This is a genomic window from Polynucleobacter sp. VK25 (genome assembly GCF_018687355.1).
In the GTDB taxonomy this organism is placed as follows: domain Bacteria; phylum Pseudomonadota; class Gammaproteobacteria; order Burkholderiales; family Burkholderiaceae; genus Polynucleobacter.
The window spans coordinates 913,532-1,374,904 of the sequence record NZ_CP061288.1 but is presented as its reverse complement, the minus strand read 5'-3'; the positions used below and the strand labels follow the sequence as shown (position 1 = coordinate 1,374,904).

Sequence of the window (461,373 nt, the reverse complement as noted above, 5' to 3'; positions counted from 1 at the left end):
CCGTCGGGGGCTTCGCAGCTTTTATCACCGCCATGATGCTGGTGATTTCACCTCTGAAGCACTTGGCAGATATCAACCAGCCACTGCAACGTGGACTGACTGCTGCAGAAATGATTTTTGGCATGATGGATCAACCTTTTGAAGAGGATGAAGATCGAAAGCTGAATATGCGATCTTTAGAAAAAGCCAAGGGGGCTATTCGTTTTGATAATGTCGGATTTTCTTATCAGCAAGAGACAGGACGCAAAGATGCATTGGTCAATATTAATCTCACAATCAATCCAGGTGAGGTAGTGGCTTTTGTGGGTCCTTCAGGTGGTGGTAAATCCACTCTCGTGAATTTATTGCCGCGCTTCTTTAAGCCTACCAGTGGCCATATCTACTTGGATGACATTGCTTTAGAGGGAATCGTTTTAGCGGATGTTCGCAAACAGATCGCTTTTGTAAGCCAGGATGTGGTTCTCTTTAACGATACGATTGCCGCTAACGTTGCCTATGGCAGCAACTCTAAGGTAGGCATCGATCGTGGGCGCGTCATTGAGGCGCTAGAGGCCGCCAATCTAAGCGCTCTCATTAAGGAGTTGCCTGAAGGTATTGATTCAATGGTGGGGGATAACGGCAATCGCTTATCTGGCGGGCAACGCCAGCGCCTCGCCATTGCCCGGGCAATCTATAAAGATGCGCCAATTTTGATTTTGGATGAGGCTACTTCTGCCCTGGACTCGGAGTCGGAGCGTCAGGTGCAAGATGCACTCGAGCGCCTGATGGCTGGAAGAACTACTTTAGTGATTGCCCATCGCTTATCCACTATTGAGCATGCAGACCGTATTGTCGTTTTGGAGCACGGTCAAATCGTTGAAAACGGTTCGCATGAAGATTTAATTAAGCAAGATGGACTGTATGCGAATTTGCATCGCATTCAGTTCTCAAACGCTTAATAAAATTACTGAAATTAAGGGCGATTAACTAAGAACAATATCGTATTGCTCTTGGCGGAAACTGCCTTCTGCTTGTAGAGTGATAGGCTTTCCAATAAAGTCGCCTAACTGGGCGAGGAATTGATTCTCTTCCTCTAAGAAGAGGTCAATTACATCGGGTGCAGCCACAATCCTAAATTCTTTTGGATTGAATTGGCGGTGCTCCCGCACAATCTCTCGCAAAATTTCATAACAAATCGTTTGAGCAGTTTTAATCTCACCCTTGCCAAGGCATATAGCACAGGGCTCGCAGGTGATATGGGCCAGTGACTCACGCGTCCGTTTGCGAGTCATTTCTACCAAGCCTAATGCAGAAAAGTCGCTTACTGAGGTGCGGGCATGATCACGCTCTAGATTGCGCTTGAGTTCATGTAATACAGACTCTTGATGGTCTTTGCCAGCCATATCAATGAAGTCAATAATGATGATTCCACCAAGATTGCGTAAGCGCAGTTGGCGAGCAATGGCTTGAGCTGCTTCTAAGTTAGTTTTGAAAACAGTGTCATCGAGATTGCGTGCACCGACATAACTACCGGTGTTCACATCAATTGTTGTCATCGACTCTGTTTGGTCGATCATCAGATAGCCGCCAGACTTTAGATCTACACGGCGACCAAGTGCTTTATTGATCTCAGCATCGACGTCAAACAAATCAAAGAGTGCTCGCTCACCACGATGGAGTGTGAGCTTGCCCAAAAGATTGGGCATGTAAGCAGTGGTAAATGCTTTGAGCTTCTCGAAATTCTCAGCAGAATCCACGCGGATCTGGGTAGTTTCTTCACCGGCAACATCACGCAATACCCGTTCAGCTAAGCTGAGATCTTGATAGAGGAGGGTAGGGGCTGGCTTATGTTTCATGGCCGCATGAATGTTGTCCCAGGTCGTACGCAGGTAAAGCATGTCATGCTGCAGTTCGGTATCTGAGGCGTCTTGGGCGCTAGTGCGGACAATAATGCCGCCTTTTTCATCATCAGCCATGAGGCTAGCAAGACGAGACTTAATCGCTTCGCGCTCTTCAGGTTGATCGATGCGCTGAGATACGCCAATGTATTTTTCGGTGGCAGCATCACTGCCCGCAGGAGGCAGATACACTAAATTACGGCCAGCAATACTCAGTTGAGTTGTTAAGCGTGCTCCTTTGGTACCTAAAGGGTCTTTAAGTACTTGCACTAGCAGGGTTTGACCTTCAAACAATAATTTTTCAATTTGTGCTTGAGGATTGTTTTGAGTGATATCGGCAACGTGCATAAAAGCAGTGCGCTCTAGACCAATCTCGATGAACGCGGACTGCATACCTGGCAATACGCGCGCTACTTTAGCTAAATAGATATTACCCACAATACCGCGTTGGCGTGTACGTTCAATTTGCAATTCCTGAACCGCCCCTTGCTGAATTAAAGCAACGCGTGTTTCTTGCGGAGTGATATTGATCAGTATTTCTTCGTTCATATGCTGCTGACTTGGGCGCGATTTAGTAAAAGCTGTGTTTCGTAAATAGGTAGCCCCATGATACCGCTATAGCTGCCTGCAATAGAGGGTATAAAGGCTCCGCCCAAGCCCTGTATGCCGTAGGCCCCAGCTTTACCAAAGGGTTCACCGCTGGCTATATACGCAGCAATTTGTTCTGGAGATAAAGAAGCAAACTCAACTTTAGATACCTGAACAAGTTGTATGGGTTTTTCGTTCGGGCTAACGGTAATCGCAACTGAACTAAGTACTTCATGAATTTGGCCACTCAGCATACTCAGAATGCGTGCCGCATCTGCTGCATCGACAGGTTTACCCAAAATTTCACCATCAGGACTATTGGGTAAGCTAACGGTAGTATCAGCACAGAGAATCGGGGCCCAAGGTAAACCACTTTTTTGCCAACGAGCAAGTGCCGCTGCACTTTTCGCCAAGGTAACGCGCTCTACATAGACGCGCGCTTTTTCTTGGGGGAGCGGTATTTCAATACTCTCGCTATCCTCACCTGGAGCAGGCAACAGCATTTCGAAGCGAACGCCAATTTGCTTTAAGAGCTCTTGGCGACGGGGGCTTTGCGAAGCCAGGTAGATAAAAGAATGCACGGCATTACTCACGATGGTAAGGGTGGCCTTGGAGTATGGTCCAGGCTCGATAGAGTTGTTCTACCAGCATCACTCTTGCCATCGCGTGGGGAAGGGTAAGGCTGGAAAGCCGCCACATTGCTTGTGCGCTAGTTTTCAGGCTAGCATCCAAGCCATCTGCGCCACCGATCAGGAAGGTAATATCAAAGCCCTCCTGACGCCAGCTAGCCAACTGTGTGGCTAGATTCTGAGTAGTTTGGTCTTTGCCGCGTTCATCCAAAGCAATGACTCTGGAACCCTTTGGAATGGCCGCTGCAATTTTGAGAGCTTCCTTGGCTGGCGTGAGATCTGGTTTGATCTCTTTGATTTCGATGCTGCAATCTGCAGGCATTCTTTTGATGTAGTCATGGGTTGCGGTTGCAACCCAATCGGGCATCTTGTGACCAACTGAAACAATAGTAAGGCGCATCGATGCAGGTAACGACGAAGTTATTCGTCGTCGTCTTCAGATTCGCTGGCTTTAACAAGACCTTTACTACCAGCCAATTTCACGCGCACAGGTTTAGCACCCCACATGCCTTCAAGCTGGTAATAGGAGCGAAGCATGGGTTGCAAAATATGCACGACGATATCACCGCAGTCCACCAATACCCATTCACCAGTTTCTAAGCCTTCGATGGAAATGACTTCGCCGCCTTTGGCATTGACCTCTTCTTTGACCGACATCGCTAAAGAGCGGGTTTGACGATTGCTTGAGCCGGTAGCAATGATCACGCGATCAAATAACTCACTCAATTTGCTTGTGTCATACACGCGGATATCTTGTGCTTTGACGTCTTCTAGGGCATCAATCACGACGCGTTGTAATTTACGTAAGTCCATATTTTCTCGACAATAATTTTTTCTAATTAGGGTGATCTTAGCTTGATTACTGATACAAGCCCAGATTTGTAATGATTTCTAGGGTGTGGGTTGGAATATGCTCAGAAGCGATAGCGCCCCGAGAACTCGATTTGAGGCGATCTCTTAGTTCGGTAGAGGATAGGTCAACATTCAAGCCTTCATCGATGTATATGAGGCCAGAAGGTTGATTTTCAAGGGCGGCAGGATCACTTGTTTGGTGGCCTTTCAAAAATTGACCCACTTCAGAACTGATTTCCATCTTTAAACCATGATGCGGTCTAGTGGCCACAGCAAAATTGACGTAATGACTGAGTTTTTCCCAGGAGTTCCAGCTGGGTAGCGCAACTAAGGAATCAGCCCCCATTAACCAGGTCAGGCTAGCGTCTGCACCATAGCGTTCACGCAATACCCTAACAGTGTCAATGGCGTAACTTGGACCGGCGCGATCAATCTCTATGCGATCAATGCCTACTTGAGTAGCAATCTTAAGATATAAAAATGCGCGTGCTAAATCGATACCAGCAGCCTCAGTTAGTTGCAGGCGTGTTTCCGCTGGAGTGATGCCAGTACCCTTTTGCCATGGCTCACCGCTAGGGATAAGTAGTAGGGCATCTAAGTGCAACACTTTGGCAAAGTGGGTTGCCAATCTTAGGTGACCGACATGGGGAGGATCAAACGTGCCTCCGAGGATGCCAATTTTTTTAATGGTGCTCAATGGTCAGTGCTCACGCTAGCCAATCGCGTGGCTTAAGGTAGTAGTCATAAAGCTTGGCTTCAGGTGTGCCAGGCTTCGGTTGCCAGTTGTACCACCACTGAACCACTGGTGGCATCGACATTAGGATGGATTCGGTGCGACCACCTGAGTGCAAACCAAAGATGGTCCCTCTATCAAAGATGAGGTTGTATTCCACATAACGACCACGACGATATTCTTGGAAGGACTTCTCTTCTGGCGTAAAGCTGTCTTGATAGCGACGTTTCACGATTGGGAGGTAAGCGTTAATAAATGCATCGCCAACTGCACGAGTCATCGCAAAACTCTTTTCAAAGCCAAGCTCATTAAAGTCATCAAAGAAAACGCCACCAATGCCGCGTGGTTCTTCGCGGTGCTTTAGGTAGAAGTATTCATCACACCACTTTTTAAAGCGAGGATAGAGCTCTTCCCCAAACGGGTCTAGCGCATCTTTAGCTGTTTGATGAAAGTGTTTGCAGTCTTCATCAACGCCATAGTAGGGAGTGAGGTCAAAGCCACCACCAAACCACCATACCGGCTCTTTACCTGGGGATTGGGCAATGAAGCAGCGCACATTCATATGCGTAGTTGGTACTTTGGGATTATTTGGATGGAATACCAAAGAGACGCCCATTGCCTCAAAGCTACGACCTGCAATTTCTGGGCGATGATGCGACGCTGAGGGTGGCATTTGATCGCCTCGCACGTGCGAGAACCCCACGCCACCTTTCTCAAGAATATTGCCGCCGTCCAAAATACAGGTACGACCATAGCCCTTGAGTTTGCTGTCTTCAGGTTTATGCCACTCGTCAGCAACAAAGACCTTGCCATCCAATGTACTCATGGCGCTGGTAATGCGATCTTGCAGGCCTAAAAAATATTCCTTTAAGGCGTCGATATCGATTTGGGTATGTTGATCTGACAAGATTGATCTAACTTAAATAAATTTATTTAATGGCGCGGTAGCCAATATCTTTGCGATATTGCATTCCGTCAAATTTGATGTGATTGATTGCTTCATATGCTTTTTGCTGGGCCCCACGAACGGTGTCCGCAAGTCCAACAACACACATAACGCGACCACCAGAAGTGACTACCTTGCCATCTTGCAATTTAGTGCCCGCATGGAAGGTGATTTGATCTTCAGTGTCAGCAGGGATGCCGGTAATGACATCACCAGCACGAGGAGTATCAGGATAGTTGTGGGCAGCAAGCACAACGCCGAGCGCGGTGCGGCGATCCCATTCCAATTCCACTTCATTGAGAGTGCCATCCACCGCGTGATCGAGTGCATTGACAAGATCGCTGCGCAAGCGGGCCATGATCGGTTGGGTTTCTGGGTCACCCATGCGGCAGTTGAATTCCAAAGTCTTGATCTTGCCATCTGGGGCAATCATCAAGCCTGCATATAAGAAACCAGTGTAAGGAATGCCATCGGCTTGCATGCCCTTGACGGTTGGCATGATGACTTCGCGTAATGCACGTGCATGAATTTCTGGGGTAACCACGGGAGCAGGGGAGTAAGCACCCATACCGCCGGTATTTGGTCCTTGGTCAGCATCGAGCAAACGTTTGTGATCTTGGCTAGTTGCTAAAGCCAAAACATTTTTACCATCGACCAAAACAATAAAACTTGCTTCTTCACCAGTCAGAAATTCTTCTATGACTACTCGGGCGCCTACATTACCAAGTTTGTTGTCTGCCAACATCATGTCAACAGCAGCATGCGCCTCTTCCAGGCTCATAGCTACTACGACACCCTTGCCGGCGGCTAGACCATCAGCCTTAATCACAATTGGCGCGCCTTTTGCATCGATATAAGCGTGCGCCTCTAATGCGTTAGAGAAGGTTTGGTAATCCGCCGTTGGAATGCCGTGGCGTTTCATAAAGGCTTTAGAAAAGTCTTTAGAAGATTCTAGTTGCGCAGCCAATTGCGTTGGGCCAAAAATACGTAAGCCATTATTGCGGAACACATCGACGATGCCAGCAGCAAGGGGAGCCTCTGGTCCCACAACCGTTAAATGAATCTTCTCGCGCTTGGCGAAGTCAGCAAGCTCTTGCAGTCCCGTGATCGGTAAATTCTCGATGCCTGCATCAGTTTGCTTGGCGGTAGCTGTACCACCGTTACCTGGCGCAACATATACCTTTTGTACCTGGGGGGATTGGGCTAACTTCCAGGCCAACGCATGTTCACGTCCGCCAGATCCGATTAGTAGAATTTTCATAACAAGCTATCTAATATTTAAATGAGGTAATTAAAGTGCGGCGTTCGTAAATACTTCTTGAACGTCATCTAAGTTCTCGAGTGCATCTAATAACTTCTGCATGCTTTCGGCTTGATCACCCTCTAAGGCAATTTCTGTCTCAGGACGCATAGCAACGGTTGCCAGTTCAGGCTTAAGACCAGCCTTGCCAATGGCGTCTTGCACTTTAGAAAAATCAGGAACAGGAGAGAGCACTTCTAAAGATCCATCATCATGCGTAATAACATCTTCAGCACCAGCATCTAAAGCAACTTCCATCAACTGGTCTTCGCTGGTGCCTGGGGCAAACAACATCTGTCCACAATGCTTGAACAAGAAAGCAACAGAACCTTCTGTACCCATATTGCCGCCATTTTTATTAAAAGCATGGCGAACTTCTGCGACAGTACGAGTGCGGTTATCGGTTAAGCAATCCACAATGATGGCCGCGCCATTAATGCCATAACCTTCGTAACGAATCTCTTCGTAGTTCACGCCTTCAAGCGAGCCAGTGCCGCGTTGAATCGCTCTTTGTACGTTGTCGTTTGGCATGTTGGAATCTTTGGCTTTATCAATAGCCAGGCGTAAACGTGGGTTTGTAGCGATATCGCCACCACCTAATTTGGCGGCTACGGTAATTTCTTTAATGAGTTTGGTCCAAATCTTGCCGCGTTTTTCGTCCTGACGACCTTTGCGGTGTTGAATATTGGCCCATTTCGAATGGCCGGCCATACGGGTAAGTCCTTTTAATAATTTGGCTAGAAGACCTCATTTTAAGGGGTTCTAGACCCGAGGTAGGGGGTATCTGACCATTTTTTGTTACACTCTCATGTCTTAGCAGTAACAAAGTAGCAAAGTAAGCAGAATTTCCACTGCAAACACCTGCCTCGGTGATGGAATTGGTAGACGTGCCGGACTCAAAATCCGGTGCCGCAAGGCGTGGCGGTTCGAGTCCGCCCCGAGGCACCACTCAAAGACTGTTCTGTCTTTGAGTATTCCCAGAGTAATTCTTGATCGGACTAGATTTCGTAAGTCTCTGACTCGTTATTCATGGCTTGCTCAACAATCTTCTTCGTGAGTGTGGGTGAGAAGAGCTCAATGAAGGTGTAAACAAAGGATCTGAGGTAAGCGCCTTGCTTAACGCCGAGATGGGTCACGTTGTTGCCAAACAGATGTCCCGCAGGGATCACTTTGAGATTGCGATCTCTGTCCGGATCGTAAGCATGACCAGCAACAATACCAATGCCCATACCTGTTTCTACATAGGTCTTAATGACGTCGGCATCAATCGCTTCCAAAATAATATCGGGTGTGATGTTTCTTTGTGCAAAGGCAGCATCAATCTTGCTTCGACCTGCGAAGGCTTTGTCATAGGTAATGATGGGGTACTTGGCAATCTCTTCAAGCGTAAGCGTTGCTTGGTTGAGGAGCGGGTGACTCAACGGCACCATGAGCACGTGTTGCCATTGATAGCCAGGTAGCGCCAGGACGCCAGGGGTATTAGCAATACCCTCAGTTGCAATCGCAATATCAGCGCGATCGTGTGTGAGTAACTCAGCAATTTGGCCTGGACTTCCTTGCTGAATGCTGACCTTCACTTTTGGAAAGCGTTTTGTAAATTCAGTAAGCACTTTCGGAAGTGCATAGCGCGCTTGTGTATGCGTAGTCGCAATCACAAAGCTACCTTGGTCTTGGCTGGCAAAATCTTTGCCTACTCTTTTGAGTGTTTCTACTTCATCAAGAATGCGCTCAATCGAACTCAAAATGCGTTTGCCAGGCTCGGTCAGAGAGCGAATGCGTTTGCCATGACGACGAAAGATCTCTACGCCCAGCTCATCTTCCAACTCAATGATCGCCTTAGATACACCAGGCTGGGAGGTAAAGAGCGCCTTTGCAGCGGTCGTTAAGTTGAAGTTCTGTCTAACAGCTTCCCGTACAAAACGGAATTGATGAAGATTCATGAGGATTCCTATCTATATATCTACAAAGATATAGGAATCAAATTCTAAATGATTTTTGGGTATTAAGCCTTGGAAACCCAACGCAGTCCAAGGATCGCCAATAGGAAGTACAGCAGTGGCGGGGTGAGGGCTGTGAGGAGTGCTGGCCAAGAACCCAGGAGCCCCACATTCGAGAACAGAGAGTTAAAGAGCTGGAAGCTCATCCCCAGCATGATGCCGCCGAATACCTTAATGCCAACACTACCGGCTCGAACCTTCAAATAGGCGAAAGGTAGGGCTAGTGTGAGCATCACAAAAATAGTGAATGGGTAAACCACTTTTTTCCAGAAAGCGATTGAGTGGCGCTGAGCATCCTGTTTGTTATCACGTAGATGTGAAATAAAGCGACCTAAACTCACGATCGACATTTTTTCAGGACTAATTAACAGTACGCTCAAAATTTGTGGGGTGACCTCAGACTCCAAGGACACAATAGGATGCGTAAAAGTTTGCGCAGAAAAAACAGGATTCAATGGATCGGACTGCTTGGTTTCTTTAAAGCGAGTTTCTGTCACATCATTTAAAACCCAGACACCTGTTTCATCAAAGTGCCCAGAGGCTGCGCTCCGAATCGAGAGGAGGTGGTATGTGTCGTCAAACTCATACATACGGATATTGCGAATTTCATTATCTTTGTCGACCTTGCCAACGTTGACATAGCGTACGCCGGGGCGAACTGGACCACTGCCATCTTCATCACGCAAACGATCTTTTACCCAAACACCCGTTCTAAACTGAGAAGAGTAGGCAGAACCCATGGCTTTCATGCGGATCTGATCGGACTTGGCCTCGGTGTAAGGGCCAACCCATTCGCTCATGATGAGGGTTAGTGCAATCAAAGGCAAAGAGATTTTGGTTAGGGTAATTAGGCCGCGCTTAACGTCCAGTCCGGCGATACGCAAAATCGTGAATTCAGACTGGCTAGCTAGCATGGCAAATACATAGATGCTGCCAATTAAGCCTGCAATTGGAATAATCTCGGAGATGCGGCTAGGTGCTTTTAAAAGAACGTGCAGTAGCGCCAAGGGAAGTGTGTAGGCACCTTGGACAGAGCCAAGTTCACTCAAGATATCAAAGAATAAGAAGAGTGCAACTAAAGCAAATAAGATAAAACCAAAAGCAGCATAGATCTGCTTGGCTAGATAGCGCTCATAAATGAAAGGAAAGAGTAATTTCATTTCTTAACCATTGAAGCGGGTAATTGACGAAGCCACCACTTCAGCGAAGGATTAATACGATTGCGAATTAAGGCTGTAGCAATCAAGAGAGCAAGCAAATGAATCGGCCAGATGGCAACAAACACGCTGACCTTGCCTTGTGATACAAAATTCTGCGTGAGATTTAGTAAGTTGCTGTAAATCAAATAAATCAAGACCGCATAGAACATCGCTGTGTAATTACCTAGGCGCGGATTTACGTAAGCAAGGGGAATGGCAATCAGTACCAGACCAAGCGCCATCAGCGGTAGACCAATACGCCACAGCAATTCTGCGCGATTGGGATTGGTGAATGCCGGATTAGGCTCGTTTATAAGCTCGGTGATTGTCTTCTCGCGATCGCGTGGCGCTGGCGCTAAGGTCTCTTTACTGCGGATCTTGGTGCTGTATTCATCGAATTCGAGAATCCTAAAATCGGGCTGAGTAGGTTGCCCCTCATAGCGTCTGCCGTTATGCAGCACGATCGATTTCTCGCCACCTGCAGAGTTTTGGATATAGCCACTTGATGAAACGGCAATGCTTAAGCGACCATTCTTGGAGTCGGCAACAAAGATATTTTTAACTTCACTTTTATCAACATCGAGCTCTTCAATAAAAAAGACGCGTTCTGCTTTTGCGGATTCTTTAAATTGTCCAGAGCTCACCATCGATACGTCATCGCGTTGTTGAAAGCGCTGACTAATTAAAGTGGACTCACGATTTGCCCATGGCCAAACAAAAAGGGCAAGCAAGGCAATCACAATAATGAGAGGCGTAGCAAATTGCAGAATAGGGCGAATGAGATTTGTCACGCTTAAGCCGCTAGCAAACCAAACGATCATCTCTGAATCTTTGTACCAGCGAACTAAAACTATCAGCGTTGCAACAAATAAAGAGACCGTTAAAAGAACGGCGAGATATCCCAAGGTAGCCAGGGCAATTAATACGAGCGCATCTTCTGGATTGACTGCGCCATTAGCGGCAAAGCCCAAAATCCGGATCACCAAGGTAGTCACCATAATGGTGACTAAGACCAAAAAGACCCCGCCAGTTGTAAAACTGAGTTCACGGCGAAGGGCCTGTTTAAAAATCATGAGAAATAGGGGTCTGGATTTACGAGGTTAGTTGATAGTGGATGGAGGCTATAAATGGCTTATATTGCTAGTGATAAGGGAAGTTCATCTCATGTCGGAGGATAATGGATAAACGTCCCAAATTAGCAATTACCTCCCTTTTGAATCGACCAAAACACCGTAATAGATTATGACAATTCAATTTAGCACCAAGATTTTCCCTCAAGCCGACCTGCAGAGTCCAAAACTCCAGAAATCTAGCCTCAAAACCTTGCTTAGTCAGGCCACTGACTGTTTGGTGCTGGCCTATTCAAAGGCAGATATAGATAGCTTTACCGGTGCAAAAGGTGCAAAAGCAAAAGTGGGGTTCTTGCCAGAGCTGGATCTGATGCTTGGAGGCTCAGTTACTCATGCCGATACGGTTGGAGATTTAGACGCTAATCAAGCGGCTGTTTGCATGTTGCGAGCTGAAAAATCTTGGTCTACCAATGGCGTCAAAGCAAAAAGAATATTGCTGGTGAGTTTGGGTGATGTTCACCTCGCCAGTGAGCGTAGTTTGACAACCTATTCCAAAGTAGCTCGTGCAGCATTAAAAGCACTCAGTGGTGGGTCAGTTGAAAGCGCCCTTTGGTTCACGCCAAGTTTTGCGCTAGCTCACAAGGCTGACTTCATAGCAGAAGAAGTGCGTTTAACGGTTCAATATGCTGGCGATCAAGCTTACCGCTTTGGTGTGCGTCAGCCGGCTATGAAATTTAAAGCCAAAGATAAAGCAGACGCTTTTAAGAATTTAGTTTTCGCTGGCAATGATGCTTGCGCCAAAGAATTGAAAGCAGCCGTAGAGCAGGGCGTATCTATGGTTGAAGGTATGAATTTAGCAAAAGACCTGGGTAATTTGCCACCAAACATCTGCACCCCAACCTATTTAGGTAAGGCCGCTCAGGGCTTAAGCAAAAAGACTAGCCTCAAGGTTGAGGTACTCGGTCTGAAGCAGATCGAGGCTTTGGGTATGGGTTCATTCTTATCCGTTGCCAAGGGAGCTGTGACGCCACCGCAATTTATTGTGATGAAGCATCAGGGCGGCAAAGCAGGGGAGGCTCCAATTGTCTTGGTTGGTAAGGGCATTACTTTTGACACTGGCGGCATCTCATTGAAACCAGGCGAAGCTATGGATGAAATGAAGTACGACATGTGTGGTGCTGCATCCGTCATCGGCACAATGTATTCGGTTGCTTTGATGAAGCTAAAGAAGAATGTGATTGGTGTTATACCAACCTGTGAAAATATGCCATCAGGTCAAGCGACTCGTCCCGGCGATATTGTCAAGAGTATGTCTGGACAAACAATTGAGGTTCTCAATACGGATGCAGAAGGTCGATTAATTCTGTGCGATGCGCTTACTTACGTAGAACGCTTTAAGCCAGCAGCAGTGATCGATATCGCCACCTTGACTGGCGCCTGTGTGATTGCTTTAGGTCACGTGCATAGCGGTCTGTTTTCTGAGGATGAGAACTTGGTAAGCGAACTCACTAAAGCAGGCCACGCTTCTTTAGATACTGTCTGGCGTTTGCCTTTGGATGCCGCCTATCATGAGCAGCTCAAATCCAACTTTGCAGATGTCGCCAATATCGGTGGACGCCCAGCAGGTAGTGTTACTGCGGCCTGCTTCCTGTCACGCTTTACTGAGAAATATAAATGGGCTCACTTAGATATCGCTGGAACTGCCTGGAAGAGTGGGGCTGCGAAAGGCTCTACCGGTCGTCCAGTACCGCTTTTGGTGAACTTCTTGCTTGAGCGCAAGTAAAACCCTCGGATAAATACTGAATGGCACGAATTGATTTTCACAGCAATGTAAGTGACAAGCTGGAATACGCTTGCCGTCTCACGCGCAAGATTTGGAGTGCTACACCTGAGGGTGAGTCAGTGCGCAATATCGTGATGGTTGGAGAGAAGGCGGATCTGCAAAAGTTAAATGAACTACTTTGGTCGTTTAGCAACACCGATTTCTTGCCGCATTGCTTTATCGATAATGAAGCAGCAGCAGAAACACCAATCGTATTGACGGATGATTTTGCCTCCTCATCCCTCAGCAACATTCCTCATGCTGATGTGATGATTCATTTAGGGATGCGTATGCCTGCGGATGTACCAGCTTTAGTCGCGCGCTTCCCACGCATTGTCGAGGTTGTTACAGTCAATGAGGCTGAGCGTTTGGCAGGGCGCGAGCGCTATAAAGCCTATCGAGATTTAGGTCATGAGTTGCATAACTTTGACCAATCCAAAAGCTAATACCCATGTTGATTCATCCTCAGTTTGATCCTGCAGCAATTCGCATAGGATCTTTTGCTATACATTGGTACGGCTTGATGTATCTCATGGCCTTTGCTCAATTCTTGCTTTTGGGTCGTTTGCGCATTCGCGCTCCTCGCTACCAAGCTCTGGGTTGGACTTATAAAGATCTTGAAGATCTCCTATTTGCTGGCGTTCTTGGTGTGGTGTTGGGTGGTCGCTTGGGCTATACCTTGTTTTATATGCCAGGCTTCTATCTAACTCACCCTTTAAGTATTTTTAAGATTTGGGAAGGTGGCATGTCTTTCCATGGCGGCTTGCTAGGTGTTCTGCTTGCACTTTATTGGTTTGCAAAAAAACGTAAGACTACTTTTTTTGTAGTGAGTGATTTAGTCGCGCCGTTAGTTCCGTTTGGCTTGGCTTTTGGTCGATTGGGGAACTTTATTAATGGAGAGTTGTGGGGCAGGCCTACTGACTTGCCTTGGGCGATGATTTTTCCATTCGTGGATTCCGTCCCGCGCCATCCATCGCAGATTTACCAATTCCTAGGTGAGGGCGTGCTGCTCGGTATTGCACTTTGGATTTATGCAGGCAAGCCAAGACGTGTTGGTCAGGTATCTGGATTCTTCTTATTGGGATATGGCGTTTGTCGCTTCTTGGCTGAATATGCCCGGGAGCCAGATTCATTCTTGGGTCTTCTGGGCTTGGGCTTATCTATGGGCCAATGGTTATGCGTGCCAATGATGGTGTTTGGCCTCTACCTGATGACGGCATTTAAATCCAAGAGCAATTAAGCCCCGTCAGCATTCCTAAAGTAGATCTCTGTATTAAGTGGGAAATAAACTGGCCCATCCATGAAGGGCTGTATCCTGCGAGTATTGGGTGATGACACATATATGTTGCGCTGCAATAATATTGAGTCCGCCCTTAAAATCAGACCTTCAATCAAATTCACCTTGTTATTTTGACTCTATTTTTGAAAAGATTACATGCTCGAAAAGTTAGCAAAAGCTCGCAACCTATCAAAAGCAAATAACGCTGTTAAGCGTTTGATTTCTGAGCGCGGCGAATCGAATGCCGTCAGCATGGCAGATGACGTGGTGAACAACTATCGCAAGTTGACGAAAGATCAGCACACTGCATTCTTTACATACTTATTTGAGAAATTAAATCCTCAGGTAGATGCGGTGCTAAAAGCCGCACAAAATTTTGCAGCCGAAGCTACTGCACGCAACTATATAAATTTACAAAAGGTTTCTGAATCACCTAGGCAAGAATTATTCCGCCGCTTGAACCGCGCTGGTCATGGTACTGCGGCGGTAGTACAAATGCGTCGCGATCTCTTGCAGCTGTTAGACAAAAAGCCAGAGCTTGCTGCAGTTGATTTTGATATGCGTCATCTGCTTTCATCTTGGTTTAATCCAGGATTTTTAAAGATGCATCGCGTTGACTGGAAATCACCTGCTGAAGTTTTAGAAAAGTTGATTCAACATGAGGCGGTTCATGCCATTGATGGTTGGGATGATTTACGTCGACGTCTCCAGCCTGATCGCCGTTGCTTTGCGTTTTTTCACCCACAACTGCCCAGTGAGCCTTTAATTTTCGTTGAGGTAGCCTTATTGCCGGAGATTCCGACAGTCATCACCCCTTTAGTGGATAAAAAGGCTGAGACGGTTGATCAACCATCGCAATACAAAGTCGCAGTTTTCTACTCTATTAGTAACTGTGAGTCAGGTTTGCGCGGCGTATCCATGGGCAACTTTTTAATCAAGCGCGTTGCTGAACAATTACACGCCGAATTCCCTAGTCTAAAAACTTTTGTTACCTTGTCTCCTATCCCTGGATTTATGGATTGGGTTTCTGCTGGAGCTAATTTGGGTGAGGATATTCCGGCGGAGAAATTAAAGCCAAATCTAAGGACTGCACGAGATCAAGCTTTGGCGGCCCTCAAGTTAGACAGTCAATCCTGGACTGAAAGGTTGAGCGCTGGATGGCATCCTGATTTGGCGACACCTAAAGAGCAAGAGGCTTTACTGTGCTTGGCATCAATTTATCTGGGCTTGGGTTCTACAGGCCGTAATGGCAATCCAGTAGCTAAGTTCCATTTGGGTAATGGTGCAAAACTGCATTTGGTGAACTGGGCTGGAGATTTATCTCGCAAGGGCTTGCGTCAATCCGCTGGTTTAATGGTGAATTATCTTTATGACTTGGGTAATGTAGAGGAAAACCATGAGAAATTTGCCAACGGGGAAATTGTGTATTCAAGGGCGGTAGGGAAGTTAATGGCACCCTAGTCAAGAATTATGAGGGAGATACCCTAAGGCAGAATCTCAGGAGATTCACTTTAGGGTCTAATGTAGGGCTGGACGTTAAGGTCCAGGTAGTAATGTGATGGATAAGCGGTATTAATAATGAATTTAAAGCCATGAATAGTGGCTAGTGGAGGAGACAAAGATGTTTAACCAATTAAACCTATCTGCAATGATCAAGAAAATAGCTTTTCTGATTTTTGCTGCACCTTTGGTGGTGATGGCGCAAGAGTGGCCAAATAAACCCATCACCTTTGTTGTGCCTTTTCCGGCCGGTGGCGGCACAGATGCTTTCGCTAGACCTCTAGCTGCCCAACTGACTAAGCAACTGGGCAAGCAAATCATTGTTGATAATCGTGGCGGTGCTGGCGGTACTTTAGGCGCCTCTATTGCAGCCAAGGCAGCGCCAGACGGATATACCTTCTTTATGGGCGCTGCGCATCATGCAATCGCTCCAGCGATGTATCCAAACTTGGATTACGACATCGAGAAAAGCTTTGTACCCGTTGCGATGGTTGCAAATCCACCTCAAGTAATTGTGGTTAACCCAAAGAATGTTCAAGTTAAAGACTTAAAAGAATTTATTGCGCTCTTGAAGAAAAACCCAGGCAAGTTTAATTACGCCAGTGCTGGTAATGGCTCTTCACACCATTTAGCTGGTGAACAGTTCAAGATGCTGACAAAAACCTTCATCACCCACATTCCATACCGTGGCGCTGGTCCTGCAATGCAGGATCTCATTGCAGGGCAGGTCGATGTGGAGTTTGATGGTCTGGGTTCTTCGGCCGCTCAAATCAAGAATGGCTCAATTGTGGCCTTGGCAGTTGCTTCCCAGAAGCGTGCCCCAGGATTCCCAAATGTACCTACTGCTGCTGAAGCAGGTTTAGTTGGTTATGAAGTTTCTACTTGGTATGGCTTGTTTGCTCCTAAAGGAACGCCACAACCCATCGTCGATAAGATGATTGCGGAAGTGCAGAAGGCGATCAACACTCCCGAGTTAAAAACTATTTGGACAAACAATGGCTCTGATACTCCAAATTTGACAGGCGATGCATTTGGAAAATTTGTCAGTGCTGATATCAAGCGTTGGGCTGCAGTAGCTAAAGCTTCTGGCGCCAAACTAGATTAAGAATTTTTATTAAACATTACCCCTGGGGTTTGAGGTTCGAATGAATTTATATTCACTATTGGAAAAAGGTTTTCCAAAAGATAAAAAAGCTTGTGCTATCGAGACGCATGATGGTCTTTACTACTCCTGGGATGACCTAGAAGGAGCAACTGCAAAGCTGGCAAATTTATTGGCGGGTTTGAAGTTGCCAAAGGGTGCGAGGGTTGCTGTGCAGGTTGAAAAATCACCTGAAGCACTTTTTCTGTATCTAGCCACTATTCGTGCAGGCTATGTATATTTGCCGCTCAATACAGCCTACCAATCTGCAGAGATCCAGTACTTCTTGGAAAATGCAGAGCCAGCACTCGTGGTATGCAGCAGCAAGAACCTTTCATGGGTTTCGAAGGTGGCCTCTAAGGCTGGCACTAAGCATGTCCTTACCTTGGATGAGAATCGTACGGGTACTTTATTAGAGCGTGCTGCAAACCTGAGTGATAAATTCAAGACTGTTCCAGCAAAAGATGATGATCTTGCCGCGATTTTGTATACCTCTGGCACTACTGGTCGCAGCAAAGGTGCAATGCTGACTCATAAAAACTTGGGCAGCAATGCTCAGGTATTGCAAAAGTTCTGGGGTTGGAAAAAAGGCGATGTATTGCTACACGCTTTGCCTATCTTCCACGTTCATGGTTTATTTGTAGCAGCGCATGGCGCATTGATTAATGGTAGCAAGATGATTTGGTTGCCGCGTTTAGATACTGCGCAACTCATTAAGCATATGCCGCAATCGACAGTGATGATGGGTGTGCCAACATTCTATGTGCGTCTATTGGCTGATAAAGGTTTCAATAAGAAAGTGGCGCGCAATATGCGCTTGTTCATTTCTGGTTCAGCACCTTTACTTACAGAAACATTTAATAGTTTTAAAGAAGTGATTGGACAGCCTATTCTTGAGCGTTATGGCATGAGTGAGACAGTAATGTTGGTTTCCAATCCTTATAAAGGCAAACGTGTTGGCGGTTCTGTTGGTTTGCCATTGCCTGGTGTTCAGGTGCGTGTTGTGAATGAAGACAACAAGCCTTGCAAGGTTGATGAAATTGGCGGTATTCAGGTAAAGGGCCCAAATATATTTAAGGGTTACTGGCGCATGCCTGAGAAGACTGCCGAAGAATTCACCAAAGACGGTTGGTTCAAGACAGGTGACGTTGGTCGTTGGGGTGGTGATGCCAATGGCGGTAAAGCGCCTAAGGAATACTTGTGTATCGTTGGCCGTAGCAAGGATTTAATTATTTCTGGCGGCTATAACGTTTATCCAAAAGAAATCGAGAGCTTTATCGATGACATGCCTGGTGTAGATGAGAGTGCTGTGATCGGTATTCCGCACCCTGATTTTGGTGAGGCTGTAATGGCTGTGGTGGTGCCTAAGGCAGGAGCCAAGTTAAATGCAGAAGCCATGATCGCTACTTTGAAGACGCAAATTGCGAACTTTAAGATTCCAAAGCGTCTTGAGATTGTTGCTGATTTACCTCGTAATGCTATGGGTAAGGTGCAAAAGAATATTTTGCGTCAGCAGTACACGGCTTAATTAAAAACCGAATGCCTTGCGGCTTTCATTAAACATGAAGGCTGCAAGGAAAAAAAGCAGGATGCCAAATACCCGTTTGAGTTGAGCAATGTCGAGTTTTCTGGCCATCTTGGCGCCTAAGGGTGCGGTAAAGATGCTCACCACCACAATGCATGCCACGGCTGGTAAATAAACAAACCCCAAAGAACCCGCTGGTAGGTTAGGGTTGCCCCAACTTCCATACATATAGCCTATTGTTGCTGCAGCGGCAATCGGAAAGCCTAGTCCAGATGAAGTAGCCATTGCCGTATGGGGTTTAACATTGCACCAGAGCATAAATGGAACGGTGATAAAAGCACCACCAGCCCCTACTAAGCTTGCAAGCGCCCCTGCAAATGTCCCAAAAGAAAATAATCCCACTGCGCTTGGCAATTCTCTGCCTGCCTTAGGCTTCTTATTGAGCAGCATCTGAATTGAGGTGTAGACCACAAAAAGCGCAAAGAAGAACGACAGCCAGGAAGTTTTGAGTGCTTCAAATAATTCACTGCCGCCAACAAGTCCGCCAAAAACCATTCCTGGACTTAAGGATGCAACTAGTTTCCAATCAATCGAGCCGTGTTTGTGATGCGCCCAAATTGCAGAGGTTGTAGTAAATAAAATAGTGGCCATTCCTGTGGCGATCGCCATGTGGACAATAACTTCCTGGCTAAAGCCAAGATGGTTAAATACCAGAATCATGAAGGGAACCAAAATCATCCCGCCGCCGATTCCCAATAGGCCGGCTAAGTATCCTGAGATACCGCCACACAACATCAGCATCAAGATATCGCTTAGTAACATGAATTCCCCGCCTTAGCCGCTAGGCCGTCATCCTGAACCCTAAGGTTCAAGGTGGAACGGCTACTCTGCTTCGGGTGCATTAAGAGGTTCAGGGAGTAACCAAGTCTAAGTTGGCACTGTGAACTTGCAAAACGCTCACGCCCACAAGGTAAAGATCGTTCCGGATGCTTGCGCATCGGTTCAAGGAACTATTGGCCTTGGCGAACCAGGCAGGGAAAGGGTTTGCATCAAAGCATCTACTTGATCCTCTAGCGCACGAATTTCACCTTTAAGGCGAGTGACTTCATCGGAGCTCATATTAGAAGGACTGCTTTGCTGCGCTTGATTTTTTTGTAAGGTGATGAGATCACCAGCAATCTTCAGGGCTGCCATCATGCTGGCACGTTCAATGCTGCGGTTACCGCCACTGATAGCAAGTTGAATTTGTTCATCTACTAAGACGCATGCTGCGCGGAGTAATGGTTCATGCTCAGCACTAGTTGCTAGGGTGATCTTCTGGCCAGCGAGACTGACTTCAATGCGTTGTTGGCTCATTATCATCCTCTGAAGTGTTTGGTGGAACCGCTTCGCCAAGTAGATTTAATTGGCGACCATCATTTTGATCTGGCAGGCGACTCAAAATACGTTGTACACGTTTATGGGCATCGTCGATCTTACCCTCAAGCTGTGCGCGATTCTGATTTAGGTTGCCCACTGCATCTTGAATTAAAGCAATTTTTTCAGATAAACGCTTGACGGAGGCACTAAGGGTGCCTAGGTCTGTGACCTCTAAATTTGACGAAGTGGAGAATGGCTCGCTCATACGGACATTGTATCCTTGAGACGAGCCATCGTTCCAGGCGGCTAAAACGTATATTTGGTGGTGATGAAGTAGGACCTTTTATCGCTAGGGTAGTAGTAATAGCTTTTAGCACCTACGCCATCAGCTGTACTGATCGTGCCGTAGCCGCCATAAGTGGCGTAGGATGCGTTCCCAACGTTTTTAATGGTGAATTTAGCGTCAAAACCACCTAATTTATAGGCAAGATATACGTCGCCGACGGTGTAGGAGGGCATCACCGCTAAGGCGTTGTAGTAGTTTGGGCTTGCATCGTAATGTTGATTGCTAACGTAATTGACAACGCCACCAAATGACCAATTCATATCAATCAAATAGCTGGCACGAGCATTTAAGAGAAGATTTGGTGTTAACGGTATTTCATTGCCTAAAAATGGACCATCGTTATAAGCAGATTTTTGATACTTGCCTCCACCCGCAATACTCAGCTTATTGGTAATGCTGGCTGATGAATCTAGCACGACACCCTTACGATTGATGTTGTATGGAGAGTTGTAGTTGTAGCCGGTAGACGGGTTATAAGTGATCTCGTTTTGCGATACGGAAGTAAAGATCGAGCCATTAATCCGAATGCTATTGAGCATCCAATTGCCGCCAAGCTCGTAAGTTTGGGCAGTTTGTGGTCTTAAGATGCCATTGAAAACACGATTGCCTTCAGCATTAAATCCCCAGAATTCATCAATATTTGGGAAGCGGTAGGACTGATTCCATTTGACATAGATCTTTTGGTTCTTCGCATAATTCATATTAAATGCGACATCACCTGCATTTGCTGAATAGGTTTGGCTATTGTTGACTGTGCCGTTAGGCGAAAAGATATTGGAGTCAGTCGTGTTTGCTTGTTGGTTTTGATGTCTTGCCCCGCCATCTAAGCTAAGTCCACCAGCAATGGGTAGTTTCAAAATTCCATAAATGGATTGATTCACAATGGATGCGTTTTGAATGTCATGGTTTAAACCATTGGGATTCGCAATATAGAAATTGGTATTGAGGAAGTCTTGTTGTGTGGCGCCGTATGTGTCAGTTGATCCTTGCGCCGCTTTATTAAACTCATAACCAATGATGCTACTACCTAAAGATCCAAGTCCGGCCTTCACTCTGGGTGATAGATTGAGCTGCCAACCGGACAGCTTGCTGCTACTAGGCACCTGCCAAGAGTTACCAACGTCATAGGCTGTTTGGGTATCCCAGTAGGGGTTTGCGAAGAAGGCAGTTTTAGTTGTGTAAAAGCCATCTAGCTCAGCAATGGAAGTGTCATTTAAGCCCTTGGTCCCACCAAAGCGCACACCTGAATTATTGGTAGTGGTGTTAGAGCCAATATTATTAAATTTGGCAGACTGCGGATCGCCTTGACCTACTTGACCAACTACGCCACCAGGATTTTGTGCATTTGTATATGCATAAAAAAGATCTACATAAATTCGATCAATTGCTCCAAATTTTTGTGTCACCTTTGCATCAAAAGAATAAGCATTGGCGGCGGAGTTCTGGCGCCATCCCTGGGTATTGGCGCTATTAGCGCTCAGTTGATAAGTGGTGTCTTGGTAGCTGTCACGCAAAATCGCGTTGTTGATCAGCGTGCCATAGCTACCGAAGTTAACGCTTGCTTGATTGAGTTTAGTGGTATTGCCGTTAGTGATAATGTTGATCACGCCGCCCACAGCCCCATTGCCGTATTGAACGCTGGCGCCGCCTTGCAGTACCTCTATGCGCTCGATCGAGTCCATTGGAATGGATTCCCAATTGACTCCACTAGAGTCAATTGGATTAAGTCTTTGCCCATCAATCAAGATCAGTGTCGTACTGTTTGCGGTAGCGCCATAACCGCCCATGTCCACGGTTGCATCAAGATTGAGTTGTCCTGGACTCGTGCTGCGAACATTTAAGCCGCCGATTTGCGACAGAACATCGGGAATATTGGTTGATGTTGAATTGGCAATCTCATCACGTGTAATCACTTTGACGTTTGCTGGAACCTCATTAAGGTTTTCCTCAAATCGCGAGCCAGTCACAACGACTGTTGATTGAGAATTTTGTGCAAATACAAAAGATGGATTGTTGATGACGAATAACGCGCCACAAAGTAGGGCGACTTTTGACTTTCTGAACTGCTGCTTCATGATTCACTTCCTGTTATCGATTGCCTAGCTAACTTCCCCGTTAGCTGGGTCGAACAGAATTTCCCGTGCAGGAGTTCAGGCGTCAATGTGGCATCAGATCGCGGGACCGGACGCATTCATCGGCGCGCGAAGGTCCCCGTCCGCAAAATTCCACCTGTCTTGGCCGGTATCCGGGCTAGTAAATATCAAAATCTGGCCTTCCCATGCGATTGACGCGCACAGTGGCTTTGTCAGATTCCTGACGCCCTCGTTAAATCAAAAAGGGCGCATTTACCTACCGTTGCGGGGGCAGCACACGTTTAGTGTTTCCCGTTTAACTTTATTGCACTGCAATAAAGCACCACGACACCGCCATTCTAGCGGAATTGCAGTGCCTAAAGTGGGGGTTAAGGGCTTTTGAGGGCAAAAAAGCCTACAATAGACGGTCTAGGAGCAAGGATTCATGACCGCATTAGATAAGCACCCCGAAAAAAACCTGATTCGTCTGCAGCTAAGTCAAAACTCGGTCTTAAAAAGCTTGGATCCAGCAGCAATGGCAGATTTAGAGCGCCACTTGGAGATCTCCGACCTCAAAAAATCTGAAATATTGCTCCATCAGGGCGACCATCAGATGGAACAATATTTTGTTTTGGATGGAATCCTCAAGCGCATCGTTTCTAGTGCAGATGCAAAAGAGATGATTCTGCGTTTCGCCATCGAAAAAGATATCGAAACTAGCTATGCCGCTTGGCGCTTGAAAACGGCAGCTCCCTACAGCATTGCCTGTGTCACCAAGGCCCGTGTAGCCCGGATGCCTATGAAGAAGTGGGCGGAGTTCCTTGAACAGCACAAGCCCCTAAAAGAGAGCTTTGAATTCGAGGTAATGCGCCTGATGAGTGAAATCATGGCACATACCATTACCTTGCATATGCTCGATGCCCCAGGTCGGGTAGAGCGTTTCTTGCGTAAATATGAGGATTTGTTCGAGCTTCTCCCAAAGAAAGAGCTGGCTGCCTACCTAAATCTTTCTCCTGAGACTCTAAGTCGCCTCAAAACAAAGCATAAAGAGCTCTTTGTCTAAGGGTCAAAACCGCCCGTAATTACGGGATTTAGGGGGAAATTGACCGAAGTCAATGATCAACCCCCTCCCCAAGCCTAATATTCAGATCAGCCTAAGCGGGATGCAAAACCCGTTATGCGATTTATAACTACATTGGAGACGTTAGCGAAAGCTAAATTGCATTAGCTCTACAAGAGCAGATCCGCAATTTTTATACAAATTTCTATGACAACAGATAATCAAAACACACAATTAACCGATGGCTTTCATCTCGTCATTGACGCTTTGAAAGCAAACGATCTCGATACGATTTTCGGTCTCGTTGGTATTCCAATTACTGACTTATGTCGTTTGGCGCAAGCAGAAGGTTTGCGTTTTATCGGCTTCCGTCACGAACAACACGCAGGTAATGCTGCTGCTATTGCTGGTTACATGACGCAAAAGCCAGGTATCTGCATGACAGTTTCTGCTCCAGGCTTCTTGAACGGCTTAACAGCATTAGCAAACGCTACTGTGAACTGCTTCCCAATGATCTTGATCTCTGGTTCAAGTGAGCGTGAAATCGTTGACTTGCAGCAGGGTGACTACGAAGAGATGGATCAGCTCAATGCTGCTAAGCCATATTGCAAAGCAGCTTATCGCATTAATCACATTGAAGATATCGGTATCGGTTTTGCTCGTGCAATCCGTGCTGCAGTTTCTGGTCGTCCAGGCGGCGTGTATTTAGATTTGCCAGCTCAGTTGCTTGCGCAAACTATGCCAGCTGACGAAGCCAAGAAATCCATCTTCAAGGTAATCGATCCAGTTCCACGTCAAATCCCAGCGGCTGATGCAGTTGCTCGTGCATTAGATGTGTTGAAAGGCGCTAAGCGTCCATTGATTCTCTTGGGCAAGGGCGCTGCTTATGCTCAAGCTGATAAAGAGATTCGTGATTTGGTGGAAAAATCAGGTATCCCTTACTTGCCTATGTCTATGGCTAAAGGTTTGTTGCCAGACAATCACCCACAATCTGCTTCTGCAGCGCGTTCATTTGTATTGGCTGAAGCTGATGCAGTGTTGTTGGTTGGTGCACGTTTGAACTGGTTGCTAGCCCACGGTAAAGGTAAGACATGGGGCAAAGAGCCTAAGAAATTTATCCAAATCGATATTCAAGCAAACGAAGTTGATAGCAACGTACAAATCGCTGCGCCATTGATTGGTGATATCGGTTCATGCGTAGGTGAGCTCTTGAAGGGCATTTCTGCTGTTCCTAAGCCAAGCGCTGAGTGGATTGCAGCAATCACTGAGAAGAAAGATAAGAACTTAGCTAAGATGGCTGAGACATTGGCTAAAGAAGCAAACCCAATGAACTTCCATGGCGCGTTGCGTGTGATTCGTGATGTGATCAAGAAGAACCCAGATGTGAACTTGGTTAACGAAGGCGCAAACACACTCGACTATTGCCGTGCAATCGTTGATATGTATAAGCCACGTAAGCGTTTTGACTCTGGTACATGGGGCATTATGGGTATCGGTATGGGTTACTCCATTGGTGCGGCTGTTATTAGCGGTCTGCCAACAGTTGCAGTTGAGGGCGATAGCGCGTTCGGTTTCAGCGGTATGGAATTGGAAACAGTTTGCCGTTACAACTTGCCGATCACGACTGTTGTATTCAACAACAACGGCGTATACCGCGGTACTGATGTAAATCCAACTGGTGGCGCTGATGTTGCACCGACTGTGTTCGTGAAAGATGCTCGTTACGACAAGATGATTGAGGCGTTTGGTGGTGTTGGTTACTACGTAACTACTCCAGCAGAATTGGAAGCGGCTTTAACAGAAGCGATTGCTGCCGGTAAGCCAGCCCTCATCAATGCTGTTATTGATGAAACTGCAGGTACTGAGAGTGGACGTTTAACAAACTTAAACCCATCCACAGCAGCTGGTAAGAAGTAAACCAAGACTAATTTAGAAGCAAACAAGAAAGACTTAAGGAGAAACACACATGACTAAACCATTAGACGGTATTCGCATTATTGACTTCACACACGTACAAGCAGGTCCTGCATGTACTCAGTTGTTGGCTTGGTATGGCGCTGACGTAATCAAAGTAGAGCGTCCAGGTTCTGGTGACGTAACTCGTAGCCAATTGCGCGATATTCCAGGTGCAGATGCTCTGTACTTCACTATGTTGAACGGCAATAAGCGTTCATTGACTCTCGATACTAAGACTCAAGAAGGTAAAGAAGTTTTAGAGAAGATGATCAAAACTTCTGACGTGATGGTTGAGAACTTTGGTCCAGGCGCTTTGGATCGTATGGGATTCTCTTGGAAGCGTATCCAAGAATTGAACCCAAAAATGATCATGGCTTCTGTAAAAGGTTTTAGCGATGGCCACTCATACGAAGACTTAAAGGTATACGAGAACGTTGCTCAGTGTGCTGGTGGTGCTGCTTCAACAACTGGTTTCTGGGATGGTCCTCCTACTGTTTCTGCTGCTGCTTTGGGCGACTCTAATACTGGTATGCACTTGGCAATCGGTATCTTGACAGCGTTGATGCAGCGTCAAAAAACTGGCAAAGGTCAAAAAGTATCTTGCTCAATGCAAGACGCAGTATTGAACTTGTGCCGTGTAAAGTTGCGCGACCAACAGCGTTTGGACAAGATTGGTTACTTGGAAGAGTACCCACAGTACCCACACGGTTCATTCACTGACGTAGTTCCACGTGGCGGTAACGCTGGTGGTGGCGGTCAGCCAGGTTGGGTGTTGAAGTGTAAGGGTTGGGAAACAGATCCAAACGCATACATCTACTTCACTATTCAAGGTCACGCTTGGGAGCCAATTACTAAAGCTTTGGGTAAACCAGAGTGGGCAACTGATCCAGCGTACATGACTGCTGAAGCTCGTCAAGACAAGATTTTTGACATCTTCGCAACCATCGAAGACTGGCTCAAAGACAAGACTAAGTACGAAGCTGTGGACATCCTCCGCAAGTTCGATATTCCATGTGCTCCAGTTCTCTCCATGAAAGAATTGGCTGCTTCACCTGACTTGCGTAAGAGCGGTTCTATCGTTGAAGTGGACCATAAAGTACGTGGCAAGTATTTGACTATCGGTAGCCCAATCAAGTTCTCTGATTTGGAAATCGAAGTTGGTCCATCACCAGTATTGGGTGAGCACACTGACGAAGTATTGGCTGATCTTGGCTATAGCGCTGATGACATCGCTAAGTTACACACAGCTAAAGCAGTTTAATAACAAGTAACACTGGCATTAATTCGAAGGCGCTCCTAGTGAGCGCCTTTTTTATTCATCCAAAACTCTATAGACTGATCATATGAACACCAATATTGATTTACACCAGTTAGTAGAGTGCGTAGGCGATGCGATTGTGGTCGCTGATGCCAACGAAAAGATCGTGCTGTGGAACCCTGCAGCCACTCGCATCTTTGGATATTCCGAAGAAGAGGCCTTAGGAAATACTTTGGACCTTATTGTTCCTGAACGTCAACGCCAGAGACACAACGAGGGCTATAGCCATTCCATGGAGACTGGCACAACTCGTTATGGTGCTTCATTGTTAAAGGTGCCGGCTAAGCACAAGGATGGCAGGACTATATCGATTGCCTTTACTGTCGGAATGCTCTTTGATGCTTCCGGGAAGGCTAATGGGGTAGTGGCCACCATTCGTGATGAAAGCGAGCGTTTTGCGCTAGAAAGAGCCCTTAACAAGCGCCTGTCCGATCTTGAAAACTCCCAGAAATAGCCGCATATAGACCTTAACAAGAGTAAATGCAGGTTTCAGCGGAATTCATGCCCAAAAAACGGGCAGGGCTCAATTTTCCCTATTTCCCACTGGTAAAATTGCCTTAATTCAAAATTTCATTCTTATTAGGACTTAAATCATGGCAAAAGCACTAGAAGGGGTCAAAATCCTCGACTTTACGCACGTTCAATCTGGGCCGACTTGTACGCAGTTGTTGGCTTGGTTTGGTGCAGATGTGATCAAAGTAGAAAAATCGGGCGAGGGTGATGCCACTCGTAGTCAATTGCGTGATATCCCTGACGCAGATAGCTTGTATTTCACGATGTTGAACCATAACAAGCGCTCCATTACCGTGAATACCAAAACCCCAAAGGGTAAGGAAATTCTTGAGCGTCTCATTAAAGAGTGTGATGTCTTGGTCGAAAACTTTGCACCAGGGGCACTCGATCGTATGGGTTTTTCTTGGGAACGTATCCAAGAGTTAAATCCAATGATGATCATGGCTTCGGTTAAGGGATTTGGTCCTGGACCATATGAAGATTGCAAAGTGTATGAGAACGTAGCGCAATGTGCTGGCGGTTCTGCATCTACTACTGGTTTTGATGATGGCCCTCCGATGGTGACTGGCGCACAAATCGGCGACAGTGGAACAGGTTTGCACTTAGCATTAGGTATCGTCACAGCACTCTACCAACGTACTCACTCTGGTCGCGGTCAGAAAGTATTGGCAGCAATGCAAGATGCAGTATTGAACTTGTGCCGCGTGAAGTTGCGCGATCAACAGCGTTTAGAGCGTGTTGGTTTGATGCAAGAGTACCCACAGTTCCCGAACGGCGAGTTCGGTGACGCTGTACCCCGCGCCGGCAATGCTTCTGGCGGTGGTCAGCCTGGCTGGATTGTGAAGTGCAAGGGTTGGGAAACGGACCCGAACTCATATATATATGTGGTGGTACAGGCACCAGTGTGGGAAGCGATTTGTAAAGTCATTGGCCATGAAGATTGGATTACGGATGTGCGTTTTGCATCACCAATGGCGCGCTTGCCGCACCTCATGGAAATTTTCGGCGAGATCGAAAAGTGGACTATGACCAAGACAAAGTTTGAAGTGATGGATATATTGAATAAATATGACGTTCCATGCGGTCCAATCTTGTCCATGAAAGAAATTGCTGAAGAGCCTGCATTGCGCGCTACAGGCACAGTGGTTGAGGTGGATCACCCAATTCGTGGCAAGTATTTGACTGTTGGTAATCCAATTAAATTGTCAGATAGCCCAACTGATGTTGAGCGTTCACCGTTACTCGGCGAGCACACTGATGAGATCCTTAGTGAATTAGGTTACTCAACTGATGAGTTGATTTCTCTCCGTCACGATAAGGTGATCTAAGATGCGGGTTGCTTTGATTGGGAGTGCGGATTTTGGTAAAGCGGCTTTAGAAGCTTTTTTAGATCGTGGTGACGAACTCGTTGCCATTTTCTGCCCACCCGATAATCCTAAATCAAGCAAACCTGAAGTCTTAAAAGAAGCTGCGCTTGCAAGGGGCTTAACCCCCTTGCAGTTCCCATCCCTAAAGGGACCAGAGGCTGCTCAGGCGATGATTGATGCCAATGCGGATATCTGCGTAATGGCTTATGTAATCCAGTTTGTGCCGCAAGAACTCTGCAAAATTCCTAAGCACGGCACCATTCAGTATCACCCATCATTGCTACCTAAATATCGTGGTCCCAGCGCTATCAATTGGGCAATCGCATTGGGTGAAGAGAAAACGGGTTTAACCATCTTCCGTCCATCCGATGGCTTAGATGAAGGCGAAGTGATTTTGCAAAAAGAAGTAGCTATTGGACCTAATGACACCTTAGGCAAGATCTACTTTGATCATTTATTTCCAGTAGGCGTAAAGGCTTTGCTAGAAGCTGCTGACTTAGTAGTCGCAGGCAAGCACCAGGAAATTGTTCAAGATGAATCCCAGGCAAACTATGAAGGTTGGTTTGATGCCAACGCTGCGCAGATTCATTGGGCGACACACATCAGTCAAATCTACAATCTCATTCGTGCATGTAATCCAGCGCCTGGTGCATGGACTAAGTTTGGCGAGCAAAAGGTTCAGATCTACGATTGCCACAAACATGTAGCTGCTACCTTTGGCGCTGTTAAAGGCAAGCCTGGTGAAGTGACTCAGATCACACTCGATTCTTTCTTCATTACTTGTCACGGTGGGCAAATTGAAGTGTTGAAAGCTAAAGGTGCTGGGGCTAAGGTTACTGGCGCTGAATTGGCTAAAGAACTCAATCTAGAAGTAGGGCAGTTCTTCACTTTGTAGTTATTTCTGGGGCCAATTGATATTTTCTTATAACAATTGGAATTTATTTGGGCTTAGCTTAGTATTGCTGCTATGAGTCAAAATAATAAAGTATTCATCCTGGATCGAAGGGCTGCATTAAAGACCTATGGCGCTCTAATTGCCGGGCTTTTTCTTAATCCAAAATCAGTATTTGCTAGTGACGTCGTTATCAACGGACCGCGCTCGGGATTAATTATCGGAAATAGCAAATACCCTGATAGCCCCCTCACTAATCCTGCTAATGATGCGGCTGCAATTAGCAAGGAATTAAATTTACTTGGTTTCAACACATCCCTTCTGATGGATGCAAGTTTAAAAAACTTAAAAAGTGCCATTCAAAAATATACTGATCAATTAAATAAAGAAAAATCGGTTGGCCTGTTTTATTACGCTGGACATGGAGTGCAGTTGGGCTGGAGAAACTACTTGGTGCCGGTAGATGCAGAAATTGACCGGGTAGACGACATCCCAAAGCAAGCCTATGAATTGAATGTCATGCTTGCGGCGCTCACTAAGGCCCAGAATCCAATGAATATTATTATTTTGGATGCGTGCCGCGACAACCCATTTGGGAAAAAGATGCCCATTGAGCAAAAGGGCTTAAGTCAGTTTGATGCACCACCCAATTCAGTGCTTTGCTATGCCACCGCTCCGGGTAACGTGGCAAGTGATGGATCAGGAACCAATGGGCTTTTTACTGAAAATCTCTTGCGTGAAATGCGCAACCCCACGGCAAAGATTGAAGATGTAATGAAGCGGGTGCGTTTGAATGTACGTCTGGCCTCAAAGGGGCAGCAAATTCCTTGGGAAAGTACATCGCTGGAGAATGACTTTTACTTCAACTCAAAGGGTGTGGACCCTCAATATATAGAGGCTCAGGTTAAAGAAACGCTAGCTAGTCTTAAGCCGCCTCCAATTCAAGCTCCTAAGGTTGCAGTTACTGCGCCTATAACTCCAGTTGCTGCGCCTACGATAGCGGCTGCTGCGCCTACAGCCCCGGTTGCCGCACCTACGATACCCGTGGTGAGTCAAGTCGCAATAGAGGCTCAACCCATCTTATCTGCCCCTACTATCCCTGTGGCTGATGTCACTAAAAAAGCAAGCGATGAGGAAAAGGAACGCCGCTTTAAAGAAGAGCTAGCATTGTGGGAAAAGGCTGCGGCCGATCCATCTCCTAAGTTGGTAGAGGACTACCTTCAAAAATATCCTGATGGGTCCTTTTCACAGTTGGCTCAAGTGCGGCTGGATCAATTGCTCGCGAAGAAGGGTGAGAAAAAAGTACAAGTGGTCAGCTCTGCTGCAAATCCATTTTCAAAAGGAAGCGCTTCTATAGTGGGTACGTTCTCGGTGGGGGATAGCTATTCCTTTGAAGTTAAGGATCTGCTCACTGAATTAGTAAAAGGCTCGCATACCGATGTTGTAACTGAGGTGAGTGAGCAGAAGATTACTTTTAATCAAGGTGAGCGCATTATTGACTCGCTTGGTAATGACTTAAAGTCTAAGAGCTCACGTTTTTTATCGCCCGCACAATTCTATCCAGCGGAATTTGAGGTAGGCAATAAGTGGAATACACGCTATGGATGGGTGTTGGGTAACGGCGTGCAATCAGAGATTCAGTTAGATTTCGTTATTAAAAATAGATCCGAATTTAAGTCCAAGCTTGGCCTATTTAATGCGTATGAAGTAGTTGGTATGGGTTATGCAGAAGGCGGATCTAGATTTGATATGAAGTATCTCATCGATCCTGACAAGTGTTCGCAGCCCCTGGTATTTGAAATGATCTCTACAAACCGAAGGAATAATCGCAGAGGCCTTTTGAATAGGGTTGAGTTAATAGCCTATTCTCAGAAAAAAGTGAAATTTGCTTAGCTAAAAGGTTGTGATTGATCAGCTTACTTCGCAAGCATTCTTTTTTGAGATTGCGAAGCAGTGGGCTCCAAAAGCCGTCAATATTTAAGATAAACAAGACATACGAAAACCACCCTCGGATGGTTTTTGCCAATAGCCCAAACCCAGTTTTTATGTGCTATTGTATTTTCTGAGCTGCCGCCCTCTGATCTTTCACTACAAGGATTTTGTCTATGAAACACCGATTTTTGCTATTACTGATATGTGCCCTAAGTCTGGGAATAGTTGCCTGCTCTAAGGGAACTAATTCAAGCGAAATTAAGGTAGCTGTATCACCTGCATCACCACCAATGCTATTTGATCAAAATGGTCAGATTGTTGGTGTCGATATGGATATTTTCCAGGGCTATTGCAAATCTCGTGCCTGCACTTTAAAAGTAACTCCTTATGATTGGCAGGGAATGCTTGGTGCTGTTTCAAGCGGTCAAGCCGATGTTGCCTTTTCTGGTATCTCAATCACGGATAAGCGCAAAGAGGCGATGGATTTTTCTCAGCCTTATTACGATAACTCCTGGCATTTGGTAAGTCTTAAAAGTAAAAATATCAAGATTACAGATTTAAATCAGCTCAAGAAATATTCGATTGGCTACCCGCGCGGTATGGCTTACGATGACTTGATCAGAAATGAGCTCGAGCCTAAGGGCTACTACTCTCTAAGCAAGGTAAAGCTTTATCCCTCCTATGCTGAGGTAGTGACAGATCTACAGAATGGAAATATTGATTTGGCATTTATTGAAGAGCCTGTGCTCTTGAATTATGAAAACAAGCTGAAGCTTCCTTTGGAAAGTGCTTATGTATTTAAGGGTTACGACAAATTAGGATTTGCCTTTGCCAAAGGCTCCAAGTTGCGTGATGACTTTGATAAATACTTAACAGAGCTAGGGCCAGAAAAAATTCAAGCGATCTTAGATAAGTGGATGAAGTAATCCGCTAGCAAAAGGTTGTCATGAGTCTTTTAGATATTCTGCTGGAGCTATGTAAGGGTGTTGTTTACACCGTTATCGTGACACTGGTTTGCAGTATGACCGGCCTTGTTGTCGGTCTACTGCTTTCTAGTTTGCATAGACTCTCTATCAGAAGCGTTTCATTTCTGATTGATATCTACACTTATATCTTTAGAGGTGTTCCAGTACTCGTTCTGTTATTCATGGTGTACTTTGGTCTTCCCGGAATAGGCATTAAGCCACCACCCTTAATGGCGATGGCGCTTAGTTTGGGTTTGGTGGCTGGCGCCTATTTAACAGAAGTCTTTCGTGGAGCATTTAATTCAGTCGACCCAACCGAGATAGTTGCTGCACAAGCAATGGGTATGAGTCGTATCCAGGTGCTTCGTTATATTGAGATTCCGCAGATGCTCCGCTTTGCCATTCCCGGCATGGTCAATGAATTTACCTCTGTCCTGAAATATTCCCCTTTTGCCTATACCGTTGGTATTCCAGAAATCACCAAGGAAGCCATGACATTGACAGCCAATACCCTCAAGGGAATTGATGTTTATCTGATGGTTGGAGTACTTTACTTTGTGATTTATCGGATTTTGTTATTAGGGGTTCAACTCATTCAAAAGCATTATGAGATTCCAGAAATGAAAGAAGCTGCGGTATGACGGTCATCACCATCCGAGACCTCACTAAGAAATTTGAGGGTCAAGCAGTGCTTTCAGGGATTAATCTGGATTTACAGCAGGGCGAAGTGAAAGTCCTGATGGGTTCATCTGGTAGCGGTAAATCAACCCTCTTGAGGTGCTTAAATCGCTTGGTAGAGCCTACCTCCGGATCAATTCAATTCAAAGGTAATGAGATCCTCGGCCCCAATGTAGATGTGCGGCAATTGCGCAAGCAGATTGGCTTTGTATTTCAGCAATTTGCTTTGTATAGCCATCTCACCGTATTGGACAATGTTACATTAGCATTGCGTAAGTTAGAGGGCATGGGGCTCAAAGAGGCGAATGAAAAGGCCTTGCATGAGTTATCTCGATTTGAGATGGCTCCCCATCAAAATAAATATCCTTCTCAGTTATCGGGCGGACAGAAGCAGCGTGTTGCTATTGCAAGAGCTTTAGCAATGGACCCGGCCGTATTGCTACTGGACGAGCCAACCTCAGCACTGGATCCCATCATGTCTCGTGATGTGGGTGATCTCATTAACAGCCTTCATCACAATGGGATCACCATGATTTGTGTAACCCATGATCTAGGTCTAGCAAGCGCTATTTCAGATCGGGTGCTATTTTTGGACAGGGGTGTGATTCGCGCAGATGAACGCATTGAAGTTCTTGCCAACAATCATTCCGATCCAGAGCTACAAGCTTTTTTTGGTAAGAGAGAGTAGGCATGACGGGGTCTTGGAGCGGTTTTGAACGCGATCTTCTTGAGCAGATGCCCCTCATACTGGCGGGACTTGTAAATACACTTCAATTAGCGGCTGTCATTAGCGTTACGGGATTTTTGTTGGGCGTTGTTGTCTTTTATCTGACGCTCAGTAAGAATGCCTTCATCCGTAATGCCATTAATGGGTACATTTCCTTTTTTATTGGCATGCCTTTGATCGTGCTCTTGTTCTTGATGTACTACGGACTCCCTCAATGGGGGGTTCGACTTAATCCATTTACGGTAGCGGTGATCGGATTTACCCTTAATGTAGCTGCATACAACGCTGCATATCTAAAGACGGCATTTAATGGGCTGGATAAGACCCAGTTAGAGGCTGCTAGAGCACAAGGCTTTAAGTCCTCGCAGGTATTTCGCTTGATTACTCTGCCGCAAGTATTGCGTACCTCTGTACCAGCATTAACCAATCAAGTAATAGGTAATCTCAAAGACAGCTCGATTACGTTCTTGATTCAGTACACCGAGTTCTTTGCCCGCATGCAGGAGCTGGCTTCCACTAATTTTCAGTTCTTCAAAGCCTACTTACTCACCGCTTTAGTATATTTACTCTTAGTTTCCGTCATAGTCTTGGTTGCTAGAAGGATTGAGCGACGGGTGCTAATACCGATTAATTGAACTTAGCTAAATATAGCTAAAGACAGCTAAATTCATTTTCACCAGAACTTGGACTTGTATGGAAAGTAATCATAAATTAGAGCGTGGTTTAGGTCAGCGACAAATTGAAATGATCGCTATCGGCGGCTGCATTGGTACGGGCTTATTTATGGGGTCTGGCAAGACCATATCCATTGCTGGCCCAAGCATCATTTTGATTTATGCCGTCATTGGCTGTATCTTATATTTTGTGATGCGAGCGATGGGGGAGTTACTCCTATCGAACCTCAATTACAAATCCTTTGTTGATTTTTGTGAGGACTTGTTGGGGCCGTCAGCAGGATTCTTTATGGGCTGGACGTATTGGTTTGCCTGGATCGTCGCTGCGATTGCTGAGATTATTGCGATTACTGGCTATATCGCGTTCTGGTGGCCTAACTTACCCCCTTGGATCTCTGCTCTTTCTGTTGTGCTTTTATTGCTCACTCTGAATATTCTTAGTGTTAAAGCATTTGGGGAGCTAGAGTTTTGGTTGGCCATTATCAAAGTGGTCGCCATTATTAGTCTGATTGCTCTCGGGATTTACTTATGTATTACCGGCTTTGTTTCTCCGAGTGGAGTTACCGCTCATATCAGCAATCTATGGTCTTACGGAGGACTATTTCCTAATGGAGTATCGGGCTTACTGGGAGGCCTACAGACCGCCATATTCGCATTTGCTGGCATGGAAATCATTGGCACCATGATGGCAGAAACAAAGGATCCAGAGCGGATGCTGCCCGATGCGATTCATAAAATTCCTTTCCGCATCATGATTTTCTATATTGGCACTGTCATGGTTTTAATGATGGTGACCCCCTGGGTGGATATCTCTCCTGATGAAAGTCCTTTTGTTGGCATGTTTTCGCTTGTCGGCATGGTGAGTGCGGCAGCCTTGATTAACGGGGTGGTCATTAGTTCGGCTACCTCATCAAGCAACAGCGGTATCTATGCCACATCGCGCATGGTGTATGGCTTAGCAAAGAATCATCATGCGCCAGCAATTTTCGGAAAGTTATCCTCCCATAAAATTCCAACTGGAGGTATCTTTTTTGGAACAGGGCTTGTATTGTCAGCATCCCTGATACTGACAACCACACAGTCCATGATGAGCGCCTTTGAATTAGTCGGCAGCGTAACAGCCATCCTCTTTATTTACATTTGGTCGATGATTTTGCTTTCCTATCTTGCATATCGCAAGCGTCTACCCCAAGCGCATGACGAATCAAAGTTTAAGACCCCTCTGGGTAAAACAATGACTTATGTTGCATTCATATTTTTTGGTATCGTGGTTTATGCCCTAGGACTTAATGAGAACACGCGCATTGCGCTGTACTTCTTGCCATTATGGTTTGTAGTGCTTGGATTCTTCTACTGGTTTAAGACTCGTAGAAGTCTGAATCAGAAGGCATTGATCGCAGCCTTCAAGCAAAAAGTCATCGAGCAAAATGCTGCTGCAAAAATATATAGAGCTCGATAGGAACATATGCAAACAGTGAATTCCTTGGTTGATGATCTCAGGCTTCTGCCGCATCCTGAGGGTGGCTTTTATCGAGAAATGTATCGATCACCAACCATTGTTAGTGCAGATGGCTCAGGACAAAAGAGCGCCTACACCAGTATTTACTACCTTCTTCCAAGTGAAGATTTTTCATCATGGCATCGCATTAAATCCGATGAGACCTGGTACTTTCATAGCGGCTGCGATGTCAGTATCTATTTCTTTGATAAGAATAAAGAACTGCAAACTATTCAATTGGGGCTGGATTCAAAATGCTTACAGGCTACTATTCCTGCCAATACTTGGTTTGCTGCCAAACCCATGCTACAAGACTCGTTTTGCTTGGTGAGCTGTGCTGTAGCACCCGGATTTGAATTTGCGGATTTCGAAATCGGTCAGCGCGATAGCTTGTTAAAAGAGTTTGACCACTCTTTAGATAACATCAAAGCTATTGAAGCCCTAACTAGGGCTTAATCAATCCCTCGATTTAAATCTCAAGGTTATCTATCAAGCGTGTCTTACCAAGCTTAGCTGCCGTCAAAATAACTAGAGGCTCACCAGCTTGTAATTGCTCATTGCTTGCAGGGGCTAAATCGCTTTGCTGACGAATGGCGATGTAATCCGGATGCCAACCACGGTTTGCTAAAGAGGCAACTGCTAATTTCTCAATTTCAGAGATGGTCTTTGCATCGCGTACATTTAAGTCAAGTACGCGCTGGCGCACCTCTTTTAAAGCCTTCATGAGCTCAGGTGCTTCAGCCCGCTCTTCAACTGAAAGGTAGCCATTGCGAGAGGAGAGGGCAAGGCCATCTTCCGCACGAATGGTTTCACCAGGAATGATGTCGACTGGTAGGGCAAATTGCTTAGCCATCTGACGAATAATCATTAGCTGTTGGTAATCTTTTTTGCCAAACACGGCAACCTTAGGCTGCACGCAAGAAAAGAGCTTGAGTACAACGGTGCAAACACCCTTAAAGAAACCGGGGCGGAACTCACCCTCCAGGATGTCGCCTAGCTGTTGCGGTGGATCGACTCGATACTCTTGTGGCTGTGGGTATAGATCTCGCTCAGTCGGTGCAAAGAGGATGTAGACACCTTCTTTTTCCAGTTTATCGATATCTGCCTGCATGGTGCGTGGGTAGCTATCAAAATCTTCGTTAGGACCAAACTGCAAACGGTTTACAAAGATGCTCGCTACTACAGGGTCACCATGCTGTCTTGCTAGACGCATCAATGAAAGATGGCCTTCATGGAGGTTACCCATGGTCGGTACAAATGAAGCGCGGTTTTGACCTCTTAGGTGGTCACGTAATTCTTGTATGTCGCTAATGATTTTCATGCAACAGGCGTGTAGGCAAGGCGCACGTAAATTGGGGCATAAGGCTCAGCTTGAGTAATTTCGACTAAGGCTTCACGTGAGAGCTCAAGCATCGCAATGAAGTTCACGATCACCACCGGTATGCCTTTACCAGAGTTAATGGCTTCTTCAAATAACTCGCTGAACTCTACAAACTTAGTGCTCTGTAAGCGGCGCAAGATGCGGGTCATAAAGTCACGCACCGATAATTCTTCGCGAGTAATGGTGTGATGCTGGGTGAGTTTGGCACGGTGTAAAACATCACGCCAAGCCATTTGCAAGTCTTCTACATTGACGTCTGGCCACGCAATGGCTACGGTAGTATCGACATAGCCATGCGCTACTTGGAAGTCGCGACCTTGTTGTGGGATCTGATCGAGCTCCTGTGCAGCAAGCTTCATGCGCTCGTACTCTAAGAGACGACGCACTAATTCTGCGCGCGGATCTTCTACTTCTTCTTCGCTGTCTGCCTTCTTCATCGGCAAGAGCATGCGAGATTTAATTTCAATCAACATCGCAGCCATGAGCAGATACTCGGCAGCTAGCTCAAGATTGTGATGGCGGATTTGATCAACATAACTCAGGTACTGCTGAGTAACCTGTGCCATTGGAATATCTAGAACGTTGAAGTTCTGCTTACGAATGAGGTACAGCAATAGATCTAATGGACCTTCAAACGCTTCTAGAAAAACTTCTAGTGCATCTGGTGGAATGTAAAGATCAGTAGGAAGCTTAAAAAGTGGTTCGCCATACAGTTTGGCGAAAGCAGCCGACATGCCATCGGTAACCGATGGGGTACTGTCTAGCAAATCCGACATCGGCTGAGCCATAGGCTCATTGCCCGCTGCATTTTCTGAATTAGTCATTCGAGTAAACGTAAGCGCGTTGCTTGAGTTTTGCAGCTTTGGCACGACGCTGGTCTTCAACGCTCAATGGCTCTTTATCCCAAAGCAGGGCACGACCAGCTTGCTGTTCAGCCTCGAGGTTTGGATGCTCGGTTTTGAGTTCAGTTAAGAACTGGGTGATTTCAGATTGATATCTTGCCATGGCGTTTCCTAAAATACTCAATAAATTCAATAACTTATGAAATTAATTCGAAAAGTTACTTAGTGACTACAACCGCCATTATAGGTGCTTTTTAGGGGTATTTTTACAAGTTTGCAGCCAGCAAAGCCTCAATTTGAGGGGCTTCAACCCGGGTCATGAGGTGCTTATAGGGCTTGATAGGGTTCTTGCTGGAGAGCGGGGTATTGATGTCCGACCAAGAAAGAGGCGATAAAGAGAAGAACTCCTCCACTCCAGCGGTGACTTGAGGAATCACTGGCTTGAGATAAAGGCTCAGCATCCGGAACGCCTCAAGGGTAATGCTGCAGACTCTTTGCAAATCGGCTTCACGTTCTGGATCTTTGGCAATTTCCCATGGCTTGTTCTCATCGACAAAGCTATTCACTTTATCTGCAAGTTCCATCACGGTACGCAGTGCTTTAGCGTACTCACGTCCCTCATAGAGTTCAGCAATTTTTTCGCTGAACGATGCGATCTCTTTCAGTAGCGGGTTACTCATGGCTTCATCAGAAACCACGCCACCAAAACGTTTCACTAAGAAGCCAGCGCTACGACTTGCAATATTGATGTACTTACCCAATAAGTCACTATTCACACGCGCAACAAAGTCTTGAAGATTTAAATCTAAATCTTCCATACTGTCATTCAGCTTAGTTGCGAAGTAATAACGGAACCACTCAGGATTGAAGCCACACTCAATCACGCTGTTAGCAGATATAAGTGTGCCACGTGACTTGCTCATCTTCTCACCGTCAACAGTTAAGAAGCCATGTGCAAATACATTGGTTGGCGTGCGGTATCCAGAAAATTTCAGTGTGGCAGGCCAGAACAAGGTATGGAAATACAAAATATCTTTACCGATGAAATGGTATTGCTCAGTAGTGGTATCGGGCTTGACCCACTCATCAAAATTAAGGCCTTTAGACTGGCAATAATTGAGGAAACTAGCGTAATAACCAATCGGGGCATCAAGCCAAACATAGAAGTACTTGCCTGGTGCATCAGGGATCTCAAAGCCGAAATACGGGGCGTCGCGGGAGATATCCCAGTCGCCCAACTTACTTTCGCCTGGCTGACCAACCCATTCTTTCATCTTATTGCGGGCTTCTGGCTGCAAAGGTGTTTTTACCTGCGTCCAGTCGCGTAAGAATTCTTCGCAACGTGGGTCGGATAACTTAAAGAAGTAGTGATCTGAAATCTTTTTGATCGGTGTTGCACCGCTCACTACTGAGAAAGGATTCTTTAAATCAGTAGGTGAATACGTTGCACCACATTTTTCACAGTTATCACCGTATTGATCTTTGGCGCCGCACTTAGGGCACTCGCCCTTAATAAAGCGATCGGGTAAAAACATTTCTTTAACGGGATCGTAAGCTTGCTCAATTGCGCGCTTCTCAATCAGGCCTGCATCGCGTAACTTGATGTAGATATCTTGAGATAACTTTTCATTCTCAGGGCTATCGGTCGTGTAGTAGTTATCAAATGAGATGAGGAAGTTATCAAAGTCACGCTTATGCTCTTTCCAAACATTAGCGATAAGTTCTTTTGGTGTCAGGCCTTCTTTTTCAGCGCGGAGCATGATGGGCGTGCCGTGTGTGTCATCGGCGCCAACGTAATGCACTTCATGGCCACGCATTCTCTGAAAGCGCACCCAAATATCGGTCTGTACGTATTCAACTAGATGGCCGATATGGATCTGACCATTGGCATACGGTAAGGCGGAGGTAACAAGAAGGCGGCGTTGGGAACTGCTCATGTAATGCGGACTTAAATAAGAAGGTCAATAAAAAGGGTAAACAGGTAAATCAGGCACAGCACTCCATTATGCTGGCTTAAGCAATGATTTTAGTCTGCGGTTAAAGTAAAACCCCGTGAAGTCTTCATAAACCCCGATAAACTTCAGTTCAGCCTCACCTTAGAGAGTATTTATGGCAGCAAAACCGACCATTCAGATGTCCCATGCCTCCGTGCCCGTGGTGCATGAGGTCGAGGTCATGGATGAGATGGGGCGTCTTAAAAAGACCTATATTCCCGGTGAGCGCCCTTTAACGATTTACCTAGATAAGCGTGAAGTCGTCACACTCATGACGCTGGGCAGTGCCCCAGAGGCTCTGGTCTTGGGTTATTTGCGTAATCAGCGCCTTGTGGAGTCTCCGGACGATATTGAGAGCATTCAGGTGGACTGGGAGACGGACTCGGCTGCAGTGAAAACCCGTCGGAGTACGGTAGATATTGATGCCCTGACCAGTAAGCGGGTAGTCACGACGGGTTGCGGTCAAGGAACCATGTTTGGCGGCTTGATTGAGGAGATGGATGCGATCCAGCTTCCCGAAGGTCCGGCGCTATCCCAAGAGGCAATAGTTGCCTTGATTGATTCCATTCGGATTCATGACTCGATTTACAAGAAGTCCGGCTCGGTCCATGCCTGTGCAGTTTTTGAGCGAGACGGCAATGAGGGTGTACGCCTTCTGCATTTCATCGAGGATGTGGGTCGGCACAATGCGGTCGACTCGATTTCTGGCTTGATGTGGTTGGCCAATAGGCCTGGCAAGGATTTAGTTTTCTTTACTACTGGACGCCTGACCTCCGAGATGGTCATCAAGGGCGCCCAGATGGGTATCCCTTTCCTCCTGACCCGCTCGGGCGTGACCTTGATGGGTCTTGAGCTGGCGCGCAAGACCAATCTGACCATCCTCTCTCGCTGCTCCGGCAAACACTTTGAGATCTATAACGCCCCGGAGAGGGTCGTTTTTACCCAAAAACCCCAATAAATTCATGGGCAGGTGAGGGCGATGGTTTTACAATTCGCCCATGACTATTAAATCTGACCACTGGATCCGCCGCATGGGCGAGCAAGGCATGATCAGCCCATTTGAACCTGGGCAAGTTCGCCAAGACGCCGCCGGTAACAAAATCGTAAGTTATGGCACTTCAAGCTATGGCTATGACATTCGTTGCGCAGACGAATTCAAAATCTTCACCAATATCAACAGCACCATCGTTGACCCAAAGAATTTCGATGAACAATCCTTCGTTGATTTCAAGGGTGACGTTTGCATCATTCCTCCGAATTCATTTGCACTTGCAAGAACGGTTGAGTACTTCAAGATTCCACGTAGCGTTTTAACCGTTTGCGTTGGTAAGAGTACTTATGCGCGTTGCGGCATTATTGTGAACGTGACTCCATTCGAACCAGAGTGGGAAGGTTATGTCACTTTAGAGTTCTCAAACACAACGCCACTGCCAGCCAAGATTTATGCTGGTGAAGGTTGCGCTCAAGTACTGTTCTTTGAAAGCGATGAAGTGTGTGGCACATCTTACAAAGATCGTGGTGGTAAGTATCAAGGTCAGCGGGGCGTTACCCTGCCTAAGACCTAAGTCATTACGGCAGTGCGCAAATTTCTATTTAATCGCCGTCCAACGCGGATTAATCTAGAGGAATATCGCGCCACACTTTCGCGCTCCGAAATAGCGCGCCCTGAGAATAATTTTTACCATTGGTTGTTAGGTACTGGCTGGGGCAGCTTCTTGCTGCTAGTGGTCTTGGTTTATTTGGGCACAAACCTCCTATTTGCTTTTGCTTATTTAGCATGTGGTGATAGTGCCATTACCCATGCTCAACCAGGTTCTTTGCTTGATGTCTTTTTCTTCAGCGTTCAAACAATGGCAACTATTGGCTATGGTCGTATGACGCCAGTAGGAAATTGGCCAAATGCAATCGTGACGTTTGAAGCATTCTTTGGAATTGTTTATTCAGCTTTAACTACTGGCTTAGCCTTTGCACGCTTTACTAGGCCGACTGCAGGTGTACGTTTTTCTAAGGTGGCAGTAGTTGGCAATCACGATGGCGTTAAAACCTTTAAGTTTCGTGTTGCTAACGATCGTAGCTCGCACATTGTGGAAGCGCAATTACGTTTGTGGTTGATTGCCGAGAGTATGACTAGTGAAGGTGAGCGCTATCGCCGCTCAGTTGAGCTGCAGCTCCATCGTTCTGAAAGCCCAGTTTTCTCGTTAACCTGGACAGCAATGCATAGTGTGGACGAGAATAGCGCCCTTAAGGAGTATTTGGGTAATGCTTCAGTAGATCAACAGTGGCATTTGCTGATTACCTTTACGGGCTACCATGAGAGCTTAGCCAATCAGGTTTATGCGCGCCATGTTTACTTGCCTAGAAATGTGCAGCAAAATGCGACCTTCGTCGATATAGTCTCAGTTTTGCCAGATGGTGGTCGGGTAATCGATCTCACCAATTTTGATAAGTGGATTCCGAGTACTTCGGATCAGTTAGTAGGGGAGTTTTTATGAAATTTCGTTTCCCAATCATCATTATTGATGAGGACTTTCGTTCTGAAAATATTTCAGGCTCGGGAATTCGTGACCTCGCCGAGGCGATCGAGAATGAGGGTATGGAAGTTATTGGCTTAACCAGCTACGGCGACCTAACTTCATTTGCGCAGCAAGCTTCTCGTGCATCCTCATTCATTGTCTCAATTGATGATGAGGAGTTTGATTCTGACTCTGAAGATAATGATCTTCCAGCCCTCAATAACTTGCGCGCCTTTATTACTGAAGTACGTAAGCGTAACGAAGATATTCCGATCTTCTTATATGGTGAGACTCGCACTTCACGTCATATGCCAAATGACATCTTGCGTGAGTTGCATGGCTTCATTCATATGAATGAAGACACTCCAGAGTTCGTGGCACGTCATATTATTCGTGAAGCTAAGGTGTATTTAGATTCATTGGCGCCGCCATTCTTCCGCGCATTAACCAATTACGCTTCTGAAGGTTCGTATTCTTGGCATTGCCCGGGCCACTCTGGTGGCGTTGCTTTCTTAAAGAGTCCGGTGGGCCGTATGTTTCATCAGTTCTTTGGTGAGAACATGCTGCGTGCTGACGTTTGCAATGCAGTAGAAGAGTTGGGTCAGCTGCTAGACCATACTGGCCCAGTGCTGCAGAGTGAGCGCAATGCAGCGCGCATCTTTAATGCAGACCATTTGTTCTTTGTTACTAATGGCACATCGACTTCAAACAAAATTGTGTGGCACTCCACTGTTGCCCCTGGCGACGTGGTGTTGGTAGACCGCAACTGTCATAAGTCGGTCATTCATTCCATCACCATGATGGGCGCGATTCCTATTTTCTTGATGCCTACTCGTAATCATTTGGGCATTATTGGCCCAATCCCCAAAGAAGAGTTTGAGTGGAAAAACATCCAGAAGAAAATCGATGCCAATCCATTCATCAAAGATAAAAACGTAGTGCCTCGCGTCATGACATTGACGCAAAGTACTTATGACGGTATCGTTTACAACGTCGAGATGATTAAAGAGATGTTGGACGGCAAAGTAGATTCATTACATTTCGACGAAGCATGGTTGCCACATGCCGCTTTCCATCCCTTCTACAAAGATATGCATGCAATCGGTTCAGATCGCAAGCGCACCAAGAAGAGTTTGATGTTTGCTACCCAGTCAACTCACAAGTTACTCGCTGGCCTATCTCAAGCTTCACAGGTATTGGTGCAGGACGCAGAAGATACCAAGCTGGATCGTGATTGCTTCAATGAAGCCTATTTGATGCATACCTCCACTAGCCCTCAGTACGCCATTATTGCTTCATGTGACGTTTCTGCAGCCATGATGGAGTCACCTGGTGGCACAACCCTAGTTGAAGAATCCATTGCCGAAGCCATGGACTTCCGTCGCGCGATGCGTGAAGTGGATGATAAGTTTGGCGCTGATTGGTGGTTTAAGGTTTGGGGCCCAGATCATTTAGCGGAAGAGGGTATTGGCGAGCGTTCCGATTGGATTCTGGAGCCATCAGCCGCATGGCATGACTTTGGCAAATTGGCTAAAGACTTCAATATGCTTGACCCAATCAAAGCTACAGTTGTTACGCCTGGTCTAGACATCGAAGGCAATTTCGGTTCCATGGGCATTCCGGCTAGCATCGTAACGAAGTATCTTGCTGAGCATGGCGTTATCGTGGAGAAGTGCGGTCTGTACTCCTTCTTCATCATGTTCACGATCGGTATTACAAAAGGTCGCTGGAATACGCTCGTAACTGAGTTGCAGCAATTCAAAGATCACTTTGATAAAAATGCGCCTTTGTGGAAAGTATTACCTGAGTTTGTTGCCAAGCACCCACGCTATGAGCGTGTTGGCTTGAAAGATATTTGCCAGCAAATTCATGAGTTCTATAAGAGCCGTGATGTAGCGCGTATGACTACTGAGATGTACACCTCGGACATGGTTCCAGCCATGATGCCTTCAGAAGCTTGGGCTAAGATGGCGCACAAACAGGTAGATCGCGTACCTCTCGATCAACTAGAAGGCCGCGTGACTGCAATGCTAGTAACGCCATACCCTCCAGGTATTCCATTGCTGATTCCTGGCGAGCGCTTTAATAAACGCATCATTGACTATCTCTATTTTGCTAGAGACTTTAATGAGAAGTTCCCTGGATTTGAGACGGATATTCATGGATTGGTTAAAACCAATGTCGATGGCAAGAGCGAGTACTACGTTGACTGTGTCAGGCAGGAGCGAGATATCACTCTCTAATAAATAAGGCCCCTAGGGGCCTTATTTATTGCTATCGCAGGTGTTTCTTACTTCAGCAATACCGATGGTGATGCTGGGATGCTTCCCGGAATCTTTTGCAATGACATAAATTGCGAGAGCAACTTAATGGTGAGCGGTGAGTAACCATTGTTTTCACTAGGGATACTGTAGGTATTGCCATCTAAGCTTTCAATGCTTGAAAAAGGACGAGTCGAAGATTGATTTTTATACACCACAAAAATAGCGTATTCATTTGAGTTATTCGTTTTGCTGCTAAAGGTTGTTGCTGTCGGCGGCAAGGTAACCATATAAGAATTTTCAGCTAGCTGAGCTTTTGTAACTTGACCCAAATACTCAAAAATATTATTAGTCGAGCGGATACGAATGTTGAGTTTGGGCTGTATTTTTTTCTGGGCATTAGGCTTATTTATATCTTGCGCAAGGGTCTCCTGGCAAAATATTTCGTCGCCGTATTCCTGGCGAACAAAGTTCTCATACTTATTGGCATTAATGCAAAGCTTATATTTTTTGGAAACTTGTATTGGTTGAAATTTAATTTCAGAGCTGCCGCCAACTTTTTGCAATACGATTCCAGAGTCTTTCATCGCCTCAAAAGCATTTTCGCCAAAAGTAGATTTTAGATTAGCAACAGTTAAAGGAGGGCCAATTTTTTGTGAGGTATCGACGAGATATGCTCCGAGCCCATATGAAATCAACTTATATAGATGTTTCTGAAATTCTGGATGGTCTGGTCTTAATGGATTATTGATAAGAGTGAGTGATTCTCCATCTGGTTTGGTGAAGATGATCTCATCAACTACTAGACTCAAGAGAACTTCTTTGGGAATGTGATTGTGTTCGAAATACTTGACCATCTCTATTGGAAGCTCGTTAAGATATCCCTTCCAAAATACTGCGTTATCTAAAGAGGATTGGGTAAAGTTAAAGCTGTTTCCAATTGAGAGCGATACTCCGGGAGTAATGTTAGTTAAGCCTCCATTAATTGGGAGGTAGCTAGAATTGTAGGGAATGATGCCGCCTGTAAAGAATGCACTCGCATATGGTGTGGTCGTAATAGAACCCGAGCCATTGATGGTTGGCATATCTAAAAAGCTGACGGGACGATTTTCAGAAGAGCGCAAGATGTTCTGAAAAATCATATTGATCTGATATTGCTCCAAGATATTGGCGTATTTGGCTGACATCTGACTAAAGTCTGGAGCGCCGGCTGAGCCGCAACCGCTAAGGGTGGCCGATAGTACAATATTTGGCAGTGCCTTACGTACTAAAGAGAGAAAGTTTATTTTTTTTAACCATATTAAATTTCCCATAGCGTAATGGATTTTTAAGACAAAGACCCACTCTTGGCACGAATTTGGGGAAAACCCTTTAATGCATTCAAAGGATGGTTGATGCATGGTTGGCAATTTAAGTGCTAATCTCCCCATTTTCTGTATGGGACAGCTAGATTATTGGAGAGGGTTTATGATTAAAACTCTTAATTTTTAGAAATAATCTAGGGTCCTTAAAGACTGTTTGATTTCAGTAAATCAATGAATACAGGAAGCTTCATCTTTTCTCTGTTTGTCTTCTTCGCAATGTTTTCTTATGCGGGGGCTGCTTTATTAGCGGTTCAGTTTAAGAAAAACAGGCCTGCTTATGTAAGTTATTGGATTGTTGGCTGTGTATCGACTGGCACTGGAGTCATTTTATTGACCCTAAGAGAATATATCCCAGAGTTAATATCTTATAAGGTAGGCAATGCTTTGGCTCTAGTTGGTGGGTTGCTATCAAACTATGCCATCTCGAATCTCTCTGGAAAGGTTGGGAATTTCAAAAGAGTAGCGCTCGAGAACACTGGCGCAGGACTACTTGCAGTGGCGGCGTTAATGTTGGTGGACATCATTTATGGTTATCAATATCAGCCAACCCTTATTTCTTTGCTAAATGCCAGTGTTTTTCTGTACGGATTTTTTCTTTCTTACCAATACTACCGAAAGTCTTTAAACCCGTTTGGCGGTGTTTTAGCGCTAATTTATTTACTGGGTGGGTTGATATGGTTAATTAGGCTTTCAACCATTATATTTTTAGGTGTTGGATTTGCGTATCAGGGCGGTCCGATCAATGCGGTTACCTACATAGTATTGCTGTTGATGGGCCTCTCGCGCTATGTAATATTTACTGGCTTAGTGCTCGGGATTGAGGAAAAAGAAAGACGTGATTTATTCGTCCAATTCAATGAACTCAAAGTCAATTTCGCCAATCAAAAAGCAAACCAAACTGAACAACGTTTGCAACATGTACTAAATGTAACGGGCGATGGTATCTGGGACTGGAATATTCAAACGGGTGAAGTAAAACATAACGATCGCTGGATTGATATGCTTGGTGAGAATCCAAATCAAACTTATTTTTCGGTGGAGGATTATAAAAATCGCATCCACCCCGAAGACTTACCTAAGGTAATGGAAAGTCTACAGGATGCTTTAGTAGGCAAAAAAGAGTACCGCATGCAGTATCGAATGCTTCGATGTGATCAACGGCAAATTTGGGTGGAGGATAGAGGTGATGTTGTTGAAAAATCACCCGATGGCACCCCAATTCGAATGGTCGGAGCAATTCATGATGTGAGTAATCAGATCGCATCAAAAGAAAAAATCGAAGAACTCATCTTCTTTGATGCGCTTACTAAGTTGCCTAATCGCCAATATATTAAGGACCGAATTCACAGGGCTATCGGCGAAGCTAGCCGCGAAGGAGTTTATTCTGGCTTGACATATCTTGACTTGGATGACTTCAAGTCAGTGAACGATACCTATGGTCACCATATTGGCGACAAACTATTAAAAGAGTTTGGCAACCGCATTCAACGCGCAATCCGCCCGACAGATATGATTGCTCGTATTGGCGGTGATGAGTATTTGATCTTATTTGAACGGCTTGGACCTACTCCTGAGGTGGCTCGTGCAGCGCTTGAAGAGGGAATTAAGCGAATTATAGTCAGCCTGTCTGATGAATTCGATTTAGGTAACAAAATTACTGTGAGGGCATCTGCCAGTATGGGGGCGGTAGTTTTTGGTAGGGAGACTTCACAATTTGATGAGGTCTTAAAGCATGCTGATATTGCTATGTATGCGGCCAAAGAAGACCCACACATTGTTTACCGATTTTTTGATGAAAACTTAAAGTCTAGCTTTGATCGTAAAAACGAACTCCAGTTGGGGTTGAAAGAAGCGGCAGAGCAAGATCAATTTTTTGTTGAATTTCAACCAGTAGTGGACCGCCAGCAAGATTGCATTGGCTACGAAGCATTGGCTCGTTGGAAGCATCCTTTGCTTGGAATGGTTATGCCGGATGACTTTATTCCATTTGCCGAGAAGAGTGGGCAAATGAATGATGTAGGTGAATCGATCCTAAGAAATATTTTTAGCAATCAGTCACTCTGGACCTTGTCTGCCACTCATCCCAACTATGTTTTGATGATTAATATCAGCGCCCATCAGCTAATGAGTTTGCGGTTTGCTGACCAATTTATTTTGCTGGCTGAGCAATATCAGATTCCATTAGAGCGCATACATTTAGAAGTTACCGAAGGAACTTTTCTAGAGGATGTTGAATTAGCTATTGGCGTGATGGAGCGTTTATGCAGTAAAGGGGTGAAATTTGTGTTGGATGATTTTGGTACAGGTTATTCTTCGCTGGCGTATTTGCAAAAACTCCCTATCAAATACCTTAAATTAGATAAATCATTTGTTGCCGGGATGGTATCTAACAAAGATGATGAAGCTATCGTAGATAATATTTTGAGTCTAGCAAAAACACTAGGTATCCAAGTTGTTGCGGAAGGCGTTGAGACCAAAGCGCAATTTGAACTATTGCAACTAAAGGGCTGTGACTTTTTCCAGGGCTGGTACTTTGGTAGGCCCGGGAAAATTGCCGGCTAACTGATTTTTACTTAATCGGCTTATCTAGCTGAAAGTTTACCGGAGCATCTTCATCCACTTTATTTGCTGGCGTGTCTGATTTATTTTCCTCGCCTGTGAAGTTAAAGTCCTGACTCTGAGCGACTGCAGCGGGTTTATCCAGGAAAGTGGTCACCAGTGCTGGAAAAGTCATCACAAGCACGACCATAATGAGCTGCAGCCCTACCCACGGCAAAGCACCCCAATAGATATCGCTGCTCTTCACCTCTTTAGGTGCAACTCCTCTGAGGTAAAAGAGAGCAAAGCCAAAAGGCGGATGCATAAAAGAGGTTTGCATGTTCACGCAGAGCATGACGCCGAACCACACTAGCGCTGCACTAGCCGCTGCTTGAGGATTGCCATTCATGGAATCGAGTAATACGGGTGAAAGTAATTTCACTGCTACTGGTGCAAGCATGGGTACAACAATGAATGCAATCTCAAAGAAGTCTAGGAAGAAGGCTAAGAAGAAAACAAATAAATTTACAACGACTAGGAATCCAATCCAACCACCGGGAAGATTGGAAAAGAGTTCCTCAACCCAGAAGCCGCCATCCACGCCTTGAAAGACGACGGAGAAGCAGGTTGATCCAATGAGAATGAAAACCACCATTGCTGTAATGCGCATGGTGTTTTGATAGGCCTCTTGTACTAAGCCTTTCAGATTCGGAATCTTTGAGCGTCGGAGCCAAGCAAGCAAGAGTGCGCCCATTGCACCCATGGCACCAGATTCTGTAGGGGTGGCAATGCCAGTCATGATGGTGCCCAGAACTAGGAAGATCAAGACAGCAGATGGGATGATCCCCATGAGACATTTTTTCCAAAGCGCCCAGCCTTTAAGTGTGAGGGCGCTCACTGGCACCGGCGGCAAATAATCGGGGCGAACACGGCTTAAGAAAAAAGTGTATAGGGCAAATAGAGCGATCTGTATAAGCGATGGACCCCATGCACCCAAGTACATGCTGCCTACATCAGCACTGCCACTTTGGGTCTTTAGTTGATCTGCTAAAACAATGAGCACCAAGGAAGGTGGCACTAGCTGCGTAATCGTTCCAGAGGCTGCTAAAACGCCTGTAGCGTAGCGCATGTTGTAGCCGTAACGCATCATTACTGGTAAGGAGATCATCGCCATAGCGATCACCTGAGCGGCTACTGTGCCAGTAATGGCGCCCAATATAAAACCAACGATGATCACTGAATAACCAAGGCCGCCACGAACGCGCCCAAAGAGTTGTCCCATAGAGTCGAGCATTTCTTCTGCAAGACCACAGCGCTCCAAGATGGCACCCATAAAGGTAAAGAACGGAATTGCTAGCAGTAGATCATTGGCGAGTACGCTACCGAAGATCCGCTGCGGAATGGCTTGTAAGAATGGGATACCAAAGAATCCCTCGCTAATTGCAATAGCTGAGAAAAATAAACCTGCAGCCATGAGCGAGAAGGCAACCGGAAAGCCGATCAACATAAAGACGATTAGCCCACCAAACATTAAGGGTGGCATCCACTCCAATGGAATCATTGCATGGGCTTTTCGTAATGAAGGTCTTCGGCAGGTAAAGTGATCTCACCTTTGAGGGCGCCGATACGCTTAATGATTTCTGAAACACCTTGCAGGCTGAGCATGAAGAAGCCAAATGGCACGACAAACTTAATGGGGTAACGCGCTAAACCACCAGAGTTCATTGAGTGTTCCATGACTAGCCATGATGGGTAAAAGAGCGTGGCCCAAGAAAGCCATGTAAACAGAAGACAGGCTGGCATTAAAAAGAAGGTTAGACCAATGAGATCAACCCACAAGCGTCCACGGTCTGAGAGTTGTGAGTAAATCAAATCGACTCGCACATGCTCATTGCGTTTGAGGGTGTAAGAAGCCCCGAGCATGACTGCAGCAGCAAAGAGATACCACTGAAGTTCCAGTGGCCAGTTATTGCTGATATCCAGCCCGTAGCGCAGCAGGGCATTTAGTGCGGAGACGACACAAGACAGCAAAATCATGATGCTGGCTGCCTTGCCTAAAAACTGATTTACGTAATCAATGCCTGCAGAGAGTTTGGACCAAAACCCCATGCGCTTTAGAGATCTGTGCGACCCCGTTTGATAGCGGCAAGGACCTGGGTTGGTGCAGTACCGCCGGCATGTTGACGGGACTGTACGGAACCATCAACTGTGAGTAATGCAAACACATCATCACTAATCAGTTCGGGACGATTATCCAATCCGCAAGCAAAGCGCAGTTCAGAGAGGCTTAAGTCAGTCAGCATGCAGTTTCTACCAACGCAAGCTTTAACAGCGTGCGCCACTGCTTCATGCGCGTCGCGGAATGCCAGGCCCTTTTTAACTAGGTAGTCAGCCAAGTCAGTTGCTGTCGCAAAACCTTCTTCAGCAGCCTTCTTCATGACTTCAGCTTTGACTTCAATGTGCGGAACCATGTCAGCAAAAATACGTAAGGTATCTTGCACGGTATCTACAGCATCAAACAAAGGTTCTTTATCTTCTTGATTATCTTTGTTGTACGCAAGGGGCTGGCCCTTCATCAGTGTCAATAAAGAAATCAAATCACCATAAACACGACCAGTCTTGCCACGGGCTAACTCTGGAACGTCAGGATTTTTCTTCTGCGGCATGATGGAGCTACCGGTGCAGAAACGATCAGGCAAATCAATAAAGCCAAAACGCGGACTTAGCCACAGGATAAGCTCTTCGGATAAGCGTGAAACGTGCATCATCAGGATTGATGAGAAGGCGCAAAACTCAATAGCAAAGTCGCGATCAGATACAGCGTCTAATGAGTTATTGCAGATTCCATCAAAGCCTAATGTCTTGGCCACTTGTTCACGATCGATCGGATAAGTAGTGCCAGCTAATGCAGCAGCGCCTAAAGGCAAGCGATTAAAGCGAGTACGCAAATCAATCAAACGACTTGCATCGCGGCTAAACATTTCGTAATACGCCATCAAATGATGACCAAAAGTAATCGGCTGTGCTACTTGCAAATGGGTATGACCAGGCATGATCGTAGAGGCATGCTTCTCTGCTAAATCTAAAAGCGCCAAGCGTAACGATTTGAGGGTGACTGCGATGTCATCCACGCTGCCACGTAACCACAAACGTAAATCAGTTGCTACTTGGTCGTTACGTGAACGACCAGTGTGTAATCGTTTACCTGCATCGCCTACTAATTCAGTGAGGCGGGCTTCGATATTGAGGTGGACATCTTCAAGAGCCAGTTGCCAATTAAATTGACCAGACTCGATTTCGCTCTTAATTTGAGCCATACCCTTTTGAATATCAGCCAAATCTTGGGCGCTAATGATTTTTTGGGTGGCCAGCATTTCTGCATGAGCTAGGGAGCCAGCGATATCAACCATTGCAAATCGTTGATCAAAGCCAATAGAGGCGGTATAACGCTGGACTAGTTCGTCGACGGGTTCTGCAAAACGGGCCGACCAAGCTTGGGCTTTGTTGGCTAAGGAATTATTTGATGAGCTCATAAACACAGTATATTGGTGTAGGTCTTTGATTATTTTAAATGTTATGTCCCAAACCCCCAATTCCGCCCCTTCATCAGCTTCCCCAGCCGCTCCAAAGCGCCTCGTAATCGCCTCCCGCGAAAGTCGCCTAGCCATGTGGCAGGCTGAGCACGTCCGGGATTGCCTCAAAAAGCTCTATCCAGGCTGCGATGTCCAGATTTTGGGGATGACCACCCGTGGAGACCAGATTTTGGACAGAGCCCTCTCTAAAGTGGGTGGCAAAGGCCTTTTTGTAAAAGAGCTTGAAACTGCTCTCGAGGATGGCCGTGCAGACCTAGCAGTTCACTCCCTGAAGGATGTCCCCATGGTGATGCCTGAGGGATTTGATCTTTCTTGTGTCATGGCCAGGGAGGATGCTCGTGACGCCTTTGTATCGAATGACTACGCTAGCCTCGAAGATCTTCCGGTCGGAGCAATTGTGGGTACATCGAGTTTGCGCCGAGAGTCCGTGCTGCGTGCTAAGTTTCCTCATCTCGTGATTCAACCATTACGCGGTAATTTAGATACGCGAATGGGTAAGCTAGATCGTGGCGAATATCAGGCCATCATCTTGGCTGCTGCTGGATTAAAGCGTTTAGGTTTGGAGTCACGCATTCGGGCCTTCTTGCCTTACGATCCCTATACGCCAGCTGCAGGTCAGGGCGCTCTTGGTATTGAAACCTTGAGCAAACATCCCAACATTAAGCAGTGGCTTGATCCATTAAATGACTTGCCCACTTTGTTTGCAGTTTCTGCTGAGCGTATGGTGTCGCGTCAGCTGGGTGGATCTTGTGAAGTGCCCCTCGCTGCGCATGCTGTATGGGATCAAAATCAAATGAACATACGCTCCTTTGTGGCGAGTGTGGATGGCAAAGCCATTTGCTTAGCGCATGGAAGTGGGGTGGTGCAATCTGTTGAAGATGCTGAGGCATTGGGTCTTGTAGTGGCAAAAGACTTGCTATCTCAGGGTGCAGCAGACTTAATTCCCAAGATTTCTAAATAACAGTATTAGCAGCGATGAGTACTAAAACAATCGTCGTTACCAGACCTAGCGGTCAGGCGCGCCAGCTGATTGAAGTACTCACTCGTGCGATTGAGGCAAGCGGCGTCGGTAAGCGTACCCTCCCAGAGATTCTGTCACTCCCCTTGCTAACCATTGTTCCAAAGTCGGACGAACATTTAGCTGACCATATCGCAACTTCTCTGAGCAACGCAGATCTTGCAATCTTTGTAAGCCCTAATGCCATTGAGTGTGTCATGCGTTTGTTGGAGCGAGATTGGCAAGACTTTTCAAAAAAGATTATTCCGATTGGCGTAATGGGTGGCAGTAGTCATCTTGCTTTGAAAAATCACGGCATCGGATCAGAAGACAATCCAACCCCCATCATCATTCCTAAAAATAACGAACAGTGGGACTCTGAGGGTTTGTGGCAAGAACTTCAATCCCTTCAGTCGAATTGGCAGAATAAAAAAGTGGTGATCTTTAAAGGTGAAGGTGGCCGCGATTGGCTCGCCGACACCCTAAGCAAGGCCGGTGCTGTTGTAGAGGCAATCTCTACATATAGTCGAGTGCCCTTGGATATTGATAATCCTGCTTGGCAGCTGGTGCGCGAGATGGATTTGAGTAAATCACTTTGGTTGCTGACTTCATCCGAAGCGGTTCGCTATCTTGGCGAAGTAATAAAAGATCAATTTACGTACAACCTTAATAGCGCTAGCGCACTATGTCCACATCACAATATTGCTGATGCAGCGGAGCTGATTGGGTTTGGTGAGGTTTTTACTAGTGAGCCAGGCGATGAAGCCTTGGTGAAGTCAACCTTAGCTTGGCTGACAATCTAAAACTCAAAGCAAATATCTAGAGCTTTGCAGTCTCTAGGAGGGTAGGCAAGAAGATTTCATTTACCAAGATTGGATGACCCTTTAAACGATAGAGGGTGCGTCGTGCCCACAGGGGTGAGCTCAATCCAGTTAAGTGCTTGGAGCACCTTTTCCATAACTCACTACTTTTATCAAGGCGTGCAATATCACGCGGCGGCTTTGCTTTCGAGTGTTTGCGAGTGTTGCTAAATAAGACAGCGCCCAAGGGCTTGGTACCTAAGCGCAAAGTTTTGTGATTGCTACCACTTGAACTAAAGGTTGGAATGACGCTGTGTGCCATTACCAAGGGAATGCCATTTGAGCAGAGTAGTACTTCACGCACCCTGCAGCGCCTGAGCTGGAAATGAAAATAGCGACTTTCGTCGCTATTGAGTGATTGAGGGCAGTCGCGCAAAACCTGAACTTCCAGTTTTTGCCCAATTGCTTTCTCAATTTTTTGGGTGAGAGACCCGGTATCGCTTAGCCATGGTTGCCACTCGCGTGGCGCCCGATGGATTTCACCGGAACCGACTCGATTCCATGCAGAACGGAGACGATTACGGCGAATCATTTTTAGCTACCGCTAAAGCTACGACGCTGACCGCCGGTCTTAGGCTTCGCAAAACGTGGGCCACCCGCTGGACGTGAATCACCAGAACGTGCTGGACGTGAGTCGGCAGAACGCGCAGGACGTGAATCAGCAGAGCGTGCTGGACGTGAATCGTCTGAACGACCACCAGCATTGCCGCCGCCTGAACCGCCGCCGCCAAAGCGAGACTCTGAACGAGCGCCTGAGCCATAACGACCACCGCCACCAGAGCGATTGCCACCAAAGCCACCACCAGAACGACCGCCACCGCCACCAGAGCGACCACCGCCAGAGCGATTACCGCCACCGCCACCACCAAAGCTTGGCTTGGCTTGTGGCTCAAGACCAGCGATGACTGAAGCAACGATATCTTGCTGTGTGAAGCGTTCGATATTGCGGATCTTTGCGCGATCACGATGTTCAACCAAAGTGATAGCTACACCATTGCGACCTGCACGACCGGTACGACCAATGCGGTGCGTATAGTCTTCTGGTTTCATTGGCAAGCCAAAGTTAATCACGTGACTAATGCGTGGCACATCAATACCGCGAGCAGCTACGTCAGTCGCCACCAAAATCTTGGTGTGACCTTTACGTAAGGACTCAAGACGGCGCATACGTACAGCTTGAGGCATTGCACCGTGAAGGGCAGTAGCTTCGTAGCCATTAGCACGCAATGTGTCAGCAATTTTTTCACTCTCAACTTGAGTGCTCGCAAACACAACCGCTTGATCCAAATCAGCATCGGCCAAAATGTGTTCAAGCAATTTATGTTTGTGTGACATGCTGTCAGCCCAATGCAACTTCTGTTCAATGTTGGCGTGCTTTTCACCTGCGTGAGCAAGTTCAATACGCTTAGCATCTGTAGTCAACTCATTTGCTAAAGACATAATCTTTGGCGCGAAAGTTGCAGAGAACATCAAAGTTTGGTTGCGGCCTGCGCAACGCTTATCAATTGCCTCGAGGTCATCAGCAAATCCCATGTCGAGCATGCGATCGGCTTCGTCGATAACGAGTTGTTTTACATCGTCTAAGCGAATTGCTTTGCTATCGCACAAGTCGAGTAAACGACCTGGAGTTGCAACAACTAACAATGCACCTTTTAACGCTTGGATCTGCTTGCCGTAAGGCATGCCACCCATAACAGTAGCAATACGAATGCCTTTCATACCGCGAACTAAGTTCACTGCATCAGCGGCAACCTGCTGAGCCAATTCACGAGTAGGGCAGAGCACTAACACTTTAGGTTGCGCGCGACCTGGTACAGGTGAGTTGTTCGGGTTGTCTTCGATGAGTTGATTAATCAAAGGCAATAAAAAGGCTGCGGTTTTACCGCTACCGGTTTGGCTGCTGACCAATAAGTCACCACCAGCTAAGGCTGCAGGAATAACCTGAGCTTGCACGGAAGTGGCTTGGGTATAACCCAGTTCAGCAACGTTTTTAAGGAGTGATGCCGCTAGGGCGAAATTCTGGAATTCGGTCCCAGTGCTCTTTGAGTCGTGGGACTCGATTTTAGTTTCTTTAGAAAAAGTCATGCTATTACACATCCCCTTTAAGGGATATCTCCGTATGTTGCACCCATTGTTTTTATAGGGTGCGATGGTCAAAGGCATCGACCATCAGACAAGCGGCAGCGCGTTTTATGGACTTCGGTGTTTATGACTTCTAAACGATACGCTGAAATAGAGCTGGGGGGCGATGAATCAAATTGCTTAAAAAAGCCTCTCATTATGACATTTTGAGCAAGCAATTACAAGGGTTTTCCCGAATTAATTATATGATTGGCCAATGGAATGGCTTGCCTTAGACCACTTATTGCCTAGTAATGCGGGAATAGTTGATTTCCCAACTTATCTTTTGGGAACAATTTTTACTATTTTGTTGCCTGGCCCAAACTCACTTTATGTCTTAACCATTGCCATTCAAAAAGGTTGGCGCTCTGGCACGTGGGGTGCAATTGGAATTTTTATCGGTGACTCGATCTTGATGATCGCCGTTGCTTTAGGTGCGGCCTCACTCTTGCTTTCATCGCCGATGGTATTTAATGTATTAAGAACCTCAGGCGCAATCTACTTGCTGTGGATGGGTTTCGGTTTATTGCGAAGTGGCCTTAAGCGTTGGAATCAAGTGTTGTCGGTAGAAGTGGTTGGAGATCTACAGGCGCGCATTATGCGATTGCATCCATTGGCTGCTGCACTGACTCTTTCGCTAACAAATCCCAAGGCAATCTTTTTCTTTATTGCTTTCTTTTCGCAATTTATTCGACCAGATTTTGAGCGACCCTTGCATACCTTCTTTTATCTTGCCATTGTGCTGCAGATCATGAGCATGACCTACTTGGCATGCCTGATAGCTGTGGGTCAAGTCTCTCTGAAATTCTTTCAGGCTCGCCCACGATGTGCTGCCGCGTTGTGGATGCTGGCAGGTATCTTATTTATTGGCTTTGCAATCCGATTGCTGTTGATCTGAGGTCTTACTTCAGGTAACGCAATAACCACTCTGTCATTTTTCCATAGGGAGGCCGCGCCGTTGTAGTCCCCTTGAAGAAATTTAAACCAAAGAAGCCACGCACTTCCAGAATCGACTTTTGATGGCTGAAGGTATCAAAGCCTGCTTTGCCGTGATAGCTACCCATACCGCTTGCACCGACACCGCCAAAAGGTAGATCTTCAATAGTGATATGCAGCAGGGTGTCATTAACAGTAACCCCGCCTGAGCGAGTTTCGCTTAAAACGCGCTTTAGATTCTTTTTGTCTTTGCCGAACCAGTACAGGGCAAGGGGATTGGGTTTGTTGTTCACATAGCTAATCGCTGCGGAAGTATCCACAACCGTCACAATCGGCAGAATAGGCCCAAAGATTTCCTCATGAAGTACTCGTGCTTCTGGCGGAACGTTTATCAACACAATCGGTTCGAAAGGTCTTGCTCCAGCACCTGGATTATTCAGAAGCGGAATTACTTTTGCGCCGCGGTCTAATGCATCGCTTACTAAGTGTTGCCAATATTCCAGCTGTCGCTCATCAATTGGACCGGTTAATTCTTCAGGGTGACTAAATTGAGTTTGCGCTGCACTTTGCAGCTCTTGAATAAATGCCTCTTGAAGACTTGGTTCAAGCAATACATAGTCTGGTGCAATGCAGGTTTGCCCACCATTGAGCAACTTGCCATAAGTAATGGAGGAGGCAGCATCTTTCAGTTTGGCACTCTGATCAATAATGACGGGGGTTGTGCCACCGAGCTCGAGAGTTACCGGTGTTAGGTTTTCTGCGGCAGCGCGCATCACTTTTTTGCCGATGTTGCCTGAGCCAGTGAAGAAGAGGTGGTCAAAAGGTAATGCCGCAAATTGTTCAGCTACATCAGGACCGCCGGTAGTGACACAGAACTCGCTAGGGTGGAAATACTCTTGAATCAGGCTGGCAACAAATCCTGATGTGCGTGAGCTACGTTCAGAAGGCTTTAGCCAAACACGATTGCCTGCAGCAAAAGCAGCGATTGCTGGAATGAGCGCTAGTTGCACGGGATAATTCCATGGACTCAAAATACCAACCACACCAAGTGGCTGACTTTCAACATAGGCTTGTGAGGCGCCCATATGAAATGGCACCTCTTTTTGCTGGGGTTTCATCCACTCTTTAAGATGCTTACGCACATATTTACACGCCTGATAAATCATCTGACATTCAGCAAGTCGTGTCTCAACAGGATGGCGCACGCCAAAGTCTGCCTCGAGTGCTTTGCAGATTTTGTCTTCATTTGCCTCAATCATTTTTTCAATACGGGCAATACGATCTAATCTCACTTCAATCGTGGGATTTGGTTCGGCAGCAAAGGCTGCTTTAATTTCGTCAAGTTGGATAGTGAAGCGATTCATAGTGGATTATTAGTTGGCAGGCTTTTGAATAAGGCATTAGGATAAAGCCATGGATACAAATTTAGATAAAAATGAACCCCTTTTGGAGCGGGCCACCCTGGGCGGAGGCTGTTTTTGGTGTCTTGAGGCTGTTTATCAGCAAATTACCGGGGTTAAGTCAGTGGTTTCTGGATATGCGGGAGGGGCAAGACCTAACCCAACCTATGAGGCTGTCTGTACTGGGGTATCTGGTCACGCAGAGATTGTCGATGTCATGTTCGATCCGCAAGTGGTTTCATTTAGAGATTTATTGGAAATCTTTTTTGTCATCCATGACCCAACGACTCTGAATTACCAAGGCAATGATCACGGCACGCAATACCGCTCAGTGATTTTTACGCACAGCGAAGAGCAAGCCAAGATTGCGCATGAAGTGGTGACGGAATTGGAGGATTCTAAAATCTACTCTAATCCAGTAGTGACGCAGATTGATGCTGCACCAACGATTTATCCTGCGGAAGACTATCACCAGAATTATTTTCAGCAACACCCCAATCAAGGCTATTGCATGGCAGTGGTCGCGCCTAAGTTAGCCAAGTTCAGAGCGAAATTTAAATCGCTCATCGCACCCCAGTACTCCTAATAAAAGCTCTAAGGGGCCAGGCGATTCACGCGCCACTGACTTCCTTCTAGTTTGTAATGCATGCGGTCATGCAATCTAGAAGGGCGGCCCTGCCAAAATTCAATTTCAGTAGGGCGCAGTCGGTAGCCACCCCAATGCTCTGGGCGAGGAGGTTTTTCACCAAATTCTGCTTTGAAGCGTTTTTCTGCTTCCTCTAGGAATTCACGGTTCGGAATGGCGGTGCTCTGAGGCGAAGCCCAGGCGCCGATTCTGGAAGCGGCTGGACGGGAGTGGAAGTACTCATCACTCTCAGCAGCGCTAACTCTCTCTACAACGCCCTGGATGCGAACCTGGCGCTCTAATTCATGCCAATGAAAGAGTAGGGCAGCCTCTGGTCGTATCGCTAAATCTCGACCTTTTTGACTTTCGTAGTTGGTAAAAAAGGTAAAGCCGTTTTGATCGGCGCCTTTTAGTAAGACAATACGAGCTGATGGATTTCCGGCTTGGTCCGCTGTTGCTAGGGTCATGGAGTTGGGTTCCGGACACTCTGCCTTCATAGCCTGTTCAAACCAGAGCTGAAAAAGCTGCAGCGGGTCCTGAGGAACCTCAGTCTCTGAGAGCTGACCAAAGGTATAGTTTTTGCGGAGTTGAGCAATGGAGTCCATTTATTCAGTATAAAGAGAAGCTATGGCAGAAGACAAGGTGGAAGACAAGCTAGAGGGCAGCTTAGAAAATCGTCGTTTTGGCGGAGTCTCAAGACTCTATGGTCCAGAGCTGCGTGAGCGCTTTCTGAATGCAACAGTGGTGGTGGCTGGTCTAGGGGGAGTTGGATCCTGGGCAGCGGAAGCATTGGCTCGTACTGGCATTGGGCATCTTGTCTTGATTGATTTTGATCATATCGCCGAGAGCAATACCAATCGACAGTTGCATGCGCTAGAGGGGCAATACGGCAAAGCAAAAGTAGAGGCGATGACCCAACGCATTTTGCAAATCAATCCAGAGATCAAGCTGACTTCTTGTGATGCATTCTTAGAACCAGAAAATTTAGATCAACTTATTCCAGAAAATGCTTTGGTATTGGATGCTACAGATTCAGTACAAACCAAAATTGCTTTGTCCGTTTGGGCTGTGAAAAATAATCGCTTATTAGTGATGTGTGGCGCAGCTGGTGGAAAATCTGATCCAACATCCGTTCGCTGTGATGATCTCTCACGGACCGAGCAAGATGCATTGCTAGCTAAGGTTCGCCAAGGACTTAGACAAGATCATGGCTTTTCCCGAAACCTTAAAAAGAAAATCGGTATTCGTGCGATCTACTCGCATGAACCACGTGCTGGCGCTTCTAGCGGAGGTCTGGCCTGCTCGGGCTATGGCTCTACTGTAATGGTGACGGCCGCTTGTGGCTTGGCTGCTGCAGCAGAAATACTGAACCTCATCTCAGCACAATAAGTTTTTTCACAAAAAGCACTGCAAATCCTTAAGGGGATTCCCTGTAGGAAATTACTGATTCTTTTGCCGTCAGAAAAAATTTATTTCAGACCTCGCATTGATTTCAAAGACATTTATATTTTTACTTGTATATATTTGTTCATTTAGTCACTTTAGTAATTTCTCTCCTCTAGTGCTCATCCCCAGTCCTCCCTAGACTTTGCTCCGTTGGTAAGTCGCCAACAGCAAATCGAAAGGAGGTCTCTCTTGCAGACTGAACACACTGGCTTAAAACGCCATCTCAAAGTACGCCACATTCGTTTGATGGCTTTAGGTTCAACGATAGGCGTAGGATTATTTCTTGGTTCGGCAAGCGCCATCCAAATTGCTGGCCCATCCATTCTTTTGGGCTACTTACTCGCTGGCTTAGTCGCCTTCATTGTTTTGCGCACATTAGGGGAGATGGCAGTACATGAACCTGTAGCGGGCTCTTTTGCAGCTTATGCCAATACCTATATCGGTCCACTAGCTGGTTATATGGTGGGTTGGGGTTATTGGACCTATTGGATCGTCGTGGGAATCGCAGAAGTTACAGCTGTTGGCATCTATATGGGAATCTGGTTCCCGGAGGCGCCGCAGTGGGTGTGGGCGCTTTCATCGATTGTGATGATGGGTCTCATAAATCTCATTGCGGTCAAGGTATTTGGTGAGTTTGAATTTTGGTTTGCTCTCATCAAAGTAGTGGCCATTGTTGCCATGATTGCGCTTGGTGGTTCAGTGATCTTGTTTGGCTTTACTAATGATTGGCAGCCCATTGGCCTGAGCAATTTATGGCAACACGGAGGCTTCTTCCCGAATGGCATTAGCGGCATGCTGTTGTCATTACAGATGGTGCTATTTGCCTATGTTGGCATCGAAATGATTGGTCTTTCTGCAGGCGAGGCTGAGAACCCACAAAAAACGATTCCCATGGCAATCGATTCTTTGGCATGGCGCATTCTCATTTTTTACATGGGTGCCATCCTAGTTATCTTGGCAATCTTCCCGTGGAATCAAGTCGGGCAGCAAGGCAGTCCATTCGTAGTGATGTTTGAGCGATTGGGTCTACGAGAAGCAGCTGGCTTGATTAACTTCGTTGTTATTACTGCCGCGCTATCTTCCTGCAATGCAGGCATCTTTAGCGGTGGACGACTGTTGTTTTCTTTGTCATCTAACGGTTACGCACCGAGATCTTTTTCAAAACTGTCTAAATACGGCGTTCCTCATCGAGCAGTGATGGCTACGGTTGGAGTTTGTATGTCAGGTGTAGTGTTGAATTACTTTGTCCCTGACAAAGCCTTTCAATACATTATGGCTGCTGTGACTTTTATTGGGTTGATGGTCTGGATCGCAATCTTAATTACGCAAATCAAATTCCGCCGCTCTCTATCCAAAACCCAAGTAGCTGAGCTCGCGTATCGCGCTCCGTGGTCACCTTATTCCTCATGGTTTGCATTGGCATTTATTGGTTTAGTAGTGGTGCTGATGGGATTTCATGAGGATGCACGGATCGCTTTAATAGTCGGCCCGTGTTTATTGGGTGTGTATCTCGTGATGTTTTATATCGTGGGCTTACATCGCAAAACCGCAATCGTGCGTGACTTTAAATAATAGGAGATAGCAATGATTATTGGTGTGCCTCAAGAAGTTAAAAACAATGAGTTCCGGGTAGGTCTAACACCAGGCAATGTCAGCGGACTTTGTAAGCAGGGTCATTCTGTTCTCATTCAGCGTGGCGCTGGAGAGCAGATTGGACTGAGTGATGAGTCCTATCGACTGTCTGGCGCTAGCTTAATCAATAGCGCAGCTGAAGTGTTCCAAAAGGCTGAGATGATTGTGAAGGTCAAAGAGCCTCAGGCTCAGGAATGCGCTATGTTGCGTGAGGATCAAATTCTGTTTACGTATTTGCATTTAGCCCCAGACCCCAAGCAAACCAAAGCATTACTACAGTCAGGCGCTACCTGTATTGCTTACGAAACCGTCACTGCCATGAATGGTGCTTTACCCCTGTTGGCGCCCATGAGTGAAGTAGCCGGCCGGATGTCGATACAGGCGGCTGCATCGCATTTAGAAAAAACTAATGGCGGCTTAGGTGTGCTGATGGCAGGTGTTCCTGGAGTATCGGCGGCAAAGATTGTTATTTTGGGAGGCGGTGTAGTGGGGCGCAATGCTTTGCAAATGGCCGTTGGTATGGGTGCAGATGTATGCATCTTTGATCGTGATATTGAACGATTACGTCAGATCGACATGTTCTACGGCAACCGGGTGAGAACGTTTTATTCAGACAGCTTATTGATTGAGCAAGAGGTGTGTGAGGCGGATGTCGTGATTGGTGCGGTATTGCTACCAGGGGCCGCGGCGCCGAAGTTGGTTACACGTGACATGATTAAAAAAATGAAACCCGGTTCGGTCGTGGTGGATGTAGCTATTGATCAGGGCGGTTGTTTTGAAACCTCTAAACCAACTACCCATGCAGATCCCACATTTGTAGTGGATGGCGTCATTCATTATTGCGTAGCCAATATGCCAGGAGCAGTAGCGCGAACATCTACCTTTGCCTTAACCAATGCTACTTATCCATTTGTCGAGGCTTTAGCAAATCGCGGGGTGTTGAATGCACTTTCGATTGATGAGCATTTGCGCAACGGTTTGAGCGTTCATAAAGGGGTGCTGACATCAATGCCGGTTGCAGTAGCGCAAGGCCTGGAATTTGCGTCTGCAGAAGAGTTATTGGTGGCATAAAGCAAGATTTTCATAAATAGTAGGTCTAGCCAGGGTTCGGATTTAAACTGATCCTCATACGAAAACTGACTGGACCTATTTCATTTATGGATTTTTCAGCATTAACACTGTCTGCCGGAGTGGTTGCTTTGGCGGAGATGGGGGATAAAACCCAGCTACTTTCTTTGATGCTTGCAGCTCGTTATCCTAAGCAAGCAATGGCAATCATCGCCGGCATCTTTATTGCTACGATTGCAAACCATGCTTGCGCTGCTTTGCTAGGTCATTGGTTAACTACCCTGGTGTCGCCAGATGTGATGCGCTGGATTTTGGGGTTGAGTTTCTTGGGCATTGGTTTGTGGCTCTTGGTGCCAGACCATATTGATGATGCCGCTGGATCTAAGGTCGCTGATAAAGCCCTACAAGTTTTTCTCTTAACAACAGGTTTATTCTTCCTGGCTGAGATGGGCGATAAGACACAAATTGCGACTATTGCCTTAGGGGCTCGCTATGAGGATGTGATCTCAGTCACTATAGGCACCACATTGGGGATGATGCTGGCAAATGCCCCTGCTGTCTGGATTGGTCAGAAATTCACCAAGCGGATGCCTATTAAGTGGGTTCACGCGGTTGCGGCTGTTACTTTTATCGCCATTGGTATCGCCACCCTGATCTGGGCGTGACTCAGGGTTGATGTAGACGACTCACCAGTCTGCCAGCCTAGACTTAAAATAGGCTCATGAAAACTGATCTTCCCCAGAGCTTTCGTCGGCTCGAATACCTTCCGCCTGTTTACACCTTTGATCAAGTCGAGCTCGATATTGCTTTAGATCCAGCGCGAACCATTGTGAAGAGTCGCATTGAAGTATTGCCTGGCAAAAGCTTTGCCCCAGGAGCACCCTTAGTTTTGGTGGGTCACGAACTCGAGTTTGTGAGCTTGCGCATCAATGGTGAGGCGCATCGCCATTTTGAATTAACACCAGAAACACTGACGATTCATTCTTTACCTAATGAAGGCAAAGAAAAGTTTGTTGTGGAAATGATTTGCGTTTGTGTGCCTGAGAAAAATACGACCTTGATGGGTCTGTATGTTTCCAATGGCAACTTCTTCACTCAGTGTGAGGCAGAAGGTTTCCGAAAGATCACCTACTTCTTAGATCGCCCAGATGTGATGGCGCGCTATCGCGTGACCTTGCGCGCTCGTGAGGCAGAATGCCCAGTCTTGTTGTCTAACGGCAATTTACTGAATACAGAAAAACTTCCTAATGGTTGGCATAGCGCAACCTGGGAAGATCCGTTTCCGAAGCCGTCTTATTTGTTTGCCTTGGTGGCTGGTAAGTTGGAGTGCATTGAAGAGACCATCACCACCAGCAGCGGCGCCAAGAAGCTTTTGCAGATCTGGGTTGAGCCGCATGACCTAAAAAAGACTCGTCATGCTATGGATTCTCTGATTGCTTCTATTCATTGGGATGAGAAGCGTTTTGGGCTCGAATTGGATTTAGAGCGCTTCATGATTGTGGCAGTAAGTGATTTCAATATGGGTGCGATGGAGAATAAGGGATTGAATATTTTCAATACCAAGTTTGTTCTTGCGCAACCCGAGACCGCTACCGATGCTGACTTTGCGAACATCGAAAGCGTTGTTGCCCATGAATACTTTCATAACTGGACTGGTAATCGTGTGACTTGCCAGGATTGGTTTCAGCTATCACTGAAAGAGGGTTTAACCGTATTTAGAGACCAAGAGTTTTCTGCTGACCAAATGGGTAGCGAGTCGGGCAGGGCAGTAAAACGTATTGAAGATGTCCGCTTGCTACGTCAGCTGCAGTTCCCGGAAGATGCGGGTCCAATGGCCCATCCAATCCGTCCAGATGAGTATCAGGAGATTAATAACTTCTATACCGTCACGGTCTACGAGAAGGGCTCTGAGGTAGTCAGGATGTACCAAACCCTCTTGGGTAAAGAAGGTTTCCGCAAGGGCATGGATCTGTATTTCAAGCGCCATGATGGACAAGCAGTGACTTGCGATGATTTCTTAATGGCGATGGCCGATGCCAATAATAAGGATCTCACTCAGTTTAAGAATTGGTATAGCCAGGCAGGCACCCCAAGAGTGAAGGTGCAAGAACAATACGATGCCGCGAAAAAACAGTATCAGCTGACGCTAACGCAAAGTTACAAACCTAGCCCAGGTCAGCCAGAGAAGAAGCCTTTTCATATTCCGCTGAAGATACGCTTGCTTACTAAGGCGAATGATCAAAAAGAGCAATTACTGGAACTCACACAAACAACACAAAGCTGGACTTTTGACAATGTCGAAGAGCGCCCAGTACTATCGATTAATCGCAATTTCTCAGCACCAATCAATTTAGATTTTGAGCAGAGTGAAGCGGATCTTCTGACTTTGTTCTCAGGTGATGACGATGCCTTTAATCGCTGGGAGGCTGGTCAAAAGCTAGCGATGCAAATGATTCTGAATAATCGTTTGCCAGATGCGCAGCTGATTGAGGCATATCGCCATATTTTGCTAGATACCGATCTAGATCCAGCCTTTAAGGATCTGGCTCTTACCCTGCCTGCAGAGTCATACTTGTATGAACAATGCACAAGCGTTGATCCCCAAAAGATATTTGCCGCACGCCGCGCTTTCCGTAGAGAGATTGCTAAACAACTCCAGTTGGAATGGGCAGCCTTGTATCAGCAAATGCAAACACCTGGGCCGTTTAAGTCCGATGGGGTGGATGCAGGTAAGCGTGCGCTAAAAAACCTGGCATTGAGTATGTTGCTCGAGGCTGCTCCTGCAGTATGGGCTCCTATGGCTGCCAACCAATATCAGATCGCTGACAATATGACCGATCGTTATGCTGCTTTATCAGCATTGGTGGTGCACGGCGCAAAGCAGGCAAAAGATTGTTTGATTGATTTCTACAGTCGTTTCGCTAATGATGCTTTGGTTATTGATAAGTGGTTTGGTCTGCAATCGAGCCGTCCTCCTGTTGAGGGGCTGAACTCTACGCTCACTGAAGTGATGAAGCTGCGTGAGCATCCTGCATTCAAGTTAAATAACCCAAACCGAGTGCGTAGCGTCATCCATGCTTTCTGCGCTAATAATCCAGCCAGCTTTCATCAGGCAGATGGCAGTGGTTATGAGTTTTGGGCGGATAGTGTGCTGGCACTAGACCCGATTAATCCTCAAGTGGCTGCCCGTCTTGCCAGAGCTTTGGATCGCTGGCGTTTATTTGCCCAGCCTTACCAAGATCGCATGAAAGCAGCCCTAGAGCGGGTTTCAGCATGCCAAACACTCTCTCCAGATGTGAGGGAAGTGATTGGAAAGGCGCTAGGTAACTAGCCCGCTTAAATATCAAGGCAAAATAGAGCCAGTAGATCGTTTTGGTAAAAATCGGAGAAATACCTTTGTCCTCAAGTACCCATATTAATTTCAAGCAATATTTGGCATCAGCAAAGCCTGCGGGGGCTGCTATTCCTCCTGGACTGCAAGATTTGCTGACCGCAGTGGTTAATACCTGTTCAACTCTGAGTCATGAAGTGGCCCAGGGTGCTTTGATTGGTTTGTTGGGTTCCGCAGGCACCGGTAACGTACAAGGTGAGGTTCAGCAAAAACTCGACATCATTGCAAACGATTTATTGATCGATGGCGTTAAGGGCTGCAAATCACTTGCTGGCCTAGCTTCCGAAGAGATGGAGTTGCCAGTCCCCGTTCAAGGCACGGGCGATTACTTGCTCTTATTTGATCCGCTCGATGGCTCATCCAATATTGATGTGAATGTTTCGATTGGAACCATTTTTTCAATTTTGAAAAAGCAAGATCCCAATGCGCCCTTGCAGACCTCTGACTTTTTGTTGTCAGGCCGTCATCAAGCTGCTGCCGGTTATGTGGTGTATGGTCCGCAAACCACTATGGCCTTGACCTTGGGCGATGGCGTAGTAATGTTTACTTTGAATAAAGATACTGGCGAATTTTTACTCATCAAGGATGCGGTAAAAATCTCTCAGTCGACTAAAGAGTTTGCGATCAATATGTCCAATATGCGCCACTGGGCCGAACCTGTACGTCGCTATGTGGAGGAGTGCCTAGCTGGCACAAGTGGTACGCGCGATAAAGATTTCAATATGCGCTGGATCGCCTCTATGGTGGCCGATGTGCATCGAGTTTTATCTCGAGGCGGAGTGTTTATGTACCCATGGGATCAGCGCGAGCCAAATAAGCCGGGTAAGTTGCGTTTAATGTATGAAGCCAATCCGATGAGTTTCTTGGTGGAGCAGGCCGGAGGGGTCTCTATTAACGGTACAGATCTCATTATGGATTTACAGCCAACTGATTTGCATGAGCGCGTCTCAGTAATGTTAGGATCCAAAGAAGAGATTGAGCGTATTCAGCAATATCACGCCTAAACAAGATCTCCCGCACAAATAAAAAACCCAATCATGCGATTGGGTTTTTTGTTGTTCCAAGAGTGACTATTAAGGCTTCACCTGTTCCTTCAGATAAGCAAGTGATTCTTCCACTTGATCGATCAGAATCAGGCAGATATCACCAGCAGCAAGATCATTGAGGGCTGTATCAATTGCCTTGAATTCGCCATGAATTTCTTTCACTTGCTTTGCCTTAGTGGCGCCAACTAAACCTTCTTGTAAGAGTTTTAATACTTCGCCGTCTTCCCGACCACGTTGGCAGGCATCCTGATAGAGGATGACGTTATCAAAAGAATTTCCGAGGATGCGGGTCAGGTCGCGAATATCTTCATCACGACGATCACCTGCGCCACTAACGACTACATGGCTCTTGTTAGGTTTCATCGCCTCAATAGCGCTTGTCAGAGCGCGCATCGCATCAGGATTGTGTCCATAGTCGGCGATCACAGTGGCGCCCTTGTGTTGAAACTGATTAAAGCGCCCCGGTACTGAATTAGCATCACTCTCAAAGCCATGTAGACCGCGAGCAATCTTTTCTGCATCAAGACCTAGGGCCCAAGCAGCGCCAATAGCAGCCATCGCATTTTCTATTTGAAAACCGAGGACGCCATTTTGTGTCAATGGAATCTCGCTCACGGGGAAGCGATACATAACGCGCGCACCCTTAGATGCAACGATATAAGTGCCATCAAAATAAATCACTTTTTTATTCTTAGCGCGATGTGCCGCAATCACTGGGTGATGTTGGTTCTGAGCAAAGAAGATTACTCGGCCAGAGCATTTATCGCCCATCTTCACCACCATCGGATCTGCCGCATTTAATACTGCAGCGCCAGTAGGGGCGACGTTTTGCACAATGACGCGTTTCAGGATGGCTAAATCTTCAACGCTAGTGATGTAATTGAGACCCAGGTGATCACCCTCACCAATATTGGTGACTACAGCAACTTCACAGCGATCAAAACCCAGGCCTTCGCGCAACATACCGCCACGCGCCGTTTCCAGAACAGCAGCATCGACATCGGGATGCATCAACACATTGCGGGCACTCTTCGGCCCACTGCAATCGCCGGTATCAATGAGGCGATGATTGATGTAAACGCCATCGGTGCCTGTCATACCTACGCGCAGACCAGTTGCATTTAATAAATGAGAGATCAAGCGTACGGTAGTGGTTTTGCCATTAGTGCCTGTGACTGCAACTACAGGAATTCGGCCGTCGTCTCCGGGTGGAAACATCATATTGATGATGTCTTCGCCTACAGGACGCCCTTTTCCGTAAGAAGGCTTTAAATGCATGCGCAATCCAGGTGCAGCATTCACCTCAACAATGCCGCCGCCTTGTTGCTCTAAGGGCTTGTAGATGGATTCGCAGAGGATGTCGACACCAGCAATATCAAGACCAATCATCTGCGCGGCAGCAATTGCGCTCGCCGCTACATCAGGGTGAACATCGTCAGTCACATCGGTTGCAGTACCGCCAGTACTTAGGTTGGCGTTATTACGCAATAAAACACGCTCGCCAGTTTTGGGTACATGCTGCGGTGATAGGCCGTTGCTAGCTAAATGCGCTAGGGCAATATCATCAAAACGAATTTTGGTTAGTGCGGTCGCATGCCCATCGCCACGCAATGGATTTTTATTCTCCATCTCTACAAGTTCGGCGACCGTGTGAGTGCCGTCCCCAACTACTTGTGCGGGTTCTCGGCGTGCAGCAGCTGATAAGCGATTGCCAACTACTAGCAAGCGATAGTCTGCACCAGGAAGATAGCGCTCAACAATCGTTTCACGACCAAAGGCTTGGGTTACAACAAATCCAGCACGAACTTCTTCTTCGGTTTGAATGTTGGCTACAACCCCTTTACCTTGATTACCATCTTTTGGCTTAAGCACAATGGGGCCGCCAATTTTTTGGGCGGCGCGCCAAGCATCATCAGCAGTGGTAACTACTTCACCGATAGGTACAGATACTCCGGCAGCAGCGAGTAGGTTTTTAGTAAGTTCTTTATCTTGTGCGATGGCTTCAGCAATCGCGCTGGTATCGCTAGTTTCTGCAGCCTGAATTCGTTTTTGCTTGCTACCCCAACCAAACTGAACCATGCTGCCTTCGGTCATGCGGCGGTAGGGGATATTGCGCTGAACTGCAGCATCGACAATGGATCCTGTGCTAGGGCCAAGACGAACATCTTCGTAAAGCGCTTCTAATTCAGAGAGGGCGGCAGCCAGATCAAACGGTGCATCGTTGAGGGTTGCTTGAATTAATGCAAAGCCGAAGTCAAATGCCATCCGGCCAACGACTTCTTCGGTGTATTCAACTACAACCTGATAAACCCCAGTATCTACAGTCTGTACAGTGCGACTAAAAGTAACGGGACAGCCTGCTTGCGCTTGAAGACCTAAAGCTGCATGCTCTAAGGCGTGGGCCAGTGAAAGCACCTCATTGTGACCGCCGCGACGCATACTGCCTAACTGAGGAAAGCGTTCACGAATCTTAATTTCAAATTGAGGAATAGAGTCGATGGAGCGTTCTGACTCATCACAAGAAACAATGGCTTCTAAAGCGGTATGGCGGCTCCATAAATTTGGGCCGCGCAACATGCGAATGCGGGTGATTTCCAATTAAGCCCCTGTAGAGATAGTGGCATCAGGTACGAATGTTTCTGCGCCTGCTTCAATAACGTTAAATGGAATATCTAGAGCCCAGGCCGCGGCAATCGCCGCACCTAAATTCATAGTCTTCCATGGAGTGGTGTTGTTTGCTTCAGAGTGGCGCGGTACGGGAATAGATTTCTGATCCAGCTTGCCAGACTTCAGGGTAATTTGTTGTTTGCCGATGACAACTGCACGTCCGCCTTCAAGCAAGTGATTTTTGATAATCTCCGAGTCGGGATTTTCGCTAAAGAAAATCACCTGACCGTCGCAAAGCTCAGCCATCTGAACGCACATTGGATCATCCGCGTTGAGCACGGCAACGCCGGTTGGAAGTACAACATCTACTTGAGTACGAACAACGCTAAAGACTTGATCTTCATCGTAAATGGCGTACTGCGGGAAGTTTGCCTTTGGATCAACATTGAGCACTACGCCAACCTGGCAACGATCATAGGCTAAGCCTTCAATCAACATCGACAAATGATTGTTCTCAATCACGACAGCTTCAACTGCGCGGTTCAGTAATGTACGACGCGCATTTTCCCAATTGGAGGAATTAGAGTTGGGGATAGCGCGATTACCAAAAAAGAGCCCCTTACTACAAGAGAGTCCAACATAGACATTGGTTAAACGTAAGAAATGAGCAATCATTTCAGCAACCGGTGTTTTGCCACGCTCGCCACAGACTCCAACTACGGGAATGCGGAAATCCGTACCAGGGGGGAAGAGGTGATTAGCAATTTCAACACCAACAGGTTGCGGTTTGCCACTAGCAGGCTTTAAGTGCATCAATAGGCCTGGACCAGCATTAACTTCAACAATGGCCGCATTTTGATCTGCAAGTGGCTTGCTTATATCTTGTGCCACTAAATCAACACCCGCAATTTCAAGACCAACCACGCGGGCAGCTAAGGCTACTTGGCTAGCAACATCAGGATGAATTAAATCAGTGACATCGAAAGCTACGTTGCCATTACTTTGGATTAAGACCTTATGGTCAGCAGCAGGAATGCTGTCACCAGTTAATTGTTGGCGTGCTAATTCTAGTTCGACTGCAGAATCAATCCGCACTGGATTTAAAGGATGTTCTTCAGCAGTACCACGACGCGGATCAGAATTAATCTGAATCTGTATAAGCTCATGAACGGTGTGTTTGCCATCACCAGTTACCCAAACAGTTTCACCTTTAGCTGCGGCAACAACTTTATTGCCAACAACAAGTAAGCGATGCTCATCGCCAACAATATGACGCTCAACCAATACTTCGCTACCTTCGTCGATAGCAACTGCATAAGCAGCTTCAATTTCTTGTTGGGTGTAGAGGTTAATAAAGACGCCGCGGCCATGGTTGCCGTCGATTGGTTTGACTACAACCGGCAGACCAATGTCTTGTGCAGCTTCCCAAGCATCATCAGGGCTAGTAACTGTTCTACCTTCAGGAGTAGGAACTCCAGCGCTACGTAGCAAACTTTTGGTTAAGTCTTTATCGCGAGAAATGGTTTCCGCAATCGCGCTTGTTTGATCAGTCTCTGCAGTCCAAATGCGGCGTTGCTTAGCACCATAACCTAATTGAACTAAGTTACCTTCAGACAAACGAATCGATGGAATACCGCGCTCTTCAGCTGCGTTCACAATACAAGCGGTACTTGGGCCGAGCAAGAGATCGTCACCGAGTTCACGCAAGTTCTCAATAATGGTTTGTGTGAGAGCAACACAATCAGCATTGTCTTGCGCTAAAGCTAGATACAGGTCGCGTGCGTATTTGAGGGCAGTGAGAGTGACTTCTTCATTGATGGCGCTAACCATGACTTTATAAACGCCACGGCGATCACCATCGCGTGCTTTGCCAAAGCCACCAGGAATGCCAGCTAAGTTTTGCAGCTCTAAAGTCAGGTGTTCAAGGATATGAGCGGGCCAAGTACCTTCTTCAACGCGCTTTAAAAATCCGCCAGTTTTGCCATAGCTGCAGCGATGCTCAACAAGACTTGGGAGTGCCTTGACCAGACGGTCATAAAAGCCGGGGATGAGGTTAGAGGGATAGTCCTCTAAATCACCAATATCAAGCCATACCTCGATAACGGGATGGTAAGTCCACATATTGGGGCCACGGAGATGCTTAACGCTCAGAATCTCGATGGATTTATCTAGTAATTGGGGCATATGCAGTGTTGCGATGGCCGGCACCAAGGGTTTTGGCGTTGACGCGTCAGACAGTCTCTCTGTTTCTAGTAGTTATTGAAAAACTCACAAAATTAGCAAAAATACATAAAAAGGCCTAGTTAAGTAATTTAACGGCTTTTGGGCCTCTAAAGTTGACAGGAGCAATAAATCTAAATAATTCAGCTCCACTATACTTTTAAGGTCAATGAAGCCACTAATCCTACCTTTTGCTCCCGTGCTACCAAGCTATTGGGAGGCTGTTTTAGCCAATCAGGCATCTCCAGTAAAGAGCCCTGACGCCTTGCTAGCATGGGTTGAGCTCGATCTGGACGATGAGTTGCGCTTTGAAAAAAGCCTGCTTTTGCTTGGTGACGAAGGTCTGGTTTGGACGGATGGTAAGGTATTTGAATCCTGGAAGTTGGGTCAGAGCACCCATTTAGTCCATGGCGATCATGCGGGAGTGGGGCATTTACGCCTAGAAACTCCCGATAAATTATTGAGGGCTTGGAATTTCACTCTGGCTGTGAATCCCCAAGTTCTGCGCCTGCAATCAAGCTTTAAGCAGTTGACTCGTGGTGAGGAAATCAGCAGCGGTGAGGTTAGTGAGTATGACAAGCAGGTTTGCCCGGCTTGCTTGAGTCCAAAACCAGCAAATTCTGATTCTTGTCCCACGTGCGATCCGGAGGATGACGCACCCCCATCTACTTGGACACTCTTCAAACTTTGGCGTTTTGCACGTCCTTACAAAAAGCAATTACTACTTGGTTTTGTATTAACTCTGTTGTCTACGGGCGCAACTTTAATTCCGCCGTATCTGACGATGCCATTAATGGATCATGTTTTGATTCCATACGAGCGCGGTAACCCGATTGATTTTCATTTAGCCAGCATGTATCTCTTGGCTTTATTTGGTGCTGCGATCGTTGCATGGGGACTGGGCTGGTGGAAAACGTATCTTCTTGCCTTGGTGAGTGAGCGTATTGGCGCCGATTTACGAAATACCACTTTTGAGCATTTACTTAAGCTTTCATTGGAATATTTTGGTGGCAAGAGAACGGGTGATTTAATTGCTCGTATTGGTGCAGAGACCGATCGCATCTGCGTCTTCCTCTCCCTTTATGCACTTGACTTTGCGACCGATGTCTTGATGATCACCATGACAGCGGCAATCCTGGTATCGATCGATCCTTTGCTGGCCCTGGTCACCCTGGCACCATTGCCATTCATCGTGTGGATGATTCATGTAGTGCGTGATCGTTTGCGTTTTGGTTTTGAAAAGATTGATCGCATCTGGTCTGAAGTGACAAATATTTTGGCCGATACCATTCCAGGTATTCGAGTGGTCAAAGCATTTGCCCAAGAAGATCGCGAGCTCAAGCGCTTTGTAGACTCCAATAAACACAATCTACAAATCAATGATCGCGTCAATCGCGTATGGGGCTTATTCTCACCTACGGTAACTTTGCTTACTGAAACGGGTTTACTGGTGGTGTGGGGTTTTGGTATCTGGCAAGTTGCACATCAGAAAGTCACCGTTGGTGTCTTGATTGCATTCTTAGCGTATATCGGACGTTTTTATATCCGTTTAGATTCCATGAGTCGGATTGTTTCTCATACACAGAAAGCGGCAGCTGGCGCCAAGCGTATTTTCGATATTTTGGATCACGTCTCCAGCGTTCCGGAGCCTATTAATCCAGCGCCATTAGGCGAGGTTAAAGGCCGTATTTCCTTGCGTGGCGTGGGTTTCCGTTATGGCAATCGTGCGGTTACTAAGGGGATTGATTTAGATATTGCTCCAGGCGAAATGATTGGTCTGGTAGGTCACAGCGGATCCGGCAAAAGTACTTTAGTGAACTTAATTTGTCGCTTCTATGATGTCAGCTCTGGATCTGTTTCATTGGATGGGCGCGATATTCGTAGTATTGCCATTTCCGACTACCGCAAGCGCATTGGCTTGGTATTACAAGAGCCGTTTTTATTCTTTGGCACCATCGCAGAAAATATTGCCTACGGCAAACCAGATGCCACTCGTGAAGAAATCATTGAGGCTGCTCGTGCAGCTCATGCTCACGAATTTATTCTCCGTCTGCCTTTAGGTTACGACTCCTTAGTTGGGGAGCGTGGTCAGTCTCTCTCCGGTGGTGAGCGTCAACGCATTTCAATTGCACGTGCATTGCTGATCAATCCAAGCATTCTGATTTTGGATGAAGCGACCTCATCAGTCGACACAACCACGGAAAAAGAAATTCAGCGCGCTTTAGATAATCTGGTTAAAGGTCGCACCACGATTGCCATCGCACACCGCCTCTCCACTTTAAGGAAAGCAGATCGCTTAGTTGTCTTGGATAAAGGTGAGATTGTAGAAATAGGTTCTCACGATCAATTGATGGAAGCTCAGGGTGCTTATTACACCTTGTATCAAGCTCAACTGCGTCATGCTGCAGAGCTCGTTGAGGGTGGCGCTATTGGCGAAAGTTTAGAAGAAGAAAAAGCAGAGCAGCAAGAAGAAAAACTAGAGGAAGCGGCTAAGAAAATTGGGGGTGGGGTATGAACAAGACTCATCAACTAGAGCGTGATGCACTAGGTCGCCTGGTCTTCATTGATAACAAAGGTGAGCGACATGTGGGCGTTCATCCAGTAAGAGCATTTCCAATTACTGCACCTGATGCGGGTGTTGGCATCATGAATCAATCTGGGAAAGAGCTTTGCTGGTTCCCAAATATGAGTGCGATCTCTGAAGCTGAATTAGGATTGATTGAGGAAGAGTTGGCTGAGCGTGAGTTCATGCCAGTGATTGAAAAAATTACTAAGGTCTCCACTTTTGCTACACCAAGCATTTGGGATATTGAAACGGACCGTGGTCCTACCCGAATTCGCCTGAAGGCTGAAGAAGACATTCGCAGAATTGCTGGCAATACATTGCTGATTGCAGATTCAAATGGCCTGCAGTTCCTCATTAAGGACTCCACGCAACTGGATAAAGTCAGCAAAAAACTATTAGATCGATTCCGTTAAGCAGCATCATTTTTCGATCATAATCAGGGAAAACCCTAGTCCTAATTTGCGGTTAATCGCCATCCAGAAATGCGCATTTTTCGTGCATAAAATGCAGTTTTTGTGCCCATATGTAAGTACACTAGCTGTAGTCTTTGGCTTGATATATCAGGGTTTCTACTAGATTTCAGAAGCCCATGTGTAACGATTTTGAAATTATTGATGGCAGTCAAGTTCTGCTTGCTCATCTTGTTTAAAAATCACACACACATTAGATAAGCCAAATTAAATTGGTAAACCATTTTGGAGACATACTTTATGAAGATGAAGTTAAAAGGGGCGTTGTTATCTACCGCTTTAGCCCTCGGTGTAGTTGGCGTTTCACCTGCTTTTGCAGCATGGGAGCCAAACAAGCCAGTTGAGTTCATTATTCCTGCCGGTCCCGGCGGTGGTGCTGACCAAATGGCTCGTATGATTCAAGGGATCATCACCAAAAATAATTTGATGAAGCAGGCAATTATTCCTGTGAATAAAGGTGCTGGTGCGGGTGCTGAAGGCTTCTTGGCAATGAAAGAAGCCAAGGGCGATCCAAATAAGATTGTGATCACACTCTCCAATTTGTTTACTACTCCATTAGCAACCGGTGTTCCTTTTAACTGGCAAGACATCACTCCAGTGGCGATGTTGGCGCTTGACCAATTCGTTTTGTGGGACAACGCTGAAAAGCCTTACAAGACAGCAAAGGAATACATCGATGCCGCTAAAGCAGCGGGTCCTGGCAAATTCAAAATGGGTGGTACTGGCTCCAAGTCTGAAGACCAGATCATCACTGTAGCAATTGAAAAGGCAACTGGCGCTAAGTTCACATACATCCCGTTTAAAGGGGGTGGCGACGTTGCAGTTCAGTTGGTTGGTAATCACGTAGATTCTTCTGTGAACAACCCAATTGAAGCAGTTGCTCAATGGCGTGCAAATAAATTACGTGCACTGTGCGTATTTGATGACACACGTATGCCATACAAAGAGAAGGTTACGGATACTCAGTCATGGTACGACATCCCAACCTGTAAAGAAGCTGGCGTAACAACTGACTACACTATGTTGCGTGGTATTTTCATGGCTCCTGGTGTAACTCAAGAGCAAGTTGACTTCTATGTTGAGTTGTTTAAGAAAGTTCGCGCTACTCCAGAGTGGAAGAAGTTCATGATTGATGGGGCGTTTAACCAAACATTTATGAGTGGTAAAGAGTTTAGAAACTGGCTTACATTGAATGAAGCTTTACACAAGCAGTTAATGTCTGAAGCTGGCTTCTTGGCCAAGTAATTGAAGAGAAAGTAAATAGGACCTCCAATTGGGGGTCCTATTTTTTAAGTAAGAGCATTAATCAACTTTATTAAAAATCAAAAAATGTCTGAACATACAAATAATTTAAAAGAAGACTCAGTAATTAGCGTGAGAGCAATGGATATCATCACTGCGATCGTATTTCTTGCGATTGGTCTGACGGTGATGGTAGGCAGCATTAAATTAGGTGCCAGCTGGGGTAGCGATGGTCCAGAGGCCGGCTATTTCCCTTTCTACATTAGCTTGATCATGATGCTTTCGAGCGCGGTAACTCTTTATCAGGCAGCGATCGTTAATAAGAACAAGAAAACTGAAACATTTGTTGAGAGAGAGCCTTTCAAGCAAGTGATGGCGGTTTTATTGCCAGCGATTGTGTTTGTTCTGGGTGTGCAACTCATTGGTATTTATGTTTCCTCAGTGTTTTACATTGCCATCTTCATGGTTTGGTTGGGTAAATATCCATTGTGGAAAGCGATTGCAGTTTCAATTGGTGTGAGCGTAGCTCTGTACCTCATGTTCGAGTTCTGGTTCCAGGTTCCATTGCCACATGGCTCATGGTTTAACCCGCTCGAATTCTTGGGTGTGCAATAAAAAAGAATAACTATTAAAAAAGATTAAATAAGGAGTTCAAGTTGGAAGAAATTAGCGCTCTATTCAACGGCTTTGCCGTTGCAATGACACCCTTTAACTTATTGTTGATGTTGGTTGGTGTAACCCTCGGTGTGATCATCGGCGTGTTGCCTGGCCTTGGCGGTGCAAACGGTATTGCAATTCTGTTGCCGTTGACATTCACAATGCCACCTACATCCGCAATCATCATGTTGTCCTGTATTTACTGGGGCGCATTGTTTGGCGGGGCGATTACATCCGTTCTATTTAATATTCCTGGTGAACCTTGGTCAGTGGCGACAACCTTTGATGGTTATCCAATGGCCCGTAATGGTAAAGCTGGCGAAGCGTTGACAGCTGCTTTCACATCATCATTTGTGGGTGCATTCTTCGCAATTGTGATGATTACCTTCTTGGCGCCTTTGGTTGCTAAGTTTGCATTGCAGTTTGGCCCACCAGAGTTCTTCTCGGTATACCTGCTGACCTTCTGTAGCTTCGTAGGCATGAATAAGGGCTCACCATTCAAAACAATTTCCGCCATGATGCTTGGCTTTGCCCTAGCAACTGTTGGTATGGATACCGTTACAGGTCAATTGCGTTTGACATTCGGCCATCCAGAATTGATGCGTGGCTTTGACTTCTTGATCGCGGTGATCGGCTTGTTCGGTATTGGCGAGATTCTCCTGTCAATGGAAGAGGGCTTGGCATTCCAAGGCGCAGCTGCAAAGATTCGCGGCAAGGTTGTTTTGGAAACTTGGAAAGAGTTACCAAAATACTGGGCTACTTCATTGCGCAGCTGCTTGATTGGTTGCTGGATGGGTATCACTCCAGGCGGCGCCACACCTGCATCCTTTATGGCTTATGGTGTAGCTAAGCGCGTATCTAAAGAAGGCGACAAGTTTGGTACCGGCAAAATGGAAGGCATCGTTGCTCCAGAAACAGCGGCTCACGCAGCTGGTACATCTGCACTTCTTCCAATGTTGTCCTTGGGTATTCCAGGCTCACCAACTGCAGCGGTATTGCTCGGTGGCTTGTTGATCTGGGGTTTACAACCTGGCCCATTGCTCTTCGTTGAGAAGCCAGACTTTGTTTGGGGCTTGATCGCTAGTATGTACTTGGGTAACTTGGCTGGCTTGTTTGTTGTATTAACTTGCGTGCCATTGTTTGCCTCCATCTTGAGAATTCCATTCTCAATCATTGCTCCAGTCATTATTGTGATTTGTGCGGTGGGCGCATATACCGTTCACAACGCGACTTTTGACGTTTGGTTGATGTTGGGCTTCGGTGTATTGGGTTATGTCTTCAAGAAACTCGATTACCCAATGGCACCAATGGTCTTGGCCTTGGTATTGGGCGACCGTGCGGAAGACTCCTTCCGTCAGTCAATGCTGATCTCACAAGGCAGCTTGGATGTATTCTTCTCCAACTACCTGGTAGCAGGCATTTCTTCAGTAGCTCTGCTCCTCCTCTTCTGGCCATTGATCGGCAAGGTGATTGGTAAGAAGAAGGTTTCTGCTGCATAAGGAAAGACGCTAGACATAGTGATTTCAAAGGGAAAAGGGGCGTCAGCCCCTTTTTTCATGCGAAAGACGAAAGAAACACAAAATTCCGATAAAATTCACCCATCATGAAATTCCATAAAAACCGCCTCATTCACTGGGTTGCCGCATTTGCAATCGCAATGAGTGCGCTAGCGCCAGCTGCATCTCAAGCGGTATCGCTTGCAAAGCATGGCCAAGGTTTTGCAATGGAGATTTGTTCTACATCTGGCGCCAAGATGCAAATCGATGTTCAGACAGATGATCAAGATGTTGCAGATCAAATGCAGCCTTGTCCCTATTGCGTTGCTCAAAACAGCATCACCCCAGCATTCAATAACAATCTCACATTTCAGGCTCCGCAAGCTTTAGCTTTGCTGCCACAGCTTTTCTACCAATCGCCTAAGCCTCTCGCCGTTTGGGTAACCCCACCTTCAGCAGCTCCACCAGTACAAGCCTAATTAAATATTAGGGCATAGCCTAGCTATGTAGTTGGCAACGAATCTTTAAAAGCGTTGTCGTAATAAAAAGTGGAGCAGTAGATGTTGTTTAAGCAAAAGAAAATTAGCGCATGCCTAGGCATGATTTTTGGCTCAGCCTTCGTGGCAATAGGTGTGCAAGCGCAGATTGCACCGCCACCGGATTACAACCAAAGGTTAAGCGAAGTAGTGGTGAATGCCAGTCGTTCTGATACCCCCTTGGATCGCATGACGATGAATACAACCGTTATGACACAAGATGTATTGGAGTTGGCTCCAGATCAAACGCCTGACCAGATCCTGAAAAATACCCCTAGCGTATTTTTGAATGACACCCCGTATTATGAGAAAGACCCAACTGGTCAAAGTATTAATATGCGCGGCCTTGGTAATGCTAGATCTTTGGTATTGATAGACGGTGTTCCTGCTTTAGACCCTTTCTACAACACGGTTCAGTGGAATCAGGTACCCATGTCGTCAATCGAAAGCATCGAGATTGTTCGAGGCGGCGTCTCGAGTTTGTGGGGCAACTATGGCATGGGTGGCGTCATCAATATCAACACTAAAAATATCAGCAATAGTAAAAATGAGGCTTCGGTTAGTTACGGCTCATTCGGTACAGGTAATGTGGCTGTATCGAAGGATTTGGCCGTTAGTGATGCAGTGAAACTGCGTTTTTCAGCAGACTACTTTAGTACTGAAGGTTACGTAGGTCCTGCCACAATATCGCCAGCTACTCTTTGGGGGGTTACAAAAACACTTCCAAACGTTGCAACTCCCCAGCAGGCACCCCTTGCACCGGGCATGTCTAATGGCAGCGCATCAAATTCAAATATGCGCATGCAGGGCAATATGAAATTTAGCCAGGATACCGATGGATTTTTTCGCATGGGTTATAGCACCATGGCAGATCTATCTTCAAACTATAGCTTTGCAACAAATTTGGTACAAACAACAAATATTGCGGGTGGCACAACCACAAAATTAGACGTTGATAAAAAGGTGACTGTAAGTGGCTTCTATCAAAATGAGATTTTTAATAAGCAAAATGGAGCAACTACAAATCCTCCACCTGCAGTTAAGTTGACGCCAGCAAATACCCCTTATATTTCATCTACATATCAAGACCCATCGACCACTGGTGGTGGCTCTGTTTCATTGACGCATGACCTAAAAAATTCTTTAATTGAGCAATATATTTTAGGGGTGGATTTAAGGCAGGTTAACGCCTCAAATTTCGCCAATAGTTTGGCTACTACCAATTGTTCTGGTACGGGCACTAATAAATGTACAGCAGGCACGCCGAGCACCCAAGCTTTAGGTCAGACAAATGTTGGTGTAGCCTATGCAAAAGCTACCCAGAATTTTTCGGGGATAATGGGGCAGATTAAAACTAGTGCCCAAGTTCCTTTACAGGCTACTCTGTCTGCGCGTGTGGATCAATACACAAGTAATGTCCCTGAATATTATGTGGCTGGTGCGAATGGAGCAAACCCAACATATACAAACGCTCAAGTTGTTAAGCAAACTAAACTCAGCCCCAATCTTGGGCTTTTGTATCAGTTGACGGACAAATGGAACCTGCGTGGAGCTGCGTACCAGGCATTTCATGCTCCTGGAATGAATAATATGCTGAGAAGTTACGGGTCACCCGGAAAAACTTATAGTTTTGCAAATCCAAACCTAACACCAGAGAATATGACTGGATATGAGGTGGGTACTGATTACCGCTGGGGGGCTGGTTTTGTACAGTTAACTGGTTTTAACAATAACATTACAAACGCTATTTATGCGGCAACACTAAGTCAAGGTTCGGCTGCATATTTAGCATTTTGCCCACTCGGCTCAGTGTGCTATGGTAGCAACGCAAACTCTTACTCCAATAATCAAAATATTCAAAGTCAGGGTCTTGAATTTCAGGCGCATCATGACATTAATTCGAAATGGGCTACGGATGCAACTTACACCTACACAAGAGCGTTTGTTACATGGAATGCTTCAAGTGTCGATGCTGCACTTAACCCGCTAAGAACGCAGCTTGGCGGAACACCCCAAAACATGGGCTATGCTGCATTAACTTACTATCCATTGCCAAAGGCTAGCTTAACCGCAAACGTTCGTTATATCGGTAATTCTTGGATGGATCCAGCACACTCTCTGCCAGTGCCGGCGTACGCCGTTGTTGGGATGCGCGCTAATTACGAAATAAATCAGCAGGTTTCTATGTATGCCTCTGTAGTGAACTTATTTAATCGTCAGTACATTACTTACGGCTCTGGTACGGGCCAGACTAGTTATATGATGGGCATGCCGCAGGCGATTACCATTGGAGCTCGAGCTATTTTCTAATGTATCAGCAAGTTAAAAAACAAACAATCCAGGCACTCTTTGGGGGTGTCTTGGGATTGTTTGCGCTAAATTTCTCCTATGCTCAGATGGACCATTCATCTCATATGATGAATCCTGCACATGTAAAGCCCAATAGTACTTGTCAGGATTCTGGTTTGGAGTGTGCAAATGCAGCCACTCCTTTTTTTGATGCAAATGGAAAATTATTGCTGTCATGGACTGCCAATGGAGTGGTTTCAGTTGCACAATCTAATGACTTAGGAAAATCATTCACGTCCCCAATCAAAATTGCTGAGCATGGTAAATCGCTTGATACCGGAAGTGATGCTAGGCCACAAATTGTGGCTGATAAACAGGGGAATATATTTTTAGCATATGCCTTTTTCAAAGATGCGAATTGGAATGCTCAAATCAATACTGTTCGATCTACGGATGGCGGTAATTCATTTACCAGTCCAGAAACTTTAGTTAAGGATGGCTCTAGTCAGCGCTTTCCTTCGGTAATTATTAGGTCGGATAACTCTATCTTTATTTCTTGGATAGATAAGCGCCTAGTTGCTAAGGCAAAGCAGGGTGGTGAGAGGCGTTTGGGTGGCTCTATTGCGTATTCAACTTCGCAGGATGGCGGGAAGACATTTCAGACGGAGCGTTTTGCTAACGAGAGCAGTTGTGAGTGCTGCCGTATCGGCGCAGCTTTGGATCCACAAAACCAGCCAGTCATTGCCTATCGTGCCATCTATCCTGGAGGTATACGAGACCAAGCCTCTCAGGTGATCTCTAGTAAGGGTGCCGAGCCTGTTCGCAGGGTGGCGGATGATGATTGGAAAACGGATGCATGCCCACATCACGGTCCATCTATTGCAGTATCAGGGACAGGAAAATTCCATGTTGCTTGGTATACGCAAGGCAGTAAGCGTTCTGGCGTGTTTTATGCCAACTCTAGCAATCAAGGGTTTACTTATTCAAAGCCAAGCCAAATTGGTGCAGAAGGATCTAATGTTGCAAGACCTTATCTTTTTGCCTCAGATCAGAAAGTATGGCTAGTATGGAAAGAATTTGATGGGAAGCAGTCATCGGTTTATCTGAAAGAGTCTGCTGATGATGGCAACACCTGGAGTTCACCTAAAATATTGGCAAGTACAGTAGGGTATAGCGATCACCCTCTGTTGTTAGCTCGAGGGAATGAAGTATTTCTATCTTGGCTAACACGTGATGATGGTTATCAATTAATGAATATTGGGCGCAAGCAATGAAGCGGTTTTGGTCAGCACTCCTCGTTACCTTATCTTTATCTATTGCCGGCCTGGTGCTGGCGGATGTAGCCTCTTTGAAGCCTTATCAAGCGGGGGATTGGAAGTCGATAAGCAAGGCTGGCAATGGCTCGCCATTGGCGGTCCATTTTTGGGGTGTGACCTGTCCGGCTTGTGTAAAAGAGATGCCGCAGTGGGGCCAGTTTCTAAAAAACAACCCAAATGCAAAAGTGATCTTTATTCAGGTTGATGATGTTTCACAAGATGCTATTAAAAAAATGCTGAGCAAGGCAGGATTAGATAAGGCAAATAATTACTATGTGGCTGCCCTATTTGATGAGCGCTTACGTTATGAGATTGATCCGCAGTGGCATGGAGAAACCCCTACAACGATCATGATTGATAAGAGCGGCAAAGTCGCTCGTAAGACTGGCGGGGTGGATTTTCTGAGGCTACAAAGCTTCTTTGCCGGCAAGTCATAGTCAACCCATATGAATATTTACTAGGAGAGTGTACAAATGAAAAGTAATACTTTATTGAAAGCATTGTTGATCACAGCAATTGGCTTTGGTTTTGGTGGTTTAGCAAGCGCACAGAACGCTAAAGTCGGTAGCGTACAAATTGAGAACGCCTACACCCGCGCTACCGTTCCAGGGCAGCAAGTGGCTGGCGGCTTTATGAAGATTGAGAACAAAGGTGCTGCCGATCAGTTGATTTCTGCTAGCTCGCCAGTTGCTGGTGAAGTGCAGTTGCACGAAATGGCAATGGATGGAAATGTCATGAAAATGCGCCAAGTTAAAGACATCCCTTTGCCAGCAGGTGGGGCGGTTGAACTCAAGCCAGGCGGTTTGCACCTCATGTTGATGAACATTAAAGCACCTCTAACTGCTGGTGAAACTGTGCCAGTGAAGTTGAAGTTTGCAAAAGCGGGTGAGGTGGAAGTAAAAATGCCTGTAAACGCGATGGGTAACGCGGCTGCCGGTCATGGAGCAATGAAGCACTAAGTAAAGCGATTTAACAGAAGCAATAAAAAAAGCCCCTAGATTTACTTAGGGGCTTTTTTATAATCAAAATTAATTAAATATTTAAATCTTGATCAGTTACAGCACCTTTACTGGCGCTACTTGCCAGACTTGCATATTTAGCTAGCAAGCCGCGGGTATAGCGTGGTTTCGGTTGTACCCAGGCCGCACGGCGCTTGGCAATTTCTGCTTCGTCCACGTTCAGCTGAATCAGCAACTTGTGCGCATCAATCGTTACTGAGTCACCTTCATTAATGAGAGCGATTGTGCCGCCTACATAAGCCTCAGGAGCGACGTGACCAACTACCATGCCCCATGTGCCACCAGAGAAGCGACCATCGGTAATCAGGCCCACTGATTCGCCTAGGCCTTGGCCAACGAGGGCCGAGGTAGGGGCAAGCATTTCACGCATGCCGGGACCGCCTTTAGGGCCTTCATAACGAATCACAACGATGTCACCATCCTTGATCTTCTGGGCCATGATGGCTGCCATTGCATCGTCTTCAGAATCAAATACCCGTGCTGGACCAGTGATAGAAGGGTTCTTCAAGCCAGTAATCTTCGCAACGCAACCCTCAGGGGAGATGTTGCCTTTGAGAATAGCCAAGTGACCTTGCTTGTACAAAGGGTTGTCTAAAGTACGAATCACTTTTTGATCAGCGCGTGGCACTGACGGCACATCCTTCAATACTTCGGCAATTGTCTTGCCAGTAATCGTCATGCAATCACCGTGTAGCAAACCACCATCGAGCAAAATTTTCATGACTTGTGGAATGCCGCCAGCTTGATGTAAATCAGTTGCTAAATATGTTCCAGATGGTTTCATATCCACGATCACAGGAACGCGTTTGCGAATACGCTCAAAGTCATCAATGGTCCAATCAATTTCAGCAGCGCTTGTAATCGCCAAGAAATGCAATACGGCATTGGTAGATCCGCCAACCGCCATGATGACGCTGACTGCGTTCTCAATGGATTTCTTGGTAATGATGTCGCGTGGACGAAGATTGTTCTTAACTGCTTCAACTAGGACGCGTGCGGATTCAGCAGCGCTAGCTACCTTTTCAGCATCAACGTTGGCCATCGTAGAAGAGTAGGGCAAGCTCATGCCCAAAGCCTCAAATGAAGAGCTCATGGTGTTTGCTGTGTACATACCGCCACAAGAGCCGCTACCTGGACAGGCATGCTGTTCAACACCCTTTAAATCTTCTTCACTCAATCGGCCAGATGTAAATTCACCAACCGCTTCAAATGCAGAAACGATATTGAGTTCCTTGCCTTTGTAATGACCTGGCTTAATTGTGCCGCCATAAACATAGATGCCAGGAACGTTAGTGCGCGCTAAAGCCATCATGCCGCCCGGCATGTTTTTATCGCAACCACCAATGACCACTACACCATCTTGCCAAAGACCGTTGACACAAACTTCAATACTGTCGGCAATGACTTCACGTGATACGAGTGAATACTTCATTCCCTCAGTGCCCATGCCGATACCATCAGAAACGGTTGGCGTACCAAATACTTGAGCTTTTGCACCAGCCGCTTCTAATGCTTCAACAGCAGCGTCAGCTAATTTTTGTAAACCACTATTACAAGGAGTGATAGTGGAGTGACCGTTTGCAACGCCAACCATTGGCTTTGCAAAATCCTTTTCTTCGTAACCCATTGCGTAATACATCGAACGATTAGGTGCGCGAGCGACCCCTTCGGTGACCATGCGCGAGCGTTCATTAAGGCGTTTCATGCTTATTTACTCCAGAAAAGGTTTGTGTCGAAAGGCTCTATTGTGCCGTGAGATGGCATCAAAGGTTCTGTAGATTGAGGCAATTGACTAAGTTGGGATAAATGTTGCACCGCAATACAAAAAATACCAATGAAATCATTGATTTAGGTCTAAGTATTAGCTTGATAGCTAATAGCTTCTCAAAAGACGCTGCAGTACATTAATCCATCGATCACTTTTTCCTTTGAATTCAATGACTAAAGTCGGCCACATATACCTTATTGATGATGACGAGTCTATGCGCATCTCTCTTTCAAGAATGCTACGGGAGTTGGGCTATCTCGTTGAGGACTACGCATCTGCCAGCGTTTTTCTGGAGAAATCTGTTCCAGTGTCTCCGGCCGTTATCTTGCTAGATATGCAAATGCCCGATATGACTGGGCTAGATTTGCAAGAAAAGCTCCAAAAGTTTGGTCGCAAGACGCCGATTGTCTTTGTCAGTGGGCAAAGCCATCCTCACCAAATTGTTCAGGGCCTGAAGAAGGGGGCATTGGATTTTCTATTCAAGCCATTTAATCTCGAAGAACTTTTAAAGGCAGTAGCTGATGCAATTGAATTTGACAGTCGTCAGCTCAAACGCGTTTCTTTGGATGTAGAGGCTAAGAGGGATTACGAAAGTCTTACCCCAAGAGAGCGAGAAGTATGCGGATGGCTCGTTAAAGGTCTATTAAACAAGGATATTGCGGTAAAGCTCGGCACTACTGACGCAACTATTAAGGTGCATAAAGCCAGGGTGATGGACAAAATGCATGCCGATTCAGTGCAAAACTTAGTAAAAAAATACTTGGAGTCTGATTTAGAGAATCACCCCTTGACTGACTAGCTTGAGAGCTAATTTATCAATTGGTATAAAAGTACTAATATCAAATAAAGCGTTAAAGTAATCAATGAATTAGAGTTATATCAATAACAAATAGCGAGACAAGCCTGCAGTGGTTATAAAAGCAAAACTTCCCGAGATTCGAAAAGAGGCATTTACTAAGGCCAGAGAAAGTCTTGGTTTAAGTGCAAAGGATTTGTCTGGAATGGCATGTCTCTCTGTTCGTCAAATCGAACAGCTTGAGAATGGCGAAATGAGCAGCTTCTATGGTGCTCAAGTTAAATTCACAGCGGCAAAAAAAGTCGCCACTCTATTAAAGCTCACCCCAGAAGATGCATTTGATTTTTCTGGTGTTGCGCAGCCCGTTAAAGCGGATGAAGTACAGGAAAGATTTCGGGAGGAGACAGAAGCCTCTGCAGTAGATAAAAAATTAAAGCCTGAAAAAGAAGAGGCTGCAGAGTCAAAGCCTGAAAAAACAATCGCCAAAAAAACTACTGAAAGCGTAGTCGACTATCGAGTGCAATCAAAAGCTAAGGGAAGTCCTAAAAAGAAATTCTTCCTGCTCTTGGTAATTGCTGCAGTAGTGATTTTTGCTGTTATTAATCTACGCCCCTTATTTTTTCCTGAGCCGGTAAAAGAGGAATTGGTCATTATTGAAGAGGTGGCACCAGAGCCTGCGCCAGCCACTACTCCAGAGCCTGTAGCGGACGCCAAACCAGCACCAGTACCAGCGCCGGCAGCTGTTTCTGCTGAATGCCCAGCTGCTGATGCTTCGGCAATGAACTACAAGCCAGATGCGCCAAAAAAAGCCGGCGACATGGTTTATCTGCAGTCCAAGACTGCTCAAACCGTTTGCGTTGTAGATGCTACTGGCAAAACTCAAAATAAAACTTTAGAGCCTGGCGTTGGAGCCAGCATTTTTGGCAAGCCGCCATTCAAAGTGCTCACCGGTGGTTTAAATCAAGTGGACTTGTACTATCAAGGTGCTAAGGTTCGCACGGGTAACACAGCTAGTAAGACAATTATTTTGGAACCAGCTGAAATGATTCAGCCTGCAGCTCCAGTCACTTCTTCCGACTCTCAACTACGTTAATCCAAATAAAAACAGCGGCTAATTAAGCCGCTGCGTTTGTATGTTACGTTAAACCTATTTTTAAACTGCTGCGTTATCTGTTTCACCAGTACGAATACGAATCACTTGTTCAACTGCAGTAACAAAAATCTTGCCATCACCAATCTTGCCAGTGCGAGCAGCTTTCGTGATGGCTTCGATAGCAACTTCAACACGGTCATCAGAAACAACTGCCTCCACTTTTACTTTAGGTAAAAAGTCGACTACGTATTCAGCGCCGCGATAGAGCTCGGTATGGCCTTTTTGACGGCCAAAGCCTTTAACTTCAGTAACGGTCAGGCCGGTAACGCCTACTTCAGCCAATGATTCACGTACTTCATCGAGTTTGAACGGCTTAATGATGGATGTAATTAATTTCATTTCTTCCCCCTAATGCAGTAATCATACCTAGAACTTGAACGACTTGCCAAAAACCAAGCTATTTTGAACTCTCTAGGCTCTAAATTGTGAAGTGATTGGGTAGCGCCAATCCCGGCCAAAAGCGCGGGTGGTCACGCGAACCCCTGGGGGTGCTTGACGACGTTTGTATTCGTTTAACTTAATTAAGCGAGTCACTTTTTCTACGCTCTCCGCATCAAAACCGGCGGCAATGATCTGGGTGATAGATTGGTTTTGCTCCATGTAGCGCTCCACGATCCCATCTAGAACTTCATATGATGGCAGGCTATCTTGATCTTTTTGATCGGGACGTAATTCTGCTGAAGGGGCACGAGTTAGGATCCGTTCCGGAATAATTGGCGCAATGCTATTGCGATAAGCACACAAGCGATACACCAGGGTCTTTGCAATATCTTTGATCACTGCAAAACCGCCAGCCATATCGCCATAGAGAGTGCAGTAGCCAACAGCCATTTCACTCTTGTTGCCGGTGGTTAAAACCAGCCGACCTGTTTTGTTCGAGAGGGCCATTAATAAAGTACCGCGCACACGTGCCTGAATATTTTCTTCAGTAGCGTCTACTTTCAAACCTTTGAATTGCTCTGCCAGAGAAGTCTCTAAAGCATCTACTGGTCCGCTAATGGGGATTTCATCGTATTGCACGCCCAAGTTCTCAGCCATCTCACGTGCATCAATCCAGGAGATGTCTGCGGTATAGCGTGAAGCCATCATGACGGCACGTACTTTATCGGCACCTAGGGCATCTACCGCAATTGCCAGCACCAGAGCGGAATCTACACCTCCAGATAGGCCAATAATGACCCCTGGGAAGCGATTTTTAGTGATGTAATCACGTACACCTAAGACCAGGGCTTGATAAGCCTGTGCCTCAACGGATTGGGGTGAGGTGATTACACCTTTTTCCAGTTGACCGGAGGATGAGACTGCAACAAGACCTAAGCCAGTTTCAAACTGAGGCATTGCCATGACAACTTCACCTTTGCCATTTAAAGCAAATGAGCCGCCATCAAAAACCAATTCATCTTGACCGCCAACGGCATTCACATAAACCAGTGGCATATTGGTTTGAGCAATATGTCCACGCAACACATCAATGCGTAGCGCTTCTTTTTTCAGGTGATAGGGAGATGCATTCGGAACGAGCAGTACTTGTGCGCCAGCAGCATGTGCTTGCTTAGCAGGCCCAGCATGCCAGGCATCTTCACACAGAATTAATCCGTAGCGAATACCTTCACACTCAAAGACACATGCTTGGTTACCAGGAACGAAGTAACGCACTTCGTCGAACACTTCATGATTAGGTAATTCTTGTTTGGCATAGCCTGCAATCACTTTGCCGTTTTGTAAAACGGATGCGTAGTTTTGCAAGCCCTGCGATGTTTGTTTGGGATGACCCACGATGACTGTCAGCTCAGGATACTGAGCTAACTCTTTCATAAGGAGCTCAAGCTGTAACTGTGCCGCTTCAATGAAAGCGGGGCGGAGCAGTAAGTCTTCTGGAGGATAGCCTGTGAGCGAGAGCTCTGGGGTTATTACGAGTTTGGCACCCTGAGAATGGGCTTCTAGAGCGGCTTTGTAAATGAGCTGCGCGTTGCCAGCCAAATCACCCAGTAATGGGTTGATTTGGGCTAAAGCAATTTTCTGTGCGCTCACTCCGATTCACAAAGCCTTTGCTGGTAATGAATTAAATGAATAAAAGTAATCAATAAATTAAGCGTGCTCTTTGTTGTAACGCTCGATACCCTCAAGAATCTCTTTATGAGCATCGGCAACGCCGCCCCAGCCTCGCACTTTTACCCATTTGCCTTTTTCGAGATCTTTATAGTGCTCGAAGAAGTGTTGAATCTGATTCAAACGTAATGGGTTCATGTCTTCTGGTTTTTGCCAGTGTGTATAGATAGGCAAAATTTTGTCTTCTGGAACGGCCAATAATTTGGCATCTTCACCGCCTTCATCTTCCATTTGCAGTACGCCAATTGCGCGGCATGAAACAACTACACCTGGAATGAGTGGGAAGGGAGTAATTACGAGAACGTCAACAGGGTCGCCATCACCAGCGATCGTTTTGTTGATATAGCCGTAGTTACATGGATAGTGCATTGCAGTACCCATAAATCGGTCAACAAAAATTGCGCCAGACTCTTTATCCACTTCATACTTCACTGGATCAGCGTTCATTGGGATTTCAATAATGACGTTGAAGCTTTCAGGGATCTTTTTACCTGGCTTGACCTTTTCGAGACTCATAAATACTCCGAATAATGATTAGTAAATACCCTGATCCTATCAAGGGGGAGCAGGGGTAATTCTGTTACATACTGATACGGCTTAAAGACCATAGTTTAAAGCTTTCGAAAACCGGTCTACCTAAGTGCAGGATATGCAAACAGTAAAGACTAACAAATGATTAATAAATCATTAACTTTAGGGAGTTCAAGCATGAGTAATGTCACTTTAGGCTTGTATTTTGCCTTAGCGTGCGGTGTCATAGCCGTGATTTACGGTTTTGTGATGCGCGGCTGGATTTTGAAGCAAAGTACGGGTAATGCCAAGATGCAAGAAATTGCTGAGGCGATTCAGCAGGGTGCGGCAGCGTATTTGTCGCGCCAATATAAAACGATCGCTGTTGTAGGGGTCGTTTTAACCATTCTCATGGCGCTCTTCCTCGATTTTGCGACTGCGATTGGCTTTGTCATTGGCGCCGTTCTCTCTGGTGCTTGCGGCTTTATTGGTATGAATGTTTCTGTTCGAGCAAACGTTCGAACTGCAGAAGCAGCTACTAAAGGCATGAACGAAGCCCTGAACGTAGCCTTCAAAGGCGGCGCAATTACTGGCATGTTGGTAGTTGGCCTTGGTCTCTTGGGCGTTGGCTTGTTCTTCATGTTCCTCGTATCGATTGGCGCAGGACAAGACCTCTCTTCTGTATTGCATCCATTGATTGGTTTGGCATTTGGCTCATCACTGATTTCGATTTTCGCTCGTTTAGGCGGCGGTATCTTTACTAAAGGTGCTGACGTAGGTGCAGACTTGGTTGGTAAGGTTGAAGCAGGGATCCCGGAAGATGACCCACGCAACCCTGCGGTAATTGCTGACAACGTTGGCGATAACGTCGGTGACTGCGCAGGTATGGCAGCAGACTTATTTGAAACTTATGCGGTAACTTTAATTGCAACCATGGTCTTGGGCTCATTGATGGTTACTGGTGCTCCAGTTGCTGCAATTATTTATCCATTAGTACTCGGTGGCGTTTCTATCATTGCTTCGATTATTGGCTGTTCATTTGTAAAGGCAACGCCAGGCATGAGAAACGTGATGCCTGCTTTGTATAAAGGCTTGATCATTGCTGGCGGCTTATCGCTGATTGCCTTCTATTTCGTAACAAACTTCATCATGCCGGATGATGCCTTGGGCATTCCGGGTAGCCAATGGCGCTTGTTTGGTTCAACCGTAGTGGGCCTGCTACTGACGGCTGGTTTGGTGTGGATTACCGAGTACTACACCGGTACTCAGTTCAAGCCAGTGCAACATATTGCTGAGGCATCTACTAAGGGACATGGCACCAACATCATCGCTGGTTTAGGTATCTCGATGAAGTCAACTGCTTACCCAGTGTTGTTTGTTTGTGCAGCAATTTTTGCAGCGTATTGGTTAGCGGGTTTGTACGGCATTGCAATTGCAGCTACCGCCATGTTGTCTATGGCAGGTATTGTGGTTGCGCTTGATGCATACGGTCCAATTACAGATAACGCTGGTGGAATTGCAGAGATGGCAGGCTTGCCACAATCAGTACGCGACATTACTGATCCATTGGATGCGGTTGGTAACACTACTAAGGCGGTTACCAAGGGCTATGCGATTGGTTCAGCAGGCCTGGCATCACTCGTACTCTTTGCCGACTATACGCACGCTTTAGAGGGCATTGGTCAGCAAGTATCTTTTGACTTGTCTAACCATATGGTGATCATTGGCCTATTTATTGGCGGCATGATTCCTTATTTGTTCGGTGCGATGGCAATGGAAGCGGTAGGTCGTTGTGCTGGTGCAGTGGTGGAAGAAGTGCGTCGTCAGTTCCGTGATATCCCTGGAATCATGGAAGGCACTGCCAAGCCTGAGTACGGCAAAGCAGTAGACATGCTCACCTCAGCAGCGATTAAAGAGATGATTATTCCTTCACTCTTGCCAGTGGTAGCTCCAATCGTCGTCGGTCTCTTGTTAGGACCTGCTGCATTGGGTGGCTTACTCATGGGCACAATTGTGACCGGCTTGTTTGTGGCGATCTCGATGTGTACTGGTGGTGGCGCTTGGGATAACGCTAAGAAATATATCGAAGAAGGTAACTTTGGTGGCAAAGGTTCTGAAGCTCATAAAGCTGCAGTTACTGGCGACACCGTAGGCGACCCTTACAAAGATACTGCGGGCCCAGCTGTTAACCCACTGATCAAGATCATCAACATCGTGGCATTGCTCATCGTGCCACTCTTGCCAGTGATCTCACGTTAAGAGATAAGATGCAGTAGCAATAAAACTGCAACAAACAAAAACGCCTAGCATTGCTAGGCGTTTTTTATTGCTCAGTTACCTGCTTATTTGCTAAAACTCTTATTCCAAGGTTTCCAAGTAACGTTGCGCATCTAATGCAGCCATACAACCTGTGCCAGCACTGGTAATTGCTTGACGATAGATGTGATCTTGCACATCACCGGCAGCAAAGACGCCAGGGATGTTGGTAGCTGTGGCGTTACCTTCAAGCCCCGAGTGGGTCTTGAGGTAGCCGTTGTTCATATCGAGCTGACCAACAAAAAGGTCGGTGTTAGGTTTGTGTCCAATGGCAATAAAAGCGCCAGTTACAGCGAGATCTTCTGTGCTGCCATCTTGTTTTTTAATACGCACACCAGTCACACCTTTTTCATCGCCTAGAACTTCATCGAGAGTAGCGTTCAATTTGAGCTCCACTTTACCTTCAGCAACTTTCGCCATTAAGCGATCGTTCAAGATTGGTTCAGCACGGAATTTATCGCGACGATGAATCACGGTTACTTTTTTAGCAATACCAGTGAGGTAGAGTGCTTCTTCAACTGCAGTGTTACCACCACCCACTACGCAAACATCTTGATTGCGATAGAAGAAGCCATCGCAAGTTGCGCAACCAGAAACACCGCGACCCATAAATGCCTCTTCGCTTGGTAAGCCTATGTATTGAGCAGAGGCGCCAGTAGAAATAATCAAAGCATCGCAGGTATACGTTCCAGAATCGCCAACTAAGCGAATCGGCTTTTCCTTGAGAGCGGCAGTATGAATGTGGTCAAAAATGATTTCGGTATTAAAGCGTTCTGCATGCTTTAAAAAGCGATCCATGAGCTCTGGGCCTTGGACGCCATCAGCATCAGCCGGCCAGTTTTCCACGTCCGTGGTGGTCATTAATTGACCGCCTTGAGCCAGTCCAGTAATGAGGGTGGGGTTTAAATTGGCGCGGGCGGCGTAAACGGCGGCTGTATAGCCAGCAGGGCCAGATCCGAGGATTAGAACTTTGGAGTGTTTTGGGGTATTTGTAGTCATATTCAAATTATAGTTTTGCTTGATTACAATCGGTAGAACATGGCAAGAACCACATACCCGAAGTCCAAGACTCCATTGAGCCCCGAGCCCCCAGAGAATGGCGGGCAGGGCAGGATGCCCCGCCTCTTATTAGAGGCCCGCTGGTTCATCTCCTTAGGCCTTTGCTTGGGTTTATTTGCGATTTTGCTGACCTATTCCAAGGCTGATCCAGCCTGGTCCCATGCCAGTTTTGAGGCTCCTAAGAACTTAGGGGGCCGATTTGGGGCTTATTTAGCCGATTTAATGCTCTATATCTTCGGTATTTCTGCTTTTTGGTGGGTTGCCCTGTTTGGGCGCCGCGTTCTCAATGGCTGGCGTGAGCTGTGGAGTATTCCGTTGCCGCCTGACCCAGAGGCTAAGCCAGACTCCTTGTTAATGCGTTGGTTGGGCTTTGGCCTGACTTTAGTCTGCAGTATGGGTTTGGAGTCCATCCGCATGCATTCCCTGTCCTGGCAGCTTCCTAGGCCGCCTGGCGGTATTTTGGGGGAGCTAATTGGTGACCCATTACAAATGTCCCTCGGATTTACCGGCTCAACCTTGGTTTTGCTATTTGGTCTGTGTGCTGGCCTCTCTTTGTTTCTGCATTTCTCCTGGTTGGATGTTGCCGAGAAAGTCGGGCGTTTCCTAGAAGTGACTTATCACCGCATTCGTGAGCGTCGCGACAGCGAAGAAGATCGCAAGTTAGGTGAAGCAGCAGCTGAGGAGCGTGAAGAGTTTGTCGAAGAATTCCGCGGTCGTGTTGAAGTTGCTGCGCCCGTGCAAATTGTGCGCGCACCTATAGAGATTCCAAAGAGTGCTCGTGTAGAGCGTGAGAAACAACAACCTTTGTTTGTGGATATTCCAGACTCTGAGTTACCACCGCTCGCACTGCTTGATCCAGTGCCTGAAGCAAAAGAAACGATCTCTGCAGAAGTATTGGAATTTACTTCCCGTTTGATCGAACGCAAGTTGGCTGAATTTAATGTTCAGGTAACAGTGATTGCTGCTTACCCTGGTCCAGTAGTGACTCGCTATGAGATTGACCCCGCTATTGGTGTGAAGGGTAGTCAGATTGTGAATCTCTCGCGCGACTTAGCCCGCTCATTGGGTGTTGTCAGCATGCGTGTAGTAGAAACGATTCCGGGCAAGACTTGTATGGCCTTGGAATTGCCTAATCCAACGCGTCAGTCTGTGTATCTATCAGAGATTCTGACCTCACAGGTATATAACGACAACCACTCATTGCTGACACTCGCTTTAGGTAAGGACATCTCTGGCAGTCCAATGGTGGCTGACTTGGCTAAGATGCCTCACTGCTTAGTTGCTGGTACTACCGGTGCTGGTAAGTCTGTTGGTATTAATGCCATGATTCTGTCGCTGCTCTTTAAGGCTAAGCCTGACGAGGTACGCTTGATCATGATTGATCCGAAGATGCTGGAGATGGCAATCTACGACAAGATCCCGCATTTGTTGTGCCCAGTAGTTACGGATATGAAGCAAGCTTATAACGCGCTTAATTGGGCGGTGAATGAGATGGAGCGCCGCTACAAGCTCATGAGTAAGTTTGGTGTGCGTAACTTAGCTGGCTTTAATAAAAAGATTCTGGAAGCGGAAGAAAAGGGTGAGAAGCTCACCAACCCATTTAGCTTGACGCCGGATGATCCAGAACCGATCTACAAAGCACCAGTGATCGTCATCGTGATTGATGAGTTGGCTGACTTGATGATGGTCTCTGGCAAGAAGATCGAAGAGTTGATTGCGCGTATCGCACAAAAGGCGCGTGCTGCTGGTATCCACTTGGTTTTGGCAACACAACGTCCTAGCGTGGATGTCATTACTGGTTTAATCAAAGCCAACGTCCCAACTCGCATCTCTTTCCAAGTAAGCTCCAAAATTGACAGCCGCACGATCTTGGATCAGCAGGGCGCGGAAGCACTGCTTGGTATGGGTGACATGCTTTACATGGCACCAGGTACTGGCTTGCCAGTGCGTGTACACGGCGCATTTGTATCTGATGATGAAGTGCATCGTGTTGTCGAGTGGCTTAAAGAGAAGGGCGAAGCCAACTACATTGACGGCGTGCTCGAGGGCGCAGATGAATCCAATGTGGATGCATTGACTGGCGAAGGCGGTGGCGAAGCCGACCCACTCTATGATCAAGCCGTTGCTATTGTTCTAGAAAACAAACGCCCATCGATTTCATTGGTGCAGCGTCATTTGCGTATTGGTTACAACCGCGCAGCACGTCTGCTTGAGGATATGGAAAAAGCAGGTCTCGTATCCAAAATGGGTAACGGCGGCAATCGCGAGATTTTGCATCGCCCCTCCGAATAAGAATCCATGCCAAGATTTCTCACTACAGCAATTCTGACAATTGCAAGCATCTTATTTTCAGGAGCGGCACTCTCTCAATCTGAAAGTGGTTCAGAGCAGTTACGCCAGTTTGTGCGCAACTCTAAAACTGCTGAAGGTGATTTTGTGCAGCAGCAGTTGCGCGCTCCTAAGGCTAACGAGCCACAAGACAAAGGCTTAAAGGTGGTTCGTCAAACACAAGGCCATTTTGTATTTCAGCGGCCAGGCCGTTTTATCTGGGATACCCAAAAGCCGTATGAACAAAAGTTGATTGCTGATGGCAAGCAGTTGATCCTGTGGGATAAGGATTTAAACCAAGCAACTTTTCGGCCAGCAGGGCAGGCTCTTGCTTCTACACCGGCAGCGATTCTATTTGGTGAGAACTCATTAGATCAGCACTTTGACTTAATTGAAGGTGAAGAGCGCCTAGGTATGAAGTGGGTTTCCTTAACCCCTAAGAAAGATCCTAATGCTAAGAATAAAAATGATCTCCCTTATACAAAGATCTCTATTGGTATGGCTAATGGCTTGCCAAAGGCGCTTGAGCTAACCGATGGTTTAGGAAGCGTAGTTCTGGTGACTCTGGATAAGATCCAGCTCAATGTGAACTTGCCTGCCAATCGCTTTACCTTTACCCCGCCAGCAGGGGCAGAAGTCTTACGCTTAAACTAGAGCCACAATATTCATCAGAACGAACCAGAGCAACATATGATTGATCCGCAATTACTCCGTAAAGATATCGCCGCAGTTGCTGCGCGCTTAGCTACTCGTAAATTCCAATTGGATGTTGAGAAATTCAACGCCCTGGAATCCGAGCGTAAATCGTTGCAGACCCGCACTGAGGAGTTGCAAGCAAAGCGCAACCAATTGTCTAAAGCCATTGGTATGAAAAAAGGTAAGGGCGAAGATGCATCCGCCGAAATGGCTGAAGTTGCCCAGGTCAATACCGATATGGAATCTGGTGCGGCTAGATTGAGCACGCTGCAAGCGGAGATTTCTGATTTCTTGATGGGTATTCCCAATCTTCCAGATGAGTCAGTGCCCACCGGTAAAGATGAAACAGAGAACAAAGAAGTAAAGCGCTGGGGTGAAGAGCCCATTTTTGATTTTGAGATTAAAGACCACGTAGATCTCGGTGGTCCATTGGGCTTAGATTTTGAAGTTGCAGCCAAAATTAGTGGCTCGCGCTTTGTGGTTCTTAAAGGGCCGATTGCTAGATTGCATCGTGCCTTGGCGCAGTTCATGATTGATACCCATGCCACAAAGCATGACTATCAAGAGGTTTATGCACCTTACATGGTGAACGCTGCATCCATGCGCGGTACAGGTCAGCTTCCTAAGTTTGAAGAAGACTTATTCAAGGTTCCGCGTCAAATGGGTGGGGAAGACGAGGGTGGTGAGGCAAAAACAGAAAACTTCTATCTCATCCCAACGGCTGAAGTGCCAGTAACGAATTTAGTACGCGATGAGATTGTTAATGCTGACAATTTGCCAATGAAGTTTGTAGCTCATACACCATGTTTCCGCTCAGAGGCCGGTAGTTACGGTCGCGATGTACGTGGCATGATTCGGCAGCATCAGTTTGACAAAGTAGAGCTGGTGCAAATCACTAAACCAGAAGACTCTATGCAAGCATTAGAGGAGCTCACTGGACATGCAGAAAGAATTCTAGAGCTTCTAGAGCTCCCTTACAGAAAGGTATTGCTCTGCACTGGCGATATGGGCTTTGGTAGCACTAAGACGTATGACTTAGAAGTGTGGGTGCCGTCACAAAACGCTTATAGAGAAATTAGCTCATGCTCTAGCATGGGTGATTTCCAGGCAAGACGCATGCAAGCCAGATTTAAAGCAGGACAAGGCAAGCCAGAATTGGTGCATACCTTAAATGGCTCTGGTCTTGCTGTCGGTAGAGCATTGGTTGCTTTGCTAGAGAACAAACAGCAGATAGATGGCAGCATTGCTATTCCGAAGTCTTTGCAACCTTACTTGGGCGGGCTAGAAGTACTGCAGCCTCTTTAAGGTGAATGTATTCCTGTATTTCCCCGGGCTATTTTTTGTGTTGAGATAAATCCTTAAAGCTGACTACCAAAAAATCCACTAAGGTACGTACCGCTGCAGACATATTATTTTTTGCTGGAATCACTAAGGATATGTTTGCTGATGGTAATTCCCAGTCATTCAGAATTTGCTGAAGTCGTCCAGACTGAAGGTGTGGTTCAACCTCCCAAATAGACCGCATTAAAATACCATGACCCTCCAGCGCCCATGCGGTAGCTGATTCTCCGTCATTGGTGGTGAGTTGCCCGCGAACTTTGATCGTTTCATTCCTAGCGCCAGAATGCAAATGCCAGGTGCCGAAGGTTTCATTACTCTCTCTAAGAAAGATGCATTGATGTTGACCAAGATCTTTTGGCGTTTGCGGTGCAGGATGTCGTTGTAGATATTTTGGCGATGCGCAAAGAATGCGCTTATTCGGGATCAAAATTCTGGAGGTGAGTCTTGTATCAGGTAAGTTACCAAAATGAATATACAAGTCGATATCCTGTTTAAGGGCATGAATCGGTTTATCTGTTAAGTGCAGCTGGATTTCAATGTCTTGATAGGTGCGTGCAAATTTTGACAAGGCTGGGGCAATGTACTTGCGTCCAAATCCCAATGTGGCACCTATTCGAATAGTTCCTTTGGGTGTGACTTTACTTCCTGCAATGGTTCGCTCTAGAGCCTCAAGATCATTCAATACTTTGCTACCTTCTATGAGGTAAATGTCACCTTCTGGCGTGAGGCTAATACGCCGAGTGGTTCGATTGAGTAGCCTAACGCCTAAACGTGCTTCCAAATTTGCTAAGCGTTTGCTCACGGCTGGTGGGGTTACCCCCATTTCTTGGGCTGCGCTGTTGAGCCCCCCTTTTTTGATTAGGAGTGAGAAAAAAGCAATATCTGAGAATTGATTCATAGTGAACTTAAAGTAACTAAAGTCATAAATAAATGTTAACTATAAACTCAATTTCATCAGTTAATATGGCTGAAACGTATTAAATTGCTGCTACTTTTGCTATAAAGATATTTGCATAACTATTTGACCGAGGGATATTTAATGATTCAAAAACCAATTGTTGGCCTAATGCTGGGTGATGTCACGGGCATAGGACCAGAGGTCGCTGTCAAACTTCTTGCGGATCCAGCAACCCATGAAAAGGCCAATGTTTTGGTGGTGGGTGACCGCAGGGTCCTTGAACTCGGTATGCATGATGCGCAGATGAAGTTATCCGTCAATGTTGTAAAAGACGTGGACTCTGTCGATTGGTCTAAGCCTGGAATTCAGATGATTGATTTAGGCAATATTGACCCCACTGTTATTGAGCGTGGTTTGACTTCAATTGAGTCAGGGCGACTTACCGGTGAGACGCTAAAAGTGATGACAGACATGGTGCTCGCTGGAAAAATTGATGCAGTTTGCTTTGCGCCACTCAATAAAGGCGCTTTAAATAAGGGTGGCTGGAAGTATCGAGATGAGCATGAGATGTTTGCAAAGTGGAATGATCATGAAGGTTATTACGGCGAAGTAAATCTCATTAAGTTATTTTGTACTTTCCGCGTCACCTCCCACGTCAGCCTTCGTCAAGCGGTTGATTTGGTTATTCCAGAAAGAATCGAAGGCGCATTGCGTCTAGCCCATGAGACCATGCGTGGTCTTGGAAAGCCGCAACCCCGCATTGGCGTTGCTGCTTTAAATCCGCACAATGGAGAGGGCGGTCTATTTGGTAGTGAAGAAATTGAAATTATTCGGCCGACGTTAGAAAAACTGCGCGCAGAAAATCTGCCGTGCGAAGGGCCATTTCCATCGGATACCGTCTTCTTAAAAGCGCGTGCGGGAGATTTTGATGCCGTGGTAATTATGTATCACGACCAAGGACAAATTGCTACCAAGTTGCTCGGCTTTAGTGAGGGAGTTACCTTAACTGGTGGCCTTAAAACTCTCTACACCACGCCTTCCCATGGCACGGCATATGACATTGTTGGCAAAGGCATTGCCGATGTTGGCGCAATGAAAAGGGCTTTTGATGTGATTGCGAATCTTGCTACTGCAAGAAAAAATCCATAAGGAATGGCTTCATGACTAGAAAAAAAATTCATACTCCTGCTGATATTGAGTCTTTAGAGTTCGATACACTCATTCCACACAATGCCAATTTAATGGAAGGCTTTAAACCTTTCAAATTGCCGGGTGATGGCGTCAATATCAATGGTGTTATTGGGGGCAGTGGCCCACCCCTTTTATTGATTCACGGCAATCCACTTACTCATGTGACTTGGCACAAGGTTGCGCCAACCTTGGCAAAGCACTTTACCGTGGTTGCAATTGACTTACGTGGTTATGGGGATAGTGATAAGCCTGTCGGTGGTGGCGATCACTCTGCATACTCATTCCGTACTATGGCCAATGATGCGGTCAAGGTCATGGCTCAGTTAGGCTTTTCGAAATTTCCTGTAGTGGGACATGACCGAGGTGCGCGCGTGGGTTTTCGGATGTGCTTGGATCATCCCGAAACAGTTACTAAATTTATTCCCTTGGATATTGTTCCCACCCATGAGGTGTTGAATAACGTCACTATGGGTTGGGGGCTGGAATCCTACCATTGGTTCTTCATGGCACAAAAGGAGCCATTCCCAGAGCGCTTAATCTGTGGCGATTTAAATTACTACATCAATTACAAGCTGAATAAAAAAGGTGTTGGCTTAGAAATATTCGCCCCGGAAGCATTGGCTGAATATACCCGTTGCACTACTCCCGAGCAAATTCATGCAATCTGTGAAGACTATCGCGCCACAGTATCAGTTGATCTAGCGATGGATACTGCGGACCTGGCAAATAATAAGAAAATTACTTGCCCAGTGATGGTCCTTTGGGGAAGTAATAGTCATTGTGGAAGACACTTTAAGCCACTAACCGCCTGGGGTAAGTGGGCCGATGATCTTGAGGGCACCGATATCCCTACTGGCCATTACCCGCAGGAGCAACGTCCGGATTTAATTTATAAAGCCATTCGATCTTTTATTGCTTAGTTTGTCGATTAGTTAAGATCCCATCCCATTTTTCCCTTGCCCCTTTAATTGAGGTCAATATGATCATTCGATCTATTTTGTTTTTCTGTTGTTGCTGTTTCTCATTACAGGGGTATGCAGATGATGCCTATCCAAGCAAGCCCATTCGCCTATATGTGGGATTTGCGCCTGGAGGAGGCACAGATATTGCCGCACGAATTATTGCTCCTTACGTATCTAAGGAGTTAGGGCAGTCTATCGTTATCGAAAATAAGCCTGGAGTTGGCGGCAATATTGCGACAGATGTGATCTCAAAGTCTCCGCCTGATGGTTATTTGATTATGTTGAGTTCTGTGGGTCCTTTAGCTTACAGCCCACACATCTATAAATTGGCTTACGATCCTTTAAAAGATCTCACTCCGATAGGGTTAGGGGTTACTTCAGGAAATGCTTTGATTGTTAACCCTCAGGTACTCAAGGCAAAAACCTTGGCTGAGTATGTTGCTATTGCAGAAAAAACACCGGGCGGATTAGCTTATGGCACCTCAGGATCTGGAAGCGGTGGGCATTTAGCTGGAGAGTTATTTGCCGCAACTGCAAAAATCAAATTGATCCATATTGGTTATCGTGGCGGAGGTCCTGCGATTAATGATTTGTTGGGGGGTACCGTGCCTTCTTTGTTTGCAACGATCATTACAGCAAAGCAGTTGATTGAATCCGGCAAGGTTGATGCATTGGCAGTAACTAGTCGCCAGCGCTCCAAAGCCTTGCCCAATGTCCCAACGATTGCCGAGTTAGGTTACCCCGGATATGAGGCTGCAAATTGGTATGCGTTTATTGCGCCACCTAAGACGCCACCAGCCATTGTCAATAAGTTAAATGCTGCGATTAATAAGGCTCTGCGCGATCCACAAATTCGAGAGAAGCTACTGATGCAGGGCTTAGACCCTACACCATCAACTCCTGATGAAATGGCAGCTTATATGAAAAAGGAATACAACCTTTGGGGTGGTGTGATTGCTAAAGCTGGAATTAAGGCTGATAACTAACCTATGAGCCATTATTTAAAATTAGTAGTATCGCTAGTCGCTTTACAGGACTGAGATGACAGTAAAAACTCTGTATCAGAAGTTGGTGGATTCACACACAGTGACTGTGCTTGATCAAGAACATGTTCTGCTGTTTTGTGATTTGCATTTAATGAATGAATATACAAGTCCACAAGCATTTGCGGGCTTGGAGGAAAAGGGGTATGGGGTACCTATTCCCGGACAGAATGTGGCAGTAGTTAGCCACATTATTCCAACGCATCACACCTCTCCCAGGATTATTGCTGACCCAGCATCTGCATTGCAGGCTGTCAATCTAAAGCGTAATTGTGATAAACATCACATTCCACTATTTGATACAAACGATCATCTCCAAGGGATTGAGCATGTAGTGTCCCCAGAGCACGGCATGATAAGACCGGGAATGGTGGTGATTTGTGGAGACAGTCACACAACGACTTATGGGGCTTTAGGGGCTCTAGGCTTTGGTATTGGCACATCAGAGGTTGAGCATGTACTGGCCACGCAGACCTTGGTTTACCGTCTTGCAAAAAATATGAGAATTACCGTCAATGGAGTGTTGCCAGTCGGCAGCACATCTAAAGATTTGATTCTGATGATCATCGGCAAAATTGGTGCCAAAGGTGCAATTGGTTGCGTGATTGAATTTTGTGGAAGCGCTATTGAAGCGCTAACGATTGAAGCCCGTTTTACTCTATGTAATATGGCGGTAGAGGCTGGCGCTCGTGGCGCATTAATCGCGCCTGATCAAACCGCCATTAACTATGTATTGCAACGTGCTCAAGATATGGTCGGCGAGATTCGAGATCAAGCGCTGATCTCTTGGGGTGACCTAAAGTCTGATATCGGATCTCATTTTGATATTGAACATCAATTCGATGCTAGCACCGTTGCGCCACATGTTACCTGGGGTACAAGTCCTGATCAGACTGTGGCAATTGGTGATCTGTTGCCACATCACAATTCTTTTTCTGATCCTGTAGAAAATTTAAGTCTTGAGCAGGCCCTGCGGTATACCAAGTTAGAGGCAGGGCAGGCGCTAGAGGGCGTGCCCATTCAGCATGTCTTTATAGGATCTTGTACGAATGGTCGGATTGAGGATTTAAGAAGCGTTGCACAAGTAGTGGGCGATCAAAAAGTTGCTAAAGGTGTTCGAGCCATGGTTGTGCCAGGCTCAGGTGCGGTGAAAGAGCAGGCTGAGGCTGAAGGTATTGCAGCTCTTCTGATTGCTGCTGGCTTTGAGTGGCGCAATCCTGGTTGCTCAATGTGTCTTGCGATGAATGATGATGTGCTCGAACCAGGAGTGCGTTGCGCTTCAACTACGAATCGTAACTTTGAGGGGCGCCAGGGTAGGGGAGCAATTACGCACCTCATGAGTCCAGCAATGGCCGCAGCTGCTGCCATTACAGGAAAAATTACCGATGTTCGTAAACTATAAGAAGGCAGATTAAATGTCTCAACAAACAATGATTCAAGGCTATGCCGCCCCCTTACGCATTGCAAACTTTGATACTGATCAGGTCATGCCTAAGCAGTTTTTACGTGGCATTGATAAGTCAGGCCTGAAGGATGGCCTTTTTTATGACTTGCGCTTTGATGATGAGGGGCGGTTAAAGCCGGACTTCTTTTTGAATCAAGCAGCCTATGCGTCAACAGACGTTTTAATCGCAGGGCCAAATTATGGGTGTGGATCTAGTCGCGAACATGCAGTTTGGGGCATGCAGCAATATGGCTTTAAAGCGGTTATCGCTTCAAGCTTTGCCGAGATATTTTATTCGAATGCAATGGGCAATCGACTGTTGCTCGTAGTGTTACCGGAAGATCAGGTACAGGCTTTGATGAAGGATGCGGATGAACAATGTGGCCCCATTCAAATCAAGATCGATATTGAGAATGGTATTGTCAGTACCCTAAAGCACCGTTTTACATTTTCAATGTCCGCAAGACATCAGCAGATGTTTCTGGAGGGTCTCGATGTGATTGGTCTTACCTTGAAATATCAAGATCAAATTAATCGCTTTGCTCAGTCACACTGGCAAGCGAAGCCTTGGATTAAGAACATTGCCCGCAGGGTAGTCGATCGTCTAGCCAATTCAAGCCATACCTAAAGCGATACAATACAAAGCTTGGAGAGGTGGCAGAGTGGTCGAATGTACCTGACTCGAAATCAGGCGTAGGGTCAAACCTACCGAGGGTTCGAATCCCTCCCTCTCCGCCATTAAAAGTCTTTATTTAGATTCATAGAGTAGATATCTAAAGAGCCCTGCATAATGCGGGGCTTTTTATTTAAACCCAATTTAAGTTCATGGGTATTCATTAACATAGGGGGCATTACTGTTGCAATCGAGCCATCAAGTACTTCATGACGTTTTTGGCTTTGATCAATTCCGCGGGGCACAAGAGTCTATTGTTAGTCATGTGGTGGCGGGTGGAGATGCTTTGGTTCTCATGCCTACTGGTGCCGGTAAGTCGCTGTGCTACCAAATTCCCTCGCTAGTTAGATCTGGGGTAGGGGTCGTAGTTTCACCCTTAATTGCGCTGATGCAAGATCAAGTTGATGCATTAACCCAGTTAGGTGTTAAGGCTTCATTTTTAAACTCTAGCTTGGATGCGGCAACATCTCAAAAGGTCACAAGTCAATTGCTGGCTGGGGACCTAGACTTAATCTATGTGGCACCAGAACGCCTAATGAGCGCTAGTTTTTTGTCGATACTCGATAGGCTCAACAGCGGTCCTGGAATTGCACTATTTGCTATCGATGAGGCACACTGCGTTTCACAATGGGGTCATGATTTCCGCCCAGAATATCGTCAGTTAACTGTATTGCACGAGCGATTCCCAAAGGTGCCTCGTATTGCCTTAACAGCCACAGCCGATGCCCCAACTCGGGCAGAAATTGTGGAACGTCTTTCACTGGAATCCGCCGAACAGTTTGTTTCTAGCTTTGATCGTCCCAATATTAAGTATCGAGTTCTCCAAAAGCAAAGCGCTAAACAGCAGTTAGAGCATTTTTTAGATGCAGAGCATGCAGATGACTCAGGAATTATTTACTGTCTATCACGTCGCAGTGTAGAAGAGACTGCGCAATGGTTAGTAGACCGCGGATGGGATGCTATGCCGTATCACGCAGGTTTGAGTGTGGAAACACGCAGCACAAATCAGAAGCGTTTCTTGCGAGAAGAGGGCGTCATCATGGTTGCAACCGTAGCTTTTGGTATGGGTATCGACAAGCCTAACGTCCGCTTTGTGGCTCACCTGGACCTGCCTAAAAGCATGGAAGGGTATTACCAAGAAACTGGTCGGGCAGGACGCGATGGATTGCCTGCAAATGCTTGGATGGCCTACGGCTTTGGGGATGTGGTGAGCTTGAGGCAAATGGTGGATTCTGGTGAGGCTTCTGAAGACCGTAAGCGGGTTGAGCGCCAAAAACTCAATGCCCTATTGGGCTATTGTGAATCTACAACGTGCCGCCATCAAACAATCTTGCGTTGCTTCGGAGAGACGCATGCTGGTAGCTGTGGTAACTGCGATAACTGTCTAGAGCCAGTAGCTACTTGGAATGCTACGAATGAAGTGCAAAAAGGATTGTCATGTGTGTATCGCACAGGCCAGCGTTTTGGTGTAACCCATTTAATTGATGTGCTGTTGGGTAAGGTAACCCCTAGAGTGAAGCAATTTTTTCATGAGCAAGTGAGTACATTTGGTATTGGTTCAGAACTCAATCAGGCGCAGTGGAATAGCATCTATCGTCAATTGGTAGCTGGTGGTTACTTAGACGCTGACATTGCATTGCATGGTGGTTTAAAGCTGGTGGATGCCGTTGCCTTGCCCGTATTACGGGGGGAGCAAGAGGTTTGGCTACGCAAAGAAACGGGCTATTCCAAGAGCAAAGCTACGAAGTCTGGAGCAAATAAGAAATCCACACATCCCTTTAGTAATATCGCAGATGAAAAACTATGGGATGCACTCAAGGCCAAACGTACTGAGTTGGCACGAGAGCAAGGAGTGCCGCCCTATGTCATTTTTCATGACAGCACTTTGCAGGAGATGGTTAAATCTACGCCAACTACCTTAGCTCAGTTCAGTCGTATTGGCGGGGTCGGGCAAGCTAAGCTAGAGCGCTATGGCGAACACTTTGTTGAGGTCATTCTAGAGAACCTCGAGCGCTCTAGTTAATCTGCTGTTGCAAATCGCGTTCAGAGCGTCTATTACAATCAAACGGAGGCGGAACTTTAGGGCTACACAGCCCGCCAATTCGCCGGTATCCTAGCTAAATTCCTTGTTTATCAAAGGCTCATATGAAAAAACTACTCTCAACCCTAGTTGCGGGCTCTTTGCTTGGTTTTTCTGCTGCTCATGCTGATCCGCCAATGCCACCTTTCTATGCATCAGTTATGAAAATGGCCCCTGAAGGTAAATTGGGTCAGATCATTAAAAAAGAAAAGATCGATACTTCAGTTAAGGGTGCTCAAGCCTGGAAGATTGCTTATATTTCTTCTGATGTTGCTGGGCGTAAGACGATTGCCACTGGAATGATTATTTCTCCTGTTGGCCCAGCTCCTAAAGAGGGTAGACCCATTATGGCTTGGGCACACGGCACAACTGGATCCGCTCAAAATTGTGGCCCTTCCCAAATTACAGATCCCACCGCTCCGTTGAATGAATATTTTTTAATGGGTGGAAATTCTTGGACTGATTACGGCATTCCGAATGTAGAGCAATTTATTAAAGAAGGTTATGTCATTGTTGCTACCGACTATCAAGGCCAAGGTGGTGGCGGTAAGCATCAGTACGCAGTGGCTCAAACAAATGGCAGAGATGCAATTAATTCTGCAAGAGCAGCTAGCTCCATGAAAGAAGTGAGCGCTGGTAAAAAGACGATTATTTATGGTTGGTCACAGGGTGGTGGCGCTACCATTGCGGCTGCCAGCTTGCCAGAATATCAGGCTCAAAAAGGTACTGCTGCAGATGATCTGCAATATCTTGGATTTGTTGCATTGGCACCGGATGATGTGGCTGTAATGCTTGCAAATCCACCTACTGATGAGGCTGGCGCAACCAAGCTCATGAATGGGTTTACTCAGGCTAACGTCCCGAATGTTTTCTTATTTGCTCATTATGTGATGGGCCTCTGGGGTACACAAGCTGCATTTCCTGGCTTGCAGTTAACCGATGTGCTTACTGATGAAGGTGCAAAGGTCGCTGAAACACTAGCAAGCAATAAATGCGTCCATGTCATGGCTGATACATTTACTTATGCATATGGAGATAGCTATAAATCCCTGTTAAAGCCAACTGCCACTAATTCATTGGCATGGGTTAAGGCATTTATTGATGGCAGCGTGAAGCCTGTAAAACCAGTGGCTCCAGTGGTGATTTATTGGGGCACAAAAGATACCGCTGTTCCTCCTGTAATGCATGAGCTTTATCAAAAGCAAATGTGCTCTATGGGTGCGAATGTTGGAAGAAATCAGTTGCCTGGTGAGCAAACCCACTTTACGACCCCTGGCGTTTCAGCACCCATGTATCTCCAATGGGTTAAGGATCGAATTGCTGGCAAACCATTGGCAAATGCATGCCCAGCAAAATAGATTGAAATAAAAGCCCTACTAGTTATTGGGGTAGTCATTAGTAAAAACCACCTTCGGGTGGTTTTTCTTTGGTCATTTGCCTGTAATACTGGCCTTTGCCCGATAGGACCTAATTCCGGGAAAATGCCACTTGGAGCATCTGTAAAGGGGTTTTAGGGGTGTCACATAGCTGTCATATTGCCGCCTTATTGTTCTTATATCGCGCTGTTGCGCATATTCAATTTAAGGACTGAATAAATGAAATCTTTCTTGAAAAAAGCCCTCGTTATTGGTGCTATTTCACTAGCTCCAGCGGCATTTGCCGTAGATATGACTGGCGCAGGCGCAACATTCCCGTACCCAATTTATGCCAAATGGGCAGAAGCATTTAAAGCTAAAACTGGTTCAAACTTAAATTACCAGTCTATCGGTTCATCCGGTGGCATTAAGCAGATCAAAGCAAAAACAGTGGATTTTGGTGCAACAGACAATCCAGTGAAATTTGATGACTTAGAAAAAGATGGCTTGGTTCAGTTCCCAGCGATTATTGGTGGTGTTGTTCCAGTGATTAACGTTGATGGTGTTAAGCCAGGTGAAATCAAGTTGGACGGCCCAACATTGGCAGACATTTTCCAAGGTGTGATTTCTGATTGGGGTGATAAGCGTATCGCCATCATGAACCCAGGCGTAAAGATTCCTAGCGGCCCAATTACTGTGGTTGTGCGTGCTGATGGTTCTGGTACTACAGCGATCTTTACTGACTACCTAGCTAAAACAAGTACTTTGTTTAAAGACGGCGTAGGTTCTGGCGCTTCTGTTAAGTGGCCTGCAGCCTCAACAGTAGGTGGCAAGGGTAACGAGGGTGTAGCGGCAAACGTAACTCGCGTGAAGAACTCTGTTGGTTACGTTGAATATGCATATGCCAAGAAAAACAAAATGACCTTCATTTCCATGAAGAATAAAGATGGTCAATTTGTTGCTCCTGACGACCTTACATTTGCTGCAGCTGCTGCAAGTACAGATTGGGCAGCAATTCCAGGCATGGGAACATTTATTACCAATGCTCCTGGTGCCAAATCATGGCCAATTACTGGCGCATCATTTATCTTGATTTACAAGAATCCAGAGAACAAAGCTAACGTTGCTGAAGTACTTAAGTTCTTTGACTTTGCATTCAAAGACGGCAAGAAGATGGCGGAAGACTTGGATTACGTTCCAATGCCTGACAAAACAACTGATTTCATTCGCAAGAATGTTTTCAATAAGATTGCGACTAAGTAAATTTTGCAAATTTACTTGTTTACTGAGATAACAAACAGCTCCACTAAGGTGGGGCTGTTTGGCTGTATAAATATATGCAAACGATGATCGATAACGCTCAATCTCATTCAGCCCCAACGCCTCAGGCGCTGCGAATCGCTAAGATTCAGCGAGTTCAAGACTTTTTATTTCACGGCATTACCCAGTTCTTTGCCTGTTCGGTATTGATTGCCTTATTAGGCATCATCATTTCCCTGGTGATCAATGCATGGCCCGCACTAAATACTTTTGGTTTAGGATTTTTCTTTACTCAAGAGTGGGACATTGTGAATGGTGAGTTCGGTGGCTTGATTGCCATCTATGGCACCTTGGCTACATCCATTATTGCTTTGCTAATTGCGGTACCTCTAAGCTTTGGCATTGCGGTATTCCTGACAGAACTCTGTCCAGGTCCTTTGCGTCGTCCATTAGGTACAGCGGTAGAGTTATTGGCAGCAGTTCCATCAATCATTTATGGCATGTTTGGTTTATTCATCTTTGCTCCTTTGTTTGCTGAATACATAGAGCCAGCACTTGCGGCAACTCTAGGCAAAATTCCAGGATTAGGTATTTTATTTTCTGGCGCTTTCAATGGCATTGGCGTTCTCTGTGCTGGATTAATTCTGGCAATGATGATTCTGCCGTTTATTGCTTCAGTGATGCGCGACGTATTTGAGATCGTTCCACCGGTTCTTAAAGAGTCTGCCTACGGTATTGGCTGCACAACCTGGGAAGTGGTTAAGAACGTAGTGCTTCCATATACCAAGGCTGGTGTGATTGGTGGCGTGATGCTGGGCTTGGGTAGGGCGCTTGGTGAAACCATGGCAGTGACCTTCGTAATTGGCAATGCGCAGCGCTTGTCCCCATCTTTATTTGCACCGGGCACGTCGATTGCATCTACATTGGCAAACGAATTTGGTGAGGCTGAAGCAGGTAATCACCTTTCCTCATTATTTGCACTCGGACTCGCACTATTTATTATTACCTTCATTGTTTTGGCATGCGCTAAGTGGATGCTAAATAATATGGAGAAGAAGCAGGGCCTGAAATCATGAACAAGGCAACCAATATCAATCCAGAAGTTTTTGCTCGTCGCAAGCGTGCCAACAAGATCGGCCTTACCCTGTCCATGTTCGCCATGGGCCTGGGAATGATTTTCTTGTTCTGGATTCTGAGTGTCTTGGTAATTAAAGGATTCTCCTCAATTAACTTGGACCTCTTTACACACAGCACGCCAGCTCCGGGATCTGATGGCGGCGGTTTAGCAAATGCGATTGTTGGCAGCTTAATGCTGATTGGCTGCTGTACATTGATTAGTACGCCAGTTGGCGTCCTTGCAGGCTTGTATCTGTCGGAGTATGGCGATCGTAGCAAGGTTGCTGCAATTACTCGATTTGTAACAGACATTATGTTGTCTGCTCCATCAATCGTTATTGGTTTGTTTGTCTATGCCTTCGTGGTTGCGCAGGTTCGTCACTTCTCTGGTTGGGCTGGCACCATTGCTTTGGCTTTAATTGCAATACCGGTTGTTGTGCGTACCACTGAGAATATGCTTCGTTTGGTTCCAGGTAGTTTGCGTGAAGCTGCTTATGCGCTTGGCACACCAAAGTGGAAAGTGGCATTCATGATCACGCTTCGTGCTGCACAAAGTGGTGTGATGACGGGTATCTTGCTTGCCCTGGCACGTGTTAGCGGTGAAACAGCGCCTTTGTTGTTTACCGCCTTAAATAACCAATTCTTTTCAACCAATATGAATGCGCCAATGGCGAACTTGCCAGTGGTGATATTCCAATTTGCAATGAGTCCCTACGACAACTGGGTTGATCTTGCTTGGGGTGGCGCGTTGCTGATTACATTTGCAGTGCTAGGGCTAAATATCCTTGCTCGTGTGGTATTCCGAGAGAAGGTGCAGGGATGATGAGTAATATGAAAACAATGTTTGACTTGAATCAGGTTGATAGTCAAGGGGGTAGAGTGGACGCAATAAACCAAGAACCGCAAAATGCGGCAATCAATGCTATTGAAGTGCGTAATCTGAATTTTTATTACGGCGCATTCCAAGGCTTAAAAAAGATCAATTTAGATATTGAGCAAGGTAAGGTCACTGCATTCATCGGGCCTTCTGGTTGCGGAAAATCAACCCTTCTGAGAACCTTAAACCGGATGTATGACCTCTATCCTGGTCAGCGTGCAGAAGGTGAGATCAATTTCTACGGGCAGAATATTCTTGAGCCAGGCCAAGACTTAAATCTCCTGCGCTCACGCATTGGTATGGTTTTTCAGAAGCCAACCCCATTCCCAATGTCGATCTACGAAAATATCGCCTTTGGTGTACGTCTTTATGAAAAGCTCTCACGTTCCGAAATGGATGAGCGTGTAGAGTGGGCATTAAATAAGGCGGCGCTGTGGAATGAAGTAAAAGATAAGTTAAATCAGAGCGGTTTATCTCTTTCTGGTGGCCAGCAACAGCGTTTGTGTATTGCCCGTGGTGTAGCTGTAAAGCCTTCAGTCATTTTGTTGGATGAGCCAACATCTGCCTTGGACCCCATTTCCACCGGTAAAGTGGAGGAATTGATTCATGAGCTTAAAAAGGATTACACGATTGCGATCGTGACTCATAATATGCAGCAAGCAGCTCGTGTATCTGACTATACGGCCTATATGTATTTAGGTAGCCTGATTGAGTATGGCAAAACTGACGAGATATTTATTAAGCCTAAGCGTAAAGAAACAGAAGACTACATTACCGGCCGCTTCGGTTAATTGGAGACACACATGCCAGATAAACACCTATCATCACAGTTTGATGCAGACCTTAACTCTCTTTCAAGCCGCTTGCTTGAGATGGGCGGTCTTGTAGAGTCACAGATTGCCACAGCGATGCGCGCATTTACACAAATGGACGCCGAAACTTGCAATGTTGTAATCGAAAATGAAAAGTTAGTTAACGATCTTGAAATTCAGATTGATTTAGCTTGCACCGAATTGATCGCACGCAGACAGCCTACTGCGCGAGATTTGCGTCTCGTCATGGCAGTATCAAAAGCGATTACAAATCTTGAGCGCGCTGGCGATGAGGCTGAACGTGTAGCTAAGCGTACCAAGCGCTTAATTGAATCTGGTTTACCGCACAACATTAACGTTGCAGAGATTCGCTTATCAGGTCAGATGGCGATTTCTTTGTTGCGTCGCAGTCTTGATGCTTTTGCGCGCTTAGATACTATTGCGGCAGCTGATGTGGTTCAAGAAGACCGTCAGATTGACGAAGAATTCAGAGGCTTTGTGCGCAAGCTCATTACCTATATGTCTGAAGATCCGCATATGATCAGTACAGGCCTGGATATGCTGACGATTGCCAAGGCTATTGAGCGTATCGGTGATCATGCTAAAAATATTGCAGAGTTCGTGATCTACATTGCTAAGGGATCTGATGTTCGCCATATCCCGCATGAAGATTTAGTCCGCGAAGCAAATAGACAATAAATAGGGCCTCTGATAATGACTCACCGCATACTCATAGTTGAGGATGAGCCATCAATTGCAGAATTGATTGCGATTAACCTGTCCCATGCGGGGTACGAGGTAGAAAAGGCGATGCAGACGGATCTTGCTTTGGCAATGATGAAAGATCAGCTTCCTAATCTGGTTATTCTGGATTGGATGTTGCCTGGTAAATCAGGGGTTCAGTTTGCAAAAGAGTTGCGCTCTAATGAACGTACTAAGGCATTGCCGATTTTGATGCTGACCGCCAAGAGTGAAGAGTCCGATAAGGTTCTGGGCCTTGATTCAGGAGCGGATGATTACGTTACCAAACCTTTTTCACCTAAAGAGTTAGTGGCTAGGGTAAGGGCAATACTACGTAGGCAGATGCCTATTGAAGACACTGGCCCACTAACCGTTGGTCCGTTAAAACTCGATCCGAGCTCTCACCGTGTATTGGCAGTTTGGCCTAATATTGAGCCTAAATCTATCGCCCTGGGGCCAACCGAATTCCGTTTGCTTCAGTACTTTATGGCTAATCCTGAGCGGGTTCATTCTCGTGGCAGTTTATTGGATAAGGTATGGGGTAGTGAAGTCTATATTGAAGAAAGAACAGTCGACGTTCACATTAAGCGCTTAAGGGCAGCACTAGCCCCTTTTGATTGCGACCGCTACGTTGAGACCGTACGTGGCAGCGGCTACCGCATCACCAAGACCCCAACCGAAACTTAAGCCTGTATTTAACGATTTTATTGGGAATCTCCGGGGATTTTTGGAGATGCTCTAATATTGCATCATGCTATCCGTTCTCACCCGTTTCTTCGTCATTATTTGCGTCGCATTTGTATTGGCGTTTACAACATTGTCCTTATGGGGTGCGGAGTGGGCTATAGCAGTCGGAATTTCCGTTCTTTCCATTCCACTTGTGTACGCTTACATTAACTTAGCGCGCCTTAGAAAATATACCCTTGCTGATTCTGTCGAAAATATGCCCTTACCAAGCGGGTTTTGGGAAGAAGTGTTTTTTAGACTTCAGCGCTTAGTTAGAAATCTAAAGCAACATATCCGAAGTATTGAGCAGCAGCACGAGCACTTTATTGAGGCATTCCAAGCCTCTCCAAACGGCATCGTTATGCTCGATGAAAGCGACCAAATTGAGTGGTGCAATAGTATTGCCGAGCGATTCTTTGGATTAATCTTTAAGCGCGATGTCATGCAGCGCATTAATTTTTTAATTCGTCGCCCTGAATTCATACAGTATCTCAATAAGCGTAATTTTGAAGAACCTCTGTTAATGGAGCGTATGGGGCCTGATGGCAGCTTAAGCTTGATGTTGCAAGCTTTTCCCTTCGGCCAAAGGCGCCATCTTCTTTTGGTGCAGGACGTCACGGATTTGCAAAAAGCGGATGCGATGCGCCGCGATTTCGTGGCTAACGTTTCCCATGAAATGCGCACACCAATCACTGTTTTGATGGGCTTTCTGGAGACTGTTCAGTCCTTAGATCTCAAGAAAGACCAGCAGGATCAATACTTTGACATGATGATGTCTCAGGCCCAGAGAATGAAAAGCCTGGTTGAGGACTTATTGACTCTTGCCAATCTAGAATCCAATGCATTGCCGGCCATAAACACAGTAGTTAAGGTTGAGACCTTGATGGCGCTGCTGAAGAATGACGCTGAAGCACTTTCTCAAGGCAAACATTCGTTTAACTTCGACGTAAATTCACAGCAGAACTTATTGGGTGATGAAAGAGAAATACTCTCTGCATTTAGTAATCTAGTCTCCAATGCAATTCGCTATACGCCGGATGTTGGATCGATCGGCGTTGAGTGGAAGATAAATGATCAGGGGCAGGGCGAGTTCGCGGTTACAGACACTGGCCCAGGAATTGCATCTGAGCATTTATCCCGGTTAACAGAGCGCTTTTATCGTGTAGATAGGAGCCGCTCAAGGGATACTGGCGGTACTGGTTTAGGCTTGGCTATTGTTAAGCATATTGCCAATCGACATCAAGCTCAACTGGTTATAGAGAGCACTCCCGGAAGAGGTAGTAAATTTATGCTGCGCTTCCCTAAAGACCGAGTGACTGCTTAAAACTCAATCTTTCTTCTCTGAATCCTTCTTCTTTTTCTTCTTCTTTTTGGATTCTTTAGGCAGCTTATCTGTTTTGCCATTGGCATAGAGGCACCAAACCTTAATTTCCTCTAATAACTCGACAAGATCTTCATGGGGAAGGTTTTTCAAATCCACCAGGCTAATGCCGCCAGATTCTTGCAGTTGTTTTACTGCGTCTTCATATAGATATTTGCTCATATTCATTCAACTGAAGGGATTAAGTGAATCCCAATCCTAGCAAAGTAATATGACATTTCTGATATTTTAGGCTCCATAGGCATAAGGCTGTTGATTTGCTTGACATAATCTTGTCACAATCCTGGTTCAGTATTGCAGTGTGAATAAGACCATCAACCATCTGCAATCGATTGTTACTTGCCCCCATTGCCAAGCCTCTGAAATCATCAGCTCTGAAGAGGGTGCCCAGCATCTGTATCGCTGTCGTTCTTGCAGTGCTATCTTGAAGCCAAAGTCTGGTGATTGCTGCATTTTGTGTAGCTTTGGTAATCGTGATTGTTCAAGCTCAGAGCAAAACTTAGCTGCCTAATTAGCGTTGGCTGCCCCAGTCATAAAGGCTTGCTGTTGATTTCATCAATGTGTCACCTTTTGTACATAAAATAGACATAATTGATGCAGCATTCCATTCTTGGGGAAAATTTTGGCCAGCAATACCGTAGATCCTTCAGTAACTTCCGCAGACCTCGTGGCTGCGGTTGATTTAGGGTCAAATAGTTTTCGTATGCTGGTAGCTCAGGCGGTAAATACGCCTTCTGGTACCCAGCTACGTCCCATAGATACTTTACGTGAGACAGTACGTCTGGCCGCTGGCCTTACTGAGAATAAATTACTTGGTAATGATGCCTATCAAAGAGGTTTAACTACTATTCGGCGTTTTGGCGAACGTATTCGTGGATTCGATCCTTCTCATGTTCGAGCCGTCGCCACCAATACTTTGCGCGTTGCTAAGAATGCGCAGCAATTTGTAACGGATGCGGAGGAGGCTCTAGGATTTCCAATTGAAGTCATTGCTGGGGTAGAAGAGGCTCGCCTTATTTACATTGGAGCGGCGCATGAAGTTCCAGCCGTTCAGGGTAATAGACTAGTCATTGATATCGGTGGTGGTTCTACTGAATTCATTATTGGTAAAGGTTATGAGCCAAAGCTGATGGAAAGTCTCTATATTGGTTGCGTCTCACACAGCATGCGTTTTTTCCCAAAAGGAAATATCGATGCGCACGCATTTAAAGAGGCAGAATTGGCTGCTCGCCGTGAAATCCAGGTCATTTCAGGTGCGTATCTTAAAAGTGGCTGGAATCAAGTCATAGGCTCCTCTGGAACTGCCAGAGCTTTAGCGGAACTGATTGCTAACAACAACTTCAATGGTCAGGGCGATGGTTTAACCATGGGCCGTGTTAATGGTGCTAGTGGTCTGATTACTCGTGAAGGCTTAAAGAATCTCAAAAAACACTTGCTGAAGTACGAGCATGTAAATCAAGTGGAGCTCATTGGTTTAAAAGATGACAGAAGAATGGTTTGGCCAGGCGGTTTAGCAATTATGCTGGCAGCATTTGATGAATTAGGCATTAACGAAATGGAAGTTACTGATGCCGCATTACGTAGCGGCGTTTTGTATGACCTACTTGGTCGCTCACAACATCACGATATGCGTTATGTCACTGTTGAGCAATTTATGCAACGTTATGCCGTTGATCGTGAGCAAGCTGATAGGGTTGGTAAATTAGCGGCAGATTTTCTGCAGCATCTTCCTAAGCCAGAATCCGAAAGTAGAGCAGATAACGTAGCACTATTGCAGTGGGCCGCCAATCTCCATGAAATCGGCTTATCTATTTCTCATAATGGATATCACAAGCACTCGGCTTATATAGCGGGCAATGCCGATATGCCAGGCTTCTCTAAAAATGACCAGGCTAGACTCGCTGCTTTATTGATCGGACACACCGGTAAGTTGGGAAAACTGGCTAATAACCCTAGTTTTGAAGACTGGCGCATGCTTTTTTGTCTAAGGTTGGCCCAGGTCCTCTGCCGCGGTCGAAGCGATACAAATCTTCCCAAGGTCAAAGTTTCTGAGAAGGATGGATCTTATTTCGTCAGCCTCTCTAAAGAGTGGGCCACCGAACATCCCCTCACAGAATTTAGCCTTCTTAAGGAGGCGGCTGAATGGGAAAGGGTGGGTCGCTCTTATCAAGTCAGCCTCAAATAAGAGGAATGAAGAGATAGTAAGAAACAATTAGAAATAACAAGAAGTAAAAAAGCCACTTCCTTATGAAGTGGCTTTTTTATTGGTTAATCCCCAAGTTACAAGCCAAGAAAATGCTTTGCATAACGTGGGTTGATTTCTGATAGGCGCAGCATTGTTAATAAGTCGGCTGTATTAAAGTCTGGATCCCAGGCTGGAGCGCTACAAATTTTTGCTCCTAGCTTTAGGTAGCCTTTGATCAATGGTGGGGGCTGAACATCTAAGCCGCCATTTAATTTATCAAGAGGCAATGGAAGACGCGGGAAGGCATGGAATTCTGTAGGCGCCATTTGATCATTGCCTAGGGAGTTATAAAGACTCGCCGCAAAGTGGCCACCATCAGCCATGGGGATGCTAGCGCAGCCCAGCATGATTTCATATCCGTTCTTCTGCATATATTGTGCCAAACCACTCCAGAGAGCCATGATTACAGCGCCTGAGCGATAGTCTTGGTGTACGCAGGATCTACCTAACTCAACCAATTTAGGGCGCAGGTGGTCAATGCGGGAAAGATCAAACTCAGAATCGGAGTAGAGGCGGCCAATCTCTTGGGCTTTATGTGGTGGCAGTACGCGGTAGGTTCCAACAACCTTTAAGCTGTCTTGATCGCGGATTAATAAGTGATCGCAATAAGCATCGAATTCATCAATATCTAAGCGTTCTGCATTGCTTGGGAGATTCGCACCCATTTCTTCCGCAAACACTTTGTAACGTAGTCTTTGTGCTTCTTTAATCTCGCCTGGGGTGCTTGCCCAAATAATTTTAAATGCAGGTTTTTTGGGTTTATCTATCTGAATAGCGGGGGTGATATCCGTTTCTCTGAGCTCAGCCCTTGTCTTGGTGACAAACTTCTTGCCAAAAAGTTTCTTAGCTAACTTTTTTGAGAGTTTTTGAAAGGTATTTGGCTTCTTTCTTTTTAAGGCCTTGACCTTTTTAGGAGCGAAAATCTCAAATGAGCCGATTGGATTAGGGATATCAGACATAGTTAGCCTTGGAGGATGAAATTCAAAAAATGGTTTAGAGCTTGAGGATTACAGGGATACAAACTGCAGCCCAGAGCAGGGCCGCCACAAATAGAGCAAGCATGACGGCAGCACTACCAAAATCTTTTGCTCGCTTTGAAAGATCATGATGTTCGAACGAGATGCGATCGATTGCTGCTTCTACACTAGAGTTCAGTAGCTCAATGACGAGAACCATTACTAATGAAGAAACCAGTAATGCTTTCTCTAGCAGTGATATCGGTAGAAAAAAGGCGACCGGTGTTAACAATGCAAATAAAGTGAGCTCTTGCCTAAAAGCACTTTCTTCCATAAATGCATAAACCAACCCGCACCAAGAGTTCTTCGCTGCATGCCATGCTCTGGCAAGACCGCGATTACCCTTGTGGGGGTTTTGGTCGATATGATATGGAGTGTTCAACATGAACTTTCTTTAAGCAAGCGCAGTAACGTGAACTTCTGTAGTCGGCACTGGCTTGAGGTGATTGGCAAACTGCTCTGAAGCTGCTCTCCAGGAGAACTTCTCTGCATGTGCGCGTGCAACCTCACGAGGAATCTTGAGTGCCTGCAAGCACGCTTCGCGCAAGTCTTCATTCATGGCGCCCGAATTAGAGTTCCCTAAGACATCAATCGGACCAGTTACTGGATAGGCTGCAACTGGCGTACCGCAAGCCATTGCCTCAAGTAGAACTAATCCAAACGTATCGGTCTTGCTAGGAAATACAAATACATCTGCTGCTGCATACACTTTTGCTAACTCATGCTGCTGTAGTATTCCCAGATAATTCACTTCTGGGTATTTTTCTTTTATGCCAGCCATTGCTGGACCGTCTCCTACCACCCACTTTGAACCTGGCAAATCAATTTCTAAGAATGCATTGATGTTTTTCTCAACAGCAACTCGGCCCACATACAAGAAAATCGGGTGAGCAGTGTTTAAGGCTTTTGAATCTTGCATCTTAAAAATATCGAGATCTACACCCCTGGACCACAACACCACATTCTTGAGGCCATATTTCTCTAAATCATCTTTAACGACAATAGTTGGTGCCATCACAGCCATTGACGGGCCGTGGAACCAGCGAATAAACGCATAAGTAATTGCCAATGGGATGCCGGTGCGCGCTTTGACATATTCGGGGAAGCGTGTGTGATACGCGGTAGAGAACGGTAAGCGATTCTTTACCGCATAGGCGCGGGCAGATAAACCTAATGGTCCCTCTGTAGCAATATGCATTGCATCTGGAGCAAATTCTTTAATGCGACGAGCCACTTCTTTGCCTGGAAAGAGTGAGAGGGCGATATCGGGATACGTTGGGCAAGGAATCGATTTAAAGCCCGTTGGCGTAATCATCTCTACTTCATGACCCATGGCAGTTAATTCAGCACGAGTTTGTTTAAGTGTTCGGACAACGCCGTTAACCTGTGGATCCCATGCATCGGTGATGATCATAATTTTCATAGCACAGCCTCTTTGATAAGTGATTCGATAGCAGGTTGAAGGGTAATTTGAGGGGCTTCTACTGGCTCACCCTTGATATGCGTCCAGTAAATAATTTTGAGTTCGCCAGTCTGTGTTTCAACTAAGGCGGAGAGGCTTTCGACCCAATCACCATCGTTGCAATACAGCAGTCCATCGATCTCACGAATTTCTGCTTTGTGTATGTGGCCGCACACAACGCCATCGCAGCCTCTTAAGCGAGCCTCTCTGGCCATGATGTGTTCAAAGTCGGCGATATAGCTGACTGCGTTCTTTACTTGGTGCTTCAGATATTGAGACAGGGACCAATATTGCAGCCCCATCCTGGCGCGGACCATATTGAAGTAGCGATTGACATAGAGGATGAACGAATATAGGTTGTCACCAACGTAGGCAAGCCACTTGGCGTATTGCATCACACCATCAAACTGATCGCCATGCGTTACCCATAGCTTTCTGCCATCTGCCGTTGTATGAATGACTTCTTCAACTACTTTTACATCACCAAAAGAGAGTCCAAAGAACTGTCTAGCGCTTTCGTCATGATTGCCAGGAACATAGATCACTTCACTGCCTTTACGGGCCTTACGTAACAGTTTTTGAACAACGTCATTGTGTGTTTGCGGCCAGTAGAAAGACTTTTTCAGTCTCCAGCCATCAATAATGTCGCCAACTAGGTAGAATTTATCCGCTTCGTTATGCTTTAGGAAATCAAGAAGGTAGTCTGCCTGACACCCTGATGTTCCCAGGTGTACGTCTGAAATCCAGATGGCTTTGTAATGCATCATGAAACAGTATTAAGCCTGCTGAGTGTGAAACTAGAGTGACAGTTCTAAGGCAGTTTTATGACGGCGGAATTAATTTCATAACTTGATTTATATTTCAGCTATATGAATCAGAGTCAACCATTAAAACGACAACCTGCTGGATCTATAGCTTGCTCTTGGGTAAGGGTGTGGGCCCACGTCATTGCTGGCTTGGTAACCTTATCTTTTCGTTTTCCGTTTGCTGATCAGAGGCTTAAAAATCAATTGATCCAAGCTTGGTCTATGAGATTGCTCAATATTTTTGGAATCGATCTCAGAGTAATTCACCAAGGGATGCTTCCTGCAACACCATTCCTTTTGGCATCAAACCATATCTCCTGGATGGATATCCATGCGATTAATGCATACAAGCCTATTCGCTTTGTAGCCAAGTCAGATGTGGAGAGTTGGCCTGTATTTGGATGGATGGCCAAACAATTAGGTACGGTATTTATTAAGCGCGATAGCGCTCGTCATGGAAGACAGGTTGCCAGTGAGGTTAGCGACGTGCTCAAAACTCAGTCAGTCTGTATCTTTCCGGAGGGAACCTCCACAATAGGCGAGAGCGTTTTGCCGTTTAAGCCCAATTTATTTGAATCTGCTGTTATTGCGCGGGTTCCGGTCTATTCCCTGGCAATAACCTACCGCTCTTCCGTCTCTGGAGCCAGAAGCGTGGTCCCAGCTTTTGTAGGAGATATGGGACTACTTGAGTCAATGGCAAAGATTTTGAATCACCGCCAAATTGTTGTTGAGTTGAGCTTTATCCCGCCTTCAGGGGCTAGTCCCGAAACTTCTAAAGACCGCAAGTGGCTTGCTTTGCACAGCCAAGAGGCCATTTCCAATCAATTAAAAGGCAATCAACCCTTGATGTAACAAAAGTGTCATCTTTCCTCGCTATAAAGTATTCTAGGAATGGAACGCTAATGACATCAAAACATAAAGAAATGGCCGAGTGGTATCGCCGTGCTCAAGAGGAAATTCTTGACAGCATGGATGAAGAGCTTGAAATGGAGCTCGATGATGATCGCCTTTCTCCTGATGGTGACAGCCATTCGCAAATTCCACGTAATGTTTACTTCCGTGAGCTCTTTAGGCTTCAGGGTGAGTTAGTAAAACTCCAAGACTGGGTAGTAGAGAACAAACTAAAGGTAGCGGTCCTATTTGAAGGAAGAGATTCCGCGGGTAAGGGTGGTGCCATTAAGCGTATTACTCAGCGACTCAATCCTCGCGTATGTAAGGTAGTTGCTTTACCCGCACCCAATGAGCGCGAGAAAACACAGTGGTATTTCCAAAGATATATTTCCCAGCTGCCAGCTGGTGGCGAGATCGTTTTATTTGATAGAAGCTGGTACAACCGAGCCGGTGTAGAGAAGGTGATGGGTTTTTGTACCGATGATGAGTACGAAGAGTTTCTCAGAACTGTTCCGGATCTTGAGCGCATGATGATCAGCTCTGGAATTATTCTCATTAAGTATTGGTTCTCAATCTCTGATGATGAGCAATACAACCGCTTCATGATGCGTATTCATGACCCATTAAAGCAGTGGAAGCTAAGCCCAATGGATCTGGAGGCCAGAAGACTCTGGGAGGCTTACACCAAAGCAAAGGAAACTATGTTGGAGCGCACGCATATACCTGAGGCGCCTTGGTGGGTGGTTGCTGCTAATGATAAGAAAAAAGCACGCCTAAACTGCATAACGCATTTGCTGAGTCAAATACCGTATAAAGAAATTGATCACCCAGTCATTACTTTGCCTAAGCGTGTACATAACCCTGATTATCTGCGCGGGCCAGTACCTCCGGACCTGTATGTTCCTGAGGTTTTCTAAAGAAGCTACTTTTCTAGCTTAGATAATTTCCCATCCCATTTGAAGATGATGTCTTTATTCGCCTTCAGCAGGTTTTTATCTTTACCTGGATAGGTAACTCTCGATAACAGGTCTTGAATCATATTGAAATGGGCAATTTTTTTATCGCTAGCCTTTACAACGATCCAAGGCGCATCTGCAGTACTAGTTTTTTCTAGCATCTCATTTCTACACTTGCTATAAGCATTCCAGTTTTTCTGCGCTTGCTGATCAATTGGACTGATTTTCCATTGCTTGAGCGGATCCTTCGCTCTATCTGCAAGACGAAGGGCTTGTTCTTTTTTAGAGATATCTAAATAGTATTTGAGGATAGTGATGCCTGAGCTAGCTAGGATGGACTCAAACTCATTGACTGTATTTATGAAGTTAGCATGCTGGGGCTTGGTGCAAAAGTTCATCACCACTTCAACACCGGCGCGGTTGTACCAACTGCGATTAAAGAGTACGAATTCCCCTTTTTTTGGTAACTCAGCTACGTATCTTTGAAAATACCACTCTGCAGATTCGCTATCGGATGGTTTTCCGAGTGCAACAACACGCGTTTCTCTTGGACTTAAGTGTTGGGTGATGACTTTTATAGTGCCGTCTTTACCGGCTGTGTCACGACCCTCAAGGATGACCAGTATCTGATCTCCTTTGCTAATTAAACTATTTTGCAGTTTGACTAGCTCTATTTGCAATAGGCGAAGTTGTTCATCATAGCTAGATTGTTCTAGCTTATCTTTATTTTTATGACCCATCAGCTAGCTTCGCTTGGACTGAGTGTCTTTTTGGCGGGGGCTTTCTTGGCCGCTGCTTTTTTAGCTGGCGCCTTCTTTGCTGCAACTTTTTTAGCTGAAGCTTTCTTGGCTGATACCTTCTTCACTGCGGCTTTCTTGGCGGGTGTCTTTTTGGCCGCCTCTTTTTTATCGAGCTTCTCTAATGCTTTTGCAAGCTTATCGATCAACTTCTCTCTGTCGGACTCTAATTTATCGAGCTTTTTAAATAACTGTTTGACCAATTTCTTTTGACTCATGTTTATTCCTATATGGATGTGTGGCTCAAATATTGTTGAATATGAGATGGCTCTCAACAAATCCTACGTTCTATTCAAGCTATTTTCAAGCGTATATGACACTTATATGACAGTTATATGTCAGTTATCGGAGGTTGTATGTCACATTCTTGAAATATATATTTCTATATAATTGGAAATATGAAAAACACTGATGCCATCAAAGCATTTCTAGCGCTGGGCCAAGAGACCCGTTTAAATATATTTCGCTTAGTAGTGCAGCGTGGTGATACTGGATTAACGCCCGGTGAAATTATTGAAAAACTTGGCGTAGCCAACGCCACACTCAGCTTTCATCTAAAAGAATTGATGGGGGCGGATTTATTGTCAGTAGAGCGCCAGAGTCGCAATCTCATCTATCGACCCAATGCTAGCTTGGTTCAAGAGCTTAGCGCGTTCTTGCTTGAAAACTGCTGTGGCGGCAAAGCCTGTGCTCCAGTATCGATCACCAAAAAGGCGAAGGCAAAATGAAGCAATACAACATTCTCTTTTTATGCACACATAATTCTGCTCGCTCTGTCTTGGGGGAAGCGCTTGCTTCAACGCATGCCAGCGGCAAGTTCGTGGGTTATTCCGCTGGATCTACTCCGGGGACATCTGTAAATCCATTTGCCCGTGAGCTAGCCTTACAGATGGGTTACGACGAATCAAGGTTGCGTTCTAAGTCTTGGGATGAATTTGGATTGCCAGAGGCTCCAAAGATGGATTTCATTGTTACAGTTTGTGACAATGCAGCGGGCGAGGCCTGTCCATTCTGGCCAGGTAAGCCAGCTACCGCCCATTGGGGATTCCCGGATCCATCGCAAGCAGCTGGATCGGATGACGATAAACGTCGTGCATTTAAAGAAGTCATGATTGGCCTAAAAAAACGTATTGATCTATTGTCTGAACTGCCAATCGAGCAACTTAACTCTATCAGCCTTCAAGAAATTCACAGCAAATCATGAATACAGTTACCAGCAAACTCTCGTTTTTAGATAGATATCTTACGGTGTGGATTTTTGCTGCCATGGCAGCAGGAATAGGTTTGGGATATTTTGTCCCTGGGGTAGAGGGGTTCATTAACTCTTTTCAAACGGGCACTACGAATATCCCGATTGCCATTGGATTGATCTTGATGATGTATCCACCGTTTGCCAAGGTCAAATACGAAGACCTACCTGATGTTTTTAGGGATAAGCGGATCTTTGGCTTGGCATTCCTGCTCAATTGGATTGTTGCGCCCACCTTGATGTTCTTCTTGGCCATTATTTTTGTTCCCAATCAGCCGGAATACATGGCGGGACTGATCTTGATTGGTATAGCGCCATGTATTGCTATGGTGATTGTTTGGAACGATATTGCTAAAGGCTCTACAGAGTATGCGGCTGGCTTGGTTGCCTTTAATGCCGTCTTCCAGGTGCTGTTCTTTAGCTTGTATGCTTATTTCTTCTTAACTGTCTTGCCGCCGTACTTTGGCTTTGCAGGCTCCGTTGTCAATATCACCATTGGCGAAATTGCTAAAACTGTTGCAATCTATCTAGGCGTTCCTTGTGTTGCAGGATTCTTAACCAGATATATTGCCCTCAAATTTGTATCAAAAGAGTGGTATCAAAATAATTTCGTACCCAGAATTGGCAAACTCACTTTAATTGCCTTGCTCTTTACGATTGTGGTGATGTTTAGTTTGAAGGGTAAATTAATCCTTCAGCTACCAATGGATGTCGTTACTATCGCTATTCCGCTCTTGGCGTTCTTTGTGGTGATGTTTCTGCTGACATTCTTTATCACTATCAAGATGGGCATTGAGTACAAGCGCTGCTGCACCTTATCGTTCACAGCATCTAGTAACAACTTTGAGCTAGCTATTGCAGTTGCGATTGCTGTATTTGGAATCAACTCAGGAGCTGCATTTGCTGCTGTAATTGGGCCCTTGGTAGAGGTGCCTATCATGGTGGGTCTAGTCTCGGTTGCGCTAAAGCTTAAAGAGAAGTTCTTTCAGGCCGCCTAATTGGCTGTAAATTCTTGCTTTCCATCATTGGGGGTAAGATAGAATTCATTCATCCCTTATCTGTTAGGCAGCATTCAAAATGTTAAGTCGCTATTTATTTCTTCTGATGTATTTGCTGTTAGCTGCTTGCTCTACACCGCAAAGTGAATTTGGCGTCTATCAACAATCTGATGGCACGATTGGTGTACATGCGCCTAAAACTGCAAAAGAGAGCGAGGCCCAGGAAGCTGCTCTTGCAGAATGCAAGAAGCAGGGTAAAAGAACTGTGACGATTCTAGAAAGCAGAAAAACGGTCAATGACCGTTTTCCCTTAACTTACATCTATCTTTGCAGATAGTGGCAGGTAGTTAATCTGCCATTTACTAGTCTTGGTTAGCTAAGCAACCATTTCTTAATCGACTTATTGACGCACATCGCATCTAAAGCAAGACCAAAGAACTCAGAGCCATTGGTAACCATGCTCTCGATAGCTTCTACCTTGCCTGACTTGATGCTGCGCAAATAGGTTGCAGCACGATAACGCAAGAAATGCTCAGTAACACCTTCTTCATTCTCGGTTGGGCAGATTTCTAGGCTGCCGTAGCGAGTTTCTGGGTTGATATTGAGAACAGCAAGACTCAAGGCTCCAACTAATTTCTCTGGCACCGGGATAGGTACATAAGAGTAGAGGGAGATCATCATCTCTTCTTCATCAACTTCAATGATGTGATCGATATCCAAGACATCTTTTTCTGTTAACTCGGTCTCGCCAGAGTCGCCGCCACCAAAAGTAGACTCAAACTGCAACATTGCAGTATTGCTGCCTTTGGAGATCTCAATCATGTCGGGATAGCCAAGCAAACCTTTCCACCAATACATGAGAGAGAAGGTACAAGGCTTTACTTCAACCAACCCCTTGTTTGTAGATTTTGCAAAATACAGACCGTAAAACTCATCATCTTGCTCTAGACCATATTGGTCTACCTTAGGAGATTTAGATGAAGTTGGTTTAACGGTTTTCTTGGCAACCTTCTTCGCTACTGGCTTTTTAGCAGCAACTTTCTTTGCCGTTGTTTTCTTAACTGCCGCCTTTTTAGCGATAGGCTTCTTTGCAGCCACTTTCTTAGCTGCCGGTTTTTTCACTACCTTTTTCACTGTCTTTTTGCTTGCGACTTTCTTAGCAGCAACTTTCTTGACAGCTTTTTTTGCAGGGGCTTTTGTTACCACCTTGGTAGCTACTTTCTTTTTTGCTGGAGACTTCTTTGTAGCCATGGTTTATTACCCTTCTTTCGGTAGTTATTGTGCGTAATGCACCACTAATATTACTGCAAATTTCAGCAGGAATTCACCTTTCCTATGTGGGGTTTGTCCCTCGGATTACAAGGGGAGAGGTGAAATAAATAGATGGTGGAAGCTATTGTTCTTGCAATACAGGGTTGCTACACTAAAAGTACCGACTTTTTTATACAACCTAAATATGAAGAGGGTCTATGTTTCCTGAATATCGCGAACTTATCACTAAGCTGAAAACGTCTGATCGTCATTTCTCGCATTTGTTTGATAAACACAATAACTTGGATCAAAAGATTCAGAGAATGGAGGCGCATTCTGAGCCAAGTACCCCAGAGGAGATTGAGACCTTGAAAAAGGAAAAGCTACTTCTGAAAGATCAAATTTATGCCGTCCTTAAAAAGGCAAGCACTTAAACTATCTTAGGACGGGAAGCCTAGATTCGAAAAGAACTAGGCTTTTTTCAGAAAGCAGGCTTTGAGCAGCATATTGCCGGCCTCTGTTTTGCAATCAACTTCATGATCGCCAGATACTAGGCGAATCCCCTTGATCTTGGTGCCAACCTTGAGGGTGGTTGATGAGCCCTTCACCTTGAGGTCCTTAATGAGGGTGACGGTATCGCCATCAGCCAGCAAATTGCCGTTGGCATCTTTTACGATTAATCCGACCTCAGCCTCTACAGCGGCACCAGCAATAGGCCATTCATGGCCACACTGGGCGCAAACGTAATTCTCTCCATCTGGGTAGGTCATATCTTCCTGACAGGCAGGACACTTCGGTAGATTATCTGTGCTCATCTGCCTATTTTAGTCTCGGAGGAATTATGGCTGGCAATATCCATAGGTGGATTTAGAATGGCTAAGTGAACAAAACTCTCAAGATTTCCCTATTTGCTTTTATAGGCTTTCTAGTCGTGGCAGGTCTAGGTGCCTGGTATGCGGCATCCTTTATCAACCCTGCTCAATTAACTCAGCTACTGAGTTCTTCAGTCAAAGACGCTACTGGACGTGAGTTAAAAATCGCCGGGCCAGTCAGTCTGAGTTTTTTTCCCTCCATTAGCGTCAAGGCGGAGCAGTTATCTTTGAGCAATGCATCATGGGCAAGTAATCCCGATTTGCTGACCTTCAAGAAAGTGGAATTGGATATTAAGTTATTACCCTTGATCAAGGGTAGTGTTGAGATCAGCAGAATTGGCGTAGTGGGGCTTGAGGCCAATTTACAAACTAATAAAGCCGGCGAAGGCAATTGGAATCTGACTGCTCCATCCTTGACTGCTGATAATTCAGCAGCTCAAACAACGGCAAGTAGTTCTTCTGATAATACGTTTGTCTCATTTCAGACATTGGATGTTGTTGATGCGCGCATCAATTACCAGGATGGAAATCAAGCTACAAAGTCATTAAAGGTTCCTAAATTAAATCTTGATGGTGGGCATGGGAAATCGACGATTATGATGGATCTGCAATATGCCAACTACACCTTAAATCTCAAAGGTAAAACAGGTTCCTTACGAAATGCTTATTTCGCCTGGAATCAATCTCCGGTAAAAATGGATCTTGATCTAACGCTTACCTTGAATGGAAAGTCGCTTGCAATTACTGGCGAGATTGATAAGAAGCCTCAAGTCTTGCCGCAATTTAGCATTAACCTTAACTCCAAATCCTTTGATTTGGCTCCTTTGGCTGGATCTGCTGCGATAGCTGGCTCAAGCGGAAAAGCTAGTCATACAAGCACCCATCAATCTCAAGGAAAGTTCTTTTTCTCAGACAATGCATTGCCTTTCGACCTTTTACCTTTGGCTGATGGCAGCATCAAGATCAATATTGCTGAATTAGGGGTGCCCAATCAAGCGCCATTTACCAACTTTAAGACGAGCTTGCAATTCAAGAAAAATGCGATTGATGCAAATGATGTGAGTTTTAACGTTGGCAAAGGAAGCGCTCAAGCACAACTTTCTATTTCTGAATTTGATGGCGCCTCCCCAAAAATGACGATGAAGGGTATGGCAAAAGACTTTACCTTAGAGCAAATTATTGCCACTGCTGATTCCAGTGCCAGAGTATCTGGTGGCAATGCACAAGTAGCATGGAACTTGCGGGCCAGCGGAGTAAGTCTGCATCAAATGGCTAGCCGAGCTACTGGTGCTATTCAGATCTCAGTTGGTCAAGCCAAATTAGATTCAAAGTTTATTAACAAGGGCGGAGACTTTGTCATTACGGTATTCGATGCAGTGAATCCAATGCGAAAAAAATCTACCCAAACTATCTTGGAGTGTGCTGTTGCCTATCTACCGATCAACAATGGGATGGTCAATATTCAGAATTCGGTTGGAGTAGAGACCGATCGTCTTGATATTACCCTGGCGGGCTCTATCAATCTTGCAAGCGAAGCCCTTAATATCAACATTAATCCAAGAGAAAAATCAGGCCTTACAACGGGATTGGATCTTGGCGGTCTGGTGAAAATTGAGGGAACCCTGCAAAACCCACAAGCTGGGGTAAATAAAGCGGGTGTAGTGAACAGCGCCGTCTCTATTGGGCTGGGCTTTTTGACTGGTGGCATCAGTATTGCTGCTGAGAACGCTAAATCATTGGCGACCAAGTCGCAGCCATGCAAAACAGCGCTGCACTCTTGGTCGGATATCTATCCCGCAAGCAAATAAGAGTGGATAAGACTTACTAAGCTTGTAAATCTACCTCTTAGAAAACTAAGCCACTGATAAAAAGGCTGAATAAAGAAATAAAGATGCTGGCAAAGAATGCGGTCCAGAAGCTAGAGATCGTAAAGCCACTGACTACAGCAGAAACTAGCATGAGCACTAATGCATTAATCACTAGCAGGAAGAGACCCATGGTCACTACAGTGAGAGGCAGCGTGAATAAAACCAGCAATGGTTTAACGATCGCATTGGCAAAGCCCAAGAGTAGGGCGGCAATGATGAGTGAACCGCCGTCAGCAAAGCGCAAGCCGCTAAAGATGTAGCTAGCAACCCAAAGGGATAAAGAAGTTAAGCCCCACTGGACTAGAAATAATGTTAAGTTGCTCATGGATGAATCCTTTGCATGTGTTGTAAGGGGTTTATGCCTAAAGCCTATATTAGCAGTTGATTAATAGTGTGGCGGGATTTCATCTTTGAGGCTGCCACCTCCGCCACCGCTGCTGCTGGCCTGTTCTTTAATTACCTTAAGCTCCCGATATAGAAATTCAATCTGTTGCTGCTGTTTGTATACCGTCTCATTGAGTTTCTCGATGAGATCTTCAGTGAAGCTCAGTTTAATTTCGAGATTGGTGATTCGTTCTTCTGACATAGTTAATTGCCTTCTTATTCTGGGATGAGTTCAAAGCGACCATCTTCCATTTCGGCTTGGGGTCTAATCCAAAAATCATGGGATTGCATGGATTCATAAACATAGGCTGGCTCAAGGCTAGCTTCTACGTTAGCCAGAAAGACTACTTTATAAAATCCACCGGTCTTGATATGCCTTAGTTTGCTACCCGGCTTAAAGAGGCCGTCATCGGGGTCAGCCATTTTGGGTTTACTCATGTCAACAATGCACTTTCTCGGTATGATCTAGCGATGGCAAATTCCATCCCATACTCCATTCTAGATATATCTCCGATTCCACAGGGGTTTACTGCTGCCGATGCACTTCGCAACTCCTTGGATGTGGCTCAGCATGCTGAAAAATGGGGTTATACACGCTACTGGGTAGCAGAGCATCACAATATGACCGGTAATGCGAGTTCTGCAACAGCAGTGTTGATTGGTTATATCGCTGCTGGCACCTCTCATATTCGATTGGGCTCTGGTGGTGTGATGTTGCCTAACCATGCCCCTTTAGTGATTGCCGAGCAATTTGGTACGCTCGAGTCCTTGTACCCTGGCCGAATCGAGTTGGGCCTAGGGAGGGCGCCTGGAACTGATCAAATGACGGCGAGGGCATTGCGTCGTGATTTGCTGGGTAGTGATGATCGCTTTCCGCAGGATGTGCGAGAACTACAGCATTACTTTGGCCCTCTTCAAGAGGGTCAGTCGGTTAAGGCGATACCCGGAATAAACACCAATGTACCGATTTGGATTTTGGGTTCGAGCCTCTATGGTGCCCAATTAGCTGCGCACTTTGGTCTGCCGTATGCATTTGCCTCACACTTTGCGCCTGAGCAATTGCTTGAGGCAATGAAAATTTACCGCGACCTCTTCAAGCCATCGGCTCAACAAGCCAAGCCATATGCAGCGTTCGTAATGAATGTGGTGGCTGCAGATACTGATGAACAAGCTCAACATCTCTTTACTACTTTGCAGCAGAACGTTGTCAGAATGCGTAGGAATACTAGAGGGCAGTTACCACCCCCGATAGCCAATCTGGATGAATTTTGTGAGCCTCATGAAAGGGCTACCGCTGACCATGCATTGCAGGTCTCTGTTGTTGGATCATTCGAGACTATCAAAAAAGAGATGCGGCATTGGCTGGATCTGACTGGCGCCAATGAGATTATCTTTACTGGGCAAATTCATGATCATCAAGCCCGCCTGAGATCATTTGAAATTGCAGCACAGGCTGCACAAAGTCTATAGATCCAATACTGTGTAATCAGCGGTAATCAAAACCTGTTCTGTTAATGCCTTGTGCGCGAAGCGAAGTACTTCATTATCTTTGCTTACTAATATGCAAGGCCTTAAGGTATAGGCAATGTCTAAGAAGACCTGATCGTCAGGATCTAGGCATACCCAAGGGGCCTTACTCAAGGATTGATCATCCACAACTCTTGCTAGACTCTGCCATTGCAGAGCAATTTGTTTCTGCTGTGATTCATCTAGCGAAAACAATGGGCGAGAAATCACATCAATGAATTCTTCTAAAGTATTTGGGGTTGCTAGCGCATCTATCTTGCCTTCAATGAGCGCTTGCTTCATATGAAGCGCTCTAAAGTCATTAAAGACAAAGAGATCTAACAAGACATTGGTGTCGAAAACGATCGCCTTCATATGTAAGATATCTACGATTTACTGATTGTTGCGCCAAATCTCTGGAGTAATCGTAACTTGGCCTTGGTCGGAGGAGACGTATGCTTCACCATCCTGAACATTCACATGAATGACCATGCTGCGCTCAACCAGTTTATTAAGATCTTCCGCCTGTTCAGCCGGAATTGAAATTACTTGTAAGTTGCGTGCACGGGTAAGCTTGTTGGCAATGCCATCCCACCATATCTTGCTAGTGTGACCACCATAGCAGTAGACAACGACTTGATCGGCACGACCACACGCTTTTAGAATGCGGCGTTCGTCTGGCTGACCAATTTCAATCCAGAGTTTGATTGCGTCAGTGAGATCTTTAATCCACAGATCTGGTTCATCGGTATCACTTAAACCCTTTGTAAAGACCAAGTCCTCATGTGCCTGCAATGCAAAGGCGATGATGCGGACCATCATTCTTTGCTCAGTCTCAGAAGGGTGCTTAGCGATAGTTAGGGAGTGACTGCCATAGTAATGACGGTCAGAATCTGCGACATGAAGGTCGGCTTTGTGGATAGTTGCGCGTAGAGCCATGACGCATTATCGCCTTTATGGAACAACTCCTGGCCTGAGTGGACTCATAACCAGTATTATTTGGCTTATGGCTCCAAAGGGCCCCGTAAATGCCTCAAATGACTGTGTACCGTAAAACCCATGATCCGTATTACTGAATTACGTCTACCGATTGACCATCCTCCAGAAGATCTGGAGAAGGTAATTTTGAAGCGCCTCAAAATAGGTGCTCAGGATTTAGTCCAGTTTAAGGTCTTTAAGCGCAGCTACGACGCACGCAAAAATGTTGCACTCTCCTTTATCTACACCGTTGATTTATCGGCTAAGAACGAGGAAGCACTCCTCAAGAATTTTTCGGGCGATATTCATGTAAGAGTGTCTCCAGATACAAGCTATCACTTTGTTGCAAAAGCCCCTGAATCAATCTCTACAGGCAACGCCCTTCGTCCAGTGGTAGTTGGGTTTGGACCATGCGGTATTTTTGCTGCTCTCGTGTTAGCGCAAATGGGTTTTAAACCGATTGTTCTTGAGCGCGGCAAAAAAGTTCGCGAACGGACTCAAGATACTTGGGGCTTATGGCGTAAAAACGTACTTAATCCTGAATCCAATGTGCAATTCGGTGAAGGCGGAGCTGGTACGTTTTCAGACGGCAAGTTGTATAGCCAGATTAAAGATCCTAAGTTTTATGGGCGCAAAGTCATTCATGAGTTTGTAAAAGCGGGCGCCCCAGAAGAAATTATTTATGTAGCTAAACCGCATATCGGCACCTTCCGCTTGGTTGGGGTGGTGGAAAAAATGCGCCAGGAAATCATTGAGCTTGGCGGTGAGATTCGGTTCATGCAAAAAGTGATTGGCTTTGATATTGAAAACGAGCAAATTACTGGGGTCAAAATAGAGGGACAGCCTGACTTACCCGCCAGCCATGTGGTCTTGGCGCTTGGTCATAGTGCGCGGGATACTTTTGAAGCCTTGCATCATGCTGGTGTTTATATGGAGGCAAAGCCATTTTCTGTTGGGTTCCGGATTGAGCATCCCCAATCTTTAATTGATAAAGCGCGCCTTGGCCCGCATGCTGGCAATGAGCTGATTGGCGCAGCGGATTACAAATTGGTTCATCACGCTAAAAATGGTCGCTCGGTCTACAGTTTTTGTATGTGCCCCGGTGGAACCGTAGTCGCGGCTACCTCAGAACCTAATCGAGTTGTGACGAATGGGATGAGTCAGTACTCTCGTAATGAGCGCAATGCCAATGCAGGGATTGTTGTTGGTATTACCCCGGAGGATTACCCTGGCGGTCCACTTGCAGGCATTGAGTTTCAGCGTGCTATTGAATCAAAAGCTTTTGAATTGGGTGGCAACACCTACGAAGCCCCAGGTCAACTGATTGGTGACTTTTTAGAGGGCAAACCCTCCACTGAATTTGGAAGTGTTCTACCTTCCTATAAACCAGGCGTTCATTTAACAGACCTAGCAGAAAGTTTACCTGCATACGCCATCGAGGCAATTCGGGAGGCGATTCCAGCCTTTGAAAAGCAAATTAAAGGCTTCTCCATGAAAGATGCCGTTCTAACAGGTGTAGAAACACGCACGTCATCCCCTTTACGCATTACAAGGGGCGCCAATTATCAGAGTCTAAATATCAAAGGTCTGTATCCAGCGGGTGAGGGTGCTGGCTACGCCGGCGGAATCTTGTCTGCGGGTGTGGATGGGATTAAAGTAGCAGAAGCAGTAGCGCTAGACTATTTGCCAAAGTAAACCCCACACAAGACTCTATGAACTCAGCGGCAAGCAATTCATCAGCAGAAGAAGCCCAAGAAAAAGAAGTTCTTTTTCATCCGGAGCTGTTGAAGAAGTTTGATATTAATGGACCGCGCTATACATCCTATCCAAGTGCAGACCGCTTTCATGGTGATTTCTCTGAAGCGGATTACTTGGGTGCACTGAATCGAGTTGCCAAAGCAAATGAGCCTCTCTCCTTATATTTTCATTTGCCCTTTTGTCCCAATATTTGTTACTACTGTGGTTGCAACAAGATCATCACAAAAGATCATGGACGAAGTGCAAAATACATAAAGTATCTTGCCAAAGAAATGGCGATGGTAACTCAGGCCATGGGTGCCCAGAAAAAGATTCCGGTAACCCAGTTGCATTGGGGTGGTGGCACACCTACGTTTCTATCTCACGAAGAGATGACGGAGTTGATGCATCACACGCGTGAGCATTTTGAGCTATTGCCTGGCGGTGAATACTCGATTGAGATTGATCCACGACGTGTGACTGAGCAAGATATTGCGCTCTTAGCGGATTTGGGTTTTAACCGTATTAGCTTAGGTGTACAGGATTTCAACTTGGCAGTACAAGAGGCCGTACATCGGGTGCAAACGATTGAAGAAACCCAAGCGGTGATGGATTGGTCCAGAAAGTATGGATTTACATCACGTAGTGTTGATTTAATCTATGGTCTACCAAAGCAAACGCCAGAGACTTTTAAAGAAACGGTAGATACCGTATTGGCGATGAACCCAGATCGCCTCTCTGTTTACAACTATGCGCATTTGCCGCATATCTTTAAGCCGCAACGTCGGATCGCTGAAGCTGATTTGCCGGCCGCCGCTGATAAGCTGGACATTCTCTCCAACACAATTGCGCGTTTGGGTGAAGCTGGTTATGTCTTTATTGGTATGGATCATTTTGCCAAGCCTGATGATGAATTGGCTATCGCTCAGAAGCAAGGAAAGCTTCATCGTAATTTCCAAGGCTATTCCACTCAAGCAGAGTGTGACCTCTTGGCCTTCGGAATTTCATCGATCGGCAAGGTGGATGATTGCTACTCACAAAATGTACGTACGCTTGATGAGTATTACGAGGCACTCGATCATGGACATCTTCCAGTGCTGCGAGGATTGCAGCTTGATCAGGATGATCTTTTACGTCGCGAGCTGATCGGTGAATTAATGTGCCAATTTGCCTTGGATACCAAAGCATTTGCAACTTCCCATCAGATTAATTTTTCGAGCTACTTTAAAACCGAAATAGAAGAGTTGAAGGGTTTAGAAGAAGCTGGACTGCTGGATTGGGAAGGAGAGAGTATCCTGGTCCCCGCCAAGGGGCGCCTCCTGGCAAGAAGGGTGGCCATGACTTTCGATCGGCATCTTAGGGAATCCCAGGCAAAAGGCTCTTACTCCAAGGTTTTGTAAGGTAGAGCATAGGGTCATTTGATCTAGATCAAATAAGCTCTCAAACACTGTTGCTTTTTAGCAAAAAAAAATTTCAAAGTCCATCCCATTTGATTTACATCAAATTCGTGCATAGGCATCAATTCGAAAATGATTTCATCGAAATTGATAACCAAAAGGGAAACCATCATGCGTATTAAGTCACTCGTAGCAGCAATGGCTGCAGTAGCATCTTTAGCCCCAATCGCTGCTCAAGCTCATGCAGAAGAAAATCCATGGATGGTACGTGTCCGTGCGGTGGATGTTCTGTATCAAAATGGTCAGTCAGGCACTGTTCAGGATTTAAATGTTAAAGCCAAAAATCAGTGGATTCCTGAATTTGACGTTTCTTACTTCTTTACAAAAAATATTGCAGCTGAATTGGTATTAACTTGGCCACAACAAGTAAACATTACAGCAGGGCAAGGTAATACTAATATTGGCAAAATTACTGCATTACCACCATCATTGCTAGCCCAATATCACTTCACTGATTTAGGCGCATTTAAGCCGTACGTCGGCGCTGGTATTAACTACACCATTTTCGGCAACCGTCAAAACTTCTCCTTGCCTGTTCAAGTTGAGCCATCTAGCCTTGGTTTTGTTGGTCAGGTTGGCATGGACTACATGTTGGATAAAAACTGGGGTTTAAACGTTGACGTGAAATATGCAACTATGGCAACTAATGTGCAATTGGTTTCTACGGGTGCAAACCTTGGCAAGTTGACATTAAATCCATGGATGCCAGCTGTAGGCGTGACTTACAAGTTCTAAGAATTCAGTTCTTAGGTCTCGAGATAGGGCTCCTAAGGGGCCCTATTCTTTTTGGCTAGAGCCTACTCACTCAGGCCCTTATGCCCCCCAGCGATGGGGTTGCCTTCTATAAGTTAGTGGAAATATCTCCTCTTTCAAGGAAGTGACGATAATGTCGCCATGGCTTTAATCGTACTCACAGATGCAAAACTGGCTTTTGGCCACGTTGACCTCCTCGCAAACACAGCTTTTTCACTGGAATCCGGTGAGCGTGTTGGCTTAATTGGCCGTAATGGCACCGGCAAGTCTTCTTTACTGAAGATTCTGGCTGGCATAGAAAAAATGGATGATGGCCTGCTGCAATATCAGCAAGGTCTGCGCATTGCATATGTGCCCCAAGAGCCTATCTTCGAGGCTGAAGAAACCGTTTTTGATGCCGTCTCAAAAGGCGTAGCGCAAGCGAAAGCGCTGCGAGAAGAATATGAGGCCCTGAGCGTAGGCGAGTGGGATGACGCTTCCCATCACCGCTTGGACGAAGTGCAGTCCCAATTGGAGGCTCTGAGTGGCTGGAATTGGGAGCAGCGCGTTCATGAAACTTTGGATCGACTGCATCTTGAAGCAGATCTCAAGATCAATACACTTTCTGGTGGTACAAAAAAACGGGTCGCCTTAGCGCGCGCTTTAGTTGAGATGCCCGATGTGCTTCTATTGGATGAACCAACCAACCACTTGGACTTAGATTCGATTGCTTGGTTAGAAGAATTGCTCAAGGAGTACCAAGGGTCAGTTATTTTGATTACCCATGATCGCGCCTTCCTGGATAACGTTTGCACGCAGATTGTGGAGTTGGATCGCGGCATTCTCCGTAGCTACCCTGGGAACTTTACCCAGTATGAAGTTCTTAAGGAGCAAGAGCTGAACTCTGAATCTCTGGCTAATGCTCGCGCAGATAAATTATTGGCGCAAGAAGAAGTTTGGATACGTAAAGGTGTAGAGGCACGTCGTACAAGAAGCGTTGCCAGAATTGCTCGTCTAGAAAAGTTACGCAGTAGTCGTGCCGAACGCAGAGATGCGATGGGGCAGGTGAAGTTGGCAGTTTCTGCCGGGGATCGTAGCGGCAAGATTGTGGCGGACTTACAAAACGTGAGCAAATCCTATGATCGTCCTATTGTGAAGGATTTCACAGCGACGATTTTGCGCGGCGATAAGGTTGGTTTGTTGGGGCCGAATGGTGCTGGTAAGACAACCTTACTCAAATTAATCTTAGGAACAATCACACCTGATTCAGGTACCGCAACGATGGGTACGCGGATTGAAGTGGCTTACTTTGATCAAATGCGCGAAGGCTTGGATCTCAATGCATCACTAGAGGATTACATTAGTCCTGGTAGTGAGTGGATTGAAATCAACGGCAATAAAAAGCACGTGAAGAGTTATTTGAGTGATTTCTTATTTGCGCCAGAGAGAACGAATTCCCCGGTAAGTACTTTGTCAGGTGGTGAGCGCAATCGCTTGTTACTAGCGCGTTTATTTGCCAGACCAGCCAATGTCTTGGTATTGGATGAGCCAACCAATGACTTAGATATTGATACCTTAGATTTGCTAGAGCAACTCTTGCAAGACTATAAAGGCACTGTTTTCTTGGTAAGTCATGATCGTTACTTCTTGGACAACGTCGTTACTAGCATCATTGCCAATGAGGGTGATGGTTTTTGGCGAGAGTATGAGGGTGGCTACGAGGATTGGAAAATCCAGAAGGCTCGATCAGACAAGATTCGTGCTGCCAATGGCAACTCAAAATCAGTGGAAAAGGTTGAGGCCAAGGTTGAGGCCAAGGTAGAGGCTAAGGCAGATACCCAGGCAAAAGAAAAACCAGTCACTAAGGGTGGTGTTCAAAAACTCAATGGCAAAGAGCGCCAAGAATTAGAAGCATTGCCACTGCAGATTGAAGTTTTGGAAACAGAGCAGGCTGATATTGGTATTGCTATGAGCAACCCAGATATCTACAAAAATGAACCTGAGTTAGCGGCAAGCATGCAAGCTCGCCTCAGCGAAATCACAACCGATCTAGATCAAAAGCTACAACGTTGGGAACAGCTTTTGAGTCGTTCAGAATCTTAGTACTTTAGCCTAGTCGCGTGGCAAACGAGCGCGCAGCTGGGCAATTTCATCGAGTAGATCGAGTGCTAGGGCAACGCCTGGCACATTTAAGTCTAAATCATGCGTAAGATGCGCGGCAGTTTTTGCTCTCCTCAAAGAGTCACCAGTAAAACGCCAATCTTGCGGCGATGACCCTGTTGGGCTCAGCACTCCTTCAGAAACCCAGGTCATGATGAGTTCTTCTGGAGAGCGTGATGCATGGGAGAGCTCAACAATCGTCATGTGAACTTCATTTTCTACTACTGTACCTTCAAGCCAGGTGATATTCGTTTGCGTCATATCCATCATCCCTTCAAGTGCGTTCTAGGGTTGAAATCAAAAGCTTTCTCAAATGTTTGATAGGCCTCTTTGTGTGCATCTGTATCCGCTGGTGGCAGTGCAATAGACGGCACAACATAGAGATCGCCTGACTCTGCGCTTGGAATGCCTTTGCCCTTGAGTCGCATCTTGCGACCAGCCACAGTACCGGCAGGGATCTTTAGTTCCAAAGTACTTCCTGCTGGAGTGGGTACATTTACTGTTGTTCCTAAAGCTGCTTCCCATGGGGTCAAAGGAATATCAATGAATACATCCTTGCCTTCAACGCGGTATATCGGGTTTGGATGGAAATCAATTTCCAGATAAAGGTCGCCTGCAGGGCCTTCGCCAACACCAGGCCCACCTTGGCCAGAGAGTCTGAGATTCTGTCCCGCCTTGATACCCTTGGGGATGCTGACATCTAATTTACGTTCTTGAGTGCTGACATGACCGTTTGCATCTTGCACAGGCATGTGCAGTGCAATCGTACGCTTGGCGCCGTTGTAAGCATCAGCTAGATCGATCAAAATTTTGGCGTGATGATCTTGGCCTTTGAAGTTCATGCCTTGACGAGTTTGACCGCCACGTCCACCTTGGCGGTGTTTGCCTCTGCCAAAGAGTGATTCAAAGAATTCACTTTGATCACCTTCAAAACCACCGCCGTAACCTGGGTGTCCACCACCAAATCCACCATCAGAATATTCAAAGCCTTCATTCCAATTAGGGGGAGGGGTAAAGTCCTGACCGTTTTTCCAGTTCTCACCAAAACGATCGTAAGCTGCCCGTTTCTCGGTATCTTTTAAAACTGCATAGGCCTCACCGATTTGCTTGAACTGCTCCTCCGCCCCAGCTTCCTTGTTTACGTCCGGATGGTATTTACGAGCCATCTTGCGATAGGCTGATTTAATCTCCGCTTCAGTAGCACCGCGAGCAACACCAAGTGTTTCGTAGTAATCCCTAAATTTCATAAGCCTGTTTCAGTTCAGTTTCTATCTGGGTTGAGCTAATAGGATTAATTCTACAGTCCTCTTAGCTCATTACCCCAATTTGCCAGGGCACAAATTCATAGTCACCCAAACCAAGAAGCTCGCTCTTAGAGGCTTCTCCAGATGCAGTTCTAAGGAAGAGCTCAAATATTCTTTGTCCCATCTCTTGAACAGAAACAGTCCCATCTAGGATTTCGCCGCAGTTAATGTCCATATCCTCGGTAAGGCGTTGATACATTGGGGTATTAGTTGCAAGTTTGATGCAAGGGGCTGGTTTAGAGCCAAACATAGAGCCGCGGCCAGTGGTGAAGGCAATCAGATTGGCGCCACCAGCAATCTGGCCAGTAGCTGATACGGGGTCAAATCCAGGGGTATCCATAAATACAAACCCTTTAGTGTTTACCGGTTCAGCGTATTTATAGACTTCCATTAGGGGGCCAGTGCCACCTTTCATAGAAGAGCCCAACGATTTTTCGAAAATATTGGCTAAGCCGCCAATCTGATTTCCTGGGCTAACTTGACCATTAATTTGCACATCTCTGCCAACGGAGTATTCATCTTTCCACCAGCGAATTCGCTTAATGAGTTTTTCACCAACCGCTTGACTTACAGCTCGGCGAGTCAGGGTATGTTCAACACCATAAATCTCTGGTGTTTCCGAAAGAATGCCGGTGCCGCCGTGACGAGACAAAATATCAATCGCCGCTCCCAATGCAGGATTGGCTGTGATGGAAGAGAAGCCATCCGATCCCCCGCATTGCAAGCCAACGCATAAATGGCTTGCAGAGACTGTTTCACGCTTTGCCTTATTGGCTTCTGGAAGAAGTGCCTTGACCGCTTCAATTCCTGCCTCAATAGTTTTGCGTGTACCGCCTGACTCTTGCATGATGAAGGTATGCAGATTAGTCCCTGCAGTCAGATCTTCTTGCTCCATCAGACCTTTAAGTTGATTGCGTTCACACCCTAAACCTACTATGAGTGCAGCGGCGAGGTTAGGGTGGCGCGCGTAACCTGCCATCGTGCGGCGAAGTAATTGCATTGGCTCGCCACTCATTTCCATGCCGCAGCCGATATCGTGACTGAACGCTACTACACCATCAACATTCGGATAATCCTTCAGCCTCTCTGGAGTGAACCAGTCAGCAATTTTATTTACTACCGTTGCAGAGCAATTAACAGTGGATAAGATTCCGATAAAGTTGCGTGTGCCTACTTTGCCGTTCGGTCTGACATAGCCCTGAAAAGTTGCACGTTCAGACTCTGGCAACATTTGAGTGGGTTTGAATTCGCTTGCATAGGCGTAGTCACGATCGAATTCTCGGAATTCCGTATTGTGGCTATGAACCATGGTACCCGGCTCAATGTCAACGTTAGCAAAACCTACAGTGACGTTGTACTTCAGGATGGGTTCACCCTTCAGAATCTTTTTGGTAGCAATCTTATACCCGGCAGGTACTTGACTGCGGCTCGTAAAGTTTTCGCTAGGCACTTCAGCGCCAATGGCAACATCAATTCTCGCTACGACAATGTTGTCGTTTGGGTGCAGGCGAATGATAGGTCCAGCCAGTTTTTTTTCAGACATTTCAATCATAAGTTTCTTTCGATGAGATAGTTTATTTATTCAGCAGTTGCACCAGATTTTTTCACGATGGGGCCCCATTTAGTAACTTCTGACTTGATGTAATCACCTAAGTAGTTTGGGGTGCTAGTGACGACTTCAAAGCCCTTGCTATTAATTTGTGATTTGATTTCGGGATTATTGAGTGTACTAACAAGTTGTGCATTGAGTTTGTCAATGATTGCTTTTGGAGTCCGGGCTGGTGCCACGATTGCATATACAAGCTCAACGTCAAATTTTGGTAGGTACTCAGAGATAGCTGGAATCTCAGGGGCGTTTGGAGAGCGCTTAAGACTGGTGATCCCTAGCGGTATCAATTTTCCAGAGCGCACATAAGGTAATGCAGCAGGAGTGCCAACCAATGCAGTTTCAATTTGACCGCCAAGGACATCTGTCAAAGCAGGTGCAGCACCTTTATAGGGTACGTGAAGAATATCGGTTCCTGCTTGGGTGTTAAACAGTTCGCCGCCAAGATGGAGTGGGGTACCTGCGCCGGATGAGGCAAAGCTCACTTTATTAGGATTGGCTTTTGCATAAGCAATGAGCTCGGGGATGGTTTTGAAAGGTGCTGAAGGATTGGCTACAAACAATAGTGAAGAAGAGGCAACCAGACTCACTGGAGCAAAGTCTTTAATGAGGTTGTAGTTTAGTTTTTTGTAAAGTGTTTCATTAATGGCTTGTGTACCGACCATCATCAGGAAAAGGGTGTAGCCATCTGGTTTGGAGTTCGCTACATATTCCGCTGCAAGATTGGCGCCTGCACCTGGCTTGTTTTCAATAATGATAGGTTGACCAAGATTCTCACCAAGCTTAGGAACAAAACCTCTTGCCAAAACATCGGAGGGTCCACCCGCTGCAAATGGAATAATTAACTTAATGGGTTGATTTGGAAAGCCTTGCGCTTGCAAGCTAGTAGCAAAGCCAATGCTGACAAGTGATAATGCTAATAATATTTTTCTCATGTAATGTTCTCCGTATATTTGATGCTTCTTGTTTATTCTTATTAATATTTATTGAAATGCTGTGTAAAAAATGAAAATCACTCAGGCAACCATCTTTCCGCTTTCGATCCCGCTAATTGAGCCAATCAAAATGGCTAAAGAAGTCATTGTGGATGCCAAAACAGTTTTACTTTGTCTGAATGATGAAGAAGGTCGCCAAGGCTGGGGCGAGGCATCTGTTGCGCCACTCATGACTGGTGAAACGCTCGAAAGTTTGATGGCAAGCGTAAAGTATTTAGTAGAAAAGGCACGCGCATTAGAGTGGAGTGATCCCAAGAATTTTTCAAAAGCGTGTGATGCCATTCTGTATGGCAATCCCTCGGCTAAATCTTGTTTAGAGATGGCGCTGCTTGATTTATATACGCAGAAAAACTCTATCGCTTTATGGAAGTACCTACGCTCATCTACTGCGGGAAATGCTTTACCGGAAGCCACAGAGATTCCTTTGTTGCGTATGCTGGGCGGTTCGCTAGAAAAAGAATTGGCTGATGCTAAATCATTTCGTGAAGCAGGATTCAAACACTGGAAAATTAAGGTTGGCTCTTTAACTTTAGAAGAGGATTTACACCGCGTCCAGGCGATCTCTGAAATACTAGAGGGTAATGTTATTTCAGTAGACGCTAACGGTGCTATGTCCCTAGAGGAAGCGGTCCGGTTTTGCACTTCAGCGTCAGCAAGCAAGCTCTCTTTCGCAGAGCAGTTAATCCATGCAAACTCTAGTTTGGCTGATTTTATTTTTCTGAAGCAGAACTCTCCAATTCCAATTGGTTTGGATGAGTCTATCCATGGCGAAGATGAGATAGAGGAATTGATGAAAGCCAAGGTCCTAGATGGCGCCAGCCTTAAGCTCATTAAGACCGGCGGAGTATTGGCTGCTTGGAAAAGTGCACAAACCCTCAGAGCGAACAATCTCAAACTCAACTTAGCGTGCAAAGTGGCGGAAACAACCCTAGCGGGAGCCGCAACAGCATCTATTGGCTTTGCAATTGGGGATGTGCCTTGGGGATTTAGCATGTCAAATCAGTATCTGCGCTTTGATATCTGCGATCGTCCATTAACCGCAAACGGCGGTCATCTTGATATTGCGCAATTGGGTTCGGTTGGCGTGGGAGTGACTCCAAACCTCGATCGCGTGAAGGATGCCGTAGCTCAACATTACTCAATCATTCAATATTAAGAACATCAAAAGCAGCCTTCAATCTACGAGAGTAGGAGTCGGAAACTGTTTTAATTTCTTCTGGCGTCCATTTTCTGAATCCTTCTCCAGCTTTCATGCCTGTTTTTCCATCAGCCATGAGCTGAACTACTTTTGGAGGCAGGGCAGTGATATTGGAAAGTGACGGATAAATTTCTTTAGCGGCATTTGCCATCCCGTCCCATCCTGAAATTTCCTTCTGTGTCATTGGGCCCACTGCGGCGTAACGAAAGCCAAAGCTGTATCGCACGGCATCATCAATATCGGCGGGCGTAGCAATTCCCTCTTGTACGAGTGAGAGTGCCTCCCGCATTAATGCATGCTGAATACGATTGGCTAAAAATCCTGGGATATCCTTCTTGACCAAGACAGGCTTCTTTTCAACAGCTCTATAAAGTTCGCAAGCTTGCTCCGCATACTTGAGCTCGGTTTTTTGTCCCATCACAATTTCAACTAAAGGAACTACTTCCGCAGGCATGAAGTAGTGCGCACCCATCATGCGGTTTGCAGTTTTAAGACCATCTGCAATTTTGCTGATCGGAAAGCCTGAGCTATTACTGCCAATAGGAATATCCGCCGGCACAACTTGATCGAGGTATTGGAAAACGGCTTTTTTTAAGTCTAAGTTCTCGGCAACGGTCTCAATGACCCAGGAGAATTGATTCCAGTCCTGCCAATCTTCTAGGACCCCAATGAATTGCTGTTTCTTAATGTCACCATCCTCTTTATTGGCGTTGTCTCCAATCATGCCAATTTTCTTTGCCAGGGTAATGGCTTTATCTAAGCAGGCGTCAGCCTTGTCTTTTGATCTACCCAATATGACTACGGGGATGTTTTGGGCAATAAAGCCGGCTGCAATGCCAGCACCCATAATTCCGGTTCCAATAACAGCTACAGATTTCATCATTTTTAAACCTATACGGTTAAGTAATAAAAAGGGTTTGATGTATACAACTCAATAATTACGATAGGTTATCATTATTTATGGTTTAATTGTTCAATATTAAAACTTACTTATCCGTATAACTTACCTCAGGAGACGCCCCATGACGATGCATAACCCCTTCCAGCCCGTTGAGAAAATTAAAACGGAAGTTTTTTCAACCATGCCCGAGAAATTCCGCAAGAAATCCCGTACTGGCTGGTCTGACCCTAATCGTCAAGGCGCAGAAGTAGAGTGCTTTTTAGAGGGGCCATCATTCGATCGCGAAGGTAATTTGTGGTTTGTTGATATTCCCTTTGGCCGTATTTTCCGTATCGACACCAAGGGCGAGTGGGAACTAATTACGCAATACGATGGTTGGCCAAACGGCTTGAAGTTTCATAAAGATGGCCGCGCGTTTATTTGTGACTACAAAGCAGGCTTGATAGCGCTAGATCCGAAAACTGGAAAAATTGAAACCATCTTAGGTTCAATGTATAGCGAAAACTTTAAAGGCTTGAACGATCTGCACTTTGCCTCTAACGGCGATCTGTATTTCACTGATCAAGGACAGACTGGTATTGCTGACCCAACAGGTCGCGTATTTAGATTGCGTGCCAATGGTCAATTGGATCGTCTGGCGCTAAATGTGCCAAGCCCTAACGGCATTACCTTGAATACTCAAGAAAAGCATGTTTTTGTAGCCGCTACAAGATCACAGCAAATCTGGAGATTGCCTTTGATGGCTGATGGTTCTGTTTCTAAGACTGGTGTAGCGATTCAGCTAACAGGCGGTGTTGCAGGTCCAGATGGTATTGAGATGGATTCAGAGAATGGTCTGTTGGTATGTCACCTCGGTATTGGTATCTGGAGATTTGATAACAATATGTTGCCAACTCACCTGATCTACTCTGAGAACCCACATCACCATCACTTAGCTAATATGTGTTTTGGTGGTGCAGATGGCAAAGATCTCTACATTACCGAATCTTTATCTGGCGACATTCTGAAAGCGCGCTTGCCAGTCGCAGGTAAAAAAATGTTTGGACTTTCTTAAATTGACTCAGCGATCACCGTTATATAAATCTCTAGCAAAAACGCTAGAGCAGCGAATTTATAACGGTGATTGGCCCGTGGGCTCCGTCTTGCCTGCCGAGGCGGATCTTTGTCGGGATTTTCAATCTAGCCGGCATACGCTGCGACATGCCTTGCAAATTCTTGAGGCCAATGGCCTTATTTATCGCCATCAAGGCGCACCTACGAAGGTGGTATCTAGAAGACGCTTGCGTCGTTTCACCCAAAGCTACAACTCCCCAATAGATATCCTGAGTTACTCCCGCGACACCTATCGTCAGAATATGGTCGAAGAGTTTATAGAATTAGATAAGCCCCTAAGTCAGATTGTTGGGGCTCCAGTTGGCTCATCTTGGTATCACATTGGCGGAATTCGAAAGCGTCAACAAGCTGAAGAAGTGATTGCCTGGACGGATATTTACATCTTGCCCCAGTTTGCTTCGCTGACAAAAGATCCAGAGCATACTCAGGTAATGGTGTATGAACAGATTGAGGAGAAGTATGGTGCTCGCATCGAGAGGGCGGAGGTAGATGTATTTGCCTCGCAGGTATCCATTGAAATTGCAGAAAAGCTGCGCATCAAGCCCGAAGCTCCATGTCTGGTCATTATTCGGCGCTATTTTGATGATCAGGATAAATTATTTGAAGTAACAGTAACGCATCATCCAGAGAACAAGTATGTCTACAGTATGGAATTTAAAGCGAGCTCAGAGGTTTAAGTCATGATCAATTATCTATCCATAGCTGACGCCGAGCGATTTATCTCGAGTGCACTTCAATCAGCAAAAGTACCTGCAAGTGATGCAGACATCACTGCAAGTCTGATGGTGCAGTCTGATCTGGTTGGCGCTGATGGCCATGGAATTTTTCGCTTGCCCGCATACCTAAAAAGAATTCGGGCTGGCGGCATCAATTTGCATCCCAATATTCATATAGAGCGCGAGCAAGGCGCTACTGCTTTGATTAACGGTGATAACGCATTAGGTCATTTGGTGATGAACAAGGCCGTTGATCTAGCGATTGAAAAAGTAAAACAACATAGCGTATGTTGGATTGGCAGTCACTATGGAAATCACTCTGGCGCTGCGTCAGTCTACGTTCGTAAGTTAGCGGAGCAGGGCTATATTGGCATCTATATGGCTGTTGGCAATGCAAATCATATGGCGCCTTGGGGTGGAATTGATCTATTGCTTTCCACCAACCCTATTGCAATTGCAGTTCCGTCGGGAGATCACCCGATTGTGTTGCTGGACATAGCCACTACCGTGGCCGCGTATGGGAAAGTCAAAGTGGCAGCACAAAAAGGGGATTCTATTCCCGAGGGTTGGATGATTGATCGTCAGGGTAACCCCATCACCGATCCTAAAAAATCTTCAGAAGGCTCTTTATTGCCAATCGGTGGCTATAAAGGGTATGGTCTGGCTGTCATGATTGGATTGTTGGCGGGCGCCTTAAACAATGCTGCCGTTGGTAAGGGTACGATTGACTTCAACGCCCATCATGATTTAATTACCAATACTGGTCAAACGATTATTGCTGTTGATCCAAGCGCGTTTGGCGATAAAGACGCCTTTATTCAACGTGTGATTGATTTGGTTGGGGATCTTAAGGGCTCATCAACTTTGCCGGGGGTAAATGAAATTCGTGTTCCGGGTGAGGGCGCAGCAAAGACAATGGCAGACAGAATGAAACGTGGCATCCCACTCTCACCTGAGTTGCTGGAGACATTGAATAGTTGCGCGCAGGAATGTGGCATCCCTGTTTTACGGTTTTAAAAAAGTACCAAATTACTGGAGGAGACAATATGTTTAAAAAATTAATAAAAAACATAGCAATAAGTGCAGTAGTAGTTCCAGTGTTAGCGGGTCCAGCTCTGGCGGCTTACCCAGATAAACCAATCAAGATGTTGATTGGTTATGCGCCTGGCAGTTCAACGGATATTGTTGGCAGGATCGTTGCTAATGATTTAAGTATTGCGTTAAAGCAACCCATCATTGTGGAGAACCGCGGTGGTGCGGCCGGGAGTCTGGCGGCTGATGCTGTTGCAAAAAGCAACCCAGATGGCTATACCGTTTTGTTTGCACAAAATGGCCTAGCCATCAATGTGGCAGCTAATCCAAAACTGCCATTTAATGGCCAAAAGGACTTGTTACCCGTGGTTGGTGTTGCAGCTACTCCCCATATTTTGATTGTGAACAACAATTCCAACGCTAAAAATGTAGCTGATTTAATTGCGATGTTGAAGGCTGATCCAGGTAAGTTAAGTTTTGGCTCTTCTGGAATCGGCAATTCAGATCATATGGCAGGGGAATTATTTTTAGCCACCACCGGTACTCAGGCTATTCACATTCCATATAAAGGCGGCTCACCAGCAGCTACCGATTTAGTCGGCGGTCAAATTGATTTTTATTTTGCTGGCATGCCGGTAGGACTTCCTTTGTACAAGGGCGAAAAGGTAAGGGCGTTAGCGGTAACCAGTAAAGCACGCTTTAGCGGTGCGCCTGAATTGGTAACAATGCAAGAAGCGGGCGTAAAGGGCTACGAGATGGCTTTGTGGCAAGGAATGTTTGTTCCAACCGGAACGCCAGCTAACATCGTGCAAGCACTCAATAATTCAGTACTGAAAGTCTTGGATACTCCAGAAATGAAGGAGCGTTTTCAGAAGGCGGGCGTTCAGATTGCACCGATGAATACTCAGCAATTTACTGATCTATACAACACTGAAATTGCTAGATGGAAAGTGGTGATTGAAAAATCTAAAATTAAATTAGATTAATTCAATAACACGCAATCCCTAGGCGCTGAGGTCAAACACTAAGACTTCGGCGCCTTTGCCATTTTGTATTTCCAACTTGCTTTCATTCTCAATCAGCAAAGCATCGCCCGCTTGAAGTGGCCGATCATTAACATCGAGCGTACCGCTAATGAGATGAACATAAGCCTTCCGGTTTGGATTTAGTTCTAAGGACGCTGTATCAACACCATTAAAAAGTCCGGCGTATATCATGGCATCAGCATGAATTTTCACGGCACCATCATTTCCAGTGGGGGATGCAATAATTCGCAGTTGCCCAGCCTTGTCGATTGCTGGGATTGTTCTTTGTTCGTAGCTGGGCTCAATTTCTAATACATTAGGCTCTATCCAGATTTGCAAGAAATGGGTGGTTTGATCTTTGGCATGATTGAACTCGCTATGCGTTACGCCGCTACCCGCACTCATGCGCTGGACATCTCCAGGTGGTATGCCTTTGACATTCCCTATGCTGTCCTCGTGCGCCAATTCTCCAGACAGTACATAACTAATAATTTCCATATTGCGGTGGCTGTGCTTCCCAAAGCCCATTCCTGCGGCTATGCGATCCTCATTAATGACTCGGAGGTTCCCCCAGCCCATAAAGCGGGGGTCGTGGTAGCCAGCGAATGAAAAAGAGTGGAAACTTTTCAGCCAGCCATGGTCGGCATAGCCACGTTCTTGGGATTTTCTAAGAAGTATCATGTTTAGGGGTATTCAAAGTTCGGTTGAAAGTATCAGAATAAGCGCATTATCATTACCTTTAACGAAATTTGCCGATCGGTAGCATATGGGAAGCTTTAAGCAAGACGTCAAGGACACATTTTTAGGGCTTTCTGAGAGTGCCCAGCAGAGTTGGTATGACTTCACCCAATTTTTGCAAGAAGTTTGGCCGCTACTGATTCTCTTGTTGACTATTTTGATGGGTGTTTGGTGGTATGCAGACCCGCCGCCTCCAAGGCATGTTCTCATGGCTACTGGATCTGCCGGTAGCTCATATGAAGACCTTGGGAAAAAGTATGTAGAGTTTTTCAAGGAAAAGGGAATTACTCTAGAGTTAGTGGCCACAACAGGGGCGCAAGAAAATATTGATCGCTTGGCGGATCGGAATGACCCCGTTCAGGTAGCATTTGTTCAAGCAGGGGTGGACCACGCCAAAGAAGTCACCGGCATTCAGTCATTGGGTGCAATTGCCTACGATCCTATTTGGTTCTTTTATCGAGGTCCGGAGCTAAAGTCTACCGAGTCCGAGTCAATTGGCGTCGTACTTCAACATTTTTCCAATAAAAAGATTTCCGTTGGAGTTGAGGGTAGCGGTACTTATGCGCAATCAACCAAAATACTGAAGGCCGCTGGCTACGAAAAAGGAGTGCAAGTTCTTAAACTTGCTGGGCATGACGCAGTGAAGGCGCTCCAGGAAGGTGAGATTGACGGAGCCTTTATCGTAGATTCTTACGAGGCGCCCAATGTGCAAAGTTTGCTAAATGACAAGTCATTGCGTTTAGTTACTTTTAAACGTGCGGCAGCCTATGCCAAATTAATGCCTTACCTAAGTATTTTGCATATCCCCCAGGGGGCTTTTAATTTGGCGCGTAACTTTCCAACAACTGATATGAAGATGTTGGCAACGACAACCAATATATTGATTGATGATCGCATGCATCCTGCCATTCAATTTCTTTTTCTAGAGGCTGCTAGAGAGATTAATGGGAAGGAATCCTTCTTCTCTGATCGCGGAGAGTTTCCATCCTTTAAGGATTCAATGCTGCCTGAAAGTCCGGTGGCAATTCATTACGAGAAAAATAACTACCCTCTATTGTCGGCCTATTTCCCATTTTGGCTGGCAGAGTTAATTAACCGTCTCGTATTTATATTGCTGCCATTTTGTATTTTGGGTTATCCAATTTTGCAGGCTCTCCCGGGATATCGTGCCAAGCGCATGCAAAATAAGATTCATCGCTTATATAGCTCGCTAAAAGCGTTGGAACAAGAGTTGCTAAATGGCTTTAACAATGAGCAGCGTGATGAGTATTTGAAAAGGCTTAATTTGCTTGAGTATCAGGCTCTGAATATGAAGGTCTCAAAACACCTCTCCAGTGATTATTACTCCTTGCGAACTAGCATTGATTACGTGCGCAATTGTTTAAATAGAGGTATTCACCCCTATCAATTTGATGACGGTGAGGGAGGGGCTATAGAGCCCCTCTTATAAAACTTTATTCACTCTCGCCAGCTCTACTCGGGAATTTAAACGACGCGTAACGAACTACGGCATTGGCTAGGGCTAGTATCAGGATAGTTAAGCCCATATAGAGTATGGGTAGGTCTGCTTCATGCTTGGTATTGACTAGATCAATAATGAGGCGAGTAACTGCCGTGATAGCGACATAGATCAAAAAGCGGACGGGCATATGGTTGGTTTTGAAGTAGATGCCTACCATCGCGCCAATTTCTAAATAGATAAAAAGCAGGAGAAGATCTTCAATCGATGCCGAGCCCTTGCTTGCCATCCCAAGAAATGCAACAGCGGCTGACCAAACGGTTGCTGCACCAATGCCAAATAACGCAATTCGATGAAACAAAGAGACAAATAAATTACCGATGGGCACGGTCCATTTCTCAATGGCGTCCTCTAATTTAGATGCATCCTTGGGTGAGGTAGGGGTCATGTTCATTAAGCCTCCATTTTTAATATATTTTGCTCAGTATAGGTATCTATCGAGCGGTGTAAACAAAAAAAGAGGCGCTAAGGCCTCTTTTTTTAGAAGTATTGACCTTGATCAACCTAAACTGTCAGCCCAAATATTGTGGGCCCAACCCCAGGCATAAACACCTTCCAAAGTAGAGGGGGCCGGCGAGAGTCCCCCGGACCCTGGGACGGCTTTAAAGGTCTTTTCAGCAGCGTTGTACTGATGCACGCTGGCAACGTGAACAACTTCCCTGTCATTTACAAAGCTATAGCAAGTGTTAGTAAGAACTGGCGCAGGATTTACTTCCCAGCCACTCAGCTCTGCCACGATAGCTGCTGCAGCAACTTTGGCGTGCTGGTTAGCCATATGCCCTGATTTGGGCATGGCGGGAGCTACTTGAATAGAGTCACCCAGCACGTGAATATCTTTTTGTGCAGTTGATTCAAAGTTTAGGAAGTTCACATTGACCCAGCGGCCATTAGAGTTCGCTAAGCCAGTTTTTACAGCAATCTCACCAGCACTCATTGCAGGCAGTAGATTTAAAACATCCGCCTTAATATCATCTTGAACCTCAAGTTTGACAGTTTTGGTTTTAGCATCTACTGCTGTGACATTGTGCTTTGGTAAATACTCGATCATTCCTGTGTACTGTTCTGCCCATACCTTTTTAAACAGTGCACCTTTTGATGTGACATCTTGGTTGGCATCCAAAATCAGAACCTTAGATTTTGGCTTGTTCTGTTTTAGATAGTTTGCAACTTGGCACGCGCGCTCGTAAGGTCCAGGGGGGCAGCGGTATGGTGCTTCCGGAATGCTGATGGCGAAAGTGCCACCATCACGCATGGAGGCAAGTTGCTTATGTAATGCAGTGGTTTCAGGGCCTGCTTTCCAGGCTTGCAAAGTAACGCCTGCTTTATTTGCTTGGGACAAGCCTTCGATGCTGTTCATCATCAAAGTAACGCCAGGTGAAACAATCGCCTTGTCGTAGCGCAAGGTTTTCCCGGAAGCCAGTTTGACAGTTTTCTTGTCCGGGTCCATGCTGGTCACGCTATCTTGAATAATCTTGATCCCATGACGTTTGCTGAGGTTGTCGTAAGAGCTGGTTAATTCAGATAGAGTGCGTGAGCCACCCACCACTAAGTTTGAGAGTGGGCAGGAAATAAAAGTGGGGTTTGGTTCAATCAAAGTCACCTTAGCGGTGTTGTTTGAAAAAAGACGTAAATACTTGGCAGCAGTAGCGCCACCATAACCTCCGCCAATGACAAGGATTTCTGCTTTTTGTAAATTAGCCTTAGCTTGGCCTGAGAAGCCAGCGAGTAAACCGAGGGCAGCCGCGCTGTTCCCAATAAAGTGTCGACGATCCATGATGTGCTTCCTTATTATTTCTTGCCAAGTTGATTAGCGATGGTTTCGAGTTGCTCGTCTGTATAGCCTTTAGCTAGTTGGGGCATGATGGTGCCTTCGCGCGCACCAGATTTAAATGCCTTCAGTTGAGCTAGCATTTGTTCGCTAGTGAGGTTATTGATCAACGGCATTCCACCATCAACCACACCTTTTCCATCAGTTCCATGGCAATTGGCACAGGTAGCAGCAAGACCGCGTTTGTATAAATTGCTTGCATCGGTATTTTGTGCAAGAGCGCTGCCGCTCCAATGACTTATGCCAATATAGATCGACAATAAGACTGCGGGTTTTAAAAACTTTGCTCGCATAAAATCTGTCTCCATTCAGAATATTTCTAGGTAATCAATTACATATTGCTTTGCTAGCATCTTAATCAAGGAACGGCTGAAATAGGGCATTGATTTCAGACGCATTTTTCATAAGCTCATTCAAAAATCCGCTGATTGCCGTTTTTATTCGAGATTCTGGTAAGCCCTATAAACTATAGGTATGCGAGGTACATTTTCCTATCGTTCTGCTGTATTGATACTCCTTTTAGGTGTATTTACCTATCTTTATGGCTTGGATAGCCGATTTGCCCCTAAAAATGGTGACGAGTACCCCTATATGCACATCGTGCGGATGACGGCAGATGCAGGGCACTGGCTACCACTTCAATCTGAGATGGATGGCATCAAAAATACAAAGCCCCCGCTCATTTTTTGGCAGGGTATTGCCAGCACCCATTGGGCAAGTGAATGGTCTCTAGCTCATTTACGTTGGCCTAGTGTTTTGTATACCGGTCTTACGGCATTTTTCTTATTTTTGGCTGTACGACGTTTCAGCGGAAAAACGCAAACGGGCATATTGGCTGCTTTAGTTTGGCTTTCCTTTTTTGCGACCTATCGCTATGGGCGACCGTTTCTGGCAGACCCTCCTGAAGTGTTTTGGATATCACTGCCATTTTTCGCGATTTTGTATTGGGGTAAGAGTGCATTTGAATCCAAACTCTTTTTTCCACTCATGGCGGGGGTGTGTTTAGGGGCTGCCTTATTTGCTAAATCTTTTGCCTATATTGTTCCCGCCACATTTGCTATGGGACTCTATTACTGGCGCTGGCGACAGTGGAGTATTCCTCAGGTCATCATTAAGGATCTCTATAAGCTCATCCTCATCGCTGCGCTTGCTCTTGGTGTATTTGCCTTGTGGTTTGCCTTGGACCCCAACCCTGAAGCCGTTTGGAAAGAATTTGTAGTGGGCGAGAATGCCGGTAAGTTTGCAGCCCGTCAGTCGAGCTATCTGATGGATCTGCTGCGGGGTGGTGACAGCATTTGGCTCTTAATACTCACTACGATAGCCAATGCCGGTTTATTTAGTTTTGTATTGATTTCGAGTTTGCTGCAGTGCTGGCGTGCTCGCCGATTTCTGAGTTTGGAGGAAGTCCTCCTGCTGCTATTGATTGCAGCATTCTTTATTGTGTTTAGTTTACCTAGCCAACGATCTGGCCGTTATCTTTTACCGGTGATGCCAGCATTTGCAGCACTGATTGCTCTCTATTGGGATCGATTGCCTTTATGGGGTTTCCGTATTGCATTGCTTTTGCAATTGCTGGTGGTATCGCTCTTACTTTGGATTGGCACCAATCTTCAGCTCTCCCAATTTATGGGGGATGCAGGAACATGGACTTACTCCAATTGCCATTGGGTCTTGATGTCAGGCAGCTTGCTTTTGATATTGATTGGTTTATTTAAATCGAGCCAAACAAAAACACTGTCACTGGCAGCTTGCTTTTTGGTCTATTGCGCTTTGACCAGCAGTCTTGCTCCATTGGAGGGGCGTTTAGGTCGCTACTCTGCAGAAACGATGATGCAGTTGCAAGGCAAGGACGTGTGGATTCCTTGTGACTATCGTGCCAAAGATGAAGAATATCGATTGCTGCTGCCAGGCACAAAGCTACATGGTTATTTAGCTAAAGATGCTGGCGATATTGCGGTCTTGACATCTGCTTATCCCTTGGTAGCAGTGCATGCACCTTTAGGTTCCCTGCCAGAACTCTGTGATTCTTGTCAGATTGTTGGGCAAAGAATGGAAATGAGGGCCCGTCACTCCAATGCTGAAATCCAGGAGATGCTCATGGGGCAGCTCGGCAAACATTTATTTGTTATTGAGTATTTAGTTTCTACACCAGCCTCTAATCCGGATGTATCAAACCTTAAGGATGTTTGTAGATGAGTCGCGTCATTGCCCTTTGTTTTTTATTGCTTGCCGCAGTGATTGGTTTTCTGCATATTGATAGTCGTCCAGTTTGGGCGCCGTTTATGGTTTCCTCCCCGCAGGTGGAAGAGCTTGCAGAAGAGCCTGTAGTGGCTAAGTCCAAAGGTGTAATCAAGGCCAACATTCCAGCGCCTCAGTCGAATTGGCTGCCTGACACAGGGGCTGCTTCTGTTCATGCGGCATCTATGATTGCCCTAAAAGATGGCGCAGTCAGAGCATTTTGGTTTGCCGGTAGTCGTGAAGGCGCTGCAGATGTATCCATCTATAGTGCTGTCTATGACGCAAAATCAAGCAACTGGAGTGCGCCTACTCTTGTGGTCGATCGCATTAGTGCGGAGAAGGGTCTTTCACGCTACATAGCCAAGTTAGGTAACCCTGTCCCTGCGAGATTAGCTGATGGACGCTTGCAATTATTCTTTGTAACAGTTTCTATTGGTGGGTGGGCTGGTAGCTCTATTTCTGCCATGACTTCTGACGATGAAGGTTTGACGTGGAGTAATCCACAGCGTTTGATCAGTTCCCCCTTGTTGAATTTAAGTACTCTCGTTAAATCTCCTAGCATTGCCTATGCTGACGGGCTACTAGGTTTGCCTGCCTATCACGAGTGGATAGGGCGCTTTGGAGAGTTCCTCAGGATAGATGCAGGGCAAGTGATCGATAAGCGTCGCATGAGCTCTGGCCGTAGTTCAATCCAGCCAATTGTGTTTGTAAATGATGCGCAAGATGCCAGTGCTTATTTTCGGCAGACGCGTAGCGCAGGTTTGCCAAAACAAATTCCAGTTAGCCACACCCAAAATTCAGGTCAAAGTTGGCAACAGTCAGAAGATTTACTAATCGCCAATCCGAATGCTGCAGTTGCTGGCATTGCGCTTAATAGCGGCATTCGTCTTTTGGCTTTAAATAATATTGAGCATGGCCGTTATCGTTTGGTTCTGTTGATGAGCGATGTTAAATCTGGCCAATGGCAAACCGTTGAAGTCTTGGAGGATGATGAAGCCTTGCCTGATGCTCAGCGCAAAGAATTTTCATACCCATATTTAATAACGGTTGATGGTGATGATGCGCATTTGGTATACACCTGGGATCGCAAGAAGATTCGGCATCGTTATTTTTCTGGCGCTTGGTTAAAGCAGGCCTTCAATAAAGCGCAAGCACTTGGGGTGGATGCATCTCGTCAGGAGGCGCAACAATGAATTCATTCATGCAAACCTTGGCTCTACTAGAGTTATCGGTAACCTGTGCGGTGGTGTGTATTTGGGTTTTACAAAAGTTTTCTCCGAATTCTTTTCCGTTTGCCGCAAAAGTATTTTTCGTTCTCTTGATTGGGAACATCCTATTTTGGCCAATGGGCATGGATTTACCTTTAGCTGCCTATGTCCGCGGTGTTACTGGTGATCTCAGTATTGTCTTGACGCTATTGCTATGGAGTTCATTGCTGCCTTCCGGTAAACCTACGCCAATTGCCTTTCAGTTTGTAGTAGCAATCATCGCTTTATGTTTCTATCCCCTCGCCTTAGGTTTAGGCATGACCGACCCTTATGCATGGGGGTATGGATCTATTGCATTTCTAGTGGGGGTATTATTTTTTGCTCTGGTCTGTGGCTTGGAGAACTGGAGCAAGGGCGTCTGGATTATTGCTATCGCTATTATTGCTTGGGCAGCCCATTGGCACGAATCAGCCAATCTTTGGGATTACCTGCTCGATCCGTTCTTGGCTATTTGGGCCTTGCTTGCCTTGGTTGGTGCGCTTTACAGGAGACGTCGCGACAAGGCTCGCTCTGGCTATTTGTTTAGACCGGGTTAGAGCCCATCCAAAGCAAAGTAGTAAAGTGAGACGAATCTAGTGCGTTATTTATATAGATCAATGCTGAGGCAGATATGAAACAGACAAGTCAACAAAGTATTTCTGCGTTGAATAAACAAGCGGGATGGCGAACGCTAGCAACGATCGGTTTTGGCTCTCTCCTTGCCGGATGCGTGATGAATCCTGGCCCGTATCAATACAGCGGAAATTATTACTCTCAGGGTTATCTGCAGGCTGAAGGTTATGGTAACCCGGGCTACAACGAGAACGCAAACTACAATGCCGGCCCGCAAACCATCTCTTCACAGCAATTGCAGTCCTTGGTTTCGCCAATAGCGCTGTATCCCGATGCTTTGCTCTCGCTGATGTTGCTAGCATCAACCTATCCACTGGAAATTGCAGAGGCATATAACTGGCGAATTAACAATGCTGCATTGACTGGTAGCGATCTGCAAAATGCACTCAAGTCACAATCTTGGAACGACAGTGTGAAATCTTTAATGTCATTTCCCAAAGCCTTCAATATGATGGGTAGAAAATTGGAGTGGACCCAGAATTTAGGTAATGCATATAAGCTCCAAGCCTCGGATACCATGAAAGCTGTTCAAGCCCTCAGAAAGATGGCCGTTAATGCTGGTACTCTGAAATCTAATAAACAAATTAACGTAACGACTGATCCAAGCGGAAATGTTGTGATTAGCTCAGCCAGTACAAAGGTGGTTTACATCCCAAGCTATAACCCAACGGTAGTTTATGGGCCATGGCCTTATCCAGAGTACCCGCCTTACCCAATCTATGACCCTGCTTGGGGTCTGATGACTTTTGGTGTGGGCTTTATGATCGGCGATGATTTTTGGACGCAGCCCAATTGGAATAATGGGACGATCAACTCTACCAATATCAATGCATCTGGACGTATACCTTCTCGTGCAATTATCGGACCAGCAAACATTGCCAACCAGCAACGTTTATTGAATGATTGGAGAAATAAAGCCACTCCAGAGGAGAGGCAGGCCGCCAGAATGGATGGCCAGCGCGCCAATAATGCCTTTCAGAGGGATGCAACACCAGATGAAAGAAATCAGGCAGCGCGACTAAATCAGGAAGCGCGCAATGATGCTCAGATGGACAGAACGAATCCCAATATGTATCGTGAGGCTGCCCAAGAGAATGCTCTGCGTGAACAAGCCCGCTTTGATGGCAACCAAGACCGCTCACGTGGTTTTGGCGGCGGTCACATGGGCGGCTTTAGTAGTGGCTTTGGCGGCGGCGGCGGTGGCGGTGGCCACATGAGTGGCTTTGGCGGTGGCGGCGGTGGTGGAGGCGGCCATGCTGGCGGATTTGGCGGAGGCCATATGAGTGGCTTTAGACGTTAACCTTTATTTAGAGAAGAGAATCATGAAATCATTCACAACAACATTCATACTCATTGCATCTATGCTTTCTTTTGCTCCAAATAGCTATGCGCAGAAGGACCTCCCGGTAGATGATGCCAGTACTGCTGCATTTGTAGAGCTCTGCAAGAATCCCGACGACCTGCAAGGTCGCAGTTTTTGTTTTGGCTTTGGTGAAGGTGTGTATCAAGGCTATTTGGCGAATCGTCGTACCGATGCTAAACCAGCCATCTGCTTTGTAAACAAGAGTGAGACTCGTGATGAGGTCTTGCAAAAGTTCTTGGCTTGGACCAAGACCAATCCTCAGTTTAATAAAGAGAAGGCGGCTAAAACCTTACTGCGCTTCTTTACTGATAATTACCCATGTAAATAAGAGTTCACCATAATAAAAAAGCCAGCTATATGCTGGCTTTTTGTTTGACGCAATCAATGCTTAGTCAGGAATATTTGACTTGCGAATGATTGGACCCCATTTGTTAATTTCGGCTTCCAGGTGTGATTTGAGTCCAGCAGGAGTCATTTTTTCTGGAGAGACGATATCAATATTGGCATCTTCTAAACGTTTTTTCACATCAGGATTATTGAGTGCTTTCTTCAGAGCGGCATTCAACTTATCCAAGATTGGTTTTGGAACACCTTTTGGTGTGTACATACCGTGCCAAACTTTTACTTCAAAACCTTTTAAGCCTTGCTCATCCAAAGTAGGTACATTTGGAATTGCTGGCAAGCGCTTCAGAGTGGTTGTGCCATAAGCCTTTACACGACCATCCTTAATGTAAGGAATGGTTTGGGTGGTTTGATCGCAAAGCAAGTCAACCTGACCGCCTAATAAGTCGGTTAGTGCAGGGCCAGTCCCCTTGTAAGGGATATTTGTAAGCTTCACGCCAATACGACTCTGAAAGAGTAGTCCGCAAAGTTGTGAAACTGCTCCAGGTCCTGCGTTAGCCATTGTGACCTTAGAGCCATTCGCCTTGATGTAGGCTTCAAGCTCTTTGAAGTTATTTGCTGGCAGATCTTTTTTGCCTAAGAGCACCATTGGCACATCGGCAACTTGACCAATGTAATCAAAGTTACTCATTGGATCGTATGGCAGCTTGTCATAAAGCGCGTTGGCTGTTGCCATGCCCATGTGATGAAGATAGATAGTGTAGCCATCAGGTGCCGCACGTGCGACCTTAGTGCTTGCAATTGTTCCACCAGCGCCATTCACGTTTTCCACCACCACTGTTTGTCCCAAGGTTTGACCCATAGGAACTGCAATCAAGCGGGCAACAGAATCGGTTGGACCGCCGGCAGCAAATGGAACAACTAAGGTGATTGACTTAGTAGGCCAATCTTTTTGAGCTAGGGCGCTAGTACTCAGAAATGCGCCAGCAGTTAAAGCAGCTGCAATTCCTGTGAATACGAATTTCTTGATTTTCATATTGGTCTCCATCTTTTTATGTTGACCAATTTTGCCAGTTTTATAACTTTTTTTACAACAATAACCCTAGTATTTACCAGTAATTGCCAGGGTTCTTTGGGCCAATAAAACCACTGGGCGATCAATCATGCGGCCATCCAACTTCACGGCACCCCCTTTAGAAGCTTTATCCGCCTCAATAACACGCTGAGCCCAAGCCAATTCTTCCTCGGTTGGTGTAAATGCTTTGATAACGATGTCAACTTGCTTTGGATGAATGCAGAGTTTTCCACCGAAGCCCATCCGTTTTGCGCGTTCAGCATCATCGGTAATGCGCTCTATGTCATCCGTCGATGGTGTAACCCCATCAATAGGAGGGGCAATCTGTGCGAGGCGAGATGCTAAAACGATTTGATAGCGGGCAGTTTGTAATTCTGTTTCTTGGCGGTCACACACCATACCAAGATCGGCTTGTAAATCTAAATTACCCAAAGCAATACGAATCACCTGGTTGGCATTGGCAATTGCCTTGAGTTGATCCAGGCCAACCGCAGTTTCAATCATTGGAATGATTGCAGTATTCGGCAGGATGAGGGCGGCACCATTAATTTGATCGCCAGATTCGCTTTTGGGGATTAATAGACAGGCAACTTGAAGTTCTTGGGCCAGGATTAAGTCAGCAGAATAGAACTTGCTTCCGGGTGAATTGGTACGAATCACTAGACGCTTCTTTTGCTCAGCACTAAAGCCGACCCAAGCGACCCGAATGGCATCACGAGCAGTCGCTTTATCTTCCTCGGGGACGGCATCCTCTAAATCTAAGACAACTCCACTGGCGCCACTATCAAGAGCCTTGATAAAACGCTCTGGACGAGTGCCTGGTACAAATAGAAAGTTGGTGCTGTAGCCTAATGGCGTATCAAGTGGATTCATGAATTAGTCTGAACTTAGTCTGTACTTAGTTTGATGGAAGAAGAAAGCCTATCTTGGCTTGTTTGCGGATATTCCACAAGAGATCAATAGCTTTACTCATTTCTGTTGGGCTGGCGCCTGCGCTAAAGGCAGCTAGGCGCATTGCTTTGTCGGTAATTTCTGCTCGGGATAAAGTATTTCCTGGATCACCTTTAGGCTCATCCACTCGACCATCCAATACTTGGCCATTAGTGAGATGAACCTTAACTTTGCCAATCCAGCGTTGTGGATAAGCGCTATCAACCTCAGGATCTAGTGTCATCGAAACGCGCTCACGGAATGCGCAGATCTCATCATCATGAAAGTGTTGATCGAATTCTTGCAAACCAGCAAACCGATAATGCGCAACCAAAGCCAGAACAGTGCCCATCGAGAACTTCGATTGATGCACAGTCGCTGGATCAGTTACGGGACCTAATACGTCAATAGCGCCTTGGTGAACTAAGGTTTCTACTTTAGAAATATCGCTAGGCGATAGATTATTGGTCAGCATGACTTGGAGCAATGCATCAGCAGCAGGGTGGGTATGACGGCATGAGGCGTAATACTTAAAGCTGGTCTCCGCTAAGGCCCAGCGACTCCCTAAGCGATCAACCAATTTACTTGGATCGCTATCGCTGGACATGCCTGCAGCTAAGCCTTGTTTGCCTTCCAATATATGCTGCGCGCCTGTAAAACCAGCTTGTGCAATATAAGCAGACATCAACCCTGTAGAGGCTGCATGGGCAGTATGGAGTTGCTTGGAATCTGCTGCGTCGCGCAGAAACTCCCATAATCCTGCTGACTGAGTTCCCGCAGAACCAAAGGCATTGAGCATTTGATCTGGTGAGAGCTTCAAAAGTCGTCCAACTGCTGCAGCCGCTGCTAATGTGCCGGCAGTACCGGTGGTATGAAATACTTTGTAATGGGAGCGACCTAAAAATTCTCCAACCCGAATACCTACTTCGTAGCCCGCTACAGCGGCAACCAATAAATCTTCACCTGATGCGCCAATCGCTTGAGCACACGCTAATACTGGAGGAAAGACAACAGTTGCTGGGTGAAAGACTGAGCCATTGTGGACATCATCCTGTTCGGCAACGTGTGAGGCTGCGGCATTGGCCATCGCTGCTAAAAAAGGACTAGAGGTTTTACGAGAAACCAAAATCTCTGCAGGGCCAGCATGTGTCGCATCAAAGCCACCCATATTTTGCGCAAACTGTGTAATGAGCTCAACCGGGCGAGATCCTTTGCCTGCAATCGCTGAGCCAAACCAATCGACTAATAAGTCTTCTGCACGGCTCATTACCTCTGCTGGAATATCAGTAGCCTGTAAATTGGCGGCAAAAGTAGCTAGCTCAAGAGAGAGATGTTGGTTAGTCATAATAAAAATAATTTGATGAAATTGACTTTAAATAAGTTTGCACTAAGTTTGAACTAAGCTAAAACAGCGGTGGCTTGCATAGTGAGCCAGCCCTCGTGATCTTGAGCCCAAATGGAAATGGTTTTTCCGCTTGGATCTTTTTCTAGATCAGGCTTGGCACTGACTTTAAAGATGTTGATATCAAACGTAGGTCGAATTGCGCGGAACTCAAAGCTCTTGAGTTTGCATCCCGGAATGCTTTGACGCACCAAGTCAACCAATAGGGTTGCAATCAAAGGGCCATGCACGATCAGACCCGGATAGCCTTCAACCTCAGTTACATATTTGCGGTCGTAGTGAATGCGATGACCATTAAAGGTCAGCGCTGAATAACGAAACAGCAGCACATCATCCGGTGTAATCGTTTTGCTCCACTGAGCATCAGTAGGCGCGGGAGTAGGGGCAACCGGCTTGTCATCTGGTCCTGGTGCATCGCGATACACAATGTCATGCTCTTCAATGATTGCAGGACCATCTTGATTGGAGATCTTGTGATTCACTAATACGAAGATCAAATCACCAGTACGGCCCGCTTTATGAGTTACTGACTCAATCGTAGAAACGCGCTCAATCTCATCTCCAACCGCAAGCGGTTTCAGCCACTCAATCCGACTGCCTGCCCACATGCGACGTGGCAATGGCACTGGAGGTAGAAAGCCACCGCGTTTGGGGTGGCCGTCAGGACCGATTTCGGATTCACGAGCATGAGGTAGGAAATACAACCAGTGCCAAAGCTCAGGAAGAAAAGTGCCCTTAATCGGCGCAGCATCTTCGCGGTCCAACGTAGCCGAGAGCGCACGTACGGGAGCGGCTGTAACAGTGTCTTGAAGGGACTCGGTTTTGCCAAGCCACTCTTGCAGGTGGGTGATAGTTTGAGGTTCGATTCGCATAAGTTCCATTATGCCAATCCCGGGAAAAAATTCACCCCAAAACTCATCCGAGCAAAATAGAGATGTAATGGAATAGCAATCCAGCTAAGGCTGACCCACCCAATACTGAAAGAACACCCTTTTGAAACTTAAATAAGGCTAATCCAGCCAATGCACAGATCAGGATGGAGACCCAGGAAATGGAACCACTAAAGCCTCTCGGTAAAAAGACGTGATACGCAAAAAATAGACCAAGGTTGGCAATGACACCAACGACTGCAGCAGTAATTGCGGTTAGGGGTGCAGTGAATCCAAGTTTGCCATGGGTGGACTCAATCAGCGGGCCACCAACTAAGATAAAAAAGAAGGAGGGTAAAAAAGTAAACCAAGTAGCAACACATGCACCAATTACGCCAAACCAAAATGGATCACTAGCGCCAATCAAATGTTGAATATGTCCGGCAAGGTAGCCTACAAAAGCAACCACCATAATGAGTGGGCCTGGCGTGGTTTCACCAAGCGCTAAGCCATCAATCATTTGGTTGGCGCTGAGCCAATGAAAGTGCTCAACTGCACCTTGGTATACGTATGGTAATACTGCATATGCGCCGCCAAAAGTCAGAAAGGCGGCTTTGGTAAAGAACCAAGCGATGTTGGCGTACAAAGTCTTCCAACCAAAAATGGCGACTAAAGCACCGAAAGGAGCTAGCCAGCAAGTAAGCGCTATCAGGCTATGACGGATCGCTTTTGAATAGGTGAATCTGGCATGCTCAGGCGTAGGAGTGTGATCGTCAATGATGGCGCTGCCATACTGTTTAGATTCTTTTTCTCCATGTCCACCGCCTTGTTGGAAATATTCTGGATAACGTTTACCTCCCCAGTAGCCGATAGCAGCAGCAATCAATACGATGATGGGAAAGGCTAGATTGAGAATGAAAATCGCCAGAAAGGATCCAAGTGCAATCCATTGAAGTGCTTGGTTGCGAATCGTGCGTTTACCAATCCGTACTGCAGCGTGCAACACAATTGCAGTGACTGCCGGCTTGATACCAAAAAAGATCGCAGCAATCCAAGGAACTTGCCCGAAGGTGAGATACACCCATGACAAGCCAATTAAGATCAATAAGGAGGGAAGTACGAAGAGGGTGCCTGCAAGAATGCCGCCCCAACTACGATGCATGAGCCACCCAATGTAAGTGACTAGCTGTTGAGCCTCTGGTCCCGGCAAGAGCATGCAATAGTTGAGCGCATGTAAAAAGCGCCGCTCTGAAATCCAGCGACGCTTTTCAACTAACTCTTGGTGCAGGACGGCAATCTGTCCTGCAGGCCCACCAAAACTAATGAAACCTAGCTTAGCCCAAAACTTCAGGGCTTCACGTAGTGGAATGCTCAAACTTCATCCATTCCGCCAACAACTTGACTAAAGCCGTTATCAACATAAATGATTTCAGCGGTAATGCCGTTAGCTAGATCAGACAATAAAAATGCAGCAGTATTGCCGACGTCATCAATGGTCACATTGCGACGTAGTGGAGCAGTTTTTTCAACAGCTTCCAAAATCTTGCCAAACCCTTTGATGCCAGAGGCTGCCAAAGTTTTAATTGGGCCAGCAGAAATGCCGTTAGCACGAATGCCTTTGGGACCCACTGAGCCAGCAAGATAACGCACGGAAGCTTCAAGAGATGCTTTTGCTAAACCCATGGTGTTGTAGTTAGGAACATTTTTCATGGATCCCAAATAAGTCAAAGTGAGCAATGAAGATTTATCGCGCAACATTGGGAGAGCTTCTTTTGCCATTGCTGGAAAGCTATATGCAGAAATGTCGTGCGCAATCTTGAAGCCTTCGCGAGAAAGTCCTTCCAAGAAGTCGCCAGCAATCGCTTCGCGTGGCGCAAAGCCAATCGCATGTACAAAACCATCAAACTGAGGCCAGGATTTGGCTAAATCCTTAAAAAGGGCGCTGATTTGCTCATCGCTACCAACATCGCAGTCAAAAATGAGCTCGGTATTGAATTCTTTTGCAAAATCCACAATACGGTCTTTAAAGCGTTCCCCTACGTAGGTAAAGGCTAGTTCAGCGCCCTCGCGGTGGCAGGCCTTGGCGATGCCATAGGCGATAGAGCGGTTTGAGAGGAGGCCGGTAATGAGGATTTTTTTGCCGGTGAGAAAGCCCATGTTGTGTCCTTTGCTTCAAATATGATTAGCTATCTACAATTGTTGCATATATGCCTAAGCTAAAACCCATTCGCCAAATTGCCTATTTAATGCTGCTAGCCCTGCTAGTAGGGCTTGGGACCAATGTAGTTCAGGCGGGACAGGGTATTGCCCAATACGGAAAGCCTAAGTATTCAGAGGGTTTTGCCCATTTTGACTACGTCAACCCGAATGCACCCCGCGGCGGAACCTTGGTCTTGCCCAATCCAGGCCAAAGAACCAGCTTTGATAAGTTCAATCCGTATACCTTGCGCGGCGTAACAGCTCCAGGGATAGATTTGATGTTTGAATCTCTGGCTGAGGGAAGTGCGGATGAGGTTTCCAGTATTTATGGTTTATTGGCGGACGATATTGAAGTAGCCAAGGATCGCAAGTCAGTGACCTTTCATATTCGCGCAGAAGCTAAATTTTCTGATGGCACTCCAGTATTAGCGGCAGATGTAAAACATAGCTTCGATACATTGATGAGCGGCCTTGCGCATCCTCGTTACAAAACGACTTTTGCTGATGTGAAGCAAGCCGTTGTAATTTCTGATCGCGTAGTGCGCTTCGACTTTAGAAATAACAATACTGAATTACCGATTATGGTCGGCACCTTGCCTATCTTTTCACGTAACTGGGGTAAGCGTCCAGACGGCACAATGATTGCGTTTGACAAGCTTGCCTTTGAGGCGCCAATTGGTAGTGGCCCATACTTGATTGAGTCCTTTAAGGCTGGCAAGTCCATTACCTATAAGCGAAATCCGCAGTACTGGGTTGATCAACTCAGCAAGCCATTAAATGTAAGAGTAGGTTTTTATAACTTTGATCGCGTCCTATACAAACTATATAGCGATGACGCTGTGAGGTTGGAGGCCTTCAAGGCCGGTGAGTTTGATGCTCTCGTTGAGTATCGAGCCAAGATTTGGGCTAAGGGTTATGTGGGCTCGAAATTTGATAATGGCATGCTCTTGAAGAAGGCTTTTGTTAATCATAATGGCGCTGGCATGCAGGGCTTTGCTATGAATGTGCGCAAGCCGACTTTGCAAGATCCGCGCGTACGTCAAGCATTGGGATTGGCTCTCGATTTTGAATGGCTCAATCGTCAAATATTTTTTGATCAATATGGCCGCATCAATAGCTTTTTTACGAATAGTGATCTCAGTGCCAACTTTGATGGTCCACGTAAGCCTACTGAGGCAGAGTTGAAGTTACTTAGACCATTGAAGACAAAATATCCGCAGTGGGTTCCAGATGCTGTATTTGGACCGATGCCCGCTCCACCTTCAACAAAGTCACCAAGTAGTCTGCGTCAAAATCTCCGTCAAGCGCGCGAATTACTCATGCATGCGGGTTGGCAGTATCGTGATGGCGCCTTAAGGAATGAGAAGGGCGAGCCATTTCGGATTGAGATGGTGGAGAACGGCGGATTTTTCTTGAGGGTGCTTTCTGCTTATGGTCGAAATTTAGAAAAGCTGGGCATTCAATTAGATATTCGTACAAGCGATTTTGCTTTGTATCAAAAGCGTATGGACGAGTATGACTTTGATATGACAACTACCCGTTTCCCTGATTCGCAAAACCCTGGCAATGAATTATGGGATCGATTTGGTAGCCAAGCTGCTAAAACAAAGGGTTCAGACAACATCATCGGCATACAGTCGCCAGTCGTGGACGCTTTAATCGAAGAGATTACGAAAGCACAGAATCGTGAAGAGTTACGTGCTGCATGTAGAGCGCTAGATCGAGTTCTATGGAATAGTTATTACGTTGTACCTCAGTGGTACAACCCCACACATCGCATAGCCTTCCGTAATGAAATGCGTTACCCAGAGCCTCCGTTGTATTACCAAGCTGAACCTTGGATCATGCAAAACTGGTGGAAAGAGGAGTCTAAATAATGCAAGGAAATATGCGCTCCTACATCTTTAAGCGCTTGCTGTTAATGATCCCAACCTTATTGGGCGTGCTGACCTTGACCTTTGCAGTGGTGCAATTTGTCCCTGGCGGTCCAGTTGAGCAAATGATCCTAGAGTTAAAAGGGAAGGGCGATGCGGCAGTTGGAGGCACTGAATCATCCGGTGCGGGAGCGACTTACCGTGGACGTCAGGGTATTGATGCACAGCGCTTAGAAGAGGTCAAAGCTCTCTATGGATTTGATAAGCCGCCACTAGAACGTTATTTCATGATGTTGGGACGCTTTGCAAGATTTGATTTGGGACAAAGTTATTACCAACACGAAAGCGTTTGGAGTTTGGTGGTCTCTAAGTTGCCGGTCTCCATCAGCATCGGTCTATGGACTTTCTTTATTACGTATTTAGTGTCGATTCCATTGGGTATTGCCAAAGCAGTGCGCGACGGCTCACGCTTTGATGCAATCACGAGCAGCATGATTCTGGTGGGATATGCAATTCCAGGATTTGTGCTGGGAGTCCTACTGCTCGTACTCTTTGGTGGCGGTAGCTTCTTGCAGCTATTCCCATTGCGAGGGTTAACCTCAGATAACTGGAGTGACCTGAGCTTGATTGGCAAGGTCATGGATTACTTGTGGCATTTGGTATTGCCGATTACTGCATCAGTTCTGGGTAGTTTTGCTGTGGTTACTATGCTGACCAAAAATTCCTTCTTAGAAGAGATCCGCAAACAGTATGTTCTGACTGCGCGTGCTAAGGGGCTTACTGAAAAGCAAGTGCTATGGAAGCATGTATTCCGCAATGCACTCTTGCCGCTAGTGACAGGTTTCCCAGCGGCATTTATTGGGGCATTCTTTACTGGTTCACTATTGATCGAGACGCTGTTCTCATTAGATGGGCTTGGCTTGCTTTCTTATGAGTCCGTCATGCGTCGTGACTACCCGGTGGTCTTTGGTACCTTATATTTATTTACTTTAATTGGCTTATTTACTAAGTTAATTTCTGATCTTTGCTATGTATATGTAGACCCACGGATTCAGTTTGGTGCGGGAGGGGGCTCATGAGTCGTTGGCTACGCTTTAAAAATAGTCGCATGGGTTATGCAAGCCTATGGATCTTCATGATCCTATTTGGCTTATCGATGTGTGCCGAGTTGATTGCGAATGACAAGCCTTTAGTAGTTCGCTATGAAGGCCATTTCTATTTCCCCATCGCGAAAAGCCAACCTGAAACTGTTTTTGGTGGCGACTTTGCCACTCCTACAGACTTCTTAGACCCAGATATTCGCCGCAATATCACTAGCAATGGGAATTGGGCGATCTATCCGCCAATTCACTATAGCTATGAAACGCTGAACTATTTTTCAAAGGCGCCTAATCCTGCGCCGCCGTCTTGGGAGAACTGGCTGGGGACTGATGATCGTGGGCGCGATGTATTGGCGCGTTTGATCTATGGCTTCCGTTTATCCATTCTCTTTGGCTTAGCGCTCACGATTGTTGGGGTGAGTGTAGGCATCATTACTGGATCCTTAATGGGATTCTTTGGGGGCAAGTTTGACTTGATCTCCCAGCGTCTCATCGAGATCTGGTCAGCAATGCCTGAGCTGTACTTGCTCATCATTTTTGCTTCGATCTTTAATCCCAGCGTTTCTTTATTGATTATTTTGTTAGCTGCTTTTGGTTGGATGGGCTTGTCGGATTACGTGCGTGCAGAATTTTTCCGCAACCGTGCCTTGGAATATGTGCGTGCTGCAAGAGCATTGGGCTTAACCAATGTCCAAATCATGTGGCGTCATATTCTGCCCAATAGCTTGACACCAGTGATTACCTTTTTGCCGTTTCGGATGAGCGCAGCCATTCTGTCTCTCACCAGCTTAGACTTTTTGGGTCTAGGCGTTCCTCCAGGAACTCCTAGTCTTGGTGAGTTGCTTTCCCAAGGAAAAAGCAATCTGGATGCTTGGTGGATCTCCTTGTCTACTTTCGTTGTCTTAGTCGCTACTCTGTTACTACTAACTTTTATGGGTGAAGCATTGCGCAATGCTTTTGATTCTCGTAAGGCTGGCTTGATGAGTGGAGGTCGCTCATGAGCGAAGCTTCAACCCAAAAACCAGCCTTGTTGCGCTATGAAGATTTGTGCATTTCCTTTGGGGCGGGTCGTCGCGAGAAGTTTGCCGTCAGTCACCTGGATTTAGAAATCGGCATCGGCGAGCGGGTTGCTTTGGTAGGTGAGTCTGGCTCTGGTAAGACGCTGACTGCTTTAGCGCCATTACGTCTAGAGCCTGAGGGTGCCAAGGTCTCTGGAAAGATTCTGTGGAACAAAAAAGACGGTAAGGGCGCAGTCGATTTGCTCTCCATGTCTATGCAAGATATTCGGGAAATCCGCGGTCGTGAAATTGCGATGGTGTTTCAGGAGCCAATGACGGCATTGAATCCCCTGTTCACTGTCGGCAATCAAATTATTGAAGCGGTCCAAATCTATCAACCCTTGATTTCTAAGGCAGACTCGATTGATGCTGCAATTGACTTGCTTAGAAAGACTGGCATTCCTGAGCCTGAGCGTCGACTTCATTCTTACCCACATCAGCTCTCGGGTGGCCAAAGACAGCGCGCCATGATTGCTATGGCATTGGCTTGCAAGCCTCGCCTATTAATTGCGGATGAGCCCACTACAGCCTTGGATGTGAGTTTGCGTTTGCAAATCTTGGATTTGCTCAAAGAGTTGCAAGAAGAATCTAAAGATCATGGTGGGATGGGAATACTCCTCATTACGCATGACCTGAATCTGGTAAAACATTTTGCACAGCGTGTAGCAGTATTGAACCAAGGTAATCTGATGGAATCTGGCTCTACCAAGCAGGTATTTGAGCATCCAGAAGATCCATATACCCGCGCCTTAGTGAATAGCGAACCAGTGCGCGACTTGGCGCCACTCATGCCTCTGGCCCCAGTACTTTTAAAAACAGAGGAGCTATCAGTAGCCTATCCAAGTTCGGAATCAGTTTCTTGGTTTAAAAAAGCGCCGTCGCATAAGGTGTTGAAAAAAGTCAGTTTTGAACTCAAGCAAGGGCAGACCATTGGTGTGATTGGTGAGTCCGGCTCAGGTAAGACGACATTGGGTATGGCGGTGCTCGGTTTATTGGGCGATTCTGCTGCGGAAGTATCTGGCAATGTGGATGTGCTCGGTAGCGACTGGCAGAAACTCAAACCGGTTGAGAGGCGTGCAATGCGCTCAAGTCTGCAGGTAATTTTTCAAGATCCCTTTGGTTCTCTATCGCCGCGTATGAATATCTTGCAGATTGTTTCGGAAGGTTTGGATGTGCACTTTCCGAAACTGTCTGCTGCAGAACGCGAGACTCGCGTGGTGGATATGTTGAAAGAGGTTGGGTTGGATCGTTCTGCATTGTTGCGTTACCCCCATGAGTTTTCTGGTGGACAGCGCCAGCGGATTGCCATTGCGCGAGCACTCATCTTGCGCCCGCAAATTTTGGTATTAGATGAGCCGACCTCGGCATTGGATGTCTCCATTCAAAAGCAGGTTCTAGCTTTACTGACGGAGCTACAGAAAAAGTACAACCTGGCTTATCTCATGATTAGCCATGATTTAGCGGTGATTAGGGCGATGTCCCATGAGGTCATGGTGCTTAAGGGTGGCAAAGTAGTCGAGTTTGGCGATACCGAAACCCTGATTAAGCATCCCCGTCAGACCTATACCAAAGAGCTTTTTGCCGCAGCTGAGCTGACCTAAGTGACCGTAAGAGGAGGGTGAAAACCTTGCTCAAATGGTCTAAATTGGTGCATTTGCCCCGATTTAATGCGAAATTAGCTTTAGAAACAATGACTTAAGCATATAGTGAAGACTTGGTTAATTAGGGGTTCTTTGTTAAACTGATCCGATGTTATTGAAAAAAGCACTGCTTTCTAAAGTACTGAGCCTCAGTTTTGGCGCCATCATGACTGTTTCAGCCTATGCGGCCGATCCAGTGGTTGAGGCGCCTGTGGAAGCTGCAGTTCCCAAAGAGAGCATGTTTCAGGCTGGACGTTCTTATATTGCCCGCGTTTCAGATCGCTTGGCTGATACTGTTACCGGTAAATCTGATGAGCTTATTAATCGCGCTATGGAAGTCATTGGCGTGCGTTATCGCTGGGATGCTGAATTGCCGCAATCTGGATTAGATGGCAGTAGTTTTGTTGGCTATGTGTTTAAAGATAAGCTTGGGTTTTTATTGCCACGCAAATCGACTCAAATGAGTCGTGTGGGCAAGCCCATTACTCGTGAAGAATTGCAACCCGGCGATCTCGTATTTTTCAACACAATGCGTTTAACTTTTTCTCACGTTGGCATTTATGTGGGTGATAACAAATTTATTCACTCACCTTCTAAAGGTACCAATGTTCGAGTGGATGATCTCGGAAGTCTTTATTGGGATAAACGATTTGATGGTGCGCGACGTTTAGACGGTAGCGACAACCTCAATGATTCTGAGCGTCAAGAACTTTTGAACGAAGTAAAAAATCTCAAGCGTAAGTCGCGCAGCCTTTAAGCAAAAGCCCTGCAGGTCAATGGGCGCTAGCCCTTTAGCTTTTCTTTAATCAATCCCATTTGTTCTTGTGCAGCGATTTCACCTGCAAGAATAGCGGCATTTCTGGATTTGAAATCACCACTACTCATCTGCTTTAATTGTGGCTGGATCACAATATCAGCACTTTTGAGTTCATATTGATTAATACTTCTCTGCATGATGGAGATGGTTTGTTGCAAGACACCCAAGGTCCCGCTGGCATCTTGATGAACAGGTTCGGAGGAAATATTGACCGCAATCACTAAGGTCGCCCCCATTTGTCTTGCGTAACTTACTGGGACAGGTGCTACTAGGCCGCCATCCACATATTCTTTGCCGCTAATTACTGCCGGCTGAAATACTCCCGGCACACTACAAGAGGCGCGCACTGCTAACCCTGTATTACCAGTTCTAAATAGAGTTCCTTTGCCTGACTGCAATTCAGTAGCAACAATTCCAAGAGGAATACGCATTTGCTCAATAGATTTGTTTTGTACTTCTCGGTTAACCATGTTTTGTAGGGCATCACCTTTAATGAGTCCGCCAAACCGTCCGGCAAAGGGCAGACCCCAGTCCGCAATCGTGGCTTCATCCAAGTTCAGCGCCAGGCGATTGAGATCGTTTCCAGTAGCGCCTGATGCCAGTAGGGTGGCAATCACGCTACCTGCACTGCTCCCAACAACAATGTCTGGCCTGATGCCTTGTGCTTCTAGGGCTTTAATAACGCCCACATGGGCAAAGCCCCGAGCTGCACCAGCACCCAGAACCAAGCCAACTACTGGTTTCTTATTACCCATCAGGCTACAAGAGCTCAGGCTTACGCCTCCAAGGAGGGCGCCCATGCCAATTCCGAGGCTCCCGAAGCTCAAAAGTCTGCGGCGCCCCATGGAATCAGGGGTGTTTGCTATGGATAAAGGGGGTTTGGTGGAATTCTTCAGCATGTGGCTATTGTATTGAGCCTACCTTATAATGGGCGGAAGGTGAACGAAAAGGACTTCGTTTCAGCGCGGGCATATTCCAATAAGAACTGATGAGATGGATTGTCCGTAGTCGCTAGAGAACACCAAAACCCATTACTGAATACATTTTTAAAGCCTAATCAGGATTACTCCTGGTAGCCCGAATTTTATGGACGATCACAATAAGCGCGTAATTGAAACAGCCCTCCTATGTGCGCAGGAGCCACTCACCGTTGCTGATTTGTCTCGCTTATTTGTTGAAGACATCACCACCGCAGATATTGACGAAGCATTGGTCGAGATCCAGCGTGCTTGGGATGACAAAGGCATGGAGTTGGTGCATATCGCAACAGGTTGGCGTTTTCAGAGTCGCCTTTCAATGCGTGAGTACCTTGATCGCCTGACACCAGAAAAGCCGCCAAAGTATTCACGTGCTGTGATGGAGACTCTAGCCATCATCGCTTATCGCCAGCCCGTAACCCGTGGTGAGATTGAAGAGATTCGTGGCGTTGCTGTCAGCAGCAATGTGATGAAGCAATTAGAAGACCGTGGTTGGGTGGAAGTGATTGGGCATAAGGAAACGGTTGGCCGTCCAGGCTTGTATGCCACCACTAAACAGTTCTTAGATGATCTCAGTCTGACTAATTTACAAAGTCTGCCAATTTTGGAAGATGCTGCGCCGATGGCTGCTGCTGCGCAATTGGGTCAAGCGGTAATGGAGTTTGATCCATCTGCCACTGTCGAGACAGTCATCATCGATGCTGATGCACAAGAGGTAGTTGAGTCTGACGAAGCAATTACTGAAGTAATGACTGAAGAAACAAGCGAAGAAACAAGCGAAGAAACAAACGAAGAAACAAACGAAGAAATAAGCGAAGAAGATACCCCTGAGTCTGAAGATAATCCAGACGAAACAAAATAATAATTAATGACAAGCTCTAACGAAAACGATTCATCCCCGGTAGTAAATCCATCGGCAACCCCCGCCAATTCAGACGCAGCGCCATCTAATGCTGATGGCCAGAAGACTGAGGGTGGGGAGCGCGCGGAACGTGGTGATCGTCGCCCACGTCGTCAAGGCGCAGGTGGCAGTAAGCATCCCTTTAATAAGAAGCGTCCATTCACTAAGGATCGGCCACGCCGCGAAGGCGGTGAAGGCGGCGGCCCTAGAGAAGGCGGCAATAATCAAGGCGCCAAGCTAGCTCCCAATGCAGCAGAAAGCGAAGCTTTATTTGCTTCTGTTGTCTCTGGTGAATTTGATGCTGCTTTGGACGCGCCTGAAGTTGAAAAAGTTAAAAATCCTGATGGTGTGAATGAGAGCGAAATCTCTCATCAAACTGGTGCTGAGCGTCGCGCACAACGTGCTCAACGTTCGCGTGAAGATGAAGATTCAGATGCGCCAACAGATGAAGAGATGAGCAGTTTGCAATTTGCAAACGTTGATGATCTCCCGCTGAGTTTGCGTGATGAAGTGTGGTCTGACCTTGATGGTTTAGATGACGACGCTGATGACGAAGATACCGTTAAGTTGCATAAGGTATTGGCGGATGTTGGTATGGGATCCCGTCGCGATATGGAAGACTTGATTATTCAAGGGCGCGTATCGGTCAATGGATTGCCAGCTCACATTGGTCAGCGTATTGGGCCAACGGATCAAGTGCGTATTAATGGCAAGCCAGTGCATCGTAAGATTCAGACTAAACCGCCACGCGTGATCATGTATCACAAGCCAGCCGGTGAAATCGTCAGCCAATCAGATCCAGAAGGTCGCCCAACCGTATTTGACCGTTTACCAAAGCCACGTCAAGGACGTTGGATCGCGGTAGGTCGCTTGGACTTTAATACTGAAGGTCTATTGTTGTTCACTACTTCAGGTGAATTAGCAAATCGTTTAATGCATCCCCGTTACGGTGTTGAGCGTGAATACGCCGTCCGTATTTTGGGCGACTTGAGTCAAGAAAATACTGCGCTATTAAAGAGCGGTATTACGCTCGATGATGGTCAAGCTAAATTCTTGCGTCTAGCAATGGGTGGCGGTGAAGGTGCTAATCGCTGGTACCACGTTGCATTAAGCGAAGGTCGTAATCGCGAAGTACGTCGTATGTTTGAGGCGGTTGGACATGTAGTATCTCGCCTCATCCGAACCCGTTATGGCATTTTCTTATTGCCCCCACGATTAAGACGTGGCAAATGGGAAGAGATTGAAGCTGGCGGCATCTACAACCTGATGAAGTCTGCAGGCTTAAAAATGCCACAGCCGCAAGACAAGGGTCGTAATCCAAACTCCAGTCCCAATAATCGTGATCGTCGCCCTATGGGTGAAGATTTCCAGCCAGATCCAATGCAAACCTCAGTTTCTTATTGGGGTTCCCGTGATGCTTTAACGCTTGCCAGTGGTCATAACGGCCTCACCCATCAGGGTAGAGGCGGTAAACCAGGCGGCGGGGGTGGTTCCGGTGAAGGGCGCGGTCCTTTCCGAGGTCGCACCCAAGGCGGTAGACCTGGCCAGGGCCAAGGCGGTCGAGGTGGTCAAGGTGGTCAAGGTGGACAGGGCGGCCAGGGCGGAAATGGTCAAAACCGCAGTAAAGGCGGCAAAGTTCACCATGGCCAGTCAGCATTTGTGACTGGAAATCCTCAAAGCCCTGGAAATGGGCCCAAGCGTGGTGCACCAAAAGGACGAAAACCCTTCAATAAAGGGCCAAGAAAACCGCGTAATCCGGGCGAAAGCTTCTGATTTGTATCGGTTTTCTGCTAAATAGGCTATAATTTTGGTCTTACAGCAGGGTTTTGCTGTTTTGAGTAGTTACCGACTGATGTTGCGATCAACGTAAGTCGGCCTGTTCTGAATTTCGAGAATATGGGCTTTGAAGCCCATTTTTTTTTGCCATTTTGGTATGAAGGGGTGTCGTGAAGGATCAGCAGGTTATTTCTGCAGAGCTGGAAAACTTGGGTTACACGCTAGTGGAGATTGAGCGTGAAGCCGGAGGATTGCTGCGTGTCACGATTGAAAACCCGGATTACGAACGTTTGATTTCTGTGTTGGATTGCGAGAAGGTGAGTCATCAACTGAGCTACACATTGCCAGTTGAAAACATCCCTTACGAGCGTTTAGAGATTTCATCTCCAGGATTGGATCGCCCAGTAAAAAGCGCTGCTGATTATGAGCGCTTTGCTGGTATGCAAGTAGATTTGAAGTTGCGTGTTGCTGTTGGTAGCCGTAAGAATTTTCGTGGTGAGTTGCAAGGTTTGCTGAGTGGTGAATTGAATTCACCGGATGCAAAGTTTGGTTTGGTATTTGAGGGTGCTGATGGTCAGCCCTCTCAATTGGAGTTCTCTTTAGCCGAGGTCGATAAGACTCGGTTGGTCCCTGTTATTGATTTCAAAGGAAGAAAGTCATGAGCCGAGAAGTTCTCATGTTGGCAGACGCGTTAGCGCGTGAAAAGAACGTTGATCAAGCGATCGTATTCGAAGCGTTGGAGATGGCGTTAGCCTCTGCGACTAAGAAGCGCTACGCTACCGAAGATGTGGATATCCGCGTTTCGATTGATCGTGAAACTGGTGAATACGAAACCTTCCGTCGTTGGTTGGTTGTTCCCAATGAAGCCGGTCTACAAGAGCCAGATAAAGAGATTTTGCAATTTGAAGCCCAAGAGCAGCTCGCTGACATGGAAGTCGGTGACTATATCGAAGAGCAAATTGAATCTTTAGCTTTCGGTCGTATCGGCGCACAAGCTGCCAAGCAAGTCATCTTGCAGCGTATCCGTGATGCTGAGCGTGAGCAGATCTTGAACGACTACCTGGAGCGTGGCGAAAAAGTCATGACCGGTACTGTCAAACGTGCTGACAAGAATGGCTTGATTATTGAATCCGGCCGTGTTGAAGCATTGCTGCGTCGCGATCAAATGATTCCAAAAGAGAACTTACGTTCTGGCGACCGTGTACGTGCATACATCCTGAAAGTGGACCGTGAAGCGCGTGGCCCTCAAATCGAACTCTCACGCACTTGCCCAGACTTCTTGATCAAGTTGTTTGAGAACGAAGTTCCAGAGATGGAGCAGGGCTTATTAGAAATTAAAGGGGCTGCACGTGATCCTGGCGTTCGCGCAAAGATTGCTGTGATCACTTACGACAAGCGTATTGATCCAATCGGTACCTGCGTTGGTGTTCGTGGTACTCGTGTAACTGCAGTTCGTAACGAAGTCGCTGGCGAAGCAGTAGATATCGTATTGTGGTCTGAAGATCCAGCCCAGTTTGTGATTGGCGCTTTAGCTCCAGCTCAAGTGTCATCTATCGTCGTTGACGAAGAGCGTCATGCAATGGACGTAGTTGTTGACGAAGAGAACTTAGCAATCGCCATTGGCCGTAGCGGACAGAATGTTCGTTTGGCAAGCGATTTGACTGGTTGGCAGATCAACATCATGACTCCTGAAGAGTCTGCTGAGAAAACTGAAAAAGAAGCATCTTCCGTACGCCAGTTGTTTATGGATAAGTTGGATGTAGACCAGGAAGTGGCTGATATTTTGATTGAAGAAGGTTTCAATACATTGGAAGAGGTGGCTTATGTGCCATTGTCGGAAATGTTAGAAATCGATTCATTCGACGAAGATACTGTGAATGAGTTACGTACTCGTGCGCGTGATTCCTTGTTGACTATGGAGTTAGCAAAAGAAGAGCGCATTGGTGAGGTTTCACAAGACCTGCGCTCCCTAGAGGGAATGACAACAGAACTGATTGCTAAGCTTGCTGACAATCAAGTTCATACCCGTGACGACCTTGCTGAATTGGCTGTTGATGAGCTGGTTGAGGCGACACAAATTGACGAAGAAACTGCGAAAACGCTCATCATGAAAGCGCGCGAACATTGGTTTACTTCATGAGAGGAAGTAGTGCATGGCAACAACAGTAAAAGTACTCGCTAAAGAATTAAAACGTACCGCGCCAGACCTCTTGGAGCAGTTGAAGGCGGCCGGTATCGAAAAAGGTTCTGAGGACGATAGCATTACCGAAAAGGACAAAACTGTCCTACTCGAGCATTTGCAAAAAGCACATGGCAGTGCAGATAGTGGCGCGCGCAAAAAGATTACCTTAATCAAGCGCGAGAGCTCTGAAATTCGTCAAGCAGATTCTGCTGGGCGCACTCGCACTGTGCAGGTTGAGGTTCGTAAAAAACGCGTGCTTGTTAAGGCGGGTGACAAGGCTCCTGAAGTAGAGCCAGAAGTGGCTCCAGTAAAAGTGGAGGCAAAAGCTGCACCAGCTAAACCCGTTATTTCTGAAGAAGAGTTAGAAAAACGTGCAGCTGAGGCAACGCGCCAAGCTGAGTTACTTGCTCGTCAGGAAGCGGAAATGAAGGCAGCTGAAGAAGCTCGCCAAAAAGAAGTTGCTGCTCCAGTAGTCAAAGAAGTTGCTCCGGCCGATGAAGCTCCAGATGCTGCTGCAGCTGCCGCAGAGAAAAAAGCATCCGCAGATAAGGCTGCAAAAGATTTAGCTGTATCTAAAGAAAAAGAATTAGCAGACATTCGTTTACGTCGTGCTGCCGCAGAAGCTGAAGCTTTGGCGATTCGCGACATGATGAGTGCTCCCGCTCGCGTTCTAAAGGCGCCAAGTGAAATTGCTGCTGAAGAAGCGAAAAAAGGCACTTTGCATAAGCCTGCCAAAGTTGAAGGTGCCGATGATAAGAAGAAGGCTGTCGCCAAAGTTGGCGGCAAGACCATTAAATCTGCAGAGACATCATCTACTTGGCAAGAAGAAGGCGCCAAGAAACCTGGCGGCCTCAAGACACGTGGTGATTCATCTGGAGGTGTTGGTGGTTGGCGTTCAGGCGGTGGCCGTAAGAAGCAACGTCAAATTGCAGAAGCGAACGTAGATACCAACTTCCAAGTGCCAACAGAAGCAATAGTGCGTGATGTTCACGTACCAGAAACCATTACTGTTGCTGAGTTAGCTCATGCAATGGCCGTGAAGAGTGCGGAAGTAATCAAGTTATTGATGGGTATGGGCCAGATGGTCACCATCAATCAAGTTCTAGACCAAGATACTGCAATGATTCTCGTGGAAGAAATGGGACATAAAGCCCATGCTGCGAAATTAGATGACCCCGATTTAGATCTCGGCACTGATGGTCACGATGCAGAGTTATTGCCACGTCCTCCAGTAGTAACAGTGATGGGTCACGTTGACCACGGTAAAACTTCTTTGCTCGATAAGATTCGCGCTGCAAAAGTGGCTACTGGCGAAGCCGGTGGTATTACTCAGCATATTGGTGCGTACCACGTAGAAACTCCACGCGGCATGATTACCTTCTTGGATACACCGGGTCACGAAGCCTTTACGGCAATGCGTGCTCGTGGTGCTAAGGCGACCGATATTGTGATCTTAGTAGTGGCTGCTGATGACGGCGTTATGCCGCAAACAAAAGAAGCAATTCACCATGCGCTTGCAGGTGGCGTGCCTATTGTTGTGGCTATTAACAAAATTGATAAGCCGGAAGCCAATTCAGAGCGCGTTAAAACTGAATTAGTGGCAGAACAAGTGGTTCCTGAAGAGTACGGTGGCGATGTGCCATTTATTCCGGTGTCCGCAAAAACAGGTGAAGGCATTGATGCCCTCCTTGAAAACGTCCTGTTGCAAGCGGAAATCTTAGAATTGAAGGCACCAAAAGATGCCCCAGCACAAGGTTTGGTCATTGAAGCTCGCTTGGATAAAGGTAAGGGCCCAGTGGCAACTATCTTGGTTCAGTCAGGTACATTAAAACGTGGCGATATGCTGTTGGCGGGTTCAACCTATGGTCGCGTCCGCGCCATGTTGGATGAAAACGGTAAACCATGTAATGAAGCAGGCCCATCTATTCCGGTAGAGATTCAAGGCTTAGGTGATGTTCCTGCAGCTGGTGAGTCAGTGCAAGTAGTTCCTGATGAGCGTAAGGCTCGTGAGATTGCACTTTTCCGTCAAGGTAAGTTCCGTGATGTGAAGTTGGCTAAACAGCAAGCATTCAAGCTTGAGACCATGATGGAAAACATGGAAGAAGGCGCTATTGAGGCTAAGTTATTGCCATTGATCATTAAGGCTGACGTACAGGGCTCTCAAGAAGCTTTGGCTCAATCGTTAATGAAGCTTTCTACTCCAGAAGTAAAAGTTCAAATTGTTCACGCGGGTGTTGGTGGCATTACTGAAACTGACGTGAACTTGGCAGTTGCTTCTAAGGCGGTTATTTTTGGCTTCAACTCCCGTGCAGATGCGGCAGCTCGCAAATTAGCTGAGAACAATGGCGTAGACATTCGTTATCACAACATCATCTATGACGCAGTAGATGAAGTGAAATTAGCATTGAGCGGCATGTTGACACCAGATAAGAAAGAAGAAATCACTGGTCTCGTAGAGATTCGTCAAGTCTTCTTGGTATCCAAGGTTGGCGCAATTGCTGGTTGCTTGGTAGTTGATGGAATCATCAAACGCACATCTAGTGTTCGTCTCTTGCGTGACAACGTGGTTGTTTGGACTGGTGAATTGGATTCTCTCAAGCGCTTCAAAGATGACGCTAAAGAAGTTCGTGCCGGTGTTGAGTGCGGCCTGTCATTAAAAGGCTACAACGACATTAAAGAAGGTGACCAGCTCGAGGTGTTTGAAGTAACTGAAGTTGCACGTTCACTCTAAGCACCATAGGCAATATGCACAAAACTAGCCCGCATCGTAACCAGCGTCTCGCCGATCAAATTCAGCGAGACCTGGCCGAGCTTATTCCACGCGAATTGCGCAGTCCGAGTTTGGGCTTGATTACTTTACAAAGTATCGAGCTCACTCCAGACTTAGCACACGCTAAAGTGTTCTTTACTGTTTTGGGTGCTGAGCCTGAACATGCATTAAAAGCGCTGCAAGAAAAAGCAGGGTATTTGCATTCACTCTTGTTTAAGCGTTTACATATTCACACAGTCCCTACATTGCATTTTCACTATGACAGCTCAGTTGAGCATGGCATAGAAATGTCTCGATTGATCGATCAAGCAGTAGAGAGCGATCACAAAGACGAGACCAAGTAATTCATGTCTATACGAATCGACGGCGTCGTGCTTCTAGATAAACCAGCTGGAATGAGTTCTCAAGGTGCGGTTACTGCTGTCAAGCGCGCATTTAATGCGGATAAAGCAGGTCACACAGGTACTTTGGATCCGATGGCGACGGGTTTGCTTCCTATTTGCTTAGGTGAGGCTACCAAGTATTCACAAGACCTACTTGAAGCCGATAAAACATATATTGCACAAGTGAAGTTTGGCTCACGTACTGATACCGGTGATGCTGAAGGTCAAGTGATTGAAGAGTTGCCTTTGCCTGTATTTGCAAGTGATGCCGATATCAGGTCCGCATTAGACGCTTTGCTCCCAAAATTTACTGGTCCAATATCTCAAGTGCCGCCAATGTATTCAGCTCTTAAGCGTGATGGCAAGCCTTTATATGAATATGCTCGCGCTGGTGTTGAGTTAGAGCGCGCTCCACGAGATATTACGATTCACTCTATTCGTTGGACTGCTTTCAACTGGCCAGAAGCCACATTAGAAGTGAGTTGCAGCAAAGGGACTTACATTCGTGTGTTAGCCGAAGATATTGGAAATGCATTAGGCTGCGGCGCCCATTTGGTAGGTTTGCGCCGTACCGAAGTTGGACACTTAAATCTAGAGCAATCTTTTACGATTGAATCGATTCAGAGCGGCTTGAAAAATACTGCTGACTACATTTTGCCGGTTGATGCGCTTTTGCAAACCTTGCCCCATTTAACCGTGGATGAGCAGCAAGCCAAGCGTCTCGAGATGGGGCAACGTGTTCCACTCAATTTACCTTCCATCGAAGCATTAGTGCGCATTTATCGCGCCACTGCTGCTCCTCATAACTTTATTGGCACTGCTGATTGGCGCTCCGGGGTTTTGCATCCGAAGCGCTTAATCTCTTCTGCTCATTAAATAACTTTAACTTATTCACCCACTAATCTTAATTAACCCGAATTTATATTCTTAACTTTAGAAGCTTCACATGACTAAACGCGCACTTCGTAACATCGCCATCATCGCCCACGTTGACCACGGAAAAACTACCTTGGTTGACCAACTCTTGCGCCAATCTGGCACATTCCGCTCTAATGAAAAAATGACCGAACGCGTCATGGACTCAAACGACTTGGAAAAAGAGCGTGGCATTACTATTTTGTCTAAAAACTGTGCTGTAGAGTATGACGGCACACATATCAATATCGTTGATACTCCAGGACACGCGGACTTCGGTGGTGAAGTAGAGCGCGTTCTCTCTATGGTTGACGGTGTGTTGCTCTTAGTTGATGCGGTTGAAGGCCCAATGCCACAAACCCGCTTTGTAACCAAGAAAGCCTTGGCTTTAGGTTTAAAGCCAATCGTAGTGATTAATAAAGTTGACCGCCCGGGTGCGCGTTGTGATTACGTGATTAACGCCACTTTTGAGCTGTTTGATAAGCTTGGTGCAACCGAAGAGCAGTTAGATTTCCCTGTTATCTATGCATCAGGCTTGAATGGTTATGCAGGAGAAACAGAAGATGTGCGCGAAGGTAATATGCGCCCCTTGTTTGATGCTGTCCTGAAGCACGTCCCTGTGCGTGATGATGATGCAGATGGCCCCTTGCAATTCCAGATTTCTTCAATTGACTACAACAGTTATGTTGGCAAGATCGGAGTTGGCCGTATTAGCCGCGGGCGTGTGAAGTCAGGCATGGAAGTAGTCTGCATGAATGGTCCTGATGGCACTCCATTCAAAGGTCGCATTAACCAAGTATTGAAATTTAAAGGTCTCGAGCGCGAAATCGTTGAAGAGGCAGTTGCTGGCGACATCGCGCTTATCAATGGTATTGAAGAGTTGGCTATTGGTACAACCGTATGTGCAGTTGATAAGCCAGATCCATTGCCAATGCTCAAGATTGACGAACCTACTTTGACCATGAACTTCATGGTGAACACGAGCCCATTAGCTGGACGTGAAGGTAAGTTTGTAACTAGCCGCCAAATTCGTGAGCGTCTTGATCGTGAATTAAAGGCCAACATGGCTTTGCGCGTAAAAGAAACTGATGACGATACTGTATTTGAAGTGTCTGGTCGTGGCGAGCTGCATCTCACCATCTTGGTAGAGACCATGCGTCGTGAAGGCTATGAGATGGCAGTTTCCCGTCCACGTGTTGTCTTCCATGAGGAAAATGGCGTCAAGATGGAGCCGTATGAGAACTTAACGGTAGACGTAGAAGATGCTACTCAAGGTTCCGTGATGGAAGACTTGGGTAAGCGTAAAGGTGAGCTGCAAGATATGGTGAGTGACGGAAAAGGCCGTACCCGTCTTGAGTACCGTATTCCTGCACGTGGTTTGATCGGCTTCCAAGGCGACTTCATGACCATGACTCGCGGTAATGGCTTGATGAGCCACACATTCGATTCTTATGCTCCGGCTAAAGATGGAATCTTGGGTGAACGTCATAATGGCGTATTGATTAGTCAAGATGATGGTGAAGCAGTTGCCTACGCTATTTGGAAGTTACAAGATCGTGGCCGTATGTTTGTTAGCCATGGTGATCCTGTGTACGAGGGCATGGTGATTGGTATTCATAGTCGCGACAATGACTTGGTTGTGAACCCAATTAAAGGTAAGCAATTAACCAACGTTCGCTCTTCAGGCACTGACGAAGCAGTTCGCTTGGTAACACCAATCGATTTGACTTTGGAGTATGCGGTTGAGTTCATTAGTGATGATGAGTTGGTTGAAGTAACACCAAAAAGCGTACGTATCCGTAAGCGTCACCTGAAGGAGCATGATCGTAAGAAAGCATCTCGCGAATAATTTTCCAAGTTGCTTTAATTAGTCACGCTGTTAGTTAAATAAGAGTCACCTTTGGGTGGCTCTTATTTTTCCATCACACCAATATTCCTAAAATCTGAGTAAATTAATCATTTCATGCTGCCATCGATAGAACAACGCCTTGCCCAAGAACTTTCCGCTAAACCTGCTCAAGTAGTTGCTGCTATAGCCCTGATGGATGAGGGTGCTACCGTCCCATTTATCGCTCGTTACCGTAAAGAAGCGACTGGCGGCTTAGATGACACGCAATTGCGATTATTAGAAGAGCGTCTTAGCTACCTTCGCGAACTAGAAGATCGTCGTAAAACAATTATTGCTTCCATTGATGAGCAGGGCAAGATGACGCCAGAGTTGCTCAAAGCCATCATGCTGGCAGAAGATAAGACGCGGCTCGAGGATCTCTACCTGCCATATAAGCCTAAGAGAAGAACCAAAGCACAAATCGCGCTAGAAGCCGGCTTAGAGCCATTAGCAAATGATTTACTCAATAACCCAAATCTCGATCCAGAAATAGAGGCTGCTAAATATCTTAAGGAGGCGTTTCAGGTAGATGGCACTGATAATCCTGGGGTACCGGATACTAAAGCTGCCCTTGAAGGTGCCCGTCAAATTCTGATGGAGCGCTTTGCTGAGGATGCTGCATTAGTGCAATCCCTTCGCATCTACTTGCAAGATCATGGTGTAGTGGATTCCAAGGTGATTGCTGGCAAAGAGCAAGAGGGTGAAAAGTTTGCGGATTACTTTGATTACTCTGAGCCAATCAAAGCAATTCCATCGCATCGTGCTCTAGCTTTGTTTAGAGGTCGACGTGAGCAGATGTTGATGGTTAATCTGCGCCTAGATACCGAAGAAGAAAAACTAAAGTGGGATGCCCCTCATAATCCTTGTGAAAACCGGATTGCTAATCATTTCAAGATTAAAAATAATGGTCGCCCAGCGGATGCTTGGCTGGCGGATACCGTGCGCTGGACTTGGCGCATCAAATGTTCTTTGCATTTAGAGTCAGAGCTGATGACAGCACTGCGTGAACGCTCAGAAACTGAGGCAATTAACGTATTTGCCCGCAATCTAAAAGATCTTCTTCTGGCGGCACCTGCCGGTCCAAGAGTGACCATTGGCCTTGACCCTGGTATGCGTACCGGTGTGAAGGTAGCAGTAGTAGATGCCACTGGCAAAGTGGTGGATACCGATGTCATTTACCCACATCAACCCAAAAATGATTGGGCTGGTTCATTACACACTCTGGCAAAGCTAGCTGAGAAACATAATGCCACCTTGATCTCGATTGGTAATGGCACAGCATCTCGTGAAACAGATAAATTGGCGCAAGAACTCATTAAAGCTAAGCCAGAGCTCAAACTCACCAAGATCGTGGTCTCTGAAGCGGGTGCTTCGGTTTACTCGGCTTCTGAATATGCTTCAAAAGAATTACCGGGTATGGACGTCTCATTACGTGGCGCTGTATCCATTGCACGCAGATTGCAAGATCCGCTTGCAGAGTTAGTCAAGATTGATCCGAAATCGATTGGCGTCGGCCAGTATCAGCATGATGTGATGCAAACCCAATTAGCAAAATCATTGGTAGCGGTGGTCGAGGATTGTGTGAACGCGGTAGGTGTAGATGTCAACACAGCCTCTGCACCATTGCTAGCAAGGGTCTCAGGCTTAAGCTCTACTGTTGCTGAGGGCATCGTAGCGTACCGTGACAGCAAGGGTGCATTTAAATCGAGGGCTGATCTCAAGAGTGTTCCACGCCTCGGCGATAAAACGTATGAGCAAGCTGCTGGCTTCTTACGCATCATGAATGGCGATGATCCATTGGATGCCTCTGCGGTTCATCCAGAATCTTATCCTTTGGTAGAAAAGATTTTGAAGGATATTAAAAAGGGTGTCAAAGAAGTCATTGGCGATGCTAGCTTACTTAAATCACTCTCGCCAGAAAAATATGCCGATGGTCAGTTCGGCGTTCCTACCGTAACCGACATCATTAAAGAATTAGAAAAGCCTGGACGCGACCCACGTCCAGAATTTACCACTGCAACCTTTCAAGATGGCGTAGAAAAAATTAGCGACCTGAAGACCGATATGATTCTGGAGGGTGTAGTGACAAACGTTGCTGCCTTTGGCGCCTTTGTGGACATTGGTGTGCATCAAGATGGATTGGTTCATATTTCTGCGTTGTCCAATACTTTTGTAAAAGATCCGCATAGCGTAGTTAAAGCAGGGCAGGTTGTTAAGGTCAAAGTGCTAGAAGTGGATGAAAAGCGCAAACGAATCGCGCTCACTATGCGATTGACAGATGAAGCTCCTAAGGCCTCCAAGCCAGAACTAAGAGCACCCAATCGCCCTAAGACTCCAGATGCTAGAAAGCCACAAGAAGATAGAAGGCAAGCGCCTCCTATGAATAATGCAATGGCAGCTGCCTTTGGGAAGCTTAAGAAATAGTATTTTTTAGAGAATTTCCCACCAAAGGGCTGGCAAATTCTCTAAACTACTGGTCTATAACTGTAAACACTAAAAGCAAGGATCCCCGTGAAAATATCCCAATCAATTATTCGCATTGCAGCAATTTCGCTGTGCGCACTAGGCGTTAGCATTTCTGCTGCAAATGCAGCTGATTTTCCTGGCGATCGTCCAATTACATTAGTTGTGCCGTTCTCAGCAGGCGGTCCAACCGATAAGGTAGCTCGCGAACTTGCTTTAGCAATGGGTAAGCAACTCAAAGGACAAGTGATTGTGGATAACAGTCCTGGCGCTGGCGGTACGATTGCCGCCAAGCGAGTCATTAACTCTAAGAACGATGGTTACACATTGTTGATTCACCATATTGGCATGTCCACGGCCCCAGCTCTATATAAGAACTTAGGCTTTGACCCAATGAATGACTATGAGTATGTTGGTCAAGTTGCTGACGTACCGATGATTTTGGTTGGTAATAAAGATTTACCTCCTAAGAATTATCAAGAACTCCTCCCGTATATGAAAGCAAACGTAGGCAAGATTGCTTATGCCAATGCTGGTGTAGGTTCTGCTAGTCACTTATGCGGTTTGCTCTTTATGAGTCGCATTCAGTTGGATTTAACAACCGTTCCATATAAAGGCACTGCACCTGCGTTGACCGACTTAATCGGGGGCCAAGTGCAATTGATGTGTGATCAGACAACTAACCTATCAGGTCAGTTGGCAACCAATGCAGTGAAGCCGTACGGCACAACTACGATGCAGCGCATTAAGGCTTTTGACAAGATTCCTACGCTCAATGAGCAGGGCTTGAAGAACTTTGAAGTGAAAGTTTGGCATGGTGTTTATGCTCCCAAAGGCACTCCTAAACCAGAGATGGATAAGTTGGCCAAAGCATTGCAAGGCGCCATTCAAGATCCACTCTATAAGCAGCACATGGCTGAGTTGGGTGTTGAGATCCCATCCCAGGCAAATGCTACTCCAGAAGGCTTGAAAAAGCATCTGAAGGCGCAGATTGATTTATGGACGCCAATCATTAAGGCTGCAGGTATCTACGCAGACTAAGACGTCAGTAGCGCACTCTTCAAATAATAAAACCGCCTTCGGGCGGTTTTTTATTGGTAAGAAAAGGGCGCCTAAGAGTTAATAGGCATCACCGTTACCGCTACCTCTAGCGTATGGTCTGCTCCACCATGTATTACCCCGCGAATAGGGGAGACATCTGAGTAGTCTCTTCCTTGGGCCAAGTGAACATAATCTTCCCCAGGAGTTACGAAGCCCCAGCGATTATTGGTTGGATCTAGATCACACCAAATACCCTTACCTAGGATGCCGTTTTCATCCATGCTGGGGACATAAACTGATGCCCAAGCATGCGAAGCATCTCCGCCAATCAGCCTTGCTTGACCGGGTGCAGGATTGGTCAGAATATAGCCGCTTATATATTTTGCTGGTATGCCGATACTGCGGAGCGACGCAATCAAAATATGTGCGAAGTCCTGACATACGCCTTCTCGCTTATTCAGCGCCTCTAGCGCGGGGGTGTTGATGTCAGTACTTTTACTAACGTAATGGAATTCACTATAGATGCGCTTCATTAAATCAATCGCCGCTTCTAGTACTGGTCTCCCGGCCGTGAAATTAGCCCTCGCAAATTCTGCAAACTCTGGTCTCAAAGTAATGAATGGAGATGTAAATAGAAATTCTGAGGCAGCATCCCATTGGGTATTGGAGTGATAGCGGAAGTATTCGCGTACTAGCTCCCAGGGTGCAGTTTCCTGGGGCTTGGGGCCATATTCAGTAGCTGTAGTCTCGATCAGTGATTTGGCTGTAATGAGTAATTCACTGTGTCTATTCTGCAAAGAAAAGAAGGTGCAAACATTTCCATGGCTATCTATATTCTCTTCGCTCCAAGAAGGCCTCGGGCTCACCTGAACTTCGGACTTTAATATCCGTTGTGTCTCTAGATCAGTCGGTTTGAGGTGGGCAAAATGTTGGGCAATCTCAACATCAGGATCATACGAGTAGCGAGTATCGTGGGTAATTTCTAGCAACATAATTGGCGCATTACATGTGGATACTATATTCATTAGAGAGAATCAGATTGAAATAGCGTGCGCTAATTTCATCTGAAACATTCCAGGCAGATTGCGAGCAATTACTCAAACAGTTTCTCAGGTTGGAGAGATTGCCAAATCCATCGGCAGTCGATAAGGTATATAAGTCGTAATCTAGTAGATTAATGACACTACGGGTTAGCTCATCCGGGCTATTTCTCTCGGTGCCCGCAAGTTTAGAAAGTCTGGCGCGGAGCGCTTTACTAACCCAGGCCAGAGAACGTGGGTTTTCATCATCCATCACTAATAAGCTAATTAAAGGGGCTATCTCGCGACTTTGTTGATGCTGTGCATGAAAGGTGATCGTGCTATCAAATAAATTGAGTAGAGCGGTATAACCTGAGCTGTCTGCATTTGGATTATTAAGTAAGCCAGAAACGATGGCTGAATCTAATGCGTTTGTCAGAAAGGCGAGTCTCTCGATATGCCTGCCAATTGAAAGTAGTTGCCAGCCATCATCACGTGTCATACGGTCAGTTTGAGCGCCAGTGATTGCCGCTAAGCAACTACTCGCACCATTTAAAGCGTCGATAGCGAGCGAGGAAGAAAAATCATTAAAGGTATTAGCTTTATGGCAATCAGCCTGAAATTGCTCAATGCAATGATTGATGGTGCTCCATTGCTCCGGGGAGAGTCGTTCCCTCACATTAGAGGCCGTGCGTTTCATGGCATTCAGGTTATAGCCCACGCTGGTGACGCTGTCGCTGGCATTGAGAGAGTTAATTAAAGTGCGCTCAAAAATTCGGTGACGCATATCACTCTGGTCAAAATTACTTGGCACACCTTCAGGCACAAGTCCGTAGTAGTGACATAGGTTTTCTAGCCAAGACCACAATGAACGGGAAGGGGTGTATTCGCTATTAATATTTTCAAGATAAAGCTTGGCTAAGCGCAGAATATTTTCACTGCGCTCGGTATAGCGCCCAAACCAATAGAGATTCTCGGCAGCGCGGCTGGTAACTAAGCGCTTGCGCATCATTTTTTCAGGGGCTTGAATCGGATGCTGTAAATGTTGTCCTTGCTCTTGGGAGGGCTGCGGGCTTTGAACCCATACATCCGCACTACTACCGCCTCGTTGCATAGAAGCAATGCCTGAATCAGTACTTGCGATACGGGCAAGTCCACCAGGCAATACTTGCCAGCTATTAGAACCATCACTCAGGGCAAAGACTCGCAACATATATGAGTGGGGCTCAATCAAAGACGCATCATTGATGTTAAAGGCATTTAACCAGGTTGGCATTTGTGCCAATGGAATGTAGGTTTGCACAGTGTGCTCATCGGGCTGCCTGGTAATGCGTCCCACCCATTCATCTAACTGAGCCTGATTTAGATCGCAGCCTAAATCGGATTCGTAACTTTGATGACCTGTACCATGCGGAAACGTTGGCTTAATGGCACTATGCCCTAAATTCGGAATCGCAGCCTCTAGTGCAGCGCGTTCACCGCACCACCAGGTATCCATTGCTGGAAGCTGTACTTTTTCATTTAAAAGTCTCTCGCTAATCGACGGCAGGAATCCTAATAGTGCGGGTGATTCTAGGAAGGCCGAGCCAGGCGCGTTTGCTAATACAACATTTCCGGCGCGTATCACTTGTAATAGACCAGGGACGCCAAGGGTGGAATCAGAGCGAAGTTCTAAAGGATCTAAAAACTCATCATCCAAACGCTTCAATAAAATATGTACAGGCTCTAAACCGCGCACTGTTTTCAAAAACAAATGTTGATCGCGTACAGTTAAATCACCACCTTCAACCAAAGTTAGGCCGAGGTAACGAGCGAGATAGGCGTGCTCAAAGTAGGTCTCGTTATAAGGTCCTGGAGTAAGTAGAGCAATATGGGCATTTGCACCTGCCGGGCTTTCAAGCTTCAATGCATCGATTAAGTCTCTATAGGCATTGGCTAGTGGGGCAACCTGCATGAGCTCATATGCCTTAGGAAATTGCCTTGCAATCAGGTTACGATTTTCCAAAAGATATCCAAGACCAGAAGGTGCTTGGGTGCGTTGAGACAGAACTGACCATGATCCATCAGGTGCTCTGGCTAAATCAAAAGCCATGATGTGAAGATATTTTCTGTTTTTCAGCTCGACGCCATGCATGGAGCGTAAGTAACCGGGATGACCATAAATTAATGCTGGAGGAATCCATCCTTCTTTAAGCAAATTTTGCGGTCCATACACATCCGCCATAATCGCTTCGAGTAAGCGTGCTCGCTGCAAAACTCCAGACTGAATTTTTTGCCAAGAATCAGGGCTTATGAGGAGCGGAAATAAATCTACCGACCAAGGGCGTTGCGGACCAAACTCATCGGCATAGACGTTATACGTAATGCCGTTATCCCGAATCTGCCTATTGAGTTCTTGGGTACGTTGATCAAGATCGCTTAACCCCGAGGGACCAAGGGATTCAAAAAAGGTTTGCCATTGAGGCAGTAGAGACTCTGATTTCCCTCGTAACTCATCAAAGTGTCCCTCTTTGGGTATAGGTGATAGACGGTTGATATCCTCCACTAGCGAGGGATTGCTTGTGTCTTTCAAAGAATCGGTCTGAAGGTTGTCCACAAACTATTGTCTCATCGCCGCATATCCAGCGTAAATGGAAATTCCTTACTAGCTGGGAGATCAATATTCGCCTGAACCCCTTCATTTGTTCCTGGGGTATGGCCCATCCTGAAGAAGCGAGAAAGGCGGCGACTCTCTGCCTCATAGGCATTGATAGGGAAGTTATCGTAGTTTCGGCCTCCAGGGTGGGCAACGTGGTATTGGCAGCCCCCTACAGAGCGTTTATTCCAGGTATCGATCACATCAAAAATCAATGGAACATGGATACCAATACTCGGGTGCAGACTGGATGGAGGATTCCAAGCCTTATAACGAACGCCTGCCACATACTCTCCCGCAACTCCTGTTGGTTGGAGTGGCAAAGGCTCGCCATTGCAGGTGATGGTGTAGCGACTTTGATTTAAGCCAGTAACACGTAACTCAATTCTCTCTAATGAGGAGTCAACATAGCGTGCGGTGCCGCCTGCAGCATTTTCCTCGCCCATAACATGCCATGGTTCAAGCGCATTGCGTAGGGTGATTTCTGTGCCCATCGTTTGTACTTGTCCAATGAGCGGGAAGCGGAACTCAAGGTGAGGTGCAAACCACTCCGGCTTAAAGTCGTAACCATGCTTTTGCATCTCTTGAATGACATCATCAAAGTCCATTTTGATAAATGTTGGTAAGAGACAGCGGTCATGGAGTTCAGTTCCCCAGCGCGTCATTGGTGCTTCGTAAGGCTTATCCCAGAAGCGAGCTATCAAGGCACGAATGAGTAATTGCTGGACAATGCTCATATGTGCATGTGGAGGCATTTCAAAAGCACGTAATTCTAGTAAGCCTAAGCGACCCGTTTGACTATCTGGTGAATACATCTTATCGATACAGAACTCGCTACGATGGGTGTTGCCAGTGACATCAATCAGGATATTGCGTAGGGTTCTATCGACCAGCCATGGCGGCATGCTTTGGCCAAACTTCTTGCGATTCTTTCGAATTTCTTTCAGCGCGATTTCTAATTCGTAGATTTGGTCATTGCGTGCTTCATCCACTCGAGGCGCTTGACTTGTTGGTCCAATAAACATGCCGCTAAAGAGATAGCTCAAGCTTGGGTGGTTATGCCAATACAAAATCAGACTTGCTAAGAGTTCAGGCTTGCGTAAGAACGGGCTATCAATCGGTGTCGCACCACCCATCACAAAGTGATTGCCACCACCTGTACCGGTATGGCGGCCATCTGCCATAAATTTCTCAGCAGAAAGGCGAGATTCAAAAGCGGCTTGATATAAGAATTCCGTATGCTCAACTAACTCGCCCCAGTTATGGGCTGGATGAATATTCACTTCAATGACCCCTGGATCTGGTGTCACTTGTAATAACTTCAAGCGTGGATCGCGTGGCGGGGTATATCCCTCCAATACAATTTGAAACTGAAGCTCTTCGGCGGTGGCTTCTACTGCCTGCAATAAATTAAGATAGTCTTCAAGACGGGCGAGTGGGGGCATAAAGACATACAGCACGCCTGACTTACCACCATGCTCATTCTCAGCCTTGGGTCCATTGGAGCGCATTGGATCACGCGCTTCTACGCACATCGCTGTTCTGGTAACCCATGCAGCTGATTCTTGACGTTTTGGATGTCTTACTTCTTGTGACTGACTCCAAATCGTTTTGCCAGATGTTGTAAATTCTTTACGGACTGGTTGTTGTTGGTGAACAATTGACGCTTGACTGTTTAATGGCGGTCTAGGAGCAAATGGATCTTGCTCGATGAGATAGGGATAATCTGCTTTACTAACCCAGGGTAGTGACTCCAGGGGGAGTCGATAGCCCATTGGCGAATCCCCTGGTAGCAGATAAAGACGATCATCACGATATTCCCAAGGACCCGTCTTCCAAGCGGTATCTAGGTAATTCTTTCCTTCATTCGCTTCGATAGGGAGAACGTAGCCCACCACAGAATCTAATTTCTGCGTGAAGACCCGCTTTAAGCGAGTGCGCTCCATCTCATCGTCTAGGTTTGATTTGAAGGGGTCAACGTTGACAGGTAGTTTAGATTCCCGCCAGAGGTAATAAAAAACATCCTCATAAGCAGGTTCGATAAATTTATCCGCTAAACCTAATTTTTTGGAAAGTGTGTAGACAAATTTCTCAGCATCTTTGCTGGTGTAATTCGTAGGATGGCGTTCATCGGCGAAGAGTTTGGGATTTTTCCAGATAGGCTGCCCATCAGCCCTCCAGTAGATTGACAAAGCCCAACGAGGGAGTTGTTCTCCTGGATACCATTTGCCTTGACCAAAATGAAGGAAGCCACCATCGCCATATTCTTTGCGAAGTTTTTCTACTAAATCGGTTGCGTAACCCCGCTTCGTTGGTCCTAATGCATCTACATTCCATTCACGTTCATCACGTCCATTAACGGATACAAAAGTAGGCTCACCACCCATGGTCAAGCGAACGTCACCCGCAACCAATTGCTTATCAACTTGATGGCCCAGATCAACAATCGCTTGCCACTGTTCTTCGGTGTACGGTTTGGTTACTCGGGGTGCTTCATAAATGCGAGTAACCTCCATGGAGTGAGCAAACTGCACTTCACATTCGTCAACACCACCTTCAATCGGGGCTGCACCTGAAGGTTCAGGCGTGCAGGCAACAGGGATATGCCCCTCGCCAGCAAATAGGCCGGAAGTTGGGTCTAAGCCAATCCAGCCAGCGCCTGGCAAATACACCTCGCACCAGGCATGCAAGTCAGTGAAATCTACCTCTGTTCCACTCGGTCCATCAAGCGCCTTGACATCTGGCTTGAGCTGAATGAGGTAGCCTGAAACAAAGCGCGACGCGAGTCCGCAAAGACGCAAGAGATTCACCATTAACCAAGCAGAGTCACGACAAGAACCACTGCGAAGTTTTAACGTCTCTTCTGGGGTCTGTACTCCAGGCTCCATTCGAATGGTGTAGCCAATATCCTTGTGAACTTTTTGATTGAGTGCAACTAAAAAATCGATAGTGCGCATCTTGCTGCGATCAACCGTTTTAAAGTATTTGTTGATGCCGTCATTTCTCTTTTTACCGAGGTAAGGGCGTAACTCTTTCTTCAGATCTTGGCTGTAGGTAAAGGGGTAGTCTTCAGCATCTGGCTCTAAAAAGAAATCAAATGGGTTATATACCGCCATCTCTGTTACCAGATCTACAGTAACCTTAAAGCGTGTCGTTGGTTCAGGAAAAACCAAACGAGCTTGATAGTTTGAAAATGGGTCTTGTTGCCAGTTAATGAAATGACCTTCAGGCTCAATCTTGAGAGAGTAGGAAAGAATATGACTGCGGCAATGAGGTGCCGGTCGCAGACGAATTACCTGCGGTCCCAGTTTGACTGGGCGGTCATATATATATTCGGTGACGTGGTGTAGGGCAGCGTGTATAGACATAACTCAAACTCTATAAGTTCACCACAAGGGTGCATTATTACGGCGCACAAGATGGGTGCGTAAAAGTGAGGCATGCCCAGTTTTGGGTAAAACCTGTCAAAAACAGGGCATTTAGCTCATTACCGCTGTTTAAGGAGGAATAAGTTGAAGTTGTGAATTTGCTTACTTAGTCAGCGATTAAATCAGGGGGAAATATGGTCGTCTATATCACTCGCAATATTATTGCCAGAATGCGTCGTAATGATGGTACCGATAATGGCTGTAGACCTCTAAGCCCTGGAAAGTATGAGGCTAACAAGACCAATGATGGGGCACTGGAAATTCTTCAGGATGCTGGTGAGCCAGTCTATCTTTTACCCTTTATCTGGTGGGAAAAGATGGAGCTGGGTGATATTTTGATTGCAGCCTAACAAAGACGTAAACATAAAATTAGAGACAGTATTTTGAACTATCAATATATCAAAACAGAGCAAGCTGATTTAATTGCCACAATTCGGTTTAATCACTACGAAAAGCGTAATGCATTAAGTGAGTGCTTAATAGAGGAGATGCACCACGCGCTAGAAGAGTTTGGCAAGCAAGATGTGCGGGTCTTGGTTTTGAGATCAGATCAAAAGAATAAAGTTTGGTCTGCAGGTCATGATGTGATGGAATTACCTAGATCAGAGCGGGATCCCTTGCCCGCCGATGACCCTGTCATGGTTTTGCTTCAATCCATCAGGGCCTTTAGAGCGCCGGTGATAGCCATGGTAGATGGTTCGGTATGGGGCGCTTCGACTGATTTAATCATGAGTTGTGATATTGCTATTGGTGATCATGATTCCACCTTTGCAATTACACCAGCCAAGTTGGGTCTACCTTATACCGCAAGCGGCATTTTGCACTTCATGTCACGTATGCCCTTGAATGTTGTAAAAGAAATGTTCCTGACTGCTGACCCTATTGGCGCTGATCGGGCCTTGCAGATTGGCATCCTGAATCATCTGTATGTCTCAGGTGAACTAGAGTCCAAAACCTACCAAATGGCCCGAACCATTGCTTCACGTTCGCCTCAGGCTAACTCTGTGCTCAAAGCCCAAGCGCAAATGCTTTCTGATGCCGCAGTCATGAATCCCGCCGTATTTGAACACCTACAATCCTTGCGCAAGAATGTGTATATGGGAAGTGACTACCGAGAGGGTATTACTGCTTTCCTGGAAAAACGCGACCCAGTATTTGGTCAGGCCAAATAAAGCGACGCTAATTACGCTCAGGGAAAAGCATAAAATAGGGCTTCTATCTATGGGGCGCTATGAGCACAAAAGTTAATTCAGAAGGAGTCTCAGCATCGCGGGTGTATTTGCCTGCCGATCAAGCCCATCTGAATTTGCTGCAATTCTTTATAGAGCAATTCCCTCACATTCCAAAAGATGAGTGGGAGCAACGTTTCGATGAAGGCCTCATCCTAGATCAAGACGGCCAAGCTCTGCCCGCAAACAGTCCTTACCTACCAAATACCCACCTTCTGTACTTTAGGCGTCTTGCTCGTGAGCCTAACATTCCATTTGAAGAGCGGATTCTCTTTCAGGACGAACATATTTTGGTTGCAGATAAACCCCATTTTTTGCCGGTAACGCCAAGTGGACTTTACCTGCATCAAACCTTATTAAATAGACTTAAGAAAAGAGCGGGCATCCAAACACTCAGTCCCATTCATCGGATTGATCGCGACACTGCTGGCTTGGTCATTTTTTCTATAAAGCCTGATGAAAGAGCTCAATACCAAAATTTGTTCAGGGATAGAGCAGTCAACAAAGTTTATGAGGCAATAGCGCCATACTCTGAGGGCCTGGAAAAAAAACTTCCCATGACTTATCAAAGCCGCCTTGAAGAATCAGAACATTTTCTGCAGATGCAGGAGGTGGTAGGTGAGTCAAACGCAGACACATTTATCGAGCTCATAGAAAAAAATAAGTCATGGGCTAAATACCGATTAACACCAGGTAGCGGCAAAAAGCATCAATTGCGTTGTCATCTCAATGCTCTAAGTATTCCAATAAAGCATGATCAGATTTATCCTGTTCTCACACCGTATCAAGAATACGACTTAGATTTCTCTAAGCCATTACAGTTATTGGCCAAAGAAATTACATTTGAAGACCCAGCAACGGGAGACCTAAGATCATTCAAGAGCCTTCAACAATTAATTCTTTAAAGTAGCAAAGCTTTGGGATTGGGAGCGATTCCAATACAGCTCAAATACCCTGGGCAGATTCAGACTTGGATCTATGTGTTCTGCCTTGAGTAACAGGCCGGCAGGCATCTCTGGCAATAGGAAAGATAGAAGGCGCACTTCATGCTTGTTAATGCGTCGAATGATATGAGGGGCATCAATTTCACTAGGGTGATGTAAGCCGGCCGCCTCGACCAGTTCTTTCAAGGTCTTCAAGGTTTCATTATGAAAGTTATATACTCGTTCTGCCTTGTTGGGTACCACTAGAGCTTTCTGGCGCAATGCATTCTGTGTGGTGACGCCAGTAGGACAGTTGCCTGTATTGCATACCTGAGCCTGGATGCAGCCAATCGAGAACATAAAGCCGCGTGCACTATTGCACCAATCGGCACCTAAAGCAAAAGCCACAGCCATATCAAAGGCGCTAATGATCTTACCAGCGCAGCCAATTTTGATTTGATCTCTTAGATTTACACCCACTAGGGTGTTATGAACCAGACGAAGACCTTCTTGCAGTGGTGTGCCCACGTGATTGGTAAACTCCACTGGCGATGCGCCTGTTCCACCCTCAGAGCCGTCTACCACGATGAAGTCTGGATAAATACCAGTTTCCAGCATAGCCTTAACAATGCCAAACCATTCCCACGGATGGCCAACACAAAATTTAAAACCAACTGGCTTACCGCCAGACAGATCACGTAATTTCTTCACAAAGTAAATGAGCTCAAGCGGAGTTGAGAATGCGCTATGTGAGGCAGGCGAGATACAGGCCTCACCCTCCTTGACACCACGCGCAGCAGCGATCTCAGCCGTTACCTTAGAGCCTGGCAAGATGCCGCCATGACCAGGCTTAGCGCCTTGACTGAGCTTGATCTCAATCATTTTGACCTGAGGGTCTAAGGCATTCTCCGCATATTTACTTTCACTAAAAGTGCCGTCGGAATTGCGGCAGCCAAAGTAGCCCGAACCAATTTCCCAGATGAGATCGCCACCATGCACACGATGGTATTGCGAGATGGAGCCTTCTCCGGTGTCATGAGCAAAGCCACCCTTTTTAGCGCCAAGATTTAAAGCCAATATAGCGTTGGCACTAAGTGACCCAAAGCTCATTGCCGAGATATTAAAAATACTGGCTGAATATTTCTGTATGCAATCTTTACCGCCAATCTCGACCCGGAAATCATGACTAGGTAAGCGGGTAGGGGCCAATGATTGATTAATCCATTGATAGCCAGGGGCCATGACATCCAGAGTGGTGCCGAAAGGAATTTGATCCGGTACAGCCTTAGCGCGTGAATAGACTAATGTGCGCTGCTCTTTTGAGAAAGGGGTTTCATCATTGTCACCCTCGATAAAGTACTGGCGAATTTCAGGACGAATAAATTCGAGCATGAAGCGCAAATGACCTATAACAGGATAGTTACGAAGAATGGCTATTTTGGTTTGTGAGACGTCATACATGCCCACGAATGACAGAAAGCCAAAGAGTAGGAAAAAATTCCAAGCCTGTGGGTACAGTTGCAAAGAGGCAAAACTCACGATAGCCCCCAAGATACAAAGGCCAAATGGAATATATCGAATAGGTATGTATTTATTAGGGGACATGGCCATAATGAGCTTAAATGTGGATAGTCTGAGTATACGAATTTAATGCTAATACAAACCATTTGACTTAAATCAAGCCGAATGTCACTTCATCAGTGGGTTTACGAGGATTCTTATACATTGCAGGAGTATTCTCAAGGAGTAGTTAATACTAATCATAGGAAGAATATGTCACTAAACCACGCAGTAATTTGGATTGACCATAAAGAGGCTCATGTTATGTTTTTGAGCGAAGACGCTAGTGAAGCCGAAGTGATTCGTAGCAAGAGCACCCATACACATCTGCATCACAAAGCCAATGAGGTCGGTAGCGGCAAACTGGCTTTAGATTCCAAATACCTGCATTCAGTTATTAATGCCGTGAATGAATCTAAAGAAATTTTGATTCTTGGGCCTGGCTCAGCAAAGCTAGAGCTCATTAAGCACGCCCATAAGCATGATGCAGCGATTGCGGAAAAGATTGTTGGCGTAGAAACGGTTGATCATCCTACTGATAAAGAAATTCTTGCCTATGCACGCAAGTTTTTCTATAAAGTAGATCAGATGATTTAAAGAGTCATTTAAGGAAACAAAAAATGAAGAATGAAACTCAAGAACCCTTAGGGCCAGATGGTCTTCCTAGTCATGATTATTTTCTGGATGCGGTAAATCATATTGATGAGGCTGTTGCAAACAATACGATTGCACCTGGCGCTGCTAAAGGAATTATTTTCAGCTTAGTGGAAACTCTAGGTGCAATGGTGGGCGACCCCGATCTACCGAATCATCTCAAGTCTGGCTATATGGGGGCTTTGGATCTTGCAGTTGAGTTAGAGGCAAAGCTATCTAAATAAGCTAGCTATCATGAGTGTCTGCAGTAAGGGCAGCTTCGGTTGCCCTTATGCATTTAAAATGACGATCAATCGCCATTTAATCGAAGTACATGACCAATACCCCAAAGAAACGTTTAGCAGTCGCCCCCATGATGGAGTGGACGGATCGTCATTGCCGCTCTTTTCATCGCACGCTCACTAAAGAGGCTGTTCTCTATACAGAGATGGTCACTTCTGGTGCGCTCATGCATGGGGATGTGCCACGTCATCTAGATTATTCACAAGAACAGCACCCAGTCGTTTTGCAGTTGGGTGGGTCAGAGCCTTCCGATTTAGCAAAGTCTGCCGAACTAGCGCAACAGTGGGGCTACGATGAGATCGACCTGAACTGCGGTTGCCCCTCAGAGCGGGTGCAGCGTGGTGCTTTTGGTGCTTGCTTAATGGCTGAGCCTAATTTAGTTGCAGACTGCGTGCGCTCTATGAAGGGCGCAGTCGATATCCCAATCTCTGTCAAGCATCGCTTGGGTTTAGATACGATGGATGCAGCAAATTCTAAAGCCGATTATCAATTTGCATTGAACTTCATTCTGGCGGTGGCTGATGCAGGCGCAAGTCAAGTCACTATTCATGCGCGCAATGCCGTATTAAAAGGTTTATCGCCTAAAGAGAATCGCAGTAAGCCACCATTGCGTTATGAAGTTGCTGCCAAGCTTCGATTGGATGCACAAAAACAATTTCCGCATCTCAAAGTGTTGCTCAACGGCGGCCTGGAAACCAATGAGCAAATCGCTGGCCATTGGAATGACTTTGATGGCTTCATGGTGGGAAGGGCGGCATATCATTTTCCTGCACTGCTCCTAGGTTGGGATGACATGATTAATACCGATGGTGACGCAGCTGGCTATCTATTTAGCGAGACTGAGTGGCACCGCATTCAGATTGCCTTAGTGAAGCAAGTTCAGGCTTGGTTTGATGAATGCCAAGCCAAAGGCAAGCCGTTTTATATCGGCGCATTTACACGGCATATTTTGGGCTTAGCTCATGGCAGGGCAGGGTCACGATATTGGCGCCAGCGTCTCTCAGACCACCATGCTTTAGCCAAGGTTCAGAGTAAGGCAGCCATATTGGATTTCTTTATTGATGCGAGCCTATGCCTGGGGGATTGGGCGGCTTTCGAGTTCGAAAGCGCCTAAATACGGGTGTCAGAGTGGTGTTTTTGACAGGTTTTTGGGCAAAAAGCTATAATCTAGGTCTTCAGTGGCGGACGTAGCTCAGTTGGTAGAGTCCCAGATTGTGATTCTGGTTGTCGCGGGTTCGAGCCCCGTCGTTCGCCCCACTAAATACGGTAAATAAAAGCCCCTTTTCTTCATGAGGGGCTTTTTGTTGCGCTAATGAGAAAGCGCTGCTTTTGCCGAAAGCTCTTTCTTGAGTATTTCCATATTAGGGCTATTTTTAAATTGGTCATCAGGGTAGTAGCCAAAATTATGAATACCCTTAATTCTCATAGAGCGCATCCAAGAGCTCAGCTCTTCTGTGGGTATCGCTTTATTTGTGCGCCAATCTTTAATTTGGTGCATAAAATCTTGGTAGTTTAGCCTGAGGATTCTTTAATACCATGAGAGATGTGGCTCCAAGCCTATATAAACACGTTTCCTATCTCATTGAGATTGCGCTTGGTCTTGTCTTGCTTCTCAATGGAATTTTGCTACTTATTAATTCCTCAGCACTGCTTTCATTTCAGGAGAAGTTCTCTAACTTCCTGAGAGATGAGCAGATCTTAAGCAAATCAGCTCAAGAGTGGCGAGTCTTTATTGAATTTCTTCATGCAATTGTGGCCACCCACATCATGATAGTGGTCTTAATTTTTGCGGGAATAGTGATATTTCTAGCTGGACTCCATACCAAGCGATCACTGTAATTCTCTCGAGGGCTACAAGCTTGGGAGAAATTCCATTATGCTGCCAGGTTTCAAGATGATTCTTTGGTTATGAAAAAGTTTGATTTCTCCACAATCTTGTTTGGCATATTGCTCTCAGTGATAGCTGTGTATTTCATGTTGAGATCAAGCCCAAGTCAAAGCGCACCAAGCACATCCATTGCTAGCGTTCAGATTGGTGACCTCCTTTGGGATCAAACTGAAATGACGACTGGTGATGTTAAAACCTTTGCAAATGTAACGGGCTTTACTAGTCAAGCAGAAAAAAATGGCGGCGGTCTCTCTTATGAGGGGGGCTTTGTGCAAAAGAAAGGGTGGACTTGGAAGGCGCCATATGGAGTCCCTGCGAGTGATGCAGAGCCGGCAGTACACCTCAATCAAAAAGAAGCGGAGTCCATATGCCGTTATTACGGCAAACGTTTGCCGACTGATGTGGAATGGACTAGCGCAGCTTTTTTGGAGCAAAGAACCAATCCTCCTAGTGGATATGTCAAAGGGCAGCGCTATCCATTTCCGGGCGGAGCCAACCCAACACCATCACACTGTTTAAGTGGGTGCGGAGATTACAAAGGGCTCGCACCAGCAGGCTCATTGAATCGTGGAACAGGGCACGTCGCGACAATGACAACCAAGCCAGGCGTCAATGGCTTGTATGACATGGGCGGTAATGTCTGGGAGTGGACTGCTACAGAAAGAAACGGTGGCTTTATTACTCGCGGCGCTTCGTGGTGGTATGGTCCAGAAAGACAGCAAGAGTCTGATGTGGAATCTAAGGCTGCAGATATTGCCGTTGTCTACATCGGCTTTCGTTGTGTAACAGATCGTTAAGACAGATAAAACACCAAAATAATTAGTAGATAACTACTAATTATTTCAATAAATTCCTAATAATTGCCCTTAAGTGCATGATTAACTGAATGAAATTGACCTAAGTCAGATATAGTTTTGTCATTAGACAGTTAGACTGAATCTACTTATGCAATATAACTTTAGTTAAAGCTTTGACACTTTCTGATTTGCTCCGTCCGTATAAGTCATACACCAAAAAAGGTGTGGCCTTTGCCGTCCTGGCTGCTATCGTACACGCCGCCATTTCCACCTTCTTGCTCACAAACTTTTCGGGAGTAGTGGGGGAGAGTGTCATTTGGATTCCGGCTGGAATTGGCTTAGCAGTAATTCTTGCGCTGGGTTGGCAGTATTGGCCATTTATCTTTGTCGGCGCTACCTTAGGTGAGATGGGTGGTGGCCATCATCTTGTGATGGCTATGCTCTTAGCAAGCGGCGCGCTCATTGGATATTTCGTTGCGGCACTTTTACTGCTGAACTATTTCAAGTTTGATAAGCACATTCAATCTCTGGGTGATTACTCACGTTTATTGGCTGCTAGTTTTATCGGCGCTGCCATTAGTACCACGATCAATATTTTCTTCTTGGTGCAAGGCGGTTTGTTGGCGCTGGACATCGTAGCGGGCGTATATCAGAAATGGTTTATCGGCGACTTCTTTGGCTTTGCCTTCTTTACGCCAATTCTCCTGGTGCTTTCTAAGCGGGAGATGCAGGACTGGCCAAAAGACAAAATCATTAAATTTATTATTTATCTTGTGATTGCATTCCTATTTGGCCAAGCGGTATTTTTTGGTTGGTTAAGAGAGTTTGTCGATCTGACAGGTAGGGGATTTGCAGTTCTTTTTGCGATTGCATTTTTTGGCTACCTCTTTGGTCGCCAGGGTGCGATGGTCTATTTCTGCATTCTTCTACTGCAATCTGTATTAAGCGTCTTTCATGGAGGGGCATTTTTTGACCGCCAGTTGATGACCCACCATGCTCCGATGGTGATCTGGGCTTATTTAGGAATAGCTTGTTTCATTGGACTTACGATTGCCTTGGTAGTGGAAAGCTTTGATCGTAAGAGCAAGGATCTGCTTCAAGCCTCTAAATTAGTTTGGGAATCAGAGGTGCGGTTTAGAGAAATTGTTGGTAACACGCCTGTGTTGATGGCGACCTACAATCTTTCAACGCAAATCACCGACTATGTAAATCCATATTTCACAAAAGCACTCGGATACACGGCGGAAGACCTACTTGAACCCAATGCTTGGTGGCCCTTGGCCTATCCAGATCTAGAGCTCCGAAAGTATGTCCAAGAGGAATGGACTAGACGTGCAGAAGAAGCAACAAAGACCGGGACACCGTTTGTTCCAATGGAAACGCAAACGACTTGCAAGAATGGATCCTCCAGATTGATTTCCTGGGGCAGCTTTTTTGCCTCAGACCGCATGGTGATTTACGGCATTGATATTACAGAGCAAAAGCGATCTGAAGATATTCTGAAAGTGTCCTCTGCTGTGTATCGCGCCATGGGTGAGGCGGTAGTTATTTGTGACGCAAAGAACAATATCCTCTTGGCAAATGATGCCTTCAGAGAATTAACAGGCTATTCTGAAGATGATCTACTAGGTTATGGATTCTCAGACTTCTTAGTAAAGCGTCATGGTGCTCGCTCTTATTCAGATATCTTCACCTCCCTTGATGCTGTAGGTCGTTGGGAAGGGCAGGCCTGGCTGAAGGTAAGGGAAGGTGCAGAAGAACTACGCTTCTTGTCAATCTATTCAACCTTTGATAAAGATGGCACTCCATTGCAGCGGGTAGCCTTGGTATCAGAGGTAACGGATCAGCGCAAGGCTCGTGAGCTCATTAATCAACAGGCTAATTTTGACCCTTTAACTGGATTGCCTAACCGTCGCTTAATGCTCGATCGTCTTGAGCAGCTTATTAAGCAATGTACTCGATCACAAACCAGTCTAGCAGTGATTTATATTGACTTGGATAACTTCAAGGACGTGAATGATAGTCGTGGCCATGACTTTGGTGATGAATTATTAAAAGTAATTGCTCAACGCTTGCGTTCTGAAGTGCGTGATACGGATACGGTAGCCCGTATCGGTGGAGATGAATTTGTGGTCCTATTAGGCCAGCTTGACAGACCAGAAAAAGCCGACATTATTATTCGCGAGATCATTAAAAATCTGAATGAGCCTGTCCTGATTCAAGGTGAAATGATTTATGCCACCGCTAGCTTTGGTATCTCCATGTTCCCTAATGATGGTAACGATGGCAAGGCACTGCTCTTGGGTGCAGACCAGGCAATGTATGCGGCAAAGTCTAACGGTAGAAATGGCTTCCAGTACTTTACGAGCTCCTTGCAAGTCAAAGCCAATTACCGTGTTAGCGTTATCTCAGAGCTTCGAACAGCGATAGATAACAAGCAGTTCCAATTGGAGTATCAACCTATCTATGATTTAAATACGGGTGCGATTATCCATGCCGAGGCTTTGTTAAGATGGCATCGCTCTAGTGGTGAGGTGGTTATGCCGTCAGCATTTATTGAGATCGCTGAAGAGTCTGGTCTTATTGTAGAAATTGGCAATTGGGTCATGAAAGAAGCATTGATGTATCTCAAATCGCTCGGTCTAGAAAGGTCGCCATCGATTGCAGTAAACGTTTCAGCAGCACAATTCCACTCAAGCGATCACTCTGTAGTGCAATGGCTGGAGTGGATGCAGGAATTTGGCATTCCCTCCAATAAGATTGTTCTAGAGATTACTGAGCGGATGATGTTGATTCAGTCTCATAGAGTCTTACGAAAAATAACAATGTTGCAAGAAGCGGGTTGCAAATTTAGCGTAGATGATTTTGGAACGGGATACTCATCTCTTGCATCCTTAAAAGACTTCAACTTTGATTTCTTAAAGATCGATTCTCATTTTGTAAAAGCCTTGGCACCACATAGCCTTGATGAATCTCTAGTCTCAGCGATGGTGGCGATGGCAAAAGGCTTAAATCTGGTCTCTATTGCAGAAGGGGTGGAGACAGAAGAGCAGGCCCAACTGCTCAGAAATATGGGTTGTAACTATGCTCAGGGCTACCTATATAGCCGCCCCTTAAGCCCGGAAGCATTTAAAAACATCCTCTCATAGTGATTGCCTGTCTAATTGACCCAATTGGACAATTTCACACCTGATAAGTTGAGATATTGTTGGTTTTAGACAACTAACTGTCTAGTACTTATCTACTTTTATACACCTTAATGGTGTCTAAATACCCGATATATCTGTATAAATGATCTCCCGGCCATTACTTTTTATTGGACAGATAGATAAATGATCTCTAGCAAGGCATTGATAGACCAAACCGGAATATCACGTGCCACCCTCAATAACTACATCCAGCTTGGCATCTTGCCTAAGCCGGTTGTGCAGTCTTTGTCTGCAAGTGCAGATGAGGGTGGGGCTAGGGTATTGGGTTTTTTCCCGGACGATGCATTGGAGCGAGTGCAGGCTGTACAAATTTTGAAGAGCCAAGGCTTATCAATGGCTCAAGTTGCCGAGCGTCTAGCTCAAACAGATGCTTTACTAGAGGTGCAAGAGTTGCAGCTAGAAACGGGAGGCTCTCGTCCGGCAATGCGCCCGATTGGTAAATCAAACCAGATTAATCAGGTGCGCGCTACGAACACTGCAAGCAAGCCTTTCTCAGATTCATTGGGTAATCTCTCCTTATCCTTGGATACCCTCACGCATCCTGCTTACATGCTTAATTACAACTTTGAGCTCACTTGGTTTAATGAGCCGGCACGTAAAGCAGTCTTTGGTTTTGCAACAGCGCCATCTAAAAGCACCGATCGAAATTTACTGAACTTACTAACAAGACCTGAAGTGTGTTTGACCATAGAAGATCAGCGCTCTTTAGTAGGTTTGTTATTGCAATTAGCTAGCTCACGTATTTCTTATGAGTCGCTCTCTAAGCTAGTAGCACAGAGCGATCCAGACCTGATGCCGCTATTAGAAGGTCTTTCTTCTGAAGAGCAAGCCCAAGAGCAAGCAGTCAATGAAGTCGAGTTTTTTCAAAGAGATTCACGCGGTCAGATTGTTTGCTACCGAGTGTATGCGGTGTATTTCCGTGAAGGTATCTTGGTGGTGCATGCGCCAGCAGAGGAGCGGGGTGACGACTTAGTGAATTTCTTAGCCCGTCGCGATCAAGTGATTCATTCCTTGCTGAGCAAGCGTTTGCCGGTGATGACGCCTTTGGCTGTGCTCGTAGCAGACCTACAGAATTCAGTGCGCATTTGTTCAGAGCTGCCGCCGGATGAGTATTTCGCCTTGATTAATCAGATCTGGGCAACGATGGGGCCGATATTGCGCAAATACACCGGGACGCATGGCAAGCATGTTGGTGATGGCGTGGTGTACTACTTCTTCCCGCAAGCTGAAAGCAATTATTTATTTAATGCAGTTGCCTGTGCCGATGAATTACGTCAAGCCATGCGAAAGATAAGCGCTGAATGGCAACTCAAGAAAAACTGGTTTACTGAGTTGCAGCTCAACATTGGCTTACATGAAGGCCAAGAGTGGTTGGGTAGCTTCCAGTCAGCTAACCATATTGAGTTTGCGGTACTGGGCAATACGATTAATCAGGCATCCCGTTTGAGTGACTTTGCAAGACACGGAAGCATTTGGGCAACTAAGGACCTGATTAGCAAACTAAGCAATGATGAGCGTAGCCGCATTGAATTTGGAGTACTCAGAAAGAGCCAAGAGAATGGCGATCGCTTTGTGGCCTCTTCTTATGCTCAGGTTGAATCGATTATCGATCTGAATCAAGACAAGCACGAAAAAATGAGAGATATTTCTCAATTGGCTGTTGCAGAGATCAAGCGCGTCAGCAATGCGCGCCTGTATTAAAAAAGAATAACCGCATCTAAAGGCTATTGCCGAATGAACTGATAGTCTGGCGGTGGTGGGTTATAGCCCGGTATTTTGCTGACATCCACTGCATCAATCTGACTCTCATCTAAGAATTTCAAGGCATATTCTTCATAGACCTTTTCCCAGATGAAGATATCAAAGAGATCTGGATCAACGTGTTGACCTAATTTCATCTTGCCAAGAATTTCCAGGGACTCACTGAGTGTCTTGCCCTTCTTGTAGGGGCGATCTTTAGCAGTCAATGCTTCAAAAATATCGGCAATACCCATGCAACGTGCTGGTACAGACATTTGCTCACGCGTTAAACCTTTCGGATAACCCTTACCATCCATCTTCTCGTGGTGACCACCTGCGTATTCAGTGACATTTCGTAAGTGCTTTGGCCAAGGCAGTTTTTCAAGCATGCTGATCGTGAGATCAATGTGGTGGTTAATGATCTGACGCTCTTCGTTGTTTAGCGTGCCAGCGCGAATAGTCAAATTGCCAATTTCTTCATCGCTCAGGAAGGGGTGATTAGTGCCAGAAATATCTTGCCAGATATAGCGTTTAGCAATGTCATGCACGCGTTGTACGTCTGGATCTTTCATGAACTCACCACCGATATTGCAATGGCTTAAAAAGTTGTAATCATCAATCAATAAAGAGCGACGTTGTTCTGCCTCTTCTTCGGTAATAAATTTTTGTGCCAAAGCCAGTTGAATATCGCGCAAGACTACTTCTGCACGAACTTCAATCAAATGAATACGATCAAAAATCTTTTCAAGCTTAGTGGCCTTATCTACCACGTGTACTGGAGTCGTAATCTTTCCGCAGTCATGCAGTAAGCCGGCAATCTTCAGCTCTTGGCGATCGCCATCATTGAGTGTGAACTCCTTGAGAGGCCCAGCATTGCAGCGATTGACGGCATCAGCCAACATCATGGTGAGGTCAGGTACGCGATTGCAATGTCCGCCAGTGTAGGGGGATTTATCGTCAATCGCGTGGTTAATTAAGCCAATGAAAGATTCAAACAATTCTTCAAGATGTAAGATCAGCATTCGGTTGGTGAGTGCAACAGCGGCTTGTGAGCTTAAGGCTTCAACAATCTCTTGGCTATCTGCTGAGAAGGGAATGACTTTGCCGGTATTGGGATCGGTAGCATTAATGAGCTGCAGAACGCCAATGATTTCTGATTCGTGGTTCTTCATCGGAACCGTTAAGAACGAGACAGAACGATAACCATTGGCCTCATCAAATTTGTGAGTACCAGTAAAGTCAAATCCGTCTGCGTTGTAGGCGTCAGCAATATTGACTGTTTGTTCTTTGTGATAGGCATAACAAACTACTCTGCCTAGATCAAGACTTCCATCTTCTTTAAATAAAGGAAGGGGCGGTATCGCGATTGGCTTCTCACTTTTACCTCCTAGGTGCACCCCTTTACTTTTGGTGTGCACAATTTCAAATTTCAGGAGTTTGTCATCAACAACCCTATATAAGCTACCGGCATCAGCATTAGTAATTTGCATGGCCGCCTGAAGAATATTCTCCAAAAGCTGATCTATATCCTTTTCGCTGCTTAAGGACGACCCAATCTTGAGGAGTTGCTGCATGAGCGCTTTGCTAATGGTCTCTTGGGTCATATAGGCATCTTTAATGTGAATGAATTCATTATCTACAAAAGCAGGGATTTGTATTTAGTAGTAAAGAACCTCTCAAATTAGTAGATTGATACTAAATAAATAGACCTATAACTACCATAGGAAAAAAGTTATACGGTGGGTATTCTGACTTCTCCTTCATATAACTTAAGTTATTTCCGTGGTCGATACCTCATTAACTCGTTTTCAATATCCAAAAGTGAAGCGCTTGTCCATTTATGTGGCATGCCTTTCTTTGGCGATGTCTGGATGCACGACCCCTATAGTAAATGAGGGTGACGCTCCAAATGGTCCTGAGTATGTCCGCTGGATGCCGGGCAGTTTTAAAACGCCTACCGTTGAAGCGCAGTTGCCTCGTCCAAAAGAATTATGGTGGACCGAGTTTGAGAGCGAAGAGCTCAATGGCTTGGTGGATACCGCATTAACCAATAACTATGACTTGCGAATTGCAGTAGCACGTGTTGCGCAAACACGCGCACAGGCCGATGTAGTAAAGGCGAATGAATCGCCAACTATTGATGCAACCGGTAGTTATAAGAATCAAGCCCCAGGACTTGGGCCTGGCTATGCTGCCAATACTTCACAGTGGGGCAGTCAACCAGTATGGCAAGTAGGCTTACTTGCTAACTACGAAGTAGATCTGTGGGGTAAAAAAGGCTTCAATACCCAATCCGCTTTCTCACAAGCCTTAGCTAGTGAGTACAACCGTCAAGCGGTTGCATTAAGTTTGGTCGGTGACACTGCTACTGTGTACTTTCAGGTGCTTTCTCTGGACGAACGTATCAGCGTAGGCGAGCGTAACTTAGAGGCTATTCGCACTGTAGGTAGAGGCTTGCAACGACGCGTAGATCGTGGTGATGCCACGATTATTGATTTATCGCAGCAATTGATCTTACAAACTAATACCGATGCGCTGGTAACCAATCTACGGTTGCAACGTGAACGGGCTTTTAACCGTTTGGCTGCCTTGGTGGGAAGAACGCCATCTACTTTAAAAATTAAAGGTAAATCTTTAAAAGAGATTAAGGTTCCCGCAGTAGAGGCTGGCCTACCATCTGACTTGCTCTGCCGTAGGCCAGACATTCGTCGTGCTGAAGCCGCTCTTGAAGCTTCAAAAGCCGATTTATATTCTGCCCGTGCAAATTTGTTACCAAGCTTTTCTCTTACTGCTGGCGGTGGTTATGGCAGCTTCCTGCTCTCAACGCTGACTATGCCGCAGAGTTTGTTCTACAACGTTTCAACAAACTTAGTGCAAAACGTGTTTGATGGCGGCAGACGTCGCGCAGAAATTCAAGTGGCTAGCGCAAAGAATGTGGAATTATTAGAAGCTTATGCAAATGCTGTTTTGGCATCATTACGCGACGTAGAGGATGGCTTGGCAGGTGTTAACTTAACCGCTAAACAATATGACGCGTTAAATGAATCACGTAACCGCGCACAACTGTTGGCTACGATGAGTGCCAAAGTGGTTGAGCGGGGCGGCATGGACTATGTCCAGCTCTATGAAATTCAGCGTACTGTTTTATCTGCTGAAGATGCAGCGATTGGCGCACGGAATGATCAGCTGGCAGCTTCCGTTGGCCTATTCAAAGCCATTGGTGGCGGTACCAAGCTTGAAAACGATCCTTGTATTGGCGGCGGCAAACTTCCAGCAGCAGATGCTCGTTGGGGAGAGGTTGCAGCAAAAGCCGATTCAGCATTTGATAAGAAACCTGCGGTGGGCGTGAACAAGGCTGGGCAGCCAACCTATGAAGGTAGCGGCATTCCTCTAAATCAGAAGCCGTTGCAATCTCCTGAGCAACCGTTTTACGTTATTAACTCTGTTACACCTGCAGAAACTTCTGGTGCAGCGCCGAGCGCACCGACAACGCAACAAAAACCACAACAGTAAATCCTCCAAGGCGAAATAAGGTATGAGCGAAATCAGCAAAATCATGGAGCGAGCAGTTAATGCCCTGAAAAAGGGTGTTGAAAAATCCCTCACTTTCTTGGGTTGGGTGGCTGTTATTTTGCAAAACATAGGTACAGCGCTATATAAGCAGATACGCTACGATTTCGATCTTGTGTGGATGCGAATTCGTGGTTCTAGCAAGAATTTTCAGGGACATCCCATAAGTTCATGGGCTGATGTCAAAGAAATCGCACTTGTGTGGGTGAAAAAAGCCAAGCCAACTCATTGGTATCCATTGCTAAAGTCTCGTAAAGAGCAACTAGTGCAAACAGCCACGATTGAATGGCATGCCTTTAGAGCTGACATTGATAAATTACGTGAACGCATTCGTCAGTTCCGCAACCCCACCAATGAGCAGCGTGCCGTAGGGGATCTCTCTCCATTCTCAGGTGAAAAGACCACCATTATTGCTTCGAGCATTGTGATCAATTTGTTGGCATTGGCATTTCCATTGTTGATGCTGCAACTCTATGATCGTATCCTGCCTCATCAGTCCTTAGAAACTTTGGCATTAATAGCAGTTGCCGTTGGTATAGCAGTTGCGGTGGAATCCGTAATGCGTGTGGTGCGCTCTTATGCAACGGCTTGGATTTCTGCTCGCTTTGAACATAAGGCCATGTTGGCAGTCACAGAGCGTGCTTTAGCAGAGCCACTACATGACTTCGAGCGTAAGGGTACCGGCACAGTGATGGATGACTACAAGTCAGTTTCTTCACTGAAGTACCACTACTCAGGGCAAACCTTTCAGCAATTAATGGATTTGCCATTCACTTTGCTCTATGTATTGATCGTTTTCATTTTGAGCCCTTGGGTTGGACTGCTGCTAACTGCTGGCTATGCCGTCTTTATTTTTATTACCTGGAAAAATGGTCGCGATGACCCAATTTTGATTAAAGATCAAAAGCAGGGTGATTTGCGCCGCGCCAATTTCTTAAACGAAACATTGAGTAACGTTCATACACTCAAATCGATGACCATGGAGTCATTGATGTTGCGTCGCTATGAGCGCTTACAAGAGAGCTGTGCCCGTTTAATGTCTCGTGTAACTTACGCCTTGGATATGTCTGCGGGTATTGGCAACATCTTCTCGCCGATGATGAATATGCTCATCGTTGCCTTAGGTGCATGGTTGGTCATTGGCCATCATCTGACGAATGGTGAGTTGGCTGCTTGCATCTTGTTGGGTATGCGTGCCTTAGCGCCGTTGCAGCGCCTTGGTGGTATGTGGGCCAAATATCAACAGGATGAGATCTTGCGCGATAACTTAGCATTGACCTTGCTTCAAGGAGGCTTGCCAGCTAAACCAGAAGCCGAAGAGAATGCGGTTCTATTAGCTGATCGCCCACTACGATCTGCAAAGTTGCAGTTAGATAATGTGCATTACCAATTTCCGGGTAGTAAGACCGAATTATTTGATGGCTTATCTTTAACAGTAGAGCCAGGTGAGTTTCTTGCTATTAAAGGGGACTCAGGTTCAGGCCGCAGTACTTTGTTGCAGCTCATGGCTGGTGTCTTGCATCCAACCACAGGCGAAGTACGCATTGACGATGAAGACCTCAGAAACATTCCGCTTGAGCAACTCAGTGAGCACGTAGCCTATTTACCTCAAAAAGCCTTGATGTTCGAAGGCTCGCTATTAGATAACGTCAGCGTATTTGAACCAAGCCGAGTAGACCGTGCTTTGCAAACTGCCAAGATGTTGGGTTTGGGTGACTTTGTTGCCAAGATGCCGCGTGGTTGGGATTCTCCGGTAGGGGATACCGCTGCTGATGCAATGCCTCCAGGCTATCGTCAGCGTATTGCGATTGTGCGGGCGCTGTCAAATCAACCCAATATCATCTTGTTTGACGATGCCACATCAGTGATGGACTCGGATGGTGACGCAACCTTCTTGAAGTTCATGGAAGCGGTACGCGGTAAGGTGACCGTAGTGCTGGTCTCGCAACGCCCATCATTTTTACGTTTGGCAACTCGTACACTCTTTTTACAAGACGGCCATTTACATGAAGTTGAGCCTAATAAGGTAAGTTCTATCCGTGAAGCAAGCGCAGCTCAAGCAACACCATCGAAGGTCGATGGCATGGTGGGTTCTGCTGCCGCAAACTATCGGGCCATTCCGAAAGAAGAGTATTTTGACTCACCATTTAAAGGTGGCGTTATTGATACCAATCGCTGGCAGCATACCCATGAAACTGTAGTGAATAATTTCAAAGTTCAAACAGATTTGTCTGGCTGCTTGTCACTATTGCTCAAGTTGATGAATGCCCGTGGTACAGCACGCGAAGTAGCGGAATCTTTGCCGTACTACACCGATAGCTTGGATCTAACGAGCTTTCACAATGCCATGTCACAGATGGGTTATAAAACCAATGAAGTGATATGCACTCTAGGTATGCTTGAGCCACGGTCACTCCCTTGTTTATTTGTTCCTGATAGCGGCCCAGCTTTTATTGCGATGGGTCGTATTGGCAAGCAAATGCGCATTGGTGATTCGGCAACGGGTGAAGCGCGCTTTGAACAGGACCTCAATATTGCCGGTCGTGCTTATTTTTATGAAATAGCTGAAATCAATGTGAGCGACACTCGTTCATGGGTGGGGCGTGTACTTTTGCGCTTTAGTCCATTGATTGGTCAAGCAACCTTATCTGCCTTGGTATCAGGCTTGGTTATGATGTCAGGCCCATTATTTCTGTCAGTTGTCTACAGCACTGTGATTCCATCGGGTGCTACAGATACATTGTTTTATCTCACCATTGGCGCAACGATTGGCTTGGGTGCTGGTTACTACTTTATGCGCCATCGCGCCAGAATCTTGGCCTATATCTCAGGCCGTATTGAGTATCTGTTTGGCGCAACGATATTGCAGCAAGTGCTCAAGATGTCGCCAGTCTATACCGAGAGAGCATCAGTCGGATCGCAAACTTCGCGTTTGCAAAGTTTTGAAGCTATTCGGGATCTTTTTACCGGACCTTTGGCATCTACCATCCTGGAGTCACCGGCAACTTTAGTATTTTTGGTGGCGCTCTCCATCATGAACCCAGTGTCATTGGTGATTTTCGCCATCATGGTGGTGGCATATGCGTTGTTGTATTGGATTTTCTCAGGCGTTACTCATGACCGTGTAGCTGCAGTAAGTAGAGCTGTTACGAAGCGCAATGAATTCATTGTGGAGATGGTGGGTAAGATGCGCATCATTCGTGAGTGTGGTGCACAGCAACTTTGGTTAGAGCGTTTTAGAGAAATCTCTGCCAATGCCACGATGGCATCTTATAAGGCTGAGCAAGTTTCATCGCTATTGGTATCAATTTCCTATTTTGTGATGATGCTTTCTGCATTAATGATTGTGTCAGCTACTGTGCCAGCAGTCATCATGCAAACTGTTTCAGCTGGCGCTTTGATCGCCTCTATGCTCCTGATGTGGCGTGTACTGAGCCCAATTCAAACCATCTTTACTAATATGACGCGGATTGAGCGGGTAAGAAGCGCAACCCGTCAGATTGATAGCTTGATGAAGATACAGGGAGAGCGCCAAGAGACAGCTACTTCCTTGGTGTCACGTGGACTAGAGGGCGCAATTGAGTTTGCCCGCGTTTCTTTCCGTTACTCCATGAACGTAGACCCTGCATTAATTGGTGTCGAGTTTAAGGTTAATCCAGGCGAAATGATTGCGATTAGCGGTCCTAATGGCGGTGGTAAATCTACTTTACTCAAATTGGTCTTGGGTATGTATCAACCACAAGCCGGATCCATACTGATCGACAACGTTGATCTGCGCCAATTAGACCCAATGGAGCTACGTCGCTCTATCGGATATGCGCCGCAAGATACGCAACTGTTCCGCGCAACAATTGCGCAGAACTTGCGCCTAGCTAGGCCGGATGCCAGTGATGATGAGGTTTACCAGGCTTTAGATATGGCTGGTGCCTTAGAGCAGATCATGGCGCTACCAAAAGGTATTGAATACCGTGTTGGCGATAACACAAATGAATTGCCATCGAGTCTGAAGCAAAAACTATCACTAGCACGTGCGTACCTGACACGTGCACCCATCATGCTCTTTGATGAACCAGGTGCAGGCCTTGATGATTATGGTGATCAGAAGTTTATGGAGACCTTAAGGGCCCTTAAGGGCAAGGCTACCGTGCTCTTTATTAGCCATCGTCCAAGCCACATTCGTCTGGCTGACACCTTATTAGTCATGGACAAGGGTTATCTGCGCGCCGCAGGACCACCTGATGTTTTATTGAAACAACCTACAGCAGCGTAACCAACACTTACTTAATCGATAAGAGTACTACTTATGAGCACACTTCCTACCTTGCCATCTGATGATCAGCCAAAAGGTCAACCTCAGGGTCAACCTCAGGAACAACCTCGGCTTACCCTAGGTGATCGTACGGACAACTACGTTGCTAAAGCCATTCTGCTTGAAGAGGCTGCGCCACCTGCGTATATGAAAACCACTGTGAAGTTGGTTTGTTATGCATTGGGCGTTTTCTTCTTATGGGCCTTGTTCGCGACTTTGGATGTCGTTGCACTTGCGCCAGGTCAAATCATGCCGATTCAGGCAGTGAAGGTGATTCAGCATGTGGATGGCGGTCGTATCGCCTCGATTGATGTTGTTGATGGCCAGTCAGTTCAAGAAGGTCAAGTATTAATGCGCTTGAACTCTACCGAAGCCGGTGCTGAATACCAGACCCTAGCAGCAAAGTACTGGGGTTTATATACCCGTGTTGAGCGCTTACGTGCCTTATTGGGTGATAGACCCGCCGACTTTTCAAAAGTGCCAGAAGAGTTCAAACAATTAGTGGCGGAGCAAGAGTTCACACTTAAAACCCAAAAGGACCAGATTACTCAACTCCAAAATGAGATCAAGATTTTTTCTGAAGTGAGCGCTATTCGTGGTGACTTAGCTAAAGAAAAACTCAATACTCGTGTCCAAGCCTTGGATGCTCAGCGAAATTTGAGTGGTGCACAAGCGGAGCTACTACGTTATCGACGGACCAATATGGATGAGCTCAATGTGGCTGCCAATGAGTTAGCGCAAACGGAAGAGCAGTTAACTAAGTTACAAGACCGTTTAACTCGCGTTGATATTTTGTCTCCAGTCGATGGTGTCGTTCAGGATCTGAAGTTCCGTACTGTAGGCGGGGTGATTCCTCCAGGCGCCACGCTCATGAACGTGATTCCTTTGGATGGCAAGATGCATGCTGAAGTGCGTGTTTCTCCAACCGATATTGGTTTTGTCAAAAAAGGACAGTCTGCTCGTCTCAAAATTGGTACTTTTGACTTCATGCGCTATGGCACGATCGAGGGCAAGGTGTCGATGGTGTCCTCATTTAGTACCTTGGATGAGAAACAGCAACCTTATTTCAAAGTGATTGTCAGCTTGCCACAAAGCTATGTTGGCAATGATCAAGATAAACGTATTGACCCGGGCATGACAGTGCAGGCTGACATCATGACCGATCGCCAGTCTGTCTTACGTTACTTGTTACGCCCAATCTATGTTGCCTTCAAGCAAGGTATGCGAGAGCGTTAACCCAACAGAACATTAGACGACTCGAGCAACTTTTTTCATGACTACGATCAAGCGCGAACCCGCACAGCAACTGTCTTTGTCTGCACGACAAAGACAGTTGCTTGATCTATTAATTGAAGGCAAGAGTAATAAAGAGATTGCTGACGATTTGAAAATCGAAGCAGGTACGGTTAAGCAACATCTCTTTGTGCTCTTTAGAAAACTAGGCGTGAATAGCCGTGCAAAGGCAGTCATTGCGGCCACACAGATTATGAAGCCCGCTATGGCTGGCCAAGATGACAGCAAATCCAGCGTTCAGAAGCTCAAGTCAGCCAAAGTCAGCTCTAAGGTAACCGGCAAGCCAGCGGAGGGTTACTCCTGGCGCCTCGTTTCTACAGTAGCAGTATCCATTGCTGATTTAAATGAACTCAATCCGAGTGCAATCTCGATGAGAGATCAGTTTCTGAAAGCGCTAAGAAGCATTATTGAACGTTTGGTAGATGCATTAGATGGACAAGTAACGTATTTGCCGGGTGGTGGCTCAGTGATGTGGTTTGGTCACCCCAGAGCACACTTGGATGATGCAGACCGAGCCGTATATTTAGCGCAATATTTGCAAAGCTGGGCTAGCCATTACCAAAAGCATCTTGGAGGCGATCAAGGGAATACTGCAACTCCATTGATTGGTGTGGGTCTTGCCTCCAATACTGAAGTGGTCGCAGAAAAAGCCACCGAACTTTTTGGAGCAGAGTCGTTTCGTAAAGCATCAATATTGGCTAGGCACGCAAAAGCACTCAAAATGCCACTCTCTGATTTGCTGACAAAGCAAATTGCGCCGATGAGTAGCGCTTGGATGGAAATCAAATCCAAAGAAGGCAATAAAGAAGTAGTCGTTAAGGATGTTGGCCCAATTGCGATTGTGGGACCAAGCTCTTCGCTGCTTCCAGATGCCAGCTTGCGTTGGGGCGGCTTCCAATTCATGACTACTGCCTTCGAAGGAATTGAAAGTGGTCTAGCGCAATGGTTGGCTGTAGAGTCTTGGCCACCCGCCGCCGCAACGCTATTGACTGATGCCATCGGTAATTATGTCGCTGGCAAGAATTATCAAATCTTAAGATTGAGAACGCCGGGCTCTTATCGAAGAGATAGGGCATTGGCAAGTTTTGCAGCTCAAATTGAATTGCAGTATGGTGATTTTGTATCCCGCTCGGAGAAAATTTACCCATCACAGGGTGAGCGGATCGCTGGATTGGTTTCCGAGATTGCCAAAGCAGGCCCATTAGCGATTTTGGTATATGGCCTCAAAGCATTGGAAGCATTTAAATCTGCAATTGGTGAAGCAGGGATTGATCGCTTGGCGTCACGTCAGATCCTCATTGTGGCTGCTAACCTACAAAATCATGGATCTTCACAAATTGCCGTCAGACTTTTAGGACCCAAGCCAAACTCTGCACCGTTCTCCAGAGTATTTAACTTGCAGATGCCAACCATTGATGCTTTGCCGGAGGGCATTCAAGTAGATTTCAGGGCAATGCTGGACAGTCTGAGCCCTATCTCAAAAGAGTTGATGCTGCGAGCTGCTAATGAGCCCGAAACTCCACTGATCAATATCTTGACGCAAATGAATGAGCCGCATCATAAAGCTCAAGCTTGCATTCAGGAACTTACCAGCTCAGGCTTGATTGCAGCAAGTCAAGGTGGAGGCTTTGAGTTTAGAGATCTGGGTACTGCCCAGGCGATTAAGCATTTGAGCATTGCCATTGCAGGTAGCGAGGCTGCTTAATGAAGTCACTCCTCATAGCGACTAGCCTATTAATATCAATGACCAGTCTTAACCTGGCTCAAGCAAAAGTGCAGGGTGCATGTCAACTCACTATTACAGCGCAGACAGCGCAGGCAACATTAGCAGCCCCAGCAGAATCTGCTCCAAAGCCGCTTGCCAGTCATTCAGGTCAAGCGACACAAGAAGGCCGTGTCGTTGTGATGGCGATTAAGGGGCAGATTTCTAAAAAAGTTTTAGCTTCTATTAAGGACTCTATCGGCAATGTTGCAGGAGATCCTATTCCGGCTGGATTAATTGTGTTGCTCGATTCTCCTGGTGGTGATGGTATTGCCGCTATGAAGATAGGTGAAATTCTGCGTGCCAATAAGGCTCATGTATTTGTAACGGGGCAGTGCGCTAGCGCCTGCATCTTTGTACTGGCAAGTGGGGTAGTCCGAGGTGCACCTGCATACACAGTAGGCATTCATCGTGGCCGCATTACCAAGACAGATGAGAACGCCAAAATTCTGGAAGAGATTGATGTAAAATCTAATCCTAAAGCCAGAGAATTGCTTGAGCGCTTTGAAAAAGTCGTGCCGGTGTACTTCGCTCAAATGGGTATGCCTCCTGAGTTATTTCAGGCGATGCAATCGCATCAATACAAAGGCGTTTATCGCCTCAGTAATGAAGAAATCACTTTCTATGGTCTCACTGGCTTTGAACCTAAGTATTTAGATGCGAGAGCTGAGCTCTATGACAAGATGACTGGTCCATATCACATGGATAGGGATGAGCTGCACCGCCGTACTCTCAAAGTAGCTTCTCGTTGCGCCGAATTTGATCAAAAGCACACTGCTTTTATCAATTGCTACAAACAAGTATTAAAAGACCCGTTTCTGAATTGAGTAATGTTAAAAAAAGCCATTACATCTCTCAATACTGATAAAACTATCAAGCTTGCTTGTGCTGCTGCACATGATCTTGACTGCCGTCTGAATCAAGGATCACTCCTGATTTTGCAGGGCTTAGTGAACTCCAGTGAAGCCCTTGCCTATGGTGCCGCAACAACGGCAGCCTATTTGTATGCCCAAAGCTTACCCATAGCGCGAAAGATCAAAAAGAGACTCAAGAGAGAATGGTCGCAAAGAAGAGTCACACAAGAAACTATTCTCTTGGCCTGGAAATCATTCTCAGAAAATAAGACCTCAGCACAAATGCTTGACCTCAGCCTTCAAGCGCTATCACTGCAAGTACTTAAATTACTAATTGGTTTATGTGAGGCTACACATCGTGGTATTGCTTGGGCTCTCGAGCATGATTGGCATACTTCGGTTCGCCTCGCTTACCAACACCCTCATTTTAATAAGCTCTGTGCAGTTGCCAAGCCTTCTGTATATGGTGTTATTTTTGCCGCTGCCGTAATTAGTGCTACGAGTAATGCAGACGTTGCCGATGAAATGAAAGTACTTATTGAGCAGAAGAAAGCAGGCGAGGCCTATGTGCTGGGTAGCAAACATCCAGAGTTAATGGGAGACCCGCTCTTTGATTATTTTTATGGGGTTGCTGCAGTGGAGGTAGGTCATCCAACTGCCGGTGTATTGGCATTAGAGCGCGTGCTCTTAAATGACCCTAATAATGATTTGGTGCGTCTTGAGCTTGCTCGTGCCTACTACGCGCAAGGCGAGTATCAACGTGCCAAAGATGAATTCCTTGCTGTTAAGAAAAATCAACCTCCAGCAGGTGTAGTAGCCACGATTAATGTGTACTTGGATGACATCAAAGCTAAAGATGCTCAATACAATATAACGTACGGCATTTTTGTTGAGTTAGGGATGGGTTACAACAATAACGTGAACGCAGCTACTGCTGTGAATAACATCATTCTTCCTTATGTTGGCCCAGTCACTTTGGGTGCAAGTTCATTGCCACAAAAATCTGCTTTTGGTTACGACAGTATCGGTGCCAATGTCTCTATGCCGATTACTTCTGATGTGAGCGTGTTTGCCAATGCCAATACCAGCGCGCAGCGTTACTCACAAGTTGAGGGCTACAACCTCAATGTCACCAATGCGACAACCGGCGTCAAAGTCACTGATGGACCTAATACTTATAAGATTGCTGGCTTTGGCAGCATTGCTCAGATCGATCAGGTACCAGTGCCAAATACCTATGGTGCAGGCGCTGAGTATGTACGTCAACTAACAACTACTGACTCTGTCATGGTGGCTGCGGGTAGTACGGTATTGCAGTACCCAAGCCAATATAACGCCTACAACTCGAATCTGAATGTGGGAACAGTAGGCTATCGCAAAGCCTTTCCGGATCGCAAGTGGCAGCCCGTGATTGATGTATCTGCGAATATGGCGCACCAAATTGATACTAGTAACCGTCCTGACCTAGGCAGGCGCATTGCTGGTGGCGCATTGCAATTGAGTTTCTTGCCATCAGAAAAAGTGGGTGTCACGATTGGTGCAGGCTATGCGCAAAGTAAATACGATGCCAATGATCTACTGTATCAAACCAACCGAACTGATAACTTGTTTTCTGGAAATGCCGTATTGCAATACAAGTTAACGAAAGAGTTGTCTGCTCGGATGGAAATCACGTACTACAACAATCTATCGAACCTGAATTTATATGGTTACGAGCAGTGGACGGGTGCCATCAAACTACGCTACGATTGGAACTCGAACTAAATGAATACTTCATTTATCGGCAGGAGGGTGACGATGTTCCCCAATACTTTGCGATTGCTATCTAAATCATTACTAGGGGCAATCATTTCAGCAATGCTAATTACCTCTGTGCAGGCTCAGGCGCCAGCAGAAGCAGGTAAAGTCTTGCTGGCCATCGGTGAAGTCAAAGTATCGCGTGGTGGCCAGATGATCCCGCTGACCAAAGGCGCTAGCCTACAGGCTGGAGATGGCGTGATTACTGGGGTTGCGAGCAATGCTCAGCTGCGTATGAGTGATGGCGCCGTGATTGCGCTACGTGCTCAATCAGAATTTAAGATCAATCAATACAACTTCAACGGCAAGACCGATGGCTCAGAAAAAGCAGAGCTGAGTCTTGTAAAGGGTGGGGTAAGGGCGGTTACCGGTGCAATTGGTCGTGAGAATAAAGATAATCTCAAAATCAATGCAGTAGTAGCAACAGTGGGTATTCGGGGTACCGGTTTCAACATTAATGTCTGCGAAGGTAATTGCTTTAACCCAGACAAAACCCCAGTCAAAGATGGCCTATATGCCGGAGTATTTGAAGGCAAGATCGTTGTCAAAAACGAAGCCTCGGTTGAAGCCGTAGGCGTCAATCAGTATCTCTACGTTGCCGATAAAGACACTGCACCCAAATTCATCATGGCACCACCGAACTTCTTACCAGATCCGTTAACGGGTCAGAAGTCAGCTAAACCCAGGGGGAGAAGCGAAGCAGCTACTGAAATCCCTTCCCTAGCTGTAGCAGTCAGTGCCCCAGGAAAGGCTGCGGATGCAGCAGTATCAACACCTACATCACCATTGCCAACGGTGACAGGCGTTACGGTTACACAACCACCTGCATTGGCATCGGCTGAGACCTCGCCATTTAGTCCAACAACGACCTATAACATCTTGAATGCTGGTGATGGAACGAATGCGCCAACTGGAGCTGCAACTTATATTCTTCAAAAGGCAGAAGTATGGTCTGGTGCAACTGGTAGTGATCTTCTGCCGATTCATAGCATTACTCCAGGCCCAGTTGCTGAATTTAGTACGGTTGCTAGCGGGACGCTAGTTACTCAAATTTCCGATCCCTATGCAACGCCTAAGATTCCTGCGGGTGGAACTATTAGTCCAACGGTGTATGCAATTAGCGGTGGACAACAAATGGAAGGCGGTACTTGGGGTGGTGTAATCGCCTGGGGTCGTTGGGCTAACGGCGATGTATTGGTTGGTGGCTACAACAATGGATCGTCAATTACATACGCTGCGAATTCTGGTTTTGCGTATATTGTTGGTGCCCCAAGTGCATATTTAGCAAATCAGGGTACAAACTCATATACATTCACACTGGTAGGAGCTTCCACACCAGTTCCGGTCTCGAATCCTCAGGGGACATGGTCGGTAACTGGGGGTTCGTTAACTGCAAATTTTGCAAATCCATCCATAAGCGGAAATCTAGCCATGGTTACCAATCAGCCAGCAGGTTACGGTACCTACAATATGACATTCAATGGCGGTTTATCTACATCAAGCCCCCTTAATTCAGTTTCTACATTTGTCTCGAAGATTAGTGGTAGTTTGGGCACCTGTTCGGCGGGTTGCTCTGGAGCTGGGAATGTGGGCTTTTATGGTGGCACATCTTTAGCCCCAGCGCCAACAGCGGCTGGCTTGGCCTATAACTTTAATACCGGTACAAATGTGGTTCAAGGGGTCGCTGTATTCAAGCGTTAAGCCCATAAGTTATAGAACAATAACTATAACTAAAGTTATATAACAAATATCAGTGTTGTAGTACTTATCCCATCGGCATACATTCAAGGTGCATACAAGGCTTTTGCCTTGTCTTTACCTATTGAGAAATTGCTATGGCCGATACCCCTGAATCTCCTGCACCAACGAATCAACCCACTGCGACGCAATCGTTTGATGCCCAGCAGATGGACAATCAGGCCTTGCAGCAGCCAAGCGCAGGCGATGCAGCAGCTCCTCCTGCCAGAGCAGACGTTACTGTTACCACTACGAACGTGGGAACTCAAGATGGCCCGAGCCTACTAAACAACACAACTGATACAAAAAATAGTCAAGGCAATCAAGGCGGTCCAAATTCTGGGAACAATACAAACGTTAGTGATGCGGGCAATGATGCTGGTGGCGGTAATGGGCAAACAGTTGGACAAGGTAACAGTGCATTGGTCAATGGATCTGGTGCTGATGCGGCTAATGGCCTTGCTGGCAATTTAGGAGTTACTGTTCAAGCGGGTGGTGCCGATGGCGCTGCTGGCGGTGGAGCAGGTGGTGGAGCAATGGGTGCCGCTGGCGGAACTGGCGGTGCAAATGGAGTAGTTGGTTTTGCTGGTGGAGTAGGTCAAGGCGCTCCTGGAGCAGGCGGCGGAACGGGTGGGGCGACCGCCTTCTCGGCATCGGTTAATCCAGTATCGGCAACTGCAGCACCTACAGTAGCAGCTGCAACAACTGCTGATCCAGGAGCTGTAGCTCCAACTGCGCCAGCGCTAACTGCACCTAATGCAATTAATAATGTCACTGTTCCAGTTGTTTCTGATAACGGTACCATTACTCTATTACCTACCGGCGTTAATTCGAACAATAAATCCTCTTCTGATTTGGTAGTTATCGACCAGGAAGATAATGCCCCCCTTTCAGGTAGGTTAATTAATTCTGAATTTGATCCTGCCACTGTAACGGATGATCAGTTCGGTTCTTTTACCATTACTGCCAATGGGAAATGGACCTTTTCCTCAGCTGGTGCGCTTGACTATCTAGCAGAAGGCGAAATTCTTACTCGAACATTTGAATTAAGAGCGATCGATAAATCTACAACGGTCTTAACCGTCACTATTACTGGTCATAACGATGCACCAGTCATCAGTGTTGCTACTGGTACGAATGCTGGCGCAGTTGCTGAAGATGGCACGCTCAAAGCCTCTGGCCAATTAGGCGTTAGCGACGCGGAAGACCAAGCCATTACTTGGTCTACTCAAAACTACACCGGCGCTTATGGCGCTGTAGAAGTCGATAGCACTGGTAAGTGGACTTACACCTTAGATGACACTAAGGCACAAGCATTAGGCAATGGCGACATTACCGAAACCTTTACTGTAAAAGCAGCCGATACCCAAAGTGGTAGCGATACCGAAACCATTACCGTCACTATTACTGGTCATAACGATGCACCAGTCATCAGTGTTGCTACTGGTAATGTAGGCAATGCTAACGATACTGTTTATGAGTCTGGCCTTAGCGCTGGAAGTCATCTCGGAGTTTCAAATGTAATTATTGCTTCAGGGCAATTTACAGTTTCTGATGCTGAAGGTCTTTCTGGAGACACAATTTCGTTCTCGGATACAGGTGTAGGCGGTACAACTACATCATTTGCCATTCCAGTTAGTGCTAGTGCAATTTCTGGTAAATCATTCACCACCTCCAATGGCACAGTTTCCATCACAAATTACGATGGAGCAGGGACATTTGACTACACGTATACACTTAATTCTGCGGCCTCAGCAGCTTCTGGAAACGCATCAAATGGCTTTAAAGTTACTGTAGGTGATGGAGTAGCTTCAGCAAGCCAAGTTGTAACAATTAATATTGTTGATGATGCGCCGCGTGCCTATGACAATTCAATTACTGTAGCTGAGGGCTCCTCCAATCAGGCGGGATCAAATTTACTATTCATACTAGACTATTCAGGCAGTATGAATACAGGCGGCTTGACTGCTCTTAAATCAGCTGTACACGATGTATTGACGGCTTATGACCAGCAGGGTGGCTTTAAGGTCCAGTTGGTGACCTTTGGTGTTGGGGCAAGTGCAGCGCCTACTGTCTACTCCTCTGTATCAGATGTTGATACTTACTTAAATTCTATTAGGACTACTAATGGTACAAACTACGAAGTTGCGTTAAGTACTGCGCAAACAGCATGGAATAGCGCCAATATTGCTGGTGCGAGCCCCTCAAATTCAACCGCATATTTTATTTCAGACGGCACACCAAACGCTGGTAATGCGGTTAATCAACAATCAAATTGGGAGTCATACGTTACCTCTCACTTTTCAAAAGCTATCGCAATAGGAATTAATACAGGTTCTGTTGGTGGCGGCGGCACAGGCTCTGCTAGCGATGCTGATTTACAGCTAGTTGCTTATACACCTGGTGGTGCTGACGTAATTTATCAAGTTGCAGATTTGACTACTCTGACATCAACCTTAGTTGGCACAATATCCGTTAGCAATCAAGGTGGAAATGTTGTTACCGACGGCACAAGTGGCAATATTGATATTTTTGGAGCAGATGGCTCTCCAGCGTCCGCCAAAATTGTCTCAATTGCCTATGATGCCGATGGTGACCCATCAACTGCAAATGTAATTTACACATCGAACTCTTCCGGATATAACTCTGGCACCAATACGCTGACTATAACAACGCATATTGGCGGTACATTAGCAATTAATTTTGCTACAGGTGCATATACATACACTGCGCCAAATAACCTAATTGCAAACACAAACGAGGTATTTGCATACACAATTCAAGATGCAGATGGATCCACTTCGACAGCCAATTTGACCGTTGGAATCAATGCGGTCAATAATGCACCAGTTCTCACAACACCAGCCACAATTTCTTTGGTTGATACAGCGGCAGCGGATACATTTGCTGTTACCACAGGAACTTTATCTGCAACAGATAGTGATACTGCAAGTGCAAGCTTGGTGTACGGCATTTCAAGCCCTACGAGCTCTTCTGCCAATTACACCTCTAGTGCTAGTGGCAGTAGCGTAACCTACAATATTTCCAAAGTAGATACCTATGGCACCCTGTATGTTCAAAGCACTACTGGTAAGTACATCTTTGTTCCTAACTCCGATGCATCCTTAAATGCGCTAACTGCAAGTGGTAACTACAGCTTTACTGTGACAGTCAGTGATGGGGTAAGTACTGTCAATAAAACATTAGCACTGAGCTTTACTGGTGCAAACGATGCACCAGTGGCCGTTAATGACTCCTTGGCAGCAACAGAAGATACGCCAGTCACTTACACTGCAGCGCAGTTAGTAGGTAATGACACTGATGCGGATGGCAATGCAATTACCATCAGCAGCGTTACTAGTGGTACGGGTGGTACAGCGGTCCTCAATGCCAATGGCACAGTCACCTTTACGCCAACAGCCAACTTTAATGGCGCCGCAAGCTTTAGTTATGTCGCGACCGATGGCACAGCAACTTCAAATACAGCAACCGCTAGCATTACCGTGGCGGCAGTCAACGATGCACCAGTGGCCGTGATTACGCCAACGACCTATCCTGCTACCGAGCAAACTAATCTGAACTTGCATAACTCAGGTCTATCTGTCAGTGATGTGGATACTACTAACCTGACCGTGACCTTGGCAGTAGGTGAAGGCGCCATTACTGTTAGCGCTGGTACAAGTGGTGCTACGATTAGTAGCGGCTCTGGTACCAATACCGTGGTCTTGACCGGTACCGCAGCACAGCTCAATAGCTTATTGAGCAGTACCGGTGGTGGCACTGGCACGATTGTCTATAACGACAATACTAATACGCCAGCTGCAAGCACGGTCTTTACCATGAGTGTGAATGATGGCACTACGACCATCTCTGATACTGCGACGATTAATATCACCGCCGTCAACGATGCTCCAGTTTTAACGGGTAGCACAGTAAGCTTGCCAAGTTATGCTCACTCTAGTAGCGCTCCATCAAACGGTTCTGCCGTAGGATTCTTAGTCTCTAGCTTATTGACGAATGCCTCAGATGTGGACAGCAGCAATTTAGGCGTTGCTGTTTATAATTTCAATACGACTTCGGGTACCTCATGGTATTACAGTGCCAACTCAGGCGCGACTTGGTCTCAAATTACTGGTACAACAAGCAATGGATCTAGCGCGCTTTTGCTTGATAGTACGGCTAGACTTTACTATGTAAGCTCATCTACAACCTCAGGAACTTTTACATTTAGAGCTTGGGATCATACTGGTTCCTTCAGCACGAATTCGGTTGTGGATATAAGCTCTTCCGCAAAACGCGGGACAGCATTTAGTGGTTCCTTAGGCGCAACCCAACCTCAGTCTCCCATTTCTCTCGATCTCAATGGCGATGGCCTACATTACACCTCAATAGCTGGTGGGATAACCCATGATTATGCTGATGGACTAGGAATTGTTTCGACCGCCTGGGTCGCTCCAGAAGACGGCCTCTTATCTACCCATAACCCTGACGGCTCCATCAAAATCGCTTTCGCCACACAAGCCGGCGAAACTGACTTACAAGGTCTTGCGAAGGTGTACGACAGCAATCACGACGGAGTATTGGATGCTAAAGATACAGCCTTTAAAGAATTTGGAGTTTGGCAAGATGCTAACAGCGATGGTGTTGTTCAGTCTGGCGAGTTCACCTCTCTTTCTGAACGCGGAATTGCAAGCCTGTCTTTAACTTCCGATGGCGTTATTCATAGTGCTGCTGGTGGAGATGTGACTGTATTTGGTCAAACTACTTACACCATGACTGATGGTACAACTGGTATTGCAGAAGACGTCGCTTTCGCTGTCAGCGCAGTTGTGACTGCAGCCGATGGAAATGGCATACAAGATACCTATCAAATTGCCTCCGTTACTGATGCCGCCCTTTCAATTGAAGCCTTTAGTGTGACAGAAGGCGATCGAGTTGACTTATCAGCAATTTTGCATCCAACCGATAGTATTCAATCTCTCATCTCTATTAATCAACATGGAACAGCAGATTCGCAATCGACTATCACCGTGAACTTGGGCGGTGTTGATTATCAAATTGCTACGATGAGCGGTAAGGAGGTCAGTGTGCCAGATGCTTTGGCAAGCCAATCCAGTGGCATTGGCTTATCTGATGCTCTTCATGGCGCAAGCTGGACGGATATAGTGGATGTTGCTAGTGATCATGGCGGTCCTGCATCAATTTCGATTGGTGCTGATGGACAGTTGACCAATACTTATACCAACGAAGCAGGCGACTGGACAGTGCAAATCAAGTCCGGAACGGCAACTGTAGATGCGGCCAATAAGCAAATCAACTTTACAACGGATCATGCAAGTAATGAGGCAGTGATTACAACGGCTGATGGTGCAACACACGATATATCCAATGTGGATAAGATCCAGTGGCACTAACCTCTTAATAGGGGAGTCTCTTAAAGATCTAGAATCTGACCTCTTGTAAGGGGCTGGATTCTAGATTTGAGATCCTGTGAGAGGTGGGTCGAAGAATTGATTTCTTTCAGAATGGAAATATCTTCGCCGGGTTTGAGGTGGGTGATCCATACATGCTCGGGCATCTTGCTCAATTGATTGAGTTGATCAGCCAATAGGGTGGGGCAGAGATGTCCGGAGAGCTTTGTAAGCTCAATTTCTGAATCGACGAAAGAAGTTTCAATAATCAAATGTTTAATAGCAGATATTTTATTTAGTGACGCTATGAATTGTTTTGATAGACCAGTGTCACCGCTAAAGATTAGGCAAGAATCAATCGTTTTAACTATATAAGCGACTGCAGGAATGCTGTGATCTACTGCAATTGGAGTAATGCATGCTGATTCTGAATCTTTTCCAGTAATCTGGATACCTTTATCCAACTTAATAGTGTGAAATTCTAAAAAAGGATTTTGAATAGTTGGAATTTTTGTGAAATCAGGCCAAATCAAATCATTAAAGATATGGTTCTTAAGGGCTTCAATCGTTTCTAGGATGCCATAGACTTTCAGAGGTTGATTTCTAGAGGATCCAACCGCATCGACCATTAAAGGAATGCTGCAAATATGATCAAGATGAGAGTGAGTTACAAAAACTTGATTAATATTCTTTAATTGTTCTAGGCTTAAATCCATTACGCCTGTACCAGCATCGACCAGGGTGTTATCGTTTAATAGCAGAGAAGTTGTACGGAGGTCTTTGCCAATACCGCCACTGCAACCCAGAATAAGTAAAGATGAAGTCATGCCTAATGGTATTGCAATTTGATTAACTTTGATTATTTCTTGGTAAAGGTATAGCTACCATCCCAGTTGGCTCCAGGCTGGTCTTGGCGTAAGTGGGCGATTCTCTCTAGATAGAGCGGATAGAGCACTTCACCAGTATCAGGGAATTGATTCAATAGATGAATAAATTGTTGCTCTGCGCTATCCCATTCTTGCTTGCGGTAGGCCGCTAAAGCAGGCTTGAAAAGAGCTAGCGCCTCTAAGGTGCGATCATTGACTGCTCCCTCAAATCCAAGGGGTTCATAAATGGTAACCGCTACATCCTTACCCTTAACCCTCACTCTATCGACCTCCCTCGCAATGAGGTCAGGCAATTGTCTGTAAGTCTCTTCGCCAATGATGATGGCTGCGCCATATTCCTTGGTTATACCTTCGAGGCGTGAGGCAAGATTCACCGCATCACCCATGACGGTATAGGCAAGTCGAATCTCTGATCCCATGTTGCCGACGCTGACTCGACCAGAATTTAATCCAATACCGACCTTAATTGGAGGCCAACCCTTGTTAATAAATTCCTCATTGAGGAGTTCCATTGCTTTAAGCATCTCGAAGGCAGAGATGATGCCATGTCGCGCATGATCGGCATCGGTAATTGGGGCACCCCAAAATGCCATGATGCAATCACCCATGTACTTATCAATGGTCCCTCGATTCTTATAAATGACTTTGGTGAATGGGGTAAGGAAGGCATTGATGAATTCAGAAAGTGTTTTAGCATCTAGGCTTTCTGAAATTGTGGTGAAGCCACGCACATCACTAAATAGAATAGTGAGCTCCTTACTTTCTCCTTCCATGCTAAAGCTACTGGGATCTTGTGCCATTTCATCCACCAGCTCAGGTGGCACGTATTGCCCAAAAAGTCCCGTAATTAAACGCTTGCCTCTAGATTCAACGAAATAGCCGTAAGCAATATTCATTAAGTAAACGAAGAGTAGTGAACCAAGCAGGGCGGCAAGCGGCAGGACATAGCCACCTTTGAAGCTAAACCAATTTAAGGTTATCGAAAATCCAATCACTGCAATAGAGATGACTGTACCAATTAGGGGGCTGACAAAAGGCAAAACAAATGCCAATATCAATCCCAATGCAATAATAATTAATAAGTTCGCCGCTTTAGTCCACAACGGCGCTTGCTTAATCGTGCCATCCAAGATTCCGGTGATGAGGTTGGCATGAATTTCAACTCCAGGGTAAGCATTTCCGACAGGGGTGGCCCTTAAATCTAGAAGGCCTGGTGCGGTGGTGCCAATCAATACAATCTTGCCCTCTAGTTTTTCTTTGGGAATTGATTTATTCAAAACATCAGATGCAGAAATATATTCAAAGCTTTTGTAAGGGCCACGATAGGGGATGTAGCTAGCAATTTCTTGATCCACTGGAAGGAGGGCGCCACCAACATCTAGAAACTCTAGGGCTCCTAAAGTGGTTGGGCTGACACCATCAGCTACCACTTCTTTAAGAGGCAGGCCTCCCAGGAGTGTACGGGCTGTAGAAAGGCCTAAAGATTCATAATAGTTATCGCCATGCTGAACTAGCATCGGCATGCGCCGAATAATGCCGTCTGGATCTACTAAGGGGTTGATGTGGCCCCCATCGGCAGCATTGGATTGCAGTAAAGCTAAGTTGGCGGTATAGCCATCTCTCTTGAGTGCGCTAACCAAAGTTATAGGAATTTGGTTAGTTGAAAAGGCGGGAGGGGGTAATTCTCCTTTTTTAGCGGCATCACCTGGGTTGAGAAAGCTAAATCCCAGAACAACAGGGCGATCTTTGATGGCGTTTGCAAAGAGGGTGTCGTAATCTAGTTGCGATTTAATACTGGAGTATTGTTTTTGAAAAGCAGCATTGTCTTTGAGTTGATTGCTTGCTAGTGAATTAATCGCGCGAATTCCTGAGGACTCATCGCGCTCAGAAAAGATGACATCAAACCCTGTGAGAGAGACCTCATAGTCATTAAATAAGCGATCTAACAATAATGCTAATCGGTCTCTAGGCCACGGCCATCGGCCTTCCCCACCTTTTTCACGCTCTTGTAGACTCTTCTCATCAATATCAACAATGACTACTCTAGGATCAATATCATGCACCGCGGACAAGCGGACTTTAGTGTCATACAGGACTCCATCCATTCTTTCAACAAAGGGGATAGAGATCCAGCCACCTGCTTGAAGACTAAAAATAGCAATGAGAATGGCCCCAATTACGATCCTTGGAAGGCGCTTTTTGAGGGAGCTGATGATCGAATGAAATCGAGAATTCATACTCCACAATTTAACCGATTATCAAGATTTTGGATTTAAATTTGTAAGGAGGATTTACTTCGACAGGATGCTATAGTGAACCAAAGTCCGAGTATCCAATAATGTTACTTTTGAAATGAATTGGTAAGAATTCGCATGGCAAATACTACCCTTAAAAAAACAATCAAAAAAACAGTTGCCGCTAAAAAAGCGCCAGCTCTAAAAGATGCGCAAAAAAAAGTCTCCCCAAAAAAAGTTACACCTAAAGGTATTACTAAGGTTGTAGTTAAAAAAGTTAAAGCTCAAGCAGGAAAAGATGGGGCTATTCTGTTAAAAGCCACGGGCATGCACGCAAAAGGGAAGTTAAAGGAGGCTTGGGCACTTTATCAATCTGTATTAAAGGCCGACCCTAGTAATTTTGCTGCAGTTCATAGTATGGGATTAATTGCAGTACAAATGAAAAGTCATCAAATGGCGATTGATCTATTCAATATAGCCATTGAAATTGATCCAGCCAGTGCTAAAGCGTATAACAATTTGGCTAGTGCTTATTTTGCCCAACAAGACTTGCCCTCTGCCCTTAAGGCATATAACAAGGCCATAGCTCTGGATGAAAAATATGGGGATGCCATTACAAATCGGGGGATATTACTTTGCAGAGATGGGCAATACGAAAAGGCATCCGATGATTTTGCAGCAGCTATTAAGCTTGAGCCCAAGAATGGGCAACTGCATATTTATCTTGCAAATACCGCAATTGCACTCAAAGAATTAAAGAGTGCATTGAAAAGCTATCAAAAGGCGCTCAAGCTGAACCCCGATAATCCAGTATTACTTAACAATATCGGAGTATTACTTTGCTCTACAAAGGCACATAAAAAAGCCATTGAGTGTTTCACCAAGGCCATTGATCTGCAGCCCAAATATGCAGAGGCTTTTAATAATAGAGGTGCCGCACATTTAGAGCTTGGTCAGTACCAAGAGGCTGTTGAGGACTATGAACGCGCTTTAGCTGTAGCTCCTAATTATGCTGATGCGATACAGGGCAGAGCTCAAGCAAACTTACGCATGCCTAACATTTGATACTGTAAGAATTAGTAGTACAAAAGTACTGATTATTATCCTCGTAAAGTACTAATTCAAGGTCATCAAAAGTTACTGTATTACTACTACCTTAAAAGGTAGTGCCCTCCCATTTGATCTACATCAAAGAAATCTATTCTTTGTGTCATGGTCAAAGTAAATCCAGCTAGAAAAAGCATCGCAAAAGATCGATCACCTCGTGTGAAGGCTGAATTTCCAGTCTATGCACCAGATGGAGCACAAGGACTAACTAAAGATATCAGTGCTACGGGGATATTCCTGGAGCTAGATTCCAAGCAAAAACCAGGATCCATTATTTCCTTCTGGGTTGAACTAGATACCCCGGGAGCCAAGATGAAATTAATTTGCGAAGCAAAAGTGGTGCGCGTAGAGCAAGAAGACGGCAAGACAAAACTTGGAACCAAAATCATTAGTCAAGAATTACAAGCATTAACCCCATAACAGTTTAGATATTTAACTAATAAATATTAACAAAAGAGAAAACTCAGGAGATTTAAAAAATGCTGGATAACTTAATCGTTAACACCATTACATCAAGTGCTAGTGTAAAAGAAGGTGAGTCACTTTCCTTTACGATCAATACGTCTAAAGCGTCGGCAAACACTTGGGTTAGATTTCAGTTAACTGGAACCGAGACTGATGCCAATGTGATTCTTAATAGTAATGTTCGCCTGGTCGATGCACTGACTAATACCTATGAGGTGTTGGTTAAAAAAGATGAAAAATCTGCTCAAATTACTATAAAAGACAAAAATGATAACGTCTTTGATGGGAATAAAACTCTTGGCATTAATGTGCTCGATAACTTTGCCAATTCATATGGTATCAATGGCGGGTTAACAACAAAATCTGCATTAACGAATATCTTAGATAACGACGATATTCCTAAAGTTACTCTCAAAACAACCGGTGAATTAGTAAGCGAAGGTGGTGTCGGTCATCTTAAGATTGATCTTGATCATATTTCTTCTGATGTAACTACGGTAACCCTGCAATTAGGCGGAAATGCTTTGGCTCTAGCTAAGGCCGGAGGATTAAGCGTTGGAGGTCAGCCGCTAACAATTGACTCAAATGGCAAAGTAGTAGTGACCATACCCGCATTGAGCGCTTCTGTAGATGTAAGCGTAAAGTTTGATGATGATAGTTTATTTAGTGGTGATAAATCACTTTCAGCAAAAATTCTTTCTGCTAACACCAATAATACAAACCTGAATGTTTCTAATAGTGGTGATGATGGTGCTGCAAGCATCAAAGTTAAAGATGTACCACCAACAGTTAAGATCGAAGTAACTGATACTTATGCTACGGTTGTTGAAAAAGGTGATATCCATTACAAAATTTCCCTAAGCACTCCTTCAAACTCAGATACTGTTATTAAGTTTGCGCTAAACGGTACGGCCACCAAGGGAGTTGACTATTCTGTAGACGGATCTATCAAGTCAGTATCTGATGATGGAAAAACTTATTACACCATTACTATTCCTAAAGGTGAGCCAGACGCAACATTTACTGTTCATGCTAACGAAGACTTTGTTAAAGAGGGTGGCGAAACAGTTATTGCAACTATTACTTCTGCAAAAACAAATGGCGTTCAACTAATTTCCTCCGGTGAAAATCATGAAGGGCATGATGAGCATGATGAGCATGATGATCATGATGAACATTCCTCAATTACTTCAGCGCCTTCCGCCATCGCTACTATTGCCGACTTTAATCACGCCGCTACTTTTGACACTGGAACTTATAAAGACCAGGGCTCGGTTACAGAGGACTCCCCAGAATTAATATTAAGCACAAATGGTAAGTTGACGGTAGCTGATCTAGATGTCGGTGAGTCAATTATTGTAAAGAATTCTGCTGCGCCAAAAGACGGTACATTAGGCAGTCTCACTATTGATGAAAATGGTAATTGGAGCTACTCAGTCGACAACGATAAAGTTCAGTATCTTGGTGCAGATGAGCATAAAGATGAGGTATTTACAGTTAAATCGGTTGATGGCACACCGCAAACAATCTCGATCACTATTAACGGCAGCAATGATGCTGCTGTCATCAGCGGCACAAGTACTGGCAATGTAACTGAATTAGGTGGCATTGCTAATGCTACTCAACCTGCCACTACTTCTAGCTCTGCTAGCGGTACTTTGGCTATTGCCGATGTGGATAGCGACGAATCATTTACGGCTGTTGCTGTGCCTGAAGTTGGCCATAACGGCACTTACGGTAACTTCACACTGAGCACTGCTGGTGCATGGACTTATAGTCTTGATAACAGCAATAGCACTGTCCAGGCTTTAAATACTGACTCTGACGCCATCACTGACTCGATTACTGTGTACGCAGCAGATGGCACACCGCAAACAATCTCGATCACTATTAACGGCAGCAATGAGACGCCAACAGTTGTGTCTACATTAGCTGACCAGCATGCTTCCAACGGTACACCACTTTCTTACATAGTACCAGCTGGCACTTTCTCAGATATCGATACCGGAGATGTTCTGGCGTTATCTGCTAAATTATCTGACGGCTCTAATCTTCCTTCATGGTTAGAATTTGATCAAAATACTGGTGTATTTTCTGGCACACCCCCAGCCTCTGCTCCCAATACCTTAGACATTAAAGTCACTGCAACAGATACTCATTCTGCGTCTACATTTACAAATCTACATTTCACAATTGAAAATGATGGAATTCTTGTTGCTGTTGAAAATGCTGTCCCTGTTGCGCCTAACGGTGTAACTGGTGACGGAAATGGAGATGGTATTGTTGATAGCTTGCAAAGTACAGTTGCATCCTTGCCAACCACAACTGACCCAAGTCCTCAAACCTGGGTAACAATTGAAGCTGGTGGTAACTTGAGTAATGTTTCTGTATCTCCAGCACCTGCAAATCTGCCAGCAGGCGTATCTCTACCATTTGGTGAAGTTAACTTCAGCGTTAACGTACCTACAGGGGTATTAAGTGTTGATAACTCAGTTTATTTAAGCGGTACATGGACGGAAGCCAATGGTGTTTGGACAGACTCAGTTTCTGGTAGCCAAATTAACGGCTATTGGAAACAAGGAGAAGGCTCTAGTTGGAATAATGTTGCAACCAATATGAGTGTATCGAACGGTAAGTTAAAGATTGACTTTACTTTAACTGATGGTGATCGGAAATCTGACCAAGATGCTACAGTCAACGGAACCATTGTCGATCCAGGCGGTCCCGGCCTTGTAATTGTCAATAGGCCCGTAGCTTTTGCATCTCCAGAAGATTCAAATAGCACAGCTAATTCAGTTGCTGAGAATAGTGCTCTTGGTACTTCAGTCAACATTACTGCAAATGCCGTTGATCCAGATGCTGCCAGCACAGTGACATATTCATTGGTAAATAGCGATGGATCTGCATACACAGCTAATCTATTTCAAATTAATTCAAGCACAGGCATAGTTAGCACTGGTTCAGTAGCTTTGAATTATGAGGCTGCTACTAGCCAAACTATTTATGTTAGAGCGACATCATCAGATGCTTCAACCGCGATACAGGATTACACTGTTGCGGTTACAAACGTGAATGAGCCCGTAGCTTTCGTAACTCCAGTAGACTCAAACATCACAGTAAATTCTGTTGCTGAGAATAGTGCTCAAGGCACTACAGTCAACATTACTGCAAATGCCGTTGATCCAGATGCTGCCAGCACAGTGACATATTCATTGGTAAATAGCGATGGATCTGCATACACAGCTAATCTATTTCAAATTAATTCAAGCACAGGCATAGTTAGCACTGGTTCAGTAGCTTTGAATTATGAGGCTGCTACTAGCCAAACTATTTATGTTAGAGCGACATCATCAGATGCTTCAACCGCGATACAGGATTACACTGTTGCGGTGACCAATGTCGATGAAGCCGGTGCCCTTAAATATGGATCGGGTATCACTATTAAGACGAATAGTGGTAGCAATTCAACGTCTATTAATAAATCGTTGCTAGAGAGTTTCTTGAGAGATCCTGAGGGAGGTAGCATCAGTTTTCGTGAGATTGTTAGTTATGATTCTTCAGATGAATTCAGGGCAAGTTACAGTAGGGAGAGCGGGAATGTTACTTTCCAAGGAAGTGGTACTCATAATGTAGTTATTAAGTTTTTAGATGCGCAAGGTAATTCATCAAATATAACGATCAGTTATACAGGGGGAGAAAGCAATACTTCGTCATTGCAGTCCAGTGGCTCAACTGATGGCGTAATTATTAAAGAAACCGCTGTAACTTCTAGTGCAATATTAAAAGGTGGCTTAGGCGATGATGTTCTTGTTGCCTTTTCAGCGAGTGAGCAACTATGGGGTGGCTTAGGTAATGACACATTAACCGGTAGCGGTGCGGCTGATAAGTTCGTATTTAACACTACACCTAATTCACTCACTAACGTCGACACTATCACTGATTTTTTATCTGGTACAGATAAGTTGTGGTTCAGCAAGACAACTTTTTCTGGTTTAGGTGAGACTGGGACGGGAGGTGGTACTGCCATCAATGCGAACGAGTTCCTAAATACATCCAATGGAGCTGAGACCGCAACAACTCGTTTCATTTACGATGCAAATTCAGGCGCACTTTCGTATGATGCGGATGGAAATGGTGCTGGTGCTAGTATTCAGGTGGCAATCATTGGTACTTCTTCGCATCCAACTGTTGTTGCAACTGATATACAGGTTATTCTTTAAATATTCTGTTCGGTGGTTAGCTAACTCTAGAGTTAGCTAACCCTATTTCTTTGCAGTTCGCGTCTCCAATAACAAAAGCTTCACATATATAGATGCAAAAATTCCTTAAACCCCCTCCAGCAGATAATGAGATTCTCGTGGCCTTATATGGCTACAAGAAAATCTTCCGTTCGGTGGGGTTTTTTACTGCTTGCATGAACTTACTTTTGTTGGTTCCCTCCATCTATATGTTGGAGGTGTATGACAGGGTATTAACAAGTCGTAACGAGTTCACGCTCTTAATGTTGTCCCTGATCATCTTATTGCTGTATGTGATTTATGCAGCTCTGGATGCTATTCGTAGTCACACCGTGATTGAAGTTGGCAAGAAAATCGATGCTGAACTTAATCATCGTACCTATACCGCTGCCTTTGAGCAAAACCTTAAGGTCAAGGGTGGTAATGCGGGGCAGGCCTTAAACGATTTAACCACCATTCGTCAGTTTGTAACCGGTCCATCTCTGTATGCTTTCTTTGACGCGCCATGGTTCCCGTTCTATTTAATAGTGATCTTTCTATTTAATGGCTGGTTGGGATTATTTTCCTCAGTCTGCGTACTCATTTTGATTGTCCTGGCCTTCGTCAACGAATCTGCCACCCATCAGCCCTTATCAGAAGCGAGTACTTTATCGGTCCAGTCTTCTAATATCGCCAGCAATAACCTACGCCAAGCAGAAGTCTTGGAATCGATGGGTATGTTGCCAGCACTGCGTGATCGCTGGTTTGATTTGCATAGCAAGTTCTTGCATATGCAAGCCTTGGCTAGTCAACGCGCTGCCACGATGGGGGCAATGACCAAGTTCTTCCGTACCTTAATGCAATCTTTGGCATTAGGCTTTGCAGCCTTTCTGGTTCTGGAAAATAAACTCTCACCTGGCATGATGATTGCTGCGACTATTCTCCTAGGCAAAGCTACAGCCCCTGTAGAAATGGTGATTGGCTCTTGGAAGCAATGGCGTGGGGTAGTGAGTTCTTACGATCGCCTCAAAAAACTCCTTGCAGATAATCCACCCCGTGTCGTTGGTATGAGTTTGCCAAGGCCTAAAGGTTACTTAAGCATGGAAGGGGTGTATGCCGCACCCCCAGGAGTAAGCAAGCCTGTACTCAAGAACATCAACTTTGCGATTGAGCCAGGTGATGTGCTGGGTGTCATTGGGCCCAGCGCTTCTGGTAAGTCCACCTTGGCCAGAGTAGCCGTAGGTATCTGGCCATCTACCCCTAATGCCGCTCGTATAGATGGAGCTGACGTCTATCGCTGGAATAAAGACGAGCTAGGACCAGCTTTGGGTTATGTTCCCCAGGATATTGAAGTTTTCCCAGGCACTGTTAGTGAAAACATTGCCCGCTTTAGCGAATACCAGCCAGAAGATGTGATCGCAGCTGCCCAATCCGCTGGTGTACACGACATGATTTTGCATTTCCCGGAAGGGTATGACACCCGTATTGGTGATGGTGGCATGGGTTTATCTGGTGGCCAGAAACAACGTCTCGCATTAGCCCGCGCACTCTATGGCAAACCCAATCTCGTCGTTTTAGATGAGCCAAACTCAAACTTGGATGAAGTTGGCGAGGCTGCTTTAGTGAGAGCCATTCAAGAACTACAAGCCCGTAAGGCCTCAGTCATTGTCATTACCCATCGCATACCGATTCTGCAAGTAACAAATAAGTTGTTGCTCTTACAGGATGGTAATGCCCGGATGTTTGGTCCTACCGGCGATGTTATGAAAGCATTACAAGGACAAGCGGCCCCTCAAATGGTAAACACAGGTGAGTCTACTAAAGCAGCGGTAGCCAAACAGGTCGATGGTGATCCAGCGGAGGCGGCATGATGAACGAGCCTGTGCAAAAAGATAACGCTGAGCAAGCTGTTCCTGCTGATGTAGGTGGTGCTGCAAACAATGCATCTAAAGCTGAAGACTTCAAGGCAAGCACTGCATTGGTAGTTGGTAATGCTGCCAATATCACCAAACAAGCGGTATCGACTGCCATGACCAAGCTATCGGAAGGCTATGTGGAGTGGCATGATCTGCGAACTGGTAAGAAAGATGAAAAGTATTTCTCCTGGTTAGGTTGGCAGATTCTGATTTGGGGATTTGGTGGGGCTTTGTTGTGGGCATTTTTAGCGCCGATAGAGAAGGGTGTTTCTGCATCGGGATATGTCATCACTGACAGCAACCGTAAAGCTATACAACCTGCATTTGCCGGAGTAGTCGATGACATCTTTGTAAAAGAAGGTCAGCAGGTCAAAGCCGGTGAAGTACTGGTAAAGCTCAACCCCATCAGCGCTAAAGCACAAGCCAATGCCACCAAAGAATCCATCGATGGTTTAGATGCGCAAGTCAAAGGCTTGTCACAAGCAATTGCCCAGAAGAAACAACAATCTGCCTTATTGGAGAGACAGTTAGTCGGTTTGCGTGAGCTGGCTGCTGAAGGCTATATGGCCAAGAACAAGGTGCTTGAGTTAGAGCGCCAGCAATTGCAACTTAAGGCATCGATCTTAGAAGACGAAGGCAATCTCATTCGCACTAAGAAGCAAATGAGCGAGCAACAAGAAAAGCTCAATCCGTATGAGTATGACTTAGCAAATACCGAATTAAAGTCCCCTGTAAACGGCCAGGTCGTCAATATCACCATCTTTACTAAGGGTGGAGTAGTCAGCCCAGGTCAAAAACTCATGGAAGTTGTGCCAAGTAATGAAGCCATGATTGTCGAAGGGCAGCTGCCCGTGCATTTAGTGGATAAGGTGCACGTGGATCTGCCTGTAGAAATGATGTTTACCGCCTTTAACACCAATCGCACCCCACATATTCCTGGGGTATTGATCTCGGTAGGTGCTGATCGTATTGTCGATGAAAAAACTGGCAACCCCTATTACAAGATTCAGGCGATTACCACACCAGAAGGTGCAAAATTATTAAAAGACTTGAAGGTCCGCCCTGGCATGCCAGTCGAACTCTTTGTGAGGACTGGTGAGCAATCCATGATGACTTACTTAATGAAGCCAGTCTTTGACAGGGCCCATTCAGCAATGCGTGAGGATTAATGATGGCTTTGGAAAACACTTCCCCATCATCTACATTCAGAAAGACGGTATTCAGTCTTGCTATGTCACTTGCTTTAGGCTCGGTTGTGACGCCTTCGTATGCATTAGACCTCATGCAGTCCTATGAATTGGCACTCAAGAATGACCCGATCTATCGATCTGCTAGTAAAGATTATGAAGCGGGCGTAGAAAACAATGGAATTGGCCGTTCAGCAGTCTTGCCTAAGGTTGCAGCACAATATAACCAAAGCACCAATAGGGCAACTCAATGGGGTTCGCAATATACCGGTGGGCCACAGACATCGACTAATTGGAGCTATCCAAGTAATTATTCGTATGTGCAATTAACTCAACCTATCTTTAGCTTAGAAGCCTTTGCCCGTTGGCGCCAGGGTGTTGCTCAGGCAGACTTTAGTCAGTCTAAATTTATCTTTAATACACAGGATTTGTTAATACGGGTACTGCAGGCATATACCGATCTGCTGTTCTCCCAAGATCAGTTGCAATTTCAGACGGCTGAGCGAGATGCATTTTATGAGCAATACAAAGCCGCCAAAAAGCTCAATCAGGGCGGAGAAGCATCCATTACTGACATGCTAGAAGCAGAAGCTGCCTATCAAGTAGCTGATGCCAAAGTGGTCGATGCAAAAGATGCTGTAGAAAATGCGCGTCGTAAATTCAACAGCATTATTGGCGAACCAGTAGAGGATATCTCTAAGGTAAACAAGCTCTCAGGCAATTTCCGTTACCTGAATTTACCTACTATGCGTTTTGAGGAGTGGAAAGAAAAAGCTTTGGCTAGTAATGCTGAGCTTAAAGCTGCTGAAAATAATATGGAAATTGCCAAGCAGGAGTACCGCAAAAACCATGCGGGCCACTATCCTGTAGTAAATCTGGTTGGGGCATTAACCACTCAACAATCGAATACTGTTACAAGCATCAACAACACAACCAATCAAAGTTATGTTGGTGTGCAAGTAAATCTGCCGCTATTTAGTGGTGGGGAGATCAATGCTCGTAGCTCACAAGCCTTAGCTAATTATGAAAAATCCCAGGCAGACTATGACGTCACCAAAGATAAGGTAGTTACAGAGCTACGTAAGCAATATGATTTGGTGGTTTCTGGTAAGCAAAAAGTACAGGCTTTATCTACCGCCCAAGAATCAGCAACTCAACTAGTTAAGTCAATGCGCAAAAGCGTTCTGGCAGGAGAGCGCATTAATGTAGATGTGCTACTAGCTGAGAAGGGCTTATTTAATACTCGTCGTGATTTAGCCCAGACAAAATACAACTACCTGGTTGCATACTTGAAATTAAATCAGCTTGGTGGAAGTCTAGAAGTAGATGACTTTGAAAAAGTCGCCATTTACTTTAAAAACTAAAAACGCTATTGAGGTGCTGAGTTTTCTTGGTTCTTAAAGACCGATTCACTGATGGTGGCAGCAATACCGATACGCCCAGGCTTTTCTTCAATGCGTACTACCGTTCCATGGCATTGAATTTGTATAGGGCCGCCTGGAGTATCTAGGTCGATTACAAAATCAATATTGGATCCTATGCTTTGGCTTTGATCAATCTCAAAGTAAACGCCGCTAGTGCTGATGTCTTTTACGACCCCCTTTGAAGGGCCAACTGAAATAGGGAAGGTGACAGGATGTCTATCGGCTCTCACCTTCTTCTTAACGCTAGTTCGAATAGGTTTAGATTTCATTAAACGAATGCGCGATTTATGTTGAAAAACACTTTTGTGATCATGGTTAAATCATAAGGATCTAATCGCTAAAAGTCTGTAGTAGATAGCAACTGAATTGCCTAGGGGCTTATACGAGTCGGTAAAGCTGGAGGGAATAAAATCCTCACGAAAAGGAGATAAAACCCTTCGTGGCGAAACAATTAAGCGTCAGTTGAGCGACGTTTTGGATGGGCGCTTGGGTTATCTGTTTTTTGAAACTTGCCACAGAAAACATAGAGCTCCATCCGATTGCGAACGCCCAGCTTATCGTAGATCGAGGCCAAATGGTTGCGTAGCGTATGTTCGCTAATGTGAAGGCTTTCAGAAATTTGTTTCAAGGTCTTTTCAGAGTGAAGCTGAATTGCTCGAGTTACTTTTTCTTCTTTAGAAGTAAGTGTTTTCAGTTTTTTCTGCTCAAGACTTAATTCTTTGGGTGAGTTTGCTTGAGCAATTTGCAACAAGATGCGGGAGGTGGCATTGCGGTTCAGCCAAAGCTCACCAATATAAATCTTTTCAATAGCCTTTAAGAGGATATCAACGGGCTCTGTTTTATTGATCACACCACGGGCACCTTTGACGACCGATTGATCTAAAACTGTTGGATTCTGAGTAGAGGTATAAACAATTACCTTGGCTTTTGTTTTATCTATCAGGGTGGATATTAGGTCAATGCCATCTTCGCCGCCTAATTCAGGATCCAATACGATGACATCAGGCTTAGAGCTGATAGCATGCTTTAAGGCATCTTCAGCATTAGTTGCTGTTGCGCATACTTGAAAGCGACCATCTTGTTTAATGAGTTGATCAATGCCCCAGAGTGCGATCTGCTGACGGTCAATGACCTGAACCTTAATCAGGTTAGTATTGGTATCAGTATTCATAAGCATGAGCGCAGTTTAACTGGTTTTTTATCAATTACTAGTACTTTTGACCCATATATATGCACCGATTAGATGCAATTAGTACTTATCTACTAATTCATATATAAACATCTCCTCTATTCTTTTAATTAGTATCTTTTTGTAATGATATTGATTCATCGGCATAATAAATTGCCTCATTTATATTGCAGTATTTATATTTTTTTATCATTTCTTTTGACTCGACTCTTGTTTAAAACGCCAATGAAGTGCGCCTCAATAATGCTATTGGGCTTAGCGCTGTTCTCTCCATCAGCATTTGCACTTGAAAAGGTTTCGCTCCAACTCAAGTGGTCTCATGCCTACCAGTTTGCTGGGTATTACGCAGCAAAGGAAATGGGTTATTACGAGTCTGCTGGCCTTGATGTAAATATCAAACCTTTACAAGCTGGTCAGGATGTTGTTGCCGAAGTAGTTTCTGGTCGGGCAAATTATGGAACGGGCACCAGTGGATTGCTCTTAGCAAGACAAGAGGGTGCGCCAGTAGTTGTATTGGCTACTATTTTCCAGCATTCACCCTACGTGATCATTGCTAAGAAACTAACTGACAACCAAAGCATTCATGATCTCAGTTCTAAGCCTATTTTATTAAGACGTTTGTCAGATGAACTACTCGTTTATCTTAAGCGCGAGAAGGTGGACCTCAAGAATTTAATTTCATCCGCCCCAGGAATGAACACGGTCGAAAAGCTCATGAATGGATCAGTGAGCGCTATCTCGGGATATATCAGCAATGAACCTTATCAGCTGTCTCAAGCCAAGTTTCCCTTCGATATTTACAGCCCGCGTTCCATTGGTATTGATATGTATGGGGATAATCTCTTTACCACTAGTAAAGAGATTGATAAAAATAGTCAACAAGCTGAGCGTTTTCGGACTGCTAGTCTGCAGGGCTGGGAGTATGTCATCAGTCACCCAGATGAGACAGCTGCCATTGTTCAAAAATTTGCCCCGGAGGAGACCAATAAAAAAATTGCATTTGAACGCGATAAGTTAAATCCACTTATTCGGGCAGATCTGGTGCCTGTGGGTTTCATGAACCAGGCGCGCTGGCAACATACGGCAGATATTTATATGGAGGCTGGTAGCTTAAGTCCTAATTTTTCCTTAGAGGGATTTATCTACGACTCTAGTCCACATAAAAAGCTCAATTGGCTATACAGCGCTTTAACAGTTTCTATCATTGTGGGCTTATGTATCTTCGCTGCCGCTTATTACGTCTGGAGGCTCAACCGACGTTTAGCGGCTTCACTTAGTCAAGTGCAACATTTGGCGAATCATGATTCTTTAACGGGCTTCCCTAATCGAGCGCTATTTGCTGATCGTCTGCAACGTGCCATCTTAAAAGCCCGTCGTGAAAAAATGCTCTTTGCATTACTCTACATCGACATCGATCACTTTAAGAGTATTAATGACCAGTTTGGACATTCTGCCGGTGATGAGGTCCTCAAAGCAGCCTGTAACCGGATGATGGCCTGCATTCGAGACTCTGATTCTTTGGGTCGCCTGGGTGGAGATGAGTTTGTTGTTCTCCTGGAGGATCTTCATGCTCCCGAAGATGCGCTAGAAATTGCGAAAAAGATTCAGTCAGCGATTGCGCTGGGCGTATCTATTGGCGGTGAGTTAATTGATACCACCATTAGCGTGGGTATCTCGGTTTACCCTAATGACGCCGATTCGGAAGAGGGCCTATTTAAACGGGCAGATACGGCCATGTATCGCTCTAAGATGAATGGTAGAAATTCCATTCATTTGTACGCCGAAACTCCCCAATAGGAAGTAAAAAACAATGGAATTATTCAACTTCGTTTTTTACATCTCTATGGCAGTAGTGACCTTGGTGATTTTTCTAGGAGCTATCAGCCACAAAGAGTTTCGTTCGCAATATCAAGAACACCGTTATTGGCCTACCGCACTTATCCTGATGGCCTTATCGTGTTTTGGCTTCATCATGGCGGGGCTTCAGCCTTTCTTCTTTTTGTCACTTGGTAATACCAGTCTTATTTTTTCATCCCTTGCCATCTTGTTGTTTATCAAATCGTGGGATCCTGCTAATAAAAGATTTCCCTATCGGAATTTTTGGATTGCCTTTGTTGTCTTATTAGTTGCTTATGAATTTTTAAGGATTTACGCCTCCTTTAATGCTAGGGTTTACTTTGTCACCTCTGTATTGGGGATCCTTTCGCTACTTGGTCTGGTAGAGCTTTTCTTGATTCCTAAAGGGGAACAAACAAGACAACATTTAGTTCTCAAGATAGCTTTTTGCATTCACCTCATTATTATCTCGGTGAGAATCTTAAGCATTACTGTTGGCATTAGTAATGGCACCTCAGTCTCAACTATTTATCAAGAAGGCGCGTTCACTGGCATGCTCCGTGCTTTGGGAGTGGCCTCGAATCTCCTCGTGTATTTGGGAATTAGTAATATTTTGTTAGAGCGAGCTTGGCGTAAGGAGGAGAAAAAATCTGCCAATAATGAATTGCGCATGCTCTCCAGCTTAAATGCACTTGCACATGCTCGTGATAATGAAACAGGTGCACACATTATTCGTACTAAAGCTTATGTCCGACGCTTAGCTACACGCATGAGATCCTTGGGTGTCTATGCAGATGAATTAACTGTGCACACTATAGAGAAGATGTGTCAAGCAGCACCCTTGCACGATATTGGTAAAGTTGGTATTCCTGATTCTATTTTGTATAAAAAGGGCGGCCTGACCAAGGAAGAGTGGGGCGTCATGAAAACTCACACCCTGATTGGCGAGACTGTCTTGAATTCCACCATGTCACAGTTTCCGGAAGAGGATGTGGGTGATGTAATGAGTGTAGCGATTCAGATTGCTGGCGGTCATCATGAGCAATGGGACGGTAGTGGCTACCCACGCGGTTTATCTGGTCAGGCTATTCCTTTATCTGCCCGGATTATGTCTTTGGCTGATATGTACGATGCCCTGATTAGTGAGCGTGTATATAAGAAAGAGTGGACTCATGATCAAGCGGTTACAGAGATTGTCTCTAAAAAAGGTACGCATTTTGATCCTGCAGTAGTTGAAGCCTTTGTGTTAGAGCAAGATCATTTCAAGGAAATTGCGCAAAAGCATAAAGATGATGTGACTGATCATGCACCTAGTTATCAAATGGTCGATACCGTAGAGCAAAAACTCAGAAACTCGGAAGAGCGATTTAGATTTCTCTTTAAGTATTCGCCTATTGGCATGGCGATGGTCGATCATGCGACAGGAGAGTTCGTTGAGGTCAATGATGCGCTACTGGAATATACCCAATACACCAAAGATGAGTTCCTCAAGCTCTCTTTCTGGGATATTACCCCCAAAGAATATGAGCATCAGGAACAAGAACAAATTGAGACATTAAATAAAACAGGTTCGTTTGGACCGAACTATAAAGAATACATTCGCAAAGATGGCACCCGTTTTCCCATCTCGATACGCGGTTTCATCTTGGCCGATGAAGATGGTCGTAAATTGGTTTGGGGAATTATCGAAGATATTTCTAAGCAAGTAGTCAAATGAGCTTACTCAAGTCACCGGCAATTCTTAAATACTTTGCGTGGGTCTTGGTAGCCTGCAATTTGTTACTGCTCTCCTGGCTAGATATTCACACTGGCTCAATATGGGGTTGGGCTGTTACGGATTTTACAGATTCACACCCATTTAATCTGATTGATGCAGTGGCAATCTTTCAGTTTGCGCTATTTGCGATTACCGCTGATGTAGTGATGCGCAGATCAGTTGCTCGCTATAACCACCATTCTAAAAAATCACAAATTCCTGCGATCTTAGTGCAGTGTTTCACTATTTTGATCTATGCCATGTTTGGCTTGGCAGGCTTCATCTTGCTATATGACCATTCGGTAAGCAATCTTGTGGCAGCATCAGGCGCCATTGGCTTGAGTATTGGTTATGTCTGTAGGGACATGATCTCTGATGTGGTGAACAGTATCGTGATTCAAACGGATGGGCTGATTGCCATCAACGATTGGATTGAAGTCTCCGATAACGGCAACACTCAATATTTCCAAGTCGTGCAGTTTGATCGCAGAATGGTCACCTTACGTAATCGTTTTGATTATTTGGTCAAAATCCCTAATACCCGTTTTATTGGCATGAGCTATGTCAATTTAAGTAAGCAGGGCGAGGATAGGGGCTCTAGAAGAACGCTAGAGATTAAGCTTGATGCGCTCAATCATTCTGAAAAGGTCATTGGAGTATTAAATCTGGCGCTGGAATCAGTCATTAATACCGATTCTGATTTTATCAACTGGCAGTATTGCGGTATTAAAGCACTTGAGTCTGGAAGCGTGACCTATTTGATGGCTTATGAGTGCAAGCCACATTTAAAGCCAATTGATTCCAATTCAAGAATTATGAAAGTAGCACTGCGTTTCCTGACGGCGGCAGGTATTAATACTGGCAGTTCTATGGAAGTGCAAACGTTGGATAAGTACGAATCTAAAACCTCCAATCGCTTTTATGAAATCTATGAGTTCAGTATTTTGAGGGTGATGAGCCATGATGAGGCAATGCAATTATCCAAGACTGCTACAGTCGTTAATTGTTTTAAAGGTGAACAATTGATTTGTCAGGGAGAGCAGGCTGATAGCATGTTCTTGGTTTCTGAAGGGTCGCTAGAGGTCAAAGTTTCCGGCAAAGATGGCAATGCTATTACAGTGGCAACCCTCTGGCCTGGTGACTGCGTGGGAGAAATGTCCCTCTTGACGGGTGCTCCTCGCTCTGCAGATGTCTTCGCAAAAGCAGATGCCGTGTTGGTTGAGATCAAAAAAGAAAATATTGCTCCTATCTTGGAATCCAATTTGCGATTGATTGATGAGATCTCAGAATTACTTGCCAAGCGGCAAGCGCATTCAGCTTCCTTAGCTAATAACTCTGGTATTGGTGATTTACGAGAGCAAAGCCATAATTTAGCCAAAAGAATCCTAGGTTTCTTCTTCAAAGGTTTGCACTAAGTAGCCCCCATCTCTGTTCTATAGTCTTTCATCTGGGTTCCCAGAACTCAAGGTATAGTTTGCTTGCCCATGAGTATTTCTACTGATCCCAATTCCTCTGATATTGAAATTACCCCTGATTACCAAGCGGTGATTGAAGCTATCGAACGCCACGATCCTTACATCTTTGTGAGCGGTAAAGCCGGTACTGGTAAAACGACCTTAATTGGTTATCTACGAGAAACCATTCCAGGCAATGTGGTGGTGGTAGCCCCTACAGGCGTTGCCGCGCTCCAAGTTAAAGGGGTAACTATTCACTCCTTCTTTAGGCTGCCGCCACGATTAATCTTTCCAGAAGAAGATATCAAGCCACTCCGTGATAAGCGCTTATATAAAGATATTCGCTTACTCATCATTGATGAGATCTCCATGGTGCGTGCAGATGTAGTCGATGCGATGGATTTGTTTCTCCGCGAGAACGGCCCTCAAAAAGGCAAACCTTTCGGCGGTATTCAGGTGATGTTTGTCGGAGATCTATTCCAATTACCGCCTGTAGTTTCAAGTGCCGATATGCAAGTGTTATCTGAGCGCGGTTACGAAGGGCCATATTTCTTCTGTGCCATGGCCTTGCATCGCAAAGATGTCACGATGGTAGAACTTTCTAAGATCTTCCGTCAAAAAGACGAGCGCTTTGCCGGTCTACTCAATCGCATTCGGATTAATCAGGATGTGGATGAGGCCATCGATACCTTGAATGCCCAGTGTTATCAAAAAGATGCTGAGGTGGATGAGCAAACCATCACGCTGACAACGACTAATGCGCGTGCCGATCAAATTAATGGGGCGGGCTTACGTGCCATTACGACCGAAGGTAAGGTTTACGCAGGTCAGTCGACAGGCAAGTTCAATATCGATGAGCGTAATTTACCGTCGCCCAACAGTTTGGTGCTTAAGGTTGGCGCCAAGGTCATGTTTACAGCAACAGATCCGGGATTTCCGAAGCGTTGGGTCAATGGCACGATCGGTGTAGTACGGGAGATGCTATCGGACAAGGTGAAAGTAATGATTCAGAACGGGCCTTACTCAAATACCGTAGAAGTCACAGGCCATCAATGGGAATCATATCGATATGACCACGACATGATGTCGGGGAAGATTTCCCCGAGCATCATTGGAACGTATGTACAGATTCCACTCATGCTAGCTTGGGCTGTAACCATTCATAAGAGCCAGGGCAAGACGCTTGATAAGGTAAAGGTAGATCTCTCTTCGGGGGCATTTGCCTCAGGCCAAGTTTATGTAGCTTTGAGTCGTTGTAAAACGATTGAGGGAATTACATTACAGCGACCGATTGAGCCCAGGGATGTCAGTTGTGATCAAGAGATCAAGCGCTTCTATATGAATTGCTTACCAAGCTCTAGATAGCTGATTAAAACCCAGCCGCCAATCCATCTCTACGATGATCGCTACCAGCGATAAATGCTGAATCAGTATCTTCAGTAAGCTTTGCAATTGCTTGCGCACTGCCAAAATCCAAACTGTTAGCAGGTTGCACGGCAACTTCGTGACCTAGAGTTTTCAATCCTTCTACAACACTAGATGGCATTGATGCTTCAACGGTGAGCTTGCCTACATCATCAATACGCCAGCGTGGCGCATCAGAGCAGGCTTGTGGATTGAGGTATTCATCTACAAAGCGCATCACAAACTGAATATGCCCTTGGGGTTGCATATTGCCACCCATGACACCAAATGCCATGGTCGGTTTACCGTCCTTAGTCAGGAAGGCCGGAAGAATCGTGTGGAAAGGGCGCTTTCCTGGGGCAACTTGATTGGGGTGGCCGTCCTCAAGTCTGAAACTCATACCGCGATTATGAAAAGCAATACCTCCTGGCGCTACTACGCCAGAACCAAACCCTTTAAAGTTTGACTGAATATAGGAGATCATCATACCGGATGCATCGGCGGCGCAAAGATAAACAGTGCCTCCTGAGTGTGGATCACCTGGGCCATAGCTACCAGCCTGGTTGTGATCAATGAGGGCAGCGCGACTAGCTAAGTAATCCTGATCCAATAGGGAGCTCACTGGCATTTGCATGGAGCGCGCATCAGAGACATAAGCATAGACATCGGCAAATGCCATCCGCATCGCTTCAATCTGCAGGTGGATACGTTGCGCTGAATTGGCTGGATATTGCTTCACATTAGCTGCTTGCAAAATACCTAAAGCAATTTGTGCGGCAATGCCTGAACCATTGGGTGGAATTTCATGGAGGGTATAGTCGCCATAATCAAAGGCGAGAGGCTCTACCCACTCCGGCTTGTTATCAGCAAAATCTTGCATGGTGAAGCAACCACCGGTAGCTTGGGCAAAGTCCACCATGCTCTGTGCAAGTGGACCCTTGTAAAAAGATTCACCTTCAGTGGCAGCAATTTCTCTCAAGGTCTTAGCTTGTGCAGGATATTTCCAGATCTGACCTGCTTGAGGTGATTTACCGTCAATCAAAAAAGATTCTGTAAAGCCCGGCTGATTTTTCAGAATCGGAATCGCTTCGCGCCATTGACGGGCGATAACAGGGGAGACTGGAAAGCCATTTTCTGCATAGTCGATTGCTCGTGTAAATAATTGAGCGAAGGGTAGCTTGCCAAACTTTCTGGAGAGCTCAATCCAGCCTGCAACCATGCCGGGGACGGTGACTGTATTCCAGCCAATGAGATCCATTTCGGCTTTACCAGCAAAATATTCCGGCTTCCAGGCTGCTGGCGCACGACCAGAAGCATTTAAGCCATGCATTTTCTTGCCATCCCAAAGAATTGCAAAACCATCTCCACCGATGCCATTCATCGTAGGCTCAACAACAGTGAGTGTGATTGCGGTTGCTAGCGCAGCATCAACAGCATTACCCCCATTCTGCAAGGCTTCAATACCAGCTTGTGTAGCAAGTGGTTGAGAGCTTGCAACAGTGTTTCTGGCTAGAACAGGCGCGCGACCGCCGCCAAAGGGTGGGGATATCAACATAGTATTTTTCTGCTTATTCAATGCGGCTAATGATTAGTATCAGTCAATCTTAATATTTGCTGACTTTACAGCCTTATCCCATTTACTGGCCTCACTTGCGGTGATTTCAGATAATCTCTCAGAGTTTGCAAACTGCGGATGAATGCCTTGGGCTGCCATGCGTGCTTTGAAATCTGGATTAGTCAAAATCTTCCGGATCTCTCTTTCTAATTTAGCAATAATCGCAGGAGATGTGGCCTTAGGCACGTAAACGGCATAAAAATTTTCAACATCAAACTGTTTCATGCCATCCTGCCCCAAGGTAGGAACGTTCGGCATTAAAGGAGAGCGTTCTGCAGCAGCTATGGCGATTGGACGTAGCTTGCCACTTTGGATATGGGGGAGCGATGCTGTCACGCTGTCAAACATCATCAGAGTGTTGCCTGCAATCAAATCAGGCAAGGCGAAGCTGCTTCCTTTGTATGGAATGTGAGTACCAGTTGCGCCGATACGTTGCATGAATAAAGTGGACTCTAAATGCGAGAGACTGCCATTACCTTGTGATGCGTAATTAAAGTCACCCTTTTTCGACTTAATGAAGGCAATAAGCTCTGGGAGATTTTTTGCTGGAACACTTGGATTCACAACGATTAGGTGTGGAATCGTTCCAATTAATGCAACTGGTGCAAAGTCTTTTTGCAAATCAGCCGGCGGATTTTTAAATAAGGCTAAAGAGATTGACTGGTTAGTCAATGCGCTAATGTGGATAGTGTAGCCATCAGGCGCCGCTTTAGCTGCGGCTTGCAAGCCAATCATGCCGCCAGCTCCAGGTTTGTTCTCAACAACAATGGATTGCCCTAAGGCCTCCGCTAAGGGGGCGGTTACGCTGCGTGCAAAGATATCGGTGGAACCGCCTGCTGGAAAAGAGACAATCGCAACAATTGGTTTTTTAGGCCAATCGGTGTCTGGGGCAGCAAAAGCCGAGCCAGCTAAAGATAGAAGGGCACAAAGGCATAAAAGAGGGGATTTCAGGATGGTCATTTCAGTGTCCGTAAGGTCAATGGGTAATATAGTATTGGATATTACAAATGCAGTTTATATAAAAAATACAAGAGAGACAGATGACAGCGCAGAACAAGACCGCCAGTGGTGTTGATATGTCAGCCTATTGGCTGCCGTTCACTCCTAACCGATATTTCCAGCATCACCCGAAGATCATGCAGTCTGCCAAAGGAGCTTACTACTTTGATGATCAGGGGCGTAAGCTGTTTGATGGCTTATCGGGGCTTTGGTGCTCCCCATTGGGGCATGCAGATCCACGTATTGGTGCAGCCATTCAGAAGCAGTTTGAAACCATGGACTATTGCCCTGCGTTTCAGATGGCTAGCGAAACTACTTTTAGCTTGGCGAGTCGAATTGCCAAAATGGCACCAGAGGGTCTAGATAAAGTCTTTTTTACAAACTCTGGCTCTGAGGCGGTTGATACTGCCTTGAAAATTGCAATCGGTTATCACCGCGTGATGGGTAATGCATCTCGTATCCGACTCATTGGGCGAGACCGCGCTTATCACGGCGTTGGCATTGCAGGTATCTCTGTGGGTGGTATGGTCGCCAATCGCAAAATGTTTGCCAGCATGATGATTCCCGGAGTAGATCATTTGCCACACACGTTAAACCTTTCGCAAATGGCGTTCTCAAGAGGGCAGCCAAAGTGGGGGGCTCACTTAGCGGAAGAGTTGGAAAAGATAGTTGCACTTCATGATGCCAATACGATTGCTGCGGTCATCATGGAGCCTGTACAAGGATCTACTGGAGTCATCGTGCCGCCAGATGGCTATTTACAAAAGATTCGCGAGATCTGTACTAAGCACGGCATTTTATTGATCTTTGATGAGGTCATCACTGGCTTTGGTCGCTTGGGCGCAAACTTTGGGGCTGATCGCTTTGGGGTGACTCCTGACATGATTACCTTTGCCAAAGGAATTACCAACGGCATCATTCCAATGGGCGGTGTGATCGTGCGAGGTGATATCTACGACAACATCATTGCCAACGGCGGTCAAGAGCAAGCGATTGAGTTTTTCCATGGCTATACCTATTCAGGTCATCCGATACCAGCAGCTGCAGGTCATGCTGTGTTGGACATCTTTGAGTCGGATGATTTAGTGAATCGAGCCAAGGCGCTTGAGCCTGTTCTGGAAAATGGTTTGCATGCCTTAAAGGGCAAGTCGGGGATTTTAGACATTCGTAATTTTGGGTTATCGGGCGCCGTTGAGCTTGACCCTGTTCCAGGGAAGCCAGGCCTTCGTTCAATGAAGGTACTCGAAGCTTGTATCGAAAGAGGTGCGCTTGTTCGTGTAGCAGGCGATGCAATCGCTGTGGGTCCGCCATTTATTTCGAAACCTGAAGAAGTTGAATTTTTATGCAGCGTGTTGGGTGATGCGATTGATGTCGCAATGAAAATAAATGCATAAGAAATTACTCGAACAAATATTGTTAAAAACGGAAGAGACATGACTACTCAAAGAATAAGATTTTCAGAAAGACTTGCTAAACCTGGATTAATCGTTGCTCCAGGCGTATACGAGATGGTGTCGTTGCGCCTTGCAGACCGTATGAATTTTGATGCGCTGTACATGACGGGCTATGGAACCGTTGCCTCCTTATTGGGCCTGCCAGATGCAGGTTTGGCAACTTATACCGAAATGGTCGGTCGAGTTACTGCGATGGCGGGAATGGCAAAGACCCCCTTAATTGCTGATGGCGACACTGGTTATGGCGGATTATTGAATGTGCGTCATACCATGCGGGGTTATGAGGATGCAGGTGCTGTAGCCATTCAGTTGGAGGATCAGGAGTTTCCAAAGAAATGCGGGCACACACCTGGACGAAGAGTCATTCCAATACAAGATATGGTGAAGAAAATTGAAGTAGCCGTAGCTTCACGTACCGATCCTCAGTTCAAAATTATTGCTAGAACTGATGCCAGAACTACATTGGGATTGGATGAGGCGCTTCGACGCGGCGAGGCGTATGCTCGTGCTGGTGCAGATATCTTATTTATTGAGTCCCCAGAGAGTCAAGATGAGATGAGACGTATTGGTCAAGCCTTTCCTGAGCATCCCTTGATTGCCAATATGGTTGAAAAAGGTAGAACACCTGTTTTATCAAAGCTAGAGCTAGAAGAGTTGGGTTATAAGATTGCAATCTTTCCAGTGACATCCTTGTTAGCCTCTGTTCAGGCAATGACAAAAGTGTATGAGCACTTCAAGGACACTGGTTCATCCATTAGCAATCCAGTGGACTTATATGATTTTGGTGATCTCTCTCAGTTGATGGGTTTTGAGGATGTATGGGAGTTTGAAAAACGTTTTGTCGAGACTAAATAAAGGGTAGTTATGAAATTACATCGTTTACTTGCATGCACCGTCATCTCGTTTGGGTTTCTGATTCCTGCGCTTGGACACGCGCAATCGAATTACCCTAATCGCCCCATACGCTTAATCATTCCATTTACTCCAGGCGGCGTTACTGATACTTCAGGTCGTTTTATTGCTGAGCAACTTTCACTGAAGTTAGGGCAGCAAGTCATTGCAGATAACAAGCCAGGCGCTTCAGGAAATATCGGCACTCAAATGGTTGCTTCTGCTGAGCCTGATGGGTATACCTTGTTATTGGGTTACGCCGGTACCCTGTCCATTAACCCAACGCTATCGGATAAGGTTCCATTTGATAGCGTCAAGGATTTTGCTCCAATAGGAAAAATTGGTGATGCCATATTGATATTGGTTGCCAATAATGATTTTCCTGGAAAGAGCTTGTCTGATGTGATTGAGATATCTAAAAAGAATCCCAATGGCTTGTCTTACGGAACATCAGGTACTGGAGGCACGCCAAATATTGCTGGTGAATTATTTAAGCAAAAATCAGGTGCAAACTTAGTTCATATTCCTTACAAGGGTGGTGGCCAAGCATTGCTAGATTTGTTGGGCGGAAATATTCCTCTGGTATACACAGCAGTCGCAGGGGCGAATCAGTATGTAAGCTCTGGACGCATTAAGGCGATTGCGGTATCTAGTGCAAAAAGAAGTGCAAGCATGCCTGACGTGCCAACCTTTATAGAAGGTGGTGTTAAAGACTTTGTCATTGATGACTGGGTCGGGTTGCTGGCCCCAGCAAAAACGCCAAAGCCTATCATCATGAAATTGAATCAAGCACTCAATGAGATCCTGAATTCAACAGAAGGTAAGGCTAGGCTATTTGCGATGGGCATCACCCCAACTCCAGGAACGCCAGAAAAGTTTGGCGAGCAAATCAAGGGTGACTTAATTCGCTTCGCGCCTATCGTCAAGGCGGCGAATATGAAATCTGACTAGGTTGTATTGTCTTATTTATTAAATAAGTGATAAATGATGGGGATAGCAACGGCGCTCACCACGCCGTTCATTCCCATTGCTAGGCTGGCATATGTCCCTGCTTCTGGATGAATGCTAAAAGCTCGTGAAGTGCCAATACCATGCGCGCCAATGCCAATAGCAAAGCCTCTTTGCCACCAAGCCTTCATGCCCAATGCATTTAGAACAAACGGCGCCAAGATTGCCCCCAGTATTCCGGTGCTGACTGCAAAAATCGCAGTTAGCGTTGGGGAGACGCCAATACGTTCTGCAATACCCATGGCAATTGGTGCTGTGACTGATTTGGGATACATGGCGCCGGTAATGCTTGAGTCTGCACCCAAAAGAGTTGCTATACCTACAGCGCTAATGATGGAGACTAGACCGCCAGTACAAAGCGATGCGATTAAAGGTAGAGAACGACCTTTGAGACTGCTTAAGCCGCGATAAATGGGAATAGCCAAAGATACTGTCGCAGAGCCCAATAAGAAGTGAATAAACTGAGCACCCTCAAAGTAGGTGGAGTAGGGCATCTCAATGAATTGAATCATGCTAGCCACAATCAGAATGGCAATCGCTACGGGATTGGCAAGTGGATTTTGATGCGTTGCCTTATAAATACTCAATCCAATCTGATAAGCAGCCAGCGTAATGAATAAGGCAAACAGCGGGCTACCCGATAAATAAACCCAAATCTCAACAATGGAGTGTTTTTCACTCATGAGATTCCTTCTTGCTCAGGAGACGCGCCACAAAAGCGCTTGAGGCAATGGTCAAAATGACGCTACCAAGCAATGCGCTGATGATGGCTAATGCATTGGCTTGGAGTTGCGGTAAGAAAAGCACCACACCTACAGCGGCCGGCACAAAAAGCAGACCAAGGTACTGGCTAAAGCCATCAGCCACTAAAGCCAGCTCGGAATTAATGCCCTTACGCAGAACAAGCCACAGAACTAGAAGAACCAGCCCAATGACTGGGCCTGGTAGGGTCGGCAAAAGGAACTTGGAAACCAGTTCGCCAAGGCTCTGAAAAAGAAGGATTTGTACCAAACCAAAAATCATGGCTTGATCTTACAGCCCATAATTTATGTTGCATAGCAATAAATCAATTCTTGGTTAAGATAAACACACCAAAAGCAGGGGTAATTCAAATATCCCAAACATAAAAGAATTTACAGGAGAGCACTAATGGCTGATTTGAATGTCAATGGCAAAAAGTACAAGGTGGATGTTGATCCAGATACCCCATTGCTTTGGGTGATTCGTGAACAAATCGGTTTGACCGGTACTAAATATGGCTGTGGCGTAGGTCAATGTGGTGCCTGCACCGTTTTATTTGAAGGTCAAGCTATTCGTAGCTGCTCTATTCCTGTTGCTGCAGCAGAAGGCAAAAAGATCGAGACCATTGAAAGCTTGGAAAAGAATGGCCAGCTTTCTAAAGTTCAAAAAGCTTGGGTTGACAACCAAGTGCCGCAGTGTGGCTACTGTCAATCTGGCATGGTGATGGCAACTACCGCTTTATTGCGCAACACACCAAAGCCAACGGATGCCCAAATTGATGCAGCCGTTACCAATATTTGCCGTTGCGGCACCTTCCAGCAAGTGCGCGAAGCGATTCACGCGGTTAGCAAGGCTTAAGGGGAAATATAAATGACTACAAATACAAATACTTCCCGCCGCCACTTCGTTATTGGCTCTAGTGCAATTGCTACGGGTTTGGCGATTGGCTTTGACTTCTCTTTTATGTCCGCGGCTCATGCAGCTATGGGTACAGGCACGACAGCAATGACGCCATTGGCCAGCCCAGAAATTGGAATCTGGGTTGTGGTGAAACCAAATGATGATGTTGTTGTGCGTATCGTTCGCTCGGAAATGGGTCAGGGCACCATTACTGGCCTAGCTCAGATGGTTGCTGAAGAATTGCAATGTGATTGGAAAAAAGTCTCTTATGACTATCCATCACCTGCCGAGAATCTTAAGCGCAAGCTAGCATGGGGTAGTTACTCCACTGGTGGTAGCCGTGGCATTCGTACTTCAGAGCAGTATGTTCGCAAAGGTGGCGCTGCTGCACGCATGATGTTGATCCAGGCTGCAGCCAATCAATGGAATGTCCCTGCTGCAGAGTGCGTAGCAAAAGATAGTGTCATCACGCACACTCCATCAGGCAAGAAAACAACCTTCGGTAAGGTTTCTGTTGCCGCATCTCAGTTAGAAGTGCCAAAAGAAGTGCCATTGAAAGATCCTAAAGAGTGGCAGTTGATTGGTAAGCCTGTAAACCGTATTGATGGCGTTGCCGACAAGGTCACTGGTAAGCAGGTCTATGCCATTGACTTAAAGATGCCAGGTATGTTGGTAGCTAATATTAAAGAGTCTCCAGTATTTGGTGGCAAAGTAAAAAGCTACGACGCGACTAAAGCGCAATCTATGAAGGGCGTCAAGAAAGTAGTTCAAGTTGGCGACTCAGCAGTAGCGGTCGTTGCAGATACGTTCTGGCAAGCTAAAACCGCTTTAGATCAAGTGAACATTGTTTGGGATAACGGCGCTAATGGCAATGTCTCTAGCGCTTCCATTAAGAAGATGTTGGAAGAGGGCTTAAATGCTGATGATGCTTTTGTGCATAACAAGCATGGCGACAGTAATTCTGGTATCGCAAGTGCATCTAAAACTTTAGAAGCCACTTACTTCTACCCATTTTTAAATCATGCAACCCTAGAGCCACAGACAGCCACAGCTAAGTGGACTACTGACTCCTGCGAAGCATGGGTACCAACTCAGGACGGTGAAGCCTCCTTAGCTGCTGTGATTGCTGCTTCTGGACTTCCTGCAGAGAAATGCAATGTGTATAAGGTAAACCTTGGCGGCGGTTTTGGTCGTCGTGGCGCCTTCCAGGACTACACCACGCAAGCGGTGAATATTGCCAAGCAAATGCCAGGCACTCCAATCAAGTTGATTTGGACACGCGAAGAGGATATGACTCAAGGGCGCTACCATCCTGTCATGATGTGTAAGTTGACTGCTGGTATTGATAGCAAGAAGAACATCACTGGCATTAATATGCGTTTGTCAGGCCAATCTATTTTGGCGGCAGTACGCCCTGCTGTAGTTGCGGCAAATAAAGGTAAAGATCCACTGGCTTTCCAAGGTCTTGATGATAGCGGTGAGCATGGCTTTACCTATAGTTTCCCTAACATTACTATTGATCACGCGATGCGTAACACTCATGTGCCACCAGGATTTTGGCGTGGCGTGAACGTGAATCAAAACGCAGTCTTCATCGAAACCTTTATGGATGAGATGGCTGAGGCAACAGGGGTAGATGCTGTGGAATTCCGTCGTAAGCATATGGGAAATCATCCACGCGCAATTGCTGTTCTCAATGCTGTAGCCGATGGCATTGGCTGGACTAAACCTGCAGCCCCTGGTGTATTCCGTGGTGTAGCGCAAATGCGTTCATTCGGTAGTTATGTAGCTGCAGCCTGCGAGCTTTCAGTGACTAACGGTAATGAAGTGAAGATTCATCGCTTTGTTGCTGCAACTGACCCAGGCTATGTAGTCAATCCTGCACAAGTTGCCCGTCAGGTATCTGGTTCATTTGTCTACGGCTTGTCAGCTTTATTCGAAGAAGAAATTACTATCGAAAAGGGTGCTGTTGTACAAAAGAACTTTGATACCTTTAACTCGATTCGCCTCTATCAGATGCCTAAAGTTGAAACCATCATTATTCAAGGTGGTGGCAAAGAATGGGGTGGTGTCGGCGAGCCAACGATTGCGGTAGCGGCACCAGCTGTTTTGAATGCTATTTACCGCGCAACGGGCAAGCGCTTGCGCACTGTGCCATTGAAAAATAGTGGCATCAAGTTGGTTTAAGCGTCAGCTAAAAGTGAACCAGTGCCAATGAAAAAGAGGATTGCACTAGCATTTTTATTGCTAGGCATCCTCGATTTCAGTACTGCTCATGCTCAAGTGGTTAAAAGGGATTCGATTTTCGAATCCCTTTCTACTGAACCTGGTAATCCAGTGCGTGGCAGGGCAATTGTGGCTAGTCGTCAAACGGGTTTATGTTTGTTGTGCCATAGTGGTCCATTTCCTGAGGAGCGTTTTCAGGGAAACTTGGCGCCAGAGCTTAAAGCGAGTGTTGCACGTTTAAATGCACCTCAATTAAGAGCTCGTATTGTCAATGCTGCGCACTTTAATCCCCAGACCATCATGCCCGCCTATTATCAAACGAGTCATCTGAATCGCGTAGCGCCTAAATTCGTTGGGCAAACCATATTAAATGGCCAAGAAATTGAAGATGTCGTTTCTTTCCTAATGACTTTAAATAATCCTAATTAACTGAAATTCTGATGAAGAAAACTATTCATAATCATCGTCGCCATTGGCTCAAGCAAGTTCGGGGTCTGGGGTTGTTGGCCCTGGGTTTTTGTGTAAACCCAATGTCAGCCTTTGCTAAAAAAGAAGATGCTGATGAGGCGATTAAAAAAATCACCGGTGGTGCTGCTATACGTGAAGGTAAGGTGACTTTAACCATACCGCCGCTGGTAGAGAACGGTAACTTAGTTGTATTAAAGGTCAGTGTAGATAGCCCTATGACAGCCAGTGATTACGTCAAGACTATTCATGTCGTCGCCGAAGGAAATCCTTTGCCTAACATTTTTACTGTTTATCTCAGCCCAAGATCTGGTACTGCCAACATTACAACGCGCGTTCGTTTGGCTGATAGCCAAAAAGTCTGGGCTATTGCGCAGATGAGTAATGGAAGTTATTGGCAGGGTTCTGCTGATACCTTGGTAACTCTTTCAGCATGTACGGAGATGGTATGAGTAAGACATCCCGGACCTCCATCACTATGCCGGCAACGGCAAAAAAAGATTCCATTATTGAGATTCGTGCGATTGCGCAGCATGATATGGAGTCGGGCTTTCGCTATACCGAGGGCGGCAAACTCATTCCTCGAGAAATTATTCGCACCTTTACCTGTACCTATAACAATGTAGAAATCTTTAAAGCAGATTTCTATTCTGGTGTTGGCGCAAACCCCTTAATCATCTTTACTACCATTGCTGTAGAGTCCGGTACCTTAGAATTTAAGTGGGTCGGAGACGATGGATATGAGGCTATCAACCAGGCACGCATTACTGTTTCGTGATTAAGCGGACGTCTTATTTCTCTCATTTACTAGGTGGTATTTGCCTAATACTGGCTAACCTCATGAGCATCGGGGTGGCACATTCAGCTTCGCCAACACAGCAATCCAGTTATGAATTGATGTCTGCTGAAAATAAGGGGATGCAAGATGATCCCTTATTAAATCCTGCTGTGTTTTGGGTGGGCGATGGAGAGTCCTTGTGGGAGCAGAAAATGGGGGCACAAAATAAATCCTGCAACACATGTCATGGCGATGCCAAAAAAACAATGCGTGGCGTAGCGACTCAATTTCCAAAGGTAATCAAAGGTAAGTTACAGACCCTGGAGGGGCAAATCAATCAATGCCGAGTAGGTGCGCAATCATCGCCGCCATTAAGCTACGAGAGTAAAGATCTCTTGGCATTAAGCGCTTTTATTGCTTTTCAATCCAAAGGAATGCCGATAGCTGTTAGTGAAAATGCTATTAATGCAAGGTTCATGAAAAAAGGTCGGCAGACATTTAATGAGCGCATGGGCCAGCTCAATTTATCTTGTGCGCAATGTCATGAAGATAGGGCGGGCTTAAAGCTTGGAGGTAGCCTCATTCCACAAGGGCATCCGAATGCTTATCCTATCTATCGCTTGGAGTGGCAGACTCTGGGTTCATTGCAACGAAGACTGCGTAACTGTATGAGCGGTGTGAGAGCGCAACAGTTTGAGTATGGCTCACCAGAAATGGCCCAGCTAGAGTTGTTTTTGATGTGGCGTGCTAGAGGCATGCCCCTAGAGTCTCCGGGGGTCAGACCTTAAGCTATCTGTAGTGTACTTAGTCGGAGAAGACTACCGAAGTTGCACCATTGATAAGAACGCGATCATGTAGGTAGTAGCGCAATGCCCTTGAGAGAACGGTGCGTTCTAGGTCGCGACCCTTGCGCACTAAGTCTTCTGGAGTGTCGCCATGGGTAACGCGAGTAACGTCTTGCTCAATAATCGGACCTTCATCCAAATCACTGGTAACAAAATGGGCAGTAGCACCAATCAGCTTGATACCTCGAGCATGGGCTTGATGGTAAGGCTTGGCACCTTTAAAGCTTGGCAAGAATGAATGGTGAACGTTAATGCAACGACCCGAGAGCTTAGTGGATAAGTCATCTGACAAGATTTGCATATAGCGCGCCAGGATGACCATATCCACTTTAGACTCTGCAACGATTTCCAAGAGTTTTGCTTCTTGCGCTGGTTTGGTATCAGGAGTAACTGGTAAATGATAGAAGGGGATATCAGCAAAATCAATGCTGGCATAAACATCACGCGGGTGGTTCGAGACAATGCCACAAATAATCATAGGCAATTCACCAATGCGCCAACGATAAAGCAGATCAACTAAACAATGATCTAACTTTGAGGCCATAATGAGTACGCGCTTGAGATCCTTGACTGCACGTAAATCCCAAGTTAGCTCAAAGCGCTTAGCAATCTCCACAAAGCCGGCTCTTAAAGAATCTACGTTCGCAGGGCAGCTAAAGCTAACGCGCATAAAAAAGCGCTTTGACGCTTTGTCATCAAACTGTTGAGCCTCTTCGATGTCGCCGCCTAGCTCAAATATATAGGTGGAAACCGCAGCAACGATGCCAGGTTTATTGGGGCAGGTAAGGGTGAGGTAGTAATTTTCTGTTGCCATATGAAATCGTCGGTAGATTGCTAATAAAGGTTGATTTTAGACTGTTATCCCTTTGGTAGGGGCTTGGTAGCGCAGCTATTGTTGGGCGGATTGCTTTGGTTTATCCGCAGGCCCCAATAAGGGTGTGCTGTTGTCGGTAATAGTAGGCAGAACCACCTCGACACAGATTGGTTTTGAGCCAATCACGTTAAAGAAGCTACATTCTTTTTTGGTGGCAGCAGAGGCTGCATGCTCTAAAGGGGATTTTCCTGTTGCAGCAGTAGAGGCTAAGCTTGCTGCAGTTCCAGGATTCGCAACAGCCGCAGCACCAACGCTACTTGCAGCAGCCGTGCTGGAAGTGCTTAATGCAGCGAGAGGCGCGGCACAGCCGACAATGAAAATAAGCGAGCTAGTTAGGGCTAAATAAAAAAACGCCCTCAGCACCGCTAGATCTCTTTTATTTAGAGCGACAAGCAACGTTAAAGACCCCGGCTGGCCATGAGCCACTCTCAATGGTTTCGAAAGCACTATCTGGAGTTTTTTGTTCTTCTACAACTTTGCCTTTGCCCATATTTCCAGCAAATACTTTAAATTCGATTGGTCGATATTTGATGGCGCTGCAATCAAATTCATTTAGACCAATAAGCGAGTTTGCAACTTCTTTAGTTTTTGGATTTTGTCCAGGCTTTCTAAAATCTAACATGGAAATAATTTGTGCTTTATCACCTTGTCTTTGAATCGTAGCCGTATCCGCGTAGAGTGTAAAAGTTTCTGTTTTACCTACTTCTTGCCATTCAGCAAATGCATTGGCTGAGCAAGTTAAAGCGGCGCTTAAAAGGAGAAGAGAAGAAATTTTTTTCATGGGAAAGCCTTTGAGTTTACTAATCAGAGTATGGAGTTATTTTACTCATCGTGACACTACAGGGTGTTGTTTTTGTCAACTTTCGAGATATTTTCGGATGTTTACTTATTGTTTAATTCAAGTTGGCGCTGAATATTTTCCGACTTCATCTTCAAGGGCAGATATTCATTATTGGCCCATAAGGCGTTCATATTGCGATACAGCTTGCTTTGCACCCATCCAGATTGACCAGTTTGATATACAAAAAGTGATTTCTCAAGATCCGACAAATCGTAGACCGCCCTTAAGCTAGGTGCTTGTAGCGTTTCATAAGGATTTTTAGATTGTGCCAACTCTAACCTGCCAACGTTGATGGAGTAGCCGTCACCAGGGAAGGGGGTTTTGATATTGAACAAGCTTCCCAGTACAGGAACCTTGCTAAAGGGCCGATGTTCTGAGATGGCGATATGGGCTTTGCCCCAGGTCCACGATTTAGGATCGTCACCATATTCCTTGCTTAAATATTCCAAGGCTTTATCAAGTGCTTTATTAGATGACTCCTGACAAGATTCAACTTGCTCTGTCTTGGGGTCATCACACCACGGGCTATTAGGATTTTTGACTTGATTCATGAGTGGTGCACGGTAGCTGCGCGACCCATAATTTTCGCTAAACATATAACTTAATCTAGAGAAGAGGTTACGTGTTAATTGGTCAGCCCATACGTTAAAGAGAAGTGCTGCTGCGCTATCTACTTTCATATTGCCGTCAAAGGTTTTGCCAACCTCCATTGCTTTAGCGCTTAATGGGTGAGAGCCTTGACTGGATTTAAATAACTCTAATAACGGCGTAGCTCCAAGTGATAGTGTGTCGCCTTGCATGGTTTTCATATCATCCACAGAGTGAATATTCTTAGATTTAATGAGATCGACGATGCGGTCATAGCGCGTTGGTAATTCCCAATCAGCCGTCAGAGGGTTGGGATCATTAACAGCAATAATTCTTTGATTAGCTGTTGCTATCCACCCTTGCTCAGGATTATTGCTGGCGGGGAGTTGCTCAAAAGGCACGTAGCCATTCCAGTCGTATTGGCGCTCCCAGCCTAGTGCTGGTGCCACACCATATAAGCCTTGGTGCAAAATTCGTTTGGGTGCTACACCAGCTGCCTGATAAGCAATATTCCCTTCTGTATCAGCCATCACTACGTTTTGCATTGGCGCATAATTTTTTCGCAGCGCTTGCTTAAATTGATCAAGGTCAGTGGCGCGATTCATGTCCAGCAATCCAACAACGGATTGATTTTCGATATCAAGTGCGGTCCAACGTAGTGCTAATGCAAAGCGATCTGTATCAATCGTGCGTTTGGCGCGAGCATACGACTCCGATATGACCGGGCCATGCCGAGTTTCTTTTACTAAGAAAGTCAGAGATGGAGCGCCTTTGACATCAATAATCTCTTGATGCACTTTGAATGGGAGTGGGCCATCTGGTCCTCGATACATACCTGGATTCTTGGGATCAATTTGTTCAATGTATAAATCTTGAACATCGGGTCCGGTATTCGTAAAGCTCCATGCAAACTTATCGGTTCTACCCAATACAACTGCCGGAATGCCTGGAAGGGTGCTGCCAATCACATTTAAGCCAGGCGCCTCAAGGTGAGCAAAGTACCAAATAGCAGGGGCAGATAATCCTAAGTGGGGATCATTGGCTAGCAATGGCTTGCCTGAAGCACTGAGCTTTCCACTCAGAGCCCAGTTATTCGAGCCAATACCCTCTTTGCCGCCCATTTGATCCCACTGATGATCCCAGCGACTTAGTTCAGTTGCCGGTAGGTTCTGGGGTTTGGCTCCCGTCGGGCCAGGAGTGGGGTGAAAGACTTTGAGTTCGCGATAGAGCTTGGAAAAATCCATATTGCTGACTGGCTCACTAGATTCATAAGGGGGAACAACTTCCCAAATTTGTTTAGTTGTCAGATATTGGGAGAGTTCCAGTCTTTGCAATTCTTTCTGCCAATTGCCACCAAGGTCGTATGCCATCATCAACATCCAGGCGACGCTATCCGTTGGAGACCAATGCCCTGGTTTTGATCCAGTCAAGAAATACTCCACTGGCAAAGCCCACCCTAATTGCGCATTGCCAGCATTGACGCCATCAGCATAGGCTTGCAGCAGTCTTTTTGCGGAGACAGGGTAACGATCAAACTGTCGTTCCGCTGCTCTCTTGACGCCTAGTGTGCGCACAAAGCGATCAATTTTTACCGTATCGCTTCCGAGGATTTCGGAGAGACGCCCACTAGCAATGCGACGATTCATTTCCATTTGCCAAGAACGTTCGCTCGCATGCAGGTAACCCAAGGCAAAGTAGGCATCTGCCTGACTTTTGGCTTTGATATGGGGAATGTCTACTTCGTCAAAGCTGATGGCAACCGAATCACCTAGGCTTTTGATGGTGCGCTTACCAGAGATATTCGATTGCGCAAAATATAAATAAGCAAGACCAACTGCTAAAACGATCACAATAAACAGGCCTACTAGCCAAAAGACGGATCGCAAAAGTTTGCTGACCCCAGATGATTTTGCCGGTGAATTCATAGGCATATTTTAGATGTTTTATGAAGCTCAGCCTTAGGTGGCGGGGTAAAAGGGGGTTCTGGGAGCTTGCAAGAGGATTAAAAGGGGCTTGCGTGCTAAAATTTCGCTTGTCTTGATTTATTTAGCACGGCTTTATTGTAAGTGCGAGCCCGAGTGGTGAAATCGGTAGACACAGCAGATTTAAAATCTGCCGACTCAAAAAAGTCGTGCCGGTTCGATTCCGGCCTCGGGCACCAAAGACACTCATTCATATGAATTTATCCAAACTTTTACTTTGCTCTTGCCTGACTTTTTCGTCTCTGGCTGCATGGGGCGTTGACGTTCTTGAATTTAACTGTAAGCGTTCAGAAAAAGGCTATACCGAAGAGTATGAAATGAAGCTCACACTGGCTGCGGGCTCACAAAAAGCAAAAGTATTCTTAGATGGCCGTGATCTGGATCAGTCAGATGCATTGGGATCACAGGTTGTTAAAAGCGTCACACTTGCTCGCCCCAATATTTTGATATTGATAGAGGCAAAGTTTGAGCCAGAAGAAATTATGGGAGTCTCTTACACAGCCGGTAGTGTTATTACCAACATCACTCTTGACCCCGTCACTGGCAAGTTTAAGAAGGTGGAAAAAATTCAGGGCGGCATTCTGGGGGCAACCATCGGAAACGGCACCCACACAAGCGAAGAGACTTGCGCACTCGCTAAATTGCCATACAAAAGCAAATAAGAAGCCTAACTAATCTTTAGTTAGGTTCTGTGACAAATCCCAACTTGGTTAAGCCCGCACGACGTGAGGCTGCCAGCACTTGCGCAACATACTCATACTTAACGGACTTATCGGCGCGCAGATTAATTTCTGGTTGTGGATCTTTCTGAGCAGCTTTTTCTGCATAGCCGTCGAAAGTTTTTAAATCAATCGCCGTGCTATTCCAGAAAATTTGACCATTAGCATCAATCGATAGTTGAACTGATTCAGGTTTGACTTCATTGCGGACGCTATTGGCTTTGGGTAATTCCACTTTCACGGCTTGCTGGATGACTGGCAGCGTGATGATGAAAATAATCAACAGCACCAACATGACGTCCACCATTGGCGTCATATTGATTTCCGACATGATGCTATCGTCGCTTTGTTCGTCTTGAATATGAAAGGACATAATTATTCCCCGGAGCTAACGCGAGCACCAGTAACGAAATAGGCCAATAGATCATTGCCAAAACGATTGAGGTCAGCAACAAATAATTTATTGGCGCGATTGATAGCGTTAAAGGCAAGAACCGCAGGAATGGCTACGGCCAATCCAAGGGCAGTCATGATCAGCGCTTCACCAATAGGGCCGGCAACTTGATCGATCTGTGCGCTGCCAGAGCTGCTGATAGAGATCAAAGCATGATAGATACCCCAGACGGTTCCAAACAAGCCAATGAACGGAGCAATCGCGCCAGTAGAACCTAAGAAGGTTAGGCCCTTCTGTAAACCTGCTGCTACGCTATCAACGCTATTTTTGAGGCTTCTAGCCATCCACTCAGAATAGTTGAGTGTTTGCAGTAATTCGCGGTGATTAGTGGATTGGCTTTGGTGGTGTGCCGATGCCTTAGTTGCTGACTTAGCAATTTGATAATACGGATTGGCAGCATGATTACTAAAGACTTGCATGCCTTGTTCAAATGAAGTGGCACGCCAGAATTGCTCGAGCTCTGGTTTCAGTTTGCGTAGATTACGCAAATCCCATAGACGGGTTAATAGGATTACCCAAGTCACGATAGAGCAAGTGAGTAGGGCAATTGCCACGAAGCGGGTAATTGCATCACCCTCAAGCCAAAGATTTGCTATGCCAAATGGTGTGTTCATATTGTTTAGTTCTTGAGGTTAAATTTAATTAAAAGATTGGTGGAAATTCTTTGGGGTGAACCGTTTACTACAAAGGGTTTAAAGCGATAACGTTTACCGATGTCAGTGGCGGCGCGATCAAGTCGGGGAAAAGTGCTTGACTGCAGCATTGCCACATCTTCTACATTACCAGTTTCATCAATAATTAAGCGCACTACAACTGCCCCTTGTTCTCCAGAACGCTTAGAAAAGGAAGGGTAGTAAGCATCTGCATCTGGCTGGTAAACCACGACCAGTTTACCAATGTCAGTCTGAATCGGTGTGCCACTGGCACCCCCACTGGTAGCAGGGGCAACCGCCGCATTTGGCGCTTGAGACTGTGACTGCGCTTCAGATTTGCTTTGCGCTTGGTTTTGCTGTGGTGCCTGCTGTGTCTGGGTTGGGCTTGGCTTATCGGAAGGATTCTCTTTTGCTTTTTCCTTGACTGCTTTTTTCTCTTCCTTTGGTTTTGGTGGAGTAGCAGCAGGTGGCTGTTGCGTCTTAGATGCCTCAGGACTAACGAGATTTGCCATGACGCGCGCATCATCCATTTGAGGAGGGCGCTTACTTAGGTGGATAAACTCTAAAGCAGGCAGGGCATGCAGGAGCACTACGATGCCAATGATGATGCGTTCTGTTTTATTGAACGGCAGAAAGGCATCTAGTTTATTGAGAAAAGAGCTCATCTCACTTCGCCTAAGATGCGTGCTTCTACTATATGTGAATTCAAATCTGCAGACATTAAATCTTGTGCCATCAGCAATAGTGAAACTTCATTTTTACTACTTAGAAATAGTACTGTTCCATGCCCCATAGCAAGGTTTGCCTTTTGTAGACTCTCAAGCTGTCTTTTGAGTTGCCTGACTACCGCATCGCTAGTGTCAATCAGCGTAATGGATTCACCAAGCAGTTTACGAATCGATTTCCTTAAAAAGGGGTAGTGGGTGCAGCCAAGTACTAGGGTATCTGCACCAGCATCCTGAATAGGTTCAAGATGTTTGGCAAGCAACTCTAATGTTTCTTCGCCATCTGCCTTACCTGATTCAATTAAAGGAACCAAGCCTGCGCCTGCTTGTTTGATGAATCTGCAATCAGTTGGCAGAGTGTTTAATAGAGCGTTGAACTTATCGCTCTTCAGGGTTGCTTCAGTAGCAAGGACTCCAACTATATTATTTTGAGATTGCATCGATGCTGGCTTAATGCCTGGCTCTACTCCAATGATCGGGATAGAAAGCGTTTCTCGAATCTGCTTTATTGCTTCAGCGGTTGCGGTATTGCAGGCAACTACGATGGCATCACATCCTTGACTTGCTAGATGCCTGCATAAAGTAAGACTGCGTGCTGCAATCCAAGCACTCGATTTTTCGCCATAAGGTGCATTGGCGGAGTCGGCAAGATAAACATAATCGTGCTGTGGAAGTTGGCGCAGAGCCTCATCCAAAATGGATAAGCCTCCAACGCCAGAATCAAATACTCCGATTAGTGCCAATATATGCTCAGTAGTCGCTGATAAAGTGCTTAAACAATTCCGGAATTAAGCGATCTTGACTGGAATACCAGCAATCTTGGTTTGCCACTCTTTAGGCCCAGTCTCGTGCATCGAGATGCCTTCCGAGTTCACTGCAACAGTTACTGGCATATCTTTGACATCAAACTCATAAATAGCTTCCATGCCTAAGTCAGCAAAGCCTACCACCTTAGATGCTTGGATAGCCTTAGATACCAAGTAAGCAGCGCCACCAACAACCATTAAATAGGCTGACTTATGCTTCTTGATGGCTTCAATCGCTTCTGGACCACGCTCTGCTTTACCAATCATGGAAATCAAGCCAGTTTTGGCAAGCATCATTTCAGTGAACTTATCCATGCGGGTAGAGGTAGTGGGGCCTGCAGGGCCAACCACTTCATCGCGCACAGGATCAACAGGGCCGACGTAATAGATCACGCGGTTTTTAAAGTCCACTGGAAGCTCTTCACCCTTTGCAAGCATGTCTTGAATACGTTTGTGCGCAGCATCACGACCAGTCAAAATCTTACCGTTAAGCAATAAAGTTTGGCCTGGTTTCCAGCTCGCGACTTCTTCTGGAGTAAGGGTATCTAAATTAACGCGTTTAGATTTTTGAACGTCTGGAGTCCAGGTGACATCTGGCCAATCAGACAGGGAAGGAGCCTCTAGTTTTGCAGGACCATCACCGTGTAAATGGAAATGTACATGGCGAGTAGCTGCACAGTTTGGAATCATCGCAACAGGCAATGACGCTGCATGCGTTGGATATTCCATTATCTTGATATCTAGCACGGTAGCTAAGCCACCAAGACCTTGGGCGCCGATACCCAATTTGTTTACTTTTTCATAGAGCTCTAAACGCAGTTCTTCAGCGCGAGTTTTAGCACCACGCTCAATAAGTTCCTGAATATCTACTGGACCCATCAAAGATTCTTTTGCCATGAGCATGGCTTTTTCTGGTGTGCCACCTATGCCAATGCCGAGGATGCCGGGAGGGCACCAGCCTGCACCCATAGTAGGAAGCGTTTTAAGTACCCAATCCACAATTGAATCAGAAGGGTTGAGCATGACCATCTTGGCTTTGTTTTCTGAGCCGCCACCTTTGGCTGCACAAATTACTTCAACATCGTCGCCCGGGACAATTTCGTAATGGATTACTGCTGGTGTGTTGTCGCCAGTATTTTTGCGTTTACCCGCTGGATCAGAGAGGACTGATGCGCGCAAAGTATTGTCTGGGTTGAGGTAAGCACGACGAACACCTTCATTCACCATGTCAGAAACACTCATAGTGGCATCAGGCCATTGGACATTCATGCCAATCTTTAAGAAAACCACTGCAATGCCAGTGTCTTGGCACATAGGTCGGTGACCTTCAGCGCACATACGGCTATTGGTCAGAATTTGAGCAATAGCATCCTTGGCCGCCTCACCTTGTTCAAGCTCATAAGCCTTACCCATGGCAGTAATAAAGTCCTTGGGGTGGTAATAAGAGATGAACTGGAATGCATCTGCAACGCTTTGAATCAGGTCGTTTTGTTTAATATTGGTCATGGTTTTAGGCTTATTTCCACATTATTAGTAAGGTTTGCCCTATTTTAAGGGTTTGCCATAGAGCAAATCCCCAGTGTTTTCACTTATCTTCTAAGGTCTTGAGGGTGTAAACCCATCATTTTGCGACATTTTTTCGCATTTGTAGTGGATTTTGAATATTGATTATTAGATAGAGGGCTGTGAAGCATGGAACCATTAAAGCAAGAAAACCGCGTATTTAACCCGCCTGCAGACTTTGTAAAGAGCGCGGCCATTCCAGGTATGGAAGCCTATAACAAGCTTTGTGCTGAAGCTAATGCGGATTACGACGGTTTCTGGGGTCGTCTTGCTAAAGAGAATCTCTATTGGAAAAAACCTTTTACCAAGGTTTTGGATGAATCCAAAGCGCCTTTCTATAAATGGTTCGAAGATGGCACAACGAATGCCTCCTATAACTGCTTGGATCGCCAAGTGGAAGCCGGCTTAGGCGATAAAACAGCCATCATTTTTGAAGCCGATGACGGCACAGTTACTAAAGTAACTTACAAAGAGATGCTTGAGCGCGTTTGCAAAATGGCAAATGCTCTGCGTAAGATGGGCGTTAAGTCAGGTGACAGTGTCATCATTTACATGGCTATGACGATTGAAGGCATTGTTGCTATGCAGGCATGCGCCCGTATTGGCGCAATTCACTCGGTAGTGTTTGGCGGATTCTCTGCACAAGCCTTGCGTGATCGGATTATGGACGTAGGTGCAGTTGCCGTCATTACAGCCGATGGTCAATTCCGCGGCGGTAAAGCATTGCCATTAAAAGCTATTTGTGACGAAGCCTTGTCTACTGGCGAGTGCCCTAAGGTGAAGCATGTCATCGTGAGCAAGCGTACTGGCACTGATGTCACGATGCAAGCTGGTCGCGACGTTTGGATGCAAGAGATCGTAGCGAATGAAGCAACGACATGCGAGCCAGAGTGGGTCAGCGCTGAGCATCCATTGTTCATTCTTTACACATCCGGTTCAACTGGTAAACCAAAGGGTGTACAGCACTCTACTGGCGGCTACCTCTTATGGGCCATTCTCACAATGAAGTGGACATTTGACATCAAGCCAAACGATGTGTTCTGGTGTACTGCCGACATTGGTTGGGTAACAGGTCACTCCTATATTACCTATGGTCCACTCGCAGTCGGCGCCACTGAGATCGTATTTGAAGGTGTTCCAACATATCCAAATGCTGGCCGTTTCTGGGACATGATCCAAAAACATAAAGCCTCTATTTTCTATACAGCACCAACAGCGATTCGTTCATTGATCAAAGCATCTAGCAACGATGAAGCGGTGCATCCCAAGAGCTACGATTTGTCTTCATTGCGTCTCTTAGGTTCTGTTGGTGAGCCAATCAATCCAGAAGCATGGATGTGGTACTACGAGAATGTTGGTAATTCCAAGTGCCCAATCGCAGATACATTCTGGCAAACAGAAACTGGCGGTCACATGATTTCTCCATTGCCGGGCGCAACCCCAATGATTCCTGGTTCGTGCACATTGCCACTGCCAGGTATTCAGGCGGCGATTGTGGACGAGGCTGGTGTTGATGTTCCAAACGGCCAAGGCGGCATCTTGGTTGTGAAGCGTCCATGGCCTTCCATGATTCGTACAATTTGGAATGATGCAGATCGTTTTGTAAAGTCTTACTTCCCAGAAGAGTTGGGCGGTACTTTATATCTGGCTGGAGACGGCGCAATTCGTAATAAAGACACTGGCTACTTCACCATTACGGGTCGTATCGATGACGTCTTGAACGTTTCTGGTCACCGCATGGGTACGATGGAAATCGAATCTTGCTTGGTGGCTAACCCATTAGTTGCTGAAGCAGCAGTGGTTGGTCGCCCTGATGAATTGACAGGTGAGGCGATTTGCGTATTCGTTGTTCTCAAAGGTGGTCGCCCAACCGGTGATGATGCCAAGAAACTTGCTACCGAATTGCGCAACTGGGTCGGTAAAGAGATCGGCCCGATCGCCAAGCCCAAGGATGTGCGTTTCGGCGACAACTTGCCCAAGACCCGTTCTGGCAAGATCATGCGCCGTCTCTTGCGTGTGATTGCTAAAGGCGAAGAGGTGACTCAAGACACCTCAACCCTGGAAAACCCACACATCTTGGACCAGCTCAAAGAGTCTTTATAAGCGCCTAATTGCGCTTTTGGAGCCAACCCTTCCGGCAATCGTATAATTGCAGCCTGTACGGAAGGGTGGATGAGCGGTTTAAGTCACACGCCTGGAAAGCGTGCGTAGGTTAATAGCCTACCGCGGGTTCGAATCCCGCCTCTTCCGCCAAGTCAATAGGTATTACAAGGGTTTGTAGAGATACAACACCCTTGTTACCAAAATCGTTACCAAAACCACGCTGGATTGCGGTTTGAATCTCAACTGGTTGGCACTCTAGGTATTTACAAAGAACTAGTCCCCGAGGTTTTGTATGATTCCTACTTTAAAATCAATAACTTACAGAACCAAGGTTTTTACTGAGATACGCCACCTCAAAATTGCCAAGAAATGGGACTCTGAAGGCTAAAACACTTCAACCCTATGACCTAATGTTGAGGTACCCCTAAAAGTCGTTTAAAACGACAGATATCGCGATCAGGTATAGAATTTGATCCATGTTGCTCCGTAGTAAAACACTCGTCCTATTGATGTGCCTCTTCTTAATTGCATTTAAGGCGGCCGCTGGAAGTATTTTTATCCAGGCTGCAATTGAGCGGGCAGAACTCGCGGGTAGTTACAGTACTTCCTTAATGTCACAGCAAGCACACAACGGCTCTGAATCTGCTGATGACAAAGAGCAGGTTCACACCATGTATCTCATGAGTCATGTGACTGCAAATATTAGCGATGTTGGGGTTACTTTTTTTGTTCCGACAATCACAGCCCACAAATTTGCTCTAGCGAATGAAGTTTTGTTTACGCAAAACTTCCCTGACTCAGCATTTAAACCACCCAAAGATATAGCCTAATTTACTTAGGTGGGGCATGCCTTAGGGGCGTGGCCCTTTTCTATTCGGCTAGCAGTACTTAGCCTTGTTTTGGGAAATATCATTATGTCTAAATTTTTAAAAATATTGCCTTTGGCATTATTGGTTTTATTCGTTTCTGCCTGCAGTAGCGTTAAGTTAGATGACGCTAATGGTGTCGCCACAGTTAATGCCGGAAGCTCTTCTGGTTACGATCCAATCAGCGATCCAAAGTCTAGTGTGTACGGCAAGCGTTCAATTTATTTTGAGTTTGATAGCTATACCGTTGATCCAAAATATGTCTCCACAATCTCTGCCCATGCCGCATATCTAAAAGCGTTTCAAAAGCAAAAGGCATTCATCATTATTCAAGGCAATACCGATGATCGTGGAACTGCTGAATACAACCTAGCCCTAGGCCAAAAGCGATCTGAGGCAGTTAAAAAGGCTTTACTCGCTCAAGGCGTTAGCGAATCTCAATTAGAGGCGGTGAGCTTTGGTAAAGAAAAGCCAGCCAACCCAGCCCAGACAGAGGCGGCATTTAAAGAAAATCGCCGCGCTGATTTTGTCTATCAATAACCAATGGACCACCCAATGAAAAACATATTTAAATTCAGTTTGATAGGAATTGCTTTCCTAGGTGGATGTGCAACAAATGTTACACCCAATAATCCAGTACAGCTTGCTAAAACCCCATCACCAATGACAGCTCCAGCTCCTGATCATTCAGGATCAGTAGCTAAGCGACTAAATGATTGCATCATTCGCGGAAATCAGAGTGCTGATGCTTTGCTGGTGGATAGTCAGGTTATTGCTGTGACAAGAAACAATTCCCATGCAAAGACTCTCTTTAGCTCTGCAGATAAATTGACAGACGAGCAAGCTAAGGCATTAACGAATTATCTGGCCGAAGCAAATTCCTGCCGACCTATTGCTTTGGAGGGATTAAGTCCTGAAAAGAAAGCGGTCTATGAGGATTTCTTTAAAAAGATTGATGGCGTATATGCCGATCTTATTGCTAAAAAGATCACCATTGGTGTAGCTAATCAAGAAAGGCAATTACTTATGCAAGATGCGCATATGAAGAAGCTGGCGCTTCAATCTAAAAAGAATTAGTGAGGCTGATTTATGGCTAGATATAAATTTGTCTGTCGTTCTTGTAAGTTTGAATGCATCAGTAGCATTGGGAGAGAAGTTGGGCTTCACTCTTCTAGAGTGGCAATGGTCTGCAAGTCTTGTTCAACGATTGATGCTTATACGGTAGCCCATCCAGGAAGCATCAATACTGAAATTAGTATGCTGCCTGTTTGCACCAGTTGTAACTCTAGCAGTCATCTGTCGGAGTGGGATGGTCTTACATGTCCCCACTGCAATATGAATATGAGGGCCCTAGGCGGAGATGTAGATGCCGAGAGGCCTTTTAAGTATTGGTAAAGGAGAATTGTGATGAGCGAACATCAGAGAACCCTTGAGGAGCTATTTGAGCAGTTAGGGCTTTCCTCGCAACAGATTCATATAGAGCGTTTTATAGAAAGACACCAATTGAAACCGGGGTCTATCCTGTCCGATGCCATTTATTGGGCGCCAGATCAAAAGGCTTTTTTGATTGAGACTAAAGCGGATGACTCAGAGTGGTCAGAGGTGGTTGATCAATTGGCCAATATGCTCATTAGAAAGCCAAACCCATAAAAATATTGTTTAAAAAGCATTTTTAATGAATGCCAAGGGTTATCACCAAGGCGTTCCCCCTTAAAAGTAGCTATTCTGTTTTGAGCTAAAAATACTATGGAGGAGACATCCATGAATTCAGAGAACTTTACCAATAGACGTAAAGTCATCACAGCGGCTTTGGCTGGTGGAGCCAGTTCTTTATTGCCATCTTGGGTAATGGGTGCTGAGAAAACGAATTTACCAATAGCCTATGGTGAGCGCGAACTTATGGCCTTTCCTGAAAAGAAGCCCATGATTGTGTTAACTTCTAGGCCTCCACAATTAGAAACCCCATTTAAGTATTACGACAATCACGTCATTACGCCCAATGATGAATTTTTTGTGCGTTATCACATGGCCGGTATTCCAACATCGATTGACCCAAATACCTATAGATTAAAAGTTGGTGGCAACGTAGAAAAGCCTTTAGAGATTTCTCTAGAGTCTTTAAAGAAAAATTTCCTATCTCAACGCATTGTTGCAGTGAATCAATGCTCTGGTAACAGTCGTGGCTTGTTTGAACCTAGAGTCAATGGTGGCCAGCTCGGTAATGGCGCGATGGGTAATGCCGCTTGGGTTGGCGTTGCTCTAAAAGATATTTTGAAGGCCGCCAACCCTGGTCGTGGCGCCAAACAGGTCACCTTTGATGGCTTGGATCAGCCGGTATTGCCAAGCGATTCTGATTTTGTAAAAGGTTTAGATATAGATCACGCCATGGATGGCAATGTCATGGTTGCCTACCAAATGAATGGTACCGACATTCCTTTTCTAAACGGCTATCCAATTAAGTTAATTGTGCCTGGCTACTACGGTACTTATTGGGTAAAACATCTTAGTGAAATTAAGGTGGTTGATGATGTATATAACGGTTATTGGATGAATCCTGCTTATCGCATCCCAGATAATGACTGTAACTGTGTTGCGCCCGGCACCGCTCCTTCTAAAACGATTCCAATTAATCAATTTACGATTCGCTCTTTCATTACGAACTTCACAGACAATAGCGTTGTCACTGTTGGTAAGCCGGTTCAAGCCCGAGGCATTGCCTTTGATGCTGGCTATGGCATTAAGAAAGTACTGTTCTCTCAGGATAATGGGCAGAATTGGACGGAGGCTAGATTGGGTCAGGATCTTGGACGCTTCTCATTTAGAGAGTGGCGTGTTGAATTCACACCAAAACAAAAAGGGACATTGGACTTGCGGGTCAGAGCCTCTAATCATGCCGGCCAAGTTCAACCGATGACGGCTAGCTGGATGCCTGCTGGCTACATGCGGAACGTTGTTGAGACTGTCAAAGTCACAGCGGTTTAAGGAGAAGAATATGAAAAAAATTATCCTCCTTCTATCCGCTCTTGCTTTGGCACAAATGGCCCAAGCTAAAACAATTGAGTTGCCAGCAGATACTGTTTTATGGAGACCATCAGATTTGCCTGGTTATCAATTAACCCTACAAAAATGTTCCGCCTGTCACTCAGCCCATTATGCTGAATATCAGCCACCAAACACTGGGGTGGGATATTGGAATGCTCAGGTCTTGAGAATGAAAAATGTCTTCAAAGCGCCAATTACTGATGAAGAAGTGCCAGTGATTGTCGATTACTTAAATAAGACCTATGGGGCAAATAGGAAGTAGAGATTCGGAATCCAGCCCTATTAATACTTAAACCGCCTTCGGGTGGTTTTTTCATTAGAAGCCCAAAACAAAGTTCATGATGTATTTTTCTTAGGGATGAGATTGGTATTGACTTTTTCCGATTCCATCTTGGGTCACCGAGCTACAAAGGGCTATCTTAAGAAACGTATTATTTATGCATTGTGTCGGGTTTAATTATTTAACCCTAGAAATTACTTGCTCTAATTGTGAGGGCGGCAATGCTCCAGAAATTCTCTCAACTTCAGATCCATTTTTAAAGATAGCCAATGTGGGAATTGAGCGAATGTTGTACTGTTGACTGATTGCTGGATTCGCTTCCGTGTCGAGTTTGACATGGAGTATTTGTTCTCCATATTTAGCGGCGCTAGCCTGAAAGGTAGGTGCAAACATTTTGCAGGGTCCACACCAAGGCGCCCAAAAATCTACAATGACAGGCAACTTACTCTGAGTAAGGATTTCTTTTAGGCTTGCCTGGTCAGCTTCTATAGCTCCTAAAGCTAAACTTGATTTGCAAGCGCCGCAAATAGGTTTTTCATTTATCCGTTCAAGCGGCAGTCGATTAAATTTCTGACAATTTGGGCATTTAATAAGCATTACCAATCCCCTTTGCACTCTATTGGAGTCAAGTTAATTAATTTATATCATTTCCATTATCCGCTCTATTTGAGGCCTATTCAGCGGGCTATGGCAGTAAAGAGGATAATAAAAATACATCAAAAATAAGGAGTAATTAGATGTTGGACACACTCATTATGAGCAGGATCCAGTTTGGTGCAAATATTTCCTTCCATATTTTGTTCCCAACTATTTCGATTGCTTTAGGCTGGTTCCTCTTTTACTTCAAGATTCAACAAAACAGGACGGGGTTAGATTGCTGGAAAGAGGCATATCAGTTCTGGATCAAAATTTTTGCCTTAACATTTGCTTTGGGTGTCGTGAGCGGTATCACGATGAGTTTTCAGTTTGGAACAAACTGGCCTGGATACATGGAGACCGTTGGCAATATTGCCGGCCCATTATTGGCCTATGAAGTCCTAACTGCCTTTTTCCTTGAAGCAACTTTCTTGGGAGTCATGCTATTTGGCGCAAAGCGTGTTTCGCAAAGAGTGCATACATTAGCTACTTTTTTGGTGGCTTTTGGGACTAGTCTTTCAGCCTTTTGGATTATTGCTTTAAATTCATGGATGCAGACTCCGCAGGGTTTCATCATGATTGATGGCAGGGCGCATGCCGTTGATTGGATGGCTATCGTCTTTAATCCATCGATGCCTTATCGCCTCAGCCATATGATGTTGGCTTCATTTTTAACGGTATCGTTTTTTATTGCGGGTATTTCTGCTTACCGCTATTTACGTAATAGCCGCTCGGAAGCAAATTCAATGGTGATGAAAATAGCGCTTACTGCAGCCATGGTTTTAACGCCCATTCAAATTATGCTGGGGGATCTACATGGCCTAAATACCCTTCATCATCAACCTGCAAAGCTAGCTGCGATGGAGGGAATTTGGAATGGCGGTACTGGTGTGCCTGCAGTAATCTTTGGCATACCCAATAAACAAACTCGTACTAACGATTATGAGATCAGCATTCCGAAGTTGGCATCTTTTTACTTAACTCATAGTTGGGATGGTGAGGTCAAGGGATTAAATGACTTTGGAGATAAGATTCCGCCTGTTGCACCTGTATTTTTTGCTTTTAGAGTGATGGTTGGCGTTGGTGTCTTAATGCTCTTATTTTCATGGTTGGGACGTTGGCAGATGCGTCAAAATCGACCTCTCCCAAAGTTGATTGCCAAAGGTTTAGTGTTGATGACCTTTTCTGGTTGGGTTGCTGTCTTAGCCGGTTGGTATGTAACTGAAATTGGACGTCAACCATATTTGGTGACCGGAGTACTGACCACTGCGCAAGCTGCAACCACTTTGCCAACTAGCATGGTCTTTTCTACTCTTTTTGCTTACTTAACTCTATATGTGGGCTTGCTAGCTGCTTATATTTGGGTTGTCTTCTATCTGGCTCGCCAGGCTGACGATAAAGAAAGCCCCAAAATTCAACTTGAAAAGCAATCTGAAACTTCTTGGAGTCTTTTTAGGACTTAAGTTATGACCTCTATTGACTACACCCAAGCAACTATTTGGCTCCCGCTATTTTTCTTTGTCGCCATGGGATTTGCCATGCTGTCTTATGTGGTTCTGGACGGTTACGACTTAGGAATTGGAATGCTGCTCAATCGAGCATCAGACCATGACAAAGATATGATGATTGCATCGATTGGCCCTTTTTGGGATGCCAATGAAACTTGGATTGTTTTAGGTGTTGGCCTGCTACTTGTCGCATTTCCATTGGCTCATGGGCTGATACTTACTGAGCTCTATTTACCTGTAGCGGCAATGTTGATGGGGTTAATTCTTCGAGGCGTGTCATTTGACTTTAGGGTTAAGGTCAATATTGAACAAAAGCCGCTTTGGAATTTATTGTTTTATACCGGTAGTCTGATTGCTTCAGTCTCTCAGGGCATCATGATCGGCCGCCTGATCGTGGGGTTTGATTCAGGAATTTTGGGATGGGGTTTTTCACTGCTGGTTGGAATATGTTTACCAGCCGGTTACGTGCTGCTTGGGTCAACATGGCTGATTTTAAAAACAGAAGGACAACTTCAGCAGCAATCATTTCGATGGGCTAAAACCAGTTTATGGCTCACAGGATTTGGTATTGCATTGGTCTCGGCTGCCACGCCATACTTTAGCCCTGAAATCATGCATAAATGGTTTGCTTGGCCACAAATTCTTTGGCTCTCACCGGTGCCAATCGCAACCGCTATTTTATTTCTGCTCACAAATCACTCTATCCAATCATTAGAGCGGGGTGCTAGTAAGCTAGAGTGGTTGCCATTTGCCTTTGTTGTTGCGATATTTTGGCTGGCATTCTTTGGTATTGCTTATAGTATTTTTCCATATGTGATCATTGGCAAAATGACTTTGTGGCAAGCTGCTGCAGCCACTGAATCTCTATGGGTAATTTTTTGGGGGGCAATTATCGTACTCCCAACTATATTGGGGTATACGCTTTTTTCATATCGAATATTTAAGGGTAAGGCTAGTGCACTCACTTACTATTAGACCTGTTCACACCGTTTATTATTCATCTTATATATGACCTTGTACGTATATATATGTATACGTATATACGAATATACGCATATAACTGTATAAAGTAATTTGAAGATAAATCTATGATGAAGCCTGTAGATATAAAGATTGCGTGGCAAGGTCAGAGTGACTGTGGGTCATGCTCTATCAGAAACTCTGCTTTATTTGCAGAGTTAAACGAGGAAGACTTTTCGAAAATACACGCCCCAATTGATGATTTAAAGTATGAAGCTAATTCATTAATTTATTCCCAGAATGATTCAGCATCACATCTATTTACTCTGCGGGAGGGGTATATAAAGTTGCTTCATCTCAATCCAGATGGCTCCACGAGGATTGTGCGCGTTGTGACTCCTGGCGATTTATTTGGGATGGAAGCTTTATTAGGTGATCTTTACTCTCACTCTGCGACAGCTCTAACCAATATTCGTCTTTGCAGAATTCCTAAAAATATTATTTCTACCCTTGGTGAAGAGTCTCCACGCCTTCATCGTCAAATCGTTAAAAAATGGGGGGAGGCTTTATCGCAATCGGAGTCATGGTTCTCTGAGATTAATACCGGTAGGATCGAAGTTAGGCTTGCACGGTTTTTTCTAAAGCTAGCAAAGCCATCTGGTAATTCCGCAGTTGCGCCATTGTTTAAGCGCGAAGATATGGGGTTGATGATGGATGTAAAGTTTGAAACCATTAGTAGGGCCTTAGCATCCATGTCAGAGCAGGGACTCATATCAAATATTAGTAGGCTTACTGTCCAAGTCCCCAATATTGATACACTACGTGCTTTTTCAGAGCGCGGCCTTTAATTTTTGTGAAAAAGAAAGGCTGCCGAAGCAGCCTTGTAATGGCATTAATGCATATGCAGCAATTAAGCCTTCTTAGCGTAAGCAGAGCACCAGCCTTTGCCAGCAACTTTCTTGGTTCCAAATAAAGAACAGCCCCCAGTTGCATCGCCCGCTTTACCTTGGAACAAGGCGCAGTTATCGCACTCTTGACCAGCAGCATACTTTGCATACTTTGCTTTATCAACAGTTGTGGCAACCGCTTTGTAACCTAAAGCAGCGGCTTGTGGATCTGTTTCAGCAACCATTGCTTGAGCTTGAACTTTTCCGTTCAAAGCCAAGGTACAGGCACCAGCAGCAGACAAAATCATAAATTGACGACGGGTTGGTTTCATATATTTCTCCAGGTTAAATAATGCATTTATAAATAAGACTCAAAGCAACTAAAAAAGTAAAAACAGAAAATATTTGCTGAACTCTTGGGCCGCTAATATTTTTTTCTAAGACTTTGCCTATTAGCAGGCCCACTAGAGATCCAATGGCAAACGGAGCAGCAATCGAAAAATCTAAAATGCCTGACGCTAGCGATATTGCTGCACCCCCGGCAGAAACCATAGCAAGGACACCTAATGATGTAGCTACGATTGCCTTCATTGGAAGATCTGTAAACTTCTTAAGAGAGGGCACAATAATGAAGCCCCCACCAACTCCAAGTAATCCCGATAAGAAGCCCGCGCAGGCGCCAGCTAACATCAAAGATCTGGCGCAAGGCACTGTCCAAATTAATTTGCCAATTGACATATCGAGCTGGCATGGCGGCGGCTTAGTCAATTCGGGTGCTTTACCGGCAATCGTTTGAGTGGCCTGAATGAACATTCTGCCTGCGACGTAAATTAATACTCCACTAAACAGTAATAGCAGTGGTGTATTCGGAGCGCGTTGTGCAACCCATAAACCCACGGGTGAGAGGATAAGTCCAAAGAGCGCCATAAACAAGGCAGCCTTGTAACGCAGAACTTTGGCCCTTAAGCCAATGAGTGCACCGACCCCAGCAGACAGGGCGATTGCAGTTAGGGCAATGGGGCCGGCTTCCGAGATCGGCATGTGAAAGGCAAACACGAGCAGGGGCACTGAAAGAATGCCGCCCCCAGCTCCAGTAAGCCCCATCAGTACGCCAATGAATACTCCAAGCGCTGGAGCAATCAACATATTTTCCATTTGTTAATTTTCAAATGGACGAGCAAGCCACTCTCTACCTTTGAGCATGGCATTCCAATAAAGCCAAGGAAGCACATCTTTCTTTAAGATCCATGCAAGCTTAGTAGCCTTAAGTGGATTGATTAACCATGGGAATGTTGGCAGGAGTTTTCCGCCAAAACCAAATTCTGCAAGAACAATTTTTCCTCTCTCAACGGTAAGCGGGCAAGAGCCGTAACCATCGTATTTGAGTGGCATTGCTTGATGATGTTTGTGTGCTAATAAGTTCTCCGCAACTACAACAACTTGTTTTCTGGCGGCAGCAGCTGTTTTAGAGTTAGGTGATGAGCAGCAGTCGCCCAATCCAAATACATTTGGATAACGAGTATGTTGCAAAGTAAATTGATCAACTTCTACCCAGCCTGCTGAGTCAGCCAATGGACTGCCCTTAACACAGTCCTGTGGCCCCTGAGGAGGAACGACGTGTAGCATATCGAATGACTTTTCAACTTGTGTTGTATTGCCATCAGCATCTTTGACTGCAAAGGTCGCTTTCTTGTTGGGCCCATCAATTGAGATCAGATTGCAATTAAAATTTAATTGAGCGTTATATTTTTTTACATACTCCATTAAAGGTGGTACGAAGTCTGCAACACCGAATAAAGCTGCGCCAGCATTGTTTAGTTCCACTTCAATATTTTTGAGTTTTCCTTGTTGCTCCCATTCATAGCAAGATAAGTACATTGCCTTTTGTGGAGCACCAGGACATTTAATTGGCATCGGCGGTTGTGTGAAAATTGCCTTGCCTGATTTCATTTGCTTTACTAGCTCCCATGTGTAAGGGGAGTAGTCATAGCTATAGTTTGAAGTCACACCATTTTTACCAATGCTTTCTATCAAGCCTGGTATTGCATTCCAATTTGTTTTTAACCCTGTTGCTACTGCAAGATACTTATATTTAATTGGGTCTCCATACGAAACATTTACTTCATTCGCATCTGGGTTAAATCCAATAATTTTGTCTTTAATCCAAGTAACGCCTTTGGGTATGACATCTTTTGTATTTCTTTTGCTATTTCGAACATTAAACGCGCCTCCACCCACCAGAGTCCAAGAGGGTTGGTAGTAGTGATGCTCTGATGGCTCAATAACACCAATTTTTAGTGTTTGATCTCGGTTTTTTAGGCTTGCAGCCAGACCCAAGCCTGCCGCACCACCACCTGCAATTAACACGTCATATTCTGTATTTTGATGTTGATTACTCATCTTTGCGTACTTCCTTAGCCAATGGTTATAAAGGGATACTGCTTATATTACTTAAAGTAATATGTATATAATGATTAGTTATTATCATATTTTTACCAGCATTATTAAATAATTGCACCTAGAAATTTCACTTAGGCGAGATAGAGATGAACCCTGTTGTAAAAGGCTTTTTTGATAAAGATACCTGGACTGTGACTTATGTTGTTTATGAAAAACCAGGTTCTGCTTGCATCATCATTGATTCGGTTTTGGGCTATGACCCAAAATCAGGGCGTACACATACCAAAATGGCCGACGAGGTTATTGAGTTCATCAAAAAGAACAACCTCAAGACCGAATGGATTTTAGAAACCCATGCACACGCTGACCACGTTACTGCTGCTCCATATTTGAAGTCTAAATTAGGGGGTAGGGTAGCAATAGGCGATCATATTTCAATAGTGCAGGGTGTCTTCAAAGATATATTTAATTTGGAACATTCATTTGTGACCGATGGATCACAATTTGACCATTTGCTAAAGGATGACGAAGAGATTCATTTTGGCAATCTAAGTTTAAAGGCGTTATTTGTTCCGGGACATACACCTGCATGTATGGCATATCAGGTTGGCGACGCTATTTTCGTTGGTGATACGATGTTTATGCCTGATGTTGGTACTGCTCGCTGTGATTTCCCGGGTGGCGATGCCCATGTCTTGTATCAATCCATGAAAAAGCTTTTGAGTTATCCCCCGCAGACACGTTTATTTATGTGTCATGACTATCCTCCTAATGGTCGCCCAGTACAATTCGAAACTACCGTTGCGGAAGAAAAAAAATCCAACATTCATATGCATGATGGAATTTCTGAGGAGCAGTTTATTGAGATGCGTACAAAACGTGATGTGACTTTGGAAATGCCGGTCCTTATTCTTCCGGCAATACAAGTCAATATTCGAGCAGGTGTATTTCCTCCAAAAGAATCAAATGGAGTTTCCTATCTAAAGATCCCCGTTAATGGAGTCTAGCCCCTCATTCGGAGTGCGGTCTTACTTATAGATTTTTGATGATTTAAGCCTCGATAGCCTAAATAGCCGGCTATTCAACTCCATGCATACATGCGTAAATACGTATGTATGCATCTCTAAAAGTTAGCTAGTTTGATTTAGATCAAAATCTAGTTGGTTATTTCTAGATTTACTTGACTTTGACTGCATATTCAATAATATATATAAATATATATTATTAATTAATTAAATAAGGTCAAGCAAGATGACTAAAAAAGTAGAGCAGGTTAAACCGGCGCCGTATATGAAGCCACTTGTAGCGGGAATTCTTCTCGGAATGGTTCTTTTGGCAACTTTTGTTGTCACTGGCCATGGGCTTGGTGCTACAGGATTTACTACTCGCTTAACAGCTTGGGTTGGAATGTACGTTGCACCTGTAGCAACCAATGCAAATGACTACCTAGGTGGGATGGTTGAGGAGGGCAAGCCATTAAATGCATGGATTACTTGGCAAGTGATTGGCGTAGCTCTTGGAGCGCTTACTTCTGCATTTTTTGCGCACAGAATTCAATTCAAGATGGATGGAGCAAAGTTTTTAGGTGGATCTAAGCGTCCATGGACAGCTCTTTTTGGTGGCGTGCTTGCAGGTTTTGGTGCAAGGATTGCAGCTGGCTGTACTAGCGGCCTTGGTTTATCTGGTGCGGCAGTTCTGAGTTTGGCCGGTTTTACTTTCCTAGGAACATTCTTTGCGGTAGGTTTATTGACAAGCCGCTTCTTGAAAGAGGTGAAATAAGATGAGTGAAATTCTCTCTGGGCTTCTATTGGGTGGTGCTTTTGGCTATGTCTTGGAACGCGCCGGATTCGGTAATCCTAATAAGTTGACTGGCCAATTTCGCTTAACAGATTGGTCTGTGTTTAAGGTGATGTTCACCGCCATTGTGTTTGCTGCTGTTGGCCTTTTATTTTTGGAGCGGGTGGGCTATGTAGATGCTGGTAATTTATTTGTACCACCTGCATTTTTAGGCGCTGCCGCTCTTGGTGGAGCATTTGTTGGTGCAGGCTTTGCAATTGGTGGATATTGCCCTGGAACCTCAGTCGTCGGTTTGATGTCTGGACGCATTGATGCGGCCATATTTTTGCTTGGCTTATTGTTAGGGACCGTATTGTTTGCTGGCATCTATCCAAGCATCGAGTTTTTGACGACTTTGGGTGAATATGCAAAAGCAGATTCATTGCCTGACGTATTCCACATATCCGGTATATCAATCGATGTTGGCTTGATTATTGCGGCCGTCGGAGTATTTATCTTGGGTTCTTGGATGGAGAAGAAGTCCAAAGGCCCGGTTAGTTCCCAGGTTTAATCAATTAAAAGGAAAGTTATGTCTAAGAAATCAACAGTAGCTGCGTTGGCAATGGCTTTAGCTGGTTTGGCGGCTGCGCCATTGGCACATTCAGCAGATGCCCCTGCTAATCCATCAGGCGCAGAGCAGAAGAACCCCTGCGGTCCTAAAAAAGAGTCGGCAAATCCTTGCGGCCCTGCAAAGAAAAAAGCAGCTAACCCATGTGGCCCTGCAAATCCTTGCGGCCCTAAAAAGCGTAAAGCTGCAGAGTAATTAAATATATATGCTTACTCAATCTAATCTCTGGTTGGCCGCACAAGCGCTAGCAAATATTCAGATGCGATATGCCGAAACCGGGCGCACCTTGAATGAGGCTGCTTTATGTGGCGCCAAGGATTTTATTGAGTGGCAGCACTATCCAAGTAATGATCTTGTGGATGAGCATAGTGGTTATGAGTTCTACTACCATGCGCATTCTGTAAATGAAATGCCTAATGGTGAGCATGGCCATTTTCATGTAATTAAACGTGATGCAAATATCTTTCATCATCTTATTGGCATTTCTTTAGACCAGAAGGGTTTGCCAGTTCGCTTATTTACCACTAACCAGTGGGTTACCGGCGAAGAGATGGCTAATTCGGACATTGTCATCAAACTCACTAAAGAGTTTCAAGTGGCCACAAAAGGTCGTATGGCTCCAGTAAGCAATTGGATTAGCGCCTTAATTCAATTATTTGCTGCAGAGATTGAGGGTTTGCTTTTGGAGCGAGATCAAAAGATTGCTCGACTGGTGGAAGAGCATGGCAATCGTGAGCTGGTATTGAACTCAAAAAAGCATCATGTTTTAACGGAATGCAAGATTGATTTAATGAGTCGTCTTTCAGACAATTTGTTAGTTGTAAATTCATAAGGGAGTAGAGATGAAAAAAATTCAATGGCTTTTAGCATTTGTCCTAACCGGCCTGGTGAGCCTAGTTCAGGCAATCACTTTGCCTGGTCCTGTAGTCAGTGCCGATTGGTTGTCCAATAATCTATCTGATGTGCAGGTAATTGAAGTCAGAACAGATTTGGCAAGCTACCTCAGAAACCCTGAATTTGATACCGACAAAAAGACAGGTAAGAAATTCCTTGTAGAGGTTGGTGGCCATATTACTAATTCCACTCTCCTAGATTTTAAGAAGGTGCGTGTAGAGCGTCTGGTTGATGGAAAAAAGATCAAGTTTCTGATTCCTGAAAAAGCAGATTTTGAGAAGTTGGTTCAATCCTTAGGCATCAACTCTGATAAGCCAATTGTGCTCGTACCTATTGGGCAGGATATGTCCGATATCGACGAGGCATTAAGAGCTTATTGGTCATTTAAGGTGTATGGCGAAGATCAAGTAGCCGTATTAGATGGTGGAATTGCTGGTTGGCTTGGTGAAGGACGTGAATATGTAACTACCAATGCTCAAAAGGCAACCGGTAATTGGTCTGCGAAAGCATATCGCAAAGAATTAATCGCCAGTTCAGATGATGTGGCTGCTGCGTCTAAAGCAGGCAAGCCACAATTATTGGATGCGCGTCAGCCTGCTCAATATTTGGGCCTTGCAAAACGGCCGGATGTATTGACCTTCGGTCATATTGCTGGTTCAAAAGAGTTAGCACCTGAGTTATTGGCAAAGCCAAGCAATGGCGCATTATATTTCTGGCAAAAGAATACCTACGATGCATTGATGGCGGCCAATGGTTTAAGTGTTAAAGGACCAACAATTGCCTATTGCAATACTGGCCACTTAGCGGCTGGTGGTTGGTTTGTTATGTCAGAGCTAGTAGGCAATAAATCTACTAAGTTATACGATGGCTCTTTATACCTTTGGACTTTAGAAGGTCGTCCATTGGTTGGTGTGCCGCTGAATTAAGAGAAGGTCCGCTATGCCCGTTATTAAAACCAATATTAATCTAAAGAAGATGCAGTCATCGGCAGATGATGCTTGTCGCTTGATGAAAGTACTCTCAAATAGAGATCGAATGATGTTGTTGTGTCAAATAAGTCAGGGTGAAATGTGCGTTAGTGAGCTTGAGGAATGTTTAGACATTCATCAGCCTACCTTATCCCAGCAACTCACCGTCCTTAGAAATGAAGAGCTAGTCAATACCAGGAGAGAGGGCAAACAAATTTACTATTCGCTTTCCAGTCGAGTGGCCCTGGAAGTGATGAATGTGCTTTATCAAAATTACTGTAGTAAATAACCAAAAGGAGTCTTAATATGAAATGCAATGTCGGAGGTGTAGATCGAGTATTACGTATAGCGGTAGGCTTGGTATTGATTGGTCTAGCTGCATCTGGAACCGTGGGTGTATGGGGTTGGATTGGTATTGTGCCCCTAGTAACTGGTTTATTTAAATTTTGCCCAGCTTACACGTTACTTGGAGTCAATACCGGGAAAAATTGTAGTTAATATAAAGTCTTTTAGCTTTAATAAGATGTAGAAAATCGTGTGCAATATTCTTATATACAAATATACGTATATATGCATATTTACCTTGCCTTATTCATAGCTTGAGCAGAATAGAAAAGCCAGCCCTTTGGGGGTTGGTTTTTTTGCGTCAGGTATCTGGGTTTATTGCGGAGGAATGCTCCGCTTAACATCTAATGGCCACAATGGTTTGCGCCAGACGTGGGCATAGTTACCAAAGTTTGTTACCAAGACGACAAAATTTGCTTAAAGATCCTGATTGAATCTTCCCTGTTGTATCGATGGCAGGGGGTATCCCCTTGTTAATTTTCCAGATGCCGACCCCCACCCACCCGGCACCCCCCATTTTTGAAATGGGTCCCATCTAGGTCACCCTTACACATTAATCTGCTCAAACGATCGGCAATTTTTGCAAATCTTGTCTAGTCTTCTAGGGTTTTAATAATGGCAATCGCGAGTTGAGTCTCATCGGAGAGGTTAAGTCGGAGGTAGGAATTTGGGCGCCGTCCTCTAGTTTTGGCTCCATTAAATAGATTTACATGGTCACCAATATCTCTTAAGTAAAGTAGGGTGGCGCTACGCTTACTTCGTTCTTCGCGTTCTTGCCTGGATTCGCCTTTATTTCTATATTGCGGATGATCCGCGCCTCGTAAGACTTTACGTTTTCCAACAATTCCGCCGTGTAGGCGACACCGATTAGCTTTGCTACTTCGTACGGGCATATTCAAACAAGGTAAGCCAGTGCGTTTGCACTTGGCGCCGCAAAGAGGGCGCTTCGAATATTTAAAGGACGGTAGCGGCATGTCTAGTATTTGACAGATATTTACACTGTAATAACCCCCTCAAAGGAAGGCTCAAAAATATTAAACCCTCAACCTCTTGCAAAGGAAGTGTAGATTTCACCCAAGTGCACGCGTAACGCACGATGGAGGGCGCCAAACTGTGTGGGCGCAACCCTTTACGTATAGAGCTTTGGTGGTTATCACACACATCGCACACTTTATTTATATATAAATAACTAATAAATAAGAGCCATTGGAATGCTGGAGCTGAAATGCCATTTGAAAGATTTGCATTTTGTGTGTGCGATCCATGCGAACTTCGGTAAGTCGTTGGATTAACTGAGATTATGCTCACACACATGATTAAAAAATGGTTTCTTTATAGTGGCGAGCGATCTCAGTTTCACTCATAAAGCTATATGTATTAAACCTCTCAGCGGTGGTGAATAAACCTTTCCGAGATCCATTGTCAAATTTTGCTTTTTTGACAAGCTTCTTATAGCCCATGCGTTTGAGTATCGTCGCCACCGTCTTGCCAGAACATTTAGAAGGTCGAGACCCACAGTTGTAGTGCGCCGCCAGGCTTTCGGTGCTGATAAGGTCGTGATTTTTGGCCTGCGCCTTAAGAAGGGCGTTTTCAACCCATTGCTCAAGGTCTGATTTGTTGCTATCGAGCATGCTCATCTTGGACTGGCTCATTGGTGCTGGGGCAGTGGGATCAAATGAACTGGTATCAAGGCTCAGTAAGTGGTCCATCAAGGCGGACTTGCCCCCATTCTTTATCCATTCCACAAACCTTTTGCGAATTTCATCTGGTAGCTTCTTATCTGGCCCTTCAGCCACAAAAAACCGTCTGTCTTTATTGTTAAGGTAAACGGCATCAGGGTGATTACTCAAGAACACATATTTAATGAGATTAGGTTCTGAAAACTTAGGCGTATTTTTGACATTGATGTTGTTTTCGGTAGCGGTGATCCAACCTTTAATACGGTCTGCGGTACTACGTTTATCCGCGCTTGATACTTCATCAGCGATTACAAACACTTTTTGAGATTGCCACTCGGTAAATTGGTCGCTAAATACCTCGTTACCAACAACTTTAAAATGCCTTGCATTAAAAAGGCTTCCAATGGTCTCGAATAACAATCCTTTACCAACGCCTTCCTCAATTGACCAAACTACGAGCGAGACGAGGAACTTGGTTCCTGGCTCTTGAATCATCTTGGCTAGCCACTTGACACAGTACTCACGCTCTTGAGTATTTGGTAATACAAACTGAATTAGCTCTAGAAAGGGGGCTACGTTCCCTGGGCTTGGTACAGTGGTGAAGCCGCGCCAAGTATTGAGCGAGCCATCATTCAGTGTGGCTGGTTTGCCTGGGGCAAGAATAAGTCGAGTAACACTCCTTCTCTTTGGGCTTTTAAGCCAACCCCTACCTAACGTAGTCGCCTTAGCATCTTCGCTAGATTTGTAGGAAACATTGTCGTAGTGCATGCAAAACTTCGGTGCTGGCACATATAAGCCGTTTTTAATGTCGTAGATTTCCCGTGTAAAGTTATCCCAAGCGTAGTCTTGATTAACAATGTCAATCGCATCTGGTGGGGGAGTGACCTCTTCTTCGCTTACCCAGGCATTCTCTTTCCTTTCAGTCTGTAGCGGAGTGCCTTTGATCTGAGACCAAAAGGCATCGATTTTTTCCTGAGTGATTTCTTCATCTCTGGCATAGGAGTTCTGGCGGATATTAGCCCAGTAGCGGTCTTGGGTACGGTCATTATTCTTGGATCCAAATTTCCAGTCTGTCAGCAGTGCTCTGATTTGCTCCATATTGAACCCACCGCGAATCAATGAGGTAGCCATACCCATATCCATCGCTGAGCCTGACTTATCAATAAGACCATCAGTGCTGCCTAGATATCGTGCCTTAGCACTGGGGTTGGTCTCCAGGAATAACTCAAAGCGATTCCGTAACTTTTCCGTGATCTCAATCTTCGCAATAGGCTGAGTTGGGTTAGTGCCTTTGGTTTTGGCATAGTACTCAGCTCTAGCTTGCTCGATTAATTCTGGCGATATTGTTAAGGCTGCTTGGATTGATTCCAAGGTGTATTCCTTCTCTGAGCAATAAATAATCTTAGCTACCGAAGGGGTGCTTGGATAGCCTTTATCCATTTTTGACTGACTAGGATAATTAAGTGTTCCAGGGAGTCTCAGGATTCGACTGCAATCTTGTGTTGAGTCAGCATTCCAACGCTTAGCAACCGCACGGTTCACAATTTCAAACCGCTCCTTGGCTTCTTGGTTGCTGATATCTAGCGTAGGCGCTAATCGATAAAGAACCTGGAGCCCATTACCAGAGTCAATGATGATTGATGCGTGCTCGGATAGGCTGGGAACTAGGTTCTTTAGATAAAGCTTGGCTTGTTCATAAGAACAAAATTGCTTAATATCGGGATCAATATCCGCCCAGGCAAAGCGCGCTGATTTCACATCATTTTTAGACAGTCGTTTATTAACTGCATCGCTGATGTTGGTGTGGAAATAGCAGTTCCGCCCCTTGGCATTTGCATCCGAAACCCAGGCTTCCGCCTGAGCTGCCTGCTCTGGCATCACAAAAGTTTTACACGGTACCGAGCTTTGCTTGTCCATAGGGTCGATTGTTGCTAGCGTTAACTGGCCCATTGGAATGAGTTCAGCAATTTGCATAGACAGGATAGGGGTATCGGTAATCATGTTCATGAACTTGCTCCTTGATCCCCAGTATTAAATTCCGTAATCGCTGGAAAATTCGATTCAATATCTCTTAGCAACTGGTCTAGTTCTACCGATACAGGATGTGATTCTCCAGATGAGTAGGTGATATACAAATTGGGATCTATAGAAAGCGAGCTGTAATTAAGCCAATTTTTCTCGCTTGATGATTCCAGTAGGCAAACTTGGGTGGACCCCTTTGTGCGAAGTGCAATTACGGATACACATGCAAGAGTATTGTCGGATCTAACGGGTTGAAGCATTGTGAATTCATCAAGATCAACCTCGCCCTTTGGCGATATGTATTTGGTTTCAGTTATTAAATCGACGCTATCGGAATTACGGTAGCTTTGCTCGTAAGTATTTATCTTTATAGCGACGACTGGAATTGGCTGAATCATTTTGCATATGCTGGGGTCAGTCCCTTTGTCCTGCCAATATTCAATTGCAATCAGCTCAATAGGTTCGGCTGGGGTAATAACAGAAGATTTGTGAAGGGTTCTCATGCAGCTACCCCTTTCTCTGCTTGGAAGTGGCTTTCGATCCAATCATCTACGTCCGATTCCTTCCACACGCAAATGCCACCAATCCTCGTAGGAGCTACGAACTCTTGTCTGGCTACTTTTAGCCAAATTGTGCTTTTAGCAAGCGTTGTCTTTTTTGATACCTCGGCTATCCGAAGCAGTTGTACAAAGCGTTTCATTTGTGTTCCTTTCTTAATGTTTAAACACAAATGAATTTTTTCAGTCAATCAATAGACTGTCGATTCAAGACTTAAGTCATGAAGATTTTTTTGATCTGGCTGTTTTTCCTGTAGCTTTTTTAAAGAATGCGCGCTCACTCTGATCTAGCCAATTACCATCGCGCTCAGCTGCCTTCTCCTCGAGAATCTTCTTTTGTTTTGCTTTGCTAAGCTTTTTCTCTGCAGCAGTAAGACGTGGGTTTGGGACGTGCAACGGTTTAGGGTAACTCCTTTTCAGTTCATTAAAGTACTTATGGTATTCATATCCAGTAATGGTTGTTACACCCTTGAGCGCTATTTTTAAACACTCATGCCTCCGAGCATTATCTTTATCCTTATTACTCAGAACGGCTGCCTGTCTTTTCCTGCTGTTTGCGCCTCTAGCGTATTCAACCCCTTCGATATAGTTCTCTAAATAGCTAATTAGCCTTTGATTGATAGAGGCATATCCTTTTTCAATCATCAAATCAACCTCAACTTTTGCTAACTGGTTGCGAAGCGTACTTGCACTTTTCTTTGAGTGTATTTTTTCTTGCTCATTAATTAATTTTGCCATCCGTTTGGGTGAAAGATATTGCCCAAATTCTGCAAGCCCTTCATCTACATCGAAGTTGACAATTTTTAAGTATTCAAGTCTTTTTAGTTGTATATCTGTATCAAGATTATTGCCCGATGGATTATTTGTTTTGGCAGTAAGATCTTTTTCCAGTTTCCTGAGGAATTTTCTTGCCCCTATAGCAGCTTTCAAATTTAAAGGTTTCGTGCTCATCATCAACTCCTCATGTTGCTTTAAGTTCAATTAGATTGCTCGATATGGGGCAGCTGCAGTAGCTATCCCAATCGCTTAATAGTAAACGTCTCTTTTCAAGAAGATCTTTTCGTCGATACGCTCTTTCTACGGTATTGGTTATTGTGTGGGCTAGGGCCATTTCAGCCACTTCGGAGGGGTGATTTGTTTCCTCGGATACCCAATCCCTGAACGAGGATCTAAATCCATGCACGGTTGCATCTAACTTTGCGCGGCGGAGCATCATGGGCATTGCCATATTAGTAAGTTTTTTGCCTTTAACCGAGAAGAGATACTTACTTTCGCCATCCATTGCTTTTGCAATAGCCAATATATCTAGAGATCTTTGGCATAGCGGAACACGATGCTCTTTACGGGCTTTCATCCTTGAGGCCGGGATAGTCCAGATATCACCCATTACTTCCGATCTAAGTCCGTCAATTACCTCACCAGTCCTGGATGCGTTAAGTATTGTGAACTCTAGGGCTAGAGAAGCCATTGTGGTCATTTCGCGAAGATTCGCTATTAGCTCGGGTACTTGGCGGTAAGGTAGCGCTTTATGGTGGACAACCTTTTTGACCTTATTGGGCGCAGGCAAAATGGTCTGAAGGTAGTTTTTCCATTGGGCGGGGTTGATCCCAGACCGAAGCTTACGGGTTGTCGCAGCGGCTAGAACCCACTCAAGCCGACCCCTCAGTCTAGAGGCCGTCTCAGTCTTTGTTGTCCATATTGGCGTAAGAATCTCAAGTACGTCCTCCATGGTTATTTCATCCAGATGCTTATCTCCAATAATAGGGTAGGCAAATTCCTCCAGCGTGTATTCCCATTGGTCTCCATGCTTTTGGTTCGTCCATTCAGCGCGCTTCGTTTTAATGCACTCAGCAGCAAATTCTCTGAAGGTTATTTTTTGGGCCTGAACCTGCTCAGACTGCTTCTTAGCAGCGTTTTTAATATCCATTGGGTTGACGCCGCTATCTATCTGGTCGCGGAGCTGTTGTGCCTTAATCCTAGCCTCTGATATGGATAGCGAGGGGAAGGAGCCCAAGCATATATTGTGCTGCTTATTGTTGTAGTTGTACCTAAAGATTGCGTATTTAGTGCCATTTAGTTTTACCCAAATATGCAGGCCTTTAACTAGTGCGTCCGTATAACGCCCTGGGGTCTTGAGATTTTTGACTGTCTGGTAGTCGAGCTTAATTGTCATATTGTCACCATTGGTTACCAAAGTTTGTTACCAAAATCCGCCCTTGGAATGGGGTGGATCACCTTAGACTTCAATGTATGACTTCAGACGTTTTTCACGAATTCATGACTTAAGTTATGAATATTTATGTTTTTAGATCAACCAGTTAGCGATTCCATAGGTATCTAGGACAAGCTATTGACGTCCAAAGCCGTACACCCATAGGCTAAGCCGCCCCTTCCGCCAAGCATCAAGAAAGCCACCTTCGGGTGGTTTTTTCTTTGGAACTTCCCGTAATATCTTGGTAGTTAAGAAACAAAAAATCAAACCAATCAAAAGATGGAGAAAAAATGATCTATGCAATTATGTTGATGGATAAGCCTGGTACAGCAGATTTACGAATTCAGATTCGCCCAGAGCACCGCGCTTATTTGGCTCAACTTTCAGATCGCATGGCTTTTGCAGGGCCACTCACATCGGAAGATGGCAAGACTACCCTCGGCAGTTTGATTGCAATTGACTTTCCTAGTCGCGCAGATGTCGATGCATGGCTAAAAGATGAGCCTTACACTAAGGCTGGTGTTTATGAGAAGCCTATCGTTCACGTCTTCAATAATATGTGGGAACAAAAAGCAGGTTTTCCACCTGCGAAATAAATCAGCTTTCAAGGAATAAAAAAGCCGCTTAATAGCGGCTTTTGATTTAGTAGCAAAACAGTTTTTATAGCGGCTTGATTTGCAGCTTTCTAAATTTAATAAGACCGCCAGCTGATTGCAAGGCGATAGGGCCTTCTGTAAATTTACTATCCTGGCCATTGGCTACCGTAACAACGCCGTTCATCATGACTTTAAAGTTGGAACCGTTGGCAGTAATCTCCATGGTGTTCCAACGCCCGCCAGCCTTAGGGACTGGATCTACCTTGGCGATATCCACAATTGCACCAGTTGCATAAGCTTGCTCAGGGCGCGTATCCCAAATATTGATTTCATAAGAATTGGCTGCGGAAACTTTATTAGGGTCTTGGCAGCGGATAAAAATACCGCTATTCGTATTGGACTCAGCATAAAACTCTGCCTTGATGACAAAGTTCTTGTAAGACTTAGTGCTGACTAAAAACCCTGAAGGTTTGTTGCCTTCCACAATGCCATTACCAATCACCCAGCTTGCGTTACCTACGATGTTCCATCCATTCAAACTCACACCGTCAATCAGGTCGGTAAAGCCATCGGAATTTTGAGCTTGTGCTATGCCCCCTATGGAAAGGGTAGCAAGACAAAAAAGTGCTGCGGTCAGTTTTTTAAGGAATGTGTTCATCTGGTCTCCATGGGGGTATATTTATTACTCTGTGTTAATTTCATTGTTACTGATATTGCCCCATAAAGACAAGTAGATGTTTTACCTCCAAAACCCTCGAATCAAAAAATGGTTCCTCCTAATGGCTGGGATTTTATTAACTATGGCGGCTGTTTTTTGGTTGGGAAGCCATCTCTTATTGCCGGGATTCATTAAAAAGTCTTTGGCTCAATACAGCCACAACATTGGTTATGAAATTACATACAAGGACCTTAGTCTGTCTCCATTGCGCCTTAAAGTAGAGCTGGACGGTCTACATCTAGCAAAGGAGGGTAGCTCTAAATTATTGGAATTTAAGAAACTAGTCATTACCCTCAAGTGGACAAAACTGGTTCTCGGTGAGCTGGGCTTTGATGAGATCTTGCTTGAAGAGCCTAAGGTATTGGTCGAGAAGAGATTGCCTAAGGGCGTGCACTCGGGGGTATGGAATTGGCAGGAGTTGATTGTTGCTATTGAAAAAGCATTACCTCCTTCAGATCCCAATGTATCTAAAAAGCCCCTCAAAATCTCGATCGATGAATTGCTAGTCAGTTCCGCATCATTAAATTTAGTTGACGACACTACCAAGCTAAAAGAAGAGCTCAAGCCGTTTACGATGAAGTTGCTTGATGTTGCCAACTACGACAAGCAAGGAGTGGTCATGGGTGTTCGAGGCCAATACGACTTTAATCTTGGCGCTTTGCAGGTTTCAATACCTGGCATGAATAAAACAATCGCTTATCAGCGCGTTACTATTGCCGGTGGATTGGATAACCCTCAAGCAGGTAAGTTGGGCGTGCAATTGGATGTGAAATTGGATGATGGTGTTGTGCGCTCACATTGGGACTTCAATACAGATTCAAAATCAGTCGATGGCAAAGTGGAGATTCAGGGTTTGGCTATGGCGCCCATCATTCCTTTGCTGCCCGCAAATAAAGAGCTGATAAGTAAGAGTGGTGCAATGAATGCAGAGCTCGCTGTAAAGTTTGGTGGCGGCTCTGATATGGTGAGTGGCGACATTCATATATCGGATTTATCAATCCAAGAGAAGGATCAACAATACCCCTTGCTGGTTTGGAAGATGGCTGATATTCGTCAGTTTGAGTACAAATCAGTCAAATCCAAACAAGTGGCCAGCAACAGCCTTGTAATTGATGAGTTAGTAATTGATTCGCCAACCCTTCAATTTGAAATCAATAAAGAAGGCTTCTCCAATTTCAGAAGATTATTTGCTAAGCCAACAACAGACTCTAAGTCTGAGCCTGCAAGTCAGGCTAAATCCGACACTCCTGCCGCATTCAATTTGGATATTCGATCTATCAATCTAAAGGGTGGTGAAGTGTTCTTTGCTGATTTAGCAATGCGCCCCAATTTCAATGTGGATGTGAAAAGATTCAATGCCACACTCTTAGGGGTGAGTAATGCTCCGGGACGCTATGCCAGTGTGGCGATGGATGGCGTTGTTGCTGGCACTGGAAGTATGCGCGCCAAAGGGCAAGCATCCTTTGATGATCCGCGGCGCAACCATGACATCCTGATGACTTTCCGTAATTTACCCCTAACCGCATTTAATCCTGCAGTGATGACATTTGCCGGATATCAGATAGCTAGTGGTCGACTCAATCTAAATCTAAATTACAAAGCCAAAGATGGCGAGCTCAATGGAAGTAATCAGATCATTATCAAGAAGGTGGTGTTGGGTGACGAAGTGCCTGACTTTGCCGGTAAAAAATTACCACTCGGCTTAGCAATCGCCTTGCTTGAGGATTCTGATGACACGATTGATGTAACAGTGCGCATTGCCGGCAATGTGGATTCTCCAGAATTTAGTGCCAGTGGATTGGTGTGGCAGGCTATTAGCAATGTTCTAACCAATGTAGCAACAGCACCCTTTAGAGCGCTTGCATCTATTTTGGGAATGGGTGGCGATGAAGGGGTAAATGCTGTCCCAGGCGAAGCAGTGTTTCTCGTAGCAGATCAAGATCGTCTGGAAAAGTTTGGAGAGTTTCTAGTGAAGCGCCCCAACTCTAGTCTGGAGGTCATCGGCACTTATGATCCGGTACAGGATAAAAAAGCACTCGCCCGAGCAAAAGCAGACTCCGCTATTTTGAAAGATGCTGGTTTTAAGTTAATGCCGGGTGAGCCAGTTCCAGCCCCAAGCCTCTCTGATCCTAGAATTCAGTCTGGTCTAAAGGGGGCATATGCCCAATACATTGGACGCATTAAGTTGGGGCAGCGACTGTTAACTCTGCCGGATGGCGAGCGGCGTAACGAGCAATTGCATGATGAGTTAATTGCTGGGATCGAAATCACCGATGGCGAGCTCAAGGATTTGGCGAAAAATAGAGCCAAACTCGCCTACAAATATATGGTCAAAGGAAACCCCGACTTGAAGGATCGCATTCAAATTGGCGAAATAAAGACCGTAGAGGCTGGAAAAGAGGGGATTCCACTCGATGTTGAGATCAGAATCAAGTAGACTTGAGGCCATGAATTCAACAAAAATGCGCATACTCCCTATTGCCACACTATTGACTATTCTTGGTCTTACTGGCTGTGGGTCTATTGAATCTGCCGCCCAAGACGATTGCACTTCAATCGGCTGGCAAATTGGCAGCAAAGGCTATCAGGACTGCTACAAGGCTAGACTGTATGAACGCAAGTTGGACTACTCTCTCCCTCCAGGCGACAGACCATCTCCATCCCTGCTGTAATAGGGTAAACCCTGAATACAAGTCCTTGAGCGGCGTCAAGGACTTAGGGTGGTAAATACCCCAAAATTAAGTGTTATTTTGCGTATCTATGGCTAGCTAAGTATTTGGCTTGGTTGGATTTTTGATGGGCAAAATTGGAAAAAATGCTCTGCATTAGTGCATTGCAAAAATAGCATTAAATACAAAAATTAGAGACTACAAAATATGAATCATCCAAAGCCTTCTGGAGAAGTCAAAGCGGTTGCTGTTGCAACAGCAGATGATTTGAGGGAAACCATTCGCCGTAAAAGTAAATTGAAGGGTCGTCAAGCGGATGATGCTTCTCTTGCTGAAGTGCGTAAGCTCATCGGAGATGCTCCGCATCGTCGCGATTTACTGATTGAAAATCTTCACAAGCTAAATGATGAATACCGTGCTTTGCATGATCGTCATTTAGTTGCATTAGCAAAAGAAATGAATCTGCCAATGGCAGAGGTATATGAAGTTGCCACTTTCTATCATCACTTTGAAGTAGTGCGTGGTAACGATCCGGTAGCAGATATTCTGATTCGTGTTTGCGATGGTATTGCCTGTGAGTTGGCTGGCGCGCAAAATCTATTGGCTAAATTACCAGCGATCTTAGGTAATCCAAACATCAAAGTCGCTGCAGCTCCTTGTGTGGGACGTTGCGAGCAAGCTCCAGTAGCCGTAGTGCATCAGTACCCAGTTTTATTTGCTACCTTGGATAAAGTATCGGCTGCTGTAAAAAATAAGTTAACCACTCAGCCAATGGCTAAGGATGATGCTGTCTTTGATCCTGCTGCCTTAGCAGAGCAGGGCGTTTCACCACAAGGTGAGATGCAAGCAGTGTCTCCTGATTACGTTGGCTACGAGTCTTACCGTGCCCAAGGTGGTTACGCTTTAGCTAAAGAGATTTGCGAAGGCAAGAAAGATGCTGAGAGCATCATTAAGGCAATGGAAAGCTCAGGCTTGCGTGGCTTAGGTGGTGCAGGCTTCCCAGCAGGACGCAAATGGCGCATTGTTAAAGATCAAGTAGCTCCCAAGTTAATGGCAGTGAACATCGACGAAGGTGAGCCAGGAACATTTAAAGACCGCACATATTTAGAGCGCGATCCACATCGCTTCTTAGAGGGCCTGTTAATTGCAGCAAGCGTAGTTGGAATTGATGCTTGTTATATCTATTTGCGTGATGAGTATCACGGCTGCCGTGAATTGCTCGAAGCGGAGTTGGCAAAGCTCAAGGCTAACCCGCCATTTAAGTTGCCGAATATCGAATTACGTCGTGGCGCAGGCGCATACATCTGCGGTGAAGAATCCGCGATGATCGAAAGTATTGAGGGCAAGCGTGGTGAGCCGCGTATGCGTCCTCCATATATCGCTCAAGTCGGATTGTTTGGGCGCCCAACCTTAGAGCATAACTTTGAGACCCTCTACTGGGTGCGCGATATTGTTCAGCGCGGGCCTGAGTGGTTTAGTTCTTTCGGCCGTCATGATCGTAAAGGCTTACGTAGCTTTAGCGTCAGCGGACGTGTGAATAAGCCGGGCGTGAAGTTGGCGCCAGCAGGTATCACCATTCAAGAATTGATTGATGAGTATTGTGGCGGCATGCAAGATGGTCACAAGTTCTATGGTTATTTGCCTGGTGGTGCATCAGGCGGTATCTTGCCGGCGACTATGAATGACATTCCGCTCGACTTTGATACCTTGCAGCCATACGGATGCTTTATTGGTTCCGCTGCTGTCATGGTGTTTAGTGACAAAGACAAAGCCCGCGATATGGCATTGAACGTAATGCATTTCTTTGAGCATGAGAGCTGCGGTCAATGTACGCCTTGCCGAGTGGGTACAGGTAAAGCCGCTAAGTTGATGCAAGCTAAATCTTGGGATCAAGAGACTTTAGAGGACTTAGCCACGGTGATGGTTGACGCTTCTATTTGCGGTCTTGGCCAAGCGGCACCAAACCCTATTCGTTGTATTCATAAATATTTCCCTGAAGAAGTTCAATAAGGAAGTACCTTAATAAAAATTCAGGGAATAACGAGACAAACATGAACGCACCCACAAATCCAAAAGAACTCGAATTACAAACCGTTGAGTTCAAGCTAGATGGCCAAACTATCGTTTCTTATGAAGGTGAAACGATTCTCAAGGCTGCCAAACGCCACGGTATTGATATTCCGCACCTGTGCTTTAAAGATGGCTATCGTCCAGATGGCAACTGCCGTGCATGCGTAGTAGAAATTAATGGTGAGCGTACCTTAGCACCGAGCTGCTGCAGAAGCGCAACGCCTGGTATGGAAGTGAAGGCCAATAGCGAACGCGCAATCAAGAGCCAGAAATTGGTTCTGGAGATGTTGTTGTCAGACATGCCAGATGAAGGATTTAAGTGGGTTGGAGACAGTAAGGAAGAAGAGCAAAAAAATCAACATGGCGAACTCAGCACCTGGGCAGCACGCATGGATGTCACAGTTCGACCAGAGCTCAAAGCATTAAGACGTGAGAAGGTAAGTAGCGACGTTTCACATCCAGCGATGGCTGTGAACTTGGATGCCTGTATTCAATGTAACCGTTGTGTACGTGCTTGCCGTGAAGAGCAAGTCAATGATGTGATCGGTTACGCCATGCGTGGCGGTCATAGCGAGATCGTATTTGATTTGAATGATCCGATGGGTGACAGCACTTGCGTTGCTTGTGGTGAGTGTGTTCAAGCTTGCCCAACTGGCGCCTTGATGCCAAAAGGCTTGATTGGTTCACAAACGGTCGATCGCAAGGTGGATTCTGTTTGCCCATTCTGTGGTGTTGGTTGCCAAATTACATACAACGTCAAAGACGAAAAAATTGTGAGCGTTGAAGGTCGTGATGGCCCAGCCAATCACAATCGCCTTTGCGTTAAAGGCCGCTTTGGTATGGATTACATTCATAACCCACAGCGCTTAACCAAACCATTGATTCGTAAAGCAGGTGTTCCTAAGGATGAATCCATCCTGGAAGGTAAACAAGATTGGTCCGATATCTTCCGTGAAGCTTCATGGGAAGAGGCTTTGGAGTTTGCTGCCGGCGGACTGAAGAAGTTAAAAGATCAACATGGCTTAAAAGTATTGGCTGGCTTTGGCTCTGCAAAAGGCAGTAACGAAGAAGCTTATCTATTCCAAAAATTGGTTCGCACTGGTTTTGGTAGTAATAACGTAGACCATTGCACACGTCTTTGCCATGCCTCATCAGTAGCAGCGCTTCTCGAAGGTGTTGGCTCTGGTGCGGTAAGTAACCAGGTGAACGATGTTGAGCATTCCAGCTTGATTTTCTTAATTGGCTCTAATCCAACTGCAAACCATCCTGTAGCAGCAACTTGGTTTAAGAATGCTGCTAAGCGTGGTGCCAAAATCGTCTTATGCGACCCGCGCGCAACCGAGATTAGCAAGCATGCATGGCGCACCATGCAGTTCAAGCCAGACACTGATGTGGCGATGCTCAATGCCATGATCTACACGATTATTGAAGAAGGCTTGGTTGATAAAGATTTTATTCAAAATCGCTCGAACAACTTTGAAGCCTTAAAAGAAAATATTAAAGGCTATAGCCCTGAAGCAATGGCACCAATCTGCGGTATTCCTGCAGAAACCTTGCGTGAAGTGGCTAGAGAGTTTGCCACTACGAAGTCTGCAATGATTTTGTGGGGTATGGGCGTTAGCCAACACGTGCACGGCACCGATAATGCGCGCTGCTTAATTGCTTTAGTGAGCATCACAGGTCAGATTGGTAAGCCAGGCTCTGGATTGCATCCATTGCGTGGTCAGAACAACGTACAGGGTGCTAGTGATGCTGGTTTGATTCCAATGATGTTCCCGAACTATCAGCGCGTTGACAATCCAGAAGCGCATGCTTGGTTTGAGAAGTTCTGGGATACGCCGCTAGATAAAAAGCCTGGCTATACCGTTGTCGAGATCATGCATAAGATCACTGCACCTGACTCTGATCCAGACAAGATTCGTGGCATGTATGTCGAAGGTGAAAACCCAGCGATGAGTGATCCTGATTTGAATCATGCACGTCATGCTTTGGCAGCCTTAGAACACCTGGTAGTGCAAGACATCTTCATGACTGAAACAGCATTACTTGCTGACGTCGTCTTGCCAGCTAGTGCATGGCCTGAAAAAGCGGGTACTGCTAGCAATACTGACCGTATGGTCCAAATGGGTAAGAAAGCAATTAATCCTCCAGGCGATGCAAAGCCTGATTTATGGATTATTCAAGAGATAGCTAAAGGCATGGGTCTCTCCTGGAATTACCAAGGTCCGGATGCAGGTGTTGCAGAAGTCTATGACGAAATGCGTCAAGCAATGCATGGCGCTATCAACGGCATTACCTGGGATCGCTTAGAAAAAGAATCTAGCGTTACTTATCCATGCTTATCTGCTGAAGATCCAGGTCGTCCAATTGTGTTTAATGACAAGTTTGATACCAAAGATGGCAGGGTGAAGTTGGTACCGGCCGATATCATTCCAGCTAATGAGCGCCCAGATACTGAATACCCATTCGTGTTGATCACTGGTCGTCAGTTAGAGCATTGGCATACCGGCAGTATGACGCGTCGTGCCACTGTGCTGGATGCGATTGAGCCTATGGCTACCGTATCGATGAATGGTGAAGATATGACCCAGTTGGGTGTGACTGCTGGTGATGTCATTACTGTTCAGTCTCGTCGTGGCGAGGTTGGTATTCACGTGAGAAGGGATGATGGCACACCGAGAGGGGTGATCTTTATTCCGTTTGCCTACTATGAGGCTGCGGCTAACTTGATCACCAATTCAGCGTTAGATCCATTTGGCAAGATTCCGGAGTTTAAGTATTGCGCTGTGAAGCTCGCCAAAGGTGGAGAAGCATCCAAGATCATGGGCTATGGCACGAATGCCCCAGGTGGATCCAAGGTAATGTCTAACGTCTAACGGCTAACTACGGTTCTGCCAAATGACAAAAGGGCTCCCAAAAGGAGCCTTTTTGTATTTAGACCCCACTTTCTTAGTTACTACTTTTGTAGTAAAATTGAAAAAAGGGGGCCAAAATGGGTATGCCAGTAAGAATTGATGATGATCTATATGAAATGGCCAAGGTTGAGGCCAAGGTAGAGCATCGAACTATTGCTGGGCAAATCGAGTTTTGGGCAAAAGTGGGTAGGGCAGCAATTGATAACCCAGACTTGCCGGTTGCGTTCATTATGGAATCGCTTGCCTCATTGGCTGAGCCTAGGGAGCAATCAACCCCATTTATCCCTCGTACCAGGAAGCTTTAATGGCGTATGACGTTTCTCAAACACGTCGATTCCTAAGACAATACAAAAAATTAAATGACAAAACCGCTAAGGATGTTGATGACGCTGTAGTCCAGGTGGCTAAAAAACCCATGATTGGGGAAAAAAAGAAGGGCGACTTGTCTGAATTATGGGTATTTAAGTTTAGAAGCAGCAATCAGCTTTATTTACTTGGGTATTCAATAGATGACGGTCTAAGGCTAATTTACTTGGAGTCCATAGGCTCCCACGAAAACTTCTACCGAGACATTAAGAGATAAATAAGCGAATATCTCTGACGACCTTTAGAATGATCCTTCTATGGCCAGTTCTAAACCCTCCGCAAACACCGCTGCAAAAGCTGAACTTCCTGTCCTCATTATTGGGGCCGGATTAGCTGGCTTAACCGTTGCCCTCCATATGGCTGAATCTCAGCCAGTGATTTTGATGGCTAAACGGGGCTTAGGTGAAGCTGCTACAGCTTGGGCCCAGGGCGGCATTGTTGGCGTTGTCGACAAAGAGCATGACAGTATTGATTCACATGTAGCTGATACCTTAGACGCAGGTGCAGGGCTGGTAGTGGAGTCAACTGCACGTTACATAGCTGAAGAAAGTGCTGATGCAATTCGTTGGTTGGTAGAGCAGGGCGTTCCATTCACCGAAGATAAATTTGGACCTATGGGTTTGCATTTAACGCGTGAAGGTGGACACAGTCACCGCCGTATTGCTCATGCAGCTGATGCCACTGGCAAAGCCATTCATGAAGTGCTGCTTGATAAAGCAAGAGCCCATAAAAATATTCAGATCTTGGAGCATTGGATTGCACTCGATCTCATTACTAACCGTCAGCTAGATACCAAGACGCAACGAACTAAACCTAATCGTTGCTATGGTGTGTATGCACTCGACATTAAAAATAATCGTGTGGAAACCATTGAAGCAAAGTCAGTGGTATTGGCTACTGGCGGCGTTGGTAAGGTTTACAGATACACCAGCAATCCTGATACCGCTACAGGCGATGGTATCGCCATGGCTTGGCGTGCAGGTTGCCGTGTAGGCAATATGGAATTTATTCAGTTTCATCCTACGTGTTTGTATCACCCGAGCGATCGCACCTTCCTGATTACAGAAGCTATTCGCGGTGAGGGTGGTTTGCTGAAGTTGCCTGATGGCACGCGCTTTATGCCTGAGCATGATGACCGCAATGAATTAGCTCCACGTGACATTGTTGCTAGAGCTATCGACTTTGAAATGAAGAAGCACGGCTTGGACTATGTCCACCTAGATGCTACACATTTAGGTGAAGCATTTATTAAAGAACATTTCCCGATGATCTATGCGCGATGCATGAGTCTCGGTTTAGATATCACCAAAGAGCCTATTCCGGTGGTGCCTGCTGCGCATTACACTTGTGGAGGAGTAGTCACAGACCTCAAAGGACGCACAGACTTACCAGGACTGTATGCAGTTGGTGAGGCTACTTATACCGGATTACACGGTGCTAATCGCTTAGCTAGTAACTCCTTATTAGAATGCGTAGTCATTGGTAAGGCAGCAGCAGAAGACATCTCCAATCTCAAGGCCCCAGTGATGCCTACTCTTCCTTTATGGGATGAGAGCCAGGTTGAAGATGCCGATGAACAAGTCGTTATTGCTCATAACTGGGATGAGCTACGCTCTTTGATGTGGAACTATGTTGGCATTGTGAGAACCAATCGCCGGCTTGAGCGGGCCCTACATCGCATTAAGCTGTTGCGCTATGAGGTGCAAGAGTATTACGCCAACTTCAAAGTAACGCGCGATCTCATCGAGCTCAGAAACCTCTTGGAGTGCGCAGAGCTCATTGTGCGCTCAGCCTTAATGCGTAGGGAAAGCCGTGGACTGCATTACAGCCGTGACTACCCCGGTACTTGGGCGGTTTCCTATCCGACCATCTTGACTCCTCAAGCCGAGGGCTCTGAGAGCGATTCAGCCACTTAAAGGCCGATTTCAAACCCTTAAAACAGGGTTTTTTGATGATAAGCTAGCCATATCTTAAGAGGAATTTCATGGCCAGCTTTAAAGAAGAAGTCAGCGAACATATCTCTGCCGTTTATCAAACGGCAGTAGATGAAATCAAGAATTGGTTTAGCGCTTTAAGAGAAGTCTGGCCACTTGTTTTCCTATTAATTCTTGCCTTATCTATCCTGGTTTGGTATGCAAAGCCTGCGCCACCGAACAAAGTATTAATGGCAACCGGTACCGGTGGCTCCTACAAAGTCTTGGGTGAAAAATATAAGACCTATTTTGAGAAAAAGGGAATTAAGCTCGAACTGGTGGAGACCCATGGCTCTAAAGAAAATCTACAGCATTTAATTGATCGCAAGGATCCAATTCAAGCGGCCCTTGTTCAGGGTGGAATGATTGCAGTAGACAATCTCTCTGGTGTGGAATCCCTTGGCAGTGTTGACTATGAGCCAGTATGGATGTTCTATCGCAAGAATGCATTCAATGAAAACATTCACGTATCTGATAGAGATATTGCCAAACTGAGAATAAATATTGGCCCTGTAGGAAGTGGAACGCGCACTCAGGCCCTGAATATTTTTAAACTCAATGGCCTGAATGGTGACGCCCCTAATTTACTCGGACTTGGCAATGCTGAAGGTGTTGATGCCTTAGTGCGGGGCGAAATCGATGCCGTTATTTTGGTTGATGGTTTTGATTCACCAAATGTGCAAAAGCTGATTAGAAATCCTGACATTAAATTGACTTCGTTTACGCGCGCAGATGCCTACACTCGGTTATTGCCTTATTTTGAGGAAGTAGCTGCACCCATGGGCGGTTTTGATCTTGGGAAAAATATACCGGATCACCCAATTCAATTGATTTCGACTACGACCAATCTTTTAATAGATAACCGACTGCATCCAGCTATTCAAGTCTTATTCCTTGAGGCAGCACGAGAAATTAATGGCCCTAAATCTTATTTCTCAAAAACCGGTGAGTTCCCTGTTTACATGAATACTGAGGCCCCATTAAGTGATGAGGCAAAGTTCTTCTATGAAAAAGGTACGCCGACTCTCATGAAGTATTTGCCATTTTGGTTAGCAGAGTTCTTAGAGCGTATGTTCTTCCTCTTGCTTCCTTTTGCCGCTTTTGCTTACCCAGTAATTAAGTCAATACCAACATACAGAACGAATTTGGCCAAGAAACAGATCAACTCCATTTATAAAGAGCTTGATAAGTTTGAAAAAAATACAATCGCAACCTTTGATCCGGACCGACGGGGTGAATATATCGAGGTACTCAATGAGATGGAGCGAAGAGTTTTGAGTTCAAAAGCATCTAAGTTTGCTACCGCTGATTGCTACAGCCTGAGAAGCAGTATCGAATTTATTCGCAATGCGCTCGAAAAGCAGGTTATTTATAAGGGCAGGGAGGGTTAGTGTGAAAAAACTTAACCCAGGATTCGCATCGAGAAATCAACTGCATGCACATCCTTGGTTAACTTACCAAGAGAGATGCGATCAACGCCGGTGCTTGCAATGGCGCGCATTTGATCAAGGTTGATGCCGCCAGAGGCTTCCAGCAAAGCGCGTCCAGCGGTAATGGCAACTGCTTGCTTCATTTGATCGGTATTGAAGTTATCAATCAAAATATTTTTTGCACCCGCAGCTAAAGCCTCTTCAAGTTCAGCAAAGTTTTCTACTTCAATCTGAATATCCACTCCAGCATTTAAAGCTTGCGCATTTTTTAGAGCGGCAGTCACGCTGCCGGCAGCAGCAATATGGTTCTCTTTAATCAGAATTCCATGCCAAAGGGCTAGACGTTGATTCTTGCCGCCGCCAACGAGCACCGCGTACTTCTGAGCCTGGCGCAACCCCGGAACAGTCTTACGTGTATCCAGTACAGCGCAGCCTTTTGGGTTGGGGCTAGCCCCTGCAATTGCATCAACGTGCTGACGTGTAATGCTGGCCGTCCAAGAAAGCGTTTGCAAGAAATTAATACAAGTACGCTCGGCAGAAAGTAGGGCTTGTGAGTCAGCCTCAATATCGCAAACCTTGGTATCGGGCATCATCATGTCGCCCTCAAAATAATGCCAAGTTACTTTTGCATTAGGGTCGAGCTTCTTGAGTGTGCCCTCAAACCAATCCACGCCGCAAAGTACAGCCTCCTGACGAACAATGAGTTGCGCTTTGACTAGTTTGCTAGGTACAAGCTTCGCAGTCCAATCGCCAGTGCCAATATCTTCCATGAGCGCATCATGAATATTGCGTTGGCGAGCTTGTTCTAAGGTTTCGTTATGGTCAAACATATATAAATATAAAAATTAAGCGGCGCCAATATTTTTTACAAAGCCATGCTGCGCTTTTGCTAAGAGGTCGGGATGATTTTTAGTGAAGTCGAGCATACGCTCTATACAGCCCAATGCTTGAGCGCGAATAGGTTCTTCGATGAAGATTTCGCCAGAAGCGTTTTCTAGGCAATTCAAAATTCCTTGTAAGCCATTCATGGCCATCCATGGGCAGTGCGCACAACTCTTGCAGGTTGCGCTATTACCAGCAGTAGGGGCTTCAATCAGTTTCTTGTTTGGTGCTAGCTGGCGCATGCGATGCAAGATGCCATTATCAGTTGCCACAATGTACTCAGTAGCAGTGCCTTCAACCACGGCCTTAATCATGGCGGAGGTAGAGCCCACAACGTCCGCAAGGTCAACAACAGCTTGCGGTGACTCTGGGTGAACCAAGATCATGGCGTTAGGATGAGCGGCCTTCAAAAGTTCAAGCTCCACAGCTTTAAATTCATCATGAACAATGCAGGCACCATTCCATAACAGCATGTCTGCACCAGTTTGTTCCTGAATGTAGCGACCTAAATGACGATCAGGTGCCCATAAAATCTTTTTGCCTTCAACTTTCAGTTGATGCACGATGGCTAATGCGCAAGAACTGGTTACCATCCAATCGGCTTGTGCTTTTACAGCTGCAGAAGTGTTTGCATAGACCACGACAACACGATCGGGATGTGCAGCTCTAAATGCAGCAAAGTCTGTAGCATCGCAACCTAAGTCTAAAGAGCAGGTAGCGTCGAGATCAGGCATAAAGACACGTTTTTCTGGGCTGAGAATCTTCGCAGACTCACCCATGAAGCGAACTCCAGCAACTATCAAATTCTTGGCAGAGTGATTCTTGCCAAAACGCGCCATCTCTAAAGAGTCGGCAACATAGCCGCCAGTCTCCATTGCCAAATCCTGTATGTCACCGTCCACATAGTAGTGAGCAACTAAAGCAGCATCCTTTTCAACTAATAATTGCTTGATACGGGCGATTACTGCAGTTTTTTCAGAGCCATGAAGCTGAGGGGGTGTCTTGGCCCAAGCCTGGGCTGTACAGGTGATGCCAGCAGAGTCTTGCTGGGGGTAATCAAAAGCAATTGGGGTGCTAACAGTTGAATTCATACGAAATCTTACTTGACCCTTAGTTTTATTGTTTAGATCTTAGAAAGGTAATTTTGCATCCGGCTTAGCAGCTAGCATTACCGCCTTAAACTCCGCCTGAATTCGTGCAATCGCCGCTTCACTATCAGCCTCAAAACGCATCACCACTACTGGAGTGGTATTAGATGGTCTAGCTAAGCCAAAGCCATCGGCATATTCCACGCGTACACCATCAATGGTGTTGATGGATTCCGCAGTCGGAAACTTGGCATTCGCTTTAATGGTTTCAAGTAAAGCAAATGGCTCGCCTTCAGCACAAGCTAATTGCAGTTCAGGGGTGCAAATCGCATTGGGCAAATCATTGAGTGTCTGATTTGGATCTTTTTCTTTTGACAGAATCTCCAGTAAGCGAGCACCTGTATAAAGACCATCATCAAAACCAAACCAACGGTCTTTAAAGAAGATGTGGCCTGACATCTCACCGGCTAATGGCGCACCAGTTTCCTTGAGCTTAGCTTTGACTAAAGAGTGGCCTGTTTTCCACATCAAGGGCTCACCGCCGTGTTTTTTCACATAGGTTGCTAGGTTTCGAGTGCATTTGACGTCATAAATAATCTGGCCACCAGGATTGCGTGAGAGTACATCTTTAGCAAAGAGCATCATTTGACGGTCTGGGAAAATTACCTGACCATCTTTAGTTACTACGCCTAAACGATCGGCGTCACCATCAAAGGCAAGGCCTAATTCATTATCGGTAGTTTGTAAGTTCTTAATAAGATCTTGCAAGTTCTCAATATGCGCAGGATCTGGATGGTGATTCGGAAAATGACCGTCGACTTCGCAAAAGAGTTCTTCTACTTCACAGCCAAGGGCTCTGAAGAGTTTGCCAGCAAAAGCACCGCCAACGCCGTTACCGCAATCCACCACAATCTTCATAGGACGGGCTAATTTCACATCACTCACAATGCGCTCTAAGTACATTGGGAAAATATCAAAGGTGCTTCTGGATCCTTGACCTGTAGCAAATTGCTTGGCTTCAATGCGCTTACGTAGTGCCTGAATTTGATCGCCATAAATTGCAGCGCCACCTAGAACCATCTTGAAGCCGTTGTAGTTAGGGGGGTTGTGGCTACCGGTAATCATGATCCCAGATTTTGGTTTCTTACCATCGAGCGTTTGATTGGCGCCAAAGTACACCATTGGTGTTGCAACCATTCCTAGATCAATCACATTGATGCCGGTAGACAGCAAACCTTCAGTCAAGGCTTCAATCAAACTGGGGCCTGATAAACGGCCATCGCGGCCGATCACAATTTCAGTTTCGCCGAGCTCACGCATCTCTGTACCAAATGCTTGACCAATCAGTTTGGCAATCGATGGATCTAGAGTCTCATCAATAATGCCGCGAATGTCATAAGCTTTGAAAATGGATGGAGAGAGTTGCATGAGTCTTCTTTCGATGTCTAGGCTGAAGCTAGAGCTAATAAAACTATTGATTAAATAAATTAATACGAGCGGCCGTTACTTCATCAATACCGGCATCTGCATGTACAGTGCCATCATTCTTTAAGGCGGCCTCAATCGGCTTGGCCAGTACTTTGCCAAGCTCAACACCAGGCTGATCAAAGCTGTTGATATTCCAAAGAGCGCCTAACGCAGCAGTACGATTCTCATACAGCGCCAAGAGTGCGCCTAGATAGAAGGCATTGAGCTTAGGCAGAATCAGTAGGTTGCTAGGACGTTTACCTGGATAGGTATTGTTCGGGTTGTCGGTCTTCTTGCCATTAGCCAATGCTTGAGCCTGCGCTAGGCAGTTTGACAACAGAATGCGGTGATGCGCCTTTGCCTCAGGCAAATTGCTCATGGGTTCGCGTACTGCGATGAAATCAATTGGGATGACTTCAGTACCTTGATGCAATAACTGAAAGTAAGAATGTTGGGCATTGCTACCGGAGCTACCAAAGACTACCGGGCAGGAGAACTTGACTGGCTTGCCGTCACGATCGACGCTTTTACCATTGCTTTCCATATCCAGCTGTTGCAACCACTTCGGAAACCAATCCAATGCATCAGCGTAAGGAATAACGGCATACGATTTAACGTGATGTTTCTCTTGCTGATAGAGCAGGCTGAGCGCCATGATCACCGGAAGATTTTCTTCAAGAGGCGCAGACTTAAAGTGCCGATCCATTGCCTGGGCACCAGCTAAGAACTGCTTGAAAGTTTCAAAGCCATATTGCAGGGCAATCGGCAATCCGACTGCAGACCATACAGAGTAACGGCCTCCGACCCAATCCCAAAACGGATAAATATGGTCTTGATCAATGCCAAATGCTTCGGCGGCAGGAATGTTTGCTGTGACAGCAAAGAGGGATTTGCTAACTTGAGTATCAGAAAGACCATTATTTTTAAGCCACTTCACTACGGCTTGGGCATTCATAGTGGTCTCAAGGGTTGTGAAGGACTTGGAGACAATAATGACCTTGGTGCTATGGGGCAAAGCACGTTGCAGAATGCGATTTAAATCTGCAGTATCGATATTGGCCAAGAAATGCATGCGCATGCCGCGACTCTCAATATCGGGAACATGGGCTAAAGCCTCAATGGCGAGGCGTGGACCAAAGTCTGAGCCGCCAATACCAATATGAATGACATCCGTTACACCAACCCATTTATTGCACAGAGCCTCAATACGATGCCAAACTTGTGCAACGTCTGGCATGACATCTTTGCCGTCGACTAAAACCGGAGATTTGTCGAGGTTACGTAGGGCGGAATGCAGAGCGGGGCGATTCTCAGAGTTATTCACCGGCTTGCCAGCAAATAGGTCGGCAATGAACTGCTCTAAATGAGCATCTTTAGCTTGTTTGAAGAGGGATTTCCAGCTGGCAGCGTCAATGCCTTGATAAGCGCTATCTAAAACGATATCTTGGGCGCTAAATAGGGTTTTCAGATGGGCTGCAGCTGGTTTAGAAGACATTGATAGATTTTATCAAGAAGTGTCCCAAAACCCACTAAAACACTGAAAATGTTACGATTTCAGGATGCAAATAACAAAAATTCAAGGCTTGGGTAGATAAATGGATCAAGTCGACTGTGTTGTCATCGGCGCTGGGGTGGTTGGCCTAGCCGTTGCTAGAGAAATGGCACTTCAGGGCAGAGAAACGATTTTGCTAGAGCGTGAAGCGTCTTTTGGCACGATTAGTAGTGCTCGCAATAGTGAAGTGATCCATGCTGGCATTTATTACCCCAAGGATTCGCTTAAAGCAAAGCTTTGTGTAGAGGGTAATCGTATGCTCTACGAATATTGCCGCACTCATCATGTTGCTACTCAGCCATACGGAAAGCTCATCGTTGCTGCTGATGCATCGCAAATAAATGACTTACAGGCTATTTTGTATAAAGCGCAGAATAATGGTGTGCCCGAGATCAAGATGATTTCTGGCGACGAAGCTAAATCATTAGAGCCGCAGTTGCAGTGCGTGGCAGCCATTCTGTCGTCTAGCACGGGCATAGTTGATAGCCATGGCTACATGCTTTCACTCTTAGGTGGCTTTGAAGATGCTGGCGGCATGGTGGCTTACCAATCACCGCTCATTAGCGCAAAGCCTATTGGTGAAAATGCAAAAGATGGATTTGAATTAGAAATCGGTGGCGCTGAAGGTATGAAGATTCAAACGAAGCTTCTGATTAATTGCGCCGGCATGAGCGCTCCAGCAGTGGCGCAAAAAATAGAATCTTTATCTAAAGATCAAATTCCGAAAGCATATTTTGCTAAAGGTAATTACTTTTCCCTTTCCGGAAAATCACCCTTTAATCATCTGATTTATCCCATCCCCGAACCTGGTGGATTGGGTGTGCATCTCACTTTAGACATGGGTGGACAAGCCAAATTTGGTCCTGATGTGGAGTGGCTGGATATTGACCAAGAAGAGCAGATTGATTACACGGTCAACCCCAAAAGAGGCGAGGGCTTCTATGAGGCCGTGAGGCGCTATTGGCCAGGGCTAAAGGACAACGCTTTGCAGCCAGATTACTCAGGGGTGAGGGCTAAAATCGTCCCGCCCAACACTCCCGCAGGCGACTTCTGCTTCAACACTCCCCAAGACCATGGCCTACAGGGTCTCTTTAATCTATATGGCTTTGAGTCCCCAGGATTAACCTCTAGCCTAGCGATTGCTAAGCATTTGGAAGGGCAAATCAAAAGTTCTCTATAATCTGGGGCTTGAATCAGAAATGATTCAAGCAAATGGAAGAGTGGCAGAGCGGTTGAATGCACCAGTCTTGAAAACTGGCGAGGATGAAAGTCCTCCGTGAGTTCGAATCTCACCTCTTCCGCCAAGTCAAATGTAAAAAGCCCAGCAACTACTTGCTGGGCTTTTATCTTTTCAGCTACTGTAAGGAATTACTGTGCTTCTTGGCTACTTCTTGATTGCTTCTTGATTACTTCTTAGCAGCTGGTGCGCTTACTACTGCAGCGATTGCTTCTGTGTAAACCACTTTTACTTGATCATTTACAGAAATATCTTTCATCAACTCAGGGTTCTGAACCTTAACCTTGATGATATTTCCTTGTGGGCCTTTTAAAGAAACAACATTTTTAGCTGTATCAATTGCCTCAACATTAGCGGTTGCAGTAACGGTATTAGTAGTGATCATGCCCGGCTTATCACCTTGTGGAGCAGTAGTAGTGCTGGTGCTAACTTGCTCACTAGTAGTGCCTGGATTTTTAACTTTAACCAGCTCAATCGCTACAGCGAGTTCATAAACAACATCAAAACGGTCGCCTACTTTAATTTCAGCAAAGTTCTTCACTTCAGGGCCGGCAACAATAGAAGTTTCGCCATCATTGTTTTTGAGAGTCACTGTACGAGTTGCTGCATCAATTTTGGTTACTTCACCATCATAGATGAGCGCGGCTTCTTGAGCGGCTACGCCAGCAATAGGCGCTTTTGGTTTGGTTAGGAAAACGTAAGCGCCAACTGCGATTGCAGCAATGACGATAGCAATGATAATTTTTTTCATAATGTTTTGATCCTTTGGGTGGTTAAAGAACATCACCCTTGGGTGGTGATGCGGAAATGTCTAAATACTGGTGATTTAGTACTTGCGTCCATTGTATTGCTAGAAGCTAGCTGCAAGGCCAATAGAGGTGCCATGTACGTTTTGGCCAAACTGATAGCGAAATACGACCCTAACCCTAGTAAAGATAGGGTCAGATGCACTACGATCCAATTCAATACCGGTGCCAACGGAGGATAGGGAGTTAAAACCCAGCGCTCCACGTAAGTCACCCAAGAATTCGGTATGCGCCACTTCAAACACGGCTCTTAAGGGTCTATCCAGAAGTGTGATCGGTGTCGGAATACGACTTCTGGCCCAAAGTGCCAGACTTTGTGAATCTGCTGATCCTTGTACTGCGGTAGAGCTGGCAAATGTTTGGACCGGAATATTGGTGTAACGCAACTCCACATCAATCTCTTGATCGGGCTTGTAATTTTCATAATCGAGCATGACGGAGCCACCCAGGCCATAGGAGTTCATGCGACCTCCGTTCAGGAATTGCAAATCAATCCCTTTTTGATTCTGAAGCACTCTAGAGGCAATCGACAGGTCACTCTCGAGATGCCCCAACATTACATTAGCAATAGGGCGAAAGCGCAACTCATTGGTAATCGGGAAATCCCAACCGATACCGCCTGTTCCAGTAATGCTATTCCAGTGCACGGGCACGGTAACAGAGCTGTTTCCAATCCCGTCTGTAAAAGTAGGGTTGTAGCGATTGACCGCTAGGGTGCCTTCTAAATAGAGTGGAAAATTTGCACTAATACGATCACCACCGCCAAGTGAGATCATTTGTAGATCAGAGTTCTCTCCACCATTGTTGCGAATTGATAGGGAGCCTGTAGTGACATCCGGCGTTAGTGAATACCCCGTAATTGTCATGAAGGCATCGGCACGCTTTTTGAGGTAATTGTTAGCGGCGTTGTAGAAGGCGGATTGGGCCTGTGCAAAGTCAATCCCAATGATGGATAGGGTGATAAAGAAAAGGAGCTGGTTTCTACTTAAAAGCCGCATGACAGGCATTTTAGCGAATCAATTCTCTGGATGTACTATAGCGAACATGAAGCTGCTCATTTCTATTTACTTCTTTATTCTGGCCATTATTCAGATGGGCCTGTTTTTCGGTATTTATCACTATTACCGTTCTCAAAACCTACTGAGACCCAGTTTGTATTGGATGTCTTCACTACTGGTGAGTGTGGTGGGCTTGTTTATTTTTGGATTCGGGATTATCACCCTCCAAAATATTGCCAATCCAGAATTTAATTTCACTGTAGCTAATACGTTCTTCTATGTGGCCGCCTTACTGCAGGGTTTATTTTGCCAATCACTCAATCATGAGATATCTAAACGGGTGAAGATTAGTGCTGCAGTATCGGTGATCATATTTATTGTTGTATTTGAATCCATGCGACTGTATGGATCTTTTGAAAGTCGAACAGCTGTAATGGCTTTTCTGGCCAGTATTTTTTATTGTTGGCAGATTTATGAGCTTGGTAAGAAAAAGAAAGTCTCGCCGTCCAAGCAGCTGGTGTATATGCAGTATGCAAACTTTGCCGAAATATTTTTTGCAATAGGTCGGTTTTTCATTTTGGTTGCTTCTGCATTCACTATCAAACAAGTTGATCAGATCCCACAGTTATTGATTCTGTTTACCATTTCTCAGTTAGTGATGAATACCCTGTCCTATATTGCTATTGGGGGTTATTGGGCTGAGCATGTGACCATAGCCAATATTCGTTCAGCCAACGAAACTGAGTCAACCAAAAAGCTCCTGCAAGAGCGAGATCTCTTAATAGCCTCCTTATTAAAGGCTAATAAGACGGCTAGCACTGGAGCTTTATCTGCCTCCATCGCTCATGAGCTCAATCAGCCTCTTGGAGCCTCTAGTCTGAACATTCAATTTCTGCAAAAAAAGTTATCTGAAGGAAGTTTAAGTCCTGCGCTGCAAAAAGAAATTCTAGACTCTTTGCTCATCGATAATCAGCGAGCTGCAAGCATCATTCGCTCCCTCAGATCTATTTTTGCTGATGAAAAAATAGTTTCAACAAAAGTAGACATCGCTGAATTAATAGACTTAGTACTCACCATCGCAAGTCCTGAGATAGCTAAGCAGAATATCCAAATGGTATTGAATCTGGAAAATAATTTATTTGTAACGGCAAATAAGGGCGAGCTTCAACAAGTGCTTTTAAATCTATTGAATAACGCCATTGATGTCTTAAAGAACTTGGACGCAGTTGATAAAAAAATTACGATTTTGGGTCAGCACGTTGGATCTGATATTCAAATATCAATTGCAGATAGTGGTTTAGGCATTGATTCAGAGGTGCAGGCCCACATGTTTGAGCTGCTTTCTACCACCAAAAGCTCGGGTATGGGAATTGGTCTTTGGTTATGCAGGCATATTGTTTCAAGGCATGGTGGCTCTATTTGGTTTGAGTCTTATGCTGACAAGGGCACCACCTTTTTTGTCCGTTTACCTTTAGTTGCCGTGTATTCAATTTAAGCCTTTTGTCTTGCTCATTAGCTTTAGGGCTAATTGCCATAGGTATAGCCAGTCATATCATTGAAATTCCAGTAATCACCTTATTTAGGCCTCAGATGAATATCAAACTTACCAAAATATCTTTTGCAATCGTCATGATGAGCTCTGGATTTGTGATGGCAGCAGGCGGCGGCGGTGTTGTAGTTGATCCTGGCGCCATGCAAGGCAAACACTTTGATGTGAAAGGTAAGTCGCCATCGAGCTATACGGTCGAATTACAAAACGGGTTACGTAAGACGCTGCCTTTTGAGGATAAAAGGGATTTTGAAGAGTCAAAGAGGGGTTTTATTGCTGCGCCTCCTTATAAGGCCATCATGGCTGATGCAGGAAATGTTGCCTGGGATATGGGAAGCTATGAATTTCTATTGCAGGGTAAAGACTTTGACAGCGTGCATCCATCTTTGCAGCGTCAGGCAATTCTCAATATGGGGTATGGCTTGTACGAAGTCGTGCCAGACAAGATTTACCAAGTTCGCGGCTTTGACTTATCCAATATTAGTTTTGTTAAAACAAATACAGGATGGATTGTCTTTGACCCATTGACCTCAAAAGAGACCGCTAGAGCAGCTCTGGAATTGGTGAATGAGAAACTAGGTAAGCGTCCAGTAGTTGCGGTGGTGTATTCACATTCGCATGCCGATCACTTTGGTGGTGTTCGTGGCGTGGTAGAGGAGTCTGATGTGAAGAGTGGCAAGGTAAAAATTATTGCACCTGCTGGCTTTATGGATCATGCCGTTGCAGAGAACGTATATGCCGGCAATGCCATGACACGTCGTTTGTATTTCCAGTATGGCGTCTTATTGCCCCGCAGCCCATTTGGACACGTTGACCAATCGATTGGTAAAAATACCGCAGCAGGAAATCTTGGTTTGATTGAGCCAACCATTCTCATTAATGAGCCATTTGAAAAGATGACGGTTGATGGTGTGGAAATGGAGTTTCAAAATACTCCGGGAACCGAGGCACCTGCCGAGATGAACACCTATTTTCCGCAATTCAAAGCATTCTGGGCTGCTGAAAATATTACTGGCACCATCCATAATATCTATACCTTACGTGGCGCTTTAGTTCGCGATGCTTTGGCATGGTCTAAGAACATTAATAATGCTTTGTATCGTTATGGCAATGAGGCTCAAGTAATGTTTGCTTCTCATTCATGGCCTCGTTGGGGTAATGATCGCGTTCAAGAAGTGATGCGCACTCAACGCGATAGTTACGCCCACCTGAACAATGAGGTGCTTCATTTGGCAAATAATGGTGTAACCATTAACGAAGTGCATAACGTCTATCGGCAACCAGAGAGCCTAAAAAAGCAATGGGCTGCACATAGCTACCACGGCTCTGAGGAGCATAACAGTCGCGCAGTGATCAATCGATATCTTGGTTATTGGGATGCCAATCCTGCCACCTTGATCCCATTGTCACCAAAAGATTCTGCACCGCTGTATGTTGAGATGATGGGCGGTTCCGCCAAGATTATGGCCAAAGGTAAAGAGCTCTATAAGCAGGGTAAATACCGCGAAGCTATGGAAATAGTAAATAAATTGGTCTACGCACAACCAAACAATACGGCTGCTAAAGATCTACTCGCAGACATTTACGAGCAGATTGGCTATCAAAAGGAAAGTCCTAGCGTGCGCAATAGCTTCTTAGGTGCTGCATACGAGTTACGTCACGGCATGCCCTCTGGGGCATCGCCAAAGACCAACGGCCCTGACATGATTAGAGCAATGACCACCGAGCTTTGGCTTAACGCTTTGGCAATCAGCATGGATAGCAAAAAAGCTGCTGGTATGAAGTTCACTATCAACCTTAATACTCCAGACAATGGTGAAAAGTTTGTTGTAGGGATGAGTAATTCTGCGCTGACAAATATCAAGGGTTATCAGGACAAAAATCCAAACCTGACTATCACCGTTAATCGTAGTGACTTAGAAAAAGTGATGGGTGGCCAAACCACTTTTGAAAAATTGTTATCAGAAGGTAAAACCAAGTTTGAAGGTGATCGTAAAGCGTTTGATCAATTGCGCAGCACCATGACAACCTTTGCTCCAGACTTTGAGTTGATCCCTGGTACAAAGGCTAAGGCGCCGCCCGCAAAATCAAACAAGGATCCGTTTGAAGCCCCTCCGATTGCTAATTCTGATGGTGCTTAATTAAGCAATGGATGGTTATAAAAAAAGGACTCCATGGAGTCCTTTTTTATTTGATGCTAAGAATTAATTGAGATCAACCTGCAACTTGGCATCTTTAACCAACTTTGCCCATTGATTTCTGTCTTTAATAATGAACTTGCTAAAGGCCGCTGGTGTGCCGCCACCATCTTCCGCACCAACCTCGGCTAACTTTGCCTGAATTTCTGGTTTACGTAATACCGCATTCACGTCAGCGTTAATCTTATTCACGATCTTTGGGTCAAGCTTTGCTGGACCCATGAGGCCGTACCAAGCTGTTGCCTCAAATCCTACGTAACCGAGTTGTTCCATGGTGGGCAGGTTAGGGTAGGCGGCTGAGCGCTTAGTGCGGGTTTGCGCAAGAGCAATGACCTTGCCGCTTTGAATGTGCGGTGTCGCTGCTCCCATGGTTTCAAATGCATAAGTAATATGCCCAGCCATTAAATCAACCAAAACAGGTCCACTGCCTTTGTATGGAATATGCAGTGCTTGTGTGTCAGACATATGCATAAACAATTCATAGGCAAGATGTTGGGTGCTGCCATTGCCGGCTGATCCAAAGCTAACCTTGCCAGGGTTTTGCTTCATATAAGCAACCAAATCTTTAACGTTCTTAGCTGGAGCATCAACGTTTGCAATCAGAATATTGGGTGTCACGCCGAGCAAAACAATTGGCGTAAAGTCGGTAGTAGCGTTGTACGCCATCTTTTGTCCCAATGCTGGAATAATCGAGAGCGCATTGACGTGTGCTAAACCCAGCGTATATCCATCGGCTGGAGATTTAGCAACCAAATCGGCTGCAATCGTACCTGCGGCACCGCCGCGGTTATCAATAATGACCTGTTGACCCCACATTTGGGACAGGTTAATAGCGATAATGCGGGCAATCGCATCCGAGCCTCCGCCTGGCGGAAACCCAACAATTAATTTAATAGGCTTATCTGGCCATGTTTTGGCTTGCGCAAAAGCGCTAGTAGAGATAGATATTGCGCTAATGGCAAATGCACATAAAAACAAAACCCGCGTACATATGCTGCCAGCTGACTTGCTTTGAATCATTGTTTGTCTCCGAATCGGATTTTTATATTTGTTAAGTTATTTACTTTAACTGAGAAATAGCTCTTGAAGATTATTGAGGTAGCGTAAACCCTGATCAGTAGCCTTTAGCTTTGAAGGATTTTCATCCAGCAAACCTTTTCTACTGGCCTCATCTAAACCCTTGCTGATCACATTTAAAGGGAGGCCGGTACGCTCGCTAAAGCTGCTGGTATCAACTCCATCCTTTAACCTTAGGGCATTGAGCATAAATTCGAATGGGAGATCCTGGGGTTCAATAAGCTTAGACTCAATTAAGGCATTGCCCTTGGTTTCCATTGCTTGCATATAGGTTTCAGGATGTCGTTCACGTACTTGACGAGTAATCTTGTCCGGAAAAGAAATCTTCCCGTGAGCGCCGGCACCAATGCCAATGTAATCCCCGAAACGCCAGTAGTTCACATTATGTTTGCACTCTTGGTTTTTCTGCGCATAGGCAGACACTTCGTAGCGTTTGTAACCCGCTTTCATTAGTAAATCTAAATTCTGTTCAAAGATTGCATCCACTTCATCGTCACTTGGCAATTGCGGAGGAAAGTTTGCGAAGTAGGTATTGGGCTCTAGCGTGAGGTTATAAAAGGATAGATGCGGTGTTTTAAAAGAAAGTGCCGTCTCTACATCTGCCTTGGCTAGCTCTAATGTCTGCTTGGGAAGGCCATACATGAGATCCAGATTTACTGATTTAAAGTGTTTCATCGCAATTTCAATTGCTCGTCTTGCTTCTTCACCATTGTGGATGCGTCCCAAGGCTTTAAGCTGCTCATCCTGAAAGCTTTGAACCCCGATTGACACTCGATTAATTCCGGCCTTTGCAAATCCTGCAAATTTATCGGCCTCAATAGATCCAGGGTTGGCCTCCATAGTGATTTCAGCATCGGGCTCTAAGTTGACGCGGGCACGAACGGCGCACAGTAGTCGATCCATGCCGTCTGCAGAAAGAAGGCTGGGGGTTCCGCCGCCAATAAAGATGCTGTGTACCTGACGACCCCAAGTGTTGGCTAGTTCAGTTTCTAAATCGGCAATGAGTGCATTGATATAGCGCTCTTCATCAAAACCGGCTTTGGCAACGCCGTCTTTAATCTGATGTGAATTGAAATCGCAATAAGGGCATTTCTTTTCGCACCAAGGAAAGTGAATATACAAAGCCAGAGGTGGCAATGCGGTAAGGCTGACTTTATTAGGAGTTGAACTAAGCACGATATTTCAGTTACGGGATTTCAACTGAACAATCAGTTCGCGTAATGCTTGACCACGGTGACTGATTAAATTCTTCTGGGCTGAATCTAATTGCGCTGCAGTGTAGTTTTGCTCAGGCAAAAAGAAGTGAGGGTCATAGCCAAAGCCATTAGATCCCGCTGGCTGATCAATGATTTGACCGTACCAACGGGTTTGCACAATGATGGGCTCGGGATCATTGACGTTGTTGACGAACACCAAGGCGCAAACATAATGAGCGCCTCGATCTGTTTTATCTCTTAAGTCATGAATGAGCTTTTGATTATTAGCCACATCATTACCTTGATCTCCGGCATAGCGAGCCGACAATACCCCAGGCATACCATCAAGAGCATGGGCGCAAATACCTGAGTCATCAGCCAGGGCAGGTAAGCCAGATGCAGCGCTAGCATGACGTGCTTTTGCCAGCGCATTCTCTACAAAGGTTTGGTGGGGCTCCTCTGCGGAGGGAATGCCCAATTCACCTTGAGGGATGACTTGAAAATTCAGGGGGGCTAACAGTGCCTGAAACTCCTTTACCTTGCCAGCATTATTAGATGCGAGAACGAGCTTTTGCATTTCAATCTTTATTTCAATGAATGACTTTGCATTTTTGTCAGCTCTTGAATGCCTTGCTCTGCCAAGTCCAATAGGGCATTCAGCTCTGTTCTAGAGAAAGCCGCGCCTTCAGCGGTACCTTGCACTTCAATCATTCCGCCTTTGCCGGTCATCACAACATTCATATCAGTGTCACATGAAGAGTCTTCTGGATAATCCAAATCCAGTACCGGAACTCCTTGATATATGCCAACAGAAATTGCGGCAACGCTATCAATGATTGGGTCCTTAGTAATTGCGCCATTTTTTAGTAGTTGATTAACTGCATCGCGGGCTGCTACATAAGCGCCAGTAATTGAGGCGGTACGGGTGCCGCCGTCAGCTTGCAGTACATCGCAATCTAGATGAATGGTTCTCTCGCCCAATACTTTCAAATCAAAGACGCTACGCATAGCGCGACCAATGAGACGCTGAATTTCTTGAGTACGGCCAGATTGTTTGCCGCGTGCAGCTTCACGATCGCTGCGGGTATGGGTAGAACGGGGCAGCATGCCGTATTCCGCAGTAACCCAGCCTTCACCAGATCCTTTTTTATGAGGAGGCACCTTTTCTAGAATGCTGGCGGTACACAGAACTTTGGTATCCCCAAAAGCGATCAAAACGGATCCTTCGGCATGCTTTGTAAAAGCCCTGGAGATGGTCACTGGGCGCAAATCGGTTGGCTTGCGGCCGCTAGGACGGGAAATATTGGCTGGGTTGGCAGTACGCATAAAGGGGGTCCTGTGAGGTTGGTGTCTAGTTCAATAATGAATCTACAATGTCCATATGATATCGAGCATGACTGGTTATGGCAGCGCTTCTCGCCAAGTCTCCTTAGGAGCTGGTGTAGTTGCTGATCTGCAGGTGGAATGTCGGGCTGTCAATAGCCGCTTTCTGGATCTTGGATTTCGTCTTCCGGACGAATGCCGCGGGGCTGAGCCTGCCTTGCGAGAAATGGCCACCCAAAGCCTGTCTCGAGGCAAGGTCGAGTTTAGGGCGGCATGGCGGGTTAATAGTTCAGCCGCTGGGGCTGCGAAAAGTAATCCCCATGCATTAGGAGCTATTAATAAAGACCGTTTAGACGCCTTGTATACCTTACAAGAAAAAGCCCAGGACGCGTTTCCTAAAGCCCAAGAGTTGAGTATTGCGGAAGTATTGCGCTGGCCAGGAGTTGTCTCTGAGCCACGGGGTGAAGAAGATAGTTGGATAACTGCAGCAGTCGAAGCCGGACGAGCCGCTCTTGCAGCGCTGATGGAAAGTCGCCATGCTGAAGGCAAGGCTTTGGTTGGCGTTCTTACCAGTATCACCGGCAAGATGCGCGAGATCGTTAAGGTGATTGAGCCTAAGGTCCCTGAATATGTTGCCCAGTATCAAGAAAAGCTCACTGAACGTCTTGCTGAGGCACTAGCAGCCCAAGAGCAAGCGAAGGCAGGTGCTGAGTTGATGGAGCGTATTCGTCAAGAGGTGGTGCTCTACGCAGTCCGGATTGATGTAGCTGAAGAGTTCGCGCGCTTAAAGACCCATCTGCAGGCGGTTGATAATGCGCTTGCAGGCAAAGGCCCGGTTGGTAAGCGTCTGGACTTTTTGATGCAAGAACTTAATCGTGAAGCGAATACCTTAAGTTCAAAGTCTGTTTCCGAAGAATGCACACAAGCCGCGCTAGAGCTTAAGTTGTTTATCGAGCAAATGCGTGAGCAAGTTCAAAACCTTGAGTAACCCATATTTCATTTATGACTAACTCCACTCTGACACCATCCTATCAAGGCAGTATGTTGATGATTGTTGCGCCATCGGGAGCAGGAAAATCGTCATTAGTAAATGCTTTACTAAAAGAAGATGCCGGGCTTAAATTATCTCTATCAACTACTACTCGTGTGCCAAGACCTGGTGAGGTAGATGGTAAGGACTATCGCTTTTTGACCAAAGAAGACTTTTTGCAAGAACGCGACCAAGGTCATTTTTTAGAGTGGGCTGAAGTTCATGGCCATTTTTATGGAACTTCTAAACCTTGGATTGAATCTCAGATGCAGGCAGGTAGCGATGTCATGTTGGAGATCGATTGGCAGGGTGCTCAACAAATTCGGAAGTTAATTCCCTCGGTTCAGTGGATCTTCATCTTCCCGCCCTCGATTGAGGCTTTAGAGGAGCGTTTGCGCAAGCGTGGTCAGGATGATGAGGCGACCATACAGCGCCGCCTAGCGGCTGCTCACGTTGAGCTACAGCATGCCCCTGAAGCAGATTACATCGTAGTAAATGATTCCTTTGATCAGGCATTGGTTGATTTAAAGCACATATTGGCTTCAAGTCGCCTGCGTTCTGGACCCAGTATGGCCAGAAATCCAGCTCTTTTGAAGCGCCTCGGGGTCTAATCAGTTATCCTATAGGTATTGAAGCTAAATTAAGTGAGTCCAGCATGGCCCGTATTACTGTAGAAGATTGTCTTAAAACTATCCCTAATCGTTTTGAATTGGTTTTGGCCGCGACTTATCGTGCTCGCCAATTGGTACAAGGTCACTCCCCACGTGTTGAGTCCAGAGATAAAGCTACTGTAGTTGCTTTACGTGAAGTAGCTGCCGGTGTGACTGACCGTGACATGTTGACCAAAGTACCTCTGTAATTAAGGAGTTCCGGTGTGGAGCTCCCTCTAGGTATAGTCAAAACATCGGAAAAACCAGGAAGCATCTCGTCTAAAGATGCTTCGCTTGACTTGGCTCAAGCTCAGTTGTTGGATGCAGAATCCGACACCACAAACCCAAGCGGTAAAAAATCGATTATTGCGAGCTTATTGGCGCAATCGAGTCGCCATTTGTTTGGTCCGACATCTGCACCCAATCTCCCCTTAAAGCATCAGGTAGTTTCTATTGAGGGATTGCTTGCCAAGCTTTCTTATCTCAAACCAGATGAGATTGCGCAAATCAAAAAAGCATTTCAGTTTTCTGATGCTGCACATTTAGGTCAATATCGCCACAGCGGCGAACCCTACATTACTCATCCTGTTGCCGTAGCCGAGCTCTGTGCTACGTGGCGCTTAGATGCCCCATCCATCATGGCCGCCTTAATGCATGATGTGATTGAGGACACGGGCTGTACCAAAGCAGATTTAGTTGAAAAGTTCGGTAACAAGGTTGCTGAGTTGGTTGAAGGATTGACTAAGCTTGATAAATTAGAATTTCAAAGTCATGCAGAAGCTCAAGCAGAGAGCTTTCGCAAAATGTTTATGGCCATGGCACGCGATGTCCGTGTCATCTTGGTAAAGCTGGCTGATCGTACGCACAATATGCGTACCCTAGATGCGGTACCGATGGCGAAGCGCCGCCGAGTGGCGGCTGAAACAATCGAAATCTACGCCCCCATTGCGCATCGTCTTGGATTGAACGTGATTTACCGTGATCTTCAGGATTTAAGCTTCCGTTATTCCATGCCGATGCGTTTTCGTGTCATTGAGAGTGCTGTAAAGCGGGCGCGTGGTAATCGTAAGGAAATGGTCGAGAAAATTTTGCAGGCTTCTCGTATGGCTTTTGCCAAGGCCAACTTAGATGTAGATCTTCGCGGTCGTGAAAAGACGCTTTTTAGTATCTATAGCAAGATGCGTTCAAAGCATCTCAGTTTTTCACAGGTGCTTGATGTTTATGCCTTCCGGGTAACGGTACATTCGATTGATGAGTGTTATCGAGCTCTAGGTATTTTGCATTCTTTATATAAGCCGATGCCTGGCAAATTTAAGGATTACATTGCTATTCCTAAGTTGAATGGCTATCAGTCTCTGCACACCACCTTATTGGGTCCATCTGGCGTCCCCGTAGAGTTTCAGATTCGCACAACTGAAATGCATGCGGTTGCTGAAGCAGGTGTTGCTGCACACTGGGCTTACAAAGATGGCTCTCCTGACATGAGTGAGGTGCAAAACCGAGCACATCAATGGCTACAGTCATTGATTGATATTCAGGACAGCAGTGGCGACTCTCAAGAGTTCTTAGAGCACGTCAAAATTGACTTGTTCCCAGATGCTGTTTATGTATTTACACCCACTGGGCAGATTAGAGCTTTGCCAAGAGGCGCTACCGCTTTAGACTTCGCATACTCCATTCATAGCGACCTTGGTAATACATGCGTAGCGGTGAAGATTAATGGACTGCAATTGCCTTTGCGTAGCGAATTAAAAAATAGCGATATTGTTGAAGTCATTACATCGGCAAATTCTCAACCCAACCCAGGTTGGCTAGCGTTTGTTCGCACCGGCAAGGCTCGCGCCTCCATTCGCCACTCTCTCAAAACAAAGCACTATTCAGAATCACTTCAGTTGGGTGAGCGTCTCTTGGCGAACGCACTACGCCAGCAAGGTGTAGATGCAGCTCTACTGAGTCCGGAGATTTGGGAAAAGCTCATGCACTGGACGGGGGATAAAACCCGTGAAGAAGCTTGTGTCAACATTGCCTTAGGCAGACGATCTCCGCAGGAGCTTGCTATTCGCCTCAAGATTTTGATTGATGATGAGGGTGGAGCTGAGCAAATGCGTTTGGGTGTTGCTGATTGGGTTGCCCCAAATCAAGAAGTAGGTCACACCCATCAACGGCAAGCCATTATGGTGGATGGGCGCGAGGGTAATTCGATTCATTTCCAAACCTGCTGCCATCCCATTCCAGGTGACAACATCATTGGTTATCTCGGCAAAGGTGAGGGCCTGCAAGTTCATACTAACGACTGCCCCTTAGCGTTACGTATGCTCTCTAAGGATAGTGATAAGTGGGTTGAAGTTGAGTGGGCTAAAGAGCTCAACCGTGAATTTGAATTAGATCTCGCAATTGACACACGACAAGGTAAGGGTGTTCTGGCAAGGGTGGCGAGCAGCGTAACCTCTGCCGATTCCAACATCATGAATGTTTCAATGGAAGATCGCTTTAAAGAAGATTCTGTCACTATCCGTTTTACGATCCAAGTCTATGATCGTTTGCATCTATCCAAAGTAATGCGTAGCCTGCGTTCCAATCCTGATGTGATGCGAGTCACTCGGACACGTGCTGCCTAGGTCTACTAGAGCTACGAATACCTATAGGTATTGAACATCTAAGATTTCTATTTCAGCAGGGCCAGTCGGAGTTTGTATAAAGACACAATCTCCGATGCGAGATTTAATTAGGGCTTTTGCTATGGGGGATACCCAGCTGACATGCCCCTTCTCTAAATCGACCTCATCAACGCCGACGATGGTGATCTCAGTCTTTTTATTGGCTTGTGGCCCTTCTAGGGTGGAGTAAGTCACGGTGGCGCCAAAGAAGACCTGTTCGGAGTCGTTTTCACCGGATTTTCGGGTGGAATTATCGACAACTACGGCAAATTCAAGGCGTTTATTGAGGAAGCGAATTCGCCTATCAATCTCTCGAAGTCGCTTTTTCCCATAGATATAGTCCCCATTTTCAGACCGGTCGCCATTGCTGGCGGCCCAGTGGACCACCTTTACAACCTCGGGTCTATCAAGGTTTAGGAGCTGTAGGAGCTCGTTCTTGATACGCTCGTGACCAGCGGGGGTGATGTAGTTCTTCTCTTCCATGGCATAATTATGGCTGTTGCGGCTGTAGCTCAGCTGGATAGAGTACTTGGCTACGAACCAAGGGGTCGTGGGTTCAATTCCTGCCAGCCGCACCAACTTATATTGGGCCTAGTTGAAAAACTGGGCCCTTTTTCTTTTTGGGCTTTTCTCAAAGCTTTCACACAGATCCCTTATAGTCTGCTTATGAGCACTTCTGACACCATTTCTGCCGTTTCTGACACCCCAGTGGCGGTATGGTCACAGGCAGATGCCAATAACGCCAAAGTGCTGATTAGCGGCATAGTCAATGTCTACTCCTTGGGCGGTGTTTGGACCCAAATTCGTGATTCTCAAGATGCCTGGTTAAAGCAGGGTGATAGCAAAACTAAGTCTCTCACTTTTGATGCATCCAAAGTTACTTTTTTAGATGGTGCTGGCATTGCATTTCTCATAGGGGTTGAAGAGGCACAAACAACAGCTGGTGCAAAGTTCGATGTTGTCGGTTTGGATCAACGTTACGAACCTCTATTAAATGAATTCAACCCAATCAATAATTTATTTCCTGTTTCTACTGTAAAGCCTAAAAGAAGTTTTGTAGTTAGTACAGGAATGGCGACACAGAATTTAATTGATGATGCAGTTGGCTTAATTTCATTTACCGGTCATCTGGTGTCTGATTTAGCTTGGTCTATTCGTCACCCGAATCAAGTGCGCTGGGGTGATTTTGTAAATGCTGCCGTGCAGGCGGGTATTGCAGCGTTACCAATCGTTGGTTTAGTGGCATTTTTGATTGGTGTCATTCTGTCTTTCCAGGCAGCTATTGGTATGCAGCAGTTTGGCGCTGTATCCTTTGTAGGCCCTCTGGCGGCATTGGGTATTGTGCGAGAAATGGGCCCTTTGATTACGGCTATTTTGTTAGCAGGGCGATCTTCAGCAGCATTCGCGGCCGAGATTGGCACGATGACTGTTAACAGCGAAGTAGATGCGCTTGTATCTGGTGGCTTAAGCCCAATTCGTTTTTTAGTGGTGCCACGAGTTCTAGCTGGAATTTTGGTTGCACCCATTTTGACTTTGTTTGCCGATATCGTCAGTATTTTTTCATCAATGTTGACGATGTTGATTTATGGCATTCCTTTTATCAACTTCTATAACGGCATGCTCTCCGCTGTAGATATCGAAGATATTGGTTCAGGTTTAATTAAGGCTACTCTTTTTGGTGTAGTCGTTTCCGCTGTTGGTTGTCTACGCGGCATGCAAACCGGAAATGGTGCGGCTGCAGTTGGTATTTCTGCAACGCGTGCTGTTGTCAGTAGCATTGTATTAATCGTGGTGGTCGACGGCATCTTTGCCTTTATTTCCTACAAGACAGGTTTCTGATGGATATGCCAGGAAATTCTCAATACGCGATTGATGTGCAGAACCTCACCGTGGGGTACGGCTCTAATGTGCTGATGCAAAACCTGAATTTTCAAGTCAATTACGGTGAAATTTTCGTCATTCTGGGCGGGTCTGGTTGCGGTAAGTCTAGTTTGTTAAAGAACCTTTTCGGCCTTTACCAACCTTTGTCTGGAGACGTTCTTATCGAAGGTCAAAATATCACTACCGCAGTAGGAGCCCAGCGCCAGAAGATCATGACAAGTTTTGGTGTGATGTATCAACAGGGCGCCTTATTTGGCTCCATGAATTTGCTTGATAACGTGACCTTGTTTATGCAGGAATATACCCAGCTCACACAAGCCCAAATGGATTTATTGGCGCGCTGTAAGCTTGATCTTGTTGGTCTATTGCCATACGAGTCCTACATGCCGAGCGAAATTAGTGGCGGTATGCAAAAGAGGGCGGCGATTGCACGCGCAATGGCACTTGATCCTAAAATATTATTTTTAGATGAGCCGTCTGCTGGCCTTGATCCAATAACCTCCGCTGATCTTGATAGCACGATTCAAGATTTATCTAAAAACCTAGGAATCACTTTTGTCATCGTATCCCATGAGCTTGCAAGTATCTATGCCATTGCCGACAAGGTCATCATGCTTGATAAGGGGGCTAAAGGCATCATTGCCCAGGGTGATCCTAAAGTATTGCGCGATACCAGTAAAGATCCACGAGTGCATCAATTCTTCAATCGTATTATGAGCAAGGACGCAGCATGAGTAACAACTCAAATCCCAATTATTTTCGCTTAGGCGTTTTTGTGCTGGCAGCAATTGGTGTACTGATTGCTGTGATTCTCATTTTTGGTGGAGGCAAATTCTTCCAAAAATCGTTTATGGTTGAAACCTACATTAAACAGTCTGTAACAGGTTTAGATGCCGGTGCAGCCGTACGATTCCGTGGGGTCAAAATTGGTCAGGTGACTTCGATTGGTTTATCTGGGGATATTTACGAAAGAGATTTGCCTTTTCATGACCGTCGCCAGTATGTTGTGGTCAGAATGCAAATTTTTGGCGACAAGGTAAATGAAGATCAAATTAGTGAGTTTGTAAAAAATAATTTACGAGCTCGTGTGAAGTCCATGGGTATTACTGGTGTGAACTATATCGAATTTGATTTTGTGGCTAGCGCATCTTCTACTTCGCCACTTCCTTTCTCTTGGAAGCCTGAGTACCCAGTAATTCCATCTCTGCCAAATCAAGCTGATGAGATTATTTCCGGTATTCAAAAGTTAATTGGCGCTCTCAATGATATGAATATCGATGGGACCCAGAAGAAATTAGACGCATTGTTAGGTAACCTCAATGTGCTGATGGCTGGTGATGGCAAAGGTAATGAGGGTGTAATCGAGTCTGTAAAGCAGTTAAACGTCATCATGTCCCGTATATCTAAAGCAACAGACAAAGAAGAGCTCGGTATTCTCATGCGTGAGTTAGCTGCGGCAACCACCTCTTTACGTCAAACGATTACCAGTGTTCAGGGTGACACAGTTCTGACGATGGAAAACATTAAGCAAGCTAGCGAAAATTTAAATGAATTTAGCCGTATAGCCAGTCAATCACCTTCAAGCCTAATTTGGAGTGACCCCCCAAAGAAAATTACGCCTAATAGCGGTGCCGGTCAGTCTGGAGCTCAGAAATGATGAAGCGCATTCTCTTTTCCTTTGTCATCTTAGGCCTTGTCTCTTGCTCCTTGCCTACTAGGCCGCCGGTAGGGCCTACCACTTGGATAGTGTCTCCAGAAAGAACAGCTGCCCCACGTACTGCTCGGACAGACATTTGGCTAAAGATGGGTTCTGTATCTGTTACGCCACCGTTTGATGGTCGATCTTTGGTTTATCGAACAGGTGATCAACGGTACGAAAAAGATTTTTATAACGTCTACACGACAATTCCTGCCGAAATGATTGGGAATGCTGAGCGTCAATGGATGAACAAGGCAAATATTTTCTCCGCAACAGTAGGGCAGAGTAATAACCTCTTTCCTTATTATTATTTGCAAGCAACGGTTGAAGAGTTTTATGGGGATTACCGAAATAAGCCTGAGGCTGTAGTGAGTGTTGAGTTTTTCCTAAGCGCCACAAGCGCTGGAAAAGCAAATCCCTTGATTGGTGCGAATCGATATACCAGGCGTATCGCTCTTAAGGACAATACGCCAGACGCTCTGGTTTTAGGTCAGCAAGAAGCCTTGGCTCAGATCCTTAATGAATACGAGGCGCAACTTTATAAATATGCAGGCAATTTGCCAAAACCCTTAGGACAGTAATTCTATGAAATTGTTTTCATCCCCATTTGCACTGAAAAAAATTATTTCTTCAGTATTTTTCTTCTTGGCAGCTAGTCTTATTGGCATTGTCAATGCACAAACTTTTCCTAACCGACCCATTCGATTAGTTGTTCCATTTGCACCAGGTGGCAGCACTGACATCATTGCTCGTGCGGTGGGTGATGCTTTGGGTCGTCAGCTAGGTCAACCCGTCATTGTGGAGAACAAGGCAGGTGGTGGGGGTTCTGTAGGCGCTCTAGAGGTCATGCGTGCTCCCAAGGATGGCTACACCATTGGTATGGCTACGGTTTCTACAACAGCTGCCAATCCGGCTATCAATCCTAAAATTGGTTACGACCCCATAACGGATTTCACGGCGATTAGTAATATTGCCGCGACACCAAACATCATTGCGGTAAATCCATCGTTCCCCGCCAAGGACTTTAAAACCTTTATGGAAGTATTGAAGGCTAACCCTGGCAAGTATTCATATTCGAGCTCTGGCACCGGCGGCATTGGTCATTTGCAAACAGAGTTATTTAAAAGTTTGACCGGGGTCTTTATTGTGCATATTCCTTACCGCGGAGCGGGACCAGCGCTAGCTGACACCGTAGGTGGTCAAGTCTCGATGATCTTTGACAATTTGCCATCCTCGCTACCGTTTATTAAAGATGGCAAGCTGGTGCCAATCGTCATTGCGGCTCCTAAGCGTTTAGCGCAACTGCCGAACGTGCCGACATTTGCCGAAGTAGGTTTAGCACCAGTCAATCGTATGGCTTATTACGGACTTTTGGGGCCCGCAGGAATGCCTAAGGATATCGTTGATAAGTACAATGCCGCATTACAAAAGGCAGTCGCCGATCCTGCTGTGAAAAAGCGCATTGAAGATACGGGCTCATTGATTAACGTGAACGGACCCGAAGCCTTTGCAAAAGAAATTAAAGCTGAGTACACCGTTTACAAAGAAGTGGTGGCTAAGCAAAAATTACAGTTAGATTAATAACAATTAAATAATTAGAATCAGTTGGAGATGAAATGGATCTAGGATTAAAAGGAAAAGTTGCTTTAGTAATGGCCTCTAGCCGCGGATTAGGACAAGCAATGGCAGTGTCGCTGGCTAAAGAGGGCGTCAAAGTCGCAGTCACTGGTCGTAACCCTGAAGGTTTGCAGCAATCTGTGAAATTAATTGAAGTTGCTGGTGGCCAGGCCCTTGCCTTGAACTGGGATTTGTCTGATGCATCGATTATTGATGGCTTGATATCTAAGGTTGAAAAAGAGTTGGGGCCCATCGATATTCTGATTAATAACACGGGTGGACCTCCTCCAACACCAGCAGCCGGCCAAGATCCAGCGCTCTGGCAAAAAAGCTTCAACGATATGGTGTTATCACTCATTGCGATTACAGATCGCGTCTTGCCTGGCATGCGACAGCGTAAATGGGGTCGAATCATTACTAGCACCACCTCAGGCGCTATAGCCCCTATTAAAAATTTAGCCATTTCCAATACCTTGCGTGCAGCACTGCTTGCGTGGTCTAAAACCCTAGCTGCAGAAGTGGCCGCAGAAGGCATCACTGTCAATGTGATCATGCCTGGCAGGGTGGCGACAGATCGCCTACGTCAGTTGGACGAAGCTCGCGCTAAACGTGAGGGCACAAGCTATGAAGATGTTGTTAAAGCAAGTTTGCGGCAAATTCCGATGGGAAGATATGGTGACCCCAAAGAATATGGCGATGCTGCAGCGTTCTTAGCCAGTCAAAATGCTTCATTCATTACAGGTACTGTCATGCGTATTGATGGCGGCCAAATTCAGGCAATTTGAGTAAATTCATTTTTCGCTTTTTAGCGAATTTTCGGCGTGATGTCCGAGCGAGCGAGCTGGCTTGGTTGTTAGTTGCGTTGACAATTTCTGTCACCGCACTTTCCAGTGTGAGTTTTTTGGCAGATCGTATGCAAAGGGCATTTGCTTTTGATGCCCGCCAACTCCTTGCTTCGGATTTGCTGATTGTTTCTGATCAGCCATTGCCCAGTCTTTTTTTAGATGAGGCAAAGAGTAAAAATTTACAGCTGGCTCAGACGGTTGTGTTTCCGAGTATGGCAACCGTTGGCTCGCACAGCAAATTAGCCTCTCTTAAAGCAGTAAGCCCCCAATATCCGCTGCGTGGAGCTTTGCGTATTCAAACCAATGATCAGGAAAAGCCAACTCCCTCTGCTCCTGGTGAAGGCTTTGTTTGGGTGGACCCTGCAATGTTGGCAAGCCTGGATGCTTCACTAGGCGATGCTATTGTTTTGGGTCAAAAGACTTTTGTGATTGGCGGCGTCTTAGAGCGCGAATTAGATCGCGGTGCTGGCTTTATGAACTTTGCACCTCGAGTGATGATGTCACTTTCTGATTTAGGTGATACAGGCCTCATTGGCCTTGGTAGCAGGGTTACATATAGACTCCTGTTGGCTGGATCCGATCAACAAATCAGTTCTTATGGTTCTTGGGCCACCCAATATATTGATAAAGAGGGCCTCAAGGGGATTCGTATTGAAACTCTGGAGAATGCGCAGCCCATCATGCGCAAAACCTTGGAGCGTGCGGATCGATTCTTATCATTAATTGCCTTATTGACTGCGATGGTGGCAGCTGTAGCTATAGCGTTATCTGCCCATCGCTACACGCGCAAGCAGGCCAGCGCTTGTGCGGTCCTTAAATGTCTGGGTGCTAGCTCCAGAATGATTCTTAAGCGCCAGGCAGAGACCTTAATCGGACTTGGCCTCATTGCAGCTTTATTGGGATCTCTTTTAGGGTACCTGGGTCAATATGTATTAACGATCCTCTTAGGCAATTTAGTATTAACCCAATTACCGTCTGTCTCACTTTGGCCTGTTCTATGGAGTGTATTGGTAGCCTGGCTCTTATTGTTTGGTTTTGCTGGTCCGTCGATCTTCAGTTTGGTAAAGGTCTCCCCAATCCGACTTATTCGAAAAGAGTTTGATGGGATTGGGGTCTCCGCTTTATGGACCGTTTTATGTGCATTGGGTGCAGCAGTTTCTTTAATCATGCTTGCAGCACGAGACTGGAAATTGGCCTTATGGACGTGCGTTAGCTTTGGTGCGGCAATTGCTACCTTCGCTTTTTTGGCTTGGAGCGTTCTATGGATTCTGAGTGCTCTTCGCACAAAGCGTTTTGCACTTGGATTTGTCATTTTGTCTCAGGGGCGAAGAGCAGGGTTAGCTGTTGTACAAATTACAGCACTAGGCATAGCTCTGATGGCGTTACTTTTAGTCCTACTATTGCGTGCTGACTTTTTAAGTGCCTGGCAAGGCGATATACCTAGCGATGCACCTAATCGTTTCATGATTAATGTTCAGGGCGATCAAAAGCCAGAACTTACGAAGTCGCTTGAACGCGCAGGTATTTCAAATCCTGAGTTTTATCCAATGGTGCGCGGCCGCTTGGTTGATATCAATGGCAAAGACGTAACGCCCAATGATTTTGCTGAAGAGAATGCTAAACGTTTAATTGATCGTGAGTTTAATTTGTCCTATACAGATCAGTTACCGCCAGGTAATCAACTTATTTCGGGAAAATGGATTGAGGGTGATACACCTCAAATCTCGATGGAAACGGGAATAGCCAAAACCCTGAAATTAAAATTGGGTGATCAACTGAGCTTTGAAGTTGCCGGTGAAAAAATTACCGCACCCATTACTTCCCTACGAAAATTGGATTGGGGCTCTATGCGGGTGAACTTTTTTGTCATCATGCCGCCATCTCAGTTGCAATCAATGCCGCAGTCATGGATTACCTCTTACTATCAATCCCCCAAGCAAGAGTCTTTGGATTTTCAGTTAAGCCAAACCTATCCCAATCTGACCATTGTGGATGTCTCAGCATCGCTGCAACAAATCCAAGAAGTTCTGAATAAGCTTTCCTCTGTATTGGGCCTGCTTTTGGCTTTTACGATTGCAGCTGCGGTTTTAGTGTTGATGTCTGCGATAGCCGCCACCCAAGATGAGCGTTATAAAAATGCCGCTCTTTTAAAAGCGCTAGGAGCCTCCCGCTCAACCTTGGCCAGTATTGCAAATATCGAGTTGGCATTGATTGGTTTATTGGCGGGGCTATTTGCTGGACTTGCTTCAGGAATCGCTGCGTGGGCTTTAGGTAGGTATGTGATGGAAATTTCTTTTAATGCCTTTGCTGAGGCCTTATTGATGGGCATTACATTTGGAGTGCTTGCATGCCTTGTGTCTGGATACCGCTTTCAGAAAAGAATTCAGAAAGCTACAGCAGTTGAATGTCTGCGTGAAGCTTAGATCGACCTCTTAAGAGAGTTTTACGCGATCTTTAGGTAACTCAACTAACCGTGTTCCAGCTAGTCTATCTGGAAGGCTTTGGCGATATAAGGAGCTCTGACGATCCAAGTAAATGCTGAGGGGCCAAATGAATAAGGCCACCGTAAAGAGCATTTCAATGATTTGCCACTTCTCCAGATGAAAGGCCCACTGCAATAGAACACAGGGAATGAGCCAGAGTGAGCCATAGACATAGCGCCAGAATGCTTGTCGTTTAGTGAGGCTACGGCCACTGAGTCCAATCATACGTACACGCCAGGTTTGCATGGCTAATGTTTGACCTGACTTTGTCCAATACCAGACAAAATATATCCCCAGGACCGCGTAGAGATAAATGAAAGTTAGCCAACTAGGCAATGCGATGCCAAACAGAACTCCAAGGCCAAGATTAGGCGCCAAAAAGGTAAAGGCAATAACACCAAGTAACACTAATTGCTCATAGAGACAGCATGACACCCGTCGCCAAAATTGAGGCGATGGTAAAGCGTCAAGTTCAGCTGGCGTCATGGAGCTGCTTAGTAGGGGGAGTTGCTGGAAGAGCCGCTGTCCGCATTAGATCCAGACCCTTCTGCAGGTGCTGGCATGCTTGGTGCCAACACAGTATTTGGAAGGGCAACTTTTGGTGAAATAGCGTGCTGCTGAAGTGTTGGAGCATTAGCTGCGGTTGGTTTTTTCTTCGCCTCAGATTCAGCCAACTTCTTCTTTTGCTCGTCACTCAGTTTTTGATAGGCATACCATGCCTCTGCTTTTTTCTCAGCTGGGAATTTGAGGCTAGTGAGGTAATTTTCACGAGCCAAGCGACGATCTTTCTGTGAGAGATTTGACCAGCTAGCCATCCGAGACTGAAGGCGCTCTTGATCTTGAGGGCTCATCTTGGGATATATATTGGCAACCTGAATCCATTTTTTGCGACTATCGGGCAGCATGTAATCCCAGTCACTCTCCAGCGGTGCAAGAATTTGTTGTTGTACTGGCTTAAGACCTTCCCATGTGCCATCTGATTTTTTTTCTGGTATGGCAGTTGCCTTTCCATGAGCAGGGCTTGAAGCCGATTGAGCTTGTGCAGGCATACACTGGATGGCACAAAAGAGAGTAAACAGCGCTAGGCTGCAACATTTTTGCGTTCTAGTCGTCAGTGACATCAATCGTTTTGAAACTATTTGCTTTGGACAGAATCGGATGCGCTACCGGATTCGGAAAGAGGGCCATTTTTAAGAAAGGCCATAAATCCGCTATCGGCGTAAGCATCAGGAGGCACATCATCAGATAGAAGTGCCGCATCTACCTCGGCAATGTCATTAATGCGGGAGTCATCTTGCCATTGGGCAATGCCAATGAGGCCAAATACCAGCACCACAAGCGGTGCAATCCAACCAACCGTATCCCAAATGCCATTAGATCCAGTGGTCCAGTTACGAGCTGAACCAGCCAATACATGCTTCTGAACGCGTACTTTTTCGGGTTTTCTGACAGAAAGCGCTTTCATGCGGGCGGCATAGAGGCGATCCTTAATATTCTGAGGAATACTCTGGGCGCCTTGGCGGAGCAGGACGGCGCTAGCCTGACCAAATTGATCGGCTTGGGTCTGGGTAAATTGATCTTCAGAGTGTTTCACAGCGTAATTCCTTTTAATTTCAATGCTTTAGCTAATGTTTGAGTGGCTCTAGAGCAGTGGGTTTTGACGCTACCTTCACTGCAACTCATCGCCTGGGCCGTCTCAGTAATGCTTAGCTCATCCCAATAACGCATCAGGAAGGCTTCTCGTTGACGTACAGGTAATTTAGATATTTCTGACTCTAAAGCCTGTAAAAGCTGAGTCTTTTCAAGCTTAAAAGCCCCATCTTGGTGAATTTTGCTGTCATCCGGGGCTGAAAGCGACTCTAAGGGGTCAAAATCATCACTTTCATCACTCTTTTTGCCCATGTTGGAGAAGAGTGTGACCCAGGTATTCCGGACTTTTTGGCGTCTAAACCAGTCATGAATGCGATTTTGCAGAATTCTGGTGAAAACTAACGGAAGTTCTGCTGCAGGCCTATCACCATATTTTTCTGCCAGCTTAATCATGGCGTCTTGAACGATATCCAAAGCGGCATCATCATCGCGCACGGCGTAAACCGCCTGCTTAAAAGCGCGCTGTTCGACACTACTCAGAAAGTCAGATAGTTCTTGGGCTGATGCCATGCAATGGATTAGACCTGAATCGGTAAGAATTGATCCATTTTAGGGGATTGCTATAGAATATAGGGCTTACTACCTAGAATCTCATTCAAGAAGTGGTTTTTTCCGGTAGCAGCGCCGTTCGAACTCAGGCCATAAGCAGGAGATAGAACAGACCAAACAATTTTTTGCCGAAAATTGCAAAGGACGAAAGAAAATGAATACAAGCAGCGCCGAATTTTTAGCTTCAAAAGCTAACAAAGAATCAACAAATACAAACAATGAAGCAGCGCCTCCAGAAATGATTGGCGCAGAAATGCTCGTGCATGCATTGCACAAAGAGGGTGTTGAATTTGTCTGGGGTTATCCAGGCGGTTCCGTTCTCTTTATCTACGATGAAATTTTTAAACAAGATAAGTTTGAACATATCTTGGTTCGCCATGAGCAAGCAGCAGTTCACGCTGCTGATGGCTATGCGCGTGCAACCGGTAAGGTTGGCGTTGCATTAGTCACCTCTGGTCCTGGAGTGACCAATGCGGTGACTGGCATTGCAACTGCATATACCGACTCTATTCCGCTGGTAATCATTAGCGGTAACGTACCTACATACGCAATTGGTGAGGATGCCTTCCAAGAGGCTGATACCGTTGGTATCACTCGCCCAGTGGTAAAGCACAACTTCCTGGTTAAGGATGTTAAAGATCTTCCGTTGGTATTGAAGAAGGCTTTCCATATTGCGCAGACTGGTCGCCCTGGTCCAGTGTTGATTGATATTCCTAAAGACGTATCCGCCGCAAAAGGACCATTCGTTTATCCAGAAACTTTGGAGATGCGTTCATACAACCCAGTTGTAAAGGGTCACAGCGGTCAGATTCGTAAAGCAGTAGCTTTGCTGCAAGAAGCAGAGCGCCCATACATCTATACCGGTGGTGGTGTGATTCTGTCTGATGCAGCCCCTGAGCTTAAAGAGTTTGCTGACTTACTCGGCTATCCAGTTACCAATACCCTTATGGGCTTGGGCGGGTTCCCTGGAACAAGTCCGCAGTTCTTGGGTATGCTTGGTATGCATGGAACATATGAAGCGAATATGGCGATGCAACATAGTGATGTGTTGATTGCGATTGGCGCTCGTTTTGATGACCGTGTGATTGGTAATACATCCCACTTTGCAAGTCATCCACGCAAGATCATTCATATCGATATCGATCCTTCCGTAATTTCAAAGCGTGTAAAGGTGGATGTTCCTATTGTTGGCAATCTCAAAGAAGTATTGGTGGAGATGACTGCGCAATTGAAAGCTGCCGGTCCACGTAAGAATGGCGACAAAGTTGCTGCTTGGTGGGATCAAATCAATGAATGGCGCAAAAAAGATTGCTTGAAGTACGACGAAGCTTCTCAAATTGTGAAGCCACAATATGTGGTTCAAAAATTGTGGGGGCTTACTGGTGGTGATGCATTTATTACGTCTGACGTAGGTCAACACCAAATGTGGGCTGCTCAGTTCTACAAATTTGATAAGCCACGTCGTTGGATCAATTCTGGTGGTTTAGGCACCATGGGCGTAGGCTTGCCATATGCCATGGGTATCAAGAAGGCATTCCCTGATAAGGATGTATTTGCCATTACTGGTGAAGGATCCATTCAGATGTGTATTCAAGAGCTATCCACTTGCAAGCAATACAACACTCCCGTAAAGATTGTGTCGTTGAACAATCGCTACTTAGGTATGGTTCGTCAATGGCAAGAATTGACTTACAACAAACGTTATTCCAGTTCATACATGGATTCTTTGCCTGACTTTGTAAAGTTGGCAGAGGCCTATGGTCACGTTGGTATGCGCATTGAGAAGAAGTCAGATGTTGAAGGCGCACTCAAGGAAGCGATTCGCTTAAAAGATCGCACGGTGTTTATGGATTTCCAGACTGACCCAGAGGAAAACGTTTGGCCTATGGTCCAAGCAGGCAAGGGTATTACTGAAATGCTTTTGGGTAGCGAGGATCTCTAATGCGACACATTATTTCTGTACTCATTGAGAATGAACCGGGTGCTTTATCACGTGTTGTGGGATTATTTTCTGCACGCGGTTACAACATTGACACTCTGAGTGTTGCGCCTACGGAAGATCCATCTCTATCCCGTATGACTATCGTGACCTTTGGTTCTGATGATGTCATTGAGCAAATTACTAAGCACTTAAACCGTTTGGTTGAGGTGGTTAAGGTGTTTGATTTAAGCGAAGGCCCTCACATCGAGCGTGAGCTCATGATGATTAAGGTGCGCGCTGTAGGCAAGGAACGCGAAGAGCTCAAACGTACTACCGATATCTTCCGCGGTCGCATCATTGATGTGACTGATAAGAGTTACACCATCGAGTTAACAGGTGATGGTGCCAAGTTGGATGCCTTTATTGATTCGATCGATCGCGCATCAATTCTAGAAACAGTTCGCTCTGGCGGCTCTGGAATTGGTCGTGGCGAACGCATCCTCAAGGTTTAATTTTTTATTAACTGATTACTGCATTAATTACATTTTCAATACAAGGAAAGAGCATGAAAGTTTTTTACGATAAAGACGCTGATTTGTCCCTCATCAAGGGCAAGAAAGTCACCATCATTGGTTATGGTTCACAAGGTCACGCACACGCATTGAACCTCAAAGATTCAGGCTGTAACGTTACTGTTGGTTTGCGTAAAGATGGCGCTTCCTGGAGTAAGGCAGCAAATGCAGGTTTGACAGTAAAAGAAGTTGGCGAAGCCGTAAAAGACGCTGATGTAGTCATGATGTTGTTGCCTGACGAACAAATTGCTGATGTTTACAGCAAAGAGGTTCACGGCAATATCAAGCAGGGCGCCGCACTTGCTTTTGCTCACGGCTTTAACGTTCACTACGGTCAAGTTCAGCCACGCGCTGACTTGGATGTAATCATGATCGCCCCGAAGGCTCCTGGCCACACAGTGCGCGGTACATATGCTCAAGGTGGCGGTGTTCCTCATTTGATCGCTGTTTACCAAGATAAATCCGGTTCTGCGCGTGATGTTGCCTTGTCATACGCAACAGCAAACGGTGGCGGACGTGCCGGCATCATCGAAACAAACTTCCGTGAAGAAACTGAAACCGACTTGTTCGGTGAGCAAGCTGTTCTCTGTGGCGGCGCAGTTGAGTTGATCAAAGCAGGTTTTGAAACTTTGGTTGAGGCTGGTTACGCTCCTGAGATGGCTTACTTTGAGTGCTTGCACGAACTCAAGTTGATCGTTGATTTAATCTACGAAGGCGGTATTGCGAACATGAACTACTCAATCTCTAATAACGCTGAATATGGTGAGTATGTCACTGGCCCACGCGTTGTTACAGAAGATACCAAGAATGCAATGCGTCAGTGCTTGAAAGATATTCAAACTGGTGAATACGCAAAGAGCTTCATCTTGGAAAACAAAGCAGGTGCGCCTACTTTGATTTCACGTCGTCGTTTGAATGCTGAGCATGACATTGAAGTGGTTGGCGCTAAGTTGCGCGCCATGATGCCTTGGATCGCTAAGAACAAGTTAGTGGATCAAACCAAGAACTAAGCAATCATTAAGAAGCACGCATCAAATTAATAGAAGTTCATTAAAAGGCTCAGAACAAAGATGATGTATCCACACCCCATTATTGCGAAAGAAGGTTGGCCGTATTTAGCGTTAGTGGGGGTGGTGACTTTGCTAGTCCACTATCTAGGTGGTATTGCATGGTCATGGCCACTTTGGATCATCTTTTTCTTTGTTCTGCAGTTCTTTCGTGATCCACAGCGTATTCCTGCGCTAGGTCGCGATCTGGTTTTATCCCCAGCCGATGGTCGTATTGTTGTCGTTGAAAAAACCAATGACCCCTATGCTGGACGTGAAGCGCTCAAAATTAGCGTATTCATGAATGTTTTTAATGTGCATTCCAACCGTAGCGCAGTCAATGGCTTGGTTAAAGAGATTCAGTATTTCCCTGGTAAATTCGTTAATGCAGATTTAGATAAGGCATCAACTGAAAACGAACGTAATGCCGTAGTTATTGATGTCAATGGCCAGACAATTACATTGGTTCAGGTCGCCGGCCTGATTGCGCGCCGTATTCTTTGCTATATCCACGTTGGTGACCGCCTTAAGGCCGGTGAGCGTTATGGGTTTATTCGCTTTGGATCACGCGTTGATGTGTATTTGCCCTTAACTGCAGAGCCACTAGTTTCTGTTGGTGATAAAGTATTTGCAACAAATACAGCTTTGGCACGTGTGCCTGGCTTGGATTGATTCAAATCTTTTACCGGGATACGCTTTGAGTACATTTCGCCGTCGTGGTCGCATCGATCGTAGCCGCCTCACATCTCGCCATACCCCAACTACTGAACAGCAATGGGCAGAGGAGCTTGGTGATGGGATTGATTACGAAGTAGAGGAGTTGCATCCTCAAAAGCCGCGCTTACGTAGCAAGGGCATTTATCTTTTACCAAATGCATTTACAACCGCAGCTTTGTTCTGTGGTTTCTTTGCCATCGTGAATGCGATGAATCACCAGTTTGAAATTGCAGCGATTGCTATTTTTGCTTCACTGGTGCTTGATGGGATGGATGGTCGAATAGCGCGTATGACAAATACTCAGAGCGCTTTTGGTGAGCAATATGATTCACTGGCTGACATGGTTTCCTTTGGTGTTGCGCCTGCTTTAGTTGCCTATGAATGGGCCTTAAAAGATTTAGGCAAGTGGGGCTGGTTGGCAGCCTTTACTTACTGCGCTGGCGCGGCTTTACGTTTGGCTCGCTTCAATGTAAATACGAGCGTGGTCGATAAGAAATTTTTTCAAGGTCTGCCAAGCCCAGCTGCTGGCGCTCTCATGGCTGGATTTATCTGGCTTGCGGATGACAATAAGATTCCGGTACGTGATACCGCCATTCCTTGGATTACCTTCTTTATTGCGGTTTATGCTGGCCTAACCATGGTTTCCAACGCCCGTTTCTATAGTGGCAAAGCCTTAGATGTCCGCTACCGCGTGCCTTTTGGTGTGATGGTGTTGATGATCTTGACCTTCGTTCTGATCTCATCTAACCCACCTTTGACCTTATTTGGTTTATTCGTCGTCTACTCGATCTCTGGCTATGTCATTTGGGCCTGGGAAAGACTCAGTGGCAAGCGTTTTAGCTAATCCACGGATTTTGGGGTATATTTAATCCATGTTGATGAATTTCTCACCTTTAACCGGTCTTGCAAGCGGGAAACTGCTTCTAGCACTAAGCCTAAAGCTTGGGGCGGGTAAGGCCTGAGTTAATGAGATAAAGATATTCATTAGCCACCACATACCAGCCCCAGCAAATTGCTGGGGTTTTTGTTTTATAAGATTTAGCAAATGAATAAGTTCAGAAGTATTTAAAACTGGAGAGTAGTGATGAGCGACAAAGTAATCATTTTTGACACCACCTTACGTGATGGAGAGCAATCCCCTGGCGCATCGATGACCAAGGACGAGAAGGTTCGCATTGCTCGTCAACTTGAGCGTCTTAAAGTGGATGTGATTGAAGCAGGCTTTGCCGCAAGCTCTGAAGGCGACTTTCAGGCGATCTCCGCAGTTGCTGCCGCAGTCAAGGACTCAATTGTGTGTTCATTAGCCAGGGCAAATGACAAGGACATTACTCGTGCTGCCGATGCTTTGCAGTCAGCCAATGCCAAACGTATTCATGCTTTCTTGGCTACTAGTCCATTGCATATGGCCGTGAAGTTGCGCATGTCGCCGGAAGAGGTGTTAGAACAAGCTAAGCGCTCGATTCGTTTTGCACGCAATTTAGCCTCTGATATCGAGTTCTCTGCAGAAGATGGTTACCGCTCAGAAATGGATTTCTTATGCAGAGTGGTTGAGGCGGTTATTAATGAAGGCGCCTCTACGATTAATATTCCTGATACGGTAGGTTATGCAACCCCGGAGTTGTATGGCGAGTTCATTAAAACCTTGCGTACCCGTGTTCCTAACTCTGATAAAGCAGTGTGGTCCGTGCATTGTCATAACGATTTAGGTATGGCTGTTGCCAATTCTTTAGCCGGCGTAAAAATTGGAGGAGCGCGTCAAATTGAGTGCACCATTAATGGTTTGGGTGAGCGCGCCGGCAATACTGCATTAGAAGAAATTGTGATGGCATTACGTACCCGTAAGGACTATTTCGATATGGTCTGCGGCATTGATGCGACTCAAATCGTCCCTGCATCGAAATTGGTTTCTCAGATCACTGGCTTTGTTGTGCAGCCAAATAAAGCTGTGGTTGGCGCTAATGCATTTGCACATACCTCTGGTATTCATCAAGACGGCATATTGAAGAATCGCGATACCTATGAAATCATGCGCGCAGAAGATGTGGGCTGGTCCGCTAATAAGATTGTCTTGGGTAAATTATCCGGTCGTAATGCCTTTAAACAACGCCTACAAGAGTTAGGCATTACTGTTGAAGCTGAGGCTGACTTGAATGAAGCATTTGCCCGCTTCAAAGCCTTAGCAGATCAAAAGTCGGATATTTTCGACGAGGATATTATTGCCATCATGTCCGATTCAGCTGCGGCTGAAGAGGGCGAACACTATAAATTTATTTCATTGAGTCAGCATTCTGAGACTGGTGAACGCCCTAAGTCACGAGTGATATTCCGCATGGGTGATAAAGAAGTGAGCTCCGAAGCGGAAGGCAATGGGCCTGTGGATGCAAGCTTGAATGCAATTGAAGAGATTGCTAAGAGCGGGGCAGAGCAGTTGCTCTATTCAGTAAATGCAATTACTTCAGGCACTCAATCTCAGGGAGAGGTTACAGTACGCTTGGCTAAAGGTGGCCGCATTGTGAATGGGGTTGGTACTGATCCAGACATTATTGCCGCTTCAGCCAAAGCGTATTTATCTGCCTTGAATAAATTGCATGATCCGAGCCAAGCAAAGCTCAATGCGCAGATGACGCCCTAGGCGCCATCAATTAGTTTATTTATTTAAGTCTGTATTTTTATAGTACTTCGTGCCTTTGCCGGTGATTTCTGCGGCAAGGCCGGAGTCAGTAAGTTGATACATCAACACGCCTGGAGCAACAACAGTTGCATCTTGCAGTGCGCCACCATCTTTTTCATATTTGGCTGCAGCTGTCACTTGACCGCCAAAAGTCCAGCCTGAATTAATAAAATCCTTCATTGCCGCTTCGGATTGAAATACAAAGATATTTTGGAATGATTTAATTCCAAGCCCCAAACCCGCTTGAACTTCTGCCATATTCATGTAGATGGGTTTTTTAGTAGCTTTATCAAAAACGACGCCACTGCCGGTGCCGCCACCTGCGATCAGAATTTTCATACCAAAATTACTGAAGGTTGCATAACCCACTGACTTTTCAATTAGTTCCTTAGCTTTTGGCTGTGCCTCATAGAGTTGCTTCAATATGGATTGGTTTTTGATCAAAATATCCTGGCGTTGTTCGGCGACCGTTTTATCTGGGCCAAAAAAGGAGCCAAACTGAGCGTGAGCAGGCTGCAATAGGCCAAATCCGATGCCTAAAAAGAGGGTGAGCGCGCGAAAAATTGGGTGCATTATATGTAAGCCCTTGTTTTTAAAGGATAAATAGTAATTATGTGTCAGAATTTGATAATACAGTATGTGCTTTCCCACCATACGATTCCGTAAATGAGCCCAGGCTCTGCTACAATTCGAGGGCTTTGATTTTTAAAGCTTTTTTGTTTTATTTTGTTAATCATGCACGACACGGATTGGGTGAAAGCTCAAGTGTTCGCAAGTAAGGAGTATTAAAAATGGCAGTTGCTGATATTAAAACGGCGGAAATCGTCAAAGAAAACGCGCGCAGCGCAAACGATACGGGTAGCCCTGAAGTTCAAGTTTCATTGCTCACAGCCCGCATCAATGAATTAACCCCCCATTTCAAGGCTAACGCTAAAGATCATCACAGCCGTCGTGGTTTGTTGAAGATGGTTTCACGTCGCCGTCGCCTCTTGGATTACCTCAAAGGCAAAGATTTGGACCGCTATCGCGCATTGATTGAGAAATTAGGTCTCCGTAAGTAATTCTTATCGGTATGCAATGCCATCTATCTTAGGGTTGTTTCTTCGCAGATTCAGTCTTAAGCAGATGGCATGTTTTTTGGGCGCTTCAAGATTATTTGTGTAGGGGATTGTGTCATTCCAATGAGCTTCTGAAAGTTGATTCAGAGTCTCCCTGGAATGGCATCCCTTGTGATCTTAAATCGCTCCAGTGTTGTCGTGACACTGCTTTATCCCACGACAAGCGTAATGCTCATGTGAGCTTTACGTGAACAATTTGGAGAAGATCAGAATGACTATGTTTAAAAAAGCAGTAAAAACGTTCCAATGGGGCAATCATCAGGTAACTATGGAAACAGGCGAGATTGCTCGTCAATCCGGTGGTGCCGTTATCGTTAATGTTGATGACACAGTAGTAATGGGTACAGTTGTTGCCTCTAAGTCTGCGAAGCCAGGCCAATCCTTTTTCCCATTGACTGTTGATTACCTAGAAAAAACTTACGCAGCAGGCAAGATCCCTGGTGGATTCTTCCGTCGCGAAGGTCGCCCTTCAGAAGGCGAGACCTTGATCTCACGTTTGATCGATCGTCCATTGCGTCCTTTGTTTCCAGAAGGCTTCTTAAACGAAGTTCAGGTAGTAGTTCATGTGTTGTCTATCAACCCAGACGTTCCTGCTGATATTCCTGCATTGATCGCCGCTTCTGCAGCTCTGGCTATTTCAGGCATCCCATTTGCTGGTCCAGTTGGTGCGGCACGTGTTGGTTATGCAAATGGTCAATATCTCTTGAACCCAACTCGTACAGAACAAGCTACTAGCGAAATGGATTTGATTGTTGCTGGTACACAAGCTGCTGTATTGATGGTTGAGTCAGAAGCCAATCAGTTATCTGAAGAAGTAATGTTGGGCGCAGTTGTTTATGGTCATGACCAAATGCAAACAGCAATCAATGCAATTAATGAATTGGTTTCTGAAGCTGGCAAGCCAGAGTGGGATTGGACTGCTGCTCCTAAGGATGAGCCATTCATCGCTAAGGTAACTGCATTAGCTGAAGCGCCATTGCGCGAGGCTTATCAGATTCGTCAAAAGGGCGCTCGTTCAGACAAGCTCAAAGAAATCACTAAAACAGTTGTAGCTAAGTTACAAGAAGAAGGTGATGTTGACGCTGTTGCCGTAAACGACATCTTGTTTGAAATCGAAGCGAAGATTGTTCGTAGCCAGATTTTGAACGGCGAACCACGTATTGATGGTCGCGACACACGCACTGTGCGTCCAATTGAAATTCGTAACGGCGTATTGCCACGTACACACGGTTCTGCTTTGTTTACTCGTGGTGAAACACAAGCTCTTGTTGTAGCTACTTTAGGTACTGCACGTGACGAGCAAATTATTGATGCGCTCGAAGGTGAATATCGCGATCGCTTCATGTTCCACTACAACATGCCTCCGTTTGCTACTGGTGAAACTGGTCGTGTAGGTAGCCCAAAGCGTCGTGAAATTGGTCATGGTCGTTTGGCTAAGCGCGCATTGATCCCGGTATTGCCAAGTGCAGAAGATTTCGCATATAGCATTCGTGTGGTTTCAGAGATCACTGAGTCCAATGGTTCATCTTCAATGGCTTCTGTTTGTGGCGGCTGTTTAGCAATGATGGATGCAGGCGTTCCTGTTAAGGCACACGTTGCTGGTGTTGCAATGGGCTTGATTCTTGACGGTAATCGTTTTGCTGTTTTGACCGATATCCTGGGTGATGAAGATCACTTAGGCGATATGGACTTTAAAGTAGCGGGTACTGCTAACGGCATCACCGCGCTTCAGATGGACATTAAGGTTCAGGGCATCACTAAAGAAATTATGCAAGTTGCATTAGCGCAAGCTAAAGAAGGTCGTTTGCATATCTTGAGCAAGATGCAAGAAGCAATGGGCTCGGTTCGTACAGAATTGTCAGCTCATGCTCCACGCATGGTTTCTTTCAAGATTCATCCAGACAAGATTCGTGAAGTAATCGGCAAGGGCGGCGCAACAATTCAAGCGTTGACCAAAGAAACTGGTTGCAGCATCGACATTAAAGATGACGGCACTGTAACTATTGCTTCTACAAGCGCTGAAGGCATGGCCGAAGCAAAAGCGCGTATCGAAGGCATTACTGCTGAAGCTGAAGTAGGCAAGATCTACGAAGGCCCTGTTGTGAAGTTGCTCGAATTCGGCGCTTTGGTAAACATTCTTCCTGGTAAGGATGGCCTCTTGCACATTTCTGAGATCTCTAATGAGCGCGTAAAAGAAGTTAAGGATTATTTGGCAGAAGGCCAAGTAGTTCGCGTGAAATTATTAGCCGCTGATGAGCGTGGTCGTTTACGTTTGTCACTGAAAGCTGCGATGGCTGATGAAGGCGGCACGATTGCTCCTTTGGCAGGCGCTTCTGAAGTTGTTGCAGAGGCGGCTCCAGCATCTGGCGAGTCTGCTTAAGTAGTTTACCGAGCAGGAGTATTTATGCGCGTTGTTGAAATCAAAGAATTTGGTGCTCCAGAAATGCTGGTGCCAACCACTCGTCCCGATCCGGCAGCTCCCGCTGCTGGGACTGGCGAAATTTTGATCAAAGTTTTGGCTGCTGGAATTAATCGCCCTGATGTTTTGCAACGCAAAGGGCATTACCCAGTTCCAGCTGGCGCATCGGATATTCCTGGTCTCGAAGTAGCTGGTGAAATCATCGGTGGTGATCTAGCCCATTCTGACAATGTATTTGGGTTAAAAGTAGGCGCTAAAGTGTGCGCCCTGGTTCAGGGTGGTGGTTACGCAGACTTATGTACTGCGCCTGTTGCACAGTGTTTGCCTTACCCTAAAGGGTTTACAGACCAAGAAGCCGCAGCATTGCCTGAAACTTTTTACACCGTATGGAGCAACGTCTTCATGCGCGGTCAACTGTCCGAAGGTGAAACATTATTAGTTCAAGGTGGCTCAAGCGGTATCGGTGTGACTGCAATCTTGATTGCTAAAGCTTTGGGTCATAAAGTATTTGTTACTGCTGGCACCGACGAGAAGTGTGCTGCATGTGTAGCATTGGGTGCCGATCTCGCTATTAACTACAAGACGCAAGACTTTGTAGAGGAAGTGAAGAAAGCTACCGATGGTAAAGGCGTTAACGTCATTCTGGATATGGTGACTGGCGCTTATGTACAAAAAGAAATCGATTGTTTAGCAGATGATGGACGCATCGTGATTATTGCAATTCAGGGCGGATCAAAGGCAGAGGTAAGCACAAACCAGATTTTGCGTCGTCGCTTAACGATTACTGGCTCAACACTACGTCCACGCCCTGTGTCATTTAAGAAGCAAATCACTAAACAGCTCTATGAGAATGTTTGGCCTTTGCTGAATGCAGGCAAATTAAAGCCGGTTATCTACAAAACATTTACGCTAGATCAAGCGGCGGATGCTCATGCTTTGATGGAGTCATCCGAGCATGTTGGCAAAATTGTTTTAACTGTATAAAAATATTCATTACCCCCTATGCGACCACTCATCGTTATCGGCAACTGGAAAATGAATGGCAGTCTTGTAAGCAATCAAGACTGGATCAAAACGGTTGCCCGTGGCATGGAGAGTGGAATGCCGTCGGGACGCAAATATGCGGTCTGTCCGCCATTTCCGTATTTATCCCAATGTGCGCAGTTAATTAAAGAACACTCATTGGCTTTTTTGAACCTGGGCGCACAAGATGCATCAGCTCATAGTGTTGGTGCCCTTACGGGTGAAGTGGCGGCATCCATGCTTAAAGAGCTTGGCTGCACTTATGTCATCGTCGGCCATTCAGAGCGCCGTCAAATGCATCAAGAGGTAGATGAGGCTGTGGCTGCTAAAGCCCTTCAGGTCCTAGACAATGGCATGACTCCGGTAATTTGCGTGGGCGAGACTGCTGATGAAAGAAATTCTGGCAGGGCGGAAGAGGTTGTCTGCGCTCAGATCGCAAAGCAGGTGGGTGTATTACAAGACCGTCTTGCTGACTGCTTGATCGCTTATGAGCCCGTATGGGCAATTGGAGCCGGCAAGGTTGCCAGCGCCCAAGTTGCGCAAGATATGCATCGTGCCATTCGCCTTCAGTTGGCTGAATTTAATGAGGATGTGGCTTCTCACGTGGGAATTTTGTATGGTGGCAGCGTCAAACCTGATAATGCTGTTGAATTGTTCGCAATGCCTGATATTGATGGTGGATTGGTTGGGGGTGCTTCATTGAACCCTCAAGATTTTCTAGCCATTTGTCAGGCATAGATTTTTTATTTGGAGATAAGCTGTGGAATGGTTTAAGACTTTATTAATCGTGTTACAGGTAATTTCAGCTTTAGCTGTGATTCTTCTGGTCCTATTGCAACAAGGCAAAGGTGCTGATATGGGTGCCGCCTTTGGTTCAGGGTCTTCTGGAAGTCTATTTGGCGCCAGTGGTTCTGCAAACTTCTTATCGCACGCAACTGCAGTATTTGCAGCTGTTTTCTTCATTTGCACTTTAGGCATTACCTGGATTGGCAATAAGAAGGAAGTTAGTCCTGGCGTCCTCTCTGGCACGGTTGCCCCTGCCGTAGCGCCAGCTGCTCCAGTAGCTCCAGTTCAGGACCCAAGCAAACCAGCAGTTCCTAAGTAAAAAAGTAGGTTTTTACTTATTTAACTACCTCAAAAGATGGGTAGTGTAGTTGTGCAATGCAGTAGAATTAACGGGTTTTACAAGATGCCGACGTGGTGAAATTGGTAGACACGCTATCTTGAGGGGGTAGTGGCTTAGGCTGTGCGAGTTCGAGTCTCGCCGTCGGCACCAATAAAGAAGTATTGATCGGGTTTTTTGCTCTAAATCAATGCTTTATGTAGTTGAACATTGAATAATTTGCTTCATATAGGATTTACCAGACAAACGAATCAGGGCTATTTTGAATCTCGCTAATTACTTTCCTGTTCTGCTTTTTATCCTCGTAGGCATTGGGGTGGGATTAGTCCCCATGTTCCTCGGAAAAATTTTGGCTCCTTCGAAGCCTGACGCTGAAAAACTCTCTCCATATGAGTGCGGTTTCGAAGCTTTCGAAGATGCACGTATGAAGTTCGACGTGCGTTACTACTTAGTCGCTATTCTCTTCATCCTGTTTGATCTTGAAACTGCCTTCCTATTTCCATGGGGTGTGGCATTACGAGATATTGGATGGCTTGGCTACGCCTCTATGGTGATTTTCCTTTTGGAATTCATCGTTGGATTTGTATATATCTGGAAAAAGGGCGCTCTCGACTGGGAGTGATAGATATGGCATTAGAAGGCGTACTTAAAGAAGGTTTTGTGACCACCACTGCGGATCAGTTGATTAACTGGACGCGTAATGGGTCTTTATGGCCAATGACCTTTGGTCTGGCTTGTTGTGCAGTTGAGATGATGCATGCAGGCGCTTCCCGTTATGACTTGGACCGATTTGGTGTGGTATTTCGCCCATCTCCACGCCAATCAGACTTAATGATTGTTGCAGGCACTTTGTGCAACAAGATGGCTCCAGCCTTACGTAAGGTTTACGATCAAATGCCAGAACCACGTTGGGTAATTTCTATGGGTTCTTGCGCCAACGGTGGCGGCTACTACCATAACTCTTATTCAGTAGTGCGCGGTTGCGACCGTATTGTTCCGGTTGATATTTATGTACCTGGTTGCCCTCCAACAGCGGAAGCGTTGATCTACGGAATCATTCAGTTGCAATCCAAGATCGCTCGTACCAGCACGATTGCGCGGAAGGCTTAAGTTATGTCAGATCGTTTGAATCAGTTAGCTGCCAGCTTAGAAAAAGTTTTAGGTAAGCGCATCAAATCCATTGAGATTGCCTTGGGTGAGGTGACTGTTGTTGTAAATGCAGATACTTACCTTGAGTCAGCCATATTGTTGCGCGATGATCCCTCGCTCGCATTTGAGCAGTTGATCGATTTATGCGGTGTTGATTACCAAGACTTTCGGGATGGCGCATGGAGCGGTCAACGTTTTGCTGTTGTAAGTCACCTACTGTCCTTAGAGCACAACTGGCGTTTGCGCGTTCGCGTTTTTGCATCTGATGATAGCTATCCAGTAGTAGCTTCTATTACTCCGGTATGGAATTCGGCTAATTGGTTCGAGCGTGAGGCGTTTGACCTTTACGGCATCTTATTTGATGGACATGATGACTTACGTCGCATCCTGACTGATTACGGCTTTATTGGCCATCCATTTAGAAAAGATTTCCCAATCAGTGGCAACGTTGAAATGCGCTATGACCCAGAGTTGAAGCGTGTTGTGTATCAGCCGGTCACGATTGAGGCTAGAGAAATTACTCCACGCATTGTTCGTGAAGAGCAGTATGGAGGTCCGGTTTAAGTCATGGCACAGATTAAGAACTACACACTCAATTTCGGTCCCCAGCATCCTGCCGCGCACGGCGTATTACGTCTAGTGCTTGAGCTCGATGGCGAGGTGATCCAACGTGCTGATCCGCACATCGGCTTATTGCATCGCGCTACCGAGAAATTAGCAGAAACACGTACTTGGATTCAAAACGTGCCTTACATGGATCGCTTGGATTATGTATCCATGATGTCCAATGAACATGCTTATGTCATGGCCATTGAGAAGTTATTGCAAGTAGACGTTCCGCTGCGCGCTCAATACATTCGCGTGATGTACGACGAGTTAACCCGCTTATTGAACCACTTGCTATGGATTGGCTGTCATGGTCTAGACGTTGGTGCTATGGCTGTCTTCTTGTACGCATTCCGTGATCGTGAAGACATTTTCGACATGTACGAGGCAGTATCTGGTGCGCGTATGCACGCAGCTTACTATCGTCCAGGCGGCGTTTATCGTGATTTGCCAGATCACATGGCTCAGTACAGCAAGAACAAAATTCGTAGCGACTCTGCTATAAAGCGCTTGAATGAAAACCGTAGCGGTACGTTATTGGATTTCATTGAGCAATTTACCAATGGCTTTGATGCTAACGTAGATGAATATTGCAACCTCCTAACGGACAACCGCATTTGGAAGCAACGTTTAGTCAATATCGGTATCGTCACTCCAGAGCGTGCTTTGCAACTCTGTTTCACTGGCCCCATGTTGCGTGGCTCAGGTATTGAGTGGGATTTGCGTAAGAAGCAACCATACGAAGTCTATGACCGCCTCGACTTTGACATCCCAGTAGGTGTTAATGGCGATTCATACGACCGTTATTTGGTGCGCATGGAAGAAATGCGTCAATCCAACCGCATTATTAAACAGTGCGTCGCTTGGCTAAAAGCAAATCCTGGCCCTGTTATGAGTGATAACCATAAGGTTTCTCCACCCAAGCGCGTGGATATGAAAACCAATATGGAAGAATTGATTCACCATTTCAAACTCTTTACCGAAGGGATTCACGTTCCTGATGGCGAGGCTTATTCAGCCGTTGAGCATCCAAAAGGTGAGTTTGGAATTTACTTAATTTCAGATGGTGCCAATAAGCCTTATCGTATGAAGATTCGTGCACCAGGATTTGTGCACCTTTCAGCAATGGATGAGATGTCACGTGGCCACATGTTGGCTGACGCGGTAACCATCATTGGTACCCAAGATATTGTGTTCGGGGAGATTGACCGCTAGTTAAGCGTGCCAAGGATTATTTAATGACTACAACTCTTCAACTTTCCGATAAAACATTAGCCGATATTCAGCGCAATATCGCTAAGTACCCACCAGAGCACAAGCAATCTGCTGTAATGGCCTGCTTAATTGCGGCTCAAACAGAGGTGGGTTGGGTTTCACCTGAAGTGATCGAAACGATTGCACAAATTCTAGAGATGCCAAGCATCGCTGTTGATGAAGTGGCTACTTTCTACAACATGTACAACACCAAGAAAATTGGTAAATACAAATTAGTGATCTGTACTAATTTGCCATGCCAGCTCACTCATGGTGAAACAGCTGCTACGTATTTAAAAGAGACTCTTGGTATTGGCTACAACGAAACTACCTCTTGTGGAACATTCACCTTAAAAGAGGGTGAATGTATGGGCGCATGCGGTGACTCACCAGTAATGCTCGTGAATGACAAGCGTATGTGTAGCTTTATGAGCAAAGAAAAAATTGATGCTCTGTTAAATGAATTACGTGCAGAAGGGAAAGCAGCATGACCAGCTTGCACGATCGTCATATCAAGCCTTTGATCCTTGCTGGATTAAATGGCGACAACTGGCGTTTAAAAGATTATGAAAGTCGTGGTGGCTATCAACAGCTGCGTCGTTTAATTAACGATAAGGTCTCTCCTGATTCCATCATTGCAGAATTGAAAGCTTCATCATTACGTGGACGTGGTGGTGCAGGCTTCCCGACTGGTTTGAAGTGGAGCTTTATGCCACGTCAATTCCCAGGACAAAAATATTTAGTTTGTAATAGTGACGAAGGTGAGCCGGGTACATTTAAAGACCGCGACATCATGCGTTACAACCCACATGCACTTATTGAAGGCATGATTATTGGTGCGTACACCATGGGTATCACCACTGGCTATAACTACATCCACGGTGAAATCTGGGAAGTGTATTCCCGCTTCGAAGAGGCTCTAGAAGAAGCACGTGCCGCTGGCTACCTGGGCGACAAGATTTTAGGAAGTGATTTCTCCTTCCAATTGCATGCATCTCCAGGTTGGGGTGCGTATATTTGCGGTGAAGAGACTGCGCTACTTGAGTCTTTAGAGGGTAAAAAAGGTCAGCCACGCTTCAAACCTCCTTTCCCTGCAAGCTTTGGTTTGTATGGCAAACCAACCACGATTAACAACACGGAAACATTTGCTGCTGTGCCATTCATCTTGGCAATTGGTGGTCAGGCTTATTTAGAGCTTGGCAAGCCCAATAACGGTGGAACAAAGATTTACTCAGTCTCCGGTGACGTTATACATCCCGGTAATTATGAAATTCCATTGGGCACTCCTTTTGCAGAACTTCTAAAGCTTGCTGGCGGTATGCGCGATGGCAGAGCCTTGAAGGCCGTGATTCCTGGTGGATCTTCTGCGCCAGTGATTCCTGGGGCGCAGATGATGGATCTGACCATGGACTACGACAGCATTGCTAAAGCTGGATCGATGCTGGGTTCAGGCGCGGTCATTGTGATGAACGACACGCGTTGTATGGTTCGCGCTTTAGAGCGTTTGTCTTATTTCTATCACGAAGAATCATGCGGTCAGTGCACCCCATGTCGTGAAGGTACTGGTTGGTTATGGCGCATTGTTCACCGCATTGAACATGGCGAAGGCCGTCCTGAGGACTTGGACTTACTGAATGACGTAGCCGCCAATATTCAAGGTCGTACGATTTGCGCTTTAGGTGATGCTGCAGCAATGCCAGTGCGCGGTATGTTGAAGCATTACATGGATGAATTTGCGTATCACGTAGAACATAAGCGCTGCTTAGATTCTGCGAAACCTTTATAAAGATTTAGAGCACGGGATATCTAAAAGTGAGCATGGTAGAAATCGAATTAGATGGTAAGGCAGTAGAAGTTCCGCAAGGTTCGATGGTGATGCACGCCGCGAACAAGCTCGGCACCTACGTTCCTCACTTCTGCTATCACAAGAAGCTATCCATTGCAGCTAACTGCCGTATGTGTCTGGTTGAGGTAGAGAAGGCTCCTAAGCCATTGCCTGCTTGTGCCACTCCTGTAACGCAGGGCATGAAAGTATTTACCCATTCAGCTAAGGCGGTAGAAGCGCAGCGTTCTGTAATGGAATTCCTGCTGATCAACCATCCATTAGATTGCCCAATTTGCGACCAGGGTGGTGAGTGCCAGTTACAAGACTTGGCAGTTGGTTACGGCAAGTCTAATTCACGCTATGACGAAGAGAAGCGTGTTGTGTTTCATAAGAATGTTGGCCCATTGATCTCCATGCAAGAGATGACACGTTGCATCCATTGCACGCGTTGCGTCCGATTTGGTCAAGAGGTTGCTGGAGTTATGGAGCTTGGCATGGTCAACCGTGGCGAGCATTCTGAGATCACCACTTTTGTAGGTCAGACTGTAGATTCAGAGCTTTCTGGAAACATGATTGACTTGTGCCCAGTTGGCGCTTTGACAAGTAAGCCATTCCGCTATGCTGCCCGTACTTGGGAGCTTGGACGCAAGCGTTCAGTAAGCCCGCATGACAGCTTAGGTGCAAATACTACGGTTCAGACTAAAGCCAATAAAGTAATGCGTGTTGTTGCCTTGGAAAACGAAGCTATTAATGAATGCTGGATCAGCGATCGTGATCGTTTCTCCTATGAAGGCTTGAATAGCGCTGATCGTATAACTACACCAATGGTGAAGCAGGGCGGTCAGTGGCTGGAAACAGATTGGCAGTCCGCTTTGGATTACGTCGCACATTCACTCAAAACTATTTCAGCTGAAAGTGGCCCAGAGTCTATTGGCGCATTAGCTCACCCAATTTCTAGTGCAGAAGAGTTACATCTTTTGCAAAAAGTAGTACGTGGCCTGGGCTCTAAACAAGTTGAGACGCGTTTGCGCCAAACTGACGTTAAGGGTGCTGCTACAGCTCCGTGGTTGGGTATGCCCGTTGCAAAAATCAATGAATTAGATCGTGTATTGGTTGTTGGTAGCTTCTTGCGTAAAGATCAGCCAGTGCTGGCTGCACGTATTCGTACTGCAAGCAAGCGTGGTTTACAAGTTGCTCGCATTGATGCAGGTGGTGATGATTGGTTAATTTCAAGTACCGCCATTTCTGCAGCTCCAAGCGCATGGCTCAATGCATTAAGTGAAGTTGCGCACGCTGTTGCAAAAGCTAAGTCAGCAAGTGTCCCAGCTGGTACGGCTAACCTTACGGCTTCTCCAGCAGCGCAGAAGATTGCTGATAGCTTGTTGTCAGGTGAGTCTACTGCTGTATTGCTAGGTTCTGCTGCTATTGCACATCAACATGCATCTGATTTGCATGTATTAGCTCAATTTATTGCTGAGCAGACTGGTGCAACTTTAGGTTTCCTACCGGTAGGCGGAAATGCTGTTGGCGCATCCTTAGTAAATGCTAATGGGGCTGGCGTTGAATCACTATTGTCTGGTGATCGTCGCGCTGTCATTTTGATGAATATCGAGCCTGATTCTGATTTGCCTAACCCAACAGCAGCTCGTGCTGCATTGGCTAAAGCAAATACCGTGATTGCATTGAGCGCTTATAAGAGTGCCGATCTCATGGAGGTGGCCGATGTCATTCTCCCAATCTCCACATTCTCAGAAACAGTTTCTACCTTTGTGAATCTTGAAGGAAAGACGCAAACAGTTCAGCCTTCCGTGAAGCCTTTGGGTGATTCACGTCCAGCATGGAAAGTACTACGAGTACTGGGTGGCTTATTGGGTCTAGATGGCTTCTTATTTAATGCGCCTGAGGAAGTTTTGGGTGAGGCATTAGATCAAGGTTATTGCACTCGCCTCAATAACAAAGCTACAAGCTCAACTGTCAGCAATGGAAATGCAGCTCCATTTAATGGCCTAGAGCGTCTAGCGGATGTCAATATTTATGCTGGTGATCAAATCGTACGTCGTTCATCTGCATTGCAATTAACACGTGACGCAAAGCGTGGCAATCAAGTTGGTTTAAATAAAAATACATTTGCTGAGTTAGGTCTTAAAGAAGGTGACGCTGTTCGCGTTACTCAGGGAACGCAATCGGTTGATATGCCAGCAACATTAGAAGTAAATCTAGCGCCAGGCGCCATCAGAGTTTCTGCTGGAACTATGGCTAGTGCGAAATTGGGATCCATGTTTGGTCCAGTAACTGTTAGTAAGGCATAAGGTCAGAGATGGATAATTTCTTGAACCTCGTTACCACCCAAGGTGAAGCTATTTTTGGCTCTTTATGGCCATTGGTTTGGGCTTTGGTACGCATCGTTATCATCGTGTTACCTATGTTTGGTTGCGTAGCCTACTTAACCCTCTGGGAAAGAAAGCTGATTGGTTGGATGCATATTCGTCTTGGACCAAATCGTGTGGGTCCTTTAGGTCTATTGCAACCTATTGCAGATGCATTGAAGCTTTTGATGAAGGAGATCATTGCTCCTGCACAGGCAAGTAAGGTTTTGTATTTCATTGCACCAATTATGGTGATCATGCCTGCGTTTGCTGCATGGGCCGTTATTCCATTCCAAGCGAAGATGGTTTTGGCTGATGTAAATGCTGGACTTCTTTACATCATGGCAATTTCATCCATCGGTGTTTATGGCGTGATCTTGGCTGGCTGGTCATCCAACTCTAAATACCCATTCCTTGGCGCAATGCGTGCTTCAGCACAAATGATCTCTTATGAGATCGCCATGGGCTTTGCTTTGGTTACCGTGCTGCTGACTTCTGGCTCATTGAATCTCAGCACCATTGTTGCTTCTCAAGAGCAGGGTTACTTTGCCAGCATGGGGCTCAATTTCCTCTCATGGAACTGGCTACCTTTATTGCCAATGTTCTTGATTTACTTTATTTCTGGTGTTGCTGAAACAAACCGCCATCCATTTGACGTAGTTGAGGGTGAGTCTGAGATTGTTGCCGGCCATATGGTTGAGTATTCAGGAATGTCATTTGCGATGTTCTTCTTGGCTGAATATGCCAACATGATTTTGATTGCTGCTGTGGCATCCATCATGTTCTTAGGCGGCTGGTTACCCATTGTTGATTTACCAATCCTGCGCGATATTCCAGGCTTCTTCTGGTTGTTCGGCAAGACATTTTTCTTGCTGTCTTGCGTTATTTGGTTGCGTGCAACTTTGCCACGTTATCGCTACGACCAAATCATGCGTTTGGGTTGGAAGATTTTTATTCCCATCTCAGTGTTCTGGGTGGTTGTTATCGGCGCGTGGGTTGTATCCCCATGGAATATTTGGAAATAAGTTGATAAATCATGTTTAAGAAAATTTCCCAATTCCTCGATAGCTTGATGCTTAAAGACATCTTGACTGGTATGTCTATTACCGGTCGTTATCTTTTCAAGCCAAAAATTACTGTTCAATACCCAGAAGAGAAGACGCCTTTATCTAATCGCTTCCGTGGATTGCATGCACTTCGTCGTTATGAAAATGGTGAAGAGCGCTGTATCGGCTGCAAGTTATGCGAAGCTGTATGCCCAGCCTATGCCATCACCATTGAAACAGCTGAGCGCGATGATGGTACTCGTCGCACCAGCCGTTACGATATCGACCTTACGAAATGTATTTTCTGCGGTTTCTGTGAAGAAGCATGCCCAGTCGACGCCATTGTAGAAACCAATATTTTTGAATATTTTGGTGATAAGCGTGGCGATTTGTATTTCACTAAAGATATGCTTTTGGCAGTAGGCGACAAGTATGAAAAAGATATCGCCGCTAACCGTGCAGCTGATGCACCTTACCGTTAATCGAATCGAGCTAAGCTAATATGACATTCGATCCATCTACTTTATTTGCTGTTTTCTTTTACGGCTTTGCAGGACTATTGGTTATTTCTGCAGTGCGTGTGATTACAGCCCGCAACCCAGTCCATGCTGCATTATTCCTAGTATTGGCATTCTTTTGCGCATCCGGCCTTTGGATGTTGCTCAAGGCGGAATTCTTGAGCTTGGCTCTCATTCTGGTTTACGTAGGCGCCGTAATGGTGTTGTTCTTATTCGTAGTCATGATGTTGGATCTAGATATTGAACACCTTCGTCGGGATTTCAAAAAGTATCTGCCAGTTGCCTTTTTAATGGGCGCAGTGATTGTTTTGGAGCTTTCGATTGTGATCATTCGTAGCTTCATAGGTACGAATACCCCAGTTCAGCCAATGCCAGAAGAGATGATGGCAAACAATACTCAAGCCTTAGGTATGTTGATCTTTGTTGATTATGTCTATGCGTTTGAAGTTGCCGGTGTAATCTTGTTGGTAGCTATTATTGCTGGCGTTGCTTTGACATTGCGTAATCGCAAAGACTCCAAAGCGCAAAATATCCATGAGCAGGTCAATGTGGTTGCTGCAGATCGTATGCGTATTGTGAAGATGGGTTCTGACATGGCTGCAAAGCAAGATGCAAGAGGAGAGAAGAAATGAATATCACTCTCGCTCATTACTTAGTGCTTGGCGCAATTTTGTTTGCGACTAGTGTTATCGGTATTTTCTTAAATCGCAAGAATGTCATCGTATTGTTGATGGCTATTGAGTTGATGCTTCTCTCGGTCAACATGAACTTTGTTGCCTTCTCTCATTATTTAGGAGATATGGCAGGTCAAGTATTCGTATTCTTTATTTTGACTGTGGCAGCTGCTGAGGCAGCTATCGGCTTGGCAATTTTAGTAGTGCTCTTCCGTAAGGTTGACACTATTAATGCCGAAGATCTTGACCACCTAAAAGGCTAGTCATGCAATTGACCTTAAATATTCCTGTACTCTGCGCGATTCCTTTGGCGCCACTAGTTGGCTCTATCATTGCCGGTTTTTTTGGCACCAAGCTTGGTGGTAATCGCATTGGTCACGGCGCAAGTCAGTTCGTGACTATCCTAGGCGTTACGATTGCCTTTGTCTTATCTTGCAACGTTTTAGTGCAAGTAATGGATGGTTTTTATTTCAATGGCACTGTTTATCGCTGGATGCAATTGGGTGAACTCAATTTAGATATTGGCTTCCTGATAGACCCCTTAACCGCTACGATGATGTGTGTAGTGACTTTTGTGTCATTGATGGTGCATATTTACACCATCGGTTATATGCATGGCGAAGAGGGTTACAACCGCTTCTTCTCCTATATTTCACTATTTACTTTTGCCATGTTGATGCTGGTGATGAGTAACAACCTTTTGCAACTCTTCTTTGGTTGGGAAGCGGTGGGTGTAGTTTCTTATTTATTGATTGGCTTCTATTTTGAACGTCAGTCAGCTGTATTTGCCAATATGAAAGCATTCTTGGTCAACCGCGTTGGTGACTTTGGCTTTATCTTGGGTATAGGCATCTTGCTTGCGAGCACTGGCTCGATGCAATACGACGTCATCTTTTCACAAAACTCTGCATTAGCAGCCCAAACACTTCCCGGTACAAGCTGGAATTTAATGACCGTTGCTTGTATTTGCTTGTTCATCGGCGCAATGGGTAAATCAGCACAATTTCCCTTGCACGTTTGGTTGCCTGATTCGATGGAAGGTCCAACACCAATTTCAGCATTGATTCATGCTGCAACAATGGTTACTGCAGGTATCTTCATGGTGTCACGCATGTCACCATTATTTGAACTCTCGGATGCAGCATTGAGCTTCATCTTGGTAATTGGCTCTATTACTGCGCTATTTATGGGCTTCCTCGGTATTGTGCAAAACGATATCAAGCGTGTTGTTGCGTATTCGACTTTGTCTCAGCTTGGTTACATGACGGTGGCCTTGGGTGTTTCCGCTTATCCAGTTGCGATCTTTCACTTGATGACTCACGCTTTCTTTAAGGCGCTGTTATTCCTTGCGGCAGGTAGTGTGATTCTGGGTATGCATCACGAACAAGACATGCGTAAGATGGGCGGCCTCTGGAAATACATGCCGATCACTTGCCTCATGATGTTATTGGGTAACCTTGCATTAGTAGGTACACCATTCTTCTCTGGCTTCTATTCAAAAGATTCCATCATTGAAGCAGTTGCTGCTAGCCATATCCCAGGCTCTGGTTTTGCATACTTTGCCGTGATGGCAAGCGTATTTGTAACAGCTTTGTATTCTTTCCGTTTGTACTTTTATGTATTCCACGGAAAAGCGCGTTGGGGTCATGATGACGCACATGCACATGATCACCATCATGATCATGCAGAGCAGGGCGATGATCACGCTCACCATGGTTTGGCGCCAGGCCAGAAGCCACATGAGTCCCCATTTGTTGTGACTCTCCCTTTGATTCTCTTGGCAATTCCATCGGTGATCATTGGTTTCTACACAATCTCTCCATTACTATTTGGAACTTACTTCGGCGATTCCATCTTTATTGATCTTGCGCGTCACCCAGTAATGAAAGAATTGGAAGATGAATTCCATGGCCCAATTGCTATGGCGCTTCATGCGTTCACATCTCCAGTATTACTGTTGGTAGTGCTAGGTGTGTTGACTGCAGCCATTGGGTATTTATGGGCACCGAAGTTGCCTGGAAAAGTTGCGCAGGCATTCGCTCCTATCAAGAAATTGTTTGATAACAAGTACTACCTTGATGAAATCAACCAGGCTGTATTTGCTAAGGGCCTTATCTGGATTGGTAGCTTCTTGTGGCATCGTGGTGATCAAAAGATCATCGATGGTTTCTTTGTCAACGGCAGCGCCCATGCAGTAGGGCGCTTTGCTGGAGTTATCCGTCATTTGCAATCCGGTTATCTATACCACTATGCCTTCGCAATGATTGCGGGCTTGGCGGTATTGCTTGCTTGGGTTTTGTACGCTTACCTGCCTTTTGTTCGATAGGCCTTTGTTACTTAAGTAGCCACTATGATTCTTTCTTACGCCATTTGGACCCCGATTGTCTTTGGACTCATTATTTTGTTTTATGGGTCTGAGAAGCCAACTGCCGGTGTACGCTGGTTAGCCTTGATTGGTTCTGTACTCGGATTTATTGCAACTCTGCCATTGGTTATTCATTTTGATATTGCCAATCCTGGCATGCAGTTTGTTGAAAAAATCAGTTGGATTCCGCGCTACGACATTAACTATTACCTAGGTATTGATGGTATCTCCGTTTGGTTCATCGTTCTTACTGCATTCATCAACATTATTGTGGTGATCGCAGCATGGGAAGTAATTGAGACTAAGGTATCGCAATATTTTGCTTCCTTCATGATTCTCTCGGGATTAATGATTGGCGTATTCAGCGCGTTAGATGCCTTATTGTTCTACGTGTTCTTTGAAGCGACCCTGATACCGATGTACATCATTATTGGTGTCTGGGGTGGACACAATAGAATCTACGCAGCATTTAAGTTTTTCTTGTACACGTTGTTGGGATCATTGCTTACATTGATTGCCATGCTGTACTTGTACAACGTAACCAATACCTTTGATATCTTGGCTTGGCAGAATGCACGCCTAGATATTGTTGAGCAAATTTTATTGTTTGCAGCTTTCTTCATGGCATTTGCTGTGAAGGTGCCAATGTGGCCATTGCATACTTGGTTGCCAGACGTTCACGTAGAAGCGCCAACTGGTGGTTCGGTTGTCTTGGCCGCAATCATGTTGAAGTTAGGCGCCTATGGCTTCCTGCGCTTCTCATTGCCTATCGCTCCTGATGCAAGCCAGTACTTAGGCCCATTTGTTATTTTCTTGTCCTTAGTGGCTGTTATCTATGTTGGTGCGGTTGCTTTAGTCCAAAAAGATATGAAAAAGCTCGTTGCATACTCATCGGTAGCGCATATGGGCTTTGTGACTCTGGGCTTTTTCCTCTTTAGTCCACTGGGTATCGAGGGTGGCATCGTTCAAATGATTTCTCATGGCTTTGTTGCTGGCGCCATGTTCCTTTCTATTGGCGTACTTTATGACCGCATGCATACTCGTCAAATTGCAGATTATGGTGGCGTAGTGCATCGTATGCCTGCTTTTACTGCATTTGCTGTGTTGATGGCAATGGCTAACTGTGGCTTACCGGCAACCTCTGGTTTCGTTGGAGAGTTCATGGTGATATTGGCTGCTGTGGACTATGACTTTGTCATCGGCATCTTGGCTGCGACAGCTTTGATTTTAGGTGCCGCTTATTCTTTGTGGATGGTCAAGAGAGTATTTTTTGGCACCATCAATAATGCCCATGTAGAAGTATTAAAGGACTTGAACTGTCGTGAATATTTCTTGATGGCCATTCTTTCAATCTGCGTAATAGGTATGGGTGTTTATCCAAAGCCGTTTACCGACATCATTCATCCAGCTGTGATTAATCTGCTACAGCATGTTGCTGTTAGCAAACTCTGAGTAAGTACAAATGCAAGCATTCGATCTATTCGCCATCCTGCCAGAACTTGTTTTACTCGTAGCAACTTGCTTATTGCTGGTTGTCAGTGTGTACGTTCCTGAGAAAGTGACATCCACTCCTGGTGTGGAGCAAGACATATTCCATACTCCACGTGGCGTTGGCTTTGTGTATTTCTTTTCACTGATCTTGCTTGCTTACCTAATTTTCATGTTTATTGGTCGCATGGGCGATCCAGCATTGGTGGCAATGAATGGCTTATTTCAGTCCGATCCATTTTCAAACTTACTTAAAGCTTGTTCTTGTATCGCTGTATTGGTGAGTCTTGTTTATTCCAAGCAATATTTAGTGGATCGCGCCTTATTCCGTCCAGACTTTATTGTTTTAGCTTTGCTTGCCTTGTTGGGGCAGTTTGTATTGATCTCCGGCGCCAACTTGCTGACTCTTTATTTGGGTCTAGAGTTGATGGCCTTACCAACTTATGCTTTGGTAGCCATGCGCCACAGCAGCGAGAAGAGTGTTGAGGCTGGTATTAAGTATTTCATCTTAGGCGCATTAGCATCAGGTTTCTTGCTTTACGGCATGTCGATGCTGTATGGCGTAACAGGATCTCTTGATCTAATCGAAATCTTCAAGACCGTTGCCGATCCTCGTGTGAATCATTTAGTAATGGCCTTTGGGTTGGTATTCATTGTTGCTGGTTTAGCATTTAAACTGGGTGTTGTGCCATTCCATATGTGGGTACCAGATGTTTACCAAGGCGCTCCTACAGCCGTCACACTGATGATTGCCGCAGCTCCAAAACTAGCTGCTTTTGCCTTGTTATTTCGTTTACTGGTAAATACCTTGTTACCATTGCTAGGCGACTGGCAGCCCATGTTGGTATTGTTGGCGGTCTTATCGCTTGTCGTGGGTAACGTCACTGCGATTGCGCAAACTAATCTCAAGCGTATGTTGGCTTATTCAGCAATTGCGCAAATGGGCTTTGTTCTCCTGGGTATGTTGTCTGTGTTTGACGACCATGCCTTTAGTGCAGCCATGTTCTACGCCATTACTTATGTTTTAACTACGCTGGGCACCTTCGGCTTATTGATGGTGTTATCGCGCAAGGGATATGACTGTGAAACCTTGGACGGCCTTAAGGGGCTGAACAAGAAGCACCCCTGGTTTGCATTTATCGGCTTGGTGATGATGTTCTCCTTGGCTGGTATTCCACCTACAGTGGGTTTTGCTGCTAAGTTGGGTGTTTTAGAAGCGTTGGTAGACGCAGAACATACATTCCTTGCGGTAATCGCAGTAATCGCCTCACTTATTGGCGCCTTTTATTACCTCAGGGTGGTGAAGGTTATGTACTTCGATGAGCCTGAGCATGAAATCACAGTTTCTGGCTCTGGGTTTGCTAAAGGGCTCTTAAGCCTCAATAGTATTTTGGTGTTGGCTATTGGTATTGTTCCTGCAGGCCTAATGAGTCTCTGCTTGGATGCAATGCGTCGTACCTTACTTGGGTCCTAGTGCGAAGCAATGTCTTGATAAAGGCTCCGTAAGGGGCCTTTATTGTTTATGACATTGAAATGACATGACCATTTTGTATGATGCAGTATCTTTAATCCCTAGAGAGCATATCCGTGACTGAAAAATCGTTTAAAGACCTACCGGCCGGTGATAAACATTTGCGCGAAGAGCGTCTATCAGGCGAAGATATTTATGGCGGCATCTTCTTAAATATGAAGCGGGACAAAGTTTCACTGCCAGATGGTGAGGAAGCGATACGCGAATATTTAACTCATCCAGGTGCGGTGGCTATTATTGCAATTTTGGATGATGGCAGGGTGCTTCTTGAAAGGCAGTATCGCTATCCCATTGCAAAAGCTTGCATAGAAATTCCTGCGGGAAAATTGGATCCGAGCGAAGATCATTTGGTTTGTGCACAACGAGAACTTGAGGAAGAGACTGGGTATACGGCAAAAAAATGGAGTTATGTACGTCGCATCCATCCAGTTATATCGTACTCAACGGAGTTCATCGATATCTATTTAGCTGAAGAGCTGGTTCCCGGAAAAAGCCATCTGGATGATGAAGAGTTTTTAGATGTATTTGCCGCCCCTTTGGAGCAACTAATCGCATGGGTTGAGGGTGGTGAGATTACAGACGTTAAGACCACTATTTCAGCCTACTGGCTAGATCGTTACCGCAGGGGCTTAGTGGAGCCAAGTCCAATCAAGTAGGTCAACCTCAAACCCGATTAAAATGGGGGTATTGAATTTATCGTTTTTGCCCACATATACGTATCATGAAAGTTTATAACTTAGCGTGCCCCTTAGACCATCGTTTTGAAGGTTGGTTTGCCTCCGAAGAGGATTGCCTTGCTCAGCAAGACAAGGGAATGCTTGCTTGTCCGGTATGCGACAGTACAGAAATTACCCGCATGCCATCAGCTCCACATATTGGTAAATCGTCCTCAACGGAGTTGGCATTACCTAAAGCACAGTCTGAAAACTTAAGTGGCGGAGTAGTTGCGCTTACTGGTAGTGATCATTCCCAGCTAGAGGCGCAAGTTCAAGCCGCCTTCTTAAAAGGGATGCGCGAGTTAATGGGACGCTCTGAAGATGTAGGCAATTCTTTTGCTGACGAAGCTCGGAAGATTCACTATAAAGAATCGCCTGAGAGAAGCATTCGGGGTCAGACCACTATAGATGAAGCAGAGGCTTTAAGAGAAGAGGGTATTGATGTCTTATCTATGCCTATGATTCCTGCTTTGAAAAATACGCTCCAATAATAAAACTCGTTAATTACACTGAATAAAAAAGCGATCCGAAGATCGCTTTTTTGCCTAATGTTGCCAGGTATTACTTGGACGTCGGCATCACAAACTCTGCGCCCTTAGCGATGCTCTCAGGCCAGCGCTGCATGACACTCTTCTGCTTGGTATAGAAGCGCACACCTTCTTTACCGTATGCATGCATATCACCAAAGATGGACTTTTTCCAACCACCAAAGCCGTGCCAGGCCATTGGAACCGGAATAGGTACGTTGATACCAACCATGCCTACCTGAACACGGCGGGCAAATTCACGGGCAATATTGCCATCACTCGTAAAGCAGGCAACGCCATTACCGAACTCACAGGAGTTAACTAAATTGAGGGCATCGGTAAAGTTGGCAACACGCAAGCAAGATAACACTGGTCCAAAGATTTCTTCTAAATAGATCTTCATATCTGGTGTGACGTTATCAAATAATGTCCCGCCAATAAAGAAGCCATTCTCGTTACCAGGCACCTTAAATCCACGACCATCAACAAGCAGTTTTGCACCCGAAGCTACGCCAGCATCAATATAGCCAGTAATACGCTCCAGTGCTGCTTTAGTAACGATAGGACCCATTTCAGCATCAAGTTCCATGCCATTTTTGACTTTTAGAGTCTTAGTGCGCTCGATCAGTTTAGGCATGATTTTTTCAGCCACATCACCAACCAATACCGCTACTGAAATTGCCATGCAACGCTCACCAGCAGAGCCATAGGCAGCACCAACCAAGGCATCAATAGCTTTATCAATATCAGCATCCGGCATGATGACCATGTGGTTCTTGGCGCCACCCAAAGCTTGAGAGCGCTTACCAAAGTGCGAGCAACGCTCATAGATGTAATTGGCGATTGGAGTAGAGCCTACAAAGCTCACCGCTTTAACGTCCGGATTTTCAATTAAGGCATCAACCGCCTCTTTGTCACCTTGCACCACGTTAAACACGCCATCAGGCAAGCCTGCTTCTTTAAGAAGTTTAGCCATAAATAATGAGGCGGAAGGATCTGTAGGGCTAGGTTTAAGAATGAAAGTATTGCCACAAGCAATTGCCACAGGGAACATCCACATTGGCACCATTACTGGGAAGTTAAATGGGGTGATACCAGCAACTACACCTAGAGGTTGACGCATAACCCAGTTGTCGATACCGGTCGATACTTGCTCTGTGTAGTCGCCTTTAAGTAGCTCAGGAATGCCAGTAGCAAATTCCACAATCTCAATGCCGCGTGTCACTTCGCCTTGGGCATCAGTAAATACCTTGCCATGCTCGGCTGTAATGATGGCAGCAAGCTCATCGCGATGGGCGTTTAATAATTCAAGATACTTGAACATGATGCGTGCGCGGCGCAATGGGGAGGTTTGGCTCCATGAGGCAAAGGCAGTTTGGGCATTGGCTACAACTGCATCAACCTCTTTGCGGCTAGCAAGCGCAACACGGCGAGCTACAGTTCCTTTGGTCGGGTTGTATACATCAGCAAAGCGCCCATCTTTAGGGTTAACTACATTGCCGCCAACAAAGTGGCCAATATCTTCTTTTGATTCAAAGGCTTGAGGTGTGTTCATAATCTCTTGTGGTGAGTATTTTTAAGGTTTTTGGTAATAAAGTCGCCCAGCTTAATAGCCTGCGCGTCTTCGCTGTCTCATTTATTCTGATTTTTAAGTATTCTATCGCTTTACGACAATTTTCGTATTTTTCGACCTATTTTTGGGCTTTTTAAGGTATTCCATGAGTCTTTTATTTTCAAATTACACCCTTGGCTCTCCTAAGGGGTCTTTAGAGCTAGCCAATCGCATTGTGGTTGCTCCTATGTGCCAATATTCGGCCAATAAAGGCGAGGCAACTGACTGGCATCTGATGCACTGGGGTAACTTACTGAATAGTGGTGCCGCATTATTCATTATTGAGGCTACCGGGGTAAGCCCAGAAGCTCGGATTACGCCAGCCTGTTTAGGACTTTGGGATGACCGTACAGAAGCGGCATTAAAAGATAAATTAAGTCGTGCACGTGCTTTAGCTCCTGCAGTGCCAGTTTTTATTCAGTTAGCCCATGCCGGACGAAAAGCTTCTAGTGCTACACCTTGGGATGGCGGTCAATTACTTTCACAAGATCAAGGTGGCTGGGAAACTTTAGCCCCTTCAGCAATTCCACAATTAGATGGTGAGCGACTGCCTCATGAGTTATCGAAAGAGGAGTTAAAAAAACTGATTGATGATTTTGTTTCATCAGCAAAGAGAGCCAGCCGAATTGGAATTGATGGTATTGAGCTTCATGGTGCACATGGTTACTTATTACACCAATTTTTATCCCCAATTGCTAATCAGCGTGCCGATGAATACGGCGGCTCATTTGAAAATCGAATTCGCTTTCCTTTAGAGCTTTTTGCCGCCGTGCGAGCAGCCTATCAAGGTGTACTTGGTATCCGAATTTCAGCAAGCGACTGGATAGAGGGTGGTTGGACTCCCGAAGAAACAGCTAATTTCGCAAAACAACTTAAACCATTGGGATGTGATTTTGTGCATATTTCTTCTGGTGGTATTTCACCTAAACAGAAGATTGCTATTGGACCAAATTATCAAGTGCAATTCGCAAAGATTGTCAAAGACCAATCTGGTTTACCAACGATGACAGTAGGATTGATTACCGAACCTCAGCAAGCGGAAGATATTTTGCAGGCTGGTGATGCGGATCTCATTGCTATGGCTAGAGCATTTCTATATAAACCACGATGGGCATGGGAGGCGGCGGCTACATTGAAGGGCACCGTTACTGCAAATGAACGTTATTGGCGTTGTTTGCCGCGTGAAGCGCAGGCAGTTTTTGGTGATGTAAAAATTGGGCAGCGATAAACTTTAAAAAATACTAGCTTGGAGACAGTAATGAAAAAAATTTCAGCCATTCGTAGTGCGCTTACGGTTTTGACTTTGGGTATCGCAAGTTTAGCGTTGGCACAGTCATTTCCCGATCGACCTATTACCCTGGTAGTACCGAATCCACCTGGCGGACTGGTAGATACCTCAGCCCGTTTATTGAGCGAGCCCTTAACTCGTGTAATCGGTCAGCCAGTGGTTGTGGATAACAAACCGGGTGCAAGCGGCAATACTGCTTATCAGTATGTTGCTAAAGCAAAGCCAGATGGCTATACCTTGTTAATCTCTTACTCCGGATACCACGTTGGCAATCCCGCTTTATTCGATAAGTTACCTTGGGATCCGATTAGAGATTTTTCTCCCATTGCCTTGCTAACGATTTCCACCAATGTCATTGCAGTGCATCCTTCTGTACCGGTAAATAACCTTAAGGAATTTATTGCGTACGCCAAAGCAAATCCAGGCAAGCTCAATTACGCCTCCCAGGGGAATGGATCCGTGTCCCATATTGGTACAGAAATTTTCAAACAAACTACTGGTGTGGATATGGTGCACGTTCCCTACAAAGGATCTGGTCCAGCGATTCAGGATGTATTGGCAGGGCAGGTGCAGGTCTTTATCAGTACGCCACCCTCAGTAATGCAGCATGTTCAAAGCGGCAAGCTCAAGGGCTTAGCTGTGACCGGCAAGAACCGTCACCCTGGGATGCCAAATGTACCGACTACTGCGGAGGCTGGTCTGCCATCATTTCAGCTGGAATCTTGGGTTGCCTTATATGCACCTGCTGGCACACCAGCACCTGTGGTTTCCAAGTTGACAGATTCAGTTAAGCAGAGCTTAGCGTTGCCAGAGATTAAGGAGCGAGCAGATGCAGCGGGTGTTGAGCTGCGTTACTTAGGTCCAAATCAAACGGATGCATTGGTTAAGAAAGAGATTCCTTTCTGGAGCAAGGCGATTAAAGCGGCAAACATTACACTCGATTAGTAAGATTGCTATGCCTGATCTCGCAAAGTGGGGTCAGGCAATGCAAGCGCAAATGACCGTGCTGCACTTAGCAAGAAATGATCTTTGCCTGGACCAGTAATAAGCTGGACTCCAACCGGTAGCCCATTAGGCCCGCTGGCGACGTTGATGTTGATGCACGGCAAGCCCAGCAGAGTCCATCCGCGGCAGAAAATAGGATCTCCGGTTCCATCTCTCATGCTGGGAGCTTCACCAGCCGCACTAGGTGCAATCAATATATCAATCTCATTGGTAAATAATTCAGCAACAGCAGTTTTTGCATGATTGGCAAGTAGCAGGTCTTTTGCATATTGTTCGTAACTGATGGTCGCTCCATCGCTAAGCTGTTTAATCAGTTGGGGACTTAGTTTCTTTGCATAATGTATGCGTTCAAATAACAAGCTGCGGGACATTTCAGAAAGCATGATCCGACTCTGGGCTTGAGTAAGGTCATCACATGCCATTGGCAAGCTGAAATCATCTACCGTGCCTTTGGCGATGATTTCAGCAGCATGACGCGCTACCGCAAGAGCAGTTGCTGCCTCTTTTTGTGCAGCAGACCAGTTGGATGTTTTGCAAATACCGATTCTGGGCTTGTTATGAAGTACTTCAATTTTTGCAAGGCGATGATCACCACTCATTGCGGCTAGACCTAGACCAACATCTTCAATAGTCCTACCAAAGCAGCCCATCGTATCTAAGGTTACAGATAGACTTTTCACTCCGGCGATACTGACTTTGCCCAGGCTTGGCTTAAACCCCACTACACCACAAAATGATGCGGGTCGTATGATTGATCCAGCAGTCTGGCTACCTGTCGCTAGCGGGACCATAAAATCGGCAACTGCTGCAGCTGAACCGCTGGAAGAGCCCCCAGGACTATGTTTTGATGCATAGGGGTTGGTTGTGGCGCCGCCTTTAAATGAGGCAAATTCAGTTGTAACGGTTTTACCCAAAATGATGCCGCCTTCTTGACGCATTAAGGCTACAGAAACTGCATCCGCTACAGGGTAGTGATTTGCATAAATAGGGGAGCCATAGGCAGTGGGCAAGTCATATGTGTCGTAAAGATCCTTAACCCCAATTGGCAGACCATGCAGAATGCCCTGAAAAGCACCTTTATCGAGCTGCTTGGCTCTGGATAAGGCATTTTCCTTACCAAGGCTCGTCCAGGCCCTTACGAGGCTCTCCTTTTGTCCTATCCGGTCCAGGCAAGAAAGCAGTAAATCGGTAGCCCTAATTTCCCTCTTAGAAAGGGCTTTTATAGCTTGTGTGGCGCTAAGGCTTTCTAGATCTTTCATCCATCCATTCTACTTACGGTGGCGTATGATCGCAATTTACGGTTTTTGTCCCTGAATTTCGATAGAAGATAAGTTAGATGAAGCAACATACAGTTCGTGAAGCATGGCTAGAGGATGCGGTAAGACATCTGGAGCCAGTTTTTTCTAAAGCGGGTTATGCGATCCCTCCGGTAAGGGTTTCGTGTGGTTTTCCAGCTTCCAGTAGTCCAAGAACAACTCTTGGGCAGTGCTGGCCACGTGAGCGCTCAGGCGGAGGCGTAAATGAGATCTTCATTTCGCCTAAGTTAGATGAGCCTGTGCAACTCTTAGACACTCTAGTTCATGAGCTTTGCCATGCTGTAGACGATTGTTTTAGTGGTCACGGTGAGGATTTCAAGGGTATAGCTCAAACAGTGGGTTTAGAGGGTCCCGCCAGAATGGCGCATGCTACTGAGGAGTTAGTAGTAAAGCTGATGATGATTAGTCAAGAATTAGGGCCATACCCACACCAGGCGATTGTGTTTCCACCCCCTAGACCTAGTAATGCCAGTCGTAGCAAGGCCAAGTGCGGGCAGTGTGGTTATGAGGTCACTTTACTTAAAAAATGGGCCAGTTATGGCGCTCCAATCTGCCCAAAAGACAATATCCGCATGCTAGAAGATATACCTGAGACCATTGAAAATACAGGTGATTACGATAGTGAATCCGTTGAAAAAGGTAGCAAAAAGGCTCCAGATGAAATTCGCCGAGCCATTAGTTAGAAATTTGTAAAATTAATATTCATTCAAAAAATAAAGAGACGCACAAATTATGAACGCAAAGAAAATTTTTAAAAATCCAAAGATTGCTGTAATTCCTGGAGATGGCATTGGCAAGGAAGTCATGCCTGAGGGCGTACGCGCTTTAGAGGCTGCCAACCGTAAATTTAATTTAGGTATGCAGTTCGATCATTTTGACTTTGCAAGCTGTGATTACTATTTGAAGCACGGCAAGATGATGCCGGATGATTGGTTTGACACGCTCATGAAATACGATGCCATCTTCTTTGGCGCTGTAGGTATGCCTGACGTTCTCCCTGATCACGTTTCTTTGTGGGGAAGCTTGATTCAATTCCGTCGTGGCTTCGATCAATATGTCAACTTACGTCCAGTCCGCTTACTTCCAGGCGTGCCTTGTCCGTTAGCCAATCGCAAGCCTGGAGATATTGATTTCTTTGTGGTTCGAGAGAACACAGAAGGTGAATACTCTAGCGTAGGTGGAAAGATGTTCCCTGACACTGATCGTGAAATCGTAATTCAGGAATCTATTTTCACAAGACAGGGCGTTGACCGTATATTGCAATACGCATTTGATCTTGCTCAAAGTCGCCCCAAGAAACATCTAACCTCTGCAACAAAGTCAAATGGTATTGCCATTACTATGCCTTATTGGGATGAGCGTGTTGAAGCAATGTCCAAGAAGTTTGCAGACGTAAGAACCGATAAATACCATATCGACATCCTGGCGGCACACTTTGTTATGAACCCTGATCGTTTTGATGTTGTTGTTGCAAGCAACTTATTCGGAGATATTTTGTCTGATTTGGGTCCTGCCTGTACCGGCACAATTGCGGTTGCTCCATCAGGCAGCATCAATCCTGAGGGCAAATTTCCATCTCTGTTTGAACCCGTTCATGGATCGGCGCCTGACATCTTCGGGAAAATGATTGCTAACCCGATTGGACAGATTTGGAGTGGGGCGATGATGTTGGATCACCTGGGTTATCCAGAGGCTGGCAAAGCAATTTTTACAGCAATTGAAAAAGTCTTGTCATCTGGACCGGGGCATGCGCCCCTTACGCCAGATTTAGGTGGCACTGCAAAAACAGATGATTTGGGTAAGGCGATTGCTGCAGCAATCTAGAGTTTTAGATCCAATATGCAACCATTTTATGCGCCTTTAATTCGTCAAATACTGACTGAGTTCGAGGCGCAGAACTTCGCTGCTGCGCAGCGAACTGCACTTTCTATTCTTAAAGCAAATCCAAAAGAATCTATCGCCTTGCAAATATTGGGCCTCTCTTTTGCTATGCAAGGCAAGACCCTTGAATCGATAGACCCTTTGCGAAGAGCGTCAAAAATAGAGCCCAAAAACTCAGAGATTCTGAACAATCTAGCCAAAGCACAATTTAGCGCTGACCTTTTTGAGGATGCAGCAAAAACTTATAAAAAATTACAAGAGCTAAATCCAAACAATGCTTACATTCTGACCGACCATGCATCATGCCTATTAAAGCTTAAGCAATACGATAAAGCGTTACTATTATTTGAAAAAGCGCTTACGATAGATCCGAATCATTTTCTGGCTTGGTCAAATTTAGCGAATTTATATTCCGCATTAAATAACCATAACAAAGCGCTTGAGTATCACGAGAAAGCGTTGAGTCTTAACCAAGGGATTGCTATCGGCTGGACGCATTATGGCAATACTTTATTTTCATTGGGCCGCCTCCAGGAGTCTAAACTTGCTCATGAGAGGGCGCTCGCCATTCACCCCAATAATGTTGAGGCCATGCTAGATTACAGTAAAACATTATTGGCGCTAAAGTTTCATGCCGAGGCCTACAAAATATATCAACAAGCATTTTTACTCAAGCCAGAGCAACCCTATTTAATTGGCGAGATAGTTGCTGGAAAATTAGACGCATGCACATGGAGTGATGAAGCTCCTTCTGCCGATCAGCTCCATTCACTAGTACATCAAAACAAACCCTCATCAAGTCCATTTCGCCTACTCCAGTCAGGCGCAAGTATCGAACTGCAAAAGCAGTGCGCAATGGAGTATGTGAGAAATATTCATCCCCCACAAGATGGGTTTAGAAATAGGGTGGAAGAAGCAGGTAATAGGAAAATAAGAATTGGATATTTTTCCTCTGACTTTAAGATTCACCCCGTTGGAATTTTGATGCAGAATATTGTCAAACTCCATGACCGGGAAAAATTTGAATTATTCGGATTTTTCTTAAATCAATCATCCAATGATGAGGTTGAGCAGGCCCTAACAAAGGCCTTTGACCATACTTTCAACTTGTTTTCTATGGATGATGCTGAGGCCATTGATTTGGTTAGAAAACAAAATATAGATATTGCTATTGATCTTAATGGACATACCTCAGGAGCTAGAACAAATATTTTTGCATCTAGAGTAGCTCCTGTTCAGGTTAACTATCTTGGATATCCAGGTACCTTAGGGGCCGATTACTTTAATTATCTAATCGCTGATGAGGTCGTTGTTCCTCCTGAGCACCAAAATTTTTATGTTGAACAGATTTCTAATTTGCCGAATAGCTTCTTTCCTGTAGATACCACTATTTCAATAGAAGAATTAGGTGATATCCCCAGCAGAATGTCAGAAGGATTGCCAGAAAGTGGCTTTATATTTGGCAGCTTTAATAATGCATATAAGATCACTCCAGAAATTTTTTCAGTTTGGATGGATTTGTTAGAGCAAGTCCCCGATAGTGTTCTTTGGCTATCTAGGCCTTCTGATATTGCGATTGATAATCTAAAGGCCTTTGCTGTGGCGGCCGGTGTTGATCCTAATAGAATTATCTTTGCGCGATTTGCTCTTGAACGCAAGATGCACTTAAGTAGACTGAGGCTGATAAACCTCTTTCTTGATACGCCTAAATACAATGCTCATGCAACAGCTGCCGATGCTTTGTGGGTGGGTGTTCCGGTATTAACGCTAATGGGACAAACTTTTGCAGGTAGGGTGGCCGCCAGTCAAAATCATGCATTAGGCATGGATTGCATGATCACCAATTCACTGGATGAGTACTTTAATTTAGCGCTTAGGATTGCTAAAGACCCTGATTTGCTTAACGAGTTGAAAAGCAAAATTAAATCGAATCGTAAAACTAGTCCATTGTTTGATAGCAAACAATATGTAAGGGATTTGGAGGCTCTATATACAGACTTCATAAAGCCTAATAAAGGCTAGGCTTCACTCCATACAGCGCCACTTTTACATCCTTTGGTGATTTCGGCTAAGACTTTTAAATGATCCTGTAGGTCGTCATTGCTTGCTGCAAATACCTTGAGATTGCTTGGCAGGGCCTTGGTATGACCTGTAGAGTCGGCGCCGACTGTGTAATCAATCAGATCAATGGAGAGGTCTTCTTGGCCTCTAGTCATTGCTACATAAACTTCAGCCAATAGTTGCGCATCTAGTAAGGCGCCGTGCAAAGTGCGGTGCTTATTGCTGATAGAGAAACGCTCACATAATGCATCCAAGGAATTTCTCTTACCGGGGAACATTTGACGAGCATCAAGCAGGGTGTCAGTCACCTTCGAGGCTAAATTGCGGAATGGTGGACGCTTAAGTAAAGCAAACTCATTATCTAAAAATCCCAAGTCGAACGCTGCGTTATGAATCACAACTTCAGCGCCATCAACAAACTCAATCAACTGTTCAACAATATTTGCAAAGACCGGTTTATCGGATAAAAATTCTCTTGAAAGACCGTGAACTGCAAATGCTCCGGCATCGATATCACGCTCTGGATTGATGTAGTAGTGAAAGGTCCTATCGGTTAAGCGACGGCCCACCATTTCAACGCAACCAATTTCAATAATCCGATCTCCAGTAGCTGGATTTAGACCGGTTGTTTCAGTATCGAGAATAACTTGACGCATTAGGTTCCCTCTAAAACAGCAGGTGGAATTTCCATCGGGCCATTACCCGCATATTTATCCAAATAGAGGTAAATCACCGGTGTAATGATCAGGGTTACAAATTGAGAAAAAATCAAGCCACCCGCAACGCTGATGCCTAGTGGTTGTCGTAATTCTGCACCAGCGCCAAGACCGAATGCAATGGGGAGTGCACCCATGAGAGCCGCAAATGTGGTCATCATGATTGGGCGGAACCGCAATACACAAGCTTCACGAATTGCTTTTTCAGGAGTCATACCTTGATTACGCTGAGCATCAAGGGCAAAGTCGATCATCAGAATTGCATTCTTTTTAACAATACCGATTAATAACAAAATACCAATCGAGGCAATAACTGTTAACTCAAAACCAAATATTCTGAGGGCTAAAATTGCGCCAATAGCAGCGGATGGCAAGCCGGCCAAGATCGTGAGTGGGTGAATGTAGCTTTCATACAGTACACCCAGCAAAATGTAGATCACCCCAAGGGCAGTCAAAATCAGGATAACTTGCCCCGATTGATTGTTCTTAAACACAGCAGCATCGCCACCATAGCTTGTGATGATTGAAGGTGGCAGATTAATTTCTTTGATGTATTCCTCTATCTTTTTGGTTGCATCACCAAGGAAGACGTCTGGCGCTAAGTTAAAGGAAAGTGTCACCGCGGGAATTTGACCTTGATGATTCACGGCAGTAGGACCAACAGAACGCACAAAGGTAGCAATACTAGATAGGGGAATTAATTTATCGGTTGCTCTGCCGCGAACAAAAATCTTATTAAGATCAGTTTCGTATTGCCGATCTTCCTCTGCAGCCTCGAGAATAACGTAATAGGTATTCACTGGAGTATAAATAGTGGAGACCTGTTTCTCACCATACGAGGAATAAAGTGCAGATCTGATATCGGATATTGTGACGCCTGCGCTCGCAGCTTTTTCTCTATCAATATCAATCTTCACGTTGAGACCTTTTAATTGAGAATCGCTAGTAACATCCCTAAATATGGGATCAGCACGCATTTTTTGCATCAATTTGTCGGCCCACTCATTTACACCCTCAAAGCCAACGCTCTGCAGGGTAAATTGGTAGCGACTCTTACTGGTGCGACCACCAAGCTGTAAGTTTTGAACAGGGCGCATATAAACCTGAAGCCCTGGGATCTCTTTGAATTTATTTCGCAATCCTTCCATCACCTTAGCCATTTTGGCGCGGTCACTTTTTGGTTTTAGGATGATAAAAATACGTCCGGTATTTTTACCCGATGCGCTAGATCCGCCGCCCACGACCGAAATAGAGCTTTCTACATTAGGATCGGCGCTAACTATTTCTGCCGCTTGATCCTGCAGCTTTAGCATTGATGTAAAGGAGATATCTTCAGAAGCTTCTGTAGTGGCTTGGATTTGTCCAATATCCTCTTCAGGAAAGAATCCTTTGGGACTCGTAACAAACAAGAAAATAGTGATTACAAATGTAGAGATAGCGCCCCAGAGCACAAACTTTCTGTTTCGCAGTGCGATGTCCAAATAATGAACATAAGTTTTAAGCATCCAGTCAAAGAAACGATCAAATTTCTTGTTGATGGCATATTCCTTGGCGTGCACCCCCGGCTTTGGCAGGAAGCGGCTGCAGAGCATTGGTACAACTGTGAGCGAAACAATCGCTGATACAAAAATTGACAGTGACACAACTACTGCAAATTCTCTAAATAGGAGGCCTATAGGGCCTGCCATGAAAAATAGCGGTATGAATACTGCCACCAGAGAGATCGAAATGGAAATAATCGTAAAGCCAACCTCTTTACTTCCTTTGAGGGAGGCCTTAAGTGGATCCATACCTTCTTCAATGTAGCGCATGATATTTTCAAGCACCACAATCGCATCATCCACTACCAGACCAACGGCTAGTGTGATGCCGAGTAGGGAGATATTGTCTAGGCTGTAACCCAAGAAATAAAGTAGGAAGAACGCACCAATCAGTGATATCGGTAAGCTTACTGATGGAATTAAGGTTGCAGATGCGTGTTTTAGGAACAGGAAGATTACTAAAACTACGAGTAAAACCGTAAGCGCTAAGGTGAGGTTTACATCATGGATCGCTTCAATAATAGATAGTGAGCGGTCATTCAGTAACTGCAACTTAATAGAGCCCGGCATCTGCTTTTGCAGCTCAGGCAATAGTTCCTTAATTGAATTCACCACCTCAACGGTATTGGCATTTGGCTGACGCAAGATTGCAATAGCAATTGATCTTTCACCATTTGCGCTTGCAAAACTCTTTACATCTTCGTAACTCTCGATAACATCAGCCACATCTTTTAAATAGATCGGCAAACCATTTTTTTGGCTGATGATTAAGTTACCAAATTCTTCAGGTCTTACAAGTTGCGGGTTGGCATAAATCGTGATGGATTGGCGCGGTCCATCAAGTACCCCTACAGGGCTATTGGAGTTTGCTTTGTTGACTGCATTCGCAACATCGTCCATGGTGAGGTTGCGGTTACCCAGAGCATCCGGATGAACGCGAATTCTCACTGCGTAACGTTTTGCTCCATACACAAGAACTTGCGCCACTCCGCTGATAGTGGAAAGGTTTGGTGATAGTAGGTTCTCTGCGTATGCATTAAGCTCTGAAAGGCTCACGGATGGCGAGTTCATACGCACTACCAAGACGGGTGTATCCGCTGGATTAACCTTGCGGTATGAAGGCGGTACCGTCATTTCAATCGGTAAGCGTCTTTGAGCCCTTAATAAAGCTGCCTGAACGTCAACGGCCGCTTTATCAATATCGCGATTGTTATTAAATTCCAATGTGATGCTAGTACTACCCAGCGAATTCACTGAGCTAATAACAGTAATACCGTCAATAGTCGAAAATTCTTTTTCAAGGGGGAGTGCAACAGCCGATGCCATATTTTCAGGAGAGGCTCCCGGCAGTGAGGCGCTAACCGAAATAATGGGTGTATTAAAGCTAGGTAGAGCGGCAACAGGGATTTTAAAGTAGGCGACTGTACCAGCGATAACGGTTGCTATAGAAAGCAACACTGTCATCACAGGACGCCGAATACATAATTCGGATAAGGTCATTTTTTATCTGCTACCGGTGTATTTTTAGTATCTGCAGCCTTAGATTTCGCCTCACGTACTTTGCCCCCTGGGCGTAAATTCTGCTTTCCTTCTACAACTACTTTATCGCCAGATTCAATGCCAGTGATGACCGAAGTTCCCTGGTATTCATAAACTACTTTGACAGGTTTTGAAGCGGCCTTATTATCCTTATCAACTACGTAAACAAAGAGACCCTTAGGGTTCATGACAACAGCTTGAGAGGGTACTGAAAGGGCATCCTTTAAGGTATTTGCTACCAATGAAACACGCGCAAATTGACCGGGAAGCAGTGTCATTGAGTCATTAGAAATTTGTGCTTTAACTCGTACTGCGGCGATAGAGGGGTCGACTTGATTGTCAATGACGAGAACTTTGCCTTCGTAGGTTTTTTTGCCTGAGTCACCAACACTTACTTTCACGGTAAGTGGCTCACCATCCAACTGGTTCTCCAGTAACACAGGAATATCTTTTTCTGGGACAACAAACTGTACATTAATTGGATTTAATTGAGTTATGGTAACCATCGAGCCAACGCTAGATGTGGCCGTAGAGTTTGTAGCCGTAGATACCACGTTGCCTGCTTGAACGAGCGAGCCGGGAAACACATTCACAATTCCGGCACGCCCATCAATGGGGGAGCGAATAGAGTCAAAAGAAAGTTGCACCTCTGCCGAGCGTGCTGCAGCTTGGGCTGATTTGGCATTTGCCAGGGAGGTCTCTAAACCGGCTTTAGAAATAAAGTTTTTAGCTACCAATTCTTTGGCGCGCAAATATTGTTTTTGCGCATCTTCCGCCAAAGCCTTCAGTTTTTCGTAATTTGCTGTGTCGTTACGATTATCAAGCGTAAATAAGAGGTCACCCGCCTTAACTTCTTGACCGTCTTTCACATGAATTTTGGCAACAGTATTCGTGATCATTGGGCGAATATCAACAATGCCATTTGAAACAATAGTTCCAGTTGCCTCAATAATTAAGGGAATATCCTTTTTTTCAACAACCATCGTGGTGACCGTTGTTGGACCTCCCGCTTTGTCAGCAGTAGGAAAAAAGTATTCATATGTCTTTAAACCTGCGTAAGCAAGAACAACAACAAATAATATCCGCCACCTAAATTTCAAAATGAAAGTCTTAGCGGTCAAATAGTCAATCTTTTTTAATTGAGGTGAAAATTGCTGCCAGAGAGCGCAAAGACGACTCTTGAGCGTGCGAATGCCATTTACAAGCTTTATAAGCAGCTTATTAAGAAAAGTTTCTATTTTTGACACAGTCTCTTTTTTCTTGGTTTTATGTAATTTAGGGTGAAAATCCTACTTCCGCATTCTCTCATAATGAGGGCTATTTGGTTAAGGCAGGCTGGCTCTTTCCGCTAAGGCAACAACTCCTCAACACCCTTATTGGCCAAGACGTCAGCCAGTTCATTTCCTGGATGGCCGTTATGACCTCTAACCCAATGCCAGGAAATATCATGCTCAGGTAGCAGGGCGTCAAGCTCTTGCCATAAGTCGGCATTTTTTACGGGATCCTTGCTGGCGGTTCTCCAACCACGCTTTTTCCAGCCCTCAAGCCACTCCGTTACGCCTTTTTGGACATACTGTGAATCCGTCCAAAGCTCGACTGTGCTGCGTTGTTTAAGGGCTTTTAAGGCAAAAATGACCGCACAAATCTCCATACGGTTATTGGTGGTGTGCTTTTCACCCCCATGTATATGCTTCTCGTGCCCGCCAGACCGCAAAACAGCACCCCAGCCTCCAGGGCCAGGATTGCCCTTACAGGCCCCATCGGTATAAATGACGATGTGGGGATGATGGGGGTCATGCGAATGGTCTTTGGAATGCGGCATGGCAATAATTTACTTTGTATTGATGTTTTTGAGGTGTTTTTGGATATGGCTTCGTTCGGCTGCGGGTGTTAATTGTTGAATAGCAGGTATTCGCACCACTGTTGCGGGTCCAATCAAGCGGATTCCTTGATGCCTTTTTATTGCCGACACTAGAAAAACGGCGCCAAAAATAGGCCACCAACGATTACCCATCTTTTCCAGGAAATTCATTCTTCCCATGACGGATTCACCCTGAAGTGGGAATTTGTAGCAACCAAAGTGACCGCGATCCAGAGAGAAGTTGAGTAACTCCAGCCAGTCCTTGATACGTATAAGACCGATAAATTGCCCATCTCTTGGAAGATAGGGGTTGCCAATCAATCTACTGAGGTACTGTCTGGCACCCCATAGGCTGGCTGGGTTAAAGCCGGAGATGATTAAGCGGCCCTCAGGACGAAGCACTCTATCAACTTCACGCAATATCTGATGTGGATCGGAGGCAAACTCTAATACGTGCGGCAACACGATTAAATCCAAACTCTCACTAGCAAATGGAAGTTCTGTTGAGTTGCCTTCGATAAGATGCCAGCTATATTGAGCGGCATGAGTGCGACTATCGTTCGCATGAATCAGGATGGCATGTAGCGGCATCCTATTTTCATTGAGGGTATTCATTTGCGGTAGACCAATCTGGACCGCATGAAATCCAAATACATCCGCAACAATTTGATCAAAACACCGTTGCTCCCAAGCTAGGACATAGCGCCCAGGAGGTGATTGGAGCCATTTCTCCCATGAGCTCCAGGGAGGTGCAGGCATCTGTGTGGGGATGGATGGGGTTGGTATCATCGGTCTATGGATAAGAATACTTTATTGCAGGTTTGGCCCATACCGGCTTTTGATGACAACTATATCTGGTGCATTCATGATGGCAGCTCCGCTTTGGTGGTTGATCCGGGTGATTCTGAGCCAGTCCTGGAGTATCTGAAGGCGAGTAATCTAACCCTCAAGGGAATTTTAATTACCCATCACCATGCTGATCATACGGGCGGCATTCTGAATCTATTACAAAACCTGGGATCTGACATTCCCGTTTGGGGACCAGTGGGTGACAACATCCCCGGTCGGACTGTCTTAGTAATGCAGGATGACAAGGTGGAAATACCTTCGCCTCGTATCAGTCTTAAAGTGTTAGAAGTTCCAGGTCACACTTTAAGTCACATTGCCTACTTTGCGAATATGCAAGCTAACGTTGTTGAGCCTATGCTTTTTTGTGGGGATACGCTTTTTGCATCAGGTTGCGGTAGATTATTTGAGGGCACCCCAACTCAAATGTCGGAGTCTCTCGGAAAGTTTGCGGCGTTACCAAAAAATACCTTGGTTTACTGCACCCATGAATACACCTTATCTAATATTCGTTTTGCCTTGGCAGTAGAGCCCAATAATCTCAATTTGCTCTCTTGGGCAGAGCAAGCCAAATCTCTGCGAGAGCAGGGCTTGCCAACCCTCCCAACAACCATTGGTCAGGAGCTTCAAGTAAACCCTTTCATGCGCTGTGATCAGTCTGAGGTTATTGCAATGGCTAGAGAGGTTTCCGGTGAGGCTACATTGCCTAGCCCGGCATATGTATTGGCTGTTATTCGCGCCTGGAAAGACCGTTTCTGATGCGAATGATGTATGCAGCAATCTTGATTGCTGCTTTCTTGAGTGGATGCGCGAGTACGGGGGATTGGTCTTCAGATGCTCCAGCGAAAACGAATTCAAAAGCATCTCGGGCTACACGGGTTAACCTCAAAAATCAATCCGTTAGTAAGGTCTATGCGCCTTCAGATAATTTATGGATACGGATACGTGATGGCTTTCAGATGGAGCCAATGAATACTCCGCTTGAAATAGAGCAGGTACGTTGGTTGGCTGCCAGACCGGATTACGTTAATCGCTCTATGACACGTTCGTCGCGATATTTGTTTTACATCGTTCAGGAGGTAAACGCTCGCAATATGCCCACAGAGATTGCGCTCCTGCCTTTTGTTGAAAGTGCTTTTGTAACCAATGCCAAATCAAGCGCAAAAGCCGTAGGCTTGTGGCAATTTATGCCTGCTACAGGCAAAGACTTTCGCCTAACACAAAACGTATTTAGGGATGAGCGTCGAGATGTTGTGCAGTCAACTGATGCAGCGTTAGATTATCTTCAACGCTTAAATAATCAGTTTGGGAGTTGGGAGTTGGCGCTCGCAGCCTATAACTGGGGCGCTGGAAATATTTCGAAGGCTCAGAAGCGCAATGCTGCTGCTGGCTTACCAACAGATTATGAAAGTTTGACCTTGCCACGTGAGACTCGCAATTACGTCCCTAAGCTAATGGCATATCGTCAAATTGTTTTGGATCCGCAGGCATATGGGATTGTGTTGCCTGATCTTGAAAATCACCCATACTTTGTTGCGGTAGACGTTGGTAGTGATATTGATGTTGCCTTAGTGATTAAGTTGGCTGAAATACCTACGGATGAATTTCATAGTCTGAATCCTTCTTTTAACAAGCCAGTAATTTTGAGTAACGCTAATCAGCAGATTCTGTTGCCGTTTGCTCACGCTGAAATCTTTCAGGCTAATTTGAGGCAATACGACAAGCCACTTTCTTCATGGACTGCTGTGCAAGTTTCCAAAACCGAAAGCGTTGACCAGGCGGCGAAAACCTTGGGCGTGGATGTTGAGACGCTGAGAGAAATAAATGGCATACCGAGAGGTATGCGCATTCGGGCTGGTTCGACGGTATTAATACCTAAAACTAGCCGCCGACCGGGTGACGTATCGTCTGCGATGGCTGATAACGCTAGCCTTAGCCTTGAAAAACCTTCGCCTCCTGCAGCCAAGTGCTCAAAACCCGCCAAGGGTGCAAAAGGCACTGTCTCGGCAAAGTGCGCCCCTGCAAATAATTCAAAAACTGCTCAAAAGAGCGGCTCTAAGGGTAATTCTTCAGAGAAAAATGCTGCATCTCAGCATAAATCCGCATCGACAGGACTTGCAAAATCTGCGAAAAATGGTAGTTCAGCCACTTCCAGTACGAATAACAGCAGCAAAGGGGTGAGCAAAAGCCAGTAATTTAAGAAACTTTTTAAGAAATCAGGTTGACCATGTCATACAAAGCACACCACGAACGCTCAATTAAAGACCCGGATGGATTTTGGGGAGAGCAAGCGCAATTGATTCACTGGGAAAAGCCCTTCGATAAAGTTCTGAATTACAACAACCCACCATTTGCAAAATGGTTTGAGGGTGGCCTCACAAATCTTTGCTACAACGCCGTTGATCGACACTTAAAAGATCGTCCAGATCAAATCGCTTTGGTTGCGGTTTCCACGGAGACCAATCAAGAGAAGACCTATACCTTTAAAGAGCTATACGAAGAGGTCAATCGTATGGCGGCAATTTACAAAGCAGCTGGCGTTAAAAAGGGTGATCGCGTACTCATCTATATGCCAATGATTGCTGAAGCTTGTTTTGCCATGCTTGCGTGCGCACGTATTGGTGCCATTCATTCAGTAGTATTTGGTGGATTTGCATCACATAGTTTGGCTTCCCGCATCGACGATGCTAAGCCGACACTCATTGTTACCGCAGAAGCTGGAGCGCGTGGTGGTAAAGCAGTCCCTTACAAACCTCTATTGGATGAGGCAATTTCCTTAGCTGAATATAAGCCGGCAAAAGTATTGATTGTGAATCGTGGTCTAACCGAGTTCACTACAGTAGCGGGTCGTGATTTAGATTACGCCAGTGAGCGTCAAAAACATTTGAATGAAGTAGTGCCTGTTGAATGGGTTGATGCAACTCATCCTTCTTATATCTTGTACACCTCGGGTACAACTGGTAAGCCAAAAGGGGTTCAGCGCGATACTGGCGGTTACGCTGTTGCACTAGCAGCTTCTATGAGGCACATCTTTACTGGCAATCCTGGTGAGACGATGTTCTGCACATCGGATATTGGCTGGGTTGTAGGGCATAGCTATATTATTTATGCACCACTGCTATCAGGCATGGCAACCATCATGTATGAAGGCACTCCATTGCGGCCGGATGCGGGAATCTGGTGGGAGTTAGTAGACAAGTACAAAGTGTCAGTAATGTTCTCTGCACCAACTGCGGTACGTGTTCTAAAGAAACAAGACCCTGCTTTTCTAACGAAGCATGACCTTTCTAAATTGCGCGCCTTGTTCTTGGCAGGCGAACCCTTGGATGAGCCAACTGCAAGCTGGATTCATGGTGCAATTAATAAACCGATTGTCGATAACTATTGGCAAACGGAAACAGGTTGGCCAATGTTGGCGATTCAACGTGGCGTAGAAGTGATGCCACATAAGTTTGGCTCACCAGGCGTTCCTTCATTTGGTTACAACATGAAGCTGCTCGACGATGCTACCTCTGAGGAGTTAGGTCCAGATCAAAAAGGTGTCATCGCTATTGAGGGCCCATTGCCACCAGGCTGCATGCAAACCGTTTGGGGTGACGATAAGCGTTTTGTTAGCACTTACTGGGAAACTATTCCCGGTAAATTGATTTACTCCACCTTTGACTGGGGCATTAAAGATAAAGACGGTTACTTCTTTATTTTAGGGCGTACAGATGATGTGATTAACGTTGCTGGACATCGTCTTGGCACTCGAGAAATTGAAGAGAGCATTTCCAGCCACCCAAATGTCTCAGAGGTTGCAGTTGTGGGTATCGAAGATAAATTAAAAGGTCAGGCTGCGATTGCCTTCGTGATACCTAAGGATTCTTCAAATACTGCAACTTTAGAAGCTGAATGCATGAAGACTGTTGATACGACTTTGGGTGCAATTGCCCGTCCTGGACGTGTTTATATCGTTTCTGCTTTGCCTAAGACGCGTTCCGGCAAGATTGTTCGACGTGCACTTCAGGCGGTAGCTGAAGGTCGCGACCCTGGTGATATCAGCACAATGGACGATCAGTCTGTTTTAGCTCAGATCAAGAGCATCATCGACCAGAGTGCCAAGACTTAAAAACCTGTAATTTGGAATAAATTGCTCCTCCAGTCATTAGGCTGGAGGAGCTTTTTCCATCTAAAGCCCCATTTGGCTGGGTATCCAAGGGTTTACGAGCAAAAATGGTATGATTACAGGGTTCGAAACTTAATAAATACCCTAGCGCTTAAAGACACTCACCTCCCGCAAAAACATCCTCGGGTTGGTCTATTTGAGGGTTTTGAGCGTCGGATGGAGCAGGGACTGGAGATGGTTTGTCACCCTTGCTTCCTTCTTTTCCTCCCGCCGTGTTGGCTTTAGCCGACGGCACTATATTTCCCGGATTTAGTATTGGCGCCCCAGGCGAAACTACCGGCGAAGTCGTTTTCAATACCGCATTGACTGGATATCAAGAGATCATCACTGATCCTAGTTATTCACGTCAAATTGTGACATTGACCTACCCACATATCGGTAACGTTGGCGTTAATGCTCAGGATGCTGAATCCGATCAGATTCATGCTGCAGGTCTGGTTATCAAGGACTTGCCAAAACGTGTATCAAACTTCCGCTCAGAAGGCTCATTGGATGACTATCTCACCAAGGCCGGAGTACTTGGTATTGCTGGAATTGACACCCGCAAACTCACTAGAATTTTGCGTGATAAAGGCGCTCAATCCGGTGCAATTGTTGCTGGCAAAGTGGGCGACAGTTATGAAAATCTAGGCAAGAAGGCGCTTGAACTTGCAAAGGCTTTCCCCGGAATGTCAGGCTTAGATCTTGCAAAGGTGGTAACCACCATAAAACCTTATGAATGGCGTGAGGCTGAATGGGATCTGCATGGTCCAGATGGTAAGCCTGCCTATAGAACATTGGATGTCAGCAAGCCAGTCAAGAAAGTGGTTGCATATGACTTTGGTGTGAAGCGTAATATTTTGCGCATGCTCACCGAGCGTGGTTGTCAATTAACAGTGGTGCCTGCGCAAACTAGCGCTGCTGAAGTATTGGCTATGAATCCCGATGGTGTTTTCTTCTCAAATGGCCCTGGCGATCCTGGTCCGTGCGATTACGCAATCGCAGCAGCAAAAGAAATTATTGAAAAGGGCGTACCGACTTTTGGTATCTGTTTAGGGCATCAAATCATGGGTCTTGCTGCAGGCGCTAAAACTCTGAAGATGAAGTTTGGTCACCATGGTGCCAACCATCCTGTAAAAGATTTAGATACGGGTCGAGTAGCGATCACCTCGCAAAATCACGGCTTTGCTGTTGATGCCAATACATTGCCAGACAATATTCGTGTAACTCATGTTTCCTTGTTTGACGGATCTTTGCAAGGCCTGGCTTGGAAAGATAAGCCAGCACTCTGTTTCCAAGGGCACCCTGAGGCCTCTCCTGGTCCTCATGACATAGCCTATTTATTTGATCGATTTGTGGAGCTCATGAATGCTGCCAGCAATAAGGAGGGCAAATAATGCCTAAGCGTAGCGACATTAAGAGCATCCTAATTATTGGTGCCGGCCCTATTGTGATTGGTCAGGCTTGTGAGTTTGACTATTCTGGAGCGCAAGCATGTAAAGCGTTGCGTGACGAAGGTTACAAAGTTATTTTGGTCAATAGCAATCCTGCAACCATCATGACCGATCCTGAAATGGCCGATGTAACTTATATCGAACCAATAACCTGGGAAGTGGTTGAGCGCATTATTGCCACTGAGAAACCAGATGCGATCCTGCCAACTATGGGTGGTCAAACAGCGCTGAATTGTGCGCTAGATCTCCATCGTCATGGCGTATTAGAAAAATACGGTTGCGAGTTGATTGGCGCTTCACCAGAAGCCATTGATAAAGCAGAAGATCGTCAGAAATTTAAAGAGGCGATGACCAAAATTGGTCTAGGTTCGGCAAAGTCGGGGATTGCGCACTCAATGGATGAAGCGCATGAAGTGCAGCAGCAAATTATGAAGCAGACTGGTAGCTCTGGTTTCCCGGTGGTAATACGACCTTCATTCACCATGGGTGGATCAGGTGGTGGCATTGCCTATAACCGCGAAGAATTCGAGGAAATTTGCAAGCGTGGGCTTGATTTATCGCCTACCCGTGAGCTCTTGATTGAAGAATCTCTCCTTGGTTGGAAAGAGTTCGAGATGGAAGTCGTGCGTGATCGCAATGACAACTGCATTATTGTTTGCTCGATTGAAAACTTGGATCCAATGGGTGTGCATACCGGCGACTCCATTACCGTTGCACCTGCTCAGACTTTGACGGATAAAGAGTATCAAATCATGCGTAATGCATCGATTGCTGTTCTAAGAGAGATCGGCGTTGATACTGGTGGCTCAAACGTTCAGTTCTCCATCAATCCTATTGATGGTCGCATGATCGTCATTGAAATGAATCCACGTGTTTCGCGTTCATCAGCCTTGGCATCGAAGGCCACCGGTTTCCCTATTGCGAAGATTGCGGCTAAATTGGCTGTAGGCTATACATTGGATGAACTCAAGAACGATATTACTGGTGGAGCAACACCTGCATCATTTGAGCCTTCAATTGATTACGTTGTTACCAAGATTCCTCGGTTTGCATTTGAGAAGTTTCCCCAAGCTGACTCTCGCTTAACGACGCAGATGAAGTCGGTTGGAGAAGTGATGGCCATTGGCCGTACTTTTCAAGAGTCATTTCAAAAAGCCCTTCGCGGACTTGAGGTCGGAGTTGATGGTCTTGATGAGATTTCTACAGACCTCGATGACATCATCAATGAAATCAATGAGCCTGGACCAGATCGCATCTGGTATTTGGGTGATGCATTCCGCATGGGAATGGGGCTTGATGAGATTTACGCTGAAACAAAAGTAGATCCTTGGTTCTTAGAGCAAATTGAAGAGCTCATTACTATTGAAGCCGAACTTAAGCAGCGCAAAATAGATAGCCTGACAGCCCCTGAATTGCGTTTTGTCAAGCAAAAGGGCTTCTCTGATCGCCGCTTGGCAAAGTTATTAAAAGTTGATGCTGCATCCGTTCGTGCTGCACGTCATCGCTTAAAAGTGGTCCCTGTATATAAGCGTGTAGATACCTGCGCAGCCGAATTCTCAACAAACACTGCTTACCTGTACTCTACTTATGAAGCAGAGCATGGGGAGTGCGAGTCACAGCCTACCAATAAAGAAAAGATTATGGTTTTAGGCGGGGGGCCGAATCGTATTGGTCAAGGTATTGAGTTTGACTATTGTTGCGTTCACGCTGCTTTAGCAATGCGTGATGATGGTTACGAAACCATCATGGTTAACTGCAATCCTGAAACCGTTTCTACTGACTACGACACATCTGACCGACTGTATTTTGAGCCGCTTACTTTAGAAGATGTTTTAGAGATTGTCGCCAAAGAAAAGCCAAAGGGCGTGATCGTTCAATACGGTGGTCAAACGCCATTGAAATTAGCCCTTGATCTCGAGCGTAATGGCGTTCCAATTATTGGCACTTCGCCAGACATGATTGATGCAGCAGAAGACCGTGAGCGCTTCCAAAAGTTACTTCAGGATCTTGGTTTGCGTCAGCCACCCAATCGTACGGCCCGTACTGAAGAAGAGGCTCTTAAGCTTGCGGATGAAATTGGCTACCCATTAGTCGTTCGTCCGTCTTATGTCTTAGGCGGTCGCGCTATGGAAATCGTCCATGATGGCCGCGACTTGGAGCGTTATATGCGTGAGGCCGTCAAGGTATCTCATGACTCTCCTGTGCTACTCGACCGCTTCCTGAATGATGCGATTGAATGTGATGTGGATTGCATCAGCGATGGCACTGCTGTATTTATCGGCGGCGTCATGGAGCATATCGAGCAAGCCGGTGTTCACTCAGGTGATTCAGCCTGCTCATTGCCACCGTATTCATTGTCTGATGCGACGGTTGAAGAGATTAAGCGTCAAACTGCAGCCATGGCCAAAGGTCTGAATGTAGTTGGTTTAATGAATGTTCAGTTTGCAATTCAGAATGTAGATGGCAAAGACGTAATCTATGTCCTTGAGGTAAATCCACGAGCATCTCGTACTGTTCCTTTCGTATCTAAAGCAACGGGGTTGCAGCTTGCAAAGATTGCAGCGCGTTGTATGGTTGGCCAGACACTAGAGCAACAGGGAATTAAGAGCGAAGTGAAGCCTCCGTACTTCTCGGTAAAAGAAGCGGTCTTCCCTTTTAATAAGTTCCCAGGCATTGATCCAATACTTGGACCAGAAATGCGCTCCACTGGTGAAGTGATGGGTGTTGGCAAGACCTTTGGTGAGGCGTTATTCAAGTCTCAGCTCGGAGCCGGAATTAAGCTACCTAAGAGCGGTACAGTTTTGTTGACTGTCAAAGATAGCGATAAGCCGAAGGCAATTGAAGTAGCTAAGTTATTGCATCAACTCGGCTTCCCGATGGTTGCCACCAAAGGTACTGCTGCAGCTATTGAAGCTGCTGGTTTGCCAGTGAGAGTTGTAAACAAGGTAAAAGACGGCCGTCCACATATTGTGGATTTTATTAAGAATGGTGAGATTTCACTAGTCTTTACCACTGTGGATGAGACCCGGACGGCAATTGCTGACTCCAGATCGATTCGCACAAGCGCTCAAGCTAATGGCGTAACGTACTACACGACTATTAGTGCCGCACGAGCAGTGATGGATGGTTTATTGGCCTCTGAAAATGGCCGACTCGACTCTCTTGAGGTTTATTCCCTGCAAAACTTACATCAGGAGCTCATTTAATCTAAAATTGACTTTTATATGCGCGATTTTGCGCAAGAATTTATGTTAGGTTAGTTTCATGAGCACAATCCCGATTACCAAGCACGGTGCAGAACTTCTTAAAGAAGAGTTGCACCGTCTTAAACACGTAGAACGTCCTGCGGTAATTAATGCCATCTCTGAAGCTCGCGCTCAAGGCGATCTCTCTGAGAACGCTGAATACGATGCAGCCAAAGAAAAGCAAGGCTTTATTGAAGGTCGCATTCAAGAGTTGGAGGGCAAGTTATCTGCAGCTCAAATTATTGATCCTTCCACCTTGGATGTTGCTGGACGAATAGTGTTTGGCGCTACCGTTGATCTAGAGGACCTGGAGGATGGCACGAAACTGACCTATCAAATTGTTGGGGATGATGAGGCAGATATCGCTGTAAAGAAAATCTCTATCAGCTCACCGATTGCACGCGCATTAATTGGCAAAGAAGAGGGTGATGTTGTGGCTGTTCAAGCGCCTGGCGGTAACCGCGAAGTTGAAATATTGGCTGTGCGTTACGTCTAATGCATTGCCTTCAAACCCAGAGAGTCTTTAACCTGATTTCAGGCCTCTGGGTAGGTAGCTTCATCACCATTGGATTTTTAGTAGTTCCAATTCTTTTCTCTAGCCTAGGTGATCGACAGGTTGCTGGCATGGTTGCCGCTAGTCTTTTCAGAGCAACTGCGTATCTTGGTGTTGTCGCCAGCACACTATTAATGATTATTGCAAGCAACCTAGTAAGGCAGGGTAAGAACCATTACCGCATCATTCGCTGGATACTATTAGGAATGTTTGCTTGCGCAGTTGCTGCTGCGTTCATCATTATTCCGTGGATGAATTCACTCAGAGATCAGGCGCTCTATTTGGGTTTATCTGTCCCTGAATCAACCCATGCGCCTTTGTTCAATCGACTTCATGGGGTATCTAGCATTCTCTTTATGATTCAGGCTCTACTTGGGGTTGCGCTCGTTTGGCGAGCAACAAAAAACGCCGTCTAGCGGCGTTTTTATATCATCCTGGCTTGACTTAAGAGCCGAGTGATTTTTTCTTCGTACTACTCATTCTGACCTTACGCTTCTTAATTGGTGCTGGTGCAGCAACTGCTTTTCTGTAGCCAGGTGACGACCATCCAATTTTTGATTCTGCTGCTTCAGAGCGTAGAACTCGTTTTTTAGGTGTGGCTGACCTCACTGCGGCGGCACGTGCAAAAGGTGCAGCATTTGACGCAGAGCGACGATCTGATCTTTCGGAGGTGCTGGTGCGAATACCGGCTTTCGTAGGAGCGCGATTTGGCTGACGTTTTGTACGGGGTGCCTGTAAAGATTTTTTAGTTTGCTTGCTTGATCGACCTAAATTGCTAAAGGCCTCATCAACCATGTCTTTTGGTTTCCACAACACGAGCAATTTACCAATATGTTGAACTGGGGCGGCATCCAATTTATCGCAAAGCTCTTCATAGATGGCAATGCGTGCTTCCCGCTCATCCCCAAAAACGCGGATCTTAATCAATCCATGATGATTAATAGCCAATTTGGCTTCTTTGAGTACGGCGGGCGTTAGGCCATCGCCACCGATCATGACAACAGGACTTAAGTCATGAGCATCAGCTTTAAGGGATTTACGTTGTGCAGGGGTAATTGTTAGTGCAGTCATGGGCTTGATGATAGAGCATTGAGGGCCTAAATTGACCTTTTGGCTTGAATTTGCAGTCATTTAGGTCGATACCTTTTGCTTTAGAGCGCAGAAACTAGGAAAATAGAGGGTGAAAGTGGGTAAGTTGTGGCGAAGAATAAATTTAATAAAAGTTGGTTGCAGGATCATCTAACCGATCCTTATGTGAAGAAGGCTCAAAAAGAGGGCTATCGCGCTAGAGCGGTTTATAAGCTTAGTGAAATTGACGAGCAGGATCATCTCATCAAAGCAGGGATGACCATTGTTGACTTAGGGAGCGCTCCAGGGAGTTGGTCCCAGTACGTGCGCAACCGTCTTACTGAGCTTGGTAAAAGTAACCCCAAAATAGAATCCGGAAAGCCTGATGGACAAATTATTGCCATTGATATTTTGCCAATGGAAGATATTGCCGATGTGAGCTTTATTCAGGGTGACTTTAGAGAGGATGAGGGGCTTGCTGCGTTAGAAGCACTTTTGCCTGAGAGCGCAGATGGCAAGGTTGATTTGGTTTTGTCAGATATGGCGCCAAACCTTTCAGGGGTGGGTGTAGCTGATGCAGCCAGAATGGCTTTTTTGGCTGAGATTGCTCTAGACTTTGCTACCGCCCATCTGAAACCAGAGGGCGCTCTTTTGATTAAATGTTTCAACGGTAGTGGTTACAGCCAGATCGTGGAATCCTTTAAAAAGGTCTTCAAAACGGTTGCTTCCCGCAAACCCAAAGCATCCAGGGCAAAGTCTTCAGAGATCTTCCTTTTGGGCAGAAATCTAAAGTCCCCAAAATAATCATTTGTAGAGGCGCCAAATGTGCTCAATAACCCCCGAAATATAGGGGTTTTAATAAATAAATATGCCATTAGCCCTTGAAAAAGGGTGGTAGTAGAATCAAATACTTAGGAAGCTTATCGCTTTAACTCCTGGATCAATCCAGAAAAGGACTCATTTTGAACAGCAATATGTTCCAAAAAATCGGTGTGTGGCTCATTGTGGGCTTGGTACTTTTCACTGTTTTTAAACAGTTTGATAAGCCCAAGGACCAAACTCAGGTCACGTATTCTCAATTCATGGATGACGCTAAAGCTGGCAAAGTTAAACGCGTTGATGTGCAAGGCCGCACATTACAAGTAACCCCAGCTGATGGCAACAAGTATTCGATTATCTCTCCCGGTGATATTTGGATGGTTGGTGATTTGATGAAATACGGTGTTCAGGTAACAGGTAAAGCCGATGATGAGCCGAACATGTTGGTTTCTGCCTTGTACTATCTTGGTCCTACCTTATTAATTATTGGCTTTTGGTTTTTCATGATGCGCCAAATGCAGGGTGGCGGCAAAGGCGGAGCATTCTCCTTTGGCAAATCAAAGGCACGCCTCATTGATGAAAATAGCAATACAGTTACTTTCGCAGACGTTGCTGGATGTGACGAGGCAAAAGAAGAAGTTTTTGAGATTGTTGATTTCTTAAAAGATCCGCAAAAGTTTCAAAAACTTGGCGGCCGAATTCCTCATGGTGTCTTGCTGGTTGGTCCTCCGGGTACTGGTAAGACTCTTTTGGCTCGCGCCATTGCGGGTGAAGCCAAGGTTCCATTCTTCTCTATTTCTGGCTCTGACTTCGTTGAGATGTTTGTTGGTGTTGGCGCATCTCGTGTACGAGATATGTTTGAGAACGCAAAGAAAAACTCTCCTTGCATCATCTTTATCGATGAAATTGATGCAGTAGGTCGTCACCGCGGCGCCGGTATGGGTGGCGGCAATGATGAACGCGAACAAACTCTCAACCAGATGCTAGTTGAGATGGATGGTTTTGAAAGTAACAGCGGCGTGATCGTCGTTGCTGCAACCAACCGCTCTGATGTCTTAGATAAAGCGTTATTACGCCCAGGACGTTTCGATCGACAGGTTCATGTAGGCTTGCCGGACATTCGTGGCCGTGAGCAGATTTTGCAAGTTCATATGCGTAAAGTTCCAATTGATCCTGACGTGAATGCTGCTGTTTTGGCTCGCGGCACTCCAGGTTTCTCCGGCGCAGATTTGGCAAACTTGGTAAATGAATCTGCGTTGTTTGCGGCTCGTCGTAATAAGCGTGCAGTAGACATGAAGGATTTCGAGGACGCAAAAGATAAGATCTACATGGGGCCTGAGCGCAAGTCTGCGGTCATGCGTGAAGAAGAGCGCCGCAATACTGCTTATCATGAGTCCGGTCATGCTGTTGTTGCTAAGATATTGCCTAAGGCCGATCCGGTCCATAAGGTCACCATCATGCCTCGCGGTATGGCACTTGGTGTTACCTGGCAGTTGCCTGAGTTTGATCGTGTGAACTTGTACAAAGATCGCATGATGGAAGAGTTGGCCATTTTATTTGGTGGGCGTGCCGCTGAAGAAGTATTTTTGCACTCCATGAGCACCGGTGCTTCTAATGACTTTGAGCGCGCTACAAAAATGGCTCGCGACATGGTTACTCGCTATGGCATGAGTGATAGCTTGGGTACGATGGTTTATGTTGACACCGAGTCTGAAAGTATTTTTGGTCGCAACAGCACCAAAACTGTTTCTGAGTTGACCCAACAAAAAGTAGATGCAGAAATTCGTGCCTTGGTAGATAGTCAGTATGCTTTGGCCAGATCCATCCTAGAACAGAATCGCGATAAGGTTGAGGCAATGGTGGCTGCTTTGCTTGAATGGGAAACAATTGATGCAGAGCAAATCAATGACATCATGGAAGGTCGCCCACCACGAGCACCTAAACCACCTCCAGCGACACAGTTTGGCAATTCTGCTGGCACCCCTGGACCTGCGACTGGCAGCGCTCCAGCTACTGCATAAACGCCTTGTTTAGCGGCAGCCTTTGATGCCCCATCAAAGTCTTCAAAAGATGCCCACAACTTGGCGTTGTGGGCGTTTTCTTTTTGATTTCGATAAACGTAAGCGCCCGATTGTTATGGGTATTCTGAACGCAACTCCAGATTCATTCTCTGATGGTGGAAGATTCAGAACCCCTAAGGACGCAATTACTCAAGCAGAGTACATGATTGCTAATGGTGTCGATCTGATTGATATTGGCGGTGAGTCAACAAGACCCGGTGCTGAGCCTGTCGAATTGCAGGAAGAATTAGACAGGGTGCTGCCGGTAATTGAAGCACTTAAGGATTGCGGTGTGCCTTTATCAATAGACACTTATAAGGCGGAAACGATGCGTCAAGCATTGCATGCTGGAGTGGATTGCGTAAATGATATTTGGGCTCTTCGTCAAAGCGGTTCGGTTGATGCTGTTTTAGAAAATAAAAGTTGTGGCATTGTGCTGATGCATATGCAGCGCGATCCTCTCACCATGCAATTTGATCCCAGCTATCAAGATGTCGTTAATGATGTTAAAGAATTCCTAAAAGAGCGGGTCGAATTATTGCTTGCCGAGGGTGTTGATGGGAATCGAATTGCTATTGATCCTGGCTTTGGTTTTGGTAAAAACCTAGAACACAATCTGACTATGCTGGCGAACTTTGCTCAGTTTTCAACTTTGGGTGTTCCCGTGCTTGCAGGAATCTCTCGAAAGTCCATGCTTGGCAAGATTACTGGCAAGGATAGTAATGATCGTGTTGCCGCTAGTATTTCTGCCGCCATTATGGCTGCTGATAGAGGTACAAAAATTGTCCGGGTACATGATGTAGCGGAAACGGTAGATGCATTAAAGCTTTGGGAAGCGATTCAATAGGTCACCTCGATCTAAGTTTTATAATCAAAATATGAAAAAACAATACTTTGGCACAGACGGCATCCGGGGAGAGGTGGGGCAATTTCCTATCGTTCCCGAGTTTATGACTCGCTTAGGCTACGCTGCAGGCAAAGTATTAACACGTGACGCGAAGTCTGGTGAGCGTTGCAAAATTCTTATCGGTAAAGACACGCGGGTATCTGGATATTTATTAGAGGCCGCTTTAGAGGCTGGCTTTGCTGCTGCCGGAGTGGATGTAATGTTGTGTGGACCCATCCCAACTCCTGGAGTTGCATACCTCACTAAAGCCTTGCGTTTATCGGCTGGCTTAGTGATCTCAGCATCTCACAATCCTTATCAAGATAACGGCATCAAGTTTTTTTCTGCAAAGGGTGACAAGTTATCCGATGATTTTGAATTAGCTATAGAGGCTGAATTAGAGAACCCAATGGGATGCGTAAATTCAAAAGAACTTGGTAAGGCCTTTCGTTTAGACGATGCTGCGGGACGCTACATTGAGTTTTGTAAATCAACATTCCCTGGAGAGCTAAATCTCAAGGGAATGAAGCTCGTAGTAGATTGCGCTAATGGCGCCGCTTATCACACAGCCCCTCATGTTTTTCATGAGCTAGGTGCTGAGGTTATTTCAATAGGCGTAAGTCCAGATGGCCGCAATATCAATGATGGTTGTGGTGCAACCGCTCCGGCAGCACTTATTGCTAAGGTTAAAGAGGTCAAAGCAGATTTAGGCATTGCTTTAGATGGTGATGCCGATCGCTTGCAAATGGTAGATGCCTCTGGTCGATTATTTAATGGTGACGAGCTTCTTTATGTATTGGCAAAAGACCGCTTGGATCGTGGCCAAAAGATTGGTGGTGCTGTAGGCACTTTAATGACCAATTTAGCAGTTGAAAACGCCATCAAGGAACTGGGCATAGGTTTTGAGCGCGCAAATGTTGGCGATCGCTACGTTCTAGAGCTACTTAAGCAGAATGGCTGGATCATTGGCGGTGAGGGTTCTGGCCACTTACTTTGTCTTGATCAACATACGACTGGTGATGGAACCATTGCAGCGCTCCAGGTATTGGCCGCCATGAGTCAAAACAAAAAAAGTCTTGCACAGCTTCTTGATTTAGTAAAAATCTATCCACAGGTACTTTTGAATGTGAAATTTAAACCTGGCTATGACTGGAAGTCCGACGAGATCTTAAAAAGACAAATCGCAAAGGTTGAGGCTGATCTTCAAGATATTGGCAGAATCTTAATACGTGCCTCTGGAACAGAACCCTTATTGCGCGTGATGGTTGAGACTAAGGATGCTGATGTTGCAATGCGAGCAGCTAAAAGTATTGCTGATTTAGTTCCAACTGCATAAGCGTTAGAAGGCGGCTCTTACACCCACCATTAGACTTCTTCCTGGTTGCGGAGCGTACAGTCTGACTGCCATAGGAGATGTGGCGTAGCGAATCTCTTCATTTAGCAAGTTCTTCAGAATGAGATAACCGGTCCAATTTACCTTTCCAACGCGCTCTGTATAAGAAAGGTTGGCATTGACTAGGTTATAGCTTGGCGTTGGTCCAATTTCCCAGCTGGCCAATTTATTTTGTTGGTAACTGTAGATGTAGCTAGCGCCTGCCAACCAACCTTTGTGTAAATAAGATAATTCAGTGCCAATGCGAGGGGCTGGCTGCATAGGAAGATTCCCTCCTCCGGTAAATGTACCTTGTGATACATCCCCAAATATCCGCCCACCAACACCATTTTCACCATAGTTGTAACTTAGCTCTGCTTCTGCGCCCTGAATAGTTGCATTTGCTTGAGAGGCTTGTACAACTGAAAAATTGTCGTTGGCTTGGCTATAGGCGCCTGTGTAGAAACCGTAAATAAAGTTATTAAATTGGTTTTTATAAATGCTAGCCTTGCTGCGAACGATCCCAAGCGTTTTTTGAAAACTCAATTCAAGGTTATGCGATGTTTCAATGCCTAAATTCGAGTTTCCAATATCAAATGTCGCAGTTGAATCATGTGGTCCATATGAATACAGCTCTTGAGCTGATGGGGCTCTTTGAGAAACAGTGTAAGTAAGTCCAACACCATATCCTCTTGCAATATCCAACATCCCTCCGGCGGAATACGACATTAAATTAAATTGACGACTTTGAAGTGATGGTGGTCCATATAAGCTTGGCACAAAATCTTGACTAGCGGCACTTGGAAACTGCGTACCTGAGTTTGGATTTTGGGTAGCGTAGTTATAACGCACTCCTAGATTTGTTTTTAATAGGCCATACCGACCTTCCTCAACCAAAAACAGGGCGGATGAATTTGACTTAGTCTGCGGAACAATTGCGTAATTATTAGTCGATAAATCAGTCGCATTTAAGGTTGCGCCGGTAATTTGCACCCCTAAGATCCCTTTAGATCCCAATAACTCTCTATGAGCCAACTCTAGACGTGCTTCAGTTGCAGTGTTATTCCATTGCGTGGAAGCAACACCATTATTAGTAAATTCAGTATGTTGATAATTCGTGTTGGCAGCGCTGATTTTGACAGAGCTAAAGCCATCAAATGGGTCGTTGGATTGATGTGCAATGTCGTAACGATTTTGAGACTGCTGAATAAATCCTCCCTCGGCAGTCGGAATGCCGTAGTTATGATTCATGCGCTCCATGGAGATGCCGGTATATCCATCTGATCGAACATAACTTGCGCCTAAACCCATGCTATTTTGATTGCTAAAAGAGAAGGGCAGTTTGCCGCTATAAGGGACGTTGACTGACTCACCAGGATTGATAGACCAATTTGCGTTTGGGCCACCTTGCTCTGCATAGCCTGGAATGCGATAGTTATTTGAGTTGCTAATTGCTGAATCAAAATGAAGTGCCAATGGTCCAGCGGGAGCATCTAATTCAATATTGGCGGTCTTGCCTTGATTAACGGTTTCGTAGCTAGTATTTATGGCGCCAGAAACTGTATCGGGCATTGTTGTAACAATTCGGTCATTTACAACATTCACTAGCCCACCGCTTGAGCCCGAGCCATAAAGCAGGGCGGAAGCGCCACGCAAAATTTCAATTTGATGCGTGTTTTGCATTGGACTTGCAACGGCGTGATCAGGGGAGATACTAGAGACATCTCCAACAGACAAGCCATTTTGTAGAATTTGTACACGTGCACCATCTAAGCCACGAATAACCGGCCTTGAAGATCCAGCACCATAACCTGTAGCTGAGATGCCTAATTCATTTGCTAGTGTTGCACCAAGCGTACCTGATAGTTTGTTCTGAAGCTCATCACCAGCCAATACTTTGTTAGGCGCCAAGAATCCTTGTCCGTTATCACGCACCCCCGTGACATCAAGTTGCGGTAAAGAATCCGCTTGACCTTCCGCGTGAGCAGTATTTATAAGCAGCAGCGCGATCAAGGCATGTAGCGATGAGCAGGTAAATTTTCTAAAGCGATAATTCATATTCATCCAAATTCACCAAGTATTGGTGAGTGACTAAAACGAGGGTGCCCTCAAGGGCGCTGTGTTTTAAAGGATGAAGGTAGGGGGCGCACGCGAGTGATACGAGTTGGAAACTAAACTCCGTAATGAAGGGTTGCTTGAATTCTGCGGATCTGAAGCGCTGCCCAAGATGACTTCGGCGTCACCGTGACTGCTCGGCACAAATCCCGCAAGCGAAAGTGCATCAAACAGGTGACATACATCAGAGCTGTGACTGAAGCTCTTATCGATATTGCTTGATGCGCTAGCCTCTGTAGCTTGCTTTTGTAATCCAGCGTGAGAAATAGCATGTGAGAGGCCCACCAAGTGGGTGCCTAGCAAGCAAAATACTAGCAATGCCGCTGTAAGTGCGGCATGAACTTGCTTTGTAAATTTGCTTGAAAAATAGGCACTCATGGGATGAATCTTACAGGATTTGCCTCAAACGGCGCTCTCGGTGTAGAATATCGATTCCGTCGGAGTGTAGCGCAGCCTGGTAGCGCACCTGCTTTGGGAGCAGGGGGTCCAAGGTTCGAATCCTTGTACTCCGACCACTTTCCCTTATTGTTCTAGATAGACCCAGCACATTCTGCCCATAGCTCAGCTGGATAGAGCAACGCCCTTCTAAGGCGTAGGTCGCACGTTCGAATCGTGCTGGGCAGGCCAAAATTCTCTACACACCCAATGCTTTAAACTACGGCTTGACGTATCTTTTTCTTGCGTACATTGCCTTAGAATGATCTGATGAATACCAATTTACTCAGAACATCCTTGCTGATCTCCTGCGCCTTGCTTCTTCTTGGGGCTTGCTCATCAGCAAAGCTAGAGGCGCGACTCGAAGCGAACCCCCAATGCAAAGATGTTGTGAATCCTAAAACGGGCGCACTAATGCCTTGCCCTGGTTCAGATAAGGCGTTTTATAGAGAACTTGGTTTAGCTCCTGCAAAGCCGACTCCCGTAGCAAGCAGCCCAATCGCTCCATCGCCATCCACAACAACTACAACACCTTCAGTGCAGGCACCATTGAACAAGGTTGCACCGTCTGAAGCAATGGCTTCAACTCAGACGGCTCCTGCTCAAGCTGATTGCAAACCTCAGATTCACAAAAAGACGGGCGGAACTCTGCCATGCCCGGCACCGGATTAATTGGATGTGGGTATGATGTCCTTTTGAAGCTAGTCCTTTAAGTATCTCAATCAATCACCTGGAATCGCTATGAAAAAAATGAATGTTTTGTTAGTGTCATTTATGGCGGCTATCACATTAGCCGCTTGTAGTAATGCACCCAAATTAGCGACAGAGTCAATGCCTCGATCAGGCTTCTTGCCTGACTACAACCTTTTAGTTCCGATGGCAACGAGCGATAAAGACACCCGTATTTGGAGGTACCGTGTATCAGGTGTAAATCCTGGCATCTATACAGCAGTAATCCTTGACCCTATCTATTTAAATCAAAACGCAACCAAAGAGGTCAGCCTTGATGTGATTAATAAAGCGAAGGCTGCATTACAAGCCTCCATGGTTGAGGCAGTAAATGCCCGTGGAAATATTCGGATTGTTACGCAGCCTGGTCCTGGTACTGCGCGTATTTCAGTAGGTATTACTGGCGCTGAGAGTTCAACGGATAGTTTGCAGCCTTGGAATTTCACACCTATAGGCTTGGCCATGAATGCTGCTGCCTACGCTGGTGGAGTGAATTCAAAAACTCCTGCGCTTTTGGTTGAAAGCAAGATCACTGATAGCCAATCAAAACAACTATTAGGCGAGGGCTTAATCACTGTTCAGGGTGAATCTTTTAGAACCAATGCTGGATCTGCAGATTCTTTTGTTGCAATGGCGAAGAAAGTTGTCCGCTCAGCTTTGGAGCAATCCGCAAATCCAACGCCAACCGGGAAATAAGCGCCCATCATGAAATTATTTTGTAAATTACTAACCCTTATTGGCATAAGCTCCTTTCTAGCCTTTTCTATTCCGGTGTATGCGGATAATGCGTCTCGCAATAAGGAGGTAGCTGAGCGATTTGCTAAATGCGATGTTAATCATGATGGTAAGTTAACTCGAGATGAGGCGAAGGGTTGCATGCCTAGGATTTATGACCACTTCAGCTACATCGACACAGGTAATAAGGGCTATGTGACTGTTGCTGAAATTCAGGCAATGGCTGATAGATAAGATCGAAACTTCAAGAGCCCCCAAGGGGGCTCATTTATTTGGATGAATGATGTCTGTTTCTTTTCCAGGTTTTAAAGAAAATAAAATTACCGTCTCATCGAGCGATGGCCCCATTGAAATTGCATATCTCATTGGCGGCAGTGGGCCGCCTTTGTTGCTTCTGCACGGCTTCCCCCAGACCAAGGCAATCTGGAGTCAAGTGGCGCCTGAATTGGCCAAACTTTTTACTGTAGTTGCTGCAGATCTACGAGGTTATGGGCAGTCCTCAAAGCCTCATGGCGAGGCAGACCATTCAACGTATTCGAAACGATCTATGGCTGCAGATCAGCATACTTTAATGAAGAGCTTGGGATTTGATCAATTCTTTTTACTTGGTCACGACAGAGGGGGTAGAGTCTCCCATCGATTAGCTATGGACTTTCCTGAAAGCGTTCTGCGTTTGATGGTTCTAGATATATCTCCAACCTTAACAATGTATGACAAGACCACAATGGAATTTGCCAAAGGTTACTGGCACTGGTTCTTCTTAATTCAACCAGAGCCGGTTCCAGAAACAATGATTGGAGCCAATCCAGAATATTGGCTCAAGAATCATATGGGTCGACACGCAGGAACGGGAATATTTTCACCAGAACGTTGGGCTGAATATTTGGCAGGCGCAAGTGAGCCACAAGGTATGCATGCGATGTGTGAAGACTATCGCGCTGCTGCCACTATTGATCTTATTCATGATCGCGCAGATCGTGCCGCAGCAAAGAAACTAAATATGCCGCTCAGGGTTTTATGGGGTGAGCATGGATTGGTAAATAAATGCTTCAAGCCTCTAGAGGACTGGCAGCAAGTTGCCGATATGGTTAGCGGGGCTGCGGTACCAAGTGGACACTACATACCGGAAGAGATTCCGGCTCTATTGCTGAAAGAGGCCAAGGAATTCTTTGGCTGAAAGCCGGAATAAGAAGAGTAAAAGAAAAAATCCTAAATAAATCAGTTATTTAGGGTTTTTAACAATTATTCTGGGTGAAAATTATTGCTAGCCATGAAGCTGATAGTGCGCTCAAAGCCTAGGATACGGATATAACGCCAAGCAATATCGCGATATTTGCTATCCAAATAGCCAATAGCTACCTCAGGCGTCCTTTTGGACAAGTCGATCTGTTGAATTGCGCGGGCCCAACGTTTGAGTCTTGTTGACATATTTGCCACCTCCATGCCCATACAACGCTTGGAAAAGCGACCGAGATGACACGAATTACAAAATATTTCACAAAAAAGTGCGTATTCTGATCAAATCGAGACGACTTTATGGGGGTTAAGGATATTTTGGGGGTCTAGAGCCCTTTTTAGGGTCTTCATAAGCTCATGGGCTACTTTGCCTTTATGAGCCCTTAGGCCGTCTAATTTAAGCTGCCCAACCCCATGTTCTGCGGAGATAGAGCCTTTGCAACGTTCTACCTGGTCATAAACAAGCTCATGAATCTGTTTTTCATTAAATTCATTGAAAGTCTTAGGATCGATGCCCAAGGGTGGGGCGATGTTGTAATGCAAGTTCCCATCCCCAAGATGTCCAAAATTGATAATCCTGACACCAGGGAATCTATCCCTCATTAATGCATCAGTCACTTGAATAAAGCTCTCAAGTGAAGATAGGGGAATGGTGATGTCATGTTTGAGATTGGCACCTTCCTGAGCTTGTGCAAGAGTGATGTGTTCACGCATATGCCAAAACCCGTTCGCCTGACTTAAATTGCTAGCGATGACCGCATCACTAATCAACTGGGCCTCAAAAGCTTCTTCCAGGATTGCTTCGAGTAGCTGCCTGACATGCTCTTCGCTTTCGTGGTCTGACAATTCAATCAAGACCGTATAGGGTGGGTTTCCCTTTAAGGGATTAGCCATTTGCGGAAAATGCTTTTCATTTAAATCCAATGATTCTCGCGTCATCATTTCAAAACCAGTAAGTAATGCGCTGGCACGTTTTTGAAAGAGATTCAATAGAGTAATTGTGGATGCAACATTCTCACACGCTACCAGTGTGGTCCATTGAGAAATTGGCAGAGGGTATAGCTTCATCACTGCAGCCGTAATGATGCCAAGAGTCCCTTCAGACCCAATGAATAAGTCGCGTAAATCATAGCCAGTATTGTCTTTGCGCAAACCTTTAATGCCATTCCAAATTTCACCCTTAGCAGTAATAACTTCAAGACCTAAGCAGAGATCTCGAGTATTGCCGTAGCGGAGAACATTAGTTCCACCAGCATTGGTTGCAAGATTTCCGCCAATCATGCAGCTACCCTCTGCTCCAAGACTTAAGGGAAATAAAAACCCATGCTCGACCGCTTTATCTTGAACCGCCTGCAAAATACAGCCTGCTTCAAGCGTGATGGTTTGGTTGGCTACATCAACCTCGCGGATCCGATTCATGCGCTTAAGATTAAGAATGATTTGCGTACCACTGTTATCTGGTGTGGCGCCCCCACAAAACCCCGTGTGACCACCTTGCGGAACTACGGCAACTTGATGCTGTGCGCACAACTTAATGATTCCCGCAACTTCAGCGCTTGTACTAGGTAGCACAACGGCAAGAGCTTTTCCTGTAAAGCGTTTGCGCCAATCAGTAAGGTAGGGCGCTTTATCTTCCTCTTGGGTCAGAAGGTACTTCTGATCTATAGCGCCTGAAAGTTGTTGGATGAAGTCTTGCATTAGTTTTCGGCCCGCATTTTCTTCTTTAATGCTTTCGCGTCTTTTTTAATTGGCTTTAGATACATCAACAGACAGACAAACCCAATCGTTGCGAGAAATGTTTCAAGTACGGCAAGCCAAAAGTTTGCCCCCGTTTCAAGGATGCGAACCAAGCCTTCGGTGATATAGAGCAAGATCAACATAGAGGCCCACTGCATGGTATAGACATTTCCTTTCCAGAGTCCTGGAATAGCAAATAAGAGGGGCACGCCTTTCAGTATTAGCCATGAGCCACCGGGTCGCAACGGTGAAATAAACCACTCCCAACACACGCATAGTATGAATAAATCAATAAAGGCGGCCGTTGCAATGAGTTGGTAAGGATTTTTATTCAGAATCTTTTGCATCATGTGGAATTTGCGTGCCTTACTTTTTATTGAGGTGAAGCATTAAGGCTGTTTCAGCCAGTCGTCTTCCTTGAGCTTTTGCCAATCGTTGCTCTTCAGCGCTGATTGGTGCGCGTCCATCGGCATGAGCAAGATGAGTAACACCATAAGGACTTCCGCCCGTGCTAGAAGACATGAGATCTGGTTCGCTATACGGAATGCCCATCAACATCATGCCGTGATGCAGCAATGGAATCATCATGGTCAGAAGAGTGCTTTCTTGGCCGCCATGCATGCTGCCAGTGCTTGTAAATACGCAAGCTGGTTTACCTATTAATGCACCATTCATCCACTCTGAGGAACTGCCATCCCAAAAGTACTTCATTGGAGCCGCCATATTGCCAAAGCGGGTTGGCGATCCTAATGCAAGCCCTATACATTCCTGTAAATCCGAATATTCAGCATAAGGGGCGCCATCTTGGGGTACGGTGGCTTCGGTTGCCTCGCAAACAGCTGAAATGGCAGGAACAGTCCTTAAACGGGCATTTACCCCAGGAACACTTTCAATACCCTCGGCAATCAGACGCGCCAAATCCTTGGTTGCACCATAGCGGGAGTAGTACAAAACTAAAATTTCGTGTTGGCTCATATTGATCTCTTATGATACGGCGATGCGCCTTATTCGTAACCCCCAATTATGGCTCTCTCTGGCTAAAGAGATTTGGGAGCGTAACCGCGGCCAGAATTTGAAGCAAATTGCCGCTAGCCTAGCCTTTACAACCACGCTATCCATGGTTCCCATGGTGACAATTGCAACAATCTTAATCGGCTACCTGCCAAGCGTCATTCAAGTCAAAAATTCCTTTAAAACTTGGCTATTAGATACCTATATGCCGGGGGGTATTAACCAACAGGTATTTATTTACTTGGACCAATTTTCCTCTCAAGCACGAGGATTAACCTTTATTGGTTTAGCGGGTCTCATTATTACTACTGTAATGACCCTTGCTGTGATCGAAGGGGCCTTTAATCATATCTTCAAGGTCAGCGCAACTCGCCCTATGTACAAGAAAATCGCCATTTACAGTGCGGCAACAATTTTGGGGCCAATACTGCTGGGCTTAGGCATTTACCTTAGCGGCGTTTTGTTTAGTGCATCTGAAGGTTGGATTAGCGCTGTATCCATAGGATTTAAATTAGTGGCGACGATTGCCCCGATCTTTTTGGCAATCTTGGTCTACGCGGTAGTCTACAAAATTCTTCCGTATACCAAGATCTTGTGGCGCGATGCGTTTGCTGGAGCTTTAGTCGCTGCACTAGCTTTTGAGTTAATGAAATTTGGTTTTGCTCTTTTCTTAACGCATACAGCCTTCTACAAAACGGTTTATGGCGCTTTCGCCATCTTTCCTTTAGGGCTGATATGGATCTACTTAACTTGGTGGATTACCTTGACTGGAGCGGTCATAGTGGCCAATTTGCCCAGCATCCGCAGTGGCGTCATTAGGGTTATTCGTTACTAAAAGTTGTACCTAAGCCCTTGATTCAAAGAGGTCTTAAGTCTATATTGAAGTCATAAAAGCCTAGTTTTGGAGATCAAATGAAAGTTCGTGACATATTACGCGTTAAGGGGAGCACTCTTTTTACAGTTGCTCCAGATACAGCTCTTCAAACAGCAGTGCTCGTAATGAGCGAACACGATATTGGCTCTCTAGTAGTTATGGAGTACGACAAATTGGTTGGCATTCTAACTTTCCGCGAAGTTATTGCGGCATTAGCTAAGCATCATGGCAAGCTTGAGGGTCTTCAAGTAAGCACAGTGATGAATCAGAAGCCCTTAACCTGCAATATGGAAACTGAGATTGATGAAGTGCGTCGCATGATGTTGGTTGATCATGCACGCTACCTACCGGTGGTTGATCAAAAAATGCTAATGGGCGTGATTTCTTTCTACGACGTTGCTAAGTCTGTAGTTGAAGCCCAAGACTTTGAAAACACCATGCTTAAGGCCTATATCCGCGACTGGCCCGAAGATACCGAAAAAGCCGCATCCTAAGCAGTTCTAGCCATCCTTTTCTGACCAATGACATAATGTCGGTATGTCAGGGAATACTTTAGGCCTTCTTTTTACTGTTACCACTTTTGGTGAATCCCACGGTCCCGCTATCGGCGCGGTCGTTGACGGCTGCCCGCCGGGTATGAAATTGTCCGAAGCGGATATTCAGCTGGATTTGGATCGTCGCAAGCCTGGAACTTCTAGGCACGTTACCCAGCGCAAAGAAGAAGATAAGGTAGAAATACTTTCCGGTGTTTTTGAGGGTAAGACTACAGGTACTCCAATTGCATTATTGATTCGCAACACCGATCAACGTAGTCAAGACTACGGCGACATATTGCAAACCTTTAGGCCTGGTCATGCAGATTACGCATACCAACAAAAATACGGTATTCGTGATCCTCGCGGTGGTGGCAGATCATCCGCGCGCTTAACGGCGCCTGTAGTTGCAGCTGCAGCAATTGCTAAAAAATGGTTGCATGAAAAATATGGCACTGAGTTCTATGGCTATATGAGTCAATTGGGTGAACTGGAAATCCCATTTAAAGATGCTTCTGAAATCGGAAACAATCCATTCTTTGCTGCCAATGCTCAAGTCATTCCTCAATTAGAGAGCTACATGGATGATTTACGTAAAGCAGGGGACTCATGTGGTGCGCGCATTGAAGTGCGAGCCCGTAATGTGCCCGCTGGCTTGGGCGAACCTTTATTTGATAAATTGGATGCCGATATTGCGCATGCCATGATGGGGATTAACGCCGTCAAAGGCGTAGAGATTGGCGCAGGATTCAAGTCTGTTGCTCAACGTGGTAGCGAGCATGGTGATGAGCTGCACCCAGATGGTTTCGCAACAAATAATTCTGGCGGCACCTTGGGCGGCATCAGTAGCGGTCAAGACTTACGAGTCTCCATTGCCATCAAGCCGACCTCTAGCATCATGAGTCCTAAGCAATCTGTGGATTTAGATGGAAAACCCATTACCGTTCAAACCAAAGGGCGACATGACCCCTGTGTTGGTATTCGCGCAACCCCAATTGCCGAGGCAATGTTGGCCCTTGTGTTGATGGATCACGCACTTCGTCATCGCGCTCAGTGTGCCGACGTGTCCGATGCCGCATCCATTCCAGCCGCTCAACCTGGCTCATATCGCGATTAACTTGGCTCTATAAATGACACCTTTGCTTCGCTGGGCCTTCGGGTCCTTTTTCTTTTTATATTTTGCCTATGTTGGCCTGGTTTCACCCTACGCTAGCCTTTTCTTTTTAGATCGAGGCTTTAGCGTTATTGAAATCGCTGCATTGATGTCAATGCTGCAGATCACCAGAATAGTTGGTCCATTTTCTTGGGGCTGGCTATCTGACTATCTATCAAATCGCATTAGCATTATTCGCTTTTGCGCCTGTTTAGCTGCCATAGTATTTTTGTGCATCTATTTTTTACAGAGCTACATTGGCTTTTTCATTTGGATGTTTGCTCTGCATACCATTTTGAGTAGCCTAATGCCGCTGGGTGAATCAGCTACTATCCACGCTTTATACAAAGACAATTCTTTTGATAAACGTTATGGACGTTTACGACTATGGGGCTCGATTGGTTTTATTGCCATGGTTCTAGCAGCAGGAGAGCTGTTTCAACGCAAGTCTATTGAGCTGTACCCCTTAGTTGGCACGATTGTTCTGCTTGCACTAGCCTTGATTAGCTTTTGTTTGCGCGAGCCAAAAATGGAGCGGCGCAAGATGGTAAAGGGTGAGTTATTGATTGTGCTTTTCAATCCAGATGTGCGCTGGTTCTTAGTGTCGGGATTTTTCATGATCTTCGCACATGCTGCTTTATATGTTTTTTATTCCCTTTATCTCGCAGACCTTGGCTACGATAAATTTCAGATAGGTCTATTTTGGGCTCTCGGTGTCGCCGCTGAAGTAATCTTCTTCTACTTCCAAAGTAAAGTACTCAGCAGGCTCGATGCTGAAGTGATTTTGCAAGCTGCATTCGGGATAGGGGTAGTTCGTTTTGTTTTGATTGCATTCCTACCAATTACTTCCGTATTAATTGTGGCGCAATTAATGCATGCAGGCACTTTTGCAGCACACCATAGCGCCGCTACAAAATTACTACAACGTTGGTTTACAGGTCCGCTCCAGGCTCGAGGGCAAGCCTTGATGGCAACCGTATCTTACGGCTTAGGTGGAACGCTAGGGGGCTTGTGCGCTGGCTGGATCTGGGAAGCTTCACAACCAAGGGATGTATTTGTAATGTCCGCTTTTGCATGTGGTCTGGCGGGTATGGCGATCCAGAAACTACGACCGCGACGTTATCCCGCCAGATAACTCGACTAAAGCTAACTTATTGAATCTTTGCCTTAGCGCGCAACTTTTGCATCATCTCTGCGAACTTAGCCTTTTGCCAGTTCTTATCAGACACAATCATTTGCTTTAGCTGATCCTTCAATTCATCCATGCTTGGAGCCTTGACGTCACGTGAGTCAATTACCTTGATGATGTGCCAGCCAAATTGCGACTTAACTGGTTTGTCAGTAGTTTGACCGTTCTTGAGCTGAACCATAGCCTTTGAAAACTCCGGTACTAAAGCTTTATCGCTAACCCAGCCAAGATCGCCACCATTTTTCGCTGAACCAGGGTCCAATGATTTGGCTTTGGCAATATCCTCAAAGTTAGAGCCTGCTTTGATTTGAGCGGTGATTGCTTTGGCATCAGACTCTTTCTCAACCAGAATATGCTCTACGTGATATTCCTTGCCGGTGTACTGTGCTTTAACTGACTCATAGGCTGCTTTTAGATCGGCCTCAGCAACGCCTTCTTTTTCAACATAGTCTTCAAAAACGGCACCCACCAGCACACCCATACGAGCTTGTTCCAATTGCTCCCGAACAATTTCTTTTTGCAGTACGCCACGCTTATCGGCTTCTTGCAATACCAATTCACGAGTTACCAGCATCTCGCGAGCTTGATCGCGCACTTGCGGATTGTCAGGTTGACCAGAGCGTTGCACCAACTTATCTAACTGAGACTTAGGGATGGATTTACCGTTGACGATCACGGCATTTTGGGCGAATGCATTTCCAGACAAAAGAGCTGCACCTAGAATGCTTACTGAGAGAATTTGACGTTTATTGAACATGGTATTTAAGTGGTTAAATATAAGTGATTGTGGCTATTCTAAAGTAGCTCTAAGCAAATGCCTCATCTGGGTCAAGGGCAGTAATAGTAAGCGCATGAATTTCCTTGGGAATATGGCGATTTAAGGCCGAATAAATAGCTCTGTGACGAGCCACAAGACTTAAACCCTTAAATTCCGGAGCAATGATTTTTAGCTTAAAGTGCCCGCCGCCGCTAGCCGCACCAGCATGGCCAGCGTGCAAGTGACTTTCATCTTCAATAAATAGGTCTACGACCTGAAAAGTCTTGCGCAGGTCCTCATCAAATGAAGCAATCCGCTGTTGATTAATATTCATTCGCTTGGATGCTCCATATGTTTAGAGAGCCAAATTCCCTGTGCGACGACAAAGACCAATAGCAATCCTGTGCTACCAAATAATTTAAAGTTCACCCAAGTTTCCTCGGAATATTCAAATGCAATATAAAGATTGAGAGCGCCCATGCAGAAAAAGAATAAGGCCCATGCCATATTCAGGCGATGCCATACAGAATGTGCGCCTTTCTCCTTCAGGGTTACTTGCTTGCCCATCAACACCTGAATCCAATTTTTCTGAAAAAACTGAGCGCTTATAAAGAGGGCTCCAGAAAATAACCAGTAAAGAGCGGTCGGCTTAAGCTGGATAAACGTTTTGTCATGTAAGAAGATGGTGAGACTTCCGAAGACCAATATCATTACAAGGCTGATCCACTGCATTGCATCAATTTTGCGGTGACGGTAATAGACCCAGAGAATCTGACCTATCGTAGCAACCATTGCAACAATAGTTGCCGTGTATATATCGCCAAATTTAAATGCAACAAAAAAAAGGATGATGGGGAAGAGGTCGAATAAAAATTTCATAATAGGATTATCCAGCTATTTGCTTATTCCTCAGTCTTTGTAGGTGCGGCATTAGAGCTTGGCTCAAAATGAAGCGATGCGGAGTTAATGCAATAGCGCAATCCAGTTGGCATAGGCCCATCCTCAAATACATGTCCTAAATGTGCGTCACAGTTGGCACAACGAACCTCCGTACGAATCATTCCGTGAGTGATATCGCGGACTTCCTTAATAGAAGATGCAACTTCAGGGGCGTTGTAACTAGGCCACCCACAACCGGCATCAAATTTAGTGTCGGATAGAAATAGAGGCGTACCGCAGCAGACGCATTTATAGCGGCCTTGATCCCAGTGATCCCAGTATTTACCCGTGAAAGGTCTTTCAGTTGCCGCTTCTCGAGTGACTCGATATTCAATATCACTCAGCGATTGTTTATATTCGTGGTCAGTTTTTTTCATGGTGGCTCCAAAAAATGGCTCTAAATCTAGACTCTAAGAAGAGCAGCTTACTTCAACCAACGGAAGGTTAGGCGGCGGTGCAAATGAATATGCTTCATGCTCCGGCTGCTCATCAAAGGGACTTTCCAGGATCATCAGAAGCTTATTTACCTCAGAAAAATCCTTTTTTTGCGCAAGCTCAATAGCGGTTTGCGCTAAATGATTTCGAAGTACATACTTTGGATTGACTCGATTCATGCCTTCTTTGCGATCAGAATCAGCAATTGATTCAGCCTTCAGGCGCTCTATGTAATCAGTAAACCACTCATCAATTGCGATCCGATCAATAAAATCATTTCTTAAATTAATCTGTTGAATTGACGTTTTTGTATTGATTGCCCCAAGACTTCGGAAGAAATTCGTGAAATCGATTCTGGAGTCGTGCATTGCTTGCAGCAACCTTTCTATCAGGGCGATGTCTCCGTCTTGTGAGCTTACAAAGCCTAATTTCTTGCGGAATAGAGATTGCCATGCTTGCGCATAGGTAACAGGGAAAGCTTCAAGCGCAGTACGCAATTGCTCCTGCGCTTCATTCTCATTGGAATTGACTGAGAGTAGGGGAATCATGGCACTTGCGAGACAAGCCATATTCCAATGCATGATCTGCGGCTGGCGATGGTAGGCATATCGACCACCTTGATCACTATGGTTGCAGATATGGTCAATTTGAAACTGATCCAAGAACCCAAAAGGGCCATAGTCCATTGTCAAGCCGAGCACACTGATATTGTCACTATTGAGTACACCATGGCAAAAGCCAAAAGCTTGCCACTGCGCAACCAGTTTTGCATTACGTTCACAAATACTTCTAAATAGGTCCAAATAAGGAGCCGCTGATTTAAGACATTCGGGATAGTGGCTTGCAATTAAATAATCAGCCAATTCTTTCAATCTATTGCGGTCCTGGAGCGCAGCAAAATGCTCAAAGTGTCCAACGCGAATGAAGCTGGGCGCAAGTCGAGCGCAAACTGCGGCTGTTTCAATCGTTTCTCTTCTTATCGGCAAATCAGAACCAATAACCGATAAGGCTCTAGTTGTTGGCACACCTAAAGCGTGCATTGCTTCGCTGCATAGAAACTCCCTGATAGAAGAACGTAACACAGCTCTGCCATCACCCATGCGTGAGAACCGAGTTTTACCAGCTCCTTTCAGTTGAAGCTCTTGTCCGGCAAGATCGCCAAGCAATATTGCGCGACCATCCCCAAGTTGTCCGGCCCAGACGCCAAATTGATGTCCGCTATACACCGTAGCAATGGGGTTTAAAAAATGATGCTCGGATGTATTTAACTGGTTCCCAGACAATACCGCCAACCAAGCTTGATCTTCTGGCAGCTTATTTTTACCAATGGTAATACCCGCTAATTTGGCTGAAGAGGGCGAAAAAGCAACCCAGTATGGGTTGGGTATAGAGGTGGGAAGGGCTGTTTGGCAGACGTCATCGCCGCTTAAGGTAAAGGCCATATGACCTATTCTAGGGGGATTTCCCAATCTACGTACATGCCTCTAGAATTACCTTATGAATAAACAAGTTCAAATTAACCCGCAGACCCAATTGGCCAATTTAGGCGAAGAGTTAAACGTTCCTTTTTTAAAGCTTCTCGGGGTTCGTTGCTTAAGCGCAGTAATGGGTAAGGGTGAGATTTTGCTGGCACTCAAACCAGAACATAACAACACTTGGGAAGTTGCCCATGGTGGCGTTCTATTGACCTTGATGGATGTTGCTATGGCCGTTGCCGCCAGATCTGGAGATCCCGGCGATAGAAGTGTTGTCACTATAGAAATGAAAAATAATTTCATGCAGGCTGCCACTGGAGTATTGCGTGTTAAGGCAGATACCGTTCGCAGAACTGCAACGATGGCTTTTTGTGAAGCCAAACTCTACAACGATCAAGGCGAAATCTGCTGCATGGCTACAGGAACGTTTAAATATTTAAAGCGCTTGGCAACGCGTAATGCAGAGGGTGTTCGTGTTGTAAACGACGATGGTCGTTTTGAAGCAAGCTAGACGGATAGATTGGAGTCAGATGAGGAGCTTAGAGCTCCTGTAACTACGTCATGGCCAACTGTTCCTGAGGTATCGAAGCGACGTTCCACCAATTCGAATTGACCATCCTTGCGAATTCTGAGAACAGTACTTGAGCGGGTGCCATAAGCAGGCGTTTTGATAAATGCAGGGGAGAGGGCCTTTTCCCACTCTTTGCTTACCCCTGTACTCGGGAGCTCATGATCGCTGGCGTGATGGGTATCGGCCAGCAACTTTAAATACTGATCTGCATTCTTCAATTGCCCTTGATCCATAGCTAAAGCCTGGGCAAACGCTGCTACACGGTGATTTACCTTGGGCCATGGCGTATCTAGCATGGCATTCGATAGTCCGTAAACACCTGGCTCTAAGGCTTGTTGCGGAAATACCTTACGAGGACGAATGCTTTGACCCATCATCATGCGATTACTTACCCAATGCATTTCAGCATTGACGGGATCGCTGAGATCTGCCATTAAGAGATTAAATCCGTTGTACTGCTGAAAACGTTTTGAATTGCTCTGAATAAATTCGGTGGGTCCATCTTTGCCAGTGAGATACATTAATGAAAGCTCACCTCGAGTTCTTGCATCAGGATTTTTTTCACTCGGCGCCCTAACATTCGTTAATGCAGCAAATTTTCCAGTCTTTGTAAAACCCAACCAAGTGCCAGGACTGCCCAAGACATCTGCGCGATCACGTCCTGCCAATACATGCGGGTGCTCTGGCCACCATCCAACCGCATCGGTATTGCGTTCATAAAACTCGTCGCGATTCGCCGCTACTACTAGGGAGTAATCCGGATGAGAATTCCAGGCGAAGAGAATGAGGCACATAAATTAGTTAAATTTCAATCAATGGGTATGGCAATGAATCTATTTTTAACACAGGTCCATCGGTGCCGCCTAGATGAATTTCACCAGTCTCGAGCGCCTCTAATTTGCATTCAATTTGAATATCTGTGCGCCCAGAAATATATGGGGACTGGGCTGATAGCACTACCATTCCGGCCGGTTGCCCCGGGTCTGCAGAGTGAAAAAGTTCCGTACCTGGCGCTGTTAGTTCAGCATTCGTTGCATATGCTAACTGGAGTCTACGCTTAATAGCGCCACGATATTGACTGCGCGCAACAATTTCTTGACCTGGATAACACCCTTTTTTAAAGTCAACACCTGAAACAGATTCAAAATTAATCATCTGTGGCACAAATTGCTCTTGCGTCGCTTGAACAATGCGCGGAATGGCGCTCAACACCTCAAGGTCATTCCATGTAGATAGGCGTATATCAGAATTTTCCAAAGCTATGGAAACATCTTTAGGATATGCCATCAATAGACGGGCTACCGATTGCTCGCTAACCAATACATTGGGTATGCGCAAATTAATGCAATGTGGATCAAGTTTTATATTGTCTATCTGACTACGAGAGCAAAAAAGCCCAGCAATATTCCAGTCATTTGAAAGATCTGTAACTTTCACTTTTGAGCGAAGTATGAACATAGACAAACGCTTAGCCGTACTAGCTGCGATATCTTTTGAAATAAATAACGCAAAGCGGTCATCTGTATCGCCTGCTGATGGAAAGAGGCCAAGCCAGGCGCTTGCTAAGAGCCTGCCTTTGGGGCTGCAATAGCCCGCCAAACGGGTACCCGTGAAATCCTGGGCCATCTGTCCAGGTAAGGTGCGGGAAAGACCCAAAACAGAATTGGTTAATTGATTTTGTAAAAAACTTGCAGCATCTGAGCCTTCGACCACAATAAGCCCCCAATCAGGCAGATTGCAGGGTAGGGAGGAGGGGTTATCCAGCCACTTTTGCTGAATTTGGGATGTATTTGTCATGACCCTTTTATCATAGCCTGATGCGTAGAAAAATTCAGAGAAGGGCTTTATTCATAAATAAGAGGCCCGGAAATTCAGTTGTTAAAAACGGCTTAATTTTGCTATTAGCCTTATTGGGACTTATGTATGGCGCCATCTTTTTAATACCGATAGTGCCTAGCCAATCAAACACTATCGATGGCTCCGTTTATAAAGTAAAGATTAATCAACACTCGGGTCTCTCCAGTATCGCTGAGCAACTAAAGGAGCAGGGTCTATCAATCACTCCTTCTATCTTGCATCTATCGGCCAGAAGCTTATTTATTGGCTCAAAATTAAAGCCTGGCACCTATTTACTACCGACAAGTGCCAGTCTTGGAAAAATACTTCTACAAATTGCACGCGGCGATCGCGTTAGAGAAAATATCGCAATCATCCCTGGAATGACAATTTGGCAGCTAAGAAATTTAATGGATTCTCATCCAGCCCTCATTCATCAAACCAAAGGGATGAGCAATAAGGAACTTTTGCAGAGCTTGAATCTGAGTTACCCGAGTGATGAGGGAATTTTTTTACCGGACACCTACATTTTTGACCCTGATGAGCCTGATCTCAATATTTATCGCAAAGCCGCCCAAGGCATGCAAAAACAGCTTATTCAGATATGGGACAAAAGGGATGGGGGCCTGCCTCTTAAAACACCCTATGAGCTTCTTATTTTGGCCTCTATTATTGAGAAAGAGACTGGTCGCCTTAGTGATCGAGGCATGGTTGCAGCCGTCTTTGTTAACCGCTTAAATATAGGCATGCCCCTTCAAACAGATCCTACGGTGATCTACGGAATTGGCCCTAAATTTGATGGAAACTTACGGAAAGCGGATTTGCGTAAAGACACTGCCTACAATACCTATATGCATAAAGGTTTACCCCCAACTCCTATAGCCATGCCAAGCAAAGAATCTATTCTTGCTGGGGCGCATCCTGCAAAAAGCAAGGCACTATTCTTTGTTGCAAAAGGAGATGGCAGCAGCCATTTCTCTCAAAACCTAAAAGAGCATGAGTCGGCAGTAGATCTATATCAACGTAAGATTGCTCCCAAGGGCAGCAATAACTAAATTCATTCATTATGACATCAACATACACAGGATATTTCATTAGTTTTGAAGGCATCGATGGTGCTGGCAAAAGCACACATATCGATGCATTTCGTACGCTGATGCAAGAGCGCTACCCAGATAGGGAGGTCGTGATGACTCGAGAGCCCGGGGGAACTCCGCTTGGCGAGCAATTGCGAAAGCTGCTTTTGGACTCCCCAATGAATTTAGAGACTGAAGCATTATTGATGTTTGCCGCGCGACGCGAGCATATTGCTCAAGTGATCGAACCCGCACTGGCAGCGGGCAAGATCGTTATATCTGATCGCTTTACAGATGCTAGCTTTGCGTATCAAGGTGGGGGTCGCGGATTGAGTCTGTCCAAATTGAATGAATTAGAGCGTTGGGTGCAAACACTTCCCAATGGATCGCTGTTACAACCCAATCTAACTATTTTGTTTGATTTGCCTGGTGAGATAGCGGAAGCACGCCGTTCAAAAGTTCGGACCCCAGACAAATTCGAACAAATGAATTTGGATTTTTTTGAAAAAGTACGCCAGGAATATTTGCGACGTGCAAAAGAAGATGCTGGTCGCTTCCACTTGGTTGATGCAACCCAAACCCCGGAAGCTATTTGGAATGGTTTGAAATTGATTCAGATTGCGCTTTAAGTGAATCCTTCAGCTCAAATTGCACCCTGGCTTGAGCCCCTTTGGGGAGGCTTAGACTTCGGCAATTTTCCTAATGCCATCTTGTTGCATGGTCAATCCGGTATTGGCAAGTTTGCCTTTTCGGTTGAGCTAGCCAAAGCATTACTTTGTGAAAATTCTAGCGCTGCTATACGTCCTTGCAAACAATGCGAGGCATGCCATTGGTTCGATACCGGCAATCACCCAGACTTTATTGCACTAGTTCCTGAAACACATCGGAAGCTCTTGCCTCATGCAGACTATGAGGGCGATGATGCCCCTAAGAAGGGAAAATCTATACGCGATGATGATGCTGAATCTAGCGAGAAAAAAGAAAAGAAAAATATCTCGATTGAAGAAACGCGCAGTGCTATAGAAAATCTTTCCATAGGCTCACATCGGGGTGGTAATCGCGTGATATTAATTTATCCATTGGAGATGCTGCGCTCAGACTCAGCCAATACCTTATTGAAGTCATTGGAAGAGCCGCCAGCAAGTACTATTTTTATATTGCTAGCCGATCGAGTTGATCGCGTATTACCTACCATTCGATCTCGTTGTCGCCTTTTGACTGCTCCTCGACCTAACCGTGAGCAGGGGTTGACTTGGCTTAAAAAACAACTAAGCAACATCAGCGGTCTAAAAGCCAGTGATGCCGATATTGAAACTGTTTATGACGAGCAGGGTGGGGCACCCTTCTCAGTACTGAGCTCTCTTATTGCAAGACACAATAAAGACGATAAGGACGAATTAACAATCTCTATTCAGGCCACTCGTTATTTACTCCAATCGATGGCTCAAGGAGTCAGAATGAATTGGCTCGATGCGGCTGAGAAAACCCATAAAGCTCAATATGGATTCTTATTGGCTAGCATGCAAAGATGGGTTTCTGATTTGCAATCAGTGTCCCAAGGCGGTGAGCCACGGTATTACCCTAAGCACTTGAATACTCTTGACGGCCTTTCTAAGATGGCTAACACCCACAAAATTGATCAATTCTGGAAATCGCTTATTCAGGCACGGCGCCATGAAAATCACCCCTTAGCTAATCGAATTCAGCTAGAAGCACTGCTTTCTCAATATCAACAGATATTTGGAGCTTGATATTGCCTTTGAAAGACTAAAATACGAGTCATGTTCATAGACTCCCATTGCCATCTCGATTTTCCGGAATTTCAATCTCGACTTCCCGAGGTTTTGGCCAATATGCAGGAAGCCAAGGTAACCCATGCCCTTTGTGTCTCCGTCGACCTACCGGACTTCCCAAATGTTTTAAAGCTGGCAGAAGAGCATCCAAATCTTTATGCATCGGTCGGCGTTCATCCAGACTATGAGGATACGCCTGAACCAACATTTGAATTTCTCGTAGAAACCGCTGCAAAACACTCCAAAATTATCGCCATTGGTGAGACAGGTCTTGATTACTACCGCATGGGTGATCGCAGCTACGATTCCATGGAATGGCAGCGTGAACGTTTTAGAACCCATATTAGGGCGTCTATTAGCTCTGGTAAGCCATTAATCATCCATACTCGCTCAGCTTCTGAAGACACCATCAATATCCTTACAGAAGAGGGTGCTCAGAAGATTGGCGGTGTCATGCATTGCTTTACGGAGTCCTATGAGGTTGCAAAGGCGGCAATGGAAATGGGGTTTTATATTTCTTTCTCAGGGATTGTGACCTTTAAAAGCGCTAAAGAGCTTCAGGAAACGTGCAAACAAGTCCCGTTGGATAGGATGCTCATTGAAACTGATTCTCCGTATTTGGCGCCAATTCCTTATCGCGGCAAGACAAATGAGCCAGCCTGGGTATCAAAAGTTGGTCAATTTGTTGCGGAACTAAAAGGTATTTCTGTAGAAGAATTAGCCATCACCACATCAAATAATTTTTATGAATGTTTTCATATAGATAGAAATCTATCATGAGAATTAAGTTTAATAAATTCTTCTTGGCTTTAGTCGCCTCAGCCGTACTTAGCGGACCTGTATTTGCTCAAACAGACGTTCAAATTGCAGATTTTGCTAAAGCAGCTAAATTTAACGATATAGCCACAGTTAACTCGCTGTTATTAAAAGGTGTTAGCCCCAATACAACCGATCCTAGGGGTGAGCCCATGTTGAATTTGGCGATCAAAGAACGGTCTAACGATGTAATCGCTTTGCTGATTGCCAATAAGGCTACAGACGTTGATCTCTCCAATAAGTATGGCGAAACACCCCTCATGATTGCCTCAATAGATGGCAATTTACCTGTTGTTAAGATGCTTGTAGAGCAAAGAAAGGCCAGGATTGACCACATAGGTTGGACGCCGTTGCATTATGCGTCTGCTAAAGGTCACTTGGACGTAGCCCAATACTTATTAGCTAATGGTGCAATTGTTGACTCATTGAGCCTAGGTGATACAACGCCATTAATGATGGCAGTTCAATCTGGCAATGAACCACTTATCAAGCTATTACTTGATAAAGGTGCTGACTTACAAATACGTAATTCTGTAGGCTTATCGGCCATTGACATAGCGGTCATATATGACAAGCCTTGGATAGTGGATGGCCTCAGTTCACGTTGGCTAAAGCTATATAAAAAGCCATATGTAAGCCCAAAGGGACTAGTTCAGCCCAAGACCTGATGCATGCCTTCTGCGTATAATCATTATTATGTCAAATAAGATATTTCTGTAATCCTACTCATATAACCCAGACCATGTTTAGCCTATTTCACAATACAGACCTACCTAGCTTTGCAACCCTCTTTAGTGAGATCAATACAGATATGGGTAACGGTCAGATCTGGGTAATGGTTGTATCTGCGTGCCTCATGCTAGCAGTCCATGCCGTAGTCGTTTTGGGTATTGCCGGCGCATTTCATGCCATCGATGACGTCATGACTAGGAAGCGAATATTTGGTGCAAGCTTTCTCTCGTACTTTATTGCCATACTTTTAGTGATCGCAATACATTTAACGGAAATAGTTATTTGGGCATACATCTGTGTGGCCCTGAAGGTTTTCCCAACAAATCCACAGACCTTCTACTTTGCAGGTGAAATGTATACAACCGTTGGATACGGCGATTACAAACTTTCAGAACAATGGCGAATTCTTCCCATCATCATCTCTTTTTCAGGAATTTTTGCCGTGTCAATGTCTGGTGCAGCCCTCTACACCATGATGGGTGCGCTTTTGGGTCATAACAATCAAAATCAGAACCCTAAATCCGGCTCTGGATTTTAAATCTAGGGCTTTAATCCAGCTGGTAAAGGGTTCTTCTGCTTAAAAATCAGCTCAAGCACCCTGCCATTCGCCTCTAGGGACCGAATCCGGCCTGGGAGCCATTCCAGGTCTTTTGCCAGCCAGATATCAACTTGACGCTTATAAGGGTCGTTTTCACGCTGCATTAATGCGTAGTGTCGATTTAATGTTCTGCCGAGACTAGGAATATCCTCCGAGACTGTCTCGCCGTAACTCTTAAAGTTCCACATTTCCAGGGTGTTGTAGTCAACCACCGGAATGGCTCGGATACTTCCGGCATCATCCATTTTGCTATCGCCGTTCAATAAAGACGCTAATTGGAACATCAGGCTAAACCGGTCTTGGGTTCCTGGAAGTAATGCGGGTGTGAATTCAGGCTTCTCAGAGAAAAACATCTGCCCTTCACCTTTTTCATTTCGATCAAAACGTGAATAACGGGGTGGCTTTGTACCGCGCTGCGTCCAATAAATACTGGGCGCAATTCCATAGGAATCAACCGTTCCGCGCGATTCAAAAACAAACGGTCCTACAAATGCATAAGGGATGTTGACGTAGAGACGGTAGTTATTACCCTCAGCAATCCAATCAATCTCGCCGGTTTGGAGCTTTTGTCCGTCAAGGTATGCATCGTAATAAATGATTCCTGACTGCGGAAGTTTAAATGGAGCCCCAGATTGATTATTGGATCCGCCCTGCTCCCCAGCAATATTAGATTTAAGATCTTCAGAAAGATTGCTTGATGATGTTTTCTTAGGCGTCTTGTGCGGAGATTTCGCCATCTGAATTTTTTTTGGTGGCTCCGTCTTTAACTCGGTTCTAATAATTAAATCATCTGCAATGGGTGGAGCATCAGCATATGAAATAAACGGGATGCCAAAAAATAAAATCAAATGCCCCGCTACTGATAGGCACCAAGCAGCAAGAATAATTCTCAGGGAATTTACTTTAGGCAGTTGAAATGAATGTTCCCGCCCTATTTTCTGACTCAGGGTAATGCCTCTAAAAGACGGCTGTTCTTGGGAAGATTTGCAGCTAGAAAATCCATCTGGTCAGATAAGATATTGCGCCCTTTCAGAATCATATCCTCATAAAGACTAGGCAAATAAGGGGCGTACAACAAGCCCATGCCGGCCTGCTCTGGCGTCCGATTAGCTTTGCGTTGGTTGCAAGGCCTGCATGAAATCACCAGATTCATCCAGCTATATTTGCCGCCACGACTATTGGGAATGATGTGCTCTGCTTCTGCTTGGTTTTCATAAATTGCATCGCCACAATAAGCGCAAAGACCTCTGTCGCGCTTATAGAGTTTATGTTTCGTAATGATAGGGACCACATCAAAAAGATTAATCTTGGCGCTACCCTTCACTGCGATGATGGAGTGAAGCTCGATGAGAGATTGTTTGCCTGTGGAGCGAGAGATGCCACCACGCATCTGGAAAATAGGGTCGCCTAAAGTCCACAACACACTACTGTCGGCATACTGTTTAGTGGCCTCTTCAGCGTTAACCCAGCCCTGGGGAATTCCTCCTGCGTCTAATTTCAAGATGCTAAGCACAATCTCTCCTTTCTAGACGTCCTAACCTAGGAACATCGCCAGGACCATCTTACAGAAGAAGATGGTGGCAATCAATCACCTAGCCAAAGATGAATCGCATGACCTTGGGTAAGTAATCAGAATACTCTGAAATCCCATGGTCACTACCCTCCAGAACTAACTGCTCTGAGCCTTTATAGAACTCAACCATTTCATGCCAGTCAAGCAGCTCATCCCCTTTTGCCGCCATTAAAAAATAGCGAGAAGGGTTGCTAATAGCCTCGACTTGAAGATCTCTCAATTGGTCAATATATTCTGACCGAAAATCATATGGCTCGTCTGTATCGTATGAAGTCAACATGCCTACATGAGAAGCTAATTCTCTTGGGGCCCTCACCGCAGGATTTAGCGCCACCCCTTTGCAGCCATACTTCTCGGTAAGGTAATTTGCATAGTAACCACCCAAAGAGGATCCAATCACGACTAGGCGATCGTGTTTTGAATCTTTAATATGCTTTTCTACCATGCCCATACTTTCTTTTGGAGAAGCCAATAATTGTGGGCAATACCATTCGATCGGATTTTCCTGAGTAGATAGTGCATTAATAGCTTCCCCTGTCATGACTGCTTTACTTGACCGAGGTGAGGAGCGAAAACCGTGAAGATAGACGACCAAGGTTGTGGGCATAGAGGGTACTTAAGCCTTCTGGCCAATTTCAAAGTTTGCTAACTTCTCAAGCGCACGCACCATGGCTGAGTGATCCCAGGCTTTGCCGCCGTGAGCAGCACATGAGTTGAATAACTCCTGAGCAGTAGCAGTATTTGGAAGCGAAACACCAAGGGCTCTTGCACTATTTAGAGCTAGATTTAAGTCTTTCTGGTGTAATTCAATCCTAAAGCCGGGATCAAACGTTCTCTTAACCATTCTCTCGCCGTGAACCTCTAATATTTTAGAGCCTGCAAATCCACCCATTAAAGCCTGACGTACCTTTGCAGGGTCCGCCCCAGCTTTAGAAGCAAATAAGAGTGCTTCAGCAACCGCCTCAATATTTAAGGCAACAATAATTTGGTTGGCAACCTTTGCTGTCTGACCATCACCATTAGCACCAACAAGATTAATATTTTTTCCCATCAACTCAAAGATGGGCTTGACCTTTTCAAAGACTTGATCATCGCCGCCAACCATAATAGAAAGCGTTGCATTCTTAGCCCCAACCTCTCCGCCAGATACTGGTGCATCAAGATAGTCACAGCCCAAAGCGTTAATTTTTAGAGCAAATTCTTTTGTAGCAATAGGAGATATAGAGCTCATATCTACAACGACTTTGCCCTTAGATAAGCCCGAAGCAATTCCTTTGTCGCCAAAAAGCACTTTCTCTACGTCAGGCGTATCTGGAACCATAGTGAAAATAATGTCGGCCTTATTGGCAACTTCTTGGGGTGAATTACATTGCACCGCAGAGGTAGAAGCCAAGTTCTCTGGAACCTTGCTGCGAGTATTAATAAAAACCTCATGACCTGCATTCACTAGATGCCCTGCCATTGGGGCACCCATGATGCCTAGACCGATAAAACCCAACTTTAATTGCTTACTCATTATGTCTCCGCATCTATTTTTTAATTTAATGATTTAATCCAGCCCAAGCCAACTTCAGTGCCAGCAGCGGGTTTATATTCGCAGCCAATCCAACCTGTATAGCCAATGCTATCAATGAATTTAAAAAGGTGAGCGTAATTTATTTCACCAGTTCCTGGTTCGTTGCGACCAGGATTATCAGCCAATTGAATGTGAGCAATTTTTGAAAGGTTAGCTTCTAAATTTTTACTAAGCTCACCTTCCATACGTTGCGCATGGTAAATATCGTATTGAATAAACAAATTATCTGAGCCAACCTCATTCAAAATATTAAGAGCCTGCTGAGTTTTAGATAAATAAAATCCAGGGATATCAAAAGTATTGATTGGTTCGATGAGTAGTTTGATGTTAACTTTTTTCAGCTCAGAAGCTGCATAACGTAAATTATCGACAAAGGTTTTATGCAATAAATCTGGTGCCACTCCACTAGGAGCTTTTCCTGCCAGGCAATTAATCTGATTTACGCCCAGCACTTTTGCATATTCGATAGCCTTGCTAACGCCCGCCCGGAACTCTTCAATACGATCGGGTAAACAAGCAATTCCACGCTCTCCAGCGTCCCAGTCTCCTGCTGGCAAATTATGAAGCACCAGTTGAAGCTGATGCTTGTCTAGTTCGTGACGAATATCATTTGCTGAAAATGGGTAAGGGAAAAGAAATTCAACGGCCTGAAACCCAGCTTTTGCAGCTCTTTCAAAACGCTCCATAAATGGATGCTCATTAAAGAGCATGGTGAGGTTAGCTGCAAACTTTGGCATTTCAAATCCTTTTAAGAAAGCGAGTAAATCTAATGGGATTGCAGATCTTAACAAAAGTTGTCTATTTAAGCCTCGTAATGAAATATCACGCTAATAGGCCATTTTTGGCAATAAAAATAGGCTAAGATTGAATTTAGTGGATTTTATATATAAGGAAAATAATGAATATCAAATATAGCCCTATCGCCCTAGCGCTTACAGTAGCTCTTGCAGGTGCATCATTGGCAAATGCCCAATCTATTCCGGCAACAGGATCAGCTAAGCCTGTTGTGATCGATGCCGCTGTAACTGACAACCGCTATCAGCTATACGAGGGCGAAGTAGTAAAGATTGATAAAAAGACGCGCACCATTACTTTTAAAAACAAAGAAGGTGAAACTAAATTTGTTGCTGGTCCTGAGATCGCCAACTTTGCACAGATTAAAAAAGGCGACCGCGTTAATGTAAGTTATGAATTGGCTGTTGCCATTGAATTGATCAAGACTAAAAGTGATGGCGTTCGCAGCAAAGTCGAAACCAATACCGTAACGAAGTCTAAGGCAGATGAAAAGCCCTCTGAAACAATTACGAACAAGACCACTATCGTTGCCGACATTGTTGAGGTGAATCGCGAGAAAAAACTGGTTTCCGTTAAAGGTCCCAGCGGCAAGATAACAACCGTGACCGTTAAGAACCCCGCCCTCTTAGCTGATATCAATGTGGGTGAGCAAGTGAAGGTAATTTACTTTGATGCAATGGCTGCATCTATCACCACGCCAAAGAAGTAATCCATATCCCTGACCTTCGGCAATCCTAAGGTCAGGGGCTTTTGACAAGAAGCCCCTTACAACAGTCTCAAACGATTTACTCAGCGCCTGTCTTTGAGATTGCTTTCCTCATAATGCCTCTCATTTTTTGATCACCCTCAACCATCAGTTTCAGCCTCGTTTCGCTGACCAGAAATGCCATATTGGCGTTGTACTGTTCGCGACGTAAAAGCTCCACCAGAAGGCCTGTTAATAAGGTATATGAGAAGTAAACGAACAGAGTAGTTACATCCCTTTGATCAACCACTGACAATGCCCCAAAGGGCTCCAAAAAGAAAAATATCAATAGTGGCGCACTCAAAGCGAGGGTTAGAATCGCCGGAAAGATGCCAAAGAAATACGCAATCACAATAGTATTCACTTGAAAGAAAAATAGCGGCAGTGATGCACCCAAAAAGGGGTGCAGAATATAGCGCAAGGAGAATGCGACTAAAACGCCAAATACAGCCACCAAATAACCGTGACTAATATTGGAGCTCCAACGTTTTGCGTTTAAGTTATGTCTCATCTTTTTTCTCTATTTCGGTGTATCCTAACCCATCTCCTAGAATAAGCCCATATTTAGATGTTAGAGCCCGTTAACAACACACCTAAACACGACCTGACCATCCTTTTGCCCGGACTCAATGGTAGCGGGCTTGAGCTGGGACAGCTGCCTAGATTTTTGGAGGCGGCTGGGCACGATGTTTTAATCCCAGAGATTCCAGGCTATTTGTTTGGTAGTCCAGCCAGCAAATACACCGACTGGGTTCAAGAGCTCCATCGAATTATCGACGAACAGAGGGAAATCTACTCCGTAGTCAATCTTGCGGGCATTAGCATGGGCGCTACTTTGGCCACATTGGTTGCGGCCCAAAGGATAGACATTGCATCACTCGCCCTAATGTCACCAGTACTTAAATATGATGGCTGGTCAGTACCCTTTTATCGACCCATGCTAGATTTACTCTACTTTCTTGGCGCACGAAACTGGGAATATTCTGAACGTGAGCCTTTTGGCGTCAAGAACATCGATTTGCGACGTCGCATTAGTGAAAAATTTAAAACCTCTAAAGTATCTGAAGTTGGCGCAGCTTCAATCTCTGCACGACATCTACATGAAGCCAAGGGCTTGATGGTAAATGCTAAAAATAGTCTATACGACCTGAACTGTAGATTACTTTTAATCCAGTCGGTGGAAGATGACACATGCTCAGTCTGGTCTGCCGATCAAATACTGGAACACTGCAAATCAGAAGTGCGTCGCGTTATTTGGCTTGGTAATAGCTACCACATCATTACTATTGATAATGAACGTGAGATTGTTCTTAATGAAGTATTGAACTTTATCTCTCAGACAAGCGCTGTTGAAAAACATGCGGCAGATCCAGCAACATCTGATAATCGCAAAGTTCTGAAATTAAGAGTTGGTTACGAATAAATTTCAGAAAATATATGAATAAAAAAAAGCCCCCTATTAAGGGGGCTTTTTAATTGTCTTGGCGGAACGGACGGGACTCGAACCCGCGACCCTCGGCGTGACAGGCCGATATTCTAACCAACTGAACTACCGCTCCAAATGCATCGCGTAACGCAACATCATACATCTTTACTACTACCAGAAGAATCTGGCGTCCCCAGGGGGATTCGAACCCCCGTACTCACCGTGAAAGGGTGATGTCCTAGGCCTCTAGACGATGGGGACCTGGACTACAACATACTTCTATTTTAAATGCTTGGTGGAGATAAGCGGGATCGAACCGCTGACCTCTTGCATGCCATGCAAGCGCTCTCCCAGCTGAGCTATACCCCCGAAATCTCGCGATAAAACTACAAGACACTCAAAACAATCCAAGATTTTATCCTATTTTTGTGCGAGTGCGCAAATTCTCTACTGGATCACCTTGGAGAGCCTTTGGATAGCCTCTTCCTTGCCTAATACCACCAGCACTGAATCTATCGCCGGAGTTTGCGTGGTTGCAAATAAAGCGTACCTAACAGGCATTGCCAAGGCAGGCATTTTCAGCCCATGTTTTGCTAATACCTGCTTAAATACTGCTGCATAACCCTCTTTAGTTGGTTCAGCCAGCGTAATTGCCTCAACTAAATCTTTTAATGCGGGAATGACTGCTTCAGCAACATTTTCCTTGATCTGCTCAGGATTTAAATTGGGGGCTGGCACGTAAAACAGCTTAGCGCCTTCAGCAATCTCAATCAACGTATTTGCACGATCTTTCAACAGTCCAACTACTTGAACAAAGTCTGGACCAGCTTCAGTATTAATGCCTAACTCATGCGCAAATGGTTTTGTCTCTAAAGCTAATTTTGTAGGATCTGCATTTTGTATGTACTGATGATTTAGCCAAAGTAATTTTTCTGGATTGTGCTGTGCTGGTGAGCGCCCTAAACTTTCTAGATCAAACCAATCAACGAATTGCTCTTTGGTAAATACTTCGGCATCGCCGTGAGACCATCCAAGGCGCGCCAGATAATTGAGGATAGCCTCGGGCAGGTATCCTGCTTTTTGATAGTCACGCACACTCATCGCTCCGTTGCGCTTACTCATCTTTTCGCCAGAATCATTTAAAACTGTTGGCAAATGAGCATATACAGGAGGTGTGCCACCTAGAGCCTTCATGATATTAATTTGCCTCGGCGTATTGTTGACATGATCATCGCCTCGAATAACATGGGTAATGTTCATATCCATGTCATCTATTACCACACAGAAGTTGTAAGTCGGCGTTCCATCTGGCCTAGCAATCACCAAGTCATCTAGCTCATCATTACTGATTTCGATTTGACCTTTAACTGCGTCATTCCAGACGACTGATCCACCGATAGGATTCTTAAAGCGAATAACCGGATTCGCTCCCTCAGGAATCGGAGGCAATGTTTTGCCTGGCTCCGGTCTCCATAAACCGTTATAGCGAGGCTTTTCTTTATTCGCCATCTGTTGATCGCGCAATAGATTGAGGTCTTCCTCGCTCATGTAGCAGGGATAAGCTAAGCCAGCATCGAGCATTTGCTTTACCACTTCACGGTATCGATCAATGCGCTGCATTTGATAGATAGGACCCTCATCTAAATCAAGTCCAAGCCACGCCATGCCTTCGATGATGACGTCAACAGCCTCTTGGGTAGATCTCTCTAGATCGGTATCCTCGATTCGCAGAATAAAGTCACCTTTATTATGGCGAGCAAATGCCCATGGGTAGAGGGCGCTGCGTAGGTTTCCCAGATGAATAAAGCCCGTGGGACTAGGGGCAAATCGTGTACGTATATGCATAAATGCCATTATCTCAGGTCGCGAATGATAGGACTAAATCTGAAAAAAAGTGGATACTTTCAGGTATGAATGAACTACTGGTCTTTATGTGTGATGGCGCCCCGGTCCGCGGGGAAATTGTGTCAATTGGCAGTGCCTGGCAGGCAGTTTTAGAGCGCCGAAATGACCCCCCGGCTGTGCGTCGAATTTTGGGCGATTTTGTAGGTGCCGCCACACTTTTAAGTGCTAGCTTGAAATTTGATGGGACTCTGATTATTCAGGCCCAAAGTAAAGGTCCAATTCAACTGCTGGTGGTGGAATGCAAGTCCGACCTGTCCATGAGGGCAACAGTAAAGCTATCGGTGGACCCAACGGAAATATCGCCTGATGCAACGCTAGCCGATCTGCTAGATGTCAGCAATAGCGGAAGATTGGTTATCACCTTAGATCCAGCAGACCGCGAACCAGGTCAAGCGCCTTACCAAGGCATTGTTGCACTTCAAGACCACCAGGGATCGGTAATCAAGCCCGTAACCAGCGCTGCTGAAGCTATCGCTTTGTATATGCAAAACTCTGAGCAATTAGATACGCGTATTTGGCTTGCATCAAGCGATACCCATGTTGGGGGCCTGTTGTTACAGCGCTTACCTAACTCGGGTGGCCACGCGCATTTGGATCCACAAATTGCAGCTGAAGGCTGGTCTCGCATCCAAACACTTGGCGAGACCATTACCAATGAAGAATTACTTACCCTTCCTCCGGAAACTATCTTAAGGCGCCTGTTTTTAGAAGAGTCCACGGAGAACGGTGTACGAAGCTTCCCTGCCAGACCTATTTGCTTTTCTTGTCGCTGCTCCCGAAGCAAGGTTGCCGATATTTTGCGAATGCTGGGCGAAGAAGAGGTTCAAAGCATTCTTGCGGAACAAGGCGCCGTAGAGACTGTTTGCGATTTCTGTGCGAAACCCTATCGCTTTGATGCAGTCGATTGCCTGCAGGTATTTAAAACGGATTTATTAAGCGATGCAACAAGACCGCCATCTAGCGGTCATTAAGCAATAGCCGTTGATTACTGCTTAGTAGCTTGTGATTCGCTTTATTTTTTTGCCGGCAAGATTTGTACAAAGAACTCACCCTCTTTAATTAGACCGTGCTCAACACGAGCCCGCTCCTCAATTGCTCGGGTCCCATCTTTTAAGTCTTTAACATCGCCTGATAACTTGGCATTGCGCAAAGCCAAGAGACTATTTTTAGCCTCTTGTAACTCTACTTGGCGTTCCATCTCATAAACCTTTAGCCATCCACCCTTCCCCAACCAAAGTGGGTACTGAATTGCGATCAGCAATACCAGCATAGAGTAGATGACGATCCGCATAATCTATTAAAGGCTAGCGCTTGAGGTTATAAAAAACAGACTTACCTGGATAGGTAGCAACATCACCCAAATCCTCTTCAATACGCAAGAGTTGGTTGTACTTAGCAATACGATCAGAGCGTGATAAGGAACCAGTCTTAATTTGACCCGCATTGGTACCAACAGCGATATCTGCAATAGTACTATCTTCGGTCTCACCAGAGCGATGTGAAATTACTGCAGTGTAATTTGCACGCTTGGCCATCTCAATTGCGGCAAAGGTTTCTGTCAGGGTACCAATCTGGTTAATCTTGATCAAGATAGAGTTGGCGATCCCTTTATCAATACCCTCTTTTAGGATACGAGTGTTGGTAACAAATAAATCGTCACCAACTAGTTGAATATTCTTGCCGAGCTTTTTAGTAATGTCAGCCCATCCGTCCCAGTCGCCCTCATGCATACCATCTTCAATTGAAACAATTGGGAATTGATCGGCTAAATTACCGAGGTAATCTGAAAACTCACTTGAGCTCAGTTGCAGGCCTTCGCCAGATAAGTGGTACTTACCATCTTTATAGAATTCACTCGCAGCGCAATCCAAGGCTAATACGACATCTTCACCAGCTTGGTAGCCAGCACCTTCGATGGCCTTCATAATCGTCTGCAAGCACTCATGATTGCTCTTAAAGTTTGGGGCAAAACCACCCTCATCCCCAACGGTCGTTGGCATACCTTGAGCGCCCAAAATCTTTTTCAGTTCATGGAAAATTTCAGCGCCACAGCGTAATGCATCACGGAAATTTTCAGCGCCAACTGGCATCACCATGAACTCTTGGATATCCAAGCTGTTATTAGCATGTGCACCACCATTAACAATATTCATCATGGGTACTGGCAATTGCATGCCACCAGATCCACCAAAGTAGCGATATAAAGGCAAGCCAGCCTCTTCAGCAGCAGCTCTAGCAACGGCCATGGATACAGCTAAGGTTGCGTTAGCACCTAAGCGTGCTTTGTTGTGTGTACCGTCTAATTCAATCAAAGTGCGATCTAAAAAAGCTTGCTCGCTTGCATCCAAACCAAGAATAGATTCCGCAATCTCGATGTTGATATTTTGAACTGCTTTAAGGACGCCCTTACCTAAATAGCGTGTTTTATCGCCATCACGTAGCTCAATCGCTTCGCGTGATCCTGTGGATGCCCCAGAGGGTACAGCTGCACGGCCCATAACACCAGATTCAAGCAATACATCACACTCAACCGTTGGATTGCCACGTGAATCTAGAACTTCTCTACCGATAATGTCAACAATGGCGCTCATGCACCTTCTCCTTAAAACAATATGAAATGGATATAACTAATTTCTTAAAACTACTTAAAACTGTCTTCTAAAAATGACCCCGTTGACTTAACAACGCTGTCAATGGCCACCAATGATTCAAGCAGTTCTTTCATGCGATCCAGTGGAACCGCGTTAGGGCCATCCGATAAGGCTTTAGCAGGATCTGGATGAGTCTCCATAAAAAGACCGCTGATTCCAACCGCAACAGCAGCACGGGCTAGCACGGGTACAAATTCACGCTGACCACCACTGGAGCTACCCTGGCCGCCAGGAAGCTGAACTGAATGGGTTGCATCAAAGACTACTGGCGCTTTTGATTCACGCAAGATTGCCAAGCTACGCATATCCGATACAAGATTGTTATAACCGAATGAAGCGCCACGTTCGCACACCATAAATTGATCGGCGAGGTTTTTTTCGGCAGCAGCTACACGTGCCTTTTCAATCACGTTGAGCATTTCATGCGGCGAGAGAAACTGGCCTTTTTTGAAATTCACAGGTTTGCCGCTTTGAGCGCAGGCGCGAATGAAATCAGTTTGTCTGCATAAGAATGCTGGGGTTTGCATAACATCCACAACGCTTGCCACAGCAGAAATCTCGCTGATGTCATGCACATCAGTCAAGACAGGAACATCAACTTGTTTTTTGACCTTAGCAAGAATTTCCAAGCCCTTCTCCATTCCCAAACCACGGAATGAGGTTCCTGAAGAGCGATTGGCTTTATCAAAAGAAGACTTATAGATAAATGGAATCTTTAATGCAGTGGTAATTTCCTTTAGCTGGCCAGCAATATCAATGGCCGATTGCTCGGATTCAATAACACAAGGACCGGCAATCAAAAAGAAGCGGTGATCCAGACCAACATCAAAACCACAAAGCTTAAATGCGCTCATATTCTTCCTTTATGCAGCTTGCTTCTCAGCGGCTTTTTGGTGCTCAAGTGCAGCGCTAATGAATGCGGAGAACAAGGGATGGCCATCACGTGGTGTTGAAGTGAATTCCGGGTGAAATTGCACGCCAAAGAACCAGGGGTGGATGGATGCAGGCAGTTCCATCATCTCCGGCAACTCTTCATTGGGAGTTCTGGCAGAAATTATTAAGCCAGACTGCTCCAGTTGCGGCACATAAGTATTGTTAACTTCATAGCGATGGCGATGGCGCTCATTCACTTCAGCCCCATAAATGCGATGGGCTAAGGTGCCAGCCTTTACTGGACAACGTTGTGAGCCGAGACGCATCGTTCCACCCAGATCAGAGTCGTTTGTACGTTTTTCAACGTTTCCATCTCGATCAAGCCACTCTGTAATCAGAGCTACAACGGGTTGCTCAACTTGAGGATCAAATTCAGTACTGTTTGCTTTTGTAAGATTGGCAACATGGCGAGCAAATTCAATAACGGCCAATTGCATGCCCAAACAAATGCCTAAATAAGGCACATTGTTTTCGCGCGCATAACGAATAGCAGCTATCTTGCCTTCTGTTCCGCGCTTACCAAAGCCCCCGGGAACCAAAATAGCATCTAAATTTCGCAAACAATCGATGCCATCTTTTTCAATGACTTCGGAATCAATGTAGTTGATATTGACGCGTGTATGGGTATGAATACCAGCATGGCGCAAGGCTTCAATGAGTGACTTATAAGACTCAGTTAACTCAACATATTTTCCAACCATACCAATGGTCACTTCATGTTGCGGATTTGCCATTTCATAAACTAAATTCGCCCATACAGAAAGATCTGCTGGTTTAGCTTTGAGATCAAGTTGACGACAAATTAAATCATCCATGCCTTGTGCGTGCAGCATTTCAGGAATCTTGTAGATTGTGTCCACATCCCAAACAGAAATAACGGCTTCTTCACGAACATTTGAGAAGAGAGAAATCTTAGCGCGCTCATCCTCTGGAATAGGTCGATCTGCACGGCAGAGTAATACAGTTGGCATGATGCCAATCTCGCGAAGCTTTTGAACGGAATGCTGTGTTGGCTTAGTTTTTAACTCGCCAGCGCTATTAATGTAAGGCACGAGAGTCAGGTGGACAAAGGCGCAGTCATGCAAAGGAAGTCGCAGACTCATCTGTCTTGCCGCCTCTAAAAATGGTAGTGATTCGATATCACCGACTGTGCCGCCTATTTCGCAGATCGCAACATCCGCATTGCCTTCATGACTTGCTTTTGCACCGCGTTCAACAAAAGCCTGAATTTCATTTGTAATGTGCGGGATAACCTGAACCGTCTTTCCTAGGTATTCTCCGCGACGCTCTTTGCTGATTACAGATTCATAAATCTGGCCAGTGGTGAAGTTATTACTTTTACGCATCTTCGCAGAAACGAAGCGCTCATAGTGACCTAAGTCCAAGTCAGTTTCAGCACCATCTTCGGTTACAAAAACCTCACCGTGCTGGAGGGGACTCATTGTGCCCGGGTCAACGTTGATATAAGGGTCTAATTTTAGGAGGGTGACTTTCAGGCCGCGGGATTCGAGAATCGCGGCAAGCGAGGCAGCTGCGATTCCTTTCCCTAAAGAAGAAACCACACCACCAGTGACAAAAACGTATTTGGTCATCGCTTAAGCTCTGTTGGAAAAAGTAATTATAACGATAGAGGGCTATTAGATATAAATTTCAAATTCGGTAATATGGCAAGAATACCCATCTATCTGACCAATTTTTCCCCTTATGCGCCTTATATTTGCAATCATCCTCACCATCCTCTCGCTCTTCTATTTCCTACCCTTTGCAATTGCATTTAATAAGAAAAGGGCTAATTCCGGTGCTATTTTTGCCTTAAATCTCTTTCTGGGCTGGTCTCTTATTGGCTGGGTAGTGGCTCTTGTGTGGGCAATGAAGGATGAGCAGGTTTTATAGTTTTCGGCCTCCTTCGTCAAAAACCCTCTGGGCAACTCAATATTTCCGTAAAAACCCTAATATTTGGCTAAATTGCCCTTTTTTAGGGGAAATTTGAGACTCAAAGTCTTATATAAGACTTAAATAAACATCTATAATTTAGAGAATCGGGAGAAAATTCCCTTTTGGCCTTTCTATTGACCACTTTTACCTCATAGGAAACACAATGTTAGAAGCCTACAACGCCCAAGTTGCCGAACGAGCAGCCCTTGGAATCCCAGCCCTACCTTTGACCAAAGACCAAACTGCTGAATTGGTTAAATTGTTAAAAAATCCACCAGCTGGCAAAGAGACTGAACTCGTAGAGTTAATTACGAATCGTGTGCCTGCGGGTGTTGATGAGGCAGCTAAGGTAAAAGCTGAGTTTTTAGATGCCATCGCTAAAGGTACAGAAAAATCACCATTAATTTCTCGCGTACAAGCCACTGAATTATTAGGCACCATGCTTGGCGGCTACAACATCAAGCCATTAGTTGAGTTACTTGCTGATGCCGAGTGTGGCGCTGCAGCTGCTGATGCACTTAAGAAAACACTCTTGATGTTTGATTACTTCAACGACGTTCAAGAACTTGCTGAAAAAGGCAATGCTAATGCTAAAGCTGTAATGCAAAGCTGGGCAAATGCAGAGTGGTTTACTAGTCGCCCTGTAGTTCCAGAAAGCATGAAGCTTACCGTTTTCAAGGTAACTGGCGAAACCAATACAGACGATCTCTCCCCTGCACCAGATGCATGGAGTCGCCCTGATATTCCTTTGCATGCAACGATCATGTTAAAAAATCCACGTCCTGGGATTGAACCGGATGAGACTGGTGTTCGCGGCCCAATGAAGCAAATCGCAGCCCTGCAAAAAAAAGGCAATCAGATTGCATATGTTGGAGATGTGGTTGGTACAGGTTCTTCACGAAAATCTGCTACAAACTCTGTTCTCTGGTGGACAGGTCAAGACATTCCCTTCGTACCAAACAAGCGTTTTGGTGGTGTGTGCTTAGGCACCAACATCGCCCCAATCTTCTTCAACACCATGGAAGATTCAGGTGCGCTACCAATTGAATTAGATGTTTCCCAAATGAATATGGGTGACGAGATTGAGCTTCGTCCGTACGAAGGTAAAGTATTTAAAAATGGAAGCGAGATCACTAGCTTTGCTTTGAAATCCCCAGTGATTTTGGATGAAGTACGTGCTGGTGGACGAATTCCTTTGATTATTGGCCGCGGTTTAACTGCTAAAGCACGTGCCGCACTTGGCTTGCCTGCCTCTACAGAATTCCGCTTACCCGTCAATCCCACAGATAGCAAAAAGGGCTTTAGCTTAGCTCAAAAGATGGTTGGCCGTGCGTGCGGGGTGCCAGAAGGCCAAGGCGTTCGCCCTGGCACTTACTGCGAGCCACACATGACTACCGTTGGTTCGCAAGACACCACAGGCCCAATGACTCGCGATGAATTGAAAGACTTAGCATGCCTTGGTTTCTCATCCGATCTGGTGATGCAGTCCTTCTGCCACACTTCTGCCTATCCTAAGCCAGTTGATATTCGCACTCAACATGAGCTGCCACCATTCATGACCAATCGTGGCGGTGTTGCCTTACGTCCAGGTGATGGCGTGATCCATAGCTGGTTGAACCGTTTACTCCTTCCAGACACCTGTGGTACTGGTGGCGATAGTCACACTCGTTTCCCAATCGGTATCTCCTTCCCTGCTGGATCCGGCCTCGTTGCATTTGCTGCAGCTACCGGTGTAATGCCATTGGATATGCCTGAATCTGTATTGGTTCGCTTCAAAGGCAAGATGCAACCTGGCATCACTTTGCGTGACTTGGTTAATGCCATTCCTTTGTATGCAATTAAGAAAGGTTTGTTAACTGTTGAGAAACAAGGGAAAAAGAATATCTTCTCTGGTCGTATTCTAGAGATCGAAGGTCTGCCTGATCTGAAAGTTGAACAAGCTTTTGAATTATCTGATGCATCAGCCGAGCGTTCTGCTGGCGGCTGTACTGTTCACTTGAACAAAGAACCGATTATTGAGTACATGACATCCAACATCACATTGATGAAGTGGATGATTGCCAATGGTTATGAAGATAAGCGCACTCTTGGTCGCCGCATTAAAGCTATGGAAGCCTGGATTGCTAATCCACAACTTCTAAAGGCTGATGACAATGCTGATTATGCAGAGATCATTGAAATCAATATCGATGAAATCAAAGAACCAATTCTTGCATGCCCTAACGATCCTGATGATGTCAAAGTATTGTCTGAAGTAGCTGGTGACAAGATTGATGAAGTATTTATTGGTTCATGCATGACTAATATCGGTCACTTCCGTGCAGCTGGTCAAGTATTGCAAGGCAAGAAAGATATGCCAACCCGTTTATGGGTAGCCCCTCCAACCAAGATGGACGCTATGGTATTAATGGAAGAAGGCTACTACGGTATGTTGGGCGCTGCTGGTGCCCGCATGGAAAGCCCAGGCTGCTCCCTTTGCATGGGTAACCAAGCTCAGATCCGCAAGGGCTCAACTGCAGTATCAACCTCAACACGAAACTTTCCTAATCGTTTAGGTATTGATACACGCGTATATTTGGCTTCAGCTGAATTGGCTTCTGTTGCAGCCCTTTTAGGCCGCTTACCTACCCCTGCCGAGTATCTGGAGCAAGTGAAGGCGCTTGATGCTAAAGCCGGTGATGTTTATAAATACATGAGTTTTGACAAACTCAAGTCATTTAGTGATGTTGCAGACACTGTAACGGTTTAATGCAACAAAAGCCTCAGTCTTGAATAGAGGCTGAGGAATGAAAAAGGCGATCAATTGATCGCCTTTTTTGTTTTCTTAATTCGCAATCAGCTCAATCTGGTTTAGATGGAAAGCTTTAATTCCTGTCTTGCATTCTCACGACTAATTCCGGAAACCCATTTATTCGTTGGTAAACCTGTCTTCTCCAATATGAGCTTGGCCCGCCTAGATACATCTTTCCATTCTGCCTCTAGCTGTGGACCCTTAAATGCAATAGCTACAACATTGCAATCATGTGACTCCGGAAACAAGAGCACTCTATTGTTAAAAGCCTCGCAGATATTTCTTAAATTCACATCAAAACTTTTGTGACGCGAGAATAAATTTACCGTCATTACGCCAGGGCCTTTAAGGATATTGAAACAGCCTTTATAGAACTCTAAAGAGCTTGCTGAAGGTCCATCACATATTGCGTCATACAAATCGACTTGAACGGCATCAAACTGGTCTCGGTACTTTTTATCCTTCACAAATAACTTAGCATCTGCTTGGAGAGTTTCTAATTTACGGTCGTCATCGGGCGTAAAAAACATGGACCTTGCGGATACGATTACCGCAGGATTGAACTCAACGACAGTAGTCTTAACGGCTGGGCAATACCGATGCTGGAATTTAGTCAAGGCACCAGTTCCTAAGCCAAGCTGAGCAACACGCATCCCTGGCTTAGTCTCCAAGAATAGTAACCAGGCCATCATCTGCTGGTTGTACTCAAGATAAATCTCATCAGGATCACGCAAGCGCATGGCACCCTGAATCAGCTCAGTTCCAAAATGAAGATACCGAATCCCGCCACTTTCTGAAAAAGTGACCGGCTCCATTAAGTGCTCAGAAGACAACTTAATTTGCCCAACGACGGGCGTTTCGGAATAGACGCAACCATGGGCTGGCGCCATCTGGTGTATCCAACCATTCCGGTGGGCACCAGCTCATCTGAGCAGCTCTAAATACTCGCTCTGGATGGGGCATCATGACCATAAAGCGACCGTCTGGAGTGGTCACCCCAGTTAATCCTCCTGGCGATCCATTTGGATTCATGGGATAAGTTTCGGTTGGATTGCCCTGATGATCCACAAAACGGAATGCTGCTAAGCCCCGCTTTTGAATCTGCTCTAGATTTCCTTGTTGACTAAAGTTGGCAAATCCTTCGCCATGCGCAATCGCAATGGGAATCTGACTGCCTTCCATGCCTTGCGTGAATATGGATGGAGAAGCCATTACTTCGGCCATCACTAAACGCGCCTCATATTGCTCTGATTGATTACGAGTAAATTTAGGCCATGCCTCGGCACCAGGAATAATTCCGGAAAGATTGCTCATCATCTGGCAACCGTTACAAACTCCGAGCGCAAAGCTATCTTGGCGATTGAAGAATGTTGAAAATTGATCACGTAGCTGCTGATTAAACAGAATCGTTTTAGCCCACCCCTCGCCAGCACCCAATACATCACCATAACTAAAGCCACCGCAAGCAATGAGACCTCTGAAGTCATCTAACTTAGCTTTACCACTCAGTAAATCAGACATGTGAACGTCATAACTGTCAAATCCAGCCCAATTTACTGAATAAGCCATTTCCACATGAGAGTTAACACCCTGCTCTCGCAATATGGCCACTTTGGGACGTGCATTTTTAGATATGTATGGCGCTGAAATATCATCAGATGAATCAAACGTGAGCTTTGGGCTCATGCCTGGATCAGAGGTATTGTCTAAAATAGCAAATTCGCTATCTGCACAAGCAGGGTTATCGCGCAAACGAGCAATTTGATAGCTAGTATTAGTCCACATTTTCTGCAGAACTTCACGGGGCTCGGCAAAAATGTTCTTAGCGTCACGCCAAATTTCAATGCGACCGTTGGTGTTTGGCTTGCCAATTACATGGCTATAGGCACTTAAACCCAATTTTCTCAATACGGCAAAGACGGCATCGCGCTCATCTTTTCGAACTTGAATAACTGCGCCAAGCTCTTCGTTGAATAATGCACGCATTGTTTGTTCGTGACGACGGCCTGAAACCTGTTGTGCCCAATTTTTAGCATCGCCATAATCTGGTTCTTGCCCTGCATCCATGGCAATCATGTCTACATTAAGAGAGATGCCACTATGTGATGCAAATGCCATTTCAGCAACGCAAGCCAGTAAGCCTCCGTCTGAACGGTCATGGTATGCCAATAACTTGTCTTGTTTGCGAAGCTCAATAATGGCTTGGGCTAATGCCTTGAGATCTTCCGGATGATCAAGATCTGGCGCAATCTTTCCTGATTGATCCAGCACCTGGGCCAAGATACTTCCAGCCATACGATTCTTGCCACGTCCCAAATCAATCAAAATCAGCTCAGACTCTTGAGGCGATCCATCTTTAGCTTTTAATTGAAGAAGTGGCGTCAATGTCTTGCGCGCATCTTGAACTGAGGCGAAGGCTGAAATAATTAAGGAAACAGGTGCAACGACCTTCTTATCTTCCTTGTTGTCTCGCCAGGCTGTAGACATAGACAATGAATCTTTGCCAACTGGTATGGAAATGCCAAGTGCCGGACATAATTCCATGCCTACAGCTTTTACAGAATCATATAACTTGGCATCTTCACCAGGCGCGCCGCAGGCAGCCATCCAGTTAGCAGAGAGCTTTACGCTATCGAGGCTCGCAATATCAGCAGCTAATAGATTGGTAATCGCTTCACCGACTGCCATGCGAGCAGCCGCGGGTGCATCAATTACGGCCAATGGTGTTCTTTCACCCATGGACATGGCTTGGCCACGATAGCCCTTGTAATCCATCAGAGTAACAGCGCAATCTGCAACAGGAACCTGCCATGGACCAACAAATTGGTCGCGAGCATTTAAGCCGCCAACAGTTCTATCGCCAATCGTAATTAAAAATGATTTGCTTGCTACGGTAGGCTGTTGCAAGACCCAGGCAATCGATTGCGCTAAATCCGCATCAGTAACATCCAACTCTTTAAATTGTTGAGTCACTCTCGTGACATTGCGATGCATTTTAGGGGGCTTACCCAACAGAACCTCCATCGGCATATCAATGGGAGACGCGTCATCAGTACCAGCCACTTTATTGGTATCACTCAGTTTAAGCTGGCGCTCTGCTGTAGCCTCACCAACAACTGCAAATGGGCAACGCTCACGTTCACAAAACGACTTAAAGAGATCTAAATCTTTTTTATCAATAGCTAATACATAACGTTCTTGAGATTCATTGCACCAAATTTCCGCAGGACTCATGCCGCTCTCCTCAAGCGGCACGCTACGAAGCTTAAATGAAGCTCCTAAACCAGCACCATCAGCTAACTCAGGGAATGCATTTGATAAACCACCTGCACCAACATCATGAATAGAAACGATTGGGTTATGTTCACCAAGCGCGCGGCAAGCATTAATCACTTCTTGTGCGCGACGTTCCATCTCTGGATTACCACGCTGCACAGAATCAAAATCAAGGTCAGCAGTATTTGTGCCAGTTGCAACAGAGCTACCAGTAGCACCACCCATGCCGATACGCATACCAGGACCACCAAGCTGAATTAAAAGGTGACCTGATTGAATCGCTTTTTTCTCGGTATGGATTGAATCAATACTACCAATGCCACCAGCGATCATGATGGGCTTGTGATATCCACGACGCGTGCCATCTAAGGTTTGCTCAAAGACGCGGAAGTAACCACCCAAGATTGGGCGGCCAAATTCATTGTTAAATGCAGCGCCACCCAGCGGACCATCAATCATGATTTGTAAAGGTGTCGCAATGCGCTCGGGCTTGCCGTATTTCTCAGCCTCCCACGGAAAATCTGTACCGGGGATATTGAGATTGGAAACGGAGAAACCTGTTAAACCCGCCTTAGGGCGGCCGCCAATACCAGTAGCACCCTCATCACGGATCTCACCACCGGCGCCGGTAGATGCGCCAGGGAATGGCGCAATTGCTGTTGGGTGGTTATGTGTCTCCACCTTCATCAAGGTATGGACTAAACGCGTATCTTTTTTATAGAGTTGATTGCTGCCCTGCGGTGCCCAGGTTTCGGCTTCACAACCAACCATGACTGCTGAGTTATCAGAATAAGCAACAATTGTTCCTGCTGGTTGTAGCTGATGGGTGTTACGAATCATGGCAAATAAAGATCGCTCTTGATCATCACCATCAATTGTCCAACTGGAGTTAAAAATCTTATGGCGACAATGCTCACTATTTGCCTGGGCAAACATAATTAACTCAACATCAGAGGGATTGCGCTTTAGCTTAGTAAAGTTTTCAGCAAGATAGGCTACTTCATCATCAGATAAGGCAAGACCTAAATCTTGGTTGGCCTTATCAAGCGCCGCTCTGCCCTCAGTCATTACAGGGATACGCGCTAAGGGCTTATCCTCTAATGATTGATACAAGTTATTGGCAGCATCTGTTGAATCAATAACCGCTTCAGTCATTCTGTCATGAACCGCTGCAAGCACCAATTGTGTTTGCTCGGGAGTTAGCGCTTTTCTACTCTTCCATGCAAACTGAACACCACGCTCAAGACGCAATACATCCAAACCGCATTGGCGGGCTATATCCGTTGCCTTACTTGCCCAAGAAGAAACGGTGCCAAATCGTGGAATAACAATTGCGCCATGGCTGTCAGGCTTGTTATTGCCGAACCAAGTTTTCCCTGGATGAATTTTGGAATTAAATGGCTGCCCATAGGTCAATAGACTTGCTATGACCTCTTGGTTTTTGGCGCTAAGTTCAGCAGTCGACCAAATGAAATGAAGGAATTGAGCTTCGATGGACTCAAGATCAACCCCTTGTGCTGCCAGAGCGGCTAAAAGTCGCTGTTGGCGGAAGGGGGAAAGCGCATCAGCGCCAGGCAAAAAGTGGAAAAAAGACATCCCTAGATTATAAGGTTTTGCCTACAGCAATCGGCCACCTTGCAAGTGCAATTGCCGCTGACACCGATCAGCCAAGGTCTGGTCATGGGTCACCAGAATCAGAGTTGAATTATTGGCCTGATTTAGCTCAAAAAGGAGCTCAATTACCCGATTTCCGCTAAGCTCATCCAGGCTGCCAGTAGGCTCATCGGCAAATAAGATTGCAGGTTTCATGATGAAGGCCCTGGCCAGCGCTACCCGCTGTTGCTCACCCCCAGAAAGCGTTTTGGGGAAATGGTTGGCTCGATCAGCCAAACCGACTTGCTCAAGACAAATCTGAGCATTTTCTTTAGGGGAAGCAAGTCCGTTCAACTCAGCCGGAAGCATGACGTTTTCAAGCGCTGTTAAATGAGGCAGCAATTGGAAGGATTGAAATACAAATCCGACCTTTTGACCTCTTAGCTTTGCCCTACCATCTTCATCCAACTGACTCAGATTATGAGATGCGAGCTCGACATGCCCACTGGTGGGTGCATCCAAACCAGCCAGGAGCCCGAGTAAAGTACTTTTGCCGGAGCCTGATGCACCAGTAATGGCAACACTTTCACCCTCGCAGACATCAAAGCTAATGTCGTGCAAAATAGTTAATGATCCATCGCTAGATAAAACGTGTTTACCTAGGTGTTTCGCGCTAAGGACCTTTACTGGAATACTCATAAATGAATCAAATGATTTGGTTGAACTTCTTGAGTAAAAAACTGTCGGCCATTGTTATGGCATTCACCCTATTTTGCCTGTTAATTCCCTTTGGCACCTATGGGCAGACAAATGCCACCATTTTGGTGATGGGTGACAGCTTATCGGCAGAATATGGCTTAGTACGTGGTACTGGCTGGGTAAGACTGCTAGAGGAACAGTTGCGCAAGCAATCTAGCCCTTGGAGTGTATTTAATGCCAGCATCAGTGGCGAAACAAGTTCTGGAGGCATCACAAGGCTGCCGAAACTTTTAGAGCAAAAAAAACCTGGAATTGTGCTTTTGGAGCTAGGTGCAAATGATGCTTTGCGCGGATTATCCATTCAAGATTCAGAAAAAAATTTACGTGCGATGATTCAATTAAGCAAAAACTCTGGAGCAAAAGTTCTTTTGTTTGGCATGCAAATACCGCCCAACTATGGGCAGGAATACACCAAACAGTTTAGGGATCTATATGCAAGGCTGGCTTCGCAAGAGAATGTGCAATTACTACCCTTCTTTTTGGACGGCGTAGTCTCTGACAGCGCTTTCTTTCAAGCGGATAGGATGCATCCAAATGAAAAAGCGCAACCCATCCTCTATAAAAACGTATGGGGCGCTATGGCCCCATATCAAACACTACTGAAGAGTAAATAACTTAGCTACCAGAGCCTGAAGATGGTGGCTTCAGTGGGTTGATGACTTTCACTCCAGCCACATCACGCCAATAGGCCATAAAGCCCGCAAACTCAGCCTGGGCAGCCAAGGCTTGTATCTGCTGGGCTTGCGCCTTATGTACCTTTGTATCAACACCAGTGGGTTGGCGCACTTGATCTACGCGATACAAAATCGTGCCAACACCAGGATTTTGAACAGATATCACCACAGGAAATTTGTCTGGGTTCACTGACATCACATCATCAAGCGCCCCGCCTACCAAATTACCAGGCTTGTTACGAGATACCCAAATCGGACTAGCAAAACCAGAAGCGCTCTTCGAATCTTTTTGCAAAACAGCATAGCGATCTGCTGCAGCACTAATTGCCAACTTCTCAGCCATACGCTGGCTTACTTGACGTTTCACCTCTACAGCAACCTCTTTGAATGGCAAAGTTTGGGCTGGGTGAAAGGTGATTACTCGGGCTGAAACAAAAACACCTGGTGAGGTTTGTACTGCCTCAATATTGCGCTTGTTCTTAACGACCTCATCACCAAACAAAGATTGAACAACCTTAGGATTGGCTAGCGGGTGATCTTTAGATACCCCAGTTGCTCCAGAGCGAGTGACACCTTTCTGGGTTTGGACGTTGAGCTTTAATTTATCTGCAGCTGGCTTCAAACTATCAGACTGGTCATAAGTCATGTTGGCGAATTGATCTGCTTTTTCACCAAATACCTTAGCATCGTCCTTAGGATCAGCCTTCAGAACAATGTACTCGACGTCCACGTATTCAGGACTCTCAAAAAGCTTGGTATTTGCGTTATAAAAAGCTTGAAGCTCCTCTTGCGAAGGGTTCACCTTGGAAAGGTAATCTTTTGCATCAAACGATAAAGCTTGAACTTGGCGCTCTGTCTCATACAGAGTTGAAACGATTTCAGATAATTTTGGGTTACCAATTTCTGTACGAGCCACAGAGTTCACTAGTTGACTGATTTTCAAATCAAAGGCTTGGCTTGCGTAAAACTGCTCTTCATTTAATCCGTTGCTTGCCAATAATTGCTTGAAGCGCGCATCGTCAAAACTACCGTCTTGTTTATAGAGGGCACGAATTTGCGGAATATTTTGCAAACTCTTTACAAGGGCTTCCTTGCCAACCTGTAAGCGCAAATTATTAACCGCAAATCCTAGAATGCGTTGTTGCAACAACTCATTCAAGATTGCCTGTCTAAACTGAAGGCTCTGCGCAATTTGCGCGTTTCCACCAACGCGTTCTGCCTGGCGTTTTGCAGCAGAATCTACTTCTTGCGCAGTAATGGGTTTGCCATTGATTTTGACAAGATCAGTTTCTTTGTCCAAAAAGCTGGAATAGCTTGAGATGCCAAAAAAAGCAAAGGAAGGAACGATCAAAAGCATTAATACAAACTGCAGGATTCGCTGGTGCTTACGGACGGTATCAAACATGTAAAAGTTCGCTAGTAAAAATGAATACTAGGAGTTTACTAGGGCTGAAGGGAAATGGTATTGAAATGCCTGAGTAGGCTTGAGATGATTCGTAATAGTTTGGTGGGCGCTGAGAGGCTCGAACTCCCGACATTCTGCGTGTAAGGCAGACGCTCTACCAACTGAGCTAAGCGCCCCAAAATATTACAGCTGAGATTGTAACCTAAACATGGGTTTTAGGTGGATTTTCCGCTAAATCGACCGCAAAAGATGCGGTGAGCCTAACGGAAAATCACCCTATTTTCAGTGCTTAAGAACGTCTGGAGCAGCACCCTTTTCACTAGCCTTACTGGCTTCTGCAGCCTTTTTGGCTAGCTCTTCAGGTGTTGGATCAGGCAATGCTTCTGGCATACGCTCTAGTGCCAACTCCAAAACCTTATCAATCCATCGAACGGGAATAATCTCAATCGCATTTTTAACATTATCTGGAATGTCGATGAGATCCTTCACGTTTTCCTCTGGAATTAAGGCCAACTTAATTCCACCACGGTGTGCTGCCAACAGCTTCTCTTTTAAACCACCAATTGGCAGGACTTCACCGCGAAGTGTAATTTCACCTGTCATGGCAACGTCTGCCCGAATTGGAATGCCAGTAAAGACAGATACCAAGGCTGTTGTAATGGCGATGCCTGCAGATGGACCATCTTTAGGAGTTGCACCGTCTGGGAAGTGAATGTGAATATCCTTCTTCTCAAACGACTCGTCGGTAATGCCAAGACGTTTTGCTCTAGATCGAACCACTGTACGCGCAGCCTCAACAGACTCCTTCATCACATCACCGATCGAGCCTGTACGGGTAATTACACCTTTACCTGGCATAACAGCCGCTTCAATGGTGAGCAAATCACCGCCGACTTCAGTCCATGCCAGGCCGGTGACTTGTCCAATTTGATTTTCTTTACCAGCCAAACCAAAGTCGTACATGCGTACAGAAAGGAATTTCTCTAGGTTATCTGCATTAACAACAACGGGGGCAGCCTCTTTCTTCAGGAGCAAAAGCTTGACGACCTTACGACAGATCTTGCTAATTTCACGCTCTAATGAACGCACACCAGCCTCACGCGTGTAGTAACGAATCATATTACGCACAGCACTATCTTCAATCTTGAGCTCGTCCTTTTTCAGGCCATTATTTTTGATTTGTTTTGGAATCAAATAATTCACGGCAATGCTGGTTTTTTCATCTTCTGTATAACCAGCCAAGCGAATAATCTCAAGACGATCCAACAATGGGCCAGGAATATTCAAGGAATTTGAGGTGGCCACAAACATTACATCTGAGAGATCAAAATCAACCTCAACATAGTGATCTTGAAAGGTGTGATTTTGCTCTGGATCTAAAACCTCTAATAAAGCACTAGCTGGATCTCCACGGAAATCCATCCCCATCTTATCCACTTCATCCAAGAGGAATAAAGGATTGCGAACGCCCACCTTAGTGAGGCTAGTCAAAATCTTACCGGGCATAGAACCAATATAGGTGCGACGATGACCACGAATCTCAGACTCATCACGAACACCGCCCAAAGCCATACGCACAAACTTTCTGTTCGTAGCGCGGGCAATAGATTGACCCAAAGAGGTCTTACCAACACCAGGAGGCCCTACCAAACAAAGGATTGGCGCTTTTACACGATCAACACGTTGTTGAACTGCGAGGTACTCCAAGATGCGCTCTTTGACTTTGTCTAGGCCATAGTGATCCTCATCCAACACCTTCTCAGCATTGGTAAGGTCATTGTTGATCTTGGTTTTTTTCTTCCAAGGAAGATTCACCAACGTATCAATAAAGTTACGGATCACAGTTGCCTCAGCAGACATAGGCGACATTAGCTTCAATTTCTTCAGCTCAGATTCCGCCTTCTTCAGCGCTTCCTTAGGCATGCGTGCGGCTTTAATGCGCTTCTCTAGCTCTTCTAAATCTGCGCCCTCTTCACCCTCACCCAATTCTTTTTGAATTGCTTTTACTTGCTCATTTAAGTAGTACTCACGCTGACTCTTTTCCATCTGACGCTTTACACGTCCACGAATGCGTTTCTCAACCTGAAGAATATCGATCTCACTTTCGAGATCAGCAAGCAAGCTTTCTAAGCGTTGAACAACATCCATCATTTCAAGCAAACGTTGCTTCTGCTCAAGCTTGACAGGCAAGTGTGCACAGATGGTATCAGCCAAACGACTTGGGTCATCAATGCCGCCCAAAGAAGACAGAATCTCTTGAGGTACTTTTTTGTTTAGTTTTACGTATTGATCAAACTGCGCCATGATCGCGCGACGCAATGCTTCGGTTTCATGAGCATCAATTGCATTAATAGCGGTTGGAGTTGCCTCACAATTGAAGTAACCAAGACTATCTTCAATTTGACTGACTTCTGCACGCTGAACGCCTTCAACAAGCACCTTTACAGTGCCATCTGGCAACTTCAGCATTTGCAATATATTTGCAATGCAACCTACCTCATAGAGGTCTTCAATGACAGGCTCATCCTTAGCAGCTGTCTTTTGGGCAACCAAAAGGACATTTTTGCCAGTTTCCATGGCAGCCTCTAGGGCTTTAATCGATTTGGGGCGTCCCACAAACAACGGGATGACCATATGAGGAAATACAACTACGTCCCGCAATGGGAGCAAAGGTAGTTGAATGGGTTCAGAGGGTAGTAATAAGTGGCCAGGCATGGGGCAAATCCTCCAAAGTAATCAAACCTCAAAAAATCCTTTTTAGTAGCAATCACATCATTAGCCACTAAATACAGACATTATTCATGAGTAGCATACTACCTATATGGGTAGGCTTTAGAGAAAAACAAGGGGTAAAAAGACAAAAAAGGGGCAAAAAAGCCCCAAAAATAGCAAAAACCCTAAGAATTTAGGCTTTTTTGCTCAAATCAACCTGTTCGGCATCTTGTTTGTAGACTAAAAGTGGTTTTCCACCCTCAGCGATGCTAGCCTCGTCGATAACAACTTTTTGAACATTCTTAAGAGATGGCAGGTCGTACATGACATCCATCAATGATCCTTCAAGAATCGATCTAAGGCCGCGAGCACCCGTTTTGCGGGCAATCGCCTTTTTAGCGATAGCTGAGAGTGCTTCACGACGCACTTCAAGCTCAGCGCCTTCCATGGTCAGAAGTGCTTGATATTGCTTAACTAGGGCATTTTTGGGTTCGGTCAGAATCTGAATTAAAGCCTCTTCATCCAATTGAGCCAAAGTAGCAACAACTGGCAAGCGACCAATCAACTCAGGAATCAAGCCAAACTTAATTAAGTCTTCTGGCTCCACTTCAATCAAGAGATCACTTACACCACGATCATCCTTACCTGGAACAGTTGCATTAAATCCAATGCCGGTTTTGGCAGTACGCTGCTGAATAACCTTTTCCAAGCCATCAAATGCGCCACCGCAGATAAACAGAATATTGGTTGTGTCTACTTGCAGGAAATCTTGGTTAGGATGCTTACGACCGCCTTGTGGAGGTACAGAAGCCATCGTGCCTTCAACAAGCTTTAACAAAGCTTGTTGAACACCCTCACCCGATACGTCACGAGTAATGGATGGATTATCGGACTTACGTGAGATCTTATCGATCTCGTCAATATAAACGATGCCGCGTTGTGCTTTTTCTACGTTGTAGTCACATGCTTGTAACAACTTTTGGATGATGTTTTCTACATCTTCACCAACATAACCTGCCTCAGTCAACGTAGTTGCATCAGCCATTACAAATGGCACGTCCAACATGCGGGCCAATGTCTGCGCTAACAAAGTTTTACCCGAGCCTGTAGGTCCGATCAATAAGATATTGCTCTTTGCCAGCTCTACGCCATCAACCATTGCTTTGGCTGGGAGCTTGGATTCTTTCTTATCTGCGCCCTCTACTGGCTTACCATCCTTGTCCAATTTCTCTTTTTTAGGCTTTGGCAAATACTGCAAGCGCTTGTAATGGTTGTAGACAGCAACCGCTAGTGTTTTCTTGGCATGGTCTTGACCGATAACATATTGGTCCAAGTTCTCACGAATTTGATGCGGCGTTGGTAATGAGTCATCACCGTCTTCCTTGGGAAGCTTAGCAATTTCTTCTTGAATAATGTCGGTGCAAAGATCAATACACTCATCACAAATAAATACAGAAGGGCCAGCGATGAGTTTTTTAACTTCATGCTGACTCTTACCGCAAAAAGAGCAATGCAGAACTTTATCTGATGAATTTGTGGTGTTGGTATCGCTCAAGATAGGGGTCTAATAATATATTAAGGACGTTTGTCGATGACTTTGTCGATCAAGCCATATTCTTGCGCCTGGTCTGCGGACATAAAGTTGTCTCGGTCAGTATCTTTAGCAATTGTTTCAATCGTTTGACCCGTGCGATCAGCCAAAATTTTATTGAGGCGTTCACGCAAGTACAAAATCTCACGAGCTTGAATCTCGATATCAGACGCTTGTCCACGAGCGCCGCCCAATGGCTGATGAATCATCACGCGCGAATTTGGCAAAGCATAACGCTTGCCCTTTTCTCCAGCGCACAATAGGAATGCACCCATGCTGGCAGCCATGCCCATGCACAGAGTGCTGACATGCGGCTTAATGAATTGCATCGTGTCATAAATCGCCAGACCGGCCGAAACTGATCCGCCTGGTGAGTTGATATACAAAGAAATTTCTTTGTCTGGATTTTCACTCTCAAGGAATAGTAACTGAGCAATCACCAAGTTAGCAGTTTGATCGTTTACTTCGCCAACCAAGAAAACAACGCGCTCACGCAATAATCTAGAATAGATGTCATAAGCACGCTCACCTCTACCAGAGGTTTCAATCACCATTGGAACCAAGCCCAGGCCTTGCGGTTCTAAATTTTCAGACTGAGAATGGTTGTGGATCATTTTGAAACCTTTTATGGGTAAATGGATGACTCTTGTTTAACTTAGTTTAGCTTGCTCAACTCTTCAAAGCTTACAGCCTTATCGCTTACTTTTGCTTGGGATGTGAAATATTTGATCACATTGTCTTCTAGCACGAGATTCTCAATATCCTTCAAACGGCTTGGATTGCTGTAGAACCAACGCACCACTTCTTTTGGATCTTCATAGGTTGCAGCCTGATCATCAATTTCAGCTTTAATTTGATCGGCAGTGGCCGCCAAATTTTGCTTCTTCACTAGCTCGCTCAAAATCAAGCCAAGACGAACGCGCTTGGTAGCTTGCTCTGCAAAAATCTCTGCAGGAATTGGGGCATCTTTTGCATTCGGAACGCCGCGCTGCATCAAGTCTTGACGTGCACCTTCAACCAAGCGCTCTTGCTCAGAAGCAACCAAGGACTTAGGCACATCTAGTTCACAAAGGCTATTCAGTTTGTCCATTACTTCATTTTTCAACAATGATGTAATGCGACGCTTTACTTCACGATCTAAATTTTCTTTTACTTCGGCGCGCATCTTAGCAACACCGCCTTCAGTGACACCCAAAGACAATGCAAAGGCATCATCTACTGTTGGCAAATGCGCCCAATTTACTGACTTAACAGTAATGGTGAACTCTGCAGTTTTACCAGCTACATCTTTGCCATGGTAATCAGCAGGGAAGCTTAATGGGAATGATTTGCTTTCCCCTGGCTTGAGACCCAAAGTAGCTGCTTCAAACTCTGGCAACATGCGACCTTCGCCCAATACGTATTCAAAGTTTTCTGCTTTACCGCCAGCAAACTCAACACCATCAATCTTGCCTACAAAATCAATCACCACTTGATCACCGTTTTGAGCGGCAGTATTAGAGCCGCCGTCGCCGTGGGCTCCAGCTTCTCCGCGTGGATGGTAATGAACTTGCTGTTTACGCAATACATCTAAAGCGCGATCAATTTCAGCTTCGCCAATATCTGTTGCGTACTTAGTTACTTCCGCTTTGCTAAAGTCACCAATTTTTACTTCTGGCAAGACTTCAAAGAAGGCTTCAAAAACAATCTTATCTGCATCAAGCTCGCTCTTTGGTTCAAGGCGAGGTTGACCCGCTAACGCAACGCCCTCTTTCTGAGCTTCCTCATAAAAGAGTTCAACTGCCTTATCAAATTGGAGCTCAAAGTCCACTTGCATGCCATGTTGTTTTTCAACGAGGTTCTTAGGAACTTTGCCTGGGCGAAAGCCTGCCATTTTCATGGTCTTACCAACTTTTGCCAAACGGGCTTCACGCGCTTTTGCCAAATCGGCACGAGCGAATTCCAAAGTCATTTTGCGGTCTAGTGAACCTAAATTTTCTATCTGCACAGCCATTCTCGTCTCTTAATTTAAATCTGGAAATGTGAAGTCCAAGCCAAGTAGCAATCTTGTGGTGCGAGGAGGGGGACTCGAACCCCCACACCATTTCTGGCGTCAGGACCTAAACCTGGTGCGTCTACCAATTTCGCCATCCTCGCGATATCCGCAAACTGCCAAGCTTAGACTTCACTCTAAAGACCGTAATTCTACAATGCTTGGGGTTTTAGAGGATCTTTTAGGCCTTGTAGAGCAAAGCTACCGCGTGGACAGCAATACCCTCGCCTCTACCTAAATGGCCAAGAGATTCATTCGTCTTGGCCTTGAGATTGACGTGGCTGGGGGTCACAGCCAAATCAGCGGCGATATTACGGACCATTTCTGGCAAAAAATCAGCTAATTTTGGCTTCTGGCAAATGATGGTGGCATCCACATTGCCAATCTGAAAACCTGCTGCTTGGACTTTTTGTAGGGCTGCTCTGAGCAGAATTCGGCTATCCATATCCTTAAATTGGGGATCTGTATCTGGGAATAGCTGCCCAATATCATTCAAACCAGCCGCCCCTAGCAAGGCATCCGTTAAGGCATGCAATAAAGCATCTGCATCAGAATGTCCCAATAAACCCTTATCAAAAGGTACATGAACGCCGCCCAAGATCAGCTTTCTATCAGCGACCAAGGCATGGACATCGTAACCTTGACCTATGCGAAATTGTGGAATGTGCGGATTGGATTGATTCATAGAGGTATATTCTTTACTTAGCACCTGAGCTCAAAAGTAATTGCATCAAATCCCAATCGGCTGGGTGTGTCACTTTAAAGTTGCGGGCAGCACCTTCAATCAATAAAGGCTTATTGCCAGATAACTCAATCGCACTAGCCTCATCCGTCACATCTGCCTCAAGACGGATTGCATTCTCAAGCGCATCATGCAATTGCTTTAATCCAAACATTTGCGGGGTTTGAGCCTGCCAGAGATGCTCTCTTGGAATCGTTCTTTCTGAGTGCGGCATGTTTCCAGCAATCACTGAATCTAGGTCTGCCTGCTTTAAGGTGTCAGCAAGCGGAATGGCCAAGATGCCCCCGCGATTAGACGCTTTCACTGCGCTTATTAACTTCTCAATTAATGCCGGAGTAATTCCCGGTCTAGCTGCATCGTGAACCAGTATCCAATCATCCTCAGGGATTCCGGACTTCATCATTGAGGACAGCGTATTGCGAACAGTTTCTTGCCTCGTTAGACCGCCTGTTGGCACCACATGAATCTCTGACCCGGCCTTTGCAAGATCCTGCAATATTGGATTAATAAGAAAACCGGGGCTTACGCCAAGCCAGATAGTCTCAATATGTGGACACTCCTGAAATGCTTCCAGTGCATAAGCAACCATCGGCTTACCCGCCAGTTGCTGGAACTGTTTAGGTAACTCCCCGCCCAGACGGGAGCCTGTGCCTGCCGTTGGCAAAAGTGCATGGCACCGCTTGTTCGATTGATTTCCAGAACCCATGCCTGATTCTATAATGAGCTGAGATGTCTGACGCATTAAATCTCGTACCCCCCATACCTGCTCCGCGGGCTGGGCAGCGCTTTACCTTTTCAGGGCTGGTTGGTTCAGCAGATGCTGCTTTAATAGCTCAAACCGCCCTACGCTATCGCAATCAGTTTTCGGTAATGGTGATTTTCTGCGCTCAAGCCCAAGAAGCCCAGCGACTTTTGGAAGAAATCCCCGCTTTTGCGCCGCAGCTGAAAACCAGACTTCTTCCCGATTGGGAAATCCTTCCCTACGATCATTTTTCACCGCATCAGGATTTGGTCTCCGAGCGACTCGCTACTCTTTATGAATTACTTAATGGCAGTTGCGATATTGTTTTGGTTCCAGTAACCACTGCATTACAAAGACTGGGGCCACCAAACTTTTTATCTGGCCACACCTTCTTCTTCAGACAGGGCGACAAGCTGAACGAAGCTGCATTAAAGCTTCAGCTGCAGCAGGCTGGCTATGATCCAGTGAGTGCCGTGATGCGTCCAGGCGAATACAGCATTCGCGGTGGTCTGTTTGATTTATTTCCGATGGGATCCAATTTACCTTACCGCCTAGATTTATTCGGTGATGAGATTGAGCAAATTCGTGCATTTGATCCTGACACACAACGAAGCCTTTATCCCGTTAAAGAAGTCCGCCTACTGCCTGGACACGAGTTTCCGTTTGACGATACCTCACGCACTGCTTTTAGAGGACGTTGGCGAGAGGTCTTTGAGGGTGACCCTACCCGGTGCTCCATTTATAAAGATGCTAATTTAGGAATACCTAGTGCGGGTATCGAATCCTATCTACCCTTATTTTTTGAAGAGCAATCCAATCTATTTGACTACTTCCCTCGCTCAGGCGACCCGGTTTGGCTAGTCTCTATTGGAGATGTTGAAGAGACCATCAAAGGCTTTTGGAAAGATACGCTCTCACGCTATGAGTTCCTCAAGCATGATTTAGATAGGCCAATTCTTCCACCAAAAGAACTGTTCTTGGATGTGGATGAATTTTTCACCACATCTAAATCATATGCACGACTAACACTCGAAAAGGAAACCACAGAGAAGAGCCAATTCCTCGCAGTGCCCGATATTGCGGTTCATCGTCGTGATACCGACCCGATTAACCTCCTTCGTAAGGTAGTGGCCTCAGAAAAGGTTCGCGTATTAGTTTGTAGCGATAGTGCTGGCCGCAAAGAATCTATTCGACAGCTCTTTGATGAAAGCAATTCGGTTGCTGGCCATGATGGCAAGGCGCTCTACCCCTTAAAGCCTGAGGGCTTTGACAGCATTGCAGAGTTTATTAAGAGCGATTCTTTATTTGGCCTAGTAACAGCTCCTCTCTTTAACGGTTTTTCATGGCCTGCTGAAAATCTTCTCGTAATTACCGAGGCAGAGCTATTCACCACAACCGCAAGACAGCGGCGCAAAGGCAAAGCAAGTGAGAGCGCCGATCCCGACATGCTCTTTAAGGATCTCTCTGAACTCAAGATCGGCGATCCTGTAGTACATGCAGAGCATGGCATCGGACGCTACCAAGGCTTGGTACTTCTGAATTTGGCGCCGCCAAAAGAAGCCCCTATTTTTGAAGAATTTCTTCATCTTCAATATGCAGGTGACGCTACCTTATACGTTCCCGTTCAACAGTTGCAGATGGTCACCCGCTATGCAGGTTCAGACCCCGATTCTGCACCACTGCATCAACTAGGCTCAGGTCAGTGGGACAAAGCCAAACGCAAGGCTGCCCAACAGATACGAGATACGGCCGCAGAACTATTGGGTCTGTATGCAGCCAGGGCGATTCGTAAGGGTCATGCCTTTGAATTCTCGGCTCATGACTATGCAGCCTTTGCCGAGAGCTTTGGCTTTGAAGAAACACCTGACCAAGCCAACGCGATTGCGGCGGTAATCGGCGATATGACGAGCGGCACACCAATGGATCGGCTAGTTTGCGGTGATGTTGGCTTTGGCAAAACAGAGGTCGCATTACGAGCAAGTTTTGTTGCTGTCATGGGTGGCAAACAAGTTGCTATCTTGGCTCCAACTACTCTGCTTGCAGAACAACATGTAGCCACCTGGAAAGATCGCTTTGCTGATTGGCCAGTGCGCATTGTTGAATTGTCTCGCTTTAAAACTACTAAAGAAATTAATGCAGCGCTTGAAGCCATCGCCAAAGGTGATGCGGACATCATTATTGGCACTCACAAACTCCTTTCCAAGGAAACCCAGTTTGCCAATTTGGGCTTAGTGATTGTTGATGAAGAGCATCGCTTTGGAGTGCGCCAAAAGGACGCTCTAAAAGCCTTACGTGCTGAAGTAGACATCCTCACGCTTACCGCCACCCCCATCCCAAGAACCTTAGGTATGGCTATGGAAGGATTACGTGAGTTCTCTATCATCGCTACTGCTCCACAGAAGCGTTTAGCTATTAAGACCTTCGTGAGACGTGAGGGTGATGGCGTCATTCGTGAAGCAGTATTACGAGAAATCAAGCGTGGTGGTCAGGTCTACTTCTTGCACAACGAAGTAGAAACTATTCAGAATCGTAAGCACGCCTTACAAGAACTGATTCCCGAGGCGCGCATTAGCGTTGCTCATGGACAAATGCATGAACGCGAGCTGGAATCCGTCATGCGAGAATTTGTTACGCAGCGAACCAATATTTTGCTGTGCACTACGATTATTGAAACTGGTATTGATGTTCCAACTGCCAATACCATCATCATGCATCGCGCTGATAAGTTTGGCTTAGCTCAGCTGCATCAATTGCGGGGTCGTGTAGGTCGATCACATCACCAGGCTTATGCCTATTTACTGGTTCCCGATCCCGAAGCATTAAGCAAGCAAGCGCAGTTACGCCTTAATGCGATTCAAGCGATGGAAGAACTGGGTTCTGGTTTCTATTTGGCTATGCATGATCTTGAGATACGCGGGGCCGGGGAAGTGTTGGGTGATAAACAGTCTGGTGAGATTCATGAGATTGGTTTTCAGCTTTATACCGAAATGCTGAATCGCGCAGTGAAGTCTTTGCGCAGCGGTAAGGAACCTGATTTACTCTCGCCACTTCAAGCAACTACTGATGTCAATCTTGGTGTACCTGCATTATTTCCTGAAGATTATTGTCCCGATGTCCATGAGCGCCTGTCTCTATATAAACGGTTTGCTGGAACAAATGATTTCTCAGAGCTCATGGGTTTACGAGAAGAGTTGGTAGACCGATTTGGTGACCTTCCAGACCAAGCCAAATCTTTTTATGAGACTCATCGCCTACGTTTGGAGATGGCAGGTTTTGGCATTAAGAAGATTGATGCAACGCCTGCATCAATTCAGATTCAATTTGTACCGAACCCGCCCATCGACCCAATGAAGATCATTCAACTCATCCAGTCTTCGAAGCACATCCAGCTAAATGGTCAGGACAAGTTAAAAGTACTCCCCCAAAAGGATCGTGAGTTTGAGAAGCTTGAGCAGCGCCTGGATGCCATTCGCAATATCTTGCGGCGCCTCAACGAATCAGCAGTCTTGAGCTCGGCAAAAGTCAGCTAATAATCCGATTATTATTGAGCCATGTCCAATTACCCAGTCCTTGTTGCTCTATCCAGAGATCCTATAGCTGAGAAGCTGGTCTTTTCTTTAAAGGATCAAGCCTTGACGTTTGGAGTCTCGCTTCACTCTATCGGTGGACAGGTGGGAAATGGGGCTTACTATGTCGAGCGTTTTGAATCGAACAGCCATTTAGATACCGCACAACGTGAACAGCTAAGATCTATTGCCGCAAGCTTTAATGCTGACCTATGCTTTCTTAGGTCTAATCTAGTGCCGCAAGATATTCGTGTTTTGGCGATGGATATGGACTCAACCTTAATTAACATCGAATGTATCGATGAGATCGCCGATTTCACAGGCAAGAAATCCGCTGTTGCAGAAATTACTGAAGCCACAATGCGCGGTGAAATTAAAGACTTTAAAGAGAGTTTGCGCAGACGTGTTGCATTGCTTGAGGGCGTCCACGCTGATGCCCTCGAATCCGTTTATCGCGAGCGCTTGCGCCCCAATCCTGGTGCAGTTGAGCTTTTGGCTGGTGCCAATGAACGCGGTATGTATACCCTCCTAGTATCCGGCGGCTTTACTTTCTTCACCGAAAAGTTACGTCAGCAATTAGGCTTTAAACAAACACAAGCCAATACATTAGAAATCGTTGATGGCAAGCTCACTGGAAAAGTACTCGGTGAAATCGTCGATGGAGCAGCTAAGGCCGCTCATTTAGATGAGGCTTGCTCTCGACTTGGTTGCACTAAGGCAAATGCCATCACTATGGGTGATGGCGCTAATGATTTAATCATGATGAATGGTTCGGGCATTAGCGTTGCCTACCAAGCAAAACCGGTTGTTAAAGAAAAAGCCGACGCGGCTTTTGACCGAGTCGGCTTAGATGCTGCTCTACTACTGATCTCTTAAGTTTTTACCCAAGAGTTCAGCGTAATACTTACGCTTGTATATCCTTACAGGCGCTCAAAAATGGTCGCAATACCTTGACCACCACCAATACACATCGTTACCAAAGCATATTTACCTTGAACGCGTTGTAACTCATGGATTGCCTTAGTAGCAATCGCAGCGCCGGAACAACCAATTGGGTGTCCTAAGGCAATAGCGCCGCCGTTTACGTTGGTCTTAGCTGGATCTAAACCTAAGCCCTTAGTCACTGCTAAAGCTTGCGCAGCAAATGCTTCATTAGACTCAATCACATCCATTTGATCTAATTTGAGTCCAGCACGCTCGAGAGCGATTTTGGTTGCCGGGATTGGGCCTTCACCCATGATGTGGTTTGGAACTCCAGCCACAGCATAAGATACCAAACGGGCGATTGGCTTATGACCAGCCTTCTTCGCAGTTTCAGCATCAGCTAATACAAAGAATGCGGCACCATCATTAATGCCTGATGCATTGCCAGCCGTTACTGAGCCACCCTCTTTTTTGAACACTGCCTTCATCTTGGCAAGTGTTTCCATGGTGGTCTCTGGCTTGACATGTTCATCGGTATCAAACACTACGTCACCCTTACGAGTTTTAATAGTGATTGGCACGATCTGAGATTTAAAGCGGCCCTCTTTAATGGCATTTGCCGCACGACGATGAGACTCGACCGCAAGAGCGTCCTGCTCATCACGTGTTAATTTCCATTTTTCAACAAGATTTTCAGCTGTAACACCCATGTGACCAACGCCAAATGGGTCAGTCAAAATACCAACCATCAGGTCGATCATCTTGGTATCACCCATACGCGCACCACTGCGCATTGCTGGAGAACCATACATGCCACGAGACATGACTTCAACGCCACCGCCAATACCGTAATCACAATCACCCAACATAATTTGCTGAGCAGTTGTTACGATCGCCTGCAAGCCAGAGCTGCACAAACGATTTAAAGCCATTGCCACAGATTCCATTGGCAAGCCAGCTTGGATTGAGGCTACACGTGCAACATAACCATAGCGACTATCTGTAGGGATAGTGTTACCCACAGTAATGTAATTAATAAGCGCAGGATCTACACCCGAGCGAGCAACCGCCTCTTTCATTACGATGCCGCCAAGCTCAGATGGCTCAAAACTGCTGAGAGCACCGTTAAAGGTGCCAATTGCGGAACGAACTGCACTTAAGACAACGACATCACGACTCATATCAATCCCCTTTGCTAAGCCCAATTAATGGGCTGACACTGCACTAAACAAGTACTAATTAAATGATCCAGCTATCATTTTTATTCGATCCGTCAAGTTTCGGCTATTAGGTCATGCCCTTGGGAGCTAATGACGGTTACGCGAATGATTTCACCGGCACGATAGCGTTTGGAAGGCTTACTTGGCGGCAAAACCCTCACTAGACCATCGATTTCAGGGGCATCACCGATAGTTCTGCCAATTCCACCCTGCTCGTCCACCCGATCAATGATGACCTGGATGCGCTTGCCTATTTTTTTAGCAAGTCGCTTAATCGAAATTTCCTCGGCTTTTGCCATAAATCTGGCGCGGCGCTCTTCACGAAGATCAGTAGGAACCGGATTGTCCAATTGATTAGCGGTCGCACCTTCAACTGGTGAATAAGCAAAACAACCCGCCCGATCAATTTGCGCCTCGTCAAGGAAGTTGAGTAAATATTCAAACTCTTCCTCGGTTTCACCAGGAAAGCCTGCGATAAAAGTACTGCGAATCACCAAATCAGGGCAAGCTTGGCGCCATGCTGAAATGCGCTCAATATTTTTCTCGCCGCTAGCGGGACGCTTCATGCGCTTCAAGACATCAGGGTGCGCATGCTGCAATGGAATATCTAAATACGGCAGAACACCATAACCATGCTCTGAGAATTCAGCCATCAAAGGAAGAACATCGTCTACGTGGGGATAAGGATAGACATAGTGAAGTCTCACCCAAGCCTGATGCTCACGCGCAATTTGGTTTAAGGCGTTAACCAAATCAAACATTTTGGTTTTCACGGGTTTGCCATCCCAAAAGCCTGTGCGGTACTGAATATCAACACCATAGGCACTGGTATCTTGCGAAACAACTAACAACTCTTTTACACCCGACTCAAATAAGCGCTTAGCTTCAAGCAAAACCTCGCCAATTGGTCGCGAAACTAGATCGCCACGCATATTGGGAATGATGCAGAAAGTGCAACGGTGATTACAACCTTCGCTAATTTTGAGATAGGCGTAATGTTTAGGAGTGAGCTTCACACCTGCTGGTGGGACCAAATCTATAAAAGGATCATGTGGCTTAGGCAAATGTAAGTGAATTGCTTGCATCACCTCGTCAGTGGCGTGAGGGCCTGTAACAGCGAGAACTTTAGGGTGAATGCTGGAGATGAGGTCGCTGCCGTCGGCATTTTTTCTGGCACCCAAGCAACCAGTCACAATCACTTTACCGTTCTCTGCTAAGGCCTCACCAATAGCAGAGAGACTTTCCTCAACTGCAGAATCGATAAAACCACAGGTGTTAACAACCACAAGATCCGCGCCAGAATAATCTTTGGCAGTCTCGTAACCTTCGGCACTTAGTTGCGTCAGAATTAGCTCAGAATCTACAAGCGCCTTAGGGCATCCTAAGGATACAAATCCAATTTTACCGGCCACAACTATTCTTTTTCAGTTTTGTTAGGCTGAGCTGTAAACGGAAAATTTCCAAAAATATTTTGCGAGCCCTGTACTTGCTCTTGCATTTTGATGAAAAGATCTTTGCTCTGCTCCATATAGTTACCCATCAAACCCTGCATGAGCGGGTTTTGTAGGTTCATCATCTGCGACCAGGCTTCAGGTGTACTACCAGCACCTAGTCCCTTAGTTTGGTCGCCAAGCTTATTGTGGATATCCACAAAAGATTGCATGGTCTTTTCAAGATAATTACCCATCAATCCTTGCATGGAGTTTCCATAAAAGCGAATGATTTGAGAAAGCATTTGAGTAGAGAAAACTGGTGCACCACCAGCTTCTTCTTCAAGAATAATTTGCAGCAAGATGTTGCGCGTTAAGTCTTCTTCGGTTTTAGCATCCACTACCTTGAATACTTCATTTGCCATCACCAAATTCTTAATATCAGACAAGGTGACATAGGTACTAGTCTGCGTATCGTAGAGACGGCGATTTGGATATTTCTTGATGAGGCGATCTTCGCCAGCTCGTTTAGCGCGGGTAACCATTTTTTTCCTTACTTTTTTTACTGCAACGCAACACGAGCGTAGTTTATCCCTAGTTTGACCAAAAGGTAAATACGCTGTGTTGCGGGCTGTAAGTGCTGATTAAATTGCTGCAGCGCAATATTAACCAGTATGAATACCGCCATTTAATGAGAAGTCTGCTCCAGTAGCATAGCCACCATCATCAGAGGCTATCCAACAGCAGATGGAGGCAATCTCCTCTGGAGTGCCCAAACGCTTCACCGGGATACCAGACACAATCTTCTCTAAGACATCTTCTCGGATGGCTTTCACCATATCGGTCCCGATATAGCCCGGGGATACAGTATTCACAGTAACGCCCTTGGTAGCCACTTCCTGAGCCAGAGCCATTGTGAAACCATGTAACCCAGCTTTAGCAGTGGAGTAGTTGGCTTGTCCGAATTGACCCTTTTGACCGTTTACAGAGGAAATATTAATGATTCGACCCCAGTTGTTTTCAACCATGCCATCAATCACTTGTTTAGTAACGTTAAAGAGAGAGTTCAAGTTGGTATCAATAACCGCTTTCCAGGCATCTGGAGTCATTTTGCGGAAGACGCTGTCACGAGTGATGCCAGCGTTGTTAACCAAAACATCAACACGACCAACTTCAGCCTTGACCTTCTCAAAGGCAGCAACAGTACTATCCCAATCAGAAACATTGCCTTCAGAAGCAATAAATTCGTAGCCAAGCGCTTTTTGCTCGCCAATCCAGCGATCCTTACGGGGCGAATTCGGGCCACAACCAGCAATTACCTTAAACCCATCCTTAGCAAGACGTTGACAGATAGCGGTACCAATACCACCCATACCACCAGTTACATATGCGACTTTTTGAGACATTGAATTCCCCTTTTAAAAACCTTCGTTAATCGTTATTGAATTTCTGGTGTTGCTTTTTCTTTGACATAAACACCAGGTGCAGCTTCCATTTTTTTGTACTTAGCGTTACCAAAGGTAGCGCTAGCCTGCCTCTTCTCACCGCCAAATTGCTCTAGCCACTGAGTGTAGTCAGGCCACCAGCTACCTTGTATTTGTTTTGCACCCTGCAGCCACTCTTGAGCTGTTGGTGCAATCTTGCTGTTTTCAAAGTAGTAGCGTTTATTTTTAGCGGGCGGATTGATGACGCCCGCAATGTGTCCAGACGCTCCAAGAACAAAACGATTTTTCCCTTTGAGGAGATGTGTTGACTCATAAGCAGACTGCCAAGGAACAATATGATCTTCCTGCGAAGCATATAAATAGGCCGGACATTTGATTTTTCCGAGATCGATCTTTTCACCGCAAATTTTGACTTTGTTAGGCTTGACTAAATCATTTTGCAAATAGGTATGACGTAAATACCAGCAGTACATTGCACCAGGAAGGTTCGTAGAATCGCCATTCCAGTACAACAAATCAAATGGTGGAGGCGAATTACCTTTGAGATAGTTCTCCACTACATAGTTCCAGACCAAATCATTTGGGCGCAAGAATGAGAAGGTATTTCCTAAATCTAAGCCCGACATCATGCCGTACTTGCCACCTTTGCCGCCAATGCTGTTCTCGCGCATCTCGACCATGCCTTCGTCAATAAAGACATCCAGAATGCCGGTATCCGTAAAGTCCAACAATGTAGTCAACAACGTCAAGCTTGCGGCTGGATGCTCGTCTCGCGCCGCTAATACCGCCAATGCTGAACTGGTTAAGGTACCGCCAACGCAGAATCCCAAGATATTAATTTGCTTGGTATCGCCGACCTCTTTAACAACATCAATCGCTTTAATCACACCTTTGCCTACATAGTCATCCCAACTCACTTGGGCCATCGAAGCATCGGGATTTTTCCAAGACACTAAAAAGACGGTGTGGCCTTGGCTGACCATATGGCGCACTACCGAGTTATCAGGCTGCAAATCTAAAATGTAATATTTGTTGATGCATGGTGGCACCATTAAGTATGGGCGCTCGAACACTTGCTCAGTTAATGGTGTGTATTGAATGAGTTCAAACAACTCATTACGAAACACCACATGACCTTCTGTAGTGGCAATATTTTTGCCAACCTCAAAAGCAGATTCATCCGTTTGAGAGACCTTGCCTTTTTTCATATCCCCCAACAAGTTCACAATGCCTTTTTGAATGGATTGTCCTTGCGAGCTAATAATGCTTTCCAGTACCTCTGGATTGGTGGCAATGAAATTTGATGGCGAAAGTGCATCAATCATTTGCTCTGTAGTAAATAGAATTTTTTGCCTAGACTTTTCATCTGTCTCAACTGCTTTTGCTAATTCCATTAAATATTTGGAATTGAGTAAATAGGTAGCAGCAATGACTTTGCTCCAGGATGAGTGCCAGGCTTGACCTGCAAAACGACGGTCTTTAACCTCAATCGCTTCAGGATTGGTTGCAATATGCGCCAATTCCGTGAAATATTCTTTTTGAATTTCAGATAAACGCTCTGGCGGAATTAGTGCCATATGGTGCGGCGCCAAAGATGGCGTTGCACCCGTATTCATACCTGCAAACATATTAGTCTCTTCTATAAGTTAAAGACATTCTCCGCCCTTAAGCACTATAGAGTTATACGCAAATACCCTAGCCCAATGGATAAGCTAGTACTAACCCGTATATTTATTACAAATCTATTTTGTGATCCAAATTGCAGATGCAAATCGACCGGTATCACCATCGCGGCGATAGGAAAAAAACTGCTCTTGATCCCTCACTGTGCAATATTGCCCACCAAAAATCATGTTGACGCCACAAGCCTCCAGCCGCCCTTTTGCTAGTTTGTAAATATCGGCCAAGAACTTGCCTGGTTTATGGTCAAGCGCTTTAAATGCATCCATCGGGATGGGGTAAGCAGCGTTATTGAAAGCCGTTAACACATCATCTCCAACCTCAAATGCGTCAGGACCTATTGCAGGGCCTAGCCATGCCATTACATTAGATGGATTTTTATCGCTAGAAAGTTTTAATAGCTCAGCGAGGGTATTTTCAAGAATTCCGGCACACAGGCCCCTCCAGCCAGCATGTGCGGCGCCAATAACAGACCCTTCTGTATTGGCAAAAAGAACGGGGAGGCAATCGGCAGTCATGATAGCCAATACCTCTCCTGGAATGTTGGTAACAGAAGCATCGGCTTGATGATTTACACCTGGGTTTAATTGACGACTTTGCGGAGTGCTGACCGCCGTACCATGGACCTGCTTTAACCAAATGGGCTCTGCTGGCAATTCCTTGGCGAAGATAGCTCTATTCGTCAAAACGTTATTAAGCTCATCGCCCACATGGTCACCTAGATTCAAAGAATCAAAAGGCTTTTGACTAACGCCCCCCTTACGAGTGCTCACCAAGGCTTTAACTGAATTTGGTGTCGACCACTGAGGGGTAATGAAACTCATGAGCGCAATTCATTTTCTATAGAGGTCAACACCACAGCCTCTTTAGGAAGAACCTCTTCATTCATTCCAAGCTGGGGCAACAACTCAATAATGTCTTGCGGCGGCAATCGAAACCAAGTCATCAATTCATTTTTAACTGGATGCTGAAGACTCAGCGCAAAGGCATGCAAGGCTT

412 protein-coding genes, 15 tRNA genes, 1 other RNA gene, 2 pseudogenes and 1 riboswitch (2 of these 431 only partly in view) are annotated in these 461,373 nt (G+C 45.7%); of the genes and pseudogenes, 261 read left to right on the top strand and 169 right to left on the bottom strand.

What is annotated here, in order from left to right:
* Window positions 1–938: the 3' portion of a lipid A export permease/ATP-binding protein MsbA gene (gene msbA / locus AOC21_RS06900; RefSeq protein WP_215391272.1), read on the top strand. 826 nt of this gene lie to the left of the window's left edge; 938 of the gene's 1,764 nt are visible here — the last part of the coding sequence; its start codon lies off the left edge, out of view; its stop codon occupies window positions 936–938.
* Between the two features lie 24 nt (window positions 939–962).
* On the opposite strand, the gene rng is transcribed toward msbA, so the two are convergent.
* The 8 genes and pseudogenes from rng to AOC21_RS06860 form a co-directional block, all read right to left on the bottom strand.
* The gene (gene rng, locus AOC21_RS06895) at window positions 963–2,426 is read right to left on the bottom strand and encodes a ribonuclease G (RefSeq protein ID WP_215391271.1); all 1,464 of its coding nucleotides are present in this window, start codon (window positions 2,424–2,426) and stop codon (window positions 963–965) included.
* Window positions 2,423–3,058, bottom strand: coding sequence for a nucleoside triphosphate pyrophosphatase (locus AOC21_RS06890; protein ID WP_251371475.1), 636 nt, complete (start codon window positions 3,056–3,058; stop codon window positions 2,423–2,425). The genes rng and AOC21_RS06890 overlap by 4 nt, the downstream gene beginning before the upstream one ends.
* Window positions 3,051–3,494 (bottom strand): 23S rRNA (pseudouridine(1915)-N(3))-methyltransferase RlmH, encoded by a 444-nt coding sequence (rlmH, locus tag AOC21_RS06885; protein WP_215391270.1) that lies wholly within the window; start codon window positions 3,492–3,494, stop codon window positions 3,051–3,053. The genes AOC21_RS06890 and rlmH overlap by 8 nt, the downstream gene beginning before the upstream one ends.
* 23 nt (window positions 3,495–3,517) lie before the next feature.
* A pseudogene (rsfS, locus tag AOC21_RS06880) lies at window positions 3,518–3,907 on the bottom strand (ribosome silencing factor); the annotation flags it as partial.
* 46 nt (window positions 3,908–3,953) lie between these two features.
* The gene (locus tag AOC21_RS06875; RefSeq protein WP_215391268.1) at window positions 3,954–4,643 is read right to left on the bottom strand and encodes a nicotinate-nucleotide adenylyltransferase; all 690 of its coding nucleotides are present in this window, start codon (window positions 4,641–4,643) and stop codon (window positions 3,954–3,956) included.
* 10 nt (window positions 4,644–4,653) lie between these two features.
* Window positions 4,654–5,565, bottom strand: a complete 912-nt coding sequence (gene hemF, locus AOC21_RS06870; RefSeq protein WP_215392785.1) for an oxygen-dependent coproporphyrinogen oxidase — start codon at window positions 5,563–5,565, stop codon at window positions 4,654–4,656.
* A gap of 43 nt (window positions 5,566–5,608) precedes the next feature.
* On the bottom strand, window positions 5,609–6,886 hold the full coding sequence (gene purD / locus AOC21_RS06865; protein WP_215391267.1) for a phosphoribosylamine--glycine ligase: 1,278 nt from the start codon (window positions 6,884–6,886) through the stop codon (window positions 5,609–5,611).
* A 30-nt stretch (window positions 6,887–6,916) separates the two neighbouring features.
* Window positions 6,917–7,636, bottom strand: coding sequence for a YebC/PmpR family DNA-binding transcriptional regulator (locus tag AOC21_RS06860; RefSeq protein ID WP_215391266.1), 720 nt, complete (start codon window positions 7,634–7,636; stop codon window positions 6,917–6,919).
* Between the two features lie 152 nt (window positions 7,637–7,788).
* Between AOC21_RS06860 and AOC21_RS06855 the strand changes: the two genes are divergently transcribed.
* Window positions 7,789–7,873, top strand: a tRNA-Leu gene (locus AOC21_RS06855).
* 50 nt (window positions 7,874–7,923) lie between these two features.
* Here AOC21_RS06855 and AOC21_RS06850 read toward each other — a convergent pair.
* The 3 genes from AOC21_RS06850 to lptF all read right to left on the bottom strand — a co-directional run bounded on the left by AOC21_RS06850 (window position 7,924) and on the right by lptF (window position 11,194).
* Window positions 7,924–8,865: a CysB family HTH-type transcriptional regulator gene (locus AOC21_RS06850; protein WP_215391265.1), complete on the bottom strand. Its 942-nt coding sequence runs from the start codon at window positions 8,863–8,865 to the stop codon at window positions 7,924–7,926.
* Between the two features lie 62 nt (window positions 8,866–8,927).
* Window positions 8,928–10,082: an LPS export ABC transporter permease LptG gene (gene lptG / locus AOC21_RS06845; RefSeq protein ID WP_215391264.1), complete on the bottom strand. Its 1,155-nt coding sequence runs from the start codon at window positions 10,080–10,082 to the stop codon at window positions 8,928–8,930.
* Window positions 10,079–11,194: an LPS export ABC transporter permease LptF gene (gene lptF / locus AOC21_RS06840; protein ID WP_215391263.1), complete on the bottom strand. Its 1,116-nt coding sequence runs from the start codon at window positions 11,192–11,194 to the stop codon at window positions 10,079–10,081. The genes lptG and lptF overlap by 4 nt, the downstream gene beginning before the upstream one ends.
* Window positions 11,195–11,369: 175 nt before the next feature.
* Between lptF and AOC21_RS06835 the strand changes: the two genes are divergently transcribed.
* From AOC21_RS06835 to AOC21_RS06810, 6 genes are all read left to right on the top strand, one after another.
* Complete coding sequence (locus tag AOC21_RS06835; RefSeq protein WP_371817815.1) at window positions 11,370–12,974, top strand: leucyl aminopeptidase; 1,605 nt, start codon at window positions 11,370–11,372, stop codon at window positions 12,972–12,974.
* Window positions 12,975–12,994: 20 nt separating this feature from the next.
* Window positions 12,995–13,459 carry a DNA polymerase III subunit chi gene (locus AOC21_RS06830; RefSeq protein ID WP_215391261.1) on the top strand — a complete coding sequence of 155 codons (465 nt, stop codon included), beginning with the start codon at window positions 12,995–12,997 and terminating at the stop codon, window positions 13,457–13,459.
* Window positions 13,460–13,464: 5 nt separating this feature from the next.
* Entirely contained in the window at window positions 13,465–14,253 is a 789-nt protein-coding gene (lgt, locus tag AOC21_RS06825) for a prolipoprotein diacylglyceryl transferase (RefSeq protein WP_215391260.1), read from the top strand.
* Window positions 14,254–14,448: 195 nt separating this feature from the next.
* Window positions 14,449–15,753: a malonyl-CoA decarboxylase gene (locus AOC21_RS06820; RefSeq protein WP_215391259.1), complete on the top strand. Its 1,305-nt coding sequence runs from the start codon at window positions 14,449–14,451 to the stop codon at window positions 15,751–15,753.
* Between the two features lie 187 nt (window positions 15,754–15,940).
* Entirely contained in the window at window positions 15,941–16,897 is a 957-nt protein-coding gene (locus AOC21_RS06815) for a tripartite tricarboxylate transporter substrate binding protein (RefSeq protein ID WP_251371614.1), read from the top strand.
* A gap of 40 nt (window positions 16,898–16,937) precedes the next feature.
* Entirely contained in the window at window positions 16,938–18,461 is a 1,524-nt protein-coding gene (locus tag AOC21_RS06810; protein ID WP_215391257.1) for a malonyl-CoA synthase, read from the top strand.
* Here the strand turns inward: AOC21_RS06810 and AOC21_RS06805 are convergent, their stop codons facing one another.
* The 5 genes and pseudogenes from AOC21_RS06805 to AOC21_RS06785 form a co-directional block, all read right to left on the bottom strand.
* Entirely contained in the window at window positions 18,462–19,280 is an 819-nt protein-coding gene (locus AOC21_RS06805; RefSeq protein WP_215391256.1) for a sulfite exporter TauE/SafE family protein, read from the bottom strand. It abuts the gene before it with no gap.
* Window positions 19,281–19,499: non-coding RNA, 6S RNA (gene ssrS / locus AOC21_RS06800), on the bottom strand.
* Window positions 19,500–19,601: 102 nt separating this feature from the next.
* Window positions 19,602–19,814, bottom strand: a pseudogene (locus AOC21_RS10195) (cell division protein ZapA); the annotation flags it as partial.
* Entirely contained in the window at window positions 19,795–20,082 is a 288-nt protein-coding gene (locus AOC21_RS06790; RefSeq protein WP_215391255.1) for a hypothetical protein, read from the bottom strand. The pseudogene AOC21_RS10195 and the gene AOC21_RS06790, both read right to left, overlap by 20 nt.
* A 41-nt stretch (window positions 20,083–20,123) precedes the next feature.
* Window positions 20,124–22,238, bottom strand: coding sequence for a TonB-dependent receptor (locus AOC21_RS06785; RefSeq protein ID WP_215391254.1), 2,115 nt, complete (start codon window positions 22,236–22,238; stop codon window positions 20,124–20,126).
* Window positions 22,239–22,381: 143 nt separating this feature from the next.
* Window positions 22,382–22,598, bottom strand: a riboswitch (cobalamin riboswitch).
* 82 nt (window positions 22,599–22,680) lie between these two features.
* Here AOC21_RS06785 and AOC21_RS06780 point away from each other — a divergent pair.
* The 13 genes from AOC21_RS06780 to AOC21_RS06720 all read left to right on the top strand — a co-directional run bounded on the left by AOC21_RS06780 (window position 22,681) and on the right by AOC21_RS06720 (window position 36,271).
* Entirely contained in the window at window positions 22,681–23,298 is a 618-nt protein-coding gene (locus AOC21_RS06780; protein WP_215391253.1) for a Crp/Fnr family transcriptional regulator, read from the top strand.
* A 204-nt stretch (window positions 23,299–23,502) separates the two neighbouring features.
* On the top strand, window positions 23,503–25,212 hold the full coding sequence (gene oxc, locus AOC21_RS06775; RefSeq protein WP_215391252.1) for an oxalyl-CoA decarboxylase: 1,710 nt from the start codon (window positions 23,503–23,505) through the stop codon (window positions 25,210–25,212).
* A 49-nt stretch (window positions 25,213–25,261) separates the two neighbouring features.
* The gene (frc, locus tag AOC21_RS06770; protein WP_215391251.1) at window positions 25,262–26,512 is read left to right on the top strand and encodes a formyl-CoA transferase; all 1,251 of its coding nucleotides are present in this window, start codon (window positions 25,262–25,264) and stop codon (window positions 26,510–26,512) included.
* Between the two features lie 82 nt (window positions 26,513–26,594).
* A complete protein-coding gene (locus AOC21_RS06765; RefSeq protein ID WP_215391250.1) occupies window positions 26,595–27,023 on the top strand; it encodes a PAS domain S-box protein in 429 nt (142 codons plus the stop codon).
* Between the two features lie 139 nt (window positions 27,024–27,162).
* Window positions 27,163–28,410, top strand: coding sequence for a formyl-CoA transferase (gene frc, locus AOC21_RS06760; protein WP_215391249.1), 1,248 nt, complete (start codon window positions 27,163–27,165; stop codon window positions 28,408–28,410).
* A 1-nt stretch (window position 28,411) separates the two neighbouring features.
* Window positions 28,412–29,344 (top strand): methionyl-tRNA formyltransferase, encoded by a 933-nt coding sequence (locus AOC21_RS06755; RefSeq protein ID WP_215391248.1) that lies wholly within the window; start codon window positions 28,412–28,414, stop codon window positions 29,342–29,344.
* A 72-nt stretch (window positions 29,345–29,416) separates the two neighbouring features.
* Window positions 29,417–31,234: a caspase family protein gene (locus AOC21_RS06750; protein WP_215391247.1), complete on the top strand. Its 1,818-nt coding sequence runs from the start codon at window positions 29,417–29,419 to the stop codon at window positions 31,232–31,234.
* A gap of 212 nt (window positions 31,235–31,446) precedes the next feature.
* Window positions 31,447–32,199 carry a transporter substrate-binding domain-containing protein gene (locus tag AOC21_RS06745; RefSeq protein ID WP_215391246.1) on the top strand — a complete coding sequence of 251 codons (753 nt, stop codon included), beginning with the start codon at window positions 31,447–31,449 and terminating at the stop codon, window positions 32,197–32,199.
* 20 nt (window positions 32,200–32,219) lie between these two features.
* Window positions 32,220–32,879, top strand: coding sequence for an amino acid ABC transporter permease (locus AOC21_RS06740; RefSeq protein ID WP_215391245.1), 660 nt, complete (start codon window positions 32,220–32,222; stop codon window positions 32,877–32,879).
* On the top strand, window positions 32,876–33,604 hold the full coding sequence (locus tag AOC21_RS06735) for an amino acid ABC transporter ATP-binding protein (RefSeq protein ID WP_215391244.1): 729 nt from the start codon (window positions 32,876–32,878) through the stop codon (window positions 33,602–33,604). Before AOC21_RS06740 ends, AOC21_RS06735 begins: the two co-directional genes overlap by 4 nt.
* Window positions 33,605–33,606: 2 nt before the next feature.
* Window positions 33,607–34,278: an amino acid ABC transporter permease gene (locus AOC21_RS06730; RefSeq protein WP_215391243.1), complete on the top strand. Its 672-nt coding sequence runs from the start codon at window positions 33,607–33,609 to the stop codon at window positions 34,276–34,278.
* A 58-nt stretch (window positions 34,279–34,336) separates the two neighbouring features.
* Window positions 34,337–35,776 (top strand): amino acid permease, encoded by a 1,440-nt coding sequence (locus tag AOC21_RS06725; protein ID WP_215391242.1) that lies wholly within the window; start codon window positions 34,337–34,339, stop codon window positions 35,774–35,776.
* A 6-nt stretch (window positions 35,777–35,782) separates the two neighbouring features.
* A complete protein-coding gene (locus AOC21_RS06720) occupies window positions 35,783–36,271 on the top strand; it encodes a cupin domain-containing protein (protein ID WP_215391241.1) in 489 nt (162 codons plus the stop codon).
* 13 nt (window positions 36,272–36,284) lie between these two features.
* Here the strand turns inward: AOC21_RS06720 and panC are convergent, their stop codons facing one another.
* The 4 genes from panC to metG form a co-directional block, all read right to left on the bottom strand.
* Window positions 36,285–37,136 (bottom strand): pantoate--beta-alanine ligase, encoded by an 852-nt coding sequence (gene panC / locus AOC21_RS06715; protein ID WP_215391240.1) that lies wholly within the window; start codon window positions 37,134–37,136, stop codon window positions 36,285–36,287.
* Window positions 37,133–37,984, bottom strand: a complete 852-nt coding sequence (locus tag AOC21_RS06710) for a ScpA family protein (protein ID WP_251371613.1) — start codon at window positions 37,982–37,984, stop codon at window positions 37,133–37,135. Before AOC21_RS06710 ends, panC begins: the two co-directional genes overlap by 4 nt.
* Before the next feature lie 28 nt (window positions 37,985–38,012).
* Window positions 38,013–38,201: a DUF3460 family protein gene (locus AOC21_RS06705; RefSeq protein WP_215320373.1), complete on the bottom strand. Its 189-nt coding sequence runs from the start codon at window positions 38,199–38,201 to the stop codon at window positions 38,013–38,015.
* 103 nt (window positions 38,202–38,304) lie between these two features.
* On the bottom strand, window positions 38,305–39,975 hold the full coding sequence (gene metG / locus AOC21_RS06700) for a methionine--tRNA ligase (protein WP_215391238.1): 1,671 nt from the start codon (window positions 39,973–39,975) through the stop codon (window positions 38,305–38,307).
* Between the two features lie 172 nt (window positions 39,976–40,147).
* On the opposite strand from metG, the gene AOC21_RS06695 reads away from it, so the two are divergent.
* Genes AOC21_RS06695 through AOC21_RS06680 form a run of 4 tightly spaced genes read left to right on the top strand, consistent with a single transcriptional unit; the run spans window position 40,148 to window position 44,788 of the window.
* On the top strand, window positions 40,148–40,990 hold the full coding sequence (locus AOC21_RS06695) for a formate dehydrogenase accessory sulfurtransferase FdhD (protein ID WP_215391237.1): 843 nt from the start codon (window positions 40,148–40,150) through the stop codon (window positions 40,988–40,990).
* A gap of 40 nt (window positions 40,991–41,030) precedes the next feature.
* On the top strand, window positions 41,031–41,597 hold the full coding sequence (gene dcd, locus AOC21_RS06690) for a dCTP deaminase (protein ID WP_071464932.1): 567 nt from the start codon (window positions 41,031–41,033) through the stop codon (window positions 41,595–41,597).
* 12 nt (window positions 41,598–41,609) lie between these two features.
* Window positions 41,610–42,524 carry an ion channel gene (locus AOC21_RS06685; RefSeq protein WP_215391236.1) on the top strand — a complete coding sequence of 305 codons (915 nt, stop codon included), beginning with the start codon at window positions 41,610–41,612 and terminating at the stop codon, window positions 42,522–42,524.
* Window positions 42,521–44,788: an arginine/lysine/ornithine decarboxylase gene (locus AOC21_RS06680; protein WP_215391235.1), complete on the top strand. Its 2,268-nt coding sequence runs from the start codon at window positions 42,521–42,523 to the stop codon at window positions 44,786–44,788. Before AOC21_RS06685 ends, AOC21_RS06680 begins: the two co-directional genes overlap by 4 nt.
* A gap of 47 nt (window positions 44,789–44,835) precedes the next feature.
* On the opposite strand, the gene AOC21_RS06675 is transcribed toward AOC21_RS06680, so the two are convergent.
* Window positions 44,836–46,215 (bottom strand): hypothetical protein, encoded by a 1,380-nt coding sequence (locus tag AOC21_RS06675; RefSeq protein WP_215391234.1) that lies wholly within the window; start codon window positions 46,213–46,215, stop codon window positions 44,836–44,838.
* 126 nt (window positions 46,216–46,341) lie between these two features.
* Here AOC21_RS06675 and AOC21_RS06670 point away from each other — a divergent pair, with 126 nt between their 5' ends.
* Window positions 46,342–48,732 carry a bifunctional diguanylate cyclase/phosphodiesterase gene (locus tag AOC21_RS06670; protein ID WP_215391233.1) on the top strand — a complete coding sequence of 797 codons (2,391 nt, stop codon included), beginning with the start codon at window positions 46,342–46,344 and terminating at the stop codon, window positions 48,730–48,732.
* Between the two features lie 7 nt (window positions 48,733–48,739).
* Here the strand turns inward: AOC21_RS06670 and AOC21_RS06665 are convergent, their stop codons facing one another.
* From AOC21_RS06665 to argH, 3 genes are read right to left on the bottom strand one after another with little or no spacing between them, the layout of a single operon-like run.
* Window positions 48,740–50,269, bottom strand: a complete 1,530-nt coding sequence (locus tag AOC21_RS06665; protein WP_215391232.1) for a TRAP transporter large permease subunit — start codon at window positions 50,267–50,269, stop codon at window positions 48,740–48,742.
* Window positions 50,266–50,817, bottom strand: coding sequence for a TRAP transporter small permease subunit (locus AOC21_RS06660; RefSeq protein WP_215391231.1), 552 nt, complete (start codon window positions 50,815–50,817; stop codon window positions 50,266–50,268). The genes AOC21_RS06665 and AOC21_RS06660 overlap by 4 nt, the downstream gene beginning before the upstream one ends.
* Window positions 50,818–50,822: 5 nt before the next feature.
* Complete coding sequence (gene argH, locus AOC21_RS06655; protein ID WP_215391230.1) at window positions 50,823–52,241, bottom strand: argininosuccinate lyase; 1,419 nt, start codon at window positions 52,239–52,241, stop codon at window positions 50,823–50,825.
* A 43-nt stretch (window positions 52,242–52,284) separates the two neighbouring features.
* On the opposite strand from argH, the gene hemC reads away from it, so the two are divergent.
* Complete coding sequence (gene hemC / locus AOC21_RS06650) at window positions 52,285–53,262, top strand: hydroxymethylbilane synthase (RefSeq protein WP_215391229.1); 978 nt, start codon at window positions 52,285–52,287, stop codon at window positions 53,260–53,262.
* A 14-nt stretch (window positions 53,263–53,276) separates the two neighbouring features.
* Complete coding sequence (locus AOC21_RS06645) at window positions 53,277–54,101, top strand: uroporphyrinogen-III synthase (protein ID WP_215391228.1); 825 nt, start codon at window positions 53,277–53,279, stop codon at window positions 54,099–54,101.
* 16 nt (window positions 54,102–54,117) lie between these two features.
* On the opposite strand, the gene AOC21_RS06640 is transcribed toward AOC21_RS06645, so the two are convergent.
* Both AOC21_RS06640 and AOC21_RS06635 read right to left on the bottom strand, forming a co-directional pair.
* Window positions 54,118–54,690, bottom strand: coding sequence for a chorismate lyase (locus AOC21_RS06640; protein WP_215391227.1), 573 nt, complete (start codon window positions 54,688–54,690; stop codon window positions 54,118–54,120).
* 2 nt (window positions 54,691–54,692) lie between these two features.
* Window positions 54,693–56,243, bottom strand: coding sequence for a DEAD/DEAH box helicase (locus tag AOC21_RS06635; protein ID WP_215391226.1), 1,551 nt, complete (start codon window positions 56,241–56,243; stop codon window positions 54,693–54,695).
* Between the two features lie 253 nt (window positions 56,244–56,496).
* Between AOC21_RS06635 and leuE the strand changes: the two genes are divergently transcribed.
* Window positions 56,497–57,177, top strand: coding sequence for a leucine efflux protein LeuE (gene leuE / locus AOC21_RS06630; RefSeq protein ID WP_215391225.1), 681 nt, complete (start codon window positions 56,497–56,499; stop codon window positions 57,175–57,177).
* Window positions 57,178–57,181: 4 nt separating this feature from the next.
* Here leuE and AOC21_RS06625 read toward each other — a convergent pair whose 3' ends face one another.
* Complete coding sequence (locus tag AOC21_RS06625; RefSeq protein ID WP_215391224.1) at window positions 57,182–58,579, bottom strand: coniferyl aldehyde dehydrogenase; 1,398 nt, start codon at window positions 58,577–58,579, stop codon at window positions 57,182–57,184.
* 49 nt (window positions 58,580–58,628) lie between these two features.
* Here AOC21_RS06625 and msrA point away from each other — a divergent pair, with 49 nt between their 5' ends.
* On the top strand, window positions 58,629–59,201 hold the full coding sequence (gene msrA, locus AOC21_RS06620; RefSeq protein WP_215391223.1) for a peptide-methionine (S)-S-oxide reductase MsrA: 573 nt from the start codon (window positions 58,629–58,631) through the stop codon (window positions 59,199–59,201).
* 8 nt (window positions 59,202–59,209) lie between these two features.
* Here msrA and pdxH read toward each other — a convergent pair whose 3' ends face one another.
* A complete protein-coding gene (gene pdxH, locus AOC21_RS06615) occupies window positions 59,210–59,845 on the bottom strand; it encodes a pyridoxamine 5'-phosphate oxidase (RefSeq protein ID WP_215391222.1) in 636 nt (211 codons plus the stop codon).
* Window positions 59,846–59,867: 22 nt separating this feature from the next.
* Between pdxH and AOC21_RS06610 the strand changes: the two genes are divergently transcribed.
* From AOC21_RS06610 to AOC21_RS06585, 6 genes are all read left to right on the top strand, one after another.
* Complete coding sequence (locus AOC21_RS06610) at window positions 59,868–60,629, top strand: ThiF family adenylyltransferase (protein WP_215391221.1); 762 nt, start codon at window positions 59,868–59,870, stop codon at window positions 60,627–60,629.
* 246 nt (window positions 60,630–60,875) lie between these two features.
* Window positions 60,876–62,258, top strand: a complete 1,383-nt coding sequence (locus tag AOC21_RS06605; protein WP_215391220.1) for an amino acid permease — start codon at window positions 60,876–60,878, stop codon at window positions 62,256–62,258.
* Between the two features lie 12 nt (window positions 62,259–62,270).
* The gene (gene ald, locus AOC21_RS06600) at window positions 62,271–63,389 is read left to right on the top strand and encodes an alanine dehydrogenase (protein ID WP_215391219.1); all 1,119 of its coding nucleotides are present in this window, start codon (window positions 62,271–62,273) and stop codon (window positions 63,387–63,389) included.
* An 86-nt stretch (window positions 63,390–63,475) separates the two neighbouring features.
* Window positions 63,476–64,051: a TMEM165/GDT1 family protein gene (locus AOC21_RS06595; protein WP_215391218.1), complete on the top strand. Its 576-nt coding sequence runs from the start codon at window positions 63,476–63,478 to the stop codon at window positions 64,049–64,051.
* Between the two features lie 56 nt (window positions 64,052–64,107).
* Window positions 64,108–66,717: an aminopeptidase N gene (gene pepN / locus AOC21_RS06590; protein WP_215391217.1), complete on the top strand. Its 2,610-nt coding sequence runs from the start codon at window positions 64,108–64,110 to the stop codon at window positions 66,715–66,717.
* Window positions 66,718–66,782: 65 nt separating this feature from the next.
* A complete protein-coding gene (locus AOC21_RS06585) occupies window positions 66,783–67,781 on the top strand; it encodes a class 1 fructose-bisphosphatase (RefSeq protein WP_215391216.1) in 999 nt (332 codons plus the stop codon).
* Between the two features lie 69 nt (window positions 67,782–67,850).
* Here the strand turns inward: AOC21_RS06585 and cphA (AOC21_RS06580) are convergent, their stop codons facing one another.
* Both cphA (AOC21_RS06580) and cphA (AOC21_RS06575) read right to left on the bottom strand, forming a co-directional pair.
* Window positions 67,851–70,421 carry a cyanophycin synthetase gene (gene cphA / locus AOC21_RS06580; protein ID WP_215391215.1) on the bottom strand — a complete coding sequence of 857 codons (2,571 nt, stop codon included), beginning with the start codon at window positions 70,419–70,421 and terminating at the stop codon, window positions 67,851–67,853.
* The gene (gene cphA / locus AOC21_RS06575; RefSeq protein ID WP_215391214.1) at window positions 70,422–72,614 is read right to left on the bottom strand and encodes a cyanophycin synthetase; all 2,193 of its coding nucleotides are present in this window, start codon (window positions 72,612–72,614) and stop codon (window positions 70,422–70,424) included.
* 205 nt (window positions 72,615–72,819) lie between these two features.
* Here cphA (AOC21_RS06575) and AOC21_RS06570 point away from each other — a divergent pair, with 205 nt between their 5' ends.
* From AOC21_RS06570 to AOC21_RS06525, 10 genes are all read left to right on the top strand, one after another.
* On the top strand, window positions 72,820–75,165 hold the full coding sequence (locus AOC21_RS06570; protein WP_215391213.1) for an ABC transporter ATP-binding protein: 2,346 nt from the start codon (window positions 72,820–72,822) through the stop codon (window positions 75,163–75,165).
* Window positions 75,162–75,629 (top strand): DUF1854 domain-containing protein, encoded by a 468-nt coding sequence (locus tag AOC21_RS06565; protein WP_215391212.1) that lies wholly within the window; start codon window positions 75,162–75,164, stop codon window positions 75,627–75,629. Before AOC21_RS06570 ends, AOC21_RS06565 begins: the two co-directional genes overlap by 4 nt.
* A 303-nt stretch (window positions 75,630–75,932) precedes the next feature.
* Window positions 75,933–76,931, top strand: coding sequence for a tripartite tricarboxylate transporter substrate binding protein (locus tag AOC21_RS06560; RefSeq protein WP_251371611.1), 999 nt, complete (start codon window positions 75,933–75,935; stop codon window positions 76,929–76,931).
* Between the two features lie 84 nt (window positions 76,932–77,015).
* Window positions 77,016–77,543, top strand: a complete 528-nt coding sequence (locus AOC21_RS06555) for a tripartite tricarboxylate transporter TctB family protein (protein WP_215391210.1) — start codon at window positions 77,016–77,018, stop codon at window positions 77,541–77,543.
* Window positions 77,544–77,584: 41 nt separating this feature from the next.
* Window positions 77,585–79,084 (top strand): tripartite tricarboxylate transporter permease, encoded by a 1,500-nt coding sequence (locus AOC21_RS06550; RefSeq protein WP_215391209.1) that lies wholly within the window; start codon window positions 77,585–77,587, stop codon window positions 79,082–79,084.
* A gap of 104 nt (window positions 79,085–79,188) precedes the next feature.
* On the top strand, window positions 79,189–79,560 hold the full coding sequence (locus AOC21_RS06545) for a DUF2946 domain-containing protein (protein WP_215391208.1): 372 nt from the start codon (window positions 79,189–79,191) through the stop codon (window positions 79,558–79,560).
* Window positions 79,561–79,641: 81 nt separating this feature from the next.
* Window positions 79,642–81,927 carry a TonB-dependent receptor gene (locus AOC21_RS06540; RefSeq protein ID WP_215391207.1) on the top strand — a complete coding sequence of 762 codons (2,286 nt, stop codon included), beginning with the start codon at window positions 79,642–79,644 and terminating at the stop codon, window positions 81,925–81,927.
* A gap of 104 nt (window positions 81,928–82,031) precedes the next feature.
* Window positions 82,032–83,180 carry a sialidase family protein gene (locus tag AOC21_RS06535; RefSeq protein WP_215391206.1) on the top strand — a complete coding sequence of 383 codons (1,149 nt, stop codon included), beginning with the start codon at window positions 82,032–82,034 and terminating at the stop codon, window positions 83,178–83,180.
* Window positions 83,177–83,659: a TlpA disulfide reductase family protein gene (locus AOC21_RS06530; RefSeq protein WP_215391205.1), complete on the top strand. Its 483-nt coding sequence runs from the start codon at window positions 83,177–83,179 to the stop codon at window positions 83,657–83,659. Before AOC21_RS06535 ends, AOC21_RS06530 begins: the two co-directional genes overlap by 4 nt.
* Window positions 83,660–83,695: 36 nt before the next feature.
* Complete coding sequence (locus AOC21_RS06525; protein WP_215391204.1) at window positions 83,696–84,181, top strand: copper chaperone PCu(A)C; 486 nt, start codon at window positions 83,696–83,698, stop codon at window positions 84,179–84,181.
* A gap of 73 nt (window positions 84,182–84,254) precedes the next feature.
* On the opposite strand, the gene ilvD is transcribed toward AOC21_RS06525, so the two are convergent.
* Complete coding sequence (gene ilvD / locus AOC21_RS06520) at window positions 84,255–85,946, bottom strand: dihydroxy-acid dehydratase (RefSeq protein WP_215391203.1); 1,692 nt, start codon at window positions 85,944–85,946, stop codon at window positions 84,255–84,257.
* A gap of 232 nt (window positions 85,947–86,178) precedes the next feature.
* Between ilvD and AOC21_RS06515 the strand changes: the two genes are divergently transcribed.
* Both AOC21_RS06515 and AOC21_RS06510 read left to right on the top strand, forming a co-directional pair.
* Complete coding sequence (locus tag AOC21_RS06515; protein ID WP_215391202.1) at window positions 86,179–86,808, top strand: response regulator transcription factor; 630 nt, start codon at window positions 86,179–86,181, stop codon at window positions 86,806–86,808.
* Window positions 86,809–86,917: 109 nt separating this feature from the next.
* Entirely contained in the window at window positions 86,918–87,898 is a 981-nt protein-coding gene (locus tag AOC21_RS06510; protein WP_215391201.1) for a helix-turn-helix domain-containing protein, read from the top strand.
* Window positions 87,899–87,958: 60 nt separating this feature from the next.
* On the opposite strand, the gene AOC21_RS06505 is transcribed toward AOC21_RS06510, so the two are convergent.
* From AOC21_RS06505 to ppa, 3 genes are all read right to left on the bottom strand, one after another.
* Window positions 87,959–88,297, bottom strand: coding sequence for a P-II family nitrogen regulator (locus AOC21_RS06505; protein WP_215391200.1), 339 nt, complete (start codon window positions 88,295–88,297; stop codon window positions 87,959–87,961).
* 72 nt (window positions 88,298–88,369) lie between these two features.
* Window positions 88,370–89,989: an NAD+ synthase gene (locus AOC21_RS06500; RefSeq protein ID WP_215391199.1), complete on the bottom strand. Its 1,620-nt coding sequence runs from the start codon at window positions 89,987–89,989 to the stop codon at window positions 88,370–88,372.
* Between the two features lie 57 nt (window positions 89,990–90,046).
* Window positions 90,047–90,583 carry an inorganic diphosphatase gene (gene ppa, locus AOC21_RS06495; RefSeq protein ID WP_215391198.1) on the bottom strand — a complete coding sequence of 179 codons (537 nt, stop codon included), beginning with the start codon at window positions 90,581–90,583 and terminating at the stop codon, window positions 90,047–90,049.
* 192 nt (window positions 90,584–90,775) lie between these two features.
* Between ppa and AOC21_RS06490 the strand changes: the two genes are divergently transcribed.
* On the top strand, window positions 90,776–92,836 hold the full coding sequence (locus AOC21_RS06490; protein WP_215391197.1) for a sodium-translocating pyrophosphatase: 2,061 nt from the start codon (window positions 90,776–90,778) through the stop codon (window positions 92,834–92,836).
* A gap of 99 nt (window positions 92,837–92,935) precedes the next feature.
* Here AOC21_RS06490 and trxB read toward each other — a convergent pair whose 3' ends face one another.
* Window positions 92,936–93,892, bottom strand: a complete 957-nt coding sequence (trxB, locus tag AOC21_RS06485; protein WP_215391196.1) for a thioredoxin-disulfide reductase — start codon at window positions 93,890–93,892, stop codon at window positions 92,936–92,938.
* 39 nt (window positions 93,893–93,931) lie between these two features.
* Between trxB and AOC21_RS06480 the strand changes: the two genes are divergently transcribed.
* From AOC21_RS06480 to serS, 3 genes are read left to right on the top strand one after another with little or no spacing between them, the layout of a single operon-like run.
* Complete coding sequence (locus AOC21_RS06480) at window positions 93,932–96,244, top strand: DNA translocase FtsK (protein ID WP_215391195.1); 2,313 nt, start codon at window positions 93,932–93,934, stop codon at window positions 96,242–96,244.
* Between the two features lie 6 nt (window positions 96,245–96,250).
* A complete protein-coding gene (locus AOC21_RS06475; protein ID WP_215391194.1) occupies window positions 96,251–96,934 on the top strand; it encodes an outer membrane lipoprotein carrier protein LolA in 684 nt (227 codons plus the stop codon).
* A gap of 36 nt (window positions 96,935–96,970) precedes the next feature.
* On the top strand, window positions 96,971–98,281 hold the full coding sequence (gene serS / locus AOC21_RS06470; RefSeq protein WP_215391193.1) for a serine--tRNA ligase: 1,311 nt from the start codon (window positions 96,971–96,973) through the stop codon (window positions 98,279–98,281).
* A 28-nt stretch (window positions 98,282–98,309) separates the two neighbouring features.
* On the opposite strand, the gene AOC21_RS06465 is transcribed toward serS, so the two are convergent.
* The gene (locus AOC21_RS06465) at window positions 98,310–99,215 is read right to left on the bottom strand and encodes a LysR family transcriptional regulator (RefSeq protein ID WP_215391192.1); all 906 of its coding nucleotides are present in this window, start codon (window positions 99,213–99,215) and stop codon (window positions 98,310–98,312) included.
* A gap of 141 nt (window positions 99,216–99,356) precedes the next feature.
* Between AOC21_RS06465 and AOC21_RS06460 the strand changes: the two genes are divergently transcribed.
* From AOC21_RS06460 to phoR, 15 genes are all read left to right on the top strand, one after another.
* Complete coding sequence (locus tag AOC21_RS06460; protein WP_215391191.1) at window positions 99,357–100,364, top strand: PdxA family protein; 1,008 nt, start codon at window positions 99,357–99,359, stop codon at window positions 100,362–100,364.
* 11 nt (window positions 100,365–100,375) lie between these two features.
* A complete protein-coding gene (locus AOC21_RS06455; RefSeq protein ID WP_251371473.1) occupies window positions 100,376–101,326 on the top strand; it encodes an alpha/beta fold hydrolase in 951 nt (316 codons plus the stop codon).
* A 59-nt stretch (window positions 101,327–101,385) separates the two neighbouring features.
* Entirely contained in the window at window positions 101,386–102,354 is a 969-nt protein-coding gene (locus tag AOC21_RS06450) for a tripartite tricarboxylate transporter substrate binding protein (protein ID WP_215391190.1), read from the top strand.
* A 55-nt stretch (window positions 102,355–102,409) separates the two neighbouring features.
* Window positions 102,410–103,813: a 3-isopropylmalate dehydratase large subunit gene (leuC, locus tag AOC21_RS06445; protein WP_215391189.1), complete on the top strand. Its 1,404-nt coding sequence runs from the start codon at window positions 102,410–102,412 to the stop codon at window positions 103,811–103,813.
* Between the two features lie 13 nt (window positions 103,814–103,826).
* Window positions 103,827–104,483, top strand: a complete 657-nt coding sequence (leuD, locus tag AOC21_RS06440; RefSeq protein WP_215391188.1) for a 3-isopropylmalate dehydratase small subunit — start codon at window positions 103,827–103,829, stop codon at window positions 104,481–104,483.
* 20 nt (window positions 104,484–104,503) lie between these two features.
* Window positions 104,504–104,593: transfer RNA gene (locus AOC21_RS06435), tRNA-Ser, on the top strand.
* A gap of 119 nt (window positions 104,594–104,712) precedes the next feature.
* Window positions 104,713–106,551, top strand: a complete 1,839-nt coding sequence (recQ, locus tag AOC21_RS06430) for a DNA helicase RecQ (protein ID WP_215391187.1) — start codon at window positions 104,713–104,715, stop codon at window positions 106,549–106,551.
* 122 nt (window positions 106,552–106,673) lie between these two features.
* The gene (locus tag AOC21_RS06425; protein ID WP_215391186.1) at window positions 106,674–107,966 is read left to right on the top strand and encodes a lipase family protein; all 1,293 of its coding nucleotides are present in this window, start codon (window positions 106,674–106,676) and stop codon (window positions 107,964–107,966) included.
* 237 nt (window positions 107,967–108,203) lie between these two features.
* Window positions 108,204–109,226 (top strand): phosphate ABC transporter substrate-binding protein PstS, encoded by a 1,023-nt coding sequence (pstS, locus tag AOC21_RS06420; protein ID WP_215391185.1) that lies wholly within the window; start codon window positions 108,204–108,206, stop codon window positions 109,224–109,226.
* Between the two features lie 83 nt (window positions 109,227–109,309).
* Window positions 109,310–110,299, top strand: coding sequence for a phosphate ABC transporter permease subunit PstC (pstC, locus tag AOC21_RS06415; protein WP_251371610.1), 990 nt, complete (start codon window positions 109,310–109,312; stop codon window positions 110,297–110,299).
* On the top strand, window positions 110,296–111,162 hold the full coding sequence (gene pstA / locus AOC21_RS06410; RefSeq protein WP_215391183.1) for a phosphate ABC transporter permease PstA: 867 nt from the start codon (window positions 110,296–110,298) through the stop codon (window positions 111,160–111,162). Before pstC ends, pstA begins: the two co-directional genes overlap by 4 nt.
* A 17-nt stretch (window positions 111,163–111,179) precedes the next feature.
* Complete coding sequence (gene pstB / locus AOC21_RS06405; RefSeq protein ID WP_371817814.1) at window positions 111,180–112,007, top strand: phosphate ABC transporter ATP-binding protein PstB; 828 nt, start codon at window positions 111,180–111,182, stop codon at window positions 112,005–112,007.
* Between the two features lie 12 nt (window positions 112,008–112,019).
* Window positions 112,020–112,727 carry a phosphate signaling complex protein PhoU gene (gene phoU, locus AOC21_RS06400; protein WP_215391182.1) on the top strand — a complete coding sequence of 236 codons (708 nt, stop codon included), beginning with the start codon at window positions 112,020–112,022 and terminating at the stop codon, window positions 112,725–112,727.
* Window positions 112,728–112,742: 15 nt separating this feature from the next.
* On the top strand, window positions 112,743–113,456 hold the full coding sequence (gene phoB / locus AOC21_RS06395; protein ID WP_215391181.1) for a phosphate regulon transcriptional regulator PhoB: 714 nt from the start codon (window positions 112,743–112,745) through the stop codon (window positions 113,454–113,456).
* A gap of 64 nt (window positions 113,457–113,520) precedes the next feature.
* Complete coding sequence (phoR, locus tag AOC21_RS06390) at window positions 113,521–114,819, top strand: phosphate regulon sensor histidine kinase PhoR (protein ID WP_215391180.1); 1,299 nt, start codon at window positions 113,521–113,523, stop codon at window positions 114,817–114,819.
* Window positions 114,820–114,822: 3 nt separating this feature from the next.
* On the opposite strand, the gene AOC21_RS06385 is transcribed toward phoR, so the two are convergent.
* Complete coding sequence (locus AOC21_RS06385) at window positions 114,823–115,038, bottom strand: hypothetical protein (RefSeq protein ID WP_215391179.1); 216 nt, start codon at window positions 115,036–115,038, stop codon at window positions 114,823–114,825.
* Window positions 115,039–115,177: 139 nt separating this feature from the next.
* On the opposite strand from AOC21_RS06385, the gene AOC21_RS06380 reads away from it, so the two are divergent.
* Window positions 115,178–115,387: a GDCCVxC domain-containing (seleno)protein gene (locus tag AOC21_RS06380; protein ID WP_215391178.1), complete on the top strand. Its 210-nt coding sequence runs from the start codon at window positions 115,178–115,180 to the stop codon at window positions 115,385–115,387.
* Between the two features lie 111 nt (window positions 115,388–115,498).
* Window positions 115,499–117,061, top strand: coding sequence for an exopolyphosphatase (gene ppx / locus AOC21_RS06375; protein WP_215391177.1), 1,563 nt, complete (start codon window positions 115,499–115,501; stop codon window positions 117,059–117,061).
* 95 nt (window positions 117,062–117,156) lie between these two features.
* Here ppx and AOC21_RS06370 read toward each other — a convergent pair whose 3' ends face one another.
* The 4 genes from AOC21_RS06370 to AOC21_RS06355 are packed head-to-tail and all read right to left on the bottom strand — an operon-like array spanning window position 117,157 to window position 120,366.
* Entirely contained in the window at window positions 117,157–118,080 is a 924-nt protein-coding gene (locus AOC21_RS06370) for a GNAT family N-acetyltransferase (protein WP_215391176.1), read from the bottom strand.
* Window positions 118,081–118,114: 34 nt separating this feature from the next.
* Window positions 118,115–118,522 carry a diacylglycerol kinase gene (locus AOC21_RS06365; protein WP_215391175.1) on the bottom strand — a complete coding sequence of 136 codons (408 nt, stop codon included), beginning with the start codon at window positions 118,520–118,522 and terminating at the stop codon, window positions 118,115–118,117.
* Window positions 118,523–118,531: 9 nt separating this feature from the next.
* On the bottom strand, window positions 118,532–119,560 hold the full coding sequence (locus AOC21_RS06360) for a glycosyltransferase family 1 protein (RefSeq protein ID WP_215391174.1): 1,029 nt from the start codon (window positions 119,558–119,560) through the stop codon (window positions 118,532–118,534).
* Window positions 119,557–120,366, bottom strand: coding sequence for a UDP-2,3-diacylglucosamine diphosphatase (locus AOC21_RS06355; RefSeq protein WP_371817782.1), 810 nt, complete (start codon window positions 120,364–120,366; stop codon window positions 119,557–119,559). Before AOC21_RS06355 ends, AOC21_RS06360 begins: the two co-directional genes overlap by 4 nt.
* A gap of 102 nt (window positions 120,367–120,468) precedes the next feature.
* Here AOC21_RS06355 and AOC21_RS06350 point away from each other — a divergent pair, with 102 nt between their 5' ends.
* Entirely contained in the window at window positions 120,469–121,257 is a 789-nt protein-coding gene (locus AOC21_RS06350) for a 1-acyl-sn-glycerol-3-phosphate acyltransferase (protein ID WP_215391173.1), read from the top strand.
* Between the two features lie 50 nt (window positions 121,258–121,307).
* The gene (gene ppk2 / locus AOC21_RS06345; protein WP_215391172.1) at window positions 121,308–122,213 is read left to right on the top strand and encodes a polyphosphate kinase 2; all 906 of its coding nucleotides are present in this window, start codon (window positions 121,308–121,310) and stop codon (window positions 122,211–122,213) included.
* A 5-nt stretch (window positions 122,214–122,218) separates the two neighbouring features.
* On the opposite strand, the gene ppk2 (AOC21_RS06340) is transcribed toward ppk2 (AOC21_RS06345), so the two are convergent.
* Both ppk2 (AOC21_RS06340) and AOC21_RS06335 read right to left on the bottom strand, forming a co-directional pair.
* Complete coding sequence (ppk2, locus tag AOC21_RS06340) at window positions 122,219–122,992, bottom strand: polyphosphate kinase 2 (protein WP_215391171.1); 774 nt, start codon at window positions 122,990–122,992, stop codon at window positions 122,219–122,221.
* A complete protein-coding gene (locus AOC21_RS06335) occupies window positions 122,992–123,267 on the bottom strand; it encodes a serine/threonine protein kinase (RefSeq protein WP_215391170.1) in 276 nt (91 codons plus the stop codon). Before AOC21_RS06335 ends, ppk2 (AOC21_RS06340) begins: the two co-directional genes overlap by 1 nt.
* Window positions 123,268–123,447: 180 nt before the next feature.
* On the opposite strand from AOC21_RS06335, the gene AOC21_RS06330 reads away from it, so the two are divergent.
* The 4 genes from AOC21_RS06330 to AOC21_RS06315 all read left to right on the top strand — a co-directional run bounded on the left by AOC21_RS06330 (window position 123,448) and on the right by AOC21_RS06315 (window position 125,633).
* Complete coding sequence (locus AOC21_RS06330; RefSeq protein WP_215391169.1) at window positions 123,448–123,777, top strand: helix-turn-helix transcriptional regulator; 330 nt, start codon at window positions 123,448–123,450, stop codon at window positions 123,775–123,777.
* A complete protein-coding gene (locus AOC21_RS06325) occupies window positions 123,774–124,253 on the top strand; it encodes an arsenate reductase ArsC (protein ID WP_215391168.1) in 480 nt (159 codons plus the stop codon). The genes AOC21_RS06330 and AOC21_RS06325 overlap by 4 nt, the downstream gene beginning before the upstream one ends.
* Entirely contained in the window at window positions 124,250–125,296 is a 1,047-nt protein-coding gene (gene arsB / locus AOC21_RS06320) for an ACR3 family arsenite efflux transporter (RefSeq protein WP_215391167.1), read from the top strand. The genes AOC21_RS06325 and arsB overlap by 4 nt, the downstream gene beginning before the upstream one ends.
* A gap of 79 nt (window positions 125,297–125,375) precedes the next feature.
* Window positions 125,376–125,633 (top strand): hypothetical protein, encoded by a 258-nt coding sequence (locus AOC21_RS06315; RefSeq protein WP_215391166.1) that lies wholly within the window; start codon window positions 125,376–125,378, stop codon window positions 125,631–125,633.
* A gap of 35 nt (window positions 125,634–125,668) precedes the next feature.
* Here the strand turns inward: AOC21_RS06315 and AOC21_RS06310 are convergent, their stop codons facing one another.
* Window positions 125,669–126,547: a hypothetical protein gene (locus tag AOC21_RS06310; protein ID WP_215391165.1), complete on the bottom strand. Its 879-nt coding sequence runs from the start codon at window positions 126,545–126,547 to the stop codon at window positions 125,669–125,671.
* A 218-nt stretch (window positions 126,548–126,765) separates the two neighbouring features.
* Between AOC21_RS06310 and AOC21_RS06305 the strand changes: the two genes are divergently transcribed.
* A complete protein-coding gene (locus tag AOC21_RS06305; RefSeq protein WP_215391164.1) occupies window positions 126,766–126,981 on the top strand; it encodes a YdcH family protein in 216 nt (71 codons plus the stop codon).
* A 36-nt stretch (window positions 126,982–127,017) separates the two neighbouring features.
* Here the strand turns inward: AOC21_RS06305 and AOC21_RS06300 are convergent, their stop codons facing one another.
* Window positions 127,018–127,362: a zinc ribbon domain-containing protein YjdM gene (locus AOC21_RS06300; RefSeq protein ID WP_215391163.1), complete on the bottom strand. Its 345-nt coding sequence runs from the start codon at window positions 127,360–127,362 to the stop codon at window positions 127,018–127,020.
* Between the two features lie 65 nt (window positions 127,363–127,427).
* Here AOC21_RS06300 and AOC21_RS06295 point away from each other — a divergent pair, with 65 nt between their 5' ends.
* Window positions 127,428–129,227, top strand: a complete 1,800-nt coding sequence (locus tag AOC21_RS06295) for an AsmA family protein (RefSeq protein ID WP_215391162.1) — start codon at window positions 127,428–127,430, stop codon at window positions 129,225–129,227.
* Between the two features lie 37 nt (window positions 129,228–129,264).
* On the opposite strand, the gene AOC21_RS06290 is transcribed toward AOC21_RS06295, so the two are convergent.
* Genes AOC21_RS06290 through AOC21_RS06280 form a run of 3 tightly spaced genes read right to left on the bottom strand, consistent with a single transcriptional unit; the run spans window position 129,265 to window position 130,109 of the window.
* Entirely contained in the window at window positions 129,265–129,612 is a 348-nt protein-coding gene (locus AOC21_RS06290) for a phage holin family protein (protein ID WP_215391161.1), read from the bottom strand.
* A 60-nt stretch (window positions 129,613–129,672) separates the two neighbouring features.
* Window positions 129,673–129,873: a SlyX family protein gene (locus AOC21_RS06285; RefSeq protein WP_215391160.1), complete on the bottom strand. Its 201-nt coding sequence runs from the start codon at window positions 129,871–129,873 to the stop codon at window positions 129,673–129,675.
* A 14-nt stretch (window positions 129,874–129,887) separates the two neighbouring features.
* Complete coding sequence (locus tag AOC21_RS06280) at window positions 129,888–130,109, bottom strand: hypothetical protein (RefSeq protein ID WP_215391159.1); 222 nt, start codon at window positions 130,107–130,109, stop codon at window positions 129,888–129,890.
* Between the two features lie 33 nt (window positions 130,110–130,142).
* Here AOC21_RS06280 and AOC21_RS06275 point away from each other — a divergent pair, with 33 nt between their 5' ends.
* Window positions 130,143–131,141: an LLM class flavin-dependent oxidoreductase gene (locus AOC21_RS06275; RefSeq protein WP_215391158.1), complete on the top strand. Its 999-nt coding sequence runs from the start codon at window positions 130,143–130,145 to the stop codon at window positions 131,139–131,141.
* On the opposite strand, the gene AOC21_RS06270 is transcribed toward AOC21_RS06275, so the two are convergent.
* Entirely contained in the window at window positions 131,136–131,552 is a 417-nt protein-coding gene (locus tag AOC21_RS06270) for a putative toxin-antitoxin system toxin component, PIN family (RefSeq protein ID WP_215391157.1), read from the bottom strand. The two genes, AOC21_RS06275 and AOC21_RS06270, sit on opposite strands and share 6 nt — an antisense overlap.
* An 18-nt stretch (window positions 131,553–131,570) precedes the next feature.
* On the bottom strand, window positions 131,571–132,116 hold the full coding sequence (locus tag AOC21_RS06265; protein WP_215391156.1) for a YaeQ family protein: 546 nt from the start codon (window positions 132,114–132,116) through the stop codon (window positions 131,571–131,573).
* Window positions 132,117–132,236: 120 nt separating this feature from the next.
* Here AOC21_RS06265 and AOC21_RS06260 point away from each other — a divergent pair, with 120 nt between their 5' ends.
* The 4 genes from AOC21_RS06260 (at window position 132,237) to AOC21_RS06245 (ending at window position 138,184) form a co-directional block, all read left to right on the top strand.
* Window positions 132,237–133,850, top strand: a complete 1,614-nt coding sequence (locus AOC21_RS06260) for an NAD(P)/FAD-dependent oxidoreductase (RefSeq protein ID WP_215391155.1) — start codon at window positions 132,237–132,239, stop codon at window positions 133,848–133,850.
* A 17-nt stretch (window positions 133,851–133,867) separates the two neighbouring features.
* A complete protein-coding gene (hemN, locus tag AOC21_RS06255; RefSeq protein ID WP_215391154.1) occupies window positions 133,868–135,292 on the top strand; it encodes an oxygen-independent coproporphyrinogen III oxidase in 1,425 nt (474 codons plus the stop codon).
* 168 nt (window positions 135,293–135,460) lie between these two features.
* On the top strand, window positions 135,461–136,084 hold the full coding sequence (locus AOC21_RS06250; RefSeq protein ID WP_215391153.1) for an OmpW family protein: 624 nt from the start codon (window positions 135,461–135,463) through the stop codon (window positions 136,082–136,084).
* A 159-nt stretch (window positions 136,085–136,243) separates the two neighbouring features.
* Window positions 136,244–138,184, top strand: a complete 1,941-nt coding sequence (locus AOC21_RS06245; RefSeq protein ID WP_215391152.1) for an ATP-binding cassette domain-containing protein — start codon at window positions 136,244–136,246, stop codon at window positions 138,182–138,184.
* A gap of 9 nt (window positions 138,185–138,193) precedes the next feature.
* Here AOC21_RS06245 and AOC21_RS06240 read toward each other — a convergent pair whose 3' ends face one another.
* The 4 genes from AOC21_RS06240 to AOC21_RS06225 form a co-directional block, all read right to left on the bottom strand.
* Window positions 138,194–138,502 carry a chaperone modulator CbpM gene (locus AOC21_RS06240; RefSeq protein ID WP_215391151.1) on the bottom strand — a complete coding sequence of 103 codons (309 nt, stop codon included), beginning with the start codon at window positions 138,500–138,502 and terminating at the stop codon, window positions 138,194–138,196.
* A gap of 5 nt (window positions 138,503–138,507) precedes the next feature.
* The gene (locus AOC21_RS06235; RefSeq protein WP_215391150.1) at window positions 138,508–139,488 is read right to left on the bottom strand and encodes a DnaJ C-terminal domain-containing protein; all 981 of its coding nucleotides are present in this window, start codon (window positions 139,486–139,488) and stop codon (window positions 138,508–138,510) included.
* A 61-nt stretch (window positions 139,489–139,549) separates the two neighbouring features.
* Entirely contained in the window at window positions 139,550–141,097 is a 1,548-nt protein-coding gene (locus AOC21_RS06230) for a UxaA family hydrolase (protein WP_215391149.1), read from the bottom strand.
* Between the two features lie 26 nt (window positions 141,098–141,123).
* Entirely contained in the window at window positions 141,124–142,086 is a 963-nt protein-coding gene (locus AOC21_RS06225; RefSeq protein WP_215391148.1) for a tripartite tricarboxylate transporter substrate binding protein, read from the bottom strand.
* A 70-nt stretch (window positions 142,087–142,156) separates the two neighbouring features.
* Here AOC21_RS06225 and AOC21_RS06220 point away from each other — a divergent pair, with 70 nt between their 5' ends.
* Complete coding sequence (locus tag AOC21_RS06220) at window positions 142,157–143,302, top strand: mandelate racemase/muconate lactonizing enzyme family protein (protein WP_215391147.1); 1,146 nt, start codon at window positions 142,157–142,159, stop codon at window positions 143,300–143,302.
* Here the strand turns inward: AOC21_RS06220 and AOC21_RS06215 are convergent.
* A complete protein-coding gene (locus tag AOC21_RS06215; protein ID WP_251371471.1) occupies window positions 143,289–144,227 on the bottom strand; it encodes a 3-hydroxyacyl-CoA dehydrogenase family protein in 939 nt (312 codons plus the stop codon). The genes AOC21_RS06220 and AOC21_RS06215 overlap by 14 nt on opposite strands.
* A 139-nt stretch (window positions 144,228–144,366) precedes the next feature.
* Here AOC21_RS06215 and AOC21_RS06210 point away from each other — a divergent pair, with 139 nt between their 5' ends.
* From AOC21_RS06210 to AOC21_RS06195, 4 genes are read left to right on the top strand one after another with little or no spacing between them, the layout of a single operon-like run.
* Complete coding sequence (locus AOC21_RS06210) at window positions 144,367–145,299, top strand: SMP-30/gluconolactonase/LRE family protein (protein WP_251371470.1); 933 nt, start codon at window positions 144,367–144,369, stop codon at window positions 145,297–145,299.
* A 1-nt stretch (window position 145,300) separates the two neighbouring features.
* Window positions 145,301–146,035, top strand: coding sequence for a GntR family transcriptional regulator (locus tag AOC21_RS06205; RefSeq protein ID WP_215391146.1), 735 nt, complete (start codon window positions 145,301–145,303; stop codon window positions 146,033–146,035).
* Window positions 146,036–146,038: 3 nt separating this feature from the next.
* A complete protein-coding gene (locus AOC21_RS06200) occupies window positions 146,039–147,091 on the top strand; it encodes an Ldh family oxidoreductase (protein ID WP_215391145.1) in 1,053 nt (350 codons plus the stop codon).
* Window positions 147,092–147,120: 29 nt separating this feature from the next.
* Window positions 147,121–148,092 carry a tripartite tricarboxylate transporter substrate binding protein gene (locus AOC21_RS06195; protein ID WP_215391144.1) on the top strand — a complete coding sequence of 324 codons (972 nt, stop codon included), beginning with the start codon at window positions 147,121–147,123 and terminating at the stop codon, window positions 148,090–148,092.
* A gap of 18 nt (window positions 148,093–148,110) precedes the next feature.
* Here the strand turns inward: AOC21_RS06195 and AOC21_RS06190 are convergent, their stop codons facing one another.
* Complete coding sequence (locus AOC21_RS06190; protein ID WP_215391143.1) at window positions 148,111–148,812, bottom strand: pirin family protein; 702 nt, start codon at window positions 148,810–148,812, stop codon at window positions 148,111–148,113.
* Between the two features lie 85 nt (window positions 148,813–148,897).
* Here AOC21_RS06190 and AOC21_RS06185 point away from each other — a divergent pair, with 85 nt between their 5' ends.
* Window positions 148,898–150,319, top strand: a complete 1,422-nt coding sequence (locus AOC21_RS06185; RefSeq protein WP_215391142.1) for a TAXI family TRAP transporter solute-binding subunit — start codon at window positions 148,898–148,900, stop codon at window positions 150,317–150,319.
* Between the two features lie 4 nt (window positions 150,320–150,323).
* Here AOC21_RS06185 and AOC21_RS06180 read toward each other — a convergent pair whose 3' ends face one another.
* The 3 genes from AOC21_RS06180 to AOC21_RS06170 all read right to left on the bottom strand — a co-directional run bounded on the left by AOC21_RS06180 (window position 150,324) and on the right by AOC21_RS06170 (window position 152,509).
* Entirely contained in the window at window positions 150,324–150,782 is a 459-nt protein-coding gene (locus tag AOC21_RS06180; protein WP_215391141.1) for a phosphate-starvation-inducible protein PsiE, read from the bottom strand.
* A gap of 105 nt (window positions 150,783–150,887) precedes the next feature.
* Window positions 150,888–152,162 carry an NAD(P)/FAD-dependent oxidoreductase gene (locus AOC21_RS06175; RefSeq protein ID WP_215391140.1) on the bottom strand — a complete coding sequence of 425 codons (1,275 nt, stop codon included), beginning with the start codon at window positions 152,160–152,162 and terminating at the stop codon, window positions 150,888–150,890.
* Between the two features lie 14 nt (window positions 152,163–152,176).
* Entirely contained in the window at window positions 152,177–152,509 is a 333-nt protein-coding gene (locus tag AOC21_RS06170; RefSeq protein WP_215391139.1) for a c-type cytochrome, read from the bottom strand.
* Window positions 152,510–152,690: 181 nt separating this feature from the next.
* Between AOC21_RS06170 and AOC21_RS06165 the strand changes: the two genes are divergently transcribed.
* The 5 genes from AOC21_RS06165 to AOC21_RS06145 all read left to right on the top strand — a co-directional run bounded on the left by AOC21_RS06165 (window position 152,691) and on the right by AOC21_RS06145 (window position 158,025).
* A complete protein-coding gene (locus tag AOC21_RS06165) occupies window positions 152,691–154,412 on the top strand; it encodes a glycosyltransferase family 39 protein (RefSeq protein ID WP_215391138.1) in 1,722 nt (573 codons plus the stop codon).
* Window positions 154,409–155,647, top strand: coding sequence for an exo-alpha-sialidase (locus AOC21_RS06160; protein WP_215391137.1), 1,239 nt, complete (start codon window positions 154,409–154,411; stop codon window positions 155,645–155,647). The genes AOC21_RS06165 and AOC21_RS06160 overlap by 4 nt, the downstream gene beginning before the upstream one ends.
* Window positions 155,644–156,258, top strand: coding sequence for a hypothetical protein (locus AOC21_RS06155; protein WP_215391136.1), 615 nt, complete (start codon window positions 155,644–155,646; stop codon window positions 156,256–156,258). The genes AOC21_RS06160 and AOC21_RS06155 overlap by 4 nt, the downstream gene beginning before the upstream one ends.
* Before the next feature lie 74 nt (window positions 156,259–156,332).
* Window positions 156,333–157,634 carry a DUF3300 domain-containing protein gene (locus AOC21_RS06150; protein WP_215391135.1) on the top strand — a complete coding sequence of 434 codons (1,302 nt, stop codon included), beginning with the start codon at window positions 156,333–156,335 and terminating at the stop codon, window positions 157,632–157,634.
* Window positions 157,635–157,656: 22 nt separating this feature from the next.
* Entirely contained in the window at window positions 157,657–158,025 is a 369-nt protein-coding gene (locus AOC21_RS06145; protein ID WP_215391134.1) for a Rap1a/Tai family immunity protein, read from the top strand.
* Window positions 158,026–158,085: 60 nt separating this feature from the next.
* On the opposite strand, the gene AOC21_RS06140 is transcribed toward AOC21_RS06145, so the two are convergent.
* The 6 genes from AOC21_RS06140 to fabI all read right to left on the bottom strand — a co-directional run bounded on the left by AOC21_RS06140 (window position 158,086) and on the right by fabI (window position 164,472).
* Window positions 158,086–159,075 (bottom strand): tripartite tricarboxylate transporter substrate-binding protein, encoded by a 990-nt coding sequence (locus AOC21_RS06140; protein ID WP_215391133.1) that lies wholly within the window; start codon window positions 159,073–159,075, stop codon window positions 158,086–158,088.
* Window positions 159,076–159,141: 66 nt separating this feature from the next.
* Entirely contained in the window at window positions 159,142–159,987 is an 846-nt protein-coding gene (locus AOC21_RS06135) for a CoA ester lyase (protein ID WP_215391132.1), read from the bottom strand.
* 25 nt (window positions 159,988–160,012) lie between these two features.
* Complete coding sequence (locus AOC21_RS06130; RefSeq protein ID WP_215391131.1) at window positions 160,013–161,389, bottom strand: MmgE/PrpD family protein; 1,377 nt, start codon at window positions 161,387–161,389, stop codon at window positions 160,013–160,015.
* Between the two features lie 53 nt (window positions 161,390–161,442).
* Window positions 161,443–162,327, bottom strand: a complete 885-nt coding sequence (locus tag AOC21_RS06125) for a MaoC family dehydratase N-terminal domain-containing protein (protein ID WP_215391130.1) — start codon at window positions 162,325–162,327, stop codon at window positions 161,443–161,445.
* 34 nt (window positions 162,328–162,361) lie between these two features.
* Window positions 162,362–163,690 carry a chromate efflux transporter gene (gene chrA / locus AOC21_RS06120; protein ID WP_215391129.1) on the bottom strand — a complete coding sequence of 443 codons (1,329 nt, stop codon included), beginning with the start codon at window positions 163,688–163,690 and terminating at the stop codon, window positions 162,362–162,364.
* The gene (gene fabI, locus AOC21_RS06115) at window positions 163,687–164,472 is read right to left on the bottom strand and encodes an enoyl-ACP reductase FabI (protein WP_215391128.1); all 786 of its coding nucleotides are present in this window, start codon (window positions 164,470–164,472) and stop codon (window positions 163,687–163,689) included. Before fabI ends, chrA begins: the two co-directional genes overlap by 4 nt.
* A 50-nt stretch (window positions 164,473–164,522) precedes the next feature.
* Between fabI and AOC21_RS06110 the strand changes: the two genes are divergently transcribed.
* The 5 genes from AOC21_RS06110 (at window position 164,523) to AOC21_RS06090 (ending at window position 170,943) form a co-directional block, all read left to right on the top strand.
* Window positions 164,523–166,391: an extracellular solute-binding protein gene (locus AOC21_RS06110; RefSeq protein ID WP_215391127.1), complete on the top strand. Its 1,869-nt coding sequence runs from the start codon at window positions 164,523–164,525 to the stop codon at window positions 166,389–166,391.
* Window positions 166,392–166,402: 11 nt separating this feature from the next.
* Window positions 166,403–167,467: a microcin C ABC transporter permease YejB gene (locus AOC21_RS06105; protein WP_215391126.1), complete on the top strand. Its 1,065-nt coding sequence runs from the start codon at window positions 166,403–166,405 to the stop codon at window positions 167,465–167,467.
* Entirely contained in the window at window positions 167,464–168,489 is a 1,026-nt protein-coding gene (locus tag AOC21_RS06100; RefSeq protein ID WP_215391125.1) for an ABC transporter permease, read from the top strand. Before AOC21_RS06105 ends, AOC21_RS06100 begins: the two co-directional genes overlap by 4 nt.
* A complete protein-coding gene (locus AOC21_RS06095) occupies window positions 168,486–170,147 on the top strand; it encodes an ABC transporter ATP-binding protein (RefSeq protein WP_215391124.1) in 1,662 nt (553 codons plus the stop codon). The genes AOC21_RS06100 and AOC21_RS06095 overlap by 4 nt, the downstream gene beginning before the upstream one ends.
* A 148-nt stretch (window positions 170,148–170,295) precedes the next feature.
* Window positions 170,296–170,943, top strand: coding sequence for a C40 family peptidase (locus tag AOC21_RS06090; RefSeq protein ID WP_215391123.1), 648 nt, complete (start codon window positions 170,296–170,298; stop codon window positions 170,941–170,943).
* Window positions 170,944–170,969: 26 nt separating this feature from the next.
* On the opposite strand, the gene AOC21_RS06085 is transcribed toward AOC21_RS06090, so the two are convergent.
* A complete protein-coding gene (locus AOC21_RS06085; protein WP_215392779.1) occupies window positions 170,970–171,848 on the bottom strand; it encodes a patatin-like phospholipase family protein in 879 nt (292 codons plus the stop codon).
* A gap of 241 nt (window positions 171,849–172,089) precedes the next feature.
* Between AOC21_RS06085 and scpB (AOC21_RS06080) the strand changes: the two genes are divergently transcribed.
* The 10 genes from scpB (AOC21_RS06080) to AOC21_RS06035 all read left to right on the top strand — a co-directional run bounded on the left by scpB (AOC21_RS06080) (window position 172,090) and on the right by AOC21_RS06035 (window position 186,299).
* A complete protein-coding gene (gene scpB, locus AOC21_RS06080; protein ID WP_215391122.1) occupies window positions 172,090–172,842 on the top strand; it encodes an SMC-Scp complex subunit ScpB in 753 nt (250 codons plus the stop codon).
* A gap of 6 nt (window positions 172,843–172,848) precedes the next feature.
* A complete protein-coding gene (locus AOC21_RS06075; protein ID WP_215391121.1) occupies window positions 172,849–174,654 on the top strand; it encodes a pseudouridine synthase in 1,806 nt (601 codons plus the stop codon).
* A gap of 173 nt (window positions 174,655–174,827) precedes the next feature.
* Window positions 174,828–175,319, top strand: a complete 492-nt coding sequence (gene rimP / locus AOC21_RS06070) for a ribosome maturation factor RimP (RefSeq protein WP_215391120.1) — start codon at window positions 174,828–174,830, stop codon at window positions 175,317–175,319.
* Window positions 175,316–176,797: a transcription termination factor NusA gene (gene nusA, locus AOC21_RS06065; protein WP_215346624.1), complete on the top strand. Its 1,482-nt coding sequence runs from the start codon at window positions 175,316–175,318 to the stop codon at window positions 176,795–176,797. The genes rimP and nusA overlap by 4 nt, the downstream gene beginning before the upstream one ends.
* A 13-nt stretch (window positions 176,798–176,810) precedes the next feature.
* Window positions 176,811–179,570, top strand: a complete 2,760-nt coding sequence (gene infB, locus AOC21_RS06060; RefSeq protein ID WP_215391119.1) for a translation initiation factor IF-2 — start codon at window positions 176,811–176,813, stop codon at window positions 179,568–179,570.
* Window positions 179,571–179,584: 14 nt separating this feature from the next.
* Complete coding sequence (gene rbfA / locus AOC21_RS06055) at window positions 179,585–179,953, top strand: 30S ribosome-binding factor RbfA (protein WP_215346622.1); 369 nt, start codon at window positions 179,585–179,587, stop codon at window positions 179,951–179,953.
* 3 nt (window positions 179,954–179,956) lie between these two features.
* A complete protein-coding gene (gene truB, locus AOC21_RS06050) occupies window positions 179,957–180,868 on the top strand; it encodes a tRNA pseudouridine(55) synthase TruB (protein ID WP_215391118.1) in 912 nt (303 codons plus the stop codon).
* A gap of 70 nt (window positions 180,869–180,938) precedes the next feature.
* Window positions 180,939–182,756, top strand: coding sequence for a translational GTPase TypA (typA, locus tag AOC21_RS06045; RefSeq protein ID WP_215391117.1), 1,818 nt, complete (start codon window positions 180,939–180,941; stop codon window positions 182,754–182,756).
* 114 nt (window positions 182,757–182,870) lie between these two features.
* Window positions 182,871–185,219, top strand: coding sequence for a Tex family protein (locus AOC21_RS06040; protein ID WP_215391116.1), 2,349 nt, complete (start codon window positions 182,871–182,873; stop codon window positions 185,217–185,219).
* A gap of 93 nt (window positions 185,220–185,312) precedes the next feature.
* On the top strand, window positions 185,313–186,299 hold the full coding sequence (locus AOC21_RS06035; RefSeq protein ID WP_215392778.1) for a tripartite tricarboxylate transporter substrate-binding protein: 987 nt from the start codon (window positions 185,313–185,315) through the stop codon (window positions 186,297–186,299).
* 71 nt (window positions 186,300–186,370) lie between these two features.
* On the opposite strand, the gene AOC21_RS06030 is transcribed toward AOC21_RS06035, so the two are convergent.
* The 3 genes from AOC21_RS06030 to AOC21_RS06020 form a co-directional block, all read right to left on the bottom strand.
* Entirely contained in the window at window positions 186,371–187,291 is a 921-nt protein-coding gene (locus tag AOC21_RS06030) for a transglutaminase family protein (protein ID WP_215391115.1), read from the bottom strand.
* A gap of 10 nt (window positions 187,292–187,301) precedes the next feature.
* The gene (locus tag AOC21_RS06025) at window positions 187,302–189,836 is read right to left on the bottom strand and encodes a circularly permuted type 2 ATP-grasp protein (protein WP_371817813.1); all 2,535 of its coding nucleotides are present in this window, start codon (window positions 189,834–189,836) and stop codon (window positions 187,302–187,304) included.
* Window positions 189,837–189,925: 89 nt separating this feature from the next.
* Complete coding sequence (locus tag AOC21_RS06020) at window positions 189,926–193,321, bottom strand: DUF2126 domain-containing protein (protein ID WP_215391113.1); 3,396 nt, start codon at window positions 193,319–193,321, stop codon at window positions 189,926–189,928.
* A 194-nt stretch (window positions 193,322–193,515) separates the two neighbouring features.
* Here AOC21_RS06020 and AOC21_RS06015 point away from each other — a divergent pair, with 194 nt between their 5' ends.
* From AOC21_RS06015 to AOC21_RS06005, 3 genes are read left to right on the top strand one after another with little or no spacing between them, the layout of a single operon-like run.
* Window positions 193,516–193,731, top strand: coding sequence for a hypothetical protein (locus AOC21_RS06015; protein WP_215391112.1), 216 nt, complete (start codon window positions 193,516–193,518; stop codon window positions 193,729–193,731).
* Window positions 193,732–193,764: 33 nt separating this feature from the next.
* On the top strand, window positions 193,765–194,553 hold the full coding sequence (scpB, locus tag AOC21_RS06010) for a methylmalonyl-CoA decarboxylase (RefSeq protein ID WP_215391111.1): 789 nt from the start codon (window positions 193,765–193,767) through the stop codon (window positions 194,551–194,553).
* Between the two features lie 59 nt (window positions 194,554–194,612).
* Window positions 194,613–195,515, top strand: a complete 903-nt coding sequence (locus AOC21_RS06005) for a pseudouridine synthase (RefSeq protein ID WP_215391110.1) — start codon at window positions 194,613–194,615, stop codon at window positions 195,513–195,515.
* Here AOC21_RS06005 and AOC21_RS06000 read toward each other — a convergent pair.
* On the bottom strand, window positions 195,504–197,144 hold the full coding sequence (locus tag AOC21_RS06000) for an FMN-binding glutamate synthase family protein (RefSeq protein ID WP_215391109.1): 1,641 nt from the start codon (window positions 197,142–197,144) through the stop codon (window positions 195,504–195,506). The genes AOC21_RS06005 and AOC21_RS06000 overlap by 12 nt on opposite strands.
* Before the next feature lie 162 nt (window positions 197,145–197,306).
* Here AOC21_RS06000 and AOC21_RS05995 point away from each other — a divergent pair, with 162 nt between their 5' ends.
* From AOC21_RS05995 to AOC21_RS05980, 4 genes are all read left to right on the top strand, one after another.
* Window positions 197,307–197,690: a translational machinery protein gene (locus AOC21_RS05995; protein WP_215391108.1), complete on the top strand. Its 384-nt coding sequence runs from the start codon at window positions 197,307–197,309 to the stop codon at window positions 197,688–197,690.
* A gap of 23 nt (window positions 197,691–197,713) precedes the next feature.
* On the top strand, window positions 197,714–197,971 hold the full coding sequence (locus tag AOC21_RS05990) for a hypothetical protein (RefSeq protein ID WP_215391107.1): 258 nt from the start codon (window positions 197,714–197,716) through the stop codon (window positions 197,969–197,971).
* Between the two features lie 89 nt (window positions 197,972–198,060).
* Window positions 198,061–199,143 (top strand): tRNA dihydrouridine(20/20a) synthase DusA, encoded by a 1,083-nt coding sequence (dusA, locus tag AOC21_RS05985; protein WP_215391106.1) that lies wholly within the window; start codon window positions 198,061–198,063, stop codon window positions 199,141–199,143.
* A 67-nt stretch (window positions 199,144–199,210) separates the two neighbouring features.
* Window positions 199,211–199,286 (top strand) — tRNA-His (locus AOC21_RS05980).
* Between the two features lie 52 nt (window positions 199,287–199,338).
* On the opposite strand, the gene AOC21_RS05975 is transcribed toward AOC21_RS05980, so the two are convergent.
* Entirely contained in the window at window positions 199,339–199,527 is a 189-nt protein-coding gene (locus tag AOC21_RS05975) for a poly-beta-1,6-N-acetyl-D-glucosamine N-deacetylase PgaB (protein WP_215391105.1), read from the bottom strand.
* Between the two features lie 38 nt (window positions 199,528–199,565).
* Between AOC21_RS05975 and AOC21_RS05970 the strand changes: the two genes are divergently transcribed.
* The 4 genes from AOC21_RS05970 to AOC21_RS05955 all read left to right on the top strand — a co-directional run bounded on the left by AOC21_RS05970 (window position 199,566) and on the right by AOC21_RS05955 (window position 205,624).
* Window positions 199,566–199,868 carry a hypothetical protein gene (locus AOC21_RS05970; protein ID WP_215391104.1) on the top strand — a complete coding sequence of 101 codons (303 nt, stop codon included), beginning with the start codon at window positions 199,566–199,568 and terminating at the stop codon, window positions 199,866–199,868.
* 69 nt (window positions 199,869–199,937) lie between these two features.
* Complete coding sequence (locus AOC21_RS05965) at window positions 199,938–200,714, top strand: SUMF1/EgtB/PvdO family nonheme iron enzyme (RefSeq protein WP_215391103.1); 777 nt, start codon at window positions 199,938–199,940, stop codon at window positions 200,712–200,714.
* A gap of 188 nt (window positions 200,715–200,902) precedes the next feature.
* Entirely contained in the window at window positions 200,903–203,863 is a 2,961-nt protein-coding gene (locus AOC21_RS05960) for an EAL domain-containing protein (RefSeq protein ID WP_215391102.1), read from the top strand.
* A 183-nt stretch (window positions 203,864–204,046) separates the two neighbouring features.
* Entirely contained in the window at window positions 204,047–205,624 is a 1,578-nt protein-coding gene (locus AOC21_RS05955) for an adenylate/guanylate cyclase domain-containing protein (RefSeq protein WP_215391101.1), read from the top strand.
* Between the two features lie 23 nt (window positions 205,625–205,647).
* Here the strand turns inward: AOC21_RS05955 and AOC21_RS05950 are convergent, their stop codons facing one another.
* Window positions 205,648–207,267 carry an HD domain-containing phosphohydrolase gene (locus AOC21_RS05950; RefSeq protein ID WP_215391100.1) on the bottom strand — a complete coding sequence of 540 codons (1,620 nt, stop codon included), beginning with the start codon at window positions 207,265–207,267 and terminating at the stop codon, window positions 205,648–205,650.
* Window positions 207,268–207,445: 178 nt separating this feature from the next.
* On the opposite strand from AOC21_RS05950, the gene AOC21_RS05945 reads away from it, so the two are divergent.
* The 8 genes from AOC21_RS05945 to AOC21_RS05910 all read left to right on the top strand — a co-directional run bounded on the left by AOC21_RS05945 (window position 207,446) and on the right by AOC21_RS05910 (window position 226,399).
* Window positions 207,446–209,176: an efflux transporter outer membrane subunit gene (locus tag AOC21_RS05945; RefSeq protein ID WP_215391099.1), complete on the top strand. Its 1,731-nt coding sequence runs from the start codon at window positions 207,446–207,448 to the stop codon at window positions 209,174–209,176.
* A 22-nt stretch (window positions 209,177–209,198) separates the two neighbouring features.
* On the top strand, window positions 209,199–213,503 hold the full coding sequence (locus AOC21_RS05940; protein WP_215391098.1) for a peptidase domain-containing ABC transporter: 4,305 nt from the start codon (window positions 209,199–209,201) through the stop codon (window positions 213,501–213,503).
* A gap of 33 nt (window positions 213,504–213,536) precedes the next feature.
* Window positions 213,537–214,778 (top strand): HlyD family efflux transporter periplasmic adaptor subunit, encoded by a 1,242-nt coding sequence (locus AOC21_RS05935; protein WP_215391097.1) that lies wholly within the window; start codon window positions 213,537–213,539, stop codon window positions 214,776–214,778.
* 37 nt (window positions 214,779–214,815) lie between these two features.
* Complete coding sequence (locus AOC21_RS05930; RefSeq protein ID WP_215391096.1) at window positions 214,816–216,540, top strand: LuxR C-terminal-related transcriptional regulator; 1,725 nt, start codon at window positions 214,816–214,818, stop codon at window positions 216,538–216,540.
* A gap of 38 nt (window positions 216,541–216,578) precedes the next feature.
* Window positions 216,579–217,424 (top strand): ATP-dependent Clp protease proteolytic subunit, encoded by an 846-nt coding sequence (locus AOC21_RS05925; protein WP_215391095.1) that lies wholly within the window; start codon window positions 216,579–216,581, stop codon window positions 217,422–217,424.
* Window positions 217,425–217,427: 3 nt separating this feature from the next.
* Complete coding sequence (locus tag AOC21_RS05920; RefSeq protein ID WP_215391094.1) at window positions 217,428–219,215, top strand: tetratricopeptide repeat protein; 1,788 nt, start codon at window positions 217,428–217,430, stop codon at window positions 219,213–219,215.
* 33 nt (window positions 219,216–219,248) lie between these two features.
* On the top strand, window positions 219,249–220,949 hold the full coding sequence (locus AOC21_RS05915; RefSeq protein ID WP_215391093.1) for a FecR domain-containing protein: 1,701 nt from the start codon (window positions 219,249–219,251) through the stop codon (window positions 220,947–220,949).
* A gap of 134 nt (window positions 220,950–221,083) precedes the next feature.
* Window positions 221,084–226,399, top strand: coding sequence for an S-layer family protein (locus AOC21_RS05910; RefSeq protein WP_215391092.1), 5,316 nt, complete (start codon window positions 221,084–221,086; stop codon window positions 226,397–226,399).
* A 20-nt stretch (window positions 226,400–226,419) separates the two neighbouring features.
* On the opposite strand, the gene AOC21_RS05905 is transcribed toward AOC21_RS05910, so the two are convergent.
* Window positions 226,420–227,223: a 3',5'-cyclic-nucleotide phosphodiesterase gene (locus tag AOC21_RS05905; RefSeq protein WP_215391091.1), complete on the bottom strand. Its 804-nt coding sequence runs from the start codon at window positions 227,221–227,223 to the stop codon at window positions 226,420–226,422.
* Between the two features lie 32 nt (window positions 227,224–227,255).
* Window positions 227,256–229,520 carry a CHASE2 domain-containing protein gene (locus AOC21_RS05900; RefSeq protein WP_215391090.1) on the bottom strand — a complete coding sequence of 755 codons (2,265 nt, stop codon included), beginning with the start codon at window positions 229,518–229,520 and terminating at the stop codon, window positions 227,256–227,258.
* 135 nt (window positions 229,521–229,655) lie between these two features.
* Between AOC21_RS05900 and AOC21_RS05895 the strand changes: the two genes are divergently transcribed.
* The 6 genes from AOC21_RS05895 to AOC21_RS05870 all read left to right on the top strand — a co-directional run bounded on the left by AOC21_RS05895 (window position 229,656) and on the right by AOC21_RS05870 (window position 239,773).
* Entirely contained in the window at window positions 229,656–230,582 is a 927-nt protein-coding gene (locus AOC21_RS05895) for a tetratricopeptide repeat protein (protein WP_215391089.1), read from the top strand.
* Window positions 230,583–230,729: 147 nt separating this feature from the next.
* Entirely contained in the window at window positions 230,730–231,044 is a 315-nt protein-coding gene (locus AOC21_RS05890) for a PilZ domain-containing protein (protein ID WP_215391088.1), read from the top strand.
* A gap of 353 nt (window positions 231,045–231,397) precedes the next feature.
* Window positions 231,398–235,309, top strand: coding sequence for a VCBS domain-containing protein (locus tag AOC21_RS05885; protein ID WP_215391087.1), 3,912 nt, complete (start codon window positions 231,398–231,400; stop codon window positions 235,307–235,309).
* 92 nt (window positions 235,310–235,401) lie between these two features.
* On the top strand, window positions 235,402–237,177 hold the full coding sequence (locus tag AOC21_RS05880; protein WP_215391086.1) for a type I secretion system permease/ATPase: 1,776 nt from the start codon (window positions 235,402–235,404) through the stop codon (window positions 237,175–237,177).
* Entirely contained in the window at window positions 237,174–238,391 is a 1,218-nt protein-coding gene (locus AOC21_RS05875; protein WP_251371468.1) for an HlyD family efflux transporter periplasmic adaptor subunit, read from the top strand. The genes AOC21_RS05880 and AOC21_RS05875 overlap by 4 nt, the downstream gene beginning before the upstream one ends.
* Before the next feature lie 8 nt (window positions 238,392–238,399).
* Window positions 238,400–239,773, top strand: coding sequence for a TolC family outer membrane protein (locus AOC21_RS05870; protein WP_215391085.1), 1,374 nt, complete (start codon window positions 238,400–238,402; stop codon window positions 239,771–239,773).
* Between the two features lie 5 nt (window positions 239,774–239,778).
* On the opposite strand, the gene AOC21_RS05865 is transcribed toward AOC21_RS05870, so the two are convergent.
* Window positions 239,779–240,102 (bottom strand): PilZ domain-containing protein, encoded by a 324-nt coding sequence (locus AOC21_RS05865; protein WP_215391084.1) that lies wholly within the window; start codon window positions 240,100–240,102, stop codon window positions 239,779–239,781.
* A 182-nt stretch (window positions 240,103–240,284) separates the two neighbouring features.
* A complete protein-coding gene (locus tag AOC21_RS05860; protein ID WP_215391083.1) occupies window positions 240,285–241,010 on the bottom strand; it encodes a response regulator transcription factor in 726 nt (241 codons plus the stop codon).
* Window positions 241,011–241,232: 222 nt separating this feature from the next.
* Here AOC21_RS05860 and AOC21_RS05855 point away from each other — a divergent pair, with 222 nt between their 5' ends.
* From AOC21_RS05855 to AOC21_RS10180, 4 genes are all read left to right on the top strand, one after another.
* Entirely contained in the window at window positions 241,233–242,819 is a 1,587-nt protein-coding gene (locus AOC21_RS05855) for a GGDEF domain-containing protein (protein ID WP_215391082.1), read from the top strand.
* A 13-nt stretch (window positions 242,820–242,832) separates the two neighbouring features.
* Entirely contained in the window at window positions 242,833–244,575 is a 1,743-nt protein-coding gene (locus AOC21_RS05850) for an HD domain-containing phosphohydrolase (RefSeq protein WP_215391081.1), read from the top strand.
* Window positions 244,572–246,029, top strand: coding sequence for a mechanosensitive ion channel family protein (locus AOC21_RS05845; protein WP_215391080.1), 1,458 nt, complete (start codon window positions 244,572–244,574; stop codon window positions 246,027–246,029). Before AOC21_RS05850 ends, AOC21_RS05845 begins: the two co-directional genes overlap by 4 nt.
* A gap of 69 nt (window positions 246,030–246,098) precedes the next feature.
* A complete protein-coding gene (locus AOC21_RS10180) occupies window positions 246,099–247,433 on the top strand; it encodes an ATP-dependent RecD-like DNA helicase (protein ID WP_215391079.1) in 1,335 nt (444 codons plus the stop codon).
* 4 nt (window positions 247,434–247,437) lie between these two features.
* On the opposite strand, the gene AOC21_RS05835 is transcribed toward AOC21_RS10180, so the two are convergent.
* On the bottom strand, window positions 247,438–249,027 hold the full coding sequence (locus AOC21_RS05835; protein ID WP_215391078.1) for a gamma-glutamyltransferase family protein: 1,590 nt from the start codon (window positions 249,025–249,027) through the stop codon (window positions 247,438–247,440).
* Window positions 249,028–249,066: 39 nt separating this feature from the next.
* The gene (locus tag AOC21_RS05830) at window positions 249,067–250,047 is read right to left on the bottom strand and encodes a tripartite tricarboxylate transporter substrate binding protein (RefSeq protein WP_215391077.1); all 981 of its coding nucleotides are present in this window, start codon (window positions 250,045–250,047) and stop codon (window positions 249,067–249,069) included.
* An 80-nt stretch (window positions 250,048–250,127) separates the two neighbouring features.
* Between AOC21_RS05830 and AOC21_RS05825 the strand changes: the two genes are divergently transcribed.
* The 3 genes from AOC21_RS05825 to AOC21_RS05815 are packed head-to-tail and all read left to right on the top strand — an operon-like array spanning window position 250,128 to window position 253,382.
* Window positions 250,128–251,480 (top strand): aspartate aminotransferase family protein, encoded by a 1,353-nt coding sequence (locus tag AOC21_RS05825; RefSeq protein ID WP_215391076.1) that lies wholly within the window; start codon window positions 250,128–250,130, stop codon window positions 251,478–251,480.
* Window positions 251,481–251,519: 39 nt separating this feature from the next.
* Window positions 251,520–252,395, top strand: a complete 876-nt coding sequence (locus AOC21_RS05820) for an oxaloacetate decarboxylase (protein ID WP_215391075.1) — start codon at window positions 251,520–251,522, stop codon at window positions 252,393–252,395.
* Between the two features lie 9 nt (window positions 252,396–252,404).
* Window positions 252,405–253,382, top strand: coding sequence for a tripartite tricarboxylate transporter substrate binding protein (locus AOC21_RS05815; protein ID WP_215391074.1), 978 nt, complete (start codon window positions 252,405–252,407; stop codon window positions 253,380–253,382).
* Between the two features lie 11 nt (window positions 253,383–253,393).
* Here the strand turns inward: AOC21_RS05815 and AOC21_RS05810 are convergent, their stop codons facing one another.
* Entirely contained in the window at window positions 253,394–254,122 is a 729-nt protein-coding gene (locus AOC21_RS05810) for an LrgB family protein (protein ID WP_215391073.1), read from the bottom strand.
* The gene (locus AOC21_RS05805) at window positions 254,115–254,462 is read right to left on the bottom strand and encodes a CidA/LrgA family protein (RefSeq protein ID WP_215391072.1); all 348 of its coding nucleotides are present in this window, start codon (window positions 254,460–254,462) and stop codon (window positions 254,115–254,117) included. The genes AOC21_RS05810 and AOC21_RS05805 overlap by 8 nt, the downstream gene beginning before the upstream one ends.
* Window positions 254,463–254,588: 126 nt before the next feature.
* On the opposite strand from AOC21_RS05805, the gene AOC21_RS05800 reads away from it, so the two are divergent.
* From AOC21_RS05800 to soxA, 6 genes are all read left to right on the top strand, one after another.
* Complete coding sequence (locus tag AOC21_RS05800) at window positions 254,589–255,038, top strand: (2Fe-2S)-binding protein (RefSeq protein WP_215391071.1); 450 nt, start codon at window positions 254,589–254,591, stop codon at window positions 255,036–255,038.
* Window positions 255,039–255,050: 12 nt separating this feature from the next.
* Window positions 255,051–257,267, top strand: a complete 2,217-nt coding sequence (locus AOC21_RS05795; RefSeq protein WP_215391070.1) for a xanthine dehydrogenase family protein molybdopterin-binding subunit — start codon at window positions 255,051–255,053, stop codon at window positions 257,265–257,267.
* 27 nt (window positions 257,268–257,294) lie between these two features.
* Window positions 257,295–257,735 carry a sulfur oxidation c-type cytochrome SoxX gene (soxX, locus tag AOC21_RS05790; protein ID WP_215392776.1) on the top strand — a complete coding sequence of 147 codons (441 nt, stop codon included), beginning with the start codon at window positions 257,295–257,297 and terminating at the stop codon, window positions 257,733–257,735.
* 11 nt (window positions 257,736–257,746) lie between these two features.
* A complete protein-coding gene (locus AOC21_RS05785; RefSeq protein ID WP_215391069.1) occupies window positions 257,747–258,223 on the top strand; it encodes a SoxY-related AACIE arm protein in 477 nt (158 codons plus the stop codon).
* Entirely contained in the window at window positions 258,220–258,549 is a 330-nt protein-coding gene (locus tag AOC21_RS05780) for a thiosulfate oxidation carrier complex protein SoxZ (RefSeq protein ID WP_215391068.1), read from the top strand. The genes AOC21_RS05785 and AOC21_RS05780 overlap by 4 nt, the downstream gene beginning before the upstream one ends.
* Before the next feature lie 62 nt (window positions 258,550–258,611).
* Window positions 258,612–259,337 (top strand): sulfur oxidation c-type cytochrome SoxA, encoded by a 726-nt coding sequence (soxA, locus tag AOC21_RS05775; RefSeq protein WP_215391067.1) that lies wholly within the window; start codon window positions 258,612–258,614, stop codon window positions 259,335–259,337.
* A gap of 16 nt (window positions 259,338–259,353) precedes the next feature.
* On the opposite strand, the gene purU is transcribed toward soxA, so the two are convergent.
* The 4 genes from purU to AOC21_RS05755 form a co-directional block, all read right to left on the bottom strand.
* On the bottom strand, window positions 259,354–260,208 hold the full coding sequence (gene purU / locus AOC21_RS05770) for a formyltetrahydrofolate deformylase (protein WP_215391066.1): 855 nt from the start codon (window positions 260,206–260,208) through the stop codon (window positions 259,354–259,356).
* 75 nt (window positions 260,209–260,283) lie between these two features.
* Complete coding sequence (locus AOC21_RS05765; protein ID WP_215391065.1) at window positions 260,284–260,631, bottom strand: hypothetical protein; 348 nt, start codon at window positions 260,629–260,631, stop codon at window positions 260,284–260,286.
* A 13-nt stretch (window positions 260,632–260,644) separates the two neighbouring features.
* A complete protein-coding gene (locus AOC21_RS05760) occupies window positions 260,645–261,049 on the bottom strand; it encodes a surface-adhesin E family protein (protein ID WP_215391064.1) in 405 nt (134 codons plus the stop codon).
* A 101-nt stretch (window positions 261,050–261,150) separates the two neighbouring features.
* Window positions 261,151–263,628, bottom strand: a complete 2,478-nt coding sequence (locus tag AOC21_RS05755; protein ID WP_251371466.1) for a penicillin acylase family protein — start codon at window positions 263,626–263,628, stop codon at window positions 261,151–261,153.
* A 141-nt stretch (window positions 263,629–263,769) separates the two neighbouring features.
* On the opposite strand from AOC21_RS05755, the gene AOC21_RS05750 reads away from it, so the two are divergent.
* Both AOC21_RS05750 and AOC21_RS05745 read left to right on the top strand, forming a co-directional pair.
* Window positions 263,770–263,858, top strand: a tRNA-Leu gene (locus tag AOC21_RS05750).
* A 15-nt stretch (window positions 263,859–263,873) separates the two neighbouring features.
* Entirely contained in the window at window positions 263,874–264,341 is a 468-nt protein-coding gene (locus AOC21_RS05745) for a hypothetical protein (RefSeq protein ID WP_251371464.1), read from the top strand.
* A gap of 16 nt (window positions 264,342–264,357) precedes the next feature.
* On the opposite strand, the gene AOC21_RS05740 is transcribed toward AOC21_RS05745, so the two are convergent.
* The 5 genes from AOC21_RS05740 to AOC21_RS05720 are packed head-to-tail and all read right to left on the bottom strand — an operon-like array spanning window position 264,358 to window position 268,542.
* Window positions 264,358–264,771 (bottom strand): biopolymer transporter ExbD, encoded by a 414-nt coding sequence (locus AOC21_RS05740; RefSeq protein WP_215391063.1) that lies wholly within the window; start codon window positions 264,769–264,771, stop codon window positions 264,358–264,360.
* 2 nt (window positions 264,772–264,773) lie between these two features.
* Entirely contained in the window at window positions 264,774–265,466 is a 693-nt protein-coding gene (locus AOC21_RS05735) for a MotA/TolQ/ExbB proton channel family protein (RefSeq protein ID WP_215391062.1), read from the bottom strand.
* 5 nt (window positions 265,467–265,471) lie between these two features.
* The gene (locus AOC21_RS05730; protein WP_215391061.1) at window positions 265,472–266,170 is read right to left on the bottom strand and encodes an energy transducer TonB; all 699 of its coding nucleotides are present in this window, start codon (window positions 266,168–266,170) and stop codon (window positions 265,472–265,474) included.
* Window positions 266,167–266,973: a glutamate racemase gene (gene murI, locus AOC21_RS05725; protein ID WP_215391060.1), complete on the bottom strand. Its 807-nt coding sequence runs from the start codon at window positions 266,971–266,973 to the stop codon at window positions 266,167–266,169. Before murI ends, AOC21_RS05730 begins: the two co-directional genes overlap by 4 nt.
* Window positions 266,974–267,018: 45 nt before the next feature.
* A complete protein-coding gene (locus AOC21_RS05720; RefSeq protein ID WP_215391059.1) occupies window positions 267,019–268,542 on the bottom strand; it encodes a fumarate hydratase in 1,524 nt (507 codons plus the stop codon).
* 186 nt (window positions 268,543–268,728) lie between these two features.
* Between AOC21_RS05720 and acs the strand changes: the two genes are divergently transcribed.
* The 8 genes from acs to AOC21_RS05680 all read left to right on the top strand — a co-directional run bounded on the left by acs (window position 268,729) and on the right by AOC21_RS05680 (window position 274,872).
* Entirely contained in the window at window positions 268,729–270,702 is a 1,974-nt protein-coding gene (acs, locus tag AOC21_RS05715; protein WP_215391058.1) for an acetate--CoA ligase, read from the top strand.
* Window positions 270,703–270,761: 59 nt separating this feature from the next.
* Window positions 270,762–270,852, top strand: a tRNA-Ser gene (locus AOC21_RS05710).
* 326 nt (window positions 270,853–271,178) lie between these two features.
* Window positions 271,179–271,532 (top strand): hypothetical protein, encoded by a 354-nt coding sequence (locus tag AOC21_RS05705; protein ID WP_215309784.1) that lies wholly within the window; start codon window positions 271,179–271,181, stop codon window positions 271,530–271,532.
* A gap of 84 nt (window positions 271,533–271,616) precedes the next feature.
* Entirely contained in the window at window positions 271,617–272,108 is a 492-nt protein-coding gene (pal, locus tag AOC21_RS05700) for a peptidoglycan-associated lipoprotein Pal (protein WP_215309786.1), read from the top strand.
* A gap of 15 nt (window positions 272,109–272,123) precedes the next feature.
* Entirely contained in the window at window positions 272,124–272,645 is a 522-nt protein-coding gene (locus AOC21_RS05695) for a hypothetical protein (RefSeq protein WP_215391057.1), read from the top strand.
* Window positions 272,646–272,975: 330 nt separating this feature from the next.
* Window positions 272,976–273,218: a DUF2789 family protein gene (locus AOC21_RS05690; RefSeq protein ID WP_215309790.1), complete on the top strand. Its 243-nt coding sequence runs from the start codon at window positions 272,976–272,978 to the stop codon at window positions 273,216–273,218.
* A gap of 111 nt (window positions 273,219–273,329) precedes the next feature.
* Window positions 273,330–274,550: a molybdopterin-dependent oxidoreductase gene (locus tag AOC21_RS05685; RefSeq protein ID WP_215309792.1), complete on the top strand. Its 1,221-nt coding sequence runs from the start codon at window positions 273,330–273,332 to the stop codon at window positions 274,548–274,550.
* Window positions 274,551–274,560: 10 nt separating this feature from the next.
* Complete coding sequence (locus tag AOC21_RS05680; protein ID WP_215309794.1) at window positions 274,561–274,872, top strand: cytochrome c, class I; 312 nt, start codon at window positions 274,561–274,563, stop codon at window positions 274,870–274,872.
* A gap of 195 nt (window positions 274,873–275,067) precedes the next feature.
* Here AOC21_RS05680 and trxC read toward each other — a convergent pair whose 3' ends face one another.
* Window positions 275,068–275,487: a thioredoxin TrxC gene (trxC, locus tag AOC21_RS05675; protein WP_251370939.1), complete on the bottom strand. Its 420-nt coding sequence runs from the start codon at window positions 275,485–275,487 to the stop codon at window positions 275,068–275,070.
* A gap of 158 nt (window positions 275,488–275,645) precedes the next feature.
* On the opposite strand from trxC, the gene AOC21_RS05670 reads away from it, so the two are divergent.
* From AOC21_RS05670 to AOC21_RS05660, 3 genes are all read left to right on the top strand, one after another.
* Window positions 275,646–276,989 (top strand): cytochrome ubiquinol oxidase subunit I, encoded by a 1,344-nt coding sequence (locus AOC21_RS05670; RefSeq protein ID WP_371817780.1) that lies wholly within the window; start codon window positions 275,646–275,648, stop codon window positions 276,987–276,989.
* A gap of 3 nt (window positions 276,990–276,992) precedes the next feature.
* Window positions 276,993–278,009 (top strand): cytochrome d ubiquinol oxidase subunit II, encoded by a 1,017-nt coding sequence (locus AOC21_RS05665; RefSeq protein WP_215309800.1) that lies wholly within the window; start codon window positions 276,993–276,995, stop codon window positions 278,007–278,009.
* 113 nt (window positions 278,010–278,122) lie between these two features.
* Window positions 278,123–278,842, top strand: coding sequence for a Crp/Fnr family transcriptional regulator (locus AOC21_RS05660; protein WP_251370902.1), 720 nt, complete (start codon window positions 278,123–278,125; stop codon window positions 278,840–278,842).
* Window positions 278,843–278,904: 62 nt separating this feature from the next.
* Here the strand turns inward: AOC21_RS05660 and AOC21_RS05655 are convergent, their stop codons facing one another.
* The 3 genes from AOC21_RS05655 to AOC21_RS05645 are packed head-to-tail and all read right to left on the bottom strand — an operon-like array spanning window position 278,905 to window position 281,281.
* On the bottom strand, window positions 278,905–279,213 hold the full coding sequence (locus tag AOC21_RS05655) for a high-potential iron-sulfur protein (protein WP_215309802.1): 309 nt from the start codon (window positions 279,211–279,213) through the stop codon (window positions 278,905–278,907).
* Between the two features lie 13 nt (window positions 279,214–279,226).
* Window positions 279,227–280,036: a sulfite exporter TauE/SafE family protein gene (locus AOC21_RS05650; protein WP_215309804.1), complete on the bottom strand. Its 810-nt coding sequence runs from the start codon at window positions 280,034–280,036 to the stop codon at window positions 279,227–279,229.
* Between the two features lie 3 nt (window positions 280,037–280,039).
* A complete protein-coding gene (locus AOC21_RS05645; protein WP_215309806.1) occupies window positions 280,040–281,281 on the bottom strand; it encodes an FAD/NAD(P)-binding oxidoreductase in 1,242 nt (413 codons plus the stop codon).
* A 146-nt stretch (window positions 281,282–281,427) separates the two neighbouring features.
* On the opposite strand from AOC21_RS05645, the gene AOC21_RS05640 reads away from it, so the two are divergent.
* From AOC21_RS05640 to AOC21_RS05605, 8 genes are all read left to right on the top strand, one after another.
* Window positions 281,428–282,288 (top strand): MBL fold metallo-hydrolase, encoded by an 861-nt coding sequence (locus AOC21_RS05640; RefSeq protein WP_215391056.1) that lies wholly within the window; start codon window positions 281,428–281,430, stop codon window positions 282,286–282,288.
* A gap of 244 nt (window positions 282,289–282,532) precedes the next feature.
* Window positions 282,533–283,060: a YeeE/YedE thiosulfate transporter family protein gene (locus AOC21_RS05635; protein ID WP_215391055.1), complete on the top strand. Its 528-nt coding sequence runs from the start codon at window positions 282,533–282,535 to the stop codon at window positions 283,058–283,060.
* A 1-nt stretch (window position 283,061) separates the two neighbouring features.
* Window positions 283,062–283,628: a DUF6691 family protein gene (locus AOC21_RS05630; RefSeq protein WP_215391054.1), complete on the top strand. Its 567-nt coding sequence runs from the start codon at window positions 283,062–283,064 to the stop codon at window positions 283,626–283,628.
* Between the two features lie 18 nt (window positions 283,629–283,646).
* Window positions 283,647–283,880 carry a hypothetical protein gene (locus tag AOC21_RS05625; protein ID WP_215321932.1) on the top strand — a complete coding sequence of 78 codons (234 nt, stop codon included), beginning with the start codon at window positions 283,647–283,649 and terminating at the stop codon, window positions 283,878–283,880.
* 10 nt (window positions 283,881–283,890) lie between these two features.
* A complete protein-coding gene (locus AOC21_RS05620; RefSeq protein WP_215391053.1) occupies window positions 283,891–284,517 on the top strand; it encodes a hypothetical protein in 627 nt (208 codons plus the stop codon).
* A gap of 10 nt (window positions 284,518–284,527) precedes the next feature.
* Window positions 284,528–285,505, top strand: coding sequence for a sulfurtransferase (locus AOC21_RS05615; protein WP_215391052.1), 978 nt, complete (start codon window positions 284,528–284,530; stop codon window positions 285,503–285,505).
* A gap of 13 nt (window positions 285,506–285,518) precedes the next feature.
* Window positions 285,519–285,836 carry a metalloregulator ArsR/SmtB family transcription factor gene (locus AOC21_RS05610; protein ID WP_215309818.1) on the top strand — a complete coding sequence of 106 codons (318 nt, stop codon included), beginning with the start codon at window positions 285,519–285,521 and terminating at the stop codon, window positions 285,834–285,836.
* A gap of 17 nt (window positions 285,837–285,853) precedes the next feature.
* On the top strand, window positions 285,854–286,045 hold the full coding sequence (locus AOC21_RS05605) for a DUF2892 domain-containing protein (RefSeq protein ID WP_215309820.1): 192 nt from the start codon (window positions 285,854–285,856) through the stop codon (window positions 286,043–286,045).
* A gap of 1,163 nt (window positions 286,046–287,208) precedes the next feature.
* Here the strand turns inward: AOC21_RS05605 and AOC21_RS05600 are convergent.
* From AOC21_RS05600 to AOC21_RS05580, 5 genes are all read right to left on the bottom strand, one after another.
* Entirely contained in the window at window positions 287,209–289,578 is a 2,370-nt protein-coding gene (locus AOC21_RS05600) for a primase-helicase family protein (RefSeq protein ID WP_215391051.1), read from the bottom strand.
* Window positions 289,575–290,096, bottom strand: a complete 522-nt coding sequence (locus AOC21_RS05595) for a hypothetical protein (protein WP_215391050.1) — start codon at window positions 290,094–290,096, stop codon at window positions 289,575–289,577. Before AOC21_RS05595 ends, AOC21_RS05600 begins: the two co-directional genes overlap by 4 nt.
* Entirely contained in the window at window positions 290,093–290,293 is a 201-nt protein-coding gene (locus AOC21_RS05590) for an AlpA family transcriptional regulator (RefSeq protein ID WP_215391049.1), read from the bottom strand. Before AOC21_RS05590 ends, AOC21_RS05595 begins: the two co-directional genes overlap by 4 nt.
* 76 nt (window positions 290,294–290,369) lie before the next feature.
* Window positions 290,370–291,101, bottom strand: coding sequence for a hypothetical protein (locus tag AOC21_RS05585; protein WP_215391048.1), 732 nt, complete (start codon window positions 291,099–291,101; stop codon window positions 290,370–290,372).
* Window positions 291,102–291,111: 10 nt separating this feature from the next.
* Window positions 291,112–292,323 (bottom strand): site-specific integrase, encoded by a 1,212-nt coding sequence (locus AOC21_RS05580; protein ID WP_215391047.1) that lies wholly within the window; start codon window positions 292,321–292,323, stop codon window positions 291,112–291,114.
* A gap of 329 nt (window positions 292,324–292,652) precedes the next feature.
* Between AOC21_RS05580 and AOC21_RS05575 the strand changes: the two genes are divergently transcribed.
* Window positions 292,653–292,958, top strand: a complete 306-nt coding sequence (locus AOC21_RS05575; protein ID WP_215391046.1) for a YciI family protein — start codon at window positions 292,653–292,655, stop codon at window positions 292,956–292,958.
* Window positions 292,959–293,022: 64 nt separating this feature from the next.
* Here the strand turns inward: AOC21_RS05575 and AOC21_RS05570 are convergent, their stop codons facing one another.
* Window positions 293,023–293,616 carry a DUF1080 domain-containing protein gene (locus AOC21_RS05570; protein WP_215391045.1) on the bottom strand — a complete coding sequence of 198 codons (594 nt, stop codon included), beginning with the start codon at window positions 293,614–293,616 and terminating at the stop codon, window positions 293,023–293,025.
* A gap of 121 nt (window positions 293,617–293,737) precedes the next feature.
* Here AOC21_RS05570 and AOC21_RS05565 point away from each other — a divergent pair, with 121 nt between their 5' ends.
* From AOC21_RS05565 to AOC21_RS05530, 8 genes are all read left to right on the top strand, one after another.
* Window positions 293,738–296,113: a DUF748 domain-containing protein gene (locus AOC21_RS05565; RefSeq protein ID WP_251371463.1), complete on the top strand. Its 2,376-nt coding sequence runs from the start codon at window positions 293,738–293,740 to the stop codon at window positions 296,111–296,113.
* A 10-nt stretch (window positions 296,114–296,123) separates the two neighbouring features.
* Window positions 296,124–296,348 carry a hypothetical protein gene (locus tag AOC21_RS05560; RefSeq protein WP_215391043.1) on the top strand — a complete coding sequence of 75 codons (225 nt, stop codon included), beginning with the start codon at window positions 296,124–296,126 and terminating at the stop codon, window positions 296,346–296,348.
* A gap of 204 nt (window positions 296,349–296,552) precedes the next feature.
* Window positions 296,553–298,355, top strand: a complete 1,803-nt coding sequence (locus AOC21_RS05555) for an NADH-ubiquinone oxidoreductase-F iron-sulfur binding region domain-containing protein (protein ID WP_215391042.1) — start codon at window positions 296,553–296,555, stop codon at window positions 298,353–298,355.
* 41 nt (window positions 298,356–298,396) lie between these two features.
* Window positions 298,397–301,291 carry a formate dehydrogenase subunit alpha gene (gene fdhF, locus AOC21_RS05550; RefSeq protein WP_215391041.1) on the top strand — a complete coding sequence of 965 codons (2,895 nt, stop codon included), beginning with the start codon at window positions 298,397–298,399 and terminating at the stop codon, window positions 301,289–301,291.
* A gap of 116 nt (window positions 301,292–301,407) precedes the next feature.
* Entirely contained in the window at window positions 301,408–301,635 is a 228-nt protein-coding gene (locus AOC21_RS05545) for a ParD-like family protein (protein ID WP_215357011.1), read from the top strand.
* Window positions 301,635–301,913: a type II toxin-antitoxin system RelE/ParE family toxin gene (locus AOC21_RS05540; RefSeq protein WP_215391040.1), complete on the top strand. Its 279-nt coding sequence runs from the start codon at window positions 301,635–301,637 to the stop codon at window positions 301,911–301,913. The genes AOC21_RS05545 and AOC21_RS05540 overlap by 1 nt, the downstream gene beginning before the upstream one ends.
* Before the next feature lie 40 nt (window positions 301,914–301,953).
* Entirely contained in the window at window positions 301,954–303,612 is a 1,659-nt protein-coding gene (gene nadB / locus AOC21_RS05535) for an L-aspartate oxidase (protein WP_215391039.1), read from the top strand.
* 68 nt (window positions 303,613–303,680) lie between these two features.
* Window positions 303,681–305,060 carry a TAXI family TRAP transporter solute-binding subunit gene (locus AOC21_RS05530; protein WP_215391038.1) on the top strand — a complete coding sequence of 460 codons (1,380 nt, stop codon included), beginning with the start codon at window positions 303,681–303,683 and terminating at the stop codon, window positions 305,058–305,060.
* 11 nt (window positions 305,061–305,071) lie between these two features.
* Here the strand turns inward: AOC21_RS05530 and nadC are convergent, their stop codons facing one another.
* Genes nadC through pgi form a run of 4 tightly spaced genes read right to left on the bottom strand, consistent with a single transcriptional unit; the run spans window position 305,072 to window position 310,031 of the window.
* Window positions 305,072–305,929 carry a carboxylating nicotinate-nucleotide diphosphorylase gene (gene nadC, locus AOC21_RS05525; RefSeq protein ID WP_215391037.1) on the bottom strand — a complete coding sequence of 286 codons (858 nt, stop codon included), beginning with the start codon at window positions 305,927–305,929 and terminating at the stop codon, window positions 305,072–305,074.
* A 15-nt stretch (window positions 305,930–305,944) separates the two neighbouring features.
* Window positions 305,945–307,072 carry a quinolinate synthase NadA gene (nadA, locus tag AOC21_RS05520; protein ID WP_215391036.1) on the bottom strand — a complete coding sequence of 376 codons (1,128 nt, stop codon included), beginning with the start codon at window positions 307,070–307,072 and terminating at the stop codon, window positions 305,945–305,947.
* Between the two features lie 39 nt (window positions 307,073–307,111).
* On the bottom strand, window positions 307,112–308,497 hold the full coding sequence (locus AOC21_RS05515) for a phosphomannomutase/phosphoglucomutase (RefSeq protein WP_215391035.1): 1,386 nt from the start codon (window positions 308,495–308,497) through the stop codon (window positions 307,112–307,114).
* Between the two features lie 43 nt (window positions 308,498–308,540).
* Complete coding sequence (gene pgi, locus AOC21_RS05510; protein WP_215391034.1) at window positions 308,541–310,031, bottom strand: glucose-6-phosphate isomerase; 1,491 nt, start codon at window positions 310,029–310,031, stop codon at window positions 308,541–308,543.
* 100 nt (window positions 310,032–310,131) lie between these two features.
* On the opposite strand from pgi, the gene AOC21_RS05505 reads away from it, so the two are divergent.
* Together AOC21_RS05505 and AOC21_RS05500 are read left to right on the top strand one after the other, a co-directional pair.
* Window positions 310,132–311,268 carry an NAD(P)/FAD-dependent oxidoreductase gene (locus AOC21_RS05505; RefSeq protein ID WP_215391033.1) on the top strand — a complete coding sequence of 379 codons (1,137 nt, stop codon included), beginning with the start codon at window positions 310,132–310,134 and terminating at the stop codon, window positions 311,266–311,268.
* Window positions 311,269–311,302: 34 nt separating this feature from the next.
* Window positions 311,303–311,392: transfer RNA gene (locus tag AOC21_RS05500), tRNA-Ser, on the top strand.
* A 102-nt stretch (window positions 311,393–311,494) separates the two neighbouring features.
* On the opposite strand, the gene AOC21_RS05495 is transcribed toward AOC21_RS05500, so the two are convergent.
* Entirely contained in the window at window positions 311,495–312,076 is a 582-nt protein-coding gene (locus tag AOC21_RS05495; RefSeq protein ID WP_215391032.1) for a hypothetical protein, read from the bottom strand.
* Window positions 312,077–312,175: 99 nt separating this feature from the next.
* The gene (locus AOC21_RS05490) at window positions 312,176–313,129 is read right to left on the bottom strand and encodes a hypothetical protein (RefSeq protein WP_251371462.1); all 954 of its coding nucleotides are present in this window, start codon (window positions 313,127–313,129) and stop codon (window positions 312,176–312,178) included.
* A gap of 46 nt (window positions 313,130–313,175) precedes the next feature.
* Here AOC21_RS05490 and AOC21_RS05485 point away from each other — a divergent pair, with 46 nt between their 5' ends.
* Together AOC21_RS05485 and AOC21_RS05480 are read left to right on the top strand one after the other, a co-directional pair.
* Window positions 313,176–314,624: a sensor histidine kinase gene (locus AOC21_RS05485; protein ID WP_215391031.1), complete on the top strand. Its 1,449-nt coding sequence runs from the start codon at window positions 313,176–313,178 to the stop codon at window positions 314,622–314,624.
* 95 nt (window positions 314,625–314,719) lie between these two features.
* A complete protein-coding gene (locus tag AOC21_RS05480; RefSeq protein ID WP_215391030.1) occupies window positions 314,720–316,819 on the top strand; it encodes an alkyl/aryl-sulfatase in 2,100 nt (699 codons plus the stop codon).
* A gap of 63 nt (window positions 316,820–316,882) precedes the next feature.
* Here the strand turns inward: AOC21_RS05480 and AOC21_RS05475 are convergent, their stop codons facing one another.
* Genes AOC21_RS05475 through rph form a run of 4 tightly spaced genes read right to left on the bottom strand, consistent with a single transcriptional unit; the run spans window position 316,883 to window position 320,475 of the window.
* Window positions 316,883–317,896 (bottom strand): tripartite tricarboxylate transporter substrate binding protein, encoded by a 1,014-nt coding sequence (locus AOC21_RS05475; protein WP_215391029.1) that lies wholly within the window; start codon window positions 317,894–317,896, stop codon window positions 316,883–316,885.
* A 45-nt stretch (window positions 317,897–317,941) separates the two neighbouring features.
* Window positions 317,942–319,129, bottom strand: a complete 1,188-nt coding sequence (gene hemW / locus AOC21_RS05470; RefSeq protein WP_215391028.1) for a radical SAM family heme chaperone HemW — start codon at window positions 319,127–319,129, stop codon at window positions 317,942–317,944.
* A 6-nt stretch (window positions 319,130–319,135) separates the two neighbouring features.
* Window positions 319,136–319,726: an RdgB/HAM1 family non-canonical purine NTP pyrophosphatase gene (rdgB, locus tag AOC21_RS05465; RefSeq protein ID WP_215391027.1), complete on the bottom strand. Its 591-nt coding sequence runs from the start codon at window positions 319,724–319,726 to the stop codon at window positions 319,136–319,138.
* Between the two features lie 8 nt (window positions 319,727–319,734).
* On the bottom strand, window positions 319,735–320,475 hold the full coding sequence (rph, locus tag AOC21_RS05460) for a ribonuclease PH (RefSeq protein WP_215391026.1): 741 nt from the start codon (window positions 320,473–320,475) through the stop codon (window positions 319,735–319,737).
* Between the two features lie 55 nt (window positions 320,476–320,530).
* On the opposite strand from rph, the gene AOC21_RS05455 reads away from it, so the two are divergent.
* The 4 genes from AOC21_RS05455 to AOC21_RS05440 are packed head-to-tail and all read left to right on the top strand — an operon-like array spanning window position 320,531 to window position 324,770.
* Window positions 320,531–321,460 carry a YicC/YloC family endoribonuclease gene (locus tag AOC21_RS05455; protein WP_215391025.1) on the top strand — a complete coding sequence of 310 codons (930 nt, stop codon included), beginning with the start codon at window positions 320,531–320,533 and terminating at the stop codon, window positions 321,458–321,460.
* A 14-nt stretch (window positions 321,461–321,474) separates the two neighbouring features.
* On the top strand, window positions 321,475–322,113 hold the full coding sequence (gene gmk / locus AOC21_RS05450) for a guanylate kinase (protein WP_215391024.1): 639 nt from the start codon (window positions 321,475–321,477) through the stop codon (window positions 322,111–322,113).
* Window positions 322,114–322,157: 44 nt separating this feature from the next.
* Window positions 322,158–322,361 carry a DNA-directed RNA polymerase subunit omega gene (gene rpoZ / locus AOC21_RS05445; RefSeq protein WP_011902918.1) on the top strand — a complete coding sequence of 68 codons (204 nt, stop codon included), beginning with the start codon at window positions 322,158–322,160 and terminating at the stop codon, window positions 322,359–322,361.
* A gap of 15 nt (window positions 322,362–322,376) precedes the next feature.
* Window positions 322,377–324,770 carry a bifunctional (p)ppGpp synthetase/guanosine-3',5'-bis(diphosphate) 3'-pyrophosphohydrolase gene (locus AOC21_RS05440; protein ID WP_215391023.1) on the top strand — a complete coding sequence of 798 codons (2,394 nt, stop codon included), beginning with the start codon at window positions 322,377–322,379 and terminating at the stop codon, window positions 324,768–324,770.
* 21 nt (window positions 324,771–324,791) lie between these two features.
* On the opposite strand, the gene greB is transcribed toward AOC21_RS05440, so the two are convergent.
* Complete coding sequence (greB, locus tag AOC21_RS05435; RefSeq protein ID WP_215391022.1) at window positions 324,792–325,292, bottom strand: transcription elongation factor GreB; 501 nt, start codon at window positions 325,290–325,292, stop codon at window positions 324,792–324,794.
* An 18-nt stretch (window positions 325,293–325,310) separates the two neighbouring features.
* Between greB and AOC21_RS05430 the strand changes: the two genes are divergently transcribed.
* The 8 genes from AOC21_RS05430 (at window position 325,311) to AOC21_RS05395 (ending at window position 333,274) form a co-directional block, all read left to right on the top strand.
* Window positions 325,311–325,387: transfer RNA gene (locus AOC21_RS05430), tRNA-Arg, on the top strand.
* An 88-nt stretch (window positions 325,388–325,475) separates the two neighbouring features.
* Window positions 325,476–326,648 (top strand): ABC transporter permease, encoded by a 1,173-nt coding sequence (locus AOC21_RS05425; RefSeq protein ID WP_215391021.1) that lies wholly within the window; start codon window positions 325,476–325,478, stop codon window positions 326,646–326,648.
* Window positions 326,648–327,424: an ABC transporter ATP-binding protein gene (locus AOC21_RS05420; RefSeq protein WP_215391020.1), complete on the top strand. Its 777-nt coding sequence runs from the start codon at window positions 326,648–326,650 to the stop codon at window positions 327,422–327,424. The genes AOC21_RS05425 and AOC21_RS05420 overlap by 1 nt, the downstream gene beginning before the upstream one ends.
* Window positions 327,421–328,347, top strand: coding sequence for an MlaD family protein (locus AOC21_RS05415; protein ID WP_215391019.1), 927 nt, complete (start codon window positions 327,421–327,423; stop codon window positions 328,345–328,347). Before AOC21_RS05420 ends, AOC21_RS05415 begins: the two co-directional genes overlap by 4 nt.
* Window positions 328,344–328,970, top strand: coding sequence for a membrane integrity-associated transporter subunit PqiC (locus tag AOC21_RS05410; protein WP_215391018.1), 627 nt, complete (start codon window positions 328,344–328,346; stop codon window positions 328,968–328,970). Before AOC21_RS05415 ends, AOC21_RS05410 begins: the two co-directional genes overlap by 4 nt.
* A gap of 4 nt (window positions 328,971–328,974) precedes the next feature.
* The gene (locus tag AOC21_RS05405; protein ID WP_251371461.1) at window positions 328,975–329,970 is read left to right on the top strand and encodes a tripartite tricarboxylate transporter substrate binding protein BugE; all 996 of its coding nucleotides are present in this window, start codon (window positions 328,975–328,977) and stop codon (window positions 329,968–329,970) included.
* A gap of 35 nt (window positions 329,971–330,005) precedes the next feature.
* On the top strand, window positions 330,006–330,791 hold the full coding sequence (locus tag AOC21_RS05400; protein WP_215391017.1) for an SDR family oxidoreductase: 786 nt from the start codon (window positions 330,006–330,008) through the stop codon (window positions 330,789–330,791).
* Entirely contained in the window at window positions 330,788–333,274 is a 2,487-nt protein-coding gene (locus tag AOC21_RS05395) for an ABC transporter permease (protein ID WP_215391016.1), read from the top strand. Before AOC21_RS05400 ends, AOC21_RS05395 begins: the two co-directional genes overlap by 4 nt.
* 9 nt (window positions 333,275–333,283) lie before the next feature.
* On the opposite strand, the gene AOC21_RS05390 is transcribed toward AOC21_RS05395, so the two are convergent.
* From AOC21_RS05390 to AOC21_RS05375, 4 genes are all read right to left on the bottom strand, one after another.
* A complete protein-coding gene (locus AOC21_RS05390; protein ID WP_215391015.1) occupies window positions 333,284–333,820 on the bottom strand; it encodes an RDD family protein in 537 nt (178 codons plus the stop codon).
* Window positions 333,821–333,828: 8 nt separating this feature from the next.
* Window positions 333,829–334,383 carry a DUF3106 domain-containing protein gene (locus AOC21_RS05385; RefSeq protein WP_251371459.1) on the bottom strand — a complete coding sequence of 185 codons (555 nt, stop codon included), beginning with the start codon at window positions 334,381–334,383 and terminating at the stop codon, window positions 333,829–333,831.
* A gap of 86 nt (window positions 334,384–334,469) precedes the next feature.
* Entirely contained in the window at window positions 334,470–334,928 is a 459-nt protein-coding gene (locus AOC21_RS05380; protein WP_215391013.1) for a DUF3619 family protein, read from the bottom strand.
* Window positions 334,925–335,494, bottom strand: a complete 570-nt coding sequence (locus AOC21_RS05375) for an RNA polymerase sigma factor (RefSeq protein ID WP_215391012.1) — start codon at window positions 335,492–335,494, stop codon at window positions 334,925–334,927. The genes AOC21_RS05380 and AOC21_RS05375 overlap by 4 nt, the downstream gene beginning before the upstream one ends.
* A gap of 193 nt (window positions 335,495–335,687) precedes the next feature.
* Between AOC21_RS05375 and AOC21_RS05370 the strand changes: the two genes are divergently transcribed.
* The 6 genes from AOC21_RS05370 (at window position 335,688) to AOC21_RS05345 (ending at window position 342,421) form a co-directional block, all read left to right on the top strand.
* Window positions 335,688–337,475 (top strand): acetolactate synthase 3 catalytic subunit, encoded by a 1,788-nt coding sequence (locus tag AOC21_RS05370; RefSeq protein WP_215391011.1) that lies wholly within the window; start codon window positions 335,688–335,690, stop codon window positions 337,473–337,475.
* Window positions 337,475–337,966 carry an acetolactate synthase small subunit gene (ilvN, locus tag AOC21_RS05365; RefSeq protein ID WP_011902903.1) on the top strand — a complete coding sequence of 164 codons (492 nt, stop codon included), beginning with the start codon at window positions 337,475–337,477 and terminating at the stop codon, window positions 337,964–337,966. The genes AOC21_RS05370 and ilvN overlap by 1 nt, the downstream gene beginning before the upstream one ends.
* Before the next feature lie 53 nt (window positions 337,967–338,019).
* Window positions 338,020–339,036, top strand: coding sequence for a ketol-acid reductoisomerase (ilvC, locus tag AOC21_RS05360; protein WP_046329933.1), 1,017 nt, complete (start codon window positions 338,020–338,022; stop codon window positions 339,034–339,036).
* A gap of 60 nt (window positions 339,037–339,096) precedes the next feature.
* Window positions 339,097–339,744, top strand: coding sequence for a phosphatidylserine decarboxylase (locus AOC21_RS05355; RefSeq protein WP_215391010.1), 648 nt, complete (start codon window positions 339,097–339,099; stop codon window positions 339,742–339,744).
* A gap of 25 nt (window positions 339,745–339,769) precedes the next feature.
* Window positions 339,770–340,633: a CDP-diacylglycerol--serine O-phosphatidyltransferase gene (gene pssA / locus AOC21_RS05350; RefSeq protein WP_215391009.1), complete on the top strand. Its 864-nt coding sequence runs from the start codon at window positions 339,770–339,772 to the stop codon at window positions 340,631–340,633.
* A 240-nt stretch (window positions 340,634–340,873) separates the two neighbouring features.
* Window positions 340,874–342,421 carry a 2-isopropylmalate synthase gene (locus AOC21_RS05345; protein ID WP_215391008.1) on the top strand — a complete coding sequence of 516 codons (1,548 nt, stop codon included), beginning with the start codon at window positions 340,874–340,876 and terminating at the stop codon, window positions 342,419–342,421.
* Window positions 342,422–342,436: 15 nt separating this feature from the next.
* Here the strand turns inward: AOC21_RS05345 and AOC21_RS05340 are convergent, their stop codons facing one another.
* Window positions 342,437–343,033: a YSC84-related protein gene (locus AOC21_RS05340; RefSeq protein WP_215391007.1), complete on the bottom strand. Its 597-nt coding sequence runs from the start codon at window positions 343,031–343,033 to the stop codon at window positions 342,437–342,439.
* A 218-nt stretch (window positions 343,034–343,251) separates the two neighbouring features.
* Here AOC21_RS05340 and rpsO point away from each other — a divergent pair, with 218 nt between their 5' ends.
* The 22 genes from rpsO (at window position 343,252) to AOC21_RS05230 (ending at window position 364,172) form a co-directional block, all read left to right on the top strand.
* Window positions 343,252–343,521, top strand: a complete 270-nt coding sequence (gene rpsO, locus AOC21_RS05335; RefSeq protein WP_068323724.1) for a 30S ribosomal protein S15 — start codon at window positions 343,252–343,254, stop codon at window positions 343,519–343,521.
* A 268-nt stretch (window positions 343,522–343,789) separates the two neighbouring features.
* A complete protein-coding gene (gene pnp, locus AOC21_RS05330; RefSeq protein ID WP_215391006.1) occupies window positions 343,790–345,958 on the top strand; it encodes a polyribonucleotide nucleotidyltransferase in 2,169 nt (722 codons plus the stop codon).
* A gap of 24 nt (window positions 345,959–345,982) precedes the next feature.
* Window positions 345,983–346,981: an NAD(P)H-quinone oxidoreductase gene (locus tag AOC21_RS05325; RefSeq protein WP_215391005.1), complete on the top strand. Its 999-nt coding sequence runs from the start codon at window positions 345,983–345,985 to the stop codon at window positions 346,979–346,981.
* Between the two features lie 18 nt (window positions 346,982–346,999).
* A complete protein-coding gene (tpiA, locus tag AOC21_RS05320) occupies window positions 347,000–347,758 on the top strand; it encodes a triose-phosphate isomerase (RefSeq protein ID WP_215391004.1) in 759 nt (252 codons plus the stop codon).
* A gap of 22 nt (window positions 347,759–347,780) precedes the next feature.
* Complete coding sequence (secG, locus tag AOC21_RS05315; protein WP_215391003.1) at window positions 347,781–348,125, top strand: preprotein translocase subunit SecG; 345 nt, start codon at window positions 347,781–347,783, stop codon at window positions 348,123–348,125.
* 86 nt (window positions 348,126–348,211) lie between these two features.
* Window positions 348,212–348,296, top strand: a tRNA-Leu gene (locus AOC21_RS05310).
* Between the two features lie 109 nt (window positions 348,297–348,405).
* Complete coding sequence (locus AOC21_RS05305; protein ID WP_215358987.1) at window positions 348,406–348,765, top strand: NADH-quinone oxidoreductase subunit A; 360 nt, start codon at window positions 348,406–348,408, stop codon at window positions 348,763–348,765.
* A 5-nt stretch (window positions 348,766–348,770) separates the two neighbouring features.
* Entirely contained in the window at window positions 348,771–349,253 is a 483-nt protein-coding gene (locus AOC21_RS05300; RefSeq protein ID WP_011902891.1) for an NADH-quinone oxidoreductase subunit B family protein, read from the top strand.
* Between the two features lie 3 nt (window positions 349,254–349,256).
* Window positions 349,257–349,856, top strand: coding sequence for an NADH-quinone oxidoreductase subunit C (locus AOC21_RS05295; RefSeq protein WP_215391002.1), 600 nt, complete (start codon window positions 349,257–349,259; stop codon window positions 349,854–349,856).
* A gap of 3 nt (window positions 349,857–349,859) precedes the next feature.
* Window positions 349,860–351,113, top strand: a complete 1,254-nt coding sequence (locus AOC21_RS05290; RefSeq protein WP_215391001.1) for an NADH-quinone oxidoreductase subunit D — start codon at window positions 349,860–349,862, stop codon at window positions 351,111–351,113.
* 23 nt (window positions 351,114–351,136) lie between these two features.
* Window positions 351,137–351,643: an NADH-quinone oxidoreductase subunit NuoE gene (gene nuoE, locus AOC21_RS05285; protein ID WP_215391000.1), complete on the top strand. Its 507-nt coding sequence runs from the start codon at window positions 351,137–351,139 to the stop codon at window positions 351,641–351,643.
* Window positions 351,640–352,938 carry an NADH-quinone oxidoreductase subunit NuoF gene (nuoF, locus tag AOC21_RS05280; RefSeq protein ID WP_215390999.1) on the top strand — a complete coding sequence of 433 codons (1,299 nt, stop codon included), beginning with the start codon at window positions 351,640–351,642 and terminating at the stop codon, window positions 352,936–352,938. Before nuoE ends, nuoF begins: the two co-directional genes overlap by 4 nt.
* Before the next feature lie 32 nt (window positions 352,939–352,970).
* Window positions 352,971–355,286 carry an NADH-quinone oxidoreductase subunit NuoG gene (gene nuoG, locus AOC21_RS05275; RefSeq protein WP_215390998.1) on the top strand — a complete coding sequence of 772 codons (2,316 nt, stop codon included), beginning with the start codon at window positions 352,971–352,973 and terminating at the stop codon, window positions 355,284–355,286.
* Between the two features lie 8 nt (window positions 355,287–355,294).
* Window positions 355,295–356,368 (top strand): NADH-quinone oxidoreductase subunit NuoH, encoded by a 1,074-nt coding sequence (gene nuoH, locus AOC21_RS05270; RefSeq protein ID WP_215390997.1) that lies wholly within the window; start codon window positions 355,295–355,297, stop codon window positions 356,366–356,368.
* Window positions 356,369–356,379: 11 nt separating this feature from the next.
* The gene (nuoI, locus tag AOC21_RS05265; RefSeq protein ID WP_215390996.1) at window positions 356,380–356,871 is read left to right on the top strand and encodes an NADH-quinone oxidoreductase subunit NuoI; all 492 of its coding nucleotides are present in this window, start codon (window positions 356,380–356,382) and stop codon (window positions 356,869–356,871) included.
* A gap of 20 nt (window positions 356,872–356,891) precedes the next feature.
* Window positions 356,892–357,539: an NADH-quinone oxidoreductase subunit J gene (locus AOC21_RS05260; RefSeq protein WP_215390995.1), complete on the top strand. Its 648-nt coding sequence runs from the start codon at window positions 356,892–356,894 to the stop codon at window positions 357,537–357,539.
* Window positions 357,536–357,844 (top strand): NADH-quinone oxidoreductase subunit NuoK, encoded by a 309-nt coding sequence (nuoK, locus tag AOC21_RS05255; RefSeq protein WP_128113589.1) that lies wholly within the window; start codon window positions 357,536–357,538, stop codon window positions 357,842–357,844. The genes AOC21_RS05260 and nuoK overlap by 4 nt, the downstream gene beginning before the upstream one ends.
* 2 nt (window positions 357,845–357,846) lie before the next feature.
* On the top strand, window positions 357,847–359,907 hold the full coding sequence (nuoL, locus tag AOC21_RS05250; protein WP_215390994.1) for an NADH-quinone oxidoreductase subunit L: 2,061 nt from the start codon (window positions 357,847–357,849) through the stop codon (window positions 359,905–359,907).
* A gap of 24 nt (window positions 359,908–359,931) precedes the next feature.
* The gene (locus AOC21_RS05245; RefSeq protein ID WP_215390993.1) at window positions 359,932–361,398 is read left to right on the top strand and encodes an NADH-quinone oxidoreductase subunit M; all 1,467 of its coding nucleotides are present in this window, start codon (window positions 359,932–359,934) and stop codon (window positions 361,396–361,398) included.
* A gap of 10 nt (window positions 361,399–361,408) precedes the next feature.
* Window positions 361,409–362,908, top strand: coding sequence for an NADH-quinone oxidoreductase subunit NuoN (gene nuoN, locus AOC21_RS05240; RefSeq protein WP_215390992.1), 1,500 nt, complete (start codon window positions 361,409–361,411; stop codon window positions 362,906–362,908).
* Between the two features lie 113 nt (window positions 362,909–363,021).
* Window positions 363,022–363,621, top strand: a complete 600-nt coding sequence (locus tag AOC21_RS05235) for an NUDIX domain-containing protein (protein ID WP_215390991.1) — start codon at window positions 363,022–363,024, stop codon at window positions 363,619–363,621.
* Window positions 363,622–363,686: 65 nt separating this feature from the next.
* On the top strand, window positions 363,687–364,172 hold the full coding sequence (locus AOC21_RS05230) for a DUF1178 family protein (RefSeq protein ID WP_215390990.1): 486 nt from the start codon (window positions 363,687–363,689) through the stop codon (window positions 364,170–364,172).
* 70 nt (window positions 364,173–364,242) lie between these two features.
* Here the strand turns inward: AOC21_RS05230 and AOC21_RS05225 are convergent, their stop codons facing one another.
* Entirely contained in the window at window positions 364,243–365,763 is a 1,521-nt protein-coding gene (locus AOC21_RS05225) for a CoA-acylating methylmalonate-semialdehyde dehydrogenase (protein ID WP_215390989.1), read from the bottom strand.
* Between the two features lie 163 nt (window positions 365,764–365,926).
* Here AOC21_RS05225 and AOC21_RS05220 point away from each other — a divergent pair, with 163 nt between their 5' ends.
* Entirely contained in the window at window positions 365,927–367,048 is a 1,122-nt protein-coding gene (locus tag AOC21_RS05220; RefSeq protein WP_215390988.1) for an NADH:flavin oxidoreductase/NADH oxidase, read from the top strand.
* Between the two features lie 30 nt (window positions 367,049–367,078).
* Complete coding sequence (locus AOC21_RS05215) at window positions 367,079–368,053, top strand: tripartite tricarboxylate transporter substrate binding protein (RefSeq protein ID WP_215390987.1); 975 nt, start codon at window positions 367,079–367,081, stop codon at window positions 368,051–368,053.
* An 8-nt stretch (window positions 368,054–368,061) separates the two neighbouring features.
* Here the strand turns inward: AOC21_RS05215 and AOC21_RS05210 are convergent, their stop codons facing one another.
* Window positions 368,062–369,372 carry an amidase gene (locus AOC21_RS05210; protein ID WP_215390986.1) on the bottom strand — a complete coding sequence of 437 codons (1,311 nt, stop codon included), beginning with the start codon at window positions 369,370–369,372 and terminating at the stop codon, window positions 368,062–368,064.
* A 77-nt stretch (window positions 369,373–369,449) separates the two neighbouring features.
* On the opposite strand from AOC21_RS05210, the gene AOC21_RS05205 reads away from it, so the two are divergent.
* The 3 genes from AOC21_RS05205 to AOC21_RS05195 are packed head-to-tail and all read left to right on the top strand — an operon-like array spanning window position 369,450 to window position 373,332.
* On the top strand, window positions 369,450–370,112 hold the full coding sequence (locus tag AOC21_RS05205) for a SprT family zinc-dependent metalloprotease (protein WP_215390985.1): 663 nt from the start codon (window positions 369,450–369,452) through the stop codon (window positions 370,110–370,112).
* A 49-nt stretch (window positions 370,113–370,161) separates the two neighbouring features.
* Entirely contained in the window at window positions 370,162–371,253 is a 1,092-nt protein-coding gene (locus AOC21_RS05200; RefSeq protein WP_305848931.1) for a tartrate dehydrogenase, read from the top strand.
* 15 nt (window positions 371,254–371,268) lie between these two features.
* Window positions 371,269–373,332 (top strand): tetratricopeptide repeat protein, encoded by a 2,064-nt coding sequence (locus AOC21_RS05195; RefSeq protein ID WP_256437803.1) that lies wholly within the window; start codon window positions 371,269–371,271, stop codon window positions 373,330–373,332.
* Here the strand turns inward: AOC21_RS05195 and dnaQ are convergent.
* The 5 genes from dnaQ to AOC21_RS05170 form a co-directional block, all read right to left on the bottom strand.
* A complete protein-coding gene (dnaQ, locus tag AOC21_RS05190; RefSeq protein WP_215390983.1) occupies window positions 373,329–374,027 on the bottom strand; it encodes a DNA polymerase III subunit epsilon in 699 nt (232 codons plus the stop codon). The two genes, AOC21_RS05195 and dnaQ, sit on opposite strands and share 4 nt — an antisense overlap.
* The gene (locus AOC21_RS05185; protein ID WP_215392682.1) at window positions 374,027–377,128 is read right to left on the bottom strand and encodes an efflux RND transporter permease subunit; all 3,102 of its coding nucleotides are present in this window, start codon (window positions 377,126–377,128) and stop codon (window positions 374,027–374,029) included. Before AOC21_RS05185 ends, dnaQ begins: the two co-directional genes overlap by 1 nt.
* Window positions 377,125–378,414: an efflux RND transporter periplasmic adaptor subunit gene (locus tag AOC21_RS05180; RefSeq protein WP_215392681.1), complete on the bottom strand. Its 1,290-nt coding sequence runs from the start codon at window positions 378,412–378,414 to the stop codon at window positions 377,125–377,127. Before AOC21_RS05180 ends, AOC21_RS05185 begins: the two co-directional genes overlap by 4 nt.
* Before the next feature lie 101 nt (window positions 378,415–378,515).
* Entirely contained in the window at window positions 378,516–378,989 is a 474-nt protein-coding gene (gene rnhA / locus AOC21_RS05175) for a ribonuclease HI (RefSeq protein ID WP_215392680.1), read from the bottom strand.
* Between the two features lie 9 nt (window positions 378,990–378,998).
* On the bottom strand, window positions 378,999–379,787 hold the full coding sequence (locus tag AOC21_RS05170) for a class I SAM-dependent methyltransferase (RefSeq protein WP_251371587.1): 789 nt from the start codon (window positions 379,785–379,787) through the stop codon (window positions 378,999–379,001).
* Window positions 379,788–379,823: 36 nt separating this feature from the next.
* Between AOC21_RS05170 and gloB the strand changes: the two genes are divergently transcribed.
* From gloB to AOC21_RS05135, 7 genes are all read left to right on the top strand, one after another.
* Window positions 379,824–380,633: a hydroxyacylglutathione hydrolase gene (gene gloB / locus AOC21_RS05165; protein ID WP_215392678.1), complete on the top strand. Its 810-nt coding sequence runs from the start codon at window positions 379,824–379,826 to the stop codon at window positions 380,631–380,633.
* On the top strand, window positions 380,633–382,069 hold the full coding sequence (locus AOC21_RS05160) for a transglycosylase SLT domain-containing protein (protein ID WP_215392677.1): 1,437 nt from the start codon (window positions 380,633–380,635) through the stop codon (window positions 382,067–382,069). The genes gloB and AOC21_RS05160 overlap by 1 nt, the downstream gene beginning before the upstream one ends.
* A 32-nt stretch (window positions 382,070–382,101) precedes the next feature.
* Window positions 382,102–383,985 (top strand): propionate--CoA ligase, encoded by a 1,884-nt coding sequence (locus AOC21_RS05155; RefSeq protein ID WP_215392676.1) that lies wholly within the window; start codon window positions 382,102–382,104, stop codon window positions 383,983–383,985.
* Window positions 383,986–384,230: 245 nt separating this feature from the next.
* A complete protein-coding gene (gene carA, locus AOC21_RS05150) occupies window positions 384,231–385,418 on the top strand; it encodes a glutamine-hydrolyzing carbamoyl-phosphate synthase small subunit (protein ID WP_215392770.1) in 1,188 nt (395 codons plus the stop codon).
* The gene (carB, locus tag AOC21_RS05145) at window positions 385,418–388,681 is read left to right on the top strand and encodes a carbamoyl-phosphate synthase large subunit (protein ID WP_215392675.1); all 3,264 of its coding nucleotides are present in this window, start codon (window positions 385,418–385,420) and stop codon (window positions 388,679–388,681) included. Before carA ends, carB begins: the two co-directional genes overlap by 1 nt.
* Before the next feature lie 58 nt (window positions 388,682–388,739).
* The gene (gene greA, locus AOC21_RS05140; protein ID WP_215392674.1) at window positions 388,740–389,216 is read left to right on the top strand and encodes a transcription elongation factor GreA; all 477 of its coding nucleotides are present in this window, start codon (window positions 388,740–388,742) and stop codon (window positions 389,214–389,216) included.
* Window positions 389,216–389,689 (top strand): DUF4149 domain-containing protein, encoded by a 474-nt coding sequence (locus AOC21_RS05135; protein ID WP_215392673.1) that lies wholly within the window; start codon window positions 389,216–389,218, stop codon window positions 389,687–389,689. Before greA ends, AOC21_RS05135 begins: the two co-directional genes overlap by 1 nt.
* 28 nt (window positions 389,690–389,717) lie before the next feature.
* Here AOC21_RS05135 and AOC21_RS05130 read toward each other — a convergent pair whose 3' ends face one another.
* Window positions 389,718–390,404, bottom strand: a complete 687-nt coding sequence (locus AOC21_RS05130; RefSeq protein WP_371817806.1) for a YhbY family RNA-binding protein — start codon at window positions 390,402–390,404, stop codon at window positions 389,718–389,720.
* Between the two features lie 66 nt (window positions 390,405–390,470).
* Here AOC21_RS05130 and AOC21_RS05125 point away from each other — a divergent pair, with 66 nt between their 5' ends.
* The 4 genes from AOC21_RS05125 (at window position 390,471) to glmM (ending at window position 395,442) form a co-directional block, all read left to right on the top strand.
* Complete coding sequence (locus AOC21_RS05125; protein WP_215392672.1) at window positions 390,471–391,145, top strand: RlmE family RNA methyltransferase; 675 nt, start codon at window positions 390,471–390,473, stop codon at window positions 391,143–391,145.
* 158 nt (window positions 391,146–391,303) lie between these two features.
* A complete protein-coding gene (ftsH, locus tag AOC21_RS05120; RefSeq protein ID WP_215392671.1) occupies window positions 391,304–393,181 on the top strand; it encodes an ATP-dependent zinc metalloprotease FtsH in 1,878 nt (625 codons plus the stop codon).
* A 49-nt stretch (window positions 393,182–393,230) separates the two neighbouring features.
* Complete coding sequence (folP, locus tag AOC21_RS05115) at window positions 393,231–394,067, top strand: dihydropteroate synthase (RefSeq protein ID WP_215392670.1); 837 nt, start codon at window positions 393,231–393,233, stop codon at window positions 394,065–394,067.
* A 31-nt stretch (window positions 394,068–394,098) separates the two neighbouring features.
* Window positions 394,099–395,442 carry a phosphoglucosamine mutase gene (gene glmM, locus AOC21_RS05110; RefSeq protein WP_215392669.1) on the top strand — a complete coding sequence of 448 codons (1,344 nt, stop codon included), beginning with the start codon at window positions 394,099–394,101 and terminating at the stop codon, window positions 395,440–395,442.
* A 3-nt stretch (window positions 395,443–395,445) separates the two neighbouring features.
* Here glmM and AOC21_RS05105 read toward each other — a convergent pair whose 3' ends face one another.
* Window positions 395,446–397,542 carry a TonB-dependent receptor gene (locus tag AOC21_RS05105; protein ID WP_251371586.1) on the bottom strand — a complete coding sequence of 699 codons (2,097 nt, stop codon included), beginning with the start codon at window positions 397,540–397,542 and terminating at the stop codon, window positions 395,446–395,448.
* 60 nt (window positions 397,543–397,602) lie between these two features.
* Window positions 397,603–397,971: a hypothetical protein gene (locus tag AOC21_RS05100; protein ID WP_215392668.1), complete on the bottom strand. Its 369-nt coding sequence runs from the start codon at window positions 397,969–397,971 to the stop codon at window positions 397,603–397,605.
* A gap of 60 nt (window positions 397,972–398,031) precedes the next feature.
* On the opposite strand from AOC21_RS05100, the gene AOC21_RS05095 reads away from it, so the two are divergent.
* The 6 genes from AOC21_RS05095 (at window position 398,032) to AOC21_RS05070 (ending at window position 400,669) form a co-directional block, all read left to right on the top strand.
* Window positions 398,032–398,108: transfer RNA gene (locus AOC21_RS05095), tRNA-Pro, on the top strand.
* Between the two features lie 35 nt (window positions 398,109–398,143).
* Window positions 398,144–398,220, top strand: a tRNA-Arg gene (locus tag AOC21_RS05090).
* A 78-nt stretch (window positions 398,221–398,298) separates the two neighbouring features.
* Window positions 398,299–398,700, top strand: coding sequence for a hypothetical protein (locus tag AOC21_RS05085; protein ID WP_215392667.1), 402 nt, complete (start codon window positions 398,299–398,301; stop codon window positions 398,698–398,700).
* 69 nt (window positions 398,701–398,769) lie between these two features.
* Window positions 398,770–399,453 carry a DUF3313 domain-containing protein gene (locus tag AOC21_RS05080; protein WP_215392666.1) on the top strand — a complete coding sequence of 228 codons (684 nt, stop codon included), beginning with the start codon at window positions 398,770–398,772 and terminating at the stop codon, window positions 399,451–399,453.
* A 9-nt stretch (window positions 399,454–399,462) separates the two neighbouring features.
* Window positions 399,463–399,726, top strand: coding sequence for a hypothetical protein (locus AOC21_RS05075; protein WP_251371585.1), 264 nt, complete (start codon window positions 399,463–399,465; stop codon window positions 399,724–399,726).
* 49 nt (window positions 399,727–399,775) lie between these two features.
* A complete protein-coding gene (locus tag AOC21_RS05070; protein ID WP_215392766.1) occupies window positions 399,776–400,669 on the top strand; it encodes an alpha/beta fold hydrolase in 894 nt (297 codons plus the stop codon).
* 65 nt (window positions 400,670–400,734) lie between these two features.
* Here AOC21_RS05070 and AOC21_RS05065 read toward each other — a convergent pair whose 3' ends face one another.
* The 4 genes from AOC21_RS05065 to wrbA all read right to left on the bottom strand — a co-directional run bounded on the left by AOC21_RS05065 (window position 400,735) and on the right by wrbA (window position 403,440).
* Window positions 400,735–400,920, bottom strand: a complete 186-nt coding sequence (locus tag AOC21_RS05065) for a hypothetical protein (RefSeq protein WP_015420997.1) — start codon at window positions 400,918–400,920, stop codon at window positions 400,735–400,737.
* A 90-nt stretch (window positions 400,921–401,010) separates the two neighbouring features.
* Window positions 401,011–402,426 (bottom strand): FAD-binding oxidoreductase, encoded by a 1,416-nt coding sequence (locus tag AOC21_RS05060; protein WP_215392665.1) that lies wholly within the window; start codon window positions 402,424–402,426, stop codon window positions 401,011–401,013.
* Window positions 402,426–402,815, bottom strand: coding sequence for a DUF2069 domain-containing protein (locus tag AOC21_RS05055; protein WP_215392664.1), 390 nt, complete (start codon window positions 402,813–402,815; stop codon window positions 402,426–402,428). Before AOC21_RS05055 ends, AOC21_RS05060 begins: the two co-directional genes overlap by 1 nt.
* 16 nt (window positions 402,816–402,831) lie before the next feature.
* Entirely contained in the window at window positions 402,832–403,440 is a 609-nt protein-coding gene (gene wrbA, locus AOC21_RS05050) for an NAD(P)H:quinone oxidoreductase (protein WP_215392663.1), read from the bottom strand.
* A 22-nt stretch (window positions 403,441–403,462) separates the two neighbouring features.
* Here wrbA and AOC21_RS05045 point away from each other — a divergent pair, with 22 nt between their 5' ends.
* The 4 genes from AOC21_RS05045 (at window position 403,463) to AOC21_RS05030 (ending at window position 407,171) form a co-directional block, all read left to right on the top strand.
* The gene (locus AOC21_RS05045; RefSeq protein ID WP_215392662.1) at window positions 403,463–404,311 is read left to right on the top strand and encodes a YhjD/YihY/BrkB family envelope integrity protein; all 849 of its coding nucleotides are present in this window, start codon (window positions 403,463–403,465) and stop codon (window positions 404,309–404,311) included.
* A gap of 77 nt (window positions 404,312–404,388) precedes the next feature.
* Window positions 404,389–404,844, top strand: coding sequence for a CBS domain-containing protein (locus tag AOC21_RS05040; RefSeq protein ID WP_215392661.1), 456 nt, complete (start codon window positions 404,389–404,391; stop codon window positions 404,842–404,844).
* Window positions 404,845–404,887: 43 nt separating this feature from the next.
* Window positions 404,888–406,000: a chorismate synthase gene (gene aroC / locus AOC21_RS05035; RefSeq protein WP_215392660.1), complete on the top strand. Its 1,113-nt coding sequence runs from the start codon at window positions 404,888–404,890 to the stop codon at window positions 405,998–406,000.
* Window positions 406,001–406,013: 13 nt separating this feature from the next.
* A complete protein-coding gene (locus tag AOC21_RS05030) occupies window positions 406,014–407,171 on the top strand; it encodes an MFS transporter (RefSeq protein ID WP_215392659.1) in 1,158 nt (385 codons plus the stop codon).
* Between the two features lie 16 nt (window positions 407,172–407,187).
* Here AOC21_RS05030 and AOC21_RS05025 read toward each other — a convergent pair whose 3' ends face one another.
* The 5 genes from AOC21_RS05025 to AOC21_RS05005 are packed head-to-tail and all read right to left on the bottom strand — an operon-like array spanning window position 407,188 to window position 410,798.
* Complete coding sequence (locus tag AOC21_RS05025; RefSeq protein WP_215392658.1) at window positions 407,188–407,982, bottom strand: peptidylprolyl isomerase; 795 nt, start codon at window positions 407,980–407,982, stop codon at window positions 407,188–407,190.
* A 49-nt stretch (window positions 407,983–408,031) separates the two neighbouring features.
* Window positions 408,032–408,316 (bottom strand): BolA family transcriptional regulator, encoded by a 285-nt coding sequence (locus AOC21_RS05020; protein ID WP_215392657.1) that lies wholly within the window; start codon window positions 408,314–408,316, stop codon window positions 408,032–408,034.
* Window positions 408,313–408,861: a septation protein A gene (locus AOC21_RS05015; protein ID WP_215392656.1), complete on the bottom strand. Its 549-nt coding sequence runs from the start codon at window positions 408,859–408,861 to the stop codon at window positions 408,313–408,315. Before AOC21_RS05015 ends, AOC21_RS05020 begins: the two co-directional genes overlap by 4 nt.
* A 23-nt stretch (window positions 408,862–408,884) precedes the next feature.
* Window positions 408,885–409,298: a peptide-methionine (R)-S-oxide reductase MsrB gene (gene msrB, locus AOC21_RS05010; RefSeq protein ID WP_215392655.1), complete on the bottom strand. Its 414-nt coding sequence runs from the start codon at window positions 409,296–409,298 to the stop codon at window positions 408,885–408,887.
* A gap of 33 nt (window positions 409,299–409,331) precedes the next feature.
* Complete coding sequence (locus AOC21_RS05005; RefSeq protein ID WP_215392654.1) at window positions 409,332–410,798, bottom strand: YdiU family protein; 1,467 nt, start codon at window positions 410,796–410,798, stop codon at window positions 409,332–409,334.
* 55 nt (window positions 410,799–410,853) lie between these two features.
* On the opposite strand from AOC21_RS05005, the gene AOC21_RS05000 reads away from it, so the two are divergent.
* The gene (locus AOC21_RS05000; protein WP_215392653.1) at window positions 410,854–411,342 is read left to right on the top strand and encodes a PaaI family thioesterase; all 489 of its coding nucleotides are present in this window, start codon (window positions 410,854–410,856) and stop codon (window positions 411,340–411,342) included.
* Here AOC21_RS05000 and AOC21_RS04995 read toward each other — a convergent pair.
* On the bottom strand, window positions 411,339–412,196 hold the full coding sequence (locus tag AOC21_RS04995) for an NRDE family protein (protein WP_215392652.1): 858 nt from the start codon (window positions 412,194–412,196) through the stop codon (window positions 411,339–411,341). The two genes, AOC21_RS05000 and AOC21_RS04995, sit on opposite strands and share 4 nt — an antisense overlap.
* A gap of 7 nt (window positions 412,197–412,203) precedes the next feature.
* Window positions 412,204–413,199, bottom strand: coding sequence for a folate-binding protein YgfZ (locus AOC21_RS04990; RefSeq protein WP_215392651.1), 996 nt, complete (start codon window positions 413,197–413,199; stop codon window positions 412,204–412,206).
* Window positions 413,200–413,219: 20 nt separating this feature from the next.
* Here AOC21_RS04990 and mltG point away from each other — a divergent pair, with 20 nt between their 5' ends.
* From mltG to AOC21_RS04960, 6 genes are all read left to right on the top strand, one after another.
* The gene (gene mltG / locus AOC21_RS04985) at window positions 413,220–414,293 is read left to right on the top strand and encodes an endolytic transglycosylase MltG (protein ID WP_215392650.1); all 1,074 of its coding nucleotides are present in this window, start codon (window positions 413,220–413,222) and stop codon (window positions 414,291–414,293) included.
* Window positions 414,294–414,304: 11 nt separating this feature from the next.
* Window positions 414,305–414,943: a dTMP kinase gene (gene tmk / locus AOC21_RS04980; RefSeq protein WP_215392649.1), complete on the top strand. Its 639-nt coding sequence runs from the start codon at window positions 414,305–414,307 to the stop codon at window positions 414,941–414,943.
* Window positions 414,944–416,065 carry a DNA polymerase III subunit delta' gene (locus AOC21_RS04975; protein WP_215392648.1) on the top strand — a complete coding sequence of 374 codons (1,122 nt, stop codon included), beginning with the start codon at window positions 414,944–414,946 and terminating at the stop codon, window positions 416,063–416,065. It abuts the gene before it with no gap.
* Window positions 416,066–416,095: 30 nt separating this feature from the next.
* Window positions 416,096–416,887, top strand: a complete 792-nt coding sequence (locus AOC21_RS04970; RefSeq protein ID WP_215392647.1) for a TatD family hydrolase — start codon at window positions 416,096–416,098, stop codon at window positions 416,885–416,887.
* Window positions 416,884–417,591, top strand: a complete 708-nt coding sequence (locus tag AOC21_RS04965; RefSeq protein WP_215392646.1) for an ankyrin repeat domain-containing protein — start codon at window positions 416,884–416,886, stop codon at window positions 417,589–417,591. Before AOC21_RS04970 ends, AOC21_RS04965 begins: the two co-directional genes overlap by 4 nt.
* Window positions 417,592–417,665: 74 nt before the next feature.
* Window positions 417,666–418,193, top strand: coding sequence for an ion channel (locus tag AOC21_RS04960; RefSeq protein WP_215392645.1), 528 nt, complete (start codon window positions 417,666–417,668; stop codon window positions 418,191–418,193).
* A gap of 2 nt (window positions 418,194–418,195) precedes the next feature.
* Here AOC21_RS04960 and AOC21_RS04955 read toward each other — a convergent pair whose 3' ends face one another.
* The 5 genes from AOC21_RS04955 to hyi all read right to left on the bottom strand — a co-directional run bounded on the left by AOC21_RS04955 (window position 418,196) and on the right by hyi (window position 422,139).
* Window positions 418,196–419,101: a DUF3108 domain-containing protein gene (locus tag AOC21_RS04955; RefSeq protein ID WP_251371584.1), complete on the bottom strand. Its 906-nt coding sequence runs from the start codon at window positions 419,099–419,101 to the stop codon at window positions 418,196–418,198.
* 95 nt (window positions 419,102–419,196) lie between these two features.
* The gene (locus AOC21_RS04950; RefSeq protein WP_215392644.1) at window positions 419,197–419,766 is read right to left on the bottom strand and encodes an HNH endonuclease; all 570 of its coding nucleotides are present in this window, start codon (window positions 419,764–419,766) and stop codon (window positions 419,197–419,199) included.
* Window positions 419,767–419,845: 79 nt separating this feature from the next.
* Window positions 419,846–420,433 (bottom strand): YqiA/YcfP family alpha/beta fold hydrolase, encoded by a 588-nt coding sequence (locus AOC21_RS04945; protein ID WP_215392643.1) that lies wholly within the window; start codon window positions 420,431–420,433, stop codon window positions 419,846–419,848.
* A 9-nt stretch (window positions 420,434–420,442) separates the two neighbouring features.
* A complete protein-coding gene (glxR, locus tag AOC21_RS04940) occupies window positions 420,443–421,342 on the bottom strand; it encodes a 2-hydroxy-3-oxopropionate reductase (protein ID WP_371817803.1) in 900 nt (299 codons plus the stop codon).
* Window positions 421,343–421,362: 20 nt separating this feature from the next.
* Entirely contained in the window at window positions 421,363–422,139 is a 777-nt protein-coding gene (gene hyi / locus AOC21_RS04935; protein WP_215392642.1) for a hydroxypyruvate isomerase, read from the bottom strand.
* Between the two features lie 161 nt (window positions 422,140–422,300).
* Here hyi and AOC21_RS04930 point away from each other — a divergent pair, with 161 nt between their 5' ends.
* A complete protein-coding gene (locus AOC21_RS04930; protein WP_215392641.1) occupies window positions 422,301–422,906 on the top strand; it encodes a hypothetical protein in 606 nt (201 codons plus the stop codon).
* A gap of 76 nt (window positions 422,907–422,982) precedes the next feature.
* On the opposite strand, the gene AOC21_RS04925 is transcribed toward AOC21_RS04930, so the two are convergent.
* Complete coding sequence (locus tag AOC21_RS04925) at window positions 422,983–423,453, bottom strand: DUF4118 domain-containing protein (RefSeq protein WP_215392640.1); 471 nt, start codon at window positions 423,451–423,453, stop codon at window positions 422,983–422,985.
* Between the two features lie 57 nt (window positions 423,454–423,510).
* Here AOC21_RS04925 and AOC21_RS04920 point away from each other — a divergent pair, with 57 nt between their 5' ends.
* Window positions 423,511–424,365, top strand: a complete 855-nt coding sequence (locus AOC21_RS04920) for a carboxylesterase (protein WP_215392639.1) — start codon at window positions 423,511–423,513, stop codon at window positions 424,363–424,365.
* A gap of 59 nt (window positions 424,366–424,424) precedes the next feature.
* On the opposite strand, the gene AOC21_RS04915 is transcribed toward AOC21_RS04920, so the two are convergent.
* From AOC21_RS04915 to gltX, 4 genes are all read right to left on the bottom strand, one after another.
* Window positions 424,425–424,501: transfer RNA gene (locus AOC21_RS04915), tRNA-Asp, on the bottom strand.
* A 52-nt stretch (window positions 424,502–424,553) separates the two neighbouring features.
* Window positions 424,554–424,629, bottom strand: a tRNA-Glu gene (locus tag AOC21_RS04910).
* 32 nt (window positions 424,630–424,661) lie between these two features.
* Window positions 424,662–424,737: transfer RNA gene (locus AOC21_RS04905), tRNA-Ala, on the bottom strand.
* A gap of 78 nt (window positions 424,738–424,815) precedes the next feature.
* On the bottom strand, window positions 424,816–426,222 hold the full coding sequence (gene gltX / locus AOC21_RS04900; protein ID WP_215392638.1) for a glutamate--tRNA ligase: 1,407 nt from the start codon (window positions 426,220–426,222) through the stop codon (window positions 424,816–424,818).
* A 56-nt stretch (window positions 426,223–426,278) separates the two neighbouring features.
* On the opposite strand from gltX, the gene AOC21_RS04895 reads away from it, so the two are divergent.
* The gene (locus AOC21_RS04895) at window positions 426,279–427,244 is read left to right on the top strand and encodes an Hsp33 family molecular chaperone HslO (RefSeq protein WP_215392637.1); all 966 of its coding nucleotides are present in this window, start codon (window positions 426,279–426,281) and stop codon (window positions 427,242–427,244) included.
* Window positions 427,245–427,285: 41 nt separating this feature from the next.
* On the opposite strand, the gene ftsB is transcribed toward AOC21_RS04895, so the two are convergent.
* The 4 genes from ftsB to AOC21_RS04875 are packed head-to-tail and all read right to left on the bottom strand — an operon-like array spanning window position 427,286 to window position 431,449.
* Entirely contained in the window at window positions 427,286–427,564 is a 279-nt protein-coding gene (gene ftsB / locus AOC21_RS04890; RefSeq protein ID WP_215392636.1) for a cell division protein FtsB, read from the bottom strand.
* Between the two features lie 13 nt (window positions 427,565–427,577).
* Complete coding sequence (eno, locus tag AOC21_RS04885; RefSeq protein ID WP_215392635.1) at window positions 427,578–428,864, bottom strand: phosphopyruvate hydratase; 1,287 nt, start codon at window positions 428,862–428,864, stop codon at window positions 427,578–427,580.
* A 50-nt stretch (window positions 428,865–428,914) separates the two neighbouring features.
* Window positions 428,915–429,778, bottom strand: a complete 864-nt coding sequence (gene kdsA / locus AOC21_RS04880) for a 3-deoxy-8-phosphooctulonate synthase (RefSeq protein ID WP_215392634.1) — start codon at window positions 429,776–429,778, stop codon at window positions 428,915–428,917.
* A 9-nt stretch (window positions 429,779–429,787) separates the two neighbouring features.
* The gene (locus tag AOC21_RS04875) at window positions 429,788–431,449 is read right to left on the bottom strand and encodes a CTP synthase (RefSeq protein ID WP_215392633.1); all 1,662 of its coding nucleotides are present in this window, start codon (window positions 431,447–431,449) and stop codon (window positions 429,788–429,790) included.
* A gap of 112 nt (window positions 431,450–431,561) precedes the next feature.
* On the opposite strand from AOC21_RS04875, the gene AOC21_RS04870 reads away from it, so the two are divergent.
* Both AOC21_RS04870 and AOC21_RS04865 read left to right on the top strand, forming a co-directional pair.
* Window positions 431,562–431,750: a superinfection immunity protein gene (locus AOC21_RS04870; protein ID WP_215392632.1), complete on the top strand. Its 189-nt coding sequence runs from the start codon at window positions 431,562–431,564 to the stop codon at window positions 431,748–431,750.
* 205 nt (window positions 431,751–431,955) lie between these two features.
* On the top strand, window positions 431,956–434,541 hold the full coding sequence (locus tag AOC21_RS04865) for a bifunctional aconitate hydratase 2/2-methylisocitrate dehydratase (protein WP_215392631.1): 2,586 nt from the start codon (window positions 431,956–431,958) through the stop codon (window positions 434,539–434,541).
* Window positions 434,542–434,642: 101 nt separating this feature from the next.
* Here the strand turns inward: AOC21_RS04865 and AOC21_RS04860 are convergent, their stop codons facing one another.
* From AOC21_RS04860 to AOC21_RS04850, 3 genes are read right to left on the bottom strand one after another with little or no spacing between them, the layout of a single operon-like run.
* Window positions 434,643–435,473: a spermidine synthase gene (locus AOC21_RS04860; protein WP_251371582.1), complete on the bottom strand. Its 831-nt coding sequence runs from the start codon at window positions 435,471–435,473 to the stop codon at window positions 434,643–434,645.
* Window positions 435,418–439,455: a phosphoribosylformylglycinamidine synthase gene (gene purL / locus AOC21_RS04855; RefSeq protein ID WP_215392630.1), complete on the bottom strand. Its 4,038-nt coding sequence runs from the start codon at window positions 439,453–439,455 to the stop codon at window positions 435,418–435,420. The genes AOC21_RS04860 and purL overlap by 56 nt, the downstream gene beginning before the upstream one ends.
* Before the next feature lie 21 nt (window positions 439,456–439,476).
* On the bottom strand, window positions 439,477–440,151 hold the full coding sequence (locus AOC21_RS04850; RefSeq protein WP_215392629.1) for an ABC transporter ATP-binding protein: 675 nt from the start codon (window positions 440,149–440,151) through the stop codon (window positions 439,477–439,479).
* 2 nt (window positions 440,152–440,153) lie between these two features.
* Between AOC21_RS04850 and AOC21_RS04845 the strand changes: the two genes are divergently transcribed.
* Complete coding sequence (locus AOC21_RS04845) at window positions 440,154–440,825, top strand: arylesterase (RefSeq protein WP_251371581.1); 672 nt, start codon at window positions 440,154–440,156, stop codon at window positions 440,823–440,825.
* Between the two features lies 1 nt (window position 440,826).
* Here the strand turns inward: AOC21_RS04845 and AOC21_RS04840 are convergent, their stop codons facing one another.
* The 9 genes from AOC21_RS04840 to ispD form a co-directional block, all read right to left on the bottom strand.
* Window positions 440,827–442,290, bottom strand: coding sequence for a peptidylprolyl isomerase (locus tag AOC21_RS04840; RefSeq protein ID WP_215392628.1), 1,464 nt, complete (start codon window positions 442,288–442,290; stop codon window positions 440,827–440,829).
* A 100-nt stretch (window positions 442,291–442,390) separates the two neighbouring features.
* Window positions 442,391–442,466, bottom strand: a tRNA-Val gene (locus tag AOC21_RS04835).
* 106 nt (window positions 442,467–442,572) lie between these two features.
* Window positions 442,573–445,005, bottom strand: coding sequence for an endopeptidase La (lon, locus tag AOC21_RS04830; protein ID WP_215392627.1), 2,433 nt, complete (start codon window positions 445,003–445,005; stop codon window positions 442,573–442,575).
* Window positions 445,006–445,195: 190 nt separating this feature from the next.
* Window positions 445,196–446,557: an ATP-dependent Clp protease ATP-binding subunit ClpX gene (gene clpX, locus AOC21_RS04825; protein WP_215392626.1), complete on the bottom strand. Its 1,362-nt coding sequence runs from the start codon at window positions 446,555–446,557 to the stop codon at window positions 445,196–445,198.
* Between the two features lie 20 nt (window positions 446,558–446,577).
* Window positions 446,578–447,207: an ATP-dependent Clp endopeptidase proteolytic subunit ClpP gene (gene clpP / locus AOC21_RS04820; RefSeq protein ID WP_215392625.1), complete on the bottom strand. Its 630-nt coding sequence runs from the start codon at window positions 447,205–447,207 to the stop codon at window positions 446,578–446,580.
* 41 nt (window positions 447,208–447,248) lie between these two features.
* Window positions 447,249–448,586 (bottom strand): trigger factor, encoded by a 1,338-nt coding sequence (tig, locus tag AOC21_RS04815; protein WP_215392624.1) that lies wholly within the window; start codon window positions 448,584–448,586, stop codon window positions 447,249–447,251.
* A gap of 56 nt (window positions 448,587–448,642) precedes the next feature.
* A tRNA-Leu gene (locus AOC21_RS04810) sits at window positions 448,643–448,729 on the bottom strand.
* A gap of 77 nt (window positions 448,730–448,806) precedes the next feature.
* Window positions 448,807–449,310 carry a 2-C-methyl-D-erythritol 2,4-cyclodiphosphate synthase gene (gene ispF, locus AOC21_RS04805; RefSeq protein ID WP_215392623.1) on the bottom strand — a complete coding sequence of 168 codons (504 nt, stop codon included), beginning with the start codon at window positions 449,308–449,310 and terminating at the stop codon, window positions 448,807–448,809.
* Between the two features lie 13 nt (window positions 449,311–449,323).
* A complete protein-coding gene (ispD, locus tag AOC21_RS04800; protein ID WP_215392622.1) occupies window positions 449,324–450,073 on the bottom strand; it encodes a 2-C-methyl-D-erythritol 4-phosphate cytidylyltransferase in 750 nt (249 codons plus the stop codon).
* 23 nt (window positions 450,074–450,096) lie between these two features.
* On the opposite strand from ispD, the gene mfd reads away from it, so the two are divergent.
* Together mfd and serB are read left to right on the top strand one after the other, a co-directional pair.
* A complete protein-coding gene (gene mfd, locus AOC21_RS04795) occupies window positions 450,097–453,639 on the top strand; it encodes a transcription-repair coupling factor (protein ID WP_215392621.1) in 3,543 nt (1,180 codons plus the stop codon).
* A 21-nt stretch (window positions 453,640–453,660) separates the two neighbouring features.
* Entirely contained in the window at window positions 453,661–454,551 is an 891-nt protein-coding gene (serB, locus tag AOC21_RS04790; protein ID WP_215392620.1) for a phosphoserine phosphatase SerB, read from the top strand.
* A gap of 44 nt (window positions 454,552–454,595) precedes the next feature.
* Here the strand turns inward: serB and AOC21_RS04785 are convergent, their stop codons facing one another.
* The 7 genes from AOC21_RS04785 to AOC21_RS04755 form a co-directional block, all read right to left on the bottom strand.
* Window positions 454,596–455,780, bottom strand: a complete 1,185-nt coding sequence (locus AOC21_RS04785; protein ID WP_215392619.1) for an acetyl-CoA C-acyltransferase family protein — start codon at window positions 455,778–455,780, stop codon at window positions 454,596–454,598.
* Between the two features lie 92 nt (window positions 455,781–455,872).
* On the bottom strand, window positions 455,873–457,231 hold the full coding sequence (rimO, locus tag AOC21_RS04780; protein ID WP_215392618.1) for a 30S ribosomal protein S12 methylthiotransferase RimO: 1,359 nt from the start codon (window positions 457,229–457,231) through the stop codon (window positions 455,873–455,875).
* Between the two features lie 2 nt (window positions 457,232–457,233).
* Complete coding sequence (phaR, locus tag AOC21_RS04775) at window positions 457,234–457,794, bottom strand: polyhydroxyalkanoate synthesis repressor PhaR (RefSeq protein ID WP_215392617.1); 561 nt, start codon at window positions 457,792–457,794, stop codon at window positions 457,234–457,236.
* A 120-nt stretch (window positions 457,795–457,914) separates the two neighbouring features.
* A complete protein-coding gene (locus AOC21_RS04770) occupies window positions 457,915–458,655 on the bottom strand; it encodes a 3-ketoacyl-ACP reductase (protein WP_215392616.1) in 741 nt (246 codons plus the stop codon).
* Window positions 458,656–458,687: 32 nt separating this feature from the next.
* Window positions 458,688–460,322 (bottom strand): class I poly(R)-hydroxyalkanoic acid synthase, encoded by a 1,635-nt coding sequence (gene phaC, locus AOC21_RS04765; protein WP_215392615.1) that lies wholly within the window; start codon window positions 460,320–460,322, stop codon window positions 458,688–458,690.
* 114 nt (window positions 460,323–460,436) lie between these two features.
* Complete coding sequence (gene pgeF, locus AOC21_RS04760) at window positions 460,437–461,198, bottom strand: peptidoglycan editing factor PgeF (RefSeq protein ID WP_215392614.1); 762 nt, start codon at window positions 461,196–461,198, stop codon at window positions 460,437–460,439.
* Window positions 461,195–461,373: the 3' end of an RluA family pseudouridine synthase gene (locus tag AOC21_RS04755; protein WP_215392613.1), read on the bottom strand. Its footprint extends 862 nt past the window's final position; only the last 179 of its 1,041 coding nucleotides appear in the window; its start codon lies off the right edge, out of view — the gene reads right to left on this strand; its stop codon occupies window positions 461,195–461,197. The genes pgeF and AOC21_RS04755 overlap by 4 nt, the downstream gene beginning before the upstream one ends.

Coding starts and splice junctions, on each gene's coding strand:
- rng (WP_215391271.1), bottom strand. CDS start 2,426: ATGAACGAAGAAATACTGATCAATATCACTCCGCAAGAAACACGCGTT.
- rlmH (WP_215391270.1), bottom strand. CDS start 3,494: ATGCGCCTTACTATTGTTTCAGTTGGTCACAAGATGCCCGATTGGGTT.
- purD (WP_215391267.1), bottom strand. CDS start 6,886: ATGAAAATTCTACTAATCGGATCTGGCGGACGTGAACATGCGTTGGCC.
- AOC21_RS06860 (WP_215391266.1), bottom strand. CDS start 7,636: ATGGCCGGCCATTCGAAATGGGCCAATATTCAACACCGCAAAGGTCGT.
- AOC21_RS06850 (WP_215391265.1), bottom strand. CDS start 8,865: ATGAATCTTCATCAATTCCGTTTTGTACGGGAAGCTGTTAGACAGAAC.
- lptG (WP_215391264.1), bottom strand. CDS start 10,082: ATGAAATTACTCTTTCCTTTCATTTATGAGCGCTATCTAGCCAAGCAG.
- lptF (WP_215391263.1), bottom strand. CDS start 11,194: ATGATTTTTAAACAGGCCCTTCGCCGTGAACTCAGTTTTACAACTGGC.
- AOC21_RS06830 (WP_215391261.1), top strand. CDS start 12,995: ATGGCACGAATTGATTTTCACAGCAATGTAAGTGACAAGCTGGAATAC.
- lgt (WP_215391260.1), top strand. CDS start 13,465: ATGTTGATTCATCCTCAGTTTGATCCTGCAGCAATTCGCATAGGATCT.
- AOC21_RS06820 (WP_215391259.1), top strand. CDS start 14,449: ATGCTCGAAAAGTTAGCAAAAGCTCGCAACCTATCAAAAGCAAATAAC.
- AOC21_RS06815 (WP_251371614.1), top strand. CDS start 15,941: ATGATCAAGAAAATAGCTTTTCTGATTTTTGCTGCACCTTTGGTGGTG.
- AOC21_RS06810 (WP_215391257.1), top strand. CDS start 16,938: ATGAATTTATATTCACTATTGGAAAAAGGTTTTCCAAAAGATAAAAAA.
- AOC21_RS06805 (WP_215391256.1), bottom strand. CDS start 19,280: ATGTTACTAAGCGATATCTTGATGCTGATGTTGTGTGGCGGTATCTCA.
- AOC21_RS06790 (WP_215391255.1), bottom strand. CDS start 20,082: ATGAGCGAGCCATTCTCCACTTCGTCAAATTTAGAGGTCACAGACCTA.
- AOC21_RS06785 (WP_215391254.1), bottom strand. CDS start 22,238: ATGAAGCAGCAGTTCAGAAAGTCAAAAGTCGCCCTACTTTGTGGCGCG.
- AOC21_RS06780 (WP_215391253.1), top strand. CDS start 22,681: ATGACCGCATTAGATAAGCACCCCGAAAAAAACCTGATTCGTCTGCAG.
- oxc (WP_215391252.1), top strand. CDS start 23,503: ATGACAACAGATAATCAAAACACACAATTAACCGATGGCTTTCATCTC.
- frc (WP_215391251.1), top strand. CDS start 25,262: ATGACTAAACCATTAGACGGTATTCGCATTATTGACTTCACACACGTA.
- AOC21_RS06765 (WP_215391250.1), top strand. CDS start 26,595: ATGAACACCAATATTGATTTACACCAGTTAGTAGAGTGCGTAGGCGAT.
- frc (WP_215391249.1), top strand. CDS start 27,163: ATGGCAAAAGCACTAGAAGGGGTCAAAATCCTCGACTTTACGCACGTT.
- AOC21_RS06755 (WP_215391248.1), top strand. CDS start 28,412: ATGCGGGTTGCTTTGATTGGGAGTGCGGATTTTGGTAAAGCGGCTTTA.
- AOC21_RS06750 (WP_215391247.1), top strand. CDS start 29,417: ATGAGTCAAAATAATAAAGTATTCATCCTGGATCGAAGGGCTGCATTA.
- AOC21_RS06745 (WP_215391246.1), top strand. CDS start 31,447: ATGAAACACCGATTTTTGCTATTACTGATATGTGCCCTAAGTCTGGGA.
- AOC21_RS06740 (WP_215391245.1), top strand. CDS start 32,220: ATGAGTCTTTTAGATATTCTGCTGGAGCTATGTAAGGGTGTTGTTTAC.
- AOC21_RS06735 (WP_215391244.1), top strand. CDS start 32,876: ATGACGGTCATCACCATCCGAGACCTCACTAAGAAATTTGAGGGTCAA.
- AOC21_RS06730 (WP_215391243.1), top strand. CDS start 33,607: ATGACGGGGTCTTGGAGCGGTTTTGAACGCGATCTTCTTGAGCAGATG.
- AOC21_RS06725 (WP_215391242.1), top strand. CDS start 34,337: ATGGAAAGTAATCATAAATTAGAGCGTGGTTTAGGTCAGCGACAAATT.
- AOC21_RS06720 (WP_215391241.1), top strand. CDS start 35,783: ATGCAAACAGTGAATTCCTTGGTTGATGATCTCAGGCTTCTGCCGCAT.
- panC (WP_215391240.1), bottom strand. CDS start 37,136: ATGAAAATCATTAGCGACATACAAGAATTACGTGACCACCTAAGAGGT.
- AOC21_RS06710 (WP_251371613.1), bottom strand. CDS start 37,984: ATGGCTCAGCCGATGTCGGATTTGCTAGACAGTACCCCATCGGTTACC.
- AOC21_RS06705 (WP_215320373.1), bottom strand. CDS start 38,201: ATGGCAAGATATCAATCTGAAATCACCCAGTTCTTAACTGAACTCAAA.
- metG (WP_215391238.1), bottom strand. CDS start 39,975: ATGAGCAGTTCCCAACGCCGCCTTCTTGTTACCTCCGCCTTACCGTAT.
- AOC21_RS06695 (WP_215391237.1), top strand. CDS start 40,148: ATGGCAGCAAAACCGACCATTCAGATGTCCCATGCCTCCGTGCCCGTG.
- dcd (WP_071464932.1), top strand. CDS start 41,031: ATGACTATTAAATCTGACCACTGGATCCGCCGCATGGGCGAGCAAGGC.
- AOC21_RS06680 (WP_215391235.1), top strand. CDS start 42,521: ATGAAATTTCGTTTCCCAATCATCATTATTGATGAGGACTTTCGTTCT.
- AOC21_RS06670 (WP_215391233.1), top strand. CDS start 46,342: ATGAATACAGGAAGCTTCATCTTTTCTCTGTTTGTCTTCTTCGCAATG.
- AOC21_RS06665 (WP_215391232.1), bottom strand. CDS start 50,269: ATGATTCCATTGGAGTGGATGCCACCCTTAATGTTTGGTGGGCTAATC.
- AOC21_RS06660 (WP_215391231.1), bottom strand. CDS start 50,817: ATGGGGTTTTGGTCCAAACTCTCTGCAGGCATTGATTACGTAAATCAG.
- argH (WP_215391230.1), bottom strand. CDS start 52,241: ATGAGCTCATCAAATAATTCCTTAGCCAACAAAGCCCAAGCTTGGTCG.
- hemC (WP_215391229.1), top strand. CDS start 52,285: ATGTCCCAAACCCCCAATTCCGCCCCTTCATCAGCTTCCCCAGCCGCT.
- AOC21_RS06645 (WP_215391228.1), top strand. CDS start 53,277: ATGAGTACTAAAACAATCGTCGTTACCAGACCTAGCGGTCAGGCGCGC.
- AOC21_RS06640 (WP_215391227.1), bottom strand. CDS start 54,690: ATGATTCGCCGTAATCGTCTCCGTTCTGCATGGAATCGAGTCGGTTCC.
- AOC21_RS06635 (WP_215391226.1), bottom strand. CDS start 56,243: ATGACTTTTTCTAAAGAAACTAAAATCGAGTCCCACGACTCAAAGAGC.
- leuE (WP_215391225.1), top strand. CDS start 56,497: ATGGAATGGCTTGCCTTAGACCACTTATTGCCTAGTAATGCGGGAATA.
- AOC21_RS06625 (WP_215391224.1), bottom strand. CDS start 58,579: ATGAATCGCTTCACTATCCAACTTGACGAAATTAAAGCAGCCTTTGCT.
- msrA (WP_215391223.1), top strand. CDS start 58,629: ATGGATACAAATTTAGATAAAAATGAACCCCTTTTGGAGCGGGCCACC.
- pdxH (WP_215391222.1), bottom strand. CDS start 59,845: ATGGACTCCATTGCTCAACTCCGCAAAAACTATACCTTTGGTCAGCTC.
- AOC21_RS06610 (WP_215391221.1), top strand. CDS start 59,868: ATGGCAGAAGACAAGGTGGAAGACAAGCTAGAGGGCAGCTTAGAAAAT.
- ald (WP_215391219.1), top strand. CDS start 62,271: ATGATTATTGGTGTGCCTCAAGAAGTTAAAAACAATGAGTTCCGGGTA.
- AOC21_RS06595 (WP_215391218.1), top strand. CDS start 63,476: ATGGATTTTTCAGCATTAACACTGTCTGCCGGAGTGGTTGCTTTGGCG.
- pepN (WP_215391217.1), top strand. CDS start 64,108: ATGAAAACTGATCTTCCCCAGAGCTTTCGTCGGCTCGAATACCTTCCG.
- cphA (WP_215391214.1), bottom strand. CDS start 72,614: ATGCCCCAATTACTAGATAAATCCATCGAGATTCTGAGCGTTAAGCAT.
- AOC21_RS06570 (WP_215391213.1), top strand. CDS start 72,820: ATGAAGCCACTAATCCTACCTTTTGCTCCCGTGCTACCAAGCTATTGG.
- AOC21_RS06565 (WP_215391212.1), top strand. CDS start 75,162: ATGAACAAGACTCATCAACTAGAGCGTGATGCACTAGGTCGCCTGGTC.
- AOC21_RS06560 (WP_251371611.1), top strand. CDS start 75,933: ATGAAGTTAAAAGGGGCGTTGTTATCTACCGCTTTAGCCCTCGGTGTA.
- AOC21_RS06555 (WP_215391210.1), top strand. CDS start 77,016: ATGTCTGAACATACAAATAATTTAAAAGAAGACTCAGTAATTAGCGTG.
- AOC21_RS06545 (WP_215391208.1), top strand. CDS start 79,189: ATGAAATTCCATAAAAACCGCCTCATTCACTGGGTTGCCGCATTTGCA.
- AOC21_RS06540 (WP_215391207.1), top strand. CDS start 79,642: ATGTTGTTTAAGCAAAAGAAAATTAGCGCATGCCTAGGCATGATTTTT.
- AOC21_RS06535 (WP_215391206.1), top strand. CDS start 82,032: ATGATGAATCCTGCACATGTAAAGCCCAATAGTACTTGTCAGGATTCT.
- AOC21_RS06530 (WP_215391205.1), top strand. CDS start 83,177: ATGAAGCGGTTTTGGTCAGCACTCCTCGTTACCTTATCTTTATCTATT.
- AOC21_RS06525 (WP_215391204.1), top strand. CDS start 83,696: ATGAAAAGTAATACTTTATTGAAAGCATTGTTGATCACAGCAATTGGC.
- ilvD (WP_215391203.1), bottom strand. CDS start 85,946: ATGAAACGCCTTAATGAACGCTCGCGCATGGTCACCGAAGGGGTCGCT.
- AOC21_RS06515 (WP_215391202.1), top strand. CDS start 86,179: ATGACTAAAGTCGGCCACATATACCTTATTGATGATGACGAGTCTATG.
- AOC21_RS06505 (WP_215391200.1), bottom strand. CDS start 88,297: ATGAAATTAATTACATCCATCATTAAGCCGTTCAAACTCGATGAAGTA.
- ppa (WP_215391198.1), bottom strand. CDS start 90,583: ATGAGTCTCGAAAAGGTCAAGCCAGGTAAAAAGATCCCTGAAAGCTTC.
- AOC21_RS06490 (WP_215391197.1), top strand. CDS start 90,776: ATGAGTAATGTCACTTTAGGCTTGTATTTTGCCTTAGCGTGCGGTGTC.
- trxB (WP_215391196.1), bottom strand. CDS start 93,892: ATGACTACAAATACCCCAAAACACTCCAAAGTTCTAATCCTCGGATCT.
- AOC21_RS06480 (WP_215391195.1), top strand. CDS start 93,932: ATGGCAAGAACCACATACCCGAAGTCCAAGACTCCATTGAGCCCCGAG.
- AOC21_RS06475 (WP_215391194.1), top strand. CDS start 96,251: ATGCCAAGATTTCTCACTACAGCAATTCTGACAATTGCAAGCATCTTA.
- serS (WP_215391193.1), top strand. CDS start 96,971: ATGATTGATCCGCAATTACTCCGTAAAGATATCGCCGCAGTTGCTGCG.
- AOC21_RS06465 (WP_215391192.1), bottom strand. CDS start 99,215: ATGAATCAATTCTCAGATATTGCTTTTTTCTCACTCCTAATCAAAAAA.
- AOC21_RS06460 (WP_215391191.1), top strand. CDS start 99,357: ATGATTCAAAAACCAATTGTTGGCCTAATGCTGGGTGATGTCACGGGC.
- AOC21_RS06455 (WP_251371473.1), top strand. CDS start 100,376: ATGACTAGAAAAAAAATTCATACTCCTGCTGATATTGAGTCTTTAGAG.
- AOC21_RS06450 (WP_215391190.1), top strand. CDS start 101,386: ATGATCATTCGATCTATTTTGTTTTTCTGTTGTTGCTGTTTCTCATTA.
- leuC (WP_215391189.1), top strand. CDS start 102,410: ATGACAGTAAAAACTCTGTATCAGAAGTTGGTGGATTCACACACAGTG.
- leuD (WP_215391188.1), top strand. CDS start 103,827: ATGTCTCAACAAACAATGATTCAAGGCTATGCCGCCCCCTTACGCATT.
- AOC21_RS06425 (WP_215391186.1), top strand. CDS start 106,674: ATGAAAAAACTACTCTCAACCCTAGTTGCGGGCTCTTTGCTTGGTTTT.
- pstS (WP_215391185.1), top strand. CDS start 108,204: ATGAAATCTTTCTTGAAAAAAGCCCTCGTTATTGGTGCTATTTCACTA.
- pstC (WP_251371610.1), top strand. CDS start 109,310: ATGATCGATAACGCTCAATCTCATTCAGCCCCAACGCCTCAGGCGCTG.
- pstA (WP_215391183.1), top strand. CDS start 110,296: ATGAACAAGGCAACCAATATCAATCCAGAAGTTTTTGCTCGTCGCAAG.
- pstB (WP_371817814.1), top strand. CDS start 111,180: ATGTTTGACTTGAATCAGGTTGATAGTCAAGGGGGTAGAGTGGACGCA.
- phoU (WP_215391182.1), top strand. CDS start 112,020: ATGCCAGATAAACACCTATCATCACAGTTTGATGCAGACCTTAACTCT.
- phoB (WP_215391181.1), top strand. CDS start 112,743: ATGACTCACCGCATACTCATAGTTGAGGATGAGCCATCAATTGCAGAA.
- phoR (WP_215391180.1), top strand. CDS start 113,521: ATGCTATCCGTTCTCACCCGTTTCTTCGTCATTATTTGCGTCGCATTT.
- AOC21_RS06385 (WP_215391179.1), bottom strand. CDS start 115,038: ATGAGCAAATATCTATATGAAGACGCAGTAAAACAACTGCAAGAATCT.
- AOC21_RS06370 (WP_215391176.1), bottom strand. CDS start 118,080: ATGTCTGATATCCCTAATCCAATCGGCTCATTTGAGATTTTCGCTCCT.
- AOC21_RS06365 (WP_215391175.1), bottom strand. CDS start 118,522: ATGTTGAACACTCCATATCATATCGACCAAAACCCCCACAAGGGTAAT.
- AOC21_RS06360 (WP_215391174.1), bottom strand. CDS start 119,560: ATGAAAATTATGATCATCACCGATGCATGGGATCCACAGGTTAACGGC.
- AOC21_RS06355 (WP_371817782.1), bottom strand. CDS start 120,366: ATGATGCATTACAAAGCCATCTGGATTTCAGACGTACACCTGGGAACA.
- AOC21_RS06350 (WP_215391173.1), top strand. CDS start 120,469: ATGAATCAGAGTCAACCATTAAAACGACAACCTGCTGGATCTATAGCT.
- ppk2 (WP_215391172.1), top strand. CDS start 121,308: ATGACATCAAAACATAAAGAAATGGCCGAGTGGTATCGCCGTGCTCAA.
- ppk2 (WP_215391171.1), bottom strand. CDS start 122,992: ATGGGTCATAAAAATAAAGATAAGCTAGAACAATCTAGCTATGATGAA.
- AOC21_RS06335 (WP_215391170.1), bottom strand. CDS start 123,267: ATGAGTCAAAAGAAATTGGTCAAACAGTTATTTAAAAAGCTCGATAAA.
- AOC21_RS06330 (WP_215391169.1), top strand. CDS start 123,448: ATGAAAAACACTGATGCCATCAAAGCATTTCTAGCGCTGGGCCAAGAG.
- AOC21_RS06325 (WP_215391168.1), top strand. CDS start 123,774: ATGAAGCAATACAACATTCTCTTTTTATGCACACATAATTCTGCTCGC.
- arsB (WP_215391167.1), top strand. CDS start 124,250: ATGAATACAGTTACCAGCAAACTCTCGTTTTTAGATAGATATCTTACG.
- AOC21_RS06315 (WP_215391166.1), top strand. CDS start 125,376: ATGTTAAGTCGCTATTTATTTCTTCTGATGTATTTGCTGTTAGCTGCT.
- AOC21_RS06310 (WP_215391165.1), bottom strand. CDS start 126,547: ATGGCTACAAAGAAGTCTCCAGCAAAAAAGAAAGTAGCTACCAAGGTG.
- AOC21_RS06305 (WP_215391164.1), top strand. CDS start 126,766: ATGTTTCCTGAATATCGCGAACTTATCACTAAGCTGAAAACGTCTGAT.
- AOC21_RS06300 (WP_215391163.1), bottom strand. CDS start 127,362: ATGAGCACAGATAATCTACCGAAGTGTCCTGCCTGTCAGGAAGATATG.
- AOC21_RS06290 (WP_215391161.1), bottom strand. CDS start 129,612: ATGAGCAACTTAACATTATTTCTAGTCCAGTGGGGCTTAACTTCTTTA.
- AOC21_RS06285 (WP_215391160.1), bottom strand. CDS start 129,873: ATGTCAGAAGAACGAATCACCAATCTCGAAATTAAACTGAGCTTCACT.
- AOC21_RS06280 (WP_215391159.1), bottom strand. CDS start 130,109: ATGAGTAAACCCAAAATGGCTGACCCCGATGACGGCCTCTTTAAGCCG.
- AOC21_RS06275 (WP_215391158.1), top strand. CDS start 130,143: ATGGCAAATTCCATCCCATACTCCATTCTAGATATATCTCCGATTCCA.
- AOC21_RS06270 (WP_215391157.1), bottom strand. CDS start 131,552: ATGAAGGCGATCGTTTTCGACACCAATGTCTTGTTAGATCTCTTTGTC.
- AOC21_RS06265 (WP_215391156.1), bottom strand. CDS start 132,116: ATGGCTCTACGCGCAACTATCCACAAAGCCGACCTTCATGTCGCAGAT.
- AOC21_RS06260 (WP_215391155.1), top strand. CDS start 132,237: ATGATCCGTATTACTGAATTACGTCTACCGATTGACCATCCTCCAGAA.
- hemN (WP_215391154.1), top strand. CDS start 133,868: ATGAACTCAGCGGCAAGCAATTCATCAGCAGAAGAAGCCCAAGAAAAA.
- AOC21_RS06250 (WP_215391153.1), top strand. CDS start 135,461: ATGCGTATTAAGTCACTCGTAGCAGCAATGGCTGCAGTAGCATCTTTA.
- AOC21_RS06245 (WP_215391152.1), top strand. CDS start 136,244: ATGGCTTTAATCGTACTCACAGATGCAAAACTGGCTTTTGGCCACGTT.
- AOC21_RS06240 (WP_215391151.1), bottom strand. CDS start 138,502: ATGACGCAAACGAATATCACCTGGCTTGAAGGTACAGTAGTAGAAAAT.
- AOC21_RS06235 (WP_215391150.1), bottom strand. CDS start 139,488: ATGAAATTTAGGGATTACTACGAAACACTTGGTGTTGCTCGCGGTGCT.
- AOC21_RS06230 (WP_215391149.1), bottom strand. CDS start 141,097: ATGATTGAAATGTCTGAAAAAAAACTGGCTGGACCTATCATTCGCCTG.
- AOC21_RS06225 (WP_215391148.1), bottom strand. CDS start 142,086: ATGAGAAAAATATTATTAGCATTATCACTTGTCAGCATTGGCTTTGCT.
- AOC21_RS06220 (WP_215391147.1), top strand. CDS start 142,157: ATGAAAATCACTCAGGCAACCATCTTTCCGCTTTCGATCCCGCTAATT.
- AOC21_RS06215 (WP_251371471.1), bottom strand. CDS start 144,227: ATGATGAAATCTGTAGCTGTTATTGGAACCGGAATTATGGGTGCTGGC.
- AOC21_RS06210 (WP_251371470.1), top strand. CDS start 144,367: ATGACGATGCATAACCCCTTCCAGCCCGTTGAGAAAATTAAAACGGAA.
- AOC21_RS06200 (WP_215391145.1), top strand. CDS start 146,039: ATGATCAATTATCTATCCATAGCTGACGCCGAGCGATTTATCTCGAGT.
- AOC21_RS06195 (WP_215391144.1), top strand. CDS start 147,121: ATGTTTAAAAAATTAATAAAAAACATAGCAATAAGTGCAGTAGTAGTT.
- AOC21_RS06190 (WP_215391143.1), bottom strand. CDS start 148,812: ATGATACTTCTTAGAAAATCCCAAGAACGTGGCTATGCCGACCATGGC.
- AOC21_RS06185 (WP_215391142.1), top strand. CDS start 148,898: ATGGGAAGCTTTAAGCAAGACGTCAAGGACACATTTTTAGGGCTTTCT.
- AOC21_RS06180 (WP_215391141.1), bottom strand. CDS start 150,782: ATGAACATGACCCCTACCTCACCCAAGGATGCATCTAAATTAGAGGAC.
- AOC21_RS06175 (WP_215391140.1), bottom strand. CDS start 152,162: ATGGATCGTCGACACTTTATTGGGAACAGCGCGGCTGCCCTCGGTTTA.
- AOC21_RS06170 (WP_215391139.1), bottom strand. CDS start 152,509: ATGCGAGCAAAGTTTTTAAAACCCGCAGTCTTATTGTCGATCTATATT.
- AOC21_RS06165 (WP_215391138.1), top strand. CDS start 152,691: ATGCGAGGTACATTTTCCTATCGTTCTGCTGTATTGATACTCCTTTTA.
- AOC21_RS06160 (WP_215391137.1), top strand. CDS start 154,409: ATGAGTCGCGTCATTGCCCTTTGTTTTTTATTGCTTGCCGCAGTGATT.
- AOC21_RS06155 (WP_215391136.1), top strand. CDS start 155,644: ATGAATTCATTCATGCAAACCTTGGCTCTACTAGAGTTATCGGTAACC.
- AOC21_RS06150 (WP_215391135.1), top strand. CDS start 156,333: ATGAAACAGACAAGTCAACAAAGTATTTCTGCGTTGAATAAACAAGCG.
- AOC21_RS06145 (WP_215391134.1), top strand. CDS start 157,657: ATGAAATCATTCACAACAACATTCATACTCATTGCATCTATGCTTTCT.
- AOC21_RS06140 (WP_215391133.1), bottom strand. CDS start 159,075: ATGAAAATCAAGAAATTCGTATTCACAGGAATTGCAGCTGCTTTAACT.
- AOC21_RS06135 (WP_215391132.1), bottom strand. CDS start 159,987: ATGAATCCACTTGATACGCCATTAGGCTACAGCACCAACTTTCTATTT.
- AOC21_RS06130 (WP_215391131.1), bottom strand. CDS start 161,389: ATGACTAACCAACATCTCTCTCTTGAGCTAGCTACTTTTGCCGCCAAT.
- AOC21_RS06125 (WP_215391130.1), bottom strand. CDS start 162,327: ATGGAACTTATGCGAATCGAACCTCAAACTATCACCCACCTGCAAGAG.
- fabI (WP_215391128.1), bottom strand. CDS start 164,472: ATGGGCTTTCTCACCGGCAAAAAAATCCTCATTACCGGCCTCCTCTCA.
- AOC21_RS06110 (WP_215391127.1), top strand. CDS start 164,523: ATGCCTAAGCTAAAACCCATTCGCCAAATTGCCTATTTAATGCTGCTA.
- AOC21_RS06105 (WP_215391126.1), top strand. CDS start 166,403: ATGCGCTCCTACATCTTTAAGCGCTTGCTGTTAATGATCCCAACCTTA.
- AOC21_RS06100 (WP_215391125.1), top strand. CDS start 167,464: ATGAGTCGTTGGCTACGCTTTAAAAATAGTCGCATGGGTTATGCAAGC.
- AOC21_RS06095 (WP_215391124.1), top strand. CDS start 168,486: ATGAGCGAAGCTTCAACCCAAAAACCAGCCTTGTTGCGCTATGAAGAT.
- AOC21_RS06090 (WP_215391123.1), top strand. CDS start 170,296: ATGTTATTGAAAAAAGCACTGCTTTCTAAAGTACTGAGCCTCAGTTTT.
- AOC21_RS06085 (WP_215392779.1), bottom strand. CDS start 171,848: ATGGGGCGCCGCAGACTTTTGAGCTTCGGGAGCCTCGGAATTGGCATG.
- scpB (WP_215391122.1), top strand. CDS start 172,090: ATGGACGATCACAATAAGCGCGTAATTGAAACAGCCCTCCTATGTGCG.
- AOC21_RS06075 (WP_215391121.1), top strand. CDS start 172,849: ATGACAAGCTCTAACGAAAACGATTCATCCCCGGTAGTAAATCCATCG.
- nusA (WP_215346624.1), top strand. CDS start 175,316: ATGAGCCGAGAAGTTCTCATGTTGGCAGACGCGTTAGCGCGTGAAAAG.
- infB (WP_215391119.1), top strand. CDS start 176,811: ATGGCAACAACAGTAAAAGTACTCGCTAAAGAATTAAAACGTACCGCG.
- rbfA (WP_215346622.1), top strand. CDS start 179,585: ATGCACAAAACTAGCCCGCATCGTAACCAGCGTCTCGCCGATCAAATT.
- truB (WP_215391118.1), top strand. CDS start 179,957: ATGTCTATACGAATCGACGGCGTCGTGCTTCTAGATAAACCAGCTGGA.
- typA (WP_215391117.1), top strand. CDS start 180,939: ATGACTAAACGCGCACTTCGTAACATCGCCATCATCGCCCACGTTGAC.
- AOC21_RS06040 (WP_215391116.1), top strand. CDS start 182,871: ATGCTGCCATCGATAGAACAACGCCTTGCCCAAGAACTTTCCGCTAAA.
- AOC21_RS06030 (WP_215391115.1), bottom strand. CDS start 187,291: ATGTTGCTAGAAATTACCCACGATACTCGCTACTCGTATGATCCTGAT.
- AOC21_RS06020 (WP_215391113.1), bottom strand. CDS start 193,321: ATGTCTATACACGCTGCCCTACACCACGTCACCGAATATATATATGAC.
- AOC21_RS06015 (WP_215391112.1), top strand. CDS start 193,516: ATGGTCGTCTATATCACTCGCAATATTATTGCCAGAATGCGTCGTAAT.
- AOC21_RS06005 (WP_215391110.1), top strand. CDS start 194,613: ATGAGCACAAAAGTTAATTCAGAAGGAGTCTCAGCATCGCGGGTGTAT.
- AOC21_RS06000 (WP_215391109.1), bottom strand. CDS start 197,144: ATGGCCATGTCCCCTAATAAATACATACCTATTCGATATATTCCATTT.
- AOC21_RS05995 (WP_215391108.1), top strand. CDS start 197,307: ATGTCACTAAACCACGCAGTAATTTGGATTGACCATAAAGAGGCTCAT.
- AOC21_RS05990 (WP_215391107.1), top strand. CDS start 197,714: ATGAAGAATGAAACTCAAGAACCCTTAGGGCCAGATGGTCTTCCTAGT.
- dusA (WP_215391106.1), top strand. CDS start 198,061: ATGACCAATACCCCAAAGAAACGTTTAGCAGTCGCCCCCATGATGGAG.
- AOC21_RS05975 (WP_215391105.1), bottom strand. CDS start 199,527: ATGCACCAAATTAAAGATTGGCGCACAAATAAAGCGATACCCACAGAA.
- AOC21_RS05970 (WP_215391104.1), top strand. CDS start 199,566: ATGAGAGATGTGGCTCCAAGCCTATATAAACACGTTTCCTATCTCATT.
- AOC21_RS05965 (WP_215391103.1), top strand. CDS start 199,938: ATGAAAAAGTTTGATTTCTCCACAATCTTGTTTGGCATATTGCTCTCA.
- AOC21_RS05955 (WP_215391101.1), top strand. CDS start 204,047: ATGATCTCTAGCAAGGCATTGATAGACCAAACCGGAATATCACGTGCC.
- AOC21_RS05950 (WP_215391100.1), bottom strand. CDS start 207,267: ATGACCCAAGAGACCATTAGCAAAGCGCTCATGCAGCAACTCCTCAAG.
- AOC21_RS05940 (WP_215391098.1), top strand. CDS start 209,199: ATGAGCGAAATCAGCAAAATCATGGAGCGAGCAGTTAATGCCCTGAAA.
- AOC21_RS05935 (WP_215391097.1), top strand. CDS start 213,537: ATGAGCACACTTCCTACCTTGCCATCTGATGATCAGCCAAAAGGTCAA.
- AOC21_RS05930 (WP_215391096.1), top strand. CDS start 214,816: ATGACTACGATCAAGCGCGAACCCGCACAGCAACTGTCTTTGTCTGCA.
- AOC21_RS05925 (WP_215391095.1), top strand. CDS start 216,579: ATGACCAGTCTTAACCTGGCTCAAGCAAAAGTGCAGGGTGCATGTCAA.
- AOC21_RS05920 (WP_215391094.1), top strand. CDS start 217,428: ATGTTAAAAAAAGCCATTACATCTCTCAATACTGATAAAACTATCAAG.
- AOC21_RS05915 (WP_215391093.1), top strand. CDS start 219,249: ATGTTCCCCAATACTTTGCGATTGCTATCTAAATCATTACTAGGGGCA.
- AOC21_RS05910 (WP_215391092.1), top strand. CDS start 221,084: ATGGCCGATACCCCTGAATCTCCTGCACCAACGAATCAACCCACTGCG.
- AOC21_RS05905 (WP_215391091.1), bottom strand. CDS start 227,223: ATGACTTCATCTTTACTTATTCTGGGTTGCAGTGGCGGTATTGGCAAA.
- AOC21_RS05900 (WP_215391090.1), bottom strand. CDS start 229,520: ATGAATTCTCGATTTCATTCGATCATCAGCTCCCTCAAAAAGCGCCTT.
- AOC21_RS05895 (WP_215391089.1), top strand. CDS start 229,656: ATGGCAAATACTACCCTTAAAAAAACAATCAAAAAAACAGTTGCCGCT.
- AOC21_RS05890 (WP_215391088.1), top strand. CDS start 230,730: ATGGTCAAAGTAAATCCAGCTAGAAAAAGCATCGCAAAAGATCGATCA.
- AOC21_RS05880 (WP_215391086.1), top strand. CDS start 235,402: ATGCAAAAATTCCTTAAACCCCCTCCAGCAGATAATGAGATTCTCGTG.
- AOC21_RS05875 (WP_251371468.1), top strand. CDS start 237,174: ATGATGAACGAGCCTGTGCAAAAAGATAACGCTGAGCAAGCTGTTCCT.
- AOC21_RS05865 (WP_215391084.1), bottom strand. CDS start 240,102: ATGAAATCTAAACCTATTCGAACTAGCGTTAAGAAGAAGGTGAGAGCC.
- AOC21_RS05860 (WP_215391083.1), bottom strand. CDS start 241,010: ATGCTTATGAATACTGATACCAATACTAACCTGATTAAGGTTCAGGTC.
- AOC21_RS05850 (WP_215391081.1), top strand. CDS start 242,833: ATGGAATTATTCAACTTCGTTTTTTACATCTCTATGGCAGTAGTGACC.
- AOC21_RS05845 (WP_215391080.1), top strand. CDS start 244,572: ATGAGCTTACTCAAGTCACCGGCAATTCTTAAATACTTTGCGTGGGTC.
- AOC21_RS10180 (WP_215391079.1), top strand. CDS start 246,099: ATGAGTATTTCTACTGATCCCAATTCCTCTGATATTGAAATTACCCCT.
- AOC21_RS05835 (WP_215391078.1), bottom strand. CDS start 249,027: ATGTTGATATCCCCACCCTTTGGCGGCGGTCGCGCGCCTGTTCTAGCC.
- AOC21_RS05830 (WP_215391077.1), bottom strand. CDS start 250,047: ATGACCATCCTGAAATCCCCTCTTTTATGCCTTTGTGCCCTTCTATCT.
- AOC21_RS05825 (WP_215391076.1), top strand. CDS start 250,128: ATGACAGCGCAGAACAAGACCGCCAGTGGTGTTGATATGTCAGCCTAT.
- AOC21_RS05820 (WP_215391075.1), top strand. CDS start 251,520: ATGACTACTCAAAGAATAAGATTTTCAGAAAGACTTGCTAAACCTGGA.
- AOC21_RS05815 (WP_215391074.1), top strand. CDS start 252,405: ATGAAATTACATCGTTTACTTGCATGCACCGTCATCTCGTTTGGGTTT.
- AOC21_RS05810 (WP_215391073.1), bottom strand. CDS start 254,122: ATGAGTGAAAAACACTCCATTGTTGAGATTTGGGTTTATTTATCGGGT.
- AOC21_RS05805 (WP_215391072.1), bottom strand. CDS start 254,462: ATGATTTTTGGTTTGGTACAAATCCTTCTTTTTCAGAGCCTTGGCGAA.
- AOC21_RS05800 (WP_215391071.1), top strand. CDS start 254,589: ATGGCTGATTTGAATGTCAATGGCAAAAAGTACAAGGTGGATGTTGAT.
- AOC21_RS05795 (WP_215391070.1), top strand. CDS start 255,051: ATGACTACAAATACAAATACTTCCCGCCGCCACTTCGTTATTGGCTCT.
- soxX (WP_215392776.1), top strand. CDS start 257,295: ATGAAAAAGAGGATTGCACTAGCATTTTTATTGCTAGGCATCCTCGAT.
- AOC21_RS05785 (WP_215391069.1), top strand. CDS start 257,747: ATGAAGAAAACTATTCATAATCATCGTCGCCATTGGCTCAAGCAAGTT.
- AOC21_RS05780 (WP_215391068.1), top strand. CDS start 258,220: ATGAGTAAGACATCCCGGACCTCCATCACTATGCCGGCAACGGCAAAA.
- soxA (WP_215391067.1), top strand. CDS start 258,612: ATGAGCATCGGGGTGGCACATTCAGCTTCGCCAACACAGCAATCCAGT.
- purU (WP_215391066.1), bottom strand. CDS start 260,208: ATGGCAACAGAAAATTACTACCTCACCCTTACCTGCCCCAATAAACCT.
- AOC21_RS05760 (WP_215391064.1), bottom strand. CDS start 261,049: ATGAAAAAAATTTCTTCTCTTCTCCTTTTAAGCGCCGCTTTAACTTGC.
- AOC21_RS05755 (WP_251371466.1), bottom strand. CDS start 263,628: ATGCCTATGAATTCACCGGCAAAATCATCTGGGGTCAGCAAACTTTTG.
- AOC21_RS05745 (WP_251371464.1), top strand. CDS start 263,874: ATGAATTTATCCAAACTTTTACTTTGCTCTTGCCTGACTTTTTCGTCT.
- AOC21_RS05740 (WP_215391063.1), bottom strand. CDS start 264,771: ATGTCCTTTCATATTCAAGACGAACAAAGCGACGATAGCATCATGTCG.
- AOC21_RS05735 (WP_215391062.1), bottom strand. CDS start 265,466: ATGAACACACCATTTGGCATAGCAAATCTTTGGCTTGAGGGTGATGCA.
- AOC21_RS05730 (WP_215391061.1), bottom strand. CDS start 266,170: ATGAGCTCTTTTCTCAATAAACTAGATGCCTTTCTGCCGTTCAATAAA.
- AOC21_RS05720 (WP_215391059.1), bottom strand. CDS start 268,542: ATGACCAATATTAAACAAAACGACCTGATTCAAAGCGTTGCAGATGCA.
- acs (WP_215391058.1), top strand. CDS start 268,729: ATGGAACCATTAAAGCAAGAAAACCGCGTATTTAACCCGCCTGCAGAC.
- AOC21_RS05705 (WP_215309784.1), top strand. CDS start 271,179: ATGTTGCTCCGTAGTAAAACACTCGTCCTATTGATGTGCCTCTTCTTA.
- pal (WP_215309786.1), top strand. CDS start 271,617: ATGTCTAAATTTTTAAAAATATTGCCTTTGGCATTATTGGTTTTATTC.
- AOC21_RS05695 (WP_215391057.1), top strand. CDS start 272,124: ATGAAAAACATATTTAAATTCAGTTTGATAGGAATTGCTTTCCTAGGT.
- AOC21_RS05690 (WP_215309790.1), top strand. CDS start 272,976: ATGAGCGAACATCAGAGAACCCTTGAGGAGCTATTTGAGCAGTTAGGG.
- AOC21_RS05685 (WP_215309792.1), top strand. CDS start 273,330: ATGAATTCAGAGAACTTTACCAATAGACGTAAAGTCATCACAGCGGCT.
- AOC21_RS05680 (WP_215309794.1), top strand. CDS start 274,561: ATGAAAAAAATTATCCTCCTTCTATCCGCTCTTGCTTTGGCACAAATG.
- trxC (WP_251370939.1), bottom strand. CDS start 275,487: ATGCTTATTAAATGCCCAAATTGTCAGAAATTTAATCGACTGCCGCTT.
- AOC21_RS05670 (WP_371817780.1), top strand. CDS start 275,646: ATGAGCAGGATCCAGTTTGGTGCAAATATTTCCTTCCATATTTTGTTC.
- AOC21_RS05665 (WP_215309800.1), top strand. CDS start 276,993: ATGACCTCTATTGACTACACCCAAGCAACTATTTGGCTCCCGCTATTT.
- AOC21_RS05660 (WP_251370902.1), top strand. CDS start 278,123: ATGATGAAGCCTGTAGATATAAAGATTGCGTGGCAAGGTCAGAGTGAC.
- AOC21_RS05655 (WP_215309802.1), bottom strand. CDS start 279,213: ATGAAACCAACCCGTCGTCAATTTATGATTTTGTCTGCTGCTGGTGCC.
- AOC21_RS05650 (WP_215309804.1), bottom strand. CDS start 280,036: ATGGAAAATATGTTGATTGCTCCAGCGCTTGGAGTATTCATTGGCGTA.
- AOC21_RS05645 (WP_215309806.1), bottom strand. CDS start 281,281: ATGAGTAATCAACATCAAAATACAGAATATGACGTGTTAATTGCAGGT.
- AOC21_RS05640 (WP_215391056.1), top strand. CDS start 281,428: ATGAACCCTGTTGTAAAAGGCTTTTTTGATAAAGATACCTGGACTGTG.
- AOC21_RS05635 (WP_215391055.1), top strand. CDS start 282,533: ATGACTAAAAAAGTAGAGCAGGTTAAACCGGCGCCGTATATGAAGCCA.
- AOC21_RS05630 (WP_215391054.1), top strand. CDS start 283,062: ATGAGTGAAATTCTCTCTGGGCTTCTATTGGGTGGTGCTTTTGGCTAT.
- AOC21_RS05625 (WP_215321932.1), top strand. CDS start 283,647: ATGTCTAAGAAATCAACAGTAGCTGCGTTGGCAATGGCTTTAGCTGGT.
- AOC21_RS05620 (WP_215391053.1), top strand. CDS start 283,891: ATGCTTACTCAATCTAATCTCTGGTTGGCCGCACAAGCGCTAGCAAAT.
- AOC21_RS05615 (WP_215391052.1), top strand. CDS start 284,528: ATGAAAAAAATTCAATGGCTTTTAGCATTTGTCCTAACCGGCCTGGTG.
- AOC21_RS05610 (WP_215309818.1), top strand. CDS start 285,519: ATGCCCGTTATTAAAACCAATATTAATCTAAAGAAGATGCAGTCATCG.
- AOC21_RS05605 (WP_215309820.1), top strand. CDS start 285,854: ATGAAATGCAATGTCGGAGGTGTAGATCGAGTATTACGTATAGCGGTA.
- AOC21_RS05600 (WP_215391051.1), bottom strand. CDS start 289,578: ATGAACATGATTACCGATACCCCTATCCTGTCTATGCAAATTGCTGAA.
- AOC21_RS05595 (WP_215391050.1), bottom strand. CDS start 290,096: ATGAGAACCCTTCACAAATCTTCTGTTATTACCCCAGCCGAACCTATT.
- AOC21_RS05590 (WP_215391049.1), bottom strand. CDS start 290,293: ATGAAACGCTTTGTACAACTGCTTCGGATAGCCGAGGTATCAAAAAAG.
- AOC21_RS05585 (WP_215391048.1), bottom strand. CDS start 291,101: ATGAGCACGAAACCTTTAAATTTGAAAGCTGCTATAGGGGCAAGAAAA.
- AOC21_RS05580 (WP_215391047.1), bottom strand. CDS start 292,323: ATGACAATTAAGCTCGACTACCAGACAGTCAAAAATCTCAAGACCCCA.
- AOC21_RS05575 (WP_215391046.1), top strand. CDS start 292,653: ATGATCTATGCAATTATGTTGATGGATAAGCCTGGTACAGCAGATTTA.
- AOC21_RS05570 (WP_215391045.1), bottom strand. CDS start 293,616: ATGAACACATTCCTTAAAAAACTGACCGCAGCACTTTTTTGTCTTGCT.
- AOC21_RS05565 (WP_251371463.1), top strand. CDS start 293,738: ATGGCTGGGATTTTATTAACTATGGCGGCTGTTTTTTGGTTGGGAAGC.
- AOC21_RS05560 (WP_215391043.1), top strand. CDS start 296,124: ATGAATTCAACAAAAATGCGCATACTCCCTATTGCCACACTATTGACT.
- AOC21_RS05555 (WP_215391042.1), top strand. CDS start 296,553: ATGAATCATCCAAAGCCTTCTGGAGAAGTCAAAGCGGTTGCTGTTGCA.
- fdhF (WP_215391041.1), top strand. CDS start 298,397: ATGAACGCACCCACAAATCCAAAAGAACTCGAATTACAAACCGTTGAG.
- AOC21_RS05545 (WP_215357011.1), top strand. CDS start 301,408: ATGGGTATGCCAGTAAGAATTGATGATGATCTATATGAAATGGCCAAG.
- AOC21_RS05540 (WP_215391040.1), top strand. CDS start 301,635: ATGGCGTATGACGTTTCTCAAACACGTCGATTCCTAAGACAATACAAA.
- nadB (WP_215391039.1), top strand. CDS start 301,954: ATGGCCAGTTCTAAACCCTCCGCAAACACCGCTGCAAAAGCTGAACTT.
- AOC21_RS05530 (WP_215391038.1), top strand. CDS start 303,681: ATGGCCAGCTTTAAAGAAGAAGTCAGCGAACATATCTCTGCCGTTTAT.
- nadC (WP_215391037.1), bottom strand. CDS start 305,929: ATGTTTGACCATAACGAAACCTTAGAACAAGCTCGCCAACGCAATATT.
- nadA (WP_215391036.1), bottom strand. CDS start 307,072: ATGAATTCAACTGTTAGCACCCCAATTGCTTTTGATTACCCCCAGCAA.
- AOC21_RS05515 (WP_215391035.1), bottom strand. CDS start 308,497: ATGCAACTCTCTCCATCCATTTTCAAAGCTTATGACATTCGCGGCATT.
- pgi (WP_215391034.1), bottom strand. CDS start 310,031: ATGTCTTCTAAACCAGCTGCAGCCCATCTGAAAACCCTATTTAGCGCC.
- AOC21_RS05505 (WP_215391033.1), top strand. CDS start 310,132: ATGGATCAAGTCGACTGTGTTGTCATCGGCGCTGGGGTGGTTGGCCTA.
- AOC21_RS05495 (WP_215391032.1), bottom strand. CDS start 312,076: ATGAAAAAAATTATCATTGCTATCGTCATTGCTGCAATCGCAGTTGGC.
- AOC21_RS05490 (WP_251371462.1), bottom strand. CDS start 313,129: ATGCGGCTTTTAAGTAGAAACCAGCTCCTTTTCTTTATCACCCTATCC.
- AOC21_RS05485 (WP_215391031.1), top strand. CDS start 313,176: ATGAAGCTGCTCATTTCTATTTACTTCTTTATTCTGGCCATTATTCAG.
- AOC21_RS05480 (WP_215391030.1), top strand. CDS start 314,720: ATGAATATCAAACTTACCAAAATATCTTTTGCAATCGTCATGATGAGC.
- AOC21_RS05475 (WP_215391029.1), bottom strand. CDS start 317,896: ATGATTCAAAGCAAGTCAGCTGGCAGCATATGTACGCGGGTTTTGTTT.
- rdgB (WP_215391027.1), bottom strand. CDS start 319,726: ATGCAAAAGCTCGTTCTCGCATCTAATAATGCTGGCAAGGTAAAGGAG.
- rph (WP_215391026.1), bottom strand. CDS start 320,475: ATGCGTACTGCCAACCCAGCCAATATTTCCCGTCCTAGCGGCCGCAAG.
- AOC21_RS05455 (WP_215391025.1), top strand. CDS start 320,531: ATGATATCGAGCATGACTGGTTATGGCAGCGCTTCTCGCCAAGTCTCC.
- gmk (WP_215391024.1), top strand. CDS start 321,475: ATGACTAACTCCACTCTGACACCATCCTATCAAGGCAGTATGTTGATG.
- rpoZ (WP_011902918.1), top strand. CDS start 322,158: ATGGCCCGTATTACTGTAGAAGATTGTCTTAAAACTATCCCTAATCGT.
- greB (WP_215391022.1), bottom strand. CDS start 325,292: ATGGAAGAGAAGAACTACATCACCCCCGCTGGTCACGAGCGTATCAAG.
- AOC21_RS05425 (WP_215391021.1), top strand. CDS start 325,476: ATGAGCACTTCTGACACCATTTCTGCCGTTTCTGACACCCCAGTGGCG.
- AOC21_RS05420 (WP_215391020.1), top strand. CDS start 326,648: ATGGATATGCCAGGAAATTCTCAATACGCGATTGATGTGCAGAACCTC.
- AOC21_RS05415 (WP_215391019.1), top strand. CDS start 327,421: ATGAGTAACAACTCAAATCCCAATTATTTTCGCTTAGGCGTTTTTGTG.
- AOC21_RS05410 (WP_215391018.1), top strand. CDS start 328,344: ATGATGAAGCGCATTCTCTTTTCCTTTGTCATCTTAGGCCTTGTCTCT.
- AOC21_RS05405 (WP_251371461.1), top strand. CDS start 328,975: ATGAAATTGTTTTCATCCCCATTTGCACTGAAAAAAATTATTTCTTCA.
- AOC21_RS05400 (WP_215391017.1), top strand. CDS start 330,006: ATGGATCTAGGATTAAAAGGAAAAGTTGCTTTAGTAATGGCCTCTAGC.
- AOC21_RS05390 (WP_215391015.1), bottom strand. CDS start 333,820: ATGACGCCAGCTGAACTTGACGCTTTACCATCGCCTCAATTTTGGCGA.
- AOC21_RS05385 (WP_251371459.1), bottom strand. CDS start 334,383: ATGCCTGCACAAGCTCAATCGGCTTCAAGCCCTGCTCATGGAAAGGCA.
- AOC21_RS05375 (WP_215391012.1), bottom strand. CDS start 335,494: ATGGCATCAGCCCAAGAACTATCTGACTTTCTGAGTAGTGTCGAACAG.
- AOC21_RS05370 (WP_215391011.1), top strand. CDS start 335,688: ATGAATACAAGCAGCGCCGAATTTTTAGCTTCAAAAGCTAACAAAGAA.
- ilvN (WP_011902903.1), top strand. CDS start 337,475: ATGCGACACATTATTTCTGTACTCATTGAGAATGAACCGGGTGCTTTA.
- ilvC (WP_046329933.1), top strand. CDS start 338,020: ATGAAAGTTTTTTACGATAAAGACGCTGATTTGTCCCTCATCAAGGGC.
- AOC21_RS05355 (WP_215391010.1), top strand. CDS start 339,097: ATGATGTATCCACACCCCATTATTGCGAAAGAAGGTTGGCCGTATTTA.
- AOC21_RS05345 (WP_215391008.1), top strand. CDS start 340,874: ATGAGCGACAAAGTAATCATTTTTGACACCACCTTACGTGATGGAGAG.
- AOC21_RS05340 (WP_215391007.1), bottom strand. CDS start 343,033: ATGCACCCAATTTTTCGCGCGCTCACCCTCTTTTTAGGCATCGGATTT.
- rpsO (WP_068323724.1), top strand. CDS start 343,252: ATGGCAGTTGCTGATATTAAAACGGCGGAAATCGTCAAAGAAAACGCG.
- pnp (WP_215391006.1), top strand. CDS start 343,790: ATGACTATGTTTAAAAAAGCAGTAAAAACGTTCCAATGGGGCAATCAT.
- AOC21_RS05325 (WP_215391005.1), top strand. CDS start 345,983: ATGCGCGTTGTTGAAATCAAAGAATTTGGTGCTCCAGAAATGCTGGTG.
- tpiA (WP_215391004.1), top strand. CDS start 347,000: ATGCGACCACTCATCGTTATCGGCAACTGGAAAATGAATGGCAGTCTT.
- AOC21_RS05300 (WP_011902891.1), top strand. CDS start 348,771: ATGGCATTAGAAGGCGTACTTAAAGAAGGTTTTGTGACCACCACTGCG.
- AOC21_RS05295 (WP_215391002.1), top strand. CDS start 349,257: ATGTCAGATCGTTTGAATCAGTTAGCTGCCAGCTTAGAAAAAGTTTTA.
- AOC21_RS05290 (WP_215391001.1), top strand. CDS start 349,860: ATGGCACAGATTAAGAACTACACACTCAATTTCGGTCCCCAGCATCCT.
- nuoE (WP_215391000.1), top strand. CDS start 351,137: ATGACTACAACTCTTCAACTTTCCGATAAAACATTAGCCGATATTCAG.
- nuoF (WP_215390999.1), top strand. CDS start 351,640: ATGACCAGCTTGCACGATCGTCATATCAAGCCTTTGATCCTTGCTGGA.
- nuoG (WP_215390998.1), top strand. CDS start 352,971: ATGGTAGAAATCGAATTAGATGGTAAGGCAGTAGAAGTTCCGCAAGGT.
- nuoH (WP_215390997.1), top strand. CDS start 355,295: ATGGATAATTTCTTGAACCTCGTTACCACCCAAGGTGAAGCTATTTTT.
- nuoI (WP_215390996.1), top strand. CDS start 356,380: ATGTTTAAGAAAATTTCCCAATTCCTCGATAGCTTGATGCTTAAAGAC.
- AOC21_RS05260 (WP_215390995.1), top strand. CDS start 356,892: ATGACATTCGATCCATCTACTTTATTTGCTGTTTTCTTTTACGGCTTT.
- nuoK (WP_128113589.1), top strand. CDS start 357,536: ATGAATATCACTCTCGCTCATTACTTAGTGCTTGGCGCAATTTTGTTT.
- nuoL (WP_215390994.1), top strand. CDS start 357,847: ATGCAATTGACCTTAAATATTCCTGTACTCTGCGCGATTCCTTTGGCG.
- AOC21_RS05245 (WP_215390993.1), top strand. CDS start 359,932: ATGATTCTTTCTTACGCCATTTGGACCCCGATTGTCTTTGGACTCATT.
- nuoN (WP_215390992.1), top strand. CDS start 361,409: ATGCAAGCATTCGATCTATTCGCCATCCTGCCAGAACTTGTTTTACTC.
- AOC21_RS05230 (WP_215390990.1), top strand. CDS start 363,687: ATGAAAGTTTATAACTTAGCGTGCCCCTTAGACCATCGTTTTGAAGGT.
- AOC21_RS05225 (WP_215390989.1), bottom strand. CDS start 365,763: ATGAACACACCTCAAGCCTTTGAATCAAAAGAAGATATTGGCCACTTT.
- AOC21_RS05220 (WP_215390988.1), top strand. CDS start 365,927: ATGAGTCTTTTATTTTCAAATTACACCCTTGGCTCTCCTAAGGGGTCT.
- AOC21_RS05215 (WP_215390987.1), top strand. CDS start 367,079: ATGAAAAAAATTTCAGCCATTCGTAGTGCGCTTACGGTTTTGACTTTG.
- AOC21_RS05210 (WP_215390986.1), bottom strand. CDS start 369,372: ATGAAAGATCTAGAAAGCCTTAGCGCCACACAAGCTATAAAAGCCCTT.
- AOC21_RS05205 (WP_215390985.1), top strand. CDS start 369,450: ATGAAGCAACATACAGTTCGTGAAGCATGGCTAGAGGATGCGGTAAGA.
- AOC21_RS05200 (WP_305848931.1), top strand. CDS start 370,162: ATGAACGCAAAGAAAATTTTTAAAAATCCAAAGATTGCTGTAATTCCT.
- AOC21_RS05195 (WP_256437803.1), top strand. CDS start 371,269: ATGCAACCATTTTATGCGCCTTTAATTCGTCAAATACTGACTGAGTTC.
- dnaQ (WP_215390983.1), bottom strand. CDS start 374,027: ATGCGTCAAGTTATTCTCGATACTGAAACAACCGGTCTAAATCCAGCT.
- AOC21_RS05185 (WP_215392682.1), bottom strand. CDS start 377,128: ATGACCTTATCCGAATTATGTATTCGGCGTCCTGTGATGACAGTGTTG.
- rnhA (WP_215392680.1), bottom strand. CDS start 378,989: ATGCCGCATTCCAAAGACCATTCGCATGACCCCCATCATCCCCACATC.
- AOC21_RS05170 (WP_251371587.1), bottom strand. CDS start 379,787: ATGCCTGCACCTCCCTGGAGCTCATGGGAGAAATGGCTCCAATCACCT.
- gloB (WP_215392678.1), top strand. CDS start 379,824: ATGGATAAGAATACTTTATTGCAGGTTTGGCCCATACCGGCTTTTGAT.
- AOC21_RS05160 (WP_215392677.1), top strand. CDS start 380,633: ATGCGAATGATGTATGCAGCAATCTTGATTGCTGCTTTCTTGAGTGGA.
- AOC21_RS05155 (WP_215392676.1), top strand. CDS start 382,102: ATGTCATACAAAGCACACCACGAACGCTCAATTAAAGACCCGGATGGA.
- carB (WP_215392675.1), top strand. CDS start 385,418: ATGCCTAAGCGTAGCGACATTAAGAGCATCCTAATTATTGGTGCCGGC.
- greA (WP_215392674.1), top strand. CDS start 388,740: ATGAGCACAATCCCGATTACCAAGCACGGTGCAGAACTTCTTAAAGAA.
- AOC21_RS05135 (WP_215392673.1), top strand. CDS start 389,216: ATGCATTGCCTTCAAACCCAGAGAGTCTTTAACCTGATTTCAGGCCTC.
- AOC21_RS05130 (WP_371817806.1), bottom strand. CDS start 390,404: ATGACTGCAAATTCAAGCCAAAAGGTCAATTTAGGCCCTCAATGCTCT.
- folP (WP_215392670.1), top strand. CDS start 393,231: ATGCCCACAACTTGGCGTTGTGGGCGTTTTCTTTTTGATTTCGATAAA.
- glmM (WP_215392669.1), top strand. CDS start 394,099: ATGAAAAAACAATACTTTGGCACAGACGGCATCCGGGGAGAGGTGGGG.
- AOC21_RS05105 (WP_251371586.1), bottom strand. CDS start 397,542: ATGAATATGAATTATCGCTTTAGAAAATTTACCTGCTCATCGCTACAT.
- AOC21_RS05100 (WP_215392668.1), bottom strand. CDS start 397,971: ATGAGTGCCTATTTTTCAAGCAAATTTACAAAGCAAGTTCATGCCGCA.
- AOC21_RS05085 (WP_215392667.1), top strand. CDS start 398,299: ATGAATACCAATTTACTCAGAACATCCTTGCTGATCTCCTGCGCCTTG.
- AOC21_RS05080 (WP_215392666.1), top strand. CDS start 398,770: ATGAAAAAAATGAATGTTTTGTTAGTGTCATTTATGGCGGCTATCACA.
- AOC21_RS05075 (WP_251371585.1), top strand. CDS start 399,463: ATGAAATTATTTTGTAAATTACTAACCCTTATTGGCATAAGCTCCTTT.
- AOC21_RS05070 (WP_215392766.1), top strand. CDS start 399,776: ATGTCTGTTTCTTTTCCAGGTTTTAAAGAAAATAAAATTACCGTCTCA.
- AOC21_RS05065 (WP_015420997.1), bottom strand. CDS start 400,920: ATGTCAACAAGACTCAAACGTTGGGCCCGCGCAATTCAACAGATCGAC.
- AOC21_RS05060 (WP_215392665.1), bottom strand. CDS start 402,426: ATGCAAGACTTCATCCAACAACTTTCAGGCGCTATAGATCAGAAGTAC.
- AOC21_RS05055 (WP_215392664.1), bottom strand. CDS start 402,815: ATGATGCAAAAGATTCTGAATAAAAATCCTTACCAACTCATTGCAACG.
- wrbA (WP_215392663.1), bottom strand. CDS start 403,440: ATGAGCCAACACGAAATTTTAGTTTTGTACTACTCCCGCTATGGTGCA.
- AOC21_RS05045 (WP_215392662.1), top strand. CDS start 403,463: ATGCGCCTTATTCGTAACCCCCAATTATGGCTCTCTCTGGCTAAAGAG.
- AOC21_RS05040 (WP_215392661.1), top strand. CDS start 404,389: ATGAAAGTTCGTGACATATTACGCGTTAAGGGGAGCACTCTTTTTACA.
- aroC (WP_215392660.1), top strand. CDS start 404,888: ATGTCAGGGAATACTTTAGGCCTTCTTTTTACTGTTACCACTTTTGGT.
- AOC21_RS05030 (WP_215392659.1), top strand. CDS start 406,014: ATGACACCTTTGCTTCGCTGGGCCTTCGGGTCCTTTTTCTTTTTATAT.
- AOC21_RS05025 (WP_215392658.1), bottom strand. CDS start 407,982: ATGTTCAATAAACGTCAAATTCTCTCAGTAAGCATTCTAGGTGCAGCT.
- AOC21_RS05020 (WP_215392657.1), bottom strand. CDS start 408,316: ATGAATATTAATCAACAGCGGATTGCTTCATTTGATGAGGACCTGCGC.
- AOC21_RS05015 (WP_215392656.1), bottom strand. CDS start 408,861: ATGAAATTTTTATTCGACCTCTTCCCCATCATCCTTTTTTTTGTTGCA.
- msrB (WP_215392655.1), bottom strand. CDS start 409,298: ATGAAAAAAACTGACCACGAATATAAACAATCGCTGAGTGATATTGAA.
- AOC21_RS05005 (WP_215392654.1), bottom strand. CDS start 410,798: ATGGCCTTTACCTTAAGCGGCGATGACGTCTGCCAAACAGCCCTTCCC.
- AOC21_RS05000 (WP_215392653.1), top strand. CDS start 410,854: ATGAATAAACAAGTTCAAATTAACCCGCAGACCCAATTGGCCAATTTA.
- AOC21_RS04995 (WP_215392652.1), bottom strand. CDS start 412,196: ATGTGCCTCATTCTCTTCGCCTGGAATTCTCATCCGGATTACTCCCTA.
- AOC21_RS04990 (WP_215392651.1), bottom strand. CDS start 413,199: ATGACAAATACATCCCAAATTCAGCAAAAGTGGCTGGATAACCCCTCC.
- mltG (WP_215392650.1), top strand. CDS start 413,220: ATGCGTAGAAAAATTCAGAGAAGGGCTTTATTCATAAATAAGAGGCCC.
- tmk (WP_215392649.1), top strand. CDS start 414,305: ATGACATCAACATACACAGGATATTTCATTAGTTTTGAAGGCATCGAT.
- AOC21_RS04970 (WP_215392647.1), top strand. CDS start 416,096: ATGTTCATAGACTCCCATTGCCATCTCGATTTTCCGGAATTTCAATCT.
- AOC21_RS04965 (WP_215392646.1), top strand. CDS start 416,884: ATGAGAATTAAGTTTAATAAATTCTTCTTGGCTTTAGTCGCCTCAGCC.
- AOC21_RS04960 (WP_215392645.1), top strand. CDS start 417,666: ATGTTTAGCCTATTTCACAATACAGACCTACCTAGCTTTGCAACCCTC.
- AOC21_RS04945 (WP_215392643.1), bottom strand. CDS start 420,433: ATGCCCACAACCTTGGTCGTCTATCTTCACGGTTTTCGCTCCTCACCT.
- glxR (WP_371817803.1), bottom strand. CDS start 421,342: ATGAGTAAGCAATTAAAGTTGGGTTTTATCGGTCTAGGCATCATGGGT.
- hyi (WP_215392642.1), bottom strand. CDS start 422,139: ATGCCAAAGTTTGCAGCTAACCTCACCATGCTCTTTAATGAGCATCCA.
- AOC21_RS04930 (WP_215392641.1), top strand. CDS start 422,301: ATGAATATCAAATATAGCCCTATCGCCCTAGCGCTTACAGTAGCTCTT.
- AOC21_RS04925 (WP_215392640.1), bottom strand. CDS start 423,453: ATGAGACATAACTTAAACGCAAAACGTTGGAGCTCCAATATTAGTCAC.
- AOC21_RS04920 (WP_215392639.1), top strand. CDS start 423,511: ATGTTAGAGCCCGTTAACAACACACCTAAACACGACCTGACCATCCTT.
- gltX (WP_215392638.1), bottom strand. CDS start 426,222: ATGGCATTTATGCATATACGTACACGATTTGCCCCTAGTCCCACGGGC.
- AOC21_RS04895 (WP_215392637.1), top strand. CDS start 426,279: ATGAATGAACTACTGGTCTTTATGTGTGATGGCGCCCCGGTCCGCGGG.
- ftsB (WP_215392636.1), bottom strand. CDS start 427,564: ATGCGGATCGTCATCTACTCTATGCTGGTATTGCTGATCGCAATTCAG.
- eno (WP_215392635.1), bottom strand. CDS start 428,864: ATGAGCGCCATTGTTGACATTATCGGTAGAGAAGTTCTAGATTCACGT.
- kdsA (WP_215392634.1), bottom strand. CDS start 429,778: ATGAGCGCATTTAAGCTTTGTGGTTTTGATGTTGGTCTGGATCACCGC.
- AOC21_RS04875 (WP_215392633.1), bottom strand. CDS start 431,449: ATGACCAAATACGTTTTTGTCACTGGTGGTGTGGTTTCTTCTTTAGGG.
- AOC21_RS04870 (WP_215392632.1), top strand. CDS start 431,562: ATGCGCCTTATATTTGCAATCATCCTCACCATCCTCTCGCTCTTCTAT.
- AOC21_RS04865 (WP_215392631.1), top strand. CDS start 431,956: ATGTTAGAAGCCTACAACGCCCAAGTTGCCGAACGAGCAGCCCTTGGA.
- AOC21_RS04860 (WP_251371582.1), bottom strand. CDS start 435,473: ATGGCGCCAGCCCATGGTTGCGTCTATTCCGAAACGCCCGTCGTTGGG.
- purL (WP_215392630.1), bottom strand. CDS start 439,455: ATGTCTTTTTTCCACTTTTTGCCTGGCGCTGATGCGCTTTCCCCCTTC.
- AOC21_RS04850 (WP_215392629.1), bottom strand. CDS start 440,151: ATGAGTATTCCAGTAAAGGTCCTTAGCGCGAAACACCTAGGTAAACAC.
- AOC21_RS04845 (WP_251371581.1), top strand. CDS start 440,154: ATGAATCAAATGATTTGGTTGAACTTCTTGAGTAAAAAACTGTCGGCC.
- AOC21_RS04840 (WP_215392628.1), bottom strand. CDS start 442,290: ATGTTTGATACCGTCCGTAAGCACCAGCGAATCCTGCAGTTTGTATTA.
- lon (WP_215392627.1), bottom strand. CDS start 445,005: ATGCCTGGCCACTTATTACTACCCTCTGAACCCATTCAACTACCTTTG.
- clpP (WP_215392625.1), bottom strand. CDS start 447,207: ATGATCCACAACCATTCTCAGTCTGAAAATTTAGAACCGCAAGGCCTG.
- tig (WP_215392624.1), bottom strand. CDS start 448,586: ATGGCTGTGCAGATAGAAAATTTAGGTTCACTAGACCGCAAAATGACT.
- ispF (WP_215392623.1), bottom strand. CDS start 449,310: ATGAATCAATCCAATCCGCACATTCCACAATTTCGCATAGGTCAAGGT.
- ispD (WP_215392622.1), bottom strand. CDS start 450,073: ATGGGTTCTGGAAATCAATCGAACAAGCGGTGCCATGCACTTTTGCCA.
- mfd (WP_215392621.1), top strand. CDS start 450,097: ATGTCTGACGCATTAAATCTCGTACCCCCCATACCTGCTCCGCGGGCT.
- serB (WP_215392620.1), top strand. CDS start 453,661: ATGTCCAATTACCCAGTCCTTGTTGCTCTATCCAGAGATCCTATAGCT.
- AOC21_RS04785 (WP_215392619.1), bottom strand. CDS start 455,780: ATGAGTCGTGATGTCGTTGTCTTAAGTGCAGTTCGTTCCGCAATTGGC.
- phaR (WP_215392617.1), bottom strand. CDS start 457,794: ATGGTTACCCGCGCTAAACGAGCTGGCGAAGATCGCCTCATCAAGAAA.
- AOC21_RS04770 (WP_215392616.1), bottom strand. CDS start 458,655: ATGTCTCAAAAAGTCGCATATGTAACTGGTGGTATGGGTGGTATTGGT.
- phaC (WP_215392615.1), bottom strand. CDS start 460,322: ATGTTTGCAGGTATGAATACGGGTGCAACGCCATCTTTGGCGCCGCAC.
- pgeF (WP_215392614.1), bottom strand. CDS start 461,198: ATGAGTTTCATTACCCCTCAGTGGTCGACACCAAATTCAGTTAAAGCC.